The sequence below is a fragment of the Halobium salinum genome, from assembly GCF_026586625.1.
GTDB lineage: Archaea > Halobacteriota > Halobacteria > Halobacteriales > Haloferacaceae > Halobium > Halobium salinum.
The window spans coordinates 777,793-1,103,307 of the sequence record NZ_JAODIW010000008.1; the positions used below are offsets into that span (position 1 = coordinate 777,793).

333 protein-coding genes, 9 tRNA genes, 2 rRNA genes and 2 pseudogenes are annotated in these 325,515 nt (G+C 67.2%); 161 read left to right on the forward strand and 185 right to left on the reverse strand.

What is annotated here, in order from left to right; genetic code table 11:
* Positions 1-68 precede the first annotated feature (68 nt).
* Together N5095_RS16060 and N5095_RS16065 are read right to left on the reverse strand one after the other, a co-directional pair.
* Positions 69-1,847 (reverse strand): nitrite/sulfite reductase, encoded by a 1,779-nt coding sequence (locus N5095_RS16060; protein ID WP_267624048.1) that lies wholly within the window; start codon positions 1,845-1,847, stop codon positions 69-71.
* 99 nt (positions 1,848-1,946) lie between these two features.
* Positions 1,947-2,270: a DUF8134 family protein gene (locus N5095_RS16065; RefSeq protein WP_267624049.1), complete on the reverse strand. Its 324-nt coding sequence runs from the start codon at positions 2,268-2,270 to the stop codon at positions 1,947-1,949.
* A 313-nt stretch (positions 2,271-2,583) separates the two neighbouring features.
* Between N5095_RS16065 and N5095_RS16070 the strand changes: the two genes are divergently transcribed.
* Entirely contained in the window at positions 2,584-2,736 is a 153-nt protein-coding gene (locus tag N5095_RS16070; RefSeq protein WP_267624050.1) for a hypothetical protein, read from the forward strand.
* A 109-nt stretch (positions 2,737-2,845) separates the two neighbouring features.
* Positions 2,846-3,565, forward strand: coding sequence for a DUF7119 family protein (locus N5095_RS16075; RefSeq protein ID WP_267624052.1), 720 nt, complete (start codon positions 2,846-2,848; stop codon positions 3,563-3,565).
* Here N5095_RS16075 and N5095_RS16080 read toward each other — a convergent pair.
* Complete coding sequence (locus N5095_RS16080) at positions 3,532-4,839, reverse strand: M20/M25/M40 family metallo-hydrolase (RefSeq protein WP_267624054.1); 1,308 nt, start codon at positions 4,837-4,839, stop codon at positions 3,532-3,534. The two genes, N5095_RS16075 and N5095_RS16080, sit on opposite strands and share 34 nt — an antisense overlap.
* Positions 4,840-5,063: 224 nt before the next feature.
* Between N5095_RS16080 and N5095_RS16085 the strand changes: the two genes are divergently transcribed.
* Positions 5,064-5,137: transfer RNA gene (locus N5095_RS16085), tRNA-Lys, on the forward strand.
* A gap of 34 nt (positions 5,138-5,171) precedes the next feature.
* Here the strand turns inward: N5095_RS16085 and N5095_RS16090 are convergent.
* The 4 genes from N5095_RS16090 to N5095_RS16105 form a co-directional block, all read right to left on the reverse strand.
* A complete protein-coding gene (locus N5095_RS16090) occupies positions 5,172-6,521 on the reverse strand; it encodes a cytochrome P450 (protein ID WP_267624056.1) in 1,350 nt (449 codons plus the stop codon).
* Between the two features lie 72 nt (positions 6,522-6,593).
* The gene (gene hisE / locus N5095_RS16095) at positions 6,594-6,923 is read right to left on the reverse strand and encodes a phosphoribosyl-ATP diphosphatase (protein ID WP_267624057.1); all 330 of its coding nucleotides are present in this window, start codon (positions 6,921-6,923) and stop codon (positions 6,594-6,596) included.
* Positions 6,924-7,055: 132 nt separating this feature from the next.
* Positions 7,056-7,664 carry a pyridoxal 5'-phosphate synthase glutaminase subunit PdxT gene (gene pdxT / locus N5095_RS16100; protein WP_267624059.1) on the reverse strand — a complete coding sequence of 203 codons (609 nt, stop codon included), beginning with the start codon at positions 7,662-7,664 and terminating at the stop codon, positions 7,056-7,058.
* A gap of 89 nt (positions 7,665-7,753) precedes the next feature.
* Complete coding sequence (locus tag N5095_RS16105) at positions 7,754-7,918, reverse strand: preprotein translocase subunit Sec61beta (RefSeq protein ID WP_267624061.1); 165 nt, start codon at positions 7,916-7,918, stop codon at positions 7,754-7,756.
* A gap of 119 nt (positions 7,919-8,037) precedes the next feature.
* On the opposite strand from N5095_RS16105, the gene trxA reads away from it, so the two are divergent.
* A complete protein-coding gene (gene trxA / locus N5095_RS16110; RefSeq protein WP_267624063.1) occupies positions 8,038-8,304 on the forward strand; it encodes a thioredoxin in 267 nt (88 codons plus the stop codon).
* 198 nt (positions 8,305-8,502) lie between these two features.
* Entirely contained in the window at positions 8,503-8,652 is a 150-nt protein-coding gene (locus tag N5095_RS16115; RefSeq protein WP_267624064.1) for a 50S ribosomal protein L40e, read from the forward strand.
* Between the two features lie 235 nt (positions 8,653-8,887).
* Here N5095_RS16115 and N5095_RS16120 read toward each other — a convergent pair whose 3' ends face one another.
* Complete coding sequence (locus tag N5095_RS16120; RefSeq protein WP_267624066.1) at positions 8,888-9,520, reverse strand: MBL fold metallo-hydrolase; 633 nt, start codon at positions 9,518-9,520, stop codon at positions 8,888-8,890.
* A gap of 188 nt (positions 9,521-9,708) precedes the next feature.
* Here N5095_RS16120 and N5095_RS16125 point away from each other — a divergent pair, with 188 nt between their 5' ends.
* Complete coding sequence (locus N5095_RS16125; RefSeq protein ID WP_267624068.1) at positions 9,709-9,885, forward strand: DUF5786 family protein; 177 nt, start codon at positions 9,709-9,711, stop codon at positions 9,883-9,885.
* Between the two features lie 13 nt (positions 9,886-9,898).
* A complete protein-coding gene (locus N5095_RS16130; protein WP_267624070.1) occupies positions 9,899-10,474 on the forward strand; it encodes an endonuclease dU in 576 nt (191 codons plus the stop codon).
* A gap of 10 nt (positions 10,475-10,484) precedes the next feature.
* On the opposite strand, the gene N5095_RS16135 is transcribed toward N5095_RS16130, so the two are convergent.
* Positions 10,485-11,063, reverse strand: a complete 579-nt coding sequence (locus tag N5095_RS16135) for a hypothetical protein (protein ID WP_267624072.1) — start codon at positions 11,061-11,063, stop codon at positions 10,485-10,487.
* A 260-nt stretch (positions 11,064-11,323) separates the two neighbouring features.
* On the opposite strand from N5095_RS16135, the gene N5095_RS16140 reads away from it, so the two are divergent.
* Complete coding sequence (locus N5095_RS16140) at positions 11,324-11,917, forward strand: uracil-DNA glycosylase (RefSeq protein WP_390203455.1); 594 nt, start codon at positions 11,324-11,326, stop codon at positions 11,915-11,917.
* Between the two features lie 66 nt (positions 11,918-11,983).
* Here the strand turns inward: N5095_RS16140 and N5095_RS16145 are convergent, their stop codons facing one another.
* The 3 genes from N5095_RS16145 to N5095_RS16155 all read right to left on the reverse strand — a co-directional run bounded on the left by N5095_RS16145 (position 11,984) and on the right by N5095_RS16155 (position 14,891).
* Positions 11,984-13,045 carry a PhnE/PtxC family ABC transporter permease gene (locus N5095_RS16145; RefSeq protein ID WP_390203351.1) on the reverse strand — a complete coding sequence of 354 codons (1,062 nt, stop codon included), beginning with the start codon at positions 13,043-13,045 and terminating at the stop codon, positions 11,984-11,986.
* Positions 13,042-13,788, reverse strand: a complete 747-nt coding sequence (phnC, locus tag N5095_RS16150) for a phosphonate ABC transporter ATP-binding protein (protein ID WP_267624075.1) — start codon at positions 13,786-13,788, stop codon at positions 13,042-13,044. Before phnC ends, N5095_RS16145 begins: the two co-directional genes overlap by 4 nt.
* A gap of 149 nt (positions 13,789-13,937) precedes the next feature.
* Complete coding sequence (locus N5095_RS16155) at positions 13,938-14,891, reverse strand: phosphate/phosphite/phosphonate ABC transporter substrate-binding protein (protein WP_267624076.1); 954 nt, start codon at positions 14,889-14,891, stop codon at positions 13,938-13,940.
* A 312-nt stretch (positions 14,892-15,203) separates the two neighbouring features.
* Here N5095_RS16155 and hisH point away from each other — a divergent pair, with 312 nt between their 5' ends.
* Entirely contained in the window at positions 15,204-15,869 is a 666-nt protein-coding gene (hisH, locus tag N5095_RS16160; protein WP_267624078.1) for an imidazole glycerol phosphate synthase subunit HisH, read from the forward strand.
* 132 nt (positions 15,870-16,001) lie between these two features.
* On the opposite strand, the gene N5095_RS16165 is transcribed toward hisH, so the two are convergent.
* A complete protein-coding gene (locus tag N5095_RS16165) occupies positions 16,002-16,313 on the reverse strand; it encodes a hypothetical protein (protein WP_267624079.1) in 312 nt (103 codons plus the stop codon).
* A gap of 127 nt (positions 16,314-16,440) precedes the next feature.
* Positions 16,441-17,586 carry a citrate synthase gene (gene citZ, locus N5095_RS16170; protein WP_267624080.1) on the reverse strand — a complete coding sequence of 382 codons (1,146 nt, stop codon included), beginning with the start codon at positions 17,584-17,586 and terminating at the stop codon, positions 16,441-16,443.
* A gap of 197 nt (positions 17,587-17,783) precedes the next feature.
* On the opposite strand from citZ, the gene N5095_RS16175 reads away from it, so the two are divergent.
* A complete protein-coding gene (locus tag N5095_RS16175) occupies positions 17,784-18,707 on the forward strand; it encodes a hypothetical protein (protein WP_267624082.1) in 924 nt (307 codons plus the stop codon).
* A 435-nt stretch (positions 18,708-19,142) separates the two neighbouring features.
* The gene (locus N5095_RS16180; protein ID WP_267624084.1) at positions 19,143-20,372 is read left to right on the forward strand and encodes a potassium channel family protein; all 1,230 of its coding nucleotides are present in this window, start codon (positions 19,143-19,145) and stop codon (positions 20,370-20,372) included.
* Positions 20,373-20,436: 64 nt separating this feature from the next.
* Here the strand turns inward: N5095_RS16180 and N5095_RS16185 are convergent, their stop codons facing one another.
* The gene (locus tag N5095_RS16185; protein WP_267624085.1) at positions 20,437-20,718 is read right to left on the reverse strand and encodes a HalOD1 output domain-containing protein; all 282 of its coding nucleotides are present in this window, start codon (positions 20,716-20,718) and stop codon (positions 20,437-20,439) included.
* A 143-nt stretch (positions 20,719-20,861) separates the two neighbouring features.
* Complete coding sequence (locus N5095_RS16190; protein WP_425499038.1) at positions 20,862-21,215, reverse strand: DUF7536 family protein; 354 nt, start codon at positions 21,213-21,215, stop codon at positions 20,862-20,864.
* Between the two features lie 138 nt (positions 21,216-21,353).
* Here N5095_RS16190 and N5095_RS16195 point away from each other — a divergent pair, with 138 nt between their 5' ends.
* The gene (locus N5095_RS16195) at positions 21,354-21,479 is read left to right on the forward strand and encodes a hypothetical protein (RefSeq protein ID WP_267624087.1); all 126 of its coding nucleotides are present in this window, start codon (positions 21,354-21,356) and stop codon (positions 21,477-21,479) included.
* An 81-nt stretch (positions 21,480-21,560) separates the two neighbouring features.
* On the opposite strand, the gene N5095_RS16200 is transcribed toward N5095_RS16195, so the two are convergent.
* The 11 genes from N5095_RS16200 to N5095_RS16250 all read right to left on the reverse strand — a co-directional run bounded on the left by N5095_RS16200 (position 21,561) and on the right by N5095_RS16250 (position 33,880).
* Positions 21,561-23,249, reverse strand: coding sequence for an aldehyde ferredoxin oxidoreductase family protein (locus N5095_RS16200; RefSeq protein ID WP_267624089.1), 1,689 nt, complete (start codon positions 23,247-23,249; stop codon positions 21,561-21,563).
* A 162-nt stretch (positions 23,250-23,411) separates the two neighbouring features.
* Complete coding sequence (locus N5095_RS16205) at positions 23,412-24,026, reverse strand: 30S ribosomal protein S7 (RefSeq protein WP_267624090.1); 615 nt, start codon at positions 24,024-24,026, stop codon at positions 23,412-23,414.
* Between the two features lie 4 nt (positions 24,027-24,030).
* On the reverse strand, positions 24,031-24,459 hold the full coding sequence (locus tag N5095_RS16210) for a 30S ribosomal protein S12 (protein ID WP_267624092.1): 429 nt from the start codon (positions 24,457-24,459) through the stop codon (positions 24,031-24,033).
* A gap of 362 nt (positions 24,460-24,821) precedes the next feature.
* Positions 24,822-24,989 carry a hypothetical protein gene (locus N5095_RS16215; RefSeq protein WP_267624093.1) on the reverse strand — a complete coding sequence of 56 codons (168 nt, stop codon included), beginning with the start codon at positions 24,987-24,989 and terminating at the stop codon, positions 24,822-24,824.
* Between the two features lie 95 nt (positions 24,990-25,084).
* Positions 25,085-25,504 (reverse strand): NusA-like transcription termination signal-binding factor, encoded by a 420-nt coding sequence (locus N5095_RS16220; RefSeq protein ID WP_267624094.1) that lies wholly within the window; start codon positions 25,502-25,504, stop codon positions 25,085-25,087.
* A 116-nt stretch (positions 25,505-25,620) separates the two neighbouring features.
* Positions 25,621-25,875, reverse strand: coding sequence for a hypothetical protein (locus N5095_RS16225; RefSeq protein WP_267624095.1), 255 nt, complete (start codon positions 25,873-25,875; stop codon positions 25,621-25,623).
* Between the two features lie 148 nt (positions 25,876-26,023).
* Positions 26,024-27,292 carry a DNA-directed RNA polymerase subunit A'' gene (gene rpoA2, locus N5095_RS16230; protein WP_267624097.1) on the reverse strand — a complete coding sequence of 423 codons (1,269 nt, stop codon included), beginning with the start codon at positions 27,290-27,292 and terminating at the stop codon, positions 26,024-26,026.
* Positions 27,285-30,242, reverse strand: a complete 2,958-nt coding sequence (locus N5095_RS16235; RefSeq protein WP_267624099.1) for a DNA-directed RNA polymerase subunit A' — start codon at positions 30,240-30,242, stop codon at positions 27,285-27,287. Before N5095_RS16235 ends, rpoA2 begins: the two co-directional genes overlap by 8 nt.
* A 5-nt stretch (positions 30,243-30,247) precedes the next feature.
* Positions 30,248-32,074 carry a DNA-directed RNA polymerase subunit B gene (gene rpoB / locus N5095_RS16240; RefSeq protein WP_267624100.1) on the reverse strand — a complete coding sequence of 609 codons (1,827 nt, stop codon included), beginning with the start codon at positions 32,072-32,074 and terminating at the stop codon, positions 30,248-30,250.
* A 4-nt stretch (positions 32,075-32,078) separates the two neighbouring features.
* Positions 32,079-33,650, reverse strand: a complete 1,572-nt coding sequence (locus N5095_RS16245) for a DNA-directed RNA polymerase subunit B'' (protein ID WP_267624102.1) — start codon at positions 33,648-33,650, stop codon at positions 32,079-32,081.
* Complete coding sequence (locus N5095_RS16250; protein WP_267624103.1) at positions 33,647-33,880, reverse strand: DNA-directed RNA polymerase subunit H; 234 nt, start codon at positions 33,878-33,880, stop codon at positions 33,647-33,649. Before N5095_RS16250 ends, N5095_RS16245 begins: the two co-directional genes overlap by 4 nt.
* Before the next feature lie 271 nt (positions 33,881-34,151).
* Between N5095_RS16250 and N5095_RS16255 the strand changes: the two genes are divergently transcribed.
* From N5095_RS16255 to N5095_RS16265, 3 genes are all read left to right on the forward strand, one after another.
* A tRNA-Asp gene (locus N5095_RS16255) sits at positions 34,152-34,224 on the forward strand.
* Positions 34,225-34,521: 297 nt separating this feature from the next.
* Positions 34,522-34,947 carry a group I intron-associated PD-(D/E)XK endonuclease gene (locus N5095_RS16260; RefSeq protein ID WP_267624105.1) on the forward strand — a complete coding sequence of 142 codons (426 nt, stop codon included), beginning with the start codon at positions 34,522-34,524 and terminating at the stop codon, positions 34,945-34,947.
* A 107-nt stretch (positions 34,948-35,054) separates the two neighbouring features.
* Positions 35,055-35,127 (forward strand) — tRNA-Asp (locus N5095_RS16265).
* Positions 35,128-35,364: 237 nt separating this feature from the next.
* Here N5095_RS16265 and N5095_RS16270 read toward each other — a convergent pair.
* The 4 genes from N5095_RS16270 to N5095_RS16285 form a co-directional block, all read right to left on the reverse strand.
* The gene (locus tag N5095_RS16270; protein ID WP_267624107.1) at positions 35,365-35,532 is read right to left on the reverse strand and encodes a hypothetical protein; all 168 of its coding nucleotides are present in this window, start codon (positions 35,530-35,532) and stop codon (positions 35,365-35,367) included.
* A gap of 71 nt (positions 35,533-35,603) precedes the next feature.
* Entirely contained in the window at positions 35,604-35,972 is a 369-nt protein-coding gene (locus N5095_RS16275) for a fluoride efflux transporter FluC (RefSeq protein WP_267624108.1), read from the reverse strand.
* Positions 35,969-36,307: a CrcB family protein gene (locus tag N5095_RS16280; RefSeq protein WP_267624109.1), complete on the reverse strand. Its 339-nt coding sequence runs from the start codon at positions 36,305-36,307 to the stop codon at positions 35,969-35,971. The genes N5095_RS16275 and N5095_RS16280 overlap by 4 nt, the downstream gene beginning before the upstream one ends.
* A gap of 23 nt (positions 36,308-36,330) precedes the next feature.
* Positions 36,331-37,488 carry an ATP-binding protein gene (locus N5095_RS16285; protein WP_267624110.1) on the reverse strand — a complete coding sequence of 386 codons (1,158 nt, stop codon included), beginning with the start codon at positions 37,486-37,488 and terminating at the stop codon, positions 36,331-36,333.
* Positions 37,489-37,563: 75 nt separating this feature from the next.
* Between N5095_RS16285 and N5095_RS16290 the strand changes: the two genes are divergently transcribed.
* Positions 37,564-38,058 (forward strand): DUF7382 domain-containing protein, encoded by a 495-nt coding sequence (locus N5095_RS16290; RefSeq protein ID WP_267624112.1) that lies wholly within the window; start codon positions 37,564-37,566, stop codon positions 38,056-38,058.
* A 146-nt stretch (positions 38,059-38,204) separates the two neighbouring features.
* Here N5095_RS16290 and N5095_RS16295 read toward each other — a convergent pair whose 3' ends face one another.
* Entirely contained in the window at positions 38,205-39,782 is a 1,578-nt protein-coding gene (locus N5095_RS16295) for a ribonuclease FAU-1 family protein (RefSeq protein ID WP_267624114.1), read from the reverse strand.
* A 2-nt stretch (positions 39,783-39,784) separates the two neighbouring features.
* The gene (locus tag N5095_RS16300; RefSeq protein ID WP_267624115.1) at positions 39,785-40,261 is read right to left on the reverse strand and encodes a DUF7532 family protein; all 477 of its coding nucleotides are present in this window, start codon (positions 40,259-40,261) and stop codon (positions 39,785-39,787) included.
* Positions 40,262-40,439: 178 nt separating this feature from the next.
* On the opposite strand from N5095_RS16300, the gene N5095_RS16305 reads away from it, so the two are divergent.
* Complete coding sequence (locus N5095_RS16305) at positions 40,440-41,456, forward strand: PrsW family intramembrane metalloprotease (protein ID WP_267624117.1); 1,017 nt, start codon at positions 40,440-40,442, stop codon at positions 41,454-41,456.
* Positions 41,457-41,496: 40 nt separating this feature from the next.
* On the opposite strand, the gene N5095_RS16310 is transcribed toward N5095_RS16305, so the two are convergent.
* Together N5095_RS16310 and N5095_RS16315 are read right to left on the reverse strand one after the other, a co-directional pair.
* Positions 41,497-41,637, reverse strand: a complete 141-nt coding sequence (locus tag N5095_RS16310) for a hypothetical protein (RefSeq protein ID WP_267624118.1) — start codon at positions 41,635-41,637, stop codon at positions 41,497-41,499.
* Between the two features lie 64 nt (positions 41,638-41,701).
* Entirely contained in the window at positions 41,702-42,691 is a 990-nt protein-coding gene (locus N5095_RS16315) for a DUF7972 family membrane protein (protein WP_267624119.1), read from the reverse strand.
* A gap of 104 nt (positions 42,692-42,795) precedes the next feature.
* On the opposite strand from N5095_RS16315, the gene N5095_RS16320 reads away from it, so the two are divergent.
* Positions 42,796-44,274 carry a glutamate-cysteine ligase family protein gene (locus N5095_RS16320; RefSeq protein WP_267624121.1) on the forward strand — a complete coding sequence of 493 codons (1,479 nt, stop codon included), beginning with the start codon at positions 42,796-42,798 and terminating at the stop codon, positions 44,272-44,274.
* 64 nt (positions 44,275-44,338) lie between these two features.
* Here the strand turns inward: N5095_RS16320 and N5095_RS16325 are convergent, their stop codons facing one another.
* The 4 genes from N5095_RS16325 to N5095_RS16340 form a co-directional block, all read right to left on the reverse strand.
* Positions 44,339-46,159 carry a ribosome biogenesis/translation initiation ATPase RLI gene (locus tag N5095_RS16325; RefSeq protein ID WP_267624123.1) on the reverse strand — a complete coding sequence of 607 codons (1,821 nt, stop codon included), beginning with the start codon at positions 46,157-46,159 and terminating at the stop codon, positions 44,339-44,341.
* 1 nt (position 46,160) lies between these two features.
* A complete protein-coding gene (locus N5095_RS16330; RefSeq protein ID WP_267624124.1) occupies positions 46,161-46,481 on the reverse strand; it encodes an EMC6-like membrane protein in 321 nt (106 codons plus the stop codon).
* Positions 46,482-46,543: 62 nt separating this feature from the next.
* Entirely contained in the window at positions 46,544-47,356 is an 813-nt protein-coding gene (locus N5095_RS16335; protein WP_267624125.1) for a hypothetical protein, read from the reverse strand.
* Positions 47,349-48,761 carry a hypothetical protein gene (locus N5095_RS16340; RefSeq protein WP_267624127.1) on the reverse strand — a complete coding sequence of 471 codons (1,413 nt, stop codon included), beginning with the start codon at positions 48,759-48,761 and terminating at the stop codon, positions 47,349-47,351. The genes N5095_RS16335 and N5095_RS16340 overlap by 8 nt, the downstream gene beginning before the upstream one ends.
* Before the next feature lie 225 nt (positions 48,762-48,986).
* Here N5095_RS16340 and N5095_RS16345 point away from each other — a divergent pair, with 225 nt between their 5' ends.
* Positions 48,987-49,268, forward strand: coding sequence for a MarR family transcriptional regulator (locus N5095_RS16345; protein ID WP_267624128.1), 282 nt, complete (start codon positions 48,987-48,989; stop codon positions 49,266-49,268).
* A gap of 213 nt (positions 49,269-49,481) precedes the next feature.
* Complete coding sequence (locus N5095_RS16350) at positions 49,482-51,026, forward strand: hypothetical protein (protein ID WP_267624129.1); 1,545 nt, start codon at positions 49,482-49,484, stop codon at positions 51,024-51,026.
* A gap of 6 nt (positions 51,027-51,032) precedes the next feature.
* Here N5095_RS16350 and N5095_RS16355 read toward each other — a convergent pair whose 3' ends face one another.
* Together N5095_RS16355 and N5095_RS16360 are read right to left on the reverse strand one after the other, a co-directional pair.
* The gene (locus N5095_RS16355) at positions 51,033-52,934 is read right to left on the reverse strand and encodes a PINc/VapC family ATPase (protein ID WP_267624130.1); all 1,902 of its coding nucleotides are present in this window, start codon (positions 52,932-52,934) and stop codon (positions 51,033-51,035) included.
* 112 nt (positions 52,935-53,046) lie between these two features.
* Positions 53,047-53,361: a hypothetical protein gene (locus tag N5095_RS16360; RefSeq protein WP_267624132.1), complete on the reverse strand. Its 315-nt coding sequence runs from the start codon at positions 53,359-53,361 to the stop codon at positions 53,047-53,049.
* 109 nt (positions 53,362-53,470) lie between these two features.
* Between N5095_RS16360 and N5095_RS16365 the strand changes: the two genes are divergently transcribed.
* Positions 53,471-54,283, forward strand: a complete 813-nt coding sequence (locus N5095_RS16365) for a manganese catalase family protein (RefSeq protein ID WP_267624134.1) — start codon at positions 53,471-53,473, stop codon at positions 54,281-54,283.
* Positions 54,284-54,288: 5 nt separating this feature from the next.
* On the opposite strand, the gene N5095_RS16370 is transcribed toward N5095_RS16365, so the two are convergent.
* Positions 54,289-54,702, reverse strand: a complete 414-nt coding sequence (locus N5095_RS16370) for a hypothetical protein (protein ID WP_267624136.1) — start codon at positions 54,700-54,702, stop codon at positions 54,289-54,291.
* 90 nt (positions 54,703-54,792) lie between these two features.
* Between N5095_RS16370 and N5095_RS16375 the strand changes: the two genes are divergently transcribed.
* Positions 54,793-55,962 (forward strand): M20 family metallopeptidase, encoded by a 1,170-nt coding sequence (locus tag N5095_RS16375; protein ID WP_267624137.1) that lies wholly within the window; start codon positions 54,793-54,795, stop codon positions 55,960-55,962.
* A 41-nt stretch (positions 55,963-56,003) separates the two neighbouring features.
* Here N5095_RS16375 and N5095_RS16380 read toward each other — a convergent pair whose 3' ends face one another.
* The gene (locus N5095_RS16380; protein WP_267624139.1) at positions 56,004-57,356 is read right to left on the reverse strand and encodes a transglutaminase-like domain-containing protein; all 1,353 of its coding nucleotides are present in this window, start codon (positions 57,354-57,356) and stop codon (positions 56,004-56,006) included.
* A 114-nt stretch (positions 57,357-57,470) separates the two neighbouring features.
* On the opposite strand from N5095_RS16380, the gene N5095_RS16385 reads away from it, so the two are divergent.
* The 5 genes from N5095_RS16385 (at position 57,471) to N5095_RS16405 (ending at position 62,812) form a co-directional block, all read left to right on the forward strand.
* On the forward strand, positions 57,471-59,003 hold the full coding sequence (locus N5095_RS16385) for a carboxypeptidase M32 (protein WP_267624140.1): 1,533 nt from the start codon (positions 57,471-57,473) through the stop codon (positions 59,001-59,003).
* Between the two features lie 526 nt (positions 59,004-59,529).
* Positions 59,530-59,913, forward strand: coding sequence for a DUF7562 family protein (locus tag N5095_RS16390; RefSeq protein ID WP_267624141.1), 384 nt, complete (start codon positions 59,530-59,532; stop codon positions 59,911-59,913).
* Between the two features lie 124 nt (positions 59,914-60,037).
* On the forward strand, positions 60,038-61,006 hold the full coding sequence (locus N5095_RS16395) for a GIDE domain-containing protein (protein WP_267624143.1): 969 nt from the start codon (positions 60,038-60,040) through the stop codon (positions 61,004-61,006).
* A 77-nt stretch (positions 61,007-61,083) separates the two neighbouring features.
* Positions 61,084-62,397 carry an RNB domain-containing ribonuclease gene (locus tag N5095_RS16400; RefSeq protein ID WP_267624145.1) on the forward strand — a complete coding sequence of 438 codons (1,314 nt, stop codon included), beginning with the start codon at positions 61,084-61,086 and terminating at the stop codon, positions 62,395-62,397.
* A gap of 139 nt (positions 62,398-62,536) precedes the next feature.
* A complete protein-coding gene (locus tag N5095_RS16405; RefSeq protein ID WP_267624146.1) occupies positions 62,537-62,812 on the forward strand; it encodes a hypothetical protein in 276 nt (91 codons plus the stop codon).
* 256 nt (positions 62,813-63,068) lie between these two features.
* Here the strand turns inward: N5095_RS16405 and N5095_RS16410 are convergent.
* The 5 genes from N5095_RS16410 to N5095_RS16430 form a co-directional block, all read right to left on the reverse strand.
* Positions 63,069-63,140: transfer RNA gene (locus N5095_RS16410), tRNA-Ala, on the reverse strand.
* A gap of 48 nt (positions 63,141-63,188) precedes the next feature.
* The gene (locus tag N5095_RS16415) at positions 63,189-63,764 is read right to left on the reverse strand and encodes a rhomboid family intramembrane serine protease (protein ID WP_267624147.1); all 576 of its coding nucleotides are present in this window, start codon (positions 63,762-63,764) and stop codon (positions 63,189-63,191) included.
* A 150-nt stretch (positions 63,765-63,914) separates the two neighbouring features.
* Complete coding sequence (rpsJ, locus tag N5095_RS16420; RefSeq protein WP_267624149.1) at positions 63,915-64,223, reverse strand: 30S ribosomal protein S10; 309 nt, start codon at positions 64,221-64,223, stop codon at positions 63,915-63,917.
* Positions 64,224-65,489 carry a translation elongation factor EF-1 subunit alpha gene (tuf, locus tag N5095_RS16425; RefSeq protein WP_267624151.1) on the reverse strand — a complete coding sequence of 422 codons (1,266 nt, stop codon included), beginning with the start codon at positions 65,487-65,489 and terminating at the stop codon, positions 64,224-64,226.
* Positions 65,490-65,671: 182 nt separating this feature from the next.
* Positions 65,672-66,292, reverse strand: a complete 621-nt coding sequence (locus N5095_RS16430) for a riboflavin synthase (RefSeq protein ID WP_267624152.1) — start codon at positions 66,290-66,292, stop codon at positions 65,672-65,674.
* On the opposite strand from N5095_RS16430, the gene N5095_RS16435 reads away from it, so the two are divergent.
* Both N5095_RS16435 and N5095_RS16440 read left to right on the forward strand, forming a co-directional pair.
* Complete coding sequence (locus tag N5095_RS16435; RefSeq protein WP_267624154.1) at positions 66,285-66,437, forward strand: hypothetical protein; 153 nt, start codon at positions 66,285-66,287, stop codon at positions 66,435-66,437. The genes N5095_RS16430 and N5095_RS16435 overlap by 8 nt on opposite strands.
* Before the next feature lie 204 nt (positions 66,438-66,641).
* A complete protein-coding gene (locus N5095_RS16440; protein ID WP_267624156.1) occupies positions 66,642-67,298 on the forward strand; it encodes a DUF502 domain-containing protein in 657 nt (218 codons plus the stop codon).
* Positions 67,299-67,335: 37 nt separating this feature from the next.
* Here the strand turns inward: N5095_RS16440 and N5095_RS16445 are convergent, their stop codons facing one another.
* Positions 67,336-69,180 (reverse strand): SLC13 family permease, encoded by a 1,845-nt coding sequence (locus N5095_RS16445; RefSeq protein WP_267624158.1) that lies wholly within the window; start codon positions 69,178-69,180, stop codon positions 67,336-67,338.
* A gap of 95 nt (positions 69,181-69,275) precedes the next feature.
* On the opposite strand from N5095_RS16445, the gene N5095_RS16450 reads away from it, so the two are divergent.
* Entirely contained in the window at positions 69,276-69,560 is a 285-nt protein-coding gene (locus N5095_RS16450; RefSeq protein ID WP_267624160.1) for a DUF7533 family protein, read from the forward strand.
* Between the two features lie 9 nt (positions 69,561-69,569).
* On the opposite strand, the gene N5095_RS22400 is transcribed toward N5095_RS16450, so the two are convergent.
* The 3 genes from N5095_RS22400 to N5095_RS16465 form a co-directional block, all read right to left on the reverse strand.
* Entirely contained in the window at positions 69,570-70,859 is a 1,290-nt protein-coding gene (locus N5095_RS22400; RefSeq protein WP_267624162.1) for a M24 family metallopeptidase, read from the reverse strand.
* A 2-nt stretch (positions 70,860-70,861) separates the two neighbouring features.
* On the reverse strand, positions 70,862-72,715 hold the full coding sequence (locus N5095_RS16460; protein WP_267624164.1) for a UvrD-helicase domain-containing protein: 1,854 nt from the start codon (positions 72,713-72,715) through the stop codon (positions 70,862-70,864).
* Between the two features lie 207 nt (positions 72,716-72,922).
* Positions 72,923-73,099 carry an HVO_0416 family zinc finger protein gene (locus N5095_RS16465; protein WP_267624166.1) on the reverse strand — a complete coding sequence of 59 codons (177 nt, stop codon included), beginning with the start codon at positions 73,097-73,099 and terminating at the stop codon, positions 72,923-72,925.
* Between the two features lie 209 nt (positions 73,100-73,308).
* On the opposite strand from N5095_RS16465, the gene N5095_RS16470 reads away from it, so the two are divergent.
* Positions 73,309-73,662: a hypothetical protein gene (locus N5095_RS16470; RefSeq protein ID WP_267624167.1), complete on the forward strand. Its 354-nt coding sequence runs from the start codon at positions 73,309-73,311 to the stop codon at positions 73,660-73,662.
* A 24-nt stretch (positions 73,663-73,686) separates the two neighbouring features.
* Here N5095_RS16470 and N5095_RS16475 read toward each other — a convergent pair whose 3' ends face one another.
* Positions 73,687-75,198: a carboxypeptidase M32 gene (locus N5095_RS16475; RefSeq protein ID WP_267624169.1), complete on the reverse strand. Its 1,512-nt coding sequence runs from the start codon at positions 75,196-75,198 to the stop codon at positions 73,687-73,689.
* 139 nt (positions 75,199-75,337) lie between these two features.
* On the opposite strand from N5095_RS16475, the gene N5095_RS16480 reads away from it, so the two are divergent.
* Positions 75,338-75,469 (forward strand): DUF7503 family protein, encoded by a 132-nt coding sequence (locus N5095_RS16480; protein ID WP_267624171.1) that lies wholly within the window; start codon positions 75,338-75,340, stop codon positions 75,467-75,469.
* Here the strand turns inward: N5095_RS16480 and N5095_RS16485 are convergent.
* Positions 75,450-77,642: a caspase family protein gene (locus tag N5095_RS16485; RefSeq protein ID WP_267624173.1), complete on the reverse strand. Its 2,193-nt coding sequence runs from the start codon at positions 77,640-77,642 to the stop codon at positions 75,450-75,452. The genes N5095_RS16480 and N5095_RS16485 overlap by 20 nt on opposite strands.
* A complete protein-coding gene (locus tag N5095_RS16490; RefSeq protein WP_267624175.1) occupies positions 77,639-78,499 on the reverse strand; it encodes a DUF7504 family protein in 861 nt (286 codons plus the stop codon). Before N5095_RS16490 ends, N5095_RS16485 begins: the two co-directional genes overlap by 4 nt.
* 167 nt (positions 78,500-78,666) lie before the next feature.
* Between N5095_RS16490 and N5095_RS16495 the strand changes: the two genes are divergently transcribed.
* A complete protein-coding gene (locus N5095_RS16495; RefSeq protein WP_267624176.1) occupies positions 78,667-79,623 on the forward strand; it encodes a succinylglutamate desuccinylase/aspartoacylase family protein in 957 nt (318 codons plus the stop codon).
* Between the two features lie 443 nt (positions 79,624-80,066).
* Entirely contained in the window at positions 80,067-81,176 is a 1,110-nt protein-coding gene (locus tag N5095_RS16500) for a pyridoxal-phosphate dependent enzyme (protein ID WP_267624178.1), read from the forward strand.
* Positions 81,177-81,276: 100 nt separating this feature from the next.
* Here N5095_RS16500 and N5095_RS16505 read toward each other — a convergent pair whose 3' ends face one another.
* Both N5095_RS16505 and N5095_RS16510 read right to left on the reverse strand, forming a co-directional pair.
* Complete coding sequence (locus tag N5095_RS16505) at positions 81,277-81,495, reverse strand: DUF7511 domain-containing protein (RefSeq protein WP_267624179.1); 219 nt, start codon at positions 81,493-81,495, stop codon at positions 81,277-81,279.
* 174 nt (positions 81,496-81,669) lie between these two features.
* Positions 81,670-82,977 carry a tRNA(Ile)(2)-agmatinylcytidine synthase gene (locus N5095_RS16510; protein ID WP_267624181.1) on the reverse strand — a complete coding sequence of 436 codons (1,308 nt, stop codon included), beginning with the start codon at positions 82,975-82,977 and terminating at the stop codon, positions 81,670-81,672.
* A gap of 190 nt (positions 82,978-83,167) precedes the next feature.
* Between N5095_RS16510 and N5095_RS16515 the strand changes: the two genes are divergently transcribed.
* On the forward strand, positions 83,168-84,139 hold the full coding sequence (locus N5095_RS16515; protein WP_267624183.1) for a transcriptional regulator: 972 nt from the start codon (positions 83,168-83,170) through the stop codon (positions 84,137-84,139).
* 128 nt (positions 84,140-84,267) lie between these two features.
* Positions 84,268-84,621, forward strand: a complete 354-nt coding sequence (locus N5095_RS16520; protein WP_267624185.1) for a TfoX/Sxy family protein — start codon at positions 84,268-84,270, stop codon at positions 84,619-84,621.
* Positions 84,622-84,667: 46 nt separating this feature from the next.
* Here the strand turns inward: N5095_RS16520 and N5095_RS16525 are convergent, their stop codons facing one another.
* From N5095_RS16525 to N5095_RS16540, 4 genes are all read right to left on the reverse strand, one after another.
* The gene (locus N5095_RS16525) at positions 84,668-84,934 is read right to left on the reverse strand and encodes a glutathione S-transferase N-terminal domain-containing protein (RefSeq protein ID WP_267624186.1); all 267 of its coding nucleotides are present in this window, start codon (positions 84,932-84,934) and stop codon (positions 84,668-84,670) included.
* Positions 84,935-85,076: 142 nt separating this feature from the next.
* Positions 85,077-85,619 carry a hypothetical protein gene (locus tag N5095_RS16530; RefSeq protein ID WP_267624188.1) on the reverse strand — a complete coding sequence of 181 codons (543 nt, stop codon included), beginning with the start codon at positions 85,617-85,619 and terminating at the stop codon, positions 85,077-85,079.
* A 372-nt stretch (positions 85,620-85,991) separates the two neighbouring features.
* Positions 85,992-86,246 carry a YrhK family protein gene (locus N5095_RS16535; protein ID WP_267624190.1) on the reverse strand — a complete coding sequence of 85 codons (255 nt, stop codon included), beginning with the start codon at positions 86,244-86,246 and terminating at the stop codon, positions 85,992-85,994.
* Positions 86,247-86,396: 150 nt separating this feature from the next.
* Positions 86,397-86,467 (reverse strand) — tRNA-Gly (locus N5095_RS16540).
* Positions 86,468-86,778: 311 nt separating this feature from the next.
* On the opposite strand from N5095_RS16540, the gene N5095_RS16545 reads away from it, so the two are divergent.
* Positions 86,779-87,627: an NAD+ synthase gene (locus N5095_RS16545; protein ID WP_267624191.1), complete on the forward strand. Its 849-nt coding sequence runs from the start codon at positions 86,779-86,781 to the stop codon at positions 87,625-87,627.
* Positions 87,628-87,650: 23 nt separating this feature from the next.
* Here N5095_RS16545 and N5095_RS16550 read toward each other — a convergent pair whose 3' ends face one another.
* A complete protein-coding gene (locus tag N5095_RS16550) occupies positions 87,651-88,358 on the reverse strand; it encodes an enoyl-CoA hydratase/isomerase family protein (protein WP_267624192.1) in 708 nt (235 codons plus the stop codon).
* Positions 88,359-88,417: 59 nt separating this feature from the next.
* On the opposite strand from N5095_RS16550, the gene N5095_RS16555 reads away from it, so the two are divergent.
* The 3 genes from N5095_RS16555 to N5095_RS16565 all read left to right on the forward strand — a co-directional run bounded on the left by N5095_RS16555 (position 88,418) and on the right by N5095_RS16565 (position 89,814).
* Positions 88,418-89,110, forward strand: a complete 693-nt coding sequence (locus N5095_RS16555; RefSeq protein WP_267624194.1) for a DUF7114 family protein — start codon at positions 88,418-88,420, stop codon at positions 89,108-89,110.
* Between the two features lie 77 nt (positions 89,111-89,187).
* A complete protein-coding gene (locus N5095_RS16560) occupies positions 89,188-89,631 on the forward strand; it encodes a hypothetical protein (protein WP_267624196.1) in 444 nt (147 codons plus the stop codon).
* Between the two features lie 111 nt (positions 89,632-89,742).
* Positions 89,743-89,814: transfer RNA gene (locus tag N5095_RS16565), tRNA-Thr, on the forward strand.
* A 77-nt stretch (positions 89,815-89,891) separates the two neighbouring features.
* On the opposite strand, the gene N5095_RS16570 is transcribed toward N5095_RS16565, so the two are convergent.
* The 3 genes from N5095_RS16570 to N5095_RS16580 all read right to left on the reverse strand — a co-directional run bounded on the left by N5095_RS16570 (position 89,892) and on the right by N5095_RS16580 (position 92,182).
* Positions 89,892-90,335: an ester cyclase gene (locus N5095_RS16570; RefSeq protein WP_267624201.1), complete on the reverse strand. Its 444-nt coding sequence runs from the start codon at positions 90,333-90,335 to the stop codon at positions 89,892-89,894.
* Positions 90,336-90,443: 108 nt separating this feature from the next.
* Entirely contained in the window at positions 90,444-90,944 is a 501-nt protein-coding gene (locus tag N5095_RS16575) for a metallophosphoesterase family protein (RefSeq protein WP_267624203.1), read from the reverse strand.
* A gap of 50 nt (positions 90,945-90,994) precedes the next feature.
* Positions 90,995-92,182 (reverse strand): inorganic phosphate transporter, encoded by a 1,188-nt coding sequence (locus N5095_RS16580; RefSeq protein ID WP_267624205.1) that lies wholly within the window; start codon positions 92,180-92,182, stop codon positions 90,995-90,997.
* 116 nt (positions 92,183-92,298) lie between these two features.
* Between N5095_RS16580 and N5095_RS16585 the strand changes: the two genes are divergently transcribed.
* From N5095_RS16585 to N5095_RS16605, 5 genes are all read left to right on the forward strand, one after another.
* Complete coding sequence (locus N5095_RS16585; RefSeq protein WP_267624206.1) at positions 92,299-92,586, forward strand: zinc ribbon domain-containing protein; 288 nt, start codon at positions 92,299-92,301, stop codon at positions 92,584-92,586.
* Entirely contained in the window at positions 92,586-92,753 is a 168-nt protein-coding gene (locus N5095_RS16590) for a DUF8143 family protein (RefSeq protein WP_267624208.1), read from the forward strand. Before N5095_RS16585 ends, N5095_RS16590 begins: the two co-directional genes overlap by 1 nt.
* Before the next feature lie 162 nt (positions 92,754-92,915).
* Positions 92,916-94,190 (forward strand): cation:proton antiporter, encoded by a 1,275-nt coding sequence (locus N5095_RS16595; protein WP_267624210.1) that lies wholly within the window; start codon positions 92,916-92,918, stop codon positions 94,188-94,190.
* Between the two features lie 77 nt (positions 94,191-94,267).
* A complete protein-coding gene (locus tag N5095_RS16600; protein ID WP_267624212.1) occupies positions 94,268-95,221 on the forward strand; it encodes a VOC family protein in 954 nt (317 codons plus the stop codon).
* Complete coding sequence (locus tag N5095_RS16605; protein WP_267624214.1) at positions 95,221-95,883, forward strand: alpha/beta hydrolase; 663 nt, start codon at positions 95,221-95,223, stop codon at positions 95,881-95,883. The genes N5095_RS16600 and N5095_RS16605 overlap by 1 nt, the downstream gene beginning before the upstream one ends.
* 977 nt (positions 95,884-96,860) lie before the next feature.
* Here the strand turns inward: N5095_RS16605 and N5095_RS16610 are convergent.
* A complete protein-coding gene (locus N5095_RS16610; RefSeq protein ID WP_267624216.1) occupies positions 96,861-97,469 on the reverse strand; it encodes a metal-dependent hydrolase in 609 nt (202 codons plus the stop codon).
* A gap of 154 nt (positions 97,470-97,623) precedes the next feature.
* Here N5095_RS16610 and N5095_RS16615 point away from each other — a divergent pair, with 154 nt between their 5' ends.
* On the forward strand, positions 97,624-98,253 hold the full coding sequence (locus tag N5095_RS16615; protein ID WP_267624218.1) for a DUF2238 domain-containing protein: 630 nt from the start codon (positions 97,624-97,626) through the stop codon (positions 98,251-98,253).
* A 116-nt stretch (positions 98,254-98,369) separates the two neighbouring features.
* Positions 98,370-99,047: a potassium channel family protein gene (locus N5095_RS16620; RefSeq protein ID WP_267624220.1), complete on the forward strand. Its 678-nt coding sequence runs from the start codon at positions 98,370-98,372 to the stop codon at positions 99,045-99,047.
* 56 nt (positions 99,048-99,103) lie between these two features.
* On the opposite strand, the gene N5095_RS16625 is transcribed toward N5095_RS16620, so the two are convergent.
* The gene (locus N5095_RS16625; protein ID WP_267624222.1) at positions 99,104-99,262 is read right to left on the reverse strand and encodes a hypothetical protein; all 159 of its coding nucleotides are present in this window, start codon (positions 99,260-99,262) and stop codon (positions 99,104-99,106) included.
* 93 nt (positions 99,263-99,355) lie between these two features.
* On the reverse strand, positions 99,356-99,859 hold the full coding sequence (locus N5095_RS16630) for a DUF367 family protein (protein ID WP_267624224.1): 504 nt from the start codon (positions 99,857-99,859) through the stop codon (positions 99,356-99,358).
* Between the two features lie 114 nt (positions 99,860-99,973).
* Here N5095_RS16630 and N5095_RS16635 point away from each other — a divergent pair, with 114 nt between their 5' ends.
* Positions 99,974-100,363 (forward strand): nuclear transport factor 2 family protein, encoded by a 390-nt coding sequence (locus tag N5095_RS16635; protein WP_267624226.1) that lies wholly within the window; start codon positions 99,974-99,976, stop codon positions 100,361-100,363.
* Positions 100,364-100,493: 130 nt separating this feature from the next.
* Entirely contained in the window at positions 100,494-101,408 is a 915-nt protein-coding gene (locus N5095_RS16640) for a phosphotransferase family protein (protein ID WP_267624228.1), read from the forward strand.
* 24 nt (positions 101,409-101,432) lie between these two features.
* Here N5095_RS16640 and N5095_RS16645 read toward each other — a convergent pair whose 3' ends face one another.
* From N5095_RS16645 to serS, 3 genes are all read right to left on the reverse strand, one after another.
* Entirely contained in the window at positions 101,433-101,750 is a 318-nt protein-coding gene (locus N5095_RS16645; RefSeq protein WP_267624230.1) for a hypothetical protein, read from the reverse strand.
* Positions 101,751-101,829: 79 nt separating this feature from the next.
* The gene (locus tag N5095_RS16650; RefSeq protein ID WP_267624232.1) at positions 101,830-102,036 is read right to left on the reverse strand and encodes a hypothetical protein; all 207 of its coding nucleotides are present in this window, start codon (positions 102,034-102,036) and stop codon (positions 101,830-101,832) included.
* Positions 102,037-102,147: 111 nt separating this feature from the next.
* Positions 102,148-103,527: a serine--tRNA ligase gene (gene serS / locus N5095_RS16655; RefSeq protein WP_267624234.1), complete on the reverse strand. Its 1,380-nt coding sequence runs from the start codon at positions 103,525-103,527 to the stop codon at positions 102,148-102,150.
* A 288-nt stretch (positions 103,528-103,815) separates the two neighbouring features.
* Between serS and N5095_RS16660 the strand changes: the two genes are divergently transcribed.
* Complete coding sequence (locus N5095_RS16660; protein WP_267624236.1) at positions 103,816-104,745, forward strand: MBL fold metallo-hydrolase; 930 nt, start codon at positions 103,816-103,818, stop codon at positions 104,743-104,745.
* 69 nt (positions 104,746-104,814) lie between these two features.
* Here N5095_RS16660 and N5095_RS16665 read toward each other — a convergent pair whose 3' ends face one another.
* Entirely contained in the window at positions 104,815-105,222 is a 408-nt protein-coding gene (locus N5095_RS16665) for a CBS domain-containing protein (RefSeq protein ID WP_267624238.1), read from the reverse strand.
* A gap of 199 nt (positions 105,223-105,421) precedes the next feature.
* On the opposite strand from N5095_RS16665, the gene N5095_RS16670 reads away from it, so the two are divergent.
* A complete protein-coding gene (locus tag N5095_RS16670) occupies positions 105,422-107,458 on the forward strand; it encodes an AMP-dependent synthetase/ligase (RefSeq protein WP_267624240.1) in 2,037 nt (678 codons plus the stop codon).
* Here N5095_RS16670 and N5095_RS16675 read toward each other — a convergent pair.
* On the reverse strand, positions 107,455-108,318 hold the full coding sequence (locus N5095_RS16675; RefSeq protein ID WP_267624242.1) for an HAD family hydrolase: 864 nt from the start codon (positions 108,316-108,318) through the stop codon (positions 107,455-107,457). The genes N5095_RS16670 and N5095_RS16675 overlap by 4 nt on opposite strands.
* Positions 108,319-108,507: 189 nt before the next feature.
* Between N5095_RS16675 and N5095_RS16680 the strand changes: the two genes are divergently transcribed.
* The 3 genes from N5095_RS16680 to N5095_RS16690 all read left to right on the forward strand — a co-directional run bounded on the left by N5095_RS16680 (position 108,508) and on the right by N5095_RS16690 (position 112,918).
* Entirely contained in the window at positions 108,508-110,379 is a 1,872-nt protein-coding gene (locus N5095_RS16680) for a cation:proton antiporter domain-containing protein (protein WP_267624244.1), read from the forward strand.
* Between the two features lie 145 nt (positions 110,380-110,524).
* Complete coding sequence (locus N5095_RS16685) at positions 110,525-111,556, forward strand: sialidase family protein (protein ID WP_267624246.1); 1,032 nt, start codon at positions 110,525-110,527, stop codon at positions 111,554-111,556.
* Positions 111,557-111,634: 78 nt separating this feature from the next.
* On the forward strand, positions 111,635-112,918 hold the full coding sequence (locus N5095_RS16690; protein ID WP_267624248.1) for an MFS transporter: 1,284 nt from the start codon (positions 111,635-111,637) through the stop codon (positions 112,916-112,918).
* A 232-nt stretch (positions 112,919-113,150) separates the two neighbouring features.
* Here N5095_RS16690 and N5095_RS16695 read toward each other — a convergent pair whose 3' ends face one another.
* Complete coding sequence (locus N5095_RS16695; protein ID WP_267624250.1) at positions 113,151-113,918, reverse strand: DUF5781 family protein; 768 nt, start codon at positions 113,916-113,918, stop codon at positions 113,151-113,153.
* A gap of 216 nt (positions 113,919-114,134) precedes the next feature.
* Here N5095_RS16695 and N5095_RS16700 point away from each other — a divergent pair, with 216 nt between their 5' ends.
* The 5 genes from N5095_RS16700 to N5095_RS16720 all read left to right on the forward strand — a co-directional run bounded on the left by N5095_RS16700 (position 114,135) and on the right by N5095_RS16720 (position 120,054).
* Positions 114,135-116,318 (forward strand): elongation factor EF-2, encoded by a 2,184-nt coding sequence (locus N5095_RS16700; protein ID WP_267624252.1) that lies wholly within the window; start codon positions 114,135-114,137, stop codon positions 116,316-116,318.
* Positions 116,319-116,755: 437 nt separating this feature from the next.
* The gene (locus N5095_RS16705; protein ID WP_267624254.1) at positions 116,756-117,328 is read left to right on the forward strand and encodes an amino acid-binding protein; all 573 of its coding nucleotides are present in this window, start codon (positions 116,756-116,758) and stop codon (positions 117,326-117,328) included.
* Positions 117,325-118,266, forward strand: a complete 942-nt coding sequence (locus N5095_RS16710; RefSeq protein ID WP_267624256.1) for a homoserine dehydrogenase — start codon at positions 117,325-117,327, stop codon at positions 118,264-118,266. Before N5095_RS16705 ends, N5095_RS16710 begins: the two co-directional genes overlap by 4 nt.
* Before the next feature lie 301 nt (positions 118,267-118,567).
* The gene (locus N5095_RS16715) at positions 118,568-119,104 is read left to right on the forward strand and encodes a PaaI family thioesterase (RefSeq protein ID WP_267624258.1); all 537 of its coding nucleotides are present in this window, start codon (positions 118,568-118,570) and stop codon (positions 119,102-119,104) included.
* Between the two features lie 89 nt (positions 119,105-119,193).
* Entirely contained in the window at positions 119,194-120,054 is an 861-nt protein-coding gene (locus N5095_RS16720; protein ID WP_267624260.1) for a DUF5694 domain-containing protein, read from the forward strand.
* 7 nt (positions 120,055-120,061) lie between these two features.
* On the opposite strand, the gene N5095_RS16725 is transcribed toward N5095_RS16720, so the two are convergent.
* Positions 120,062-120,799 carry an SDR family NAD(P)-dependent oxidoreductase gene (locus tag N5095_RS16725; protein WP_267624262.1) on the reverse strand — a complete coding sequence of 246 codons (738 nt, stop codon included), beginning with the start codon at positions 120,797-120,799 and terminating at the stop codon, positions 120,062-120,064.
* Between the two features lie 152 nt (positions 120,800-120,951).
* Between N5095_RS16725 and N5095_RS16730 the strand changes: the two genes are divergently transcribed.
* The 5 genes from N5095_RS16730 (at position 120,952) to N5095_RS16750 (ending at position 124,650) form a co-directional block, all read left to right on the forward strand.
* Positions 120,952-121,410: a universal stress protein gene (locus tag N5095_RS16730; protein WP_267624264.1), complete on the forward strand. Its 459-nt coding sequence runs from the start codon at positions 120,952-120,954 to the stop codon at positions 121,408-121,410.
* Between the two features lie 191 nt (positions 121,411-121,601).
* Entirely contained in the window at positions 121,602-122,087 is a 486-nt protein-coding gene (locus N5095_RS16735) for a universal stress protein (protein WP_267624266.1), read from the forward strand.
* 247 nt (positions 122,088-122,334) lie between these two features.
* Positions 122,335-122,766: a VOC family protein gene (locus N5095_RS16740; protein WP_267624268.1), complete on the forward strand. Its 432-nt coding sequence runs from the start codon at positions 122,335-122,337 to the stop codon at positions 122,764-122,766.
* A gap of 136 nt (positions 122,767-122,902) precedes the next feature.
* Positions 122,903-123,592 carry a TIGR00266 family protein gene (locus tag N5095_RS16745; RefSeq protein WP_267624270.1) on the forward strand — a complete coding sequence of 230 codons (690 nt, stop codon included), beginning with the start codon at positions 122,903-122,905 and terminating at the stop codon, positions 123,590-123,592.
* 89 nt (positions 123,593-123,681) lie between these two features.
* The gene (locus N5095_RS16750) at positions 123,682-124,650 is read left to right on the forward strand and encodes an ROK family protein (RefSeq protein ID WP_267624272.1); all 969 of its coding nucleotides are present in this window, start codon (positions 123,682-123,684) and stop codon (positions 124,648-124,650) included.
* 30 nt (positions 124,651-124,680) lie between these two features.
* Here N5095_RS16750 and N5095_RS16755 read toward each other — a convergent pair whose 3' ends face one another.
* On the reverse strand, positions 124,681-125,169 hold the full coding sequence (locus N5095_RS16755; RefSeq protein ID WP_267624274.1) for a YciE/YciF ferroxidase family protein: 489 nt from the start codon (positions 125,167-125,169) through the stop codon (positions 124,681-124,683).
* A 184-nt stretch (positions 125,170-125,353) separates the two neighbouring features.
* Between N5095_RS16755 and N5095_RS16760 the strand changes: the two genes are divergently transcribed.
* The 4 genes from N5095_RS16760 (at position 125,354) to N5095_RS16775 (ending at position 130,458) form a co-directional block, all read left to right on the forward strand.
* Positions 125,354-127,717 (forward strand): bifunctional metallophosphatase/5'-nucleotidase, encoded by a 2,364-nt coding sequence (locus N5095_RS16760; protein ID WP_267624276.1) that lies wholly within the window; start codon positions 125,354-125,356, stop codon positions 127,715-127,717.
* Positions 127,718-127,839: 122 nt separating this feature from the next.
* A complete protein-coding gene (locus N5095_RS16765; protein ID WP_267624278.1) occupies positions 127,840-129,423 on the forward strand; it encodes an LVIVD repeat-containing protein in 1,584 nt (527 codons plus the stop codon).
* 138 nt (positions 129,424-129,561) lie between these two features.
* Entirely contained in the window at positions 129,562-129,885 is a 324-nt protein-coding gene (locus N5095_RS16770; protein ID WP_267624280.1) for a NifU family protein, read from the forward strand.
* Positions 129,886-129,933: 48 nt separating this feature from the next.
* The gene (locus N5095_RS16775) at positions 129,934-130,458 is read left to right on the forward strand and encodes a hypothetical protein (protein ID WP_267624281.1); all 525 of its coding nucleotides are present in this window, start codon (positions 129,934-129,936) and stop codon (positions 130,456-130,458) included.
* Positions 130,459-130,551: 93 nt separating this feature from the next.
* On the opposite strand, the gene N5095_RS16780 is transcribed toward N5095_RS16775, so the two are convergent.
* Positions 130,552-130,908 (reverse strand): cell division protein SepF, encoded by a 357-nt coding sequence (locus N5095_RS16780; RefSeq protein ID WP_267624282.1) that lies wholly within the window; start codon positions 130,906-130,908, stop codon positions 130,552-130,554.
* 130 nt (positions 130,909-131,038) lie between these two features.
* On the opposite strand from N5095_RS16780, the gene N5095_RS16785 reads away from it, so the two are divergent.
* The 4 genes from N5095_RS16785 to N5095_RS16800 all read left to right on the forward strand — a co-directional run bounded on the left by N5095_RS16785 (position 131,039) and on the right by N5095_RS16800 (position 135,520).
* Positions 131,039-132,340 carry a S8 family serine peptidase gene (locus N5095_RS16785; protein ID WP_267624283.1) on the forward strand — a complete coding sequence of 434 codons (1,302 nt, stop codon included), beginning with the start codon at positions 131,039-131,041 and terminating at the stop codon, positions 132,338-132,340.
* A gap of 98 nt (positions 132,341-132,438) precedes the next feature.
* Positions 132,439-133,233, forward strand: coding sequence for a DUF1028 domain-containing protein (locus tag N5095_RS16790; RefSeq protein ID WP_267624284.1), 795 nt, complete (start codon positions 132,439-132,441; stop codon positions 133,231-133,233).
* Between the two features lie 397 nt (positions 133,234-133,630).
* Positions 133,631-133,780: a hypothetical protein gene (locus N5095_RS16795; protein WP_267624285.1), complete on the forward strand. Its 150-nt coding sequence runs from the start codon at positions 133,631-133,633 to the stop codon at positions 133,778-133,780.
* Positions 133,781-133,897: 117 nt separating this feature from the next.
* Positions 133,898-135,520, forward strand: coding sequence for a molybdopterin-dependent oxidoreductase (locus N5095_RS16800; RefSeq protein WP_267624286.1), 1,623 nt, complete (start codon positions 133,898-133,900; stop codon positions 135,518-135,520).
* A gap of 25 nt (positions 135,521-135,545) precedes the next feature.
* Here N5095_RS16800 and N5095_RS16805 read toward each other — a convergent pair whose 3' ends face one another.
* From N5095_RS16805 to N5095_RS16815, 3 genes are all read right to left on the reverse strand, one after another.
* The gene (locus N5095_RS16805; RefSeq protein ID WP_267624287.1) at positions 135,546-136,025 is read right to left on the reverse strand and encodes an RNA-binding protein; all 480 of its coding nucleotides are present in this window, start codon (positions 136,023-136,025) and stop codon (positions 135,546-135,548) included.
* Between the two features lie 266 nt (positions 136,026-136,291).
* Positions 136,292-136,675 (reverse strand): DUF5611 family protein, encoded by a 384-nt coding sequence (locus tag N5095_RS16810; RefSeq protein WP_267624288.1) that lies wholly within the window; start codon positions 136,673-136,675, stop codon positions 136,292-136,294.
* A gap of 129 nt (positions 136,676-136,804) precedes the next feature.
* Positions 136,805-137,821: a DUF7093 family protein gene (locus N5095_RS16815; RefSeq protein ID WP_267624289.1), complete on the reverse strand. Its 1,017-nt coding sequence runs from the start codon at positions 137,819-137,821 to the stop codon at positions 136,805-136,807.
* A gap of 137 nt (positions 137,822-137,958) precedes the next feature.
* Between N5095_RS16815 and N5095_RS16820 the strand changes: the two genes are divergently transcribed.
* The gene (locus N5095_RS16820; protein ID WP_267624290.1) at positions 137,959-138,258 is read left to right on the forward strand and encodes a DUF6432 family protein; all 300 of its coding nucleotides are present in this window, start codon (positions 137,959-137,961) and stop codon (positions 138,256-138,258) included.
* 79 nt (positions 138,259-138,337) lie between these two features.
* Positions 138,338-139,441 carry a CAF17-like 4Fe-4S cluster assembly/insertion protein YgfZ gene (gene ygfZ / locus N5095_RS16825; RefSeq protein ID WP_267624291.1) on the forward strand — a complete coding sequence of 368 codons (1,104 nt, stop codon included), beginning with the start codon at positions 138,338-138,340 and terminating at the stop codon, positions 139,439-139,441.
* 24 nt (positions 139,442-139,465) lie between these two features.
* Here the strand turns inward: ygfZ and N5095_RS16830 are convergent, their stop codons facing one another.
* Genes N5095_RS16830 through N5095_RS16840 form a run of 3 tightly spaced genes read right to left on the reverse strand, consistent with a single transcriptional unit; the run spans position 139,466 to position 141,864 of the window.
* Positions 139,466-139,777, reverse strand: a complete 312-nt coding sequence (locus N5095_RS16830; RefSeq protein WP_267624292.1) for a hypothetical protein — start codon at positions 139,775-139,777, stop codon at positions 139,466-139,468.
* Between the two features lie 47 nt (positions 139,778-139,824).
* Positions 139,825-140,769, reverse strand: coding sequence for a metallophosphoesterase (locus N5095_RS16835; protein ID WP_267624293.1), 945 nt, complete (start codon positions 140,767-140,769; stop codon positions 139,825-139,827).
* 6 nt (positions 140,770-140,775) lie between these two features.
* Positions 140,776-141,864, reverse strand: a complete 1,089-nt coding sequence (locus N5095_RS16840; protein ID WP_267624294.1) for a geranylgeranyl reductase family protein — start codon at positions 141,862-141,864, stop codon at positions 140,776-140,778.
* A gap of 153 nt (positions 141,865-142,017) precedes the next feature.
* Between N5095_RS16840 and N5095_RS16845 the strand changes: the two genes are divergently transcribed.
* The 3 genes from N5095_RS16845 to N5095_RS16855 all read left to right on the forward strand — a co-directional run bounded on the left by N5095_RS16845 (position 142,018) and on the right by N5095_RS16855 (position 144,760).
* Positions 142,018-142,509, forward strand: a complete 492-nt coding sequence (locus N5095_RS16845) for a cupin domain-containing protein (protein WP_267624295.1) — start codon at positions 142,018-142,020, stop codon at positions 142,507-142,509.
* A gap of 240 nt (positions 142,510-142,749) precedes the next feature.
* A complete protein-coding gene (locus tag N5095_RS16850) occupies positions 142,750-143,952 on the forward strand; it encodes an endonuclease/exonuclease/phosphatase family protein (protein ID WP_267624296.1) in 1,203 nt (400 codons plus the stop codon).
* A gap of 67 nt (positions 143,953-144,019) precedes the next feature.
* Positions 144,020-144,760, forward strand: coding sequence for an RNA ligase partner protein (locus tag N5095_RS16855; protein ID WP_267624297.1), 741 nt, complete (start codon positions 144,020-144,022; stop codon positions 144,758-144,760).
* A gap of 57 nt (positions 144,761-144,817) precedes the next feature.
* Here the strand turns inward: N5095_RS16855 and N5095_RS16860 are convergent, their stop codons facing one another.
* The 4 genes from N5095_RS16860 to N5095_RS16875 form a co-directional block, all read right to left on the reverse strand.
* Positions 144,818-145,834 carry a WD40/YVTN/BNR-like repeat-containing protein gene (locus N5095_RS16860; RefSeq protein WP_267624298.1) on the reverse strand — a complete coding sequence of 339 codons (1,017 nt, stop codon included), beginning with the start codon at positions 145,832-145,834 and terminating at the stop codon, positions 144,818-144,820.
* A gap of 80 nt (positions 145,835-145,914) precedes the next feature.
* Positions 145,915-146,601 carry an HNH endonuclease gene (locus N5095_RS16865; protein ID WP_267624299.1) on the reverse strand — a complete coding sequence of 229 codons (687 nt, stop codon included), beginning with the start codon at positions 146,599-146,601 and terminating at the stop codon, positions 145,915-145,917.
* Positions 146,602-146,900: 299 nt separating this feature from the next.
* Positions 146,901-149,888 (reverse strand): excinuclease ABC subunit UvrA, encoded by a 2,988-nt coding sequence (uvrA, locus tag N5095_RS16870; protein WP_267624300.1) that lies wholly within the window; start codon positions 149,886-149,888, stop codon positions 146,901-146,903.
* Between the two features lie 896 nt (positions 149,889-150,784).
* Positions 150,785-151,375, reverse strand: a complete 591-nt coding sequence (locus N5095_RS16875; protein ID WP_267624301.1) for a cysteine hydrolase family protein — start codon at positions 151,373-151,375, stop codon at positions 150,785-150,787.
* 95 nt (positions 151,376-151,470) lie between these two features.
* Here N5095_RS16875 and N5095_RS16880 point away from each other — a divergent pair, with 95 nt between their 5' ends.
* The 6 genes from N5095_RS16880 to N5095_RS16905 all read left to right on the forward strand — a co-directional run bounded on the left by N5095_RS16880 (position 151,471) and on the right by N5095_RS16905 (position 158,022).
* The gene (locus tag N5095_RS16880; protein ID WP_267624302.1) at positions 151,471-153,276 is read left to right on the forward strand and encodes an Hvo_1808 family surface protein; all 1,806 of its coding nucleotides are present in this window, start codon (positions 151,471-151,473) and stop codon (positions 153,274-153,276) included.
* A 135-nt stretch (positions 153,277-153,411) separates the two neighbouring features.
* A complete protein-coding gene (locus N5095_RS16885; RefSeq protein WP_267624303.1) occupies positions 153,412-154,965 on the forward strand; it encodes an Hvo_1808 family surface protein in 1,554 nt (517 codons plus the stop codon).
* Between the two features lie 62 nt (positions 154,966-155,027).
* Positions 155,028-156,491 carry an Hvo_1808 family surface protein gene (locus tag N5095_RS16890; RefSeq protein WP_267624304.1) on the forward strand — a complete coding sequence of 488 codons (1,464 nt, stop codon included), beginning with the start codon at positions 155,028-155,030 and terminating at the stop codon, positions 156,489-156,491.
* Between the two features lie 129 nt (positions 156,492-156,620).
* Positions 156,621-157,034: a 30S ribosomal protein S6e gene (locus tag N5095_RS16895; RefSeq protein ID WP_267624305.1), complete on the forward strand. Its 414-nt coding sequence runs from the start codon at positions 156,621-156,623 to the stop codon at positions 157,032-157,034.
* Positions 157,035-157,082: 48 nt separating this feature from the next.
* Complete coding sequence (locus N5095_RS16900) at positions 157,083-157,523, forward strand: DUF7112 family protein (RefSeq protein ID WP_267624306.1); 441 nt, start codon at positions 157,083-157,085, stop codon at positions 157,521-157,523.
* Between the two features lie 64 nt (positions 157,524-157,587).
* Positions 157,588-158,022, forward strand: a complete 435-nt coding sequence (locus N5095_RS16905; protein ID WP_267624307.1) for a DUF5807 family protein — start codon at positions 157,588-157,590, stop codon at positions 158,020-158,022.
* Here the strand turns inward: N5095_RS16905 and N5095_RS16910 are convergent.
* On the reverse strand, positions 157,989-158,513 hold the full coding sequence (locus N5095_RS16910) for a hypothetical protein (protein WP_267624308.1): 525 nt from the start codon (positions 158,511-158,513) through the stop codon (positions 157,989-157,991). The genes N5095_RS16905 and N5095_RS16910 overlap by 34 nt on opposite strands.
* A gap of 142 nt (positions 158,514-158,655) precedes the next feature.
* On the opposite strand from N5095_RS16910, the gene N5095_RS16915 reads away from it, so the two are divergent.
* Positions 158,656-159,696, forward strand: coding sequence for a phosphotransferase family protein (locus tag N5095_RS16915; protein WP_267624309.1), 1,041 nt, complete (start codon positions 158,656-158,658; stop codon positions 159,694-159,696).
* 15 nt (positions 159,697-159,711) lie between these two features.
* On the opposite strand, the gene N5095_RS16920 is transcribed toward N5095_RS16915, so the two are convergent.
* Both N5095_RS16920 and N5095_RS16925 read right to left on the reverse strand, forming a co-directional pair.
* Complete coding sequence (locus N5095_RS16920) at positions 159,712-161,112, reverse strand: DHH family phosphoesterase (protein WP_267624310.1); 1,401 nt, start codon at positions 161,110-161,112, stop codon at positions 159,712-159,714.
* Positions 161,113-161,205: 93 nt separating this feature from the next.
* Positions 161,206-161,451 carry a DUF8151 family protein gene (locus N5095_RS16925; protein WP_267624311.1) on the reverse strand — a complete coding sequence of 82 codons (246 nt, stop codon included), beginning with the start codon at positions 161,449-161,451 and terminating at the stop codon, positions 161,206-161,208.
* Between the two features lie 129 nt (positions 161,452-161,580).
* Here N5095_RS16925 and N5095_RS16930 point away from each other — a divergent pair, with 129 nt between their 5' ends.
* Entirely contained in the window at positions 161,581-162,780 is a 1,200-nt protein-coding gene (locus tag N5095_RS16930) for a CobW family GTP-binding protein (protein ID WP_267624312.1), read from the forward strand.
* A 12-nt stretch (positions 162,781-162,792) separates the two neighbouring features.
* Here the strand turns inward: N5095_RS16930 and N5095_RS16935 are convergent, their stop codons facing one another.
* The gene (locus N5095_RS16935) at positions 162,793-162,942 is read right to left on the reverse strand and encodes a hypothetical protein (RefSeq protein WP_267624313.1); all 150 of its coding nucleotides are present in this window, start codon (positions 162,940-162,942) and stop codon (positions 162,793-162,795) included.
* 132 nt (positions 162,943-163,074) lie between these two features.
* On the opposite strand from N5095_RS16935, the gene N5095_RS16940 reads away from it, so the two are divergent.
* Positions 163,075-163,197, forward strand: a complete 123-nt coding sequence (locus N5095_RS16940) for a hypothetical protein (protein ID WP_267624314.1) — start codon at positions 163,075-163,077, stop codon at positions 163,195-163,197.
* Between the two features lie 152 nt (positions 163,198-163,349).
* Positions 163,350-163,667 (forward strand): hypothetical protein, encoded by a 318-nt coding sequence (locus tag N5095_RS16945; RefSeq protein WP_267624315.1) that lies wholly within the window; start codon positions 163,350-163,352, stop codon positions 163,665-163,667.
* A 90-nt stretch (positions 163,668-163,757) separates the two neighbouring features.
* Here N5095_RS16945 and N5095_RS16950 read toward each other — a convergent pair whose 3' ends face one another.
* A complete protein-coding gene (locus N5095_RS16950) occupies positions 163,758-164,918 on the reverse strand; it encodes a glutathione-independent formaldehyde dehydrogenase (protein WP_267624501.1) in 1,161 nt (386 codons plus the stop codon).
* A gap of 144 nt (positions 164,919-165,062) precedes the next feature.
* Positions 165,063-165,530, reverse strand: coding sequence for a universal stress protein (locus tag N5095_RS16955; protein WP_267624316.1), 468 nt, complete (start codon positions 165,528-165,530; stop codon positions 165,063-165,065).
* Positions 165,531-165,658: 128 nt separating this feature from the next.
* Here N5095_RS16955 and N5095_RS16960 point away from each other — a divergent pair, with 128 nt between their 5' ends.
* Positions 165,659-166,108, forward strand: coding sequence for a universal stress protein (locus N5095_RS16960; protein WP_267624317.1), 450 nt, complete (start codon positions 165,659-165,661; stop codon positions 166,106-166,108).
* A gap of 54 nt (positions 166,109-166,162) precedes the next feature.
* On the opposite strand, the gene N5095_RS16965 is transcribed toward N5095_RS16960, so the two are convergent.
* On the reverse strand, positions 166,163-166,411 hold the full coding sequence (locus N5095_RS16965) for a hypothetical protein (protein ID WP_267624318.1): 249 nt from the start codon (positions 166,409-166,411) through the stop codon (positions 166,163-166,165).
* Positions 166,412-166,615: 204 nt separating this feature from the next.
* Between N5095_RS16965 and pheA the strand changes: the two genes are divergently transcribed.
* From pheA to hsp14, 3 genes are all read left to right on the forward strand, one after another.
* Positions 166,616-167,422 carry a prephenate dehydratase gene (pheA, locus tag N5095_RS16970; RefSeq protein ID WP_267624319.1) on the forward strand — a complete coding sequence of 269 codons (807 nt, stop codon included), beginning with the start codon at positions 166,616-166,618 and terminating at the stop codon, positions 167,420-167,422.
* A gap of 69 nt (positions 167,423-167,491) precedes the next feature.
* The gene (locus N5095_RS16975) at positions 167,492-167,917 is read left to right on the forward strand and encodes an Hsp20/alpha crystallin family protein (RefSeq protein ID WP_267624320.1); all 426 of its coding nucleotides are present in this window, start codon (positions 167,492-167,494) and stop codon (positions 167,915-167,917) included.
* 106 nt (positions 167,918-168,023) lie between these two features.
* The gene (hsp14, locus tag N5095_RS16980) at positions 168,024-168,467 is read left to right on the forward strand and encodes an archaeal heat shock protein Hsp14 (RefSeq protein WP_267624321.1); all 444 of its coding nucleotides are present in this window, start codon (positions 168,024-168,026) and stop codon (positions 168,465-168,467) included.
* 32 nt (positions 168,468-168,499) lie between these two features.
* On the opposite strand, the gene N5095_RS16985 is transcribed toward hsp14, so the two are convergent.
* From N5095_RS16985 to N5095_RS17000, 4 genes are all read right to left on the reverse strand, one after another.
* Complete coding sequence (locus N5095_RS16985; protein WP_267624322.1) at positions 168,500-168,970, reverse strand: hypothetical protein; 471 nt, start codon at positions 168,968-168,970, stop codon at positions 168,500-168,502.
* A 209-nt stretch (positions 168,971-169,179) separates the two neighbouring features.
* Entirely contained in the window at positions 169,180-169,803 is a 624-nt protein-coding gene (gene engB / locus N5095_RS16990) for a GTP-binding protein EngB (RefSeq protein WP_267624323.1), read from the reverse strand.
* Positions 169,804-169,898: 95 nt separating this feature from the next.
* Entirely contained in the window at positions 169,899-170,228 is a 330-nt protein-coding gene (locus N5095_RS16995; RefSeq protein ID WP_267624324.1) for a DUF7999 family protein, read from the reverse strand.
* A 137-nt stretch (positions 170,229-170,365) separates the two neighbouring features.
* Positions 170,366-171,007 carry a GNAT family N-acetyltransferase gene (locus N5095_RS17000; protein ID WP_267624325.1) on the reverse strand — a complete coding sequence of 214 codons (642 nt, stop codon included), beginning with the start codon at positions 171,005-171,007 and terminating at the stop codon, positions 170,366-170,368.
* An 80-nt stretch (positions 171,008-171,087) separates the two neighbouring features.
* Between N5095_RS17000 and N5095_RS17005 the strand changes: the two genes are divergently transcribed.
* Positions 171,088-171,804 carry a 5-formyltetrahydrofolate cyclo-ligase gene (locus N5095_RS17005; protein ID WP_267624326.1) on the forward strand — a complete coding sequence of 239 codons (717 nt, stop codon included), beginning with the start codon at positions 171,088-171,090 and terminating at the stop codon, positions 171,802-171,804.
* Positions 171,805-171,811: 7 nt separating this feature from the next.
* Here the strand turns inward: N5095_RS17005 and N5095_RS17010 are convergent, their stop codons facing one another.
* Entirely contained in the window at positions 171,812-172,513 is a 702-nt protein-coding gene (locus tag N5095_RS17010; RefSeq protein ID WP_267624327.1) for an adenine nucleotide alpha hydrolase, read from the reverse strand.
* Positions 172,514-172,625: 112 nt separating this feature from the next.
* Here N5095_RS17010 and N5095_RS17015 point away from each other — a divergent pair, with 112 nt between their 5' ends.
* From N5095_RS17015 to N5095_RS17030, 4 genes are all read left to right on the forward strand, one after another.
* The gene (locus N5095_RS17015) at positions 172,626-174,095 is read left to right on the forward strand and encodes a TIGR00341 family protein (RefSeq protein ID WP_267624328.1); all 1,470 of its coding nucleotides are present in this window, start codon (positions 172,626-172,628) and stop codon (positions 174,093-174,095) included.
* Positions 174,096-174,199: 104 nt separating this feature from the next.
* Positions 174,200-175,624 carry a TIGR00341 family protein gene (locus N5095_RS17020; protein WP_267624329.1) on the forward strand — a complete coding sequence of 475 codons (1,425 nt, stop codon included), beginning with the start codon at positions 174,200-174,202 and terminating at the stop codon, positions 175,622-175,624.
* A gap of 59 nt (positions 175,625-175,683) precedes the next feature.
* Positions 175,684-176,490, forward strand: coding sequence for an SIMPL domain-containing protein (locus N5095_RS17025; protein WP_267624330.1), 807 nt, complete (start codon positions 175,684-175,686; stop codon positions 176,488-176,490).
* Between the two features lie 122 nt (positions 176,491-176,612).
* Positions 176,613-176,780: a hypothetical protein gene (locus N5095_RS17030; protein ID WP_267624331.1), complete on the forward strand. Its 168-nt coding sequence runs from the start codon at positions 176,613-176,615 to the stop codon at positions 176,778-176,780.
* Between the two features lie 158 nt (positions 176,781-176,938).
* Here the strand turns inward: N5095_RS17030 and N5095_RS17035 are convergent, their stop codons facing one another.
* From N5095_RS17035 to N5095_RS17045, 3 genes are all read right to left on the reverse strand, one after another.
* A complete protein-coding gene (locus N5095_RS17035) occupies positions 176,939-178,054 on the reverse strand; it encodes a glutamate-cysteine ligase family protein (RefSeq protein WP_267624332.1) in 1,116 nt (371 codons plus the stop codon).
* 253 nt (positions 178,055-178,307) lie between these two features.
* Positions 178,308-179,600: a PQQ-binding-like beta-propeller repeat protein gene (locus N5095_RS17040; protein WP_267624333.1), complete on the reverse strand. Its 1,293-nt coding sequence runs from the start codon at positions 179,598-179,600 to the stop codon at positions 178,308-178,310.
* Between the two features lie 43 nt (positions 179,601-179,643).
* On the reverse strand, positions 179,644-180,687 hold the full coding sequence (locus N5095_RS17045) for an NOG1 family protein (RefSeq protein ID WP_267624334.1): 1,044 nt from the start codon (positions 180,685-180,687) through the stop codon (positions 179,644-179,646).
* Between the two features lie 644 nt (positions 180,688-181,331).
* Between N5095_RS17045 and N5095_RS17050 the strand changes: the two genes are divergently transcribed.
* Both N5095_RS17050 and N5095_RS17055 read left to right on the forward strand, forming a co-directional pair.
* The gene (locus tag N5095_RS17050) at positions 181,332-181,979 is read left to right on the forward strand and encodes a non-canonical purine NTP pyrophosphatase (protein WP_267624335.1); all 648 of its coding nucleotides are present in this window, start codon (positions 181,332-181,334) and stop codon (positions 181,977-181,979) included.
* A 162-nt stretch (positions 181,980-182,141) separates the two neighbouring features.
* Positions 182,142-182,936 (forward strand): SDR family NAD(P)-dependent oxidoreductase, encoded by a 795-nt coding sequence (locus N5095_RS17055; RefSeq protein ID WP_267624336.1) that lies wholly within the window; start codon positions 182,142-182,144, stop codon positions 182,934-182,936.
* Between the two features lie 25 nt (positions 182,937-182,961).
* On the opposite strand, the gene N5095_RS17060 is transcribed toward N5095_RS17055, so the two are convergent.
* Positions 182,962-183,600: a DUF7384 family protein gene (locus N5095_RS17060; RefSeq protein WP_267624337.1), complete on the reverse strand. Its 639-nt coding sequence runs from the start codon at positions 183,598-183,600 to the stop codon at positions 182,962-182,964.
* A 58-nt stretch (positions 183,601-183,658) separates the two neighbouring features.
* Between N5095_RS17060 and N5095_RS17065 the strand changes: the two genes are divergently transcribed.
* Positions 183,659-184,126: a hypothetical protein gene (locus N5095_RS17065; protein ID WP_267624338.1), complete on the forward strand. Its 468-nt coding sequence runs from the start codon at positions 183,659-183,661 to the stop codon at positions 184,124-184,126.
* Between the two features lie 13 nt (positions 184,127-184,139).
* Here N5095_RS17065 and N5095_RS17070 read toward each other — a convergent pair whose 3' ends face one another.
* The 5 genes from N5095_RS17070 to N5095_RS17090 form a co-directional block, all read right to left on the reverse strand.
* Entirely contained in the window at positions 184,140-185,435 is a 1,296-nt protein-coding gene (locus tag N5095_RS17070; protein ID WP_267624339.1) for an MFS transporter, read from the reverse strand.
* Between the two features lie 89 nt (positions 185,436-185,524).
* A complete protein-coding gene (locus tag N5095_RS17075) occupies positions 185,525-186,613 on the reverse strand; it encodes a putative sulfate/molybdate transporter (RefSeq protein ID WP_267624340.1) in 1,089 nt (362 codons plus the stop codon).
* Positions 186,614-186,698: 85 nt separating this feature from the next.
* Positions 186,699-187,712: an ABC transporter ATP-binding protein gene (locus N5095_RS17080; protein WP_267624341.1), complete on the reverse strand. Its 1,014-nt coding sequence runs from the start codon at positions 187,710-187,712 to the stop codon at positions 186,699-186,701.
* 52 nt (positions 187,713-187,764) lie between these two features.
* Positions 187,765-188,757, reverse strand: coding sequence for an ABC transporter permease (locus N5095_RS17085; RefSeq protein WP_267624342.1), 993 nt, complete (start codon positions 188,755-188,757; stop codon positions 187,765-187,767).
* Positions 188,758-188,823: 66 nt separating this feature from the next.
* On the reverse strand, positions 188,824-189,969 hold the full coding sequence (locus tag N5095_RS17090) for a substrate-binding domain-containing protein (RefSeq protein WP_267624343.1): 1,146 nt from the start codon (positions 189,967-189,969) through the stop codon (positions 188,824-188,826).
* A 60-nt stretch (positions 189,970-190,029) separates the two neighbouring features.
* On the opposite strand from N5095_RS17090, the gene N5095_RS17095 reads away from it, so the two are divergent.
* Both N5095_RS17095 and N5095_RS17100 read left to right on the forward strand, forming a co-directional pair.
* Positions 190,030-190,734: a TOBE domain-containing protein gene (locus N5095_RS17095; RefSeq protein WP_267624344.1), complete on the forward strand. Its 705-nt coding sequence runs from the start codon at positions 190,030-190,032 to the stop codon at positions 190,732-190,734.
* A gap of 535 nt (positions 190,735-191,269) precedes the next feature.
* On the forward strand, positions 191,270-191,959 hold the full coding sequence (locus N5095_RS17100) for a helix-turn-helix domain-containing protein (protein ID WP_267624345.1): 690 nt from the start codon (positions 191,270-191,272) through the stop codon (positions 191,957-191,959).
* A 20-nt stretch (positions 191,960-191,979) separates the two neighbouring features.
* Here N5095_RS17100 and N5095_RS17105 read toward each other — a convergent pair whose 3' ends face one another.
* Both N5095_RS17105 and N5095_RS17110 read right to left on the reverse strand, forming a co-directional pair.
* A complete protein-coding gene (locus N5095_RS17105) occupies positions 191,980-192,183 on the reverse strand; it encodes a hypothetical protein (RefSeq protein WP_267624346.1) in 204 nt (67 codons plus the stop codon).
* 148 nt (positions 192,184-192,331) lie between these two features.
* Positions 192,332-193,129, reverse strand: a complete 798-nt coding sequence (locus N5095_RS17110) for a TrmB family transcriptional regulator (RefSeq protein WP_267624347.1) — start codon at positions 193,127-193,129, stop codon at positions 192,332-192,334.
* A gap of 342 nt (positions 193,130-193,471) precedes the next feature.
* Here N5095_RS17110 and N5095_RS17115 point away from each other — a divergent pair, with 342 nt between their 5' ends.
* The gene (locus N5095_RS17115; protein ID WP_267624348.1) at positions 193,472-194,296 is read left to right on the forward strand and encodes a TrmB family transcriptional regulator; all 825 of its coding nucleotides are present in this window, start codon (positions 193,472-193,474) and stop codon (positions 194,294-194,296) included.
* Between the two features lie 99 nt (positions 194,297-194,395).
* Here the strand turns inward: N5095_RS17115 and N5095_RS17120 are convergent, their stop codons facing one another.
* Positions 194,396-194,917 carry an archaemetzincin family Zn-dependent metalloprotease gene (locus N5095_RS17120; RefSeq protein ID WP_267624349.1) on the reverse strand — a complete coding sequence of 174 codons (522 nt, stop codon included), beginning with the start codon at positions 194,915-194,917 and terminating at the stop codon, positions 194,396-194,398.
* A 39-nt stretch (positions 194,918-194,956) separates the two neighbouring features.
* Here N5095_RS17120 and N5095_RS17125 point away from each other — a divergent pair, with 39 nt between their 5' ends.
* From N5095_RS17125 to N5095_RS17145, 5 genes are all read left to right on the forward strand, one after another.
* Positions 194,957-195,364, forward strand: a complete 408-nt coding sequence (locus N5095_RS17125) for a UPF0146 family protein (protein WP_267624350.1) — start codon at positions 194,957-194,959, stop codon at positions 195,362-195,364.
* A gap of 91 nt (positions 195,365-195,455) precedes the next feature.
* On the forward strand, positions 195,456-196,325 hold the full coding sequence (locus N5095_RS17130; RefSeq protein WP_267624351.1) for a TIGR01548 family HAD-type hydrolase: 870 nt from the start codon (positions 195,456-195,458) through the stop codon (positions 196,323-196,325).
* Positions 196,326-196,329: 4 nt separating this feature from the next.
* A complete protein-coding gene (locus tag N5095_RS17135) occupies positions 196,330-196,533 on the forward strand; it encodes a DUF7534 family protein (RefSeq protein ID WP_267624352.1) in 204 nt (67 codons plus the stop codon).
* 185 nt (positions 196,534-196,718) lie between these two features.
* Positions 196,719-197,345 (forward strand): hypothetical protein, encoded by a 627-nt coding sequence (locus tag N5095_RS17140; protein WP_267624353.1) that lies wholly within the window; start codon positions 196,719-196,721, stop codon positions 197,343-197,345.
* A 93-nt stretch (positions 197,346-197,438) separates the two neighbouring features.
* Entirely contained in the window at positions 197,439-197,624 is a 186-nt protein-coding gene (locus N5095_RS17145) for a hypothetical protein (RefSeq protein ID WP_267624354.1), read from the forward strand.
* 8 nt (positions 197,625-197,632) lie between these two features.
* Here the strand turns inward: N5095_RS17145 and N5095_RS17150 are convergent, their stop codons facing one another.
* Positions 197,633-198,124 carry a hypothetical protein gene (locus N5095_RS17150; RefSeq protein ID WP_267624355.1) on the reverse strand — a complete coding sequence of 164 codons (492 nt, stop codon included), beginning with the start codon at positions 198,122-198,124 and terminating at the stop codon, positions 197,633-197,635.
* Between the two features lie 109 nt (positions 198,125-198,233).
* Between N5095_RS17150 and npdG the strand changes: the two genes are divergently transcribed.
* On the forward strand, positions 198,234-198,902 hold the full coding sequence (gene npdG / locus N5095_RS17155) for an NADPH-dependent F420 reductase (protein WP_267624356.1): 669 nt from the start codon (positions 198,234-198,236) through the stop codon (positions 198,900-198,902).
* A gap of 72 nt (positions 198,903-198,974) precedes the next feature.
* A complete protein-coding gene (locus tag N5095_RS17160) occupies positions 198,975-199,622 on the forward strand; it encodes a hypothetical protein (RefSeq protein WP_267624357.1) in 648 nt (215 codons plus the stop codon).
* A gap of 8 nt (positions 199,623-199,630) precedes the next feature.
* Here the strand turns inward: N5095_RS17160 and N5095_RS17165 are convergent, their stop codons facing one another.
* From N5095_RS17165 to N5095_RS17180, 4 genes are all read right to left on the reverse strand, one after another.
* The gene (locus N5095_RS17165) at positions 199,631-200,521 is read right to left on the reverse strand and encodes a class I SAM-dependent methyltransferase (RefSeq protein WP_267624358.1); all 891 of its coding nucleotides are present in this window, start codon (positions 200,519-200,521) and stop codon (positions 199,631-199,633) included.
* Between the two features lie 104 nt (positions 200,522-200,625).
* Entirely contained in the window at positions 200,626-201,597 is a 972-nt protein-coding gene (locus N5095_RS17170) for a sulfurtransferase (protein ID WP_267624359.1), read from the reverse strand.
* Positions 201,598-201,819: 222 nt separating this feature from the next.
* A complete protein-coding gene (locus N5095_RS17175) occupies positions 201,820-202,395 on the reverse strand; it encodes a GNAT family N-acetyltransferase (protein WP_267624360.1) in 576 nt (191 codons plus the stop codon).
* Position 202,396: 1 nt separating this feature from the next.
* Positions 202,397-202,765, reverse strand: coding sequence for a universal stress protein (locus tag N5095_RS17180; RefSeq protein ID WP_267624361.1), 369 nt, complete (start codon positions 202,763-202,765; stop codon positions 202,397-202,399).
* Between the two features lie 178 nt (positions 202,766-202,943).
* On the opposite strand from N5095_RS17180, the gene N5095_RS17185 reads away from it, so the two are divergent.
* From N5095_RS17185 to panB, 3 genes are all read left to right on the forward strand, one after another.
* On the forward strand, positions 202,944-203,723 hold the full coding sequence (locus N5095_RS17185) for a DUF5806 family protein (protein WP_267624362.1): 780 nt from the start codon (positions 202,944-202,946) through the stop codon (positions 203,721-203,723).
* Between the two features lie 77 nt (positions 203,724-203,800).
* Complete coding sequence (locus N5095_RS17190; RefSeq protein ID WP_267624363.1) at positions 203,801-204,169, forward strand: DUF5518 domain-containing protein; 369 nt, start codon at positions 203,801-203,803, stop codon at positions 204,167-204,169.
* A 73-nt stretch (positions 204,170-204,242) separates the two neighbouring features.
* Positions 204,243-205,073 carry a 3-methyl-2-oxobutanoate hydroxymethyltransferase gene (gene panB, locus N5095_RS17195; protein WP_267624364.1) on the forward strand — a complete coding sequence of 277 codons (831 nt, stop codon included), beginning with the start codon at positions 204,243-204,245 and terminating at the stop codon, positions 205,071-205,073.
* 79 nt (positions 205,074-205,152) lie between these two features.
* Here panB and N5095_RS17200 read toward each other — a convergent pair whose 3' ends face one another.
* A complete protein-coding gene (locus tag N5095_RS17200; protein ID WP_267624502.1) occupies positions 205,153-206,136 on the reverse strand; it encodes a calcium/sodium antiporter in 984 nt (327 codons plus the stop codon).
* A gap of 343 nt (positions 206,137-206,479) precedes the next feature.
* Between N5095_RS17200 and N5095_RS17205 the strand changes: the two genes are divergently transcribed.
* The 3 genes from N5095_RS17205 (at position 206,480) to N5095_RS17215 (ending at position 208,397) form a co-directional block, all read left to right on the forward strand.
* Positions 206,480-207,475: a DUF5787 family protein gene (locus N5095_RS17205; protein WP_267624365.1), complete on the forward strand. Its 996-nt coding sequence runs from the start codon at positions 206,480-206,482 to the stop codon at positions 207,473-207,475.
* Between the two features lie 102 nt (positions 207,476-207,577).
* Positions 207,578-208,036 carry a hypothetical protein gene (locus N5095_RS17210; protein ID WP_267624366.1) on the forward strand — a complete coding sequence of 153 codons (459 nt, stop codon included), beginning with the start codon at positions 207,578-207,580 and terminating at the stop codon, positions 208,034-208,036.
* A gap of 76 nt (positions 208,037-208,112) precedes the next feature.
* The gene (locus N5095_RS17215) at positions 208,113-208,397 is read left to right on the forward strand and encodes a hypothetical protein (RefSeq protein ID WP_267624367.1); all 285 of its coding nucleotides are present in this window, start codon (positions 208,113-208,115) and stop codon (positions 208,395-208,397) included.
* A 15-nt stretch (positions 208,398-208,412) separates the two neighbouring features.
* Here the strand turns inward: N5095_RS17215 and N5095_RS17220 are convergent, their stop codons facing one another.
* The 4 genes from N5095_RS17220 to N5095_RS17235 all read right to left on the reverse strand — a co-directional run bounded on the left by N5095_RS17220 (position 208,413) and on the right by N5095_RS17235 (position 215,706).
* Positions 208,413-210,335, reverse strand: coding sequence for an acyl-CoA dehydrogenase family protein (locus N5095_RS17220; protein ID WP_267624368.1), 1,923 nt, complete (start codon positions 210,333-210,335; stop codon positions 208,413-208,415).
* A 93-nt stretch (positions 210,336-210,428) separates the two neighbouring features.
* Positions 210,429-213,290, reverse strand: coding sequence for a PEP/pyruvate-binding domain-containing protein (locus N5095_RS17225; protein WP_267624369.1), 2,862 nt, complete (start codon positions 213,288-213,290; stop codon positions 210,429-210,431).
* A gap of 181 nt (positions 213,291-213,471) precedes the next feature.
* Positions 213,472-214,296, reverse strand: coding sequence for an MBL fold metallo-hydrolase (locus N5095_RS17230; protein ID WP_267624370.1), 825 nt, complete (start codon positions 214,294-214,296; stop codon positions 213,472-213,474).
* A gap of 3 nt (positions 214,297-214,299) precedes the next feature.
* A complete protein-coding gene (locus tag N5095_RS17235) occupies positions 214,300-215,706 on the reverse strand; it encodes an ATP-binding protein (RefSeq protein WP_267624371.1) in 1,407 nt (468 codons plus the stop codon).
* A gap of 385 nt (positions 215,707-216,091) precedes the next feature.
* On the opposite strand from N5095_RS17235, the gene nasA reads away from it, so the two are divergent.
* From nasA to N5095_RS17275, 8 genes are all read left to right on the forward strand, one after another.
* On the forward strand, positions 216,092-218,287 hold the full coding sequence (gene nasA / locus N5095_RS17240; RefSeq protein ID WP_267624372.1) for an assimilatory nitrate reductase NasA: 2,196 nt from the start codon (positions 216,092-216,094) through the stop codon (positions 218,285-218,287).
* Positions 218,280-219,656: an MFS transporter gene (locus N5095_RS17245; protein WP_267624373.1), complete on the forward strand. Its 1,377-nt coding sequence runs from the start codon at positions 218,280-218,282 to the stop codon at positions 219,654-219,656. The genes nasA and N5095_RS17245 overlap by 8 nt, the downstream gene beginning before the upstream one ends.
* Positions 219,656-219,868 (forward strand): hypothetical protein, encoded by a 213-nt coding sequence (locus tag N5095_RS17250; protein WP_267624374.1) that lies wholly within the window; start codon positions 219,656-219,658, stop codon positions 219,866-219,868. The genes N5095_RS17245 and N5095_RS17250 overlap by 1 nt, the downstream gene beginning before the upstream one ends.
* A gap of 58 nt (positions 219,869-219,926) precedes the next feature.
* Positions 219,927-220,541, forward strand: coding sequence for a molybdenum cofactor guanylyltransferase (gene mobA / locus N5095_RS17255; protein WP_267624375.1), 615 nt, complete (start codon positions 219,927-219,929; stop codon positions 220,539-220,541).
* Between the two features lie 283 nt (positions 220,542-220,824).
* Positions 220,825-222,594: a nitrite/sulfite reductase gene (locus N5095_RS17260; protein ID WP_267624376.1), complete on the forward strand. Its 1,770-nt coding sequence runs from the start codon at positions 220,825-220,827 to the stop codon at positions 222,592-222,594.
* Positions 222,587-222,721, forward strand: a complete 135-nt coding sequence (locus tag N5095_RS17265; protein WP_267624377.1) for a hypothetical protein — start codon at positions 222,587-222,589, stop codon at positions 222,719-222,721. Before N5095_RS17260 ends, N5095_RS17265 begins: the two co-directional genes overlap by 8 nt.
* A 62-nt stretch (positions 222,722-222,783) precedes the next feature.
* Entirely contained in the window at positions 222,784-223,917 is a 1,134-nt protein-coding gene (locus N5095_RS17270) for a thiolase family protein (RefSeq protein WP_267624378.1), read from the forward strand.
* A 77-nt stretch (positions 223,918-223,994) separates the two neighbouring features.
* On the forward strand, positions 223,995-224,687 hold the full coding sequence (locus N5095_RS17275; protein ID WP_267624379.1) for a hypothetical protein: 693 nt from the start codon (positions 223,995-223,997) through the stop codon (positions 224,685-224,687).
* A gap of 27 nt (positions 224,688-224,714) precedes the next feature.
* On the opposite strand, the gene N5095_RS17280 is transcribed toward N5095_RS17275, so the two are convergent.
* Positions 224,715-224,948, reverse strand: coding sequence for a DUF7535 family protein (locus N5095_RS17280; protein ID WP_267624380.1), 234 nt, complete (start codon positions 224,946-224,948; stop codon positions 224,715-224,717).
* A 116-nt stretch (positions 224,949-225,064) separates the two neighbouring features.
* On the opposite strand from N5095_RS17280, the gene N5095_RS17285 reads away from it, so the two are divergent.
* A complete protein-coding gene (locus tag N5095_RS17285; RefSeq protein WP_267624381.1) occupies positions 225,065-225,922 on the forward strand; it encodes a hypothetical protein in 858 nt (285 codons plus the stop codon).
* Positions 225,923-226,079: 157 nt separating this feature from the next.
* Here the strand turns inward: N5095_RS17285 and leuS are convergent, their stop codons facing one another.
* The 3 genes from leuS to N5095_RS17300 form a co-directional block, all read right to left on the reverse strand.
* Positions 226,080-229,004 carry a leucine--tRNA ligase gene (gene leuS, locus N5095_RS17290; RefSeq protein WP_267624382.1) on the reverse strand — a complete coding sequence of 975 codons (2,925 nt, stop codon included), beginning with the start codon at positions 229,002-229,004 and terminating at the stop codon, positions 226,080-226,082.
* 688 nt (positions 229,005-229,692) lie between these two features.
* Positions 229,693-230,685 carry an ornithine cyclodeaminase family protein gene (locus tag N5095_RS17295; RefSeq protein ID WP_267624383.1) on the reverse strand — a complete coding sequence of 331 codons (993 nt, stop codon included), beginning with the start codon at positions 230,683-230,685 and terminating at the stop codon, positions 229,693-229,695.
* 82 nt (positions 230,686-230,767) lie between these two features.
* Entirely contained in the window at positions 230,768-230,932 is a 165-nt protein-coding gene (locus N5095_RS17300; RefSeq protein ID WP_267624384.1) for a hypothetical protein, read from the reverse strand.
* Positions 230,933-231,138: 206 nt separating this feature from the next.
* On the opposite strand from N5095_RS17300, the gene N5095_RS17305 reads away from it, so the two are divergent.
* Positions 231,139-232,008, forward strand: coding sequence for a plastocyanin/azurin family copper-binding protein (locus N5095_RS17305; RefSeq protein ID WP_267624385.1), 870 nt, complete (start codon positions 231,139-231,141; stop codon positions 232,006-232,008).
* Positions 232,009-232,231: 223 nt separating this feature from the next.
* Here the strand turns inward: N5095_RS17305 and thsB are convergent, their stop codons facing one another.
* From thsB to N5095_RS17320, 3 genes are all read right to left on the reverse strand, one after another.
* The gene (gene thsB, locus N5095_RS17310; RefSeq protein WP_267624503.1) at positions 232,232-233,869 is read right to left on the reverse strand and encodes a thermosome subunit beta; all 1,638 of its coding nucleotides are present in this window, start codon (positions 233,867-233,869) and stop codon (positions 232,232-232,234) included.
* 227 nt (positions 233,870-234,096) lie between these two features.
* On the reverse strand, positions 234,097-234,486 hold the full coding sequence (locus N5095_RS17315) for a DUF7383 domain-containing protein (protein WP_267624386.1): 390 nt from the start codon (positions 234,484-234,486) through the stop codon (positions 234,097-234,099).
* A gap of 112 nt (positions 234,487-234,598) precedes the next feature.
* Complete coding sequence (locus N5095_RS17320; protein ID WP_267624387.1) at positions 234,599-234,772, reverse strand: hypothetical protein; 174 nt, start codon at positions 234,770-234,772, stop codon at positions 234,599-234,601.
* Between the two features lie 279 nt (positions 234,773-235,051).
* On the opposite strand from N5095_RS17320, the gene N5095_RS17325 reads away from it, so the two are divergent.
* Together N5095_RS17325 and N5095_RS17330 are read left to right on the forward strand one after the other, a co-directional pair.
* Positions 235,052-235,837: a hypothetical protein gene (locus N5095_RS17325; protein WP_267624388.1), complete on the forward strand. Its 786-nt coding sequence runs from the start codon at positions 235,052-235,054 to the stop codon at positions 235,835-235,837.
* A 106-nt stretch (positions 235,838-235,943) separates the two neighbouring features.
* Complete coding sequence (locus N5095_RS17330) at positions 235,944-236,102, forward strand: hypothetical protein (RefSeq protein WP_267624389.1); 159 nt, start codon at positions 235,944-235,946, stop codon at positions 236,100-236,102.
* Positions 236,103-236,239: 137 nt separating this feature from the next.
* Here N5095_RS17330 and N5095_RS17335 read toward each other — a convergent pair.
* From N5095_RS17335 to N5095_RS17345, 3 genes are all read right to left on the reverse strand, one after another.
* Positions 236,240-236,320: transfer RNA gene (locus N5095_RS17335), tRNA-Ser, on the reverse strand.
* Between the two features lie 28 nt (positions 236,321-236,348).
* On the reverse strand, positions 236,349-236,558 hold the full coding sequence (locus N5095_RS17340) for a DUF7981 family protein (protein WP_267624390.1): 210 nt from the start codon (positions 236,556-236,558) through the stop codon (positions 236,349-236,351).
* A 1-nt stretch (position 236,559) separates the two neighbouring features.
* A complete protein-coding gene (locus tag N5095_RS17345) occupies positions 236,560-236,982 on the reverse strand; it encodes a Rid family detoxifying hydrolase (RefSeq protein ID WP_267624391.1) in 423 nt (140 codons plus the stop codon).
* A 98-nt stretch (positions 236,983-237,080) separates the two neighbouring features.
* Between N5095_RS17345 and N5095_RS17350 the strand changes: the two genes are divergently transcribed.
* The gene (locus N5095_RS17350) at positions 237,081-237,950 is read left to right on the forward strand and encodes a hypothetical protein (protein WP_267624392.1); all 870 of its coding nucleotides are present in this window, start codon (positions 237,081-237,083) and stop codon (positions 237,948-237,950) included.
* A 21-nt stretch (positions 237,951-237,971) separates the two neighbouring features.
* Here the strand turns inward: N5095_RS17350 and N5095_RS17355 are convergent, their stop codons facing one another.
* From N5095_RS17355 to N5095_RS17365, 3 genes are all read right to left on the reverse strand, one after another.
* Entirely contained in the window at positions 237,972-238,421 is a 450-nt protein-coding gene (locus N5095_RS17355; RefSeq protein WP_267624393.1) for a YbhB/YbcL family Raf kinase inhibitor-like protein, read from the reverse strand.
* A 94-nt stretch (positions 238,422-238,515) separates the two neighbouring features.
* Positions 238,516-239,727: a threonine ammonia-lyase gene (ilvA, locus tag N5095_RS17360; RefSeq protein WP_267624394.1), complete on the reverse strand. Its 1,212-nt coding sequence runs from the start codon at positions 239,725-239,727 to the stop codon at positions 238,516-238,518.
* A 264-nt stretch (positions 239,728-239,991) separates the two neighbouring features.
* A complete protein-coding gene (locus tag N5095_RS17365; RefSeq protein WP_267624395.1) occupies positions 239,992-240,408 on the reverse strand; it encodes a gamma-glutamylcyclotransferase family protein in 417 nt (138 codons plus the stop codon).
* 112 nt (positions 240,409-240,520) lie between these two features.
* Here N5095_RS17365 and N5095_RS17370 point away from each other — a divergent pair, with 112 nt between their 5' ends.
* Positions 240,521-241,897 carry an MATE family efflux transporter gene (locus N5095_RS17370; protein WP_267624396.1) on the forward strand — a complete coding sequence of 459 codons (1,377 nt, stop codon included), beginning with the start codon at positions 240,521-240,523 and terminating at the stop codon, positions 241,895-241,897.
* Positions 241,898-241,942: 45 nt separating this feature from the next.
* On the opposite strand, the gene N5095_RS17375 is transcribed toward N5095_RS17370, so the two are convergent.
* On the reverse strand, positions 241,943-242,557 hold the full coding sequence (locus N5095_RS17375; RefSeq protein ID WP_267624397.1) for a DUF7529 family protein: 615 nt from the start codon (positions 242,555-242,557) through the stop codon (positions 241,943-241,945).
* A gap of 376 nt (positions 242,558-242,933) precedes the next feature.
* Between N5095_RS17375 and N5095_RS17380 the strand changes: the two genes are divergently transcribed.
* The 6 genes from N5095_RS17380 (at position 242,934) to N5095_RS17405 (ending at position 250,439) form a co-directional block, all read left to right on the forward strand.
* On the forward strand, positions 242,934-245,573 hold the full coding sequence (locus N5095_RS17380) for an ABC transporter ATP-binding protein (protein ID WP_267624398.1): 2,640 nt from the start codon (positions 242,934-242,936) through the stop codon (positions 245,571-245,573).
* Positions 245,574-245,761: 188 nt separating this feature from the next.
* The gene (locus tag N5095_RS17385; protein ID WP_267624399.1) at positions 245,762-247,501 is read left to right on the forward strand and encodes an ABC transporter substrate-binding protein; all 1,740 of its coding nucleotides are present in this window, start codon (positions 245,762-245,764) and stop codon (positions 247,499-247,501) included.
* A gap of 50 nt (positions 247,502-247,551) precedes the next feature.
* Positions 247,552-248,577 carry an ABC transporter permease gene (locus N5095_RS17390; protein ID WP_267624400.1) on the forward strand — a complete coding sequence of 342 codons (1,026 nt, stop codon included), beginning with the start codon at positions 247,552-247,554 and terminating at the stop codon, positions 248,575-248,577.
* Positions 248,578-248,611: 34 nt separating this feature from the next.
* Positions 248,612-249,553 carry an ABC transporter permease gene (locus N5095_RS17395; protein ID WP_267624401.1) on the forward strand — a complete coding sequence of 314 codons (942 nt, stop codon included), beginning with the start codon at positions 248,612-248,614 and terminating at the stop codon, positions 249,551-249,553.
* 1 nt (position 249,554) lies between these two features.
* Positions 249,555-249,998, forward strand: a complete 444-nt coding sequence (locus N5095_RS17400; RefSeq protein ID WP_267624402.1) for a DUF7268 family protein — start codon at positions 249,555-249,557, stop codon at positions 249,996-249,998.
* Between the two features lie 81 nt (positions 249,999-250,079).
* Entirely contained in the window at positions 250,080-250,439 is a 360-nt protein-coding gene (locus tag N5095_RS17405; RefSeq protein ID WP_267624403.1) for a hypothetical protein, read from the forward strand.
* A 163-nt stretch (positions 250,440-250,602) separates the two neighbouring features.
* Here the strand turns inward: N5095_RS17405 and N5095_RS17410 are convergent, their stop codons facing one another.
* Positions 250,603-251,886: a dihydroorotase gene (locus N5095_RS17410; RefSeq protein WP_267624404.1), complete on the reverse strand. Its 1,284-nt coding sequence runs from the start codon at positions 251,884-251,886 to the stop codon at positions 250,603-250,605.
* A 191-nt stretch (positions 251,887-252,077) separates the two neighbouring features.
* Here N5095_RS17410 and N5095_RS17415 point away from each other — a divergent pair, with 191 nt between their 5' ends.
* Positions 252,078-252,263, forward strand: coding sequence for a ribbon-helix-helix domain-containing protein (locus N5095_RS17415; RefSeq protein ID WP_267624405.1), 186 nt, complete (start codon positions 252,078-252,080; stop codon positions 252,261-252,263).
* Positions 252,264-252,509: 246 nt separating this feature from the next.
* The gene (locus tag N5095_RS17420) at positions 252,510-253,094 is read left to right on the forward strand and encodes a VTT domain-containing protein (protein ID WP_267624406.1); all 585 of its coding nucleotides are present in this window, start codon (positions 252,510-252,512) and stop codon (positions 253,092-253,094) included.
* A gap of 91 nt (positions 253,095-253,185) precedes the next feature.
* Here N5095_RS17420 and N5095_RS17425 read toward each other — a convergent pair whose 3' ends face one another.
* Positions 253,186-253,635, reverse strand: coding sequence for a PaaI family thioesterase (locus tag N5095_RS17425; RefSeq protein WP_267624407.1), 450 nt, complete (start codon positions 253,633-253,635; stop codon positions 253,186-253,188).
* 55 nt (positions 253,636-253,690) lie between these two features.
* Positions 253,691-254,905: a sugar-transfer associated ATP-grasp domain-containing protein gene (locus N5095_RS17430; RefSeq protein ID WP_267624408.1), complete on the reverse strand. Its 1,215-nt coding sequence runs from the start codon at positions 254,903-254,905 to the stop codon at positions 253,691-253,693.
* A gap of 186 nt (positions 254,906-255,091) precedes the next feature.
* On the opposite strand from N5095_RS17430, the gene N5095_RS17435 reads away from it, so the two are divergent.
* The 3 genes from N5095_RS17435 to N5095_RS17445 all read left to right on the forward strand — a co-directional run bounded on the left by N5095_RS17435 (position 255,092) and on the right by N5095_RS17445 (position 257,983).
* Positions 255,092-256,813 carry an asparagine synthetase B family protein gene (locus tag N5095_RS17435; RefSeq protein WP_267624409.1) on the forward strand — a complete coding sequence of 574 codons (1,722 nt, stop codon included), beginning with the start codon at positions 255,092-255,094 and terminating at the stop codon, positions 256,811-256,813.
* A 234-nt stretch (positions 256,814-257,047) separates the two neighbouring features.
* Positions 257,048-257,410 carry a DUF5658 family protein gene (locus N5095_RS17440; RefSeq protein ID WP_267624410.1) on the forward strand — a complete coding sequence of 121 codons (363 nt, stop codon included), beginning with the start codon at positions 257,048-257,050 and terminating at the stop codon, positions 257,408-257,410.
* Positions 257,411-257,479: 69 nt separating this feature from the next.
* On the forward strand, positions 257,480-257,983 hold the full coding sequence (locus N5095_RS17445) for a DUF4385 domain-containing protein (RefSeq protein WP_267624411.1): 504 nt from the start codon (positions 257,480-257,482) through the stop codon (positions 257,981-257,983).
* Between the two features lie 33 nt (positions 257,984-258,016).
* Here the strand turns inward: N5095_RS17445 and N5095_RS17450 are convergent, their stop codons facing one another.
* Positions 258,017-259,630, reverse strand: coding sequence for a SagB family peptide dehydrogenase (locus N5095_RS17450; protein WP_267624412.1), 1,614 nt, complete (start codon positions 259,628-259,630; stop codon positions 258,017-258,019).
* Between the two features lie 49 nt (positions 259,631-259,679).
* Positions 259,680-260,702 (reverse strand): DUF8155 domain-containing protein, encoded by a 1,023-nt coding sequence (locus N5095_RS17455; RefSeq protein WP_267624413.1) that lies wholly within the window; start codon positions 260,700-260,702, stop codon positions 259,680-259,682.
* 52 nt (positions 260,703-260,754) lie between these two features.
* On the opposite strand from N5095_RS17455, the gene N5095_RS17460 reads away from it, so the two are divergent.
* On the forward strand, positions 260,755-261,453 hold the full coding sequence (locus N5095_RS17460; protein ID WP_267624414.1) for a lipoate--protein ligase family protein: 699 nt from the start codon (positions 260,755-260,757) through the stop codon (positions 261,451-261,453).
* A gap of 32 nt (positions 261,454-261,485) precedes the next feature.
* On the opposite strand, the gene N5095_RS17465 is transcribed toward N5095_RS17460, so the two are convergent.
* Complete coding sequence (locus N5095_RS17465; protein WP_267624415.1) at positions 261,486-262,592, reverse strand: aminopeptidase; 1,107 nt, start codon at positions 262,590-262,592, stop codon at positions 261,486-261,488.
* Between the two features lie 24 nt (positions 262,593-262,616).
* Positions 262,617-263,537 (reverse strand): type II CAAX endopeptidase family protein, encoded by a 921-nt coding sequence (locus N5095_RS17470; RefSeq protein WP_267624416.1) that lies wholly within the window; start codon positions 263,535-263,537, stop codon positions 262,617-262,619.
* A 102-nt stretch (positions 263,538-263,639) separates the two neighbouring features.
* On the opposite strand from N5095_RS17470, the gene N5095_RS17475 reads away from it, so the two are divergent.
* Positions 263,640-263,981, forward strand: a complete 342-nt coding sequence (locus tag N5095_RS17475; RefSeq protein ID WP_267624417.1) for an ArsR/SmtB family transcription factor — start codon at positions 263,640-263,642, stop codon at positions 263,979-263,981.
* Between the two features lies 1 nt (position 263,982).
* A complete protein-coding gene (locus N5095_RS17480; protein ID WP_267624418.1) occupies positions 263,983-264,291 on the forward strand; it encodes a DUF7521 family protein in 309 nt (102 codons plus the stop codon).
* Positions 264,292-264,325: 34 nt separating this feature from the next.
* On the opposite strand, the gene N5095_RS17485 is transcribed toward N5095_RS17480, so the two are convergent.
* Positions 264,326-264,736, reverse strand: coding sequence for a CBS domain-containing protein (locus N5095_RS17485; RefSeq protein ID WP_267624419.1), 411 nt, complete (start codon positions 264,734-264,736; stop codon positions 264,326-264,328).
* 367 nt (positions 264,737-265,103) lie between these two features.
* Between N5095_RS17485 and gnd the strand changes: the two genes are divergently transcribed.
* The 4 genes from gnd to N5095_RS17505 all read left to right on the forward strand — a co-directional run bounded on the left by gnd (position 265,104) and on the right by N5095_RS17505 (position 267,506).
* The gene (gnd, locus tag N5095_RS17490) at positions 265,104-266,009 is read left to right on the forward strand and encodes a phosphogluconate dehydrogenase (NAD(+)-dependent, decarboxylating) (RefSeq protein ID WP_267624420.1); all 906 of its coding nucleotides are present in this window, start codon (positions 265,104-265,106) and stop codon (positions 266,007-266,009) included.
* Between the two features lie 67 nt (positions 266,010-266,076).
* Positions 266,077-266,649, forward strand: a complete 573-nt coding sequence (locus N5095_RS17495) for a hypothetical protein (protein ID WP_267624421.1) — start codon at positions 266,077-266,079, stop codon at positions 266,647-266,649.
* Between the two features lie 122 nt (positions 266,650-266,771).
* Positions 266,772-267,341 carry a 2Fe-2S iron-sulfur cluster-binding protein gene (locus tag N5095_RS17500; protein WP_267624504.1) on the forward strand — a complete coding sequence of 190 codons (570 nt, stop codon included), beginning with the start codon at positions 266,772-266,774 and terminating at the stop codon, positions 267,339-267,341.
* Positions 267,342-267,433: 92 nt separating this feature from the next.
* Positions 267,434-267,506 (forward strand) — tRNA-Arg (locus N5095_RS17505).
* 528 nt (positions 267,507-268,034) lie between these two features.
* Here N5095_RS17505 and N5095_RS17510 read toward each other — a convergent pair.
* The 9 genes from N5095_RS17510 to N5095_RS17550 form a co-directional block, all read right to left on the reverse strand.
* Positions 268,035-268,796: a site-specific integrase gene (locus tag N5095_RS17510; protein WP_267624422.1), complete on the reverse strand. Its 762-nt coding sequence runs from the start codon at positions 268,794-268,796 to the stop codon at positions 268,035-268,037.
* A 1,531-nt stretch (positions 268,797-270,327) separates the two neighbouring features.
* Positions 270,328-271,065 carry a hypothetical protein gene (locus N5095_RS17515; RefSeq protein WP_267624423.1) on the reverse strand — a complete coding sequence of 246 codons (738 nt, stop codon included), beginning with the start codon at positions 271,063-271,065 and terminating at the stop codon, positions 270,328-270,330.
* Between the two features lie 178 nt (positions 271,066-271,243).
* Entirely contained in the window at positions 271,244-274,882 is a 3,639-nt protein-coding gene (locus N5095_RS17520; protein WP_267624424.1) for a helicase-related protein, read from the reverse strand.
* On the reverse strand, positions 274,882-277,743 hold the full coding sequence (locus tag N5095_RS17525; protein WP_267624425.1) for a DUF1156 domain-containing protein: 2,862 nt from the start codon (positions 277,741-277,743) through the stop codon (positions 274,882-274,884). Before N5095_RS17525 ends, N5095_RS17520 begins: the two co-directional genes overlap by 1 nt.
* A gap of 2 nt (positions 277,744-277,745) precedes the next feature.
* The gene (locus tag N5095_RS17530; protein WP_267624426.1) at positions 277,746-278,378 is read right to left on the reverse strand and encodes a DUF7680 family protein; all 633 of its coding nucleotides are present in this window, start codon (positions 278,376-278,378) and stop codon (positions 277,746-277,748) included.
* Entirely contained in the window at positions 278,375-281,680 is a 3,306-nt protein-coding gene (locus tag N5095_RS17535) for an ATP-binding protein (protein WP_267624427.1), read from the reverse strand. The genes N5095_RS17530 and N5095_RS17535 overlap by 4 nt, the downstream gene beginning before the upstream one ends.
* A 536-nt stretch (positions 281,681-282,216) precedes the next feature.
* Positions 282,217-282,768, reverse strand: a complete 552-nt coding sequence (locus N5095_RS17540) for a V-type ATPase subunit a family protein (protein WP_267624428.1) — start codon at positions 282,766-282,768, stop codon at positions 282,217-282,219.
* A 525-nt stretch (positions 282,769-283,293) separates the two neighbouring features.
* The gene (locus tag N5095_RS17545) at positions 283,294-283,692 is read right to left on the reverse strand and encodes a hypothetical protein (RefSeq protein WP_267624429.1); all 399 of its coding nucleotides are present in this window, start codon (positions 283,690-283,692) and stop codon (positions 283,294-283,296) included.
* 277 nt (positions 283,693-283,969) lie between these two features.
* Positions 283,970-284,869 (reverse strand): hypothetical protein, encoded by a 900-nt coding sequence (locus N5095_RS17550; protein WP_267624430.1) that lies wholly within the window; start codon positions 284,867-284,869, stop codon positions 283,970-283,972.
* 127 nt (positions 284,870-284,996) lie between these two features.
* Between N5095_RS17550 and N5095_RS17555 the strand changes: the two genes are divergently transcribed.
* Complete coding sequence (locus N5095_RS17555; RefSeq protein ID WP_267624431.1) at positions 284,997-285,920, forward strand: hypothetical protein; 924 nt, start codon at positions 284,997-284,999, stop codon at positions 285,918-285,920.
* A 670-nt stretch (positions 285,921-286,590) separates the two neighbouring features.
* Positions 286,591-287,541: a DUF4268 domain-containing protein gene (locus N5095_RS17560; protein WP_267624432.1), complete on the forward strand. Its 951-nt coding sequence runs from the start codon at positions 286,591-286,593 to the stop codon at positions 287,539-287,541.
* A gap of 112 nt (positions 287,542-287,653) precedes the next feature.
* Here N5095_RS17560 and N5095_RS17565 read toward each other — a convergent pair whose 3' ends face one another.
* The 4 genes from N5095_RS17565 to N5095_RS17580 all read right to left on the reverse strand — a co-directional run bounded on the left by N5095_RS17565 (position 287,654) and on the right by N5095_RS17580 (position 294,518).
* Positions 287,654-288,502 carry an ADDT family thymidine hypermodification transferase gene (locus N5095_RS17565; protein ID WP_267624433.1) on the reverse strand — a complete coding sequence of 283 codons (849 nt, stop codon included), beginning with the start codon at positions 288,500-288,502 and terminating at the stop codon, positions 287,654-287,656.
* Entirely contained in the window at positions 288,454-288,912 is a 459-nt protein-coding gene (locus N5095_RS17570) for a hypothetical protein (protein ID WP_267624434.1), read from the reverse strand. The genes N5095_RS17565 and N5095_RS17570 overlap by 49 nt, the downstream gene beginning before the upstream one ends.
* Before the next feature lie 147 nt (positions 288,913-289,059).
* The gene (locus N5095_RS17575; RefSeq protein WP_267624435.1) at positions 289,060-291,924 is read right to left on the reverse strand and encodes a UvrD-helicase domain-containing protein; all 2,865 of its coding nucleotides are present in this window, start codon (positions 291,922-291,924) and stop codon (positions 289,060-289,062) included.
* Positions 291,921-294,518, reverse strand: coding sequence for a PD-(D/E)XK nuclease family protein (locus N5095_RS17580; RefSeq protein WP_267624436.1), 2,598 nt, complete (start codon positions 294,516-294,518; stop codon positions 291,921-291,923). The genes N5095_RS17575 and N5095_RS17580 overlap by 4 nt, the downstream gene beginning before the upstream one ends.
* 160 nt (positions 294,519-294,678) lie before the next feature.
* Here N5095_RS17580 and N5095_RS17585 point away from each other — a divergent pair, with 160 nt between their 5' ends.
* Complete coding sequence (locus N5095_RS17585; protein WP_267624437.1) at positions 294,679-294,972, forward strand: hypothetical protein; 294 nt, start codon at positions 294,679-294,681, stop codon at positions 294,970-294,972.
* Between the two features lie 100 nt (positions 294,973-295,072).
* Here N5095_RS17585 and N5095_RS17590 read toward each other — a convergent pair whose 3' ends face one another.
* The 5 genes from N5095_RS17590 to N5095_RS22635 all read right to left on the reverse strand — a co-directional run bounded on the left by N5095_RS17590 (position 295,073) and on the right by N5095_RS22635 (position 297,368).
* Positions 295,073-295,357, reverse strand: coding sequence for a hypothetical protein (locus N5095_RS17590; RefSeq protein ID WP_267624438.1), 285 nt, complete (start codon positions 295,355-295,357; stop codon positions 295,073-295,075).
* A 129-nt stretch (positions 295,358-295,486) separates the two neighbouring features.
* Positions 295,487-295,801, reverse strand: a complete 315-nt coding sequence (locus N5095_RS17595) for a hypothetical protein (RefSeq protein WP_267624439.1) — start codon at positions 295,799-295,801, stop codon at positions 295,487-295,489.
* Between the two features lie 131 nt (positions 295,802-295,932).
* On the reverse strand, positions 295,933-296,352 hold the full coding sequence (locus N5095_RS22590) for a GIY-YIG nuclease family protein (RefSeq protein ID WP_390203430.1): 420 nt from the start codon (positions 296,350-296,352) through the stop codon (positions 295,933-295,935).
* A gap of 310 nt (positions 296,353-296,662) precedes the next feature.
* Positions 296,663-296,977, reverse strand: coding sequence for a hypothetical protein (locus N5095_RS17600; RefSeq protein WP_267624440.1), 315 nt, complete (start codon positions 296,975-296,977; stop codon positions 296,663-296,665).
* 1 nt (position 296,978) lies between these two features.
* Positions 296,979-297,368: a hypothetical protein gene (locus N5095_RS22635; RefSeq protein WP_464369038.1), complete on the reverse strand. Its 390-nt coding sequence runs from the start codon at positions 297,366-297,368 to the stop codon at positions 296,979-296,981.
* 594 nt (positions 297,369-297,962) lie between these two features.
* Here N5095_RS22635 and N5095_RS17605 point away from each other — a divergent pair.
* Positions 297,963-298,706, forward strand: coding sequence for a hypothetical protein (locus N5095_RS17605; protein WP_267624441.1), 744 nt, complete (start codon positions 297,963-297,965; stop codon positions 298,704-298,706).
* An 81-nt stretch (positions 298,707-298,787) separates the two neighbouring features.
* On the opposite strand, the gene N5095_RS17610 is transcribed toward N5095_RS17605, so the two are convergent.
* A complete protein-coding gene (locus N5095_RS17610; RefSeq protein WP_267624442.1) occupies positions 298,788-299,039 on the reverse strand; it encodes a hypothetical protein in 252 nt (83 codons plus the stop codon).
* A 155-nt stretch (positions 299,040-299,194) separates the two neighbouring features.
* On the opposite strand from N5095_RS17610, the gene N5095_RS17615 reads away from it, so the two are divergent.
* Positions 299,195-300,046, forward strand: coding sequence for a hypothetical protein (locus N5095_RS17615; protein WP_267624443.1), 852 nt, complete (start codon positions 299,195-299,197; stop codon positions 300,044-300,046).
* 653 nt (positions 300,047-300,699) lie between these two features.
* Here the strand turns inward: N5095_RS17615 and N5095_RS17620 are convergent.
* The 5 genes from N5095_RS17620 to dpsA (N5095_RS17640) all read right to left on the reverse strand — a co-directional run bounded on the left by N5095_RS17620 (position 300,700) and on the right by dpsA (N5095_RS17640) (position 304,768).
* The gene (locus N5095_RS17620; RefSeq protein WP_267624444.1) at positions 300,700-301,062 is read right to left on the reverse strand and encodes a metal-dependent transcriptional regulator; all 363 of its coding nucleotides are present in this window, start codon (positions 301,060-301,062) and stop codon (positions 300,700-300,702) included.
* A 201-nt stretch (positions 301,063-301,263) separates the two neighbouring features.
* Complete coding sequence (locus tag N5095_RS22595; RefSeq protein WP_425499043.1) at positions 301,264-302,202, reverse strand: DUF7551 domain-containing protein; 939 nt, start codon at positions 302,200-302,202, stop codon at positions 301,264-301,266.
* Between the two features lie 350 nt (positions 302,203-302,552).
* Entirely contained in the window at positions 302,553-303,449 is an 897-nt protein-coding gene (locus tag N5095_RS17630) for a universal stress protein (RefSeq protein WP_267624446.1), read from the reverse strand.
* A gap of 174 nt (positions 303,450-303,623) precedes the next feature.
* Positions 303,624-304,190: a DNA starvation/stationary phase protection protein DpsA gene (gene dpsA / locus N5095_RS17635; RefSeq protein ID WP_267624447.1), complete on the reverse strand. Its 567-nt coding sequence runs from the start codon at positions 304,188-304,190 to the stop codon at positions 303,624-303,626.
* 2 nt (positions 304,191-304,192) lie between these two features.
* Positions 304,193-304,768 carry a DNA starvation/stationary phase protection protein DpsA gene (gene dpsA, locus N5095_RS17640; protein WP_267624448.1) on the reverse strand — a complete coding sequence of 192 codons (576 nt, stop codon included), beginning with the start codon at positions 304,766-304,768 and terminating at the stop codon, positions 304,193-304,195.
* A gap of 440 nt (positions 304,769-305,208) precedes the next feature.
* On the opposite strand from dpsA (N5095_RS17640), the gene N5095_RS17645 reads away from it, so the two are divergent.
* Positions 305,209-305,376, forward strand: a complete 168-nt coding sequence (locus N5095_RS17645; RefSeq protein WP_267624449.1) for a hypothetical protein — start codon at positions 305,209-305,211, stop codon at positions 305,374-305,376.
* 184 nt (positions 305,377-305,560) lie between these two features.
* Here the strand turns inward: N5095_RS17645 and N5095_RS17650 are convergent, their stop codons facing one another.
* Entirely contained in the window at positions 305,561-306,574 is a 1,014-nt protein-coding gene (locus N5095_RS17650; protein ID WP_267624450.1) for a HEAT repeat domain-containing protein, read from the reverse strand.
* Between the two features lie 331 nt (positions 306,575-306,905).
* A complete protein-coding gene (locus N5095_RS17655; protein WP_267624451.1) occupies positions 306,906-307,481 on the reverse strand; it encodes a Rieske (2Fe-2S) protein in 576 nt (191 codons plus the stop codon).
* Between the two features lie 397 nt (positions 307,482-307,878).
* Between N5095_RS17655 and N5095_RS17660 the strand changes: the two are divergent.
* Both N5095_RS17660 and N5095_RS17665 read left to right on the forward strand, forming a co-directional pair.
* A pseudogene (locus N5095_RS17660) lies at positions 307,879-308,193 on the forward strand (ABC transporter ATP-binding protein); the annotation flags it as partial.
* 63 nt (positions 308,194-308,256) lie between these two features.
* Positions 308,257-309,534, forward strand: a complete 1,278-nt coding sequence (locus N5095_RS17665) for an ABC transporter substrate-binding protein (protein ID WP_267624452.1) — start codon at positions 308,257-308,259, stop codon at positions 309,532-309,534.
* A 226-nt stretch (positions 309,535-309,760) separates the two neighbouring features.
* Here N5095_RS17665 and dpsA (N5095_RS17670) read toward each other — a convergent pair whose 3' ends face one another.
* Positions 309,761-310,291: a DNA starvation/stationary phase protection protein DpsA gene (dpsA, locus tag N5095_RS17670; protein WP_267624453.1), complete on the reverse strand. Its 531-nt coding sequence runs from the start codon at positions 310,289-310,291 to the stop codon at positions 309,761-309,763.
* A 214-nt stretch (positions 310,292-310,505) separates the two neighbouring features.
* Here dpsA (N5095_RS17670) and N5095_RS17675 point away from each other — a divergent pair, with 214 nt between their 5' ends.
* On the forward strand, positions 310,506-311,324 hold the full coding sequence (locus tag N5095_RS17675) for a DUF6920 family protein (protein WP_267624454.1): 819 nt from the start codon (positions 310,506-310,508) through the stop codon (positions 311,322-311,324).
* Positions 311,325-311,691: 367 nt separating this feature from the next.
* Here the strand turns inward: N5095_RS17675 and ppk2 are convergent, their stop codons facing one another.
* The 3 genes from ppk2 to N5095_RS17690 all read right to left on the reverse strand — a co-directional run bounded on the left by ppk2 (position 311,692) and on the right by N5095_RS17690 (position 314,583).
* A complete protein-coding gene (gene ppk2, locus N5095_RS17680; protein WP_267624455.1) occupies positions 311,692-312,540 on the reverse strand; it encodes a polyphosphate kinase 2 in 849 nt (282 codons plus the stop codon).
* A gap of 102 nt (positions 312,541-312,642) precedes the next feature.
* Positions 312,643-313,584, reverse strand: coding sequence for a CPBP family intramembrane glutamic endopeptidase (locus N5095_RS17685; RefSeq protein ID WP_267624456.1), 942 nt, complete (start codon positions 313,582-313,584; stop codon positions 312,643-312,645).
* Positions 313,585-313,647: 63 nt separating this feature from the next.
* A complete protein-coding gene (locus N5095_RS17690) occupies positions 313,648-314,583 on the reverse strand; it encodes a CPBP family intramembrane glutamic endopeptidase (protein ID WP_267624457.1) in 936 nt (311 codons plus the stop codon).
* A gap of 240 nt (positions 314,584-314,823) precedes the next feature.
* Between N5095_RS17690 and N5095_RS17695 the strand changes: the two genes are divergently transcribed.
* A complete protein-coding gene (locus tag N5095_RS17695; protein ID WP_267624458.1) occupies positions 314,824-315,480 on the forward strand; it encodes a hypothetical protein in 657 nt (218 codons plus the stop codon).
* Positions 315,481-315,583: 103 nt separating this feature from the next.
* Here the strand turns inward: N5095_RS17695 and N5095_RS17700 are convergent, their stop codons facing one another.
* Positions 315,584-315,979, reverse strand: coding sequence for a DUF5518 domain-containing protein (locus tag N5095_RS17700; protein WP_267624459.1), 396 nt, complete (start codon positions 315,977-315,979; stop codon positions 315,584-315,586).
* Between the two features lie 268 nt (positions 315,980-316,247).
* On the opposite strand from N5095_RS17700, the gene N5095_RS17705 reads away from it, so the two are divergent.
* Positions 316,248-317,075 (forward strand): ZIP family metal transporter, encoded by an 828-nt coding sequence (locus N5095_RS17705; protein ID WP_390203459.1) that lies wholly within the window; start codon positions 316,248-316,250, stop codon positions 317,073-317,075.
* A 51-nt stretch (positions 317,076-317,126) separates the two neighbouring features.
* On the opposite strand, the gene N5095_RS17710 is transcribed toward N5095_RS17705, so the two are convergent.
* The gene (locus tag N5095_RS17710; RefSeq protein WP_267624460.1) at positions 317,127-317,666 is read right to left on the reverse strand and encodes a hypothetical protein; all 540 of its coding nucleotides are present in this window, start codon (positions 317,664-317,666) and stop codon (positions 317,127-317,129) included.
* Between the two features lie 200 nt (positions 317,667-317,866).
* Here N5095_RS17710 and N5095_RS17715 point away from each other — a divergent pair.
* Positions 317,867-318,705: pseudogene (locus N5095_RS17715) on the forward strand (potassium channel family protein).
* A 7-nt stretch (positions 318,706-318,712) separates the two neighbouring features.
* Here N5095_RS17715 and N5095_RS17720 read toward each other — a convergent pair.
* Complete coding sequence (locus N5095_RS17720) at positions 318,713-319,330, reverse strand: class I SAM-dependent methyltransferase (RefSeq protein WP_267624461.1); 618 nt, start codon at positions 319,328-319,330, stop codon at positions 318,713-318,715.
* Positions 319,331-319,398: 68 nt separating this feature from the next.
* Complete coding sequence (locus N5095_RS17725; protein WP_267624462.1) at positions 319,399-320,172, reverse strand: hypothetical protein; 774 nt, start codon at positions 320,170-320,172, stop codon at positions 319,399-319,401.
* A 139-nt stretch (positions 320,173-320,311) separates the two neighbouring features.
* On the opposite strand from N5095_RS17725, the gene msrA reads away from it, so the two are divergent.
* A complete protein-coding gene (msrA, locus tag N5095_RS17730) occupies positions 320,312-320,848 on the forward strand; it encodes a peptide-methionine (S)-S-oxide reductase MsrA (protein ID WP_267624463.1) in 537 nt (178 codons plus the stop codon).
* 77 nt (positions 320,849-320,925) lie between these two features.
* Here msrA and N5095_RS17735 read toward each other — a convergent pair whose 3' ends face one another.
* The 6 genes from N5095_RS17735 to N5095_RS17760 form a co-directional block, all read right to left on the reverse strand.
* Complete coding sequence (locus N5095_RS17735) at positions 320,926-321,519, reverse strand: hypothetical protein (RefSeq protein WP_267624464.1); 594 nt, start codon at positions 321,517-321,519, stop codon at positions 320,926-320,928.
* Between the two features lie 482 nt (positions 321,520-322,001).
* Entirely contained in the window at positions 322,002-322,883 is an 882-nt protein-coding gene (locus N5095_RS17740) for a hypothetical protein (protein WP_267624465.1), read from the reverse strand.
* Positions 322,884-322,973: 90 nt separating this feature from the next.
* Complete coding sequence (locus N5095_RS17745; protein WP_267624466.1) at positions 322,974-323,222, reverse strand: hypothetical protein; 249 nt, start codon at positions 323,220-323,222, stop codon at positions 322,974-322,976.
* 95 nt (positions 323,223-323,317) lie between these two features.
* Positions 323,318-323,494, reverse strand: coding sequence for a hypothetical protein (locus N5095_RS17750; RefSeq protein ID WP_267624467.1), 177 nt, complete (start codon positions 323,492-323,494; stop codon positions 323,318-323,320).
* A gap of 88 nt (positions 323,495-323,582) precedes the next feature.
* Positions 323,583-323,819, reverse strand: a complete 237-nt coding sequence (locus tag N5095_RS17755) for a hypothetical protein (protein ID WP_267624468.1) — start codon at positions 323,817-323,819, stop codon at positions 323,583-323,585.
* Positions 323,820-324,049: 230 nt separating this feature from the next.
* Positions 324,050-324,125, reverse strand: a tRNA-Cys gene (locus N5095_RS17760).
* 132 nt (positions 324,126-324,257) lie between these two features.
* On the opposite strand from N5095_RS17760, the gene N5095_RS17765 reads away from it, so the two are divergent.
* On the forward strand, positions 324,258-324,872 hold the full coding sequence (locus tag N5095_RS17765) for a hypothetical protein (protein ID WP_267624469.1): 615 nt from the start codon (positions 324,258-324,260) through the stop codon (positions 324,870-324,872).
* A 218-nt stretch (positions 324,873-325,090) separates the two neighbouring features.
* Here N5095_RS17765 and rrf read toward each other — a convergent pair.
* Positions 325,091-325,212: ribosomal RNA gene (gene rrf, locus N5095_RS17770) — 5S ribosomal RNA — on the reverse strand.
* 138 nt (positions 325,213-325,350) lie between these two features.
* Positions 325,351-325,515: ribosomal RNA gene (locus N5095_RS17775) — 23S ribosomal RNA — on the reverse strand; the annotation flags it as partial.

The window sequence follows — 325,515 nt, forward strand, 5'->3', positions numbered from 1 at the left end:
CCTTCGGCGTCTCGTCATCACGAGAGCCACCGTTGGCGGCTCTCGAACGGCAAAAAACGTGGGTGTTCCTAGTCGTCGCTCGGCAGCGACTGGCCGTCGCGGTCCGTCGGCGCCGGACTCGCGGCCATGTCGTCGTCCTCGGCGTAGGGGTACCACGTCATCTTCGTGTTGTGCATCATCGGGTCCTCGTAGGAGGTCTCCTCGGGTTCGACGAGGTCGGCGAGGGTGTCCTCGTCGGTGCGCTCGACGAAGTCGCGGAACGTCTCGTCGCCCTCGCGGCGCTCCTCGAAGTTCGCGAGGAGGTTCTTGATGGCGCCGGGCACCTCGTCGACGGGGACGCGCTGGGTGACCCAGTCGGCGAAGCGCGGTTCGGCGCCGAGACCGCCGCCGAGGCCGATGTCGAGCGCCTCGACGGCCTCGCCGTCCTTCCGGGTCTTCATGCCGCGGAGGGAGACGTCGGCGATTTGAGGCTGCGCGCAGGACGCCGTGCAGCCCGAGAGGTGGACGTGGAAGTCGTCGATGCCGTCGGGCAGGTCGACGTGCTCCTTCAGCCAGCGGGCGTAGCGCACCTGGCGGTTCTTCGTCTCGACGATGGAGAGCGAGCAGAACTCCGTGCCGGTGCAGGCGACCGAGCCGCGCATGAACGGGTGCGGGTCGGGGGAGTAGTCCTCGAGCAGGGGCTCCTCGCGCAGGTCGCCGAGGTCCTCCTCGGGGACGTCGGTGATGATGACGTTCTGACGCTGGGTGACTCGCACCTCGCCGGAGCCGTACTCGTCGGCGACGCGGGCGAGTTCGGCCGTGTCGTCGTCGGACATCCGGCCGACGAGGACGTTGAGGCCGACGTAGTAGTTGCCGTCGTTCTGCTCGTGGACGCCGACGTGGTCGGAGTGGCCGCCGGTCTCGCGCCCGGAGTTGTACGAGTAGTCCTCGCGGAGGTTCTCGCCCGCGGTCTCGAGTTCGAAGTCGACGTACTCCTCCTGGAGCGTCTCCCGAATCTCTTCGGCGCCCATCTCGTCGACGAGGAACTTCATCCGGGCGTTGTAGCGGTCCTCGCGGTCGCCGTAGTCGCGGAACAGCGCGGAGAGCCCGCCGCCGACCTCGACGGCCTGCTCGGGCGTGACGAACACGTCGAGGTCGCGGGAGAGACGCGGCTCGTTGCGGGCGAGCCCGCCGCCGACGCGGACGTTGAACCCGCGGACCTCCTCGCCGTCGACCTCCTTCGAGGCGGGCTCGTAGGCGAGGTCGTTGATGTCGCCCTGGCCGCAGCCCTCGCGGCAGCCGGTGACGGCGACCTTCCACTTCCGGGGGAGGTTCGTGTGGTCCTCGTGGCCTTTGTAGGTCTCGTGGAGCCCCTCGGCGACGGGGAGGGCGTCGACGTGCTCGTGTTTGTCCTTCCCGGCGACGGGACAGCCGACGATGTTGCGCCAGGAGTCACCGCAGGCCTGCTGGGTGGAGAGGCCGACCTCGTCGAGCCGGTCGAAGATCTCCGGGACGTCCTCGACCTTGATCCAGTGAAGCTGGATGGACTGACGGGTCGTCCAGTCGACGTACCCGTTGCCGAATATCGGGTTCTCCTCGGGACCGTGCGCGAACTCCTGTGTGATGTCCGCGACGACCTTCGCCTGGCCGGGCTTCAGGACGCCGTTCGGCGTCCCGATGCGCATCATGAAGTAGGACTCCTGGCCGTTCCGCTGGTGGTACAGCCCCCACCACTTGAAGCGCTCGAACCAGGCGTCGTGCTCGTCCTCGGGGATGGCCTCCCACCCCTCCTCGGCGAACCGTTCGAGATGCTCCCGAATCTCGTTGCCGTACACCTCCGACTTCCACTCCTCGACGTCCGTGGGCATTCGTGCCCCTCTCTTTTAGGCGCACACGTAAGGGGGCGCCCATGCCGTCAACCCTTCCCGGTGCTCCCACTAAGGAGAAATTCTTGCCGGCTGTTCGAGCTACCCGTTTTCCGGCGTCGGTCCCGTCGGCGCCGCCCCGCCTTCCCGGTCGAGGTCGTAAAACTCGCCGTCGACGATGCGACCGACGGGGAGCCAACCCGTCGTCCCCGACTCGCCACAGACGATACACTGTCCGTAGAGACGGGCCTCGACGGTTCGGCCGTCGACCCCGACCTCGAGGAATCCCTCGACGACGATGTCGGCGAGGTCACAACGGCAGAACTCGACGCCGGGAACGCGCCAGAGTTCGCTCACCGCGACCCGCCGGGTGTCGTCGACGGAGACCCACGCACCGTCGTCCAGAATCCGTAACGCGACGCTCATTGCCGGACCTACGCGCCGGCCGTACCTGTACCGGTCGGCGGCCGCAAGAGTCCGCGGGAGTGGCGACGGACGTCGAGCGGTCAGACCCGGCGCCGTCCACCGATTGTCGGGAGAATCGTCCGTCCGAGATGTCGGCCACCCTTGCCGGCATGTGGGAGCCCGGGCCGTTCTTACATCTGCAGTCGGCCTTATGCCGTCGACAACCCAATCAGCGTTCGATGACCGACACCGATCTCCGAGACGAGATTCGTGACCACGCCCCCGCCGACGCCGCCCCGGAGCTGTACGAGCCCGTCGACGGAGGGAAGACCCGATGACGGAGCCGGCCGGTTCGAAGCCTCAGGAAGAGGAGGAGGAGGCCGACGACGCCCACCTCGCCGACGTGCAGGACGGGGCGGGCTGCACCGAGATTTGGGAGCACCTCTCCGACCGGCGGGAGGCGAACGACGTCGCCGCCGACGACTGAGCGCCGAGACGACCGAAACCGGCGCTCGTCGGCCCGCCGCCGACGCTCGTCCGAGAACGGCGCAGTCGGGCGAGTCGCTTTTAGTACCCGGCCGCCAACCTGTCCGTAGATGAGTCGGGACCCCGGACAGTCGTCGGCCCACAGAGGAGACGAGGGCACCGACGACGTTCCTGCAGACCGGAGGGAACCCGTCGGCGAGCCGGTGGTCCGTGCGGACCCGGCGATCACGGGCGAACGAGCGGCAGAGGCGGTCGGCTTCGACCCCGACGACCCCGAGAGCGTCGCCGAGGCCGCCGAGACCGTCCGAGCGTTCGCCGGCAACACCGCCGGCGCCGACGACAACGTCTACATGCTCCGCGGGGCCGCGGCCTGCGCGGCGCTCGTCAGAGGGACCGGCTCCTACAAGGCCGCCGCCGAGCGCGCCGGCGGCGACGCGACCGTCTCTTTCATTCGGAAGTGGGCCCGGGTGCACGACCTTCCGCAGTCGGTCCGGCGACACGTCGCCCGCGGGCACATCGCTCCGACCGCGGCCAAGCACATCGCGCGCGTCGCCGGCGACGCCCGACTCCACCTCGCGTGGGCGACCGTCGACGCCGGACTCACCGTGCGCGAGGTCCGGGCGGCCGCCAGCGACATCAACGCGGGCACGGCGGCGACCGACGCCCTCCGCGAGCACGGCGTCACCCCGGGCCACCTCGAGGTGGGCCTCCCGCCCGACCAGTACCTCCTGCTCCGCCGCCGGGCGTCGTTGGAGAACCGCGAGCCGGGCGAGGTCGTCGCCGACGCGCTGGACGCCTACTTCGAGACCGACCCCGACGTCGGCGACTGAACGCCGGCCAGAAAGTCCGCGGCCGACCCGGCGAGCACCTCCCGAGCCAGCTCGACGTCCGACCAGCGGACGGTCTCGTTCGGGAAGTGCGCCTGTTCGATCGTCCCCGGCCCGAACAGCACGGTCGGAATCCCGGCCTCGACGTAGAGCCGGGAGTCGGCGCCGTACGTCGCGCCGACCGGTGCAGTGTCGTCGATTCCCGCGTCCGACATCGCCCGCTGGAGCGACGCGACGACCGGCTCGTCGGGGTCGGTCTCCGCCGAGTCGAACTGGACCGAGAAGCGTTCGAACGAGGGCGGATGGTCGCGGAGCCACGGCTCGTCGTCGACGACCTCGGCCAGTCGCGCCTCGTAGGCAGCCTCCACCTCCTCGACCGTCTCACCGGGTGCGACGCCGATGCGAATCTCCGCGGTGAGGTTCGCGGGGACCGTCGACGACCACGAGCCGGCCTCGACGCGTCCGAAGCAGACCGGCCACCGGACCGGGTACGACTCGTACAGCGGATGAGTGAGCGACTCGTGGCGTTCGGCTTCGAGCGCCTCGAACTCCCGACGAATTCGCTCGAAGTGCGGGAGCACCGACTCGCCGACCCAGCGGGTCGCGGCGTGAGCCGACCGGCCTCGGAGGCGGAGTCGCTTCATCACCGTCCCCTCCGTGGCGGTGACCGCGCGGAGCTCCGTCGGCTCGGCGACGACCGCGGCGTCGCGCTCGAAGGGGTAGGGGTTGTCGAGGGCGGCCGCCGCGGCGCCGATGCCACCCTCCTCCTCCCCGGCGACGCTCTCGACGACGACCCGACCGTCGAGGTCGACCTCGCCTCCCTCGGCGCGCGCCTGCAGGTCGAGCGCGGCGAAGACACAGGCGCCGAGCGCCGACTTCATGTCGACCGCACCACGGGCGGTGAGCGTCGTCTCGCCGTTCGCTTCGCCCCACGTCGGCTCGAACGGGTCGGTGTCCCACAGGTCGCGCTCGGCGGGGACCACGTCGACGTGGCCGTTCAGGACCAGCGCCGGGCCGGCATCCGGGTCGCCGAGTTCGAGGACGCCGGCGACGCTCGGACGGTCCGCGACGTCGATTTCGGCCGGGTCGTCCGGGAACGAGTGGTGGTCGGCCAGCCGCTCCGCGTCGGCGGTCCACTCGTACGTCTCGAAGCCGAGGTCGACGAGCCTGTCGCGGAGCCACGACTGGGCGGGCGCCTCCTCGCCGCCGGTCGTGTCGAAGTGGAGGAGCTCCTCGACGAACGTTCCGAGGTCGGCGTCGGGTGGGGAGTCGGTCATGCCCCGAGGGACGACCGACCCGACGGTAAGCGTTCGGTTGGGCGAACAGGCGGTGCAGGTGTCGACTCGCGGAGGGGAGACCGCACGGCCGCCTCGCCCGCTCCGCGACAGGGCGTCAGGTCACGGCGGGTGTGGTCGCGTCTCGGTATTTGAACATCAGCCGGAGGCAGAGCGGCGACAGCAATGGCAAACGCTTTTGACCGCTCCCTCGTAGGCCGAAGTGAGGGCCGATAGCTCAGTTCGGCAGAGCGTCTGGCTTTTAACCAGACGGTCGTGGGTTCAAGTCCCACTCGGCCCGTTTCTGCTGCGAACGACAGCGAGCGGTGGAACGGCTACCGCTCGTGCACGACGGCCTCGATAGGCTTCGTCGGCCGCGTCGTGATGGCCGCCGCCAACTCCATCGACGGCGGCGAGACGAGTTCGAAGTGGTAGTTCTGGTACAGCGACGCGAGCACTAACTGTGCTTCCTGCATCGCGAAGCGGTCGCCGATACAGCGCCGCGGTCCGCCCGAGAACGGGAAGTAAGCGAACCGGGGGAGGTCGTCGCGCATTCCGGGGGTCCACCGCTCGGGGCGGAAGGCCATCGGGTCGTCGTACCACTGGGGGTCGCGGTGGACGACCCACTGGTTGACGCTGATGGTGCCTCCTTCGGGGACGGTGTACCCGCCGAACGCGACGGGCTCGGTCGGCTCGCGCAACATCCCGTAGACGGGCGGGTAGAGCCGCATCGACTCGGTGACGACCTTCTCGGTGTACTCGAGGTCGTCGAGGTCCGCGACCGTCGGGGTCCGGCCGTCGAGCACCGTCTCCAGTTCGTCGAGGAGCCGACGCTCCACGTCCGGGCGCTGTGCGAGCACGAACAGGGTGAACGACAGCGAGAGGGCGGTCGTCTCGTGACCTGCCAACAGCAGCGTCTTCACCTCGTCGCGGAGCTGTTCGAGGTCCATCCCTCTCCCCGTCTCGTCCTCGGCGGTCAGTAGGGCGGAGACGAGGTCGTCGCCGGGGTTCCGGCGGCGCGCCGCGACGATGTCGTCCACGACGGCGTCGAGCGCAGCGACGGCCCGGTCGTACCGGCGGTTGCCGGGGGTCGGCGTCCACTCGGGGAGCACGTCGAGCAGGACCCCCTCCGAGCGCGCCATCACCACGTCGAGGGCGTCGCCGACGACGCTCGTCCGGTCGCGCATGTCGACGCCGAACAGGGCGCTGGCGACGATGGAGAGCGTCAACTCGGACATGTCAGCGTGGACGTCCCGGCGCTCGCCGTCGGACCACTCGGCCATCGTCGCCGCCGTCGCGTCGGTCATCACCTCGCCGTAGGCCGCGAGGCGGTCCGGCGTGAACGTCGGCTGGACGAGGTGGCGCTGGCGGCGCCAGAACTCCCCCTCGCTGGTGAGCAGCCCCTTCCCGACGACCCGGTTCAGCATCGTCTGGAACAGCTCGCCCTTGACGAACAGCTCGTTGCGCTGGACGAGGACGTCCTCGATGTCGACGGGGTCGTTGAGTTGGTAGAAGGTCCGACCGCCCACGTCGTAGCTGACGACCGGTCCGTACTCTCGGGCCATCCGCGTCATGAACGCGAACGGGTCGCGGACGAACCCGACCGTGCTTCCGACGCCGGGGAGTTCGTCCGGGCCGGGCGGGTCGTCGGCGCTGCGGTCGCGAGCGAGGAGGGAACGGGACACGACGGGACCCTCGGGCGGGTGGGGCATATAGCTCTCGCCCGGGTGGACCGGACGGCGGCTACGGTCGGGAGGTCAGGCGAACCGCGCGGCGAGCTCCTCGCGCAGGTCTTCGAGCGTGCAGTCTTTCTCGGCGAGCAGGACGAGCAGGTGGTAGACGAGGTCGGCGCTCTCGGCGAGCAGTTCCTCGCGGTCGTCGTCCTTCGCGGCGAGCACCACCTCGGTCGACTCCTCGCCGAGCTTCTCGAGCACGGCGTTCTCCCCCTTCTCGTGGGTGAACAGCGAGGTCGTGTACGACCCCTCCGGAAGCTCGGCCTTCCGTCGCTCGATGGTCGCGAACAGGTCGTCGAGTACGTCCGCCCGGACGGCGGGGTCGCCGTCGGCGTCGCCCTCGTGGTCACTCATGGTCTGCCGGTCGGCCCGCCGGCGAAAAGCCCCATCGGTTCGGAGAAGGTACCGGCGTCGCCCCGTCGCCGCAATCGTCGCACCGCCGGGCCGGTGAGTCGCCCGGCGACGAGCCGCCGGGCGTCACGGCGCTCAGTCGTTCAGCGCCGGCTCGGCTTCGACGCCGTCGAACAGCGCGAGGTCGTGGAGCCGGCTGTCGGTCGTGAGTTCCGGGTGGAAGGAGGTGCCGACGACCGACCCCTGCCTGACGGCGACCGGGACCCCGTCCCAGCGTGCGAGCACCTCCACGTCGTCGCCGACGGCGTCGACCTGTGGCGCGCGGATGAACACCGCGGGGAACGGCTCGTCGAGGCCCTCGACGTCGAGGAACGCCTCGAAGCTGTCGCGCTGGCGGCCGAACGCGTTGCGGTCGACGCTCACGTCGAGCAGGGAGAGCGGGTCGACGCGGTCGTCCTTGGCGTCGGCGGCGGCGACGATGAGGCCCGCACAGGTCGCGAGCACCGGCTTCCCGGCGGCGACGTGGTCTCGAATCTCCTCGTCGATACCCTCCGTGCGGAGCAGTCGGGAGATCGCGGTCGACTCGCCGCCGGGCATGAGAAGCACGTCGCAGTCGGAGACGGCCCCCGACTGACGAATCTCGACGACCTCGCACTCCTCGCCGTGGGCGGCGGCCGCTCGTCGAACGGCGTCGGCGTGTTCGCTCACGTCGCCCTGGACGGCGACGACGCCTGCGCGTAGCATACGTCGTCACTCGGGAGTGGGCGGTAAAAAGCGCGCCGGGTACGAACGGGCCGGCGCGGTTGGTCGGTGGTCGGTCGAGAGTGCCCTGCTCAGAGACCGACGGCGTTGAGAACCATGACGACGAAGCCGAAGAGAATGCCGAAGGCGACGACCGTCTTCGGGTCGACCCGGATGGCGTTTCGGTCCTCGGCGTCGAAGTAGCGGACGAGCCCGGCGCTGGACATCAGGCCGCCGCTGTTCTGTCCCTTGCTCATGTGAGTACCTCTCTCCGTCGCCCGCCTAAACGTTTCGACTCGTCAGTCGTTCGACCCCACGACGGTTGGCCGGGTGAGAAACCCTTATGCGCGACGATAGGCAAGCCGCAATGGAGCACATGACTGTTCGACTCAAGGACTTCTACGCCGACTGGTGTGGCCCGTGCAAGACCCAGGACCCCATTCTCGAGGAGCTCGAGGAGGATTACCCCGAGGTCTCCTTCGAGAAGGTCAACGTCGACGAGGAGCAGGACGTCGCCAACCAGTACCAGGTCCGCTCGCTGCCGACGCTGGTCGTCGAGAACGACGACGGGGTCGTCGACCGCTTCGTCGGCGTCACCCAGCGCGAGGACATCGAGGACGCGCTGGCGCAGGCCGGCGCCTGAGCCGCTCCGGGCGACGAATCGACGCCGACCCGCTCCCGTTTTCGTGGCTCGGCACGCGTCGCGAGCGACGGCCTCGGCCCCGGGCGTGCTGAGCGACGGCCCCATCGGTGCCGTCCGAGCGCTCGTAACGGTGCCGGCTACCGACGCCGACCGGGTCGTCTCGCAACCGTTAAACGAGGGCCCGCACAACTGACCCGCATGCCTAGCTTCGACGCCGCCGTCAACCGGACGCTCGAGAAGCAGATTTGCATGCGCTGTAACGCCCGCAACCCGAAGAAGGCGACCAGCTGTCGGAAGTGCGGCTACAAGCACCTCCGACCGAAGTCGAAGGAACGCCGCGCGGCGTAAGCTGGACAGTCGGCGCTCGACCGCGCGGTCGAGGCGCCTCCCTTCTCTCCGAACTCGACGCTCGACAGCGACTGCGCTCCGGACTCTCGCGGGCCGGCTCGGCCGGACTTCGGACCCCCAGCGTGACCACTCGCGTGCACTCGAGTAGGTACTCGACGGCCCGCTGTCTCGCTTCCTCGTTCACGCCTCGCTCGAACCCGCCCGCTCTCGTCTCTCACGCGTCACGCCTCTCGTCTCACTCATCCGGATACTTCGGTTGGCGGCGCCCGGCGCGCTCCAGCGCACGCTCTATCACGTCGCGGACGGAGTCGCCGCCTTCCCCCTCCTCGCTGTGGAAGACGGCCCCGTGCCCGGCGTACATCGTCTCGACGGTGTCCGGGAGGCGGTCGAGCAGGTCTTCGAGGCTCTGGACGAGCCGTTCGCGGGACTGCCCCGGTCGGTCGGTCCGGCCGAAGCTCCCGTCGTCGAACGCCCCGTCGTTGTAGACGACCACGTCGCCGCTGAACAGCCGGCGCTCGCCGACGAACGAGACGTGGTCGGCGGCGTGGCCGGGGGTGTAGACGACCTCGTAGCTGTCGTCGCCGAGCTGGACCTCGTCGCCGTCCGCCAGCGCGCCGGTCCGTCGCGGATGCTCGGCGTAGCAGTAGAGTTCCGCGCCGAATGCGTCGAGGACGGCGTCGAGCTCGCCGACGTGGTCGGCGTGCTGGTGGGTGAGGTAGACGGCGTCGACCGTGTCGACGTGCTCCCTGACGGCGTCGACGACGCCGGGCATCTGGCCCACGTCGACCAGCGCCGGCCGGTCGCCCGGAACGAGGTAGGCGTTGCAGGTAAACCGGTCGGCGTCGGCAGTGACGTTGACGGGCTCCATACCCCCTCGGACGGCGGCCGACGGCATAAGGGCGGGGTCTACGGCGAGGGCGGCCGTCGAATCGGGAGACGGATAAACCGACCCGGGTCGAAGGCGACGCTGTCGGGCGTTTGTACCGCTCGTGAAGGTATATAGCTTACTCGGTTCGGCGCTGGATTTATCAGTCCGAACCATCTACGCGAATCTGTATGGGCTTTGGGAGCTACGACGAGTCCGAGCAGGACAGTCAGGACTACGACACGGACTTCGAGGACAACGAGGGGGTATCGACCGAGGAGAACAAACACGAAGGCTCCGTGGAGTTCGAAATCGGCGCGTCCAACGACGAACTGCTCGACCGGCTCGAAGACATCAAGGGTAACTGAGGTCACAGCCCCAGTGAAAGCCGGGAGCCGAGCGCTCGGCGTGGCTTGGTCGGACGGCGACGACCGGAGCGTGCTCTGTGGCGCCGTCGTCCGCGCCGACCGCGTCGTCGACGGCGTCGCGCTCGGCTCCTGTTCCGTCGGCGGCGACGACGCGACCGCTGCCGTCGCCGCCGTCTTCTCCGAACTCGGCCGCGAAGACGTCCAGTACCTACTCCTCTCCGGCGTCGCCCCCGCCTGGTTCAACCTCGTCGACCTCGACGCCCTCCACGAGGCCGTCGACAGGCCCGTCCTCTCGGTCTCCTTCGAGGCGAGCCCCGGGCTCGATCCCGCGCTCCGCGAGCAGTTCGACGGCGACGCCCTCGCCGCCCGGCTCGCGACGTACGAGCGGCTCCCCGACCGCCGCCCCGTCGCGGTGAACGACGAGACCGTGTACGTCCGCGCTGTCGGCGTCGACGCCGACGAGGCCGGCGAAGTCGTCCGCGGGTTCACCCCCGAAGGGGGCCGGCCGGAGCCAGTTCGGGTCGCACGACTGGCGGCGCGGGCGGGACGGGCGTGGAGCGAACGGGAAGGGTTCGCCCGCGAGGGGTGAGAAGTAGCGGTCAGACCGGCGTCGCCGAGTCGTTGCGCGCCGCCTCGTCGAAGTCGACGGTGACCGGGTCGGTCCGCACGGGTGTCCCGTCCCGCGTACAGACGACATCCGTCTCCGGGTCTAATTCGGCGTCGCCGTCGCGGTCCTCGTACATCGTCACCTGAATCGTGTGGTCGCCGTAGAGCGGTCTGTCCAGTTCTATCGCGTTTCCGTCCACCACGGCCACATCGTCGTGGTGCCAGTGGGCAACGCCGAGCACCGCGTCGCCCTCGGTGACGACGAAGAGGAGGCTCCGGTTCGCGGGGTAGTGGCCACCGACGTTGACGACGTCACGGTCCCACATCAACTGGAAGACCGGGGTGTACGACGCGCCGTAGATGGCAAGAGAGGCGTCTCCGCAGTCGACCTGCTGCGGGTCGGTGACGGCGCGCATTCGTGGTTGGGGCGTCGGCGTCGGCGACGTGGTCGAGGTCGCGGTCGCTGTGGCCGAACTCGTCCCGTCCTCGCCGTCGGTAGTCGACGACGGGGGGCCGACACAACCGGTGAGGACGACGAGCAGGCAGACGAGGAGGGCGTCGAGGCGGAGCATCGGTTTCCGTCTCCTGTCGGCCGATAAGTACTTTCTGCATCGGCGGACCTTCTGTCGAGTCGAGAGAACGGACGTTCGAGCCGACGGCGACAGGCCGACCAGCCGAACGGGTTCTGACTACGGTTCGACCGACGGAAGCCACCTGAACGGACCTGCTCACGTCGGAGCCGCCGAATCAGGGAAGAGCGACACGACCCCATAGCGAGGAGACTTAAGCCGCTCCCGTCCCCCACTCCGCCATGGATACGGACCTCGAACACATGGACGGACTCTGCGTCGAGGGGTGCGAGCGCTGTCCCGCCCTCGTCGAGTCCCGGTCGCGCATCGTCAACGGTGCCGGCCCCGAGGACGCCGACCTCCTCTTCGTCGGCGAGGGACCGGGCGCGAACGAGGACGAACAGGGCGAACCGTTCGTCGGGCGCTCGGGGAGCGTCCTCGACTCGGCCCTGCGCGACGTGGGCCTCGACCGTTCGGACGTGCGCATCACCAACTGCGTGCGCTGTCGACCCCCCGAGAACCGCGACCCCTCGACGGAGGAGCTGTCGAACTGCCGTGGCTACCTCGAAGCCGAAATCGACCGGGTCGACCCGGAACTCGTCGTGACCCTCGGGAAGGTCCCCAGCGAGCACCTGCTCGACCGGAGCGTCGCGGTGACCAAGGAGGCCGGCGACCTGCAGGACGCCCGCATCGGCGGCGTCTCACGGCGGGTGCTCGTCTGTGTCCATCCGGCGGCGACGCTGTACGACCGGAGCCAGGAGGAGACGTTCGAGACGACTATCGCCCGCGCCGCGGAGGTCGCGGGCGTCGGCGACGCGGAGGGCGGGAGCGGCCAGTCGCGACTGGGCGACTACTGAGCGGTACCGAAGAGGAGCGGGAGACGGCAGGAGAGACCGCAGACGGGTCGGCGAAACGTCGGTCAGCTACTGCTTCTTCGACGACTGGCCGAACCACTTGCCGCCGTCGCCGAGGCCCATGATGACGTCGACGATGCTCCGGCTTTCGTGCTCGCCGGGGCGCAGTCGGGCACGGAGGCGCGACGACGCGAGTTCGACGGTGAGCACGATGGCGATGATCATGAGGATGCCCGCGGCGGCCTGGCTGAAGTTCAACAGACCGATGCGGCCCTTGACGTACTGGCCGATGCCGCCGGCGCCGACGACGCCGAGCGAGACGGCGATGCGGACGTTGATTTCGAGAATGTACAGCGTCCACGCGACGAACGAGGTGGACACCTGACTGAGCATCCCGAAGACGACCGTCTGGGAGGAGGAGGCGCCCGTCGAGGAGATGGCCTCGATGGGGCCGTCCTCGACCTCCTCAAGTTCGTCGGTGAACAGCCGACCGAGGTTCCCGACGGTGTCGGTGCCGACTGCCAGCATCGCGCCGACGGGGGTGATACCGACCAGCGGCACGTAGATGAGCACCCAGACGAGCGCCGGGATGGCGCGGATGGTCGACATCGTCCCGCGGAAGATGAAGTTGAAGGGGAACGGCGTGACGCGCTCGGAGCCGAGCACGCCGAAGAGGAGGGCGAGCGGAAAGCCGAGCACGGTGCCGGTGAAGCCGATGAGTATCGTCGCGACGGCGCCGCCGACGATGGTGAGTCCCTCGTCGCGCCGGAGGACGCTGTCGACGAGCGCAGAGGGGTTGAGCAGGCTCTGTACCAGCGCGTTCCAGCCGTGCAGCCCCTGGTCGGTGGCGTACAGCGTGAAGAAGTGGAAGTCCGGCGTGAGGAAGGCGACGAGCGAGGAGAGGAACGTCGGAAGCTGTCGCCAGATGCTCGCGAGCGTGAAGCCGAGGTACGTCGCGGACGCCATCGCGAAGAGGGCGACGGCGAGCACGCCGACGACCGTCAGGGCGCGCTTGATGGACTGTGCGCGCTCGATGCGGTCGAGCGCCGACTCGATTCGAGGGCCACCTCGAGCCGTCCCGCCGTCCGTGCGGGTCGCGGCGGGGTCGTCCTCGGTCCGGTCGCGGCTCACGCGACCACCTCGTGGGCCGGTCCCTCGCCGTCCTCGTAGTATATCTCGTCGACGACGTCCATCGTGAGGTCGTCGCGACCGCCGTCGAAGACGACCGCGCCGTCGCGTAGCCCGATGTAGCGCTCGCCGAACTCGCGGGCGAGGTTCACCTGGTGCAGGCTCGCGATGGTCGTCAGTTCGCGCTCGGCGGCGGCGCTCTTCATGTACCCCATGACCTCCTCGGCGGCCTTCGGGTCGAGGCTGGCGACCGGTTCGTCGGCGAGCAGGAGCGACGGCTCCTGGACGAGCGCGCGGGCGATGCCGACGCGCTGTTGCTGGCCGCCGGACATCGACCCCGCCCGCTGGCGAGCCTCGTCGAGCAGACCGACCGTGTCGAGCGCCTCGAGCGCGCGGACCTTGTCCTCGCGGCCGTAGCGGGTGAGGACGCTGTCGAGGAAGTCGGCCCGCGAGAGCGCGCCGGTGAGCGCGTTGCGGTAGGCGCTCATCGTCTCGACGAGGTAGTGCATCTGGAACACCATCCCGATGTCGCTGCGCTTGCCCGTGACCTCGTCGTCGCCGATGTACACCCCACCCTCCGTGGGTGTCGTCAGGCCGTTGAGTAGCCGGAGCAGGGTCGACTTCCCGGCGCCGGAGGGGCCGAGCAGGACGACGAACTCCCCTTCGTCGAGTTCGAAAGAGACGTCGTCGAGGGCGACGGTGTCGCCGTAGCGTTTGGTGAGATTCTCCACCGTAATCGCTGGCATCGTGTGTTCTGTGGAAAGAAGTGGCTTGACAGTTACGGAACGATACGGAACGCCCGAGGCGTTCTATAGCAGCGTCTGCGCCTATTCCGCACACGCGACCGCACGCCTCGTGCGGTCGTCTGTGTCGTGACTGGCAAACGCGACGATAGTCAGCCCTGATTCAGCAAGTCCGTGCTGAGACCGAGTTCGTTGGCGACGTCGATGACCGGCTGGTAGGTCTCGAGGTCGGCCGGGCGCACGTCGTCGAACCAGAGGTCGTCCTCCGTCCCGCTCTCGCCCGTCTCGTCGTTGGACTTGCCGTTGGCGCCGAGGTACGCCTTCTCCGGGGCGCCCTTCAGCGCGTTGACGACGTTCTGTTTCTCCTCGTCGGAGAGTTCGGGGCTGACAACCATCGGGGCACGCGGGATGCCCTCGGTCTTCTCGACGTAGCGGAACCCGTCCTTCAGGCCGTCGTCGCCCTGCGTGATGAAGTTCCCGACGCCGGCGGCGTCGACCTGGCCGCTCTCGAGCGCGGAGAACGCCTCCGCGTGACCCGACCAGGTGCCGGTGAAGTCGGCACCGCTGTCGCTGGTGGGTGCCTCGCCGATGTTCAAACCGGCCTGCTTCAGCATGTACAGCGGGTACAGCGAGCCGGACGCGCTCGCCATGTCCGCGAAGCCGACCTTCTTCCCTTCCAAGTCGGCCAGTTCCTCGATGTCGCTGTCCTCCTGCGTGACGATGACGCTCTCGTAGGTCCACGAGCCGTACGCGTGGCGCTGGAGGGCGATTTCCGCCTTGTCGTCCTTGACGCCGAGAGCGGCCGCGAACGGACCGGTCTCCGCGATGTCGGCCGTCCCGCTGCCGAGACCCTGCAGCACCGCGGTGTAGTCGGCCGCGTACTGGAGTTCGACGCTGGCGTCCTCGATCTGCTCGTCGAGGTACTCGCCGTAGGGCCTGTACTGCTGCATCATGTAGTCCTGGGGCTCCGAGGGACTCATCATGAAGTTGACCGTACCGTCGCCGTACGGCTGACTGCCGAACGAACCGATGCAGCCACTCAGACCCGTGATACCGAGCGTCCCCGCGACGCCCGCCGCCTTGATGAAGTTTCTCCGGTTTGCCATGCCGTCGACATATCTGGGAAACTGAGTCTGTTAAGCCTTCCTATTCGGCCTACATAGCCGTCTGGAGGCGACAATCGACAGATGGCACCACGGCACACGGCTTACACGAGCGCCTCTCCGGAGGCTACACACCCGACGAGCCGACAGGTCCCCCGTCGCTCCCGATAGGGCCCGGATTCCGCGGACGGCACCGACCTGCGGCGGGTCGCTCCGCGAACGGGGCCGGACGGGCCGGAACGCACACTCGTCGTCCTCGCCCGGACGCCTGCCCGAACGGAAACTGACTTGCGCGGGCGCCCGCTACCGACCTCCATGAGCACGAGTGCACCCCGGCCGACCGACGAGACGCTCGCCGAAGTCGTCGTCGTCGACTACGGACTCGGGAACCTCCGCAGTGCGACCCGGGGACTTGAGCGCGCCGGCGCCGCCGTGACGGTGACCGACGACCCGGCCGCCCTCGACGACGCGACCGGAGTCGTCCTGCCGGGTGTCGGCGCCTTCGGCGACGGAATGGAGAACGCCGGCCCGTTCCGCGACCGCCTCGTCGCGGCCGCCGAGGACGGCGTCCCCGTGTTCGGCATCTGTCTCGGGATGCAGATGCTGCTCACCTCGAGCGAGGAGGCCGACCACGCCGGGCAGGGCGAAGTACGCGGACTCGACCTCGTCCCCGGACGAAACGTCCGCTTCCGCGGCGGACAGAAGGTCCCCCACATGGGGTGGAACGAACTGTCGGTCGAACGCGACCACCCGCTCGTCGAGGGAGTGGACGGGGAGTACGCCTACTTCGTCCACTCCTACTACGCCGAACCCGAGGACGAAGCCGCCGTCCTCGCGACGACCGACTACGGGGTCGACTTCCCCTCGGTCGTCGCCAACGACGCGGGCAACGTGATGGGGACGCAGTTCCACCCGGAGAAGAGCGGCGAGACGGGCCTGCGCATCCTCCGAAACTTCGTCGAATACTGCGCGGAGCGGTAGGCGCGGCTCGTCGGGTCGTTGTCCCGTCGGTCGAAGCTGTCGTCGGTTCGTCGGGGAGAATCGCCGTCTCGTCGGTCGGTGGAATCGAGCAGGGGAGGGTCGAACGGGAGAGGCGGCCGCGGGGCGGCCTCGCTACTCGTTCTCGCCGCCCTTCACGTACATCCGGCCGAGGACGGCGAGGACGACGCCGGCGACGACTCCCCCGGCGAACGCCTTCGCGAGGTCCTCGCGGCGGCGACGTTTGTACTGCTTGCCAAAGTACTCGTGGGTCACGTCGAGGACGGCGTCGCCGAGTTGGTCGCGCCACTCCTCGCTCATCCGGTCGGCGTCGATGCCGGCCTTCTGTGCGCGTTCCTTCACGCGGCCCTTGTCGATGCCAGCCTTCTGGGCGCGCTCCTTCACTCGGTCGGCGTACGTGTCGATACTTCGCTCTGTCGAGGACATGCTCTAGAGAAGCACGAACGGAAAGATAAGTATTGTGCCACGCGGTACCGAACCACACGGTTAGGGGCGCGGTAGGCAGGACCTACCGGCCTTAGTGACGGACGAACGGCGGCGGAGGAGCCCGGCCTTACCGCTCGTCGAGGGGGACGAACTCGAGGTCCTCGTCGCCGACGTAGCGGGCGCGGGGTCGGATGAGCCGGTTGTCCTCGTACTGTTCGAGCACGTGGGCGATCCAGCCGCCGGCGCGGGACATCGCGAATATGGGCGTGTAGATGTCGATGGGGATGCCCATCTGATAGTACGTCGAGGCCGAGTAGAAGTCGACGTTCGGGGCGAGTCCCTTCGTCTCCCCCATGTACTCCTCGATGGCGGCGCTCATCTCGTACCAGCGGCGGTCACCGGCGGCCTCGCCGAGTTCCTCGGACTTCTCGCCGAGAATCTTCGCGCGGGGGTCCTTCACGTTGTAGACGCGGTGGCCGAAGCCGGCGACGCGCCGACCCTCGTCGAGGGCGGTGTCGACCCACTCCTTCGGGTCGAGGTCGCTGTCGTCGATCTCCTTCAGCATCTTCATCACGTTCTGGTTGGCGCCGCCGTGAAGCGAGCCGGCGAGGGTGCCCACCGCGGAAGTGACCGCCGAGTGGAGGTCCGAGAGGGTGGAGGCGGTGACCATCGCCGAGAACGTCGAGGCGTTGAGCCCGTGGTCGGCGTGGAGCACGAGCGCCATGTCGAACGTCTCCGCGAGCACGTCGTCGGGCTCCTCGTCGTTGAGCATGTAGAGGAAGTTCGCGGCGTGGCTCAGGTCCTCGCGCGGGGAGACCGGCTCGTTCCCGTTGCGAACGCGATTGAACGCCGCGAGCGCCGTCGGAATCTTCGCCGTGATGCGCCGGCCCTTGCGGACGTTGGCCTCGCGGTCGGTGACGCCCTCCGCGTCGAAGGTGGTGTCCTCGTCGAACGCGGAGAGATGCGAGACGACCGTTCGGAGGGCCGCCATCGGGTTCTCGTCGGCCTCGGCGAGGTCGCGGACGGTGTCGAGGACGACGTCGTCGAGCTCGCGCTCTTCGGCCATCGACGTGGAGAACGCCTTCAGCTCGTCGCGCTCCGGCAGTTCGCCGTGCCACAGCAGGTAGAGCACCTCCTCGTAGGTCGCGTCGCGCGCGAGGTCTTCGATCTCGTACCCCCGGTAGATGAGTCGTCCCTCGTCCCCGTCGATGTGACTGAGCTCGGACTCGGCCACAAGCACGCCCTCGAGCCCTCGCTTCAGTTCGTCAGACATACGCAGACGGTTCAGGACCTGATGAAAAAAGCGTTATCGTTTACCCGGGTTCCTGCTGGCGACTGTCGGTCTCGCTCCCCGTCCGCCAGTCGGCTCGACTCCCGACGTCGGCCTCCTCTACGAGCCGTGTGCGAGCACGTATCGGTGGGATAGGATTATCTCCTCGTCCGACGTGACAACGTGTCGGAGACCACAGCATGTCACCACGCGGTAGCGCATCGAACGGTATCGGACGGCGCACGGCCCTCAAGGCGGCCGGCGTCTCACTTCTCGGCGTCTCGCTCCTCAGTTCACCAGCGGCCGCCGCAGGGAGGGCGAAGGAGCACGCACGCCTCCACTGGGGCGAGGGCGTCGACCTCGACGGCGACGGCGACGTGGACCTCCAGACGGTCGCGCGGGTCTGCGCCGACGGCCGACCCTCGTACCTCGGCGTCTACCTGAGCGACGAGGGGTTGGCGACGTTCGAGCCGCCGACCGAGGGCGACCACGGCGAGGACGGCGACGGCGGCCACGGCGAGGGCGAGCACGTGGGCGCGAGCTACTGGCTCGACTTCCCCGAAGTCGGGGACACCCCCTTCACCGTGATGGGGTTCGACTGGGGGCCGATGGGCCACCCGCCGGGCCCGTGGATGACGCCGCACTTCGACGTGCACTTCTACACGATTCCCGAGGAGACGGTGAAGGGTATCGGCCCCGGCATCGCCGAGTACGACATCCCCGACGAGCGGATGCCCGAGGGGTACGTCACCGCCGGTGCGCTCGGCGCACCCCGTGAAATCGTCCCGCAGATGGGCGAGCACCTGCTCGACCCCACCACGCCCGAACTCGGCGGCGCGGAGTTCACCCACACACTCATCTGGGGTGTCTCGGACCTCGACGGCGACGGCGTCGGCGAGATGACGTTCGTCGAGCCGATGATTACCCGGAAATTCCTCAACGGGCTGAAGGGAACGGTCCGCGGCGACGTTGCCCTGCCCGAGGTCGTCCCCGAGGCGGGCTACTACCCGACGCAGTACGTGATGCAGCGCGTGCCGCAGTACGGCGGTATCCTCATCAGCCTCACGAAGTTCGAGTGGCGCGATTTAGCGTACCCGCCGGAGAGTGCAGGGAGCGACGGGTGAGATCGTTGGCTCGCCGAACGTAGTCTCCGATGACGAGCGCCGCGCCACCGACGCGCCCTGTTACCGGTCGCTCTCGCTCCGGAAGGAGTTCAACTCCGTGCCTCACCGAGCAACGAGGGGCTAACAACCGGCCAACAGGCCGGCATCGGGTGGGACTTCGGAAGGGGCCGGGCGCTCGTCAGCCGAGACGTTCACGAGACGCACAGCGTCTCGTGAGCCCACGAGAAGTGCCGTCGGCACTTCTCGGGACGACGCAAGCACTGTAGCGACCGAACGAAGTGAGGGAGCGAAGCGCGCAGCGAGTCGCAGGCGACGAGCGCCCGGGGGCTTCCGTGGACCACAGTCGTCGTTCCCGAATCACTGCCTCTCGATACCGAAACAGCATCTCCCCCCCACCAAGCAACCCTTTTCCCACGAGGGCGAGAAGCCGGATCCATGGAACCGGAGGACGTCGAGTACGAACCGGTCAGCGTCAAGGAGGTGCTGGCGGAGATGAAGGACACCGCCGAGCTGCTGATCGACCTCGCGTACTCCGCGGTCCTCCACGGTAGCGACGAAATCGCCGAGGAGGTCCTCGAACTCGAAGAGCGCATGGACGTACTCCAGATGCAGGGTCGGATGAGCCTCCTGATGGCCGCTCGGACCCCCGACGACGCCGAGGCACTCGCGCCCGTCCTCGGGGTCGTCGCCGCCGCCGAGAAGATCAGCAACGCCGCCGGCGACATCGCCAAAATCGTCCTCGAGGACATCGGCCTGCCGGACGCGCTCCGGGCGGCGATGCCCGAGGCCGCGGAGACCCTCGTCCGCGCCGGGGTCGCCCGCGACTCCCCCTACGCGAACCGCACGCTCGGCGACGTGAACATGGAGACCGAAACCGGCGTCCGCGTCATCGCCATCCGCCGGAGCGGCGACTGGATAACCAACCCCGACTTCGAGACGGTTCTCGAACCCGGCGACGTGGTGCTTCTCAGGGGGACCGACGAGGGGCTCTCGACGGTGTACGAGAGCGTCACCGGCGCCGAGTACAACACCCCCGTGCTCGCGGAGCCGACCATCGAAGACCTGGAGCGCGCCGTCGACGCCATCGTCCTCATGAAGAACATGAGCGAGGTCGCCGTCGACCTCGCCTACGGCGCGATGCTGTTCGACAGCGAGGGCGTCGCCGAGGAGGTCCGCGAACTCGAGACGGAGGTCGACCAGCTCCAGTCGCGCTTCGAGGCGTGGACCCTCCAGGCCGCGAGCCGCGTCGAGGACCCCGTCCAACTCCGCGGACTGGTCCACCTCGCGACCGCGACGGAGGTCATCAGCGACGCCGCGCTGGAGATCAGCGAGGGAGTCCTCCGCGGTATCGACGCCCACCCCGTCGTCGCCGCCGCCGTCGAGGAGTCCGACGAGATTATCGTCCGCATCTCCGTCGGCGCGGGGAGTGACCTCGACGGCGCCACGCTCGCCGACAGCGAGGTTCGCACCGGGACGGGGATGCGGGTCATCGCCGTCCGCCGGCCGGACCAGCCGACCGGCAAGAGCGGCGAGTGGGTCGTCTCGCCCGGGGCGTCGACCCGATTCGACGCCGGCGACCTCGTCATCGCGAAGGGGACCCGCGCCGCCGCCGAAGCGATGAGCGAGCTCGCCGGCAACCCTCGCGAATACGACGACGACAACTAGTCACCGACGACGCGAGCCGGCACAACGGGGACCGGCACGACGCGACCCGGGCCGGCGCGACGCGTCAGCGCGACGGCCGGACCACGAGCGTTCCGTTCCCGTGGACGGTCACGTGACAGTCCGCCACGTCGATGTCGAAGCGCCAGTCGGTGCCGTGTGACCCCGCGAGCGCGTCGATGGCGTCCGAGTCGACGTGCTCGGCGAGCACGAACGACGACGACGCCGGGTCCTCCCCGCGGACGGCCGCGACACCCTGTGCGATGTCGACGCTCAAGTCACCGGCTTCGGTTCCGTACTCGGCCCGATAAATCACCCCGGTCCGCCCTCGCGAGTCGCTACGTGACATATCGCTCGGCCAGTCTTTCTTGGTGACCACATATATCGGTTCGGCACCCAGTATCACGGCTGATACCGACCCGCAGGACGGCGTTCCCCGTCGAGCCGGGTCGAGACCGCCGAATTCGGTCGGCTCCCCGTCGACGGCCGGGGTCAGCCGCGTCGAACCAGCGAGACCAGCGAGACGACCGTCAACAGCGCGGCCACGAGCATCGCCGTCGTCGTCGCGAGGACGAACGCGAGCAGGAGGAACCACCCCTCTGGCCCGAGCAGGGGAAACTCCCGCGTCCCGGCGAACGGACCGAACAGCTCCAGCACGCGCACGAGATACAACACGACAGCGAGGGCGACGCCGACGACGACGCCGACGAGCGCGTTCCGAGGCACGTCCAAGGCCTGAGCCAGTCGAGCCGTCCCCGGGCGCCCCGGCGCCGACCCCTCGCCGTCGGTCTCCGTCCGCGGCGCTCCGGAGCCCCTGTCGCTCCCGCCGTGGTCGCTCTCGCTCACGGCCGTGAGGTAGGGTTCGGGCGACTAAGCGCCGTCGGTTCCCGCTGTCGACGGGGCCGGATTCCCCTGGACCGTAAGAAAGTGTGAGATACGATATACGGGTAGTTCTTTTGCATGTCGGTTGTCGTTCGATGTCGTATGAACGAAGAACCCATCAGGATGTTCGCTGACGACGCCAAGCAGTACGTGTTCGAGAAGGTTATTGGCCGGCGCTGGAAGCCGGACGACCGGGAGGAGTTCACCCGGGGCGACCGGGACGGGTGACCGCGGCCGTCGTTGCGCTCGGTCGCACCCGTCACCGCGTCGGCGAGACGAGCACGCATAGACGCGTGCTCGTCGTGGCGCTCAGTCGTCTGCGCTCGCCACGTCACCACCACCACTCAGTCCGCCGGGAACGGTGCCGTCGTCGTTCCAGCCGCGGGCGGCGTAGTACTCGTCGATGGCCGCATCGAGCCCCTCGAGTTCGTAGGGGAGTCGGTCGTCGCTCCGGTCGAACCCGCGGGCGTTGTTGAACGCGCGTTCGAGTTCGACGATGCGTGCGCCCACGTCCATCAGTTCCTCGAACGGGGCGTCGAGCAGTGCGGCGAGCCGGTCGTCGGTGACGAAGTCCCGCGAGAACTTACAGACGACGCCGCTATCGAGAACCGCGTGGTGGTTCTCGCGCTCGACGAGGCGTGCTGCCTTCCCTTCCAGCCCCTCGGGGTTCATCGCCTGGTCGCGGCCGACGAGCGGGTACTCGAGCGCGTAGAACGTCGAGTACATGTGGTCGGCGCCGCGGTTGGCGACCGCGAAGGAGAGCCCCTGGCCGTTGAGTTTCCGGCCGTCGTGGGCGGCGAACTCGAGTCCCTTGACCGTCCAATCCTCGACGCCGAGTTCGTCGTGACAGCGAGCGACCCCCTCGGCGAGCGTGTCGCCGACACCCTCGCGGTGCGCGATTTTCTCCACCGTCTCGTGTATCAGCTCGGAGTCGCCGAAGGCGTCCTCGCTCGCGAGGTAGGCGGCGACGGCGTCGCCGGCGGAGATGGTGTCCATCCCGAGTTCGTCGCAGAGTTCGTTCGACTTCATCACCGACACGATGTCGTCGACACCGGAGTTCGAGCCGAACGCCATCACGGTCTCGTACTCCGGTCCCTCGGTCTCCAGCCCCGACTCCTCGTCGCGGGTGGGGAGCTTGCAGGCGAACGCACACGCAGAGCAGGTGCCCTTCCGGTACTTCTTCTCCTCGACGCGGTCGCCGGATATCCCCTCCGCGCCCTCGAAAGAGAGCTCCGAGAAGTAGTACGAGGGGAGCGCCTCGACCTTGTTCGCGTACTCGGTCATCGAGGCGGTCCCCTGCCGTTTCATGATGTTGTCGCTGGTCGCCGCCTCGCGGTGGACCTCGCCGGTCACGTCGGGGAAGTCGTACTCGACGGGGTCGGCGTCGCCGGAGAACGTTATCGCTTTGACGCCCTTCGAACCCAAGACGGCACCCAATCCGCCGCGGCCGAACGCTCGGTTCTCCGTCGTCATAATCGACGCGAAGCGCACGAGGTTCTCCCCCGCGGGGCCGATGCAGGCGACGGCGTCCTCGTCGAGACCGTGTTCCTCCTCCATGTACGTCGAGACCTCGGAGGTCAGCGCGCCCTCGAGGTCGGGCACGTCCTCGAACTCGACGCCCTCGTCCGTGACGTGCAGCGCGAGCGGTTCGTCGCTCGCGCCCGTAATCTCCACGGCGCCGTACCCCGTCGCCGTGAAGTTGCGCGACATGAACCCGCCGGCGTTCGTCGAACAGAGTCCGTCCGTCAGCGGTGAGACGCTCGTGGCGTTCATCCGCCCGGTGAACGACATCTGAGAGTGCTGGAGCGGACCCGTCGTGAACAACACGCGGTTCGCCGGCGAGAGCGGCTCCACGTCGGTCGGGATTCGGTCGACCGCGAGCTTCGTCCCGACGCCCCGTCCGCCGATGAATCCGGCGAGGACGTCGTCGATGTCCTCCGTCTCGGCCGTCCGCTCGCTCACGTCGACCGTGAGGAGCGGCCCCTGTGCGTGGTGCATGACGTAGGGTTTCGATGACACCCCGATAAACGTTCGTGACCGACTACCGACGGGAGCACGGATAGTCCCGGGCGACTCCGCGACGAGCACCGCGGCTCGGCGTCGGACGGCAGGAGAAACGGAGAGACCGCAGAACCGCTCGCGGGTCGCGTCGTCGCGGCGTTAGCGGGCCGCGGCGGCGACGCGCTCTTTCTCTTCCTTCTGACTGATGGCGTACGACTGGACGTCGTAGTCGGCCGCGCCGATGACGACGCGCGCGAGCGCCTCGGCGGGGCTCGTCTTCGTCTTGTAGGAGCCGTTGTACGTCCCCTCGGCGAGGTACATGATGGCGGAGTCGACGCGACGCTGGGGCGCGACGTCGACGGCCTTCGGGACCGAGATGCCACCGTACTTCAGGCGGACGGTCTCCTCGCGCGGGCCGGCGTTCTCGACGGCCGTCACGAGCACCTGCACCGGGTTCTCCTCGGTGCGCTCGTGGATGATGTCGAGGGCGTCACGGACGATGTTCATCGTCTTCTGCTTGTGTCCCGTGTTGTCCTCCTTCTGCATCAGGCGGTTGATGAGCCGCTCGACGACGGATATCTGGGACTTCTGGAACTGCTTGTTCGCGTGGCGACCCCTCGTGTGGGCGATGGGCGTCACGTTGATGTAGCGCTTCGTGCTCGGGTCGTTGAACTCGATCTCCGAGACGTCCCACTTCTCGAACAGCAGGGCGTTGGAGTCGGCCTGCTCGCTGCTCGCGGGCGCCTCGGGTTCGGGGGCTTCTGCGTCGCTCATTGTGTTATCGGACCGGTTTCTCCGCGTTGCCGCGGACGAGTTCGATCATCGACACGCCGTTGACCTTCTCGACCTTGTAGTTGACACCGGAGAGGTCACCCATGGCACGACCCTTCGCGCCACCGATGCCGGCGATGGTGACCTCGTCGTGCTCGTCGATGAACGAGATGGCGCCGTCGCCCGGACAGAAGGCGGTGACCTGCTTCCCGTTCTTGATGAGCTGGACACGGACACACTTCCGGATGGCCGAGTTCGGCTGTTTTGCTTCGATTCCGACCTTCTCGAGGACGATGCCGCGGGCCTGCGGCGCCCCCTCGAGGGGGTCGGACTTCTTGCGCAGCCCTCGCTCGCGTCGGGCGTACTCCGAGTCGGACCACCGGCGCTTCTGGCGGTCCTTCTTCAGCTTGCGGGCCGCATACTTCCCGTTTGGCATAGTAGCCATTGATTCCTGACGGAGCTACTTAAGCCTCCCTTTTCGGATTCGGCGAGACGGCCGCAGGTCCGATTAGCGACCCTCGAGGAGGAATCTGAGGCCGTTTCGTGGGGTCAGAATCGACGGTTCCTACGGGACGCTCCGCGCCCGTGCGGTCAGGAGAAGTCGTCCTATCGTCACCGCCACGCCGCAGGAGCCGTCCCGTCGTCGCCGCCACGCTGCGCGTAGCGACACCTCGGCGAGCGGTCGACGGGGACGGGCACCGGCCCCACGAGCACCTCGACGGGACGGCGACACGTGTGGTCAGCGGCGACCGCCGGCGAAAGTGCCCCCGGCAGGGACTATCGCTGACGCGGGTCGTACTACGGATAGAACAGCAACTCGAACTCGTCCCCACAGCAGGCACACACGACGTCTTTCCCGTGGATTTCGTCGTTTCCATCGAGTTTCCCGCCGTCGGGCACCGGGAGCGGAATCGGGACGTCCTCCGCACAGGACGGGCAGTCGACGGATACTGACGGCTGAGACATACCCTGTCGTATCACACCCAACTGGTTAGTTATAGAACCCTTACGCCCCCGTCTACGGCCAGTTACCACCGCAGTAACGGAACCCAAACCCTCGGCTACGTCAGCTGGACGTCGTCGATTTCGTGGTGTCGACGCGCCAGTTTCCGGGCGGCCTCGATGTTACGGCCCCGTTTCCCGATGGCGACGCCGCGGTCGGCCTCGTCGACCTCGACGTACGCCACCCGGTCACCCTGCTCGCTGATGGTGACGTGTCTCACGGCGGCAGGCGCGAGCGCGCTCTCGACGAACGCGGTCGGCGTGTCGGCGTTCTCGACGAGGTCGACCTCGCGACCGACCCGTTCCTCGAAGCGTCGAATCGTCCGTCCGCCCGGTCCGATAGCCGTCGACATGTCGCCGGCGGCGACGAGCAGGACGAGACGGTCCTCGTAGACGAGACAGTCGGTGGCGGTCGCGCCGGTCTCTTCCTCGAAGAAGCCGAGGTACTGGCGGGCGTCGTCGCTGAGCGTGACCTTCATCGCGGTGTCCTTGCCGAGTAGGAGGCGACGGGGGTACGTGTGGGTGTCGGCCGAGCGGCGTGGGTTCGGATGGCGTTTCCTCGGGGGGGTTCCCGGAAGACGTCCGAGAGAGCCGCCTACGACACCGGATTCGGGATTGTGGGGTGTCTGAGGAGTGCGATAAACGCCCACATCCCCCCCGCGGCGAACATCCCCACAGCGGACAGCAGCATATCCATCGTGAAAAACGTGACACCGAACACGAATTTCAGAAGCGCGGCAGGGACGCTCGTCGCCCACGGGATACTCGCCGCCGGACTCCGGAGCGTCGGGTAGAGAACCGCGACCGTGATGCCGGCGCCGAGGAGGAACACCATGTCTTGCCAGCCCATCAGCGGCCTCCCGATGGTCGGAGGAGTAGTGACACCATCGTGTCTGTCTCCGTTCCGAGACGGGGATAAACGTTCGCAACTCGGCGGAGACACGCCCGACGGGAACGGCGCTGCTGGGACGTTCCAGAGGAGAGAGCAGTAGCGCCGGCTAGTCGTCCGCCGGCTCGATTTCGGACTCCCCGCCGTCGGTGACCTCTTTGGCGGTGCCGCCGCCGATGGAGCCCATCTTGAGGTCGACGTCGCCGGTGCCGATGGCGACCGGCTTCCCGACGATGACGTTCTCGATGACGCCGTCGAGGTCGTCGAGTTCGCCGTGGATGGCCGCGTCGAGCAGGTGGTTGACGGTGACCTCGAAGGCGGCGCGGGCCAGCACGGACTCCTTCGAGCCGGAGATGCCGTGGCGACCGATGGACTCGATGGTACCGCGGTTGGTCATGATGTCCGACACCAGCATCAGATGGCGGACGTTCACGTCGTCGAGCCCCTGCTCTTCGAGCGTGTCCATCGTCTCGTTGATGATGGCCTCGCGGGCGGCCTCGACGCCGAGGTTACGGTACACCTCGTGGATGTTGTTCGTCGTCGAGCGCGTCCCGTCGACGCCCTCGATGTCGAGCACGTCGCCGAAGGCCGACCCCTCGGTGTAGAGGACGAACTCCTCGCCGCCGTCGTCGAGCTTCTCCTTGCGGATGACGACGCGGGTGACGTCCTCGATGCCCTTGAACACGATTTCGCGGAGCTGTTCGACGAGCTGGAGCAGCTCGCGGTAGCTCGGTTGTTCCGGGCCGAACTGGATGACGGTTCCCTGCCGACGCGTCTCGACGCCGAGGGCGTCCTCGATGGTGTCGGCGATGCGCTGGGCGATCTCGCCCACGTCGTCCTCGCGGGGCCAGCGCTCCTGGAGCGTCTCGTCGTTGAGGTCGACGCGGACGACCATGTCCGCGACGTTCGTCGACACGTCCCCGAGCGCGAGAATCTTCGTCGCCTCGATGGACCAGACGACCTCGTGGGCGCGCTCGCGGTCGTCCGCGTACTCGTCGTCGAGGTAGACGGTCATCATCGGTGTGTCGGGCGTCTTCCGGGCGTCGACGAGTTCGATGAGCCGCGGGAGGCCCTGTGTCACGTCGATTTCCGCGACCCCCGCGTAGTGGAACGTGTTCATCGTCATCTGCGTCCCCGGCTCCCCGATGGACTGCGCGGAGACGGTACCGACGGGGTCGAGCGGGTCGACCCGCGTGTCGACGTAGCGGGTCTCCGTGGCCTTCGCGATGTCGTCGGCCTGCTCGACGCTGATGCCTTCGTGCTCCTCGACGATGCCGTAGATTTCGTCCTTGAGCCGACGGGGGAGTTCGGTGTCCTCTACGACGGCCTCGATGTCCTCGTCGACGTGCTCGTAGTCGGCTGTCGGGTTCTCAGTCATCCGACTCCACCTCCTGGGTCCCGGCCTTGTTCAGGCCCGGCCCGGCGTACTCGGAGAGGTTCGTCGGCGGCTCCTGCGTGCCGAGGAAGCGCGCCTTCTCCTCCTCGCTCGTGAACTCGTTGTCGATGACGCGGTCGGCGATGGAGCCGACGTCGATCTCGTTCTCGACGTTCGAAGACACCTTCACCGGCGAGGTGCCGTCCTCGCCGAACTCGAACTGGACGATGGTGCCCGAGGTGTCCCGGACGGTGCCGTCGTACTGCGCCTCCAGTTCGGACAGCGCGTTGATGAGCCGGCGCTGGAGGTACCCGGACTTCGAGGTACGGACTGCCGTGTCGACCAGCCCCTCGCGGCCACCCATCGCGTGGAAGAAGAACTCCTTCGGCGTCAGCCCGCCACGGTAGGAGTTCTCCACGAACCCGTGGGCCTCCGCGGAGAGGTCGTTCGGCCGGAAGTGCGACAGCGTGCGGTCCTCGTAGCCGCGGTTGATGCGCTCGCCCCGAACCGCCTGCTGGCCGACGCAGCCGGCCATCTGGGTCAGGTTGAGCATCGACCCACGCGCCCCGGAGCGGGCCATGATGACCGCCGGGTTGTCGTCGCCGAAGTGGTCCTCGGCGATTTCGCCGGCCGAGTCACGCGCCTTGCCGAGGCGCTGCATGATCTTCATCTCGAGGGTCTCGTCGACGGTGCGACCCGGCAGCGACTCGAGTTCGCCGGCCGCGTACGTCTCGATGAGCTCCTGAATCTGCTCGTAGGCGTTCTCGATGGCCTCGTCGACCATCTCGTTCGCCTCCTCCGGGATGGACTCGTCGTCGATTCCGAGCGAGAAGCCGAAGTGCATGATGGAGCGCATCGCGAGCGAGGCGATCTCGTTGATGAAGATGCGCGCGCGGGTCTCGCCGTACACCTTCGTGATGGTGTCGACGATCTCCCCGCCGAACGCCCCAACGGCGTCCTCGTCGATGGTCCCCTCGAGGTGCTGGCCGTCCTCGATGACGACGTCGTCGCCGGCCGACGAGGTGAACTCGAGCGAGAGGTCGTCGGGCAGCAGCTCGGAGAACAGCGCGCGACCCGTCCAGTAGGGGTCGCCGGTCTCCGTCTCGCCGTTCGGCTCCGGCAGCGTGTCGACGCTGGTCGCACGCAGCAGGTCGAGCGCCTGCGTCTCGGAGAACTGCGGGTTCTCGTGGGTGAGCAGGTACGTGCCCGAGATGTGGTCCTGGATGGCGCCGATGATGTTCTCACCGAAGCGCGGCGAGAGAATCTGCTCCTGGACGCGCATCAGCACGCGAGCCTCCGCACGCGCCTCCTCGTTCTGGAGCGCGTGCATGTTCATCTCGTCGCCGTCGAAGTCGGCGTTGTACGGCGGGCACACCGTCGTGTTCAGCCGGAACGTCTTGTACGGCATCACCACGACCTCGTGGGCCATGATGGACATCCGGTGCAGCGACGGCTGTCGGTTGAAGATGACGATGTCGCCGTCGATGAGGTGGCGGTTGACCTCCCACTCCTCCTCGACCTTCTCCGCGAGCTCCTCGCAGTTCTTCTCGGTCACCTTCAGGCGCCGGCCGTCGGGGCGCTTGACGTAGTTGGCACCCGGGTGGCCTTCCGGCCCGTTGCTGACGAAGCGCCGGGCGCGGTCGAGGTTGCGCTCGGTGACGTTCATCGTCTGGGTCATCTCGGTGGCGACCCGCCGCGGGACGCCGACCTCGTTCAGGCTGAGCGTCGGGTCCGGCGAGATGACGGTACGAGCCGAGAAGTTCACGCGCTTCCCGGAGAGCGAGCCGCGGAAGCGGCCCTCCTTCCCCTTCAGGCGCTGACTGAGCGTCTTCAGCGGGCGCCCGGAGCGGTGACGAGCCGGCGGCGTTCCCGAAATCTCGTTGTCGATGAACGTGGTGACGTGGTACTGGAGCAGCTCCCAGAGGTCCTCGATAATCAGCTGGGGCGCACCGGCCTCGCGGTTCTCCATGAACCGCTGGTTGATGCGGATGATGTCGACCAGCTTGTGGGTGAGGTCGTCCTCGGAGCGCTGGCCGTTGTCGAGCGTGATGGACGGCCGGGCGGTCACCGGCGGAACGGGGAGGACGGTGAGAATCATCCACTCCGGTCGGGAGCGCTCGGCGTCGATGCCGATGGCCTCGATGTCCTCGTCCGGGATGTCCTCGAACCAGTCGCGGATGTCCGAGGGCATCAGCTTGTTCATGTCCTCCTCGGTGAGGTCGATGTCGAGGGCGCGCTCGATGGCCTTCCGGTCGTCGGCCTTCGGACGGAACTCCCCGGAGAGAATCTGGTTGATCCGGTCGAGCGGGATGTCCGTCTTCTCGGCGAGCTCCTGGGGCGCCATGCCCGGGTCGTCCTCGTCGTCGGGGTCGGGCTGCATCGCGCTCGCGATGAGCTCCGAGTACTCCCCGGAGAGCACGTCCTGAACCTCGTAGTAGGTCGTCGGCTTCTCGTGTTTGATGTCGTGCTGCTTGGTCGGTTCGCCCGTACTCTGGTCGATGCAGTACGGACAACGACCGGCCTTCCGAGCCTGCCGGATGGCCGCCTTCAGCACGTCGTTGGGGTCCTCGCCGAGCTCCTTCGCGCGTTCGAGCTTCTCGGAGAACTCCTCTTTCTCCTCGTCGGTGAGCGACAGCCGACCGCACTCGCGGCAGGTCGCCCGCAGCAGGCGACGGATGAGCTTCGTGAAGCCGACGTGGATGACGGGTGCGGCGAGTTCGATGTGGCCGAAGTGGCCGTTACAAGAGCCCGAGTGCTGGCCGCACGTTCGACACTCCAGGCCGGGGTCGATGACGCCCAGCCGCGGGTCCATCAGCCCCATGTCGATGGGGTAGCCGTCGTCGTCGTAGGTGTCCGCCGTGATGACTTTCGTGGCGGACATGTCGCGGTACGTCTCCGGGTCCATGAGCCCGAACTGGATCGCGCCGAGCTCCTTCGGTGAGTCGAGTGCCATTGTGGTTAGACTGCGTCCTTGAGGTCGATGCGCGGTCGGATGCCGAGGGCGATCATCTCGTCGAGCAGCAGCTTGAACGCGTAGCTGATCTCGAGTTCGTGGATGTTGTCCTCGTCACCGGTGACCGGGTCGTACACGCGGCGGCGGTCGCGGTCCTCGACGGCGACCATCCCGGTGTCCGCGGAGATGTACACCGACTCCTTGTCCGAGGAGTCGAGCAGGCGCTCTTTGAGCGCCATCGCGGCCCCGTGACCGATGAGCACCTCACGCTCCATCTCACCCACACGGAGACCACCCTCGCGGGCGCGACCCTCGGTGGGCTGGCGGGTGAGCACCTGCACCGGACCGCGCGAGCGGGCGTGCAGCTTGTTGCTCACCATGTGGTACAGCTTGTGGTAGAAGATGGTGCCGACGAAAATCTTCGCGTCGATCTTCTCGCCGGTGACGCCGGAGTGCATGACCTCCTTCCCCGAGGAGTCGAAGCCGTGCTCCTCCAGCGCGCCGCGGAGTTCCTCCTCGTCCTCGCCCTGGAAGGCGGTTCCGTCGACGCGCCGTCCCTCGAGCGCGCCGACCTTCCCGCCGAGCATCTCCAGGACGTGGCCGACCGTCATTCGCGACGGCAGGGCGTGCGGGTTGATGACGAGGTCGGGGACGAGTCCCTCCTGGGTGAACGGCATGTCCTCCTGGGGCGCCAGGTGACCGACGACCCCCTTCTGACCGTGTCGCGACGCGAACTTGTCCCCGAGTTCGGGGATACGCTCGTCACGAACGGAGACCTTCGAGAGCTTCGAGCCGTCCTCACCCTCCATCAACGTCACGGTGTCGACGACGCCGTCCTCGCCCGAGCGCATCGTCACCGACGTTTCGCGGCGCTTCTGGGGCGACAGGCCGCCCATGTCGTCGGGCTCCTCGAGGAACCGGGGCGGGCTGGTCTTCCCGAGCAGGACGGAGTTCTCGTCGACGACCGTCTCGGGGTTGACGAGACCGTCCTCGTCGAGGTGGGTGTAGGCGTCCTCGCCGCGGGCGCCGCGCACGTCCTGGCTCGGAATCTCGAAGCGGTCCTCCTGGCCGCCCGGATACCGGCGCTCCTCGCCCTCGTAGGTGCGGAAGAAGTGCGAACGGGCGAGCGCGCGGTCGACCGACCCTTTGTTCATCACGAGCGCGTCCTCGATGTTGAACCCCTCGTAGCTCATCACGGCCACGACGAAGTTCTGGGCGGCGGGGCGCTCGTCGAACCCGATCTGCTCCGTGGTCTGGGTCTTGACCATCGAGAGCTGCGGGTAGTGCATCAGATGCTGGCGCGTGTCCGGCCGGATGCGGTAGTTGGCCGCCGGCAGCCCCAGCGACTGCTTCATCATCCCCGCGCCCATCGTAATCCGGGGCGAGGCGTTGTGTTCCGGGTACGGAATCATCCCGGCGCCGATGCCGAAGATGAGCTGCGGGTCGATCTCGAGGTGGGTGTTGTCGTCGTCGACGTCCTCCTCGTCGACGGCGACGTAGATGTCCTCCTCCTCCTCGGCGTCGATGAACTCGACGACGCCTTCCTCGACGAGGTCCTCGAACTCGAGCTGACCGTTCTCGACGGCCTCGACGTGCTCGTCGGTGAGGCGGGGCTCGCCGTTCTCGACGACGATGAGCGGGCGGCGCGCCCGCCCGGCGTCGGCGTTGACGATGACCTCGCGCGTTCGGTCCTTCACCGAGACGTTGACCATGCCGGAGACGTCGCCGCGCCGTCGCGCCTCCCGAATCTGTTCTGCGAGCTGGTGGGGGTCCGGGTGGGTGCCCACCAGGCTGCCGTTGACGTACACTTTCGCTTCGCGTGCCTGAGCCATTGTATCAGTCGTCCGCGGGTGTCGTTCGGTCGACGCCTTCGATGCCGGGGATGCCCTCGACACCCATCGACGCCAGTTCTCGTTTCAGTCCCTGTTCGTCCGCCACGTTCTGGGAGAGCTCCATCGCCTGTGCGAAGTTCTTCACCAGCCCGCAGTTCGGCCCCTCGGGGGTCTCGGAGGGACAGATGCGACCCCACTGGGTTGCGTGGAGGTCGCGCGCCTCGAAGTGGGGCTGGCTCCGCGACAGCGGCGAACGGAGCCGTCGCAGGTGCGACAGGACGCCCATGTAGTCCGTGCGGTCCACCAGTTGGGAGACCCCGGAGCGGCCGCCGACCCAGTTCCCCGTCGCGATGGGGTGTTCGAGGCGCTCGGTCAGCACGTCGGAACGGACGACGGTGTTGACCGTGAGCTTCCGGTTGCGCATGTTGGCGCGTTCGAGCTGGTACTTCACGTCGCGGGCCAGCTTGTTGAGCGCCGTCCGGAACAGGTCCTTCATCAGGTCGCCGCTGACCTTCAGGCGCTTGTTCGCGTAGTGGTCCTTGTCGTCGGACTCGCGCCGCCCGAGCGCGAGTTCGAAGCAGGCCTCGGCCATCCGGCAGAGGTAGTACGCCTTGTTGATGCGGACCTCCTCCTCGTCGACGCCGTCCTCGTGGAGGTGCGGGAGCAGGTAGCGGTCGATGACGTAGTTCGCCCGCTTCAGCTGGTAGTTCTTCCCCTGGCCGCTGGCGACGCGCTTCCCGAGGGTCTCGATTGCCTCCTCCTCGGTCTGGACGTCGGCCATCTCCAGGTTCTCCAGCATGAACTTCACGATCTCCGGGTCGTCGGAGACGCGGTGGACGATCTCCTCGTCGGATTCGAGGCCGAGCGCGCGGACGAGCGTCACGAAGTTGACGCTGCCCGAGACGGAGGGGAAGGACACTTCGAGCAGGCCCTTCCGGTTGCGTTCGCAGAGCACGAGGGCGCGGTACCCGCGGCGCTGGGAGAACGTCTTCGCGACCTGAATCTCGTCGCCGTACTTCGTGTCGTACTCGGCGAGAATCTTGTTCGGCGCCAGGTCTTCGCTGGTCATCAGGACGCGCTCGGAGCCGTTGACGATGAAGTAGCCGCCGGGGTCGACGGGGTCCTCGCCGATCTGGACGAGCTCGTCGTCGTCGAAGCCGGCGATGTTACACTTCTCGGAGCCGACCATGATCGGCATCCGGCCGACCTTGGTCTCGGCGGAGTCGACGACGACCTCCTCCTCCTCCTCGCCGCCGCGGACGATGGACATCTCCATGAACACCGGGGCGGAGTAGGTGATGTTTCGGAGGCGAGCCTCCTGCGGGTACAGCAGTTCCTCGGACCCGTCGGCCTCGCGGACGCGCGGCGTGACGATGCGTACGTCACCGAGTTCGACGAAGACGGGCTCCTCGCCCTCCTTGTCGCCGATGTCGGTGTCGATGGTCTCCTTCTCGCTGACGACCTCCTGCATGCCGCGACCGAGGAAGTTGTTGAACGAGCGGAAGTGGTGCTCGGCGAGACGTTCCTGTGAGAAGTACTCGCGGGAGACCTTCCGGCGGGCCTGACGGTCGGTCATTCGACCACCAGCCTGTAGACGACCGCGCGGTCGGCCGTTCGCGAGTCACGCTCGATGCGCACCACGTCGCCGGTCTCTGCCTCCGTCTCGCGGAGCGCCGGGTCCGTGCGCTTGATCTTGGGCAAATTGGTCTTGTTCACGTTGTACTCCTCGAGCACCGCCTCGACCTCCTCCGGGTCGTCGAGGACGGTGTGGTCCGGGACGAGTTCGTGTTGGCTTACGTCTACCATGGGTGGGTTCGGCTTCGGCTGTAGGGAGAAGCGGCTGTCACGAGATACTACAGCGAGTTATCGGGCGCATCCATTTAACCCTTGTCAACTCCCGGCGTCAGCCGTCGCTGACCGGGGACCGGCGGCCAGGGCGGCCACCGGGTTCGTGTTACTCCGACGCATGTTATCGGCTGGTAAAACCGTTTCGTCCCCGCACCCCGGTAGCGGGGCTCACACGGCCCGGATATGGTAAGCCTTAATTATCGCACCGGCAAAGCGATGAGTGCAGGAAGCCCGGATGGTGTAGTGGCCCATCATACGACCCTGTCACGGTCGTGACGCGGGTTCAAATCCCGCTCCGGGCGTACTTCTGTCGGACCCTGCCCCCTAACGAGCCGTCTGGGTGTCTCTACGAGTAAAGAGAGTGAAGTCGGCGAGACGAAACGTCTCGCGCTCCCGAGCCGAGGTGCTGGGTCCGACGAACTCAGCTACGAGTAGGTTTGAACCAAAGAGTGAAACGAGCGTCAGCGAGCGAAACGACCGGGGTTCAAACCACGATGCGGGCGTAGGTCTGTCGAACTCGACTCAGCGGCCGGCGTTAGACGTACTACATCAGCCGGAGTGACCCCCGAAGTTATGCGTCGACACGTGTGGCTGTTCGTATGAGTACGAAGCAGCGGGGCGACGAGACGGAATCGCGTCTTCTGGCCGAGCTGATTTCGAGAGGGTACAGCGTCTCCGTTCCCTTCGGCGACAACGACCGCTACGACTTGGTCGTCGACGCCGGCGACTCCCTCTACCGCGTGCAGTGTAAGACCGGGTGGGTCGAGGAAGAGGCGCGAATTCGGTTCAAGACCGGGAGCAAGACGACGAAAGACGGCGTCCCGGTAACGACCGACTACGGCGACGATATCGACTCGTTCGCGGTGTACTGTGCGGAGACCACCACCTGCTACTGGATTCCAGCAGACGAAGCGGGGAAGAAGAGCACCTATCTCCGGGTCGTCGAGGCCGCAATCGACCATCCCTCAGTGAAGTACGCGAGGGACTACCGCTTTGCTCGGAACCTTCCAGAACTGGTTCGGTGATGGTATCGTTCTCACAGCCAATGGGGGTGTCCACGCCGAGCCGACGACTGTCCGTCCGCATATGAGAACGCTTATCTGTCCGTTCGAAGTAGCCACCTGTGCAGGAAGCCCGGATGGTGTAGTGGCCCATCATACGACCCTGTCACGGTCGTGACGCGGGTTCAAATCCCGCTCCGGGCGTGTTCTCCGGCGAACGGTTCCGCGAGCACCGTGTAGCGTGTGCTCGCGATGCTGTGAGCCGTGAATCGCCACTGAAGGGGTTCGAACCAGGGAGTGAAGCGAGCGTCAGCGAGCGAAACGACCGAGGTTCAAATCCCGCTCCGGGCGCTTCTCTCGAACTGCAAACCGGCGAGCCACCGGTCCGACTTCCGACCCCGAAAACAGGGCAACGCTCACACTGCTTTACGTCGGAAGCTATTACAGAGCTGGGAAGTCCGTCACGACGAACCCGTCTGGGTTCCCGAAGACGAAAATCGCCAGCGCGAGCAGCGCGAGCAGGAGGTAGAGCAGAATCCCCCGCGTCGCCTCGTCGATGTCGGGCAGTTCGGGCATCCCCCGTACGTTGCCAATGGTTCTCGTCGTCATAGCGAGCGCTAGTACGTCGTCTCAGCCGATATCCCTTTCTCGGGCGGATGGACGCTCTCGTCGGAGCCGCCTCAGAGAGCGATGAGGGCCGACCCGAGACCGACGCCACCCAGCGCGGCGAGGAGGTTGACCGCCGCGAACTCGGCGGCGTCGGCGCGTCGGTCCTCGGTGGCCAACTCCACGACGCCGACCGCGAACGAGGAGAAGGTGGTGAACGCACCACAGAACCCCGTCCCGACCGCGAGCGTCGTCGGACCGCCGAGTGCGGGGCCGGCGGCGACCACGATTCCGAGCAGGGCGCTCCCGAGGACGTTGACGGCGAGCGTCGCCCGGCGACCGGCGACGATCTGCCCCAGGAGATACCGCGAGACGGCTCCGGCGGCGCCGCCGAGGCCGACGAGGACGACGGCGGACAGCGCCTCCGTCGGCGGTGTGGTCATCGGCGCCCGCCTACCCTGAGTCCCAGGTACGCTGCGGCGAAGCCCAGCGCGTAGTTGGCGGCGACGTTGGCGCCGCCCCAGAGCGGCCCCAGGCTCACGGTCTGGACGGCGAACGTGCTGTAGGTGGTGAACGAGGAGAGGAGCCCCGTCGCCAGCACCAGTCGGACGCGCTCGTCCGCGACCGCCGTCACCAGCGCGCCGAGCGCGAAGCTCCCGAGGACGTTCACCGCGAGCGTCGACGGCGCCCCCGGGAGGGCGAGACCGAACGCGTATCGGAGGCTCGCACCCACGAACCCGCCGGCCGCGATCAACCCGAACCGAACGGCGCGTTGCATTCGACCGCCCGGTCACGGCGCCCCTACTCGTATGCGTCGTTTTCGGTGCCAGGGCGGTCGGAACCGCTCTCGGGAGTACTGCTCGCGCGGGGACTCGCACCCCCGTGTGGCGTGTCCCGCTCGCGCACGCGGACGGCGTGGACCGACTCGGTCGCGTCGTCGACGACCAGCGCCTCGCCGACATCACTCGGGAGGCGCTCCGCCCACGAGCCGTCGAGGTAGGTGGGCCGGCCGGCGGCGAGGGCGTCGAGGTCGGCCTCGGAGGTGAGTCGGTGCGAGACGAGCAGGTCGGCCTGCGAGACGGCGACGGGTGGGAGCGCGCTCGGACGTTGGGTGGCCGCGACGAGGCTCACCCCCGGCGCCCGCCCGCGCGTCAGGAGCGTCCGGAGCGGGCCGTCGGCGACACCACCGAAGAAGGCGTGGGCCTCGTCGAGGAGAAGCCACGGCAGTCGGTCGGCGCCTGCTCCGGCGTATTCCCCTCGCCGTGCCTCGACCCGGGCGTCGTAGAGGAGGCCGGCGACCGCCGCACAGACGGCTCCCATCGCCGGTTCGGGGAGGCCGGCGCAGTCGACGACCGTGGCCGCGCCGCCGAGCAGCGAGTCGGCGTCAAGCGGTGTGGACTCGGTGTCGGCGGCACCGCCGGGGTCGTCTCCGCCCTCCGACTCGAAGACACCCCACGACCCGGCTACGTCGAGATGGTTGCGTGCGGCCCGGCGGGTCGGCGCCGTCGCGTCGGCGTCGGCGACGTGCCGACAGATTCCGTCGAGGGACGGCGAGTCGCGGGCCGCGCTCCACACGAGCGCACCGGGGCCCCCGGCGGGGTCGAGTCCGACGAGTTCGGGCCACGCGGCCGGCGGGATGGCCGCCGCGGGGACGGTCGGTTTCCGAATCACGCTCGCCGGGACGGCGGCGCGTTCCCCCCGGCCGCCCTCAGCGAGCCCCGCGAAGACGCCCATCGGGTCGACGACGACGGGTGCGACCCCCTCGACGCGCGCGGTCGCCTCCGCCAGAACCCCGAGCGTGTGGGACTTTCCCGTCCCGCGCTTGCCGACGACGAGCGCGGCGTGGGGTCGGTCGAGGTCGAGGCCGACCGACGCGCCGCTGCTCCCGTCGGGGGCGCGATACGAGCCGAGGTGGCCGACCGGTCCCCTCGCGTCCGGCAGTCGTCCGAGGACGTGCATGGCGGGAGTGGTTCCGTTCTCCCGTATGAACCCTCGTCCGGAGATTCAAGTAGTGAGACGGGACCACGCCGCCTCATGTCCGAACCGAACCGCGGCTTCGACCTCGACGCGGCCGTCCAGTCTCTCGCCGTCGACCGTCTCCGGCGCGACGAGCGCGCCATCGAGGGGCTCCCCATCCGACTCGTCATCGCGCTGGTCGTCGGCGTCGCCAGCCTCTCGGTGATGATGAACATGATTTCGGGCATCGGCGGCCTCGCCGTCACCGAACTCGACGCCCGCCCGTCTCCGGAGGTCGTCACCCCGGGCACACACGACCTCGAAATCGCCGTGGTCGGCGCCGACGGCGACCCCGTCGCCGACGCGACGGTCGTCGTGAAGAGTGGGACCGCGGAGATGGGCGGCGTCCGGACCGCGACGACGGACTCGTCGGGGTCCGCGACGGTGGAGGTCTCACCCGACCTGCGACCGAACCAGGAGGAAGGGACGCTCGTCATCGGCATCAAACCACCCGCGGGGAGCGAGTACGCCGACAAGCGCGGGAACACGAAGGTGCTGGTCGTCGCCGGGTGAGTTCCCTGTCACAGAGGTCCTCTCCGGCGGAACGACTCACCAGGCATCGTCCAACAGCGACCGGCCGAACACCCGCCAGGGTGGGCTTCCGTGAGCCAGTTCGTCGCGAAAGCCACGACCAAAGCGACTGGGTCGAACTTCCCGCCTCAAAGCGCCCGTTCCAGCGCGCTCGCCACCGAGCGGGCCTTCTCGGCCAGTTCGGACGAGAGGTTCCCGGCGGCCTCGGCCTCGTCGAGTTCGTCGTCGTCGACGCGTTCGACCGTCCCGTCGCGGTGTTTCACTACGTCGACGTGGAGGTCGACGTAGCGGACCGCGTCCGGGAAGCACTCCACGGGCGTACAGACGTTGACGTAGGTGCCCTTCGGCTCCCCCTCCGAGTCGCGGTAGACGGTCGGGTACCACCAGCGGCCCTCGCGGAACTTCGTCAGCGCGACGTCGCCGGCCTCGCGCTCGACGCCGAGGGCGTCGTAGCTCCCGCCGGGAGACATCTCGCGCTCGACCGCGAGCGTCCCGTCGGCCCCGCGGTCGACGACCGCCCCGCGACCGAGGACGACGAGCCGCCCGTCGGGCTTCCCGTGGGCGATTTTGACCGAGTCGCCCTCGACCGGGCCGAACTGGTCGGTGACGACGCCGAACGGGAAGTCGAGGTCGTCGTCGTGGTCGTCACTGCTTTCGGAGTCGGGACCGCCGCTCGCGCCGCCGAAGTCACACAGCGCCTCCGCGAAGTCGACCCCGGCGCTCGCCGCGTCCGAGCCGGCCTTCACTCGGTGGTGGCCGGGCATCGTCGTCGTCACCGCGCGTCGGCGACCGTCGAGCGAGAACCGACACTCGCGGCCGAACCAGACCCAGCTGGTCGCCGCCGGGGCGACGAGTCGGCGGGGGTCGGCGAGTTCGTCCGCCGGCGGTCCGGCGTCGGCGAGCGCCTCGTCGATAGCCTCCGCGCGCTCGCCGGCGGTCGCGAGCGCGTCGCCGAGGGCGTCCATCCCGGCGTCGGCCGCGGCTCGGGACCAGCGGACGCCCCAGCCGTCGGGTACGTCAGCGCCGAGGAGGTCGGTCATTCCGGCGAGTTCGCGGGCGGCACCGTCGTCCCGCCCCTCGACGCGGGTCCCCTCGCGGCCGCGTTCGAGCGTCGCCAGGCCCCCGTAGGCCAGCACGTCGGTCGTGAGTTCGGAGCGTCGGTCGGCCCACGGCGCCGCCGCGTTCAAGACGCAGACGCGGACGGCGTCGCCCTCGTCGACGTAGCCGTCGGCGTCCGAGAAGGGGAGGAAGCCCTCGATGGCCAGGGACCGGGAGCCACCGGCGCCGGCGTCGTCGCCATCGCCGTCGACGCTCCCGAGGTCGACGACGGCGCCGCTCCCGAGCGTCTCGGTCACCACGCCGTCGAAGAGGGCGCCGGTCGGCGCCGGGTCGGCCCACGAGAGGGCGTCGACGCCGACGCCGTGGAGACGGTCGGCGACGCTCGCGACGACCGACGACTCGCCGTCGACGCCGACACCCTGCCGGTCGTCGGTCGTGTCCACGGTCGCGTCGTGGTCGGCGAGCGGGAGGTCGGCGTCGAAGCGCCGGCGGATGGGCGCCGAGGCGCCGACCACCTCGTGACCGGCGTCGAGCAGGAGCCGGGTGAGCGCGGTCGCGTAGATGCCGCGGACGCGGACACGGCCCGTGTCGGGTTCGGGCTCGGGGTCGGTCCCGACTCCGTCGCCGTCGGCTGTCGGCTCGGCCATCGTCAGAGCGCGTCCCGACTTCGGGCGAACCGCACGCGGTCGTTCACCGTGGGGCCGAGCGAGAGCTCCACGACGTCGGGTGGGTCAGCGTCACCCTCACCCTCGACGAGCACCCGGCCGTCCTCGATGGGAACGCCCCACGAGTCGAACCGGAGGTACCCCCGGAGGTCGGCCGCGTGGGTGTAGACGTCGACGTGGTCGACCGTGTGCTCCTGCACGTCGGTGGCGCTGTGGGCCATCTCCATGTCCGAGTAGAACGTGTCGGCGGCGGCTCCGTCGTCGGCGCCTACGTTGCCGCCGTCTTCATCGGCGGCGGCTCCGTCGTACGCGTCCGCCTCCTCGGCCGTCCCGAAGAACGACTCGAGGGCCGCGGCGTCGGCCGCGACCGCGGCGGCGACGTGGTCGGAGGCGGCTCGGAGTTCCGCCTCGTCCAGTCCGACCTCGCGGAGCGCCGCCTGCGTTCGGGGGTCGAAGTGCATACTCGGCGTGCGGGTTGCCGGGGACAAAGGCCCGCCGGTTCGGTGCGGCACGGAGCGGCCCAGGCTGATTCGGGCAGATCGGAATAATTCGGGTTGGCGGGGAGAGGTCGGCGGACGGAACCCGACGTGCGACCGGCCTGCCGGGTCTATTATGTCGTGTCCGGCCCAACTTCGCGGCATGTCGAAACAGCGGGACCGGGACCCGGTGGCGAAGGCCGCCGACGGGTCGAGGGACCTCTACGACGTCGCGTCGTGGGAGGAGCGAACCTCCCTCGACGGACTGGCCGTCGCCGTCTACTGGCTGCTCCGGACGGTGGCGAAGGTCGGACTGATTCTCGTCGCCCTCGTCATCCTGGCGGCGATTACGCTCGGCAGCGGTCTCCTGACGGGAGCGGACCCGCTGCTCGGGGTCATGACCGCCCTCTCGGTCCTCCCGGCGCTCGCGCTCGTCGGGTACGTCTGGTACAGCGACGTGACGACGGGTGAGCCGCTCTCCCTCCTCGTCGCCACGTTCCTGTTGAGCATCGTCACGGCGAACTTCGCCGTCGTGTTCAACTCCGTCCTCCAGGCGCCGTTCAACGCCCTGGGCGGGCTGGGGATGGTGCTCTTCTTCTTCGTCGTCGTCGGCCCAGTCGAGGAGACCGTGAAGCTCCTCGCGGTCCGGTTGTACGCGTACAACAGCTCCCGGTTCGACTCCGTCGTCGACGGCGCCGTCTACGGCGCGGTCGCCGGTCTCGGCTTCGCGACCATCGAGAACTTCATCTACATCGCCAGACAGGTGGGCACCACCGACGTGTCGCTCGGACTCGGACTCGTCGGCGCCGGCGGCGGTATCACCGCCATCCGCGCGCTCGCCGGTCCGGGCCACGTCATCTACTCGGCGTTCGCCGGTTACTACCTCGGCCTCGCGAAGTTCAACGGGGAGAACGCCGGCCCCATCGTCGTGAAGGGGCTCATCATCGCCGCGTTCATCCACGCGGCGTACAACTCCACGGTCGGTATCGCGTCGGGGCTCATCGAGGCGGTCACCGGCCTCCCGGGGTTCGCCGCGTTCCTCGTCTACATCCTGCTCTACGACGGCCTGTTCGGACTGCTCCTCCTGCGGAAGATTCGCCGCTACAGCCGGACCTACCAAGAGGTCCACGACGGCCGCGGCGACCGCGACGTGCGCCCGGAAGCGACCGAGTTCGAGTGAGTCGGATGCTGACGACGCGGGGCCACCCCGACCGCGTCGCTCACACGCCCACTTCGCTGACCCCGAGCACCGCCCCGCAGTGTGGACACTCCCAGACGGTCGTGCCGCCCTCGAACCGTGCGTCCGTGTCGCTCTCGACGACCTCTACCAGTTCTTCGCCACAGCCGAGACAGTGACCCACGGGTGAGTCGTCGCCTGGAGGTGCGAAAAGTGCGTGGGACTGGGAGTGCAGGAGACGAACGCGTTCAGGGGCTCTGGATGCGCTCCTCCGGCGGGATGAACGAGCCGACGGAGACGGTGTACATCGTCACCGTCGCGACCCGGACGAGGTAGGAGACGAGCACGGCGACCGGCAACGAGACGAGCCCCGCCGACACCGACGCGACGACGGGAAGCCACGCCGCCGGGAGGGTGAGCGATGGCGGCGAGCCGCCGACGTACACTTGCGCGAAGAAGTACGCGACGGGGACGGCGACGACCCCCGTGTAGATGAGCCGCCGGGACAGTTGGGCGAGGTCCTGCTGGAGCGCGAGCGTCTTGAAGAACTGGCGCACGGTGGCGACTCCCTTCAGCAGTTCGAGGATGTCGTCGAGCAGTTCCATCGACTCGTCGGGGAGCGAGCCGCCGAGTTCGCTCTGGAGCCGACGGGTGGTGTCCATCTTGTCGGCGTACTGCGTGCCGAGGGTGATGAGCAGTACGTCGAACGTATCCTCGCTCCCCTCCGCGTCCCCGAGGTGTTCGGCGTACTCGACCATCCCCTGGACGTACTCCTCGATGTCCACGTCCGTCTCCGGTTCGGCGTCCGCGTCGCCGACGTGGCGCTCGAACTCGGCGGCCTCGCGCTCCAACGTGTCCGCGATGAGCGCGAGAAAGGAGCCGGGGTCGTTCGGGCTGGTGTGGACGTCCGCTATCTCCTCCACCGTCCGCCGGAAGTCGAGGTTCCCCTCCAGTTGGTCGGTGAGTTCGTGGGGAGCGCCGAACACCCGCGAGAGGATGAGCTGGTTGATGGACAGCGTGACCGTGATAACCGTCAGCAGACCGGAGAGCATCCCGCTCGACAATACCGTCGAGAGGTTGCTCCCGGCGCCGACGTAGACGAAATCCGCCTTCACCAGCGCCCAGCAGAGGACGGTCACGAGCGCCGCGAGTCCGACCGCGAGCCGCGTCCGGTCGCCGGTGAGCAACACCCACCGCTTGGCCGGGTTCGCCACGTCGCTCTTCTGTTCCTGTGCCATCTCGCGTTCGGCTCTCGATGCTCTCGGCTGGGGGATAAGTCGACTGGTCGCGTGGCTGACCCGACCGGCGTGCATTTCATGTGGTAACACGAACCACAGTAGATATGGACCCCGCCACAGCCGTCCGGCGGACGCGACGTGCCGCGGCCCACAGGGAGTTCCGGAGCCGAGTGGCGACACAGGCGACGACGCTCCGCGAGGCGTTCGCTCGGGGGCGGTTCGAAGGCGGGTTCGTCGTCGGCCTCGAACTGGAGGGGTACGCCGTCGGCGACGACGGGCGACTGACGCGCGTCCCCGAGTCGGTGTTCGACGGGCCGGCCGCACGCGAACTCGGCCGCCACAACACCGAGTTGAACACCCCGGCGACTCCGTTCGACTCGGCGGGCCTCGACGAACAGGCTACCGCCCTCGAGACGCGGGTCGCGGCCGTCGACCGGGCGCTCGCCGCCTCCGACCGGCGGTTCGTCACCGACGGGATGTGGACGACGCCGCCGCCGGAGGGTGCGGTGGCCTACCTGACCGACGTGCGCCACGAGAACGGGTTCGGACTCGCGACGAACGTCTCGCCCGACGCGCGATACCACGCGCTCGACGCCGACATCGTCGCGCACGGACCGGTCGAGTTGGACGTCGCGGGATGCCGGCGACGCTTCCCGAGCATCCTCGTCGAGTCGCTCGCCACCTCGATGCAGATTCACGTACAGGTCCCCACCGACGACTTCGTTCGGTACTTCGGCGCCGCCCTCCGGACCGTCGGGCCGGTGGTCGCGCTGGCGGCGAACGCGCCGTTCCTCCCGCCCGGACTCTACGACGACGGCGTCGACCCGGAGACCGTTCTCACCGGGCCGGTCGAACTCCGGGTCCCCGTGTTCGAGTCGATGAACGTCTGCGAACCGGGGAAGGTGCGGTTCCCCGGGGACCTCGGGGCGCCGGTCGACGCCCTCGACCGATTGGTCGCCGACCGGCCGTGCGCGCCGTACCTCCGCGAGTGGGTAACCGACGGTCCTCGCCGGGGGTTCGCCGACGACTGCTGGGAGCTACTCCACAAGCAGGGGACGTGCTGGCGCTGGGTGCGGACGGTGCTCGGCCCGGAGGGGCCGCGAATCGAGTACCGACCGCTGGCCGCACAGCCGAGCGTCGCTGACGTGGTCGGGTTCCAGGCGCTCGTCGCCGGCCTGCTCCACGGCGTCGTCGCGACCGACCACCCGCTCTCCACCGTACCGTGGACCGCCGCCCGCGACTCGTTCTACGCGGCCGTCCGCGACGGACTCGACGCTGACCTCGCCTGGGTCACCCGCGACGGCGACCGAACCGACGACCCCGAGGTCGTGTACGAGGAGCTGTTCGCGCTGGCCCGCCGCGGACTCGAGGACAGGGGGCTCGGCTCCGACAGCGTCGACGACCTACTGGCCCCCGTCGAGACCCGGTGGGAGACGCGGATGACGCCGGCGACGTGGAAGCGGCGGGAGGTCGGGCGGCGACTCGACGACGGCGACGACTTCGTGACGGCCGTCGAGGGGATGCAACGGGAGTACATCGGGCGGAGCGGCGGGGGAGAGCCGTTCGTGGCGTGGGCTGGGTAACCGGGAGGAGACACCGACCGGCAGGTGACAGAAGGAGGGGGAGAAGCGGCTTCGCCGGGTCCGACTACCCGGTGTAGTAGTACTCGCCCTTCCGCTTCTGTTCGCGGTCGAGCTGGCTGTCCGGCTTGTTGATGCGCGGGCGGCCGGTGCGCTCGTCGCGTCGGAACGTGATGTCGAGGTCGGCGAGGAACTCGTTCATCCCGTCGCGCATCGGCTGGGGGTTCGAGGCGTGGCCGTGGTCGGCCGGCTCGCCGTCGAACACCATCAGGCGGTCGGCGAGCAGGTCTATCATGTAGATGTCGTGGTCGATGACCATCACGGTCGCGTCGTGGTTCTCGGCGTAGCGCCGGATGGCCGTCGTCGCCTGCACCCGCTGTTCCACGTCGAGGTGGGCCGAGGGCTCGTCGAGCAGGTAGAGTTCGGCGTCCTTCGAGAGGCAGGCCGCAATGGCGACGCGCTGGCGCTCCCCGCCGGAGAGGTCCGTGAGGTTCTGCTCCATGATGCGGTTCAACTGGAGCGGGCGGGCGACCTCCGTGTCCCAGTACGAGGTGCCGAAGTCGTCGGTGATGGAAGAGAGGAAGGCGTCGACGCGCATCGGCTGGTCGATTTCGATGTACTGGGGCTTGTACGCGATGTCGAGTTCGAAGTCGAGTTCGCCCGTGTCGGGTTCGAGCGAGCCCGCGAACAGCTTCGCGAGCGTCGACTTCCCGATGCCGTTCGGGCCGACGATGCCCAGCACCTCGCCGCGGTGGACCGTCCCGCCGTCGACGTCGAGGGAGAACTCGCCCTCGCCGTACGACTTCGAGATGTCCGGGTAATCGATGAGCGCCTGGCCCTTCGCCGTCTCGCGCGGGGCGTGCTCCTCGAAGGTGATGGCCTCCGGACGGATGCGCATGTTCTCGTTCGAGAGGTACCCCTTGAGATACTCGTTGATTCCGTTACGAACGGACTTGGGGTCGGTGATGACACCGAACGCCCCCGGCTCACCGTACGCGACGTGCAGCGAATCGGCGAGCAGGTCGAGGATGGCCAGGTCGTGCTCGACGACGAGCATCGACCGGTCGGTCTCCTCGTCTTCGGCGAGTTCGCGGACGAGTCGCGCCGCGGTGACGCGCTGGCCGATGTCGAGATAGGGCGTAATCTCGTCGAGGAAGTAGAAGTCGGCGTCTCGGGCGAGCGTGGCCGCGAGCGCGACCCGCTGGAGCTCTCCCCCGGAGATGGAGTCGATGTCCTGGTCCATCACGGGCCGGATGCTCAGTTCGTCGATGAGGTAGTCGAGGTCGCCGCGCTCGTCGGTGCGTTCGAGCAGCTGGCGGGTGTTGCCGTCGAACTGCTTGGGTATCTGGTCGACGTACTGCGGCTTGCGCGCGACTTCGATGTCGCCCTCGATGAGCTTCTCGATGTAGTTCTGGAGCTCCGTCCCGCGGTAGCGGTCGAGGACGGCGTCCCAGTCGGCGTCGACGCCGTACTCGCCGAGGTTCGGCGTCAGTTCGGCGCCGAGCGCCTTCACCGCGGTCGACTTCCCGATGCCGTTCGGGCCGAGGATGCCGGTGACGCTCCCGGCCTCGGGGACGGGGAGCCCGTAGAGGGCGAAGGCGTTCTCGCCGTAGCGGTGGATGGGGTCCTGGTTCAGCTCCTGCGGGAGGTTGATGATCTCGATGGCGTCGAAGGGACACTTCTCGACGCAGATACCGCAGGTCTCGCCCAGACAGATTTCCTCGGAGATGCGCACCTGGTCGGGGTCACCTTCGAGGGTGTCCTCGCCGCGGACGGTGATGCACTCCTTGCCCGTTCGGTTGGGCGGGCAGTAGTTGGCACACTCGTAGTTACAGCGGTCGGGCGAGCACCGGTCGAGGTCGACGACGGCGATGCTGTCGTCCGCCATCTCAGAGGGAAGCGCCCGTGGTGAGCAGGATCGCCCAGGAGACGAACCACAGTGCGAACGTCATGAACACGACGTAGAGGTAGTCCTTCGCCCCGAAGTCCTCGACCTCGATCCCGCCGACCCGGAGGAGCGGGAACTGGACGAGGATCAGCGCGCCGAGAACGAGCAGCGCGAGCTGATTGGTGGCCGCGGCCGGGTCCGTCCCGGCGAGGAAGGCGGACAGGACGCCCGCCGTCACCCCGGCGAGGCTCGCGAGCGTCGTGACCGTCACCCCCCGCATGTGGGCGGAGATTCCGGCCGTGGATTCCGTTTCGGTCGCCATGCGGAGACGTGCGAGAGCCGCGGCCAAAAGGAGTTCGATTGCGACGGGACCGAGCGACGGGGTTACGCCGTCCGGTCGTCGTCCCCTCGCCGCTCGCCCGCCGACCCGTCGTCGGCGCCGAGGTCGACGACGAGGTGACTCCCTTCCACAGAGACGACCGACCCCACGTCGAGCACTCGCTCACCTTCGTCGTCCGCCCCGAACAGGCTCGCCGCCAGCCGGTCTGTCAAATCCGGGTCGGAGTCGACACTGAAACGGCCGGCGTCGGGGTCGACGTCGGCGACGACCCCGACCGCCTCGCCGTCGTCGGTGACGACCTCCTTTCCTTCGTCGGCCTCGGAGAGGTCGATGCGACTGTCGCTCGAGGCCGCCCCGTCGTCGGTCCCTTCGAGTCCGGCCGTGTCGGACGCATCGGCGGGGCGGTTGTCCTCCTTCGTCTCCTCCCCTTCGAGTCCGGCCGTGTCGGACGCATCGGCGGGGCGGTCGTCCTCCTTCGTCTCCTCCCCCTCGGCTCCGGTCGGGTCGCTGGGCGTCGCCGCCGCCGCGACCCGGTCCCCGACCACGATTCGGTCGCCGTCGCGGCTCTCGATGTCGTCGGGGCCGAGCCAGCGGCTTCCGTCGTCATCGTCCTCGCTCCCGCCACCTTCACCGTCGCCGTCGTCGCCATCGTCGTCCACCCCCAGTTTCGCCTTCACCCCGTCGCCGAGGGTCGGGTCGAGGTCGACGCACAGTCGACCGCCGTCGGGGTCGACCGCGGTGACGACGCCGACCCCGCGACCGTCCTCGCCGACGACGTGCTCGCCGACGAGGTCCTCGGAGAGGTCGACGCCGGCGCCGGCCGTCTCCGACGCCGTGTCGCCGGCAGGGTCACTCATCGACCCCCTCGGCGGAGCCGCTGGGGGTGGCGTCGGCGTCGACGACGACTCTATCGGACTCGATCCGTTCGACGGCCGAGCGGTCGAGTTCCCAGTCGTCGTCCTCGTCGTCGCGACCCCAGCCGACGACGCCCCTGAGCCGGTCGGTGAGCCCCGGGTCTGACTCGACGCGGAGCGGCCCGCCCTCGTCGGCGCCGACGACGATTCCCAGTTCGGCGCCGTCGCCGTCGAACACGCCCTTCCCTACGTCGTCGCCGGAGAGGTCGGTGTCGTCGGCGACGTCGTTCGTCCCCGCGGCGTCCGGGGCCGAGTTCGCTTCCCGCTCCGCGTCGGGGTCGACGGAACTCGCTCCTTCGGCGTCCGAGTCGCTGTCGGACGACGAACCCGACTCGCCGGCCATCGTCGCGTCGGGACTGGCGGCGTTCTCGGTCTCGTCGCTGTCGGGGTCCGACCGGGTGTCGCCGCCCGCCGACCCGCCGTCGTTCGGCCCGTCGTCGCGCGCTTCCGCCCCGGCGTCCGCCGTCGGGGCCACCGAGTCGCCGTCGGTCGACCGCTCCCGTTCCTCGTCGTCGGGCGAGTCGTCGGTCGGCGACTCCTCTACGACGGCCGCCGAGTCGTCCACGGCGGAGTTGCCGTCGTCCCTCGGGTCGTCCGGGGTCGAGTCCGCACGGCCCGAGGTCGGTACCGACTCGGGCGAGGCGGACTCCCGCTCGCCCTCCACTTCGACGCCGCCCGCGTCCGCCGGGTCGGCCGACTCTTCGGGCGCGTCCTCGCGGACCGTGGCGTCCTTCGTCCGTTCCGTCGCCCGGGAGGTCGTCCCCTTCGTCCCGGTCGCTTCCCCCGCCTCGGCGCCCGCGGTATCGACGTTCTCGGCCGGCACCTGTTCGGCGGCCGCGTCGCCGGTCGACCCCTCCCCGGCGGCCTCGTCCGCCTCTTCGGTCGACTCGTTCGGTCGGCGGGTCTCCGCCGGGGTCCCCTCCCCCTGGTCGCGTTCGCCGGCCGGTCGCTCCGTCCCGATAGACTCGTTCGGGTCGGGCGTCCCCTCGTCCTGTCCGCCGAGGTCTCGGGTCGCCGTCCCGCCGCCGTCGAGCGCGGCGGTCACCTCGTCGAGTGGGCGGTTGAGCCGGTCGGCCGCCGTCGACCGGTCGACCACCTCGTACGTCCCGTCACCGGTGCGATAGAGTGCCAGGTCACGCTCCTCGAAGGCCTGGAAGAACGACTCCCAGTCCGCTTCAGACGCGTCGGTACCCTGGGCGACCGCCTCGCGGTCGCGGACCGCCGGCCCGTCGGCGTCCGCTCCGTCGGAGTCGAGAACCGGGACGGAGCCGGCGCTCTCGACCCACTCGCGGATGGTCCCGTGGTCCGTCGTGACCGCGGGTTCGTCGGTGTCGTCGGTGGGGTTCATGTCAGTCCCGGTACAACGGCGCCCGGCGGGATAGGCCGTCGGGCCGAATATACAGGCCCGACCCCTCCGGACGCGACCGTCCGCGCGCCGTCGGGCGACGCGACCGACGCGTGGGGCGCCGACGGGCGATTGTGCATCTCGCCCGTCAACGCGCCCGATTCCAGCGCGTCCTGTCCGTTCGCGGCCATCAATCTTTATGCCGCTGGCGGCTTTCGATTCGTAACGATGGCTGGAACTGACGAGGAATCCCTCGACGACCTACCGCCCAGTGCGAAACTCGTGTTCAAGGTGCTCCAGTACAACGGACCCCTGACACAGAAGGGCATCGTCGAGGAGTCGATGCTGTCGGCCCGGACCGTCCGCTACGCCCTCGAACGGCTCGAGGGCATCGGTATCGTGGACGAAGACGTCTACTTCGCCGACGCACGACAGAACCTGTATCAGTTGAACGAGGTCGCGGCGGCCGCCGACGGCGGCACCGAGAAGGAAGCCTGCTGCGCCGAGTAGCCGGCGACTCGTTCGACTGACCGCTCGCAACGCGCCGAACCGAGGGAGGTGCGGTCGCTGCCTGTTTTCACCGACGCCACGTCCGAGCGACGGCGTCGGGTTCCGTTCCGACGCCGCTTCCTCTCCCGACGACGCCTTCCCTCCCGGCGCCTCCTCTCTCGACGACGCCGGCACCAACACGCTTTTTCGACCGGGAGCGACATCGACCGACAGATGGCGTCCACCCCCACGCGCCGCGCCCTCTTGGCCGCCGGCGCCACCCTCCTCGCCGGCCCCGCGACGACCGGACGGGGTCGGAGCGCCGCCCCCGCGAACGCGTCCGGCCGGACCGGCGAGGTCGACTCGGACGGGAGCACAGTCGACGGACCGGCGTGGGTCGAGCGGTACGACCCGTCGGCGGCGAGCGGCGAGGACGGGAGCGGAGCGGGCGAGGGCGGAGACGGCTCGTTTCGCGGCTGTGTCGTCGCCGACGACGGCTACGTCTGCGTCGGGGTCGCGGGTCGGTACGCCACGTACCGAGGATGGGTCGTCGGCACCGACGCGGCGGGGCGCGAGCAGTGGTCCCGGACCGTCGAACCGGCGCCGTCGGCCGACGGCGCGGCGGACGGCCGCGACGGCCGGTACAGCTACCTCTCCGGCGTCGCGTCGGTCGGGTCCGCCCTCGTCGCCGTCGGCGGAACGGCCGTGCGAACACCCGACCCCGACCGCGTCGACCGGGGGAGCGGGCTGGTCGTGACGCTCGCCCGAAGCGGGAGCGTCGCCCGCCGAACGACCGTCACCCTCGACCGGGCCACGGGGTTCAGCGCCGTCGTCCCGCTCGCCAGCGGGTTCGCGGCCGTCGGGTACACCTCGGGGACGAGAGAGGACGTCCGCGACGACGCCCTCGTCGTCCGCTACGACGCCGACGGCGAGGAGCGGTGGCGCCGACCCGTCGGCGCCAGGGGGGCTGCGTCCGCGGCGGGGGCGGACACCGGAAGCGACGCCGACCTCACCGTCCGTGCCGAGGCGGCCGTCCCCCGTCCGAACGGGGGGGTCCTCATCGCCGGGAGCGCCGGCCAACTCGGCAGGGCGGAGCGCCCGTGGCTCGCCGCCCTCGACGCCGACGGCTCGGTCGCGTGGGCCGACCGCTGGACGGACACGCAGGGCGCTCGGGTCGAGTCGGTCGTCCGGACGCCAGGCGGGTACGCGCTCGCCGGGCAGCGGGCGTTCGGCCACGACACGCAGGGCCGAGGGTGGCTCGTCGGTCTCGACCGCTCCGGCGGTCGCCGGTGGGAGCGGACGTTCGGCGACGGCTCGTGGTTCTGGACGAACGACCTGCTGCGGTGCGACGACGGCGGGTTCGTCGTCGTCGGGACGCGCGAGGCGCGGGACGAGGGGCCCCGCGGCATCTGGCTCGTCCGGACCGACAACCGCGGCCGGGTCGAGTGGAACCGGACACAGTACGCCGAGCAACGGGGCGGCGGTCCGCTCGGCGGGGTGGTCGACGGACTCCGCGGTGGCGAACCGTACACCCCGTGGCGCGAGGGTGCCGCAGTGGTCCCCGGCGTCGACGGCGGCGTCACCGTCGCCGGCGAGGTCGACGGTGACGAGGAGGGCGGCCGGGGAATCCTGCTGAACGTCGGCGGCCCCGGCCACACCGACGCGTACACCGACGGCGGCGTCGGCCCGGCAATCGGGCTGGGAGCCGTCGGACTCGCGGCCGCCGTAGCGGTGCGGTGGCTCAGGGGTTCGAAGGACGGAGGAGAGTCCGAGGGGTGAACCAGCTCAGGCCGGGACGACCGTGATGCGCTGTTTGCGGTCGATGGCGTCCTCTAGTTCGTCGGCGATAGCGGAGCCGCGGGAGACCTGGATGTCGCCGCCGCGGCCGACCGTGGCGGTGAACAGGTACTCGCCGCCGGCGCGGACCTCGACGGTCTCACCGACGTGGTCGTCCATCCGGACGACGACGTGCCGGGAGGTGATTTCGGGCGTGACGACCTCGCCCTCGGTCGCGTCGGCCCCGAAGCCGCCCGTGTCGGCGCCGCCGGAGCCGCCGGAACCGCCAGTGCCACCGGCGCTGTCCGCACCGGAGCCCATCTTCGGGTTCTCCTCGTGGGTGCGCACGTCGATGTCGATGCCGAGGCGCTCCTCGATGTCGGTGATGCGCCCGCCGCCCTTCCCGATGACGTAGGAGATGTCGTCCTCCTCGACGTAGACGACCGCCTTGTCCTGCCCCTGCAACTGCACGTCAACGTGGCCGCGCGCGACCGAGCGAATCTCGCGTTCGATCTCCTGTTTCGCGATGCGGCCGACGCCGGACTCCTGCTGGCCGCCGTCCTCGTCGTTGAGCGGGACGGTGACGACCTGTCGGTTGAACGTGTAAATCTCGTACTCCGGGCGACCCGTCTCGAAGTCCCGGATGAGGATGACCGGTCGGGCGAGGTCCTCGGCGGTGAGTCCGGCGGGCACCTTCACCTCGGTGGTCACGTCGTAGACGGTGTCGACCTCCCCGGCTTCGATGTAGACGACGGTGTCAACGACCTGGGGAATCATCCCGAGTTCGACCCGTCCCACGAGGCGCTGGAGGGCGTCGATGGCGCGGGTGGCGTGGACGACGCCGACCATGCCGACGCCGGCGAGGCGCATGTCCGCGAAGACGCCGAAGTCGTTGGTCTTGCGGACCTCGTCGTAGATGGTGTAGTCCGGGCGCACGAGCAGGAGGGAGTCGGCCGTCTTCTCCATCTCGCCGCCGAGGGCGGTGTACTGCGTGATTTCTGGGCCGACCTGCAGGTCGCGCGGTTTCTCCATCGTCTTCACCGCGTAGTTCTCGTCGTTGAGGAACTCCGCGACCGCCTGGGCGAAGGTGGACTTCCCGGCGCCGGGCGCCCCGGAGATGAGCACGCCGCGCTGACGCTCGGCGAGGCGGTCCTTGAGTTCGCCGGAGAACTCGTAGTCCTCCAGGCTGGTCTTGGCGATGGGGCGGACCGCCGTGATTTCGAGGGCGTCCGCGAAGGGCGGGCGGGCGACCGCGATACGGAAGTCCCGGAACTGGACGATGGTCATCCCCGGCTCGTCGAGTTCGATGAACCCTTTCGGACTGCCGCGGGCGCTCTCCTCCACGTCGTGGGCCCACTTCTTCATCTGCTCCTCGCCCGAGACCTCCTCGTCGATGGGGACGTACTCCATCTCGCCGAGGGAGCCGCGCTTGGCCTTCGGACGCGTCCCCGTCTTGAGGTGGACGCTCATCGTGTCGTCCGTGAAGAACTCCTCGATGGCGAGGTGTTCGGTCTCTCTGCCTTTGGGCTCGACGTAGTCGACCTCGAGGCCCTTCGCGCGGGCCACCTCGGCCTGCACCACGTCGCTGGTGAGGAGGGTCGCGTCGTGCTCCTCGGCGATTTCTCGGATGAGGGCGTCGATGTCGCCCTCGTGGGCCGCGGAGGTCTCCGAACTGGAGGGCCGGCGCCCGACGTACTCGAGTTCGAGGTCGCCGCCGTCGACGAGTTCGGCGAGCTCCTGGAGCTCGGAGAGGCCCTCCCAGCCGCTGTCGCGGCCGTCGTTGGCCTGTGATTCGAGTTCGCTCACGACCGCCTCGGGGACGAGCACCGTCGCCCCGTCGTAGTCGCCCGACTGGATTCGCTCGGACACGCGACCGTCGATGACCGCGCTCGTGTCCGGTACGACGTTCATACCCCTGACTCCGAGCGCGTGAAGTATAAAAGACGCGAGAGGGGGTGTCACGTGGGGTGGCGGACGCAGCGGAAGATGCGGTTACTCTTCGCGGTCGTCCGGCCCACCCGGGTTACCCTTCGCGGTCGTCCGGCCCCTCGTGCTCTCGCTCGACCCACTCCTCGTCGTCGACCGCGGTGTCGTCCTCGCCGAGGGTCGCACCGTCTTCGGCGGTGTCGTCGGCGCCGTCGCCGTCTCCCTCGTCGTCCTCCTCGCCCGCGTCGTGGTCGTCCGGGTGCGGGCGTTCGTTCGGCTCCGGCGCGTCCTCGTCCACGTCGTCCTCGGGGTCCGGCTCGTGAACGTCCGCTTCCGGGTCGGGCTCCCGTACGTCGTCTCCGGAGTCCGGCTCCGGTACGTCGTCGCCGTCGGGGTCGGGGTCGTCGCTCATGGTAGGGGTAGGATTGGAGCCGAGACCGCCTCAACGGTGGGGCTGTATATCCCGGTCCCGGTAGGGACAGGCAGGTCGCCTATTGCCGTACCGGACCCCGCTCCAGTCGATGTTTTACCACGACGACGAACTGCAGTTCGAGGTGACGGTCGAGGACCCCAACCCCCGCTTCGCGAAGCTGCTCCAGCAGGCCATCGGCGGCGCCGAGGGCGAGATGCGCGTCGCCCTGCAGTACATGTTCCAGGCCTTTGCCGTGCCGCAGGAGAAACAGGAGATTCGGCAGTTCCTGATGGAGACGGCGGTCGAGGAGCTGGGCCACATCGAGATGCTCGCGACGGCCGTCTCGAAGAACCTCCAGGACGCCTCCGACGAGGCCCGACGCGAGGCCGGCGAGGACGCCATCATCGACGAGATGATGCGCAACGGCCAGCCCCGGCAGGCCCTCTCGGCCGGGCTGCACGCGATGCCCGTCGACGCCAACGGCAACCCCTTCACCGGGAACTACGTGGTCGCCTCCGGCAACCTCGCCGCCGACCTCTACGCCAACGTGATGGCCGAGTCGACGGGTCGCCTGCTCGCGACGCGCCTGTACGAGTTCACCGACGACCCCGGGATGGAGGAGATGCTCGAGTACCTCATCGCGCGCGACACGATGCACCAGAACCAGTGGCACGCCGCCCTGGAGGCGCTCGGCGAGCACCGGCCCGTCCCGAACAGCTTCCCGCAGGAGAAGGAGAACCAGGAGTACAATTACGCGTTCATGTCGACGTACAAGGATGAGCGCGACGACCCCGACCAGCCGTGGACGCAGGGTGAGGCTCCCGACGGGAAGGGCGAGTTCAGCTACACGCCGCGCCAGCCCGGCGGCGGCCAGCCCGACCTCGACGAGATGATAGACGAGATGTACAACGAGGTCAACTAGAACGGTCAGGCGACGATATCCCGAAACTCGACCCCGTCTTCGCTGACCCAAACGTGTACTCCGTACGCTCGACTCGGCAGCGAAAAGTCGTGTGAGGATTCGGTTCCGGTGGGCGGTTCGGGTCCCTCCTCATCCGAGACAGTACAGGTGTAGTCGGTGTCGACGGCGGCGATGGTCGGGAAGGACCGACTTCCGTCGGCGGTGAGTGAAAAGTTCTCAGTCGCGACCCGAGCGCCGTCCGAGTGGCGCGTGAGCGAGAGCGTAAGCGATACCGATTCGGCGAGGTCGTTGAATACGGTTACCGCGTCCATGTCCGGTGGGGTTCGGTCCCGCCGTTCGAGACAGCCGGCGACGACCCCGAGTCCGGTGACGCCAGCACCGACGGCGCGAACCAGCATCCGCCGCTGAAGGGATGGCACGGTCGCCGTTTCGACGAGCGCGGTTTATGTTTTCTCCCCACAGTTGCCCCGCTGCCGAACTTTATCCCGGTCGCCGCCGACGACCCGGCCATGCAGACGCGCGCCGAACTCACCGAACTGACCCGGCGGCTCGTCTCGGTTCCGAGCCACGACGACGAGACCGCCGCCGGCGACGAAATCGAGTCGTGGCTCGACGAGGAGACGGACGCCAGCGTCACCCGCGACGACGCCGGCAACGTGCTCGCCCGACGCGGCGGGACCGGACCGACGCTCGCGCTCGTCGGCCACCACGACGTGGTGCCGCCGGACCCCTCACAGGTCGTGGGTGGTGACCCCGACGACACCACCGAGTACGTCGTCGAGGAGCGCGACGGCCGGCTGTACGGCCGGGGGACCGCGGATATGAAGGGCGCCGTCGCCGCGCTCATGCTCGCCTTCCGGGACGCCGACCTCTCGCCGGGCCCGGGCATCTCGACGGACCCGGGCGCGACCGGGGACCCCGCCGAGGTGGGGGCGCCCGAACTCGTCTTCGCCAGTTTCGTCGGCGAGGAGGTCGGCGGCGAGGGCGTCCGCGCCGCCATCGACGACGGGTTCGTCCCCGACTTCGCGGTCGTCGGCGAGGGGTCGACGAACTACTCGAAGTCGGGCGTCACCGACGTGGTCGTCGCGCACAAGGGCCGACGGGCGAGCACCGTCGTCGCCCGCGGTGAGGCGTGTCACGCCTCCGAGCCCGAACGCGGGGTCAACGCCGTCTATCGCGCCTGCGACGCCGTCGACGCGCTCAGGGAGATGGAACCGCCCGAGGCCGACCTGTACGGCGAGCGGCTCTCGGGGACGATGGCGGTGACGGGAATCGACGGCGGGTCGGCGTGGAACGTCGTGCCCGAGCGCTGTGAGGTGACGGTCGACGAGCGCACCGTCCCGGGGAAACGGCTCTTTCTGGAGGGGTTAGAGGAGGCCGACGGTATCCGGGTTCGGACCGACCAGGACCTCCCCCCGATGGCCTGTGAAGACGGGGCGTTCGCCGACCTCGCCTTAGATGCGGCCCGTGAAGGACAGGACGGGGACCCCGAGTTCGTGACGAAGCCCCACGCGACCGACGCCGGTTGGCTCGCGGCGGCCGGGACGGCCTGTGTCGTCTGTGGGCCGTCGGAGCCCGGCGAGGCACACACGAAGACCGAGAGTGTCTCGGTCGACGTGTTGGAGCGCTGTTATCGAATCTACCGCGGCGCGGCGGAGCGATTCCCGGCCGAGGGGTGAGTGCGGAGAGCGGCGAGGATGAACGGAGCTGATTCGAGGGGTCAGACCTGGTGGGTCCAGACACGCTCGTCCTGGTACGTCTCGGGGATGTCTCCGACCCCCCACCCGGTGCCAGTCGTCTCAATGTAGTAGTAACGCCGCCCGTCCGATTCGACGTAGGTCCCCGTCATGTCGTCGCTCCCGTAGATTCCCGCTGCCATGTGACCGGGAAGTTCGAAGAGCACCATGTCGTACCCAAACGGTTCCGACTGGAGGACGGACGTCAGGAGGATTGCGGAGTCCTCACAGTCCCCACCGGCCTCAACGAGTGTCTCCGAGAGGAATTTTGTGTAGTCGTCGTACCCTTTGCTTACTTCGTCGGGCACGTACGGGAGTCCCTGGACGAAATCGATGACGAACTCAACTTGCTCTCGCTTGTCGGTAAAACCGTTGGCCGTAATCTCATCTACGAGTATTGAGGCGACCTCCCTCCCGAAACCCTCCTCACGAGCGTACGTAACGTACTCGGACCGGGACCGACCCCTCGGCTCCTGTACGGCGGCCTCGTACGCCCGCTTATAAATGAAGAAGTTCACCGACCACTGGCGACCCAGAGTGACTCCCTGGAAGTCGAGACTGTACGCACCCTCAATCGCTCGTCGTTCGTACGTTTCACCGGCGTCGTCACCCGGTGTGTCCGAAGAAAGCGAGCGCTCGATGTCGTTGTTCTCATCGACGACGAACGGGTCCGTTTCGTGGAAGTGAGCGACCTCGGACGATTCGACTTCGTCGATTGACTTTTCGCCGGGGATGAGGAGTCCGAGATGGTTGAGGCGGGTGTCACGAGGAATCGAGGCGTCGTACTCGACTTCCACGGAGAGTGTCTTCGTCTCGCTCAGAGTCACGGGTTCGCTTTCTCCGAAGGCAACAGCGTCACCGTCAGGGTAGCGGTACGTCCCCACAACAAGTTTGGCGGACTCTCCGGCGAGTGTGTCTTCGACCGCCGGCCCGTCCGGGTCGATTCGAGCCGTGACCGACCGATAGCCGTACTCAACGACTTGTGAGCCCAGTTCGGGGTGCGAGTCGACCGAAAGTGTGTTTCCGTGAGGGACGGCCGTCGTCGGCGGCGGCGTTCGTACCGTGGTCCGTGTCGCCGTCTCCGTCGTGGGATACTCAGTTGTTGTCGTCGGCCGTTGCGTCGTCGGCCGTGCGGTCGTGATTGGAGTCCCGGATGTCGTCGGACTGGACAGGTCAGCTTTCTCCGACACGTTCGGGTCTTTCGGGGCGTAGTCTTGGCTGTCGATGACTCCATCACCGTCGGAGTCCGAAATCGACTCTGACGGCGTCGACGCATCCCCGAGGCAGCCGGAACCCAACAGGAGCCCCGCAGCACCGAGGGCAGTTCGGCGTTTCATTCGGCAAGAATATCAAATTGCTAACTAAAATAACTGTTCATCCAGCTATCAAATCTGAGTTGAACGGACTACGAAGCACCACCCTTGATAACGACCCGCGCCCAGCGGTCGGACATGGCTACCGAGGCAACAGCCGACGAGTCGGAGGCCCCCGACGCCTACCAGGAACTGCTCTCCAACTACCGACGCATCGCGAACGTCGGCAACGCCTCCGGCATCCTCTCGTGGGACCAGCAGGTGATGATGCCGGAGGGCGGCACCCCCGCCCGCGCCCAACAGCTGTCGACGCTCTCCGCGGTCCACCACGACCTGCTCGTCGACGACGAGGTCGGCGACCTGCTCGACGAACTCGAGGGCGCCGACCTCGACGAGGAGCAGTCGGCGGTCGTCCGGGAGGTTCGCCGGAAATACGAGCGTGAGGCGCGCGTCCCCACCGAACTGGTCGAGGAGATTTCCTCGACCTCCTCGGAGGCCCTCTCGGCGTGGGAGGAGGCGAAGGCCGAGGACGACTTCGAGACGTTCGAGCCGTATCTGGAGAAGCTGGTCGACCTCAAGCGCCAGTACGCCGAGCACATCGACCCCGACGCCGACCCCTACGAGGTCCTCTTTCAGGACTACGAGCCGTACGTCTCCCTCGACCGCGCCGAGACCATCCTGGAGGAGCTGAAGGAGACGCTCGTCCCGATGATAGAGGAGATTCGTTCCTCGGAGACCCCCATCACCACGGACGCCTTCGAGGGGACGTGGGACGCCGAGAAACAGGAGGAGCTCTCCCGCGAGACGCTCACCCTGCTCGGCTACGACTGGGACCGCGGCCGGCTCGACGTCTCCTCGCACCCGTTCACCTCCGGGACGCAGTTCGACGCCCGCGTGACGACGCGTTTCGACGAGGCCGACCCGCTCTCCTCGCTGCTGTCGACGGTCCACGAGTTCGGCCACGCGAACTACCAACTCGGCCTGCCCGACGAGGGGTACGCGACCCCGCTCGGCGAGGCGCGCGACCTCTCGGTTCACGAGTCCCAGTCCCGCCTCTGGGAGAACCACGTCGGCCGCTCGGAGGCGTTCTGGGAGCTGTTCCTCCCCACGGTGAAAGACCACTTCCCGGACGCCTCAGACGTGACGGCGCGGGAGGCGTTCGAGTCCATCAACCAGGTGTACGAGGACAACCTGATTCGGGTGGAGGCCGACGAGCTCACCTACCACCTCCACATCGTCATCCGGTTCGAAATCGAGCGCGCGCTCGTCTCGGGCGACCTCGACGTCTCGGACGTGCCGGAGACCTGGAACGACAAGTACGAGGAGTACCTCGGGGTTCGCCCCGAGACGGACGCCGAGGGCTGTCTACAGGACATCCACTGGAGTCACGGCAACTTCGGTTACTTCCCGACGTACTCGCTCGGCTCCGTGATGGCCGCCCAACTGTACGAGACCGTCGAGGACGAACTCGGCGACCTCGACGAGCGCACCCGAAACGGCGACTTCGCGGACCTCCACGAGTGGCTCCGCGAGAACGTCCACCAGTACGGGAAGCGCTACGAGACCGACGACCTCGTACTGGAGGCGACCGGCGAGGAGTTCACCGCCGACGCCTTCACCGACTACGTGACCGAGAAGTACGGCGCGCTGTACGACCTGGACTCGGCGTAATCAGTTCGCTCTCCGTTCTTTCATCGACACGCTCTCATCGAGGACCGTTCGGACGCCGAGAAGGCGACTCAACAAAGCCCTCGTCTGAACCGACGGCCGACACGGGAGCAGAGCCCCCGTAGCTCCCGTTCGCTCCGTCGCCGGTGACAACGCCACCGGCTTCCAGCGGGACCATCGGTCCCGCACGGCTCACGGGAACGACGGGGGCTATCGGTGCGCGCCGCCGCGACCTCGTGTCGCCGCGTATCCGTGCGAGGGGTGAGCGAGCGGTGCGAGGCGCGACCGAAGGGAGGGCCTCGGAAGGGTGAGCGGCGAAGCCGCGAGCCAGCGAGCGAATCGGTTGGGGAAGGGCGTGGCGGTGCAGTCGGGTGGGGTTTCCGGAGTGGGCTTCCGGACGTGAGCCGTGTCGACCACATCGGAACAACCGCTCCAGAGACGACCACGAAATCGTGAAACCGAGCCGAAACGACGGCCCAATTCGGCCGGCGGAACAAACGCTAAGTGACCCCGCCACCAGTGAACGCTCATGTGGCGCCCCCGGACGAACCGGGACCGGAAGTCCGTCGACTGCATCGCCTGTGGCGCCTCCGTCCTCCGTACGGAGGCCCGGGAGTACGACAAGGAGGGCGACCGCTGGAACCGACACGGCAAGGAGTTCGAACACCTCTGTAAGGGCTGTTACCGCGATCTCTGCCACCAGCCCCGTGCCGAACTGGAGGGGCTTCTCGGCGACATCGAGGCGCCGAACCTGAGCCAGGAGACGTTCCTCCGCCGGTACGTCGAGGCCGTCGAGGAACGCTACGGGACGGTCGACGACGACCCGGACCCGGAGCGGAGCGCCGACCGTGGACACGACCGCTCCCGAACGCGTGACCGGGGGAGCGACCGCGACCACGACGACGGCCGATAGCGACGGGTCACTCGCGACGGGGCCGTCGGCGACGTCGACGGGCCGCCGGACCGTCGGGCCATCGGACCGCCTGGGACGACCGACGCCGCGACGTTTTTGTCGTCACCCGACGCGTCGTCGAGTCGTGAGTCGCTTCGTCCCGTCGCCCCCCGCGTTCGTCCCGACGCTCATCTCGTCACCTCCGCTCTCTTCCTCGCCTCCGCTCCCTTCCTCACCTCTCGACTCCCTGCTCGCGGCCGGGTCGCTCCTCTCGCTCCCCCCGCACCAGTCGCTCCAGTCGCTCCCGTTCGGCCTGTTCACTCTGTTCGGGCTGGTGTTCGCCGCAGTGGGGCTGTTCTTCGCGGCTCGGGCGCTCCGGTCGTCGTGGTTGGGCGTCCAACTCCTGCGGGCGCGTCCGCAGTCGGTGCTCTCGCTGAGCGAGGGGCTCGGCGAGCAGGTGTGTCTGGTCGGCACCGCGCAGGCGGTTCCCGGGGGCGAAGCGCTCGCCGGCCCCTTCAGCGGGCGACCCGCAGTCGTCGCCGGCTACGAGGTCGAGGAGCTTCGGAGCCGGTACGACGCGAACACGAAGACCCACCGACGGACGTGGGAGACGGTCGACGAGGGGTGGGCGGGCGTCCCGTTCGTCCTCGACGACGGGAGCGCGGGCGTGCGGGTCGACCCGGCGGCGGCGACGTACGTCGTCGCGGTCGACGAGCGCACGCGCGTGGCCGGCGGTCGGCGCCCGCCCGAACACATCCGGTCGTTCGTCGAGCGCAACGAACGAGTCGACTCCGAAGACGGGACCTTCCGCCTCGGTCCGTTCGAACTGGCGACGGGTGACGACCGTCGCTACACCGAGCGCCGAATCGAACCCGGCGACGAGGTGTGCGTGGTCGGGACGCCGGCGTTCGCCCGGGGCGACGTGGGGGACGTGAACGCCGAAATCCCGGAGGGCGACCCCTTCGTCGTCGCCGACGCGCCGCCGGGAGTGGCGGGCCGGCGGCTCCTCCTCGGCTCGGTGCTCCCGCTGGTCCTCGGACTAGTGTTCGCGGCGGTGGGGTTGGTCTTCGCGTTCGGCGTCGGTCTCGGGGGTGAGTTCGGAGCGGGGTTCTGAGACGCGGCGGCGACCGGCAAGGTCGAGGCGGCGACGACCCCGACACGCCTAACTCCCCTCCTCTCTTTGTGCCGGCTATGTCAGACGAGCAGGCCTACGCCGGCACGGCGGAGGGCCAGGGGCCCGTGAAGGTCGCCCCGCGAATCGCCGACCAGTTGGAGGACAAACGCGAGGAACTGTTCGCGGAGTTCGAACTGCGCGACGGGTTCCCCGCAGAGGTGAAACGGGAGGCCAAGGAGCGTACGAAGGACGTCCAGCAGGAGATTCGAGACGAGTTGGAACACCGGGAGGACCTGCGGGACATGACCGTCTGGACGACCGACCCGGCGGACGCCCAGGACTTCGACGACGCCATCTCCGTCGAGGAACACGACGACGAGTACGTCCTCTGGGTGCACATCGCCGACGTCTCCCACTACGTCCACCCCGGCTCCGCGATGTGGGCCGAGGCCGTCGAGCGCGGCAACACCGTCTACCTCCCGGGGTACACGGTGCACATGCTCCCGCCCGTCCTCGCCGAGACCGTCTGCTCGCTCGTCCCGAACGAGGACCGCCTCGCCCACACCGTCGAGATGCACCTCAAGAAGGACACCCTCTCCTTCGACACCATCGACATCTACAAGTCGGTCATCCACAGCGACGAGCGGCTGACCTACACCCAGTGTGAGAACCGCCTCGACGACCCGGACGCACCGCTGCACGAGAAGATCGAACTCTCCTACGACCTCGCCGAGCGCATGCACGAACAGCGCAAGGAGGACGGCTCGCTCGTGCTCAACCCGAGTCGCGACCGCGCCCACACCATCATCGAGGAGTGCATGCTGAAGGCGAACAAGGCAGTCACGCACGAACTGATGTGGTCCCGCGGCGTCGAGGCGATGTACCGCGTCCACCCCCAGCCCACGCCCGACCAGTGGGACAAGGCACTGAGAGAAATCGTCGAACTCGACGGCGTGAAGATTCCGGGCGACTCCTGGGACGACCCGCGAAAGGCCGTCAACGCCGCGCTGGAGGAGGCACCGGGACGCCAACTCAACAAGATTCAGCGCGCCGTGCTGAAGGTGATGCCCCGCGCGAAGTACATGAACGACCCGTTCGGCGGCCACCACGCGCTCAACTTCGACATCTACGGCCACTTCACCTCGCCCATCCGCCGCCTGTCGGACCTCATCAACCACTGGATCGTCCACGAGAACGACGTGCCCGAGGACCTCGTCGAACTCTGTGACCGTGCCTCGGACAAGCAGAAGGACGCCGAGACGGCGGAACGTCTCTACAAGCAGTTCATGCAGGAGATTCACCTCGACCCGTACGCAGTGAACAGCCGTGGCATCGAGGTCGTCGACGAGGAGGACCTCGACGACGAGGACGGGAACGGTATCGAGTACTGAGCAGAGCGGCGCGTTCTCCACCGAGAGGAGGACGGCCGGCGGCCGAGTCGTCGCCGAGCGACGGGCGTCGGACAACCGACAACTCGTTTCTACGCCTAGACAAGTTGGATTTAATAGGGGTTATCCCGTCGGGGCGAGCGTGACTCCGTTGCCGTTCTACGCGACGCTGCTCGCCGCACTGGGGCTGTTCATGCTCCTCGTGCTCCGGTACGAGCTCGGCGTCCCGATGCTCGTCGGCGTGCTCGTCGTCCCGCCGCTCGAAGTCGCCGGGTTCGGACTGGCCTACCTGCTCCACTGGCGGCTGGGGGTGCCGATTCTGCATTCGGTCGGCCTGCTCGCGGTGACGCTCATCGTGCTGACGGCAGGGTACGAGTTCTGGCAGACGGGGCGGAAGGCGAACATCAAGCGGTTTTGAGTTTTTAAGTCGGTCAACCGGCTTCTAATCGTTCGGTGTCATTGCCCCCGAGCCACCGAGAGCGACCTGACGTATACCTCGGTTGCGACCACGTTGAACAAGGTTCAGTCGTGGGTTCACCGGGATTTGAACCACGGTCGTTCTGCTCGCTACGCTCGCTTCACTCCCTGATTCAAATCCCGGCTCGTGGTACACGAACACGCGACACCGGCTCAGTCGCTTCGCTCCTTCGCGTGGTGTCGCTGAGAATCGGTAGTGGACTCGCCGGGATTTGAACCCGGGGCCTCTTCCTTGCGAAGGAAGCGATCTGCCACTGATCTACGAGCCCTCGTCTGCACCCGAACCGAGCCGCGCGATTCACTTGTACGTTCCGTTTTCAGCGTCGAACGCGAAGCAGTCCCACGCGCCCGGCGGCCAGTCCGAGGAGCAAGCCGGTGAAGTGTGCGATGAGCGCCACGCCCGGGGCGGCCGTCGCCAGGGTCACGCCAGCGGCGACGACGACGAGTAGGACGGCCGTCACCTTCGGCGGGATACGGAGCGTCTGGAACGCCCACTCGGTGGCGACGTTGCTCGCGAGGAGGTAGCCCCCGAGGGCGAACACGGCACCGCTGGCACCGAGCACGCCGGCCGGTCCTGGCCGGAGCGCCCCACCGACCCAGACCTGCGCGAGGCCGGCGACGACCCCGGAGGCGAGGAAGAACGCGTGGTAGCGGAGGGCGGTCGTGTCGAACTCGACTGGCACGCCGACGAGCACGAGCGCGACGCTGTTCGCGAGCAGGTGGGCGACGCCGCCGTGAGCGTAGACGCTCAACACGAGCGGCACGGGGTCGGCGCGACCGGTGAGCACGAACAGCCCACTCAACCCGAGAAACGACAACGGCACCTGCACGGCGAACACGGCGACGAAGAGGAGGAGCGTCTGGAGCGTCGGGCTCCGGGCGAGGCGTCCCATGGACGGACGACGGAGCGGCGGAGGATGAAGCTGACGCCGCGGCTCACGACGTGGGTACCGGAACGGAGCGACCGCGAAGCCGTCGGCTCGGCGGTCGAATAAGAGAGAACGGTGAGTGAGTGCAACGCCTTAGCGCTGCGGTCTCGGTCCTCAGTCCTCGAGGACGATCTCGATGGAGACGTCGTTGGGAACCTGGATGCGCATCAGCTGGCGCAGGGCGCGTTCGTCGGCGTCGATGTCGATGAGACGCTTGTGGACGCGCATCTCCCAGTGCTCCCAGGTCGCCGTCCCTTCGCCGTCGGGCGACTTGCGGGACGGGACCCCGAGCGTCTTCGTCGGCAGCGGGATGGGGCCGCTCAGCGCGACACCCGTCTTGTCCGCGATCTCTCGGACGTCGTCGCAGATGTCCTCGAGGTCGTCGGGGCTGGTCCCCGCGAGGCGGACGCGTGCTTGCTGCATCTATCGCTCGTTGACCTCGAGCACCTTGCCGGCCGCGATGGTCTGACCCATGTCGCGGATGGCGAAGGAGCCGAGCTCGGGGATCTCGCCGGACGGCTCGATCGAGAGCGGCTTCTGCGGTCGGATGGTGACGACCGCGGCGTCGCCGGACTTGATGAAGTCCGGGTTCTCCTCGGCGACCTCACCCGACGCGGGGTCGATCTTCTGGTTGATCTCCTCGACCGTACAGGCGACCTGTGCGGTGTGAGCGTGGAAGACCGGGGTGTAGCCGGCGGTGATGACCGACGGGTGCTGCATCACGACGATCTGGGCCTTGAACGTCTCGGCCACCGACGGCGGGTCGTCGGCCGGGCCACAGACGTCGCCGCGGCGGATGTCGTCCTTGCCGATGCCGCGGACGTTGAACCCGACGTTGTCACCGGGCTCGGCCTGCGGAACCTCCTCGTGGTGCATCTCGATGGTCTTGACCTCGCCGCCGACGTCGGACGGCTGGAACGAGACGTTCGAGCCGACGTCGAGGGTACCGGTCTCGACACGGCCGACCGGGACCGTACCGATGCCGGAGATGGTGTAGACGTCCTGAATCGGGAGTCGGAGCGGCGCGTCCGTCGGCGGCTCGACCTCCGCGAGGTCGTTGAGAGCCTCGAGGAGCGTCGGGCCGTCGTACCACGACGTGTTCTCGGAGCGGTCGGCGATGTTGTCGCCCTCGAACGCCGAGATCGGGATGAACGTGGTCTCGTCGCTGAAGCGGACCTGCTTGAGGAGCTGCTTGACCTCTTCGGTGACCTCCTCGAAGGTGTCCTCGCTGTAGTCGACGACGTCCATCTTGTTCACGCCGATGATGAGCTCGTTGATACCCAGCGTGCGGGCCAGGAACACGTGCTCTCGGGTCTGCGGCGCGACACCGTCGTCGGCGGCGACGACGAGGACGGCGTTGTCGGCCTGCGAGGCGCCCGTGATCATGTTCTTCACGAAGTCACGGTGGCCCGGGCAGTCGACGATGGTGAAGTAGTACTTGTCCGTGTCGAACTCCTGGTGGGCGATGTCGATGGTGACCCCGCGCTCGCGCTCCTCTGCGAGGTTGTCCATGACGTAGGCGAACTCGAATCCGCCCTTGCCCTTCTCTTCGGCTTCCTCGCGGTGCTGCTCGATGACGTGCTCGGGGACGGACCCTGTCTCGAACAGGAGTCGGCCCACGAGCGTACTCTTGCCGTGGTCGACGTGGCCGATGATGGCCAGGTTCTGGTGCGGTTTGTCTTCGCTCATGGGTGATGTCACGCGCTAAGGCGCTTCTGTGGGTTTCTTTTGGTTGAGCCACCTAAAACCATTTCGAATCGTCCTGCGCGCCAGGTCGGCGCCGTCGTGCGGTTTGTGGGATACACCCACGTGCTAGGATGGAACACGGCCGGGCCCACGGCCCGTCGACAGAGTCGGCACTCCCAGCCGACTCAGCGATACCCCTCCAGCATCGACTCGACGTACTTCGCCACCACGTCGACCTCGAGGTGGACGGGGTCGCCGACCGCCTTCGACGACAGCGTCGTCAGTTCGTACGTCGTCGGGATGATAGCCACCGCGAACTCGGCGTCGTCGCGGTCGGCGACGGTGAGGCTGATGCCGTCGACCGTGACGGACCCCTTCTCCACGACGTACGGCGCGAGCGACTCGGGCAGGGCGAACTCGAAGAACCAGTCGTCGCCGACCGCCTCGACCGCCTCGACCGTCGCCGTCGCGTCGACGTGGCCCTGCACGATGTGACCGTCGAACCGCCCGTCGGCTCGGAGTGCCCGTTCGAGGTTCACCGCGTCGCCGACGGCGACCTCCCCGAGGTAGGAGCGCTCGACCGTCTCGCGCGCGAGAAACACGTCGAACCAGTTGGACCCGTGGTCCGACCGGTCCGCCTCCTCGCGAGGGCCGTACGCCTCGACGGTGAGACACACGCCCGAGACGCTGATGGACTGGCCGTGGTGGAGGTCGTCGAACGTCGTCGCGATTCGCAGTCGTCGTCCGCCCTCGTCTGCCGTCGCGTCGAGCACCTCGCCGGTCTCCTCGACGATGCCGGTGAACATACCCGTCGTAGCGGCGGTCGGGAAGAAAGCGTTCCGGAGCGCTCCGGTCGCGTCGCCGGCCGAGAGGAAGTCGGTACGAGGGTTCAAATCCGAGGACGGGACCAGCTCTAGGTATGCGGTGAGGAATTACCACGGGACGCTGTGACCGGCGCGGGAGCGTCGGTGGTCGGTCGGTCCACGGCGGTCGTCGGGCGGCGACCTGCTCGACGCTGCCGCCGACGCCGATACCGACCCGACGAGTGCGGCGACCGTCCCGTGACCGCGCCGTCGCCGCCTGCCCGCCCACGACCCGACCGGGAGTGACACTCCCTATCGCCGACTTTTTCCTGGCGACGCCGAGAGAGCGGGTATGAGCCTCCCGACGCGCCTCCGGAACAGCTTCGTCGCCGGGCTGTTTCTCGTCACCCCGCTCGCGGTGACGGTGTTCGTCCTGCAGTTCGTCTTCGACCGCGTCGCGCTCGCGCTCCGCCCGCTCGTCGTCCGAATCAGCCCGTGGGTCGCGGACGCGCTCAACTACCAGGGTGACATTGTCTTCCTCGCCCAGTTACTGGCCGCACTCCTGCTCGCGGCGGCCATCACCGCCGTCGGCTTCGTCGCCTCCCGAAGCCTCGGCCGACGCCTGTTCGGCGGGTTCGAGCGCGGCGTCCGGCTCGTCCCGATGGTCCGCACCGTCTACTTCGGCGTTCGGCAGGTCGCCGAGTCGCTCACCGAGCGCTCCGCCCGGTACGAGAGCGTCGTACTCGTCGAGTACCCCCGCGAGGGCGTCTACTCCATCGGCTTCGTCACCAACGAGAGCCCCCGGGTGGCGAAGGAGGCGACCGGCGCCGACGCGGTGAACGTCTTCTTCCCGAACAGCCCGAACCCGACCGCCGGGCGACTCGCTCTCGTCGACGAGAGCGAGGTGTACGAGGTCGACATGTCCGTCCGGCGTGGCATCCGACTGCTCGTCACCACGGGGCTGACCGTCGAGGACGTCGACGAGCTCCCGGCGGGCGTCGCCCGCTGAGGGCGGGGAGTCGGGGGGGTGGCACCGAGCCGCCCGGTCAGCCGGTCGGCTGGAGGCCCCAGAGGAGCGCGATGCCGACTGTCGTCACGACGGCGAGCAACAGTTGGAGCGGCGCGCCGACCCGGACGTAGTCGGTGAACCGGTAGCCGCCGGGACCGTACACCATGAGGTTCGTCTGGTAGCCGACGGGAGTCATGAACGCCGTCGACGCCGCGAACGTCACCGCGAGCACGAACGCGAACGGGTCGGCGCCGACGACCGGCGACTCGGCGGTGCGGACGGCGATAGGGAGCAGGAGCACGACGCTCGCGACCGGCGTGATGACGTTCGCGAGCAGTCCGGTGAGGACGTAGAACAGCCCGAGGACGACGACCGGTGGGACGACGCCTGCGCTGGCGACGACCAGTTCGGCGAGCAGGGCCGCACCGCCGGTCTCTCGCAGGGCGACGCCGAGCGGGATGACGCCCGCGAGCAGGAAGATGACGGTCCAGTTCACCGACTCGTAGGCGTCGCTCGTCGAGAGGACGCCGGTGGCGACCATGGCGACGACGCCACCGAGCGCGGCGATGACGATGGGGGCGAGCCCCAACGCCGCCGTCGCCACCACGGCGCCGACGATGCCGAGGGCGGTGAGCGTCCGGGGGACGTCGAGCGGCTCCATCCCGTCGACGTCGATGAGCTCACTGGTGACGACGAGGTCCGGCGTCTCGTGGAGGTACGACGCCGTCCCGGCGGTCGTCTGCAGCAAAATTGCATCCCCCGCCCGGAGTTCGACCTCCCGGAACGCCTCGCGGACCAGTTCGCCGCCGGCCCGTCGAATCGCGAGCACGGTCGCGTCGTAACGCTCGCGGAGTCGGGCGCCCCCGACCGTCTCGCCGACGAGGTCCGAGTTCGAGGGGACGACCACCTCGACGAGCGTCCCGGTCGCCGGTCCGCCGAGCTCCTCGTCGCCGACCGCCGCACCCGGGAGGTATCGAAGGTCGGCCAGTCGGCAGAACCGCCGGATGTCGGTCGGGCTACCGCGGACCGTGAGGATGTCCCGAGCCTCCACGTCGCGGTCGGAGTCGGCGGCGACGAAGTGCTCGGCACCCCGCACCACGTCGAGAACGTCGAGGTCGAGGTCCCGCTGGACGTCGCCGCTCACCTCGGCGACGGGCGTTCCGACCAACGGCGAGCGCGCCGGGACGAGCACGCGCGCGAGGTACTCCTCGACGCCGTACCGCTCGGTCCGCCCGCCTGCCGGGACCCGCGAGGGGAGCAGCGCCCGTCCGACCGTCAGGAGGTACGCCCCGCCGACGACGAGGACGACGGCACCGAGCGCGGTGAACTCGAACATCGAGAACGGACGGCCGATGAGTTGCGCGGAGAGGTCGCTCGCGACGAGGTTCGTCGCGGTGCCGATGAGGGTCAGGGTGCCACCGAGCATCGAGGCGTACGACAGCGGAATCAGGAGCTTCGAGGGTGAGACGCCCGCCTCCTCGGCGAGTTCGGACACCATCGGGATGAAGACGGCGACGACCGGCGTGTTGTTGATGACGCCCGCGATGGGGCCGGCCAAGGCGATTGTCGCCACGAGGAGCCGGTTCTCGTCGCCTCGCGTCACCCGCGCCACCTCGGCGCCCAACCGGCGGACGATTCCCGTCTCCTGAATCCCCCGGCTGAGGACGTACATCGCGAGAATGGTCACCGTCGCGGCGTTCGAGAACCCGGACAGCGCCACGACGGGTCCGACCTGCGTCCACGGTTCGAAAAGCGCGAGGACGACGATGAGCCCGACGGCCGTCGTGTCCGGCGGCAGGGCCTCGGTGACGAACAGCACTATCGTCAGGACGACGAGCGCGAAGACGAGTGCCGTCCCGGTCTCCAACCCGAACACGACCATACCCGCACCACCACCCGCGACGGCTTAGCCGTTGTCCGATTTCTCACCGTCGTCACTCGCGGGGCTTATGCCGGCCCACGGAGTACCGGTTCCCGATGGGGCTCGGAATCATCGACACGCTCGGGGTCGCCGGCTCGCTCGTGTTCGCCATCCCGCTCGGTATCTACGGCATCGACGCACTGCTCTCCGGGCGGACGTTCCTCGGCGGGTTCTGTCTCGCCGTCGCCGTCGCGATGGTCGCGCTCCCCCACTACCTCACGACGCCGACCGACCTCGTCGGCGGCGCCGCAAAGCGGGTGACGGGGAAGGCGGTGAAGGCGCCCGAGGAGGACGGCGGTGGGAACGGGAGTGAGAGCGGAACGCGGGAGAACGGGGAGTAGCCGGACCGGTCAGGGGTCGAAGTCGCGGTATACCGTAGGGTTCAGCGACCGCGGCAGGTCCACGAGCGTCGTCGTCTCGTCCTCGCCGACGACCAGCAGGTCCGCCACCCGGACGGCTCCCTCCTCGGCGTCCCGGACGGCGGCGTCGACGGCGACGACCGCCCCGGCCGGCACCGACTCGCCACGCTCGGGAAGCGGCGGTTCGCGGGCCGCGAGTCCGACGCCGTACACGTCGGCGACGGCGTCGGTGCCGACGTCGGCGTCGGTGTCGGTGGTGTCGGGTCCGTCTCCGGTCGTCGCTCCGTCTCCACCCGTCCCCGTGCTCGGCGTGAACCCGAACGACCCGAGTTCGGCGACGGCCTCCCGCCGGACGGCGTCGGCGTCGACGCCCGGTTCGAGTTCGCCAGCCGCGACTCGGAGCGCCGACGTGACGGCGACGTGCGCCCGGCGTTCCCACCCGCCTCGGCTGTCGGCGACGAGCGTCCGGACGAACCGTGCGTGGTAACCCGAGGGGAGTCGGGGCGCGAGTTCGACGACGAGCGGCCGCCGCGGGTCGAGGGGTTCGGTCGATTCGGAGGCGTCGGTCGGCGAGAGCGCCACGCGGTCGACGCCGACCGCCCCAGCGGCGGCGAGCGCCGTCCGAACGGCCGTCCGGAGCGAGTCGGTGTCCAGGTCGGCGCGGTCATCGTCGTCGGGGTCTACTTTCGAGGCCACCCGACCGAGCCCTCCGGCGGCGACGCGCTGTGCCTCGCACAGGCGGTCCCGCTCGCCGGGCGTCTTCGAGGCCCGCGCCGTGGCGAGCGCCGGGGTCGACGCGAGGTCGTAGCCGGCGCGGTCGAGGTAGAGCGCGGCGTCGTGTGGAAGGTCGCGGGGGACGAGAACCGTCCCGCCAACCTCACCCGGGTCGGCCGCGTCATCTCGACCAGTTGGGTCGTCTGCGTCGCCGCCGAGCAGGTCCGAGAGGAGCGCCGCCGCGTGCCGCCCGACGGGGGTGTCGCCGGTGCGACGAGCGACGGGCAGTGGCGATTCGACCGGGTCGCCGCCGTCGAACGGCGTGGTCGGCGGAAGGCTCAGGGCCACGTCCGTGGGTGTGAGGACGACCGCACGGTCGCCGACGGTCGCGGACCCGCTCAGGTAGCGAACGTCGGGCGTGTCGGCGCCGACGGCGACGAAGCCGACGGCTCCCGCGTCGTCGATTTCGTCGCGGAGAAGGTCGACGACGTGGTCGACGGGGGGCGCCGGGTCGTCACCGGTCGGAGAGGCGTCCGGTTCCGAGTCGGACGGCGCCCCGTCGGTCACGGTTACGCTTCGGGTTCGGGCGCGACCGGTTCATCCTGGGCCGCCTCGAGCATCTCCTCGACGTCGTCCTCGCGGAGTTCGTTGTGGAGGAGGACGCTCACCGGCAGGGTAGGGGCGCCGCTGACGAGGTTCTCGAGGAGGACGAGGCGCTCGCGTGCGCGCGACATTCCGACGTAGAACACGCGGCGCTCGTTGTCGGTGAGGACCGGCACGGGGCTGGTGGTCTTGGTGAACTCCTCGACACCGTCGACCTCGATGCCCTGCTGGTCGATGGTCGCCGCCATCTGCTCGACGACCTTCTCGGTGAGGTCGGTGGCGACGAACACGTGGTCGGCCTCGCGACCCTTCGCGGAGTGGATGGTGCCGACGCGGACGCGGTTCGGGTCCATCCCCTTGTACTGACCGCCGAAGTACGCCTTCACCGTCTTGCGCTGGAAGGACGTGACCTTCCGCACCATGTCGCCGGCGGAGGGGCCGTCGGGCATGAACGGCGCGTGCTCTTTGACCTCGTCGGCGGGAATCTCTATCTCCGCGAGGTCGTCGGTGTCGGCGGACTCCTCGTAGTCCTCGACGAGGTCGAACAGGTCGTCGCGGTCGTTCGAGCCGAACGCGGAGTCCTGCAGCATGTCGGCGAGCCGCCGGGTCTGCAGGCCGGTGAGGGGCTCGCCGGCCTCCATCGACTCGACCGCGCGGACGTACTCCGTGAGGCGGTCGGTCCACATCCGCTGGTCGGTCATCACCGAGAACGGGATACCCTCGCCGATGAACTCGTCGATGAACTGGAACATCTGGTAGCGCGCCCGGAAGAGGAGCATCAGGTCGCCGTCGTCCTGCTGGACGGTGTAGCGGACGTTCCTGACGAGGTCGAGCATCGAGGGGTTCTGGACGGCCTCGACGGCCCCGCCCTCCTTGCGCGGCTTGAGGTCCTTCTCCTGACGCTTCTCGATGTGTCGAATCTCCTTGTTGACGACGTTGAGGATGCGCGAGGGGAGTCGGTAGGAGTTCGGGAGCACCACGTCCTCCTGGCGCTCGGCGTCGAGCAGGAGGTTCGGGTCGGCGCCCTGCCACGCGTAGACGACCTGGTCGTCGTCGCCGGCGATGAGCACCTTCTCCACGTTGGGTTTCCACTCCTCGTAGACGCGGTACTGCAGCGAGGTGATGTCCTGGAACTCGTCGATGATGAGGTAGTCGACGTTCGGCTGGAGCGAGCGCTGGGCGACGCGTTCGAGCATGTCGGCGAAGCCGACGAGGCTGTGTTCGCCCTTGTAGGCGCGCCAGCCGCGGATGGCCTCGGGGATGTCGACGCGGTCGTCGTCGGAGGGCCACGTCGGCGTGTACTTGTTCCCCTCCTGGGCGTTGGGGTCGATGTCCGGCGGGAGGCGGACCTCCTCTTCGTTCCACTGGAAGGGCACGTCGTACCAGTCGGCGACCTCGCGGTCGGTGCGCTGGAGCCACTGGCTCGTCGCGATGACCTTGTTGCCGATGGTCGTCGACCGGGCGGTTCGGCGGCCGGCGCCGCCGTACTCGTCCTCGTACTCGATGCCGAACTCCTCACAGAACTCCTGTTTGTCGTTCTCGCCCACCACGTCGCCGCGCGAGAGGTTCAACAGTTCGTAGGCTTTCGCGTGCATCGTCGCGACGTTCCCCTGTAGGCTCCGTGGGGTCGTATCGAGGCGCTCGGCGAGGCGTTCGCGGACCTCGGCCGCCGCGGCACGGGTGTAGGAGACGACGAGGATGTCCCGCACGTCCACGTCGTCGTCGTCGAGAATCTCGTCGACCCGGTCGAGCAGGGCGGTCGTCTTCCCGCTCCCGGGACCGCCGAACAGCCGGGTGATGTGAGCACCGGATTCGCTCATTACACACGTTCTCGCCGGCATACCCCATAAACGGCATGACTTTCGGCTCCTGTTGTCGGCCGGCTGAAACGACCGGGTCGCGGCGACTGTTGTCCGGTCGTCTGCAGTGGCTCCGGATCCGATGGTCGTGTCGAAAACGGGCCGAACCGGGCGGACGGGGTCCACCGCGGTCGGGAAAATCGAGCGGTCGAGTTCGGGCGGTCGAACTCAGGCGGTCGGATGCCAGCCACAGACCGAGCACTCCACGGCGGCGTCGTCGTGGATGCCGCCGCAGTCGGGGCACTGTTTCTTGTTATACGACCGGTCCCATCGCTCCGGCTCGGTGGTGTGACCACGGTCGGCGAGGAACTGATCGAGAACGTCGTCGGTCGGTGCTGACGCCATACACGTCACGGTATGGCATACCACTACTTAGTTGTGGTGGGTCGAACAGCCGGCCGGTCGGCCTAGTAATCGCGTACGCAACCGAACACGCTCCCGGTAACCGGAGCGTACGGCAGAGAAATCCGACGCGAGCACGGGACACGGTGACGAACGCGGCAGAGGGTGACACGCATCGTCGGAGCTAAGTGGGTACACCAAAACGAGTAAATATGGAACAGTCGAACGCGTCGGGTGACGTTCGCGGGGCCCTCTCGGAGCTCCGAGCGGGAACCACGGGCGTGACGGTCGACGGCGAGGGGCCGTACAACGTTCGTGAGCGTCGGGAGCGGGCGAACTACCACGGAGAGTACGTCGACACCGTCGTCGACCTCATCGGCGAGCGCAGTCGGCTCCGGATTCTCGCGAACGACCGCGGCGAGCGCGGGAGCGGCGAGCCGACCGCCTTCGAGGTCGACCCCGAAGGGAACCGCGTCTCGGAGGCCCGGACGGTCGGGGCCATCACGCTCCACGCGACCATCACTTCGGACGTGACCGTACGCGACTACGTCGAGTCGCTGCGGTAGCCCGCCACCGCCCGGAAGCTGCGTTTACAGCCCGTACAACGCCCCGAACTTCTCGTCGACGTAATCGAGGAAGTAGTCGGCCGTGAGCGGTTCGCCCGTCGCCACCTCGACGAGCTCGTCGGTCCGGTAGCGCTGGCCGTGGCGGTGGACGTGTTCGGTCATCCACTCCGCGATGGGTTCGTACTCCCCCTCCCGGACGAGTCCGTCCACGTCCAGGTCCTCCCTGACTGCGGCGTCGAGCTGGGCGGCGAGCACGCTGCCGACCGTGTAGTTCTGGAAGCTCGCGAAGCCGGTCGACCAGTGGATGTCCTGCAGACATCCTTCGGCGTCGGTGTCGGGGACGACGCCGAGGTACTCCTCCATCTTCCCGTTCCACAGCTCGGGGATGTCGTCGGCGTCGACCTCGCCGGCGACGAACGCGCTGTCGATTTCGGTCCGGAGGATGATGTGGAGGTGGTAGGTGAGCTCGTCCGCTTCGACGCGAATCAGGTTCTCGGGGTAGATGCGGTTCACCGCGGCGTACGCCTCGTCGACGGTGACGTCGTCGACGCCGTCGAGATGCTCTTTGAGCGTCGGCAGGAACCGTTCCCAGAAGGGTCGCGAGCGACCCACGTGGTTCTCCCAAAATCGGGACTGTGACTCGTGGATGCGCCCCACCGACTGCCCCAGCGGGCTCCCGTAGTGCTCCTGAGGGAGCCCGAGCTGGTAGCTCGCGTGGCCGAACTCGTGTATCGTCGCCGTCAGCGCGTCGAGCGGGTCGTCGGGCGTGAACCGCGTCGTCACGCGCGCGTCGAACTGGTTGCCAGCCATGAACGGGTGGGGCGCGGTGTCGAGCCGACCTCTGGAGCGGTCGTAGCCGAGTTCGTCGAGCGCCGCCTCACAGAGCGCGCGCTGGTCGGCCTCGGGGAACTCCCCCGCGAACGGTCGCGGGAGGTCGTCGCCTCGAGCCTCGATGTCGGCGATGAGCGGCACCAGCTTCTCGCGCAGGCGCTCGAACACGCGTTCGACCGTCGACAGCGGCAGGTCGGGGTCGGTCCCCTCGTACATCACCTCGTAGGGCGCCTTCCCGGGGTCGATGTGCTCGGCGCGCTCGACGTGGAGTTCGCGTAGCTCCTCCAGCGTGGGCGCGAACGACGCGAAGTCGTCCTCGGCCTTCGCGTCCTGCCACGTGCGCTGAGAGGCTGTCTGGGCCTCGGTCAGCTCCTCGACCAGCTCGCTCGGCACGTCGACCGCGTGGTCATACTCCCGTCGAATCTCCCGGACGACCGCCGTCCGCTCGTCGTCCAACTCGCTCGACTCGAGCGTCGAGAGGAGTTCGCCCGTGCGCTCGTCCGTCAGGTGGTCGTGCCGCGAGGCGAAGAGCGCCGAGAGCTGTTTCCCGCGGGCGGGCGAGCCGCCCTCGGGCATCATCGTCTGCTGGTCCCAACTCAACACCAGCGCACCCTGCGCGAGGTTCGACACGCGCGCGAAGCGGTCGGTGAGCTCGTCGTAGGCGGCGTCCGGCTCCGGAGCGGATTCAGATGAATCGATTGACACGAAACCATCTGAGCGCCGAGGCCCTATGAAATCGGGTGTTCACCGCGCCGAACTCACCTGTCTGATTAAATTCATCTGATAATCGACAGAACCCTTAAGTTAAATTTTTCGACAATCGGTGGCACGGAATGAATGCACTATGGCACAGAAGATGTCCGAGTTCCTCCGGGAGCACCCGAAGTTCATGGGCGCACTATTCACGAGTATCATGCTGCTGTCGCAGGCGGGGGCGGTCGCGGCGAACAACTCGGTTACGATTGGCGGGCCGTAAGCAAAGAGTCAATATCCAGTTCGTCAGACCAGTAGAGCGAATTCTCGTATCGAACCGGAGTGAGTTCTAACTGGAAGAACTCTCGCAGTTCATCAAAACCCAAGGAGAACGGGCCTGCACTCCCTAAGTAATACTGAGAGACATCATCGAGCAACGGGCTCGAGATTGCGCCCAGACCGCGTGTTTCGGAGGGGTAGTAGTCGATACCCACCGTCACCGACTCGTCGTCCGAAACGGACTCAATTCTGGTGAGTACTGGCGCACCACTGTCGGGGTGGCACAGTGTCATTCCACCGCTTCCGAGAATCGTGTACCGGTACGCCGTCATCAGTTGGTCTCTGATAATCGACAACGAGGACCGGAGGGTGAACCCGCAGTTCAGCAGGCGTGCGATGGTCCGCCCGAACTCCGTCGCCAGCGTGTTCTCGACCTCCGCGAGCGTCACCACGCCGGCGTAGCTCCCGCGGTCGATGAGCGCCTGCCCCTGCTCGTAGGACCGACAGGCGTTCAGCAGGAACGCGTCGGCGCCGGCCTCGAACTCGGTCGCGGTCACGTCGAGGTGGCCGTCAGAACACTGCATCCCGCGCTCGTCGACGTGGCCGATGTAGTGCAGGAAGTCGGTGTCGGTCTCGAGCACCTGCACGAGTTGGTCGCGGGTGAGGTCGTAGTGGGCCTCGATGTCGAAGGTCAGCAGGTCCCGGAGTCCGTAGAGGTCGGCCACCACGTCCTCCTCGCGCATCTGCTCGTCGTTGCAGACGACGGTGACGCCGATGCTACTGCGCTGTTTGGGCTCCCGCTCGATTCGCCGACGGTAGGACTGCGCCGTCGCCTTGTTCGCGCCGAGCGGGTAGCCGTCGCCGACCCAGGCGTGCTCGACGGTGTCGGTCGGGTCCGGGCTGACGATGTTCGAGTGCGTCTCCTCCGAGGAACTGTCCGCACCGCGGACCAACCCGCTCGTCCCGGCGCTCCGGAAGAAGTCGGTTACCGCCTGGGGTTCGGCGGCGGCCGCCTCCGGCGCCTCGTGGCGGGGACACCGGACGAGCGAGAGGTCGTTGGCGACGAACGGGAGCATCTCGACGTTCTCCGCGGTCGGGTCGATGTCGGTCGTCAGACTCCAGTTCGGGAGGTGCGCTTCGAGCTCCGCGAACGGCACGTCGAGGTACGCCCGCAGGCGGGCCGAGAAGGGGAGGTCGTACAGCCGACCGAAGTCGAGGTCGACCGACGACTCGACCGGCCCCCGCTCGTGGAGGTCGACCGGGTACAACCCCTCCGTGCGCGTCAGACAGTCGAGGAAGAACGTCTGTCTGAGCGTCCGCGCCACGCCGCGTTCGAGCGGCGACGGTTCCCTCATCGCGTCGACCGACCCCGGCGCGGGGACCGACAGCGAGTGGCTCCACCCGTCTCCGGCCAACCGCGGCGTCTCGCCCGGCACCACGTCGGCCCCGAGGTAGTACGCGAGCGGCGCGACGGCGAACACGGCGCGTCGCTCGGGCGGGACGACGACCGAGACGCTCGTCTGTGGGCGCTCGAGGAACGACGGCGCCGAGAACGTCTCGCCGAGTTCGAACAGCGGCGGGTGGCCTCGGAGCGTCGGGAACGACCGCTCGGGCGACGCCGTGGTCAGCGCCGACCCCAGCGTCGACACCGCCCGCATCAGCGTCTCCGGGTCGCCGGTCGTCGTCACCGTCCCGGCCGGGCGCTCGTGGAACGACCGGACGCCGACCCGAACCGTGGTCGTCTCGCCGAAGTCGAGGACGGTGTCGGTCCCCGCGGAGCGGACCGCGAGCGACCCCTCGCCGGCCACGTACAGCTTCACGGGCGCCGTGGTCACCTCCACGTCGTACTCGCCGGCCGGGAGCGACACCGCCTCGCGGTTGTCGGAGCGGGCGACGGGGACGCCCGTCGCGTCACGGACGATGGTCGCGGCGATCTTCGGAAGCGTGAGCGTCCGGGTCTCGACGGCGAAGGCGACGTCCACCGGGAACCGAAGCGCGTCCCCGTCCGTGGGTCGCGGCCTCGCCGTCGCGTCGGCGAACAGGTCGAAGCGCGCGTTCTCGATGTCGTCGACGATTCGGACGCCGGTCCGCCCCTCGCGTCGGTCCGGAGCCGGTCCACCGGCCGGAGCGTCGGGCACGGCCTCGAACGGGAGGTAGCGCAACGGCGCCCGGCTCATATCCGCACCCACTCCGTCGCCCCGTGCTCCGGGAGGTGCCACCGCTGCTCGGGGCCGAGAGTCGCCCGGCGACGGAGTTCGATTCGAGCGTCGAACAGGGGGGCGACCGTCGCCACCCGCTCGTCGTCGTCCGGGACCGGACAGTGGACGTGACCGAGGCCGCGGACGCCGCGGACGGTCGCCGTCAGGAGTCGGAGAAACCGAATCGTCCCGGTCGCCTCGCTCGTCCCGACCCCGTCTGACTCGTCGACCGCGCCGGTCGTGTCCGTCATGTCGACGCCACCGGGGCCCCCAAACGGGGCGAACGACCCGAGCGAGTCGACACAGAGGCGGAGTTCCCCGCGCGTCAGGCCGGCGTGGTCGACCGCGGCGAGTTCGTCGAACACCGCCTCCGACAGCGACCGGAGGGGAGCGGTCGAACCGGCCTCGCCGGTCCGCTCGCCGTCGGTCCCGGAGCGCCGGACCGTCGACTCGGAGTCCGTGTCGCCGGCGGTGGACCGACCGCCCGTCGTCTCCGTCTTCCCCGTCTTCCCCGTCGTCTCCGTCTTCCCCCTCGCCTCCGCCTTTCCCGTCGCTCGCCGGAGGTCCTCGGAGTCGCGTCGGTCGACGACCCGGACCGCCTCGCCGTCCGGAGCGACGCCCGCCGGGAGATGCGTCTCGACCGCCTCGGCATCGGGCGCGGTGAGGATGACCACGCGCGTTCGGGCCTGCAGCGGGTCGCCGAGGAGTCGGCGAGTGGCCTCCGCGCGGGCGCGGGCGTCCACGTCACCGGTGACGAGGAGGACACAGCCGTCGCGCTTCAGTCGGCGCAGACGGGCGGCGAGCGCGGCCCCCTCGTCGCCTCCGGACACACCCATCTCCCGCATCATACCTCCCATCGCGGATTAAACGTTTCGTGCGGGGTGACGGGCCGACGGTGGAGGGCCAGACGAACGCCGACGACGCGTCGGTCGACCGCTGACCGGGCGGCGGCGGCGCGACAGGGACCGAACCCCTAAAGGCGGGTGCGTCCGTCGGTCGGGTAATGACCACGCTCGGAAGCGCGAGCGCGGCCCCCGGCGAGGTCGACTTCGGCCGGCTGGAGGTGGGCGAGTCCAGGGACGGGAGCGCCGTCGGCCTGCCGGTCGCCGTCGTCAACGGGGCGCGCGACGGGAAGACGCTCTACGTGCAGGCCGCGAGCGACGGCGACGAACTCAACGGCGTCGGCGTCGTCAACCGTGTCGTCCCCCAGCTCGACCCCGCGGAGATATCCGGCACGGTGCTCGTCGTCGGCATCGTCAACTACCACGCCTTCCAGGTCGCGGAACACCGCAACCCCATCGACGACACGAAGATGAACCGGGCGTACCCCGGCGACGCGAGCGGCACCTCGAGCGAGCGCATCGCCCACGCCACCTTCGAGGCCGCGACCCGCGCCGACCTGATTCTCGACCTCCACCAGGGTTCTACCTCTCGAATGATCGACGAGGTCCGCGTGCGCTGTGGCACCCGCCACCGCCTCCACCGGGAGTGTCTCGAACTCGCCAAGACGTTCGGCTGCGGCTACGTCCTCGACCAGAAGGGGCCCGACGGCCAACTCGCCCGCGCCGGCCCCGACGAGGGGATTCCGACGGTCGACCCCGAACTCGGCGGCGCCGTCGGCTGGGACCGGGAGAGCATCCGGAAGGGCGTCGACGGCGTCTTCAACGTCCTTCGAGGGTACGGCTTCCTCGACGGCGGGGTCGACGCCGAACCCCAGACCCGCGCCACCGGATTCGACCAGTACGGCGCGCCGCGCGGCGGCGTCGTCCGTTTCGAGAAGGAACTCGGCGACGAGGTCCGCGCGGGCGACACCCTCTATCGCATCACCGACGTGTTCGGCACGACGAAGGCGCGCGTCACCGCCGACAACGACGGCCTCTTCTGGCGCGAGCGGCGCCTCCCGCAGGTCGCCACCGGCGAGTACGTCTGCTCGGTCGGCACCGGCATCGACACGTACTGACCGACCGACGGCGCCGGACGGCGCCGAGCGGCCGGCGAGACGCACCGACGTCAAGACGGCCGGGTTCGAGAGGTTCTCCGGCGGACGAATACATATTAGATGCGTTCGCCCTCGACCATAACACAACAACGGGTCACTCTTAGGTACGATACTGTTCTCCGTCGAATCGCTTGGCACGCGAACGGGCGGCACGCGCGGGCGGGGGTTCGACACACCACACCACTGGGACGACGGACCACGCACCTAGCACACCACCGCGGACACACCGACACACCACCGCGGCGCCACCGTTTTCTCGAGAGTCGAGCCGACGAGCGCCGGCATCGCTCGCCCCGGTGGTCTTCGACGCCCATCGACGGTCCGAGCCGTCGCATCGGGAGTCGCCCCCTCTTGTGGCCTGCTGGAACCGTCACCTACTGGTTCCGTCCGGCCCACGCCCGGGTATGCCCGCGAGTCTCGTCTGTCCCGACTGTGGCGCCACCTACGACGACCGCTGGCGCTGTTCCTGTGGTGCCCCGCTCGAGTTCGCCGACCCGCCACGACCCGCCCCGACCGGCGAGGAAGGCTCGGCGTCGGCTCCCGGCCCCTTCGACGCCCGCGCGGGGCTCTGGTCGTTCGATGCGTTTCTCCCGGTCGGCGCCGACCCGGCCGACCGCGTCACGCTCGGCGAGGGGCTGACCCCGCTCGTCGACGCCCCGGACTGGGACGCGACGTTCAAACTGGAGTACGTCTTCCCGACGGGGAGTTTCAAGGACCGCGGCGCGACGACGACGCTCACGCGGGCGAGCGAACTCGGCGTGGAGCGCGTCGTCGAAGACTCCTCCGGCAACGCCGGCGCAGCGGTCGCGACCTACGCCGCACGGGCCGGTATCGACGCCGAGATATACGTCCCCGCGGGGGTCAAGGACTCGAAGCTCCGGGCCATCGAACGCGCCGGGGCGACACCCGTCCGCGTCGAGGGGTCCCGCGAGGACGTGACCGACGCCTGCCTCGACGCCGTCCGCGAGGGCGATGCGTGGTACGCCAGCCACGCGTGGAACCCCGCGTTCTTCGCCGGAACGGCGACGGTCGCCTACGAGGTCGCCCTCCAGCGGGACTGGTCCGTCCCGGACGCGGTCGTCACGCCGCTCGGCCACGGGACGCTCTTCCTCGGCGCCTATCGCGGGTTCCGCGCGCTGTACGAGGCGGGGTGGACCGACTCGATGCCGAGGCTGCTCGGCGCGCAGGCGGCGGGGTACGCCCCCATCGCGGCCGAACTCCACGGCGAGGCGGCCGCCGACGGCGACAACGACGCCGCCGACGGCATCCGGATTCGCGACCCGGTCCAGCGGGAGGCGATTCTGGAGGCGGTCGAGGACACCGACGGCGACGCAATCGCCCTCGGGAGCCACGCAGTGGAGGCCGAACTCGACCGGCTCCACCGGGCGGGGTTCTACACCGAACCGACCTGTGCGGTCGCGCCGGCGGCGCTCCGCGAGTACCGCGAGCGCGGCGTGCTCGACGAGTCGGACGACGTGGTCGTCCCGCTCACGGGGAGCGGGCTGAAGGGGTAGCGGGAGTAGGGTAGTCACTGAGACCGTGGAGAAAGGATGGATGGGAAGGAAACCGCAGGACGGCTGGCACCGCCGCCGGTCGGGCAGGTCGCCGCCCGACTCACCGGGCGTCGTCGAGGGTGACGAAGTCCCCCTCGGCCGCGGTAATCCACGTGGTCAACATCTGTTCCTCGTCGGCGTTGCGGGGGTAGAACGTGCACTGGTCGTCGCCGAGGTCCGTCGACTCCAGGACGAACTCGACGTCGAACACCGGCCACCGGTTCAGGCCGTCACGGTACGCACCAGTCGTGTCGACCCCACTATTGTCGGACGTGCTCATGGTAGATCACTCCGGCCACCCACTGTCGAGGCCGGCTTCACGGATAGTCCGAAGCGTTCTCACCCCTTTGCTATGCGTTCTCTAACGGAACGCTGGCACTGCCTTTCGAACGTATAGGCCCCCCATTCTCCGGTTATTCGGACGTTAACGGGTGGACGTCGCCGTCGTCCGCGCCTATCGCTCGGGGTGAGTCGGCCCGTCGAACCCCCCGCGGACGAGCGGCTTCGCGACGTGACGCCGGGCACAGGGGGGCACCTCGTACCAGCCGAGGTCGAGGTCGCGCTCGACGGGGCGGTCGACCTTCCCCGACGCCGCCGTCCCGCAGTCGCGACAGCGGTACCCCTGATTTCGCCCGGCGCTTCCCATCGCCCGCCCACAGTCCGGACAGGTCGGCGTCGCCGGCTCGGTTCGAACGAGTTCCCGGACGGCGAACTTCTCCAGTTTGAGCGTCCCGTCTCCGACCTCGCCACAGACGAGGAGGCGGTCGCCGGGGCGGAGCGCTCGGACTCGGTCGCGGAACCGTTTGGTGGGCTCGAAGGCGACGCAGTCGAGTTCGGGACCGGGCGCGTCGCCGTCGCCCCCCACCGGTCGCACCGACACGAACACGTGTCCCCCGCGGCGGGTCTCGGGGTCGCTCGCGACGACCCCCGTGACGCGATAGGCGCGACCGTCGCGAAGCTCCTCGAACCCGACGCGGTCGTCGACGACCGCCTCCCGGAGGTGGGCGTCGGTGCCCTGGTTCGTCCGGAACAGCGAGACCCGTTCGACGGACTCCGAGTCGATTGCGTCGGCGACGGCACGAACCGAACGGGAGTCGTCACCCCGGATTCCGTAGAGAATCGGCCCCGGTGCGTTCGGGACGCAGACGGTCTCCCCCTCGACGCGGTCGACGGTGTCCCACACCGCCGGATATCCGGTCTCGGCGGCCGCGAACACCGACTCGTCGTCGACCTCGCGTGGGGTTCCACACCGGGTGAAGTCGCGGTAGGCGACGAACTCGTAGGTCCAGTCCGCGAAGGCGGCGTCGGCGCCGACCGCGGCGAGCGCGCCGATGCGGCCCCGGCCACCGGCCCAGCCGCGGTGGCGATAGCCGTGTGTCTCGGCGAGGGCCACGGCGCCGTCGGTCGTGTGGAAGTCGCGGACGGCGTCGCGGGCGAAGTCGGCGACGGCGGCGGGAACGTCGTCGGGACCGCCGGGGGCGACGACGACTCCGGGGCTGGTCCGCGGGTCCTCGACCTCGGCGAGCGGGTCGAGTTCGGCGCAGGCGAGGTCGAAGGCGGCCTCGGGGGCCAGGTCGACGTGGAGGGCGAGGGCGGCGTTGCCCCGGGTCTTCTGCTCGACGGCGGGGTTGAGCCGGACGAGCAGTCGGTCGTGGACCGCCCCGTTCCGGGCTTCGACCGCCTCGGCGATGCGCGCGGCGAGGTACGTCGTACACATCCCCCGCTCGCGCGAGTCGGTGTCGTCGAGGCCGATGAGCGTCACGTCCCCCACTCGACGGTCGTCGGGCAAGGCGTTTTCGCGTCGACTCGGGGAGCCTCCGGGCCTTCACGACCCCGCCAAAGCCGGCGATTTCGAATATATAACTCCTCCGACCATCTACGGAGTGAATCGGGGGACGTAGCGGGGGGCGTGGACGAAACGGTTATGTGTCGGGAATCGCTTATTACCCCCTATGTCGCGGTCCGCACTGGTGGGTAACGTCACCGCGATGCTCGAGGACGCCGGGTTCATGGTGAGCGAACGCGCCACCGTCCGACCCAAGAGCTTCGACCTCGCCGCCCGGCGTGGAGAGGACCTGCTGCTACTGAAGGTACTCGGCAACGTCGACGCCTTCGACGGCGTCACCGGCGCCGAGATGCGGCGGCTCGGCTCGTATCTCTCGGCGACGCCGCTCGTCGTCGGGCTGCGTACGCGCGACGAGGAGCTCAAACCGGGCGTCGTCTACTTCCGCCACGGCGTCCCGGTGTTGAACCCGGACACGGCGCTCGACCTGTTCGTCGAGGAGGTGCCGCCGCTCATCTACGCGGCGCCGGGCGGCCTCTACGTGAACATCGACGGCGACCTGCTCGCCGACGAGCGCGAACGCCGGGATTGGAGCCTCGGTCGTCTCGCGACCGAACTCGGCGTCTCGCGCCGGACGGTGTCGAAGTACGAGGACGGGATGAACGCCTCCATCGAGGTGGCCATCCAGCTCGAGGAGGTGTTCGACCAGCCGTTCTCCTCGCCGGTCGAGGTGCTGGACGGCGCCGAGGCGGTCAGGGACGCCGACCCGACGCCCGAGGACCCCGAACCCGAGGACGACGACGCCCACGTCGTCACCGTGCTCACCCGCGCCGGGTTCACCGTCCACCCGACGGCCCGCGCCCCCTTCAAGGCGGTCAGCGAGGACGACGACGGTCGCGAGGTGAACGTCCTCACCGGCCACTCGCCGTTCACCCGGAGCGCCGAGAAGCGCGCCCGCATCATGTCCTCCATCGGCGAGGTCACGCGCACGCGTTCGGTGTACTTCACCGAGGAGACCTCGAAGCGCGAATCCGTCGAGGGGACTGCGCTCGTCTCCTGTGAGGAGCTCGCCGAGGTCGACGACCCGGACGTCATCCGCGACCTCATCCGCGAGCGCACCCGCGAGCCCGCCGAGTCGTAACGCCGGCGCCTCTCGCCCGAGGCGGCGGCCGCGTCGTCCCGGACCGACGCCGACCCCCGGCCGGCTGACCGGTCCCGCCGCTGGCCCGTCGAATCACGTTCTTCGTCTTCGGACGCCTACTGAGCGGTATGCAGGGGAGTTCGCAGTGGGAGAGGGGCACGACGGTGACGGTTTCGACGCTGCGGGACGCCGTGGCCGCGGCCGTCGCAGAGTGGCCCGGCGTCACGACGAAGCGCACGTTCGGCTGTCCCGCCTTTCTCGCGCGGGGCGAGGTGTTCGCGCTCGTGAGCGAGCAGGGGCTCACGCTCACGCGACTCGACGCCGACGACCGTCGTCTGCTCGCCGAGACCCGAGACGCCCGACCGTTCCGCGCGAGCGGGCTCGAGTTCGGACGCTGGGTGACCGTCCCGGTCGAATCCGGCGATTTGGAGGGGATACAGGTCCTACTCAGAGCGAGCTACGAGGCGACGCTCCGGGAGTGAGTCAGAAGGTGGAAGCTTCGGAGCGGTCCAGTCGAGTCGGCCGAACTCAGGCCGCCGCGCCGTCACCGTAGGTCTGTTCGAGGTAGTCGACGATGTCGTCGCTCTCGGGCATCCCCTCGACGCCGTGCTCGGGGTCGACGAGCACCGGGACGCCCGTCTGGCCGCTGACCTCCTCGACCTCGGTCCGCTCGCCGTGCGAGCGTGGAACCTCGTGGGAGACGTACTCCAGACCGAGTTCGTCCAGCTTGCTCTTCACCTTCGCGCAGTACGGACAGCCGGGCAGGTCGTAGAGTTCGATCGACGTGGACGTCATCGGGTCGGGAGTAGTCGACCCAACGTAATGAACGCGATGGTGGTGTGTGGCGCGAACACCCGGTCGTGGCCGTCGACGGGTCGGTCGTGGCGCCGGGGTGGACCGGTCGCTCCGGAGAACTCGTCCCCCGAGAACGACCCCCTCAGTCGGCGCCGGACCGACTCCGCACGGGCGACTCAGCGGGGCGACTCGTCAGCGTCGCGACAAGTCCGCCGAGCACCGCAGCCGCGACGAACGTCCCGAGCGCTGGGACGAGGGGCGCCGTCGGGGAGCGCTGGAGGACCAGCACCGCGAGTAGCGCCGCGATGGCCGCGAGCAACCGGGGCGTGGGGTCCGCCGCGTCGTTCGCCCGCGCCCGTTCGAGACCGAACCCGACCGCGGCGGGGACGACGAGAAACAGGAGCGGTCCGAGCGCACCGAAGCCGGCGGCGCTCGCGCCGACGCCGGCGCCGACGAGGAGCGCGACCGGAGTCGCCGTCCGTCGGAGCGCCGCGCCGTCGACGCCGAGTCGGACCGCGAGGGGACCGGCGAGTGGGCGCAAGAGCGCGCGACAGGTGAGGGCGACGACGGCGCCGACGGCGAGACCAATCGCGACTGTGACGGCGAACCGGGAGACGACGTCAAGCGGTATCCACGCCCCGACGAACCACCAGTCGGGACCGGATTCGAGTTGGAGGGGCGACATCTCGACTACGAGGGTGACCTCTCGGCACATAACTGTTCGGGAGGTGACCGGAAGGGGAGTTGGCTGGAAGAGATGACCGACGGGCCGTCCGTCGGTCACCGAGCGTGTCGCTCGGCCGGTCGAGAATCGGGAGGGGGAGAGGGAGGGTTCTCCGACGAGGGAGGTCGCCGGGAACTGAAACGCGGTCCGGTCACCGTCCGACCCAGGTCCGGCGGCGAACCGCATCTGAACCAACGGGAGCGACCCTCATAGTTAATCCGTATTTAAATCAGCCCGATACGACGGGTAGGATACACCCTCCGAGCCCGCCGAGGCCGTACATCGCCACGTCTCGTCGGTATCGAGGAGTCGTCCCGGTCGAGGGACAGGGGGTTACGACTTCTCGACGTACCGGACCAGGGCCTTCCCGACCGCACCGACGAGCATGAGGAACGATCCGACGATGAAGGTGTAGATATCGAGTCGCGTCACCGACTCGAACAGGAACAGGACGCTCCCGACGAAGAACAGAACGTTGCCGAGGATACCGAGGCTCAGGTGTATCCACTCGTACTCTTGGACGAGTACTCTCAACGCGCTCGCGTGGCTGTTCGAGGACTTGTCACTTCTCTGGACGTTCTCGGGCATAGTATCTGGAACGTTCGCGGGTCGCCCCGGTACCGACTCGTCGGTCGGGTCGGGGCTCGGAACCGTTTCGAACGAAGAAGGGCGGCCGAATAAGCGTTCAGGCCACCGCACGGTGCGGTCGCTCCGGGGTCGGTGGCAGCGTTAAGAGAGTGCGCCGGCCGGGAGTCGAACCCGGGCTATTGGCTTGGGAAGCCAATGTCCTACCACTGGACCACCGGCGCTCGTTTCAGTCGCGCCGTACCCCCGTTCGCGTCGTCCACGGGGACACCGGCGCTCGAATCGGCGTACCACCACGTACCCCACCCGCTCACTTCAACGTGCCGCTTCCCTCCGGCGAAGAGCGCGCGAGTCGTACCGGAACGGAGGGTAAATCTCCGCCTACGAGGGTGTTCTCGGCCGAGTAGGGTGCAACTGACAGAAGTCCCACGACGTACTGAAGGCGTTGCTAACGGGTGGAACGTCGGGTGGACGAACGTCCACCGTCCGGCGACGACGCGTGCCTATTTGTTCGAGGCGGTTCTACCAGCGTTCGATGAGCGTGGACACGGACGCGGACTTCTCCGTTCTCGACGACGACGCACCGCTCGACCTCCGACTCTCCGCCGAGGAGCTGGGGCGACACCACGAGCACATCGTGTCGTTCGTCCGCGAGACGGTCGAGAGCGCCGGCGCCGACGGGGCCGTGCTCGGCCTCTCGGGCGGTATCGACTCGACGACGACGGCGTACCTCACCGTCGAAGCACTGGGGACGGAGGGGCTGCACGGACTCGTGATGCCGAGCGCCGTCAACAGCGAGGAGAACATGAGCGACGCCGAGCGCGTCGCCGAGGAGTTGGGCATCGAGTACGACGTGATCGAGATCGGCCCTATCGCCGACGCGTTCGCCGAGGCGATGCCCGAGGCGGCCGAGGACACCGAGGCGCTCGGGAACGTGTACGTCCGGACGCGAGCGGTGCTCAACTACTTCGCCGCGAACCACGAGAACCGCATCGTGCTCGGCACCGGCAACCGGAGCGAGGCGATGACCGGCTACTACACGAAGTACGGCGACGGCGCCGTCGACTGTCACCCCATCGGCAACCTCTACAAGCAGCAGGTGCGCCAGCTCGCCGCCCACGTCGGCGTCCCCGAGGACCTCGTGATGAAGACCCCCTCCGCCGAGATGTGGGAGGGCCAGACCGACGAGGGGGAGATGGGCGTCGGCTACGACCACGTGGACGCGATACTCGCGCTCCACGTCGACGGACCGCTGTCGAAGTCGGCGACGGTCCGCGCCCTCGACGGCGTCACCGAGGCGCAGGTCGAACGCGTGGTCGAGCTGGTCGAACGCAGCGAGCACAAGCGCGCGATGCCGCCTGCGCCGTCCGAACTGCGGGTGTAGGCCGGGGCCGAAATGGGATGGCGCTACTCCCCGCCCGACCGGTCCGCCGCGATGTCGTCGGCGTAGCGCTCGACGAGCGTCGCGAACGCGGCCGCCTCCGCCTGCTCGCGTCTCGCCTGTGAACGCGGGTCCCGCAGTAACTCCTTCACCGCGGTCAGCGCGTCGGCTCTGTTGGCGGCGACCTCCTCGGCCACCTCGCGGGGGTCGGAGACGACCCGGGAGACCAGTCCGAGGCGCTTCGCCTCGTCGGCGGCGACGACCCGTCCGGAGAGTGCGAGGTCCATCGCGTCGCCCTCGCCGAGGACGCGCGGGAGGCGGACGGTGCCGCCCCACGCGCCGAAGAGACCGAACCTGACGCCGGGTTCGGCGAAGGTGGCGTCGGGGGTCGCGACCCGCACGTCGCAGGCGAGTGCGAGTTCGACGCCGCCGCCGCGGGCCGCTCCGTCGATTCCGGCGACGACGACCGGCTCGGCGGACTCGACGGCGTTCGCCACCCGCTGGCCGTGGCGGGCGAACTCGCGGGCCTCGTCGCGGGAGAGGTCGGCGACGGTGTCGAGGTCGGCGCCGGCACAGAAGGCGTCGCCGTCGCCGTGGAGGTAGACGACCGGCTCGTCGGCGTCGGTGACCGCTTCCTCCAGGTCGTCGAGGTCGGCGGGGCGAAGCGCGTTGCGCCGGGCGGGGCGGTCGAGGGTGACGACGCGGACCGACCCGGCCGCCGTCGTGCGAACCATGGCGGGTCGTCGCTTCGGTTTCCAAAGGTCTTTGCCCTTGCCGTCGCTAGAGCGACGTAATGGACGATGCCGTGCGGACCCGCGACGCCGCGCGCGAGGCCCTCGCCGACGTCGAACCGCCCGCCCTGGGTGGCACCCTCGACGACCGGCTGGCCGACGCCCCGATGACGCCGGGCGCGCTCGCGTTGCTGTGTGCCCGGAGTCTGAACCCGGGCGTCGACCCCGACGCCGTGGCGGAGCGGGCCGCCGGCGTCCAGCTCATCTACGAAGGCCTGCGACTCACCCGTTACCTCGCCCACGAGGAGCCGTGGACTACGGAGCCGGAGTCGGACATCGACGCCGACCTCGACATCGTCGCCGCCGACGTGCTCGTCGCCCGCGGGTTCTACCTCCTCGCGCGGACGGGCGCCGCCGAGCAGGCGGTCGAGACCGTCCGCCGGTTCGGCCGCGACCAGACGCTCCGCCGCGCCGAGGGCGCCGACCCCGTCGCGCTCGACCGCAACCTCGAAGCCGACGTGTTCGAACTCGCGGTCGTCGCCGGCGTCGACGTGGGCGGCGACACCCCGTCGGCCGCCCTGCGGGAGTACGCCGCCGGACTGGCCCGCGGGTTCGACCCGGTCGACGGCGAGGCGCTCCCACCGGCCGCGGCCGCGCTCCCCGAGACGGTGGCCGACCGCATCGTCGCCCTCTCGGCGAATAGCGACGTAGAGAGCGCCGGCGACCGGGTTCCCTCCTCCGCGACCGACCCCTGAGTCCGCTCCCGCTTTCGGCGGCCGGGCGGCCGACCGCGCTCCACATCGTTTAGTACGACACCGACCGAGAGACGGGTATGCCGAGCGTCTCCAGCAACTGGGAGAAGGAGTCGAGCGGGTTCGAACGGCGCGACGAGGTGGCCGTCGGGGTGTACGTCACCCCCGCCGACGTGCACTACCACGGCGACGACGTCCACGCCCGGCCCGGCGTGCCGAGCGCCGAGGCCAACGCCTACCAGGTGTTCGCGGTCACCGACCTCGGCGGCGATGAGTCCCGCATCCCCCTGATTCACTACGCCGACGTGAACGACGCCGTCGCGTTCGCGGCGCTCGTCACCCGGTACGTCGACGCGCGCGACTCGCCGGTGGCTATCGAGGAGATTGGAGAGCAGGAGCCGGGGTACGAGGACGACTGGTGGCCCGAGGGCGTCGTCGACGCCGACGACCACCCGCCGCGCGAGGCGTTGTCGGCGATGCTGGGGACCTACGCGGAGGTGCTGGCGGAGGCGCTGTCGTCCTGAGTGGGGTGTCGGTCGTGGGTGTGTGTCCGGCCGACGGAGCCGTGTTCCCCCCTGCCACGGACGCGTCTGAATCGAAACGCCTAAAGACAAATCGGGCAAAGACGAAAACGCGCCTGGGTAGCTTAGCGGTAAAGCGCGTCCTTGGTAAGGACGAGAGCCCGGGTTCAAATCCCGGCCTAGGCTTTCTCCGAGAGACACCCTGACGAGCGAACGCGCTCCCGAGACCGGCGACCGTCGAGCCCGACCGTCACCGACGCCCGCTACGCGGTCGGCGGCTCGACGACGCCCAACTGTGCGAATAACCCCATGAAGTCGTCGAGGAACCAGTCCTCCTTGCGCATCCCGTCCTCGAAGCGGAGGAACGCCATCCCCGACATCACGACCTCCTTCCCGGTCGGCTCGATGCCGAGGAGTTCGCCCTCGTGAGTCGCGCGCCAGCGGTATCTGGTCGCGAGGGTGTCGCCGTCCGCAACGGTGCCCTCACAGGAGATTGCCATGTCGGGGAACGCCGACCGGAGCATGCCGACGTACTCCTTGAACCCCTCCGGACCGTGGAACCCCTGAGGCCGAGCCGGGTTGTGGAGGACGTAGTCGTCCGCGAAGCGCTCGTCGACGAAGGACAGGTCGCCCTCCATCCAGATTCGGTCGAGCGCTTCGGCGAGGGCGGCCTTGTTTCGTTCAGCAGTAGTTTTGGTTGCACTCATTTACTCTCACATTTTCAGTAGTGTAGTGAGGGGTTAAATGTATGCGTCGGGTTCGGTCGAGAAGAGCATCGAAGCGGAGCGCGACACACTGGCCGATGTGACGACCGCTCAGTCCGTCTCGTGAACCGCCACGTCCAACTCCCCGTCCGCTACGTCCGCCGTCATCATCGTCGCCGCCTCGGCCGGGTCCGCCCCGGTGACGCTCCCGGGGTTCAGTAGCCGAACGCCGTCGTGGTCCGTGTCCGTCACCGAGTGGGTGTGGCCGGCCACGCCGACCGCGTCCTCGCCTCCCTCCTCGCGGGCGATGTCGGCGACGCGGTCGGCCCAGCCCTCGTGACTGCCGGTGCCGTGGGCGACGACGAAGGTGACCCCTCCGGCGTCGAGCGTCGTGACCGCGGGCAGGTCGAGATGTTGTGGGTCGAGATTGCCGAAGACGGCGGTCAGCTTCCCGTCGGCGAGCGTCTCGAACTCGTCGAGGGTCTCCGGCGAGGTGAAGTCGCCAGCGTGGACGACGCGGTCGGCGTCGGCGACTCGCTCCCGGAACGACTCGGGAATCTCGTCTTCGCGGTCCGGTACGTGGGAGTCGCTGACGATCGCGATTCGCGGCATGGCTCCGGATACGACCTCCGAACCCGAAAGCGCTCGGGCGGTGGCCGGGACTACCACCAGTAAGTGAACAGCGCCCAAAACGCCGCGTACGACCCGACAGTGGAGACGAGCGGGACGACGTTCTGCAGGAGGATGACGCGACCGGTCGTCTCGGGGTCGAACAGGTCGACCGCGTCGGAGGTGTCCGCCGGGGTCTCCCCTCCGCGGTCCGCCTCACCGGTTCGCAGGGTACCACCGTCGAGCCCCTTCGGGGTCGACCGGTCTACCGGGCCGTCCAACGTCTCGTCCGGGACGCCCGCCGCGAGCGTCACCGACCGGGAGGCCCGACCCCAGCCGAGGCCGACGATGGACATCGTCGCGATGATGACGAACGAGGCGGGGATGCCGACGGCGGAGAGCCCGACGACGATGCCGGAGGAGACGACGGCGACCACGAGCGCCGCGGTCAGCGGGAGGTCCGTGAGGTCGTTGCCGAGAGTGTCGAGCGTCCGGCGGGCGATGGTGAGTGCGCCGACCGCGACCGCGGCGCAGGCGAGCAGGATGAGCGGGTTCATCGCGACGCCGGCGCCGTACAACGGGGCGATGGCGTTCGCGACGTTCGACGTGCCCGAGGAGAACGCCATCAGACAGCCGATGACGACGACGAGCGCCGCGCCGACGAGTTCCCTGTCGGTGGTGTTCGGCCCGGCGCGGGGTCTCGGGAGGGTTCCCGAGCGGTCGACCTCCACCAGCGGACCCTCGCTACTCCGTGCGTCGACCCAGCGGTCGATGCGCGGGTAGAGATAGCGCCCGACGACGCCGGAGACCCAGAAGCCGAGGATGGGCGCGACGAGCCACCAGACGACGATTTCGCCCATGACGGCCCAGTCGAGGGTCCCGGACGCGACGCCGAGACCGGCGATGGCGCCCACGGCCGTCATCGACGTGGAGGCGGGGACGCCGGCGTAGTTGCCGACGAACAGCCCCGCACCGATGAAGAAGAGCACGACGATGCTGGACTCGATGGTGAAGACGCCCGGTTCGGTGACGAGGTCCCGCCCCAGCGTGTCGACGACGCGCCGGCCGATGGTCCACGCGCCGACGAAGAAGAAGACGGCCATGAGGGCGCCGGCGGCGGCCTTCGAGAGCACCCCCGACCCGACCGCGGGACCGAAGGCGGGCCCCGTCGTCGACCCGCCGATGTTGTAGCCGACGAATAGCGAGACGGAGAGGCCGACGAGAAGTAAGGCACCGATCATGTCGACACCGACGGACGGCCGCGTAATGAACCCCAGCGGAAGTCCGGCGGCGGGGCGAACCGGACCAGGCGGGGCCGGGAGAAAACTCATGGCGGACGGGTCGAAACGGAGGCGACATGGTCCCTCCATCGGACTCGAACCACAGCACCGGTCCCGTCACCGACCGCGATGCCGACCCCGCTACCGACCGCGGCACCGACCCCGCCGAGCGCGGCTGTCCGAAGTGCGGCCACACCGGCACCGACGTGGGGACGATATCCACCACGGGCGGCGGCCTCTCGAAGCTGTTCGACATCCAGACGAACTCGTTCAAGGTCGTCTCCTGCACGAACTGCGGCTACTCGGAACTGTACCGCGACAGCACGCCGGGGTCGAGCGACATCGTCGACGTGTTCCTCGGCTGATGCCCGGCGTCGGACTCGGCTTCGCGGTCGTCTTCCTGTTCGCGCTCGCCCTCCCGCTCGTCCTGTACGCCCTCGTCCGGGCCGAACGCGGCGGACGCGAAGAGATGGACCGCGAGACGGCAGAACGGGTCGCGCGGCGCGACACGCCCGACCGGGACAACCGCTGAACCACGGCCGGACGACCGCTGAACCGTGACGAAGAGGCCATCGACCCGCGACGAGGCGACGGAGCCGGCCGCCCCGGCCTGACGGGGCTCGACACCGCGCCGTCGCCGGGCGAACGGTGTGGCGCTACCACACTTATGCCGGACCCGCTCGACACCCGCGTCGTGACTCTCGCCGCCGGCGACCCGGCGCTGACGCGCTTCGCGCTCCAACTGTTCGTCGTCCTCGTCGTCGCCCGCCTCCTCGGGGAGTTGGCGGGCCGAGCGGGCTTCGCGCCGGTCGTCGGCGAACTGCTCACCGGCCTCGTTCTCGGCCCCTCCCTACTGGGGTGGGTCGCCCCCGACGTCTTCGCGGGGCTGTTCCCCGCCGGCGCCGACGACGCGGTCGCCCTCGACGCCGTCGGGACGCTCGGGCTCCTCATGCTCCTCGTCCTCGCCGGCCTGGAGACCGACGTGGGGCTCGTCCGCCGCCGGTTGGGGGCGACGACGACCGTCGCCGCCGGAAGCATCGCCGTCCCCTTCGCCGGCGGGTTCGCGCTCGGCTGGTTCGTCCCCGCGCGCTTCCTCGCCGATTCGGGAAACAGAGTCGTCTTCGCGCTCTTTCTCGCCACCGCGCTGTCCATCTCCGCGGTGCCCGTCATCGCCCGCGTCCTCCTCGACCTCGGCGTGCTCGGCGACGACGCCCCGCAGGTGCTGCTCGCGGCCGCACTGGTCAACGACGCGCTCGGGTGGCTCCTGCTCTCGGTCGTCGCCGGGATGGCGGGCCGCGGCGCCGTCGACCTCGTCGGCGCCGCCGTCACCGTCGCGGCGCTCGTCCTGTTCCTGCTGGGCGCCGTCACCGTCGGCCAGTGGCTCGTCGACGCCGTCTACGCCCGGACGAAGCCCGGTCCGCCCATCGGCCACTTCTCGACGCTCGTCCTCCTCGCGCTCGGTGCCGCGGCCCTCGCGGCCGAACTCCGCATCGAGGCTTTTCTCGGCGCGTTCGTCCTCGGCGTGCTCGTCGGCCGGACGGGGCGGCTCGACCCCCACGTTCGGGAGACGTTCGAGACGGTCACCATCGCCGTGCTCGCCCCCGTCTTCTTCGCGACCGCGGGGCTCCGGGCCGACCTGACGGCGCTCGTCGACCCCGAAGTCGCCGTCCTCGCGCTCGTCACCCTCGCCGTCGCCGTCGGCGGGAAGTTCCTCGGCGCCGCCGCGGGCGCGCGAGTCGCCGGGTTCGACCGACGGGACGCCTTCGGGATGGGTGCCGGCCTCAACGCCCGCGGCGCGCTCGAACTCGTCGTCGCCAGCGTCGGCCTCTCGCTCGGCGTGCTGACGGGCGCGACGTACGCCGTCGTCGTCCTCGTCGCCGTCGTCACGTCGGTGATGGCCGCGCCGCTGTTGCGCTGGGCGTTCGCGTCGGGCGACGGGGCCGCCGGTGGCGACGGCGCCGGCGCGTGACGGGGCCCGAGCGGCTACCTCGCCGGGGGCGAAAGCTACTGGGCCGAGCGGGGAGAACTGACGGGAACGGCGAACCAATGCTCACAGATACGCCGGGCATCCACCACATCACGGGTATCGTCCGCGACGCGCAGGCGAACGTCGACTTCTACACCGGCGTGCTGGGACTTCGCCTCGTCAAGTCGACCGTGAATTTCAACGAGAAGTTCACGCGCCACCTCTTCTACGGCGACGGGACCGGCACCCCGGGGACCGGACTGACGTTCTTTCCGTACCCCGCCGAGGACGACGGACGGGCCGGGAAGCCGCAGATTCGGACCGCGGCGCTCGTCGTCCCGCCGGGGTCACTCGACTTCTGGTACGAGCGACTCACCGAACGCGGTGTCGACGTGGAGGGGCCCTTCGAACGGTTCGACGAGCGCGTCCTGCGGCTGTCGGACCCCGACGGCACCGAGCTCGAACTCGTTACCGGGGAGTCGTCGGTCGAGCCGTGGACGGACGGACCGGTTCCGGCCCGCCACGCGATTCGGGGAATCCACGGCGTGACCCTGCTCTCGGCGAGCCCATTCGTCACCGCCGGGCTCCTCGAGACGCTCGGGTTCGACCTCGAAGCCCAGGAGGGCGACCGCGTGCGCTACCGCGCCCCGGGCGACCGCGCGACCGTCGTCGACCTCCTCGACCGCGACGCCGAGTTCGGGCGCGAGGGTGCCGGCTCTATCCACCACGTCGCGGTGCGCGTCCCCGACGAGGAACAGTTGTACGAGTGGCACAGCCTCCTCCGCGAGCGCGACTACGACGTTTCGCGGGTGAAAGACCGCCACTTCTTCCACTCGCTGTACGTCAGAGAACCGGGCGGCATCCTGTTCGAGTTGGCGACCGACTACGAGGGGCTCGCAGGGGAGACAGATGATATCGACGCCGACGCCCCCGCCCAGTCACTGTTCCTCCCACCGTGGCTGGAGGAGGACCGCGAGATGATAGAGGGTCAACTCCCGCCCCTCGACCTCCCATTCGAGTCCGGGAGCGACTGATGTCCTGGGACCCGAGCCTGTTCGAAGCGGGGGAGAACCCGAACCGGGACCACCCCATCGAAACCGCCGGAGCGCCGCCCGTGGCGGCCGAGGCGGCCGTCGTGATGCTCCACGGGCGAGGGTCGACCGGGAAGCAGATACTCAGACTCGCCGACGAGTTTCTCCGCCACGGCGCGATGTATCTCGCCCCGCAGGCCGCCGGCAGGTCGTGGTACCCCTGGTCGGCCGCCGCCCCGCGCGAGGAGAACGAACCGTGGGTCTCGGCGGCGCTCGAACGAGTGGCCGACGCCGTCGACCGCGCCCGCGACGCCGGCGTCCCACCCGAGCGGACGCTCCTGTTCGGCTTCTCCCAGGGCGCCTGCCTCGCCGCCGAGTTCGTCGCCCGGAACCCGCGCCGGTACGGCGGGGTCGTCGTTCTCTCGGGGGGTCTGCTCGGCCCGGACCCGGGCGCCGGGTACGACGGGTCGCTGGCGGGGACGCCGGTCTTTCTCGGCTGTGGCAGCGACGACCCCCACGTCGGCGCCGACCGCGCCGAGGCGTCCGCGGGGGCGTTCGAGCGACTCGGCGGCGACGTGACCTGCCGGTGCTACGACGACCTGGGTCACGAGATAAACGACGACGAAGTTCGGGAGACGGACGCGCTCTTGGGGCGCCTGGTGTGAGAGTTGAGCGAGCAGGGGTTTATTTCAGCCGTGATACGTGCGACTCAGCTTCTAGAGACGTGCCGCGTATCTAGCGAGCGACTCCTGACTGAAGTACGATACAGTCCCGGTGGTCGTGCTGAATACAGAGGTATGTTCAGCAGAAGTTGCGCAGTCTGATTCAGCTATTGTCTTTTCAGAGCTTTTCGGACTTCTCGGCTGACCAGATACACTCCGCCCAGAAAGAATAGTAACGTAGTCACAAGCATACCGTTAATTGCGATTAGTACCGTAGAACCAATCAACAACGCCGCTCCCACTACAACATTCACAATATCTGTTTTCGGCTCATCATCCATTGTTTGATACTTATGCCAGAATGTAGTATAAACTTCTCATGGTCATAAAGCTGTCAGAAGACCTGTGCAGAATATGCGCTCTGTATTCAGCAGAGATATACTGACAGCGACCACCCAGTTCTGAACAGCAAACATAGACACGCTCTGTCTCTAGGAGCTGAGTCAGACCGAACTACACTGGAAGAAAGGTAGTTTGTTCCGACCGGACTCGACGTGACTCGGCTCCAGGAGACGTGGCAGGTGTCCGCGGTCGAAGTGGCATGACGGAGGGTAAACTGCTGCACTTCAGGACTAACAAGTGATATGTGAACAGCACTTTTACCAGATAGCATGCCGAATGACGCTCGGATTTCCGCTGTCGATACGGATGATTCTCGTGTTCGAGCAGCCGCAATTGTGCTGATGGGTTCGTGCTTCTCCCTGTTCCTGTTTCTCGATGCTCCTGACTTCGCGAGCCCGTACTACGTTTTCGCCGTTGGAACGATGGTTTTCGCCGTCCTCTTCGCGGGTGCTATGCTCGCCTCTGTGTCCCGAGAGTAGACCCGCGCTCCGAGTCCGGAAGTTGCGTCGTCGCGACCGGTGGTCGAAGAAAGTCACACGCCCACTGTCACCGACACGAGAGCCGACGACCGAGTCCGATTACTTGAACTCCTCGGGGTCGAGGAAGCGCGCCGGCACCAGGTCGACGACGTGCGCCGGAAGCGCGTCGACGACGCGCTCTGCGGCCCACACCATCGGCTTTCGCAACACGACGTAGACGAACGAGACGCCGAGGGCGAGGAGCACCAGCGTCTCGGCGAGTCCCGAGAGGACGGCGTAGGCGGGGAGTCCGAACACGCCCGCCAGTAGCAGGTCCTCGGGGGCGCCGTCGTAGCGAATCCAGCGCCGCGGGGCGATCCAGCGTCCCCGGAAGTGGTCGTAGACGGCGCGGTCGGAGTTCCCCTCCCACGGCCGAAGCTCCAGCCCACCCCCTAGCGCGTCCATGGCAGAGTGAATTCCCGCGGCCGCGAGGAACAGCGCGGCCGCGAGCGTCGCGGGACCGGGCGAGACGAGCGCGACGACGGCCGCGAGGGCGGCGGCGAGCGGGAAGTACACCGGGAAGTGGAGCGTCTTTCGGTGGCCGGCGTAGAGGTCGAAGTCGGGGAACAGCCCCCCGAGCGCGCCGGCGGCCACCGGCACGAGCCCGCCGTCGGGAGCCACGAGCAGCGCGAGGGCCACCCCGACGAGGGCGTGCGTGGTCGCCATCATATGGAGTCGTCGGTAGGAGAGTTCCGAATAAATGCGTGTCGTGTGTGAGGTTATCACGCACGGGGCGACGGAGCCGGCTCCCGACCGGGCCGCGTCGATTCGCCTCCGGACGTGCGGCGAGGGGTTTAGCCCTCGGCGGCCGTACGCACCGAGTATGGGCACTCGACTGGTCCCCTCGGGCCGAACGGCGACGCGGCTGTTACAGGCCGCCATCGGGGTCGTGCTGGTCGAAGGCCTCCTCCTGCAGAACCCCGGGGTCGTCGTCAACGCCCTCCTCTCGCTCGGCGTGACGTTCCTGCCGCCGGTGCTCGCCCGCGACTGGGAGGTCCGCCTCGACACCCGACTCACCCTCTACATCGCCGTCGCCGTCTTCCTGCACTCGGTCGGGATGCTCGGGTTCTACGAGTCGGTCTGGTGGTACGACCACCTCACCCACACGCTCTCGGCGACGGTCGTCGCCGGCGTCGGCTACGCGACGGCGAAGGCGTTCGACGAGCACTCCGACGCCGTCCACTTCCCGGGGAGCTTCCTCGCGCTGTACGTCCTCCTGTTCACGCTCGCGCTGGGCGTGTTCTGGGAGGTACTCGAGTTCGGTGCACGACTCCTCGCTACCGCGGTCGGCATGGACCCCATCCTGTTCCAGTACGGCATCGACGACACCCTGCTCGACCTCGTGTTCAACACCGCCGGGGCGGTGTTGGTGGCGCTGTTCGGCTCGGGCGCCCTGCGCCCGCTCGTCGAGTCGCTGACGACCCGCTTCGACCGGAGCTTCGGCGAACGGTAGCCGAAGGCGGGGTCCGCCCGAGGGAACCGACAGCCGCCCGACGGCAGGCGGGCCGTCGCCGACCGCGACCCGGGACGGGGACGCATCTTTTTACCGGGGCACGCGGAAAGGGAGGTATGCGATTCGTCATCGTGGGGTACGGACGCGTCGGCGCCCGCACCGCCCGCATCCTGCAGGAGGAGGGTCACGACCTCGTCGTCGTCGAGAACGACCGCGACAAGGCCGAGCGCGCCCTCGAAGCCGGCTTCGAGGTCGTCGAGGGGGACGGGAGCGTCGAGACCGTGCTCGTCGAGGCCGGCGTCGAGGACGCCGACGCCGTCGGCGGGCTCACCGGCGACCCCAACGTCAACTTCGCGGCCTGTATGCTCGGCAAGGAGTACGGCTGTCGGACCGTCCTGCGCATCGACGAGGACTACCGCAAGGAGATTTACGAGCAGTACGCCGAGGACGTCGACGAGATCGTCTACCCCGAGCGCCTCGGCGCCGCGGGCGCCAAGACCGCGCTCCTCGGCGGGAACTTCAACGCCCTCGGTGACCTCACCGAACGCCTCCAGCTCTCGGTCGTTCGCATCCCCGAGGGGTCACCCTCGGTCGGCAAGCGGGTCACCGAGGTCGCGCTTCCCGAGGAGGCGCGCATCTACGCGCACGGCCGCGGGCGCGAGGCCATGACCATCCCGCTCCCCGGCACCGAAATCGAGGCCGGCGACCACCTCGCGCTCATCATCGAACGCGAGGTGCTCGACGAGGTGCGGGAAGCACTCCTCGGCGACGTCGACGCGGACCTGACGGTCTGAGTCGGGTTCGGCGCGAGCGCGCGAACACGTCGACGTACGGTCGGGAGAACTGCCCCTCAGTCGTCCTGTTCCTTCAGCCACTCGTCGAGCAGGGTGCGAATCGCCGCGTCGCGGTTGTCGCGGTGGTCACTGAACGCCATCTCCTCGACGAGTTCGAGCTCTTCCTCGGCGAGCTCGATGGTCACGTCCTCCCCCTCGAACTGGTCCTGCCTCATCCGGCGTCGACTCGGGACTGGCGGTACAAATACGTTAGTCAGACGGGTGTCGGGCGCGCGTTCGTCTCCGGGACTCCCCGTCGGGAACGGAGCCTACTCGCCGCGGTCGAGATACTCTCCCTGGACCGCGACGACCGCCGAGGAGTCCGCGCAGTCGGCGTACCGTCGGAGGGGTTCCTCGTTGAGTTCGAGAAACGTCTCCCCCCAGCGGAACTTCGCGAGGATTCGTTCGGCGTGCTCGCGCTCTCCGAGGATACAGAGCGCCGCCGCGAGCGCTTCGACGGTCGTCAGACGCATCGGCCGGCCGAAGTTGACCGGGTTGGCGGCGACGAGGTAGGGCAACGCGCGGTGCTCGCCCGGCAGCGAGAACATGGCCTCGCCCGCCGACTCCCACGAGCAGTCGAGCGCGACGAGCGCCCGCTCCGCCTCCTCGCGGTCGGCGGGCGACAGCGCCCGCTCGGCGTGGGGGTTGAGTACGACCCCGTACGGCGTGGCGCGGTCCGAGCGGTGGAGTTCCGCGAGGTCGAACCGCGCCAGCTTCCGGGCCGTGCACTTCTTCGGGTCGTCGTCGCCCTCGTACCGGACGTGCAGGTCCACGGTCGAGGTAGCCCGGAGACCGGCAAAAGCGACACGGTGCGGTCCTCGGCCGGCTCGTCCCGGGCCGCCGGCGCCACGCTCTTCTCCCCGCCGTGTGACGGTCGAGGCACGACTATGAGCGTTCCCGACGCCGTCACGACCTACTACGACGCCCTCGACGACGGCGACTACGAAGCCCTGCGCGAGGTGCTCGCCCCCGACTTCGCCCAACGCCGTCCCGACCGGACCTTCGAGGGGCGGGAGGCGTTCGTCCGGTTCATGCGCGACGACCGCCCGCGGACCGACACCGTCCACGCCGTCGACCGGGTGTACCGCGCGGGCGACGCCGACGCACGAGGTATCGGTAACGGCGGCGGGTCGAACGACGAGGACCGCGGCGGTCTGGAGGTCGCGGTCCGGGGGCGACTGCTCACCGCGGACGACAGGGAGGAGCTCGTCGCGTTCGTCGACGTGTTCCGCGTCGTCGACGAGCGAATCGGCGAGTTACGGACCTACACCGGCTGATTCGACCGGAGGAGGCCGGAGGCGAACAGTTATCCTCCTGCGGCGTTTTGCCGTGAACGACTCCTCGTGGCCGGAGCCGCGGCACCGCGCCGCGCCCGGCCGGCAGCCACCCGTCACGTGGCGCACGCCGATGCAACAGGACGTTCACGACGCGCTCGCGTCACGGTTCGACACGCATAGAGTCGTTCGAGCGCTCCGCGCCGTCCCGCCACACGAGGTCTGGGAGGTCGGGGTCGACGGCCGCCGCGCCGTTCTCAAACGCGACACCGGCCCGACGGGGAACGCTGCCGTCGAGGGACGCGTGACCGCCTTCGTCGGCGACCGGACGTCGGTTCCGGTGCCCGAGGTACTGCACGTCGGCGACGACTGCTACGTCGCCGCGTGGCATCCGGACGCTCCGGCCCCCGACGCCGCGGAGACCGCGGGGAGGTCCTGGGCACGGGCGGCGGGCCGCGGGCTGGCGACGCTCCACGAGGAGACGGAGTCGCTGGTCGGTCGCTACGGCAGGTTCGACGGTGCCGGGGGCGTCCTCTCTGTCGACGGAGATGCCGACTGGCACGCCGCCGCGGTCGACTACGTTCGTCGGCGCCGGCCCGCGATGGACGAACACGGACACGGCGCCGTCGCCGACGCCGTCGTCGACTTCCTCGTCGACCGCCCCGACGCCTTCGCTGGCGCCGACGGTCCCGTCTGCTGTCACGGCTGGGCGACCCCGGAACACGTCGCCGTCGACGACGGCGAGGTCGCCTGCGTCGTCGACTTCGAACACGCGCTCGCGGCACCCGGCGAGTTCGACTACTGGCGGACCGTCCTCCCGACCTTCCAAGGCGACGAGGCGGGGCGCCGGGCGTTCCGCGAGGGGTACGAGTCGGTGCGGACGCTCCCGTCGGGGTTCGGGCACCGACGACCGCTGTACGTGCTGTTGAACGAGGTGTACTACGTCGAATCGCTGTACGTGCAGAACCGCCTCGGCGCCGAGGAGAAGCGAGAACGCGCCGCGTGGCTCGAAGACCGCATCCGTGAGACGGTGGAACGTCTCCGCTGAGTCCCGAGGGCCGGGGCGGTGGCGTCAGACGGCGTCCTGGCGAACCGTCTCCCGGCCGCGTTCCCGCTCGCGGAGGAGTTCCATGGCGAGGGCGTACAGCAAGTAGCCGACCGCGAACGGCGCGAGTGCGAGCGCGACCCAGAGGAGGACGGTGGGCAGGGGGACGCCGAAGCCGAACTCGAACCCCGGACCGGCGACGGGGCCGTGCGGTCCCATCCCGACCGCCCCCCACATCGAGAACCGCCAGACTACGCCGACGACGCCGGCGAACAGGGTGGTGGCGAGGAGCGCCGCGAGGAACCCGGTTGCGGTACGGGCGAGGGTGGTGGTCGTCTGGCTCATACGAGAGCGTAGGGCCGGAGCCGACATCCCTCCCGCGGGTGGTTCTCAGCCGACGGGAACGTCGGGAACCCTCGGCCCGTCAGACGGCCCCCGCCGCTTGCGACGCTCCGGCCTCGCGTCGCTCCCGCCGCTTGACGGCCTCCATCGCGAGGCTGTAGAGGAGGTAGCCGGCGAGGAACGGCGCGACGACGAGGGCGACCCGCAGGAGGAGCGTCCCGAGGGAGAGCCCCGAGTCGACGGCGGCGGCGGTCGTCGTGTTTCGCAGAGGGACGAGTACTCGGTGCATGGGTGGCGGTACGCGCCGAGGGGACAATCAGTTACCGGTGCGAACACGGGTGGTTCGGCTCACTCCCGTTCGCCGGCACCACGGTCGCTACCGGTCACTGACGCAGGCTCGCTACTCGCGTTCGCCTGCGCCAACCGCGCTCTCGCCGACCTTCTCGCCGCCCTCGATGCGCTCTTTACCGTTCATGTACGGCTGGAGCGCCTCGGGCACGTCGACGGTGCCGTCCTCGTTCTGGTAGTACTCGAGTACCGCGACCATCACGCGGCCGACGGCGGTGCCCGAAGCGTTGAGCGTGTGGAGGTACTCCGCCGACTCGTGGCGCTCCGGCCGGTAGCGCAGGCCGGCGCGCCGGGCCTGGAAGTCCTCGAAATTCGACGCCGACGACACCTCGAGCCAGCGGCCGCCCTCCTCGGGCCCCTCGTCGCTCTCGGTGCCGGGCGCCCACACTTCGAGGTCGTAAGTCTTCGCGGCGGCGAAGCCGAGGTCGCCGGTACAGAGGTTCAGCACGCGGTAGGGGAGCCCGAGCCGGTCGAGTACCTCGGCCGCCTCCTCGAGGAGCGCGTCGAGGCGGTCGTACGACCCCTCGGGTTCGACGAAGTTGACGAGTTCGACCTTGTTGAACTGGTGGACGCGGACGATGCCGCGCGTCTCGGTGCCGTGTTCGCCTGCTTCGCGTCGGAAGTTCGGGGTGTACGCCTGGTGCTTCAGCGGGAGGTCCTCCTTCAGCATGATTTCGTCGCGGTACATGTTGGTGACGGGCACCTCCGCCGTGGGACAGAGCCAGAGGTCGTCGTCCTCGTACTCGTCGTGCTCCGCGCCGCCGATGCGGTAGGCGTCCTCGTTGAACTTCGGAAGCTGACCGGTCCCCGTCATCGACGTGCTCGTGACCGGAATCGGCGGGAAGAGGTCGACGTACTCCTGCTCGCGGTGCACGTCGAGCATGAACTGCACGAGCGCGTGTTCGAGCATCGCGCCCTCGCCCTTGAGGAAGTAGAAGCCCGACCCGGTCGTCTTCGCAGCGCGAGCCTCGTCGATGATGTCCAGGTCCTCCCCGAGTTCGAAGTGCGGCGTCACCTCGTCGGGGAGGTCGCGGCGGTCCTCCCATCCCACACGACGGACCTCCTCGTTGTCGGCCTCGTCCTGCCCCTCCGGGACGCTCTCGTGGGGAATCTGCGGGAGTTCGAGCAGGGCGTCCTCCAGTTCCGATTCGAGGTCCGCGGCGCGCTCTTCGAGGTCCGCGAGTTCGGCCTTCAGTTCGCTCGACCGGTCGATGGCCGCCTGCGCCTCGTCGTCCTTCCCCTCGGCTTTGAGCTGGCCGATTTCGCTGCTGACCTCGTTTCGCTCGTGGCGGAGTTCGTCGCCGCGTCCCTTCAGCGAGCGCCACTCCTCGTCGGTCTCCAGCAGCCGGTCGAGGTCGACGTCGTAGCCGCGGGCGTCGAGCGACTCGCGAACCGTCTCCGGGTTCTCGCGGAGGAACTGCCGTGGAATCATACTCACGAGTGGTGTCCGCGCTCGGGAAAACGGTATCGGAGGCGTGCCGGTCGATGACGGGGACGGACGAGACGAGTTCGACTCGCACGACCCCGGAAGGAGGCCCTGCGCGGTCGGCGCGCGCTGGCGAGCGGGCTCGTCCGCTCGTCAGTAGCGTGCGGGGGCTTCCGGGAGACACGGACCCGGGGACAAACTCGTCGACGAGGCCGACGCCCGACACACCGAAGACGAAGAACGCGAACACCGACACCCCCGAACCCTTTTACCCGACCCCGACACCCATCCGCCATGGCTATCGGCGACGTGAATCCGGTCCCCGACAGCAGCGACGTCTACTATCTCGACACCGGGATGTACGACACGGAGGCGTACGGCTCCGTCTACATCGTCGACGCCGAGCGCCCGGCGCTCGTCGACGCCGGCATCGGGACGAACCGGGACCTGCTGTTCGACGCCCTCGACCAAGTCGGGGTCGACCGCGACGAACTCGCCTACGTCCTCCCGACGCACGTCCACCTCGACCACGCCGGCGGCGCCGGCTTCCTCGCCGCCGAGTACCCGAACGCCACCGTCATGACCCACGAGACCGGCGTCCCGCACCTGGTCGACCCCTCGCGGCTCGTGGCGGGGACGAAGAGCGCCGTCGAGGACCAGTGGCAGTTCTACGTCGAACCCGAACCCGTCCCCGAGGACCGCATCGAACCCCTCGAAGACGGCGACACCGTCGACCTCGGCGACCGCGAACTCGACGTGGTGGGCGCCCCCGGCCACGCCCCACACCAGGTGATGTTCCACGACCGCGCCGACGACGTGCTGTTCACCGGCGACGCGGCGGGTATCTGGGTGCCGAGCGAGCGGAAGGTCCGCCAGACCACCCCGCCCTCGCAGTTCGACCTCGAGAAGTGTCTCGCCGACGCGAACCGCATCACCGAACTGGACCCCGACACGCTCTGCTTCGGCCACTTCGGCCCGCGGGAGTTCGCCCCCGAACTGATGGAGGCGTACAAGCGCACCCTCGTCGAGTGGGTCGAGGCCGTCCGGGCCAAGCGCGAAGAACTCGGCGACGACGAGGCCGTCATCGCGCACTTCCAGGAGCACACTGACATGGTCGGGACGTGGAACGAGACGAAGGCCCTCGCCGAGGAGCGCCTCAACGTGAAGGGCGTCCTCGGATATCTGGACTACCGAGCGAAGCAGGAGACAGCGAGCGGAGAGTAGCCGACGCCCGGGAGAGTCCACTACTCACCGACCGGGAACGAACCGCTCGCGGTCGAACGCGGCCCGCGGCTACACCATGTCGGAGCCGCCGGTGTAGGAGTAGTGCGCCGTGAGGTCCATCGTCGACAGCATACCGACGACGTCCCCCTCCTCGTCGGTCACGGGGAGGTGGTGAATCCCGTGGCGCATCATCTTGGCGGCGGCTTCGCGAAGCGACTGCTGTGTTCCGACGGTCACCACTTCCTCCGTCATGTACTCCGCGACCCTCGCGTCGTCCCCCGACCGCGCGGCGACGAAGTCGGCGAGGTCGGTGGTCGTGAACATCCCCGTCGGCCGGTCGTCCCCGTCGACGACGACGAGCGACCCGACCTCCTCCTCCAGCAGGGCCGCAGCGGCGTCCGCGACGAGGGCGTCCTCGGGGACGGTCAGCACGCCGACGGTCATCAACTGCGTGATTGGAGTGCTACGCTGTTCCATACCCCGATACACACGCGTGGATTGTTAACGGTTGTTGCCGGCGGCTCCCGTCGGTCCGAGCGCGGCCGTCGGTCGGCGGCGCTGGCGCCTCGACGGACGCCGACTCGACGGCGGAGAACCCCTCGGCGCGAATAAACTGCGGACTGGGGGCTCCGTGTTCTCCCTCATTTTATATTCCGAACCGCCGTAGGGCGCGGATATGGACTGGCGGGAGGCGGAAGCCGACTTCGAGAGCCTGGTGCTCGGACGGGACACCATCCCCCGAGCGTTCGAGGCCAGCGCCGAGCGGAACGCGAACCGCATCGCCCAGCGCTACAAAGGGGGCATCTACGACCGGTCGCTCGTCGCGGGCGGCATACTCGACGCCGCGCCGGACGGCGACTACGCCGACGTGGGGTACACGCGGATGCGCGACCTCGTCCGCAACCTCGCGGCCGGCTTTCGCGAGTTGGGCGTCGTCGCCGACGACCGCGTCGGCCTGCTCTCTCACACCCGGATGGAGTGGGCGCTGTGTGACTTCGCCCTTCTCGCGGCGGGCGGGGTCGTCACCACCGTGTACACCTCCTCCTCCGAGCGTCAGGTGAGCTACCTCCTCTCGGACCCCGACGCCGACGGCGTCGTCGTCGAGACCGGCGAGGACCTGAAGCGCGTGCTCGCCGTCGAGGACGACCTCGACCTCGAGTTCGTCGTCGTGATGGACGAGGTCGCGGACGGCTCCGGCGCCGCGGGCGTCGTCCGCGACCGCGACGACGTCTACTCGCTCGCGGAGGTCCACGACCTCGGCGCGGCGGCGTTCGACGAGACCGCCTACTGGGACTGGCTCAACGCCCGCGACCCCGACGACCTCGCGAGCCTCATCTACACCTCCGGAACGACCGGTCAGCCGAAAGGCGTGCGCCTCAGCCACGCGAACTTCAAGGCGAACGTCGACCAGTGTTACCGACGCTTCGGCCCCCGACCGGACAAGGGCGACACGCCCGTCATCGGCCCGCGCTCGGTCACCCTCTCCTTCCTCCCGCTCGCACACGTGTTCGAACGTCTGGCGGGCCACTTCCTCATGTACGCGGCCGGGGCCACCGTCGCCTACGCCGAGAGCCCGGACACGCTCCGCGAGGACTTCTCGCTCGTGCGCCCCACCGTCGGGACGAGCGTCCCCCGCGTCTACGAGAAACTGTACGACGCCATCCGTGGGCAGGCGGCCGACTCCGCCGTGAGCGAGCGAATCTTCGGGTGGGCGACCGGCGTCGGCCGGGAGTACCACGAGGCCGACGACCCCGGGGCGCTCCTCTCCGCCAAGCACCGCGTGGCCGACCGCCTCGTCTTCTCGAAGGTCCGGGACGCACTCGGCGGGCGAATCGACTTCCTCATCAGCGGCGGCGGGAGCCTCTCGCCGGAGTTGTGTGCGCTGTATCACGGGATGGGCCTCCCCATCCTCGAGGGGTACGGCCTCACGGAGACCAGCCCCGTCGTCGCCGCGAACCCGCCCGAGCGCCCGCAGGTCGGCACCATCGGCCCGCCGGTCCACGACCAGGAGGTCGACCTCGACACTTCGGTCGGCGCCGCCGGCGGGTCGCAGTTCGGCGGCGACGTGGGCGAACTGCTCGTGCGCGGCCCCAACGTCTCCGAGGGGTACTGGAACCGCCCCGAGGAGACGGAGGCGTCGTTCGTCGACGCCGCGGACGGGGCGAGCGGAGGCACGGCCGGGGCGTCGGACGGCACGTGGTTCCGCACCGGCGACGTGGTCGAACTCCGCCCCGACGGCTACATCGCCTTCCGCGAGCGGGCGAAGCAGATTATGGTGTTGTCGACGGGGAAGAACGTCCCCCCGGGTCCCATCGAGGACGCGTTCGCGTCGAGTCCGCTCGTCGAGCAGGCGATGGTGCTCGGCGACGGCCAGAAGTTCGTCAGCGCGCTCATCGTCCCCAACTTCGAGGGGGTCCGCGAGTGGGCCGCCCGCGAGGGGTACGACCTCCCCGAGAGCATCGACGCGGTCTGCCGGGACGAGCGCGTCCGCGAGCGCATCGACGACGAGGTCGAGCGCGTGAACGAGAACTTCGAGTCCTACGAGCGCATCAAGCGCTTCCGACTCGTCCCCGAGGAGTTCACCGAGGACAACGACCTGCTGACGCCGACGATGAAGAAGAAACGCCGGAACATCCTCGACCGCTACGCCGACGACGTGAACATGCTGTACGACGGCGAACGCGAGGAGTCGACGGCAGCGACACGGCGCTAGTCGGTCCCCAAGGAGGTCCCCGGCGGGGCCGCGACGCGGCCCTGGTCAGGCCGACCTGCCCCGGACGGGTGGACCCGCACCCGACCGGCAGCGACCTCGAAGCGACGACCCAACGCCGGAGCCGCCGACGCCGCGTCCGGTTCTGTCCCGTCGAGGAGCGTGGGCAGCGCCTCCAGGCTCTCGACCTCGTAGGTCGGCTCGACCGGGAGGTCGTAGTCGGCGCGGTGTGACCGACGGACGAACGCGGAGTCGACGCCGGCGCGCTCGGCGGCGAGCACGTCCACGTCGCTGTCGCCGACGTACAGCGCCTCGCTCGGGTCGACGTCGAGGGTGGCGAGCGCCGCCGTGAGGTTGTGCGGCGAGGGCTTCCGCTCGCGCACTCCGTCCGGCGAGAAGTCGGCCCCACGAACGACTTCGAAGCGGTCCGCGAGCGTCGACTGGCGGAGCGCGACCGAGACGACCCGCCGATGGTTGTTGGTGACGACTCCGAGAGCGAGCCCTCGCCGCGCGAGGGTGTGAAGGGCGCCGGCGTCGTCGTACAGCGAACGGACTCCCCGGTCGAACGCCCCACACTGCGTGCGCACCACCTCACGGACCGTCCGTCGACAGAACGTCCGGAGGTCGACCCCGTTGCGTCGACATCTCGGCTCGAACACGTCGACATTACCGGCCAACAGCGCCCGGACGTCCGCTGCGGACGGGTCCGGGAGGTCGAACGCCGCGAACGCGCGAGCGACCGCCGCGGCGAGTCGCTGTCGGTCCGGACGTTCGACCAGCACCCCGTCGCTGTCGAACAGCACTGCCCGGTACTGGTTGGTAGCTACGCTCCCCCCACATCGAATCGTGTTGTTCCCCCCCATCTGCGTCGAGAAGACAATCATACCCATTGATGAATCTGTCCATCACCCAGGTCGCGAAGTCGACCGAGCGGCGCAGCCGGCCGGACACCGATATCCGAACAATCGGCCACTGTTTCTGCCGAAACGGCTCCCGGATGACGAACCTTATCAGCGGCCCCGACGAAGTTTGGAAGCGATGGAGGTGTCTCGGTGGCCGCGTCGGCGTCCTCGCTGATCGCACTCGTCGCGCTGGTGATCGGCGTCGGCGTCGTGGCGCAGGTGCTGGCGGACCGGTTCCAGGTGCCGAGTGTCATCTTCCTCATCGCGGCCGGCATCCTGCTCGGCCCCGAGGTCGCCGGGATACTCGGCCCGGACTCCTTCGGCGACGCGCTCCCCGCCATCGTGGGGCTGTCGGTCGCCATCATCGTCTTCGAGGGGGCGTTCCACCTCCACGTCGACAAACTCCGGTCGGCGCCGTCGGCGACGCTGAAGCTCGTCACCGTCGGGGCCGTCATCTCGCTGGTCGGGACCGCCCTCGCCGTCCACTACATCCTCGGCGGCGCGTGGTTCGTCTCGTTCCTCATCGGGGCGCTGCTGGTGGCGACGGGGCCGACGGTCATCGCCCCCATCCTCGAGGTCGTCCCCGCCCGCGACCGGGTGGAGGCCGCCCTCGAGACGGAGGGTATCGTCAACGACGTGACCGCCGCCATCCTCGCGGTCGTCATCTTCGAGGCCGTCGTCAACGAAGTCACCTCGCCGGGCGCCTTCGCCGCGCTGTTCGTCGAGAAACTCGGCATCGGCGTGCTCGTCGGCGGCGTCGTCGCCGCCGTCGTCTACTGGTCGCTCCGGTACGTCGACCTCTCGCCGGGGAACGCCCCGCAGAACGCTCGCCTGCTCGTGCTGGCGGGTGCGCTCGTGGCCTACGCGGGCGCGGAGACGTTTGCGACCGAGTCCGGCATCGCCGCCGCGGCGACCGCCGGGATGCTGCTCGGCAACGCCGACGTGCCCTACGAGGAGGACATCACCGACTTCAAGGGTGACATCACGCTGCTCGTGCTCTCGTTCGTGTTCATCGCCCTCGCGGCGCTGCTTCGGTTCGACTACCTGCTCGAAATCGGTGCCCGTGGGCTCCTCGTCGTCGGCATCGTCGCGCTCGTGCTCCGACCCCTGCTCGTCTTCGTCTCGACGTGGGGGGACCGCTTCACCCGGGGCGAGCAGTGGTTCGTCAGCCTGGTCGGCCCGCGGGGCATCATCCCGGCGTCGGTCGCGACGCTGTTCGCCTTCGAACTGCAGGCCGAGGGGTTCGGTCCGGAGGCGAACCTGCTGGTCGGCACCGTCTTCCTCGCCATCCTGCTGACCGTCGTGTTCGAGGCCGGCCTCGCGCGGCAGATCGCCGAATACCTGGACGTCATACCAATGCGTGTACTCGTCATCGGAGGCGGTAAGGTGGGCCGTGCGCTCGCCGAACGCCTCGAAGAACGCGGAGAGAACGTCGTACTGATAGAGAACGACTCGGAAATCGTCGAGAAGGCCCGCGACGCCGGGTTCACGGTCCACGTCGGCGACGGCACGAGCGTGGACGTCCTCCGGTCGGCCGGCGTCGAGAACGCCAAGATAGTCGTCGCCGCGACCGGGGACGACGACGCGAACCTCCTCGTCGCCCAGCTCGCGGCGTCGAAGTTCGACCCCGAGACCATCCTCGCCCGCGCCAACAACCCGGACAACGTGGAGGCGTTCGAGGAGCTCGGCGTCCGCACCATCTCGACGACCCTCGCTACCGCCCAGGCCATCGACAACTACATCGAACGGCCCGCGCTCGCCAACTGGATGGGCGAAATCGGCCGCACCGGCGACGTCCAGGAGACAGAGATCACCTCCGAGGACCTCGTCGGCCAGACCGTGCGCGAAATCGGTCCGCAGCTCCCCGACGGCTGTCTCATCGCGCTGGTCGCCAGGAACGGGACGACCGAGGTCCCCGACGCCGACTTCACCCTCCAGCACGGCGACCGCATCACCCTCATCGGCCGCCACGAGTCCGTGCGCGAGGCGATGGACTGGTGCCATCCGACGGCGGAGCCGTAGTCGGGGGCGAGGGTCGAGTCCGAAGCCGGTCCCCGGGGTCAAGTCCGGATGATTCGGAGTGTCGATGTCGAGACCCAGTTTCCGGCCGGCTTACACAAATTCCGTTCAGCGAACGTTGAAGTCGCTCCCCGTGAGACACCGAAACATGGTTCTCGTCGGCAGCGACGACGGCGTGTATCGCGTTCCGACGTCCGAGGTGGCCGGGACCGCCGACCCCGTTGAGGCCACGAAGACCCTCGACTCCGGCCGGGTGATGCGGCTCCGCCGCTTCGACGGCGTATCGGGTGCGTTCGCGGCGACGACGACCGGGCTCTACCGGTACGACGGCGACCGTTGGACGGGCCTCGGAGTCCCCCGCGAGCGGGTGTACGCAGTCGGGGCCGCCGCGGACGGCGACCGACTCTACGCCGGAACCAGGCCTGCACACGTCTACGTCGCCGACGTCGACGGGCGAGGGACGCCGACGGAAGCGTCCGACTGGCGCGAACTGTGGGGGTTCCAGGAGCTCCCCTCGCGCGACGAGTGGCAGCTTCCCCGCCACGACGACCTCGCGCAGGTCCGCGACCTCCACGCGGACCCCGAGACCTCGGACCGGGTCGTCGCCGGCGTGGAGGTCGGTGGGGTCCACGTGAGCGACGACGGGGGCGAGACGTGGACCGAGCGGCGCGACGGCGTCGACGACGACGTCCACGAACTCCACGTCACCGGGGCCGGGGAGTACGTCGCCGCCACCGGGTTCGGCCTCTTCCGGACGAGCGACGCCGGCCGGAACTGGACGCGACTGGACGAGGACGTTCCTCAGCGGTACTTCAGGGCGGTATTCGCCCTCGATGGGACCACCTACGCGGCCGGGGCGCTCGCACACTCGGCGACGTGGGACGACGACGACGCCGACCCGGCCCTGTTCGCCGTTCGTGACGACGCCATCGGCGTCGCTGAATCCGGCGGCGCGAGCGACGACGGCGACAGCGAGGGCGGAACACTCGAACGCCTGCCCCTCCCGCGGGACGACGAGACGGTCACCGGGATGACGGCCGTCGGCGACGACCTCCTCGTCGCGACCCACCGGGGGAGCCTGTTCGTCCGCCGGGCGGACGGGTGGGGCGACGCCGGAGCGTTCCCGGTGGACGACTCGGTCACCGGCCGCTATACGCCGCTCGTCGCGGAGTCGACGTGACCGGCCGGAGCCGTTTCGCTACTAAAACTCGCTTCAGGGAGCGCTTTTGGGGCCGTCCGCCGTGGGTTCGTCCGGACTATGCCGCCCGCTGCCGACCCCGCACGTTCGGTCGACGCCGGGGGTGACTCACGTCTCGTAACCAAGTTCTACGCCCTCCAGGCGACCCGTTCGACCGGGTTCGTCTCGCCGGTCTTCGCCCTGTTCGTCCTCCGTGACGTGACGTTCGCCGAGTTCGGCGTCCTCTCGGCCGTCCTCGGCGTCGTCGTGGTCGGCGGCGAGGTGCCGACGGGGTACGTCGGCGACCGCTACGGTCGGAAGACGAGCCTCGCGCTCTCGGTCGCGTTCACGGTCGTCTCACTGCTCGGCTTCGTCGTCGCGCAGGGGTTCGTCCCCTACCTCCTCCTCTACGTCCTCTGGGCGTTCGCGCTGACGTTCGCCTCCGGGAGCGTCGACGCGTGGCTGTACGAACTGCTCGAGGAGCGGCTCTCGGCGGACCGGTACACGACCATCCGGGGCCGTGGCGCGTCGGTGATGCGCCTGACCTCCGTCGTGACGATGGTCGGCGGCGGGGCCCTGTACGTCGTCGACCCGGTCTACCCGTTTCTCGCCGCCGCGGCGCTCAGCGCGCTCGGGTTGGTCGTCCTGTGGTCGATGCCGGAGAGCCGCGGCGGGGACACCGCCGGACGGGGAGTCGAACGGAATCGGCAGGTCGGCCCCCGGGAGGCGCTCGAGGTCGTCCGGCACGACCTCACCGCCCCGCCGCTGCGCTGGCTCGCGCTGTACGCCGGGCTCTTCTTCGCCGTCGTGAGTGCGGCCACGAGCTACGTCCAGCCGGTGGCCGAGGCGGCCGTCCGGGACGGGCTCGACGCCGCCTCGGTGGAGCTCCTGGGGACGGCGCTTCCCCTCGGTCTCCTGTTGGGACTCCTCTACGCGAGTTTCACGGCCGTCTCGGCGGTCGCGAGCTACTACGCCGGCGACGTGGAGGCCCGAGTCGGCCTGTCGCGAACGCTTCTGCTCGTCCCGCTCGCGACTGCGGGCCTGCTGGTCGCCCCGCGGTTCGTCCCGCTGCTCGCGTTCCCGATGTTCGTCGCGCTGAAGGGGTCGTGGGCGCTGTTGTTCCCGATGGTGTCCGGGCGGCTCAACGACGGGCTCGGCTCGACGGGCCGGGCGACGGCGCTCAGCGCCTTCTCGATGCTGTACCAGCTGGCGAAGGTGCCGCTGGTGCTCGCCGCGGGCGTCGTCGCCGGCGGGATGGGGCCGACGGCGGCGACCGCACTTCTGGGCGGCGTGTTCCTCGTCGGCGCAACGGTCGCGTGGGCGGTCGGCGGGCCGGTAGCCAGGCCGGCGTCCGAGACGGCGTGAGTCGGCGCGAAGAGGAGTGGGACGTCGGCCGTCGTGGCGCTCAGTCGTCCCTCCGCGTCAGCGAGGCGGCCGCGCACGAACGCGCGGCCGTCGTGGCGCTTAATCGTCCCTCCGCGCCAGCGATTCGCGGACGGAACGAGCCCGTCCGCGTCGTGGCGCTCCGGCTAGTCCAGTCCGCCGGACCACCGCGTCAGCGAGGCGGCCGCGCACGAACGCGCGGCCGTCGTGGCGCTCAGTCCGCGGCCTGCTGACCCGACCCCGACCCCGGCGCCAGTACGTAGTCGCGAGCGACCCCCACCAACTCCTTCCGATAGTCGGACTCGGTGGGGTCGGCGGCGAGGGACTTGAACCGGCAGTTGAACCGCTCGAAGTCGACGCCGGGGGCGTCGTCGGCGGCGGCGTGCGCGAGGTCGTAGAGGCGGTGGTCGTCGTCGACGAGGCCGTGACGCTCGACGAGCGCGAGCGCGAACGCGGCGTTGACCGCGGTGATGTCGGGGTCGGAGCCGGCGGTGAGGCGGGTCCAGTCGTCCGGGCGGGCGGTGGGGCGGTCGGCGACCGCGGCGGCGAGACGCGACTCGAGGAAGGCGAGCAGTTTGTCCGCCGGCGCCACCGAGAGCGTGATGTCGTCGGCGTAGATATCCTTCATGTGGTTGGCTATCTGGTAGCAGTGCGCGAGCTTGCGTCGCTCGACCGACCGGCCGGAGAACGCCAGAAACAGCGCCTCGTCGGTGGACTGCGTGTGGGAGGCGTGCGCCTCTTCGTACCGGGCCATGTGTGAGAACTCGTGGAGCGCGAGCTCCCGGGCCATGGCGCTCGTGGCGGCCTGTCGGGAGATGTTCAACACGTGTCGGTTCGGATAGTGGCCGGCCCACGTTCGCTCGTCGGGGTCCTCCCGTACTTGCACCACGACCGGGAGCGAGAGCTCGTGTTCGGTCTCGAACAGGTCCGCGGCGGAGAGGAACGGGTCGGGGGCCGCGGCACCCTGCACGTGAACGTCCATGCGTAGCAGTACCACGGGCCGGGCGGGTATCACTGTTGTGACCCTACCCCGGCAGTAATCACCGCCTTCTTCCCCAACGGGGGTGGCCCGGCGGCCGACCGGCTCTCCCCCGCGAGTGCTAGAGATTCAGTAACGTCCAATCGGCCGAAACGGGCCGCCTCTCGCCTTCACGGCGAAACACTACCCTTTTGACCCTCCTATAGAAAGAGGACTGTAATGGGCCGACGAAAGAAAATCGTCCAAGAGTGTGAACGGCTGATGGACAAGCCGGAGAACATCCGGAACATCGCCATCGCCGCACACGTCGACCACGGTAAGACGACCCTCTCGGACAACCTCCTCGCGGGCGCCGGCATGATCTCCGACGAGACGGCCGGCCAGCAGCTCGCGATGGACACCGAGGAGGACGAGCAGGAGCGTGGGATCACCATCGACGCGGCGAACGTCTCGATGACCCACGAGTGGAACGACAAGAACCACCTCATCAACCTCATCGACACCCCGGGCCACGTCGACTTCGGTGGCGACGTGACCCGAGCGATGCGCGCCGTCGACGGTGCGCTCGTGGTGGTCGACGCCGTCGAGGGCGCGATGCCTCAGACGGAGACGGTGCTTCGGCAGGCGCTCCGCGAGGGCGTCAAGCCGGCGCTGTTCATCAACAAGGTCGACCGCCTCATCAACGAGCTCCAGGAGGGGCCCGAGGAGATGCAGCGGCGCCTGCTCGACGTCATCGACGACGTCAACGAGCTCATCCGCGGCATGCTCGAGGAGGAGGACTACGACTGGTCCGTCTCCGTCGAGGACGGCACCGTCGCCTTCGGTTCCGCCCTCTACAAGTGGGGCGTCTCGATGCCGTCGATGGAGGAGACCGGTATCTCCTTCGGCGACATCATCGAGATGGAGCGCAACGACGAGCGCCAGGAGCTCCACGAGCGGACGCCGCTCTCGGACGTCGTGCTCGACATGGTCGCCGAGCACTTCCCGAACCCGCTCCAGGCACAGCCGAGCCGTGTCCCGCGCATCTGGCGCGGCGACGCCGAGTCCGACCTCGCCCACCAGATGCGAGATGTCGAGGACGAGGGCGACGTCGTCTTCATGGTCACCGACATCGGGATGGACCCCCACGCCGGCGAAATCGCCACCGGGCGCGTCTTCTCCGGCACCATCAAGAAGGGGCAGGAGCTGTTCGTCTCCGGTACGGCCGGGAAGAACCGCGTCCAGTCCGTGGGTATCTTCATGGGCGGCGAGCGCGAGGAGCTCGACCGCGGCGTCCCGGCCGGCAACATCGCGGCCGTCACCGGCCTGCGTGACGCCATCGCCGGGTCGACCGTCTCCTCCGTCGAAATGACGCCGTTCGAGTCCATCGAGCACATCTCCGAGCCCGTCATCACGAAGTCCGTCGAGGCGAAGAGCATGGACGACCTGCCGAAGCTCATCCAGACGCTCCAGCAGGTCGCAAAGGAGGACCCGACCATCCGCGTGGAGATCAACGAGGACACCGGCGAGCACCTCATCAGCGGCCAGGGTGAGCTCCACCTCGAAGTCATCACCACGCGTATCGAGAAGAACCAGGGTATCCCGGTCAAGACCGGTGAACCCATCGTCGTCTACCGCGAGGCACCCCAGGGGGCGTCCCGCGAGGTCGAGGGTGTCTCCCCGAACCGCCACAACAAGTTCTACATCAGCGTCGAGCCGCTGAGCCAGGACATCGTCGACGCCATCCAGCTCGGCGAAATCTCCAACGACATGCCCGAACTGGAGCGCCGCGAGGCGCTGCAGGAGGCCGGCATGGACAAGGACACCTCGCAGAACTTCGAGCACCTGTTCGGTACCAACATCCTCATCGACGACACGAAGGGTATCCAGCACCTCAACGAGACGATGGAGCTCGTCATCGAGGGGATGGAGGAGGCGCTCAACGACGGGCCGCTCGCCGCCGAGCCGGTGCAGGGTGCGCTGCTGCGCCTGCACGACGCCCGCCTGCACGAGGACACCATCCACCGCGGTCCGGCGCAGGTCATCCCCGCCGCCCGCGAGGCCGTCCACCGTGCGCTCATCGACTCCGAAGTCCGCCTGATGGAGCCCATCCAGGATGTCCGCATCGACGTCCCCTCGGAGTACATGGGTTCGGCGTCCGGCGAGATTCAGGGTCGACGCGGCCGCGTCGACGACATGTTCCAGGAGGGCGACCTCATGGTCATCGAGGGCATCGCGCCCGTCGAGGAGATGATCGGCTTCTCCAGCGACATCCGCTCCGCGACCGAGGGTCGCGCGTCGTGGAACACCGAGAACGCCGGCTTCCGCGTGCTGGTCGACAACCTCCAGCGCGAGAAAATCGGCGAAATCCGCGAGCGCAAGGGCATGAAGCAGGAGCTCTCGCCCGCCATCGACTACATCTAACGAGGCGAGGAATCGTCGGCCAGAGGGCTGACACCCGTGCGGTCTCTCGCTGTTCTCTCTTCGCGTTCTCACACCCCCGAGCGGCGCGTCGATGCTCGGGGGTTGAGTCGCCGTTCGAGACGAAACGTTGGGGTTCGCTCTCGATACTCTCCGGAGCCGAATGGAGCCGACGTCGCAGCCTCTTGTACCGGTCGGATGTCTCACCCACCGTACAAGCGACCCGCACTCGGGACGAGGGCGGCGAGCGCCGGGGACCGCGGCCACACTTGCGACCGACGGAGACTTATAGCAGCGTCGGCGACGTGACTGCGTATGCACAGGGGTCCGCACGCCTCGAGTCGCATCGGCACGGAGTTCGCGAGCGCACACGCCGCGCCGACAGGAACAGGCGTGCGCGCCCAGTCGACGGGTTCGGGGACCGAAACGGAGGGAGCACGATGACCGGCGTCGACGCCGGGACCGAGCCCGAGGAGATGGAGGCCGACGGGAGCGGCGACGGACCGCAGGCTCACACCGTCCGCCTCGAACTCGTCGACGAGCCGGGGGAGCTGCTGGCCGCGCTCCACCCTATCGCCGACAACGGCGGCAACCTGCTCTCCATCCTCCACGAGCGGGGGAACCTCACGCCCCGGGGCCACATCCCGGTCGAGGTGGACTTCGAGTGTCCGCCGGACCGGTTCGACACCATCGTCGAGGCGCTCCGCGACGGCGGCGTCAACGTCATCCAGGCCGGCGCGGAGCGCTACGGCGAGGAGGTGGTCGTCCTCCTGACGGGCGACCTCGTCGACGCCGACCTCTCGGACGTAGTCCGAAGCGTCGAGTCGGGGGCGCAGGCGACCGTCACCGACCTCTCGTTGTCGGCGCCGGAGGGGCCGGACGAGGCCGCGAGCGCCCGCCTCCGGCTGGGGACGCGCTCCGGCCGGACCGAGGCGACGCTGGCGACGGTCCGCGAGGTGGCCTCGGCGAAGAACCTGCACGTCGTCGAACCGCTCACGGAGGGGTCGGCGTGAGACTCGCCGTCCTCGGCGCCGGCGCGGTCGGCCGGAGCGTCCTCGACCTCGCCGACGACTACGGTCACTCCGTCACCGCGTTCGCCGACTCGGGGAGCGCCGCCGTCGACCCCGGCGGGCTCGTCCCGGACCCGGTGCTCCGGCGCAAGGAGCGCGACGACGTCGTCGGTGACGACGACCCCGAGGCCGTCTTCGACGCCGACTACGACGTACTGGTGGAGGCCACCCCGACGACGCTCGGCGACGCCGAACCCGGCTTCACGCACGTCCGACGTGCCCTCGAAGCGGACCGCCACGTCGTCCTCGCGAACAAGGGACCCGTCGCGGAACGCTACGACGACCTCCGCGCGCTCGAACGCGAGAGCGCCGGCGAGGTACGCTTCGAAGCGACCGTCGGCGGCGCCATCCCGGTTCTGTCGGCGATTCACGACTTCGGGCCCGACCACATCACCGCCGCCCGCGGCGTGCTCAACGGGACGGCGAACTTCGTCCTCTCGCGGATGGCCGCCGAAGGGCTGGACTACGAGCACGTCCTCCGCGAGGCACAGGACCTCGGCGTCGCCGAAGCCGACCCTACCTTCGACGTGGAGGGGACCGACGCCGCGCTGAAGTGTGTCATCCTCGCGAACGTGCTCAACGGCGGCGGGTTCTCGCTCGACGACGCCGAGGTGGAGGGCATCACGACGGTGCCGACCAGCGCGCTCGACCTCGCCGCCGAGGACGGCCGGACGGTGCGGCTCATCGGCGAGGCCCGTCCCGACGGCGTCCGCGTCGGCCCCCGGCTCGTCCCCCAGCACGGCACGCTCGCCGTTTCGGGCACGCAGAACATCGTCCAACTAGAGACGACCCACGCCGGTCGTCTGAACATCTCCGGTCGGGGCGCCGGCGGTCCGGAGACGGCGACGGCGGTGCTCTCTGACGTGAGTCGGCTGGAATAGACAGACCGTCCGCGGGCGCTTTCTCGTCGCGACACACCGTGCTCCGAGTCGACGACGATTCCCGACCGACCGTAGGGTGGGCCTTCGGAAGGGGCCGGCCGCTGGGCGAAGCACGACGACGGAAGCACCGCAGGAAGGAACGAGCGGAGCGAGTGACCGACGAGGAGCGCAACGAGTCGCGCGACCCGAGAGGCCGGGGGCTTTCGGGAGACACCGACTCGACGTCGACTCTCGGCCGACCCTACACCAAACACGACCGGAACACGACGCGCTTAGGAACGCCGGTCGAGAACCACCGACGATGACCAGTTCGCTCGACTTCCGTCGCCCGCCGGGCGCCGACGACGAGACGCCCGTCCAGTACGTGTGGTCCGACCTCGACTGCTACGGCTGTGGTCCCGCGAACCCCGACGGGTTCGGCTTGGAGAGCTACCGCGTCGACGACGCGCTCGTGGCGGAGCTGGACCCTGCACCGACCCACACCTCGGGGGGACCGAACGCGATGTACGGCGGCCTGCTCGCGGCACTCGTCGACTGTCAGTCGATATGGACCGCGATGGTCGCCGCCGCGGAGCGCGAGGAGCGGCCCCTGGAAACCGTGGCCGAGCATCCCTGCGTCACCGGTGACCTCCACCTCAGCTATCGGGCGCCGACGCCGCTCGACCGCCCGATTCGGGTCGTCTCCGAGGTCGACGGCGAGGTCGGCGACCGGACCGAGGTCGCGACGGCGGTGTTCGCGGTCGACGAGCTGGGCGGTGCGGAGTCGGAACCGACCGTCACCGCCGAGGTCGCCGCGTTCCGTGTACCGCCGGAGCGCTTCGGCGAGCGTCACGGGTAGTCCACCGTCCGACCGGAGACAACTGACAGTATACGAATAGAAGCGAGTTTCTGCGGAGGCTTATGCGGCCGCCGGACCGTGAGTGAGGTATGAACTCGGAGCCGACCCCGCCGGCGGGGTGGCCGACACCCGACCGCGAGGGGCAGGTCGAGGTGCTGCTCCTCGGGACGTACCACATGGACAACCCCGGGCTCGACGAGGTGAACGTCGACGCCGACGACGTACTCGCCGAGGCCCGGCAGGCGGAGCTTCGGGACCTCGTCGACCGACTCGCCGAGTGGGAGCCGGACCGCATCGCCGTCGAACGCCCGTACGACCGGGACGACGAGCTCAACGACCGGTACGAGGAGTACCGGTCGGGCGAGCGCGCGTACGACCGCGAGGAGGCGTTCCCCTCGCCAGACGGCGAGCGTGACGGGCCGGCCACCGAGTGCCGGAGCGAGGTCGTGCAGGTCGGCTTCCGGCTCGCGGACCGCCTCGGCCACGACCGGGTCGCCGCCGTCGACGAACACCCCGAGAAGTCGCGGTACGAGCCGGACCCGTTCGCGGGGCGCGGCGTCGACTCAGCGCGAAAGACCGACGTGCCGCTCGCGGACCCCGAGGAGATGGGTCGGACGGCCGACGAGCGCCTCGCCTCGTCGACGCTCGTCGAGTACCACCGCTGGCTCAATCGGGGAGAACTCGGCCGCGACAACCACGACCTGATGTTCGACAGCGGGGTTCGGGCGGCCGTCGAGGAGCCGTTCGGGAGCCCCACCGCGCTCGCGTACTGGTACGACCGCAACGTCCGGATAGTCCACCACGTCTGGCGGACGATGGACGCCGACGACGACCGAGTCCTCGTCGTCGTGGGCAACGGCCACGTTCGAGCCCTCCGGCACCTGTTCACGGAGGCGCCGATGTTCCACCCCGTGAGCCCCCTGCCGCTGCTCGAAAGCGAAGGGGAGTAGCGGCGGACTACAACTTCTCCGGAATCCAGCCGCCGTCGACCTCGACGTTCTCGCCGCTGATGTACTCGCTCCCCTCGTCGAGGAAGAACAGCATGGCCTGCTGCATGTCTTCGAACTGCGCCGGTCGGCCGCGGGGGAGGTCGTCCGGGAACTCGTCGGAGTTCTCGACGACGTAGGGTGAGACGGCGTTGACCGTAATGCCCTCGTCCTGGGTGTCGGCGGCGAGCATCCGGGTGAACATCAGGACGCCCGTCTTGGCGACGAAGTAGGGGAAGTTCTTCGCGTTCGCGAGGGCCTTCTCGCTGCCCGCGTAGCCGACGTTGACGATACGACCCCACCCCTCCTCGCGCATCCCGGGGAGCGCACGCTTCGCACAGAAGGCGGTGCCGTTGAAGTTGGTCTTCAGTACGCGCATCCAGGTGTCGTGGTCGATGTCCTCCCAGTGGGAGGGTGCGAAGTCGCCGACGTTGTTGACGAGCACGTCGACGGTCCCCAGTTCCGACTCCACCTGCGAGAACAGGTCGTCCACGGAGTCGGGGTCGGTGACGTCCCCCTGGACCGTCGTCGCCTCGACGCCGCGGTCGCGGGCCTCCTCGGCCGCCGCCGCGGCCTCGTCCTCGCTCGAGTGGTAGTGGACCGCCACGTCGGCGCCGGCGTCGGCGACGGCGAGTGCGAGCGCGCGGCCGATGCCCTTCGCGCTGCCGGTGACGAGTGCGGTGCGTCCGGAGAGGTCCGGGTCGAGCATGGTCGAGACTGAGGAGCGGGTGGACATAGCCGTCGTGGCCGTGTCGGCGACTCCGAACCCGGCCCCGTCTCCGCCCCCGGCCCCGCCGACCGCCCGAACGGGCGGAACGGTAAAGTCGTGTGCCATGAGAACAATGAACAGGTCGTACACCAATGGGACTCGAAACCGTTCTCGTCGCCGTCGACGCGACCGACGCGGGCCGCGTGGACCGACTCATCGAAGAGGCCATCGACGTCGCCGAACCCAGCGGCGCCACCGTCGTGTTGGCACACGTGTTCAGCGAGGAAGAGTACGCGGAGAACCGCGAGCGCCTCGACTTCGCCCGGGACAGCGAGGTGACCCCGGACGTGGTCGCTCGTCGCCACACGGCGCTCCGGGAAATCGCGAAGGCGTTCGAGGAGGCGGACCTCGACTACGAGGTCCGGGGCACGGTCAGTGAGAAACGCGGCGAGGCCATCGTCGAGATGGCGGACGAGGTCGGCGCCGACCGCGTCCTCGTCGGCGGCCGCAAGCGCTCGCCGGCCGGGAAAGCCGTCTTCGGCAGCACGGCACAGGAGGTGTTGCTCTCCTCGCCCTGTCCGGTGACGTTCGTCCGCGAGGACACCGAGTGAGACACGGGTGCCCCAGAGAGTCCGTCTCGAACCCGTCTCCTTCACCCATCCACCTTCTCCGTAACCAGTGGCAACACGACACCGCCGTGTGTGAGGAACCGGCAATCCGTGAGGAATCGTGATTTGTTATTCAGAATCGAGTAAATTCTCGCGACAGATTTAAGACGACGGGGCGGCAAGCAGGAAGTACAATGAGCACGACAGCCCAGAAGCAGCGGACGACCGGTCTCGAAACTGTCCTCGTCGCCGTCGGCGCGAGCGACGAGAACCGCGTGGACCGCATCGTCGAGGAAGCGATCGACGTGGCCGGCCCGGCCGACGCGACGGTCGTTCTGGCGCACGTCTTCAGCGAGGAGGAGTACGCGGAGAACCGCGAGCGACTCGACTTCAGCCGGGACAGCGAGGCGACGCCCGACGTGGTCGCCCGCCGGCACTCGACCCTGCGCGAACTCGCGAAGCAACTGGAGGATGCGGGCGTCGAGTACGAGGTCCGCGGCATCGTCGGCGACAGGGGGAAGGCCATCGTCGACCTCGCCGGCGAGACCGAGGCCGACCGCGTCCTCGTCGGCGGCCGCAAGCGCTCGCCGACCGGGAAGGCCGTCTTCGGCAGCACGGCACAGGAGGTCATCCTCTCCTCGCCGTGTCCCGTGACGTTCGTCCGCGCCGACACCGAATAGGCACGTAACCGACTGACCAACCCATCTGCGCTCTGCGGGCTGTGGCCCACTCCGCTCTCGTCGGCTCTTCCCGCCTTCCTCGGCTCTCCCCGTCTTCGTCGGCCCTCTCCGGTTCTGTCGATGTCGCCCCGCTTCGGCGCTGTCCTCCCGTCGGTTTCTCACACCGTATTCCCCCGTCGTCCCCTGTCACACTTCCGCGAGCGTTATCGTGCGTCGTCGCTTCGAGGGGAGACGAGAGACCGTCACGATGTCATCCGACCACGACGTCTACCCGATGCCGCTGTTCCCCCGACTGACCGTCGCCGACGTCGAGCGCTCCACGGACTGGTACGAGGCGCTCGGCTTCGCGGTCGTGTTCTCGATGCCGGGGGTGGTTCACCTCCGTTACCGGAAGTACGCCGACGTGATGCTCGTCCGGGAGGACGGGCCGGCCACCGACCCACGCGGGACCGGCGTCGAGGTGTATCTCACGCTCGAAGACGAGTCCGTAGAGGACGTCGCCGCCCGTGCCGGGGCAGTCGGTGACGATGCGGAGCCGCCGACACCGACGGAGACCGCGTGGAACACCCGCGAACTCTCCGTCCGCGACCCGGACGGGTACGAACTCGTCTTCTCGGCGGTCGTCGACGCCGAACGGCCCTTCGAGGACGTGATGGGCGGCCCGGCGGACCGGTCGTAGTCGGCGACCCGGTCGAATCGCCGCCCGACCCATCCCGTCCCGCGCCGCCTCGTCCTGCCTCCCCCGTCCCGCTAACCGTTACCGACCTCCGGGAACCGGAGTAACGTACATCTCCTCGCCCGACGTGTCGACACTCGTGCGACACGAAATCGACCACCGACCCTCCTTCGCCCTCCTGACCGTCCACCTCGACGCCGACGAGCGCGTCCGCGCCGAGGCCGGCGCCATGGTGAGCTACACCGGCGGCGTCGACGTGGAGACGGCCGCGAGCGGCGGCATCCTCGGCTCGCTCAAACGGAGCGTGCTCGGCGGGGAGTCGTTCTTCCAGAACACGTTCGTCGCCCGCGAGGCCGGCCACGTCACGCTCGCGCCGGCGCTCCCGGGTGACGTAGTGCGTCACGACCTCGAGGACGAGACCCTGCTCGTCCAGTCCGGGTCGTACCTCGCCTCGGGCGACGGCGTCGACCTCGACACGAAGTTCGGCGGGGGCCGGACGTTCTTCGGTGGAGAAGGGTTCTTCCTGCTGGAGATGACCGGGACGGGGCCGGCCTTTCTCTCCAGTTACGGCGCCATCCAGGAGGTGGACCTCGCCGACGGCGAGCGCTACACCGTCGACACCGGCCACGTCGTCGCCTTCGAGGGGAGCGCGTCGTTCGACGTGCGGCGCGTCGGCGGCCTGCGCTCGACGCTGTTCTCCGGCGAGGGGCTGGTGTGTGAGTTCACCGGTCCCGGGCGGGTGTGGCTCCAGTCGCGCTCCCCCGACGCGTTCCTCGCGTGGCTGATACCGAAACTGCCACAGCCCGCCCCGAGCGCTGGTGGCCAGTGACACGGTAGGGCGCCGAACATAGCCGTTCCGGCCCGTCACGGAACGCGAGAGGAGTGTAGTTAAGTGCCGTCCGGGCGGGTGTCTCTGTAATGGCCTACTACGTGGGCATCGACCTCGGGGCGACCAACCTCCGTGCGGCCGTCGCGAACGGGAACGCCGAAATCCTCGCGAAGAGCACGACGGGGACCCCCCGCGGGCCGACGGGCATCGCGGTCACCGAGGCGGTGCTGTCGTGCGTCCGGGAGGCGTGTGAGGAGGCCGGCGTCGACCCCGAGGATGCGGTCGCCGCGGGCATCGCCTCCATCGGGCCGCTCGACCTCGCCGAGGGTGCCGTGGAGAACCCGGCGAACCTGCCGGACACCATCGACCGCATCCCGCTTACGGGTCCGGTGTCGAAGCTCCTCGACACCGACGAAGTGTACCTGCACAACGACACCGTCGCCGGCTGTATCGGCGAACGCTTCCACAGCGACCGCAACCCCGACGACATGGTGTACCTCACCATCTCCTCGGGTGTCGGCGCCGGCGTCTGCGTCGACGGGAACGTCCTCGAAGGGTGGGACGGCAACGCCGGCGAGGTCGGCCACATGACCATCGACCCGCACGGCCAGCGCACCTGTGGCTGTGGCCTCGACGGCCACTGGGAGGCGTACTGCTCGGGTAACAACATCCCCGAGTACGCGAAGGACCTCCACGCCGAGGACCCGGTCGACACCGTCCTCGACGTGGAGGACCCCGACTTCTCTGCCGTCGACGTGTTCGAACACGCCGGCGACGACGAGTTCGCCGACTTCGTCGTCGACCAGGTGGCCCACTGGAACGCGATGGGTGTCGCGAACGTCATCCACGCCTACGCGCCGCTCATCGTCTTCGTCGGCGGCGCCGTCGCGCTCAACAACCCCGAACTCACCCTCGACCCCGTCCGCGAGAAGCTGGAGGAGATGGTGTTCATCAACGTCCCCGAGATTCAGCTGACGACGCTCGGCGACGAAGTCGTCATCGAGGGGGCCGTGGCGAGCGCATTGACCGGTGGCACCGGTGACAGGAGCCGGCTGTAGAAAGAATCGCGCCCGGCGGCGACGACCCGCTCAGGACAGCGAGTCGTAGTCGTAGTTATCGGCCATCTCCGCGAGGCGGTCGAGACTCTCCTCGTCCTCCTCGAGGTTCGACCGGAGCAGGTCGGCGGCCTCGTCCTTCCCCTGTTGCTCAGCGAGTGCAACGAGGCTCTCGTAGGCCGACTGCTCGTAACGCTCGGTCTTCATCAGCGTCACGAGGTTGTAGTAGTCCATGATGGGACCCGGCTCGTTCTCCTCGGCGAACTCTTCCCACTCCGCAAGCAGCCCCTCGATACCCTCACACTCCTCCGTCTGGGGCGCCTCGCCCATCGTCTCGAAGACGTCGACGAGCCGCTCGATGTGCGTCCCGGTCTCCTCGATGTGGGACTCGACGAACTCCTTCAGCTCCTCGTCTTCGACTTGCTCGGCGATTCGCTCGTAGGACTCCGTGAGCTCGTGCTCGGCGAAGTAGATGTCTTCCAGTTCGTGCTCGAACAGGTCCTCGATGGTCTGGGCCGACATTGCATCAATGGTTCAGGAGGCTGCCAGGAATACCGTTGTGGCCGCTCTGGAGCTATCGGCGAGACGTTTCCGAGGGCTAACCAGTACCACTCCGTACTGCAACTCGTTTCACGGAATCGAACCGATACGCCAAGTACTGGTCGGCAATTAAGTTTATTCGGGTACTCCACAGTTCTCCATCCGCATGCGACGTGCACTCGTCCCCCTCGTCGCCGTCTTCCTCGTGACGGCCGGGTTCGCCCCGGTCGTCGGGACGGCGCTCGCGGGGACCCCAACCCCAGCATCCCCAGTGACGACTCCGACCGCGATTTCACCCGACGCCTCACTGCAGGTCGACGGCGCGGCCGCGAACGACACGAATTCGACGACGAACGCGACCGACGAACCGAACGCGAGCGGTCCGACGACGGTGACGCTGCTCACGTACAACGACGTCCAGACCGCCGCCGCCGAGGACGGCAACTTCTCGCGGCTCGTGACGCTCATCGAGGAGCGACGCCAGGCCCACGAGAACCCGACCGTCGTGGCCGGCGCGGGCGACCAGATCGGTCCGCACGCGCTCTCCCCGGTGAGCCAGTGGCGCGCCCCCGTCGCCGTGCTCAACGAGGTCGACCCCGACGCCGACGTCGTCGGCAACCACGAGTTCGACTACGGCTACGACGAGATAGACAACGTCACCGAGGCCTCCGAGTTCCCGTGGCTCGCGACGAACGTCGTCAACAACTCTACCGGCGAGACGTTCGACGGCACGGAGAACTTCACCATCGTCGAGCGTGACGGCGTCCGCGTCGGCTTCATCGGCCTCGTCGACCGCGGCGCGACCTACGGGAAGACGAACATCGACTTCGCGGCGAAGGGCGTGACGGTCCGAAACGTCTCCGAGGCCGGCCCCGAGGCCGCGAGCTACCTGAAGAACCAGAAGAACGTCGACGTCGTCGTCGCGCTCGCCCACACCGGCGTCCCCGACGCGAAGGAGGTCGCACGCGCCGACGACGGCGACATCGACGTCATCGCCGTCGGCGACGACGAGGTCTACTACCCGCCGAACGAGACCTCCGGTACCGTCATCACCGAGGGCGTCGCCCGCGCGCAGTACCTCGGCGAACTCAACCTCACCGTCGAGGACGGCGAGGTGACGGCCTGGAACGGCCGACTCGTCGAGGTGACGAACGAGACGCCGAAGAACGAGACGGCCTCGCGCATCATCAACGAGTACCGCGCCGAGGCGAACCTCGATACGGTGGTCGCCGAGACCGAGACGCCGCTGAACGCGACGTTCGCGGCCAACTACCACCGCGAGACGAACTACGGCAACCTCGTGACGGACGCGATGCGCGCCGAGGCGGACGCCGACGTGGCCATCACGAACGCCGGCGGCATCCGCTCCGACTCGGTGTACGGCCCCGGCAACATCACCGGCGGGGACGTGTTCAACACCCTGCCGTTCTCGAACACGCTCGTTACGGTCGAACTGACCGGCGCCGAACTGGAGGAGACCCTGGAGAGCCAGGTCATCACCCTCGACAGCGACACCGGCCAGGAGTTCGGCGCCGAAATCAGCCAGCAGACCAGCGGCGTCCGCTTCGAGTGGAACGAGTCGAGCGGCGAGGTGACGGACGTGTCCGTCAACCGCGCCGGCCCGACGGAGGACCCCGCGTGGGAGCCCCTCGACGCGAACGAGACGTACGCCGTCGCCGTCAACAACTACATGGCCGACGGCGGGAGCGGCTACCCGCTGGAGAACGCGACGCGCCTGAACGAGACCGACCAGCTGCTCGCGACGACCGTCATCGACTACCTGCAGACGCAGGGGACGGTGTCGCCCGAGGTCGAGGGACGTATGCTCCGCGTCTCGGCGGCCGCGCCCGCCGAGGACCCCTCGGTGGACCTCGACGGTGAGGGGACGGTCGTCCTGCGGATGGACGCCCCCGCCGACCTCGACTCGGTGCGCGAGGGGAGCGTCTACGCGGTCCCGCAGTCGCCCGACGCGGAGCCGGTCTTCGCCGACGGCGTGAGCTACGACGCCGAGACGGGCGAGCTGGTCGTCCGATTCGACGACGCGGCGCTGACCGGCCTCACGGACGGAGCGGACGGAAGCGTGACCGAACTCGACGTGTTCGGCGCCTACGAGACGGCCGACTCCGCCGACCGACCGTACTGGAAGTACTCGACGTTCACCGCCGACCTGACCGCGACCGTCGCCGACGACGCGGGTGAGGACGGCACCGAAGCGTCCGGTGATGGCGACGCCGAAGCACCCGGTGAGGACGGCGAGGGCGAGGACGGCGATTCCGACGGCGACGGGCCGGCCGAACCGGCCGACAGCGACCACGACGGTCTCACCGACGGCCGCGAACGGGCACTCGGAACCGACCCGGAGGACCCGGACACCGACGGCGACAAGCTCTCCGACGCGAAGGAGGTGCAGGTGTACGACACCGACCCACTGGTGGCCGACACCGACGGTGACGGCGTCACCGACTGTCGCGAGGTGAACGTCTACGGGACGGACCCGACCGACGCCGACGACGTGCCGGCGGAGGCGTAGTCGGCGACGGTCCTCAGCGGGGCGTAGTTGGACACGGTGCCCGACCGCCCACCCGTCGCGGACGAACCGAGCGACCGACCGAACCCCCGACCTTATTTCTTCGCGGCTCCGACGACACGTCGATGCGACGACGAGACGTGCTCCGTGCCGGCGCCGCCGCCCTCGGCGCGGGCGTCCTCGGGACGAGCCGTGTCGGTGCCCACCCCGGCTTCTACCGCCCCTACGCAGAACTCCCGCTCGAAGGGGCGAAGGAGGCCGTCGTGAGCGACGACGGGGGGACCGCCTTCGTCGCGACGACCACCGGCTACGCGACCGTCGACGTGAGCACGTACGACAGCCCGTCGGTACTCGCCGACCGTCGGAACCCGCTCGCCGACCGCGAGAACGGCCCGCTCCGGGGCATCTACGACGTGAAACAGGAGGGCGACACGCTCCTCGTCGTCGGCCCCGCGAACCCCCTCGGCGACGCGCTCCACGGTCTCCTCGTCGTCGACGTATCCGACCCCGCGAACCCGGAGGAGCGGGCGTTCTTCGAAACCGACTACCCCATCCACAACTGCTTCCTCCGGGACGGGTACGCCTACCTCACCGGAAACGACGGGGAGCGCAACCCGGTCGTCGTCGTCGACGTATCGGGCTCGGAGTCGGAGTCCGCGTCGGAGCCGACGGAGGTCGCACGCTGGTCCATCGCCGACCACGACGAGGCGTGGCTCGAGGTGCCGAGCGGCGTGCGCCCGGTTCACGACGTATGGGTGCAGGGCGGCGTCGCGTACCTCGTCTGCTGGGACACCGGTACGTGGCTGCTCGACGTGTCGGACCCGACGAACCCGACGTACCTGACCGACTTTCGGGGCCAGCCGCTTTCGGAGCTCCGAGCCATCGAGAGCCGCGGGGCCGCCCGCCGGACCGGCCTCACGCCCCCCGGAAACGACCACTTCGTCGCCCTGAACGAGGACGGGAGCCTCCTCGGCGTCGGGATGGAGTCGTGGGCCATGGAGACCGAGGAGGGCATCGTCGGCGGACCGAGCGGCATCGACCTCTACGACCTCTCCGACCGGACGAACCCGGAGCGGGTCGCGACCATCGAGCCGCCACGGACCGACCGGCCGACGATGGAGGGCGTCTGGACCACCTCGCACAACTTCGAGTTCCGGGACGGGACGCTGTACACCTCGTGGTACCAGGGCGGCGTGAAGCTGTACGACGTGAGCGACCCGGCGAACCCACAGGAGTTCGCCTGGTGGCGAGACCCCGACGAGGCGCGATTCTGGACCGCCCGCGCGGCCGTCCCCGGCGAGTCCTACGTCGCGAGCGACATGGGGAGCGACTACGCCGGCTCCGACGCCTCGCTGTACGTCTTCCCCGACCACGCCGGCGACCAGCGGGACCCGCCGTCGTTGACGAGCGGAAACGGGAGCGTCGGGAGGGCAGGCGGGAACACGTCGGCGACGACCACCGACGACGGCATCGTCACCGCGACGCCGACGCCCGGGACGAACGGGAGCGGCGACGGGACGGCCGACGCCGGGTCGGAAACCGGCGAGACGGCCGACGACGGCGGCTCGGCTGGGACGACCGCGGGCGACGGGCGCTCCGAGACGAGCGCCCCCGGCTTCGGCGCCGGCGCGGCGCTCACCGCGCTGGGACTGGGCGCGTGGCAGTACCGTCGTCGTGCCCGCGGTCGCGAAGCCGAGCGCGACGAGTAGGGACGACGAGCGCCGGTCGCCTCCGCGAGTGACCCTACGGACGCCCGAGCGTGACCGTTCGTGACACACATGTTCTCACGGGAGCGTGCGGGGTGACGAACCGCAAGCTACCAAAGTCTCCGGCGCGAAGGGAAGGCAATGACCGACGAGTTCGCGGAGCGCATCGAGAAGTGGATGGTGGGTCAGATGCCGATCATCCAGATGCACGGGGGGACGAGCGTCGTGCGGAAGGCCGACCCCGACAGCGGCGAGGTCGTCGTCGAACTCGGGGGCACCTGTTCGGGCTGTGGCATCTCGGACATCACCGCCCAGAACATCAAGCGCGACCTCATCATGGACTTCGAGGAGGTCGAGGACGTCACCGTCCGCGTCCCCAGCACCGGCGACTCCGGCTCCTCGACGGTCGAGGGCGGCCGCGGCGGCGAGCTTCAGTTCTCGAACGAGTCGGCCGACCACTTCTAAGTACGCCACGACTGGCCTTTTTTCTCGCATCCGCCCGACCGAAGAGCCGTGTCCACTCCTCGACTCGCGGTGGCGCTCGCGGTACTCGCCGTCCTGGGCGGCTGTGCCGGTGCACCGCAGACATCTACCCCGGAAGCGGACGCGACGGTGCTCGTGAGCAACGACGGCGACACCGCCTATCGAGCGTCGGTGTTCGTCGTGACCGAACCGCTCGACGGCGTCCGCGTCGCCGGGGCGAACGGGACGAACCGGACGTTCGACGTCGAGCGCCTCGCCGCGGTTCCGCCCGTCGCGCTCGGGAACGCGACGGCCGTCGAACCCCTCGACGACGGGCGTCGCGTCTGGCGAGTGACGGTGCAGCCCGAGACGGGCGTCTCGAAGTCGTTCGCCGACGTGCCGGCGAACGCGACCGTCGTCTGGAGTCTCCGGCGGGCCGGGGCTCCCTCCCGCCCGCTCCGGGGGTGGGGGACCGTCACCTGCGGTGCCGAGGCGGGGAAACTACGGCTCGACGTGCGTGTCAGTGCGGCGGGCCCGGTCTCGGCCGACGTCACCTGTCGCTCCGCGCCGTCGTGACCGTCGAAGAGAGCAGCTACGCCGGGTCGCCCCGGCGCGACGTCGTGGCCTCAGTTCCAGTGAGTGTCCGCTCGAATCGTCGCGTCGGTCCGGTCAGTTGAGCTTCTCGCGCGAGATGGCGACGCCCGTTGGTGCGACGATTATCTGGTCGTCGCCCTTCTGGACGATGTCGCCGTCGACCTCGTGGGCGACCTGCTGGAGCTCGTCGATGATGTGCTGGACGGTGCGATCCGTGGTGCGGAGGCGGGTGATGTCCGCGATGACGAAGTCACCGTCGTAGACGGCGTCCTTGATGGCGATGACGTCCTGCTGGTCGGAGATTTCGGCGATACGAACGGTCATGCCGGCCTCGCCGCGTGCGGTGTCGAAGTCCTCGTCGAGGTCGAGTTCGACGTAGTCCTCGGTCGTGTGGGCGGGCCCCCCACCCACGAGCTTGCTCATGATGCCCATGTGTGGCCCTCGGGGTTCCGGTCCTTGTATCTTCGTCAGACCGTCGTCTGACGCGTTCGGCATAACCGACTGGTTCGTATTCAGACATCACCGTACGTTGATGCTGACGACGCGCGTACCAGTTCTGTCTATGCCCACGCTCTCACGCCGGTCCGTGCTCCGAGGGGTCGCGCTCGGCTCGGTCGGCGTGTTCACGTCGTCTCTCGCGGGTCGCGTCGCCGCCCACCCCGAACGGCTCGTGGTCGGCGTCCGCTCCGCCCGACTCCGCCGCCTCGTCGAACGCTACGCCCGACGCGTCCACCGCGTCCTCGACTTCGGTGGCGTCGGGAGCGCCGTCGCCGGCGAGTTCGACGACGCGGTGCTCGACCGGCTTCGTCGGCGATTTCCGCTCGCGTTCGTCGAACCGGACTACGTCGCCACGGCCGCCGGAGGGCCGGCGGCCCACGGACGACGAACGACCCTCGGACGCCGAACGGCCGACGAACAGCGGGTCCCGTGGGGCGTCGAGCGCATCGACGCCGACCTCGCCTGGACGGGACAGCCGAGCGTCGAGTACGCGGGCGCCGGCGTCCACGTCGCCGTCGTCGACAGCGGCATCGCCCGGGGGCACCCGGACCTCCGGGCGAACCTCGGCGACGGCGCCGACTTCACCGGTCGGCTCCCGTTCGAGTCGCCCCGCACTCGGCCCCGCGACTGGCACGACGGGAACGGACACGGCACCCACGTCGCCGGCGTCGTCGCGGCCGCGAACGACGGCCGGGGCGTCGTCGGCGTCGCCCCGGGGGCGACACTGCACGCGGTGAAGGTGCTCGGCGACGCCGGTGCCGGCTTCACCTCCGACATCGCGGCCGGCATCAGGTACGTCGCGCGTCGGGGGTGGCAGGTAGCGAACCTCAGCTTCAACGCGGTCGTCGGTCGCGACCGGGAGTCGTGGCTGCTCCGGTGGGCCTGCCGATACGCGGCCGACCGCGGCGTCCTGCTCGTCGCCGCCGCCGGCAACCAGGGCGGGAACGTCGCCGAGGTCGTCCCCGCACGCTACGACAGCGTCCTCGCGGTGGTCGCGACGAACCGGAGCGACGCGGTGGCGACGTTCTCGAACCGCGGCCGCGGCGTCGACCTCGCGGCGCCGGGCGTCGGAATCGAGTCGACCCTCCTCGACGGGGAGCATGGGACGTTCTCGGGAACCTCGATGGCGGCGCCCCACGTCGCCGGCGCCGCCGCCCTCGTGTGGCAGGCGCTCGCCGAGGAGACGGCGGAGGCTGAGGGGGCCGGGGAGACGGCGGAAATCGGCGTGTCGGCGGCGGCTCCGGACGCGGTGCGGAGCCGAATGCTCGAGACGGCCGAGCGACTGCCCGGCGTCCGCCGAGCGCGACAGGGCGCGGGGCTGGTCGACGCCGGCGCGGCGGCGACGGTGAGGGCCACGGGCAGGTAGCGCTCGGACCGAGAGCCGAGACGGACCGCCGGAGCGCGGTCGTCGCCGCCGGTGCCGCCTTCCCGACCTTTTTGCGGGCGCTCCGCCTCCACCCGGCTATGACGTTCAGCATCTGCGTCCGCGAGGAGTACGAGGTCGAGGGGGACGGCGCCGACGAGGCCGCGGAGAACGGGGACGCCCCGGACGGCGAACCGACCACCCACACCCGGTTCGGCGTCGCGGTCACCACCCGCCTGCCGGGTGTCGGGGCGCTCTGCCCCCACGCGAACGAGTTCGGCGCCGTCTCCACGCAGAGCCTGACGAACGTCGAACTCGGCCGGAAGGGCGTCGAGTACCTCGAGGACGGCCTGGCCGTCGATGACGCCCTACAGGCCCTCCTCAACGCCGACGACGGGCGCGAGAACCGCCAGCTCCACGGCGTCGGCCGCGAGGGGACGTTCGCCTTCTCCGGCGAGGACTGCAACGGCTGGTACGGCCACGTCGAGGGCGGCAACTACACGGTTGCGGGCAACCTTCTCGCCGGCGAGTCCGTGGTCGACGCCGTCGCCGAGACCTACGAGTCGGCGTGGGCCGCCGAGCCGTCGAACCCCGAGAGCGACGCCGCCGCCGAGGAGGGGCCGCGCGAACCGCTCGCGAAGCGCCTCGTCGACGCGCTCGCGGCCGGTTACGCCGAGGGCGGCGACAAGCGCGAGGACCTCGACGTCCAGAGCGCGGCGCTGAAGGTGACGACCACCGAGGACCGCGCCGCAGACCCCTACTACGACGACCTGCGCGTCGACGCCACCGAACAGCCCATCCGCGACCTCCGCGAGACTTACAGCGAGGCCAAGCGCGGCTTCGAGATGGCGATGGAGAAGTACGCGGAGGCGTACGAGGAGGACGAGGCGTCGTAGACGCCTCGAAAACGCGAGCGGGCGTCGCCCGCGAGCAGGACGATATGAGCGCCGCCGACGAGTAGATAGGGAAGAAGCGGCGGCGAAGGCCAACCAGCCGCCGGCGACGACACCTGACTATCCGGCGCCCGACATTCGCCTGGCAGCCACCGTCGGGTGGGGCTCCGGAAGGGGCCGGGTGCTCGACGACTCCGACGACGCAAGGACCGCAGGAGCGACCGCAGCGAGCGACGAGGACCGCAGCGAGTCGGAGGAGTCGAGCGCCCGGGGGCTTCCGAGAGTCACGAAACCGATTCCGTCACTACCGACTCCAGCAGGCGCGAACACGCTACCCACCACGGACGAGAACACCGCCGCAATCAGCGTCTATTTGGCCCCACCGGACCACGGCAGAACCATGGTTTCGAAGAAGACCCTCGCGTTCACGCTGGTCGGCCTGTTCGTCGCCGCGTCGCTCGTCCACTACGCGCTGTTCGGTTCGTTCCCGTTCGGGAAGCCCCAGCTCCTCGACGAGGAGGAGACCGAGGCGGACGAGGCGGCGGCGTAACCCCCGACTCCGGCCTCGAATCACGCACAGATTGGCGTACGCCCGGTGCGAATCCGGATTCCCGTCGGCCCCACACGACCGCGTCGCCGTGATGTGTCGCTCGTCCTAACCGCGCGTATGTTCCCTCGTTCTCCCCGTCGAGCGCGCCGAGCGGCAACCGTACTCTTCGCGTTCGCCGCCGGCTTCGCCGGCGTCCTCGGGAGCTATCTCGCCGTCGGCCTCCGGCCCACCTTCGTCGCGTCGCCAGTGTCGTCGGCGCTGGTCCGCGTCATGCCCGACGCCGTCGTTCGGTTCGCCATCGTCACGCTCACCGACTTCGGCCGGTCGCTGGGCATCGACCACCTCGGTGCGACGGCCAACCTCCTCCTGGCGGTGCTGCTCGCCGCGGCCGCGCTGGGCGGCCTCGGGGTGGCCGGACTCCTCCTCGGTGGACGGCGGAGCCGGCCGCTCGCCGGTGTCGTCGTCGGGAGCCTCCTCGTCGCGGTGTCCGCGCTCCTCGTGACCGGGTCGGCGGCGTCGGCCGTCGGCGCGGGTGCCGCCGCGGGCGCGCTTCTCGTCACCGGTGTGGCGCTCCTCGGGTCGACCGCCGAGGGAGGGACGCCCGCCGCGTCGGCGACCGGCGTCTCCGACGGCCGCCGACGGACCCTCGGCGCGCTCGCGACGGCGTTCGTCGGAACGGTCGCGGGCGTGTCGCTCTTCGGCCGCGGCGACGGCGCCGGTGCCGGTGCCGCGGCGGGCGGCAGTGAGTCGGGCGACGGGAACGACGCCCTCCCCATCGACACCGGGACCACGAGCCGACTCCTCGACGAGGCCGAGTCCCGAGCGTTCGACGTCGGGGGGCTGGAGGGACTGGTCAGCGGCGACGACTTCTACACCGTCGACATCAACAACGCCGACCCCGACGTGGCCGCCGCGGACTGGTCGCTGTCGGTGACCGGTGCCGTCGCCAACGCCTACGAACTGAGCTACGATGACCTGCTCGACCGCGAGACGGTCCACGAGTTCGTCACCCTTCGATGCGTGAGCGACCGACTCAACGGGCGGAAGATGGACACCGACCTCTGGTCGGGCGTCTCCGCCGAGGCGCTCCTCGACGAGGCCGACCCCCAGGGGGAGTACGTCGTCCTGCGCGCCGCCGACGGCTACTACGAGGAGTTCCCGCTGTCGGCGTTCGAGGGCGGCCTGCTCGCGTTCGCGAAGGGGGGCGAGACCCTCCCGCGGAAACACGGCTACCCGCTCCGGGCGCTCGTGCTCGGTCACTGGGGGGAGGTGAACGTCAAGTGGCTCACCGAAATCGAGATTCACGAGGAGCCGGTCACCGGGTTCTGGGAGAAGAAGGGGTGGCACGGCACCGGCCCGGTCGAGACGGTCGCGAAGCTCCACGGGGTCGAGCGCGGCGAGGGGACGATGACCGTCGCCGGCCACGCCTACGCCGGGACGCGCGGCATCGAGCGCGTCGAGGTGTCGACCGACGGCGGCGACTCGTGGTCGGAGGCGACCCTCTCCGAGCGCCTCCCGGCCGGCACCGGTCGGTCGCCCGAGGCCAAGCACGCGGCCGACGCGTGGCGCCAGTGGCGCTACGAGTACGAGAAGCCGGACGACACACACGAGGTCGTCGTCCGCGCGGTCGACGGCGAGGGCGACCGCCAGCCGAAGGGGGACGGCGAGGCCCCGGACGGCGACCGAAAGCCGTTCCCGAGCGGGGCGACGGGGTGGGTGTCGAAGACGCTGGAGCCGTGACGCCGAGCGGGGTCCGGTCGCGCGTTCAGACCGAGAACTCGAACAGTTCGTCGCCGACGTGGTGGACCGACTCGACGACCTTCCCCGAGTCGCCGACGAGGTCGCTCCCCGGCTCCAGCGCGCGCCCGACCGCGAGCGCCTTCCCGTGGGTCTCCTCGACGATTACGACGAGGTCGCCCGCCGCGATGCTCTCGTCGGCCTCGGTGATGCCGGGACGCATGATGTCCGCGCCGTCGCTGACGAAGGAGATGGCGCCGGCGTCGACGGTGACGACGCCCTTCGACGGCGGGTGTTCGTTGGCGCCCCGGACGGTGAGAAACGGCTCCTCGTCGACGTAGAACACGAGCGGGTCGCCGTCGACGAGCACGAGTTCGACGTCGCTGTCGGTGAACTCGACGAGTTCGTAGCTGTCGCCGTCGAGGTCGACCCCCAGCGCGTCGGCGAGGGTCGTCTCGATCTCTTTCACCTCGTCGCTGCGGAGGTGGTGGCGGGACTTGACCTGCATGCCCGAGGCGTGGGTCGCTCGGGGGTTAAATCGTCCGTTGTCTCGCGTCGCCGCGCGTCGTCTCGCCCCGCTTCGCGTCGGCTGGCGGTGTCTGCCCTCCGGGCGGCGCGGTCGCTGTCGGGACGGAGTCTCGAAAATCGGGAGTGGGACAGCGGGTCGCGGCGCGGCGCGACGCGTTCGGCGCGCTCGTCGGAATCGTCGTCGTTCGCGGAGCGTTCTCGCGCTCCGTGGGGCGACGACGCTACGTGCGACGACGCCGGTTCCGGTCAGTAGTCCGGCGCTTCGTCCTCGACGGCGCGCTTCAGGGAGTCGCGACGGGCCTTCGCGTCGCGGCCCGTCGCCTCCAGCAGGAACTCGTTCTTCGCGTTGACGGCGTCCTGGGCGGCGTCGGCGTTCCCCTCCGCGATGACGTCGGCGGCGTCGCGCTCCTCGAAGTGGACTGCGAGAGTGTCTTTCTTCCCGCTGTACTTCACCGCGCCGACGACGACCTTCTCGAACACCGGGTTCTTCGGGTCGCCGACGACGTGGAGGTCGCTCCCGTTGTACTCCTCGGTGCCCGTGATGGGGCCGAAGTAGTCCTCGACGGTCGCTTCCATGTCCGGGATGTTCTCCTCCAGCGTCTCGCCGCGGCGCATCTTGTACTCCTTCATGGCCCGCCGTTCGGTAGGGTAGGTTTTACCTGTTTCGTCGTCGCCTCGCGGGGTTTAAGACGGCAGCGGCGCTGTCGGCGGGGGGAACGCGGTAGTCGGGTGGTCGGGGACGGCGACCGTCGTGACCGGTTACTGTTCGCGCTCGGTGACGTAGCCGGTCTTGCACTCCGGGCAGATGTCGCCGGCGCGCATCGACGAGCCGTCGGCGCCGCGCGTCATCTCACAGGAGGGGCAGTAGTACTCGGTGGGGACCCCCGAGGAGTCGCCGCCGACCTCCGCGTCGTCGGCGCGGACGAATCCGTCGCCGACGGACTCGGCCCCGGAGTCCGGACTCTCGATGAACTCGGCGTCGTACCCCTCCTCGACCTCGGTCCCGGCTCCGTCGGCCCCCTCGACGTCCGCGAGCTCCGACTCGGCCATCTCCATCTGCGGGGTGAGCCCGCCGCCGAACTCCACGTCCGTCGCCTCGCCGTCGGGCGACTGCGCGTCGTACCCTTCGTCTTCGCCCTGCTGGTCTGGCCAGGGGTTGGCCGCCTCGCTCTCGTCGTAGCCGACGTCGTCGGAGTCCGGCCACTCGCCGTGGCCGCGGCCGGCCTCCATCTCTTCACCGTCGTCGTCGAGAATGACGCCGTCGTCCTCTTCGGCGCTCTCCGGTGGTTCGAACTCGTCGTCGTTGAACCCGTCGGCGTCGTCCGCGTCGGTGGGGTCGTCGGCCCTGTGGCCGGCGTCGGCGGCGGCGAACTCGCCGTCGCCCTCGGCGGTCGCGTCGTTCGCGCCGACTGCGCTCCCGTCGACACCGCGGGCGCCGACAGTCGCTTCGGGCTGACCGTCGTCCTCGGCGTCGATGAACGTCGCGTCGTCCCCTTCGTCCGCGTCGAAGGCGCCGCCGTCTCCACCCGCGGCGTGCCCCTCGGCGTCGGCCGCCGTCGCGTCCCCGCTGCCCGCGAGCACCGTCTCGGCGGTCGCCTCCGCCGGCGGGCGGATCGAGGTGACCTCCTTGTTCTCGCTGACGACCTGCTGGTGGCCACAGCGGACGCAGGTCTTGACCTCGCGGACGGTCACGACCATCTCTTCCCCCTCCTCCTCACGCTCGCGCTCGACCTCGACGTCGTCGAAGTCGTGCCCGAGTAGACACCGCAGTCCCATTGGCCGTTCTTCCTGACTGCGGCGTAAAAATCTACCTCCTGTTCGTCAGACGAACGTCGCACGCCCCGTCTGGCCGGACGCGTCGGGAGTCCGAACGGCAGACAACTGTAAAACGGTGGGGAGCCGAGTGGGGAGGTATGAGAGCGAAGCGGGAGTACCGCGACCGTGCCGAGGAGCAGGTGGCGGTGCTCGACGCGCTCGTCGACCGCGCCGAGGGAGGGATGACCGTGTTCGAACTCCGTGCGGCGGTCGACGCCGACATCGACCGACTGGAGGAGGCACTGGCGGACCTGAAGGGGGACGGCCTCATCTCCGTCGAGGAGGAGGGCGGACGGACGGTGATCATGCCCGACGAGCGGGTCGTCCCCGACCCCGGCGAGGCACCCGAGGAGGAGGAGAGTCTCATCGACAGCATCCGCGAGAGGTTCGGGCTCTGAGCGGCGTCCACGCCCCGGCCGCCGACCGTCCGACGGCGACTCCCCGCAGGTTTTACGCCCGGCCCGCCTATCGCGCCCCATGACCGTCATCGCCGACGAGCACGAGGCCCACGGCGCCACCTTCGAGGAGCGCGGCGGGCGTCGGGTCGTCACGGACTACGGCCGTCCCGAGCGCACGCACCGTGCGGTACGAAACGGCGCCGGCGTGGTCGAGATGGGGTACGGCGTCGTCCTCGTCGAGGGCGACGACCGCCACGAGTTCGTCGACAACGCCGTCACCAACCACGTGCCGACCGAGGAGGGCGAGGGGAGCTACGCGCTCCTGCTCGACCCCCAGGGCCGCGTCGAGACGGACATGTACCTCTACGAGGCCGGCGAGCGCCTCCTCCTGTTCACCCCGCCGGACCGCGCCGAACCGCTGGTCGAGGACTGGTCGGAGAAGACGTTCATCCAGGACGTGGAACTCACGGACGCCTCCAGTGACTTCGGCGTCTTCGGCGTCCACGGCCCGAAGTCGACCGAGAAGGTCGCCTCCGTCCTCCACAACGCCTCGGTGCCCGAGGAGCCACTGTCGTTCGTCAGGGGCGCCACCGCCGACGTGGGAATCACCGTGATGGCCACCGACGCACCCACGGGCGAGGAGGGGTACGAGGTCGTCTGCGCCGCCGAGGACGCCGCCGCCGTCTTCGACTCGCTCATTGCCCGCGGGCTGAACGCGCCGCCCTTTGGCTACCGGACGTGGGAGACGCTCACCCTCGAAGCGGGCACGCCGCTGTTCGACTCGGAACTGGCGGGCCGCCTCCCGAACGTCGTCGGCCTCCGCAACGCCCTCGACTTCGACAAGGGCTGTTACGTCGGTCAGGAGGTCGTCTCGAAGGTCGAGAACCAGGGGCGGCCGAGCAGACGCCTCGTCGGCCTGCGTCCCGAGTCGGTGCCGGAGCCGAACGCGCCCGTGCTGGACGCCGACGGCGACGCGGTCGGTACGGTGACCCGCGCCGCCGACTGCCCGAGCCTCGAGGGGCCGGCGGCGCTCGCGCTCGTGGACTTCGACGCCGCCGAGGGCCACGCGTTCACCGTCGGCGCCGGGGTCGGCGCCGAAGTCGACGCCGAGCGTGCGGACCTGCCGTTCTACGAGGGGTCGATGCGGTCGGCGCGGCTCCCGAGCTACGTCGTCGTGGACTGAGTCGGGGCGTCGACGACGGTCGGCTCAGCTCCGGTCGTCGTCGGCCTCCCCTCGGACGGGCGCGTGGTCGTCCGTCGCCGGCGGCGAGCGCTCGTCGACCGGGTCGGCGTCGTCACGGCCTTCGCCTTCGTGCCCGACGGGTTCGACGTCGACGACGGTCGGGTCCGTGTCCGCGTCGCCTCCCGCGTCGCCCGCCGACCCGTCACCCTCCCCGTGGACGGTACGAGCGGCGTCGCGGAGCACGTCGGCGACCGAGCAGTCTCGCTCCGCGGCGATCCGTTCGAGCCGGTCGTACAGCGCCTCGTCGCCGCCGAAGTCGACCGTCGTCTCTGGCATGCGTGACCGTTCGGCCCACCGGCTAGAGAGCGTTGTGGCGGACGCCGTCACCGGTCGAGTGCGACCTTCCGGACGCCCCCGTCGCCCGTCCGCACCAGCGCACGCACGGAGTCGGGTGTCTCGACCACGACACACTCCCCGCCGGGCGACCCGACGTTCTCGCGTATCGTGTCCTGGTGAATCACGTCACCCCGGCGGGTCGGCCGCTCGTGGGGGGAGTGGCCGACGACCTGCCGGGGGGCCGACTCGGGGAGGTGCTCCGCCCAGCGCCAGACGACGCCGGTCACGTCCGGGTGGGCGTCGAACGGCGCCGGGAGACCCGTCCGCGTCGGCGAGAAGAGACGCGGGTGAGCGACGAACGTCTCCCGCTGGGCGTCGGCCGCGCGGTCGGTGCCGTGGGCGGCGGCGAGGCGCTCGACTGCGTGGGAGAAGGCGTCGTTCAGCGCCGCGGGGTCGATCGCCTCGGCGGAGCCTGCGTGGACGTAGTCGAACCGGTGGCCCGCGTAGGCGACCGCGAGGTGGCCGGCGAGCGCCTCCTCGTGGAACCGGGAGAGTTCGACGGGTGACGCGCGGTCGGACCAGTACGGGTCGGTCCCCTCGTCGGGGGCGACGTCGCGAAAGAGTAGGAGACACTCGTGGTTCCCGAGGTGGTAGCGGACGCGCCGCGGCGGTGCCGCCTCGCGCAGTCGGCGGAGCAGACCGAGGGTCCCGTCCGAGTCGGGGCCGTGGTTCACCAGGTCGCCGTTGCAGACGAGGACGTAGTCGTTACCCGCCCAGCGGAGGTCGCCGTCGGCGTCGCGGTCGACCAGCGACTCGTGGTCGGGATGGTCGGCGAGCGTCAGGAGCGCGCTCTCGAAGCGGTCGCGGCGGCCGTGCACGTCGCTGACGCTCACGACGGTCGGCTCGCCGTCGAGGGCGGCGACGGAGTCCCGCGGCCGCGGCGCCGGCCCGCTCGGCCCGGTCGACCGCGTCGGGTCCGTCGGCTCCGACATCCCGAGCTACCGCCCCGAGCGCAGCATCGCCTTCACCTGCGACAGCGAGAACACCGAGGAGGGCTTGTCCATGTGGACGCCGATTTCCCCCGAGAAGGCGTTCAATCCGAACTGCTGGACGCGTTCGGGGAGCGAGTACGCCCGGCGCACGAGGTGGCCCAGGCGAATCTCGTTTTCGAGTTCGTCGCGCCACCCCCGCTCGTACTGCTGGAGCGTCCGGGGGTCGTCGGGGTCGACGACGCGAGCGGCGACGTCGGCGGCGGTCATCCCGTAGAGGATACCCCCGCCCGTGAACGGTTTGGTCTGGGCGGCGGCGTCGCCGAGGAGGAAGACGCGGCGCGTGGCCGTCCGCTCCGGCGGGCCGATGGGGATGGCGCCCGAGCAGAAGTGCTCGGTCTCCACGTCGTACGTGTCGGTGAGGTGGTCGAACATCTCGTTCACTTCGCGGCCCGGCGGGGCGGCGAGACCGTACTCGACGCCCGCGTCGCCTCTCGGAATGCGCCAGGCGAAGAACCGGGGGACGGTGAGATGCACGTCCACGTAGTCGCCGAAGTCGTCGTCGGGGTCGAAGGCGAGCACGCCGTGAAGTTTCTCCGCGGGTTCGGGGAGGCCGACCTCGCGGCGCACCCGCGAGACGGGGCCGTCACAGCCGGCGGCCATCTTCGCCTCGAACCGTTCGCGGTCGCCGGCGACGCTGACCTCGACGACGACGCGGTCGGGGCGTTCCTCGACGCCGACGACGGTGTGTCCCTCGCGCACGTCGGCGCCGGCCTCACGGGCGCAGTCGGCGAGCGTGCGGTCGAGTTCGACGCGGTCGATGACGTTCGACACCTCCTCGCGCTTGTAGAATCGGTGGTGGGCCGTGTCCGGGCCGCCGACGTGGAAGTCCGCGCCGAAGACGCGGTTCTGGAGCAGGCGCTCCTTCGCGGCGTCGGGGACGTACTCCCAGATGTCCGTGCTCACGTGGCCGGAGCAGGCGAGTGGGGACCCCACCTCGCCTTTCTCCAGTGCGAGCACGTCGTATCCGGCCTCGGCGGCGCGCCGGGCGAACCGGGCACCCGCCGGGCCGACGCCGACTACGACGAAGTCGTACATGTCCGACGGGTGTGGCCGGGGTGCGAAAAGGCTTCCTCTCCGGACGCTCGGCGCGAAGCGATGGGGTACCGCGGCCCACCGACCCACCGTCCGGTAACCGGGTGACCCCGGGAGACCGCGAGGTGATGCCGCCGGTCGTCATCTCTTCGGTCGATGAGTTCGACTGGTGCGGTCACCCGGAAGTACGACGTCGACCTCGGCCCCCTCGGCGCGAAGCTAGAGGTCGCGGCGGCGGAGAACGCGGCCGGCGTCGCGGTGGTCGAACATACGCTCCCGTCGCGGACGCTCGCCGCGCCGTTGCACCGCCACAGCCGGGAGGACGAGATATCGTACGTCCTGGAGGGGGAGATAACCGTCCTCGCCGACGACGAGGTTTCGACGTACGGTGAGGGCGAGTTCGTGGTGAAGGGACGGGACGTGTGGCACACGTTCTGGAACGACGGCGACGAACCGCTCCGCTTCCTGGAGATAATCGCCCCCGGTGGGTTCGCGACGTTCTTCGAGGAGGTCGCCGAGTTCTACCCGTTCGACCCCGCGGACGAGGCGACGCTCGACCGGTTCGAGGCGCTGTCCGAGCGGTACGGGTTCGAAGCCGACATGGAGAGCATCCCTGGACTGTGTGAAACGTACGGCCTCACAATGTGACGAACGGCCTCCGAGCGTGACGAACGCCATCCGGACGTGACGAGCGTCGTCGAACGCCGGGGCACCTCTGAACGGCCGTACTCACGACGACTCCAAGCCGCGTCCGACAGCAACTGGGTTCGAGCGGATGCGGTCGACGGTCCGGTCGTGACGGTGTCGCCCCGCGAGCCGTCCGGCCCCGAGAGGCGTTGGTATTTCCCCTACACCAGCGTTTACAAGTGAGGACGACCGGGCGTGAGTGTGTCACGAAACCTCAATCGTCGGAACTTCCTGAAGGTCGCCGGGTCGGTCGCAGCGGGGGCTACACTCGCCGGCACCGGAGCCGCCGAATCGGGTGGTCGAGGGACCAGATACGCGGCGTTCAACGTCAGGAACCTGACCACCGAGCAGGTCCAGCAGCCGGGCGACTCGCAGGCGGCCGCCGCCGCCCGGGTGATTCAGGAGGTCGACCCGGACGTGCTCGTCGTCAACGAACTCGCGAACAACCTGCAGCAGGCGACGGTCGAGGAGGGGGTGCCGACCGCGAGGACGAACGTCGAGGCGTTCGTCGACAACTACCTCAGCGTCCCACAGGGGCCGGGCTTGACGGGAATCGACTACCCGTACACGCTCCAGCCGACCAGCAACACGGGCGTCCTGCCCGAAGAGGAGTACGACTTCAACAAGAACGGGGAGTTCGGTCGGCCCGGGGACGCGTTCGGATTCGGGTTCTTCCCCGGCCAGTACGCGTTCGGCATCGCCAGCAAGTATCCGTTCGACGAGAACGAAGTCCGGTCGTTCCAGACGTTCCGCTGGGCGGACATGCCGGACAACCTCATCCCGCTCGAGGGCGAGGAAGGAGTCAGTACGGCGGACGACGCCATCTACCTCACCGAGGCGGAGACGGAGGTGTACCGTCTCTCTTCGAAGACCCACATCGACGTTCCCTTCGAGGTCGACGGCGGGACGGTTCACGGCCTGTTCGCCCACCCGACGCCGCCCGTCTTCGACGGTCCGAACAACTTCAACGGCCGGTGGAACCACGACGAGGTGCGCTTCTTCGCGGACTACGTCGCCGGCGCGGAGTACATCTACGACGACAGCGGGCGGACGGGTGGTCTCGACGCGGACGCCTCCTACGTCCTGCTGGGGGACATGAACGCCGGGCCGGGCGACGAGCCGCTCGACCCGGCGACGGAGTACTTCCTCGAGAACGACGACTTCACCACCCGTCGTCTCCCCACCAGCCCCGGCGGTGCACAGCGGGGCAACCCGTACGCGACCGCCACGTTCGGCGGCGGGTCGAAGGTCGACTGGGCGCTCCCCTCGCCGGACCTCTCGCTGCGCGCGTCGTCGGTCGTCTGGCCGAGCGAGAACGCCGGGAAGCGAGGCCTCGGCTCGGACGTGGCCACCGCCTCGGACCACCGACTGGTCTGGGCGGACGTAGCGAAACACGACGACTGAGCCCGTAGCGGTCCGCCTTCGGCTCCCGGCCGATTCATACGCCCTGACGACCTATCACACGACAGCAATGGCCGACTTCCCGCTGAAACAGCGGTTCGTCCTCGACACCTCGACGTTCGTCACCGAGGACATCCGCCGGGGCGACGAGGATATCGGGGACGCCGTCGACCGCCTGCTCGACAGCGTCGCGCAGGCGAAACTCGAACTCGGAATCTCCTGTTACATGCCGCCGTCCATCCACGAGGAACTCGTTACGATTCTGGAGGACCGCGGCGTCCCCGAGGCGACGCTCGCCAAACTCAGCACCTGGGTCATCCGCAAACACCCCGCCCGCTACGAGGTGATGGTGCCCGCCGAAATCGTCTACCAGTTCGTCGACGAGATGAGCGACCGCGTCAACCGCGGCCTCCGAGTGTCCGAGGAGGCGGTTCGCGACGCCCGCGGGTTGGAGGGGAAGCAGTCGGAGAACCACGCCCACATGACCGACGTGGACGAGGCCATCTCTCGTCTCCGTGACAAGTACCGCAAGACGCTTCGACAGGGCGTGCTCGACTCCCGCGAGGACTTCGACCTGCTCATCCTCGCCCGCGAACTCGAGGCCGGCGTCGTCACCGAGGACCGAGGTATCATCAACACCGCGGGCGACTTCGGCCTGCGCTACATGCGCGGCCGGGAGTTCCCCGACCTGCTCGACGAGTACCTCCACGCGGCGGGGGTGCGCGAGCGGCCCCCGGAGACGGGGCTGAAGACGGAGTCGAACGACGGCCCCGGCGACCCCGACGACCACGACGGCCCCGGCGGTTCCTGACGACCCCGGCGACCACGACGGCGCTGATGCGCCCGGTGGCAGCGGACCGACCCGGCGTCACACCACCGCCAGCCCGCGGACCGCCTGGTCCTCGAAGCCCTCGCCCTCGGGCCACGCGACCAGTCGGCGCCACGATTCACCCGCGTCGGCAGTTCGGAACAGTCCGTGGTTCGACGCGGCGTAGAACTCCCCGCTCGTCGCACCACGGGCGAGCACCGGCCGAAGCGTCTCACCCGGTGAGAGTCCGTCGTCGGCGCGCTCCCAGCCCGACCGAGCCTCCCCTTCGTCCCCCCGCGTCTCGACCTTCCGGTAGACGTACGCGTCGCCGGTCGTGTGCGCCGCTCGGGCGCCGCTGGCGGCGGACACGAGGACGGTCCCCGGGTCGTCGGCGTCGACGGCGACGCTCCAGCAGTATCGATGCTCCAACCCGGCCTGCGGGTGGTCCCACGTCTCCCCGCCGTCGTGGCTCTCCGCGTACCCGTCGCCGGCGGCGGCCCACGCCCGACTCGGCGCGTCGGGGTGGGTCGCCAGCGAGTGGTTGTCCCGGCGTGAGCCGTCGACCCGGTCCTCCCACGTCTCGCCGCGGTCGTGGGTCTGCACCAGCGCGCCGGCCTCGACGCCGACGTAGAGGTGCGCGGGGTCACCGGGGTCCGGTTCGATCCATCGGACGTGGTGGGTGTGCGGCCGCGGCGGGAACGACCACGAGTCGGCGGAGTCGAGGTCGGTGAGACCCCCCTTCTCCTCCCAGTTCCGCCCGCCGTCCGTGGAGCGGTAGACGGCGCTCGGCTCCGTCCCGGCCCACAGTTCGTCGGGGTCCCCGGGGTTCACGGCGAGGGCGGTCACGCGCTCGTGGAGGACGCCGTCGCCGACGCGCTCGAACGATTCCGCGCCGTCGTCGCTGCGCCACAGGCCGGCGTCCGAGGTGCCGACGAGTACCCGGTCGGGCCGGTCCGGGTGGACGACGACGCAGTCGGGTCGGTAGTCGGTCAGACGACGCCCGACGAGTTCTGGGTCCTCCGGGGCGCCGTCGACGACGAACAGAGCCTCCTCCAGGGGGACGTACGCGGTAGCCATGCGTGTCAGTAGGGGACACGGCGTCGAAAAGCGCTGTGGGCGGTACCGGGTGGATGGAAACGAGGGGATGAGACCCCGATTTAGGCGACCTGCCAGTCGAGGCGGTCGTTGTGTCGTCGCAGACATCGTTCCGACAGCGGCGCGTCCTCCGGTAACTCGACGGGGTCGCCCTCACGGTCGAGCAGCGTCCGTCTGAGGAGGTCGCTCTCCGTGTCGAACTCCGGCGCGACCCGCAGTCGAAACTCCGGGTCGAGCGTGAACAGTCCCGCGTCGAAGGCGGCGTGGTGTGTCCTGCTCAGCGGGAGGACGTTCCCCACGTCGGTCCGACGAGCGGGGAACTCGCTCCACGGGAGGACGTGTGCCACGTCGAGTAGACGCGGATGGTCGACCCCCGAAACCGGGCAAGTGGCGCCGTATCGGGCGAGAACCCCATTTCGGAACGCTATCGGCATCGACCGCGCGCCGACGGTGGTCTCGTACTCACGGGCCACGTATTCGGGTCCGCTCCCGGTGATGACACCGGCGGCATCTCCCTGGGCGTCCACCAGCCGGTACGTGCCGGGGGAGACGAACGACAACTCGTCCCGGTCGTGGAGCTGTTGAAGCACCTGTCGGAGTTTGGCCCTCGGGTGACCGTTCTCGGGAAACTCCCGGCGGAGCGTGGGGAGAAACTGCTCGTATAGCTCGGAGAGTTCGACCACGTCCACCCCCGTCTGTTGGTGATAGCGGGTCAGTTCCCGTCGGACGACTTCCCTCCACCGAGACATGTTCGCGAGAACTGATCGAGCGTTCGAAAAGGTGTCGCCGTAATCGTCCACACCATCACATGGGCGAGTCGCGAGCCGGGGAAACGGCTCGCTCGCGCGGCGTCCAATCGGTCTGGGGTCGTCCACATCACCGCGTCAGCGAGTCGCGGGCGGAACAAGCCCGCCCGCGTCGTTGCGCTCAGTCGTCCACACTCCCGCGTCAGCGAAGTGGCCGCGCATGAACGCGCGGCCGTCGTTGCGCTCAGTCGTCGTCCTGCCGCGGTGGTGCATGCTCCGGGAGCGCTCGCGGTGCGACCGCGTCAGTCGTCGTCGCTCACCGCGGGCGCCTCCAGCTCCTCTTCGTCCTCCTGCGCCGGCTTCCGCCGGTCCGCACGCGGCCCCTCGATATCCACGTCGGGGAGCAGGTCACGCAGGTACCGCCCGGTGTGGGAGCCCTCGTCGCGAGCGACGGCCTCGGGGGTGCCGCTGGCGACGAGTTCGCCGCCGTGCTCGCCGCCCTCGGGGCCGAGGTCGACGACGTGGTCGGCGTTCTTCACGAGGTCGAGTTCGTGCTCGATGACGACGACGGTGTTGCCGCCGTCCACCAGCCGGTGGAGCACGTCGATGAGCTTGCGTTCGTCCTCCTTGTGGAGGCCGGTCGTCGGTTCGTCGAGCAGGTACAGCGTCTCGCCGGTGTCCTTCTTCCCGAGTTCCTCGGCGAGTTTGATGCGCTGGGCCTCCCCGCCGGAGAGGGTCGTGGAGGGCTGGCCGAGGCGCATGTAGTCGAGCCCGACGTCCTTCAGGAGCTCCAGGCGCCGGCGAATCTGGGAGTTGGCCTCGAAGAAGTCGTACGCCTCCTCGACGCTCATGCCGAGCACGTCCGAGATGGTCGCGTCCTTGTAGGTGACGTCGAGCGTCTCGTCGTTGTAGCGGTCGCCGCCACACTCCTCACAGGGGACGTACACGTCCGAGAGGAAGTTCATCTCGATTTTTACCGTTCCTTGCCCGCCACACTCCTCACACCGACCACCTTTGACGTTGAACGAGAAGCGGCCCTTCTCGTAGCCGCGCTGTTTGGCGAGTTTCGTGCTCGCGAACAGCTCCCGGATGTGGTCGAACACGCCGGTGTAGGTCGCCGGGTTCGACCGCGGCGTGCGGCCGATGGGTGACTGGTCGATGAGCCGGACGGTCTCGATGCGTTCTATCCCCTCGATGTCGTCGTGCTCGCCGGGGTCGACGCTCGTGTTGTCGTTCATCCGCCGGGCGAGCCCCTTGTAGAGGATGTCGTGCATCAGCGTCGACTTCCCCGAGCCGGAGACGCCGGTGATGGCCGTGAACGTCCCCAGCGGGAGGGGCACGTCGAGGTCCTTGAGGTTGTGCTGGCGCGCCCCCTCGACGACGAGTTCGCCGGCGTCGGGACTCCGACGCTCCCCGGGTACGGGGATGTCCTTCCGGCCCGAGAGGTAGTCGCCGGTGATGGAGTCGTTGGCGTTACAGATGTCGTCGAAGTCGCCCTGCGCGACGACCTCGCCGCCGCGTTTTCCGGGTCCGGGTCCCATGTCGATGATGTTGTCCGCGCGGCGCATCGTCTCCTCGTCGTGCTCGACGACGAGCAGGGTGTTGCCGAGGTCGCGGAGGCCCTCCAGCGTGTTGAGCAGGCGGTCGTTGTCGCGCTGATGCAGCCCGATGGACGGCTCGTCGAGGACGTACAGCACGCCGACGAGGCCGGAGCCGACCTGCGTGGCGAGGCGGATGCGCTGGGACTCACCGCCGGAGAGCGTGGAGGCCTCGCGGTCCAGCGTCAGATATTCGAGGCCGACTTCCGTCATGAAGCCGAGTCGCGCGCGAATCTCCTTCAGAATCTCCTCGGCGATGGTGCGCTCGCGCTCGGTGAGGTCGGCCTCCATCGACTCGAAGTGCGCCAGCGCGTCGCCGATGGACATGCGGTTGACCGCCGTAATCGAGGTGCCGTCGACGAGCACCGAGCGGGACTGCGGTTTGAGGCGCGTCCCGTCACAGGCTGGGCAGGTCGTGACGGCCATGTAGTCCTCGATGTGCTCGCGCGTCGATTTGGATTCGGTCTCGACGTGGCGACGCTCCAGGTTCGGGATGACCCCCTCGAAGCGCTTCTGCTTGCGGCGGGTGCCGTTCTTCGTCGAGCGCTCGAAGACGACCTCCCCGTCGGTGCCGTAGAGGAACTGCCGCTGCACGTCGTCGTCCAGGTTCTCCCAGTGGGTCTGGACGCTCACGTCGAAGTGCTTGGCGACCGACTGGATGCGGGTGCGGTAGTACGACCGCTTGTAGCTCCAGGGTTCGAAGACGTCCTTCAGGGGCTTCTCGGGGTCGCGAATGACCAGGTCCTCGGTGACCTCCTTCGTGTTGCCGATACCCTCACACTCCGGGCACGCCCCGTGGGGGGAGTTGAACGAGAACGAGCGCGTCTCTATCTCGGAGAAGTCGATACCGCAGTGGGTGCAGGCGAGTTCCTCGCTGAACTCGACGACGACCCGGTCGTCGCCGTCGCCGGCGAGGTCCCCGGAGCGTCGCGCGGCGGAGCCGCCGAGTTCCTCGGCACCTTCGGGCGCGTCGGGGAGGATGACCTTCACGACGCCGTCTGCCTCCTCCAGTGCCGTCTCCACGGAGTCGGTGATGCGCGAGCGGGCGTCCTCGCTCACCTTCACGCGGTCGACGACCACGTCGACGGTGTGGTCGTAGTTCTCGTCGAGGTCGGGGCGCTCGACGGTGAGGTCGTACTGCTCGCCGTCGACCTCCACGCGGGCGTAGCCGTCGGCGACGAGTTCGTCCATCAGGTCCTCGAAGGCACCCTTCTGGTCGCGGACGACCGGCGCCGCGATCTTGGCCTTCGTCCCCTCCGGCAGTTCGAGCACTCGGCGGACCATCTGCTGGGCGGACTGCTCGCCCACTTCCCGTCCGCACTCCGGGCAGTGGGGCGTGCCGACGCGGGCGTACAGCAGACGCAGGTAGTCGTGGAGTTCGGTGACCGTCCCGACCGTCGAGCGGGGGTTGTTGGCGGCGTTCTTCTGGTCGATGGAGATGGCCGGGGAGAGACCCTCGACGGCCTCGACCTGCGGCTTGTCCATCTGCCCGAGGAAGTTGCGCGCGTACGCCGACAGGGACTCGATGTAGCGTCGCTGGCCCTCCGCGTAGACAGTCTGGAAGGCGAGCGACGACTTGCCCGACCCGGAGAGCCCGGTGACGACGTTGAACGCCTCCCGCGGGATGGTGACGTCGAGGTCCTTGAGGTTGTGTTCCTCCGCCCCTCGAACCTCGATGAAGTCTTTGCTCATCTGACGCGCGGTATGGGACTCGGGCTTGAAAACTCGTCGGTTCGGGAAGGTCGGGTTTCCGTCCTCTGTGCTTGTGTTTTCGTGGAGTGGTTGGGTGGAGTGAAGGTGGGTTCGCGGTGTGGGTTGGCGGTCCTGGAGGGAGGTGTGAGCCGGAGTCATGGGTGGAAGCAGTCTCAGAAGCAGTCCTCGAAAGCCCTCGACCCCTTTCGGAGCCCAACCCGACGGTACCGCTCAGCACAGCCTCACGCCTCCCCAACCTCCGAGCGGCCGACACAGAGTCGGCCGGGGTCCCTCGCACGTGCCGGCCGCCTACAGAGAGGCGGCCGGCGCGCGCCGAGCGCCGTTCATCGGCGCGAGCCACCGTGCGAGGAGTGAGCGAACGAGCGGTGCGAGGCGCGACCGAAGGGGACGCCTCGGGAAGGCGAGCGGTAGAACCGCGAGCCAGCGAGTGAGCGAATCGGTTGGGGAGGGTGTGGCCGCTGTGCTGTACCCTGGTGGACTTACAAAGGGCGAGAGCGCGAGGGCTTTGCTGAGTCTGCCTTGCTTTCATTGCAGTGTCGGCTGACTCAGCTTCTAGAGACAGAGCGTGAGTCTCCGAAAAGCGTTGAGCGAGAATAGACAGAAAAGCTATAATCAGTCGAAAGGAGCCTTCGATGTGTACCTCCTATTCGGTTCGCCTTCGACTGGTCCAGATATACTTCTAATCGGCGTTTTTTGGATTCTGGTAGCCCTCATGTTCGTCGGGATTTTACGGATTCTCGTTAGGAGATGGTCGTCACGGAACGGGGAATAACGGAATCGTCACCGTCCACGTATTCCTGTAGTTGCGGCACGTCTCTAGGAGCCGAGTCACGCGAAGAATCCGTGAAAAGAACCCTCTACTTGGAAACCCGACCTCACCCCGAAAAATCGACCTCGTCCATCGAAACCGTCTCCCCGAACAGCCACCCGGAGTGCTCCACCGCGTAGTCCCGATGTCCCTCCTCAATGTATCCGAGCGCGTCCTCGACGACGACGGGTTTGAAGTCCCGAAGTCCTGCGCTCCCCGCCGTGTGCAGCACACAGACGTTCGCGAGCGTCCCGCAGATGACCAGGTCCCGAATCCCGCGTGCGTTCAGCCACCCCTCCAGTTCGGTCCGGTGGAAGGCGTCGTAGGTGTGCTTCTCGACGACGTGGTCGTCGCCCTGCCCGTCGCCCTCGCGCACGTCCAACTCCTCGACCAACTCGGCCTCCCACGACCCCTCGACGACGTGCTCGCCCCAGCGGTCGAACTCGTCGTAGTAGTGCGCGTCCTCGAACTGCTCGGGCGGGTGGACGTCGCGGGTGAACACGACGCGGACGCCGGCGTCGTGAGCGCGGTCGACGAGCGTCGACACCGGCTCGATACAGTCCTCGCTGGCGGGCGAGTGGAGGCTCCCGTCGGGCTTGCAGAACCCGTTCTGTACGTCGACGACGACGAGGGCGGTCGTCTCGGGGTCGAACTCCATGGGGACACTGCGGGCGGAATCGACCTAAAATTAGGGTCCTGCCGGCCGAACCCGTCGGGCGAGTTACTTTTGGTGGTGCCCCCCGACGTGTGACCATGCGACAGGCTACCGCCCTGTGGCTCGTGCTGCTCGTCGTCGCCGCCGGCGTCGCGCCGGGCGTCGGTGCCGCCGCCGCCGCGCCAGCGACAGGCGTGGTCGGCGAGACGACGGCCGAGCCGGCGGAGATACGCGAAACCGGTGCCCCGCTCGCGACCGAGCCCGACGGTCCCTCCTCCACCCCGTCGGCCAGTCAGTCCGCCAGCCAGTCCGACGCGCCCGACGACCCGGACGAGGACGTTATCGGCTGGGAAGAGGGGTACTGGCACAACGAGTCCATCGACGTCGACCAGTCCGACGGCCTCTCCGACGAGGAACTCGACGCCTACGTCTCCCGAGCGATGGCTCGCGTCGAGTACGTCCGCGAGCGGGAGTTCAAGGAGGACGTGCCGGTGAGCGTCATCTCCCGGGAGGAGTACCGGGAGCAGGCGGGCAACCAGGCCGCGGCCAACGCGTCCTACACGGCCTGGAACAACCAGGTGTGGGAGGCGCTGTTCCTCGTCGGCGAGGAGACGAACGTCCAGACCGAGCTGGGGTCGACGCTCGGTGCCAGCGTCGCCGGGTTCTACGCCCCCGGCGACGACGAAATCAAGATAATCACCCCCGACCCCGACTCCCCGACGGTCGACAACGCGACGCTGGTCCACGAGTTGACCCACGCGATGCAGGACCAGTACCACGACCTCTCACAGCGGAAGTACCGCGGAACGACCCAGGACGGGAGTCTCGCCGCCGACGGGGTCGTCGAGGGCGAGGCCAACTACGTCGAGGATAAGTACCGAATGCGCTGTGCGTCCGGAGAGTGGGACTGTGTGGAGACCCCCGCCGCCGGTGGTGGCGGCTCCGGTTCCGGCCCCCAACCCAACCTCGGCGTGCTCGTGACGTTGCTCCAGCCGTACTCAGACGGCCCGGCGTACGTCCACTCGCTGTACGAACGGGGCGGCTGGGACGCCGTCGAGCGGAAGATGGCGAACCCGCCGAACGCGACCGAGCAGACGATTCACGTCACCGACGAGGCGCCGACGCCCATCGAGTTCGAGGACAACGCGACCGACGGCTGGGAGCTCTACCCGAACCTCGGCGAGAACGGCTCCGACACCGTCGGCGAGGCGTCGCTGTACGCGATGGCGTACTACCAGGACCGCCAGAACGGCCTCCCCGGCGTCGACTACCGGAACATCGCCAACGCCCCCGGCGAGTACGACACGTACAACTACACCACGCGGGCGACGAAAGGGTGGGCCAACGACCGCGTCTTTCCGTACCACGCGGGGTCGGGCAACGACACCCAGTACGGGTACGTTTGGGTGACCGAGTGGGACACGACGCGTGACGCCCGAGAGTTCCAGGCGTTCTACCGCGACGTGCTCGACGCACAGGGTGCGGAACAGCAGGCCGACGGGAGTTGGGTCGTCGAGGAGGGTCGCTTCGCCGACAGCTTCCTCGTCCGGCAGAACGGCACCCGAGTGACGATAGTCAACGGACCGGACGCCGAGGCCGTCGAAGCGATTCGACCCGGCCTCGCCGCGTCGGTCGAGGCGTCCCAGGAGCGGAACGCGACGACGACGAGCGAGACGACGACAGACGAGACGACGACCGCGACCACCACGGCCCCCGTGACGACGACCGCGACCGCGGCGAACGACTCCGACGGAACGACCGTCGAGGGTGAACCCGTCGCCGACGAGGGGACGACCGGGACCGACTCGACGGTGCCCGGCTTCGGTCCGGTCGTCGCGTTGGCGGCACTGGCGGCGCTGGTCGCCGGCGCGGTCCGCTTCGGGCGCTCCGGTCGGAGCCGGTGACGACGCGGGACGGGCGGAACAGGTGACGACGCGGGACGGGTAGGTGTCGAGGCCCGAACGGCGGGCGACGAACACCCCACCTCACCGACGGCACCCAGCAACCATATCACGACGGCCCCCTAACTCGCCGCCATCGTGCGATATAGAGCGGCCCTGCTGGCGGTTCTCGTACTGCTCTCGGGGTGTGTAGGCGTCCCGTCGCTGGGCGACGTGACCGGCGGGAGTCAGCCGGACGTACAGGCACCCGACGACGTGTCCGCCGCCGTCGAACCGGCGCCGGCGGACCTCGCCGACCCCACCTCCGACCGCCTCGGCTGGGAGGGCGGTTACTGGTACAACGAGTCCGTGAGCGTCACCCGCGCCGACGGGCTGAACGACACCGAACTCGACGCCGTCGTCAACCGGACGATGGCCCGCGTCGAGGCCATCCGCGGGCTGGAGTTCGAGGAGCCGGTCCCCGTGACCGTCGTCCAGCGCTCCGAGTTCCAGCGCTCGCAGTCGGGACGGGAGACCCCCGCCTCCGTCCGCCAGTTCGACAACGCGAAGTTCGAGGCGCTGTTCATGGTGAACGAGTCCGCCGAGTCCATCGGCGTCCAGCGAACCAACAGCGGCGTCTCCGTCGGCGGCTACTACTCGCCCAGCGAGGACGAAATCGTCGTCATCAGCGAGTCCGAGACGCCGACGGTCGACACGTCGACGCTGGCACACGAGCTCGTCCACGGCCTACAGGACCAGCACTTCGACCTCGCGAGCCTGTCGGGGGAGACCCGTCGCGAGCACAACGCCATCGACGGGCTGGTCGAGGGCGACGCCAACCTCGTGCAGTACGCCTTCGACCGGCGCTGTGAGGGCGAGTGGACGTGTCTCGGTCCCGAAGCGGAGTCCGGCGAGTCGGGCGGCGAGAACGGGACCGTCGGAAACGAGTCGACCGCGGACACCGAGTCGGAGTCCGACTCCGGCTCCTCGGGCCTCGCCGCGATGGGACCGTACCTGCTGAAGTACCAGCCCTACTCCGACGGGCCGGCGTTCGTCTACCGGTTGTACGAGCGCGGCGGGTGGGCGACGGTGAACGACGCCTACGCGAACCCGCCGACCTCGTCCGAGCAGATAATCCACCCGGCGAGATACCCCGACGACCGACCCGCAGAACTCGAGGTTCCGGACCGCTCCGTCGACGGCTGGGAGCGCGTCGAGCCCGACGGCCGAGTCGACTACGGCTCGGTCGGCGAAGCCGGCATCGCCGCGATGTTCGCCGCGCCGCTGTACGAGAAACCCGGCGCCCGGCTCGTCGACCCGGACCGTTGGCTCAACCAGGACGCGGACGGGAACGTCTCCGACTTCGACCCGCTGAACTACGACCTCCCGCCGTCGAACGGGTACGAGGGTGACCGATTCGTCGCCTACACGAACGCGGCGAACGAGTCGGCGTACGTCTGGAAGCTCCGCTTCGAGAACGAGTCGGAGGCGACGGAGTTCGTCGACGGGTACGAGTCGATGCTCGACTACCGGAACGCTACGACCGTCGACGACGCCGCCGGCCCCGGAACGGTCTACCGCATCCCCGAGGCGGACCCGAACGGGTTCGCCGACGCCTTCCGGGTCGTGGAGCGCGGCGACACGGTCGTGGTCGTGAACGCGCCAGAGGTCGGCGAACTGGACCGGGTCCACCGGGTCGAGGGCGGAGCGTAGTCGGCGGCTCACACCCCACACCGCGGGCACACTTTTCACCGCTCCCCCCATTCCCCCAGGTAGTGCAGCGACGACTCGCCGCCGTCCTTCTCGTCTGTTCGGTGCTGCTCGCCGGCTGCAGCGGCACGCTCACCCCACCGACCGCCGGCGGCGAGCCGAAGAAGGGGCCGCTCCTCGGCGAGGGGTGGTCCTACCCGGACGACCCACCCGAGGACCGCCTCGGCTGGGAGGCCGGCTACTGGCACAACGAGTCCGTCGACGTCGACCAGTCCGACGGACTGAACGCGAGCGAGCGCCGAGCGCTGGTCGCCCGGACGATGGCCCGCGTCGAGCGAGTCAGGGGGCTCGAGTTCCGGAAGACGGTCCCCGTCCAAGTCGTCTCCCGCGAGGAGTACCGCAACAACTCTCCGTTCGGCGGGGGACGGAGCGCGGCGTACGAGGCGTGGCGCAACCAGGTGTGGGAGGCCGCGCTGTTGGTCGGGGAGGAGCGCAACACCTCCGACGTGTTCGCAGAGCTGTACGGCGGCTCCGTGCTCGGCTACTACTCGCCGAGCGGGGACCGCATCGTCGTCATCAGCGAGTCGGCGACGCCGCGAATCGACCGCGCGACCCTCGCCCACGAACTCGTCCACGCTCTGCAGGACCAGCACTTCGACGTGCCGGGCGCGCGGACCCGGGACGCCGCGTGGGCACATCAGGGCGTCACCGAGGGTGACGCGCGATACGTCGAGAGCCTGTACGAACGCCGGTGTGCAGGCGGGGACGGCGCGAGCGAGAACGTCACGAGCGGGGACGACGCGAACGCGACGTGGAACTGCGTCCCGCGGCCCGAGAGCGGCGCCGGGGGCGGCGGGAACCCGGCCAACCGCGGCGTGTTCCTCACCATCTACGTCCCCTACAGCGACGGGCCGGCGCTGGTCGAGGACGTACGCGAGCGGGGCGGCTGGGACGCCGTGAACCGGATGTACGCGAACCCGCCGGCGTCGACCGAGCAGGTCATCCACCCCGAGGCGTACCCCGACGAGCGACCCGTCGAGGTGACGGTGTCGGACCGGTCGGGCGAGGGGTGGTCGCGGTTCGACCTGCGGGGACAACGGGCGACCGAGACGATGGGCGAGGTGACGCTGTTCGCGATGCAGTACCACAACGGGCTCGTCGAGCGCGACCTACGAACCGGGGGGACGCCGCTGTCGCCGTACAACTACAGCGACCCCGCGAGCGCCGGCTGGGCGGGTGACCGACTGGTACCCTACCGGAACGCCGACGGCGAGAACGGCTACGTCTACCGAATCACCTTCGACACCGAGCGGGACGCCCGCGAGTTCGAGCGCGCCTACCGGACGCTGTTGACGCTCCAACTCGGCGGCGAACAGGTGCGGGAGGCAGGCGGCCCCGGACTGGTGTACCGGATTCCCGAGGACCGGGCGTATGGCGACGCGTTCCGCGTCTATCGCGACGGTGACACGGTGACGATAGTGAACGCGCCGGCGGTCGAGGAGTTGAGTGAGGTCCACGACCCGCAGTGAGCCGGCGGGTGGCGGGTCAGTCGACCGGCGCCAGAGGGGTGAGTGCCACCGAAACCGGCGACCTCGGCCCACAGGCGGCGCACGGGCGCTTTCGACGTACTTTTTATCGCCCACGGACACGCACCACCTATGGCAGAATTTCAGGTCGTCGTTTCGGACCCCGCTTCCGGGAAGACCTACCAGCGAGAGGTAGAGGGACAGGACGCGAACCGCTTCCTCGGTCGCGAACTCGGCGAGGAGGTCGACGGCGCCGCCGTCGGCCTCGACGGGTTCACGCTCGAAATCACGGGCGGTTCGGACAACGCCGGGCGCCCGATGCGCGAGGACGTCGCCGGCGCGAACCTCAAGGAACTGCTCCTCGAGGGCGGCGTGGGCTACAAGCCCTCCCGCGAGGGCGAGCGCAAGCGCATCACCGTCCGCGGCCGCGAGGTCAGCGACGAGACGGCCCAGGTCAACGTGAAGGTCGTCGACGCCGAGGAGGGCGAGGTCGCCGAGGCGTACGGCGAGGGCGGCGAGGACGACGAAGACGCGGACGACGAGTAACGCGCTCGACGCCGCGGCCGACGGAACGCTTCTCTCACACCATCCAGCATGACAGACCGCATCCCCAGCGACCACGCATCCGTCCGTACCGTCCGCGGGAAACTGGCGCGCAGCGGCGGCACTCGCCGTCCCTGCCTGCGCGTTCCCGACGAACTCGCCGACTCGCTCGACGCCGGCGACTACGTCCGCCTCGTCCTCGACGGCGACGCGGCCCACGCCCGCGTGAGCGAGGACGCGACGGGCCTCGTGATTCGGGGTGCCTACGACGACAAGTCGCTCGCGCGCGACCCGGGGGACGCTCCCAACCGGCTGGTCGAGTGGGTCGACGCGAACGACCGGCCCCTCGACTCGGCCGTCGAGGTGGACGAGGTCGAATCCGGCTACTTCTACGGGGTCCGCGTCCCCGGCCGCCGGGCGGTGTACGCGCCGTCGACGCCGCCGGCGGACTCGCTCGCGTCCATCGCCGAGAAGTTGGACGGCGACGGCTGAGGACGGACGGGGGCGTTTCGGCCGTTTCAGGCCGTTTTTACCCCTGGGCCGTCCACGGGGAGGTATGAGCAAGCTCGACGAGTTCCTCGCGGGCGAGCGCCTCGAGGACGTGGCGCTGTACCTGACACACGACTACCTCGACGAGGGCGGGCGCATCGCCAACTACGGCGAGGACCTGGCGGACGGCGTCGTACTCGTCGTCTCCGGCGACGACGGGCGGGGGATGTTCTCGGCGGGTACCGGGATGGACGCGATGGAGTTCGCCCAGAGCGCGATGGGCGAGGGCGGCGAGATTCACGCGGACCTCGCCGGCGGCGAGTGCCCGGCGGCTGAAGCGGAGCCGGAGGAGGACCACGGCGTGAAGTTCGTCTTCGCGTTCGCCGAGGCCCAGAACGAGGAGGTCGGCGGGCTGTACGCGGAGGGCGACGTGATTCACGCCTACGCGCAGTGTGAGTGTGGCGAGCGTTACTCCGACCGCTGGGTGACGGGCACGCGCTGAGTCCGGGACGCCGCGCGACGCAGACCCGTGGTCGCGACGAACGCGACGACGTAGGTGGCGACGACCAGCCCTGCCAGCAGGTAGACGAGCAGAGCGAGCGTCGACGGTGGCAGCGCGAGCAGAGACTCGATGGTGACCCGGTCGACCGCCGTCGCGACGGCGCCGACGCCGACGAGCCCCGCGACCAGAGCCGGCGTCCGCCGGAGGAATCGCCCGCCCTCGCCGACGGCCGAGGGAGCGCCCAGCGTGGGGGTCCACGCCGAATCGGCCTCCACGTCCCACGTCTCGACGGTGTAGGCGTCGAAGCGCTCGAACAAGTACTCGGAGGGGCCGCCCGCGACCGACTCGTAGGGTGCGACCGGAGCGCGCTCCCGGTTGCGGTACGCATCGGCGGCGGCCGTCGCGTCGTCCTGCGAACCGTGCAGCGAGAGCGGAACGCGGTGGTCGTCCTCGTGTTCGCCGACGACGGCGTGAACGGAGCGGGAGGGCATCACCGTCGCGCACTCGGTGGGCGGGTAAGTGTCTTCTCCCCGACCGGGGCGGAGCCGACTCGAAGCCGGGTCCCATCACCCCACTGACTGGTCGGCGTCCCGGTCACAAGCTTTTGGAGCGTCGGCGTCGTGGGTCGGAACTATGGCGGGCTACGGCCCACCGGACCCCCTCTCCCGCGAGACGATCCGGGCGATGGTCGACGCCGTGCGGCCCGAGTGGACGGTCCGCGTCATCGAGCCCTGCGAGCGCGGGAGCGACGTGCTCTACTACCTCACCGTCGGTACCGGCGACGGGAGCCGCGAGGCCGTCCTCAAGTACTGTCGGTTCGCCGACGCCGGGAGCTTTCTCACCGAACCGCGCGCGCTTTCGGTCGTCGCGAGCGAGACCTCGGTGCCGGTACCCGTCGTCGACGCCGTCGTCGACGACCATCCCGACCTCCCGGCGCCGTACTTCCTCATGAGCCGTCGGGAGGGCGTCCCCGCGTCGGAGGCGGCTCTCGACGACGAGGGGACCGTCGACCTCGCTCGCGACGCCGGACGCTACCTCGGCGCCGTCCACCGCCTCGCGACGTTCGACGGGTTCGGCCGTCTCGAGCCGGCTGACTGCGTCGACTGCGACCCCGGAGCGGCCAGGGAGGGACTCGCCGTCGCCGACCCGACCGACGCGTGGGCCGAGCGATTCCACGCCCTCGCGACGGCGCCGCTGGACTGTCTCGACGACTCCCGGTTCTCCGACCTCGTCCCGGCGATTCGGCGGTCGCTCGCCCGCGCCCGCGACCGGGTCGCCGACGCGGACCATCGGGCCGTGTTTTGTCACGGCGACTACCGGCCGGGGAACCTCCTCGTCGACGACGAGGGGCACACCGCGGCGGTGCTCGGCTGGCGGACGGCGACCGCGGCGCCCGCCGAGTACGACCTCGCGCGCGCCGAGGAGCATCTCAGCGGCGACCGAGGACTCGACGACGGCCGCCGCGAGCGGCTTCGGGAGGCGCTGTACGAGGGGTACGAGCGGACGAACCGCCTCGACCGCGACGCCGGCTTCGACGCCCGGCGGCGGGGGTACCTGCTCGCCGCCCGCGTCGAGGCGATGCGCTGGCTCCCCTACAGACTGGGCGACGCCGACGCGGCGCGGCGGAACGCCGCGGCCGCCGACCACCGGGCGTTCGTCGAGGCGCTGCGGTGAGGGTGCGGTCCGGCGCTACGCGCCGTCCTCGTCGTCCTCGTCCGTGCCGGTGACGACGTGGTCGGCCCCGGCGTCGCCGTCGGGGCCGGCGTCGGGCGTCTCCTCCTCGGAGACCGCGGCGGTCTCGTCGGCCGTCTCCTCGGCGTCCCCCTCGGCCTCCACGGTCGCCGCCTCGTCCTCCTCGGCCGCCCGCTCCGCGACGCGTTCGAACGCGGCGAGGATGACGCGTTTCGTCGTGGCGCCCTCGGTCGTCCAGTGGTGGGCGTAGTCGAGCATGTCGTCGTAGATGTCGGGCTTACAGCCGGCGGCCTTCGGGTGGCCGCCGCCGTTGACCTGCCCGGCGACCTCGTGAGCGCGCTCGAACGTCTCGGTGCCGCGGATGCTGGCACTGCCGGCGGGTTTGACGATTACGGCGGCGTCACAACCCCGCTCGCGCATCGCCTCGGCGACCTCGTTCTGCGAGCACCGACCGTAGGTGACGCCGACCGTCCACGGGCCGACCTCGTGGGTCTCGGCGCGGCCGACGGCCTTCTCGATGAGTTGCTCCTTCTCCTCGCGGCGGTGGGCGAGGTACCGCTCGACGACCGGCGGGAGGTCGGGGCCGGCGACGCCGACGACCGAGACGTACGTCTCGGGGTCGGTCCAGTACGCGAAGTCCGCCACGTCGTCGCTCCGGGGGTCTTCCTTCAGCCAGAGGTCGTGGTCGCGGGTGACGGCGGCGAGTTCGGCGAGATGTTCCGGGAAGTCGTACTCCATCGAGCGCAGAGTCACGTCGGCGGTACACTCCTCGTCGCTCTCGCCGACGACGAGGTCGACGCCCGCCTCTCGGACCGACTCGGCGACGGCGTCGCCCCACTGGTGGTGGTCGAACCAGCGGACGCTCCCCGCCGTTTCGACCGCGGCGGCGAGTTCGTCCTCGACGTACTCGTAGCGGTCCGGACAGAGGTCACAGACGTAGAGGTCGATACCTTCGGGCGCGAACTCGGCCACCCGCTCCAGCGCGTCCTCGATGTTGTGCGGCCCGGCGCCGACGACCGCGACCGACGAGGAGGGGAGGTCGTCCTCCGCCTCGGGGTCGGCGAGCGGGCTCTCGACCACGTCCTCGGCGTCCGGCGTCTCGGGGTCGTCCGGTTCGATTTCGCCCTCGTCGTCGGACTCCAGACGCGCTTCGAGTTTTTCGAGGAACGGGTCGGGATCGAGTGCGGCGTCGTAGGCGGCGCGAATCAGTGCGACGGAGCCGAGTCCGTCGGCGTCGGTGTCGGCGACGACGACGACCTCGGCGTCCGCGACGGCCTCGCGGACGCGCTCGTCGGCGCGGTCCTCGTCCAGCGAGTCGGGGTAAAAGAAGCCCGTGCCGGGCAGGAGCGACTTCCGGCGCAACGAGAGTCCGTCGCTCGCGATGAGTTCGTCTTCCATACCGTGGGGTTCGGGTCCCGCGTGAAAACGTGCGTGGTTCGAGGGTGGGATACGGTTCGACAGTGTGTCGTCGAGCGCGAGGGGGACGTGCGGTCAGTCGCCGGCGAGGACGCGGCCGAGCCTGGGCCGGAGTTTGTCGGTGACCAACAGGTACGCGAAGACGAACGCCGTGACACCCACGAACCCGACCCAGGCGCCGAGCGCCGTCTGTCCACCCTGCACGGTGAGGAGTGCGAACCGCTCCAGATAGGCACCGGCGACGGAGAGGCCGAGGCTTCCCACCCCGAGAAACAAGACTTCGAGTACTTCGGGTAGCGTCTCCAGCAGTGAACTCCGCATACGCTTCCGCGGCGGGTGACCGACATACGCCTCTTGCTTCGCCCGGGAAGCCACGCGGGGGGCTGACACCACGGCCCGAGTCGACTACCGTGCGTAGAGCTAACAGGATTCGAACCCTACGCTCCCGCTATGGTTCCTGACCCGACCGACGACGACGCAGACCGGACGACTCCGACCGACGACCGCATCCCCGTCACCGTCGTCAGCGGCTACCTCGGTGCCGGGAAGACGACTCTCGTCAACCACCTGCTGCGGAACCCCGGCGACCGGCGGGTCGCCGTCGTCGTCAACGACATGGGCGAGGTGAACATCGACGCCGAACTCATCGCGAGCGAGGCCGGCGAGGACGGCGTCGTCGACCTCTCGAACGGCTGTATCTGCTGTCGACTGCAGGGAGACCTCGTCGAGTCCGTCGAACGCCTCGCCGAGGAGCGGTCGTTCGACTACCTCCTCGTGGAGGCCTCCGGCATCAGCGAACCGGTGCCCATCGCCCGGGCGTTCGTCGAGGGGACTGCGGAGTCGGACGTGGACCCGACCGAGCGGTTCCGCCTCGACACGATGGTGAGCGTCGTCGACGCCTACGGGTTCTGGAAGGAGTTCGACGCCGGCGCGTCGCTGCCGGCCGACCACGACCCCGAGCGCTCGCTCGCCGACGTCATCGTCGAGGGCATCGAGTTCTGTGACGTGCTCCTGCTGAACAAGTGTGACCTCGTCCCCGAGGAGGCGCTCGACGAAATCGAGGGGTTCGTCCGCGAACTCGGCCCGCGGGCGGAACTCCACCGGACGACCCACAGCGAGGTCGACCCCGGCGACGTGCTCGACACCGGCCGTTTCGACTTCGAGCGCGCGATGCGGGACGTGGGCTGGAAGCGACATCTGCGAGGGGAGGCGGAGGAGGCGCGGGAAACGGCGGGGGAGCACGACGACGGCGACCAGGCGCACGACCACGACCACACGCACGGTCACGACCACTCGGCCGCCGAGCGCCACGGCGTCTCCTCGGTCGTCTACGAGCGCGCCGAGCCGTTCCACCCCGAGCGTTTCGCCGACTGGCTCGACGACTGGTCCGGCGATATTATCCGCGCGAAAGGGTTCTTCGCCGTGCTCGGCCGCGAGGACGAGGTGATGGGGCTGAGTCAGGCCGGACCGTCGGTACAGGCCGGTCCCATCGGCGAGTGGAGCGAGGACGAACCGGAGACGCGGCTGGTGTTCATCGGGCGCGGTCTCGACGAGGAGACGCTGTCGGCGGCGCTCGACGACTGTCTCGCGACGGACGACGAGCGCCGGGCGGGAGCCGAGGCGGTCGCCGACCCGTTCCCCATCGGGTGAACGGCCCGAGAATCAGCCCGCCAGGTCCTCGCGGAGGTCGTCCCAGGACTCGTGGAACCCGTGGGTGGACTCGGTCTTCGCACCGACGGCCGACTGGTACACCTCGTCGTACTGGAGGAGCGCGGTCCAGCCGTCCTCCCGGTAGCTGCAGTACATGCACATGGGGGGTTCTCGTCGACCGTTGGGCCGCTCGTCCGATAAGCGTGTTGCCAGGTACCACAACACATATACCGGCGAAGCTCGCCTCCTTCTCCGGGTACGGTGCCACGTGCCACAGGGAGACACGCAGACGACATGATAACCGGACGTTGTGACCACTGCGACTGGCGAGCGCTCGCCGGGTCGCACCCGAAGATGGTACAGCTCTATCAGAACCACCTCCGCGCCGACCACCCGCGCGCCTGGCTCAGAGGGTAGCGGGTCGGCCGACGCTGAGTCGCCCGCGAAGCGGGTTGCGCGGGGGTAACCCCCGCGAGACGGTGCCGACCGCGGAGTCACCGGGAGCGCCAGCCACGGCGTCTTTCGCCCGAGAGGGTAGCGTTTACCCGCCGGACCCGGTACTCGCGGGTATGAGCGAGAACGACCGTGAGGGGAGGTCGGACGGCTCCGGGACCGACGAAGGCGCCGGCACCGACCGTTCCGTCGACACGGGCGACGCACACGCCGAGGCGACCCGCTGGGTGCTCCAGTGGTCGGAGCCGTTCGGCGAGAACCAGCCGAAGCGCGTCGTCGACACCGAGGCGGCGGCCGAGGCCGTCGTCGAGGCGTGGCAGGACCGATACGAGTCCGTCGAGGGTGAACCGGGACTGTACCGCGTCGAGTTGAACGCCGAGGTGTACTTCACGACGGTCGAGGTGCCGTACGGGCCGCTTCCGGACGAGGAGTGAGCGGACGGCTGAGCGTCGACGGCGTCGCTCCGGTCGGGTCGCGGCGTCGGCGGCGAAAAAGACGGGACGGAAGCTGACGGCCGATTCCGACTACGGCTTGAGGAGGACCTTCGTGACGCCCTCTTCGCGCTTGTCGAAGCGCTCGTACATCTCGGGCGCCTCGTCGAGGCCGACCTCGTGAGAGACGACCCACGACGGGTCCGCGCGGCCCTCGATGATGAGGTCGCGTAGCTCCCGGTTGTACTGCTTGACGTTGCACTGGCCGGTGCCGAGCTTCTGGCCCTTCTCGAACAGCTTCCCGAAGTCGATGCCGAGACGGCCCTGCGCGGCCATCTCGTCGGGCGCGCCGGGGTCCGAGGGGACGTACAGCCCGGGGATGCCGAGTTGGCCCGTCGGCCGGACCGTCTTGATGAGCTGGTTGAGCACGACCGCGGGGTTCTCGCGGGCCGGGTCGTAGGCGTCGCTGCCGGGGTCGGTCTCCGGGTCGATAGCCTGGTAGCCGACGGCGTCGACGCCCTTGTCGACTTCGCCGCCGTGCTGGTCGATAATCTGCTCGACCGGGTCGCCCTCCTCGAAGTTGATGGCGTGGGCGTCGCAGTGTTCCTCCGCCAGTTCGAGGCGGGAGGGGACGCGGTCGACGCTGTAAATCTCGGCTGCACCTTTGATTTTCGCGCTGTAGGCGGCCATCAGCCCGACCGGCCCGGCGCCGAAGATAGCCACCGAATCGCCGGGTTTCAGGTTCGCGAGTTCGGTGCCGTGCCACCCCGTCGGGAAGATGTCCGCGAGCAGGGCGAACGACTGCTCGTGCTGGTCACCCTCCGGGAGTTTCAGCGCGTTGAAGTCGGCGTAGGGGACGCGGAGTTTCTCGGCCTGTCCGCCCTTGTAGGGGCCCATCGCGACGTAGCCGTAGGCGCCGCCGGCGAACCCGGGGTTGACGTTGGTACAGAACCCGGTGTACCCGTCCTCACAGTTCTCGCAGAACCCACAGGCGACGTTGAACGGCATGACGACGCGGTCTCCCTCCTCCAGGGTGTCGACGCCGTCGCCGACCTGCTCGACGATTCCCATGTTCTCGTGGCCGAAGACGATTCCCGGCTCCGCGGCGGTCCGACCCTCGTACATGTGGAGGTCCGACCCACAGATACACGAGGTGGTGATGTCGACGACGATGTCGTTCGGATGCTGCAGTTCCGGCTCGTCGACCTCTTCGACGGCCACTTCCTTCTCGCCCTTGTAGACGACTGCGTTCATTGCCATTGTCTAACACAACCCAGAAGATGGATAGGATGCCAGCGTTATCACTATTCCTCAGGTAAATTGGTGATAATAACATGGCAGACATTCGTGCTATCCGACTGACGGGTGTGGGCGGGAGTGTGGTCCGCGGAGAGCGGGCTACGACTCGGTACCCACCGGGTCGCTCTCGCCGCCGGCCTCGCTCTCGTCGAGTTGGCGAACGGTCAGGACGGGTACCGGGCAGGTGCGGACGACGCGCTCGGCGACGCTCCCGATGAGGAAGCGGTTCTCCCCGTGGCGACCCCGGGTACCGGTGGCGACCACGTCGGCGTCCTGTTCGCGGGCGTACTCGCCGATGACGGAGGCGGGGTGGCCCTCCCGGACGGCGGTCACGACGTGTGTGTCGGCCGTACCTTCGACGGCGTCGAGCGCCGCTTCGCCGTCCTCGCGGAGCGCGTCGCGCATCTCCTCGCGGACGCGTTCGGGCGCGGACTCAACCTCTCCGGCGTCGACGACGTACAGGGCGTGCACCTCGGCGTCGAACTTCGTCGCCAGGTCGAGCGCCACGTCGACGGCCCGACTGACGCTCTCGGAGCCGTCGGTGGCGATGACGATGCGGTCGAACATGGGCGTGGCTTCCGGGCGGGTGGGCTTAAAGGTGGAGTGTCGGCGCCGAGGGTCGGGTCCGGTAGCCACCGACTCACCGACGGCGTCGACCCCCCGGGTTTTTGCCCGATGCCGTCCCACGGTCGGGCATGGACGCACTCGACATCGACCTCGTGCTCGTCCCGGTCGACGGGAGCGAGGAGTCGACGACGGCCGTCGAGTACGCCGCGGCGGTCGCCGAGAAGTACGACGCCTCGGTCCACGCGGTGTACGTCCTCGGCGAGAACGTCGTTCGCGCCATCGAGACGGGCGCCGTCGCGGAGTCGGAGGTCGCAGAGGAGACCGGGGCGTTCAACGAGACCGCCCAGGAACTCGCCGAGGCGAAGGGCGTACCGCTGTCGACCTCGACGGCCCGCGGGTTCTCGACGAAGACGAAGCTCCTCCACCCGGGGAGTGTCGTCCTCGACACTGCCGAGGAGGTCGAGGCCGACTTCATCGTCGTCCCTCGGGAGCCGGTCTCCGGCGACCCCGGCGAGGTGCTCGAGAAGGCCGCCGAGTACGTTCTGCTGTACGCCAGTCAGCCGGTGTTGTCGGTCTGAGTACGGAAGCGAGACGATTCGATACGCGGGAACGACCGCGGCTCGCGGTGCTTCTCAGTTCTCCTCGGTCAGATTCCGAGCGGCGAAGACCTCGCCGCTCAGTCGGCGGAGCCGACGTCGGAGCGTCGCGAAGCCGACGGTGCCGCCGCCGGCGAGGGTCGCCACCGCGAGGATTCCCTTCATCCCGAGCGCCGCCGTCACCGACGGGACGAGAAACGCCGCCGCGAAGACGGCGACCCCGGCGGCTCCCACCACCGCCGGGAGGAACAGCACGACCCCCCGAAGTAGATGCTTCAGTTTCACGGACAGTCCTGAACACTGGATGAATATAAGTGTGTCCCACCGTGTCACGATGGTGACGTAGGCGGCCGACGTGAGAAAGAGGTCACAAGAGGGAGGTCACAGACGGAGACGACGATGCGTGGGCGTCGCGCGTGGCCCCGTCCGAGTGGGCACACGACCCACGAGTCCGACGCGCTTATCCCCGAATCCCATCAACCTCCGTGCATGAGAGCCGTCACGCTCGGTCCGGCCGGGACCTACTCCCACCGGGCCGCGAGTTCGGTCGCCGAGGAGGTGGCGTTCCGCGAGTCCGTCACCGGTATCGTCGACGCCGTCGCCGACGGGGAGTTCGAGCGGGGCGTCGTCCCCATCGAGAACAGCATCGAGGGCTCCGTCACCGAGAGCCTCGACGCGCTGGCCGACCGCGAGGTCGCCGTCGTCCAGGAAATCGTCACGCCCATCCGACACGCCCTGCTCGCGCAGGGGCCGGAGTTCGAGGTCGTCGCCAGCCACTCACAGGCGCTCGCCCAGTGTCGAAGCTACCTCGAGGAACACTACCCGGACGTCCAGTTGGAGGCCGTCGCCTCGACGGCCCGCGGCGTCGAACACGCCCGCGAGGACCCGACCGTCGCCGGCATCGGCCACCCGGAGAACGCCGGCGAGGACCTCCAGGTCGTCGCCGAGGACATCCAGGACCGCGACTCCAACGCGACGCGCTTCCTCGTCGTCGCCCCCGTCGCGGAGCGCTCGGAGGCCGGCGGGAAGACCTCGCTGGTCGTCTACCCGAACGCCAACTACCCCGGCCTCCTGCTCGAACTGCTGCAGGCCTTCGCCGACCGCGACATCAACCTCTCGCGCATCGAGTCCCGCCCGAGCGGCGAGCGCCTCGGCGACTACCTGTTCCACATCGACTTCGAGGCCGGCCTCTACGAGGAGCGGACGAAGGAGGCCCTGCAGGCCGTCGAGCGCATCGCCGCCAACGGCTGGGTCCGCCGCCTCGGCTCGTACGACACGCGCCACGTGTTGTACTGAACGGTGCGAGCGCCAGCGCCGTCCCGCTGGCAACAACCTTGATGCCGTCGGGCGGCCGAACCCTTCACCATGCCCGACCGGAAGAACCCGTTCGAGGACCTCGACGACCTGTTCGACCGACTGACCCGCGGACTGGAGGACGCCGGGATGGCCGGGGGCGCCACCGACGTGGCCGTCGACGTGAGCGAGACCGCCGAGGACGTGGTCGTCGCCGCCGACCTCCCCGGGTACGACCGCGAGGACGTGAACGTCACCGTCGCGAACCGCCGACTGACCGTCGAGGCCGAGCGCGAACGGTCGAGCGAGTCCGGAGACGAGCGGTACCACCGCCGCGAGCGGAGCCACCGGCGGGTCCGTCGGACCGTCACGCTCCCGACCGACGTGGAGGAGGAGTCGGCGAGCGCCACCTACGAGAACGGCGTCCTCACCGTCACGCTCCCGAAGGAGGTGCCGGACGACGAGGACGCGTCGGGCCACCGAATCGACATCAGCTGAATCGGCGTATTTAGCCCGCTGACAGTTCGTAACGTGCGAGTAGCTATCTTACGTCCGAGAATCTTTAAGCCATCTCGCGACGGAATAAGGGGTGGAGATTCAACTCATGCGACGACACAACCCCTTCGAGGATTTCGAGCAGATGTTCGAGCGGATGTCCCACCAGTTCGAGGACATGAGCCGCCAGTGGGAGACCCCCTCCATCGCCGCCTCCCGCTCGGGCGGTATGGAAATCGACGTCGCCGACTACGACGACGAGATCGTCGTCACGGCCGACGTGCCCGGCTTCGAGAAGGAGGACATCGACCTCACCCTCTCCGAGCGCACCCTGACCATCAGCGCCGAGCGCGAGATGGAACGGGAGAGCGAGGAGGGTGAGTACCTCCGCCGCGAGCGCCGCTCGTCCTCGATGCGCCGCAGCATCCGCCTGCCCGAGTCTATCGACGAGGAGCGGACCGCTGCGACCTACCAGAACGGCGTCCTCACCGTCACCCTCCCCAAGCTGACGATGGAGGAGGGCGACGACGCCCGGCACATCGACATCAACTGAGTCGGCGGACGAGACCCCCGGTTTTTCTGCACTTACAGCAACTCCCGAGCGACCGCGTCGACCGCCTCCCCCCAGCCCGCCGGCATCTCGCCGCCGCGCTTCGGCGGGTCGAAGGGGAGCGTCACGGCCTCGTAGCCGACGTGTTCGTAGGTCCGCGCGACGCGGTCGCCGACGAACTCGGCGTTCTGTCGCTTCGAGGAGACGCCGCCGGAGGCGAGCGCGTAGTAGTGGGTGAACGCCTGCCTGACGACCACCCGGTCGTAGGCATCGAGGGTCCCCGCCGCGAGGTGGCGGAACAGTTTCGCCGTGTTGTCGGCGGGGTCGGCCCGCCGCCACTCCAACTCGACGAGCACGAGCGTCTCCCCGTCCGACGACGGGCCGTCGCCGGCCACGTCCACCGGCGTCCCCGCCACCCGGTGCTCGACGGTCCAGTCGAACTCGGGATGTGCGTCGGCGAGTCGCCCGCGGAGTCGCTCCTGTACCCGGCGTGCGGCCTCGCCCATGAGCTGGGCGAGCGTCGGACGAGGAATGAGCGTTTCGGTGAGCCGAACGGTCCGGCGAACGACTCACCGGACGGGGAGGCGGCGACGACCGCCCGACAGCCACCGCGGGCGGGACTTCGGAAGGGGCCGGGGGCTTCCGTGAGCTCTCCCGATATGACGGACCTCGTTGATTACCCCGGCCGAAAGACCACCTGAACCGACCCACGCCGCTACTTCACGAACTTCAGCAGGTCGTCCCGGTTCGCCTCGTGGAAGTGGTGTCGCAACGCCTCCTTCAGCGGCTCGATGCTCCCGCGTTTGGCCGTGATGGGCGCGATAGTCTCCGGTTCCCACTGCTTCCACGGCGGGTAGAGACCGAGTCGTTCACAGAGGGCGTTCAGCCGCTCGTCGCGGTCGTCGACCTTGTCCATCTTGTTGACGGCGACGACCGCGGGAATCCCGAGTTCCTCGAGAAAGTGAAACAGCTCCACGTCGTGGGGAATCTCGTCGGGGCCGGAGTGGCGGTCGATGACGTCGACGACGCTCTTCCCGTCGACGACGAGCACGCCCGCGAGGACGTGCTCGGCGTTGGCCTCGACGTATCGCACCACGTCGGTCTTTATCTGCTCCCTGACGCTCTCGTCGACGCCCGACATGAAGCCGAACCCGGGGAGGTCGGTGAACATGAAGTTCTCGGCGTTCCAGTCGAAGTGGTTGGGCTTCCGGGTGACGCCCGGCTTCTTCCCCGTCGAGAAGGAGTGGCCCGTCAACTCGCGCATCAGCGTCGACTTCCCGACGTTGGAGCGGCCGACGAAGACGACCTCGGCGCTCCGGTTCGGGCGGTCCTCGAACATACCGGCGGTAGCCGGCCGGGCCGGATAACGGTAGTGGGTCCGGTCGCGGCGTGTCCGGACGCGCGGTTGGCGTCGTCGGTCAGCAGTCGACCCGGCTACGGAACCCCGGTCACCCGCCACCCGTCGCCGCGGCCGACGACCGGCTCCATCCGGACCGTGAGCGTCGTTCCGGTCGGGAGTCCGACGAGCAGGCGCCGTAGCTCCTCGGTGGCGTAGTCGACGAGTTGGCGACACGCGTGCTTCCGCTCGAGGAACACGGTGACGGAGTCGTGTCCGGCCGTCGACCGCCAGACGGTCACCGTCGCCGCGTCCGCGGTCTCGGCGGCGTCGGGAGCCGACGTGTCCGACGCGGTACTCCGAGCGGCCGCGCCCGACGGCGCCGGTGGAACACCCGGGTCCCCGTCACCGTTCACGGCGTGACTCATGGGTTCCGCTCCACGCGTGCCCCGGTAGTTCCGGTGTTGCTCGAACGAGCGCCAGTAGCGTACATACAAAAGCTAAAACAGACTAACGGTAGACAAACGTTTTCCTAATACACTATTAGGACGTGGTATCGGCTAGTTCACTCAGAAGAGTCACCGCTCGCCTCGAACGCCTCCCGCGGCTCGCCGGTCTCACGCACCTCGCGGCTCTCGCGGTCCTGTTCGTCTATCATCGACCCCGGCGCGTCGACGCCGGCCGCCTCGGGGTCCGGCACTTCGGGGTCGACCTCGCCGATGCGCCGCTGTAGCCGGAGCGACGCGACGGACTCCCCCTCCTCCTCGCGGCGCCCCTCGACGGTGAACCCGTGCTGGCGGTAGAAGTCGGTGCCGACGCCGTTGCCGTCGACGACCGACACCCACTGCTCGGTCGCCCCGGCTTCGACCTGTTCCTCGGTGACGGCGTTCAACAGCGACGTGCCCGCGCCCTGTCGCTGGGCCGCGGGGTCGACGTAGAGGACGTACACCTCGCCCGTCTCGGCGTCGGTGAGTCCGCCGCCGGCGGCGCCGATGATTCCCTCGTTCTCGACGGCGACGTGCCAGCCGTCCCACCCCTCGGGGTTCTCGATTTCCCGGGCGACCCGTTCCTCGGTGTAGTACTCGTCGACGACCTCGTCGACGTACTCCTCCGGGTGGCGGTCGTCGTAGGTGTCGCGCCAGCCGGCCGTACACACCCGACAGATGCCCGCCTCGTCGCCGGGTTCGGCACGCCGTACTTCGAACATGGGTTCGCTAGGGAGTCCCCCGGTATGAGTTGTGTGGCCGGGGCGAGAGCGTAGAAGTAGGTCGCCGGCGACGGTCGACCATGGACAAACAGTCACTCCGCGAGCGGGTGTGGGACCGGCTCGAAGACGACGGGGTCGCGCGTTTCCCCTTCCCACCCCACGGCCGCATCCCGAACTTCGCCGGCGCCGACGACGCCGCCGACCGACTCACCGCCACCGACGCGTGGACCGACGCCGGGGTGCTGAAGGCGAACCCCGACGCACCCCAACTCCCGGTCCGCCGCCGCGCACTGCACGAGAACAAGGTCGTCTACATGGCCCAGCCCCGGCTCCGGAGCGCCGAACCGTTCATGAAACTCGACCCCGCAGAGATTCCGCCGGAGGACCTCGACGCGGCCGCGACGGTCTCCTCGATGGACGACTACGCCGAGCCGGTCGGCCCCGACGCCGTCCCGGGCGTCGACCTCGTCGTCTCCGGGAGCGTCGCCGTCGACGAGGCCGGGAAGCGGGTGGGGAAAGGCGAGGGGTACAGCGACCTCGAGTTCGCCGTGCTGGCCGAACTGGGTGCGGTCGATGCCGAGACGACGGTGGCGACGACGGTCCACGAGTACCAGGTGGTCGGAGCCGGCGAAATCGAGACCGACGCCCACGACGTGCCGATGGACCTCGTCGTCACACCCGAGCGGACCGTCGAGACGGGCGCCGCCGGGGCACGGCCGACCGGCGTCGACTGGGACCTGCTGGGCGAGGAGCGCGTCGCGGAGATTCCGGTGCTGGAGCGTCTGCGGGAGCGGTAGTCTGCGCTCAGCGCGCCAGCAGGTCCTGGTAGTGAAACGCCGACCCCTGCACGTCCCGCGTGACGGTCTCGCCGCGCTCCACCCCGACGGCCGAGTCGAACCCCGGCCCGCCGACGACGAACGTGTGGAACTCCCCGTTCTCCGCACAGGGGTCGACGCCGTCGGGGAGGTCGGCCAACAGCGAGGCGTCGTACTCGCGGCCCACGAACGACGCGTCGAGGACGCTCCCGTCGACGCAGACGACGATGGCACGAAACCCGCGGTCGACGAACTCGCGGGCCAGCTCTCCGGTGTCCCGACCCCACAGGGGCCACACCCCGTCGAGTGCGGCGTCGGCGAGGTTCGACTCGCGGTAGGCGCGCACGTCTTCGAGGTAGAGGTCGCCGAAGGCGACGCGCTCGACACCCTCCCCGGCTAGTTCGTCGTGGACCGCCCGCATCCGGGCCTCGTACTCGTCGTTCGAGGGGTCCGCGGGGAGCTCGACCGTGCGGAGCGGGAGCGAGAGCGCGTCGGCCTGCGCCTCGATTAGCTCGGGCCGGACGCCGTGCATCGTCGTGCGGTCGGTCGCCGCCGAGACCGTCGTGAGGAGACCGGTCACGCGGACGGCGGGGTCGTCGCGGAGCGCTTCGAGGGCGACTGCGGCGTCTTTCCCGCCGCTCCAGGAGAGGACGGTCGGGGTGGACTCGGCCGTCGGCTCCGACTCGGTCATGGCCGAGTCGTCGCGGCGGCCGACCAGAACGGTTGCGCTTTGCTCGCGAGCGGCGGCGTGGTGCCGAGGACGGCCCACGGCTATTTGCTCGCCCGCGGTGACGACACCGGACGTGCGCCACGTACAGGTGATGATTCCGTCGGGCAAGCGCAAGGCCGTGGTCGAGGTGCTCGACGAGGAGGGCATCGACTACGCGCTCACCGAGGAGCACAGCGGCCGGGAGTACGTCGCCCTCGTCTCCTTTCCCCTGCCGACGAGCGCGGTCGAGCCGGTGCTCGAGCGACTGCGGGACGCCGGCGTCGAGCGCGACGCCTACACCGTCGTCGTCGACGCCGAGACCGTCGTGTCGAAGCGGTACGAGCGCATCGAAGAGCAGTACGACGAGGAGACCGACGACGGCGACCGCATCGCCCGCGAGGAGATATACGCCGAGGCGCTCTCCCTCGTGCCGGAGTACGAGACGTTCGTCGTGATGACGGTCGTGAGCGCCGTCGTCGCCACCGCCGGGGTGTTGCTCGACTCCCCCGCCGTCGTCGTGGGGTCGATGGTCATCGCCCCGCTGGTCGGTCCGGCGATGGCCGCGAGCGTCGGCACCGTCGTCGACGACACCGAACTGTTCCGGAACGGGGTGAAACAGCAGGCGCTCGGCGTCGTTCTCGCTGCCGTCAGCGCGTCCGTCTTCGCGCTCCTCGTGAAGAACCTCGGGCTCGTCCCCCCCGGCCTCGAGCCCACGTCGCTCGGGCAGTTCTCCGGACGACTCACCCCGGATTTCCTCTCGCTCGCGGTCGCACTCGGTGCGGGTGTCGCCGGGGCCATCAGCCTCGCCTCCGGTATCTCCGTCGCCATCGTCGGCGTGATGATCGCCGCCGCGCTCGTCCCGCCCATCGCCGTCGTCGGCATCGGCGTCGCCTGGGGGATGCCGATGACGGTGCTGAGTTCGAGCGTGCTCGTGCTCGTCAACGTGCTCTCCATCAACCTCGCCGCCCTCGCCGTCTTCTGGTACAAGGGGTACCGTCCCGAGAACTGGTTCGAGCAGGACGCCGCCCGGAGCGCGACGCTCAAGCGCGTCGGCACGCTGGTCGTCGTCATCGCCCTCCTCTCGGTGTTCCTGGCCGGCGTCACCTACAGCACGTACGAGAACGCCCAGTACCGAAACGACATCCGCTCGCAGGTCGACGCCGTCGTCGGCGAAGGGGAGTACGAACGCCTCGAGGTCGTCGACACGCAGGTGGAGTACGACACGAGCGTCCCGTTCCGTCGGCCCGAGCGGGTGGTCGTGACGGTCGGCCGGCCCGAGGGTGTCGACTCCCCGAACCTCGCCGACCGGCTCAGCCAGCGCATCACCGAGCGGGCCGAACCGGCGTTCGGCCTCGGCCCGCGCGACCCGCCGATCGACGTGCAGGTGCGCTACGTCGAACTGCAGAACGCCGGTGGCGGAGCGGATACCGGCGGCGAGGCCGGAGACGACGGGGGCGCGACCGGGAACGGGAGCGCCGGGAGCGGGACGACAGCCACCGGTGCTGGGGACGGGACGACCGCCGCGTCCACCGTCGTTCGACACGGGGGCCCCGTCGTCGGCTGACCGGACGAGACCGCTGCCGTCGACTGACCGGTCGGGGGAGGACGGCGGTCACCTGCCCCGACTGTGTCCCCCGGCTATATCTCACCCGCGGCCCACTCCCGGATGTGCGACTGGTACAGGTGATGATTCCGGCGGGCAAGCGCGACTCGGTGACTCGCGCCCTCGACGAGGAGGGCATCGACTTCGCACTCACCGAGGAGACGAGCGGCCGCGACTACGTCGCCGTCGCCTCGTTCCCCCTGCCGACGAGCGCGGTCGAACCCGTCCTCGAACGCCTGCGGGACGCCGGGCTGGAACGCGACGCCTACACCGTCGTCGTCGACGCCGAGACCGTCATCTCGCGGCGGTTCGACCGGCTGGAGGCGCGCTACGAGGAGGAGAACGGGAACGGTGCGGAGGGCGAGCGCATCGCCCGCGAGGAGCTGCTGGCGCGGGCCGAGGAACTCGCCACCGGCACCCGTGCGTACGTCGTCATGACGGTCGTCAGCTCGCTCATCGCGACCGCGGGGCTGATGCTCGACTCCCCCGCCGTCGTCGTGGGGTCGATGGTCATCGCCCCGCTCATCGGCCCGGCGATGGCCGCGAGCGTCGGCACCGTCCTCGACGACCACGACCTCTTCGCTCGTGGCGTGCGTCTGCAGGCGCTCGGGTTGGCTCTCGCCGTCGGCAGTGCGGGCCTGTTCGCGCTCCTCCTGCGCTTCACGCTCCTCGTCCCGCCCGGCACCGACGTGCTCACCATCCCCCAGATTCGAGAGCGCCTCGCCCCCGACTTCCTCTCGCTGGCGGTCGCTCTCGGCGCGGGCGTGGCGGGCGTCGTCTCGCTGTCGACCGGCGTCTCCTCCGCGCTGGTGGGTGTGATGATAGCCGTCGCGCTCATCCCGCCGGCGGCGACGGTCGGCATCGCGCTCGCGTGGGGGTTTCCGATGGCCGCCGCCGGCTCGGGCGTCCTGTTGCTCGTCAACGTGCTCTCCATCAACCTCGCCGCCCTCGCCGTGCTCTGGTACGCCGGCTACCGCCCCGACGACTGGCTCCGAACCGGCGGCGCTCGGAGCGCGACGGTCAAGCGCGGCGCGACGCTCCTGCTCGCCATCGCCGTCCTCTCGACGTTCCTCGGCGGCGTGACGTTCAACACCTACCAGAACGCGACGCTGGAGGAGGGCGTCCGGGACGACGTGGCCGCCGCGCTGAACGACTCCGCCCCGTCGGCGACGCTCGTCTCCGTCGAGTTGACCGGGGAGGAGGCGACCGTCTTCGGCCGCCCGGACCACGTCGTCGTCACGGTGGGCGTCCCGCCCGACGGCGCCCCCGTCGGGCTGGCTCGAACGTTAGACGACACCGTCTCACTCCGGACGAACCGCGAGATGACCGTCGAGGTGCGCTACCTCACCGTCGAGGACACCCGGCCCGGCGGGAACGGCTCCGGGTCCGAAATCGGCCCGGGCGACGGCGAGGGGTCGGTTCCCCCCGTCGCGTCCGCCTCGACTCCGCTCCGTCCGTCCGCTTCGACACTTCTTCGCCCCGTGGTGTGACACAAGCCGTCGTTTGCGCTTAGCGCGTGTTCATCTCCGCGGACAGCGTCCCTCTAGGTATGCGCGCCACGACGACGAAGGCGGCCGCCGCACTCGCGGCCGCGTTCCTGGTCCTCCTCGCCGGCTGTGCCGGCCCGCTGCAGGCGACTTCGGGTACCACGACGACCACGACTGCCACCGATGGTGGAGCCGACACCCAGATGGGCGGTGACGGCGCCGATAGCACCGACGGCGTCGACGGCCCGACCATCACGACCAGCGGCGTCGGTGAGGCGACAGCCGAGGCCGACCTCGCGCTCGTCACCGTCTCCGTCGCCCACCTCGCGGACACCGCCGACGCCGCCCGCGAGGACGTGGCGACCCGCACCGACGCGCTCTACGCCGCGCTCGACGCGGCGGGCGTCGGGGACGAGAGCGTCCGCACCGTCTCCTACCGCCTCCAGCCCGAGTACGACTACGCCCGCGAGGGCGGTCGCACGCTGCTCGGCTACCGCGCCGTCCACACACTCGAAGTCGAGGTGAGCCCCGACCGCGCCGGCGAGGTCGTCGACCTCGCGGTCGGCGAGGCCGCCGCCGAAATCGGCGGCGTCGCGTTCACCCTGGCCGACGAGACCCGCGCGCAGGTGCGCGCCGAGGCCGTCGGGGCGGCCGTCGAGAACGCCCGCGCCGACGCCGACGCCATCGCCGACGCCGCCGGACTCTCCGTCACGGGCGTCGCCTCCGCGTCCACTGTCGGCGTCGGCTACCCTGTCCCGTACGCCGACGGCCGCGCGGCCGCGGAGGACGCGGGCGGCGCGAGCACGACGTTCCAGCCCGGCCCGGTGACCGTCACCGCGACGGTGACGATGGTGTACACGGCCGAGTAGGGGCTCCGAGGGCTCGAGCGGTCCCCTTTTCACGCGTCGGTCGACCCTCTCCGCATGGACACGACAGCGATTCTCACCGCGACGTTCCCGCCGGTCACGGGGGCCGCGACGTGACGACCGACATGGGTCGAGACACCCTGCTGTTCGCACTGACCCTCGTCTGCTTCGGCGGGTTCTCCTACCTCGCGCGGGTCGGCGGCGACGCCGGCTACTGGGTGATGGCGCTCGGACTGGCGACGGCGCTGTTGGGGCTGTGGCAGGCGTCGCGGGAGGCGGTGCGGGCGGAGTAGCTCTCACCCCTTCGACCGACGTCGAGTCCCCACGAGGGATAGCGGCGGTCGCTCACGTCGGGGGGTTCGGAGTGCTCGCGCAACGGGGGAAGCCTGCATCGTGCAGAGGAGAGACCCGTCGCGCCGAGGTAGACCCGCCACGACGGCTCGGGAGGCCCTCAGTCTCCCTGAATCGACCGGACCTGTCGCCGCACGTCGCGTTTCAGCCGGTCGGCGTAGTCGAGTCGGAGTTCGCGGGCCGCGTCGGGCGAGAGCTCCTCGGACCCGTCGATGGCGGGCGAGATGGGGTCGTACGCGCCGACGTCGAACCCCAGTCGGTCGAGGTACGAGCGGACGGTCCCCGACTCCAATCCGTCCTCGATGGCGGCGTCGACGTAGCCGACGACGGCGTCGAACTCGGGAAGGACTATCTCGTCGTCGGTGACGCCGCCCTCGTCGCCGTCGATACGGACGTCGACCCGGTCGAGGCGGTCTATCAGGTCGGTCAGGTCGTCGGCGAGGCGGACGACGTGACTCGGGAGGGTGGCGTCGGGCGAGCGCCACTCGACCGTGTCGAACTGGTCCCGGAGTTGGACGGGCGTCCACACCGCGCTCTCCTCGTCGAAGCCGGCTTCGACGGTCTGTCGGTCGACGCCCGCCTCCACGGCCGCCCGCACGAACTCCTCGTGACGGCGTTCGAGCCGCCGGGTCCACTCGTCGGTGTCGTCGATGTAGGACCACAGCCACCCCTGATGGGGGAGGTCCTCGTAGGCCATCCGTCGGTACAGCATCGAACGCGCGCCGGCCGCCAACCGCCGCCCGTCGAAGTACGGCGAGGAGTTCACGAGCGCCAGCGCCGGGTCGAGCGCGACGAGGGTGTTGAACTGGTCGACTACCCGCCCGGGTCGTTGCTCGACGTGGATGTGGGTCCCCGCACAGTGTCTGACGTACTCGAACGCCTCGCCGACGACCTCGTTCTGGACCTTCGTCCGGTCGCTCGGAAGCTCCTCTATCTCCTCGCCCACGAGGGGCGTCGCGAGTGGGACCAGACCCTTGTCGAGTTCCTCCGCCCGTTCGAGGACGCGCACGAGGCGGTCGAACAGCTCCTCGCGAAGCGCCGTCGTCGACCGACACGGCGTCGTCTTTATCTCGAGGAGCGGTTCGACGAACTCCCGTTCGACCCCGCTCGCCTCCTCGACGAGCGCGCCGGGTTCGACCAACCGGCCGTCGCCGTCGATTACCCAGTACTCCACTTCGACGCTCTGCCGGGCCGTCGTTCGGTCGTGTGTCGACACACTACCCTCCCCTGTGAGGCCGTCGGCCGTGTTTCATTGGTACGTTCACATGTTCCTCTTACAGCCGCCGGCCCGGCGGTTGGTTGATAATCTCTCGCGTGGGACGTACGGCGAGGGGGTATAAGAACCTTCGCAGAACACAACTGTTTCGGCCACCAGATGGACGTTTGTTTTGTCGTAAGTAGTAGAACAGTACTTTCGTCTAGCCCAGTCGGCGAGTCGACGGACGAGACGTAAATGGCGGCGGCTCCGCTCAGCCGAGCGCGACGACGGCCGTCCCGAGAATCTCGCCGTCGTCGTTTCGCTCGGTGACGAGGGAGGCGTACACGCTACCGCCGGCGACCGAGAGCCCGCGGAGTTCGTCGTCGTAGCCGAGTCGCCAGCGGGTCTCACCGGTCGCGAGGTCGAGGGCGTGCAGGAACCCCGCACGGCCGTCGGGGGCGTCCGCGTGGCGGTGGCTCCTGACGAGCAGGACCTCGTCGGCGCCGACCACCTCCCACGGGTGCCCCGACAGGTCGCGGCGCCACCGTCGCTCGCCGTCGGCCCCGACGCGGTAGACGAACCCGTCGTCGGCGCCGAAGTGGACGGCGTCGTCGGCGACGACGGGCGCGGTCGTCCACCCGTCCTCTGCACCCCGCTCGGCGCGGAAGCGCCAGCGTTCGTCCCCCGTCTCGGCGTCGAGTGCGACGATTCGGCCGGCGCCGAGGTCCGAGAGCGGAGCGTAGACGGTTCCGTCGACGACCGCGGGCGAGTGCCAGACGCGCATGGAGGGGTCGACGCGAGGCAGTTCCCACGCCGTCGCCCGCTCGCGGTCGGCGGTGGCGGGGTGGTCGTCTCCCGCTTCGTCGCCCTCGAACAGCGGTTCGCGGACGGGTGCGGAGAGGTCGACCGCCTTCACCGTGAACGCGGTCGCGACGTAGGCGCGGCCGTCGACGACCGCGGGGCCGGGGCGGGCGTCGTGTGCGGACGCCCACGTCGTCCGACCCGCGTCGTCGATGGCCGAGAGGTAGCCGCCGTGTTCCATGTGCACCCGGCCGTCCGCGACCGTCGGCTGGTAGTTGTTCGCCCCACGACAGGGCGTCGCCCGCCAGGACTCCGTCCCGTCGGTCAGGTCGAACCCGCGGACGCAGCGGGGACCGGCGTAGTAGACGCGCTCCGCGCCGAGGACCGGGGTGACGTAGTTCGAGACGAACTGCTCCCCCTCGGCGGCCCGCCAGGCGACCTCGCCGTCGGTGGTTCGGAGGGCGGTGACGCCCTCGTAGTCGACGACGACGAGTCGCGTCCCCCGGACCGTCGGGGTCATCGCCCAGCCGAGGTCGGTGCGCCATCGCTCCTCGGGCGCCGACGTCGGCGGCGACGCGCCGGCGTTGTAACGGGTGTTCCGGGCGTCGTACCCGATTAGCGGCCAGTCGTCGGGACCGGGCGTCGCGTCCGCGACGGGGACCGGGTCGGGGTCGGGTTCGAGGAGGGTTCCGGCGCTACAGCCGGCGAGACCGGCGAGACCGCCGGCGCCGAGACCGGCGAGGAGGGCGCGTCTGGAGGGCATCGTTCACCGGTCGGAACTGTCGGAGGAGTGTCTTTCGGTCCGCTCACTCCCGCCGCGACGGCGGGATGTCCGGTTCGTACCCCACTGCCAGGACGGCGCGCTCGAGCACGTCGTCGACGCCCTCGCCCTCGGTGACGCTCATGTAGGCGTCGGCCTCCACGTCGCGCGAGCGGTCGGCCTTGTTGCAGACGGTGATGACGGGCGCCTCGAACAGGCGCTCCACCTCGTCGCGGAGTTCGAGTTGGGAGTCGACCGGGTAGCCGCAGTCGCCGCTGGCGTCGACGACGAAGACGACGGCGTCGGCGAGGTGGGTGAGCGCGGAGACGGCCTGTCGCTCGATGGCGTTTCGGTCCTCCGCGGGGCGGTCGAGCAGGCCGGGCGTGTCGATTATCTGGTACCGGATGCGGTCGCGCTCGAAGTGGCCCAACTGGACGCCGCGGGTGGTGAAGGGGTAGGAGGCGATCTCGTTCGAGGCGCGGGTGACGCGGTTGACGAACGAGGACTTCCCGACGTTCGGGTAGCCGGCGACGACGATTGCGGGTTCGTCGGGGCGAATCTCCGGCAGGTCTCGGAGGGCGTCGCGGGCGGCACCCACTCTGAGTAAGTCGTCCTCGATTTCGTCGAGGATGTCCGCGAAGCGGGCGAACGCCTGCTTGCGGTGTTTCCTGGCGGTGTCCGCGTCCGTCTTGCGCATCTTCCCCTGGTACTCGGAGCGCAGTTCGCGAATCTGGTTGGAGGCCCACGAGAGTTCGCTGAGGCTCATCCGGAGGGCGTCGACGCCGCCCTCGTCGCGGAACGTCTCGCTCTCCATCTTCAGAATCGCGTCGGCCAGTTCGTAGTAGAACGGGTCGACGAGGTCCTCGCGTTCGTCGCGCGGGAGGAGCACGGTCTCGTCGTCGCTGCCGAAGTCCGGCCAGGCGGTGACGACGTTCTCCAGGTTGTCGGCGAGGATGTTGGCCGCGGTCCGCAGCATCGCCTCCTGGGCCTCGCGGCCCGATTTGGCGCGTCCCGTGCGCGAGGCCCGGGAGAACGCCTTGTCGACGAGTTCCTCCGACCGCGGCGTGGTCGGGAGGGATTCGAATATCATGGTCGGTTGTTCGAGTCGTAGACGGTGTGGCCGGTTAAGTGGCGTCCTTTGCTGCTATCCGTGTGTGGCGTCGTCACGAGAGGACGGTTTGGGGTGAAGAAGGCCCACGAAAGCCCCCGTCCGCTCGGGTCGCGCGGCTCGCTATGCTCCTCGCTTCGCTGCGGTGCTTGCTTCCCCGAGCACCGGGAGAGCGAGGTTCTCCCGAGCTCACGGGCGCCCCGCGCGAATCCACCGCGGGCGGAGCCGCGGTGGCGTGCGCCGACGTGACCTGCGTGTCGCGTCGCATTCGCGCGAGGGATGAGTGAACGAATCGGCTGGGGAGGACGAGGCGCGGTGCGGGGAGTCCTGGCGGTCTGCAGAAAGCTCCGCTTTCTGCGATGTCACTGAGCTTCGCTCAGTGAGCAACTTGCAAAGGGCGAGTGCTCTCGGCGTCGCCCGCGACGTAAGCACCGCAGGCGAGCGTGGCGAGCCGAGAAACACAGCGAGCGAGCGGCGTCGAGAGCGCGAGGGCTTTGCTGGGCCACCCTCGCTTCGACCGCTCGAGACGGACCGACAGTTCGGAACACGACGACGAATCGAACCCACGCCAGGAAATCCGACGCCTCTTTCCACCAGTCACCCGCACACACGGGTAAGACCAACCCATGTCTACGCTCCACTACGTCACGACGAACCCCGGCAAGGTCCGTGAGGCCGAGGAGTACCTCGGCGCCGACGCCGTCACCCAGTTCGACTTCGACTACACCGAGATTCAGGCCGACGAACTCGGACCCATCGCGGCCCACGGCGCCCGCGAGGCCTACCGCGAGGTGGGCGAACCCGTCCTCGTCGACGACGCCGGCCTGTTCGTCGAGGCCCTCGGCGGCTTCCCCGGCCCGTACTCCTCGTACGTTGAGGACACCGTCGGCGTCGACCGCGTCTGGAACCTCGCGAGCGACGAGGAGGAGCGCCGGGCGTACTTCCGGTGCACCCTCGCGTACTGCGACGGCGCCGAGTTCGACGCCAGCCCGGACCCCATCGACCGCGACGACCGGGTCGCCGCCGCCGCGGCCGGAGTCGAGGAGGACGAACCCGCCGACGACGCCGAACCGGGCACGCTCCCCGTCAAGCTGTTCGAGGGCGCCGTGCCGGGCACGATGGTCGCCCCGCGCGGCGACGGCGGCTTCGGCTACGACCCCATCTTCGAACACGACGGGACCACGCTCGCGGAGATGGACACCGAACGGAAGAACGCCATCTCCCACCGCGGGCGGGCGTTGGAGAAATTTGGGGAGTGGTTTGCCGAGCGCTAGCGAGGCAAACCGGACGAGTCGCAGCCCGCACAGTCGAGCGTAGCGAGACGAGCAGGACCGTCTCGGCGTGGTACCAGGAGCGCTAGCGAAGCGAACGAGACGAGTCGCAGGGGATTCAGTCGAGGAACCGGCGCTTAAGTCCTCAGCCGCCCTCGACGACGCATGACTACGTCCGACGACACCCCCGGCACCGCCCTCGTCACCGGTGGCTCGGGGGGCATCGGCTACGAACTCGCCCGCCTGCTCGCCGCCGACGGCCACGACCTCGTCCTCGTCGCTCGCGGCGAGGACCGCCTCCGCGAAGTCGCCGAGGGGCTGGCGGGCGAGTTCGGCGTCGCCGTCACGGCGCTCGTGAAGGACCTCGCCGACCCCGACGCGCCCGGGGAGATTCAGGCCGCGCTGGACGAGCGAGGAATCGAGGTCGACGTGCTCGTCAACAACGCCGGCTTCGGCAGCTACGGCCGGTTCGTCGACCTCGACCGCGACACCGAACTCGACGAGGTGCAGGTGAACGTCGCCGCCGTCACCGACCTCACCGCCCGATACCTCCCTCGGATGGTCGAGCGTGGACGGGGCCGCGTGCTCAACGTCGCCTCCACCGCGGCGTTCCAGCCGGGGCCGCTGATGGCGACCTACTACGCGACGAAGGCGTACGTCCTCTCGTTCTCGGAGGCGCTGGCCGAGGAGACCGAGGGGACCGGCGTCACCGTCACCGCGCTCTGCCCCGGGCCGACGGCGACCGGGTTCCAGGAGCGCGCCGACATGGAGGAGTCCCGACTGCTCGCCTTCGGCACGGCCGACGCCGCGTCGGTGGCGGAACGCGGCTACCGGGGGATGCAGCGCGGCGAGGCCGTCGTCGTTCCGGGACTGCAGAACAGGCTGCTCGTCCTCGCCACCCGACTCGCGCCGCGGTCGACCGTCCGCTCGGTCGTCGAGTGGATGCAGCGCCGGCGCTGAGCAGGTCGCCGGGGCCGGCGGCCGCTCACGCCCGCGGGTCGCGGTCCGGTCCCGGATACTCCTCGTCTCCCCCCTCGTCGACGACCGTCGGATACAGCTTCGCCCCGTCGAACAGCGTCGCGAACGCCCTCGGGTGGCGGACGCTCATCTCGACGCGCTTCTTGAGTTTCGCGCCCGCCTGTGCCGTCTGGAGGCGCGGGTCCAGCGTCAGCAGGTGCATCGCGCCGCCGCGGTAGGCCGACCCCAGCGCCGGATGGTCGCCCGCGGGGTGGGACGCCGGTTCGCGCCACGCCTCGACCCGCTCGCGCCAGTCGGCGGCGAGGGCGTCGTCGGCAACCGCTCCGAGGACGGCCTCGGCGTCGTCGAGCAGTGCGTCGCTGGCGACGAGCGTCGTCCACGAGTGCTCGCGGAGCGCGTCGAGTGCCCGCCGGGCGTCGCCGCCGACGAGCAGGTCCGCGACGAGCACGTCGGCGTCGGCGACGACGCGGGCCGGGGTGGGGTCGGGTGGCTCCGACGGCCCCGGCGTCGCCCCCTCGCCGTCGTCGCCCCCCGCCCGGTCCGCGTGGTCGCGCTCCCGTCGTCGTTCCAGCGCCGCACGGACGGCCGCCTCGTCGGCGTCGAAGGCGGCGGCCCGCCCGAACAAGTCCGCCCACGTCTCGGTCATACCTCGAACTGGGGGCCGGCGACACAAGACACTTGACGGTTCGGAAAGCGCGGGGAGTATGCGACGCCGTCTCCTCCTCGTCGCCGTCGGTGGGGTGGTCGGAAGCGCCGGCTGTCTCGGGGCGAGAGGGTCGGGGTCACTCGGGGACGGGGACCGAGCGACCACCGAGAACACTCAGAGCACCCAGAGCACCCAGAGCACCGCAACCGCCGAACGGTCGACCACCGTGGCGCCGTACGGGCGCCTCTCGCTGACCAGCGTCGCGCCCGACTCGCTCCCCGTCAGGTGTCGGCTGTTCCACGACGAGACCGACGACCTGCTGGCGACGTACGGTCCGCCGTTCGAGTCGGGGGACGAGGTGACTTTCGCCGACGCGTTCCCGGCTCGGGGGGACGCCCGACTGGTGGTCGAGAACGTCGAGTACGGGGACGTGCTGTTCGACCGGACAATCGGCGACTACGCGTCCTACGACCTCCGACTCCACGCCGGGACGCGACTCGAAGTCGCGGGCGTCGAGATGGCCTGAGCGACCCTCCGCCCTACCGTCCCCGCGCCGGCAGGAACAGGTACAGCCCCGCCGCGACGACCGACAGCGCCGCCAACACGAGGAAGGCGAGCGCGAACAGCCCGCGGTCGGCGAACACGCCGACGAACACCGACCCCGTCGCGCCGAGGACGAAGAAGACCGTTCTGAGGAGCCCCCACGCCGGCCCCTGCACGTCGCGGGGAAGGACGGCGATGAGATACGAGTTGCTCACGGCGTTGATGCCGAGTCGGACGCCGAGCAGGAGCGTGATGGCGGTGAGGGGGAGCAGCCCCGAGACGTACGGCAGCGCCGCGAGCGGCGCCGTTCCGAGCAGCGTCGACGCGAGCAAGACCGGCCGGTCGCCGTAGCGGTCCGCGAGCGACCCGCCCGCCGACTGCGCGACGGCGCCGGAGAGAAAGAGCAGGGCGAACAGCCCCGAGGCGGTCTCCTGTGAGAGCCCCTTGACCTCGATGAGGTAGGTGGGAAGAAACGCCGTGAGCCCCTGCATCACGAAGAGGAGGAGGGTGATGGCGGGGACGCCGACGAGCACCGACCGCCGCGAGAGCGCCCGCCGGAGGTCGGCGACGGCGGGGAGCGTCGAGCCGCCGTCGGTGTCGGGGCTCCGCTCGCGCGCGGGCACCAGTCGCCACGTCCCGACGGCGACGACCAGGAAGAACGGGGCCGTCGCGGCGACGGTGACGCGCCAGCCGAGGTCGTCGACGAGCAGTCCCGCGAGAAAGGGGAGCGCCGCCGACCCGACGCTCCCCGCGGCGAGCACGACGCCGATGGCGGCGCCGTCGTTGGGGGCGAACGTGCGCGAGAGGAGCGTCCCCCGGGGCGGGCCGAACAGTCCGGTGCCGAGCCCGAACAGCGCGACGCCGACGAGGAAGACGAGGAAGGTCGGCGCGAGACCGATGGCGACGAGGCTCGCGCCCGCGGCGGCGAGGCTCACGGCGAGTAGCGCGCGCTCCCCGACCCGCCCCACCGCGGAGCCGGCCGGGAACTGCATGAGGGCGTAGGCGACCCAGATGACCGTCACCGCGAAGCCGGCGGCGGCGTTGCCGAGGCCGAACCCGGCCTTTATCTGGGGGAGCAGCGCGGGGACGAGATAGCGCAGGCCGAGGACGAGAAACCAGCCGAGTCCGACGAGGAGGATGGTCGGGCCCCGACCGTCGCCCCGGAACACGTCGAGGACGCCGGGGCCGGTGGCGGTAGGGGTGGCGGTACCGGTTTCGGCGTCGAAGCCGGGGTCCTCACCCGGTTCGCCATCGGCGCCGGCACCCTGACCGCGGTCGGGTCGGTCTGTCACGTGGTCCGACTCCGAGTCGGCGGCGCAAGAAACTGCTGGAGGCGGTCACCGACGGCCGAGCGCGTCGGCGGTCGCCGGCCGGCCACGCGTCAGTACGAGCCACGCGTCAGTACGAGCCACGCAGCCAGCCCGAGGACGAACGCCGCGCCGACGTTCCACAGGAGTCCGACGACGCCGACGACGAGCGTGAGAAGCGGCATCCCCGTCTCGCGGGCGCTCAGAACTAGTTGGACGGCGACGAGGAGGAGCAACACGCCGAGCACCGCCATCGGAAAGGCGGCCACGAGGCCGACGGCGAGCGCGGCGCCGACGTACAGCGCCCCCAGCACGAGGTTCGCCCCGCCCGTCCGGGCGCCGAAGGCGTACTTGCCGGCGAGACCGCCGCTGCCGTGACACATCGGCAGGCCCCCGAGCGGGACCGCGACGAGACACGTTGCACCCATCGACGAGGCGAGGTCGTCCGCGGCCACGTCGGCGTCGAACAGGTCCGAACAGAGGAGGGAGGTCGCCACCGCGGCGTTGCCGACGGTCATCGCGAGTTGGGCGGCGGCACCCTCGACCGCGCCGGTCGAGAGCCGGGGGAGGCCAGCGGGGAACGGGCGGAGGGCCGGAAGCGTCGGCGTCGGAACGCCGGTCGCGGCGAGGGCGAGGACCCCACCGGCGCCGAGGACGACCAGCGCGGCGGCGCGGCGGTGGCCGGCGACGGCGACGACGGTGACGAGGCAGGCGGCGGCGAGCGCGAGCGCCGGGTCGGCGACGCCCAGGTCGAACCCGGCGCGGGCGAGCAGGAGTGCGACGGCCAACTGCACCCCCCGAACCACCGGCTCGCCGACGTAGCGCTCCAGCCGCGCGAGCGCGCCGGTCCGGCCGGCGACGAGGAGGGCGGCGCCGGCGAGGAGGCCGGCGGCGGCGAGTTCGGCGTAGGAGATGGTGCCGGCGATGGCGAGACCGGCGAGCGCCTTCATCGGCTCGACCGAGAGCGGGAGGCCGTAGACCACGCCCCAGACGACCTGGAAGGCGCCGAACAGGAGGAGGACGTGCGGCAGCGAGGCGGACGTGAGGGCACCGAGGGCGACGACGACCGGGAGGACCGTAACCGAATCCCCCAACGCGCCGGTGAGCTCACCGCTCGTCACGGTGAGCGAACGACCGTCGCGTGGTTCGGTCGAGAGCGCCACCGTACACCGATATCATCGACTCGGGGATGAATCTTGTCAGAAAAGACGACCGGCCACGGAGCAGCGCCGACGTAACCGTCCGAAGTTACTCGTCGAACCGCGCCAGTCGCTCCTCGGGGAGGGCGACGCCGACCCGGTCGCCGGGCGCCGGCGGGTCGACGGCGAACGCGTCGAGCGTCCGGTCGGCGGCGAGCGCGTCGCCGTCTCGGCCGCTCCCGTCGGCGACCGCTCCGACCGGGCCGTCGAGCGCGACGGTCACGCGGAAGGCGGCATCTTCGCGGACGGCGCGCTCGACGACTCCCTCCACGTCGCCGCGGCCCGGTGCGACGAGGGCGACGTGTTCGGGGCGAATCGCGACCGGGTCGCTTCCGCGTCCGGCGTCGGCGGCGTCGAACGCGACGACGTTCGAACCGGTGAAGCGCGCGACGAAGGGCGAAGCGGGGCGTTCGAACACGTCGTCGGGGGTGCCGTGCTGGACGACCTGCCCGTCGTGCATCACGGCGACGCGGTCGGCGAGCGCCCGCGCCGTCGTGCGGTCGTGGGTGACGTAGACGGCGGTCCGGTCGGCGAGGGTGTCGGCGAGGTCCCCGCGGAGGGCGGCGCGGGTGGGCGCGTCGAGCGCCGACAGGGGTTCGTCGAGGAGGAAGGCGTCGGGGGCGACCGCGAGCGACCGGGCGAGGGCGACGCGCTGACGCTCGCCTCCTGAAAGAGTAGGTGGATAGCGGTCGGCGAGGTCGGCGACCCCCAGCGAGTCCAGCAGCGAGCGGGCGTCGACCTCGGCGCCGTCGTCGAGGTAGCGCTCGCCGAAGCGTACGTTCTCGGCCACGGTCATGTGGGGGAACAGCGCGTAGTCCTGGAAGACGAAGCCGAAGTTCCGCGCCTCCGGGGGCAGGTCGCTCACGTCGCGGCCGTCGACGGCGACCCGGCCTTCACAGGAGTGGAACCCGGCGACCGCCTCCAAGAGGAGCGTCTTCCCGCTCCCGCTGGGACCGAGGACGACGAGCGTCTCGCCGGCGTCGGCGTCGAGAGCGGCGTCGACGACGAACGGTTCCGCACCCGGGGCGGTGAAGCGCGCCCGAATCTCGGCGTGGAGGCTCACGACGCGGCCCCCACGGCGGTCGCGTTCACGTCCCAATTCTCGGCGGTCCCGTTCACGAACCCACCCCCACGCTCGTGTCGCCGGCGACCCACCGGACGAGGAGGAAGATGGCGACGCTCATCGTCAGGAGGATGAACCCGACGGCGCTGCTCTCCGGGAGTGACCCGGAGGTGTACGTGTTGAAGATGAACACGGGGGCGTGCTGGCCCGTGACGGTCTCGCCGGCGACTGGGTAGAAGAACTCCACGTTGTAGGCGACGACGGCGACGGCGCCGAACTCCGAGACGGAGCGCGCCCACGCCATCACGCCGCCGGTGAGCATCGCGCGCTTCACGAGCGGGAGGTCCACCCGTCTGAACGTCTCCCAGCGCGAGGCGCCGTGGATGCGGGCGGCGTACTCCAGCCGTCGGTCCACCGCGTCGAACCCCTCGCGGACGACGTTGACGGCGAAGGGAGCGCTGACGAAGGTGAGCGCGAGCACCATCCCCGGCACCGTCCCGAGGACGGGGAGGAACTCGAACGCCGCGCCTTGCCCGAAGCCGAACAGAATCAGGAGGCCGGCGACCGAGTGGGGGACGACGAGCGGGAGGTCAACGAGGCTCTGGACGAGCGAGTCGCCGGCGAACCCCCGCGAGAGGAGGTACGCGAGCGGCGTGCCGAAGACGAGCGTGACGAGCGCGGCCAGCAGCGGGGCGTAGACGGTGAGGTACAGCATCCGGTGGACCTCCGGGTCGAGCGCCTTCTCGGCGACGACGGACGGCTCCTGTCGGGCGACGAACGTCGCGAGCGGGAGGCCGACCGCGACGAGCAGGACGGCACCGAGCGCGGCGGCGGCCGCGCCGAAGGGGCCGTCGCTCGCGACGTAGCCGAGGGCGGCGGCGCTGGCGAGCGCGAAGACGGCGTACCACGTCGTCGCGTCCAAGAGCCACGCGACCGCGAACGCGACGGCGTGGAGCGTCAGGACGGCGAGCACGAGCGAACTACGCCCGAGCCAGCCGGCCGCGACCGACCGCGTCTCGCCGCCTCGGGCCTCACCCGTCCCCATCGTCCGTCCTCCGCGCCGGTGTGTGCTCGGTCATCCGGTGTTCGGGTGTCGAGTGGGCGATAGCGATTAAAGTTCGAGCGGTCCGAGGCTGGACCGCGCCTCCGCGTTCTCCATGACCCGTTCGGGCACCGCGTCCTGTGCGCCCTCCGGGACGACCGCCGGCTGGACCGGCTCGAATCCGGCGTCTTTCAGAATCTGCTCGCCCGGCTCCGTGAGCATGAACTCCAGCCACTGCGCGCCGAGTTCGGGGTTCGGCGCGACCGACGGGACGGTCAGGCCGTAGGCGATGGGCGCGCCGGTGAACGTGCCGCTCTCGGTCTCGACCTCGGCCTGGGCGTAGTGGTCCGCGTACTGCTGCGTCGCCTGTGAGAGGTCGACCGCCGGCTGGAGGTCGATGGTCTGCACGTCGCGGGTCGCGCCCGCGGACTGGTACTGCCACGCGTAGTCGAGCTTCCCCGTCTGGAGTTGGGCGAGCAGCTCCGTCTCGGTGCCGGAGGGAATCCGTGCCTTCTCGACGAGCGCGTCCGCGGTGGACTCGTCGTACAGCGTCTCGCCTTCGAACGCCATCGCCCCCAGCTTCATCGTCATCACCGAGCGGTAGCCGTTCGGGTCGACGGCGGGGTCGCTGTGCGCGAACGTCACGTCGTCGCGACCGAGGACCTCCCACCAGTTGTCGGGCCCGACCTCGTCGGCGCCGGTCGAGTTCTCCGTGTAGGTGATGGTCATCGCGTTCGTCGCGAACACCGAGTACCAGTCCCCGTAGTCGGGCAGGAGCATGTCCCGCAGGAGCCGGAAGTCCGAGACGCCGAGCACCGACGCCCGCCGCCCCTCCTCGGTAATCTTCTTCGTCGAGCCGACCGACCCTTTGGCCTCCCGAGCCACCTGTGCGCCGAACTCCGCTTCGAACTGCGTCTCTGCGGCCTCGAACGGCGGCGCGAGGCTCCCGGCGTGGAAGACGGTGAGTTCGTTCGACCCGCTCCCGCCGGTGGTCTCGTCGGATGCCGTCGACCCGCCCGACTCCGTCGTCGCGGCCGACCCCGTCGTCGAGTCGGCATCCGACCCACCGTCCGTTCCTTGCTGGCCGGAGTTGTTCCCGTCGGCCGACCCGCCCGAGCCGGTACACCCGGCGAGACCGGTCACGCCCGCGAGGGCGGCGCCGCCGACCGCGAGGACCCGTCGTCGGCTCCGACCGCTCGACCGTTGTTCCGTCATAGAAACATCGGCGTGGGCGCAGGTGATAACCGTTTTGCCTTCGGCAGCGGGAGGGGAGGTATGGACGCCGCGTTCGACGCCGGAATCCGAGCCGGCGAGATTACGTTCGACACCAGCGACGTGGCCCTCCTCCGGGCCGTCGACGACGCCGGCTCGGTCAGCGCGGCCGCCGAGACGCTCGGCCGGTCGCGCTCGCGGGCGCTCCGCCGACTCGAAACGCTGGAGGAGGTGTTCGGCCCGCTCGTCGAACGTCGGCGCGGCGGGGCCGACGGCGGCGGGAGCCGCCTCACCGAGGAGGCGCGAGCGCTCGTCGCCCGCTTCGAGCGGCTCCGGGCCGCGCTGTCGGGCACCGCCGGCGCCGACGAGGTCGTCTTCACCGGCACGCTCGTCGAGCGCGACGGGGAACTCGGCCGGGTCGAGACGCCGGCCGGGACGGTCCGGGCGCTGGTACCCGACGGGGTCGCGGAGGACGACCGCGTGCAGGTGAGCGTCCGCGCCGACGCGGTGACGCTCCACGAGCCAGGCGGGTCGCCCGCCGCGGGCGCGACGAGCGCGCGCAACCGCTTCGCGGGGACGGTGTCGCAGGTCCGCCGCGGGGAGTCCGTCGCCACCGTGAGCGTGAAGGTCGGCGTGAGCGACCCGCTGCTGGCGCTCGTCACCGTCGAGAGCGTCGAACGGCTGGGTCTCGTCCCCGGCGTCGGCGTCGTCGCGACGTTCAAGGCGACGGCGACGCGGGCGACGCCGGTCGTCGAAGCGGGGGAGTAGGAGGGTCTCAGCAGCCCGTCGACTGCCGCCGCCAGCGACGCGACCCGTTCCCGCGTGTCGCCGAGCGGTCGGTGGCGAACGACCCGCTCACGTCGTCGGCGGAGGGAGCGACCGGCCGTGGTCCGGTGCCGTCCGTGACGGGCCGCCGGTGGCCCGATACGTCGGCCTCCACACGAGACGAAACCGCCCGACTCCGGCGCCGTCCGTCGCCCGTCTGACGCGGATTTAAGTCGGGTGGTTCCATGGTCGTCGATGGGCGCGCACTGACGGCCTCAGTTCCCATCCTCCCACCCGCGCGCCCGGAACACCCGAATCCCACGGCTTTCGTGGGACTCCCCCTCTCTTCGTCCCCGGTGGCGGACCGGCGAGACGGCCGCTGTACGGAACACAGTGAAAAGCCTCCGCTTTTTTGCCCGAACCAGGGGTGCGTCCAGACGTTCGCAGTAGTCGGCGTCGCGTTCGACGTGACACGGTCGTCGCTCACCCAGCGGCGGTGAACGGCACGAGCGACGCCGGCCCCGGCGCGAACTCTCCTATGTATCCGACACTCCGATTCGAGATTCCGAACGAGAACGACCCCTTCCGTATCGGTACCGAGACGCTCGGGACGGCTTCGGTTCACGTCGAGCCGGACATCGCGGTGGGCGGCACGACGGAACACACGGTCTGGGTGTTCGACGACCCCGACCGGCGCGTCGCCGAGGGGTTCCGGAGCGCCGACGCGGCGGCCGCGGTGGAGGCGGTCGCGGTCGAGGACGACTCGGATGCCGCCGTCTATCGGGTTCGTTGGACGGGCCGGCCCGGCGGGGTGTTCGACTGCGTCCGGGAAGCGGAGGGGACCCTGCTGGAGGCCGTCGGCACGGACGGGGCGTGGGCGTTCGTGGCCCGCCTCCCATCGAGGGGGTTCGAACCGTTCCAGTCGGCGTGTGCGCGGGTGGGTCTCGACACGGCCATCCGGTCCGTGAACAGCGGGCCTCCGCGTTACCGGCGGGGGACTCCGCCCTCCGCGTGGGACAAACTCACGCGCGCGCAGGCGGAGACGCTGGCGCTGGCCATCGACGCCGGCTACTTCGAGGTGCCCCGAAAGGCGAGCCTCAGCGACCTCGCCACACAGCTGGGTATCTCGGATTCGGCGGTCTCACAGCGGCTCCGACGGGGGCTGTCGGCACTCCTGTCGTCGACCGACCTGCGGGGCCACGCGGCGACCCCGCGACCCCGCGACTGAGTCGGGTATCGGGACGCCCGTCAGTCGGGCTCGGTCGACCCCGAGACGTCGGGGTCCTCGTCGGCCGCGGGCTTCACCACCGGGAAAATCTCGACGGCGAAGTCGGGGGTGGTCCCGTCGATTCGACAGTCCCACCCGCCCTCGACGTCGACGCCGTTCTCCCGGGCGGCTCGGACGAGGCCGGTCAGCGCCTCGTGGAACTCGGCTGTTGAATCGGGGTCCATAGTCGGCTCCTCACGTCGACGAGATAGTCGGCGAGACATCAAAACGATTGTGTGAGTTTTCGGGTGACATGAGAGTCGGGCGGCGTCCCGCGCCCATCCGACCGGTCCTACCCGCCGGGTCATATCCGCCCGACCCGTTCCGGCCGGTCTACTCCGACGGGTCGTACTCGCCGTTGTCCAGCCGCCAGGTGAAGATGGCCTTCAGGATGGCGACGAGGCTGTTCGCCTCGCCGGTCCCCCAGATGGCCGTCTCGGACACCTCGCCCGAGGGGTTTCCGTCGGTGATGGCGCTGGCGAGCGTCTTCGTCCCGTCGACCATCATGACGCGACCGGAGGGGGTGTCCGCCCACGTCCAGAGGCTCTCGAAGGTCTCCGCCGCGGGGACCGCCTCGGTGACGGTCGTCTCCACCGAGGGCGAGAGCCCGGCGACCCTGACCGCGACCCCGCGGTCGCTCGCCCGACGGAGCGCCTCGAGGAGGTCGTCGTCGAGTAGCCGCTCGACGGTCATGTAGACGACCTCCTCCTCGGCCTCCTCGACGAACTCGACGACCCGGTCGGTGACCGCCTCCCGGCCGTGGACGGTCCAGACGCCGCGCTGTTCCTCGCGCCGATAGACGGGCTCGACCTCGTCGAGCGCCTCGCGAAGCGTCTCGATTCGGTCGATGGACTCCCGCTCGAACTTGCGTCCGGTCGTCTCCGCCGAGGCGGGCCAGAAGCGCTGCGGCGAGGACTGCTGCACGTCGACCAGCCCCGACTCTTTGAGTTCCTCGACCGCGTCGTACACCCGCGTCCGCGGAACCTCGGACACCTCGCTCACCTCCTTGGCCGTTCCCGACCCGAGACCCGCGAGGGCGACGTACGTCCGGGCGGCGTAGGCGCTCAGTCCGAACAGTTTCAGCGTCTCGACCGCGGTTCCTTCGGGGTCGGTGGGCGACTCGTCTGTCATTTCTGAGAGTGGTGACCGTGCTTCGGGGTCGGCCGGCCCGGAATCGGCCGACAGCTGGCCGACCGACCTCGCTTCTCGGCGGAGACTACGCAATACGGGGGAATCAAACTTGTGTGATTATCCGGGTGAAAAGCCGGCCGGCGACTACGGCGCCGCACAGGGACTGTCGAGAGTGTCATTAGTAGAATTACAAGCCGACGACGGGAGCTCTCTGAGCCAGGACGGTAACTCAAAAATTCCGAATAGTGTACCTGTACGAGTGAAACTGTGCCCACAGGTATAACCGGGTACCCGGTCTAAGGAAACCAGAGGCGACCGCCGACAGCGGCTGGACCGAGTAACATGGCCGGAGAGAACACCGACGACGCGACGTTCGAACGTGCTGTCGACCTGCTTCAGGAGTTGGGACTGAAGGAGTACGAGGCGAAGTGTTTCTCGGTGCTCTCGGGGAGACCGAAGGGGACGGCCAAGGAGATCAGCGACCGGTCCGACGTGCCCCGTACCCGCGTCTACGACGCGATTCGTGTCTTGGAGGCGAAGGGACTGGTCGAGGTCCAGCACGGCAGTCCACAGCAGTTCCGGGCGATTCCGGTCGAGGAGGCCGTCGAGACGCTCCGTCGACAGTACGATTCGCGGTTCGACGAGTTACAAACCCTTCTGAACGAGGTCGAGACGAACGACGAGCCCGGAGACGAGGTCCACGAGGTGTGGGCGCTCTCGGGACGCACGGCTATCGACAACCGGACCGAGAGCCTCGTCGCGGACGCCGAGAGTGAGGTGGTGTTGGTCGTCGGCAACGAATCGGTAGTGACGTCGGGGCTGGTGGAGCGCCTGAACGAACGTCAAGCCGACGGCGTGGCGGTCGTCCTCGGGGGCGTCTCGGAGGCAGTCGGCAACAGCCTCAAGGAGGCGGTCCCCGACGCCGAGACGTTCGTCTCCGGGCTCTCTTGGCTACACGGACCGGTGGACGACGGCGAGTTCCCGGCCGAGGCTTCCATCAGCCGGCTTCTCCTCGTCGACCGGAACACGATTCTGGTGAGTACGGACGACGGCGGGGTGGAGCGGGGGGTGTTCGGTCGAGGGTTCACCAACGGGCTCGTCGTCATCATGCGGCGGCTGATGGCGACCGGACTCGCACCGGGCGACGACCCCGAGATGACCGAGTAGGGGGCGCCCCGTCAGCGCGGACTATGCGTCGGCTCCGCCGTCGAGACGCTCCCGGCAGGGCGACCGCGGAACGCGCCGACTGTGACCGCCGCTCGCCGGCTACCGGATGTGCCGCGAGCAGGTACCACAGAGGTTCTCCTCTTTCACGTCGACCTCGCGGACGGTCGGAGAGAAGGACATGACGCACTTGTTGTTGTCGCAGTGTTCGAGGCCGAACGTGTGGCCGATTTCGTGGACGACCTCCTTGCGGACGCGGTCGGCGAACACCTCGCGGGCCGGCTTCGTGGTGATGCCGCCGTCGGAGGAGGTCTGGAGTCGGTACGTGGAGATGACTGACCCGTTGCCGTTGAGATACGCGAGTCCGAAGACGTAGTTGCGCCGTCGGTAGTAGAGGTCCTGCGCGGTGATGCCGATGTTCTTCTCCCCACCACCCACGCGGCTTGCGAGTTCGATGAACTCCTCGGCCCGGTATTGGTTTCGGCTCCGGTCGAACGCGCCCTCGGGGATGGACTGCTCGTCGTGTACGGTCACGTCGACGTCGTACACCGAGCGCAGCGCCGCCGACGCTTCCCGCTTGACCTGCGCGGGGATCTCCCCGATGGGCACGATGTCGACGAGCATGGAAGGGGTTAAGCGGCGCCCTCTCATAAATATCCCGACGTGAGAAAGTCCGGACGCGACGCGCTCGTCGGCGTTCTGTCGGCGTACGACCGACTCGTCGAGGTCGGCGTCGGCAGGGAGCCGGCGGTCGCGGCCGCCCTCGCCGACCGCGGGAGGGCCGTCGTCACCACCGACGTGTACGCGTTCCCCGTCCCCGAGGGCGTCCGGTTCGTCCGCGACGACGTGGTCGAGGCGAGCGAGCGCGACCACCCCGGCGAACACTACCGCGCCGACTGCCTCTACGCCCGCAACCTCCCGCCCGAACTCCACCGGCCGCTCCGGGACGTCGCCCGCGCCGTCGACGCCGACTGCCTGTTCACCACCCTCGGCTACGACGAGCCGGCGATTCCCACCTCGCGCGAACCGCTCGAGGGGAGCCGGGAGACGCTGTTCGTCGTTCGGCGGTAGCGAGACGGCCGCATCGGGAGCGGGCACCACCTCCGTTTCTTGCCGGTGCCACCCGAAACATACATGCCGCGGACCGACGCACCCGCGAGACATGGAAGTCGACGCAGTCGTCCTCGACGTCGACGGGGTGCTGGTGGACGTGGCCGACTCGTACCGCCGAGCCATCGTCGAGTCGGTCGACCGGGTGTACGAGCGGACCATCGACGACGCGGACGTCCAGCGGTTCAAGGACGCCGGCGGGTTCAACAACGACTGGGAACTCACGTACGCCGCGGCCCTGTTCGTCCTCGCGCGCCGGGAGGGGTTGGAGGGGAGCGTCGCCGACTTCACCGACGCCATCGCCGAGCGCGGCGGCGGGCTGGCGGCCGCACAGGCCGTCGTCGCCGACATGCCCGGGGTCGCACAGGCCAGAGTCCGCGACCGCTGGGACCGAGACCGCCTCCGGGAGACGTTCCAGGCGCTGTACCTCGGGAGCGACCTGTACCGCGAGTTCGAGGGCGGCGAGCCACCCTTCGAGGCCGAGGGGTACATCCACGACGAGCCGGTCATCGTCACGCCCGAGACGGTCGAGACTCTGACCGACCGCTTCGACGTGGGCGTCCTCACCGGTCGTCCCGAGTCCGAAGCCGAGGTCGCCCTCGACCGGGCCGGTCTCCAACTCCCCGTCGAACACCGCTTCACGATGGACGACTGGGAGGAGGGGAAACCCCACCCGGCCGCGCTCGTCACCCTCGCCGAGCGCTTCGGCGCCGAGACGGTGGCGTTCGTCGGCGACACGCTCGACGACGTGAAGACGGCCCACAACGCGAACGAGGCCGACCCGACGCGGCGGTACTACGGAATCGGCGTCCTGACCGGCGGCCTCACCGGTGAGGCCGGCCGGGAGACGTACGAGTCGGTCGACACCCACGCCGTCGTCGACAGCGTCAACGACCTCCCCGACCTCCTCACCAGCCGATAGCGCCATGGCACGGAGCCGCTACCGGAGCTTCATCCTCGGCCTGCTCGCGCTCGATGTGGTCGCCGTCGGTGTCGGCACCGTCCTCTCGGCGGTGCTCGGCCTCGAGGCACTGGTCGCGTTCGGTCTCCCCCTGCTCGTCGCCCCCGTCGTCGCCTACTGGGTCGCGTACCGGACGGACCTACTCGTCGGCGGGTCGGGGATACAGTGAGACCGACCGGACACCGCTCGAGGCGTTTCTGTGCTCGGCAGACGCGTTAAAATATCTAGAGATATCGCTAGTTCATCGCGGTTCGGTTTCCGTACTGTCAGGCCCCGAAACCCTTATTTACGGTGTTTAGCAACGAAGTTGACAGACGCTAAATGAGTCGAATGGAGAGACTTTCACGGCGGAGAATGTTGGGATACGTCGGAACCGCGGGCGTGGTTCTCGGCACGGCGGGGGTCGGTGCGGTGATGTTCTCCGGCACCGGCGTCGCCATCGACGCGGACTCGCTTCGCGCCGATGCCGTCACGCTGACGAGCAACAACGGTGAGGTAGAGCGGCTGACGCTGCGGCCGGACCTCGTCTTCAGTTGGGACGGACTGGACGCCACCCCCGAGACGATGTCGTTCTCGGTGGACGTGCGGCTGGCCGGAACGGGGGAGGCGTTCACGTCGCTGACGACCGAGGAGACGAGCGTCGGCGCCGACGGGCTCGCCGGCGAGGAGCGTTATCGGTTCTCGCGGGCGTACGACCTGGTCGGCTCGGGACCGCTCGACGAGGCGGACTTCGAACCCGAGAAGGGCGGCGGCCGGGAGGACCTGACCGCCGAGACCGAGGTCGGCGTCCGCGTGACCGGCCGGCTCACCGACGCGGCCGGGAACCAGTACGTCGACGGCGGGTCGACGACCTACACGGTGTCGGTCACCAACGAGGGCGCCGGGAACCGGACCGGCGGGCGTGCGGGGACGGGCGGCAATGCGGCCGGGAAGGACCCCGGAAGGGGGAGCGGCGGCGGAAACGGAAACGGTCGGAACTGAGCGAGAACCAGCCGTCGGGCCGGTCACTGCCCACCGAAGTCGAACACCTGTCCTACGAGCAACACTTAGGGGCGTGGAGCGACGAACCTTCGTGTGCTCCGAACGCTACTCGTGCGGCTCCGTGAGTGGGTCGCGGTCGAGGACGCCGAGGACCGAGTCGAGGGCACCGGCGAGGCCGTCCTCGACCCGGCGTACAGCGGCCGGTACACCGCCGAGCGCGAACTCAGGCGTCTCTCGGACGCCGCCGACGCGGAGACCGACCGGCACGACGAGCGCTGAGACTGCCGTCACGACCCGCCGAGAGAGAGGAGTCGCGTCCGTCCGCCCGGGTCGAAGACGTCCGGCTCCGCGCCGGCTTCGCGCGCCCGGTCCCGGAGCGCCCGCGCGAGCGCTACGGTCTCCGCCCGCTCGTCGTTCGACCGGAAGGCGAGCCGGAGGCGGCCGTCGCGACCGGCGACCCGGAGGTGGAGTGCGAACCCGGTCGGGCGGGCGAACGGCGCGAGGCCGTCGAGGTCGGCGTACCGCACCCGAACCGCGTCGGGGTGGTGGGTCGCCTCGGTGCGGGAGACGGCGTGTGGGTCGTACAGCCCGAGTTCCTCCGGGAGACCGAGGAGGAGGCCCCCGAGCGCGTCGGCCGCGAGACGCGTCGAGAGCCCGTGTCGCGAGGGTGCGACGACGAACTCGCGGTCGTCGAGAAACAGACGGCCGGGACGAGCCCGCTCGTCGGGGTCGGTGCGGAGGAGTACGTCGTAGGTGTCGGGTTCGGCCTCGGGGGACACGCGAGGGTCGTCGTGTCGAGCCGACAAAAGCCGACCGGCGAAGCCGCGTCGGCGGCCGCCGATGCCGACATACGATGGCTTTACCTGCCAACCGTTCTCACCCCGAGGTATGCGAATCGCGTTACTCGGCGGGACCGGCGACATCGGCGAGGGACTGGCGCTCCGGTGGGCGTTCCACACCGACCACGAGGTGCTCGTCGGCTCGCGGGACCCCGAGCGCGCCCGGACGAAGGCCGAGGAGTACGAGACCGAACTCGACAGCCGCGGCGTCGAGGCGAAGGTGAAGGGGTTCGCCAACGCGATGGCGGCCGACCGCGCCGACGTGGTCGTGCTCGCGGTGCCGCCGTACCACGTCGCCGACACAGTCGAGAGCATCGAAGACGAGCTCGCGGACACGGACGTGCTCGTCTCCCCCGCGACGGGGATGAAACGCGACGAGGACGGGATGCACTACCACCGCCCGAGCGCCGGCAGCGTGACGAAACTCGCCGCCGACGCCGCCCCCGAGGGCGTCCCGGTCGTCGGCGCGTTCCACAACCTCGCCGCGGGCCGACTCGCGGACCTCACCGCCGACCTCGGCATCGACACCCTGCTCGTCGGCGACGACCCCGACGCGAAGGACATCGTCCGGATGCTCGCCGAGGAAATCGAGGGCCTGCGCGCGCTCGACGCCGGCGGCATCGCCAACGCACCCGAAGTGGAGAGCGTCACGCCCCTGCTCGTGAACGTCGCGATGAACAACGAGGGGATGCACGACCTGGGAATCCAGTTCCGCTGAGATGGACAGCGAGGGTCAAAGCGCGGTTTGACGTTACGCGAGGGTTTTACAGCCACCCGTCGGATGACGAGTGTGAACCGACGCCGCCTGCTCTCCGGGCTGACGACCGGAACACTCCTTCCGTTCACCGCGGGCTGTCTCTCCAGTCTCGACGGTTCGTCTCCGGATAGCACGACGACGGAGGCGGACGACCCCTCGGACACCGACGACTTCCGACGGGCGGTCTCCGTCGTCGCCGTCGACGACGTACCGAACGAAGTCCCGGTCGCCCTCGACGTCAGGGTCGTCCAACCTCACGCCACCACAGAGCAGACCGCCCGTCTCGAAACGACCGTGACGAACGCCGGCGACGCCGACGACCGGTTTCCGCCGGCGTACTACAAGGGCGCGAGTTCCGAGGGCGGTCTCCTGCTCTACTCGACTCGTGCGCCGGACGGCCCCGACCCCGACTCCGGGCCCGACTGTGTCGGAACGAGCGGGAAGTCGGCCGACGAACTGGCGTGGACGACAGAGGGCGTCGGGCCGGTGCAGCTGGAACCGGACGAGTCGACGACGGAGGAGTTGCTCGTCGCCGACGACCCGACCACCGTCGGCTGCGTTCCGACGGGTCGATACCGCTTCGAGACGCGATACGCCGTCGGCGACCCGGAGGACGGGCGGACGTTCGACTGGGGGTTCACGCTGCGAGTCGAAGCGGGCGGTCGCGCGACGACTCGGTGAGAGTGCGCTCAGTCCCGCACCCGTGCCACCGCCAACAGATGCGTCGAGAGGTCCGCGACCGTCCGGTCCTCGCGGAGCAGGTCGGTCGTCTCCTCGACTGCCTCCCGCGCCGCCGAGTCCGCGTCTTCGAGGTCGGTATCGGCGACTCGGCGGGCCGAGGCGACCCCCTCCAGTCCCGCGACCGTCTCGACCGTCAGCCCGCCCGATTCCAGCAACCGTTCCAACTCCCCCACGCGGAAGAAGTGGGCGGCGAAACAGCCGGGGTCGAGACCGTGACGCGAGAGCAACTCGCGGTCGTAGTCGCCGGTCCGGGCGAACTCGGGCAGGACGACGGCCGCCGCGTCGGCGTCCGAGTCGCCGCCGACGGCCTGTACCATCGCCTGCACCATCGCGAGCCGACCCATCACGGAGACGAAGACGGGCGAACCGGTCCGGGTGACCCGGGCCAGTTCGGTGGCCGCCGTCTCCCGTTCGTCGGCGTCGAGGACGTGTGAGAGGGGGCCGCCGAGACAGAGCGTCGCGTCGAAACGGTTGGCCTCGAAGTCGAGGTCGCGGACGTCGCCGCGTTCGACCGTGACGGCGTCTGCGAGGTCGCGCTCCTCGACCTTCTCGCGGGCGATTTGCAGTTGCTGTTCGCTCACGTCGACGAGCGTCACGTCGTAGCCGCGCTCGGCGAGCCACACCGAGTACCGGCCGGCCGCGCCGCCGGCGTCGAGGACGCGACCCGAGTCGGGGAGGTGCTCGTCGAGGTACTCGACGGTCCCGTCCCACTCCAGGCGGTGATACGCATCGCGGTCGAGTCGCTCCCACTCGCCGCGGCCGAGGTCGTCGTAGAACGCCTCGGCGCCGAGCGTCCCCCACGACCAGGTGTTGGGGCTCTCGGCGTCCTCGTCGGTCATGGTGGGTCGCTGACGGCGGCGGGACAAAAGCGGTTCCATCGTGTGGGTTCCGTTACCACGACTCCGCGACGGTGGCGCCCGGTCGCCAGTCGGCTACTGCTCGGCTACTCCTTCGTGTCCGCCGACGCGGGTTCGTCGACCTCGACGGCGACCGGCTGGCGGACCAGATTACCCCACTCGGTCCACGAGCCGTCGTAGTTCGTCACGTCCCAGCCCAGCAGTTCGTGCAGTACGAACCAGGTGATGGAGGAACGCTCGCCGATGCGACAGTAGGTAATCACCTCGTCGTCGCCGTGGATACCGTGCTCGGCGTACACCGAGCGCAGGTCGTCGCCACCCTTGAACCGGCCGTCGCCGTCGAGGTTCTCCTTCCAGGTGACGTTGGTCGCACCGGGGATGTGCCCGGCACGACGAGCGGTCTCCTTCGACCCCTCCGGGGCGACGATTTCGCCGCGGTACTCCTCCGCGGAGCGCACGTCGACCATCGGAATCTCGGGGTCGTCGCCGAGTTCCGCGCGACCCTCGGCGGAGGACTCGCCCTCCACCGCCGCCACGTCCTCGACGCGGTCGAGGTAGGCACGGAGCTCCTCGTTCGGTCCCGACGACTCGTACTCGCGGGTCGTGTACTCGGGCACCTCGTCGGTCGTCGGGTAGTCGTGCTCGACCCAGTAGGCCCGGCCGCCGTCGAGCAGGCGCACGTCGTCGTGGCCGTAGTATCTGAACTGCCAGTAGGTGTACGCCGCCCACTGGTTCGACTCGTCGCCGTAGAGGACGACCGTGGTGTCCTCGGTGATGCCGGCCTCGCCGAGCACCTGCTCGAACTCGGCTCGCTTCAGGATGTCGCGCTCGACGGAGTCCTGCAGGTGGGTGCCCCAGCGGAAGCCGACGGCGCCCGGAACGTGGCGCTCGGCGTACGACTCCTCGTACGCGATGTCGGCCTCGACGAGCCGGTAGTCGGGGTCGTCGGACTCGAACGCGTCGAGGCGCTCGCGGAGCCAGTCGGGGGAGACGAGGACGTCTTCGGCCGTCTGGTACTTCTCGTCGATTTCGGGGTCGGCGTGCTCGGCGTCGCTCATGGGGTCGAGTCTGGGGGCGGGACGCGGGTACGTCCACGGGTTGTATATGTCGGGTTCGAGTTCCGGGGCGAGAACGGCCCCGCCGACGACGAGGAAGAGCCGCGGGGCCGCCCGCGACGACCCGACCAATCGCCACGGGTGGGGCTCCGGAAGGGGCCGGGGGCTTCCGAGGGTCGTCGTCGGGAACGCGTCACCGGCAACACGACCGACCCTACCGAAAACTCACTCCGTCAGTCGAAGCGACATCTCCAGTTCGAAGCTCTCGCTGTTGCTGGTCTCGAAGCCGACCTTCTCGTAGAGGCCGACGGCGGGGCGGTTCCAGCGCTCGACGGTGAGCCACACCTTCTCGACGCCGTTCTCCTGGCCGTATCCGAGCAGAGTCTCGATGAGGTTCGTGCCGATACCGGCGCGCTGGTAGGGCTGGTAGACGAAGATGGCGAGTTCGTAGGCGTCCTCGTCGGGAACGAGCACGGCGTGGCCGGCGACCCCCTCGCCGTCCCACGCGACGACGTTGAGACAGTCCTCGCCGAGGATGGTGTCGAGCCAGTCGCGGATGCGCGACTCCCGGCCGGGCGGGATTCCCTGTGCGCGGTCGGAGGGGTCGAAGTCGTCGTACATCGCCACGAGCGCCTCGAACTCCTCGGCGCTTCGGTCGGTGCCGCCGTCGCCCGTCTCGTCCCGGTCCCGAGTGTCGTACGCACGGACCTCGATGGTGCGTCCCTCGCGGTCCTCGAAGGAGACCGGCGGTCGGGGGAAGGGGCCGGCGACCTCGTCGGGGTAGATGCGTTCGCCCGCCATGTTACCGCACCAGTTTGACCGTGACGTGGGAGTTGAGCAGGACGAACTCGGCGATGCCACCGATGTTTATCTTCCCCATCGGGCTGGTCTCGCCGCCGCCGAGAACGATCTGGTCGAACCCCTCGTCCTCGGCCACGTCGACGATGCGACTCCCCGGGTCCCCCTCGAGGTGGCGCACCTCGGCGTCGAGGTCGGCCTCCGAGAGCACCTCGTGGACGCGGGCCTCTATCTCCTCGTACCGCAGTTCGGAGTCCGGGTTGTCGACGACGCCGACGGTGAGGTCGTCGCCGGCGGCCTTCGCGCGTTCGACCGTCTGCGAGAGCGCCCGGATGGAGTCCTCGCTCCCGCCGATGCCCAGCAGTACCTTCATGCGCGTCACGTCGGTGGCGGGGGAGAAAATAGTTGGCTCGGGGGAAGACGGGGGCGGCCCACGCGGGGACGGCCCCGGCGCCCCCTGTCCGCCCTCTCGACACTGAAGCTCGAACCCCCGGGCGGGGCCTGAGACCACCACGACAACCCTTTTAGACCCCGACAGGGAAGGGCGGGACATGACCGACGAGTCCGCGGCCTCCGAAGTGTCGGAGCCGACGGGAGACGACCGAGCGAGCGAGGGGGAATCGAAGGACGAGCGCGGAGTCGACGCGAACCGGGAGAACGCGACGGAGGCGGCGAACGGGTCGCCGACGGGAGAGCACGCCAACGCCGACGCCGACGCTGGCGGAGACGCCGACGTCGCGGACGCCGGCGGCGGGACCGGTGCCGACACCGCCGACGCCACGACGGAGGAGCCGATGCCGGACGTGCCCGAGGACGTGCGCAAGTACGAGCGCTTCACGAAGATGGACGGCGCCCAGTACGACCGCGTCAACGAGTTCCTTCGCGAGCGCACCTACGTCACGGCCCGCGAGTGGGCCATCGCCCGCCTCTGTGCGGACTTCCGAACCGAGACCGGCGTCGAGATGACGAAAATCGGCGAGAACCTCCCCGAACTCGTGCCGTTCATGACAGACACCTACACGCCGCAGGCGGTCAATCAGGCCCGCGCCGCCTTCGAGGAGAAGGTCCAGAAGTCGGGCGCGACGTTCCTCTACGGCGCGATGTCCGGCTTCTTCACGGCCGAGGAACTCGACGAGATGATGTACGAGGTGTCCGAAATCGCGAAGTTCCTGCTCGAAGTGGAGGGCGTCGACCTCGCCGTCGAGGACGAACTCGCCGCCGAAGAACGCATCTCCACGGTGATGCGCGAGGTGCGCCAAGAGAGCGCGAAACTGCGCGGCGGCGAGGTGGAGTGTCCCGAGTGCGGACACGTTCACGAACCGGAGGAGTAGACGAGCGACCCGCCTCCGGTGAACCCCGGGTCACCGGGCCGAACGTGTTTTTCGTCGTGACGGCGTAGCCACCCCTCATGAGCACAGACTGGGGCGCCGTCGCCGTCGGGTTCGTCGTCCTCCTCGTCGTCGGCGCCATCGGCCTCACGGTACCGCTCCTCGGACAGGTCGGCGCGGGCCTCGTCGGCGGGTTCGCCGCGGGCTACCTCGCCGGCGGTGGGCTCGGTCGTGGGGCGTGGCACGGCCTCGTCGCCGGCTCCATCACGGGCGTGGTCATCACCCTCGTCCTGGCCGTGTTCGGCGGGGCGCTCGGCCTCGCCGCGGGCGGGCCCCTCGGCGGCCTCGTCGGCGGCGGTATCGTCGTGGTCGGCGTCGTCATCACGTTGCTGTTCGCCATCGACAGCGCCCTCGCCGGCGCGGTCGGCGGCTGGCTGAAGCGGGCCTGAGAGAGCGGCGCCGTCTCCCTCTCCCCGCCCCGACTCCGGTGGCTTTCTCACCCCCCGGCGCAAGTGTTGCCGTATGCCCGGACGTTCGGTGCGCGAGTTCGCCCGCAAGAAGCGGGCGGGCGAGCCGATAACGATGCTGACGACCTACGACGCCCCCACCGCGCGACTCGTCGACGAGGCCGACATCGACATCGCCCTCGTCGGCGACTCCATCGGCAACACACAGTTGGGGTACGACTCGTGGATGGACGTCTCCCTCGACGAGATAGCCATCCACACCGCCGCCGTGGCGCGCTCGATGGATGACACCTTCCTCGTCGCCGACCTGCCGTTCATGTCCTACGGCGCGACGCTGGAGCAGGGCGTCGAGAGCGCCGGCCGACTGGTGAAGGAGGCCGGCGCGGACGCCGTGAAGCTGGAGACGCCGCCCGGCGGCGAGGTGACGGTCGAGCTCGTCGACCGGCTGGTCGAACTCGGCATCCCCGTGCAGGGCCACATCGGCCTGAACTCCCAGCGCGAGAAGGCCGAGGGCGGCAACTTCGTGCAGGGGAGAGACAGGGAGGAGTCCGCGACCGCCGAGGAGCTCGTCGAGACCGCACAGCGACTCGAAGCCGCGGGCGCGTTCTCGCTCATCCTCGAACTGACCGCCGAGGGCGCCGCGAAGCGCATCGCCGAGGCCGTCGACATCCCCGTCATCGGCATCGGCGCCGGCCGCTACGTCAACGGACAGGTGCTCGTCGTCAACGACGTGCTCGGCTTCGGCGGGAGCGACTACCGGCTGTCGAAGGAGTACGCCGACCTCGATTCGGTCGTCTCGGAGGCGATATCGGCGTACGCAGACGAGGTCCGGAAGGGCGAGTTCCCGGCGGTCGAGAACACGTTCGACCCGGTCGACGAGGAGTAGGCGGCCCCCGTACCGCCGGGGTTCTGTCGGATACCGGTTCGACGAGAGACAACGAGAGCCGAGCGACCGACAGGCCCGCTCAGCCCAGGAGGAACCAGCGGGCGTAGACGAGGTAGCCGCCGACCAGCAACAGACCGTCGAACCGCGAGACGCGGCGCTTGTACGCCATCACGCCGACCGCGGCGGCGGTGAAGGCAAGTAGTGCGAGGAAGTCCGTCTCGTGAATCTCGAAGGGGACGAAGACGGTGCCCATCAGGGCGACGACGCCCATCACCGCGAGGATGTTGTACACGTTCGAGCCGACGACGTTGCCGACGCTGAAGTCCGTCTCGCCGCGGACCGCGCCGACCACCGAGGCCGCGAGTTCGGGGAGCGACGTCCCGAACGCGAGGACGACCAGCCCGATGAGGCGGTCGCCCATCCCGAGGTACGCCATCGTCCCGGAGCCGCCGTTGATGAGCTGCCGCGAGCCGACCAGCAGGAGCGCGAGCGCGAGCACGACCGCGCCGACGTAGAGTGCCGGCTCGACCCGACGTTCGGCGACGACCCCGCCGTCGGTCGCGACCGGCTCCGAGACCGGTTCGGTGGCCGTCTCGGCGTCCGCCGCGTCGGCGCGGTCGCCGCGGACCGAGCGCACGAGGACGACCGTGAAGACGACTAGACCTGCCAGCAGCACCGCGCCGTCGAAGGCGCCGTAGGTCCAGTCCCAGCCGAGGGCGACGAGCGCCACCGCGGCGAGCACCATCGCCGGCACGTCCCGGCGGAACACGGAGCCGTCGACCTCCAACGGCCGAATGAGCGCCGTGATGCCGAGCACCAGCCCGATGTTCGCGATGTTCGAGCCGACGATGGCCCCGAGGCCGAGTTTCGCCCGGTAGTCCGTACTGGAGATGACGCCGACGAACAGCTCCGGCGCCGTCGTCGCGAACGCGATTATCGTCACGCCGGCGACGGCCGCCGGAACCCCGGCCTGCACCGAGAGGTTCTTCGCGCCCCAGACGAGCGCCTCGGCGCCGGCGTAGAGAAGGACGATTCCGAGCAGCAGCTTCGTGAGATACCCCATCTCGAAGAGGAGGACGAGTTCCGAGAGGGGGACACCGCCCACGGCGAGTGCCGCGGCGGACGTACCCAGCGTTCCCTGCATGTGCCGGTAGTCTCGGAAGGCCGTAATGAACGTACGCGTCGAGATATCAGCCGCGATATTCGGCGGGACGGCACCGACTCGACGGGCAAAAACGACCCGGTTGACGGCGGGAGGTAGTGGATGGGACGCGGTGACGACGTCCGGGGTACACGGGCGCGACACCGGCGCCGGAGGCTCCGCGGCCCCGGCGGCGACGACGGGCCACCGGGGCGGTCTCGTCCGCCGCCGCGCCACTTTTGCCCCCGCACCGCCCAGACGCGGTATGGAGTTCGCGTTCGAGTTGGCGCTGTGTGCCCACCTCGAAGCGACGGCCGACGCGGTCGTCGCTCGCCAACTCGGCGCGGCCGTCGCGGCCCCCGGCTCCCGCGTCGTCGACGTCTGCCTCGTCGAGCCCGGACCGAACTTCGGAGAGCGGACGCGCATCACCGACGCGACCGTCCCCCCGCTCGCCGTCGAGAGCGCCGTCGGCGTCGGCGAGTGGGTCCGGCCCCGCGACGCCTTCGAGAGCTACGGCGAGTACACGACGGCGGTCGTCGACGACGCCGTCGCCGCCGGCTTCTTCGAGCGCCGTCACCGCGGCGGGAGCGAGCAGATTCGGCAGGCGGTGCGCTACCCCGAGGGGTGGTTCGACCGCCTCGTCGCGGTGGAGAACAAGCCCGACCTCGGCACGCCCGGCGACCTCGAGCGCCAGTTACAGACCGACGCCAGCCTCGGGTTGTTCGACGAGGTCGTCCTCGCAACCGAGAGCTACGTCACCCGCGCGCACCTGAACCGCATCCCCGAAGCGGTCGGCGTCTGGCGCTTCCGGCCGGACTCGGGGGGAAGCGGCGCCGGCGGCGACGGTGCCGACACCGGCGACCTCGAAGTCGTCCGCGAACCGACGCCGCTCGACCCGACGGCCCTCGGCGTCGAGGCGACCGCCCGGCGCTCGCTCCGGACGGACGTTGCGTTCGTCTCCGGCGCCGAGAAGGCCCGCAAGCGCCGGCGAATCGCCGAGCGGTCCTACGGCAAGGGGTGGCGGACGTACGACCTCCCGCCGTGTGCCGCCGCCGCCCCGACCGCCGACGGCCGACCGCGCTGTGCGCACTACGGCCGGGTCGTCGACCCCGCGAGCGACTGCGGCGCCGACTGTCCGGGGTTCGACGCCGCCGACCCGCCCGCGGTCGACCTCGACGCGCTCCGTGCGACGCGGTCGCCGTGGGTGCGCGACCCGGGTGGCGTGGCCCGACGACAGTCGGGACTGGACCGGTTTCTCTGAGACGACAGGCGTTCGGAGCGACTCGCGACCGGTTCTCGCCCGTCGGGAACCGTCGACAGGGGTGGGTTCCGACGCGCCGTACTCGTCTCCGGAGGAATCAGTGTGACCGAGTTCACCGAAACCGGCGGACGTATCGACACCGAACGCTCGACGGGAGCCGTCCGACCCCGACTCCTCGCCTACGCAATCGCCGCGTGGGTCGGCATGGTCGTCGTGGCACTACTGAACGCCACGCTCCGAGAGCTGTTCGTCACCCCCGTCGCCGGCGACTACCCGGCGCACGTGGTGAGCACACTGACCCTGCTCGTCGCGCTCGGCGCCCTCGTCTACGTCTACTTCGGCCGGGTCCCGATGCACACGCGCGCAGAGCGGTGGCTGGTCGGCGCCCTCTGGGCCGGTCTGACGGTCGCCTTCGAACTCCTGTTCGGCCACTTCGTCGCCGGCGACTCCTGGGCGTCGCTTCTGGAACTGTACGACGTGACGGCGGGACGAATCTGGGTGCTCGTTCCGCTGTTCCTGCTCGTCGCGCCCGTGCTGGTCGGACGGCTCTCGAAGCGGTAGCGACCCACGGTCTCGGTGCGAGGGGGCGACGCCCGCCGGCGGAAAAGATAAGCCGCCCACTCCGCAGGGGTGAGTCGTGCACGAACGGGTCGCCGCCGTCGGCGTCGCCTTGCTCCTCCTCACGGCGGCCACGCCGATGGGCGTCGGTAGCGCCGTCAGCGCCGGAGACGGGACCGTGACGGGGACGACGGCCGGCGGTTCGGAGACGGGGGTCGACACCGACGTGACCGGAGGCGACGACGGCACGACCGCCGGGCAGATGTCACACGAGGGCGAGTATCCGGTGCTCTCGGCCCTCGTCGTTCTGGGCGCGCTCGTCCTCGGCTTCGCGGCGCTGGGTGTCCGGCAGTACCGCCGGTGACGGCCCGCGGCCCTCCTACCGCAACGCCGCCAACCGCTCGGGGTCGACCGGCGCGTGACGGACGACGGCGTCGAAACGCTCCCCGACGCGCTCGTCGAAGTCGGCGAGGGCCGCGGACCGGAACCGGTCGTCGACGAACGCGGCGGCGACGAGCGCGGTCCGAGCGTCGCCGTCGCCACCGTCGTCCCGCCCCTCCAGTTCGTCGCTCGCGCGGTCGAGCAGACACGCGGCGGCGACGACGTCGTAGATTCGGTCGGCGACCGCCTTCCCTCGGTACTGGGCGGCGTCCGGGTCGACCGTCGCGAGCCGCGCGAACGTCGCTTCGAGGTCGTCGACGGCGGCCTCGACGGCCGCCACGTCGTCGGCGAGGTGCGGGGAGTCGACCGCCGCGAGTCGGCTCCGGACGCGCTCGAGGAGGGGGCCGGCCGCCCCTTCGCGGGCGAGCACCCGGAGCACGTCGAGCGCGAGCACGTTCGAGGCGCCCTCCCAGATGGGGAGCACCTGCGCGTCCCGGAGCAGGCGGTTCGTCACGAACTCGTCGACGTACCCGTTGCCGCCGAGCACCTCCATCGCGTAGGAGGCGGTGTCGACGGCGAGTCGAGCGGTGCGGTACTTGACGACCGGGACGAGCAGGCGCATCAGCGGGTAGGGGTCGGCGCCGCCGTCGTCGTCAGCTTCCTTCATCCGCCCTCGACCCTGCACCGCGTCGAACTGCCGGGCGGCCTCGAACGTCGCGGCCAGTCCGGCCTCGTGTTCGACCGTCATCTCGACGAGGTCGCGGCGCATCAGCGGGTGGGCGTCGAGCGACTCCCCGAACGCGTCGCGATTGCCGGCGTGGACGGTCGCCTCCAACAGGGCGCGCCCGACCAGTCCCATCGACCCCATCGCGTTCGCCAGTCGCTCCAGGTTGACCATCGACGCCATCTGCCGGAAGCCGGCCTCCGGGTCGCCGACGAGGTACGCCTCGGCCCCGCGGAGTTCGATTTCCCCCGTCGGGACCGAGCGCGTCCCGAGTTTATCCTTCAGCCGTCTGTAGAGGAAGTCGTTCGGCGCCCCGTCGCGGGTCTCGCGGGGGACGAGAAAGAGCCCGAGTCCGGACGTCCCGTCGCCGCCGTCGGGGCGGCGGGCCAGCGCCAGCGCGGCGCCGGCGTCGAGGTTCGAGCAGAACCACTTCTCGCCGGTGAGCCGCCACGCGCTCCCCGGTTCGCCGCGCTCTGCGGCCGAGTCGGCCGGCTCGGCGACCGTCTCCGTCGCCCCCACGTCGCTCCCGCCGGCCTTCTCGGTGAGAAACATCGCTCCCTGGAGCCAGTCGTCGTGGTCGCGCGCGACGACGCCGTCGTAGAACCGGTCGAGCGAGCCGTCGTCGAACTCGGAGAGGACGAGACCGACGCCGAGGGTCATCGCGACCGGGCAGGTTAGCCCCGTGTCGGCGTAGTTCAGCAGGTAGCAGGCGGCGAGCGAGTGGGTGAACGGGAGCGGCTCGTCCCGACCGTCTGGCGCCTCGAAGGCGTCCCGGACGACGCCGTGGTCGACGACGACGCGCTCGTTCTCGGCCTGCGCCGGATGGTAGTCGACGCGGTTGGCGACGCGCCCGTGCTTGTCGTACGTACGGAGGTCGGGGGGATGGCGGTCGAGCGTGTCGGCGTTGTCGGCGACGGTGGTCGCGACGGCGGCCCCGAGCGAGCCGAGTCGTTCCGTCGAGCGGTCGACCGCCGCCGCGGGAATCGACCGGCCGACTTCGGCACGGAGCGCCGGGTCGAGCGCCCAGTAGCTCGTCCCCCGGCCCTCCTCGAACCGGGAGAAGTCGAAGGGCCGGGTGAGGGTGGTGGTGTCCGTATCGGCGTGGGCGGGGGTATCGCCGTCGGAATCGGTGTCGGCGTCGGAAGCGGTGTCGGCGGCATCCGCGTCGTCACCGGAGCCGGGGTCGGTCGTGGTCATGTGGGGTGATGACGCCCGACGCACATATCCGTCGGTGGTCCTCCGGCCGCGCCCGTTGTGTCGAGTTTGTTCGCGGCGGTCGGGCGGCGTCGGTCAGGCGGGCGTGGTCTCCGCGTCGCGGTCGGGGTCCGCACGCTCGTCGGAGTCCGAATCCCGTCCCGGCGCCGCCGACCGGCCGTCGCCGGCGACGCCGTCGTCCAGAACCTCGACGGTCCCGCGCGCCCCGTCGACCCGGACGCGCTGGCCGGTCCGAATCGAGTGGGTCGCCCCCCGCACCGAGACGACCGCCGGGAGGCCGTACTCGCGGGCGACGAGGGCGCCATGGCTCACCGGGCCGCCGACCTCGCTGACCAGCGCCGCCGCGTTCAGGAAGAGGGGTGTCCACCCCGGGTCGGTGGAGGGGGCGACGAGCACCTCTCCCGGCTGGACCGTGGCGACGCGGGGGTCGCGGACGACTCGCGCGACCCCCTCGACGACGCCGACGGAGACGCCGGTGCCGACGAGCGTCCCCGCGGGCAGGTCGGAGTCGACCGGCGGACGCGGAGCCTCCCCCTCGCTCGTCAGGAGCGGCGGGGCGTCGACCGTCCGGAACCGCTCGAACGTCCGACGGCGGGCCTCGATTCGAGGCCGGAGTTCGGCGGCGTCGCCGTCGTCGCTCCCCCCGTCCGCGTCGCCGTCGAGTGCCGCGAGCAGTTCCTCGCGCCGGAGGAACCACACGTCGTCGGGGTCGTCGAGGCGGCCCGCCCGCGCCAGCGACTCGCCGGCGTCGGCGAGGACGTCGTGCCACGCGGCGAAGAGGTGCGCCACCCCCTGTTTCGGATACTCGCGGACGAGCACCGTTCCCCGGTAGATGCGAACGACGTGCCGGACGACCCGGCGGCGAAGCGGGCCGAGCGGCCCGATGTCGGCCCGGGATTCGAGCCGCCGAGCGGCCGCCTCGGCCTGTCGCTCGAGCCGGTGGAGTCGGTCACGGTGTGCGCCCGACTCGTTCCCGGCGAGGTTCGCACGAACCGCCCCGAGCAGGCCCGACGGGTCCTCGCACCAGCGCGGTCGGCTCACGTCTATCTCGCCGGTCGCGCGGTGACCGAACTCGTCGAGGTAGGCGTCCAGCGCGGCGAGGAACGCGTCGCCGCCGTCGGTCGATTCGAGGTCGTCGAGCGTCGCCCTCGACCGGAGCGCGTCGGCGACGGCGGGGTGGTCGCGGGCCACGTCGGCGAGGTCGCCCAGTCCGAGGTTGATGCGCGTGACCAGCTCCTCGGGGAACCCTCGGCCCACGGCGTTCACGTCCTCCGCTTCGTCGGGGAACCGACGTTTCAGCCAGCCGCCGAGGGCGAAGGCGACGAACAGCGGCGCGATTCGCGGGTACAGTTCGGTCAGAATTTCCGGGATGTCGAGCGACGCGAAGGCCGCCCGGGCGCGTGCTTCCGGCGTCTCCATTCCGCGGACGCGGTCGGCCTCCAGACGGCCGTACGTCACGAACCACGCCTCGACGTCGGCCGGGTCCGGCGGCGAGACGAGCGTCCGAGCGACGCTGGCGAGCGTCCGAGGCACCACGGCGGCCGAGAGCGACCCGACCGTCCACCCCATCCGAGCCAGCGCCGGGACGGTCGCGAGCGTCGGCCGGGCGGCGAACTCGTCGCCGCGGCGGGCGAGCAGGTCGCGCAGTCCCTCGGCGGCCGGCTCGTTGATGTTGGCGAAGGAGTCCGGGAGGTCCTCGCGGGCCGTCTTCAGCCGGAGCACGGGCGTCAGGTCGAAGTACACCCGCTCGCCGGCCTCCACGGCCGGGGTCGTCCAGAACGACTCCATGCCGAATGCGGGCGCCTCCGCCTCGACGTACCGTAGCCACACGTCGCGGACGAGCGGCGGCATCGCCTCGGGGAACGCCTGCATGTGACCGACGCTGACGTAGACGTGGAGTCGGTCGTCGGTCGGTTCGGGCGTCGGGACGGGAAAGAGCGAGGCGACGGGGCGGGACTGGAGGAGCAGGAACGTGCCGTCGACGAGCGCCCATTCCACGTCCTGCGGGGTGTCGAACAGCGCCTCCGCGCGTTCGCCGAGGTCGACGAGCGTCCGCAGTTGCTGGTCCGAGAGGACGCGTTCGCCCCGGCGGTCCGAAGAGAGGGGGACCGTCTCGGTGCCGCCGGTTCCGGCGGGCGCGGCGGCGTCGGCCGCCGTCGAACGGGCGCGCGTCACGACGGCTTTCTCGCCCACCTCGTAGTCGAGGACGGCACCCGAGTCGCGGTCGACGCGGGCGCTGTCGGGAGTGGTCTCGCCGGCGACGAGCGCCTCGCCCAGCCCGAAGGTGGCGTCGACGGTCGCGACGCGGCGGTTGCCCGTCACCGGGTCGGCGGTGAACAGCACGCCCGCGGCGTCGGCGTCGACGGTCGGCTGGACGACGACCGCCATCGCCACGTCGCGGTTGGAAACCCCGTTCCGAGCACGGTACGCGACGGCGCGGTCGGTGAACAGGCTGGCGGCACAGTCGCGGACGCGGCCGACGACGGCGTCGCGGGGGACGTGGAGGTACGTCTCGTGCTGGCCGGCGAAGGAGGCCTCGGGGAGGTCCTCGGCGGTCGCAGAGGAGCGGACGGCGAACGTTGTGTCCGCGTCGTCGGTGTCGGCGGCGAGTCCGGCGAGGGCTTCGTCGACCGTGCGGACGGTCGCCGGGGGGAGGTCGGCGGCCCGAATCACTGCGCGGACCGTCTCGGCCGCGTCGGCGAGGGCCGTCGTGTCGGCCGGGTCGACGGCGTCCAGCCGGTCGAGCGCCGCCTCGAAGTCGTCGCCCGCGACGTCGAACAGCGCGCTCGTCGCCGCGGTCGTCACGACGACCCCACCCGGGACCGGGAGGCCGGCGCCGACGAGGCGGGCGAGCGCCGACCCCTTCCCGCCGGTGAGCGCGAGGTCGGTCGCGTCGGCGTCGTCGAGGGTGAGGGCGAACTGCTGGTCGGAAGTCATGATGCTAGAGCTACGCGTCGGGGGAGCTAAACGAACGCGGTGCGCCGGGGTGCGCCGAGGTGCGCCGTCTCGCCGGTGAGGCGTCTCGTTGGTACGCTATCTCGCCGGCGCGCCGTCCGGTGCCCCCGACCAAGCGAGACCGGTCAGCGACTCCGCCGGCTCCCTCGGCGGCGTCCGGCCGTCACAACACGTACTCTTCGCCATCCACCGCGAGCGGCTCCTCGAACGCCTCCTCGACGGGGTAGAAGTGTGCGGTGTGGACCACCCGCGTCTCGTCGGCTCCGAGCTCCTCACCCAGCGCGATGGCCCCCTCGCGGGTCATGTGTTTGGTACCGAAGGTGCGCGGGACGCCCTCCGCGTCGTGGTGGTCGCCGCCCGCGGGGTGGTACTCACAGAGGGAGGCGGGGACGATGCCGTCGGCGAGCAGGAGGTCCGGGTCGGCGAGGACCGCCCGGGAGTCCTCCGGGATGGCGAAGCTGGTGTCGCCCGACAGCGACAGTTTGGCGCCGGTCTCCGGGTCCTCGACGGCGAGCCCGTAGCAGTCGAGCGGCGGGTGGTCGACCGGGACGAGCGTCACGTCGAAACCACAGATTCGGACCGGCTCGAACGGCGTCACGTCGTGGACGGTCACGCGGTCGAGGTAGTCGTACTTCCGGCGGACGGTGTCGGCAACGCTCTCCTCGGTGTTGGGGTCGACGGCGTCCGCGGCGTGGACGGGCAGGTCGTCGAACACGCGGTAGGCGTTACCGAGCCCGTCGATGTGGTCGAAGTGGATGTGGGTGATGACGACCTCGGTCGGGAGCGGCACGTCCTGCGTGAGAAACTGGTGGCGGAAGTCCGGGCTGGCGTCGACCAGCAGTGACTCGCCCGTCCGCTCGTTCTCGACGTGCACCGAGAAGCGCGAGCGCTCGACGTCGCGCTCGCGGGCCTCGCGGCAGGTGTCGCAGTCACAGCCGACGGTCGGCGTCCCGGTCGTGTCGCCGGTGCCGAGGAGGGTGACCCGCATCGGTCAGTCGTGACTCGCGTGGTCGTGGTCGGCGTGGTCGTGGTCGTGACTGTGGTCGTGGTCGTCCCCGTCGTCGTCCTCGCTCGAACTCGAGTCGCCCCCGCCGGCGACGAGCGACTCGTGGTCGCCGTCGATCATGTCCATATTCTTGAGGTTGTCGCGCTCCTCGAAGTCCTCGACGGCGTCGAGCACGTCCTCCTGTGTCAGGGTGCGCCGCCCCTCGGTGAGCGCCGAGAGGACGGCCTCCCGGAGCACCATCCGGAGGTCGCTCCCGGTGAGACCCTCCGTCAAGTCGGCGACGGCGTCCGGGTCGAAGTCGGCGATGTCCATCTCGCGGGTCACCACGCGGAGGATGTCGGAGCGCATCCCCCTGTCGGGCTTGGGGAAGTTGACGATTTCGTCGAAGCGGCGCCACGCGGCGGCGTCGAGCTGGTCGGGGTGGTTCGTCGCCCCGATGAGGAGCACCTCGTCGCGGACGAGCGAGATGTCGTCGATGCTCTTGAGCAGGGTGTTGACGGCGCGCTTGAGCGCGGCGTGCTCGTCGGAGCGGCGGGTCTTCGCCACCGAGTCGAACTCGTCGATGAAGAGGATGCAGGGCGAGAGCCGTTTGGCGACCTCGAAGGTCTTCTCGACGTTCTTCGCCGTCTCGCCGAGGTACTGGCTCGTAATCATCGAGAGCTTGACCTCGACGAACGGGAGGCCGAGTTCGTGGGCGAGCGCGCGCGAGACGGTCGTCTTCCCCGTCCCCGGCGGGCCGACGAACAGGAGTTTGCCGATTTCGCGCAGCCCGATGGAGGCGAGATAGTCGCGGTTCTCGATGGCGGTGACGATCTTCTGAATCTCGCCCTCCTGGTCCGTGGTGAGGACGAGGTCGTCGAGGGTCATCTCTATCTCCTCGGGCGCGCGGACGTGGACGAGGTCGAGCATCTCGGTGTCGCCCTCCCCGTCCTCGTCGTCGTCGTTACCGAAGTACTCCTCCAGCAGGGAGTCTATCCAGACGCGGTCGGCGCTGATGGGCCGGACGTTGTCGCGGGCGTCCTCGCGGGTGACGGTCACGCCGTCGCGGCCCTCGGCGGCGTCGGCGACCGTCGGGTTCGTGAGGAGTCGCTCCTCGTCGGCGCGTTCGAGAAACCAGTCGAGCGCCATGTCGGGTTGGGTCAGCGAGAGCTTCCCCGAGAACTCCGCGCGCTGGGTGAACAGGAGGTCGGAGACGGCCTCCCACGGGCGCTGGACGCTGGTCGCTTTCCGAGCGGTCTCCTCGGTGACGGTCAGGGGCCGTTCGATCTCTCCATCTTTGAAGAACGTCTCGCGGAACCGCGGCGGCAGGTCGTCGCCGTCGAGGTCCCGGTTCTCCGTGTAGAGGTGCGCAGTCAGGAGGAACTCGACGACGTCGAGAGCCGGGTCACTCATCCCGGAGAACTTGCCGACTCGGCACCTTAAGACCGTCGAAGCGGCCGAGTCTCGCCGGGGCCGAGGACGGTCGCGGCGGCGGCGGGTCCCGACGACGCGACTCGACTACGCAGTTCCGAACGCCCGAAACTGGCTGGACGTGCGTCACGAAGTAGGGGCGAAAACTCCGAGAGAACGGACATTGACTCCTTAAACAAGATTGAACATCGGACGTTCGTCTGCCGAACGAACCGATAATCGTGTAATTTCAACGATTAGCGTTATACGCGTTCGTTCTGTTCGCCCTACTCGTGACCCGGACCCGATTCGAACAGGACTCGGAAGGAATCGTGGACGAGCATGGATATACCGAGCCGACACGCACGGGCAGCGCGGAGGCGCCGACGTGACGGACCCGGTGTCGACGACCTGCATGCGCTGTGCGGTCGGCTGTGGGCACGTCCACCGGGGTGCCGACCGCGGCTACGGCCTCGACACGGTCCGGGGCGACGCCGCCCACCCGGTCAACCGGGGACTCGCCTGCGGCCGGGGCATCCGCGAGAGCGTCGACCCCGCCGGCGAGTGGCTCACGCGGCCGCTCGTCCGGAAGGTCGGACCCGATGGCGACGGCGACCTCGTCCGGGCGACGTGGTCCGACGCGCTCGACCGCGCCGCCGACGCGATCGGGGAGGCCGTCGCCGTCGACCCCGACGAGGTCGCGGTTCTGGGAAGCGGCCAGCAGACCAACGAGGCCGCCTACGCGCTCGGAAAGCTCGCGAGGGGCGGCGTCGGCACCCGCAACTACGACGCGAACACGACGCTCTGCATGGCGAGCGCGGTGCGGGCGTACTACGACGCGTTCGGGAGCGACGCGCCGCCGCCGACGTACGACGACATCCCCGACGCTCGGTCACACGTCGTCTGGGGGGCCAACCCGGCCGTGGCCCACCCCGTCATGTTCCGGTGGATAGCGGACTCGGCCGAGGACCCGAACTCGACGCTCCTCGTCGTCGACCCCGTCGAGAGCGAGACGGCCGAAGTGGCGGACCTGCACGTCGCCCCCGACCCGGGCGGCGACCTCGCGCTGGCCCGCGCCGTGTTGGCCCAGTTGGTCGACACCGGGCGCGTCGACGAGGCGTTCGTCGAGGCGCACACGGAGGGGTTCGGCGACCTCGCCGCGTCGCTGCCGGCCGTCGAGGACGCCGCGACCCGGGCGGGCGTCGGCGTCGAGACCGTCGAGGCGCTCGCCGGGGCGTTCGAGGCGCCGACGCTCGTCTACTGGGGGATGGGCGTCAACCAGAGCATCCGGGGCACCGCCACGGCGCGAGCGCTCATCGACTGCTGTCTCGCCTCCGGCAACCTCGGCCCGGGGAGCGGCCCGTTCTCGCTGACGGGGCAGGCGAACTCGATGGGCACCCGCGTCTGTTCGTCGAAGGGGTCGTGGCCGGGCCACCGCGACTTCGACGACCCCGAGGAACGCCGGTTCGTCGCCGACGTGTGGGACGTCCCCGTCTCGCGGCTCCCCGACGACCCCGGTCCCGGCCCCGTCGGCGTCTTCGAGGCCCGCCCGTCGGTACTCTGGACGGTCGCCACCAACCCGGCGGCGGGGATGCCCGACGCCGGCCGTGTCAGGGAAATCCTCGACGACGCCTTCGTAATCGCGCAGGACGCCTTCCACACCGAGACCGTCGACTACGCCGACGTGGTGCTCCCGGCGGCGACGTGGGGTGAGTCTTCGGGCACCGCGATGAACATGGAGCGCACCGTCTCGCGGGTCCGGCCCGCGATCGACACGCCGGCGGGCGTGCGCTCGGACCTCGACGTCGTCGCCGCGGTCGGCTCGCGAGTCGCGCCGGGCGTCTTCCCGCACGCCGAACTCGACCCCGAGGCCGTCTTCGACGAGTTCCGGGAGCTCACCGCCGGCACCGACGCCGACTGTTCCGGCATCGACTACGACCGCCTCGACCGCGAACTCGCGGTGCGCTGGCCCGCCCCGGACGCCGAGACGAGCGGCGGCTACCGGTACTGCGAGCGGGAGGGCGGAGACGGAGCGAGTGACGGGGACGAGTCGGAACTGGGCGAGGCCGCCGACGGTCCCGTGGCGGGGTGGTCGTTTCCGACCCCGAGCGGGAAGGCGCACTTCTCCGGGGGCGTCGCCGACGTCGACGCCGAGTCGCTCCCCGAGCCGACCGGCGCCGACTACCCGCTCACCCTCACGACGGGCCGGGAGCGGGACGGGTACAACACCGGCGTCCGCTCGCGGGAGGGCACCCCGGGGCCGGTTCGGGCGCGAATCAACCCCGAGACGTTCGCCGCGCTCGCCGAGCGGACGCGACTGGAGTCGGCGGGGCCGCGGACGGTCGTCGCCTCCCGCCGTGGGTCGGTCGACGCCGTCCTCGACCTCGACGAGTCGGTGCCGCCGGGACTGCTGTGGCTCCCCATCCACCATCCGACGACCAACCGGCTGACCCACCCCGCGACCGACCCGCTGTCGGCCGAGCCGAACCTCAAGCAGTGTGCGGTGCGGCTGGAGCGTCCCGAGGGGGAGGAGTCGGCGGGTCGGGACCTCGGCGAGGACCGGGAGGTGCCGGCCGATGACTAACAAGGTCGAACAGCTCGTCCTCGCGACGGTCGCGTTCTTCTGGGCGTTCCTCATGTGGTTCGCGACCGCGGCGTTCAGCCCGAGCATCGGCGACGCGTTCTCGCTGTCGACCGGGGAACTCGCCCTCCTCGCCAGTTCGGCCATCTGGTTGGCGCCCCCCGGACGCGTGGCCGCCGGCTGGGCCGCCGACAAGCTCGGCGCGCACAACACGTTCGCGATAATCCTCGCGTACTCCGGGGTCGTCAGCATCGCCTCGTCGTTCGCGACGAGCTACGAGGTGCTGTTTCTGGAGCGGCTGGTCGTCGCGAGCGCCGGCGTCGGCTTCGTCGTCGGCATCCAGCACGTCGCCCAGTGGTTCGACGAACACGAGATAGGCACGGCGGAGGGCCTCTACGCCGGCACGGGCAACGCCGGCGCCGGCGTCGGCGCGCTGGTGCTCCCCCGCCTCTACGGGACGGACTTCTCGGCCGCGTTCCTCCACCTCGGAATCGTCGCGCTGGTCATCGCCGCCGTCTACAAGTGGCGCGGCCAGCCCGCGAAGAGCGCCGAGCAGGCCGCGACGGCGAAGTCGAACACGTCGCTGCGGGACACGCTGTACGTCTGGACGCGCTACACGGCGGTCGCGCTGATGCTCGCCTACGGACTGACGTTCGGGCTCGAAATCGCCATGAACGCGTGGCTCCCCGGCTACTACGCCGAAGGGTTCGCCGCCGAACTCCGCGGATTGGGGTTCACCGACGCCGTGGCCATCCAGACCGCGGCGGGGACGTTCGCGGCCGTCCAGTCGTTCAACGCCTCGCTCTGGCGCCCCTTCTCGGGGTACATGTCCGACCTCTGGCAGCGCAAGGGGTGGACGCCGTACCCGTTTCTCGCGTCGGGACAGGACTACTCGCCGCGGGTCCACTGGGTGCTCACGTCGCTGTTGCTCGTGGGCACCCTCCTCGTGGCGCTGTCGGCGGCGGGCGTCGCCGGCCTCCTCCCCGTCTCGGTGGTCGTCCTCGCGGGCTTCGGCGTCGCGGTGAGCTTCGGCACCGGTGGGGTGTTCGCGCTCGTCCCCCTCCTGTTCCCGGACCGGCCCGGCACCGCCGCCGGCTTCGTCGGCGGCATCTCGACGACGGGCGGCATCCTCTACCCCATCCTGTTCGGCCTCCCAGCCGGCGTCCACCTGGGCTATGCGCTCGTCGCCGGCGTCGTCTTCGTCCCCTGTATCGCCTTCTTCGTGTGGGCGATGGCCCGCGCCGACGGCGCGGCCGGGGCGACGCCCGGACTCGGGAGCCGGGAGCGGTGGCTCGGTGCCGGGGCCGCCGGGGGCGCCGCGGGAGCCGGGACCGGAGCAGCCACCGACTCCGGGACGGGGGGTGACGACTGATGGGTGGCCACGTCGACCCCGGGGACGACTCCCGGAGCGACGCCGACGACGGCTCGGACGCGGAACCCGTCGAGGACGCGGAACCCGTCGACCACGACCCCTGGTACCGGTGGGGCCGTCGCGTCCTCTACGGGGAGATGCTCCTCGCGGTGGTCGTGACGGTGTTCTCGCTGTACACCGCGCTGACCGGCTCCGCGGGGGTGCTGGTCTGATGACGGTGCCGGGGACGGGAGCAGGGCGCCCGACCGGGGCGACGGCGCGGAGCGGGCGGTGAACGCCGACACGGGTCGGACGGGGGTCGTCGTCGCCGGCGGGCGCTCGTCGCGGTTCGCCGGCGCCGACAAGGCGCTCGCCCGGCTCGAGGGCACCCCGCTGATTCGGCACGTCGTCGACGACCTCGCGCCGGCCGTAGACGAGGTCGTCGTCAACTGTCGAGGCGCTCAGCGCGACGCCCTCGAGGCGGCGCTGTCGGGGTTCGAGGTGCGGTTCGCCGAGGACCGCATCCACGACCGCGGCCCGCTCGCCGGGGTCAGGTCCGGCCTCCGGGCCGCGCGGGGAAAGTACGCCGCGCTCGTCGCCTGCGACATGCCGCACGTCCCCGCGTCGCTTCTCTCGGCCCTCTTCGAGCACGCTCGCCACCGGACCGGCGCGGCACCGCGCGTCGACGAAGTGCTCCAGCCGTTCCCCGCCGTCGTCCACGTCCGCGCGGGCCTCGACGCGTGTCGGGAGGCGTTCACCCGTCACCCGCGGTCGATGCGGGAGTTCCTCGACAGTCTCGACCCGGTGGCCGTCCCCGAGCGCGTCGTCGGCGCGTTCGTCACCCCCGACGCGTTCGCGAACGTGAACACGCGGGCCGACCTGCGCGCGGCGACGGAGCGCCGCTGAACCGGTCGGTCCCCGCTCCGCCCCCGGGTACGAAGTTTCGTATTCGGGTTGTGTCGTTGGACACCCGTCCGGGAACCCGTCCAGTTCTCGTCCGTCTTACGTCCTTATACGGATTCGATTCCATTGCATACCGACCGACCGCCCACCGAGACGGAGTATTTTCTGAGTATTTCAACGATTAGAGTTATGAGTGTTCGTGCTGGAGGCTCGTTCCGAGAGAAGCACATGAGTCAGTCAGAATACGCGGACAAACCGCACGAACGTCCACACGGGGTGAGCCGAGATGGCGCATGAGAAGGAGGACTGGAAGGAGGCGTGTTACGGCGACGAGGTGCGCGAGAAGCTCCTCGAGTTCGCCGAGAAGGGGTGGGAGTCCATCCCCGAGGACGAGCGCGAGAAGTGGTTCACGCGGTTCAAGTTCTGGGGGGTGTTCCACCAGCGCACCGGGCAGGAGTCGTACTTCATGCTGCGGCTGACGAACGCGAGCGGCGTGCTCGAACCCGGCCAACTGCGTACCATCGGGGAGGTCGCTCGCGACTACGCGACCGGCCCGGTCCAGAACCCCGAGTTCGGCGACGGGTGGCTCGACCTGACGACCCGCCAGTCCGTCCAACTCCACTGGATAAAGCTCGAGGACGTCCCCGCCGTCTGGGAGCAACTGGAGGCGGCGGGCGTGTCGACGCGCTCCTCCGGGGGCGACACGATGCGCAACATCTCGGGCTGTCCCGTCGCCGGGAAGGACGAGCACGAGCTCGTCGAAGCCCGGCCCCTGCTGGAGCGTTTTCAGACCGAACTCCGGGCCGACGACGACCTCGCGAACATGCCCCGGAAGTTCAACATCTCCGTGACGGGCTGTCGCGAGGGGTGTGCACAGGACAGCATCAACGACGTGGGCATCGAGCCGGCGCGGAAGGAAGTCGCGGGTGAGAAGACCCTCGGTTTCAACGTCCGCGTCGGTGGCGGCCTCGGGGGACGCAAGCCCCGAAAAGCCCGGTCACTCGACGTGTTCGTCACGCCCGAGGAGGCCTACGAAGTCGTCCACGGCTTCGTCGAACTGTACCACGACTACGGCGACCGCGACGTGCGCTCGAAGAACCGGGCGCGCTTCTTCGTCGACGACTGGGGGACGGAGAGGATACGCGAGACCCTGCAGGAGGAGTACGTCGACGTCGACCTCCGAACGGCCGGCGAGGACGTCCGCGACGAGTACACGTACAACGCCGGGAAACCGCCCGCGGCGGGGAAGGCAGACCACGTCGGGGTCCACGAGCAGGCCGACGGTCGGTACTACGTCGGTCTCTCGGTCGCGGTGGGACGGCTCTCCGCCGACGACGCCCTCGAACTGGCCGACCTCGCCGACGAGTACGGCTCCGGCGAGGTACGTCTGACCCGCCGGCAGAACCCGCTTCTGATGGACGTTTCCGGGGACGACCTCGACGCCCTGCTCGACGAGCCGCTGCTGTCGAAACACACCCCCGAGCCGAACCCGTTCGCCCGCGGCGCGGTCGCCTGCACGGGGACGGAGTTCTGCTCGCTCGCGCTGACGGAGACGAAGGCCCGGACCGCCCGGATGCTGCGCTGGTTCCGCGACAACGTCGACCTGCCGGAGGACGTCGAACAGTTGAAACTCCACTACTCCGGCTGCACCGCCGACTGCGGGCAGGCCAACACCGCCGACATCGGCCTGCTCGGGATGCGCGCCCGAAAGGACGGGGAGATGTGCGAGGCGATGGACGTCGGCGTCGGCGGCGGAATCGGCGAGGAGCCGAGTTTCGTCGAGTGGGTCCGTCAACGCGTCCCCGCCGACGAGGTACCCGGCGCGGTGAGGAACCTCGTGGAGGCGTTCGCGGCCCATCGCGAACCGGGCCAGCCGTTCCGCGAGTGGGTCGCGGAGACCGGGACCGAGGCGGTCGTCGACCTCTGTGAACCCGAGGAGACGAGCTACGAGGACCCGTGGCTCCACGACGCGAAACAGTCCTGGTACCCGTTCGCGGAGGGGGAGAGCCCGGCGCCGACGGCCGCCGACGGGACGCCGCTGTCGGCCGATGACTGAGGGGAGCGAGGTCGGCGCCGAAGCGCGCGGGCCGTCAGCGCGTCACGGTGTCGACGACCGCGAGCACGTCTCCGCGGACGTCGCGCCCGAGCTGTTCGAGCCGCGCCCCGGCCGGGACCCCGAGTAAACGCCGGGCCACGGGCGGGGGGTTCTCCCGGGTTTATCAGGATGGACCTCCGAAGAGGTGGTATGTCCACACCAGTCATCGCGAAGGCCTACCGGACGCCACAGGGCAAAGAGGGCGGCGTCTTCGCCGACGTGCGGAGCGAGGACCTCTCCATCGCGCTCATCAACGAGATTCTCGCCGAGACCGGTCTCGGGGACGAGGACGTCGACGACCTCATGTGGGGCTGTGCTCAGCAGCGCCGCGAGCAGGACAACAACATGGCGCGCGTCATCGCGCTGCTGTCGGACCTCGGGGAGTCGGTGCCGGCGACGACCATCAACCGCTGGTGTGCCTCCTCGATGCAGGCCGTCATCAGCGCGAGCGACGCCATCGCCGCGGGCAACCGCGACTGCATCATCGCCGGCGGGGTCGAGAACATGTCCATCGTCTCGATGCAGGACGACTCCTACTCCTACCTCCACCCGCGTCTCGCCGACGAGTACAACGTCGGCCAGCTCCAGATGGGGATGACCGCCGAGGAGGTCGCAGAGCGCTACGACGTCTCCCGGGAAGCACAGGACGAGTACGCCCTGCGCAGCCAGCAGCGCGCCGCCGCCGCCACGGACGAGGGTCGCTTCGCCGACCAGATCGTCCCCGTCGACAACGGCGAGGGGCTGGTGGAGGAGGACGAAGGCATCCGCCGTGACACCTCGATGGAGGCGCTCTCCGGGCTCCCGACCGTGTTCAAAGGAGACGGCACCGTCACGCCCGGCAACGCCTCCCAGATTTCGGACGGCGCCGCGGCCCTGCTCGTCACGAGCCGCGAGTTCGCCGAGGAGCACGACCTCGACGTGATGGCCGAGGTCGGCACGAACAACGTCGCCGGCGTCGACCCCACCGTGATGGGCATCGGCCCGGTGCCCGCGACGCGCGGCCTGCTCGAACGCGCCGGCCGCGACATCGACGACTACGACCTCGTCGAGCTGAACGAGGCGTTCGCCTCGCAGGCGCTGTACTCCCAGCGCGAACTCGGCATCGACGACGAGAAGTTCAACGTCAACGGCGGCGCCATCGCCATCGGCCACCCGCTGGGTGCGAGCGGCGCACGCCTGCCGGTCACGCTCGTCCACGAGATGATAGAGCGCGACGCCGAGCGCGGCCTCGCGACGCTCTGTGTCGGCTTCGGGCAGGGCGCGGCCATCGAGTTCTCGCGGTAGGCCGCCCTCGCACGTCGGCTTCGTCGAACGGCCACGTCGTATTTGTCTCGTCCGGACCACGTTCTGCGTGAGAACCGATGACTGACGAGCCAACGACCACCACGAGCGGTGCGACCGGTGACGTGGACAGCTCCCGGCGCGACCTCCTCCGGGCGAGCGCGGGGGCCGTCGCCGCCGGCGGCCTCTTCGGCGGCGCCGGAGCCGGCCTCGCGGGCGCACAGGAGAACGACAGCGGAGGCAACGAGTCGGGCGACCAGGCCGGCGACGAGGGGACGGACACGGTCCTCGCTCAGGGGGCCATCCCCGAGACGACGACGACGTTCGGGCGGGACACCTACGAGGGACTGTTCCTGCAGGTGGAGTCGCCGACGGACACCTCGGACGAACCGAACGCCTCCGGGTGTGGCTTCGTCGACGGCGACCAGCCGGTCGCGACGTTCCTCGTCCACCTCATCACGCGTATCGACGGCGCGAGCCGTTCGAACCAGGCAATCCTCTACGCGAACGCCGACACCACGGAGATAACGTCCGGTCGGCTGTTCGTCGTCAACAGCACGCAGAGCTGCGGCTCGGGCAACAGCCTCGTACAGCTCGAGCTCGAGTCCATCGGTGCGAGCCGAATCGACGGCGTCGTCGACGACCAGAACGAGCCCGGCGAGGACGAGACGAACAACCCCATCCCCGGCTTCGGCCCGGTGACGGCTGTCGGTGGCCTCGCCGCGGCCGGGGCGGCGGCGCTCGGGATGCGAGGGCAGGACGGGGACGACTGAGGCCGACCACGCCCCGCCGGAGGGCGTCTACTCCTCCTCGCTACCCGGCAGGGACGCGAGGTAGCTCAGCAGCTTCGTCACCGCCCAGATGATGAGGACGAACGGGAGCAGCGGGACGAGCAGTATCAGGAGGATAGCCACGTACGCCAGCCCGACGGCGTGCATCTCCGTATCCGGCCGGCTCCGGTAGCCGGGGGTCACGGTACGATACGCCCTCGTCAGGAGGCCGGGGTCCTGCGATTCCGAGGAGTCGGTGCTCATGTGAGCGACTACGGCCGGGTGGGAAATAAAGTCATCAGGCCGACAGGGCCGCCGTCGGTCCGTGTGTCCCGTCACCACCCCGACACGCCTTTCGCCTCGCCGGACGAGGGTTCGGTATGGCGACGCACTCGGACGCCGGGTCCCTCCGGGGCGGAGCAGAACGCCCCGACGCCCCGTACGCGCTCGTCGCCGGCCTGTACGTCGCCGCGCTCCTCGCGCCGACCGCCGTGGGCGCGGTATCGACCGTCGTCGCCGGGGGCGCGGCCCGCTACGTCGCGCTCCTCCTCGCGGCGACGTGCGTCACGACCGGAGCGGGTTGGTACGTCTCGCGCGTCCCCGGACTCGCAGTCGCCCTCGGCCGGCGGGACGCGACCTGGCTGCTCGCGGTCGTTCCCCTCCCCTGGCAGGTCGGGGCGTTCGTCGCGCTGGCCGCGGCCGGCGTCGACGTGCCGACGGCTGTCGCGCTCCTCGGGCTCTTCGCCGGAGCGGCGGCGTCGCTGCTCGGCGTCGCGCTGGTCGCGATGAGCCGAACTCGGCACGCGGACGCCGTCCTGGACGGCGTCGACGACCTCGCCCGGTGGGAGGCGCGCTGGCCGCCACGCTGGCGACGCGTCGGGAAGGTGACTGCAGTAGTGGGCGGGTTGGCAGCGATTCTCGGTCTGGCGGCACGGTTCGTACTCGGCTGGGAGTGGGCTGGCTCGCTCTACGTCTTCCTGCTCCTGTCGACGCCGTTCGCGGGGATGACGAACGCGCGGACGTTCCGCGCGACGGGAGCCGGGCTCGCCGTCGAGCAGCCGCTCCAGCGAACGCTCCGGCCGTGGTCGGCGTTCGAGAGCTACACGCTCACGGACGAGGCGCTCGTCGTTCGGACGGCCGAACCGTGGCGACCCGCCCACCGCTGTGACCGGACGGACGTCGAAGACGTGGACGCCGTGGGCACCGCGCTCGGGTGCCACCTCCCGCGACGCGACTGAGACGAGTGGAAGACGGACACAGAGCTGAGACCGAGCAGGGAGTGAAGGGCGAGTAGAGAGTCGGGAACGAGCAGAGAGTCGAGGACGAACGGAGGGACGGAGACGAACGGGACGACGACCGCGTGGCGCTCGGCAGTCCGACGCTTCGCGGGCGACGTTACTCCAGGTGGACCGCCGGGCGGAACGGAACGGCCTGCTTGGCCCGGTCGGCCGGGTCGTGGGCGTCCTCGCCCTCGACGTACACCTCGACTTCGGCGTCGAACTCGCGGCCGAGGAACGGGGCGGCGTCCTCGTAGATGGCCGCCTCGTCGGCCTCGCGCATCGCCTCGACGGTCTCCTCGTCGAGTCCGCGCAGGTCCTCGACCAGCTCCCCGACGAGGTCGTTCACGTCGTTGCCGCGCTCGCGCAGGTCGGGGTTCTGCATGACTTCGCCCATCACCTGTCCGACGTTGGCGCCGGGGCCGGCGTCGGCCACGGTATCGAACACCTCGCGCTTCCAGTCGGCGGCGACGTACACTCGTAGGGTCTCGGGGTCGGTGTCGGTCACGTCGACGATGTCGCGCACGTCCTCGGTGAGGCGCTCGACGCCGCGCTCCGCGACCTCGACGGCGACCGACTCGTAGGACTCGTCCGGTTCGGGCCACGGCGCATCCTCGGCGGGCGTCCCGGTCAGCGTCTCGTGGAGTTCGTTCGTCATGAACGGGACGAACGGAGCGAGCAGACGCAGGCGCGTCTCCAGGACGTACCGGAGCGTCCACTGCGCCGCCGGACGGTCGAGGTCGGCGCGCCGGCGGTACCAGCGTAGTTCCTCCTCGAAGCCGTAGAAGGCGGCTTGGCTCGCGGTGCGCGTCTCGGCGCGGTCGAGCGCGTCGGTCGCCTCGCGGACGGTCCCCTGGAGCTTCGACAGGAGCCAGCGGTCGACCTGCTGTAGCTTCTCGGGTGGGTCGCCGGCGTCGCTGTCGCCGTCGCCGTCCAGTACCGACTCCTGCTCGTCGGCGGCGTCGACGACCTCGCTCGCCCGGTTCCAGAACCGGTCCAGCTGGTCGCGGACGCTGCCGACTTGGTCGGCGCGCCAGTCGAAGTCCTGCCACGGCTCGGCGGAGTTGAGCAGGAAGAACCGGGCGGTGTCGGCGCCGTAGCGGTCGATGGCCTCGCCCGGCAGGACGACGTGCCCCTTCGAGGAGGACATCTTCTCGCCCTCCAGCAGGCCCATCCCCATGATGACGATGCCCTGGGGCCACTGTGCCTCGTCGAACAGTTCGGCGTGGTGGAACTGATAGAACGTCAGGTGGTTCGTGATGAGGTCGTTCGCGGAGAACCGGTAGTCCACCGGGTACCAGTGGTCCCACTCCGCGCGCAGGTCGAGCGCGCGCTCGTCGGGGTCGGAGACGGCGTCGGCGCCGTAGAACAGCGCGTCGAAGAACTCGCGGTCTAAGTCCTCGACCGGAATCTCCTGCAGGCGGTGGGCGACCGTGTAGTACGCCATGTAGATGGTCGAGTCCGACAGCGGCTCGATGACGAAGTCCCGGTCCCACGGGAGGCGCGTGCCCAGCCCGTAGTTGCGGATGCAGGGCCACTCGTTCAGCCAGTCGACGGTGTGGTGGTACTCGTCGCGCGTGCTCTCGGGGATGGCGTCCAGCCCGTCGACCAGCTCGTGGGTCGCCGCCTTCCAGTCGTCGGCCTTGTAGTCGAGGAACCAGGTGTCCTGTTCGGCGACGACCACGTCCCCGCCACAGCGGCAGACGACCTCCTCGCTGAACTCCTGCATGGCGTCGAAGGCGCCCGTGTCCATATTGGCCGCCTTGAACTCGTCGCGAGCGTCCTTCACCAGTTCGCCCGCGAACTCGCCGTACACGTCGGCGAGATGGCCGGCGTGGAACTCCTTGTTGTACAGGTCCTTCGTGGCCTCCGCGAGCGCCGGGTCCGAGGAGGACTCGATGCCGCGGGACTCGACGGCGTGTCGGGCCGGAACCTCCCCCCAGTTCTCGTCGTCGTCCTCGATGGAGAGGATGGGGATGGGTTCGATTTCGGCGACTTCGGCCGGGTCGATTCCGTACTCTTCCAGCCGCTCGGTGTCCGCCTTCGCCTCCCGCAGTGCGACGTAGTCGTCGGGCGAGTGCGCCGGGACGGACATCACGACCCCCGTCGCGTTGTCGGCGTCGACGAAGCCGGCCGGCAGGACGAGCACGTCGTCGCCCGTGACGGGGTTCTCGACGCGCTGGCCGACCAGGTCGGTGCCCTCGTGCTCGGAGAGGACCTCCACGTCGTGGGCCTGCAGACGCAGCTTCTCGGCGGCCTGCGCGGAAACGAACCACCGCTCTCCGTCGACGTCGGCGACGACGTAGTCGGCTTCGGGGTCGATGTACGCGTTCGTCACGCCGTAGACGGTCTCGGGGCGCAGGGTCGCCATCGGGACGGTGACGGCTTCACCCTCCGACTCCCACCCGAATCGCACGAGCGTGTACTCTTGGAACTCCGCATCCTCACCCTCCAGCAGGTCGTGCGTGGTTACGGGTTGTTCCTCGTCGGTGCAGTACTTCACTGGGTGGAGGCCCTTCTCCAGGCGGCCTCGCTCCTTGAGCGTCTCGTACTGCCACGTGATGAACTTCGAGTAGCGCTCGTCGTTCGTGGTGAACTCGCGGCGCCAGTCGACGGAGAGGCCCAGCGAGTTCATCCCGCGCTTGTAGTGTTCCTCGATGAAGTAGCGGGCGAACCCCATCGGCGTCTCCAGGTCGGCGAGGGTGTCCTCGGGGACGTTGTAGGTGTCTTTCAGCACCGACAGCTGCTTCTCTTCGCCCTTCTTGAGGCGCTCGACGGCGCCGATGATGGGCGTGCCGGTGACGTGCCAGCCGATGGGAAAGAGGACGTTGTCGCCCTGTTGGCGGCGGTAGCGAGCGTACACGTCCGGTACGGTGTAGGTGCGGGCGTGGCCGATGTGCATCCCACCGCTCGGGTACGGGTACGGGACGGTGACGAAGGTGGCGTCCTCGTCGGCGTCACCCGGGTCGGCCTCGTACCGGCCCGACTCGGCCCAGCGCTCCCGCCAGCGCTCTTCTAGCTCCTGCGGGTCGTAGTCGTCCATGTCACCTGCGAGACGGGCCTGGGTAAAGAACCGTGTGCTTACGCCTCGGCGGCTGTCCGATGGCGTGGGTTTAGATGGGAGAACGGTCGTTTGTGAGTGTGTGTTACGGCATTGAATCGACCGGGGACTGTCGGTACATTACGAACCGAGAGTAGCCCAGCAAAGCCCTCGCGCCCTCGACTCGTCTCACTCGCTGTCGTTCGAAAGGCCGGCCCTGCCGGCCTTTCGTGATGACGAGAGACGCGCAGCGTCTCTCGAACCACGCGCCTCACCCTCGCTCCACTCGGGTTGCGGTGCTTGCGTCGTGAGACTCCCCGACGGCGCTCGCCCTTTGCAAGTCCGCCAGGGCCGCAACAGCACAGCACCTCACACCTCCCCAGCCTCCGAACGGCCGACACGGAGGTCGGCCGCGGTCCCTCGCACGGGTGCGACGGCCGACGGAGCGGCCGTCGGCGCGCGCCGGCCGCCATTCTATGGGCGGCCGAGACGTGCGAGGGATGAGCGACCGGAGGGAGCGAATCGGCCGGGGAGGGTGTGGTGCGGGGTGGTGGGTGGGGCCCCTTTCGAAACTCATCACTGCACCTACTGTCGAAACCGAAACTCCTCAATCGAGATTCACCACGACACCAACTCCCAATGCCGAAACACCCCAAAGACACCCGAAAGCGAAAACAGCGACATCAAACCCTTACTCAGCCAATCCGAGCAGGTCGAACGGGTAGCCGTTGTCGTTCTCGTCCGCGTGCTCGTAGACGACGTGCGCGGCCGCCACGTCCTGAATCGCCAGGCCGGTCGAGTCGAACACCGAGATGCCGTCCTCCGAAGTGCGCCCCGCCTTCTCGCCGACGACGATCTCGCCGATCTGCCCGTAGATGTCGTCGTCGTCGAGGACGCCCTCGTGCCACGGGACGTTGATTTCGCCCGAGTGAGTCGTCTGGTCGTAGTCGTCGATGACGAGCTTCGCATCCAAGAGCACCTCGTCGGCGAGTTCGTGCTTCCCCTCGGCGTCGGCGCCCATGGCGTTGACGTGGGTGTGCTCGCCGAGGTCCTCGCGGGAGACGATGGGGTCTTCGACGGGCGTCACCGTCGAGAGCACGTCACACGAGGCGGCCTCCGCGATGGAGCCGGCGCGCACGTCGAACTGGTCGCCGAAGCGGTCGACGAACGCGGCGACGCGCTCCTCGTCGAGGTCCGACACCACGACCGTCTCGATGGGCCGGACCTCCGAGATGGCCTCCAACTGGGTGTAGGACTGAACGCCGGCGCCGACGATGCCGAGCGAGGTGGCGTTCTCGACCGCGAGGTGGTCGGTGGCGACCGCCGCGGCGGCACCGGTGCGCTTCATCGTGAGTTCGGTGCCGTCGAGGACGGCGAGCGGGTAGGCCGTCTCGGGGTCGGAGTATATCATCGTCCCCATCACCGTGGGGAGGTCGAACTTGTCGTTGTTGTCGGGGTGGACGTTCACCCACTTGATGCCGGCGGCGTCCCAGTCCTCCGCTTCGAGATAGGCCGGCATCGACCGGAAGTCCCCGTTGTACTGGGGCAGGTCGATGTAGGACTTCGGCGGCATCTGGGCGTCCCCGCGCTGGTAGGCGGCGAAGGCGTCCTCGATGGCTCCCACCAGTTCGCCCATTGGGGCGTTCTCGTGGACGTCGTCGCCGTTGAGCAGCAGCGTCTGCATGCTCGCGAATATTGCCGGCCGGTATTTAGTTCATGCCGAAGCGTCCCCGACGCGCTTGGCGTCGGGGCCGGGCCCCGGTGGGCTACCCGCCGGCCGCCGAGCAGTCCGGACAGACCCCCGTCGCCTCGGTCCCCCACGGACCGGAGACTCCCATCTCGTCCACCTCGGTCCACCCCGCCGACGAGGCCGCCGCCTTCGTCTCCGTCCGAGCGGCGTCCCCGCAGTCGTCGCAGTAGAGGTCTATCACGCCGAGCGAGACGGGCGGACCGCCCAAAAGTGTGTCTATTGGTGACAGTCAGCAGTATCGGTGTCGGGCGGGCCCGTGGAGGTCAGCCGAGGAGGACAATGGAACCCCCCTGTCCCGAAATCCTCCGTTGGGGCAGACGTGTCAACAGTTATCGTGCCAGTAAGTATGGTCCTCCCAGCGGACCCGACGGTCGGTGACCCCACCGCATGCGTGACACCCCAGCAACCGAAACCGACGACGACGACACCGACCGCTCCCGAATCGACAGCGCCCGACGGAACGTCCTCCGAGCCCTCGGTGCCGGCACGGCCGTCGCCGCCACCAGCGGCGTCGCGAGCGCGGGCGTCGGGGGCGGCGGCCGACTGTTCTCCGCGGACGACGACACCGCCGACGCCGAAATCGACCCGCAGTTCGGCTTCGCGGCCGCCTCGGGCGACGTCGAACCGCCCGTCGAGCCCGACCACGAGATTCGGGTGCTCATCCAGCCGCGCGAAGGCGCCCCGATTCCCGAGTTCTTCTTCGACCCGGTCGGCCTGTTCGTCGAACCCGGCGACACGGTGAAGTGGAACTTCGTCACCGGCCACCACTCCGTCACAGCGTACCACCCCGGGTTCGGCTACCAGCAGCGCGTCCCGGACGGCGTCCCGCCGTACTCCTCACCCCTGATGCCACAGGGCGGCTACTGGCTCTACACCTTCCAGCAGGAGGGCGTGTACGACTACCACTGTGCGCCCCACGAGATATTCGGCCACGTCGGCCGCATCGTCTGCGGGTCGGCGAAGGGGTTCCAGCCGATTCCGGACCTGTGTGCGGCCCCGCCGAGCGAGGGCGGCGAGGGCGAAGGTGGAGCGGACGGCGAGGGTGGCGACGGTGAGAACGGCGAGAACGGCGAGGGCGGTGGCGGCGAACCCGAACTCCGCCTCCCCGCGTTCACCGGCTACACCGTCCTCCGCGACGACTCGCTGACACCGGAGTGTATCGTCGAGAAGGGCGCCCAGCCGTGGACGAAAATCGACCCCGAGAACAAGCGGCTGTTCCTCCGCGTCGAGGGGTTCCCGCCCTGCGGCGAGGAGTAGGCCGGCCGCGACCCGGACGCAGTTTTTTGGCCCGCTCGACGGCGACGGGGCGTTCGTCCGTTCCTCGTGCCGAATGCCGCGGCTACGCGGTCGAAAAAGTGACAGAGTTCGGTCGAAGAGCGGTGCGGCGGTCGGTCGAAACGGGATGTGAGTGTGTCCTATTCGGACTTCACGTCTCGCGGGCTTCGCCCGCTCGACATTCGAGGTTCGTTCCGAACCTCGCTTACATCGCGCCGCCCATACCGCCCATGCCGCCCATGCCACCCATGCCGCCGCCGGGGGCGCCGCCCTCGTCGTCGTCGCCGGCGGTGCTCAGGTCGCCCGCGGCGATGATGTCGTCGATTTTGAGGACGAGGTTCGCGGCCTCGGTGGCGCTGGAGAGCGCCTGCTCCTTCGAGTGGGCCGGCTCGACGACGCCCGCGTCGAACGTGTCGACGACGTCGCCGCTGAAGACGTTCAGACCGGCACGGGAGTCGCCGTCCTCGTGGGCCGCACGGAGGTCGACGAGCGTGTCGATGGAGTCGAGCCCGGCGTTCTCGGCGAGGACGCGCGGGACGAGTTCGAGCGCGTCGGCGAACGCCTCGACCGCGAGCTGCTCGCGACCGGAGACGGAGTCGGCGTAGTCCCGGAGTCGGGAGGCGAGTTCGACCTCGATGGCACCGCCGCCGGCGACGACGCGACCGTCGGAGACGGTGGTCGCGACGACGTCCAGGGCGTCCTGGACACCGCGCTCGAGCTCGTCGACGACGTGGTCGGTCGAACCACGGAGGAGCATCGTGACGCCGTGGGCGTCCTCACCCTCGACGTAGAACAGCTCGTCCTCGTCGTCGCGGCTCACGGAGCCGAAGCCGAGGTCCGAGTCCGTGACGCTGTCGAGGTCCGTGACGATGGAGCCGCCGACGACGTTCTTGAGGAACTTCATGTCGGACTTCTTCACGCGGCGCACCGCGAGGATGCCCTTCTTCGCGAGGTAGTGCTGGGCCATGTCGTCGATGCCCTTCTGACAGAAGACGACGTCGGCACCCGACTCCTCGATCTGCTCGACCTTCTTCTTCAGCTGGGCCTCCTCCTGGTCGAGGAACTGCTGGAGCTGGTCCGGGCTGTCGATGCTAACCTGCGTGTCGACGCTGGACTCCTCGATTTCGACGGCCTCGTTCAGCAGGAGAACCTTCCCGTCCTCGACGCTCGAGGGCATGTCGTCGTGGACCGGGTCCTTGTCGACGACGGCGCCGGTGAGCAGTTCGGACTCGCCGGCGGAGCGGCCGGTCTGGGTCTCGATTTTGACGTTCTCGAGGTCGACGACGTGGGAGCCGTCCTCGGCCTCGACGGTGACCTGCTGGACCGCGCGGACGATGAGGTCGGCGAGAACCTCCTTGTTGAGGTCCGCGCTCTTGCCCGTCATGGAGGTCTCGGCGACCTTTCTGATGAGCTCCTCGTCGTCGGGGTCGACGCGCTCCGCGATGTTGTCGACCTCCTCGCGAGCCTTCTCGCTGGCGAGGTTGTACCCCTTGATGACCGCCGTCGGGTGGATGTCCTGCTCGAGCAGGTCCTCGGCGTTCTTCAAGAGCTCGCCGGCGATGGCGACGGCCGTCGTGGTGCCGTCACCGGCCTCGTCCTCCTGGGTCTCGGCGACCTCGATGATCATCTCGGCCGTCGGGTTGTCGATGTCCATCTCTTTCAGGATGGTGACCCCGTCGTTGGTGATGGTCACGTCACCCATCGAGTCGACAAGCATCTTGTCCATCCCCTTCGGGCCGAGTGTCGAGCGTACCGCCTCGGCGACCGCACGGGCGGCGCGAATGTTGTACTCCTGCGCGTCACGGTCCTTGACGCGCTGGGAATCGTCTCCGAGAATGATCATCGGCTGACCCTGCTGCATTCGCTGGCTCATAGACACCTCGGGATTGATTGTGATTCTATAAAAGCCATTCGCTTCCGTACTCGGCGTGCGAACTGATGTCATTCACCTCGTCCGGGGAAAACCACCCGACTGCGAGCGCTTTCTCGGACGCGAGTTCGGAAGGTCCGTCCGAGACCGTCGACCCCGAACCGGCCCTCAGAGGAACTCTTTATACGTGTCGCGTCGGTTCACTCGACCGACTCTTTCCACTGGAGCGTGAGCGTCCCGACCGCGAAGGCATCGTCGGAGTCGGTGTCGCGGGCGATTTTGACGGTGTTCGTCCCTTCTCGAAGGGACGCCCCGGTGACGGTGTCGACCCAGTACTGCCAGCCCTCGTTCGGCGGCACGTCGAACCCGGAGAGCGACTCGCCGTTGACGAGAATCTCGTGGCCGTACTCGCCGACGTCGAACGCTTGGATGCCGACGAGCGGCTCCTGCGGGTCGGCGACGGGCACCTCGAACTCGAAGGCGTCGGTCTCGTCGCCGGCGTCGGTCGCCCAGTCGAGGTCGAGTTGGCCGTCGGCCGGCGCGAGCTGGGCTCCGACGTACACCGTCACGTAGTTCGCACGGGAGTGCACGCTCCGTGGTACTCGGTTGGGATTGAAAAACACGGCGACACCGGCGGAGACGGTCGGAACGACCGTCCGCCCCGGTCGTCGGTTCGTCGTTCGGTCGTCCGTCAGTCGGTTCTCAGTCGTCGCCCTCGACCGGCTCCACGAGGAGCTCACCCTCCACGTCCTCGTAGAGGTCGGGTTCGTCGTCTTCGGCACCCATCGTGTCGACCTCCCGTTCGGCCAGGTGGTGCTCGAGCTGCGCTTCCTTGTTGAGCCCCTTCCGTTCGCGGCCGTTTTTCGTGTCAGGCATTACCAGTCGTGGTAACGGTGGCCACACTTATGAACGTTTGGCAGCGTCGCTGACAGTGCGCGCGCTCGTCGGCACTTCGCGGCCCAATGTGTGGTGTGTGAGCACACACCGTATACGTTCTGCCGACCAACGTACGGACGGGGACGTCCACGACGGGCGTCGTCAGGGAGGACCGAGATGGACAGAAGTGGGGTGGTCAGACGCGGACGGAACCGAGGTGATACGGACGGGACCAGCCCGAGGACGGGTCGGCACAGTGTCGCTCGACGGACGGCTCTCGTGGTCGCCGTCGCGGTGGTCGTCCTCAGCGCGGGCGGCACCGCCCAGACCGATACGCGACCGGCGTGGGCAGACGAGGTGTACGCCGACCTCGTCGTCGCGGCGTCGGCGTACAACGCCGCGCCGCCGGACCCGACACTCGCCGGACTCGTGTTCGCGGACGAGCGCGTGAACCTCCACGTCCACGGCGACGGGGACGAACTCGCAGCGTACTCGTTCCGTACCGACGCCGACCTGCGGGTCGTCGAGCTCGACCGCGGGGAGCGAGCCGACGCGACGACCCTCGTGACGACGGGCCGGGAGACCGTCGCGACTGTCGCGGACGCGCCCTCACCGCCGAGTGCGCTCGTCGGCGCCGTCGAAGCCGGCGACGTTCGAATCCGCGGAATCGGTCCTCTCGCCGGCGTGAAGTGGGCGCTCGTCGGACTCGGAGTCGCGCTCATAGACCTCGGAGCCGTCGGCGTCGGCCTCGCCGTCGCGGGCGTCGTCGGCGGACTCCTCGTTCTCTACCTGTTCACCCAGGCCGTCGCAGTGCCCTCGCTCGCCAGCGTCGGCAACGCGCTGGCGTGGCTCTGGAGTCGGGTGGAGTGGGGGCTCAAACAACTCGCGGAGAAACTCGGGATGGTCGGCGCGGCGAAGTGGCTCCTGGGGAAACTCGGACTGCTCGGGTCGACCGACGACGAGGAGGACGAGTCGGAGCGTCGTCAGTCCAGACCGACGGTCCGGGAGCAGGGCGACTCCCGACTCCCACGGCGGCGCCGGCGGACCGGTCGCCGCGGGTCGTGAGCGGTGCGACGAGACGCACCGCTCGTCGGTCGGCCGCGACTGTTCAGTCGTGTGGTTGGCGAGCAATACCAGAACGCACTTCGGGCAGTCGCTCCCAGTGGCGAGTATGGAACGAAGTCCGCTCGAGCTGCTCGGTCTGCTCGCCATCTGTTACGCGGTTGTGTACGTGTCGGTTCACTACCGCCTCTTCGGAGAACGCCCGTCGGGAACGCCTCGCTGGCCCACCGACGCGTGGCGGATGATGGGGCCCTCCGACTCGTCCTGAGGGCGAGGGACACCGTCCCTGTGACGAGCCACTTCGCTCGTCACGTCGTCCGGTCTCGGTCTACCGAACGTCGTTCCGCTCACCGGCACGACGCGACGCGATGAAACGCGTCGCTCGTCGTGTAAGGTCGACAGAAACGCCGGGACAGGGATTTGAACCCTGGATCCCAGAGGGAACACGCTTTCCAGGCGTGCGCTTTACCACTCAGCCATCCCGGCTCGGGTCGAAAGTACCGCGGTCGGACGTTTAAGTTCTTCCTTTCCGCACGAGACGATGTTCGGTAGCGTACGCCACACCGGCGACGACGACGCCGAGGACGGCCGCGACGCCGAGACGCGCGAGAAAACCGAGCGGGAGCGGCCCGACGACGAGGACGTACCCCTGTGCCAGCGCGAGGAACGCCAGCGCGCCGACCGCCCCCCAGAGCAGTCCCGACTTCGTGCGCGGCCGCGTCATGTTACTCGTCGCTGACGCCCGACTCCGACGGCTGTGCATCGCCGTCTCTGACGCTCGCGATGGCTTCGATTTCGACGCCGACGCCCTTCGGGAGCGCCCCGACCTCGACCGCCGAGCGGGCGGGCGGCTCCTCGCCGAAGTACCCCTCGTAGGTCTCGTTCATCTCGTCGAAGTCGGCGATGTCGTCCATGAAGACGGACATCTTCAGCACGTCGTCGGCACTCGCGCCGGCCTCCTCGAGGATGGCCATCACGTTGTCCAGCGACTGTGCAGTCTGTGTGGCGATATCCTCGCCGTCGAGCAGGTCGCCGTCGGGCGTCAGCGGAATCTGGCCCGCCGTGAAGAGGATGTCGCCGTCGGTCGTCGCCTGGCTGTACGCGCCCACCGCCGCAGGGGCGTCGTCCGTGCTGATGACGCGCTTCATGTCGACGGCGTCGACCGGCGGTGGCTTATAGTCGTGGGACCTGCGCCGAACCGATGTCGGGCCGACGACGTTGTGAGGGGCCGGACCGACGTGGCGGCATGGACTGTCGCCGTGTCGTCACCCTCGCGTCCTTCGGGGTCGCTTTGGTCTGCTTCGTCCTCGCCCGCGCCGGTCGACGCGCCGCCGACGTTCCGCTCAGCCCGCTCATCGCCGGCCGGTACGTGGGCGCCGACTGGGTCGAGCGTGCGGGTGTCGGCACCGACGAACGCCCCGTCGGCGAGATGGACGACTTCACTCGACTCGCCCGCCCCGACTTCGACCCCGGCCGCGTCGACGACGAGGTCCGGCGGTTCTACGAGCGCACGAGCGAGTACGACCTGCAGTATCGGGTCCGATGGGAGCGCGGCTTTCGTCTCGGCGCCGCGCTGGCGACGCGACTCACGAGTCGTATCGAGCAGTTGAACCTGCCGGCCCCCGGTGAACACGGGGAGACGGGCCTGCCGGAGTCGGAGACGGGGGGTAGGTGGCGCCGGCTCCGAAGCCGGTTCGTCGGGGTCGACCCCGCCGCCGACCCGCGCGAGGAGGCGCGGGTCTGGACCCGAACCGACCCCGACACCGACGAGGCGGTGTTCGTCGCCGTCTACGGCGCCCACGACCGCGACGGGGAGCGGTTCGTCAACATCGCCGTCCCGCTGCCGGGGACGAACCTAAGTACGGTCCTCCGGGTCGAGCACGACGACCGACCGGGTGGCGTCCGGCTGACGACGAGCGGTAACGGCAGGGACGACGACCCCGGCCTCTACCTCCTCACGCCCGCGGGAGCGGTTTCACTGCCGATGGAACAACGGTTCCGGGTGTGGCCGACGGGGAAGGGAGTGACCGAGTCACTTCGTGCGACCCACGAGATGTGGCTCCTCGGCCGGCGCTTCCTCGCCGTCGAGTACCGTATCGACCGGCGGGCGGAGTGAGCTCGACCGGCCCCGAGACCCTCAGCGCGGCGCGAACGTCCCCGTCAGTTCGGTCTCGGCGACGACGTGGTCGGCCATCGCCGCCTGCAGTTCGGCCTTCGTCGACCCCCGGTCCAAGGCGAGTTCGGTGTCGAGCGCGTACAGCCGGAACCGGTAGGTGTGCTCGCGGTCCGGGGGCTTCGGCCCCCCGTAGGCCGCGGCGCCGTAGCTGTTCTGTCCGACGACCGCGCCGTCCGGCGTCTCGCCCGCTTCGATGTCGCCGGTCGCGGGGTCGACGTTCCAGACGACCCAGTGGTCCCACACCTTTCCGGCGGACTCCCTCGCGTCCGGGTCGTCCACGACGAGCGCCAGCGAGGTGGCGTCCGCCGGGACCTCCTCGACCGCGAGCGGCGGGTTCACGTTCTCGAAGTCGTAGCCGTACCGGTCGGGGATGGGCTCGCCGTCCGCGAACGCTGGGCTGGTGAGTCGCATGGAGGAGATACGTCGTCCGAGGACGGGTCCGTTTTGGTCGGCGAGGCGACAGTCGTCTCGACGGCCGTCGTCGGAACCGCCCCGCCGCGACCGCCTAGACCAGCACCTCGACCTCGTACCCCTGCTCGCGAATCGCGCCGAGTAGCTCCTCGACGTGGTCCTCGCCCCTGGTTTCGAGGTCGAGTTCGACCTCGGTGGCGTTCATGCCGATTTCGCGGGAGGTACGGTCGTGACGGATAGCGTAGATGTTCGCCTGCTGGGTGGCGATGACGTGCAGCAGGTCTTCGAGGGCGCCCGGGCGGTCCTTGAGGACGGTCTTGAGTTTCACGTAGCGGCCGGTCTCGACCAGCCCGCGCATGATGACCGTCGTCAGCGTGTTCATGTCGATGTTGCCGCCACAGAGGGCCGGGACGACCGTCTCGTTCGCCTTGTAGGTGAACGTGTCCGCGAGCAGGGCGGCGAGGGCGACGGCGCCCGCCCCTTCGACGACGGTCTTCGTCCGTTCGAGCAGGAACATCAGCGCGACGGCGATCTGCTCGTCGGAGACGGTGACGACCTCGTCGACGCGCTCGTTGATGACCTCGAAAGGTTTCTCGCCGATACCCCGGACGGCAATGCCGTCGGCGATGGTGTCGACGCTGTCGAGCGTCTGGATGGACCCCTTCTTCAGCGAGTCGGCGACGCTGGAGGCGCCCTCCGCCTGCACGCCGATGACCCGTACGTCGTCCAGCTGCTCCTTGACGGCGGTGGAGATGCCCGAGATGAGCCCGCCGCCGCCGATGGGGACGACGACGGTGTCGAGGTCGGGACACTCCTCGACGATTTCGAGGCCGATGGTCCCCTGCCCAGCCATGACGAACTCGTCGTCGAAGGCGTGGACGTAGGTGCGACCCTCCTCGGCCTCCAGCTCGTGGGCCTTCGCCTGCGACTCGTCGTAGTCGGCGCCGTGGAGGACAACCTCGCCGCCGTAGCGCTTCGTCGCCTTCACCTTCGAGATGGGGGCGTGCTCGGGCATGACGATCTTCGAGTCGACGCCCGCCCGCGTGGCCGCGAGCGCGACGCCCTGTGCGTGGTTGCCGGCGCTGGCGGTGACGACGCCCGCGGCCTGCTCCTCGTCGGAGAGCGTCGCGATTCGGCTCATCGCGCCGCGAATCTTGAACGACCCCGTTCGCTGTTGGTTCTCCAGCTTCAGGTGAACGTCCGCGCCGGACATCTCCGAGAAGGTGTGTGAGTACTCGAGCGGTGTCCGACGCGCGACCTCCTCCACCCGGTCGCGGGCCGCAAGAACGTCCTCTAACGAAAGCATGGTCGGACCTTCCCCGCGCCGGTTGTTAATCGTTTATCCACGGGGTCGACTCGGCGGACGTCGGCGGACTGCCGGGTGGGAGCCGAACGCCGTCGCTCCGGAGTGCGAAGGGGGAAAGGGGGAAACGCACGTCGCGTGTGACGCGCATTCCTCGATAGGGCGGCATCGTATATAAATATCTGGCACGCGCGGTGAAAGTGAAATCGCACGACTGCGCCGACTTCGAATCGGCGTCTGACGTCCGTCCGCCAGCCGTCTCGCGCTTCAATCTACCGGCCGGATGGAGACCGCGGCGTCGGCCAGGTGATGCTCGACTCGGTCCCGGAGCGACCCCTCGCCGGGCCAGTCGACGGCTTCCTCGACGCCGAGTCGGGCCGGGTCACCGACGTACACCGCGACGCCCTCCCCGGCGGCCCCGGCCGGCGGTCCCGGCGGGTCGGCCCACGGGACGGTGACTCGGACGTAGAGCCCGGCGTCGACGCCCTCGTAGCGGTCGAGCGCGTCCACGTCGTCGGTGCGGAGGACCCGGCCCGCCACCTCGCCGCCGGGTGCGAGCGTGGGGTACCGTCCCTCGACCGGGTGGAGCCCGGAGACGACCGCGCCGCCGACGAAGGCGTAGGAGTCGACGACGCGGGCGACCTGTTCCGGGTCCGTGAGCGTACCGTAGACGAACGTGTCCATACCCCACACCAGAGCCGGCGGGCACTTTCCCCTTCCGGCGCGGTCGGATGTCGGCAGTCCCGTTCGCTTTCCGGCACGTTGAGGTGCCGGCCGACCTGGCGTACTCACACGTATGTCCCTCCTCCCCGCGCGCCTCCGTGCCGTCTGGCGGCGGGTGCTCTCGCTCGCCTGGCCGGTGATGGCCGAGCAGACCTTCCGCACCCTGATGCGGACGACCGACGTCATCGTCACCGCGACGTTCTCGCCGGCGGCCGTCGTCGCCATCGGCCTCGCCGACCTCTACGCCCGCTTCCCCCTGCGCATCGGGCTCGGCCTCGGCGCCGGCGCCATCGCCCTCTCCAGTCAGGACACCGGTCGCGGCGCCGACGCCACCCGCGACGAGGCAATCAGCGTCGCAGTCCTCCTCGGCGCTCTGCTGGGGGTGCCGTTCGCCCTCGGCGGCTGGCTCCTCGGCGACGACCTCATCGCCCTGCTAGGTGCCGGCTCCCGCGCCGTCGAACTCGGCGGGCTCTACCTCGCGGTCGTCTTCGCGACCGCACCGGCTCGCCACGTCGTCCTCGTCGCCGCCCGCTCCCTGCAGGGGACCGGCGACACTCGGACGCCGATGTACGTCAACGTCCTCGCGAACATGCTGAACGTGACCTTCACCGTCGGTCTCGGACTGGGCTACTTCGGCCTCCCGCGACTCGGCGTCTTTGGGGTCGGTCTCGCAACCGCCGGCGCGAACGTCCTCACCGCCCTCCTGCTCGTCGGCGCCATCGCCTCCAGCCGGACGCAGGCCGGGTTCGTCCGACCACGGGACCCGGTCATCGCCCGTCAACTCGTCGTCGTGAGTCTCCCCCGCATCGGCGAGGGGTTCGCCGCGACGCTCGCGGAGTTCCCGTTCAACGCCCTCCTGCTCGGCTTCGGGACGGCGGTCAACGCCGGCTTCCAGATCGGGCGGCGGATGTACCAGCAGGTGACCGGCCCCCTGTCCCGGGGGTACAGCGTCGCCGCCAGCGTCGTCGTCGGACAGTCACTCGGGGACGGGGACCCCGGGAGCGCCCGGTACCAGGGGTGGGCCGTCGCCGCACTCGGCGTACTCACCGTCGGCAGCGTCGGCTTCGCGCTCGCGTTCGGCGCCGAGTGGTTCGTCCGCCTGTTCACCGACGACGCCGCGACCGTCGAGTACGCCGTCGCGTTCGCCCGTACCTACGGCGTCGCGGCGCCCGCGCTCGTGACGTTCGTCGCGCTGTCGGGTGCCCTCTCCGGCGCGAGCGAGACGCGGGTTCCCTTCGTCGCACGGGTGACCGGTCTCGCCGGCTTCCTGCTCGGAGCGTCGTACCTGCTCGGGGTCGTGCTGGGGTACGGCCCGCTCGGCGCCTACGTCGGCATCGCCGGCTCGTACGTCTGGATGGCGCTCGTCGTCGGCTGGCGCTTTCGGGCCGGGAACTGGGCGCGGCGGGCCGCCGACATGATGGCCGAACGGGGGCGGGCGGCGGAGGCGTGAACGCGGGGGCGGGAGCCGGGTCGAAACGCGGGACGCGAGACGAAACTACTCCTCGGTCCGCTCGGGTTCGGTCTCCCCGTCCGCGACGGGCACGTCGTCCTCGCTCGGCGCCGCCTCGCGGGCCTCCGGGAGCAGCGGCTCGGGGTCGGCCTGCGTGAACACGACCTGCTCGTCGTCGGAGAGCGGGCGGACGACCACGCGCATCTCGCCGGCCTCGCGGGCGCGGCGGGCCATCGCGGTCGCGTCGCCCGTCGCGTAGTAGAGCGGGAGGAGCACCGCCCGGTCGGCGTCGGGCGCCAGCATGGCGAGTACGAGGAAGACGACGCCGCCCGAGTCGGCGCGGAACACCTCGAACTCGTCGAACGTCGCCGACTCGATGGCCTCGGAGACGGCCTCGAACTCGTCGCCCGGAAGGAGCGCGTCGAGGCCGAACGTGTCCTCAGGGAGGTCGACGGCCTCGCCGCCTGCGGCGTCCTCGCCGGGGGCGGTCGGAGGCTGGTCGCGCGTCCCCGGAATCGGCGTCACGTCGCCGGGGTGGAGTTCGAGCGTCTCCCAGCCGTCCTCGCGGTACTCGGCCGCGGTGGCTTCCATGTCGTCGACGACCCGCTCCCACACGTCGAGCACGCCCGAGAGAGGGTGGGCGGTGTCTTCGGGGTTCATCGTTCTCGTCCGTGGTGTGGGTTCTCGGGGCGGGAAAAGCGTTCGTGTCTGTGGTTCTCCGGTGGGTCCGGTGGCGTTTCTGAAGACTTGTCAGCCGAATTGATGGACGAGACGACCCGCGAAAGGGGCCGCGCGGTCGCCGAAGCACGGCGATGCAAGCACTGGAGCGAGTGACCGAAGAGAGCGAGTGAAGGGCGCAGCAAGTCGCGCGAGGCGAGCGTGCGGGGGCTTTCGGGAGTCCCCTCGGAAGCTAGACCGTCGGCAACCGAACCCGACTCACCGAATCAAAACCACTCACGAAATCCGAGTAAATCACCCGACGCCGAGAGGAACAGGTGAAAAGCTATTTGCGCCACCGTCTACCACGATAGGCGTAATGACCGGCGATCCGCTGCTCTCGATTTCGGACCTCCGGACCCAGTTCGCCACCGACCGCGGCCGCGTGAAGGCCGTCGACGGGGTCGACCTCACCGTCCGCGAGGGCGAGACGGTCGGCCTCGTCGGCGAGTCGGGGTCCGGCAAGTCCGTCACCGCCCTCTCCGCGATGGGCCTCGTCGACGACCCCGGCGAAATCGTCTCCGGCGAGGTGAAACTCCGCTCGCCCGAACTCGCCGAGGAGTTCCGCTCCCGGCGCAAGAACCCGGGCTTCGTCGACGGCGACGTGGTCGACCTCACCGCCGCGCCCGAGGAGTCACTGCGCGCCGTCCGCGGCGGCGAGATGTCCATGGTGTTCCAGGACCCGATGACCTCGCTCAACCCGGCGCTGACGGTCGGCGAGCAGGTCGGCGAGTCCCTGCGCCTCCACCAGTACGGCGGGCGCAAGAAGGATAACTGGCTCAACGCCGTCCGCGAGATTCTCCCGAAGATGGGGAACGACCTCGACGAGCAGGTCGTCGAGCGCGCCGTCGAGGTGCTCTCGGAGGTGGGTATCCCCGAACCGACCACCCGCGTCGACGAGTACCCCCACGAGTTCTCCGGCGGGATGCGCCAGCGCGTGCTCATCGCCATCGCGCTCGCCTGCCGGCCCGGCCTCCTCGTCGCCGACGAACCCACCACGGCGCTCGACGTGACCATCCAGGCCCAGATTCTCGACCTCATCAACGACCTGCAGGACGAGCTGGGGATGTCCGTGCTGATGATCACCCACGACCTCGGCGTCGTCGCCGAGACCTGCGACCGCGTCGCCGTCATGTACGCCGGCGAAATCGTCGAAGAGGGGCCGGTCGAGGAGATATTCGGCAACCCCTCGCACCCCTACACCTACACCCTGCTCGAATCCATCCCGACCGAGGAGAAAGAGCGCCTGACGCCCATCGAGGGGAACGTCCCCGACCTCATCGACATGCCCGACGGGTGTAACTTCGCGCCGCGCTGCCCGTGGGCCAAGCCGGAGTGCACGGAGGGGGATATCCCCTACCTCCAGCACGGTCCCGAAGGGGTGGACCACCGTTCGAAGTGCGTCCTCGACGACTTCGACACGAACGAGTACGGCGAGGACGACGCGCTCGCCGCGGCCGACCACGACGTGGGCGAACCACTCCTCGAGACCGAGGGGCTGAAGAAGCACTTCTCGCGGGCGGACGGCCTGCTCGACGAGTGGCTCGGCCTCGACGGGGCGAGCGTCAAGGCCGTCGACGGGGTCGACCTCACCGTCTACGACGGTGAAACGTTGGGGCTGGTCGGCGAGTCCGGCTGTGGCAAGTCGACGACCGGTCGCACCCTCCTGCGCCTCCTCGAACCGACGGAGGGGCGCGTAGTGTTCGCCGGCGACGACCTCACCGACCTCGGGAAGGACGACCTGCGCAAGAAGCGCCGCGACATGCAGATGATCTTCCAGGACCCGATGTCGAGTCTGGACCCCCGGATGACCGTCGGGCAGATCGTCACGGAGCCGCTGAAGATTCACGACCTGCCCGCCGAGGGGTCGGGAGACCGGTCCGCCCGCGAACAGCGTCGCGAGCGCGTCACCGAACTCTTGGAGGCTGTCGGCCTCGACCCGAACCAGCGCGCGCGCTACCCTCACGAACTCTCCGGGGGCCAGCGCCAGCGCGTCGGCATCGCCCGCGCGCTCGCGGTCGACCCCGACTTCATCGTCGCCGACGAGCCCGTCTCCGCGCTCGACGTGTCGGTGCAGGCCCAGATTCTCAACCTCATGGAGGACCTCCAGGAGGAGTTCGGGCTCACGTACCTCTTCATCGCCCACGACCTCTCCGTCGTCCGGCACATCTGTGACCGCATCGCCGTGATGTACCTCGGCGAGGTCGTCGAAGTCGCCGACACCGACGAACTGTTCGCCGACCCGAAACACCCCTACACGCAGGCCCTCCTGTCGGCCATCCCCGAACCGGACCCGACCGCCGACACCGACGACCGGGTCATCCTCGAAGGGGACGTGCCCTCACCCATCAACCCCCCTTCGGGCTGTCACTTCCGGACGCGCTGTCCGCAGGTCATCCCGCCGACGGACGTCGACATCGACCAGGAGGCGTACCGCGAGGTGATGAACCTCCGCCAGCGCGTCGAGAGCCGCAACATCGACGTCGAGGCCGTCCGTGCGGAGGCCGCCGCCGGCCCCGAGTCGGGGGCGAACACGAAGGCGGCGACAGACGGTGGAGCGCCCGAGGACCGGCGCGGAACTGAAGACGGTGGAGCGCCCGAGGACCGGCGCGGAACTGAAGACGGTGGAGCGCCCGAGGACCGGCGCGAAGCGACTGACGGCGGGGCGGCCGATAGCGCCGCCGACACCGGCGTCTCCTCGGCGACGACCGACACCTCCGGACCGACGAACGCCGACGACGACACCGTCGCGACGCTCCGCGAGCGGTACTTCGAACACGACCTGCGCGGCGAGAACCGTCGGGTCGTCGACGCGGCGCTGGCGGCGCTGGTCGAGGGCGACTGGGAGACGGCCGAATCGACGCTCCGGGAGCGCTTCGAGAGCGTCTGTGAGCGTGAGGACCCCGAACTCGGCGACGAGGCCCACCCCGCCGCCTGCCACCTCTACGACGCGAACTGAGCGGGGGGCGGGCGAGTGCTCGCGCCCCCGACGTCGACGGCGGGTGCGCTCGGCTTCGGTTCGCCGCCGATTGCGGGCGGTCGTGTTTTCTCGACCGCGAGTAAACTGCGGGACGGCGTCCACCTGTAGGGTAAAATCGTGGATTTCGTTTCCGGTAATTTTACGGCCCCCTCTCCTGATGTCCACCCATGCCACGTGACGACACAGTAAACCGTCGAACGTTCCTGAAAGCCGCCGGCGGGGCCGCGGCCGGCGCGGCACTGGCCGGCTGTGCCGCCGACCCCGACGAGACGACCACCGGCTCCGGTGGCGCAAACGGGAGCGGTGGGGAGGAGACCACGACTGGTGGCGAGGGCGAGACGACCACCGGCAGCGAGGACGGCGGCTCCGGCGGGAGCGGTCAGGTGCTCACCTGGGCTCGCGGCAACGACTCCGGCACGCTCGACCCGCAGAACACCACCAGCGGGGAGGACGTGAAGGTCACGAACCAGATGTACGAGCAGCTGGTGATGTTCGAGCCGGGCAAGACGTCGCTCCGTGCGGGTCTGGCGAAGGACTACACCCTCGAGGGCCAGCAGACGACCGTCACGCTCCGCGAGGGCGTCACGTTCCACAACGGTGAGGAGTTCACGGCGGAGGACGTCGTCGCGACGTACCGACGATTCGTCGACGAGGACTACGAGTACTACCCCGGCGACAGCTACGTCTCCGCGTACGGCCCGTTCACGCTGGGCAACTGGATCGAGAACGTCGAGACGAACGGGGACTACGAGCTGACGATGCAGATGACCCAGAAGTACGCGCCGTTCCTGCGCAACCTCGCCATGTTCGCGGCGAGCATCCTCTCGAAGAAGGCGATTCAGGAGAAGGGTCAGGACCTCTCGAAGGAGCCCGTCGGGACCGGGCCGTTCGCGTTCGACTCGTGGGACACCTCGAACCAGCGCATCCGCCTCACGAGGAACGAGGAGTACTGGGGTGAGGGCGCCAGCGTCGGACAAGTCGTGTTCACCGCCATCGGCTCGAACACGACGCGCGCCCAGACGCTCGACTCCGGCGACGCCGACATCATCGACGGTATCGGCGCGCAGGCGTCGAAGATCATCGAGAACTCCTCGAGCGCCCGCCTCAACCAGGCCGACGGCATCAACGTCGGTTACATGGCGTTCAACATGGCGAAGGTCGAGGAGTTCCGCGACAAGAAGGTCCGACAGGCGGTCTCCTACGCCATCAACACGAAGGCCATCGTCGACACCATCTTCAAGGGCATCGCGAAGCAGGCGAGTCAGCCCATCCCCTCGAACGTGATGGGGTACAACGACAGCCTCTCGCCGTATCCACACGACCCGGAGAAGGCGCAGTCGCTCCTCGACGAGGCCGGCGTCAGCGACTTCTCCTTCGAACTCGCGACGTTCAAGAACCCGCGCACGTACAACCCGTCGCCGCTGCAGGCCGCCCAGACGGTCAAGTCGAACCTCAGCGAGGTCGGCATCGAGGTCACCATCAACCAACAGTCGTTCAACCCGTTCCTCGACTACACGAGCGCGGGCAAGCACGACGCCTGTTTCCTCGGCTGGATGACCGACAACGCCGACCCGGACAACTTCTTCTACGCCCTGCTCCACCCGCAGGTCGACGTTCCCGACGGCCAGGACTGGGTCAGCTTCGACACGGACGGGTACAACACCCTGAACTCCGCCGGGTGGGCGAACGCCGACTACATGAGCCTCGTCGAGGAGGCCCAGACCACCTACGAGGAGGGTGCCCGCCGGTCGAACTACGAGGAGGCCGCGAAGATCGCCCACGACGAGGCGCCGTGGGTGTTCATGGACCACGCCCGCGAACTGCGCGGCGTCCACAGCCGCGTCGAGGGGTTCACCCTCGCACCTATCGGCGGCCCGTTCCTCGCGAACGTCGGCCTCTCGAACTGAGCGACCCGGAACCGGTAGCCCCTTAGCGGCACTCCTTCACACATCCTTCCATGGTCTCGAAGCGTTTCGTCCTCAAACGACTCCTGCTGCTCGTTCCGGTGCTGTTCGGAGTGGCGACGCTCGTGTTCGCCATCCTGCACCTCAGCCCGGGCGACCCGGCGAAGGTAATCGCCGGTCAGCGGGCCTCGCAGGCACAGGTCGAGGCCGTCCGGCAGGACCTCGGGCTCACGCGACCCATCTGGGTCCAGTATCTCGATTTCCTGACGGACGTCCTCGTGTTGAATCTCGGCGAGTCCTACATCGTCCAGCGCGGCGTCCCCGTGCTGACGGTGCTCCGAGCGCGCCTCCCCGTGACGCTCGAACTCGCCATCTTCGGTCAGCTCATCGGCATCCTCGTCGGCATCCCGCTGGGCGTCATCAGCGCGGTCAAGCAGGACACCGCCACCGACCACTTCGCCCGCGTCGGCGCGCTGACGGGCATCAGCATGCCCATCTACTGGTCGGGGCCGCTGCTCATCCTGCTGTTCGCGCAGTTCCTCGGCGTACTCCCCGCCAGCGGTCGCATCGGCTCGGCGTTCGACGTGCCGGTGTACACCGGCCTCATCACGCTCGACAGCTTCGTCTACGGGCTGACCACCGGCGGCTGGGACGCGTTCGCCTCCGCGGCGAGTCACATGCTCCTGCCGGCGGCCGTCATCGGCATCTACGGGACCGCGCTCATCTCGCGGATGATGCGCTCGTCGATGCTCGAAGTCATCAGACAGGACTACATGCGAACCGCCCGTGCGAAGGGCCAGGGCGCGAAGATTACCGTGATGAAACACGGGTTCCAGAACGCGCTCATCCCCGTCATCACCGTCATCGGCATCCAGTTCGGGACGCTGCTCGGCGGCGCCGTCCTCACCGAGACGGTCTTCGGTATCGGCGGCATCGGCACCCTGCTCGTGCAGGCCATCGAGGTCGGCGACTACCCGCTCGTCCAGGGGACCGTGCTCGTGTTCGCGTTCCTGTTCACGCTGGTGAACCTCGGCGTCGACCTGACCTACTCCTACCTGGACCCGCGCATCGACCAATGAATCCACCGAACGCCTCACACCCCCAGCACACACCATGAGCGTCGAAACGGAATCCGCGGAACGGACGACTCAGCGGGGCTTCCTCGCCCGACTTCGAGCGTCGCCGTTCCTCTCCGACCTGCTGTCGAACCGCCTCGCCGTGGCCGGTATCGCCCTCATCCTGGGCATGGTCGCCATCGCGCTGTACGCCCGCCTCGGGGCCGTTTTCGGCATCGCTCCCGACCTCGCCGCGCTGAAGCAGACGAAGATCGGGACGAACCCGAGCCTCGCCGGGCCGAGCCTCGCTCACCCCTTCGGCACCGACCTGCAGGCGCGAGACATCTTCGCGCGCTCGCTGTACGGCGCGTGGATCGCGATGAAGTTCGGCACCATCACCGTCGGCATCTCGACGGTCGCCGGCGTGGGACTCGGCATCATCGCCGCTTACTACGGCGACATCACGGACAACGTCATCATGCGGACGATGGACGTGCTGCTCGCGTTCCCGTCGCTCCTGCTCGCGCTGGCGCTGGTCGCCATCTTCCCCGACGAACTGGGCCTCTGGCGCGCCGTGACCGCGCTGACGCTCGTCTACACGCCGCGGTTCGCCCGCGTCGTCCGTGGGGCCGCGCTGAAGGTGCTCGAAGACGAGTACATCGACGCGACGGTCGCCCTCGGCGCCGCCGACCCGCGCGTGCTCGTTCGGCACGTGATGCCGAACTGCCTCGCACCCATCACCGTCCAGTCGACGCTGAACTTCGGGCTGGCCATCATCGACCTCGCCGCGCTCTCGTTTCTCGGGTTCGGCGCCGGCGCGGGCACCCCCTCGTGGGGTCTGATGCTCGCCAACGGCGTCGACCAGGGGCTCCTCACGGGGGAGTGGTGGTGGTCGTTCTTCCCCGGCCTGATGCTCGCCATCACCGTCCTCGGGTTCAACCTCCTCGGCGACGGGATGCGCGACGCGCTCGACCCGCGGATGCGCGAGGCGGTCGACTAGCGTGACTGGGCGGCGCGACGGGGAGCCGACCCGGTCGGCGTCGGACCAGAGTGGGGCGGCGGCTTCGGCCGGCTCCGACGGCGCCGACGAGGTCGAGATCGTCGGCGTCCTGACCGCCCGCACCCGCCTCGTCGGCACCGCCGCTCTCGTCGGCCTCGTCGCCGGCGTCGTCGGGTTCATCGTCTCGCTTCTCTACTTCGACTCCGTGCGTGCCGCGAGCGACCTCGTCTTCGTCCTCGGCAGCGTCGCCTTCGGCTTCGGTCTGCTCGGCTGGGCCGGCTCGATGCTCGTGAGCAACTCCGTCGGCGCGATGCAGGAGCACCTCGGGACCGCCGAGGGGTGGACCGAGCGCGGCTCGCGGCGGGCGATGGCCCGCATCACCGGCTTCGGCGCCGGCGCGATGGTCGGGGTCGTGGTGGCGACGGTGGCCGCAGGCGGCGTCTGACGGCCGTCGACGGCGGTGGCTCCATGGGTTTGAACCCCCGGCCAGAAGGCCAAAACACGTCTCGCTCTCGGTACGAGTCGCATGACGCTGTTCAGTTCCAGTCGAGACGACGGCACAGAGTCGACGGCCGACGCCGACGAGTCGGCGAACGCGAAGACGGCCGAGAAGGCCGCGAAGAAGGCGAAGCAGGCGAAGCGGAGCGAGGGCGAACCCGAGAGCACCGGCGGCGACGCCGCGCTCGGCGCCGCAATCGCCTCCGTCGGACTCTCGCTGTACACCTACTACGTGCAGGGCGACAAGGAGCAGGGCGTCTTCATCGGCCTCTGGGCGCCGACCATCCTCGGGTTCGCGACGTACCTCAAGCAGAAGTCGACCGAGGAGCGCCTCGAGAACTCGCTGCTCGGCGGGTCCGCCGCGCGTCGCCTGAAGAAGCTCCTGTAGGCGTCCGACACGACGGGACCCCGGGTCCCGGCGAGCGGACCTCGGTCCGGCCCGGGTCGCGACCCCGCAGCAGTATCGACTCGGCTCACAGTCGCGACCCTTCTCTTTCCAGTCGAAACACTCCGAACTCGAAATCCGACACCCACCGGCGACGGGGTCGGATTTACTCCCGCACGTTCTGGCCGACGGCGTCGCCGAAGCTCTCGGTCCCGTCGCGGTCGCGCTCGTATGCGACGTGGCCCCGGACGAGCGTCATGTCGGGGAATACGCCCGTTCGGCCCTCGAACGGCGTCCAGTCACAGTTCGTGTGGAGGTCGTCGCCGCTGACCTCTCGGGGCGTCTCGGGGTCGACGAGGACGAGGTCGGCGTCGTACCCCGCCTCGACGCGGCCCTTCCGCGGGAGGTCGAACACGTCGGCCGGGTTCGCGGCGACGAGGTCGCGCACGCGTTCGTAGGTGAGACGGCCCTCGCGGGCTTCGTTCAGCAGGAGTGGGAGCATCGTCTCGACGCCCGGGACGCCGCTCGGCGCGTCCCATATCGAGGCGTCCTTCTCCTCACGGGTGTGCGGCGCGTGGTCGGTGGCGACGATGTCGACCGTGCCGTCGGCGACGCGCTCGTAGACGGCCTCGCGTCGGTCTTCCGAGCGGAGCGGCGGGTTCATCCGGCCGAACGTGCCGAGGTCGTCAAGGTCGTCACGGGAGAGCAGCAGGTGGTGGGGCGTCACTTCGCAGGTCGCGCCGGCCTCGTGGGCGGCGTCGACGCCCTCGGGCGTGCTGGTGTGAGCGATGTGGATGTCGGCCTCGGAATCCGCACCGACCTCCAGCGCGCGTTCGACGGCCGCCGCCTCGGCCTCCGCCGTCCGATAGGCGCTCCAGGCGTCCGCGTCGTCCCGCTCCTTGGCCCCCTCGTCGAACAGGTCGGCGTCCTCCGCGTGGACCGTCACGGTCACGCCCGCGTCGGCGGCGCGGGCGACGGCGTCGGCGAACAGGTCGGCCTCGATTCCCATGTCGCCGGTGGAGTCCGCGAGGAACACCTCGCCGAGCGCGAACAGCAGACGGTCGAAGAGGGAGTCGGGGTCCCAGTCGGTGGTGACGCCGCCGTTGATACCCCAGTCGACGAGCGAGTCGGCCGCGAACTCGGCCTTCTCGTCGAACGCCTCGCCCGTCGTCGTCGGGGGCGACGTGTTGGGCTGGTCGACGACGGCCGTCACGCCGCCGGCGGCGGCGCTTCGTGAGCCCGAGGCCCACGTCTCCTTGTGCTCGTAGCCGGGTTGGCGGAAGTGGACGTGGGCGTCGATAGCGCCCGGAAGGAGCAGTCGACCGTCGGCGTCGACGACGCGTTCTTCCGGTCGGGGGTCGAGGTCGGTCTCGACCGCCGCGATGCGTTCCCCGTCGACGCGGACGTCCCGGGTGCGACCGTCCGCGAGGACTGCGTTACGAAAGAGCATGGTAGCTACCGGAGCGTGGGCACCCGCGGCTCCTAAAGCCGCGGGTCTCTCCGGGCTCACCACGTCGCCCCGCGTCGACGGTGCGGACGGGTCAATCCTTCGACACCCGTCGCAACCCTTAAATGAATGTCTCCGAATCCGAACGGTAACCCGCGACGGTCGGGGAACCGACCGAGGGGAGGGAGGACCACATGGACCGAATCACGCTACGAATCCCGGAAGCACAGCTCGGAGCACTCGAATCCCGCGTCGACGAGGGGGAGTTCCCGAACCGGAGCGAGGCGATCCGCCACGCCGTCCGCGAATACCTCGGCGAGGAGAGCGAGGCCGACCGGTCGGTTTCGCGGTTCGTCGCGGCGCGGAGTGCAGACGACTGAGCGCCACGACGAGCACGCGTTTATGCGTGCTCGTCTCGCTGACGCGGAGATGCGACTGAGCGCCGCGGCACCGAGCAGTCCTGTCAGCTCGGTGTGCGCTGACGCCGTAGTGTGACGACTAGCCCGGAGCGACCGTGCACCTGAAGATGCGACCGAGCGCCACGACAGCCGGGAGGTGTCTCCGGTCGCTCCCGGGGGAGTTGGGCCACGTCGTTTACCTTCGGACCGGGAGAAGGTGGGGACCAGATGGAACTCGCCGAGGTATGGGAGTTGGCCGTGACGGGGCACTTCACCCTGTTCGCACAGGGGTTCAGCCCGCTGGGCTGGATGCAGACCGTCGAGCAGATGGTGCGTGACGCCACCGGCGTCGTCGGGCTGGCGGTCATCGGCGTCTACTCCTTTCTCGTCGCGGTGGCGCTCCCACTTCCCGGGGAGGTCGTGCTGGCCGCGGAGCTCGAGTTCCCCATCCCGTCGTGGAGCGAGTTCGCCCTGTTGGTGCTGGTGAGTAGCGTCTTCAAGGCCGTCGGAAGCGTCGTCGCGTTCTGGGTCGGCGACCGCTCGGCCGGCCCCATCACGCGGTGGTTCAAGAAGTCGGGCGTCGACCTCGTGGAGTACGGGGAGCGTGCGACCGTGAAGGCGGCGCGGAAGTGGGGGTACGTGGGGCTCGCGATGATACTCTCTATCCCCTTCTTCCCCGACACGGTCACCATCTACGCGTTCTCGGCGCTGGAGGAGAACTACCTCCGCTTCGCCGGCGCGACGTTCGTCGGGAGCGCGGTGCGCCTGCTGTTGGTCGCGACGGTGCTCGCTCCGTTCTTCGACATGGCGTGAGGCGGGAGGGTCCGCCAGTCGGCCGTTCGAGCCGCCCTGCTGCCGACCGACGCGACTGCCCGACGCGACTAACCGGCGTGACTGACCGACGCTACCGGAACAGCCGGTACGCCACCTGCCCGGTGGCGACGGGTTCGGTGTCGCCGCCGGGGGTCGAACTCTCCACCGTCACCGTCGACCAGCCGATCGAGTTGCCGGCGCGGATGACCTCGCCGGTGCCGGTGAGGTCCCCCGACGCCCGCCGGAGGTAGTTCACGTTGAGATTCACCGTCGCGACGCCGCCGTCGAGCGGGTCGTCGAGCATCGTCCGCTGGGCGATACCGCCCGCCGTGTCGATGAGCGTCGCCGCGATGCCGCCGTGGACCGTCGGGGGCGTCACCGTGTTCGTCAGTTTCTCGTCGTAGGGGACGGTGAGCACGACCCGGCCGCGCTCCATCTCGTCGACCTCCGTGCCGAGCCACGAGAGGTAGCCGTGCTCCTGTTCGATGTACTGCTGGACGATGCTCGCCGCCTCGTCCGGGAAGTCGTCGTCCGAGTCCATGCTCGGTCGTGAGCCAGCGGCGGCTTGTAGCCGTCGGTCGGTGCCGGGTGCCGGTTCAGAGGACGCCGTGGTGCTCGTAGAACCGCCGTACCCGAGGGTCGGTCATGAACTGACGTTTCACCTGCGTGTTGAGCATCCCGGGACTCGCGTTCACCTCGACGACCCGGAACCCGTCGTCGGTCGGGAGCACGTCCCAACCCAGGTACGGACACTGCGGCAGTCCGGCCGCCATCCGGCGGACCTCCGCGACGAGGTCGTCCCACCCCGGGACCGTCCGCCCTACGATGGGTTCGCCCGTCGCCGGATGGTCGTCGTACCAGTCGACGCCGATGGGGGGTACCTTGTCGCCGATGTCGGCGGCGTACAGCAGTTCTCCCGTCTCCACGTCGACACCCGCCTGCAGTCCGCCGCGCGAGATGTTGTCGAGGGGAGCCGACGCCGGAGACCCGATGCGGACGTGCGCCCAAGCGATGAACGGCTCCCCGGTCGAGTAGTCCCACATCGTCACGAACCGGACCGTGTTGGCGGACTCCGGGTAGAGTTCGTCCATGAACGCCGACTGTTCGACGTACTCTTGGACGACGTACTCCTCCAGTCCGTCGACGAGCGCCGTGAACTCCGCCTCCGTCCGGTCGTCGCCGTTGACCCGATAGCGGCCGGGTGTGTCGGTCGCGTCGGTCGCCCCGCCAGACTCGACGACGTAGACGCCTTTTCCACCGGCTCCGAACAGCGGTTTCAGGACGACCGGCACACCCGCGTCGAGCAGCGCGTCGATGTACTCCACGGCGTCGACCGACTCGGTGCCCCCGTCGGCCGCTTCACCGCTCCGGCCGGACGGGGTCGGTCCCCCCTTCCCCTGCTCGTAAGCGGGGTATCGCTGAATCCGATTCCCGTCGAGGAGACCGAACAGCGCCGGCAGATGCTCCTCGAAGGGGAGCAACAGCGCGTGGGCGCTCAACTTGTTGTCGAGGACGGCCTTCCAGCGGCCGTTGATGCGGTACGTCAGTCCCTCCTGGTACTCGGAGAGATACCGGTGGCGGCGCTCCGGGGAGAGGTCGAGAAACCCGTCGGCACGACTCGTGAACCCCTCGCGCCAGAGCCAGAGGCGACGACCGAGCGGTATCGAAACGGTGGGACCGGTAGTCAGTTCGTACCGGAGCATCCCGAGCAGGACGCTCGCCCGTCGGCCGAGTTCCGGATACGCCGCCTTCACCCGCCTGTAGAGCGGCTGTCCGGCCGAGTAGGCCGCCCGCATCACAGCGTCTATCACTGGTCGTCGTTCGGCGCTACGGCCCTTCAACGTTGGCTTAACCGGGGCGGCGGGTGGTAGTGATATCCGACCCGTACCGCGTCGCATGTCGATACTTACAATTGTGTCGCCGGAGTAGGCTCGCCGGAACGCGTAGGAGGGTTCAACCGGGGGACGGTGATGCCCGCGTCCCGCGCACCGTCGGCCATGCAACGAGAACTCTTCGGCGTCTTCGGCGACCGCACCACCTTCGACAGTCTCGACGATTCCGACCGATTCGACACCGTCGTCTCCACGGACGAGGCGACCGTCGGGGTGAAAGACGCCTCACAGGGACTTCAGAACCGGACGAGCGTTTACACCGGCGGCGACGGCACCTGTGTCCTCTGGGGGGAGGTCATCGAGAGGGCGGGCGTTTCGGCCGCCGAGTGGCTGCTCGACCGGCTCGACGCGGTCGGCACCGACGCGTTCGGTGAACTCAACGGATCCTATCTCGCCTTCGTCGACCGGGGCGACGGAGCGACGCTCGTGACCGACCCCGTCCGCTCGTGGGAGTGTTACTACACCGACGCGCCGGGGGTCCGTGTCTTCGGAAGCGACGCCGCCCGTGTAGCACGGACCCTCGACGACCCCGTCCTCGACCGGCGCGCGCTGTCGGAGTTCGTCCACTTCGGCATCACCTTCGGCGACCGAACCCCCTTCGAGCGGCTCGAGCGCGTCCCCTTCGACGGGTACCTCACCGCCGACGACACCGGGGCGTGCCGTCGCTTCGTGTACGACCCACAGCCCCCGGCGGAGTTCGACTACGCCCAGGAACTGGCGGACCGACTCGAACGTGCCGTCGAGCGCCGCGTCGGACTCCCCGGGCGCGACGGACTCCTCCTCTCGGCGGGGTACGACTCCCGCGTCCTCCTCTCCGCTCACCCGGGCTTCGACGTGGGGTACACCCTCGGTGACTCGGCGGCGGACGAGGTGCGCGTCTCGAGACGTATCGCGGCGCAGTACGGCATCGACCACGAGACGCTCCCCGTGACCGAGGACTACCTGACCCTCAGTCCCGAAGTCATCCAGTACACGAACGGCCACCGGGAGTCGGTACACATCCATCACCGCGGGAACGACGACGACATCGAGGTCGACAACGTCTACCACGGGATGCTGTTCGACACCCTCTTTCGGGGGTACTTTCTCCCGGACCGGACCCTCGACCTGTTCGGCCGGTCACTCCCGCTCGACGGTCTCGACCCGAACCCGGACGCCCCGCTCCACCTCGCGGCGAAGTTCGGCGGACTGGGAAGCGGGGCGTACCCCGACCCCGGACCGGTCTCGTCGACGGCGACGGAGGCGTTCGCCCGCGAGACCATCGGCGGTGCGTACGAACGGAGCTTCGAACGGGCCGACGACCCCTACAACGCCATCGACCTGGTCGCCGTCCGGCAGAAGCCGACGCTCCCGTTTCGAATCCACCTCGCGGACCGCTACGTCGAGAGCTTCGTCGCCGTCGACCGGGACCTGCTGGAGTGGCACCTGAAGACGCCGCCGGAGCACCGGAACCTGCCGACGTTCCTCGACGCGCTGGAACGGGTCGACCCGGACATCCTGTTCCACGACCCCCCGGACCGCCCCCACCGGTCCTACCGGCTCAACGAGATCGAGCGGTTCCTCCGGGCGAACCTCCCCGGGTTCCGGACGTTCGGTTCGCCCTGGCCCGACCGCGACGACCTCTACGCGCGAAGAGGTCTCGACCGAACGCTGTTCGCCGCCCACGAGAGGGTCCACCCCCTGCCGACGCGGATAAAACTCAGACTCGCTGACCTGCACATCTGGGTCGACTCCGTCGTCGGCTCGTCCGCAACAGCGGGGGACGAACTGCTCGACGTCCTCGTCGGGGAGGTGCCGATGGACCGCGGCGAGCGTCCCTCGACCTGACCCCGGCGGCGACCGAGCCTTCGGCCACACGGCGTCGGTGTCGGGTGCGTCGAGCGCGGCAGCCGGGGTGTCAGGGTCGTCCAGACGCCGAGGGCGTCCGCGAGGGCGACGTAACCGACGGTTCGCCGCGGGGCGGCCCATCACGCGGAAACGGGTGCTTACGTGCGGTGAAGCCGCGACCAGCCGGCGAGATTCCGGTCCATAACAAACCCGTTCGGGTGTCACGAGGGGAGTATGTCCAGCGAACACCTCTCGGCGGCCGAACGCCTCCGGTGGACGGCTGACGACGCACCGCACCGCGACTGGTGGCTCGTCGCCGTCGCGCTGTTCGGCGTCGGCGACCTCCTCCTCACGCTCGTCGGCCTGCTCACCGGCTGGGCGGTCGAGGCCCACCCGCTCGTCGGCCGGCTGGTCGCGACCCACGGAGTGTGGGTGCTCGTCCCACTGAAGCTCGCCGTCATCGGCGTGTTCTACGGTCTCTACCGGGCCGCGCCGCGAGAGATTCGCGTCGGCGTCCCCCTCGGACTGGCACTGCTCGGCGGACTCGTCGTCGCCTGGAACGTGTACGTCCTGTTCGTCGCGAGCGGGCTGGCCTGAGCGGGTCGTCCGGGGCGTTACCGGCTCCGCGGCCGACAGACCGAGGCGTTCCCCGGCCGACTTCGGCACGTGAGCGAACCCGACGAGGACGGCGACCGCGAGGGGAGGAACCGTGACGGTGACCGCGAGGACGGCGACGGCCCCGAGTACGACGTCGACTTCCGCGAGCACCCCGAGTCGTACGAGGTCGGCCGGGGCGAGGAGGGCGTCTTCAAAGTCGAGCCGTACAAGAGCGAACTCCTGCCCCTGTGGGGGTACGCAGACAGGGGGACGGCCGACGAAGCCGGCGAAGCCATCTACCGGCAGTTCCGCGAGTATCGCGACGCCGACGATTTCGTCGGGATGGATATGGCCCGCAAGTACCTCCAGATGGGGTACACCCGGGCGATGCGCTACGCCCGGTACCCCGGCGGGCAGAAGTACGAAGACGACGGGACCGAACGCGACCCCGAACACTGGGCCGACCACGACAAGCGTGAGGCGGCGCTCGTCTACGAGGCTTGGTGGGACCTAGTCGAGGCCGACGAGACGTACGTCGAGGCGCGCGACGAACACCGCGAGCGCCACGGGTGAGCGACGGTGGGGCGTGTGGAGGGTGACCGGAACTCACGCCGCGTGTCCGAACACGTAGAGGAACATCGGCGTCGTCCTCGCGGCCGCGGGGCCGAAGAACTCGGTGACGGGGTCGTCGAAGAACGTCAGACCGGTGCCGCCCAGTCCGCGGTGGGCGTACGTCGCCAGGTAGAACCGGCCGCCGGCGATTGCGGCTTCCAGCTGTGCGACGCGGTAGCCGCGGTCGCCGAGGCGGTCGACGACCCGCTCCAGGTTCGCGAGGAAGTAGACGTTCGCCGCGGGCGTCCCGGCCCACTCCTGCCCGAGCGCGAGGTGAGCGGACTCCTCGCGGAGCTCGCCCTCGCGGAGCAGTTCGAGTTCGCCGTCCTCGACGTGGTACCGATAGGCACCGGACGGCAGGGACTCCACGTCGTGGACGACGAGGTACGGCGTGACGAACGACAGCGCCGGGTCGTCGACGCCGCGTACGTCCATCGGGGCGCCGCGGGTCGCCCGGTCGAGAATCGTCGAGAACTTCCGGAAGGAGAGCGACTCGCGGTCGTACTCCCGACAGGAACGTCGGCGGCGGATGGCCCGCGGGAGCGGGGTTTTCGCCGCCGACGCGTGGTCGACCGGGTCGAGCGGGTAGCGGTCGCCAGCGACGGTTGGAGGACTGCAGCGGTCGCCGGCGTCGGCCCGACCCGACCCTCGCTCTCGCCACGTCGCGGCGGTCCCGCCCTCGTCGAGCACCCCTGCGTTCCAAGCCTCGTAAATCGATGGATAGTCGACCGGGTCCGGCGACAGCGGGAGCGTCTCGGGGTCGATTGGGTCGACAGCCGGCGGCTCCGGAGCGGGGCTCCCCTGCCCGACGGGGACGAGTTCGAGCGGCGCCTCCTCGGCCGGGTCGACGCCGAGCAGGTCGGCGACCGGGCCGTCCGCGAAGCCGGTGACCACCTCCGCCCGCAGGTCGAGACCGTGGGCCGTCGCGAGCAGGTTCGCGAGGAGCGTCCCCGAGTCCCAGAACGCGTGTCGGAACGTCCGCTCGCGGTACTTCCAGGCGTTCCGCCACCACGTCGAGGTCGTCACGAGGGTGACCGGGGCGTTCGCGACGGCCTCGTACCCGCCAGTCGCCTCGGCGAGCACCCCCCGGAAGTCGCCGTCGCGGAGGACGTCGAAGGCGTAGTTCGGCGGGTCGAAGCGGTAGACGCCGGCGGGAACGCCCGCGTCGTCGCCGCAGACGAAGTAGCAGTCGACGTGGTACAGCTTCCCCGTGCAGGAGGCCGCGGCGAACAGGCGGTCGTAGCGCTCCCGGAGGCGCTCCCAGTCGGTCGACGCGCCTTCGGCACCGGCGTCCCGCGCATCGTCCCCCGAACGGGCCTCGACGATGCCAGTAGAGTAGTACGCGAGTTGCGAGAGGAGGTCCTCGTCGAGGCCGGGCCGGGGTTGTGCACAGCCGGCGAGCGGGTCGGCCGTCGGCTCCGCCACCGCGGCGAGGGCCGGCTGCTGGGTCGGTCGGATGGTGCCGGCCAGGTCGCGCGACGGCAGCGACGTGTACCGCTCGAACGGCAGCGGCTTGTTCTCGAAGTCGAGGCTGAAGTCGCCCTCGCGAACCGACGCCGGCGAGTGTTTCGTGCGCTCGTGGTACTCGATGGCGGGGAGCCCGGACATGACCCCGAATCGCGTCGCTCGAGCCAAAAACGTCGCGGCGGCTCCCGTCTCAGTCCAGCCGCACGGGGTCGTCGGTCGGCTCGATTCGGACCCGCACCTCGTCGCCGACGGCGAACCCGTGGTCGAAGGCGACGAGCTTCGCGCCGAGTGCGTCACGTCCGGCGAACAGCGACAGTCCCACGAGGGGCTGGTCGCCGGCGGAGAGCGCCACGTCACCCCAGGTCACGTCGCGCCCGTGTGCGACGCCGACCTCGTGGCCGAGGAGGGAGACGGGCCGGGGGTCGCCGGCGTCGCCCGCCACGACCCCCTCGACCTCCTCGACCGCACCGGCACCCGACAGGAGGCCGCCCGCCGAATAGTGAGCCAGCCCGCCGTCGAGCGCGCATCCGTCGTCGGCCGCAATTGCGGCGAAGGCGGCTGTGCCACTCGAACCAGCCGCGGGGTGGGCGGGCGCGTCGAGCACGGCGTGGGTGGCCCCCGTCTCGACGACCGTCCCCGTCCCGTCCCAGGTGACGGGTTCGACGGTGGCGTCGACCGCGAGCGGGAGCGACCCGGCCGCGCGGTACGGGTTTCGGTCGGGAGCGCGGAAGCCGAGGTGGACGTGGTTGTCGACCCACTGGCCGAAGAACCCCGAGCGCACCATCTCGCCGAGCGGGTCGCCGACGGCCACCTCGTCGCCCGGTTCGACGCCGTTCGGGGCGTCGGGGTCGACGTGGAGGATGCGGGCGACGAGCCCGTCTTCGGGTTCCGAACCGCCGCCGACGCGAATCCCCGACGCCTCAACGTCGACGTCGACCAGGACGAGGTGGTCGTGGTCGACCGCGTAGGGCCGGTCGGGACAGCGGACCGTCCGGGTGTCGCGGACGACACCCGCGACCGGCGAGACGCCGACGTTCGACTCGGGGTAGAGGTCGACCGCACAGCCGCGGTCGTGGGCCGGGTACGGGGAGTTGTACAGCGAGAACTTCCGATAGCGGGCGACGGTGTCGCCCGGGAGGATGACGGAGAGCGCGTCGGAGCCGGCGGTCGACGGGGATGGGACCGGGTCGTCGCCGGCGGCCGGGTCGTCCATACCCCGCCTCGGAATCGGGCAGGCTTAGGTGCGTCGGCACGTTCTCGGGCCAATGCGCGTCGTACGCGGTCGTGGCACCGACCCCGAAGACGACCGGGCGGTCACCGCCAGCCTCGTCGTCGACGCCGCCGAGACGGGCGAGCCCGCGCTCCGCGTCTGGGCGCCCCACCGGCAGGTCGCGTTCGGCCGGCGCGACGCCCGGGAGGCGAGGTTCGAGGCGGCGAAGCGGGCGGCTGGGGAACGCGGCTTCGTCCCACTCGAACGCAGCGTCGGCGGGCGGGCGGTAGCCTACACCGGTGAGACCACGCTCGCGTTCGCCCACGCCGTCCCTATCACCGACGAGCGTCGGGGAATCGACGACCGGTACGAATCGGCGACCGAGACGGTCCTCCGAGCCCTTCGCGGGATGGGCGTCGACGCCGAGCGGGGTGAACCCGCGGACTCGTTCTGCCCCGGCGACCACTCGATTCGGTCGACGACCCCGCCGGGCGGAAAGCTCGTCGGGGTCGCCCAACGCGTGCGACAGGGCGCGGCGCTCGTCGCGGGTTGTGTCCTGGTGGCCGACCGGGCGGCGCTCCAGGACGTCCTCGAGGCCGTGTACGGTGAACTCGGCGTCGACTTCGACCCCGAGTCGGTCGGGACCGTCGCGGATGCGGGCGGTCCGGGCGACCCCGGGGCGGTCCGGACGGCGCTCGAAGACGCGTTCGTCGCTACGCGTGAGAAGACGGTCGAGTACGTCGACGGCGGCTGAGTCGGTCCGGACGGACGGTCGTCCGGGGTGGTCTACGCCTCGAACCCGTCCTCCCACCGGAACAGCCCGTTCCGCTGAATCACGTCGCCGTCGACCTCCATCCGGGTGCCCTCCTCGGTCATGTCCGTGATGAGGTCGACGTGGGTCGCGCTCCGGTTCCCCTCCTCTCCCTCCGGGAGACAGGCGTCGTAGGCGCGGCCGACCGCGAGGTGGACGGTGCCGCCCATCTTCTCGTCGAAGAGGATGTTGTCGGTGAAGCGGTCGACCCCGCGGTTCATCCCGACGCCGAGTTCGCCCAACCGGCGGGCGCCCGCGTCGGTGTCGAGTACCTCTGTCAGGGCGTCCTCGCCGGTCTCGGCGGCGTGGTCGACGACCTCGCCGTCCTCGAAGACGAGCCGGACACCCTGCACGCGCGTGCTCTGGATGGTCATCGGCACGTCGAAGAACACCTCGCCTTCGGTGTCCTCGGGGGCGGTGAACACCTCGCCGCTGGGGAGGTTGTGGGAGTCGTAGGCGACCGAGGCGGCGGAGTTCACCGCGGTCCGGTTCTCGACGGACATCGTGAGGTCGGTGTCGTCGCTCTCTTTCACCAGCCGGACCTCGCTGCCGTCGTCGAGCGCCTCCTTCAACTCCTGCATCTCGTCGGCGAGGGACTCCCAGTCGCGGAGGACGGCGTCGTAGACGAACTCCTGGTACTCCTCGAAGGCCATCCCGGCCTGCTGGGCGTGGGCGCGGGTCGGGTGGAGCGTGCTGACCCAGTCGGTGGCCATCCGAGCCTCGCGGACGGCCTCGCTGGACCGGGCGGCCGCCTGTCGGGTCTCGGCGGGCACGTCGGCCGTCGCGGTGGTGTTTCGGGAGCCGCCGAGAAAGAGCACCGAGTCGGCGTTCTCGTACAGCGCGAGTTCGTGGGCCGGCGACTCGCCGAAGTCGCCGTCGTGGGCGCGGAGGTACGCTCGGCCCATCTCCTCGGAGGCGTAGGTCGTGACGGTGTTGGCGCCGACTTCGCCGAGTTTTGCCGCGACCGCGACACCGAGGTCGTGGGCGCCCTCGCCGACGCTCACGACCACGTCGTCGCCGGCCTCGATGCGCGCACTCCAGTCGACGAGCACGTCGGCGTGCTCGCGAACGCGTGGGTCCATGGGCGCGATACCGCCGACACGAACTTAAGCCTGGGTAGTTCCCGGCGACTCCGACCCGGGCGCCGTCGCCGACTCGGCGTCCGTCTCCGGTCGGGCCGGGTCGTCGGCGCCGGCGTCCCTTCCCAGGTCGACCCCGTCGACCGCGAGGACGACGAGGACGACGAGGAGCGCGCCGACGGCCTGCGTGGCGTACTCGACGGTCGGTGTCACGCCCGCGAAGGCGGTCCGCGGCACCGGCGTCACCGTGGCGGCGTTGTTGACGACGGCGTGGAGCAGAATCAGGACGGGGAGCGCGCCGCCGACGCGGTTGCACAGCCAGGTGAAGACGACGGCGAGACAGACGACGACGGGGACGTAGAGGGCGAACGGACTACCCCAGTTGTACGCCCCGGGGAGGACAAACAGCGGCAGGTGCCAGAGCGCCCAGACGACGCCCACGACGAGACTCGCCGCGAGCGGGCCGACGGCGGACTGGAGGCGGGGCAGCAGATACCCCCGCCAGCCGAACTCCTCCTGGCCGCCGCCGACGAGCGCCGTCACGACGATGCCGACGGCGATCAGGGGGAGTCGGGCGACGAGCGCCGACGGGTCGAGGGGGACGCCGCGTGCGACGAAGGCGACGGTGTGGACCGCCGCGATGACGAGCGGAACCGCGACGGCGACGAGGTACCACCGGGCGGGAACCCGAAACCGTAGGCGTCGGCGGGCCCACGAACGGACCGACCGGCCCTCCAGTCGGAGCCGAGCGACCGCGCCGACGGCCGGGCCGAACGCGCCGACGAACAGGGCGAGGGTGGTCGCCGGCCCGTCGCCGACGACGCGGTAGCCGACGAGCCAGACGGCCCACGAGAAGGCGAACGTGAGCGCGACGAACGATGCGACGGCGCGCCAGTCGGCGGACGGCGCGGGTTGTGCGGAGTCCGGGCGGGCGGTCGGGGACGACATGGTTCGACGGTGGCACCGGGGGACGTTGTAGCCGGAGCCACGGCTTCAGGGGATGAAGCGGTCCCCCCTGTTTAAGTACCGCAGACCGAGACACCCCGTGCAGTGAATGATGGGCACGACGTCGCGGCGCTCGCCGGCGCCATCGAGGACGACTGTTCGCGCACGATTCTCGTCGTCACACAGGAGGAGGCGCTATCCGTGAGCGAGTTAGCCGACGCCTGTGGCGTCTCCGAGCCGACCGTCTACCGGCGCCTGGAGACGCTCCGCGAACAGGAGCTAATCGAGGAGCGGACCCGCATCGACGCCGAGGGCCACCATTACGGCATCTACGCCGCCACGGTGGACCGCATCGCCTTCGAACTCGCCGCCGAGGGCGTCGACGTGGAACTGGACCGGCAGACGGGGATGGCCGACCGATTCACCGACATCGTGCGGTCGTGGTAGCATGGTCGGTCTCACACTCCAGTTCGAGGGGCTCTCGGCGCTGGAACTCGCCGTCGGCGCCTCCGAGGTGTTGAGCGTCCTCCTCGGACTCACCATCGCCTACATCGCCTACAGGGGGTATCGACAGAACGGCGCCCGGCCGATGCTGTTCGTCAGCCTCGGGTTCGTCCTCGTGCTCGGCGTGCCGGCGCTCGTGGGCGGCACCTACCTCCTCGTCCCGGGCGTTCCGGAGGTGGCCGCCGGCGTGGTGACGCAAGTGTCGGAGGTGGCCGGACTGGTGAGCATCCTCTACGGGCTCCGAACCGACTGATTCGACGGACCCCACCGACCCGGTCGGGGCCGACTCAGTCCGACCCCTCGAACAGCGCCAGCACCTCACTCAGTTCCTCGCCGAAAGCGACGAGCGCGTCGCCGAGCGTGACGACCCCGACGTACTCGCCGGCGTCGTCGACGACGACCGCCTCGCGCGCGCCGGTCGCCTCGAACTCCGCGAGGAGGGCAGGGAGGTCGGCACCCTCCCGGAGCGTCACCGGGTTTTCCGGGAGGAGGTCGGCCACTGCCTGCGAGTCGAGCACCTCGCCTTCGACGTAAACCCGGCCCACGTCCGCCGCAGTAACGAGCCCCAGTGGCGTCCCCTCGTCGAGGACGACGACGCTGTCGACGCCCCGGTTTCGCATCGCGGCGGTCAGTTCGCCGACGGTCGTCTCCGGCCCGGCGGTCGGTACGTCGTCGCCCGCGAGGTCCCCCAGTCGCATGAGTGTCGAGACGACACGGACGGTCCTAAATCCACCTCCGGTGGGCGAAGGACGACGCGGGCCGACGACCTGCCGAACAGCCGCCGGCGGCGACCCGCCGAACGACCGCTATCGACGACCGACCGGACGGCCGCCGCGGGTGGGGCTCCGGAAGGGGCCGGGCGGTCGAACCCGCCCCGGCGACGCAAGCACCGCAGGCCGGAGGCCGAGGAGCACAGCGAGCCGCGGCGGGTCGAGCGGCCGGGGGCTTCCGAAGGCAGTCGGACGGATACATCGTGTTCTCGGGTCGCCACGACAGAAGTCTACCCGTACAACTACACCCAAGAGAACCGCAACCACTACGCCCCCGCGGCCGACAGCGACGAGCATGCAACTGGGCGTCATCGGCCTCGGACGGATGGGACAGATCGTCGTACAGCGCACCCTCGACGCCGGCCACGACGTGGTCGCGTTCGACCTCTCCGCGGAGGCGACCGCGGCCGCCGAGGAGCGCGGCGCCGACAGCGCCGACTCCATCGCCGACCTCGTCGAGGCGCTCGACGACGAGAAGCGCATCTGGCTGATGGTACCCGCCGGCGACGCCGTCGACGCGACGCTCGACGACCTCGAACCCCACCTCGACGCCGACGACGTCGTCGTCGACGGCGGAAACTCCCACTTCGAGGACTCGACGCGCCGGGCCGAGCGTCTGGACGCGGCGTACCTCGACTGCGGGACCTCGGGCGGCCCGGCCGGCGCCGAACACGGCTTCTCGCTGATGGTCGGCGGCCCCGAGTGGGCCTACGACGAGCTGACGCCGGTGTTCGACGCCGTCGCGACCGGGCCGGACGGCCACGACCGGATGGGGCCCGCGGGGTCGGGCCACTACGTGAAGATGGTCCACAACGGCGTCGAGTACGCCCTGATGCAGGCCTACGGCGAGGGGTTCGAACTGCTCCACGAGGGCCGGTACGACCTCGACATGGAGTCGGTGGCTCGAACCTGGAACAACGGCGCCGTCATCCGGTCGTGGCTCCTCGAACTCTGTGAGGAGGCGTTCCGCGAGGAGGGGTCGAGCCTGGGGACCGTCGCCGACGAGGTCCGCGGCGGGTCGACCGGAACGTGGACGGTCCAGGAGGCGCTCGAGCAGGAGGTGCCGGTGCCGCTCATCTACGCCGCGCTGGGCGAGCGCTTCGGCAGTCGGTCGCCGAAGGAGGGTCGGTTCTCGCGGCGGCTGGCGAACCGACTGCGATACGGGTTCGGACGACACGAGGTCGCGCGGCGGGAGGAGTAGGCATCACGGCGGACGTAGAGGCGGAGACGGCGACACGATTATCCGTCGGTCGTCTGAACTGTCCGGCATGGTCTCCGAACCGAACGGCAGACGGCTCCTCCTGGTCCTCCTCGTCGGCGTCACCGTCGGCGCCGTGCTCGGTCCGTCCGTGAACGCTCTCCCCGGCTTCTCCGACCACACCGGGCCGTCGGAGATGCGAGTCACCTCCTTCGAACGCCTCGACGCCGGCTGCGAGGAGCAGGTCGGGAACGCCGTCCACAGCTCGACCGGTGGAGGCGGATACTCGCGGACCGCCTTCATCCGAACGGCGGACACCGACGCGAACCTCTCGGTGCAGGTCCGGCGAACTTCGCCCGCCGGCGCGGACCTCAGCGTCTTCCACGTCGACGTCGACTCCCACCACGACGGCCCGGCGAACACGAGCTGTGAGACGGGCGTGGTGTACCGAGTCGCCCTCGAACCGCACGGCGGGAGCGACGAGGGGCTCGTCCCGGACGCGCACGGGACCGAAGTTCTGTGGTTCAACGATGGTGAGCTGGTCGGCTGCTCGGCCAGCCTCACGAGCCCGCTCGAATCGACGTGTGACGGGGTCGGCCGCGACGAACCGCGACGCGTCTGGGCGAACGGCACCGGCGGGTGAACGGCGAGCGTAGGCGACCGCTTTGTCCTGGACGTTCGGTCTCCGGGTTGGACCCAATCACAATCCTGTTAAACCAGCACTCCGAAGCACCGTCAATGGCACCCGTCATCGATCCAGTGTCCATGGCCGGCGGCGCGCTGCTCGTCGCCATCGCCGTGGCGCTGCACTACTCGAAGGGTACGGGGTGGAACCCGACGCAGGACATCTCACAGGAGGTGCTCGAGCAGCGCGCGTCGACGGTCGCGGAGACGGACTTCCCCGAGCCGATGAACCGCTCCATCGGCGGCGGTGGCGTCGCCGCGGGCGCGGTCGCAGGCGGCGAGGGCGCAGAGCTCGAGGAGGGTGAGGAAGGCGCCGCCGAGGAGGAGTCCGGCCCGTGGGACGTCCCCGACGACGAGGCCGAGTTCTTCGAGGTCGAGTACACCAAGGAGGGGGCGACCATCGAGGTCGCCGAGAACGAGACGGTCCTCGAGGCCGGCGAGGACGAGGGCTGGGACATGCCCTACGCCTGCCGGCAGGGGCAGTGTGTCTCCTGTTCCGGGCAGATCACCTCCGGCGGCAACTCCGAGGACTACGTCGTCCACGACGACCAGCAGATGCTCGACGACGGCGAACTCGGCGAGGGGTACACGCTGACCTGCGTGGCCTACCCGAAGGCCGACTTCACTATCGAGACGGGCAAGGCGCCCTGAAACGTTCGCACAGGGCTCTCTCTCTCCGTTCTCCAGCCTTCTTCGGCGATATTCACAACGGTTAAGCGAGAGGCTCGTTTAGTCGAGCAGGAGGGCCCGTAGCTCAGTGGACAGAGTGCTTGGTTCCGGACCAAGATGTCGCGGGTTCAAATCCCGTCGGGTCCGTCCCGCTTCGTGTAGTTTTTGAACCACCGTACGGCGGAGGGGCGTTTATAAAAGAGTAGCTCAGCTCACGTGAGGTTTCTCTATTGAACATGACGCCCCCGCTTTCGTCTGGCGATTTTCCAGAACCAAGCGACGAGCCCCATAACCGGAAAAAAAAGAAGGATATTCGATATGAAATGGGTTCATTAGGGCATGAAGGCGGCGATTAGGTTTATCCACCAAATATTTTGATTCAATTTATATAGGCGGTTGGAATCCGAATGTACTGATGAATCTGATAAACAATGTGACTTTAGAGATTCAGAGCTGGCCTATTCTGGTACCCCTCATCAGTATAGTGCTGAGAATCAAAATCCCGGTATTACCATCTCTAGCCCCTATACTACCGTTCGAAACTCTAGCGACCGCTTCAGCAGAAAACCATTGTCGTCGAAATACACGTATTCTATAGTCATAACTCCCCTTTCACAGCACTACAACGTAGACGGCAGAAATTATATACACCCACCAAAGCTAGTGGGAGCCCCCCTATAGGTCGTCGATGTTGTCCTTGCGTCTGAGCATCTTTTCCTTCTTCGTCGCCAGGTCGTAGTGCTTCGAGAGAACGTCCCAAGAGGCGTCCGCACGGTCTGCCACCATGAGTGGGTCCCATCCTGCATCCCGGTGATGGATGACACTAGCCTTTCGAACCATGTGAGGAGAGCGAGTGTCGTTGCACCGGAAGGCGCTATTCCGGTCGTGAGTGTCACAGCTTGGACAACTACAATCCTGACCAATGAAAGGTGGATACGTCACCTGGTACACGTCCTGCCGAATGGTTGAACTCGCAGGCCGACCGTATTCTGTTGTGATTAACGGGTCCCGACCGAATTCATCTGCTACGTTCTCTCTTCCTACGTCTATGTACTCATCAATCACCCCACAGATGTCGGTTGAGAGGCCAATGAATCGCTCCGAACTATCTCCGTTTTTGAGCCGAGTGCCCGTTTCCGGTTGGTTGACCACTTCAACGAATCCCTCGTCTGAGTCGTAGTGGCTTAGGTCTAGTGCCCTGACCCCCGAAATTCGTATCATCGTGTGCCACATCAACTCAAACACAACGTGCTGGCGTGACGCCCGATGATAGTTGCGCAGATAGTCCAAGATGTCCGGGACGCGCTCTACGGAGAGGAATTCCGACCGAACTTCGTCACAATCCTCCGTGTCTACCGTCGGGACTAGCTCGTGAAGACGAGGACCACAGAATCCCCGCTGCGCGCAGGTTCCGATGAAGGCTTTGATAGTGTCCATCTGCCCGTCTAAAGACGAGGGGGCTAATACTTCCACCCGGGGACTGTTCACTCGTCTCCAGTTCCGATAGTCGGTCAACGCGTTCGCATCCAGTTCGTCAACGTAGACGATGCCCTCTTTCTCGCACCACTCTGCGAAATAGTTCCTTAGTCGGCTTCTATGAGACGTGATAGTACTCTCTTGACGCCCCTCAGACCGCATATCTTCGAGGTGTTTGTCGATTGCTGCATCAACTTTGCTCCGCTCACCGCCGAACTTCGAACTCGTTCTGGACATGGTCACATATGGAGCCTCTAGGTGGCCCCACATCTATGAAACTGGCTGATACCCAAATATCTTACGTGTTAGACTTTAATACACGGTGTCGTAAATTCCCTCTGTAGAAATCATCGATTCGATATTGAATGGAGATGCTCAGATATGCATTTCACAGAGAATCAAGAATATCGAGATTTTATTCGGTATGCGATTGACATCGCATCTAATGGCGGACTTCACTACACGAGATATCATCTGGCTCCGTGTGCTTACCCGTCTGGTCCAGTATGACCACCTATATTTGTCAGATATTCTTAAGGAAGACGAAAGTGGAAAGGAAACTACTGCTCGAAGAGTACTACGGGGAATGGAAGACGTAGGCCTGTTACAACGACCAGGCGGTGAACGAGGACGACGGTGGGAACGAGGACCACTAGCAGAGGTAATACTCGTGAAGCACCACCCCACAGACCCGTCATCAGAACAAATTGACGAAATCATGAATTTATTGAATGACATCGGGGACTTGCAAGACTAATCTAACCTCACCTCGGCGCTAATCTGCAATCAGATTTCAAGTTCACCACACCGTTCACTATGTTAGTCAGATAAACAAAGCCAATCTGTTTCTTGACGAGTTGGTCATCAGTGTACCACAAGCTCGCAATACCTGACGAATATATCGCTCTAATTTGCGGCTGAAATGCAAGTTAGTCATGGGAGGGAGTCAGGCTTCTAAGACCCTCGTCGTGGATGTAGAGTTCTGAGCGAATAGCGGTGCTTCATGGAAGAGGATAGAAGACTCAGCCCCCGGAGCGAAACACTAGCTCTAGTCGAAGAAAGATATTTATACATATAACTATAACCAAAACAGAAGTAGAATAAATAGACAATACTAGATAGATATCTATACTAGGATTTGGACTCACATAGGAAGTAGAGGCTCTAACGCCGCAGTATTCGTCAAATTGGGATTCAAAGCGGAGATTCGCTTTCTTCACCTACTCGGGAAAACCATCACCGGGATTTGAAATCCTATTCAGCAAAGTCGTGTGCTTCCAAGAGTAAACGAAGGGTGTTATAGTGACTAATATGCAACGTGATTGCAAATTCGACGGACATTCTGTCGGCGTCTATTGTTTTAGTATGTAGCACTGCGGATATCGTCAGTGGAGGGCAAACGTCGTACATTACGCAAGGGAGTGAGAAAGATACAATGGGTAATTTGCAGAATGCTCGCAAAGCAAAATCTGAACGACGGTGTATTATGAATTCATATCCATAGCACTTCTTCTGCCAGTAGTCGAATCTCTCTTCGGGAAAATTCAATGCTAGCTGGCTTTCCGATTCTAACGATGATACCGTCATTCTCCAGTTCCGAAAGTCGACTGTAGAGAGTCCGCTGCGAGACGTTGACCATACTCTCTAATTCTGTAAACATGAGTGGAACCACCTGTTCATCACGAGCGACGAGTTCAGCAACGATAGTCCACTTCGTCTGGTCAGATTGGACATGACCGCATAACTTGACGAACTCTTCCCAACAGATGTCGAGAATCCTTTGTTGGTTCAGAGCGACATTCAGGGCTGTTTCTGGGTCTTCTTCATGACACTCTATCCAACGTTTGTTTATATCGTCGAGCACACCAATTGTATTGCCTGAATCGGGTTCATCGTTCGAATTAGAGCGTGTCTGTACGTCTGTTTTTTCGCGGTTCTTCTCACGCTGATGCGATACCGTATCTCGGACCAAGTCGTTAGTACAATCGTCGTCCCTCTCAGTTTCACCATCGCCTCCCTCCTCTAATCTGTTTTCGAGCTTAGAATCTGAAGTCTCGTCAATTGTAGTCACCTCACTACGACGAAGAACATCTTGAACCGACGACTCCATCTCCGCTTCAATCCCAGCTATTAGGGATGCCTCGATTGTATCCACTTGCGAACCGGGACTGAACGAAAGAGCATTTTCCAATTGGCTTTGTTCCTCTTCGTCTACTTCGTATTCTGACATTGTTCAAAACATAATCTGACAACCCTGTATAAACAGATTTGCACAAAGGGGTTCGAGAAATCAGTTATAGAACACACAAGGATTCAATTCACCCAGCATGTCCGTCCACGAAAAGCAGATAAGTCTCTCCAGTAACCCGTAGTCACAGTAAAATTGATAACCTCGTTTCTGTCGGTGTTTAGTTCGAGCTTTGTAGTTCGGTATACCGTGAGAGCCAATTCTGAATCGTTGTCTCCGCCGTCTGTGCAGTTGGCAACGGAATATCGAGAGTCAACCGTCGTTCGGCATTAGTCCCATAGGTAGCCACAAGAGATTGTGATATCGCCGAGGGCTCTTGCCAAATGCTTGGCTCGTCGTTCTCAACTGCTCCAGCAACACGGATAACTTCATCTTCAGTAGTACCTCCGAGTTCCTCGACGAGTTCCTCTAGAAGATACTCAAATAGACCCTGCTGCGGGAGAGGAATAACGACAGATGGGTACCACTCTAGAACTGCAGGGTCGAATGAAACTAGAACCTCATCCGTTTCCGCATATATAGACTGTACCGTGTCGTCAGGCGGATTAGTAGCAATTGGTGGGTCTGCATCCTTTGGAACATTCAGTCGGTACAGTTTCTGGTATGGGGCGTCCTCATCCTCAGTCAATTGGCGGTCTAGCATCTCAAATGTCCACCCCTTGTTCCGGAGAACCTGACTCTGCGTGAAGAGACGTTTTACCACGTCTGGGTTTAGTAATGGCTCGAAGGCACGGTCAGGATAACCGATTTTACTGATATCTGGGTGAGATTCCGTCCATCCAGCGAGCTTGGCTTCTTCAATGATATCCTGGGGCCTAATCTCATCAAGCTCCTGGGCCAGGCCGATTTGTTCTGATTTCTCTGCAGCTTGCTGTGTTTGGGATTCTGCTGTGGCGGCGATATCTTCGCCAGATTTCGTCGACTCCCCCATCGCGACTTCCTGCAGTTCGCCCTCCAAACCTTCCAATATTGGTCGTAGCGGGCCTACCGCTTGTTCGAACAAATTGATGCGCTGACCGAGTCGTTCGTAGATGTCTTCTTCAACAGTCTCGTTATATACGTAATTCCAGACAAGGACCTCCTCATTACGCTGTCCGATTCGGTCGATTCGACCAATCCGTTGCTCGACCTTCATCGGATTCCAAGGAAGGTCATAGTTGATGAGAGCATCGCAGGACTGGAGGTTCAACCCCTCGCTAGCTGAATCCGTACAGACCAGTTTCGAGATTTCTCCGTCTGGGTCGGTGAACTCGCGCTTCACACGCTCCTTGCTTACTCTCGCCCATTCACCGCTAGCTGCATCGTATATTTCGCCACCTCTACCCGAATAGGTTCCAACGTCGTGATGACTAAGACAGATTTTCTCCTTGATTGCGTCGAGCGTGTCCGTGTACTGGGTGAAAATGATGACCGTGTCCCGGGCACGAGCACTAAGCTCTTTCAAGTCCTGTATCAGTTGCTCCAGTTTCGGGTCTTCGGGTACATCGTAAAGTTGGGAGATGAAATTTTCCAACTCACTCAGTTCGAACTCACGAACTCGTTCTCCAGCAGAACCACTCGCACCAATCTCATCCACAGTAAGACCGTATTCCCGTTGAAGAACCTCCTCTCGGTCAGCGATGGCACCAGTTCGAAGGTCACTGTCCGAGACCGCAGATACGTCTCGGAGGTCAGACCGAAGATTATCCCGACGACGCTGAAGGGATTGTTCAACTGCATGGAGGCTGGACGTGAGTCGCTGACGGTACGTCGTCATAACGAAACCGATTGCCGTCTTCTCCTTGCCTTCCAACAGTTTCTTCGATTGGTCATACACGTCGCTGATGTAGGTTTCAACTCGGTCGTAGAGGGGCTTAGCGTCCCCAAGCTCAACTGACCGCGTTTCGATGTCACGACGAGGGATATTCTCGTCAAGGAGTCCCGCTTCGGCGCACATTCGCAGAGTGTGGCGTGTGTTTCGGAAAATGCGGGATTTGACAGGTGTCGTCTCTCCACCAATATCGAGGAGGAAACGAAGACCATCGACAGAAAGATTCGAGAGCTTATCCTGCCAATCGCGTGTGCCGATACGTCCTGTTCCGAGAATACGGTTCAGCCGACGGCGTTCGCTCAGCGAGAAACCACTATCATCTATCTCATCTGCTATCCTCTCCTCAACGTCCTCGTGGGTCTGGACAAATGACTGAACCATGCCCACCCAGGTCCGAAGGTGAGTGATTCCTTCGTACGGCTCATAGTTCCACTTCGACGCAAGGTCGGGGAGAACTTCCTCGACGGTCTTCGTCCCATCTCCTTCAATTTCGTCGAGGGCTTCCCCAAGGTCCTGCTGTGTTTCGAAATAGGTATCGAACGACTCACGGTCGTTCCAGTCTTCAGGAAGCTCACACAGTCGAAGTAGGTCGAACAACTCTGTAATTTCGAGCTGCATCGGAGTTGCAGTCAAAACGTATGTGCAAGCCGTGTCGTTCTGCAGTTCAGTAAGAAGGTCATAAAGATTGGTTCCCTCGCGACCGTGGTGAGCCTCGTCGACGAGAGTCAGGTCCCATTCGAAACAATTCTCTGGGGAGTCGCCGAGATGCTCTGCCTGCCAGTGAACAGTAGGAGAGAACATCCCCATATTCTGAGTGCGTCGGGCTGTGTGCCACGAAGCCAGGACGACTGTCGGCTCATCGCGCTCGGTGACAAATTCGCCGATATGAGAATCCTCCCATGCGTCGGTGGTCTCGTAGTCGGAGAGGGGGTATTCAGTACCATATGCATCCCGAAGGACGCGTTGAGCGCCGCTGTACTCGTAGGAGTACGCGTTGATGTTGAATTTCTCCAGTAATTCTTCCTGCCACTGAGGTTGTACTGTCGCCGGGACGAGCAGCAAGGTGTCACTCACTTCCCCGACAGTTAGGAGTCGAGAGATGGTGAGCCCAGCCTCAATAGTCTTCCCGAGCCCCACCTCATCACAAAATAGGAGGCTCTCGGGGTAGATGCTCGCCGCCGTATCAGCAATGACTCGCTGGTGGGGCCACGGTTCAATCGAGCTGATATCCTCGGCGATGTGGAGCGCACCCGGGAGAAGTTCGCGCTCGTTGGCAACTCTAGTAACTGTCGCCTCGGAAGCTGGAGGTTCGCTGGAACTTTTCAGTCTTTCGACATGTTCTTCGACCTCCTCGTCGGACTCGGGTTGCCAATCGAGAATATCTCGCTCGATGGCTTCGTCAATATCCGTGACCTCGACATCCTCGTGCTCCTCATTCCAGAGCCGCTTGAAGGTCTTCACGTCCTCTTTAACGTACTCGTTCTCAACCTCGTCCCACGAGCGGTGGACTTTGAATCGCTCGTAGTTGCGGTACCACGCGTTGTAGGTCTCGTTGATGCTGCCTTCAAACGTAATTCGGTTCCCCTCGGCGTCGGTCGCGATGCCGAGCTTGGGATGGAAGATACCCGAATCTGAGTTGTTCCGTGGTTCACCGATTTTGAGCTGGAGTCGCCCCTCATCAAGCATCTGAGCGATGAGGGCGAGCCGTGACTCTCCTTCGTCGGAGAGTGGGGTGTCGTCGGTCAGGACTGGCTTGTTCTCTTGGCTGAGTTGCTTCGAGGCGATGATACGGATTTCGCCATCCGATTCGAATGCAGATTCGATACCTTGCAGTGCGTCGGCGAGGTTCTGTAGGCTGAGATATCCTGCGAGGCGGTCATACTGTATGGACTCTCTTAATAGAGGACGATAGAATGAACCAACGAGTGTCTTGTTACCTCTAAATGTGCTCTCATATACGCGCTTCCAGTCTATCCCCGATAAACCCATCAGAGTTGAAAGTCTTGAAGAGTTGTTCGGCCAGTCGTCTTTGATTCTTTAGTGGTAAGTGTTTCTTGGTTGATATCCAACAACTCTCCTGTTTTACCAGATGCTAGATTTACCAAGAGCTCTCGGTCTGGGTGCTCTTCAGGCAGAACTTGAATCAGACTTTCAATAGTCCGTTTGAACGACGTAGAGTTTTGCAGGTCTCTATCCTGCAGCCAATTCCAAGCAAAATCGCTCCCCTTGGTCTGTAGAACATTGAGAGCTGCATGTACAGCGTCAATATCGTAGTCAAAGGATGTGTCAGTAGGGTCCACTGGATATGCCCGCTTCCTTCTCTTTTCACCTGCTTCTAGCGCAGCGAAATCTCTGACACGGTAGTCCTGGCCCTTCACAACCACGTCATCTCGACTTTTACTCCAGATTTTCGTTTTTTGTTTTATGTTATCAATCTGTACCCCGACACCCAGTCCCAGCTGGCGAGCCTCGTCATACGGAATATTCTCGCTTTCATAAACGAGCCACGTCAGGATGTACCATGTGCTGAGTGAGTCGACTGTTTCAAGGTCGCCAGATAAATCATAGTCAATAATCACTTCTGTTACTGCCGCTCTCGCTTCAGTGAGTGCCTCCTTTGGACGTACTGGATTGTCTTTGTCATCTACAACAGGATACTCTTGAGTGAAAACGCGTAGGGTGGGGCCGAAAGCGCTGATAATCATATCCGTCTTCGTGAGGTTGTAATCGGACTCCAACAACTCAGTCGCTTTCCGCCGAGCAACAGAACGGGTTTCGTGTTTAATGTCTCGCCAGAGAGTTGGTGTCCGATTTTCAGGCTTCCGCTTTGGTTTACGGCAGGTCAATAGAAGCGTACTATCGGCAGAGGCGTTTTTTTGAACACCAATTCGGTTTGGCACTTCGCTAGTAATTGTATGAGTAGCTGAGATAATGAAACCGGAGCGGATAATGGACATAGTCAGAGAATCCCATGCATTAACTTCCTTGTCGGTGAAGTATATCGTAAGCGTTCCTCCGGGCTGTAGAACTCGGAAAACCTCAGAGAATATTCCTCTCATTTTCTCCTCGTATCGCTCTCTTGCGGCTTCTGCAGTAGATTGCCCTTCTTTCGGATTCACGATAACCGGGTTTTCGACTGCTTCATCAGTCTTATTGGTCTCCGGAGGACTGAAAGCATCGGCAAAGATATCTCCCAGATACTCTCTGAGCCAGACGTGGAATGCATCGGCGATTTCAGAATACATGATATTATCGCCGTAAGGCGGGTCCATAACCACACTCTGGATAGAGCTATCATCAAGGGGTAAGTTCCCAGCATCACCCTGATGCACATCGGCTGCATCATCAATGTGACTTACATAATTGACCGTCTCCTCATAACTGTTCAACACATTGTCTGCTTCAGATTGATAGCTGTATGTTCCCGTCATCAAGTTACTCTCCCCAAAATGCCATTGGAATGAGAAATTATTATTTCCGAGCATATTATCGGGAGAGCCGTAATCAGCTGTAATTGGGTTTAATCTTGAATTCCGGCGAATTAGCTTCACAGATATAAACGATAGTAGAGTTAATATCAACTCTGCTTCCTTCTCTGGATGCTCCTCAACGATACTACGTTTAATTTCGTTGAAAGCTTCAAGATACGTAGCATGCGTCAGTAATTGTCGTGGACTGTAGACATCACGCCACTGGGTTATTCCATATGGCACAGCGCGGTCGTAGTATCCTTCGTATCGCTCAGTAGCTAACAAGGTAGAAAGATGTAAGTCTGATTCAACTCTCTTACGTGCCTTTTGAAGTGCCCCTTTATCGGCTTCTGTGGGTGCGTGATACCTCGTGCCCCCAATGGCCTTCTCGTATCTCACACCACATACCTCAAACTCAAACTTACCTTTGCTGAAGAGGTCGACAATCTGTGACCTCTCTGTTACTACCCCACAGAACGGACATTCAGCGTCTCCACCACTCACCGAACCACTACTAGGGTCGTAACCCTCTCTTGTTTCTGTCTTTGTCGGGTCGATTACTCGGAATTTGAGTTTGCCCTCTTCTAAAACTGGATAAATGGCAGCCTCCCTTCGCCGATTAAAGTACCAACGGTTCGAGATTGGAAGTCTCTCACCACAAGATGGACATGTGATGCTGTAGGCTCGGTAGTAGTGGTCGGGGGCTATGCCACTACGCTCTGGGAAATATTGCTTCAAGTCATTCTGGACTTCAGTTTCAATTTTTCCCATCCAGTTCTTCACATCAGATTCTATCGAGCCCACAGTAGGTGCGTAGTCCAGAATGACCTTGTTCAAGAGCCACGCAACGGGATTCAGTTCATTAGCTATAGTGGGCAGTCCGTACCTAAGTGATTCAAGAGGAATTGTCCCTCCTCCCGAAGTGGGGTCAAGAACTGTGGGGAGTTCATCCCCCCACTGTTGCTTCAGTCCCTCATGGAATGCAGCCAGCTTTTTTTTCGATGGGACCCGCCGATGTGGATACTCGTACCCGAAATGCTCTTCAACACTTCCGTCGCGGTCGTCCTTTGTTGAATATTTCTGAAGAACGTAGTTTGAAATACTGCCGTTTAACTCTTTGTTGGGTCCGATGCACATCAGCTTCAGTAGCTCATCGTTCGTAGTTTCCTCAGGAAGGATGGATGCCAGTAACGCTAACCGGGTCGCGGATGTAGGCCGCCGAGCAAACCACTTAAAGATATTTCGGTGAGGAGACATAGTCTCTGGGTTCGCCTCCTTTAAACACTCAATCCCGACCGTTTTTGTCGGAAGAACGGTCTCAGCTTTTACTGGTCGAAATTCGTCATTATCTGAACTGGTAGATTGTTCTGAGTCGTCCATTATCACAAATCTCCTGCAAGAAGCACTCTAAGAGCCTTTACACCGTTTGGATTAGACGGGGACCTACACTTCGCGTGCCAGTAGTAACATTCCTCCAGACTCATCCGGGCAATGCTGTCCGCGACGGCAGTCAGCTTCTCGTACTTCTGGAGCCGCTTCATTGCGAGAAACGCGATAGTCAGTCGGATTCCGCTACTCTCGGAGAGTACGACCGAACCCTCCCCACGCATCACGAAGTCGGCATTAATCCCGTTATCGTTCAGCACGTCACGAACCAGTCGGTGGACTGCTTGCTGTCGGCTGTCGGACAGGGTCGAGACTTCCAAGGCGCACCAATCGTTCCACTGCCAGTCATTGGGTACGCGGGCTGAGGGAGCCCCGACGTTGGAGAGGTCAAGGACGCCGGTCGAATCCTCCCGCGCGTCTAGAATCGCGTCCGCAATGTCGGTTCTCGTGAGATTCCGATTATTGTTCGCTCGACTCAACCGCTTCTGGCGTCCGTCTGCAAGGTCTTCGGGAATCAGTTCGTACAGCGTGAGACCCGCGTTGTTGCCCAGTCGACGCGTCAATGCGAATGTCGGTCGGCCACCGTATATGCTGCTGCCGTAGGCAAACGATTCTGCCTCAATGCTCATGCACTCACCTCTTCACTCTGCTCTGTCGCCTCTTTCACAACACCAGAGACGACAAGTTCGACGTTGTTAATCCCACCGAGGCTTCCGAGAGCCTCTTGTAATGCATCGAGAGTTGCCTCGCGGGAGCTGTCCTCCATCGACTCTGTGTCGATTGTCAGGACTGCCTCTCCTTCCGAGTCACCGCCTGCGCTGATGAAGCTCTCCGGAATGTGGCTCGTCCCGAAGTGGTCGGCAAACTCAGCCGCGGACCCCTCGAACCCAGCCTCAAAGACGCTGGCAGAGGTATCAGCTCCTTGTGCGACGTATTCGAACACAATGAAGGTTGCTTCCCCGATGCTATCTAAATCTTTGAGCTTGTTCGAGATGAACCACGCCCGCTCCCAGACTTGGTCGCCTTCGAGTTCGATTTCGATGGAGTCAACCTCAACGATGATGTCGCTGCTGGACACGTCGTAATTGTCCCGAAGACGCATCTTCTTCTGGTCGATAGCACCATTCACATCCGAGAACGCGCCCTTGATTGCGCTCGGAGAGTCCGTACTAACGTTGAACGATAGTTCGGAACGCTGCGGCGGGCTAATTCCCCCACCGCCTCCTCCACCGCTTCCGCTGCCAATTCCGCTAGAACCACCACCGCTCCCGTCTTTGGAGCCTCCCTCATCTTGGTCTTCCCCTTCGGCCTCTTCAGGGAAGGCGAGGTCATGCTCGGAGAGGAAATTCTCCCCGTTGCTGTACACGATGTGGTCCTCGCTAATCAGGACACTCGACATCGGAAGGTCGGTCGACATCTGCTCGGCCTCAGAGAGTGTCTTCTCCCCTTCCGACGTGTTCACGGTCATCCCTTCGGAGCAGTAGCCCTCGCCAGCCGTGTCGTCCCAGAACACATACGTCGACATGTCGCTGGTCGCCACGGCCCGAATAGTAGCTCGGAGCGGTTTGGGGTCAAGAAGGATACGGATATCGGTGCGCTTTGCGACGAGCTTGCGAATGTCCAGCGTCGTCATCGAATCCGGGTCCGACTGCCAGATGCGGTTCCGGAACCACGTCGTCCCGAGTGCCCCCTCGTCTTGTGTGATGAGCTTGTCGAGACTTTCGAGAGTCTCGAAGACGATGTCGTGAAGGTCCGAACTGTCGTTGACGGAGTCGATTGTCTCGTTCGATAACCCGCCGGAGTCCGGGTAATAGAGATGCCGGTACGATTGGCGAACAGATTCACCGAGGAGTGCGGACTCCTTCTGAAGACGTTCGTCGAGGTCGTCACGCTGAGCGCTGTTTAGTTCGGCTTCCCACGCTTCCCCGTTTAGAATCCGTTCCATTGCCTTCACACGTCGTGCGTGGTCAAGCGCACCGTCTGTCTCCTGCTCACCAGCCGCAAGGAACACGATGTTGTTGCGGTAGACACGTTTTTTCTCTGAGCCTGGTGAGTTCCCCGTCTTGTTCGCCAATGACTGAAGTAATTCAGGCGGCTCATCAAGGTCGCTAGTGATGGTTTCTGCGCCGAAGCCGATTACGCAAAGCCTGACAATTTCGTAGTCATCTGGTACCTCGTAAGGTGCCTGCGGGTCATAAATCGTTTCGAAGACCCCTCCTCCGAGTGCTCCCCGAATCGTCTGCTCAAGACGGTTACGGGCAACACCTGGTTCGATTTGCTGTGCCTCGTTCGTGATGAGCTTCGATATCTTGGGTTCACCCTTGAAGCGCAGAAGTCCGTTCTCCGTTTCGTACAGGAAGAACGCCTCTGTGTCGGGGTTTGACCCCGTCTCGTTAAGATTTTTGAGGGCGTCACGGAAGTGGTCGAGTTCGACTTCAGGCTCCAGAATCATCTCCCAAAGCTTTCGTCGAGTTACACCACGTCCGCGGTTCCCGCCAGAAACAATGCTCTTCCAGAGAATACTCGTTCCGAGATACGTGGCAATAGGTGGGTGACCCATCGGTGTCCAGTTCTCGTCCTCATACTGGCACGCCGCCTTACCGTCGCTAGTGTAGATGTCTGATTTCGACGCCGTTCGTAGGTCCTGCTCGATGTGTTCAAAGAGGTCCAGAAGGGTCGACCAGACGTGGTTGTCCGATGGGTGCATGTCGAACACCCGGACGTAGCTGCGGCCTGCGTTCGTCTCTTGCTCATTCCAGATTCGGTGGACTGCCCGGGAGACAAGCTTGAGTGCCCCACGTGTACGCTGGAAACTGGGGAGGGTGTCAATCTCCTTCCCCAGGAGGTCTATTAGCGTTGGATGGAATGGGTACGTCCGCTGGAGTTGTTCGCGGAACTCAGCTTTCGTGACACGGTCGGGTAATTCATCCTCGTGCTTTCGATAGTAGGATTGGTACCCTTCAGCCACTGTTTCCGCTGCTCCCTCCTCTACGCTTTCGAAGAGACGATGGCGTAGAACAGCAGCGACTTCATCGTCTTCGGTGGGAGTAACCGAATGCTCCGTGCGCTCAGAGATATCGTTTAGGTCGTTGATGAGGTCCTGAACCTTCTGAGCGCGTTCCTCGAATGCAGTAGAGGAAACGGAGAGGATGACTGTTACAGCGTCTGTATTCTGGGACGCTCGCATGAGTGACCATAGGAACGAATTCGTCTGGTCAGCAAGCGTCGAGTCCTCAACACCGATTGCGGCAGCCTGTTCGAAGTACTGGGCGACTTCGTCGATTAGTACGAGACCAGGGTTATCCAGTAGGTCGAATAGCTCGGCGATATCTGATTCACCCGGGGCGACACAGTTCTTGTCATAGTCGCTGAAGTGGGCATACCCATTTGCCCCAGCTAATTGGTAGGCGAGTTCGCCCCACATCGTCTGCGTGTCTGGGGCATTTTCATCGTCCTTGTTGCATTTCGCATTCGTCGCGCTAACGTATCCCCCCTCGAAAACAGCGGTTTTCACGGAGAAATCGTCTTTGGCGTCCTTGAACGCGTCAGATGCTTCGTCGTCGGTAATGTACTGGCTCAGGTCGTCGATTGCGTCTGGCTGACGCGAGAAGTGATATGCTGCAATCTGGGAGTGCGTTTTCCCGCCGCCGAAGACGGTATCTAAAGAGAGAAGACCATCCTCACCGCTGAATTCCCCTGTAGATTTTCCCACATACCGCTTTGCGAGGAGTGTTAGGAGTTTCTGGAGACCGTCTGTGGCGTAGGTTTTGTTGAAGAACGTCTCTGGGTCTGCGTAGATATCCGGCGTCTCTTCAGGCTTGAATGCAACATCAGAGAGCTTCGCTGCGAACTCATCCTCCGATAAAGTTCCCTCCAGCACATCATCATGTGGGACACACGAATCAAAGAGCGAAGGAATTTGTGAAGCCATTGACTGTCTTCGATAGATAACACAGGGGAAGTAATGGTTTTTGATTCCAGAATGACAGAACGGCTAAATTGATAGACACCTCGCTGATGCCGGATTTGAACGAGGTGTGTGAGAAGGGTTCTTAGGGGGAATTTCTCCCTCAGTAGCGGTCCATCGTAGATTGTGACTGCGGATTCCACTCGTTCCGGTCGTCATCCAACTCGACCCAGCGATTCAGGCCCTCGACAATATCTTCGCTCACACGAACTTTGGCGGCTCCTGATGAGGACTCTGGTCCCCAGAGACCGAACACTCGCTGACCGTTTTGGTACTGTTCGTATTCTTCTGGGAGAAGAAAGACCCATCCGATTTCGTCATGGTCCTGTTCCTCTCGGCCACAGATGAGTGCTGTATTGGGGTATCCAACAGGTTCGACGGCGATTGCGTAGTTTTTCGTTTGGGGTGGATGGTCCTGACAACGAACAATAGCCATATCGAGGGATAATCATCAATCAAGATTAGTCTTCCTACTGTTACTAGTGGAGAGTCAGACCCGGTCAGTTCGAATCAGGACGATTTTTCAGTCGTCTCTCGGTCTCTTTTTTCTCTCGTTTCCGAATATCTGCCATCTTCGCCTTCGAAGGTGCATTTAGGTCGATGTTTTCGCCTAGCCATTGCTCAATCTGCTCTTCATTCCGGGCTGCACTCTGTCTTGTTACTAAGAGAACAGGCACAAAATACTCATTCAATTTCTGTCGGAATTCCTCTAGGAGAGCCTCCAGGTCCTCAATTCTCTGTTCTACCTCGTAGAATTCTTGTTCACGCTGACTTCGTTGTTCTTCTATACGCCGAGATTCGTTGTATATCAGCCCCTTTTCTATCTTTTCGTGGGCTTGCTCTGTGAGGCTGATTACGGTGATTTTGTCTACCCGGGGGTCACCACTATTTTGCTCAACGCGAGTTTCCACTAGACCCTTTTCCAAGAGTTTCTGCTTGTAGTGATGGACTTGCGAATTAGTGTAGTCTGTTTCTGACCGAATCTCTGAGGTTGTAGCTTCCCCATCATAGGAGCGAACTGCGGCGAGTACGTTCTTCTGCCCGTCAGTCAAACTTGACATCCTACTTGATTATTGTCTATAGAATATTGGCTTTGGGCGAGGACTACGGGTGGCTAAGGCACCCTTCCGAAGAAAGGCTGCTATCTGGGGTACCGATGCCTGTATTCTTCTCTACGACCCTTCTATATTGAGACCCCCTCGAAGATATCGAATTCAGCATGTCGGATAGAATTGTCCTCGGATACAGATGGACTGTCCAAGAGTGAGAATTCAGAGAGAGTTGAGCCCTGAGTGCGGGAACTCAGGTTTCCCTATTTATACACTAAGTGCAGGACCATCACGTTATACAGGTGCGAAATTCGTCTCCACACTTTGAACAATCGGTTGGATGGTAGGTGCCGTTCGGTTCTACGATGTGAATCTCTTCATGACCGCAGGAGGGGCATCGCGCTTTAGCCGTGAACCAGTAGACCAGGTCCCGGAGCAGGTCTTCGTCAACTTGCTCGAAATCGACATCGCGGTCAAGCATTCTGGTGGGCCGATTCTGTACCCCATTGTGAGGGTCGTATTTCGGCATTAGATGGACCCCCCGTAGTCACCAAAGATTTCTACCGTGACAATCCCATTTCGAATCTGAACAGAAAACTCATCAAGCGATTCGAATGGAGTCTTGAGCTCGTAAAGGAGCCCCTTTGTTTCCTCTCGACACTCCGAGACGACGATTAGATTCGTTCCGTTACTCTTTATTAGAGTATCTTCATTTGAGAGCGTCTGGTCTTCCATGTCGATGTAGATTCGGACACTTCCTTCCTCGTACTCAGTCTGTACTCGGCTTCTATCGAGGTCGTAGACTAGGTTGGTGCCTGGCCTCTGATTGCCCAGACAGTAAGCGACGTTCAGGAGTTGCTGGACGAGTTGTTCTTTGGACCTATTGCTGTGGCTCGTCGGGTCGTTAGGGGCTCTCTCAGCAGACATCGGTACTTCGGAGTAGGTGACAGAGGCGTATAAATACCAATTTTGAATAGTTCGAGACTCAAGCTATTTGATACGCATCATTGAACCGAGCGAGGATGTCGTCGCTAATCTGGAACGAGCCTACATTAAGCCCCATAGCTACGGAGAATGCATGGAAAGTAAATAAGTACAGATGACAAGTCTGAATATGGAATCTTGGAGTCTATAGTTTCAAGTTTTCCAAACCATCCTGTCCGCTACTAAAACGGTGTTTCACAGTTTCCGAGCAAAGGCGAATTTACGGATAAGCAATACGGGTCAGAATGATTCCTGAGAGGATGAGTATAGCTGATGAAAAGGCAAGAACAACCGCTGCCGAATAGAGGCGAATTATCCACGTAAATGAGCCTTGGGCTTGCTCTAGTTTTTCCCGTTGTTCTCTGTATAGGATGAATAATCCACCACCAATCCCAGTAATTACAATATTAGCTATTAACATGGTAGCGTAGTCAACTTCAAGCGAAAAGAACAACAAAAGCCCACCTATAAGAAAGGTGAAAAAGGAGATTGATATAGAATCGTTGTGTATGTCGTATTCTCTACTGAGTTCGTCAAGAATTGCGCTATTGCTCTGCACCCATTTTTTATATTGGTAAGGTCGCCTCCTTTGAGCTTCAATATTCTCGGAGTTGGAAACTTTAATATTTTTGTCCACTAATTCTTTATCGAACCAAGGAGATAAATCCCGGGCTTCTGTCGTCTTATGAAGCCCATGACCGGCTTTTAGCAGTAAGAGACCACTTACCAGAACAATGAGTAGTCCAGATATTAGGTCTAAGGCGACAATAAGTTCTGCGTGAATTTGGGATATTGACACTGATGATATCTTAGATGTCCTCTCTGCGTTACTTGAGGTTAAAGAGAAGAGCCCGACGAGGAGGGAAGCGAATGCAGTAGCAGCAGCAATTGACAATCGGAGAATGCTAGATGCCTGCGATTGTATTTGATGAATTTGTGCCACTTGTTCTTGAAGAATATATTTTGAGTCATCTATGTTAAGAACATAATCTTCCTGTCCTTCGTTAAAATCATTCCCTTCATTATTTGCGTTTTCTTTAATGTCCACAATGAGGCCGTACAAATCAACAGACAAAAATATAGTGTTATCACATGAGCCACCATGGGATTCTTCCCTCATCAGGGTTGGAAAAGTACTTACTCAGAGGTAACTACCGATACTGAAAGTGGGATTTTTAAGACAAATATGAAGAAATTTGATAGGTTAGGAACTTTTTCGTCGTGCACCCTTTATTGTAACATCTAAAATGCGTGAACTAGATTGCTACTCTGAAGACTGGTTTGACCTCAAATGGTCGGATTGGTATCCGTTAGGTTCTGAAGGCGGTGCTCCAACAGAAAGCGGCCTCTATCGAATCCGCCATTCCGACACTAGGCGGGAATGGCTCGAATACATCGGAGAGACGGGACAGAAGAGAGGAGTCCGGGGCAGGATAGCTCAACTTGCCAACAACGTATATGATGACAAGGAGAACCAGAAATACGCCGAGAAACGTCCCGGTCGAGCGCCTCATACTGCCGCGGCTTGTATGAACGCTATCTGTAGAACGGTTGGTCCATCATTAGAAGTATCTTTCACGACAACGCCTGTTGCCGAGGACAAATGGATGCGTAAGGGCCTTGAAGATGCTCTCATTGCGCTTCATCGACGTGAGATTGGTCACAGCTATACAGCGTTCGACGGGCGGATGATTCCCGGTTACGAGGATTGGGACAGAAAACTCGGCAAAGAGGGGAACGTTACGGACACTCACGAAGGAGCCGAAGTATTAAACTGGAGCAACTACCAGAACTTGACATCTGAGCCGTGGATGGGTCTGCAGTGGTCTGAACCCCGCCAATTGTCCGAACTTGGCTCTACCATTTTCCCGGAGGTAGGTGTGTACCGAACCTGGTACCGCGACTATCCCAGCCCAGAATCGTCTGGCGTTCAGCAACCGCTACTCTACATTGGGAAAGGGAATCTCAACAGCCGAATTGGTGCACGAAGGCGAAAAGACGGGGAAGAAGCCATGTTCTCTTTTTCGCCACCACCGAACGCTGTCGATTCTGAACGCAAACTTCGGGAAATTGAGGTAGAACTCATTGGTGCCCATTATGTCGCGAACGAAATTCCGCCACTGAATCAGGAGAACCACCAGATATTCCGACCGGCTCTAGTATCGGAGTAAATTCCAGCTATCATTCTATTATAACTCAGATATCTTAGTGATAGAAAATTCAGATATCCCTATATCAGATAACCAACTATATCCTGATGGATGGTTGCCACAACCACGCAGACGGTCACTATCGACCGAATTAGTAGTAGCGGCAATGCAATCGCCCAGCAACATCACGCTGGAAAAACCATCCATGTGCCTGCTGGAGAGGTCGGAGAAACGTACGACGTTCGATTAGTGGACAAAGGCGGTTACTTTGTCGCGAAGGTCGTGGACCGGTTCGGCGAGGTTCAGCCTCGACAGCCGAGTATTGCACCCGATACGAGCGATATCGGTCAGGACTTACTGAACCCGGACCGAAATCGCTCGCGCTCGTTTTCTACTGGTAAGTCTATCACCGGGGAACACGCTGCTGGCAAGGAACTCCGGAGTTGGATGGCTCAGCGGAAAATGTAGACTCTCAGCTAGTCACCGGGGGGGGTAACCCCCCAAAGCGGTGGCATCACTATCTGTTATCGCAATCTGCAGCGGGTTAGCATCGGCACGAGGTCGGTCGAAGGGCGATTTTCTAAGAATCGAATAGTATCCAGTTCTCAAGCCGCCTGCTATCACCTGCGGGTCATATGACGGAGAGTTACCAGTTGGAAGTTTTTTCAGTTCCCAACTCTGGCACTCTACAATGCCTGCCTTCGGCTCACTTGAATCTCAAGAGGTCCGAGAATACTGGTCGCACGAAGCCCGCGACTTCACTCCGTGGTTGGCCAACGAGATACGAGCCGACATCACCTCTGAACTTGAGGACACACTTGGACTGGATTTGGAAGTCATCGAGGAGGAGAAGAGCGTCGGCAGATACAACGTCGATATTGTTGCCCAAGTGGCTGATGACAACCGACAGGTCGTTATCGAGAATCAATTGGGGTCATCCGACCACGACCACCTAGGTAAATCAATTGCGTACGCTTCTGGAGTAGATGCAGACATAATCGTCTGGATTGCTCCGAAATTTAACGATGAGCACCAGGATGCGATGCAGTGGCTCAACGAGAACAGTAGGGAAGGCGTTGACCTATTTGCTATCCGTCTTGAAGTATGGAAAATAGACGATTCAAAACCCGCTGTACGACTCAATCCAGTTACGGAGCCGAGCGAGTGGAAAGAAAAAGCCCGACGCCCTGAGGGAGAACTTTCCAGAACTAAGCAACTTCAGGAGGAGTATTGGACCGAATTTCGGAACCGAATCGAAGAAAGCGACTCAGTCCTGAGCGCCAGAAAACCGAAACCACAGCATTGGTACAATAATCCTATTGGCAAGAGTGGATACACACTCCAGTTCACTACGAATACAGTTGAGAACAACCTCTACGTGCAGTTGATTATCAGAGACGACGCTGAAGCGTATCAGGAGTTAGAATCGGAGCAAGAACAGATTGAATCCGAGATAGGTGAAGAGTTGCTGTGGCGACCACCAGAAGAGGCCCAACGTGACAACAGCAACCGGAGCAAAATAACGCTCAGACGCTCGGGAAATCTCTCAGACCAAAATAGGTGGGACGAGTATTTCGACTGGATGTTAGAGAATGGTGAAAGATTCCATGAGGTATTTTACGACCGAATTCAAGAGTTCTGAGCTTTAGCAGGTAGAGCAAGACAACCAATCCTGACTAAACCAGGTCTCAAATCATAGACCTCAGAGTCCACTAAGTAGACGGAAAATTGATTCGAACGCAACTACTATCAAACTAGCAGTCATTAATCCTATTTGGTAGGCAATCGTCGTTGATTTTCCCGCTTTTGTCCACTACTTGTTCAACCTCATCTTGGTCTTTGTAGTAAACACAGAGAGCAGATTCCATATCGAATATCGCGCTTGGCATACTCTTGTTGAGAACATCACGAGCAAAGTCTTCGAGTACCCCTACCCACTCTCCTGCTTCGTCATCATTAATGTCACATCCAAATACAGCTTCGAATCCTTTTGCCGGATTACTACCCGTGTTAAGATAGCCAGGACGACTCTTTTTCGGAGCAATCTCCTTATGCCCATGCACGAATATTACAACTTCCAGCCAGTCAAATGCAGAAAGAGGTCCAAAATATGATATTGACTGAATAGAGTTCCAAGCCGTTTCGAAGGTCTGATGAGCTGCTTCAATTTCATCATATCCACTAGTGAGAAGGTCGCGTCGATGACGCTTGAGGGCAGCAAAGAACGACTCAAATGAATCTACACGTTCCCCTGCGACAGAGAGAGATTCTAAGGAGGAAAGTGTGGTCTCAATATGCGCTGGATTCACTCTCCGATGTGAATGATTTGTGTCATACGTAGAGAATCCATCTAAGTTGCCTCTATTCGTCGCAGAGACTGCATCAGATAAAGAGCTCAGCCCCCGATTGCAAACCAGTTCGGTAGGAGTATCTATCAACCACCCACCAGCGATGTAGGAAAACGTGGCCAAGTAAGCAGATTCAGATTTCAACTCGAAACCGCGCTCAGAAATCCATTCAGAGAGATTCGAATAATGTTGAGCCTCAAAAAGGTCTAAGTTCTGTGCGTACGCTGCAAATTCACGCCCTTGTTGCGCCTCCAACAGCTTGTGAGGACGGTCCACAGACATAGATTAGAAGACCCCTGGACAAGTTCCGGCTTGAGCACCATAGTGGCACCTACGGCATACACAGACAGAGACTTTCCATCGGTAAATGTCCACTCGGCAGCATCGTTAACTGCAATCATCCCTAGAACGAGACCAACACCAAGAATTCGGATAGAGCCGTACTGACTAACCACGGACATCCAAAATTCCTGTACGAATGGTGTAGCTGCTGAAACGCCGATTACTGAGACTAAGACAATGACGAGTGATTCATACTTATTCCGAAACGAACCCCCTGCGAGGAAGAACCCATCTCTTGCTTCGTAAAGCCAGCCTCCAAGGACCATCATTGTTAGTCCAGTCAGGATAGTCTCTAAGTTGGTTGTGACGTATCCGATTACCATCAATTAGTCTCCCTTCGTAACATTATATCTATATTATATAAATTTCCCGGAGAAATGGAGTATGAGACATTGGTACGAAGCAGTGGGTAGCTTGTACAGTACAACCTCTCACTACCTCCTTTGAGTAGAATAATCGACTCTCTGTGATTACAGCTCCAGTTGATTCAGAAGTCGGTGGAGGTCTTCTATTGATAACGGGTCGACTGAGACCAACGTATCGGATTCGGTATAGAAAATGGCTGATTCGACCGTTTTGTCGGGATAGAGATTAGCGAGAACGTGATAGTAGACGCTAAGTTGCTTCCTATATTCGGACTCAGCCAGACGACTTCTGTCTGTTTTGTAGTCGATAATCTCAACCCTGTTAGAGGTGATATGGAGAAGGTCGATGACTCCTGATAGAGTTACGCGACCAATGGCAGTTTTAAGGGGAAGATAGGCATTTTCTTCAACGTGGATTTCTCCCGATAGCGAGTCAATCAGAGACCGGACATGCTGCTCATCTTCGTTTCGCGGTTCTATCTTCTCCCCGAGCGCGTAGCGTTCAGCGAAGTCGTGTACTTGATTTCCAAACTCTTTGCCCTCTCCCTCCTCTATGTCTTCGTAGACAGTCTCGTCCATGAGAGAGTGGGGGGAATACCCGACTGGGCCTTCTCTCGATGGAGCTGTTACTTCGAGTTCTGAACGCTCTTCTGCGTTCGTTTTAAACTGTGGTACATCTACCTCCCCTGCCTCGACTTCGACTGATAGCTCCTGGATAAACTCGTTCGGGTCTTCGCCAGTAGTGAAGAGTAGATGATTCTCAGCACGGGTGATTGCCACATAGAGAAGACGCCGTTCTTCATCGTGATTTCGTGCGAGACACTTCTTCAGAGTGTCTGTCTGCCAGTTGTCGTAGATATAAGGAGAACCGTGGTCCTCTGCGTAGACTTTCCGCTGGCGGAGACCCACGCTCTCATCGTACATGACGGTAGAGTTTCCACCCGAAGACGGGGGGAAGCGCCCAGAATTCATATTAACCATGATGACGATGGGATGCTCTAGCCCCTTTGTAGCATGAATCGTCTGAACAGTCACAGAGTTTTCACCAGCACTCGTATTGACTTCGTGCGTGCTACCTTCCTCAATTCCTTGGGCTATGAATCTAATAAGGTCGCCTCGGGTGAGGGCCGTAGTATCTCGGATGGATTCTACGGTGTGTAGTAACATGTCTGCTCGCGACCCGTTGAAGCCATAGTGGTTGAACACACGGCGGATAACGCCACCTAGGGACTCTGCTGACGAGAGTGACTCACGGAATTCTAGCATCTTCTCGGGGAACGAGCGAGTTTCGAGTATTTGCTCAACTTCGTCCAGAGAGTATCCAGCGTACTCTAAAACAGGAGCCCACCCTCTGTCAGCGTTCGACTCCAGAATCCGAAGCCAAGCCAGTAGGAGCTTTGCTTGGTCAGTCCGGAAGAGTTCGATTCCGCCCTCATAGGACATAGGCAGGCCATGCTCATCAGCCGCTTCCTGTAGTTCCCGTCCGAAATCCCGAGTTCGAGTGAGTACAGCAATGTCACCATATCGTGGTGGGCGAAGAGACCCGTCTTCATCTTCTACTTCATACTCATCGTTTCCTACGATATCGCCGACTGCCGTGAGAATTGCTTCGTGCTCGTTTTCGTGTTGCAGGGCTTCAATACGTGTATTGTCGTAATCGGCGGTCGACTGTAGACTGACAATTCTGTCTCTTACAGCCGATTCATCTACCGAATCATACTGAGTAGCGGAGGCGACGAGGCTCTCCTCAGAAAAGTCCAGAATCGTCTGGGTTGAGCGATAGTTCTCCTCCAACTCGATGGTGTGAGCTTCTGATGTATCGAATGGAATTCGGGGGTAGTCGGTGTTCAAATCTGCTGCGAACTCAGCGAGTCGGTCCTCGAACTCTAAGATGTTCTCAACAGCAGCGTATTGGAACGAGTAGATACTCTGCTTCCAGTCACCGACAACACAGATATTGTCCGTATCCGATAGCAGCAGTGCCAGTTTGAATTGTATCTCGCTGGAATCTTGGAACTCGTCGACCATCAGATACTCAAATCCGATTTTCTCTCTGAGTGCGTGGTCCTCACAGAGGAGTACGAAAGCGAACAACTGGAGGAATCCGAAGTTCAGATAGTTTCGGGCGAGTGCGAATTCGAGGTACTCGAAGTAGAGGTCGTGAACGAAGTCTCGTAGTTCATTACGCTCTTCTTCGAAAATTCGTGATGCTACCTCTTCTGGGACCTGTTTTCCGTCGCCACGCAATTCGCTCTTTGTGGGTGCATCCGGTCGATAACACTTGTCCCTCCCGTAGCGACCGAGCTTCGAGCGGAGTCGGGACTGCTTACTCCCTCCGTTGCGGGGCTCATTCAGTTCGTCAAACTGCTGCTTGAATGCGGTGAAGTCTCCGGTGAGGTGGTCTTCGCCGTTTCGGTACCAGCCGTTGTTTGTTGGAAAGACGCCTTTGGAAGCAAGTTGGCCAATCAGACCGAGAAGTTCAGTTGGGTCGGTGATTGGTCGGAGCGTATCTTCATATTCTGGGTGCTCATCGGTGAACTGCTCGAAGAATTCTGTGAATAGTGCTTCTTCGACGATGTCGTCCTCGATGATTCTAACCGTGCTCGGAATATGGTCGTCGATTCCGAGCCGGGTTGGCGCGTCGAATCCGTGTTCTTGGAGGATGTCGTGACAGACACTATGGAACGTCTGAATCGGTGCATCCGAAAGCTCGCTCGCACTATAATCGCAGTGGCGTACGATACGGTCCTTCATCTCGGTGGCAGCATTTCTAGTGAACGTGATGAGGAGGATATCTTCGGGAGTCGCGTCAGTTGAATCGAGAATGTTCGCATAGCGTCGGGTGATTGCGAACGTCTTTCCCGTCCCCGCACCTGCGTCGACGAGATAGGTGCCGTCAAGGTTGTTGATGAGTTCCCGCTGCTTCTTGTTCGGTGACGGACCTGCTTGCTGTTGTGTTGCTTCGCTCATCGTTCTGCCTCCAAGAGAAGGTCGCGGTGGTCGACTCGCCGATAATTGGGCTCATCGAGGAGTTCGGTGATTGGGAAGCGCTCCTCGCCTCTGTGACGACGATTCAGTTCAGTCAGTCGCTGGTCAACGAATTCACCGAAGGCTTCTAAATCGTCTTCGAAGTAATTCCGGTTACGAATACGGACCAATTCCCTCATCGCCTGCTTGCAGCCGTTGGAGACATACTTGTACTCGCCAACAGCATCCTGCATTCGGCTTGTGAGCAACTCTCCAAATGTAGAATCGATGAGTTCGTCGCTGTCTCTCGTCACCGGGAAGCTGACTTCGTCGAATACTCCAGCATAGTCGTCGTAGGAGGCCTTCGAGAATGTCTTCTGGCAATCCCCTGCACCATCGTCTCGGAGACGTGCGAAGACATCCTCCTGCTTGATGTACTCGACATAGGATGTAGGCTGATAGGTGACAGTAGTGAGGATATCGTCTGCGTTTGCTTCACCACGAACTATATCATCGACATTCTCGAAAAAGTGGACGAAGGTGAACTCAAGTTCCGCATCGGGATTCTGGGCCTGTTGATGTAGAAGATAGAGTAGTGCCTGATAGTCTGGAGTGTCAGATGGGGTCTCCAGAGCGGAGTTCGTGACTACCTCCTTCGCGGACTTCTTTGAACCAGATTTGTAGTCTACAAGATGGCTCGGAGATTGGACGAGGTCGATTTTCCCCTTCACTCCCAAGGACTCGTTTTCGAACCATCGCTCGGTCTCATTGGACCCAACAGACCCCCCCAGGAGTTCAACGAAGATGTTCCGCTTGTCTCCGCTTGGGCTCTTAGTTAGCAAACTAGGTTTCGGGGCGTTAGCACCGAGGAATTCGATGAGATTTGAGAGTCCCGCCTCGTAGCGTGTTCGTTTTACTGGTCGGTCGATATCCCTCATGAACGGTTCCATCTCGTCTAATATCGAGTCAACAACCTCATCGAGAACGTCATCTGAGACCAGATGAGGATTGTGGACGTAGAATTCAGCGAAGTCATGGAAGAGGTTCCCCTCTCGGAAGTAGTCCTTATTCGGAGACTCAACTATTCGGTCGAAGAAGTAGTCCCGAGGCGAATTCACGTACGTACTCAAACTCGATTGACTGACCGTCGTGAGTTCTGTTGGAGTAGTTAGCACGTGGTCTGAAGTGGTCATTCCTTCATCTGAATTGGGACGAGAGGGTCGGTAGCGCTCGTTGCTAACCTCGCTGAATCGGGAGAATGAGTCGTCAAGCAGTTCTTCGAAATAGAGACAGGGCGTAACGGGACTTCCACCAACCGTATCGCGAACTAAGTAGTGCTGAGCAGCACCATTCTGGATGAGAAGTTGGAATTGGCTGAGGTGACGGTCAAACTCCGTCTGCCGGTCAGCCCATGGTCGCTGGGGAGGTGTTCGTGTCCAGCCGTCGTCCAATCCTAGGTAGAAGACGAGCGGTCGGTCCACATGCGTGGCTGATTTCGCGTCTGCCAGAAGGACTCCTTCGTTCTCGTGGTCGGTGGGTACCTCGTACGACTGCAAATAGAACTCCAAATTATTCACAGCGTCTTCCGTGACGGTCTCCGATGCGATTCCTAACGCGGTGAGTTCCTCGTGAAAGGCATCGAACTGAGCGCTTCCCAAGATGCTTTCGTACTTGCTCAGTGCCATTTCGAATGTCCAGTGACCGTCCTGAACCTGCTCACACCAGTCGACGAGCCATTTTGCTTCCAGCTCATCGAGTGTGTGAAGTCGCTTTTCGTCGTGAACGACGCCGATATCTATCCCGAGATGTTGGAGTATCGGTTGTACATCAGCTACTCGGACCTGACTACCCCGGAATGCGGCACGTAGGAGACGAAGGAACGTTCGATGGTCAATGTCATCGAGAAATCCAGGACCGCCGTAGAACGGGATTTCAGCAGCGTCGAGAGCACCTTCCAGAAGCGTCGAAAACTCGCTTCGGCCATCAAGTACGACTGCGATATCTTCCGGAGGATGGTCTGTTAGTGCATTTAAAACTGTCTGGAGGATGTCTGCCGAAGAATCGAAACAACAGAAAGATGGCATCTCAAATGGCTCATCGGTGAAGCGGTCAATAGAAGCGTATTCTTCGGGAAGCACCGACCGCTCAAGTTCTGTTAACTGCGATTCACCGATAACAGCAACGTCGGTGGAATCATCGATACTGTAGTCAGTTAGATGCCGGGAGGTAGTGTCTAAGTGCCGGACCTGCTCAACCGCGCATTCGACTTTCGAGTTGTCGAACGAATCGTACTGTAGGATGCCGTCAGGTTCCGCTGTGTACTCCCAACAGTGGATTATTTCTTCACCAAAGTAGGCGGCCTGTTTCCACGACAAGTCTGTTTCGTGGAGGAGTTCGAGAAACACAGTCCGCTCCTCAACTTGCTCGCGTCGTCCGGCAGCCAATCGTCGAGGTGTAGTCGCGAAGTCTCCTAAATGGGGTCGGTCGAGATGACGGTTTAGAGCGCTAGCGAGCGGCGCATCCGGAGTAAGAACGAGGTCTCGGTCTGAAACATCCTCATAGAGTATCTGGAGGGATTTTGCTCGCTTGATTGGCACATACCCATTGTGCTAACTTGTCATCATAAACCTATCGTAGAGAATTGAGGAGCTGTTTCAACATGGCGTAGTAGGGAAGGGGAGGTGAATACGTATAACGACAAAGGTACTTCGCTGGGAAAGTGATATGATGCAATACCATAGTACATCCACCAGAGCAATGACCGAAAGAGAATATCATATTGAGTTTGAAACCACCGAACTCCCAGTATGGTTCATTAGCGAAGACGATACGATTGCATATCATCTCTATCCCCGCTGTAGACATATTACCCAGCGTCCGGAGAGTGACCTATCTATTCAAAAGATAGACTATATGGGCTATGATTCCTATGAAGACTGGAGTAATGACCTCAAGAGTGGGAGACACGTCTGTGGACATTGTTTTAATCGGTTTCAAAAAGAACTATTTCAGTATCGAATGGAGGAAGAGGGTATGCAGATTGGAGATTAGTTCTCTAAAACTAACTAGTACTTTCGGTTGCCGGTGACTGACGGAGTGGACTGAAACAATTAACAGAGAAGAGGTAGATTCCAATCTCTGACGACCGGTTTTAGGACTGAATCTGGTTATTCTCCAGATTTTTGACTTTTGAGGAGAGACGCCAAACTGCGATGCTGAGGAATAGGACGACAATACCAACAACTGCGATATTGAGAAGTAGAATGAGATACGACTCCTTCAGAAGTCTTACTGCCTCCAGAAGGTCGAGCCCCACAAGTCGAAGGTCGTAGATTCTTGCGAAGCTAGCAGCGGAGAGATAGAGAGATACGAGGGATAAGAGTACTATCACAGCTTTTCGTCGGTCCGCTATCAGGGATTTTACTTGCCCAATCATCAATATTGTTGAGTGACACGTAAGTTGATAAATCTGTCGTAGACAGAGGGAATTCTGACTACTTATTAACTCTGTTGGAACCAGTCAAATCGCGAATTCCTCCAGAACAGAGCAATTTGAACTGCTACGTTATATTTCTAAGTCGGATTCACACGCAGGGCATTGGAGCGAATCTTTTGTCTTACCAGCGACGTAGACCGCGCTACTACCTGCAAGTACCCCTACAGTAGCTAAGGGCCAACTAGCCGTATATGCAGTCCCCCAAAAGGCTACCCCGGCTGACCCTCCTAAAGAGTAGCCAATGCTGCCGAGGGCCGCCGGTATAGCGGTGCTCTTAATTGTCATGTATTTGCCTCGGATGTGGATAAGAGTTATTTCCTTTCCACAACTGCTGCACGCGGTAGAATCTATTATTGAAGGTCCATCCTCATTGCCGTCTGCCATATCAGAATGAAATTTCTACTTAATGATAAGTATTCCTGATAATATGACGGCATCTATCTGGGAAGTAATGTTGTAGAGATTTGTCAGACTCCATTTCAAGACGTTAGAACATAAAGCAAGTAGACTGGATTTCACTCAGAGGGTGATTCCTCGGACCAATAACGACCGAACTCCCGGTCTGAGTCTATGCGGGTCTGGATTTGGTGGCCGATGCCCTCTCTATTGGCAACGCGGATTACTGCATCGTCCACCTCTTGCATGAGAGAGTCGAAATCCGACTTGGGAAGGCAAAACCATTCACCGCGTCTCCTATAGCCTAATTCTCTATAATATGACTTCAGTTCAGTTTCTGCGGCCTCGGGTAGCGCAGTACATTGTGAAGCGAACAGAGAAAGCCGATTTGGGTTTCCAGTTTGCAGTTGACTCCGACGCTGTTCTGGGTTTTGTGAGTGACCGATTTTGATGTTGTAGGAGAGCGAATCAGTCTGGTTGACTGCCTGTATCCGATATCCGATAGCGTAGACAAATGAATGGGCAGGCACGTATCTCATCGGATGAAAGCAATACGGTGAAAGAGGTCAAATATCATACGAATAATGAGAATTGAAGACTCATATACTTCAAGTGATTTTCCATTCAATCTCAATGTTCCTTCGCCTACTGTCGCTTACAGGCGAACTCTCGCTAGAACCGAGAGAACGAAAGCATTGGACTCAAACTCATCCATCAAATCCTCAGTAGTCATCTCGAACATAATCTAAACACGCGAAAATCATTGCCATATCCCAAACTAAACACAGAGCGCAGAAACGAGAGAAAGGGCCCGACTGAACTTGACCGATAAAAATAGGGAACAGAGGCTCACGACTCGGTGTCGTAGAGCTCGTTGACGTAGGCTCCCTTTCCGAGCAGAAGTTGTACTTCCGCTCGCTTTTCGTAGTAGTGGTCTTTCCCGTTGAGGATGTACACTTTCCCTCTCTCAAGTCGAATCTCGGGGTCGTAGACGACGAACGGTCGAACGTCTCCATAGTTCATCGACTGGTCCCAGAGGAGTCCCTTCTGGTAGGGTCGATGAGTGTGGAGGTCTTGCTCGTAGGTGACCCGGGCTTTGACGAGAACGTTGTCTGCAGACCCGGAAAGGTTTCGAAGGTCTGTCAGGCCTTCTCGAACGGCCATATCAGTTGCCTCCCTTGACGGTGAGTTTGATGGCACCGGCACTTCGACCAACGTCAGCGGTTGACCCACACCACGGGCAAGTTTCCGCAGTCCGAATCGGTTCGTGGAGATAGTCGCAACCGTCACATCGGACCTTTCCGGGTGCAAGGATTCGAGTCTGACTGGCGAACATGACCGTCGTGATGTCTCCACCCTTCGCGGTCATGAGCAGGTCTGCCGGAGGGTAGAGACGTGCCTCGTCGTAGTGTTTGTCTGGTGCTTCGACCCGCACTCCTCGCTTCCACGCCGAGATGAGAGGTATGTCGCTCTCGAAGCGGTCCGCGTATTGTTTTTCAGCGTGGTACGTCGTTTGGGTACGGCCAGAGCAGCCGCTAACTGTGTTGAATTTCATAGTAGGATGGTCGGTCTGGCTGGCCACTCAGATGGTCAAGCCAGATTACGTTCAGTCGTGTTGTAGGACCGGGCAGAGTTCACTCTGCGAAGCCGAGGGGGGGTTGCCGACGAGATTAGTAGCCGCTACGCTCGGCGTCGTTTCGGTCTGCTATGGGCTAACCTGGCCAATGTAACTCCGGTGTACCAGATGAGCGCCAAGAAGACTACAACGCCAGCGTGAATGATACGCCAAAGGTGGTCAAGCCCTTGGAGTAGTCCTTCATGCGCGGGCGGTGAAATAACCAAGAATGGGACAAGCCCTTCTGCCTTATCGGCAGAGACGTGGTCAACCAATCGGCCTTAATTAAGGCCGGTGGGTCACCCTGCCATTACGGCAGGAAGACGGTGGAATCCACGGCCTCCCTGAGAGGCCGGTAAGGCATAGAGTACCCTCGCTGGCTCTCCGAGCCATCTCAGTCGGGGGAACCCCTCAATATGAGTATTGTCGCAAGTACCTACTTAAACGAATATGCTCCATAGTAATATTACTTAGGTAGAAGAAGATGTTCAGTCGACGCTACATTAAAGAGAATACCGGATAGAAATCACTCAGATGAGTCAATCGTTATGGGAGGTTGCTGCGATTGACGAGGACACTCTGGCGATAGCAACTGGCGAACGACTGGATTTTCGTAGTGGTCCTCAGCACGAAGGAGAAGGAGATGGAGGCCTCCCACCGGCATGGGATGTTAGCGTGGAGTCGTATGCGGTAGGATACGAGCCGGTGGGTGCCACCTCTATTGGAAACGCATCAGAAAGGCGGTGGCACACACGGTTTTCGTATCTCAGAACTCCGGCAGACCGTCTATCTCTCCTGAACGAAGGCCGCCATAACTCGGACGGTACTCTCGGCGCACGATTGGCGCGACTGGATAAGAAGCGCATCACGCAGGCGTACTGTTCTGTTCTTGAGCTGTCCTCGTTCCAGCGCGACGAAGCGGTTCGAGCGATGCTACTGCTGAACCTCGACAAATTTGGTCAGCAGAAGCGTATCGAGAAGGTCGCCTTGACGACTATTCGGGTTGTAGTGAACTACAACCGGTTCTCTCATCTAAAGAAACCGGATGCTGAGCGAATCTCGGAGACGGAGACGTTCAAATGGCTCGCAGAGGAGGTAAACCTGGATAAGAGAACGATGACCCGTCTCTCGAAGAATATCAAGGAAGAGTTGGTCGCTGTTGAGTTCTTTGAGCGAGACTCCCAGAAGGCAGACCTTCGATACGCCCAGTTCCAGCAAAAGAACCAGAGAGAAATACGCTCAGTTGGTCAATCGTGGCCTCCATCAGTCCACGAGTAAACTCCCCTGTGTCGCGATTCAACTGTTAGCAAAAGTCAGTCTGGATGATTCGAAGGCCTGCTTCTATTAACCTCAAGAACGTCAATCAGAAGCAAGTTCTGGGTGGGACTCTCGAACAGTCTCGATTAGCTCTTCTAGTTCTGTCGGTGGGTCCCCCGAGGCTGACGCTTCAAAACCGTGGTGGGTTGAGACGAGATGAAATCTCACGTCATCACCGGTTTCCTCAATACGAACCCGGTGATGAGGACCGAATTCAACCTCCACAGACTGATTTCCACTCTCATCAGTTGTATCATCTACTCTGCGAATCCCATTCCCAGATGTGTCAGACATCTCACTCAGAGTGATGAAATCCAGTGATATGAAAGTTCGTGAGACATATTCTAGATGTAGTGGGTTTTCTCGGGTAGTCGGAACAGAGGACAGCTAACTACTCAACACAATCGTTATGTCGAAAAGAGATTCATCTTTGGTGAGAGGGTATCTGCGTGCCAGGGTTCCACAAGCACAAGAACAAGGATTCGTACTATTTCAAGCGGCGTTCGCATGGCAACTACCACACATATCAAATTCAAGACTTAGGATGCGAAATGGTGTTAGCCTCTGGGGCAACTGACGGCGACATCGTGAATTGGGATATCTTCTATACGCTCTTAGACCTCAATCTTCTTCACTTCAAAGAGAGCGACGATACTCCCCGAGATACTGCACCTGACCCAGAAAGCGTTGAGTTCGAGGCTGTAGAGAAACTCACGCTCGAACGGCAGTGTGAGTTTATTTCGAGGGTTCTTGACGAATTTGCACTCTCTGACATTGATTCAGACGTATTCCATCACCTCATCGCAAAAGTAGGACAACGCGATATTCCTAGAAATCTTGCCAGGCCAATCGTCGAGCGCCTCCTCTCAAACACGCCCTATCATCCACTCTTATTCGGCGTTCATGGATTCTTTGATGAGTCATCTCCGATTCTAATTGCTTGCTTGCTCCACTATTTGTTCGAAGCACTCCGAACCAAAACTGGTCAAGCGTACATGGATATGTATGAAGGAGAACTCATATATGAAAATGACATATACCAGTTCTACCTCGTCGACGATTCCGCATATGACCCAGAGGATGAAAAAATTATTCTCACTGTTGGTTGGCCCGACCCGATTTACGAAGCTTGCTCAGAGACCTTAGATGAACGGTCATTAGCTAATTGGTGCCAACATCTGACTTTTCTACTGGGAGGTGAGCAATTAGCGGCAGAAACTGAATATATTGGTAGCGTAGTCTGCAGGGGATTAAGGCACGAAGTGGAGGATATCGCCCTCTTCGTCCAACCAACTCTTTGATTGAATTCGTCTGGAGAAACCCGAGTTTAGAACCTGTGTCACCGCGGCGATAAGAACCGCTTAGTTTTCATCTGTTCTGAGTTGCCTATTAGCTTCCTGGACGGCCATGACCACCTCTCCCCCGTAGAAAGTGCAGTATGAAGTAGAGAATACGTGTATTTGCAGGAGAGTTGAATTAAATCGGATTAAATTTTCGCCGTGACCTTGGCTCCTTGTCTTGATACTATTTCTTTAAAATCGGGGTTACCCCGATATACAGAGTATACACGACGATGTCTGTTTTGTAATCAGTATGGTAGGAAGTGTATTTGGGCCCTGAAAGGGCCTCACCGCAGAACCATGTTTCAGTAGGCGCGAAGCCCCGTCGGGTCCGTTCCGTTTCTGAACGATTCGGATTCGCACGACGGCGTAGCCTTACTTATAAAAGACCACTGTGTCGGGCGAAGGATTTCGTTCAGCGGCTGAACGAGGGTCGGCAACGAACGGCAATGCTCCAGGATTCGATGCCGGCTGATATTACACGGGGGCAACCGTGGTTACTGTACCCGTCCCGACCCACGAGAGACGTGAACTATTCCTCAACAGATTCTCTGAGTGAGACTCATCGCAGCCGTAGACTGGTCGCTCGGCGCTGTCGAGAGTTGATTCTCGGGTCACTCTTCGTCGAGGGGAAGCGTGAACGCGAGTCTCTCCACGACGGCCGGACTCACGCTGCCCGCCATCTCCATCGCCTCGGTCTCGTAGTCGTCGAGGTTCAAGACCGCACGGAAAAACCACGAGAGCGTCACGTACGAGTCGTGCAGTTCCTTGGCTCGCTGTCGCCCGGATTCGGTCAACGTAGCGCCCTTGTACGGTTCGTACGTGAGTAGGCCCTGCTCCTGGAACTGCCGAAACGCTTCGATTACCGCTGCTGGCGACCGTCCGACCCGTTCGCCGACGGCGCCGGGTGAGACCGGTTTCGACTCGCCGTGTTCGACGATGTACAGCGCGAGAAGGTACTGCGCACGGCCACTCATCGTCGCTGCCTCCCCTGGCTGGTCATCGCCGACCGTGTTCTACACGAAGCGTCGGTGAGAGAGTCGTCGTAGAGCGGCCGTCGATTCAGAAGACGGCTGTACCCCGTGCGGTGCATAGTCTGTTTGCGATGATGTCCCCGAATTCGTCGGTGGTTTCCAGTTCGGTGCGGAAACGTTTCTGTTGCTGTTGGTGCTGGTGTGCTACAGTGCAGACTCGATCGGAGCACTGGCGAGTCCGTCCGGGTCGGTCTCTCGTGCCAAGACAAGGTCGAGTCGCCACCCCTCGTCGATGGCGGCGACCCGAACCGACGAGGGGTGCCAGTCGGGCTGCTGCTGATGCAACTCGAGCACGATCGGCAACACGGGAAGACGACCGTTTCGTGGCGACAACGCGTACTCCGAGAGTCGGACGACGGTCGACCGGATTCCTTCGTCGAGTTCGACCGACCACGGCGATAGCGTATACCCTCCAAGCAGGCCACGGTCCTCGAGTATCGACAGCGTTGTCGACACCGGTTGGTGGGTCGCTTCGGCCGGCGACAGGCGGTCAGCGGCGTTAGCGAGAACTTCGGCCTGTTCGGCGGGGGGCAACCGCTCGTCGAGTTCCATCGCCATGCTCTCCAGTAGGCACAGACAGAGGTCATCCGGGTCGGATACCGTCTCGGCGTGTTCGAAGTACGCGTCCATGACCGCAGATTCGACGGAATCGTATCCACAATCCGAGAGGGTCTCGAAGACGGCCGCCGCCGAGTTGTGGCAGAACTCGACGAGTCGACGGCGCTCTGCCTTCGGTGTCCGTCCGTTGATGATTGGCTCGGAGAGCGTCCGGATTTGTTCCTCGGAACTCGGAAGCTGACACGGGCACGCTCTCGATTCAGGTGTCGCGTTCGGAATCTCCGTGTCTTGACAGACGATCAGGTCGTATCGGGGAACCTGCGGGTCGTACCGACGAAGCGTCGCTCGATACTGTTCGGCTGCGCGAGCGGCGCTCTGAGCGGTCGTTCGGTCGTCGAATTTCAGTTCCGACACGGGAACCGGCCGGTCTCCCGTTCGGCCACAGCGGACGAGGTACCCGCCGTTCTCGTCGGCAAGCGTCTCGATGTGGGCCCTGATTTCCACGAGGGTTGTGCCAACCATCATTCTATTCGGAGGATCTCCTGTCGTCGAGAACGATGGCGGCCGTGCGGGTCGTTCCCCTCGAAATACGGTGGGGGAGTGCTTCTGACCGTCGGACGTGAAGCCGACTCGGTGGCATATTTTTAGGTCTGCCTAAACTAACTTAGTCGTTACCCCTCGGCACGATTGGCGGGTGCAGCCAGTCGGAGACAACACCGATCCGGGAGACCGAGACCGTTCGCACTCTTACACGGGAATCGTGTCGGCTGCGGAACCCCGAGGGGAATCGGTACTGTTCGTACGGGGGAGTCCACGTCACTCCCGTGAAAGTGTCAGAATTGGACAAGTACTTCCGAAACCGTCCCTCGAGGGGGCTACGACGGTCGCTTCACGACCAACACGGGGACATCGACCGTCCGGAGGACCGTCGTGGCGACGCTGCCGATCAACTGACGCCCGAGGTTCGACCTCCCGTGGGAGCCCATCACGACCAGGTCGATCTCGTTCTCCGTGACGTACTCACGGATGCCGGGAGCGACGCCGTCGAACGAGGTTGTTCGGGTGACTGCAGTCTCTACGTCTACGTCCGGTGCCGTCTCGCGGATTTCGGTCTCGACTCGTCCGGCCGCCTCTTCGCCTATCGCCTCCAGTCGGTCCACGAACTCCCTTTCGAGGCCGCCTGCGCTGAACACCCCTCCCGCCGCTTGGAGGTCGACGACGTTCAAAACGTGTACGAGGGAGCCACACTGCTGGGCAATCGCTGTCCCGTGTCGAGTCGCGACTTCCGCGTTTTCGCTCCCATCGGTGGGAATCAGGAGACGAGTGTAGTCGGTCGAGGGTTCGACTCCCTGAGCCCCATTCGGGACGACGAATACGGGAACGTCGCTCCGGTGGAGTACCTGTTCGGTGACGCCACCGAGTAGGCGTCTTCTGGCCCCAGACAGACCCTGCCGCCCCATGACGACGAGCTCTGCACGCTGCTCGGCGGCGAACTCGCTGATCTGGGATGCCGGGGACCCTTCTCGGAGTTCCGTTCGGACAGGGTGGCCGAACTCCGAGGCGAGTTGCTGAATCTCTTCGAGAGCGGACTGGCCACGTTCTCGAAGTCGTCGTTTCTCGTTGGCGGTCTGTGTGAGGCGGAGCGCCTTCCGTTCGACGACGTGGAGAACGTCGACCGATGCGTCGAACAACCGTGCGAGTGCGAGACCCTGTCTCGCCGCCTGCTTCGCCTCGTCGCTCCCGTCGATCGGAATGAGGATACGAGTGTACATCTCGCTGCAGTAGTGTTCGACTCACGCTCCCTTCATGATTTGCCGCCGTGATGTGATGAAACAGGCTGCGGACGAATCGGTGCGAGTTCTGCCTCGTCGATGGAGGCCGGCTGGTGGGACACACCCGAGGCCTCGGGCCACATCCGCCGACCACTACTGTATCAGTCCCGAACGCTACTCGGAGGAGGGACGAGCGAGCGTGTCGTCTGCGAGGTACTTCGAGAGCGTGTGAGCGTCGATTTCGAGCGTCTTGAGGTGGCGACGAAGGAGTTCGCTCGTCGCCTCGTCTTCCAGTTCGCTCGCGAGTTCGATGTGTTCACGCATTTGCACCACGAGCGTCGCGTATCCGTCGAGGTCGCGTTCGAGCGACGACCGGACGTCGTAGCGGTGGGGGGCCTCGATGTCCATCGGCGCGTGTCTCCGGACTCCCATCGGCCCGCAGACCGGGACCCCACCGAGCGCGTGGACTCGAATCGCGACGTCGTCGGTGACAGCCGTGAGTCGGTCGGCGGCGTCTTCGAGAAGCGACTCGAGCGGTTCGGACTCGGCGCCCTCGACGGTCCACTTGTGTTTGCGCACCTGGTTGAACAGGATGTACAGGCCCGAAACGTCGCGGTTGAGGGCGGCGACCAGCCGTTCGGCCGCCCTCCGGTCGAGTCTGAGGGCGGTGTCGGTGACCGTGTCCCACTCCTGGCGGACGTGAACGTCGTCGGGTCTTCGGAGGTGCGGTGTACTCGACACGTTCAGTTCACCGCCCCGGACTCGACCAACGCGTCGTCTGCCAAGAGCTTCGCGAGGTCTCGGGCATCGTCTTCGAGGCCCTCGAGGCGCTCACGGAGACGCTCACCCGTGCCCGAGTCGCCCAACTCCTCGGCGAGGTCGACGTGGTCGCGGACGCTCGCGACGAGTGTCGCGTACCCTTCGAGGTCACCTTCCAGCGAGACGCGCGTGTCGTAGAGGTCCTCGGCTTCGAGGTGGACCTCGGCACGCTCCTGAATCGTCGCCGGTGTGTTCGGCGGGATGCCGCCGAGTTCGACGATGCGTTCGCCGAGGTCGTCGTTGAAGTCACGGACGCGCTTGTAGGCTTCTTCGAGGAAGCCGGCGACGTCCTCGTGTTCGGCGCCGTCGACGGTCCAGTAGTGTTTCCGGAGGAGGTAGAACAGGTTGAACGACCCGGCGAAGTCGACCGAGAGCGCGTCGACCAACGATTCGGCGACGTCGTGGCCGATTCGGAGGCGGTTCTCTTCGACGGTCCCCCACTCTTGGAGACGCTCGCCGGAGTCGGGCTCGCGTACCAATCGTCCGTATTTCGGGTCCATTCCTCCCACCTCACCGGCACCTACGCCCGAAAACGAGCGCTTCGCACGCGTTCTGCGCTTCGACGACCCGTCCGGCCGTCGCCGTGTCGGTACGGACGCAGCCTCGGATACCGGGCCCGACTTCACGTCGTGGTTCGGCTTTCGTACGCATCCCGAACCATAGAGGCGGTCCAGTAGCTTGAATACCGCTCCAGAATCTTCTGCCCGGGAACATTCCCGGGGTGGAGCAGGTGTCCAGTTCGTCCGAGCGGCCCTCCGGACGACGGCCGACGGTTCAGAACCGTCGTAGAGGGGGCCGGAAAGGGCCTTCAACCGCGACCGTCGCTATGCGCTACCGTCCGAGGCGGGGAACGTCGGATTCGACCTTCGGTCGAGACTGTAGGCCACTCCGACCGTCGCAAACCGAACACTTTTGTTTTAGGTTTGCCTAAATCAGGGCAATGGCTACTGGGACACAGTCGAACTCCAAAGCGAACACCGAATCGACGGCGTCACAGACTCCGGAGGTTACCGCCTGTGAGACCTGTCCCGGGAAAGTCGTCTTCATCGAATCGGGCAACAACGACGGGTGGCTCTCCAGCGACACGGTTCTCGACGTAACGCAGTAGTTCTCCGCCGAGTACGAGACGTTCCACGGACTGCATTCACGATCCGTATCGAATGGTGGACGCGGCCGTCGGCCGGCCCGCCGAGTCGCCGCCCACACTGACATCGTGACTGACCGTCCGCTCGGAGAGGTTTCGACGAAGACCCCGGACTCGAAGGCTGCCCGCCGGGGACTCGTCGAGTAGGTCACCGTGGTACACCACAGCGCGGGCACACCGGTGGACCGTTCTCGGGCAACACGGCCCCACAGTGGGGGCAGTTCCCATCCCCGTCGGGAGCGGTGATCGCCTCGACCGCCTCGGCGGTCGTATCGCGTACACCGTCGATCGACCCAATCGTGTTCGGGATCGTATCCGGAGGAGCGTCACGTCGACTCGAATCGAGCGCGAATCTGGCTCGGTCCCTGACGAACGCCTCCTCGTCGTCGACGAGTTCCCGTAGTATCGCTTCGGGCAACAGAGTCGCGTCTACATCCCCCCGAGCGAACACGCCGAGCGCTTCGGCGGCCCGGCCGCGAACGTGAGCGTCCTCGTCACTCAGTCGCTCGACGAGCGCATCCGAAGCGTCGTCACCTCGCTCGGGGAACGCACAACCGACGGCGACGAGCGCCGTCGTGAGGTGATAGCGGACCAGTTCGTTCTCGTCGTCGAGATGCTCGGCGAGACGCGAAACCTGATGACGCAGCCGCTTCGGGTCGGCCAGGGCGACGAACTCCAACCCTTTCGCGAGTTTCTCTTTGACCTCGGGTTTGTCGAACGAGAGGCCGATTCGGAAGTCCGCCAGTATCTCCGGGTCGCTGACCGCTTTGGGGTGTTCGAGTGCGACGTAGCCGAGCGCCTCGGCACACCGTGCTCGGACGTAGTAGAACTCCTCGTCGTCGGCCAGCCGGTCGGCGAGCGAGTCGACGACCGGTAAGACGACGCCCGCCTCCGACCGCGCCAGCGTGACGAACAGTTTGGCGGTCGTCAATCTGACTGCCCGGTCGTCGTCGGTCAGGAATTCGGAGAGGGGGACGGCGAGTCCGTCGGCAACCCCCGGCCGGTCTTCGACCAGGCTCCGGACCGCTCGCAGCGTGCACGCCCGAACGTCGACGTCGGCCGCGTCCAGACGGTCCAGCAACGTCACCGCCTCTGCGCGGGCTCCCTCCTCGAGGCGTTCGGTCAGGCGGTCCGGTGATGGCGGCTGGTCGGGGTTAGTCATCGGTGCGTGTCCGCGTGTGACTCCCTTCTGCTACCAGCAGTTTCAATCAACTGGTGATGGGAGTCCCTTCGATTCGAGACGAGGCAGAACAGGACGAACTGGTGGGGCGTGTTCACCCTCACCTCACAGTCGAGTCAGGCGATGGTGACCACGAAGTAGCCATGCATCGGTCAGTTCGGAGGGACTCAACCACGTCAACGGCCGGCTGTACCGAACTCCCGAGAGAGAGCAGTCCTTCGAGCGCCACCGTGTCACGGACATCGTCGAGAGCAACTCCTGAACGCCACAGTATTGGACAGACCGGTCTACCGCCGAATCCCGGGCCGAGTCCTCACTCCAAGAGATTGCCCGCCTCGAACCGGTCGTCGGAGAGGTACACACCGGTGTCCCGTACTTCGACACCAATCGGGTCGAGTTCCTGTCCTCGACACGGTCCGGACGTGCAGAACCCGTCGTCGCACTCGAATCGAGCCCCGTGTTCGCGGCAGACGATTTTGTCGCCGTACACGAGCGCACCACCACCCGGGTCGAGTCGAACCTGCGGTTCGTGTGGGCAGGAGTTTCGCCACGCCAGAACGTCGTCACCGTTTCGCTGCAGGATGACTTCCACCCCTCGCCGCCCCTTCACCGCCTCACACCGGATGGTGCTCTTCGAGGGAATCGCCGACAGCGGGCCGATTCGACGCGGGTCGGCGGACTCACTCATATCGGCATCGTCGCCGGGGCCCTCCGTTCTGTTGTCGTTCGGATTCGGGCCTTCCTCGTCGGCAGCGGCGTCGTCGCTGGGAGCGTCGACGCTGAACCGGAACGTCGTATCGCCGACGCTCACCTCGCCCGAGTCCTCGTGGAACCGGCCCGATTCGAACTCCTCGTCCGTCTCGACGGACACCCGAGTCGAGTCTTCCATCGGGGTCAACAAGCCTGAGGTGAATATAAGACACTTCTGAATCGACTCGGCGAAGCGTCGAGTCTGCAACTACCTCTCCCTGAGCAGTTCACGATAGTGCCTGTTGCTCCTGTAAACCTTCTTTTCTACCACATTTTAGGCAAACCGAAAATCCAGAACGACTATGGAGTTTTTAGGGAGACCTAAACCATATGACTCGGCAATCGGACACGGACCCGACACGGAGACGCTTCGTCCGCGCAGGTACAGGTATCCTACTCGGAGCGGCCCTCGTCGGCTGTACGTCACAGGGTGACGCCGGGAGTTCGCAGACGACCGACACCGGTGAATCGCAGTCGACCACGTCGGCGACGACCCAGACGGGGACGGAGACCGATGCGAGCACCAGTGCCGACACGACCCGGCGATCATCTTGCTCGATGAGGCGACCGCGAGCGTCGACACGGAGACGGAGTATCTGATTCAGCGGTCGCTCGACCGACTGACAGCCGACCGAACGACGATTGCCATCGCGCATCGTCTCTCGACGATCAAAGATGCGGATACGATACTGGTTCTCGAAAACGGCCGAATCGCCGAACGTGGCAATCACGAGGAGCTACTGGCGGTGAGTGGGTTGTACGCCGACCTGTGGGGGATTCAGGCCGGGGAGATCGACGACCTCTCCAGCTCGTGGGTCGAACAGACGGCCGAGCGGGGAGGCGAGTTTTAGCGCTGACGTTTTAGGCTCGCCAAAAATCGGGAGAACTATAGTGTTTTAGGCTGGCCTAAACGTATGGCGAAAGAGGACGAACCGTCGCCGACCAGACGGGAATACGTGAAGTACGGCACCGCAGTCGCTACGGGAGGATTGCTCGCCGGTTGTGGAGCTGACTCCGACGCGGCAACCGAAACGACCGGAACCGAGACGACCACGTCGACGTCTACGGGGACGGAGAGTTCACAGACGACCGAGTCGACGACCACGTCAGGGACCGAGACGGCGGCGGAGGACACCGGCTATTCGGTGACGATGTCGCCGGTCGGGGAGGTCACGTTCGACGCGGTGCCGACGAACGTGATGGCCTACAGCCCACAGTACGCGGACATGCTCGTGGCGCTGGGACACTGGGACTCGCTGAACTCGCTTGGGTTCGCCGACGACTACGGCACCTCGCTCAACTACTTCCTCGGTACGTTCGGGGCGGAGGTCGACACGGACGGGGTCAAACAGCTGTTCACCGACGGCTCGTTCGACAAGGAAGTCCTCTACGAGTTGGACAGCGATCTCCATCTGCAGGACCCGTGTTGGCTGTCGACGTTCGACGGGTGGGGAATGGAGGATACCGAGGAGATCAGCGAGCAGGTCGGGCCCTTCTTCGCCAACCGGTACAGCCGCCAGCACGCCAAGCCTCCCGAAGGCTGTCGCGACGGGTACCGGTACTACACGCTCTGGGAGATCTCCGAGAAGGTCTCGCAGGTGTTCCAAGAGCGCGAGCGCTTTGAGGCGCTGAAAGCCGAGTACGAGAACGTCTACGGACACATCCGAACGAACCTCCCGCCGAAGAGCGAGCGGCCGACAGTCGGACTCGTCTCGTTCTACGACGGGAAGTTCTATCCGTACAGAATCAACGGTCCCGGCTTCGGGAAGGCACACACTCGACCGATGGGAGCGCGGGACGTGTTCGCCGACAGCGACCGCACCTACGCGGAGAACTACGACGCCGCCTACAGTTTCGAGGGGATGCTCGAGGCCGACCCCGACGTCATCCTCCACATCTTCGCAGTGACACCCTGGTACGACTGGGAGACGATTCCCGAGACGCTACGCAACGACCCGCTCGGACAGGAGCTGACCGCGATACAGAACGACCGGCTGTACGCGTCCGGCACCTCGTTCCAGGGGCCGCTGACGAACCTGCTCCAGCTGGAGATGACGGCGAAACAGCTCTACCCCGAACAGTTCGGTGAGTGGCCGGGATTCGAGGAAGGGGAGAGCTATCCCGACTTCTCCGAGGACGAACAGCTGTTCGACCACGGGAGAGTGACCGACATCATCGACGGGAATCTCTGACGTGCGGAGTCGTCGTTGTCAGCGACGTCCCGCCGACGAGCGACTGTTCGACTAGCGGCACCGAATAAGAGCCGTTCGAGAAGCGAGCAGTAGGTCGAACCAGGTAATGACCGGAAAACGACGCAGGCGGAGGCGCCTCTGGGCGCAGGGATACGTACGACTGTTCGGAGGGAACGAAGACCGGAACGGAGAGGAGAAATCGGACACAGACAGAGAGTAGGACCGACTACTGGACGAGGGTGTCGTCCTGGAGGTAGTGGTCGATGACGTGGACGTGCTCTTCGAGTTCTTCGAGCTGTTCGCGGAGCATGTGGGCGGTCGTGTGGTCGCCGAGCCCCTCCGCGAGTTCGATGTGGCTGCGGTAGTTTTCGATGATGTCGCCGTACATCTCGATGTCGTTCTCGAAGGACGTCCGGATGTCGTACACGTCCTCGTCTTCGGGTTCGACGGTCGCGTGTTCGGAGAGCGTTCGCATGTTGGCGTGCGGGACACCGCCGAGGGCCTGGAGCCGTTCGGCCATCTCGTCGGCGGCCTCCTCGACGTCCTCGTACGCCTCCTGGAGGAAGGTGTGGATACCGAGGTGTTCCGCACCCTCGACGTTCCAGTGGTGCTTGTGGAGCTGGTGGAACAGCGTGTACGCGTCGGCGACGTCGCTGTTCAGTGCCTCGATGATCTGTTCGGCTTTCTCCTGTTCCAGTCGGACGGGGTTCGCCTCGACGGTGCCGGCCTTCTGGCTGACGTTCTTCTCTGTACTCATTACAGTCGTAGATGGGACTGGACGAGCTTAAAACTTTTCAGAACCCCAACCATTTTTTGGCGACCCAAAGATAATGCTGTCGTGACGAACACTACTGGGAGATGCAATTGCGGCGCTAACACGAACGGGGTCCGCGTCACGGCGTCCGGCGTCAACGAGGGTTCGGTGTAGCCCCGGCGACGGTTAATTGCTAGTAGCGTGAACGATAGGGCGGATGTTTCGAACCCGTCTCGGAGCACGTCACGTCGGCGTCGCGCTCGTCGGAATCGGCGGTGTGTTGGGTGCGGTACGGTTCCGGTCGCGTCGGGGCGTGCGGAAGTGTCGACGGTCGCTCCGGGCCGAACGTGCGGGAGACGAGTCGTTCGACCCGGGGTCAGTTTCGGCGTTGCCCGCGCCGGCACGGCGCTATCTGGAGCACGCCATCGACCCCGGTCGACCGCTCGCCCGCCGTGTCGAACTGACGATGGCGGGGGAGTTCCGGTTCGGCGACCGCTGGTGTCCCTTCGAGGCCGAGGAGACGCTGGCGGCGCGCCGTGGGTTCCTCTGGGAGCCGACGGTCCGCCTCGGTCCCGGCCTCTGGTTCTCGGGCGTGGACTTCTACGTCGACGGCGAGGGGGGTCAGCGGTTCTTCCTCGACGGCCTCCTCCCCGTCGTTCGCGCCGGGGGACCTGCCGTCGACCGGTCCTCGGCCGGGCGCTTCCTCGCCGAGTCGGTGTGGCTGCCGACGAGCCTCCTACCGGCGATGGGTGCCGAGTGGGAGACGGTGGACGACGACAGAGCGCGGGTCTCCCTGCCCGGAGTCGACGAACCGCTGACGCTCACGGTCGGCGGCGACGGGGCACTTCGGTCGGTGAAGACGATGCGACTCGACGGGGGGACCGGGGAGCGACGACCCTTCGGCGCCGTCGTGGAGTCCGAGCGGACCGTGGACGGGGTGACGGTTCCCTGGGAGGTGGAAGTCGGGTGGGAAACGGAGGCTGGCGAGTTCGAGCCGTTCTTCCGGGCGGAACTGCGGGAGGCTGCGTTCGGGTAGGCCACCGGTTCGCGTGACCCGACCGCACCGTCGCGGGCAGTCGACAGGGGGTTCGGACGACGCCGAGGTGCGGTTGTCGTACCGGCTCACCCGCCGCCACGGGCGTGTTCACGCCGGCGAAGCCGCAGTCCCGCCTGTACGGGGTCGAGCACGGCGGGGCACCCGCGTACATCGACGGCAGTCGCTGCGAGTGAAACCGTGGGTACACCCGGAACGCACCTCGTCGGCGCGCTGTACGTGGCCGTCGCTCTGCGTGAACTCCGTGGGACGCGACCGGGCCCACGTCTCGCCTACTGCGGGAGCGACCGCTTCGACCGCGCGGTGAGAACGCGGCGGGTAGTCGGAATCGTCGACGTGGAGGGCCAGGTCACGCCCCGTCGGCGACGTCCTCCGGGTTCGACCCGTACCGTGCCGGCACCCACCGCTGGTCGTCGATGGGCGGCCGGTCGTACGTGGACTCGGTCGTCCGCTCCGGCAGGTCCATCGGCTCCGGCACGTAGTCCTCGTACTCGAACTGGTCGAGCAGGTGGCTGATGCAGTTCAGCCGGGCGTGGCGCTTCACGTCCGCGTGGACGACGTGCCACGGGGCCTCGTCGACGTCGGTGTGTTCGAACATCTCGTCTTTCGCGCGGGAGTACTCGGCCCACCGGTCGCGGGCCTCGACGTCCATCGGGCTGAGCTTCCAGCGCCGCTTGGGGTCCTCGTTGCGCTTGCGAAAGCGCCGTTCCTGCACCTCGTCGCTGATGGAGAACCAGTACTTGACGAGGACCGTTCCCGAACGGACGAGCATCCGCTCGAACTCCGGACAGGAGCGCAGGAACTCCTCGTACTCCTCGTCGGTACAGAACCCCATCACCCGCTCGACGCCCGCCCGGTTGTACCAGCTCCGGTCGAACAGCGTCATCTCGCCGGCGGTCGGGAGCTGTTCGACGTACCGCTGGAAGTACCACTGTCCCTGCTCGCGCTCGGTCGGTTTCCCGAGCGCGACGATGCGGACGACCCGCGGGTTCAGCCGGCGGGTGATGCGCTTGATGACGCCCCCTTTCCCGGCCGCGTCGCGCCCCTCGAACACGACACAGACCTGCAGGCCCTCCTCCTGCACCCAGTGCTGGAGCTTCACGAGTTCCTCCTGCAGGCGGTTCAGCTCCCGCTTGTAGTGTTTCTTCTTCAGTACGCCGTCCTCGTCGTACCAGCCGTCGGGGTGGTCGGGTGTCATCGGGTGGTCTCCGACCCGACCACGCATCGTGCGGTAATAGATAACGTGGGTGGTGCCGGCGTGCTCGGACGCGACCCCGTGGAGTCGGTGACTGGGCGGCCGTCAGCGGGACTCGTCGGCGCCCCGGCCACGACCGTCGTGTGAGTGTGACCGGCTCGTCGCAGCCCAGTCCGCGTCTCCCTCGAGCACCTCGGGACCGCGACGCGCCCGCTTCGAGAGGTGGGTCGACCCGTACACGAGCACGACGCCGAGGGCGAACGCCAGGAGGACCGCGCCGGACGTGACCTCCGCGAGGAAGGTCAGCCAGGGGTCCGGAACGCCGCCGGGTGCGAGCGCCGCCTGGTCCGCGGGGTGAAAGACCCCCATCGCGTTGATGCCGGCGTGGAAGACGGCCACCGCGAGGACGCTCCCGCCGGTGCCGTTGTACATCCACGTCCAGAGGACCGACCCGGCGAGGATGGTCACGAACCAGACGACCTGCTGGGAGAGGGGCCACCCGCCGTGGGTGGTGTTCGCGTTGAGGAACAGCGGGAGGTGCCAGCCGGCCCACGCCACCCCGACCGCGAGGCTGGAGGCGAGCGCGCTGTGTCGCTCCTGGAGCACCGGAAGCATGAACCCGCGCCAGCCGAGTTCCTCCTGTCCGCCACCCCAGACGGTGCCCCACACCAGCACGAAGAGGTAGACCCCGACGAAGGGCAACGAACCCACGTCGACGGGGCCGCCCGCCAGCGCGTACAGACCGCTCCCGACGACGAGGACGGCCGGGGGGAGCAGGAGCGCGAGCGCCCACCACCGGAGTCCGATGCGCCACCGGAAGGCCTGGGACACCCACGCGCGGAGGTCGCCGCCGCCCGCCCACACGACGACGGCGGCGCCGACCGGCGGGCCGAAAGCGCCGAGACCAACCAGAATCGACAGCGTCCAGGAGGCTTGCAGGTTCGAGAGTGCGAGCGCGGCCTGTATCGTCCACGTGAACGCGTACGTGACGAGGAGGAAGCTCGCGAGGCGGTGCCGGGAAATCCACGGTCGGACGGATAGGGTCATGGTCGTGATTGGGGGTTGCGGTGGGGTTCGGGTCGACTGGGTCGATTCGGTCGACGAGTAGGTTCAGGCGGCCGTCGTCGCTCGGGCGCGGTCGCCGACCCGTCGCTCGGCCCACGGCCAGACGGTCGCCAGCAGGACGACGAGGGCGATGGCGGTGAGGATGCCGATGGTCGGCGAGCCGAACACCATCGTCGGCGTGTTGACGAACGCGTGGAGGCCGACCGCGACGAACAGGTTGCCCGTTCGGACGTAGAGGGTCGCGAGCAGGACGCCCATGACGAACACCATCACGAGGCTGCCCGGAACCGCGGCCGGTTGGTACTCGACGAGTCGGCTCGGGACGTGAACCAACACGAACGCCGATTGGGAGACGAGGACTGCGACGACGAGCAGTTGCCGTGGCGTCAGCGTCGGGACGTATCGAGCGAGTTTGTGCCGAACCTGGTCGAGGAGGAAGGCACGGAAGACGACCTCCTCGTACAGCGCGTTGCCGAACAGTTGCGCGACCAGCAGGCCGACGACCGCGAGAGCGTTCGCCGCCGCCCAGTACCCGTTCACCACGACCGGCCCGCCCTGAATCAGCAGGGAGACGACGCCGACGGCCTGCATGGTGAGCCACGCCCCGACCGTGACGACGACGCCGACCCGGAGGTCCTCGCGGGTGAGGCTCAGGTCGGCGAATCGGAGTCCGCCGAGCCAGCCGACGAGACCGACGACGATGACGAGCAGCAACGCCAGGTTCAGGACGAGCGTGAGTTGGACGAGGCCGCCCGTGGCGGCCGCGAGTGCGGCGCCCAGCGCGAACAGCGGACCCCACCGAACGGAGACGGCGTACCAGATGGCGGTGTAGAGCACGGTCACGGCGAGCAGGACGGCCGCGACGAGCCACCAGGAGGCCTCCTGGCCGGTTCGGTGGTCGAGACGGGGCACAGTCGGGGTCGAACCGGGGACCCCGCCTCGCTCGGCATCTCGGTTCGAACTGATGGATGGCGATGTCATCGTACTGTCCTCCTCGTCCGTACAGACGACTGGACGGGCGATACCGACAGCTCTCGTTCCCATCCGGTGGAAATCGTGACAGGACGGGACACACACGGGCGAACTGACCACCCGAACCGACGCCGCCTCCTCCGCCTAAGCCAGACTCTTTCTCGCCGGGTTGGAACGGGCGCAGTCGATTATCCTCGCGGACGTCGAACCGACGGGTATGAACCGACACCGAGCCGGGGAGGCGGACCGATGACCGAGACCGCCGCGTCGTCCCGGCGATTCCCCGTCGTGGAGACCGTGAGCGACTACGTCAACCACGAGAACGTCGCTGTCCGGTTCGTCTCGCTGTGGACCGTACTGATGGCGCTGTTCGTCGCGACGTGGTACGCGAGCTACTACTTCCTCCCGGAGGGGCTGTTGCGATCGACGAACACGGCGACGCTATTGCCCGAATACGCGGGGTCTGTCTGGCGGGAGTTTCTGGCGATTATCGCCATCAACCTCGTGACGTGTCTGATCGTCGCCGCGGCGAACACGTTCCGGTCGGTCCGGACCCCGATGGGGTACGTCGTCGTCACCGTGATTTGGCTCCAGGGAGCGGTCGTCTGGGGGACGAACTCCCTGGCCATCGAGGCCGGGCGGCTGGCGCCCTCGCTGTCGGTCCTCCTCGGTCGGAGTGGCCTCTTCGAACTGACCGCGTACGTCGCCGTCGCGGTGGCGACCCGCGAACTCTACCTCTGGCACCAGCGGTCGGGACCCCGGTGGCGCGAGGAGTTCGAGAGAGTCCGTTCACCGCGTGACTGGCGACTCTCCCGGAACGAGTGGCTCGTCCTCCTGGGCGGCCTCCTGCTCTTGGCGGCGGCCAACTACCGGGAAGCCGTGATGATCAGCCAGGTCGTCGGATGAGCGTCCGTCGTCAGGTGTGAGACGCACCGCCGGCCCGTCGCGTGTGTACCCTAAGGTGAGACGGCGACGGTCGGCGAGGTCCAAAAAACGAGCCCGGTCGGTCTTACCGGGTGACTGCCCGCTCGTTCGTTTCGGTGCGTTCCCCGCGGAGGGACGCACCGAGGTAGCCGCCGGCGGCCCCGAGAGCGACGTTCCAGAGGAACAGCGCCGGCAGCAGGACGAACAGGACGATGACGAGTTCCAGCCCGCCGGGGACGCCGAACCCGCGGCCTGCAAAGCCGCCGAAGAACAGGAACCCGCCGAGCAACAGGACCAGCAGGAACGGGACGGCGGCGAGGAGCCCGGAGAGTGCTCCGACCTTCGCACCCTGCTTCGGGGGCTCTCGCTGGAGGTACCCCGCGACGGCCCCGCCGACGATGGGCGAGAACCCGGTGAACGAGAGGACGGTCGTTACCACGGCGCCGACGACGGCGTTGACGAGAGTGGATTTGTTCTCCATGGTAATGGATTCGTCTGTCGGGTCGAAAACGTCGCTTCAATTCTCGGCGGGTGAGAAAGGAGTTCGTCGAGTGTGACGCCTCGAACGTCGTCGACCCGTCGGCTCGAGTCGGAGAGTCGGGTTGGTGGGCGGCCGTCCAGGGACCGACGCCACCGAGCCGGAGCCGACGCCGGTCGGCGACCGCCCGGAGCGAGACTCAACGTTGAACACCCCCGAGCGTGAGACCCACGTGGAGACAGATGTCGACGAGCGTATCGAGGTGGGGACGGTGGTAGCGGACCAGTTCACCCAACTGTTCGGGACGGACCCCGTCGTCCACGGGTTCGTCGGCGGCCTCGTCATCGCCCTCTTGAACCTCCTCGGGGCGTCGCTGGTGTTCGTCTGGCGCGACCCCTCCGAGCGGGCGATGGACGGCGCGCTCGGCTTCGCCGCCGGGGTGATGCTCGCGGCGAGTTTCACGAGCCTCATCATCCCCGGCATCGAGACGTACTCGAACGGAAATCCGATTCCCGTGCTCGTCGGCATCGCCCTCGGCGCGCTCTTTCTGGACCGGGCGGACGTGCTCGTTCCTCACGCCCACTACCTCGTCTCGGGGCGCCGTCGTTCGGACGCCGCCAACCCGAGCGACGACCTCCCGGTGAGCGACGAACGGCTGGCCGGGGTCGTGCTGTTCGTCCTCGCCATCACGCTCCACAACATGCCGGAGGGGTTGGCCGTCGGCGTCGGCTTCGGCAGCGGCGACGTGGGAGCGGCGATTCCGCTGATGCTCGCCATCGGCATCCAGAACATCCCGGAGGGGCTCGCGGTGTCGGTCGCCGCTATCAACGCCGGCCTGGACAAGCGCTTCTACGCCGTGTTCGCCGGTGTCCGCTCGGGGGTCGTCGAGATTCCGCTCGCCGTCCTCGGTGCCTACGCCGTCCAGACAGTCTCGGTGCTGTTGCCCTACGCGATGGGCTTCGCCGCCGGCGCGATGCTCTTCGTCATCAGCGACGAAATCGTCCCCGAGACCCACACGAAGGGCCACGAGCGAATCGCCACGCTCGGGACGATTCTCGGCGCCATCGTGATGCTGTATCTGGACATCTCGCTCGGGTGAGCTGGAGGATGCTATGCGGAGGCGGACGACGGCGGTCGACGTGGACGACGGTCAGCTGTCCGTTCCGGCCCGCCCGCCGGAGAACGTCTCGTGGTGGTCGCCGACGTCGAGTTCGACGGCGACGTTCTCCGGGACGCGCCGTCGGTCGCTCGTCATCCGGAACAGGAGGGTGGTGATGACCCGGTCGTCGGAGTGCGGTTCGTCGTCGCGGACGGCGAGGACCACGGTGAGGTTGACGTCGCTCTCCTTGCAGTCGACGACCTCGAACCGCATCGAGGAGGTGAGCTGTCCGACCTGGACCAGCCCCAAATACGACTCCGCGAAGTCCGTCTCCTCGACGAACGCCCGGTCAGCATCGCCGGCCTGCTCCCAGTCGAAGTGCGAGGTCGCCTCGGCGTCCGCGACGAGGGCAGCGTAGTACGCCCGCTCGTTCTCGTCCTGCAGGCCCGGACCGAAGAGGGACCCGTCGTCGACTTCACGGGTCTCGTACGGTGGACCCCCGGACGAGGGGCCGTCGAGACAGCCGGCAAACGAACCGAGCCAAGCGGCGCCCACGACCGTGAGGACCGCCCGTCGGTCCAGCGGCAGCACCGGGGGTTCGGTCCGGTCATCGTCGAGAACGTGAGTTGGGGATGTGGGCACGATGATTCGTCACCATCGGCAAAAACGGCGTCACGGGGCAAGAGAGGAGTCCTCGATTTCCGGCCTTTGAGAACGGGGGGTCGATGGCGACGGTCGGGGCCGACCCGACCCGGAGCCTCTACGTACCTCCCTCACGGAGTGTCGTCCATATGTCGGTCGGGTCGTCGCGTCGTGACCGCAATCCCCGGGAACTCGTCCGCTTCTACCTCCTCGACCACCGGACGGCGCTGGGGAAGACCATCGACGTCGCACTCCTCGTCCTCAACCTCGTGTTCGTCGTCGTCTTCGTCGCCGAGACGTACCCGCTCTCCGCCCGGACCGAGACGCTCCTCTGGGACGCGGAGGTGGCCATCGCGGCGGTGTTCCTCGTCGAGTACGTGCTCAGGCTGTACGGGGCCGAGAGCCGGCTCGACGAGCTGTTCAACGGGTACACGCTGGTCGACCTGCTCGCGATTCTCCCCACGGTGGTGGTGTTCGCCCTGCCGTCGTCGGCCGTCGCGTACAACGTCGGTTTCCTGCGTGCGGTCCGGGTCGTTCGCGTCCTCCGGTTCTACCGGTTCACGCGCGACGCGGAGTTCTTCTTCGGCACCGTCTCGGACAACGCACTCCGGGCCTCAAAGCTCCTGTTGACCGTGCTGGTGCTCTTTTTCGTCTCCGCGGGGCTGTTCTACAGCGCCGAGCACGCCGCGAACCCCGGCGTCGACACGTTCGGCGACGCCTTCTACTACACCGTGGTGGCGCTGTCGACGGTCGGCTTCGGCGACATCACGCCGGTGACGGCCGCCGGGCGCTGGGTGACGGTGGCGACCATCCTCGCGGGCATCATCGTCGTCCCGTGGCAGGCGAGCAAAATCGTCCGCGAGTGGGCACACGCCGGAAAGGTCGACGTGACCTGCCCGGACTGCGGCTCTCACACCACGACCGGGACGCCTCCCACTGCAAGGCCTGCGGACACGTCATCTACCAGGAGTTCGACTCGCGGCAGTGAGCCGCCGTCACGTGGCGCACTCCGGGTCGGCCGGGAGCGTCGCGAAGACGAACTCCGTACTGCTCCCGAGCGGGTCGTCGGCCGTGGCCGTCCGGAGGTCGGTGAACCCCGCGGCCCGAAGTTGGTCCAACGTCGTCTCCCGACCCGGCGCGGAGAAGAACATCTCGCCGCCCATCCAGCCGCGGCGGACCGTCTCGAAGCGCCCGCTCGGGAGCGTCATCAGGAGCCGACCGTCGGGTCGGAGCACGCGGGCGAACTCCGCGTACACCGCCGGGTGGTCCGCGCGGGGGACGTGGAAGACGGCGTGGTAGGCCGTGACGGCGTCGACCGCGTCGGCCGCGAGCGGCATCGTCGTCATCTCCCCCTGGAGGAGTCGCGCCTCGGGCACCCGTTCGCGGGCCAGCGACAACCCCCGGCGGGAGAGGTCGAGCCCGACGCTGCCGGGCGGGAGGTTGGCGAGCGTCCGGGCGCCGTCCCCACAGCCAACGTCGAGGACGACCGGGTCGGACGGGAGTTCGGCGAGGAGGTCGTCGAGGAGCGCGGCGTCTGACCCCGTCGGGTCCCGGCGTTCGGCGTACGTCTCCGCGACCCGCTCCCAGGCCGCCTTGACTGCGCGTCGGTCCATGTGTCACGGTGGGTCCCGGCGGGCATAGCTCTCCGGTCCGACGGGGTCGGTGTGGTTTCCCTCGAAACTCACTGCGGCTCGGTCGGTCGCGAACAGCGCAGACAGAGCGTGCTGTCGGCGACCCAGTTGACGTCCGTCGAGCCGCAGTGCGGGCACCGGTGGTGGTCCGTCCCGTACTCGGTCGTCCCCCGCGGCGCCGCGAGGACGCCGTCGTCGACGACCCGGGCGAGGAGGCTCGGGAACCGCTGGCGTTTGTAGGTCGCTCGGCGGGCGAGGAAGGCGCCCGGCGCGGAGGGGTCGGGGCCGTGGAGGTCCTCCCAGGCGACGGCGATTTCGCCGTTCGCGGGGCCGCGAGCGACCTGTTTGATGGGCGCAGCGGCCGCCTCGAATAGCGGCGTCGTCGCCCAGCGTTGGGGGTCGTCGCCGTCGAGCGAGTCGGCGGCGTGCTCGTACGCCTCGGCCGCGGCGGCGTACGCCTCCTGGACCCCGTCGAGCCCTCCGACGACGCGGAAGTCGGCGACGAACTCCCGGAGACAGGCCCGCTGGACGGGGTGTTCGAGCGCGTGCCGGAGGTCGCGGGCGACGGCGACCCCCTCGACGCCCCGGTGAGTCGCGCGGGCGTCGCGGCCGGCGACTCGGTAGCAGACCGCGCTCACGACGAGGGCGCCGAGGCCGACCCCGACCCACCCCCGTTCGTCCGCGTCGAACGGCCCGACGTCCGCTCGGGGGGTCGCGAGCGTGGCCCACGCGGTCCGCGTGTACTCGTCGCCCGCCCGTTCGGGGTCGCGTCCCGCCAGCGCCTCGACCGCCGCGTTTCGGTGTTCGTCGGCCGTCTGGTGCACACCGTCCGGAGGACCCGGACGAACATCGACCTTCGCGTCCGCGGCGACGGCGTAGTCGAGCGCCGTCGTCGGCTCGCGTGCTGTCGCTCTGTGAGCCGGCGCGCCACATACATACGCGTCCGGCGGCTACTGACTGGCGATGACAGAGACCCACAGCGCGACGTTCGGCGGCGGCTGTTTCTGGTGTGTCGAGGCCGCCTTCGAGGAGCTGGGCGGCGTCGACTCCGTCACCTCGGGGTACGCCGGCGGCCACGTCGAGAACCCGAGCTACGAGGCGGTCTGCTCGGGCGACACCGGCCACGCGGAGGTCGTCCAAGTGGAGTACGACCCGGAGACTATCGGGTACGACGAACTGTTGGAGGTGTTCTTCGCCGTCCACGACCCGACCCAGCTGAACAAGCAGGGCCCCGACGTGGGGACGCAGTACCGCTCCATCGTGCTCTACCACGACGACGACCAGCGCCGGCAGGCCGAGGCCTACATCGAGGCGCTGGACGAGGAGTACGACGACGACGTGGTCACCGAACTCGAACCCCTGGAGACGTTCTACGAGGCCGAGGCGTACCACCAGAACTACTTCGAGAAGAACCCCGAAGACGCCTACTGTCAGTTCCACGCCCAACCGAAAGTCGAGAAGGTGCGCGAGAAGTTCGCGGCGAAGCTGAAGCAGGCGTAGGTCGCCTCTCGGGTCGAGGCGGCGGCGACGACCCCGCCGCCGACCCGGTCGACGGTCGAATCGGACGACTGGTCGACCTACTGCCCGATGAGCTCCGTGATGTACGGCTCCTCGCCGCCGGCGGTTCGGGCCCACACCAGCTCACCGAGCCCGCCAGCGTTGAACCATCGCCGGCTGGTGCGGTACGCGACGCGGTCGCCCTTCTCCGCCTCGATGCTCGGGTCCTCGGTCGTGAGCCGGAGGACGAGGTAGTAGGCGAGTTCGCCGTGTTCCGACGACATCTCCTCGGCGAGCCCGTCGCCGACGGTGAAGTTGCCCCGTTCGAACCGCCCGTCGTACGCGCTGTCGCTGGCCGTAATCGTCGTCTCGTTCATGCGGACGAGAGGCTCGTCGGCCCCGGCAGGGACTATCTCTTTCCCTTTCACCGTGCCTTTCACCGTCGGCCCGCTGGCAGTCGGTGACCGGCCCCCGGACGCGCCGCCACCGCCGCCGGCCCCCGTCGAATCGTTCCCCGCGTCGCCCGAGCCACCACCGCCCGTCCCGGTGCCTGCCTCGTCGCCCGTCGTCCCGTTCGCCCCGTCGCTCGCCGACCCACAGCCGGCCACCGCGACGGCCGCGCCGACGCCGGCGGCGCCTGCGATACGCTCGAGAATCGCTCGTCGTTTCGCCATTGACACCGAGGATACTGCGGGGTGACGTTTAGCTATGGAGCCGCTAAACGCCGACACCGCCGGTAAACCGGACCGAGAGCGAAAACTGTCGGCCGTTGACCCGGGACGGTGTCCGGTGGTCGGCGACTGTTTCGGGGACCGTCTCGTGTACCGTCTTCGACCTTCCGCCGTCCTGTCGGCCCCCGCCTCCGAGAGCCGCGGGTACGAAGCGACGACCGAGCGGGCGAGATAGAGGAGAGGAGATGTCGGGAACGACCCGGGGCGACGGTCGAAGAGGAGAGCGCACCCCGGGACGCCGGGGGGGTGTCGGGAGGTCCGGAATCGAAGGTGGGCCGGGCAGAGCCGGTCGGTCCGGTCTGGTCGGGTAGAGCCGGTCGGGTCTGGTCGCCCCGAATCACGTGGGCCCGGGAGCCGGATCGAATGCCGAGACCCGAACAGAATCGAATCGAACCGAACCGAATGTACGCCGAATTCGTACCGACTCAGTATCGCGAGGGGAGGTACGCCATCATGAGCAACAGGAGCGCCGCCGCCCCCGAGAGGATGACGATGCCCCAGAGCCCGTTCTTGCTCGTCGTGAACTGGTCTATCCGGTCGTTCTGACGCTGGAAGCTCTGGAAGTCCTGCGTAAGCAGCATCGTCTCGTTGTCGGGGAAGTGTGCGAGGTACGTCTCCTCGCCGATGGTCACGTTGGCGTCGTTCGACGCCTCGATGGTGTTGGTCTTCTCGGCGGTCCAGGTGAGCGTCGCCGAGCCGTTGGTCACGTTGGAGACGGTGGTCTGGTTGCTCTGGTACTCGAAGGAGTCACCCTCGGAGAACTGCTGGGTCTCGGGTTCGGGGAAGTACTCGCTCGCGGGGACGAGCGTGGCGTTGCCGCTCCCGTCCTCGATGACGACGAACTGGCTCCCGTTGCGCGTGACGAGCTGGTCGTCCGCCTGCGGGTCGTCCGCGAGGATGCGCGACTCGTTGATGTCCTCACGGAGCGTGAACGAGGAGACGTCGCTCGCGTTCTGGATGACGACCCGGTAGCTCGTGTTCTGCTCGCCGCGCACGAGCGTGCTGTTGTTCTGGAGCGTCGCCGAGTACTGGGCGGACTCGTTCACCCACGTAATCTGCCCGGCGCGCGTGACGCCGCCACCGCCGCCGCCACCGTGGCCACCGCCACCGCCGCCGCCGGACGAGGCGGAGATCTCCGAGACGGTGTACTGGCGGTCACCCACGCTGAAGGTGTCGTTCTGTTGGAGCGTCTGCTCCGGGTTCTCGAACTCCACGTGGGGCTGCTGTGCCGTCGCGATGAGCGAGTACGAGGCCGCGCCGACGAGGAGGAAGAACGCGGCGAAGACAGCCGCAGCGCGTCGTTGCATACGCGGGGTAAAGGTCACCCGCCGTATAACGGTTACTAACTGTAGGAGGGTCGCTCCGAACGGCCACGTCGTACCCGGGTCACCCCCTTCTCATCCCCGCCCCGGGAGCACCTCGACGAGGTAGACGACGAGACCGACGGCGACCACCCCGAGGAGGACGACCGCCACCTCCGCGTCGACCCCCGACACGGTGCCGACGACTGTCGACGCGGCCGCGGCGAGCCTCGCGACCGTCTCCCGGAGCGTCCGTCTGATGGCCGGACGCCACGGGAGCTGTACGTACGCCAGCGCGGCGACGGCGGCGACGACTGCGTAATCGAACGTGTCCAACTCCCTCATCGTGGTCGGTCTCCCAGGATACCCGTACCTCCCGAAGCGGTCGTATAGTTCTTGTCACCGGCGAGGACGGAGACCTCGGTCAAGTCGGCCGTCGCCTACGACGCGACCCGGCAGGTGTCGACGAACGAAGCGACGACTCCGAACTCGGTGAGAGAGACGGAGACGGTGTCGGCGCCGGCGTCGACGACGCCACCGTTGCCGACGGCGGTCCACGACCGCGCGCCGGCGTCGTACCGGTAGACGGTCAGGTCCGTCTCGGTGTCGTCACCCACCGCGTCGGCGTCGTAGTGGAGTGTCAGCGGCGAGAGGACCGACCGCTCGCTGAAGCCCGCGGTGGTGACGGCGCTCCCGACGAGCGTCTCACCGGCGGGCGCCGAGTGCGTCTCGTCGACCGTACCGGCAGCCCCCTACGTCCACTCGGACGAAGGAGACGGTCGCACCGCCGACGGTGAGTCGTTCGACGACGATCTCGGTCTCGTCGGGAGGCATCATCGAGGGGTCGGGGATGTCACCGCCGAGGAGGCAGGTGCCGTTCGCGACGGCACTCATCATCGCGACCGCGACGGCGAGCCAGGGGGGTGCGTACGTACACGCCACGTATCGACACCTCGTGAAATCTTGAACACAGTTGCGTCCGGGCGGGACCGTTCACCCGGCCGGACCTTCAGAATGAGTCGCGCTCGAAGTCGGCGACCACATCGTCGCGATACGCCGTGTCGTCACCGTCTGGAGGGTTCGAGGACCGAACTGGTTCCGAAGGTGCTCGTCAGTCGCGTCGAGTTCGACGTGAGTCCGATGTCTCCTCGACGTAGTCTCGCTCGAACAAGAGCCAAGGGCCGGATTTGAACCGGCGATGGGCGGCTCTGCAGGCCGCTGCGTTAGGCCGGACTCTGCCACCTTGGCGCACCAGCAGGTAGCGGGCTTGCGTTCATAAGCATAGCGGTCCTCGTCGCCGCGTCGTCCCCGGTACCCGACTGGAGACCACCCGGAGAACCGGGCCGAAGAATCGAGGGCCCGGAGGCACGAGTAGTCGTCATGGAGCGAGTGTCAGAGGGGACGGTCGTCCGTCACTGGCTCGCGCTGGAACGGGCGAAACACGACCGCGACCTCGACGGCCCGCCGCCGGACGACGTGAGCGACCGCGCGGCACTCGACGAGCTCCTGACGTTCAAGCCCGGTGCGGCCGCGTTCGTCTGGCGGGACGCACCCGTCGAGTGGTACCGGCTCGACCTGACACGCGAGGAGTTCGACGACCTGCACGTCGTCCCCGGCCCCGACGGACTCCTGTGGCGGGCGCTCGCCGCCGACGGAACAGTCCGTGGCTGTGCCGAGCGCATCGCCGACGGCGAGGCAGACCGCCTCCGCGCGGAGACCCGCGTCGACGTGCCGTACGTCTTGGAGCGTCGCCGCCTGCTCTCCGAGCGGGACGAGTTTCGGGAGCCGCTGGTGTTGTCGACTCGCCGTGGCTGTGTGCCGCGGTTCGTCGCCGACGGAAACCACCGAGCCGTCGCGCTCGCACTGGCGCTGCTCGACGGGCGACCGTACACCCCGCAGCCGGCATATCTCGGTGTCGGTGCCAACCCGGTTTTTCGACCGCTGACCGAACGACTCTGCGGGGTGGCCCGCTCGATTTCGTCGTTCGTCCGCTGACGGTGTCGATAGGCGGGGTCGTACGTGCAATTCGCGAGCGTCGCGGGGCGAGGTCGGCGAGTGGGTTCCGCCGACGACGCCGCTGTCGTCGCTCGCGAGGTGGGTTGCGAGCGCGGTCGCTCTTCGACGATGACCGGCGACACACGTGGCCGTCGCTCTCCGAATATGCAAAAAGCCACCGAGCCCTGCAGTGGCTCGGTGGCTTTTGTAGTATGAGTGGGGGACGGCGAAGCGGTGTTCCCAGAGGCTCGCGCACTCCAGTACTGGCCGAAACGCAGGCGGGCTTAACTTCCGTGTTCGGGATGGGTACGGGTGTTGCCCCGCCGCTCTGGCCGTCCTAACGCCAACTCACGGAATCGAACCGTGATGATACCAATGTTGGTGGTCCAAGGACCGTGTTGTACGTGCAATCCAGTTTACGCCTGAACTCGTTCCGTCGAATCCATCGCGTGGATTCCGATGAACACCCTGATGGGTGTATGAATGTGGCTTGGACTGTTAGTGCTCGCGGACTGAACGCCTCGTTGCCTCGGCGCGTACATCCCGAGTCTATCGAACTCGTCTTCTACGAGTGTCCTCGGTGGTACCTCTTTTTCAAGTGGGTTTCGAGCTTAGATGCGTTCAGCTCTTACCCCGTGTCACG

Bases quoted from the DNA above. Each gene is read 5' to 3' on its own strand.
- N5095_RS16505 (WP_267624179.1), bottom strand. From the start codon at position 81,495: ATGAGCACGTCCGACAATAGTGGGGTCGACACGACTGGTGCGTACCGT.
- rpsJ (WP_267624149.1), bottom strand. From the start codon at position 64,223: ATGCAGCAAGCACGCGTCCGCCTCGCGGGGACCAGCCCCGACGACCTC.
- N5095_RS17370 (WP_267624396.1), top strand. From the start codon at position 240,521: ATGTCCCTCCTCCCCGCGCGCCTCCGTGCCGTCTGGCGGCGGGTGCTC.
- N5095_RS17465 (WP_267624415.1), bottom strand. From the start codon at position 262,592: ATGGACCCACGCGTTCGCGAGCACGCCGACGTGCTCGTCGACTGGAGT.
- N5095_RS17655 (WP_267624451.1), bottom strand. From the start codon at position 307,481: ATGGAAGACTCGACTCGGGTGTCCGTCGAGACGGACGAGGAGTTCGAA.
- N5095_RS17355 (WP_267624393.1), bottom strand. From the start codon at position 238,421: ATGCGACTCACCAGCCCAGCGTTCGCGGACGGCGAGCCCATCCCCGAC.
- N5095_RS16285 (WP_267624110.1), bottom strand. From the start codon at position 37,488: ATGCACGTCCTCGGACGACTGCCGGACGCGAGGGGACCGGTCGGCCAC.
- N5095_RS17525 (WP_267624425.1), bottom strand. From the start codon at position 277,743: ATGGACGACTCAGAACAATCTACCAGTTCAGATAATGACGAATTTCGA.
- dpsA (WP_267624453.1), bottom strand. From the start codon at position 310,291: ATGAGTACAGAGAAGAACGTCAGCCAGAAGGCCGGCACCGTCGAGGCG.
- N5095_RS16635 (WP_267624226.1), top strand. From the start codon at position 99,974: ATGAGCGTTCCCGACGCCGTCACGACCTACTACGACGCCCTCGACGAC.
- N5095_RS17690 (WP_267624457.1), bottom strand. From the start codon at position 314,583: ATGACATCGCCATCCATCAGTTCGAACCGAGATGCCGAGCGAGGCGGG.
- N5095_RS16060 (WP_267624048.1), bottom strand. From the start codon at position 1,847: ATGCCCACGGACGTCGAGGAGTGGAAGTCGGAGGTGTACGGCAACGAG.
- N5095_RS16560 (WP_267624196.1), top strand. From the start codon at position 89,188: ATGCCGAGCGTCTCCAGCAACTGGGAGAAGGAGTCGAGCGGGTTCGAA.
- ppk2 (WP_267624455.1), bottom strand. From the start codon at position 312,540: ATGACACCCGACCACCCCGACGGCTGGTACGACGAGGACGGCGTACTG.
- phnC (WP_267624075.1), bottom strand. From the start codon at position 13,788: ATGCCAGCGATTACGGTGGAGAATCTCACCAAACGCTACGGCGACACC.
- N5095_RS16830 (WP_267624292.1), bottom strand. From the start codon at position 139,777: ATGCCAGAGACGACGGTCGACTTCGGCGGCGACGAGGCGCTGTACGAC.
- N5095_RS16515 (WP_267624183.1), top strand. From the start codon at position 83,168: ATGTCGCGGTCCGCACTGGTGGGTAACGTCACCGCGATGCTCGAGGAC.
- N5095_RS17365 (WP_267624395.1), bottom strand. From the start codon at position 240,408: ATGGACACGTTCGTCTACGGTACGCTCACGGACCCGGAACAGGTCGCC.
- N5095_RS17685 (WP_267624456.1), bottom strand. From the start codon at position 313,584: ATGACCCTATCCGTCCGACCGTGGATTTCCCGGCACCGCCTCGCGAGC.
- N5095_RS16760 (WP_267624276.1), top strand. From the start codon at position 125,354: ATGCGACGTGCACTCGTCCCCCTCGTCGCCGTCTTCCTCGTGACGGCC.
- msrA (WP_267624463.1), top strand. From the start codon at position 320,312: ATGACAGAGACCCACAGCGCGACGTTCGGCGGCGGCTGTTTCTGGTGT.
- N5095_RS16845 (WP_267624295.1), top strand. From the start codon at position 142,018: ATGAGTTCGACTGGTGCGGTCACCCGGAAGTACGACGTCGACCTCGGC.
- N5095_RS17485 (WP_267624419.1), bottom strand. From the start codon at position 264,736: ATGCGACTGGGGGACCTCGCGGGCGACGACGTACCGACCGCCGGGCCG.
- N5095_RS16365 (WP_267624134.1), top strand. From the start codon at position 53,471: ATGTTTTACCACGACGACGAACTGCAGTTCGAGGTGACGGTCGAGGAC.
- N5095_RS16295 (WP_267624114.1), bottom strand. From the start codon at position 39,782: ATGGCCGAGCCGACAGCCGACGGCGACGGAGTCGGGACCGACCCCGAG.
- N5095_RS17530 (WP_267624426.1), bottom strand. From the start codon at position 278,378: ATGAGCATTGAGGCAGAATCGTTTGCCTACGGCAGCAGCATATACGGT.
- N5095_RS16880 (WP_267624302.1), top strand. From the start codon at position 151,471: ATGCGACAGGCTACCGCCCTGTGGCTCGTGCTGCTCGTCGTCGCCGCC.
- N5095_RS16375 (WP_267624137.1), top strand. From the start codon at position 54,793: ATGCAGACGCGCGCCGAACTCACCGAACTGACCCGGCGGCTCGTCTCG.
- N5095_RS16685 (WP_267624246.1), top strand. From the start codon at position 110,525: ATGGTTCTCGTCGGCAGCGACGACGGCGTGTATCGCGTTCCGACGTCC.
- N5095_RS17585 (WP_267624437.1), top strand. From the start codon at position 294,679: ATGACCGAAAGAGAATATCATATTGAGTTTGAAACCACCGAACTCCCA.
- N5095_RS17305 (WP_267624385.1), top strand. From the start codon at position 231,139: ATGCGTGACACCCCAGCAACCGAAACCGACGACGACGACACCGACCGC.
- N5095_RS16500 (WP_267624178.1), top strand. From the start codon at position 80,067: ATGCCCGCGAGTCTCGTCTGTCCCGACTGTGGCGCCACCTACGACGAC.
- N5095_RS17265 (WP_267624377.1), top strand. From the start codon at position 222,587: ATGACTGAGGGGAGCGAGGTCGGCGCCGAAGCGCGCGGGCCGTCAGCG.
- N5095_RS16930 (WP_267624312.1), top strand. From the start codon at position 161,581: ATGGTTCCTGACCCGACCGACGACGACGCAGACCGGACGACTCCGACC.
- N5095_RS17185 (WP_267624362.1), top strand. From the start codon at position 202,944: ATGACCGACGAGTCCGCGGCCTCCGAAGTGTCGGAGCCGACGGGAGAC.
- N5095_RS16810 (WP_267624288.1), bottom strand. From the start codon at position 136,675: ATGAAGGAGTACAAGATGCGCCGCGGCGAGACGCTGGAGGAGAACATC.
- N5095_RS16250 (WP_267624103.1), bottom strand. From the start codon at position 33,880: ATGGTAGACGTAAGCCAACACGAACTCGTCCCGGACCACACCGTCCTC.
- N5095_RS17350 (WP_267624392.1), top strand. From the start codon at position 237,081: ATGGACTGTCGCCGTGTCGTCACCCTCGCGTCCTTCGGGGTCGCTTTG.
- N5095_RS22590 (WP_390203430.1), bottom strand. From the start codon at position 296,352: ATGAGATACGTGCCTGCCCATTCATTTGTCTACGCTATCGGATATCGG.
- N5095_RS16905 (WP_267624307.1), top strand. From the start codon at position 157,588: ATGAGCAAGCTCGACGAGTTCCTCGCGGGCGAGCGCCTCGAGGACGTG.
- N5095_RS17130 (WP_267624351.1), top strand. From the start codon at position 195,456: ATGGAAGTCGACGCAGTCGTCCTCGACGTCGACGGGGTGCTGGTGGAC.
- N5095_RS16900 (WP_267624306.1), top strand. From the start codon at position 157,083: ATGACAGACCGCATCCCCAGCGACCACGCATCCGTCCGTACCGTCCGC.
- N5095_RS16945 (WP_267624315.1), top strand. From the start codon at position 163,350: ATGAGCGAGAACGACCGTGAGGGGAGGTCGGACGGCTCCGGGACCGAC.
- N5095_RS16225 (WP_267624095.1), bottom strand. From the start codon at position 25,875: ATGGGCTGGCAAGACATGGTGTTCCTCCTCGGCGCCGGCATCACGGTC.
- N5095_RS17260 (WP_267624376.1), top strand. From the start codon at position 220,825: ATGGCGCATGAGAAGGAGGACTGGAAGGAGGCGTGTTACGGCGACGAG.
- N5095_RS16720 (WP_267624260.1), top strand. From the start codon at position 119,194: ATGAACTCGGAGCCGACCCCGCCGGCGGGGTGGCCGACACCCGACCGC.
- N5095_RS17110 (WP_267624347.1), bottom strand. From the start codon at position 193,129: ATGACAGACGAGTCGCCCACCGACCCCGAAGGAACCGCGGTCGAGACG.
- N5095_RS16330 (WP_267624124.1), bottom strand. From the start codon at position 46,481: ATGGCGACCGAAACGGAATCCACGGCCGGAATCTCCGCCCACATGCGG.
- N5095_RS17270 (WP_267624378.1), top strand. From the start codon at position 222,784: ATGTCCACACCAGTCATCGCGAAGGCCTACCGGACGCCACAGGGCAAA.
- N5095_RS17115 (WP_267624348.1), top strand. From the start codon at position 193,472: ATGGCCGGAGAGAACACCGACGACGCGACGTTCGAACGTGCTGTCGAC.
- N5095_RS17435 (WP_267624409.1), top strand. From the start codon at position 255,092: ATGCAACGAGAACTCTTCGGCGTCTTCGGCGACCGCACCACCTTCGAC.
- N5095_RS17575 (WP_267624435.1), bottom strand. From the start codon at position 291,924: ATGAGCGAAGCAACACAACAGCAAGCAGGTCCGTCACCGAACAAGAAG.
- N5095_RS16950 (WP_267624501.1), bottom strand. From the start codon at position 164,918: ATGAACGCAGTCGTCTACAAGGGCGAGAAGGAAGTGGCCGTCGAAGAG.
- N5095_RS16200 (WP_267624089.1), bottom strand. From the start codon at position 23,249: ATGCACCACGCACAGGGGCCGCTCCTCACGGTCGACGTGAGCGAGCGG.
- N5095_RS16235 (WP_267624099.1), bottom strand. From the start codon at position 30,242: ATGGCACTCGACTCACCGAAGGAGCTCGGCGCGATCCAGTTCGGGCTC.
- N5095_RS16555 (WP_267624194.1), top strand. From the start codon at position 88,418: ATGGACGATGCCGTGCGGACCCGCGACGCCGCGCGCGAGGCCCTCGCC.
- N5095_RS16750 (WP_267624272.1), top strand. From the start codon at position 123,682: ATGGCCTACTACGTGGGCATCGACCTCGGGGCGACCAACCTCCGTGCG.
- N5095_RS17190 (WP_267624363.1), top strand. From the start codon at position 203,801: ATGAGCACAGACTGGGGCGCCGTCGCCGTCGGGTTCGTCGTCCTCCTC.
- N5095_RS16075 (WP_267624052.1), top strand. From the start codon at position 2,846: ATGAGTCGGGACCCCGGACAGTCGTCGGCCCACAGAGGAGACGAGGGC.
- N5095_RS17665 (WP_267624452.1), top strand. From the start codon at position 308,257: ATGGCGAAAGAGGACGAACCGTCGCCGACCAGACGGGAATACGTGAAG.
- dpsA (WP_267624448.1), bottom strand. From the start codon at position 304,768: ATGGACCCGAAATACGGACGATTGGTACGCGAGCCCGACTCCGGCGAG.
- N5095_RS16575 (WP_267624203.1), bottom strand. From the start codon at position 90,944: ATGCCGCGAATCGCGATCGTCAGCGACTCCCACGTACCGGACCGCGAA.
- N5095_RS17535 (WP_267624427.1), bottom strand. From the start codon at position 281,680: ATGGCTTCACAAATTCCTTCGCTCTTTGATTCGTGTGTCCCACATGAT.
- thsB (WP_267624503.1), bottom strand. From the start codon at position 233,869: ATGATCATTCTCGGAGACGATTCCCAGCGCGTCAAGGACCGTGACGCG.
- N5095_RS16135 (WP_267624072.1), bottom strand. From the start codon at position 11,063: ATGCTCCGCCTCGACGCCCTCCTCGTCTGCCTGCTCGTCGTCCTCACC.
- N5095_RS16125 (WP_267624068.1), top strand. From the start codon at position 9,709: ATGGGCTTTGGGAGCTACGACGAGTCCGAGCAGGACAGTCAGGACTAC.
- N5095_RS16805 (WP_267624287.1), bottom strand. From the start codon at position 136,025: ATGCAGGTCAAGTCCCGCCACCACCTCCGCAGCGACGAGGTGAAAGAG.
- N5095_RS16740 (WP_267624268.1), top strand. From the start codon at position 122,335: ATGTCATCCGACCACGACGTCTACCCGATGCCGCTGTTCCCCCGACTG.
- N5095_RS16615 (WP_267624218.1), top strand. From the start codon at position 97,624: ATGGGCACTCGACTGGTCCCCTCGGGCCGAACGGCGACGCGGCTGTTA.
- N5095_RS17060 (WP_267624337.1), bottom strand. From the start codon at position 183,600: ATGACCGAGACGTGGGCGGACTTGTTCGGGCGGGCCGCCGCCTTCGAC.
- N5095_RS17675 (WP_267624454.1), top strand. From the start codon at position 310,506: ATGTTTCGAACCCGTCTCGGAGCACGTCACGTCGGCGTCGCGCTCGTC.
- N5095_RS16315 (WP_267624119.1), bottom strand. From the start codon at position 42,691: ATGGCACAGGAACAGAAGAGCGACGTGGCGAACCCGGCCAAGCGGTGG.
- N5095_RS16445 (WP_267624158.1), bottom strand. From the start codon at position 69,180: ATGGTCGTGTTCGGGTTGGAGACCGGGACGGCACTCGTCTTCGCGCTC.
- N5095_RS16495 (WP_267624176.1), top strand. From the start codon at position 78,667: ATGACCACGCTCGGAAGCGCGAGCGCGGCCCCCGGCGAGGTCGACTTC.
- engB (WP_267624323.1), bottom strand. From the start codon at position 169,803: ATGTTCGAGGACCGCCCGAACCGGAGCGCCGAGGTCGTCTTCGTCGGC.
- N5095_RS16835 (WP_267624293.1), bottom strand. From the start codon at position 140,769: ATGTCGGAGCCGACGGACCCGACGCGGTCGACCGGGCCGAGCGGGCCG.
- N5095_RS16920 (WP_267624310.1), bottom strand. From the start codon at position 161,112: ATGGAAGACGAACTCATCGCGAGCGACGGACTCTCGTTGCGCCGGAAG.
- N5095_RS16290 (WP_267624112.1), top strand. From the start codon at position 37,564: ATGTCCGAACCGAACCGCGGCTTCGACCTCGACGCGGCCGTCCAGTCT.
- gnd (WP_267624420.1), top strand. From the start codon at position 265,104: ATGCAACTGGGCGTCATCGGCCTCGGACGGATGGGACAGATCGTCGTA.
- N5095_RS17570 (WP_267624434.1), bottom strand. From the start codon at position 288,912: ATGGTAATCGGATACGTCACAACCAACTTAGAGACTATCCTGACTGGA.
- N5095_RS16580 (WP_267624205.1), bottom strand. From the start codon at position 92,182: ATGATCGGTGCCTTACTTCTCGTCGGCCTCTCCGTCTCGCTATTCGTC.
- N5095_RS17545 (WP_267624429.1), bottom strand. From the start codon at position 283,692: ATGTCTGCTGAGAGAGCCCCTAACGACCCGACGAGCCACAGCAATAGG.
- N5095_RS16895 (WP_267624305.1), top strand. From the start codon at position 156,621: ATGGCAGAATTTCAGGTCGTCGTTTCGGACCCCGCTTCCGGGAAGACC.
- N5095_RS17085 (WP_267624342.1), bottom strand. From the start codon at position 188,757: ATGGGGACGGGTGAGGCCCGAGGCGGCGAGACGCGGTCGGTCGCGGCC.
- N5095_RS17140 (WP_267624353.1), top strand. From the start codon at position 196,719: ATGTTGGGATACGTCGGAACCGCGGGCGTGGTTCTCGGCACGGCGGGG.
- N5095_RS17450 (WP_267624412.1), bottom strand. From the start codon at position 259,630: ATGTCCGGGCTCCCCGCCATCGAGTACCACGAGCGCACGAAACACTCG.
- N5095_RS16605 (WP_267624214.1), top strand. From the start codon at position 95,221: ATGTCCTGGGACCCGAGCCTGTTCGAAGCGGGGGAGAACCCGAACCGG.
- N5095_RS17480 (WP_267624418.1), top strand. From the start codon at position 263,983: ATGGTCGGTCTCACACTCCAGTTCGAGGGGCTCTCGGCGCTGGAACTC.
- N5095_RS17720 (WP_267624461.1), bottom strand. From the start codon at position 319,330: ATGGACCGACGCGCAGTCAAGGCGGCCTGGGAGCGGGTCGCGGAGACG.
- N5095_RS16865 (WP_267624299.1), bottom strand. From the start codon at position 146,601: ATGTCTCGGTGGAGGGAAGTCGTCCGACGGGAACTGACCCGCTATCAC.
- N5095_RS16795 (WP_267624285.1), top strand. From the start codon at position 133,631: ATGGTTTCGAAGAAGACCCTCGCGTTCACGCTGGTCGGCCTGTTCGTC.
- N5095_RS17765 (WP_267624469.1), top strand. From the start codon at position 324,258: ATGGAGCGAGTGTCAGAGGGGACGGTCGTCCGTCACTGGCTCGCGCTG.
- N5095_RS17560 (WP_267624432.1), top strand. From the start codon at position 286,591: ATGCCTGCCTTCGGCTCACTTGAATCTCAAGAGGTCCGAGAATACTGG.
- N5095_RS16140 (WP_390203455.1), top strand. From the start codon at position 11,324: ATGGACGGACTCTGCGTCGAGGGGTGCGAGCGCTGTCCCGCCCTCGTC.
- N5095_RS16955 (WP_267624316.1), bottom strand. From the start codon at position 165,530: ATGTTCGACCGCATCGTCATCGCCACCGACGGCTCCGAGAGCGTCAGT.
- N5095_RS17175 (WP_267624360.1), bottom strand. From the start codon at position 202,395: ATGGCGGGCGAACGCATCTACCCCGACGAGGTCGCCGGCCCCTTCCCC.
- N5095_RS16790 (WP_267624284.1), top strand. From the start codon at position 132,439: ATGACGTTCAGCATCTGCGTCCGCGAGGAGTACGAGGTCGAGGGGGAC.
- N5095_RS16320 (WP_267624121.1), top strand. From the start codon at position 42,796: ATGGACCCCGCCACAGCCGTCCGGCGGACGCGACGTGCCGCGGCCCAC.
- N5095_RS17410 (WP_267624404.1), bottom strand. From the start codon at position 251,886: ATGCTCTTTCGTAACGCAGTCCTCGCGGACGGTCGCACCCGGGACGTC.
- N5095_RS17745 (WP_267624466.1), bottom strand. From the start codon at position 323,222: ATGAGGGAGTTGGACACGTTCGATTACGCAGTCGTCGCCGCCGTCGCC.
- N5095_RS16470 (WP_267624167.1), top strand. From the start codon at position 73,309: ATGGAACAGTCGAACGCGTCGGGTGACGTTCGCGGGGCCCTCTCGGAG.
- N5095_RS17695 (WP_267624458.1), top strand. From the start codon at position 314,824: ATGACCGAGACCGCCGCGTCGTCCCGGCGATTCCCCGTCGTGGAGACC.
- N5095_RS16480 (WP_267624171.1), top strand. From the start codon at position 75,338: ATGGCACAGAAGATGTCCGAGTTCCTCCGGGAGCACCCGAAGTTCATG.
- N5095_RS16545 (WP_267624191.1), top strand. From the start codon at position 86,779: ATGAGCGTGGACACGGACGCGGACTTCTCCGTTCTCGACGACGACGCA.
- N5095_RS17395 (WP_267624401.1), top strand. From the start codon at position 248,612: ATGAGCGTCGAAACGGAATCCGCGGAACGGACGACTCAGCGGGGCTTC.
- N5095_RS16765 (WP_267624278.1), top strand. From the start codon at position 127,840: ATGCGACGACGAGACGTGCTCCGTGCCGGCGCCGCCGCCCTCGGCGCG.
- N5095_RS16205 (WP_267624090.1), bottom strand. From the start codon at position 24,026: ATGAGCGACGCAGAAGCCCCCGAACCCGAGGCGCCCGCGAGCAGCGAG.
- N5095_RS17495 (WP_267624421.1), top strand. From the start codon at position 266,077: ATGGTCTCCGAACCGAACGGCAGACGGCTCCTCCTGGTCCTCCTCGTC.
- N5095_RS16610 (WP_267624216.1), bottom strand. From the start codon at position 97,469: ATGATGGCGACCACGCACGCCCTCGTCGGGGTGGCCCTCGCGCTGCTC.
- N5095_RS17135 (WP_267624352.1), top strand. From the start codon at position 196,330: ATGGCACGGAGCCGCTACCGGAGCTTCATCCTCGGCCTGCTCGCGCTC.
- N5095_RS16305 (WP_267624117.1), top strand. From the start codon at position 40,440: ATGTCGAAACAGCGGGACCGGGACCCGGTGGCGAAGGCCGCCGACGGG.
- N5095_RS17590 (WP_267624438.1), bottom strand. From the start codon at position 295,357: ATGATTGGGCAAGTAAAATCCCTGATAGCGGACCGACGAAAAGCTGTG.
- N5095_RS16220 (WP_267624094.1), bottom strand. From the start codon at position 25,504: ATGAAGGTCACGCTCAGCGACGACGCCCGCCAGTACCTCGGCTTCTTC.
- N5095_RS16245 (WP_267624102.1), bottom strand. From the start codon at position 33,650: ATGACCGACCGTCAGGCCCGCCGGAAGGTCTCCCGCGAGTACTTCTCA.
- N5095_RS16650 (WP_267624232.1), bottom strand. From the start codon at position 102,036: ATGCACCGAGTACTCGTCCCTCTGCGAAACACGACGACCGCCGCCGCC.
- N5095_RS17605 (WP_267624441.1), top strand. From the start codon at position 297,963: ATGAGTCAATCGTTATGGGAGGTTGCTGCGATTGACGAGGACACTCTG.
- N5095_RS16640 (WP_267624228.1), top strand. From the start codon at position 100,494: ATGCAACAGGACGTTCACGACGCGCTCGCGTCACGGTTCGACACGCAT.
- N5095_RS16355 (WP_267624130.1), bottom strand. From the start codon at position 52,934: ATGAACGTCGTACCGGACACGAGCGCGGTCATCGACGGTCGCGTGTCC.
- N5095_RS17515 (WP_267624423.1), bottom strand. From the start codon at position 271,065: ATGTCAGAATACGAAGTAGACGAAGAGGAACAAAGCCAATTGGAAAAT.
- N5095_RS16325 (WP_267624123.1), bottom strand. From the start codon at position 46,159: ATGGCGGACGACAGCATCGCCGTCGTCGACCTCGACCGGTGCTCGCCC.
- N5095_RS17610 (WP_267624442.1), bottom strand. From the start codon at position 299,039: ATGTCTGACACATCTGGGAATGGGATTCGCAGAGTAGATGATACAACT.
- N5095_RS16520 (WP_267624185.1), top strand. From the start codon at position 84,268: ATGCAGGGGAGTTCGCAGTGGGAGAGGGGCACGACGGTGACGGTTTCG.
- N5095_RS16065 (WP_267624049.1), bottom strand. From the start codon at position 2,270: ATGAGCGTCGCGTTACGGATTCTGGACGACGGTGCGTGGGTCTCCGTC.
- N5095_RS17200 (WP_267624502.1), bottom strand. From the start codon at position 206,136: ATGGGGTATCTCACGAAGCTGCTGCTCGGAATCGTCCTTCTCTACGCC.
- N5095_RS16175 (WP_267624082.1), top strand. From the start codon at position 17,784: ATGTCACCACGCGGTAGCGCATCGAACGGTATCGGACGGCGCACGGCC.
- N5095_RS17380 (WP_267624398.1), top strand. From the start codon at position 242,934: ATGACCGGCGATCCGCTGCTCTCGATTTCGGACCTCCGGACCCAGTTC.
- N5095_RS17470 (WP_267624416.1), bottom strand. From the start codon at position 263,537: ATGTCGTCCCCGACCGCCCGCCCGGACTCCGCACAACCCGCGCCGTCC.
- npdG (WP_267624356.1), top strand. From the start codon at position 198,234: ATGCGAATCGCGTTACTCGGCGGGACCGGCGACATCGGCGAGGGACTG.
- N5095_RS16815 (WP_267624289.1), bottom strand. From the start codon at position 137,821: ATGGGACTGCGGTGTCTACTCGGGCACGACTTCGACGACGTCGAGGTC.
- ygfZ (WP_267624291.1), top strand. From the start codon at position 138,338: ATGACCGTCATCGCCGACGAGCACGAGGCCCACGGCGCCACCTTCGAG.
- serS (WP_267624234.1), bottom strand. From the start codon at position 103,527: ATGATTCCACGGCAGTTCCTCCGCGAGAACCCGGAGACGGTTCGCGAG.
- N5095_RS17245 (WP_267624373.1), top strand. From the start codon at position 218,280: ATGACTAACAAGGTCGAACAGCTCGTCCTCGCGACGGTCGCGTTCTTC.
- N5095_RS17375 (WP_267624397.1), bottom strand. From the start codon at position 242,557: ATGAACCCCGAAGACACCGCCCACCCTCTCTCGGGCGTGCTCGACGTG.
- N5095_RS16910 (WP_267624308.1), bottom strand. From the start codon at position 158,513: ATGCCCTCCCGCTCCGTTCACGCCGTCGTCGGCGAACACGAGGACGAC.
- N5095_RS16080 (WP_267624054.1), bottom strand. From the start codon at position 4,839: ATGACCGACTCCCCACCCGACGCCGACCTCGGAACGTTCGTCGAGGAG.
- N5095_RS22595 (WP_425499043.1), bottom strand. From the start codon at position 302,202: ATGATGGTTGGCACAACCCTCGTGGAAATCAGGGCCCACATCGAGACG.
- N5095_RS17105 (WP_267624346.1), bottom strand. From the start codon at position 192,183: ATGGACCCCGATTCAACAGCCGAGTTCCACGAGGCGCTGACCGGCCTC.
- N5095_RS17285 (WP_267624381.1), top strand. From the start codon at position 225,065: ATGGCGACGCACTCGGACGCCGGGTCCCTCCGGGGCGGAGCAGAACGC.
- N5095_RS17460 (WP_267624414.1), top strand. From the start codon at position 260,755: ATGCGCGTCGTACGCGGTCGTGGCACCGACCCCGAAGACGACCGGGCG.
- N5095_RS17630 (WP_267624446.1), bottom strand. From the start codon at position 303,449: ATGTACACTCGTATCCTCATTCCGATCGACGGGAGCGACGAGGCGAAG.
- N5095_RS16185 (WP_267624085.1), bottom strand. From the start codon at position 20,718: ATGTCACGTAGCGACTCGCGAGGGCGGACCGGGGTGATTTATCGGGCC.
- N5095_RS16390 (WP_267624141.1), top strand. From the start codon at position 59,530: ATGTGGCGCCCCCGGACGAACCGGGACCGGAAGTCCGTCGACTGCATC.
- N5095_RS17010 (WP_267624327.1), bottom strand. From the start codon at position 172,513: ATGACCGAGTCGGAGCCGACGGCCGAGTCCACCCCGACCGTCCTCTCC.
- N5095_RS17440 (WP_267624410.1), top strand. From the start codon at position 257,048: ATGTCCAGCGAACACCTCTCGGCGGCCGAACGCCTCCGGTGGACGGCT.
- N5095_RS16270 (WP_267624107.1), bottom strand. From the start codon at position 35,532: ATGACGACGAGAACCATTGGCAACGTACGGGGGATGCCCGAACTGCCC.
- N5095_RS16260 (WP_267624105.1), top strand. From the start codon at position 34,522: ATGAGTACGAAGCAGCGGGGCGACGAGACGGAATCGCGTCTTCTGGCC.
- N5095_RS16400 (WP_267624145.1), top strand. From the start codon at position 61,084: ATGTCAGACGAGCAGGCCTACGCCGGCACGGCGGAGGGCCAGGGGCCC.
- N5095_RS16645 (WP_267624230.1), bottom strand. From the start codon at position 101,750: ATGAGCCAGACGACCACCACCCTCGCCCGTACCGCAACCGGGTTCCTC.
- N5095_RS17700 (WP_267624459.1), bottom strand. From the start codon at position 315,979: ATGGAGAACAAATCCACTCTCGTCAACGCCGTCGTCGGCGCCGTGGTA.
- uvrA (WP_267624300.1), bottom strand. From the start codon at position 149,888: ATGAGCAAAGACTTCATCGAGGTTCGAGGGGCGGAGGAACACAACCTC.
- N5095_RS16820 (WP_267624290.1), top strand. From the start codon at position 137,959: ATGAGAGCGAAGCGGGAGTACCGCGACCGTGCCGAGGAGCAGGTGGCG.
- N5095_RS17735 (WP_267624464.1), bottom strand. From the start codon at position 321,519: ATGGCGAAACGACGAGCGATTCTCGAGCGTATCGCAGGCGCCGCCGGC.
- N5095_RS16485 (WP_267624173.1), bottom strand. From the start codon at position 77,642: ATGAGCCGGGCGCCGTTGCGCTACCTCCCGTTCGAGGCCGTGCCCGAC.
- N5095_RS16700 (WP_267624252.1), top strand. From the start codon at position 114,135: ATGGGCCGACGAAAGAAAATCGTCCAAGAGTGTGAACGGCTGATGGAC.
- N5095_RS17030 (WP_267624331.1), top strand. From the start codon at position 176,613: ATGGGTCGAGACACCCTGCTGTTCGCACTGACCCTCGTCTGCTTCGGC.
- N5095_RS16860 (WP_267624298.1), bottom strand. From the start codon at position 145,834: ATGGCTACCGCGTACGTCCCCCTGGAGGAGGCTCTGTTCGTCGTCGAC.
- N5095_RS16995 (WP_267624324.1), bottom strand. From the start codon at position 170,228: ATGAGTCACGCCGTGAACGGTGACGGGGACCCGGGTGTTCCACCGGCG.
- N5095_RS16490 (WP_267624175.1), bottom strand. From the start codon at position 78,499: ATGGGTGTGTCCGGAGGCGACGAGGGGGCCGCGCTCGCCGCCCGTCTG.
- N5095_RS17090 (WP_267624343.1), bottom strand. From the start codon at position 189,969: ATGACGGAACAACGGTCGAGCGGTCGGAGCCGACGACGGGTCCTCGCG.
- N5095_RS16785 (WP_267624283.1), top strand. From the start codon at position 131,039: ATGCCCACGCTCTCACGCCGGTCCGTGCTCCGAGGGGTCGCGCTCGGC.
- N5095_RS16450 (WP_267624160.1), top strand. From the start codon at position 69,276: ATGGGGCTCGGAATCATCGACACGCTCGGGGTCGCCGGCTCGCTCGTG.
- N5095_RS16120 (WP_267624066.1), bottom strand. From the start codon at position 9,520: ATGGAGCCCGTCAACGTCACTGCCGACGCCGACCGGTTTACCTGCAAC.
- N5095_RS16840 (WP_267624294.1), bottom strand. From the start codon at position 141,864: ATGTACGACTTCGTCGTAGTCGGCGTCGGCCCGGCGGGTGCCCGGTTC.
- N5095_RS16350 (WP_267624129.1), top strand. From the start codon at position 49,482: ATGGCGTCCACCCCCACGCGCCGCGCCCTCTTGGCCGCCGGCGCCACC.
- N5095_RS17025 (WP_267624330.1), top strand. From the start codon at position 175,684: ATGCGCGCCACGACGACGAAGGCGGCCGCCGCACTCGCGGCCGCGTTC.
- N5095_RS16705 (WP_267624254.1), top strand. From the start codon at position 116,756: ATGACCGGCGTCGACGCCGGGACCGAGCCCGAGGAGATGGAGGCCGAC.
- N5095_RS17385 (WP_267624399.1), top strand. From the start codon at position 245,762: ATGCCACGTGACGACACAGTAAACCGTCGAACGTTCCTGAAAGCCGCC.
- N5095_RS22635 (WP_464369038.1), bottom strand. From the start codon at position 297,368: ATGAAATTCAACACAGTTAGCGGCTGCTCTGGCCGTACCCAAACGACG.
- N5095_RS16530 (WP_267624188.1), bottom strand. From the start codon at position 85,619: ATGTCGCCCCTCCAACTCGAATCCGGTCCCGACTGGTGGTTCGTCGGG.
- N5095_RS17040 (WP_267624333.1), bottom strand. From the start codon at position 179,600: ATGCCCTCCAGACGCGCCCTCCTCGCCGGTCTCGGCGCCGGCGGTCTC.
- N5095_RS16735 (WP_267624266.1), top strand. From the start codon at position 121,602: ATGAGCACGACAGCCCAGAAGCAGCGGACGACCGGTCTCGAAACTGTC.
- N5095_RS17095 (WP_267624344.1), top strand. From the start codon at position 190,030: ATGGACGCCGCGTTCGACGCCGGAATCCGAGCCGGCGAGATTACGTTC.
- N5095_RS16875 (WP_267624301.1), bottom strand. From the start codon at position 151,375: ATGGAGTTCGACCCCGAGACGACCGCCCTCGTCGTCGTCGACGTACAG.
- N5095_RS16155 (WP_267624076.1), bottom strand. From the start codon at position 14,891: ATGGCAAACCGGAGAAACTTCATCAAGGCGGCGGGCGTCGCGGGGACG.
- pdxT (WP_267624059.1), bottom strand. From the start codon at position 7,664: ATGCTACGCGCAGGCGTCGTCGCCGTCCAGGGCGACGTGAGCGAACAC.
- N5095_RS17000 (WP_267624325.1), bottom strand. From the start codon at position 171,007: ATGTTCGAAGTACGGCGTGCCGAACCCGGCGACGAGGCGGGCATCTGT.
- N5095_RS16770 (WP_267624280.1), top strand. From the start codon at position 129,562: ATGACCGACGAGTTCGCGGAGCGCATCGAGAAGTGGATGGTGGGTCAG.
- N5095_RS17235 (WP_267624371.1), bottom strand. From the start codon at position 215,706: ATGAGTGACCCGGCTCTCGACGTCGTCGAGTTCCTCCTGACTGCGCAC.
- N5095_RS17740 (WP_267624465.1), bottom strand. From the start codon at position 322,883: ATGCAACGACGCGCTGCGGCTGTCTTCGCCGCGTTCTTCCTCCTCGTC.
- N5095_RS16070 (WP_267624050.1), top strand. From the start codon at position 2,584: ATGACGGAGCCGGCCGGTTCGAAGCCTCAGGAAGAGGAGGAGGAGGCC.
- pheA (WP_267624319.1), top strand. From the start codon at position 166,616: ATGAGAGCCGTCACGCTCGGTCCGGCCGGGACCTACTCCCACCGGGCC.
- N5095_RS17500 (WP_267624504.1), top strand. From the start codon at position 266,772: ATGGCCGGCGGCGCGCTGCTCGTCGCCATCGCCGTGGCGCTGCACTAC.
- N5095_RS16600 (WP_267624212.1), top strand. From the start codon at position 94,268: ATGCTCACAGATACGCCGGGCATCCACCACATCACGGGTATCGTCCGC.
- N5095_RS16935 (WP_267624313.1), bottom strand. From the start codon at position 162,942: ATGTGCATGTACTGCAGCTACCGGGAGGACGGCTGGACCGCGCTCCTC.
- hisE (WP_267624057.1), bottom strand. From the start codon at position 6,923: ATGAGTGACCACGAGGGCGACGCCGACGGCGACCCCGCCGTCCGGGCG.
- N5095_RS16960 (WP_267624317.1), top strand. From the start codon at position 165,659: ATGGACGCACTCGACATCGACCTCGTGCTCGTCCCGGTCGACGGGAGC.
- tuf (WP_267624151.1), bottom strand. From the start codon at position 65,489: ATGAGCGAAGACAAACCGCACCAGAACCTGGCCATCATCGGCCACGTC.
- N5095_RS16755 (WP_267624274.1), bottom strand. From the start codon at position 125,169: ATGTCGGCCCAGACCATCGAGGACCTGTTCGAGCACGAACTGGAAGAC.
- N5095_RS16360 (WP_267624132.1), bottom strand. From the start codon at position 53,361: ATGAGCGACGACCCCGACCCCGACGGCGACGACGTACCGGAGCCGGAC.
- N5095_RS16675 (WP_267624242.1), bottom strand. From the start codon at position 108,318: ATGGGGGGGAACAACACGATTCGATGTGGGGGGAGCGTAGCTACCAAC.
- N5095_RS17345 (WP_267624391.1), bottom strand. From the start codon at position 236,982: ATGAAGCGCGTCATCAGCACGGACGACGCCCCTGCGGCGGTGGGCGCG.
- N5095_RS17275 (WP_267624379.1), top strand. From the start codon at position 223,995: ATGACTGACGAGCCAACGACCACCACGAGCGGTGCGACCGGTGACGTG.
- hsp14 (WP_267624321.1), top strand. From the start codon at position 168,024: ATGCGACGACACAACCCCTTCGAGGATTTCGAGCAGATGTTCGAGCGG.
- N5095_RS16660 (WP_267624236.1), top strand. From the start codon at position 103,816: ATGGCTATCGGCGACGTGAATCCGGTCCCCGACAGCAGCGACGTCTAC.
- N5095_RS16625 (WP_267624222.1), bottom strand. From the start codon at position 99,262: ATGAGGCAGGACCAGTTCGAGGGGGAGGACGTGACCATCGAGCTCGCC.
- N5095_RS17600 (WP_267624440.1), bottom strand. From the start codon at position 296,977: ATGGCCGTTCGAGAAGGCCTGACAGACCTTCGAAACCTTTCCGGGTCT.
- N5095_RS16525 (WP_267624186.1), bottom strand. From the start codon at position 84,934: ATGACGTCCACGTCGATCGAACTCTACGACCTGCCCGGCTGTCCGTAC.
- N5095_RS17320 (WP_267624387.1), bottom strand. From the start codon at position 234,772: ATGCCTGACACGAAAAACGGCCGCGAACGGAAGGGGCTCAACAAGGAA.
- N5095_RS16465 (WP_267624166.1), bottom strand. From the start codon at position 73,099: ATGGCGTCAGCACCGACCGACGACGTTCTCGATCAGTTCCTCGCCGAC.
- N5095_RS16215 (WP_267624093.1), bottom strand. From the start codon at position 24,989: ATGTCTCAGCCGTCAGTATCCGTCGACTGCCCGTCCTGTGCGGAGGAC.
- N5095_RS16725 (WP_267624262.1), bottom strand. From the start codon at position 120,799: ATGCTCGACCCGGACCTCTCCGGACGCACCGCACTCGTCACCGGCAGC.
- N5095_RS16180 (WP_267624084.1), top strand. From the start codon at position 19,143: ATGGAACCGGAGGACGTCGAGTACGAACCGGTCAGCGTCAAGGAGGTG.
- N5095_RS16415 (WP_267624147.1), bottom strand. From the start codon at position 63,764: ATGGGACGCCTCGCCCGGAGCCCGACGCTCCAGACGCTCCTCCTCTTC.
- N5095_RS16345 (WP_267624128.1), top strand. From the start codon at position 48,987: ATGGCTGGAACTGACGAGGAATCCCTCGACGACCTACCGCCCAGTGCG.
- N5095_RS16335 (WP_267624125.1), bottom strand. From the start codon at position 47,356: ATGAGTGACCCTGCCGGCGACACGGCGTCGGAGACGGCCGGCGCCGGC.
- N5095_RS16300 (WP_267624115.1), bottom strand. From the start codon at position 40,261: ATGCACTTCGACCCCCGAACGCAGGCGGCGCTCCGCGAGGTCGGACTG.
- N5095_RS17170 (WP_267624359.1), bottom strand. From the start codon at position 201,597: ATGAGCGACGCCGAGCACGCCGACCCCGAAATCGACGAGAAGTACCAG.
- N5095_RS17420 (WP_267624406.1), top strand. From the start codon at position 252,510: ATGGAACTCGCCGAGGTATGGGAGTTGGCCGTGACGGGGCACTTCACC.
- N5095_RS17620 (WP_267624444.1), bottom strand. From the start codon at position 301,062: ATGAGTGGCCGTGCGCAGTACCTTCTCGCGCTGTACATCGTCGAACAC.
- N5095_RS17555 (WP_267624431.1), top strand. From the start codon at position 284,997: ATGCGTGAACTAGATTGCTACTCTGAAGACTGGTTTGACCTCAAATGG.
- N5095_RS17055 (WP_267624336.1), top strand. From the start codon at position 182,142: ATGACTACGTCCGACGACACCCCCGGCACCGCCCTCGTCACCGGTGGC.
- N5095_RS17005 (WP_267624326.1), top strand. From the start codon at position 171,088: ATGGACAAACAGTCACTCCGCGAGCGGGTGTGGGACCGGCTCGAAGAC.
- N5095_RS16280 (WP_267624109.1), bottom strand. From the start codon at position 36,307: ATGCAACGCGCCGTTCGGTTCGGGTTGATCGCGGCCGGCGGGTTCGTG.
- N5095_RS16855 (WP_267624297.1), top strand. From the start codon at position 144,020: ATGGCCGACTTCCCGCTGAAACAGCGGTTCGTCCTCGACACCTCGACG.
- N5095_RS16115 (WP_267624064.1), top strand. From the start codon at position 8,503: ATGCCTAGCTTCGACGCCGCCGTCAACCGGACGCTCGAGAAGCAGATT.
- N5095_RS16385 (WP_267624140.1), top strand. From the start codon at position 57,471: ATGGCTACCGAGGCAACAGCCGACGAGTCGGAGGCCCCCGACGCCTAC.
- N5095_RS17340 (WP_267624390.1), bottom strand. From the start codon at position 236,558: ATGACGCGGCCGCGCACGAAGTCGGGACTGCTCTGGGGGGCGGTCGGC.
- N5095_RS17165 (WP_267624358.1), bottom strand. From the start codon at position 200,521: ATGACCGACGAGGACGCCGAGAGCCCCAACACCTGGTCGTGGGGGACG.
- N5095_RS17415 (WP_267624405.1), top strand. From the start codon at position 252,078: ATGGACCGAATCACGCTACGAATCCCGGAAGCACAGCTCGGAGCACTC.
- N5095_RS17390 (WP_267624400.1), top strand. From the start codon at position 247,552: ATGGTCTCGAAGCGTTTCGTCCTCAAACGACTCCTGCTGCTCGTTCCG.
- N5095_RS17455 (WP_267624413.1), bottom strand. From the start codon at position 260,702: ATGGACGACCCGGCCGCCGGCGACGACCCGGTCCCATCCCCGTCGACC.
- N5095_RS16670 (WP_267624240.1), top strand. From the start codon at position 105,422: ATGGACTGGCGGGAGGCGGAAGCCGACTTCGAGAGCCTGGTGCTCGGA.
- N5095_RS16210 (WP_267624092.1), bottom strand. From the start codon at position 24,459: ATGCCAAACGGGAAGTATGCGGCCCGCAAGCTGAAGAAGGACCGCCAG.
- rpoA2 (WP_267624097.1), bottom strand. From the start codon at position 27,292: ATGACTGAGAACCCGACAGCCGACTACGAGCACGTCGACGAGGACATC.
- N5095_RS16380 (WP_267624139.1), bottom strand. From the start codon at position 57,356: ATGAAACGCCGAACTGCCCTCGGTGCTGCGGGGCTCCTGTTGGGTTCC.
- N5095_RS17425 (WP_267624407.1), bottom strand. From the start codon at position 253,635: ATGGACTCGGACGACGACTTCCCGGACGAGGCGGCGAGCATCGTCCAG.
- N5095_RS16105 (WP_267624061.1), bottom strand. From the start codon at position 7,918: ATGAGCAAGGGACAGAACAGCGGCGGCCTGATGTCCAGCGCCGGGCTC.
- N5095_RS16780 (WP_267624282.1), bottom strand. From the start codon at position 130,908: ATGGGCATCATGAGCAAGCTCGTGGGTGGGGGGCCCGCCCACACGACC.
- N5095_RS17050 (WP_267624335.1), top strand. From the start codon at position 181,332: ATGTCTACGCTCCACTACGTCACGACGAACCCCGGCAAGGTCCGTGAG.
- N5095_RS16535 (WP_267624190.1), bottom strand. From the start codon at position 86,246: ATGCCCGAGAACGTCCAGAGAAGTGACAAGTCCTCGAACAGCCACGCG.
- N5095_RS17045 (WP_267624334.1), bottom strand. From the start codon at position 180,687: ATGATATTCGAATCCCTCCCGACCACGCCGCGGTCGGAGGAACTCGTC.
- N5095_RS16550 (WP_267624192.1), bottom strand. From the start codon at position 88,358: ATGGTTCGCACGACGGCGGCCGGGTCGGTCCGCGTCGTCACCCTCGAC.
- N5095_RS16665 (WP_267624238.1), bottom strand. From the start codon at position 105,222: ATGGAACAGCGTAGCACTCCAATCACGCAGTTGATGACCGTCGGCGTG.
- N5095_RS17225 (WP_267624369.1), bottom strand. From the start codon at position 213,290: ATGACTTCCGACCAGCAGTTCGCCCTCACCCTCGACGACGCCGACGCG.
- N5095_RS17205 (WP_267624365.1), top strand. From the start codon at position 206,480: ATGGAGTTCGCGTTCGAGTTGGCGCTGTGTGCCCACCTCGAAGCGACG.
- N5095_RS16915 (WP_267624309.1), top strand. From the start codon at position 158,656: ATGGCGGGCTACGGCCCACCGGACCCCCTCTCCCGCGAGACGATCCGG.
- N5095_RS16690 (WP_267624248.1), top strand. From the start codon at position 111,635: ATGCCGCCCGCTGCCGACCCCGCACGTTCGGTCGACGCCGGGGGTGAC.
- N5095_RS17250 (WP_267624374.1), top strand. From the start codon at position 219,656: ATGGGTGGCCACGTCGACCCCGGGGACGACTCCCGGAGCGACGCCGAC.
- citZ (WP_267624080.1), bottom strand. From the start codon at position 17,586: ATGTCTGACGAACTGAAGCGAGGGCTCGAGGGCGTGCTTGTGGCCGAG.
- N5095_RS17650 (WP_267624450.1), bottom strand. From the start codon at position 306,574: ATGACTAACCCCGACCAGCCGCCATCACCGGACCGCCTGACCGAACGC.
- N5095_RS17330 (WP_267624389.1), top strand. From the start codon at position 235,944: ATGGAACGAAGTCCGCTCGAGCTGCTCGGTCTGCTCGCCATCTGTTAC.
- N5095_RS17100 (WP_267624345.1), top strand. From the start codon at position 191,270: ATGTATCCGACACTCCGATTCGAGATTCCGAACGAGAACGACCCCTTC.
- N5095_RS17065 (WP_267624338.1), top strand. From the start codon at position 183,659: ATGCGACGCCGTCTCCTCCTCGTCGCCGTCGGTGGGGTGGTCGGAAGC.
- N5095_RS17595 (WP_267624439.1), bottom strand. From the start codon at position 295,801: ATGGCAGACGGCAATGAGGATGGACCTTCAATAATAGATTCTACCGCG.
- N5095_RS16730 (WP_267624264.1), top strand. From the start codon at position 120,952: ATGGGACTCGAAACCGTTCTCGTCGCCGTCGACGCGACCGACGCGGGC.
- N5095_RS16695 (WP_267624250.1), bottom strand. From the start codon at position 113,918: ATGGACGTTCACGTGCAGGGTGCCGCGGCCCCCGACCCGTTCCTCTCC.
- N5095_RS16570 (WP_267624201.1), bottom strand. From the start codon at position 90,335: ATGAGTGCAACCAAAACTACTGCTGAACGAAACAAGGCCGCCCTCGCC.
- panB (WP_267624364.1), top strand. From the start codon at position 204,243: ATGCCCGGACGTTCGGTGCGCGAGTTCGCCCGCAAGAAGCGGGCGGGC.
- N5095_RS17645 (WP_267624449.1), top strand. From the start codon at position 305,209: ATGGCTACTGGGACACAGTCGAACTCCAAAGCGAACACCGAATCGACG.
- N5095_RS16940 (WP_267624314.1), top strand. From the start codon at position 163,075: ATGATAACCGGACGTTGTGACCACTGCGACTGGCGAGCGCTCGCCGGG.
- trxA (WP_267624063.1), top strand. From the start codon at position 8,038: ATGACTGTTCGACTCAAGGACTTCTACGCCGACTGGTGTGGCCCGTGC.
- N5095_RS16925 (WP_267624311.1), bottom strand. From the start codon at position 161,451: ATGCGGAGTTCACTGCTGGAGACGCTACCCGAAGTACTCGAAGTCTTG.
- N5095_RS17405 (WP_267624403.1), top strand. From the start codon at position 250,080: ATGACGCTGTTCAGTTCCAGTCGAGACGACGGCACAGAGTCGACGGCC.
- N5095_RS17295 (WP_267624383.1), bottom strand. From the start codon at position 230,685: ATGCAGACGCTGCTGCTCAACGGCGACGACGTCCACGAGAACGCCCCA.
- N5095_RS16460 (WP_267624164.1), bottom strand. From the start codon at position 72,715: ATGAGCGAATCCGGTGCTCACATCACCCGGCTGTTCGGCGGTCCCGGG.
- N5095_RS17120 (WP_267624349.1), bottom strand. From the start codon at position 194,917: ATGCTCGTCGACATCGTGCCCATCGGGGAGATCCCCGCGCAGGTCAAG.
- N5095_RS16195 (WP_267624087.1), top strand. From the start codon at position 21,354: ATGAACGAAGAACCCATCAGGATGTTCGCTGACGACGCCAAGCAGTAC.
- N5095_RS17280 (WP_267624380.1), bottom strand. From the start codon at position 224,948: ATGAGCACCGACTCCTCGGAATCGCAGGACCCCGGCCTCCTGACGAGG.
- N5095_RS16165 (WP_267624079.1), bottom strand. From the start codon at position 16,313: ATGTCCTCGACAGAGCGAAGTATCGACACGTACGCCGACCGAGTGAAG.
- N5095_RS17180 (WP_267624361.1), bottom strand. From the start codon at position 202,765: ATGAAGGTACTGCTGGGCATCGGCGGGAGCGAGGACTCCATCCGGGCG.
- rpoB (WP_267624100.1), bottom strand. From the start codon at position 32,074: ATGGCTCAGGCACGCGAAGCGAAAGTGTACGTCAACGGCAGCCTGGTG.
- N5095_RS17220 (WP_267624368.1), bottom strand. From the start codon at position 210,335: ATGACCACGACCGACCCCGGCTCCGGTGACGACGCGGATGCCGCCGAC.
- N5095_RS16620 (WP_267624220.1), top strand. From the start codon at position 98,370: ATGCGATTCGTCATCGTGGGGTACGGACGCGTCGGCGCCCGCACCGCC.
- N5095_RS16985 (WP_267624322.1), bottom strand. From the start codon at position 168,970: ATGGGCGAGGCCGCACGCCGGGTACAGGAGCGACTCCGCGGGCGACTC.
- N5095_RS16585 (WP_267624206.1), top strand. From the start codon at position 92,299: ATGGTCCCTCCATCGGACTCGAACCACAGCACCGGTCCCGTCACCGAC.
- N5095_RS16440 (WP_267624156.1), top strand. From the start codon at position 66,642: ATGAGCCTCCCGACGCGCCTCCGGAACAGCTTCGTCGCCGGGCTGTTT.
- N5095_RS17510 (WP_267624422.1), bottom strand. From the start codon at position 268,796: ATGGACACTATCAAAGCCTTCATCGGAACCTGCGCGCAGCGGGGATTC.
- N5095_RS16590 (WP_267624208.1), top strand. From the start codon at position 92,586: ATGCCCGGCGTCGGACTCGGCTTCGCGGTCGTCTTCCTGTTCGCGCTC.
- N5095_RS16340 (WP_267624127.1), bottom strand. From the start codon at position 48,761: ATGAACCCCACCGACGACACCGACGAACCCGCGGTCACGACGGACCAC.
- N5095_RS17520 (WP_267624424.1), bottom strand. From the start codon at position 274,882: ATGGGTTTATCGGGGATAGACTGGAAGCGCGTATATGAGAGCACATTT.
- N5095_RS16975 (WP_267624320.1), top strand. From the start codon at position 167,492: ATGCCCGACCGGAAGAACCCGTTCGAGGACCTCGACGACCTGTTCGAC.
- hisH (WP_267624078.1), top strand. From the start codon at position 15,204: ATGAGCACGAGTGCACCCCGGCCGACCGACGAGACGCTCGCCGAAGTC.
- N5095_RS16800 (WP_267624286.1), top strand. From the start codon at position 133,898: ATGTTCCCTCGTTCTCCCCGTCGAGCGCGCCGAGCGGCAACCGTACTC.
- N5095_RS16275 (WP_267624108.1), bottom strand. From the start codon at position 35,972: ATGACCACACCGCCGACGGAGGCGCTGTCCGCCGTCGTCCTCGTCGGC.
- N5095_RS16430 (WP_267624152.1), bottom strand. From the start codon at position 66,292: ATGTTCACCGGCATCGTCGAGGAGACCGGCGAGGTGCTCGACGCGACG.
- ilvA (WP_267624394.1), bottom strand. From the start codon at position 239,727: ATGCTTTCGTTAGAGGACGTTCTTGCGGCCCGCGACCGGGTGGAGGAG.
- leuS (WP_267624382.1), bottom strand. From the start codon at position 229,004: ATGGACGACTACGACCCGCAGGAGCTAGAAGAGCGCTGGCGGGAGCGC.
- N5095_RS17550 (WP_267624430.1), bottom strand. From the start codon at position 284,869: ATGAGGGAAGAATCCCATGGTGGCTCATGTGATAACACTATATTTTTG.
- N5095_RS17230 (WP_267624370.1), bottom strand. From the start codon at position 214,296: ATGCGGGTCACCCTCCTCGGCACCGGCGACACGACCGGGACGCCGACC.
- N5095_RS16715 (WP_267624258.1), top strand. From the start codon at position 118,568: ATGACCAGTTCGCTCGACTTCCGTCGCCCGCCGGGCGCCGACGACGAG.